Here is a 378,272-nt window from a genome sequence, read left to right on the forward strand (position 1 = left end):
GTGCGCGCCGGAGCCATTGCCGCTGGAGGCAAAGGTCATCTTCGCGGGATTGGCCTTGCCCCAGCCCACCAGCTCTTTCACCGTGGTCGGCGGCAGCTGCGCGCTGGAGACCAGCAGCAGCGGAATCCGCCCGATCATGCTGACGCCGGTGAGGTCCTTGAGCGGGTCATAGCTCATCTTCGGATACAGGCTGGGATTGATGGCGTGCCCGGCCACCACCACCAGCAGCGAATAGCCGTCCGGCGCGGACCTGGCGACGTTCTCCGAGCCGATCATGCCGTTGGCGCCGGGGCGGTTCTCCACCACCACCGGCTGGCCGATGCGTTGCGCCAACTTCTGCATCACCAGCCGCGTCACGGCGTCTGACACACCACCAGGCGTGTATGGCACGACCACGCGGATCGGGCGGTTGGGATAGGCGTCGCCCTGCGCCATGGCGGGCAAGGGGCCGGCGATGCTGCCTGCGGCCAGTCCTGCGAACAGGCCCAGGCATAGCTGGCGCCGGATGCGCGCGTCGGGCTTGGGTCGGGTCATGTCTCCTCCTGGTTGCGCGCGCCAGTGCCGGCGCGCAAGGTCTCTGGCCGGGTCTATGCCCAGCTGCGGGGTACGGAAAGCGGAAAGTCCAGCAGCATCTGCGCGTAGCTCTTGCCCAGCGGGTCCGAGCGCAGGCTCGCCACGCCGCCACCGCCCAACGCGCCGTGCATCAGGAAGTTCAGCGCGTGCAGGCCTGGCACGTCGAAGCGCTCGACCTCGCCCTGCACCAGGTGGGCAAAGTACGCGCGCACGGCTTGCGGAGTGAGCTGCTCGCGCAGCAGTGCCAGGTACTCTGGCTTGCGGGCGATCACGCCGATGTTTTCGTCATCGCCCTTGTCGCCGCTGCGCGCATAGGCAAGCGTGACCAGTGGCCGCTCGACGCGCGGCTCGCGGGGGAGCGCAGGCGATGCCGGCGCGTCGAGCGCGACCGGCGGCTCCTGCGCCGCGCTCTCTGCGGCGTTGGGCAGCAGGATCTCGCCAGCCTCGAACTCCACGCGCATCGGCACGTCCGACTTGGGCACCAGGAAGGAAAACACCTTCACCACCGGCTGGATGTCCACCCGACCCGAGAAGGAAGAGCGCGTGCCCGCCGCCATGGACGTCCCCGCGGAAGAGCATTCGCGCTGCAGGAGGCTCAGCCCCCTGGCGAGCGGATGGCGCGCGCCGATGCGCAGCACCACTTCCCGTGTCGGCAACGCGCGCGCATGCGGGCCATACTGCGATTCGCAGCCGAGCAGCTCGATCACGGTCTCGGTGTAGTCCGGCATCTGGCGTTCAGCCAGCATGGCGCGGGTGCGCGCCAGCAGCGCCTCGGCGGTGCGGCGCGCCTTTGCGGGAGCATCGATGCCGCGGATCGCCATCATCAGGCTGATCTGGTAGCCGTCCTGCCAGGTGGCATTGCCCTTGTAGTGCGTGCCGGGTGCCCGGCCACGCGCGCCATGCACGCGTACGCGCCCGGGCTCGACCAGTTCCGTGCGCACCATGCGGAAGTCGCAGGTCACGTCCGGCATCAGGTAGTTGGCGGGATCACCGACCTCGTACAGCACCTGCTCCGCGACCGCGGCCGGATCGATCAGCCCGCCGGTGTCCGCGGGCTTGCTCAGCACGAAGCTGCCGTCGTGCGCGCAGTCGATCACGGGGTAGCCCATGCGCTCCCAGCCCGGCACGCGCTGCCAGTCGGTAAACAGCCCGCCCGTGGCCTGGGCGCCGCACTCGATCACGTGGCCCGCCAGCGTGCCGGCGGCCAGGCGGTCCCAGTCGGTCCAGTTCCAGCCGAACTCGTGGGCCAGCGCGCCCACCACGACGGCGCTGTCGACGCAGCGCCCGGCAATGACGATATCCGCGCCCAGCGCCAGCGCGCGGGCAATGCCTTGCGCGCCGGTGTAGGCGTTGGCCGACCAGGGCTCGGTGGTTGGCACCGGATTGCCGGCAAGGTCAGCCAGCCCCTCGGCGCACCACTGCGCGAAGCGCGGCTGCACGTCGTCGCCGCTGACCACCGCGATGCGCGGCGACAGCCCCTGCTGCGCCGCCACCTTGAGCAGTGCGTCCCGGCAGCCGTGCGGATTGAGGCCGCCCGCATTGGCAACGACACGGATCCCCCGCCGCAGGATTTCACCGAGGTTCGGTCCCATCGCCGCGTGCACGAAGTCGGTGGCGTAGCCCTGCGCCGGATCCTTGGCACGGGCGCGTGCCAGGATCGACATGGTGGTCTCGGCCAGGTAGTCATAGACCAGATACTGCAGGCCGGGCACCGCCAGCAGTTGCGGCGTGGCGATGGCGGAATCGCCCCAGAACCCGGAAGCGCCACCGATGCGCACAGTCTTGCCGGCGCGCGCTTCGCCTTGCACGGATTCGCTCATGCTTCTTCCTTTGCGGCCACATCGGCCTCCACCCGCACCAGCAACGAACCGGCACTGGCCTGCCCACCGGCGCGCGCGGGCACCTCCGCCACCACGCCGGCAAACGGCGCCAAAATGGTGTGCTCCATCTTCATGGCCTCTAGCACCACCAGCGCCTGGCCCGCTTCCACGTGGTCGCCCTCGGCCACATTGACCGCGACGATGCGGGCCGTCAGCGGCGCCTGCAGCACGCCGTCGGCGTCGCCCGCATCGCGGCGGCGGCGCGGATCGTGCAGCGGGAACTGCCAGGCGCGGCCGGACTGGAACAGGTGCAGCGCGTGCTTTTCGGCGGCGAACACCAGCGGATAGGCCACGCCGTCGCATTCGACCAGGGCCGTGCCGTTGGCGGCATCGGCACGCAGCACGCGCAGCCTGCATTCCACCGGCGGGTGGTCTTCACCGCGCTGGCGCAGGCTCACGCGCCAGCCGTCGGCGGACACGCGCAGGAACGCTTCCCAGGCCTTGCCGGCCGCATTCAGCACCACGCTGGAAGCCGCACGCGCAAGCGTGGCCGGCTTGCCGTTGCCGCCCAGCAGCCCCGATGCGGCCAGCGCGGCGCTTGCCGTCACATGCACCGGAGGCACCGGGGCCTGCAGCGCCGCCTGCATATGGGTGTCGACAAAGCCCGTATGCACGTCATTGCCGGCGAACGCCGGGTGCGCCAGGCACGCGGCCAGGAACCCCTGGTTGGTGGGCACGCCCAGCAGCGTGCAGTCCTGCACCGCTCGCAGCAGCTTGCGGCGCGCCTCTTCGCGGTCGGCGCCATGCGCGACCAGCTTGGCGACCATCGAGTCATAGTGGGTGGGGATGGCACCGCCCTCTTCCAGCGCATGGTCCACACGTACATCGCGACCAGCGGCGGGCGGGCGCCAGCGCAGCAGCGGCCCGCCCTGCGGCAGGAAGCCGGCCGGCACGTCCTCGGCGGTGAGTCGCACTTCGATGGCATGCCCGTTGAGCCGGACCTGGTCCTGCGTGACCGGCAGCGGCTCGCCCGCCGCCACGCGCAGTTGCCATTCGACCAGGTCGAAGCCGGTGATGGCCTCGGTCACGGCGTGTTCGACCTGCAGCCGGGTGTTCATCTCCATGAAGTAGAAGCTGCCCTCGGCATCGAGCAGGAACTCTATGGTGCCGGCGCCGACGTAGCCGATGGCCTTGGCCGCGCGCACGGCGGCCTCGCCCATGCGCGCACGCAGCACCGGGCCGACCGCGGGCGACGGCGCTTCCTCGATGACCTTCTGGTGGCGGCGCTGCACGGAGCAGTCGCGCTCGCCGAGATGGATGACATTGCCGTGGGTATCGGCAAAGACCTGGATCTCCACGTGGCGCGGCGCGATCACGGCGCGCTCCAGGATCAGTTCGTCTGAGCCGAACGCTGCCGCCGCCTCGGAGCGTGCGCTCGACAGCGCCGCGGGCAGCGCCGCCGCGTCGCGCACCAGCCGCATGCCGCGCCCGCCGCCGCCCGCCGCAGCCTTGACCATCAGGGGGAAGCCGATGGACCCGGCCTCGGCCAGCAGCGTGGCGTCATCCGGCGCGGCCCCCTGATAGCCGGGCACGCAGGGCATGTCGGCAGCCAGCATCAGCCGCTTGGCTTCGGCCTTGTTGCCCATGGCGCGGATCGCCGCGGCGGGCGGGCCGACGAAGACCAGGCCGGCGGCGGTGACCGCCTCGGCAAAGGCGGCGTTCTCGGCCAGGAAGCCATAGCCGGGGTGCACGGCATCGGCACCGCTGGCGCGGGCTGCTTCGACGATGGCGGCAATGTTCAGGTACGACTCGCGCGGCGCGGCGGCGCCGATGCACACGGCGCGGTCGGCGCAGGCAAGGTGCGGGCTGTGGCGGTCCGCTTCGGAATACACGGCGACGGTAGCCAGCCCGAGGCGGCGGGCGGTGCGCATGATGCGCACCGCGATCTCGCCGCGATTGGCAACGAGCAGCGTATGGAAGGATCGGCGGGTAGCAGACATGGGAAATCCTGTGAATCTCGTGGAAGATGCGGCTGGCGCGGTCAGCCGGTCGACTGCGCGGCGCGCACCGTGTCGGCATCGAAGCGAACGGTCCAGGCGGCATCGCGCTTGTCGCGGAATGCCGCCACGCCTTCGGCGCCCTCGCGCCGCATGCATTGCGCAAACTGGCGCGAGGCCTCGTCCAGCAGCGGGCCTGGCGGCTCGTGGCCGCAGCGGCCGACCAGTGCCTTGAACACGCGGTTGGCATTCGGGCCGCAACGGCCGATGCGCGTCAGCCACTCGGCTATCAGGGCGTCCAGCTCCGCGCTGTCGGCCGCGAGCTGGTCGACCAGGCCGATGGCTACCGCTGCATCGCCGCTGACGCGCTCGCCGGTCAGGCCCAGGCGGCGCGTGGCGGCAGCGCCCAGCTTTTGCACCACAAAGGGAGCGATCTGCGCGGCGACAATGCCCAGCGTGGTCTCCGACAACGCAAAGCGCGCATCGCTCGTAGCCAGCACGATGTCGGCCGCGCAGGCCAGGCCCATGCCGCCGCCCATGGCCGCGCCCTCAACCGCGGCGATCACCGGCACCGGCAGCACGCTCAGGCGCTCCATGAAGTAGCCGAACTGGCGGTTGCGCGTGGCGACCGGGTCTTCCTGGCTGGCGTCGGCATCAAGCCGGGACTGGAAGCTGCCCACGTTGCCGCCTGCGCTGAAGCTGCCGCCGGAGCCGCGCAGCACCAGCGCGCGGACTTCCGGGTCGGCTTCGGCCTGCGCCACGGCGGCGGCCAGCGCGGCCACCACTTCGGGCGCCAATGCGTTGCGGGTGGCAGGAATGTTGAGGGTGGCAAACAGTACGCCGCCGGCGCGGCGCACGATCACGGCATCGTTGCATGAGCTGTCAGGCATGGCGATCCTGGCTGGTGGTTGGTTCAGGAACGCGTCAGCCGCGCGACATCAGGCCCATCTGCTTGGCAATGACCTGGAGCATGACCTCGTCCGCCCCGCCGCCGATCGAGCCCAGCCGGAAATCGCGATAGGCGCGCGACGCATGGTTGTCCCACGTGTAGCCCATGCCGCCCTGGAACTGCATGCACCAGTCGGCCACCTCGCGCGACAGGCGCCCGGCCTTGAGCTTTGCCATTGAGGCCAGTTCAATGACCTCGCCCCCATTGATATAGGTCTGCGTGGCCATGTAGACCAGCGCGCGCAGCGCCTCCATCTCGGTCTTGAGCTCGGCCAGCTTGAACTGGATGAACTGGTTGTCCAGCAGCGGCTTGCCGAAGGCGATGCGCTGGCGCAGATAGTCGGCGGTTTCCTCGATCAGCGCGTTGCAGGCCAGCCGGCGCGCCGCGCCGTTCAGCCGCTCTTCCTGGAACTGCTTCATCTGGTAGATGAAGCCCATGCCCTCGTCGCCGATGCGGTTGCGCACCGGGACGCGCACTTCGTCGAAGAAGATCTGCGCGGTGTCGGAGCACCACATGCCGAACTTCCTGATCTTCTGCACTTCCACGCCGCGCACGCGCTTGCCGTCTTCCCTGAGCGGCACCACGATCAGCGACTTGTTCTTGTGGACCGGGCCGTCAGAGGTATTGCACAGCAGGCAGATCCAGTCGGCCTGGGTGCCGTTGGTGATCCACATCTTGGAGCCGGAGATGACATAGTCGTCGCCATCGCGCACCGCACGGGTCTTGAGCGAGGCCACGTCGGAACCGGCGCCGGCTTCGGACACGCCGATGGAGCACACCATGTCGCCGGCGATGGCAGGGGCCAGGTAGTTGCGCTTGAGCTCGTCCGAGCCGAACGCGGTCAGCGCCGGCGTCGCCATGTCGGTCTGCACCCCCACGCCCATGCCCACGCCCTGTGCGTGGGCATAGCCCAGCGCCTCGGCGGCGGCAACGGCATAGGAGAAGTCGAGCCCCATGCCGCCGTATTCGACCGGCTTGGTGATGCCGAGGAAGCCGAGGTCGCCCATCTTCTTGAACAGTGCATGCGCCGGGAAAATCTCGGCGGCTTCCCACTCATCGACGAAGGGATCAATCTCCGCCGAGACGAAGCGGCGGATGCTGTCCATGATGTTGCGGTGGTCTTCCGTGTAAAGCATGGTGGTCTCCTGGTGTCTTGTTGGTTCGGGACGTGTCGAGATGGCGGCGGCGCTCAAAAGCGCCCGACACCAAACTGGATCGCATGCGGCTTGCGCAGGCTGGCCTCGCGCGCGGTGGCCAGCACGAAGGCCAGCACGGCGCGCGTGTCGCGCGGGTCGATGACGCCGTCGTCCAGCAGCAGCCCGCTGGTGACGAAGGCGCTGGCCTGGCGCTCGAAGTTGGCAACGATATCGGCGGTCTGGCTGGCAAGCTGCGCCTCATCTACCGGCACGCCCTTGCGCGCGGCCTGCTGGCGCGCCACGATCTCAAGCGTCATGGCGGCCTGCTCGCCGCCCATCACGGCGGTGCGCGCGTTCGGCCACGAGAAGCAGAAGCGCGGCCGGAAGCCCCGTCCGCACATGCCGAAGTTGCCCGCCCCGAACGAGGCCCCGCAGTACAGTGTGATCTGCGGCACCGTCGAGTTCGACAGCGCCTGGATCATCTTGGCGCCATGCTTGATCATGCCGGCCTCTTCCGAGGCACGGCCGACGATAAAGCCGGTGGTGTTCTGCAGGAACACGATCGGCGTGTCCGACTGGTTGCATAGCTGGATGAACTGCGCGGCCTTGGTGGCGCCGGCCGGGTCGATAGGACCGTTGTTGGTGATGAAGCCGACCGTATTGCCTTCGATGCGGGCGTGGCCGCACACCGTGCCGGGACCATAGTCGGGCTTGAACGGCAGCCAGGCGGAGTCGTCGACAATGCGCGCGATCACTTCGCGCATGTCCACCGGGCGCTTCATGTCGAGCGTCATCACGCCGTCCAGCTCCGACGGATCGAGCCGCGGAGGGCGGGCGAGCTGCGCGGGCTCCGTCGCCACGGTCGGCCAGTCCAGGCTGGCGACGATGTCGCGTGCGGTGGCAATAGCGTGCTCGTCGTCCTCGGCCAGGTATTCGGCCAGGCCGCTGACCGTGGCATGCAGGTCGGCGCCGCCCAGCTCCTCATCCGTGGCGATTTCGCCGGTGGCGGCCTTCAGCAGCGGCGGCCCCGCCAGGAAGGCGCGCGCGCGATTGCGCACCATCACCACGTAGTCGGACAGCCCCGGCATGTAGGCGCCGCCCGCCGTGGACGAGCCATGCACGACCGTGATCACCGGCAGCCCGGCCGCGGACAGGCGAGCCAGGTTGTAAAACAGCGCGCCGCCGCGGACGAACTTGTCCACGCGGTACTTGCGCAGGTTGGCGCCGGCCGATTCCACCAGGTGAATGAATGGCAGCCGGTTTTCCAGCGCGATCTCCTGGCAGCGCATCAGCTTCATGTTGCCGGCCTCGGTCATGGCACCGGCGTCGATGCCGGAATCCGTGGCCAGCACCATGCAGCGCACGCCGCAGACGAAACCGATGCCGGCCACCAGCGAACCGCCGGGGATGGAGGTCTCGGGGTCGGGATCGTCCATGCCGAAGCCGGCCAGCGTGGCCATCGGCAAGAACGGCGCGCCTGCGTCCAGCAGGCGGCCGATGCGCTCGCGCGGCAGCAGCGCCCCGCGTCTGGCAAAGGTGGGCCGGGCGCGCTCCGAGGCGGCCACGGCACGCTGTTCGAGGCCATGGAGGCGGTCGATCAGGGCCTGCATGCCGGCGCGCTGGCTGGCAAAGGCGTCGGAAGATGAGTCGATGCGTGAGTCGATGGGAATCATGGCGGCTTGCGTGAGGTTCCGTGATGCATGGATTGCAAACCACCACGCTGCCCGGGACAACCGCAATCGCTCAGGTTGTGCATAATGTGCACAAGCCAGAAACCCGGGACGCGGGGCGCGGCATCCGCCACCCCCAAAGCGCCCCCCGACGCACCTTCCCATGCCCACCAAGACCCCCTCGCCCGGCGGCGTGCAGAGCCTGTCCCGAGCCTTCGCCCTGCTCCGGCTGCTCGCCGAGCATCACGAGGCGGGACTGACCCTGCCCGAGCTCGCCGCGATAGCGGAGATCGACCGTACCACCGCGCACCGGATGGCGCGCTTCCTGGAATCCGCGGGGTATGTCGAGCGCGAGTCGGGGGGCAAGCGTTATCACCTGGGCACTGCCGCCATGGCGCTGGGCCTGCGCGCGATGAACCGGCCGCCGCCCAACAGCGCGCTGGTGAGCAAGATGAAGGCGCTGGCCCGGCTCACGGGCGACGCGGTGTTCCTGACCGTGCGCATCGGCGACCATGGGCACTGCCTGCATACCGAGGAAGGCAGCCACCGGATCAAGACCTTCCACTTGCTGACCGGCACTTCCCGCCTGCTGGGCCAGGGCACCGGCAGCATGGCGTTGCTGGCGAAGATGGACAACGAGGCGGTGCGTGCGCATTACGAGCGGCACCGCGCCGAGTACGCAGCCGGGGGCCTGAGCCTGCTCAGGCTGTTGCGCGGTGTAGAGCGCGCCCGCAAGCTGGGCTATGCGCTTGCCGGCGCGGAGGGGGTGGCAGGCGTGGGCATTGCACTGCCCCTGGAAATGGGCGCCGAGGCGGCCATCAGCATCATGTCTACCGCGTCGCGGATGCCGGCGGCGCGGCGGCATGAGATGGGAGCGATTGTCGGCGCGATGTTTGCGCAGGGAAATTAGGGCCGGTTTCTGGCGCCGACCCAGGCGTCCAGTCCCTACTTCCTCAACTTCCCCTCAAACTGCTTTCGAAACTTGGCCAGTTTCGGCGAGATCACCAAGGCACAGTACCCCTGGCTCGGATTGTCCTGATAGTAGTTCTGGTGACTTGCCTCGGCGCGCCAGTACGGCTGCTCCGGCTCGACCTGCGTAACGATCGGCGCATCAAAAACCTTGGCCGCGGCCAACTCCCGCATCACGTATTCCGCCGTGGCCCGCTGCGCCTCCGAATTCGTAAAGATCGCCGACCGGTACTGCGGCCCCACATCGTTACCCTGCCGGTCCGGCGTGGTCGGGTCGTGGATGGCGAAGAAGATCTCCAGGATCTGCCGAAAATTGATCACCGACGGATTGAAGGTGACACGCACCACCTCGACGTGCCCGGTATCCCCCTCGCAGACCTGCTGGTAAGTCGGGTGATCCACATGCCCGCCGGTATAACCGGACTCCACCGCCACCACGCCATCGACCTGCTGGAAAACCGCTTCCAGGCACCAGAAGCACCCGCCGCCCAGCGTGGCCGTTTCAAGTCCATGTTCCATTTGCGCCGCCCCCTTGCGTTGTCGTCTGTGGTGTCACGGCCTCAAGCATAAGCGCAGATTGGCGCCCTTGCAGCAGATTCAGCCAGGCTGGCGCTGCGCCTCCAGCATCGCGCGCAGTTGCGGCTTGAGCACCTTGCCCAGCGCGCTGCGCGGCAGGTCGTCCAGCAGCACCACCTCGCGCGGCAGCTTGAAGCGGGCAATGCGCGTAGCCAGCAGTTCGCGCAGCGGCTCCGCCCCCAGCGCGTCGCGCGGCGCGCCCGGCGCGGGCACGATCACCGCCACCGGCACCTCGCCCCAGCGCGCGTCGGCCACGCCGACGACCGCGCACTCCTGCACCCCGGGCAGGCCGACCAGCACGTTCTCGATCTCGGCGGGATAGATGTTCTCGCCGCCCGAGATGATCATGTCCTTGCTGCGGCCGACGACTTCGATGCAGCCGCCGGCATCGCGGTGCGCGAGGTCGCCGGAATGGAACCAGCCGTCGGCCAGGCCGTTATCAGGCTGGTTCCAGTAGCCCGCCATCACGTTGGCGCCGCGCACCCAGAGTTCACCGACTGCGCCCTGCGCCACCTCGGCACCGTCCGGGCCGGCCAGCCGGACTTGCGCCTCCGGCTGCGGCCAGCCGGCATAGCCAGGCCGGGCCAGCGCATCCTGCAGCTTCAGCACCACCGACACCGGACCGGTCTCGGTCGCGCCATAGACCTGCCCCAGCGGCACGCCACGCGCATGGAAGGCCGCGATATACGACAGCGGGATGGTCGACGAACCTGCCATCACGCCGCGCAGCGCCGACAGGTCGGCCCCGGGCCAGCCGGGATGCTCCAGCACCGCGCGCAACGTGGCCGGCACCATCAGCGACAGGCTCGGCCGCGCCTGCGCGACCGCGCCAAGCCAGGCATCCGGCGCAAAGCGGTCGTGCAGCGTGACTTGCGCCCCGGCCAGCAGCGCCGGCAGCGTCTGGATGCACAGCCCGCCGACGTGGAACATCGGCAGCACCGACAGCACGTGATCGTCCGCGGTCATGCCATGCGCCCACCAGCTGGCGCGCGCATTGGCCAGCAGCCCGGCCTGCGTATGCACCGCGCCCTTGGGCTTGCCGGTGGTGCCGGAGGTGTAGGCGAGCAGCAGCGGCGCCTCGTCCGGCACCGGCGGGTGGGGCACGCCGAACGGCGCGGGATGGTCGACCAGCCGGTCGAGATGCGCGACCTGGCAGCCGCCGCCAGCCTCCTGCGCCAGCCCTGCATGGCGCTCGTCATGGAACAGCGCGGCCAGTTGCGCGTGGGCGGCGATGGTACGCAGCTCCGCCGGCGCCAGCCGGTAGTTCAGCGGCACGAACATCGCCCCGACACGCGCGCAGGCGAACAGCAGCACCAGCTGCAGTTCGTGGTTCAGGCACAGCGTGCCGACGCGCTCGCCCGCGCGGATGCCCCACGTCGCTGCCAGGTGGGCGCTGGCACGCTCGACGTGCCGCCACAGCTTGCCGTAGGTGAAGGTGCGGCCCAGGTAGTGCAACGCCGGCCGCCCCGGTGCCGCGGCGGCATGGCCATGCAGCATGGCCGGCAGCGCGCCCAGCCCGGCGGCGCCCGCACGCATGGCGCGACGGGCGGCGCTCATTCGTCGCGCTCGCCGGATTCGTACAGGGTCTCGCGCCCCATGCGGTCCAGGATCAGCTCGGCGGTCCAGGGCAGCATCAGCGCGCCGCAGCGCGAGTCGCGGTAGAGCCGCTCCAGCGGCAGGTCCTTGAGCATCGACTGCCCGCCGCAGGTGCGGATCGCCAGCCGGGCGATGTCGTTGGCGCCTTCCATCACGGTGTAGTGCGCGGCGTACAGGCGCAGGCGCTCGTCCTTGGTCGGATTGGGCTTCGCCTCATGGATCACGCGCCAGAAGAGCGATCGCATGGTTTCCAGCTGGATGCGCATCTGCGCCACCGCGATCTGCTTGGTCGGGTACATGCGGCGCTTGACCGGCGGCTGGCCCGGCACCTCGCCGCGCAGGTACTGCACGGTAAAGTCGTAGGCGGCCTGGGCCACGCCCAGGTAGGTCGGCGACAGCGTGAAGAACATCGCCGGCCACGTCTGCGCCGCGCGGTAGTAGACGCCGCGCGGCATCAGCTGCTCGTGGTCGGGCACGAACACGTCCTTGAGCAGCAGCGTGCGTGACACCGTGCCACGCATGCCCATCGGGTCCCACTCGCCGGTCACGGTCAGCCCTTCCGCCTTGCCGGGCACGGCAATGTAGAGCGTGTCGCGCATGTCGGGATGCTGGTCGCCGCGGTCCTCGGTGCACAGGATGCCGTAGTAGTCGGCCGCGCCCGACAGCGAGGCGAAGATCTTGCGCCCGTTCAGTACCCAGCCGCCATCGACCTTGCGCGCGGTGGTGCCGAACGGCGCCTTGCCCGCGGCGGCGGCGGAGCCTTCGGAGAACGGCTGCGCATAGACGGCGCCGTCGCGCACCACGCGTGCGAAATGCAGCTCGCGCCGGGCTTCGTGCTCGGCGCGCTGGTCAGGTGTCATGTCGATGCCGTCGGACAGCACGCCGGTCCACATGGTCGAGCAGATATGCATGTTGTACGTCAGCGCCGTGGCCCCGCAGAAGCGGCCGATCTCGGCGCCCACCATGCAGTAGGTGGCAAAGTCCGCGCCCTCGCCGCCGAACGCCCGCGGCACGCACAGCGCCAGCAGGCCGGCCTCGCGCAGGTCGGCATAGTTGGCGAAGGGGAAGCTGGCCTCGCGGTCCCAGGTGGCTGCGCGCGCCGCGAAGCGTTCGCGGCCCAGGCGGTTGGCCAGCGCCAGCAGGTGCGCTTGTTGCGGGGTGAAGTCCGCCGTACCGATGGCGGGGATGAAGTCGAGCTGGCCGGTTGGCATGTCGCGGTCTCCTGTTTTCCTGCTCGCACCGGATGCGGTCGCGGCGCGGCGGTGGTTCTTGTGTTGCGTTGCCGGAAAGCGGCGTGGTTCAGTGCACGGGGAAGCGCCGGTGCAGGAAATCCAGCACCGCCTCGTTGAACAGCGCGGGGCGCTCCATGCAGGCCAGGTGGCCGACATCCGGCAGGCAGCGGTACTCGGCGCCCGGAATGCGCTGGGCCATGCGCTCCATCACCTCGGGCGCGGCATTGGTGTCGTGCTGCCCGGCCAGCGCCAGCACCGGCACCGCGATGCGCGGCAGCGCGTCGCGCTGGTTGAAGCGCACCAGCGCGCCCAGCGCCGCGCGGTAGGTGGGCGCCGGCACCGCCGCCATCACCGCCGTGGCAAAGGCCACGGCTTGTGGCTCGGCATCGGGCGCGACCATGGTGCGCACCAGCCCGGCGGCCATCTCGGCCATGGTCCTGCCGGCGTCCAGCGGCGCGGTGCGCGCGGCGACGAAGTCGCGCTGCCAGGGCCCGTCACCCTTGCCAAAGGCGGGCGAGGTGCCGGACAGCACCATGCCGTCGATCAGCGCGGGCGCGGCCGCGCAGGCCTGCTGCGCCACCATGCCGCCCATGCTGTGGCCCAGCAGCACCACGCGCCGGCCGGCGTCGCGCTCGGCCTGCAGCAGCGGCGCCAGCGCTTGCGCCAGCCCGTCGAAGTCATAGGGATCGATCAGGGCGCTGTCGCCGTAGCCGGGCATGTCCCAGGCCACGGCACGGTAGCCGGCCTGCGCCAGCGCCTCGCCCTGCGCGGGCCAGGCGGCCTTGCCGCCGCCGATGCCGTGCAGCATCACCACCGCCACCGGGCCATCGCCCCAGGCCAGCGTGGCGATGCCGTTGGCGTGGCGTTGCATCGTCGCGCTCGCGCTCATGCCGCCACCTCCACCAGCGTGCCTGCTTCCACCTCATTGCGGCCATCCAGCGATACCGTGCAGTTGCGCAGCGGCAGGTCGAAATGGCCCAGCGTATGCCGCCCGGCCACCTCGTTGGCGCCGGTCGAGAACAGGAAGTTGCCGGCAAACGCGCGCAGCTCGGTGCCGTTGCAGTCGCGCTTGTCGTAGAAGGTCATCGCGTCCCAGCGCGCCAGCCGGTTCAGGCCCCAGCCCACGTGCGAGACCGCGTACGCATCGCGCGTGCCCTCGCGGTCGGCCCAGGCCTGGTAGTAGCCGCGCATCATGTCGGCATCCACGCCCTGCCCCTCGACGCCGGCGATGTAGTCGTCCTCGATATGGCAGACCACGGTATCGCGCAGGTAGGTCTTGAAGGTCAGGTTGACGTCGCCCGGCGCCAGCACCAGCGTGCCGTTGACCTGGCGGCTGGCCGGGAACGCCAGGCAAAGCCCGCCGGGCCAGTGCGAGACCTGGCCGGGCTTGCTGCAGAAGCCCCAGACCCCGCCCACGCGGGCGTCGGCCAGGCCGATGCGCAACTCGGTGCCGGCCGGCGAATGCACGCGCATCTCGCGCGCGCCGCGCAGGCGCTTCATGGCGGCGCGCACGGTGCCTTCCAGCGCCGGGTCGGGCTGGCAGCGCTCCAGGATCTCGGGGTGTTCGTTGCTGACCATCAGCATGCGCGGCACGATGCCGTCGGCGCCGCGCAGGATCAGCGACAGTTCCGGCGCGTGCAGCAGGCCTTCCACCGTGCAGTCCAGCACCAGGTGGCAGCGCGACAAGGCCGCCACCACCGGCGCGAGGCTCTGCAAGGCATCGCTGGCGCCGGTGGAGCGCACCGGCGCGGGCGCACTAAGTGCCGGTGTCGGCACCTGGATGCGCACCGGGGTGGCGCCCAGCGACTGCACGGCCAGTTCGGCCAAGGCCACGTTGACAGGGCGGGATTGCGACTCCGTTACAATTCCAACGACTTCCGCACCCTGCAGGGCACAGAGTTCCAGCGTGCGCCGGAACGCCGCCAGCCAGCGGTGTTCGATCTGCTCGATGAGCATGACGTTAGTCTCCTGCTTGTTGTATCGGCGGCAGTGCCCGCCTTGTTGTGTGCGCCAGCCCAGCGCCGCGGCCGCAAATAAGCGCACGGCCGGGCTTGAACTTGCTGCCCCTGGCGCAAATAATATATATGAAATTTCATGAACTCCAGCGGAGCCCCCATGGGCATGCCTGAGGCCCAGCCACAGATCGCCAGCGCCGCCGCACCAGATTTCGATGCGCAGCACTTCCGCCGCACCCTGTCGCAGTTCGCGACCGGGGTGACGGTGATCACTACGCGCGCCAGCGCCGAGTCTGTCGCCGCCGGCGCGCCGCCGTTCATCGGCATCACCGCCAGTTCGTTCAATTCGGTGTCGCTGGATCCGCCGCTGGTGCTGTGGAGCATGGCCACGCGCGCCAACAGCCTGCCGATGTTCCGCGACGGCACGCACTACATCATCAACGTGCTGTCGGCCTCGCAGCTGGAGCTGTGCCAGCGCTTTGCCACCCTCAAGGGCGACCGTTTCGCCGGCGTCGACTACCGGCTCTCGGCCACCGGCCTGCCGATCCTGTCCAATGCGCTGGCCTGGTTCGAATGCCACAACCGCAGCCGCTACGACGAGGGCGACCACATCATCTTCGTGGGTGAAGTCGAGCGCTGCGGCGTGCTCGATGGCAGCGACGGCCCGCTGGTATTCCAGGGTGGCCAGTTCACCACCACCGCCCCCCTCGACCTCTGAACGGCACCGGCTCATCATGGCGGACGTGCCCGCGCAATCCCCCCTGCCCTTTGTCGATGGCTACCTGGCCTACCTGCTGGCCCGCGCCAGCCACCTGATCTCGGGCGAATTCCACCGCGAAGTGGAAGCCAGCGGCCTGTCCGTGCAGGAATGGCGCGTGCTGGCCACGCTGGCCGACCGCCCCGACTGCACCATCGGCACGCTCGCCGAAATCACGCTGACCAAGCAGCCGACGCTGACCAAGCTGGTCGACCGCATGGCCGCCGACGGGCTGGTGACGCGCCGCGCCGGCCAGACCGACCGCCGCCAGGCGCTGATCTCGATCACCCCGCGCGGCCTCGCGCAGGCCCAGCCGCTGCTGGCGCGCGCCGCCCAGCACGAGCGCGCAGTGCTGGACGACTTTGGCCCGCGCCAGGGCGCGCTGCTCAAGGAAACCCTGCGGCAGCTGATTGCGCTGCATACGCAACGCTAGGCTAGGCTAGGCCCCCTCCGCGCCCGCCTTCAGGATCGCCAGCGGCGAACTGTCCACCTTGATCCGCTGCAGCACGATATTCGAGCGGATATCCATCACGCCCTTGGTGCGGTACAGCCGGTTCACGATGAAGTCCGAGTAGTGCTTCAGGTTGCGCGCCTGCACCCGCAGGATGTAATTGCTGTCGCCGGTGATGATGTACGCCGACAGCACTTCCGGCCACGACTGCACCGCGGCGATAAAGGTGTCGTGCCAGCCTTCCACGTCATGGCGCATCGACACTTGCACGATCGCCTCAAGCTCCAGCCCGAGCTGCTCGGCGTCGAACCAGGCGCGGTAGCCGCCGATCACCCCTGACTCTTCCAGCAGGCGCACGCGCCGCAGGCATGCCGAAGGCGACAGCGCCACGCGGTCAGCCAGGTCCTGGTTGCTGATGCGGCCGTTCTCCTGCAGGCAGGTCAGGATGCGCAGATCGGTGGGATCGAGGTTCATTCGAATTTCCTTCGAAAAATCATCAATTCTTCGCATTTTATGCGAAAGAAGACCGTATCGACAGTCCATTTAGCAAGCCTCTTGCCGCCAATTTTGACTATGATTTCCGACATCGAGGCAGACAACGACGGCGCCTTGCAAAGGCGCCGCGCACCCTTATGACCGCCCCCAATCAAGACCCACGCCGGCTGTGGGACATCAGCCCGCCGCTCTCCCCCGCCACCCCGGTCTGGCCCGGCGACACGCCGTTCCAGCAGCAACCGGCCTGGCAGATGGACGAGCACTGCCCGGTGAATGTCGGCCGCATCACGCTGTCGCCGCACACCGGCGCGCACGCCGACGCACCGCTGCACTACGCCGCCGACGGCGCGCCGATCGGCGCCGTGCCGCTCACGCCCTACCTCGGCACCTGCCGCGTGATCCATTGCATCGGCGCCTCGCCAGTGGTGGAGCCGCGCCATATCGAACACGCGCTGGCCGGCCTGCCGCCGCGCGTGCTGCTGCGTACCTACCGGCGGGCGCCGCTGGCGCAGTGGGACCCGCACTTCTGCGCGGTCGCGGCCGAGACCATCGCGCTGCTGGCCGCGCACGGCGTGCAACTGGTGGGCATCGACACACCGTCGCTGGACCCGCAGGAATCCAAGACCATGGACGCGCACAACGCCGTGCGCCGGCACGGGCTGGCCATCCTGGAAGGCATCGTGCTGGACGAGGTCGATGCCGGCGACTACGAACTGATCGCGCTGCCGCTGCGCTTTGCCGGGCTCGATGCCAGCCCGGTGCGCGCGGTGCTGCGCAGCCTCGACTGAACCACTCCCGAACAACCCCTGGCCAATCCCACGACATGACGACATTTGACCGCGAGCACTGTATTCGGCTCGATGAGCGAGACCCGCTGCGCCCGCTGCGCGACCAGTTCGCGCTGCCCGAGGGCGTGATTTACCTCGACGGCAACTCACTGGGCGCCCGCCCGCGCGCCGCCGCCGCGCGCGCCGCCCAGGTGGTGGCCGAAGAATGGGGCGAGGGCCTGATCCGCAGCTGGAACACCGCCGGCTGGTTCGAGCTGCCGCAGCGGCTGGGTAACAAGCTGGCCCCGCTGGTCGGCGCGGGCCAGGATGAAGTGGTGGTGACCGACACCACCTCGATCAACCTGTTCAAGGTGCTGGCCGCGGCGCTGCGCGTGCAGCAGACGCGCGACCCGGCGCGCAAGGTGATCGTGTCGGAGGCCAGCAACTTCCCCACCGACCTGTACATCGCGCAGGGCCTGGCCGACCTGCTGCAGCAGGGCTATTCGCTGCGCCTGGTCAATTCGCCGGCCGAGATCGACGCCGCCGTGGGCGCCGATACCGCCGTGCTGATGCTCACCCACGTCAACTACAAGACCGGCGAGATGCTGGACATGGCCGCGCTGACCGAGCTGGCCCATGCCCGCGGCGCGCTCACGGTGTGGGACCTGTGCCACTCCGCCGGCGCCGTGCCGGTCAACCTGAAGGCGGCCGGGGCCGACTACGCCATCGGCTGCACCTACAAATACCTGAACGGCGGCCCGGGCTCGCCCGCCTTCGTCTGGGTCGCTCCCGCGCTGCGCGATGCCTTCTGGCAGCCACTGTCGGGCTGGTGGGGCCATGCCGCGCCGTTCGCGATGGAGCCGCAGTACCGCCCGGTCGACGGCGTGCGCCGCTTCCTGTGTGGCACGCAGCCGGTGACTTCGCTGGCGATGGTGGAATGCGGCCTGGACATCTTCGCCCAGACCACGATGCAGGTGCTGCGCGCCAAGTCACTGCTGCTGACCGACTTGTTCATTGAACTGGTGGAAGCCCGTTGCGGCCACCACCCGCTGACGCTGGTCACGCCGCGCGAGCACGCGCGCCGCGGCAGCCAGGTCAGCCTGGAGCACCCGGACGGCTATGCGCTGGTGCAGGCCCTGATCGAGCGCGGCGTCATCGGCGACTACCGCGAGCCGCGCATCGCCCGCTTTGGCTTCACGCCGCTGTACACCAGCTTCACCGAGGTGTGGGATGCTGTGGAAATCCTGCGCGATGTGCTGGACAGCGGCGCCTATCGCGACGCGCGGTTCCAGACGCGCGGCCAGGTGACCTGATCGGGAGCGCATCATGAGTGAATTCAAGGGATGCCCTTTTTCCGGCGCGGCCGGCACCGCAGGCCAGGCTACGCCGCAAGGTGACAACTGGCACGGTGCGCAGATGGATTTCGCCAAGGACATGAGCTACGGCGACTATCTCGGCCTGGACCAGATCCTGAACGCGCAGCATCCGCTGTCGCCGGACCACAACGAGATGTTGTTTATCGTGCAGCACCAGACCACCGAGCTGTGGATGAAGCTGATGCTGCACGAGCTGCGCGCCGCGCGCGAATCGGTCAAGACCGACAGCCTGCCGCCGGCGTTCAAGATGCTGACGCGGGTGTCGCGCATCATGGACCAGCTGGTGCAGGCGTGGAACGTGCTGGCGACGATGACGCCGCCGGAATACTCGGCGATGCGGCCCTACCTGGGCATGTCGTCAGGCTTCCAGTCGTATCAGTACCGCGAGATCGAGTTCATCCTCGGCAACAAGAACGCTGCCATGCTGAAGCCGCACGCGCACCGGCCGGAGCATTTGGCGCTGGTGGAAACGGCGCTGAAGACGCCGTCGCTGTATGACGAGGCGATCCGGTTGATGGCCAGGCGTGGTTTTGCGATCGATGCGGACTGCGTCGAACGGGACTGGACGCAGCCCACCGCGTATAACGCATCGGTCGAGGCCGCCTGGCTGGAGGTCTATCGCAATCCCGGTGCGCACTGGGAACTGTATGAACTGGGCGAGAAGTTTGTCGACCTGGAAGATGCGTTCCGGCAATGGCGCTTCCGGCATGTGACCACGGTTGAGCGGGTGATTGGCTTCAAGCGTGGTACCGGCGGCACGGAAGGCGTCAGCTATCTGCGCAAGATGCTGGATGTAGTGTTGTTTCCGGAATTGTGGAAGTTGCGCACGGACCTGTAACACCTGCGCACGTCGGACCTGGCCGTCAGCCCGCCGGGTCCGACAGCCTTGCCGCCAGCGCCCGCAACGCCGGCGCCAGCGTCTGGTGGAACACCGCCTCATCCACCGCCCCATAGGAAGCACTGCAGCTCAGCATGTGCAACTCCTTCTCCCCCACCGGCCGGAACGCCACCGCACAGGCATGGATGGCCGGATGCCAGTCGCGGAACGACGCCGCATAGCCGCGCTGCTGCGCCTCGGCCAGGGCCGCGCGCGTGGCCGTCTCCTGCTGCTTCCACTGCTCCGGGAACGCCTGGCTGAACTCAGCCATGACCCGCTCGCGCCGCGCCGCCGGCAGCGCGGCCAGGTACGCGCGCCCCATCGAACTCGACACCAGCGACAGCCGCGAGCCCACGCCCAGCCCCAGCATCACGCCCGCGTCGTTGCGGATCGATTCCAGGTAGATCACTTCCATGCGCTCGCGCTTGCCCAGCGAGACCGAGACCCCGTATGACTGGGCGAACGCCAGCATATGCGGCCGCGCCAGCGACACCACGTCTGACGCTGACAGGTAGGCATAGCCCAGCGCCAGCACGCCGGCATCCAGCGCGTACTTGCCCAGGCTCTCGTCATAGCGCAGGTAACCCAACTGCACCAGCGTGCCGGCCAGCCGGCTCACCGTGGCCTTGGGGAAGCCGGTGCGGCGCACGAAGTCCTGGTTGCCGAGCATTGCCTCACCGGTGCGGAAGCAGCGCATCAGTTCCAGCCCGCGCGCCAGGGCGGTGACGAAGTTGGGATCGCTGTCGCGCACCGGCGCGGGCGGCGTGGCATCGGGAGAAAGTGACGGACTGGTCAAGGGCGGCTCCTCTCAGGTCGGCGGTTGTCCGCTCATCGCACAAAGGCATGGGTGTCGGGGGTTTTGCCTGTTGCACGGCAAACCCATTGCGATATACTAATTCAACGGAACACAGTTCCGCAATGCGGAACCACAAAAACCCTCCGCGAAGATCACCGAACCCGTCATGATTCCCGGAAGCGCCGGTGCGGCAAGCGACCATTCGCCCGCCCCCGATGCTTCCCCCGCGCTACCGAAGGAGACCTGCATGGCTGCCAACGCCGAATTCCACTGGGCCGACCCCCTGCTGCTGGACCAGCAACTGACCGCCGAAGAACGCATGGTGCGCGACGCCGCCGCGGCGTACAGCCAGGACAAGCTGATGCCGCGCGTGCTTCAGTCCTTCCGCAACGAGAAGACCGACATCGAGATCTTCCGCGAGATGGGCGAACTGGGCCTGCTCGGCCCCACCATCCCCGAGCAATACGGCGGCCCCGGCCTGAACTACGTCAGCTACGGCCTGATCGCGCGTGAAGTCGAGCGCGTCGATTCCGGCTACCGCTCGATGATGAGCGTGCAGTCGTCGCTGGTGATGGTTCCGATCCATGAATTCGGCACCGAAGCGCAGAAGCAGAAGTACCTGCCCAAGCTGGCCACCGGCGAATGGATCGGCTGCTTCGGCCTGACCGAGCCGAACCACGGCTCCGACCCGGGCTCGATGGTCACCCGCGCCAAGAAGGTCGACGGCGGCTATGAGCTGACCGGCGCCAAGATGTGGATCACCAACTCGCCGATCGCCGACGTGTTCGTGGTCTGGGCCAAGCTGCAGGGCGATAACGGCAAGGACGAGATTCGCGGCTTTATCCTGGAAAAGGGCTGGAAGGGCCTGTCGGCGCCGGCCATCCACGGCAAGGTCGGCCTGCGCACCTCGATCACCGGCGAAATCGTGCTGGATCAGGTGTTCGTGCCGGAAGAGAACATCATGCCGGGCGTGAGCGGCCTGAAGGGCCCGTTCACCTGCCTGAACTCGGCCCGCTACGGCATCGCCTGGGGCGCGCTGGGCGCCGCCGAGTTCTGCTGGCACACCGCCCGCCAGTACACGCTGGACCGCAAGCAGTTCGGCCGCCCGCTGGCCGCCACGCAGCTGGTGCAGAAGAAGCTGGCCGACATGCAGACCGAGATCACGCTGGGCCTGCAAGGCTGCCTGCGCCTGGGCCGCATGAAGGACGAAGGCACCGCCGCGGTGGAAATCACCTCGATCATGAAGCGCAACTCGTGCGGCAAGTCGCTGGACATCGCCCGCGTGGCGCGCGACATGCTGGGCGGCAACGGCATCTCGGATGAGTTCGGCGTGATCCGCCACGTGGTGAACCTGGAGGTGGTCAACACCTATGAAGGCACCCACGACATCCACGCGCTGATCCTGGGCCGCGCCCAGACCGGCCTGCAGGCCTTCTTCTGATCGCCATCCGCGACTTGCGCACAGGCTCTCCGCAATAAAAAGGCCCGGCTGCAAAGCCGGGCCAAGCACACTACCAAGGAGACGACGAGGCTGCCCCCGTCGATAAAACACCTGTCCTGAACGCCGGCCCCGCCTTCACGCGGGGCCGCGTTCATTTGTTGGGTTGGGGCGTCAGCCGCAGGTACGGCCGTACCGCCTGGTAGCCCTTGGGGAATTTCTCGCGGATCACCGCCTCGTCCTTCAGCGAGGGCACGATCACCACGTCATCACCGTCCTGCCAGTTGCCCGGCGTGGCCACGCTGTGGTTGTCGGTCAGCTGCAGCGAGTCGATCACGCGCAGGATCTCGTTGAAATTGCGCCCGGTGCTGGCCGGATACGTGATGATCAGGCGCACCTTCTTCTTCGGGTCGATGACGAACAGCGAGCGCACCGTCAGGGTCTCGTTCGCGTTCGGGTGGATCATGTCGTAGAGTTGCGACACCTTGCGGTCGCCATCGGCCAGGATCGGGAAGTTGACCGTGGTCGACTGGGTCTCGTTGATGTCGCGGATCCAGCCATGGTGCGACTCCACGCCGTCCACCGACAGCGCGATCGCCTTGACGCCGCGGCGCGCGAACTCATCCTTCAGCTTCGCGGTCAGGCCCAGTTCCGTGGTGCACACCGGGGTGTAGTCGGCCGGGTGCGAGAACAGCACGCCCCAGCTGTCGCCAAGCCACGCATGGAAGCGGATGCGGCCTTCGCTCGAATCCTGCTCGAAGTCCGGGGCGATATCGCCAAGACGCAATGCCATGTTCTGTTCTCCTGATTTCGGGGTGGAACCAGAGTATCCGGATTGATATCCAACCCAAACGAATATAAAGTCACTACAAAATCACTCGAAGTCATATAAACATTTTCTGACAGTCATCACGCGTGCTTTCCGGCATGCTTGCGATACTAGGCACTGGCGTCGCGCTTGCTGGCGTGTAGCCTTGAAACCACGGCCGCCCGCCACATATGCTAAGTATCAGACCGACAAATGCCGTTAGCCTCGGAGCGTAGAAAATGTCAGAATCCGCACAAACCGAACCAACCGCCCGCAAACAGGAGAAACTGATGAGCGATGTCAAGACCGTTCTGTCCGACGCCGAGGAACTGCTGAAGCAAGCCGCCTCGACCACCGGGGAAAAGGCCGCCGAACTGCGCGAGCGTGGCATGGGCCTGCTCAAGCAAGCCAAGGAAAAGGCCCAGGACCTGCAAGACGCCGTCGTGACCAAGAGCAAGGCCGCTGCACGCGCCACCGACGACTACGTGCATGACCACCCGTGGCGCGCCGTGGGCGTGGCCGCCGGCGTAGGCCTGCTGATCGGTCTGCTGCTGAACCGCAAGTAAGCGATTCCAACCCGGCGCGGCATGCTGATGCCGCGCCTGAGCGGCAACCCGGTCATCGGGTTGCCAGTGGCCGGGGCGCAAGCATGTTGGCGACACACCATGACGCCACACCCGGCCCCGCCTGCTGGAAAGGCGCGTACGGCCACGCCGTCGCGCCGCTCTTTCACGCCGGAGCCGCATGAGCGAATCCCCCCCTTCCCCCAAGTTCCTCGAATCCGTGCGCAACCTGGCCGGCTCGCTGGTGGCAATGATCCAGACCCGCCTCGAACTCGCCAGCGTGGAGCTTGCCGAGGAACGCACGCGCCTGATGAAGGTCGCGCTGCTGGCCTGCTTCGGCCTGGTGTTCTTTGGCATCGGGCTGGTCACCCTGACCGGGCTGATCGCCATCCTGTTCTGGGACACCTACCGCTGGCAGGCGCTGGGCGCACTGACGGTCCTTTACCTGGTGCTGTGCGCGATTTGCCTGGCGTACGCACGCAACCTGGTGCGCAACGCCCCGCCGATGCTGGAGGCCACGCTCGCCGAAATCGACAAAGACCGGGAGATCCTGCGCCGATGAGCCCCCTGGAACCCGACGACAGCGCAGCCGGACACAACCGCCGCGATCACCCGCGGCGGGCCCGGTTCACGCAAGAGGTACGCCTGCCACTGGCGGTGCGCAAGGAATTGCTGCTGACCCGCGCCGCGCTGGAACGCTACGACTGCCTGCAGGCCCTGCACGAGGTGCGGGGTGGCGCGCACCGCCTTGGCACTATCGGCCACTGGCTGCCGCGCATCGCCCGTCCGGGGTCGTGGATGAAAGTGGTCGGCATGACCAAGGACTACCCGCTGCTGAGCACCGTATTGACGCTGGCGCTGCCGCTGGTCAAGCGCACGCCGGTGCTGCGCTGGACCTGGAAGCTGTCCAAGGTCGGCCTGGCAGCCGGCGCCGCCTACTGGGTGTACAACACCTGGCGCGAGGCCAGGCACCAGGCCGTGCCGCCCGCAACCGCGCCAACACCCGCGCCGGCCGGTACCCCGCCCGGCGCCGATACCGGCTTCCGCGATCCGCTCGTTCCCTGACCCGCGGCCGGGCCTGGCCGCTCAGCCCGCCAGCGCCAGCGCCGGCCGGTCGCCGGCCTCGGCATCCGCCGGGGCAAACGGCACCGGCGCCGCAATGTGATAGCCCTGCACCAGGTCCACGCCCAGCTCGCGCAGCCGTTCGAGCATGGCCTCGCTCTCAACGAATTCCGCAATGGTCTGCTTGCCCATGGCGTGGCCGATGCGCTGGATCACCTCCACCATCACCAGGTTGACCGGGTCGGCCAGCATGTCGCGCACGAAGCTGCCGTCGATCTTCAGGTAGGCCGCCGGCAGGTGCTTGAGGTAGGTGAACGACGACATGCCCGCGCCGAAGTCATCCAGCGCAAACTTGCAGCCCAGCTGCTGCAGCTGCAGGATGAACGCGCCGGCCTGCGCCAGGTTGGAGATCGCCGCGGTTTCCGTGATCTCGAAGCAGATGCCGTCCAGCGCGATGCCGAAGCGCTGCGCCTGCTCGCGCACGAAATCGGGAAACTGGATGTCCGCCAGCGACGAGCCTGACAGGTTGATCGCGCAGGTGGCAATCTCCGCCTGCCGCCCCGCCAGGGTGGCAAACGCAGTCTCGACCACCCAGCGGTCAATCATCGGCATCAGGTTGTAGCGCTCGCAGGCCGGCACGAAGGCCATCGGCGGCACTAGCCGGCCACGTTCATCGACCATGCGCAGCAGCAGTTCCACATGGCGGCCCGTCTGCGGCAACGCGCCATCGTGCGCCGGCACGATCTCCTGCGAGTACAGGCAGAAGCGGCCGGCCCCCAGCGCCGCATGCACGCGGCTGACCCACTCCATCTCCCCGTGGCGCGCCTGCACCACGCTGTCCAGCGGATGGTAGACCTGCACGCGGTTGCGCCCGCCCTCCTTGGCCACGTAGCAGGCCGCGTCGGCCGCGCTCAGCGCCTCGGCGACGTTGACGGTCTGTCGGTCCAGCGTGACCAGGCCGATGCTGACGCCCAGCGTGAAGGTGCGCTGGCGATGCGCAAAGCGGAAACATGCAATGGCGTGGCGCAAGGCCTCGGCCACGCGTTCGCCATCGCCGGTGCCGCAATGCTCCAGCAGCACGCCGAACTCGTCGCCGCCCAGCCGCGCCAGCGTGTCGCTGCGGCACAGCTGGCTGCGCATGACCTCCGCCATCTGCCGGATCAGCTCGTCGCCGGCGGCATGCCCGCAGGTGTCGTTGACCACCTTGAACTGGTCCAGGTCCAGGTACATCAGCGTATGGGTGGTGCCCTGTTCGCGTGACCGCGTGATCGCCGCGCCCAGCCGGCGCTCGAACTCGGCGCGGTTGACCAGGCCGGTCAGCGCATCGTGGCTGGCCTCGTACGCCAGGCGCGCCGCATGGGCGCGTTCCTGGCTGATATCGTGCAGCACCACCACCACGCCGATGGCCTGCGCGGCACGGTCGCGGATCAGCGCCACCGATGGCTTGACCGCCAGCGCCTGTCCGGGCAGCCCGGACACATCGCGCCGCACCAGCTGCGCCGACCGGCTGCGCCAGCGCTGGCGCAGCGCCAGCGTGACAATATCGGGCAGCGGCGCCAGGCTGTCCTCGTCGCGCAGCACGCAGACGTTGCTCAGCGGCAGGCCGCGGGCGTCGGCTTCGCGCCAGCCGGTCAGGGCCTCGGCCGCGGGGTTGAGCGATTCCACGCGCCCCCACACATCGGCCGTCACCACCGCGTCGCCGATGGCCTGCAGCGTGACCTGAGCGCGCTCCTTCTCGGCAAAGAGCTGGGTCTCGTAGCGCTTGTGGTCGGAAATATTCGTGAGCGACCCCGCCATGCGCGCGCGCCGGCGCCCCGCCCCGCGCACCAGCCGGCCGCGGGCGCGCACCCACAGGTAATCGCCGGCGCGGTTGCGCAGGCGGAATTCGGCGTCGTAGGGCTCGCCGCTGCGCAGATGGTGGGCCAGCTTGGCCTCGAAGGCGGCCAGGTCGGAAGGATGCAGCAGGCCCAGCACGGTTTCGCGCGCATGCGGCAGCTCGTCGTCGTGGTAACCGAGCATCTGCGCGCAGCGCGGCGAGAAGTACAGCTCGCCACGGCCAAGATGCCAGTCCCATAACCCGTCGTTGCTGCCCTCCACCGCCAGCTGCAACTGCTCTTCGCGCTGCGCCAGCGCCTCGCGCAGCCGGCGCTCGCGCCGCAGCGGCGCCACCGACAGCAGGATCGCCGACATCAGCAGCGCCGCCGCCATCACCGCGCTTCCGGTGGTCAGCAGCCGCGTCACGCGGCGCGAGGCCTGGCCCAGATGGCCCGAAAAGGCCTGCTCCAGCGGCGTCAGCCTGGCGTCGATCTGCGCTATGTTGCGCAGCACCGGCGCCACGCAATCGTCCCTGCAGCCGGGCTGGCGGATCAGCCGGCGCAGGGTCAGTGCCTGTTCGTGCAGGGCAGCGATCTCGATGTCGCCCGCGGCCCACACGCGGATCGCGGCATCGACCTCCTGGATATGGCGGAAATTCCGGTAGAGCCGCACCATCCGCGGAATGTCTTCGGGATGGTTGCCGCCGGCAAGGAGCCCTTCATGGATGCGCCCCAGGTCAGGCTCGTCGCGGTCGAGCTCCAGGCGCGCGTGGTGGTCGCCCAGCGGGATCGCGATCGACTCCAGATATGCCTCGAAATCCGCCGGATCGCGATCCTCGCCGTAGCGCAGCAGGTGCAGCACGGCGTTCTTCTGGCCCTTGGACCACTGGCTCTCGCCCGCGACAAAGGCGCGTGCAGCCGACAACAGGTCCAGGCTGGCGATGCTGAACAACGCCAGCGCAACGACCACCGGTACGAACGGCCAGATGATGCGCAGCACGTGCCCGCTGGCCGGCAAGGAAACGCCTGCTTGCCGCATAGGGTCTTGTTGGTGGGCCGTGTCTCGCGGCCGTCCTGATGGACCGCGGTCAACACGCCGCGGCTGACCCATTGTGCTGCGCAGGCAGATCCAAGTCTCTACCTCGAACTAGTTAAAGCACCCCCCACTGTCGGGGCATGCCAGACGCAAAAAGGGCCTGTGACTTGCGCCACAGGCCCTTCGTAATACTGGTGGGTCGTGCGTGACTCGAACACGCGACCAACGGATTAAAAGTCCGCTGCTCTACCGACTGAGCTAACGACCCGAAAAAACAGAACCGCGATTATAGGGATGCAGTTCTCGATGTGTCAAGCATGCGCCTCAGGCCATGCGCTCCAGACGCCATATCTGGTAGCGGAATGCCAGCACCGCGCCGGCCAGGATACCCGCCAGCGCGATAAACGAGCCAAGCGCCAGGGTCGACACGCCCGACAGCCCCTGCCCGACCGTGCAGCCCAGCGCGGTCACGCCGCCCGCACCCATCAGGATGCCACCGACCATATGGTTGGCGACGTCCTCGGCATTGCCGAAGCCTTCCCAGCGGAACGTGCGCGTGGCCAGGGCATAGGCCGCCGCGCCGGCGATCACGCCGAACACGCTGACGATGCCGACCGTCGCCACCTTGCTCTTGTCGCTGAACATCATCAGCCAGTCGAGCGTGTAGGCATAGGGTGCGACGAAGCTCAGGCTTTCCATGCGGCCGCTGTTGGTCGAGACGAACAGTTCTTCAAGCGTGTTGGGGTCTTCGGCCACGTAGCCGAGGTGGCCCGACACATACCACATCGCCACGATGATCAGCCCGACGCCGATGCCGCCAAGCAGGTTGTCGAACGAGCGGAAGCCGCGGCCGGCCAGCGCCCACAGCACCAGCACGCCGCCCAGCGCCAGGCCCAGGCCCAGCTGCAGCGCGCCGCGCGCGAGCCCCGTGCCCTGCGCCAGCACGGACGGCAGGTCTTGCGTGGTGGGCAGCGTCAGCGCCACCGCGTCGACGGTATTCACGCGCACCACGCCGAACAGCCCGCGCAGCGTCATGTAGGCCGACAGGCCCAGGAAGACAAAGACCACCAGCGACTTCAGGTTGCCGGCGCCGATGCGCACCAGCGTCTTGCTGCCGCAGCCCGACGCCAGCACCATGCCGAAGCCGAACATCAGCCCGCCGGCCAGCGCCGACAGCCAGCCCAGCTTGCTGGCGGTGTAGATGGTCTTGGTGGGGTCGATCGCGCCGGTCCAGGCCAGCACGCCGGTGCCGATCATGGCCACGCCGATCGCCAGCACCCACATGCGCATGCGGCTCCAGTCACCCATGTTGACGATGTCAGAGACCGCGCCCATGGTGCAGAAGTGCGTGCGCTGCAGCACGGCGCCAAACAGGAAGGTCAGGACGAACGTGCTCAGCAGCACGGTGCGCGAGAGCGCGGCGAGGTCGATTTCAGGCATGTCGGGGGTGTGAACGGCGGCTTGAGATCAGGCAGCGGCCTGGTAGCGGGTCGGATCGGGCACACCGGCGGCTTCAAAGCCGGCCCGGCGGATGCGGCACGAATCGCACACGCCGCAGGCGCGGCCGTCGTCGTCGGCCTGGTAGCACGACACCGTCAGGCTGTAGTCCACCCCCAGCGCGATGCCGGCGCGGATGATCTCGCCCTTGGTCATGTCGATGATGGGCGCATGCACGCGGAAGCGGTCGCCCTCGACCCCGGCCTTGGTGGCGAGGTTGGCCAGCGTTTCATAGGCCGCGACGTATTCCGGGCGGCAGTCCGGGTAACCGGAGTAGTCGACCGCATTGGCGCCGAAGAACAGGTCGCGCCCGCCGACGGCCTCGGCCCAGCCGAGCGCCAGCGACAGCATGATGGTGTTGCGCGCCGGCACGTAGGTGACCGGGATGCCACCGGAAGCGCCGTCGGTCGGCACCGCGAGCGTGTCGTCGGTCAGCGCCGAGCCGCCGAAGCGGCGCAGGTCCAGGTCGATGATCTCGTGGCGCGTGGCGCCCAGCGCGGCCGCCACGCGCTTGGCGGCTTCCAGTTCAGAGGAGTGGCGCTGGCCATAGCGCATCGACAGCGCATAGGTCTCGAAGCCCTGGGCGCGGGCCATGGCGAGTACGGTGGCGGAGTCGAGTCCGCCGGACAGCAGGACGATGGCGCGTTGGGTCATGATCGGGAGCGCGCCGTCTGGGCGCGCAAAAGATTCAGGCGAATCGCGTATTTTAGCGCGGCCCAAGAAAAAGGCCCGCCGAAGCGGGCCTTGCAGACAGGACCGGGCGTGCCGGCCGCTTCCGGAGTTACTTCAACGTCTTCAGCCGGTTGCTGGCCGCCTGCGCGCCTTCGGTGCCCGGATACTTGGCCACCACCTGCTCCAGCGTCTTGCGCGCGGCCGCCTTCTGGCCGGACTCGAGCTGGTTGTTGGCAACCGCGATCATCGCGTCCGGCACCTTGGGATGCGTCGGGTTGGCGTTGATCATGTTCTGCAGCACCGAGGTGGAGCCCTTGTAGTCGCGCTGCGCATACAGCGAGTTGCCGAGCCAGTATTGTGCCAGCGGCGCGTATGGGCTCTGCGGGTACTTCTTGACGAACGCCGAGAACGAACTCCCGGCGCTCTTGAAGTCGCCCGCCTGGAACTGCTTGAGCGCGGCATCGTATTCGGGCTTTTCGCCAGGCTGCGACAGGCCTTCGCGGCCTTCGACCGTGACCTGCTGCGGCTCGAATTTCTTCAGGCGCGCGTCCAGGTCGGCGTAGTAGTCCTTCTGCTGCTTCTGCAGCGCGTCCACCGTGTTCTGCAGCACTTCGTTCTGGCCGCGCAGCCGGGCCACTTCCTGGCGCAGGCCCTCGAGCTGGTTCTGCATGTCGATCGTGGTGCGGCTGTTCTGCTCGATGCGCTGCGTCGCGGTCGCCTGGAAACCGTTGAACTGGTCGCGCAGGGTGATGACCGCCTTGCGCGCCTCGTCATCGTCGAACACTCCGGCATGCGCCTGCGACAGCGGCAGCATGCCGCCGCCGGCGACGGCGGCGAGCCACAACAAGGTGGAAACGCGTGCTTTCATGGATGGCTATCCGCAGATCAGTAGTTGATGTCCGCGCGGCGGTTTTCGGCCCACGAGGCTTCATCATGGCCGGCGGCCTTGGGCTTTTCCTTGCCCAGGCTCACGGCTTCCATTTGGGTGTCGGGCACACCCATCGAGGCCAGCGAGCGGCGCACGGCTTCGGCACGCTTCTGGCCCAGCGCCAGGTTGTACTCGCTGGTGCCGCGTTCGTCGGTGTTGCCCTGGATCAGGATCTTGCGGCCTTTGTTCGAGCCCAGGTACTTGGCGTGCTCGCCCAGCATGCCCTGGTAGTCAGACTTGACGCTGTAGCTGTCGAAGTCGAAGTACACGCTGCGCTTGGCCAGCGGGCTGTTCGGATCGTTCAGCGGATCGGCGGCCGTCACCGGGGTCACGGCGCGCGCATCGGCACCGGTGCCCGCGCCGGCGCCGGCTTTGGCGGTGTCGTCCAGCTTGACGCCGGAGCTGCAGGCGCCAAGGGCCAGCAGTGCGGCAACGGCAAGGGTTTTGCTCATCAGTTGGGGCATGGTGAATGACTCCTGTTATTGCATGAAAGGACCCCAGGACGGCTCGCGAACATCGCCGGACTGGAGGGACAGAACCTGCCGGGTACGCCCGTCAGTGGAAACCGCCGCCAGCACCGCGCGACCGCCCACGCGGGTGGCATAGAGGATGTACTTGCCGTTGGCGGCAAAGCTGGGCGCTTCGTCGTTGGCCGTATCGGTCAGCGACGTCACGTCGCCGTTGCTCAGGTCCTGCAGCTGCAGCTTGAAGCCGCCCGTGCGCGAGATGTACGCCAGGTACTTGCCGTCCGGCGAAATACGCGGGCTCACGTTGTAGCTGCCCTTGAAGGTGACACGTTGCGCACCGCCACCTTCCTCGCCGGAAGCGGGCATGCGGTAAACCTGCGGCGCACCGCCGCGGTCGCTGGTGAAGTAGATGCTCTTGCCGTCGGGCGAGTACTGCGGCTCGGTGTCGATGGCACTGCTGCGGGACAGGCGGCGGACGCCGGAGCCGTCGGCATTGACCTGGTAGACCTGGGTATTGCCGTCGCGCGACAGCGCCAGTGCCAGGTGCTGGCCGTCAGGCGACCACGACGGCGCGCTGTTGTTGCCCTTCTGGTTCGACACCAGCGTGCGCTTGCCGCTGGCCAGGTCGTGCACATACACCACCGGCTTCTTGGCCTCGAACGAGACATAGGCCACGCGCGCGCCGTCCGGCGACCACGACGGCGAGATGATCGGCTCGTTGCTGGTCAGCGCCACCTGCGCGTTCTGGCCGTCCGAGTCGGAAATCAGCAGCTGGTAGCGGCCGCCCACCTTCGACACGTAGGACAGGCGCGTGGCAAACACGCCGCGCTCGCCCAGCAGCTTTTCATAGATGTAGTCGGCGATTTTGTGCGCGGTCACGCGCAGCTGGGACTGGTTGACGGTAAAGGCCAGCCCGCCCAGGCTCTGGCCCTTGACGGTGTCGTACAGGCGGAAGCGGACCTCATACTTGCCGCCGGCGGCCGGGGTCACGCTGCCGGCGACGAAGGCATCGGCGCCGCGCGACTTCCAGCTGCCCAGGTCGACATTGGCGGATTCCGCCACCGTGGCGCCGCCCGGATCGACATTGCGCAGGCGCCCGCTGCGCGTCAGGTCGGCGCGGATGATCGCGGTCAGGTTCTGCGGGGCCTGGGCCTCGCCCTGGAAGTTGGCGGTCGCAACCGGAATCTGGCTGGAACCGACCCCGGAGATCTCAACGTTGAGTTGCGCGTGCGCGGCGCCGGCTGCCATCGTCATCGCCGCGGCCAGCCAGGCCATCAGCGCGCGGCGGCCGGCCAGGGGGGCCGGGCCGATGGCGCGTTGGGATTCGGGTTGGGTTGCGTTGTGCCGCCTCGCGGACAGCCAGTTGGGGGCCCAAAGCTTTCGCATGCTGCTCCTCAGTCGATTACAAGATTCGTCGGGCACGGCAGGCAATCGGCAAAACGGGCAGGTCGGGCGCTGCGCATGGCGCATGCCCGATCTGCGTGCGTGCTGCACACTGCCGGCCGCGTCAGGCAACCTGCCATGGTAGCGATGGGACTGAAACCCGGCGATGAAGGTTGCATTATGTTGCAAATCATGCGTTACGGGCCACTCAGTCCTTCGGCCGGAAGGTGATGGTGAAGCTGGCCGGCGCCTTGCCGTCCTCGTCACGCGGCAGCGGGTCGGAACGCTCGACCGCGCGCAGCACGGCGTTGTCCCACGCCGAGTTGCCGCTGGACTTGGCCAGCCGCGCCGACATCAGCGAGCCGTCCGGCGCCAGCCGCACGGACACCACCGCAGTCGGGTTGCCGTCTACGTCGTCGGTGAAGACGATGTTCGGTTTCACGCGGCGGCGTACGCGGTCGGGATAGCCGGGCGAAGCCTTGCCACCGCCGCCGGCACCCGCGCCGGCCGTGCTGCCCACGCCGCCACCGCCCGCGCCGGAGCCGCCGGCCAGCGCCTGCAGGCGCGCCAGCTCGCTCTTGCGCTGGGCACTGGCCGCAGCCTCGCGCTTGGCCTTGGCGTCGGCATCCGCCTTGGCCTTGGCCTTGTTCTCGGCGTCAGCCTTGGCCTTGGCGTCCGCCTGGGCCTTGGCCTTGGCGTCCGCTTCCTTGCGTTCTGCTTCCTTGCGCTCGGCCTGCTCCTTGCGCTGCTGTTCCTGCTGCTGCGCTGCCTTCTTCTTCGCGTCGTCCTTGCGCTGGGCTTCCTTGCGCTCGGCCTCGCGCTGTTCCGCTTCCCTGCGCTCGGCTTCCTTGCGTTCCGCCTCTTTGCGCTCGGCTTCCTTGCGCGCGGCCGCCTGCTTGCGCTCGGCCTCTTCGCGCGCTGCCGCCTCGGCACGGCGCTTCTGGCGTTCCAGCGCGATGTCGGCGTCGTCCTCGACCTTGCTCTTCACCTCGGGCAGCGGCGGGGCCGGGCGCGGCTGCACCACCGGCGCCGGCGGCGGCGGCGGGGGCGCGGTGGCGGCCGGAATCTCTTCCCACAGCTCGGCCTCGGCGCCGACCGGGGTGCTGCTCTGCAAGCGCACGCCGTAGTACAGCACGACAGCCAGCAGCATGTGCATGAAGAGCGCGAACAGGAAGGAACGCAGGGTTCCCCGCTCCTTGACCGGCTGGTAGGGATAGGCGGCGACGGTCTTCATCAGGCGCAACGGCAATCAGATAGGCGCTTCAATGCGTCAGGAGGTCTTGGACTTGACCATCAGGCCGACGCGCTTGATGCCATCGGCTTTCAGGATCGACATCACGTCCAGCACCGCCTCGTACTTGACCGAGCGGTCGGCGGCAATCACCACCGGCTGGTCGGGATTCTCGTTCTGGCGCTGGTGCACAAAGTCGAGCAGGCCCTGCTTGTCGAGCTTGCGCTCGAAGGCATTGCCGGCGTTGTCCTTGCCGCGCGCGGTGAGCTGGCCGCTCTCGTGCACGGTGACCACGATCGGCGGCGCCTTCTGCTGCGGCGTGGCGTTGGCCACAGTGGGCAGGTCGACGGTGGCGGGGCTCACGATCGGCGCCGCCACCATGAAGATGACCAGCAGCACGAGCATGACGTCGATGTACGGCACGACATTGATCTCGGCGCTGGCCCGGCGGCGCGAGCCGCCGCGGCGCTGAATGGCTGCCATTGCAGGACTCCTGGAAACGCCGGCCCGGGCTTGCGCCCGGACCGTCTGGATTAGATTCGATACGTGTGCAGTTAGCGTGCCTGCCGTTGCAGGATGTTCAGGAACTCTTCCATGAAGCTCTCGAACCGGATCGCCAGGCGGTCGATCTCCGTGGCATACCGGTTGTAGGCGATCACCGCCGGAATCGCCGCGAACAGGCCGATCGCGGTTGCTACCAGCGCCTCGGCAATACCGGGGGCTACCGATGCGAGAGTCGCCTGCTGCACATTCGACAGGCCGCGGAATGCGTTCATGATCCCCCAGACCGTACCGAACAGGCCGATATACGGGCTCACCGAACCCACCGACGCCAGGAACGGCAGATGCGATTCCAGCACATCCATCTCGCGCTGGTAGGCCGCGCGCATCGCGCGCCGGGCGGCATCGAGCAGCGCGCCGGCTTCATTGCCGCGCTCGCGTGCCTTCAGGAACTCGCCCATGCCGGATTCAAAGATCCGCTCCAGCGCGCCGGTGTTGTGGCGGTTGTTGACGGCACTGTTATATAGCGCCTGCAGGTCGCCGCCGGCCCAGAAGTCGCGTTCGAACCCCTCGGTCTGGGTGCGCGCCGAGCGCAGCGCCAGGTGCTTGCGGAAGATATAGGTCCACGAAAACAGGGACATGACGAGCAACAGCACCATGACGGCCTGTGCCAGCAGGCTGGCGTGGAGCACCAGCGTTACGATCGACATGTCTTGCGTGACGGTCACGGGATTCATCGTGCGGACTTGATGGTAGCTAGAACGGGGTCGGGAATCGGGGCGGGACGGAAAGTGCTTCGATCGACACACCCAACGCGGATCGCGCCAGATGCCAGCATCAGCTCGGCACGCCAGGCTTCCTGGGTGAACTGGACCGACGCCGGGCCGACCCGGTCGATGCGCGTGCGGATCTCGAGCTGGTCATCCAGCCGGGCGGGCGCATTGTAGTCCACCGCCGTACTGCGGACGATAAATACCACGCCCGCCTCGTCGGCGAGCGACTGCTGCTCGATGCCGAGCGCACGCAGCCACTCGGTGCGGGCGCGCTCGAAGAACTTCAGGTAGTTGGCGTAGAACACTACGCCACCCGCGTCGGTGTCTTCCCAGTACACCCGCAGGGTCCAGACAAAGTTTGTCATGGCCGCGATTGTAACGGAGAGCGATAGCGGTTTCGTGTAAACCCGCATGACGACTTTGCAACAGCAAGTTGCTGGCCAGCCCTTGCCAGTCCTTGCCTGGCGGGGCCGACGGCTTGCGGCGGGCGCCCGCCTCGCGCTACACTGCGCGCAACCATTCCATCTTGCGCGACTGGCGAAGTCAGTGGGCACTACCACGAGGAAGCGCAAGTTCTCTGGCGTGACGTTCATTGCGCGTTCGCGTAACGTTCAGCACGCCTAGGCGTGAAGTTGCTTGCGCCTGCCGCTCGCCTGGGCAGCGAATGGGAAGCAGGGTGCGCCCTGCACCGACGGTTACAACGTGCCGCCGGTGCTGGTCGCCGCTAGCCTTCCCCGCGCGCCCTACCCCCGATGCGTGAATCGGATTCCCTATTTTTCAGACGAGTTTCGCCATGTTCGAACGCAGCCGTTTTACGATCGACCAGATCGACCCCGAGGTCTTTGCCGCCATCCAGCAGGAAAACCAGCGCCAGGAAGACCACATCGAGCTGATCGCCTCCGAGAACTACACCTCGCCGGCCGTGATGGCCGCCCAGGGTTCGCAGCTGACCAACAAGTACGCCGAGGGCTATCCCGGCAAGCGCTACTACGGCGGTTGCGAGTACGTCGACGTGGTCGAGCAGCTGGCCATTGACCGCGTCAAGCAGCTGTTCGGCGCCGAAGCCGCCAACGTGCAGCCCAACTCGGGCTCGCAGGCCAACCAGGGTGTGTACTTCGCCGTGCTCAAGCCGGGCGACACCATCATGGGCATGAGCCTGGCCGAAGGCGGCCACCTGACCCACGGCATGGCCCTGAACATGAGCGGCAAGTGGTTCAACGTGGTCAGCTACGGCCTGAACGCCCAGGAAGACATCGACTACGATGCGCTGGAAAAGCTGGCGCAAGAGAAGAAGCCCAAGCTGATCATCGCCGGCGCCTCGGCCTTCGCGCTGCGCATCGACTTCGAGCGCATCAGCAAGGTGGCCAAGTCGATCGGCGCCTACTTCATGGTCGACATGGCCCACTACGCCGGCCTGATCGCCGCGGGCGTCTACCCGAACCCGGTGCCGCACGCCGACTTCGTCACCACCACCACGCACAAGAGCCTGCGCGGCCCGCGCGGCGGCGTGATCCTGATGAAGGCCGAGCACGAGAAGGCCATCAACTCGGCGATCTTCCCCGGCATCCAGGGCGGCCCGCTGATGCACGTGATCGCCGGCAAGGCGGTCGCGTTCAAGGAAGCGCTGACGCCTGAGTTCAAGGCCTACCAGCAGCAAGTGGTGAAGAACGCCGCCGTGCTGGCCGAGACCCTGATCGCGCGCGGCCTGCGCATTGTCTCGGGCCGTACCGAAAGCCACGTGATGCTGGTCGACCTGCGCGCCAAGAACATCACCGGCAAGGAAGCCGAGCGCATCCTGGGCGAGGCGCATATCACCGTCAACAAGAACGCCATCCCCAACGATCCGGAAAAGCCGTTCGTGACCTCGGGCATCCGCCTGGGCTCGCCGGCCATGACCACGCGCGGCTTCAAGGAAGAAGAAGCCCGCATCGTCGGCAACCTGATCGCCGATGTGCTGGACAACCCGCACGACGCCGCCAACATCGCCAGCGTGCGCGAGCAGGCGGCAGCCCTGACCAAGCGTTTCCCGGTCTACGGCTGATGCATCGAGGCCGCCCATGCGGGTTCGCATGAGCGGCCGGCAGCTCCGCAAGCCGGCGCCCCGGGGCACCGGCTTGCGGGCCTCGCCAACCCGCCCCGCCACCGCAGAACGACAACACGGACAAGGCGACGGGGTTCAACTGAAGGTGGTCCGGCATGAAATGCCCCTTTTGCGGTCATTCCAATACCCAGGTACTCGACACGCGCATGTCGGAAGACGGCGATGCCGTGCGCCGGCGCCGCCGCTGCGAAGCCTGCGACCGCCGCTTCACCACCTATGAGCGGATCGAGCTGTTCTTCCCCGCCATCGTCAAGAAAAACGGCTCGCGCGTGGACTACACCCGCGCCAAGCTGAAGGATTCCATGCGCCTGGCGCTGCGCAAGCGCCCGGTCTCCGCCGAAGCCATCGACGAAGCCATCACCCGCATCGAAGAAAAACTGCTGGCCCTGGGCGAAAAGGAAATCCCCAGCAGCCAGGTCGGCGAGCTGGTGATGCGCGAATTGCGCAAGCTCGACAAGATTGCGTATATCCGCTTTGCTTCGGTGTACCGGAGCTTTGAGGACGTGTCGGAATTCCGCGACGTGCTGGATGAATTTGCGGCGTCCACCCCCCGGAAGGGGTAGTAAAAGTAACAAAATCGTTGTTTAATCCCCGTTGCATTTCCGCAAGGCCCGCTGTCGCATATTAAAAGGGCCCGGATTGCAGACCAAAAAAAGAAGTTAACGAAGTCGGACGTCTTTTGACGGGGGTCAGAATGGGTCAACGCTGCCGCGGGGCAGCCGGCTTTGCCATGCTCGAAGCATTGGTGGCAATTGTCGTTCTGGCGGTTGGCGTGCTCGGCGTCGCCAGCCTGCTGCTGAATTCATCCCGCTTCACGCAACAAGCTTCCTACGACACCACTGCCATGCAGCTGGCCACCGAGATGGCCGAGCGCATGCGTGCCAATCCTGCCGTCTCGCAAACCGGCGCGGCGGCGGAAGCCATCACCCCGAACCGCTACTTCATCGACACCGCCACCGGGCAGCCACCCGCGCTCACGGCAGCAAACAGCCCGTACGCGATCGCCTGCTCGGGCACGGCGGCCGGGTGCGCGCAGCAACTGGCGGATTTCGATGTCGCCGAGTTCTGGGAGCGTGTCAGCACAGGCCTGCCTGGCGGACGCGCCGTGATTTGCCGGGACATGGTTGCGTACGACCAGACCACCGGCTTCTCATGGGGATGCACGCCATCGGCCACTGGCCGCCCGGACGACGCACCGATTGTCATCAAGATCGGCTGGATCTCGCGGCTTGCCGCCAAAACCGTCGCGGCACGGGTCGACATGTCCGACATGGGCACGCGCCCCCAGGTGGTCATCGTGGCCACGCAGGGTACGGTGAACTGACATGCGGAACGCCAGGACGTATCTCAACCCCGGCCGGCATCGTCAGCTGGGGCTGTCGCTGGTGGAGCTGATGGTAGCGATGACGCTGAGCCTGCTCCTGATCATGGCTGCCGCGGCGCTCTACCTGACCGGGCGAGCCAACTACAACAGCATCGACGACACCACGGCGCTGGATGAGAAAGGCCGCTTTGCGGTGGATACCGTGGTGCGGATCGTGCGCCAGGCCGCCTGGAGCAATTATGCGGGCAACAGCGCCGCGGCCTCGCCCGGCGCCAGCGGGCCACCCGCGCCCAGCCCTGGAGGCGTCATGCTCACGACCACGAGCCTGTCGCCGACCATCAGCGGCCTCGACAACTGCAGCGCCCCCACGCAAGACCTCGGCAATCCGGCGCAGAACCTCGCGTGTCCTGCCCAGGCGGGCGCCGTGAACAAGAGCGATGTGCTGCAGGTCCGCTTCTTCGGTTCGGGCACGCAGCAGGACCGCACCGTTCCGGACAACAGCATGATCGACTGCTCCGGCAACGGCGTCGCCGAGCCGCAGGCCTGGGAAGACGCAGACCTCGCGCGCGGCATGGCGGTCTTCTATGTCAGCAACGATGCCAGCGGCATGCCTCAGCTGATGTGTGGCTATCGTCCACGGGACACCGCCAACAAGGAAATCCTCACGGCCGGCACGGCGTACCAGGCTGTTTCGCTGATCTCAGGCGTCGAAGTCTTCCAGGTGCTCTACGGCGTGGATACGAATTTCGACCAGACCCCGGACCGCTTCCTGTCAGCCACCGAGGTGCTGGCCCTGCCCACCACCTGGCAGAACGTCGTCGCCATCAAGATTGCCATGGTGCTGATGGGCGATACCGCCAGCGCATCGCCCCAGGATCCGCCAACCTTCCGCCTGTTTGGGCGCCTGTTCCCGGGCTCGCCGGGCAACGACATGTCCTTCACACCAGCCACGCAACTGCAGCGGATGCGACGACTGTACACCGTCACAGTACAGCTCCGGAACATGGCAACCTGCACCACGTGCTCGCCGACATGAACGCCCGCACCGCGCAACCCAACCCGCGTGGCATCGCGCTGATCACCGCCCTGGTGATGCTGCTGATCATCAGCGTCATCGCCATCGCCGGCGCCCGGCTGGCCATTGGCAGCAAGCGCATGGCATCGAACCAGCGCGACCGGGACCTGGCTCAGCAAGCGGCCGAGGCAGCCTTGCTGGATGCAGAAATCGACATCCAGGGTGTCGCCGCGCCAACCAGCCGGTCGGCCATCTTCTCCGGCACCACGATGAATGTCCTGCCGTTCGTGGCGGGCTGCAATACGGGCGTGACAGGCGCCTCACCCTTCCAGGGACTGTGCGACCCGGTGCTCGACGGTACGCCGAACTGGCTCACCGTTGACTTCAGCCAGACTGGCGCCAACGCACGCACCACCGCCTATGGCACCTTCACCGGCCGCAGGTTCCCGACCGCGACCGGCGGGCTGCTGCCTGCCGCGCTGCCGCGCTACATCATCGAGCCGATCAACGACATGTCGCCAGGCGCGAGCGAGGGCGCATACATCTTCCGCGTCACGGCCGTCGGCTTTGGCGCAAACCCGGCGACCCGGGTCATGTTGCAGTCGTACTACCGAAAGGGGGAATGAATGGCAACGCCCATGACTGTCGCGGAGCACGGCAAATGAGCCGCATCCGGAAATTCCTGTTCGCGGCCATGGCTGCGCTTCTCAGCCTGCCCGCCGGCGCGTTGCTTGCCGCGACAGAACAGAGCAGCCTCGCGACCGTCAAGATCGCGCAGGCACCGCTGTACGGCCGCAATCAGAATATCCACCCCAACCTGCTGCTGACGCTCTCGGTAGAATTCCCCACGGTTGGGGCAGCCTATCGCTCCGGCACGTATTCACCGGCCACCGAATACATCGGCTACTTCAATCCGCTCAAGTGCTACAACTACAGCGGGGGCGACAGCAACGGCTATTTTGTCATTGCTGGCGATGCCAACACGGCCGATCACACATGCGCGGGCCAGTTCAGCGGCAACTTCATGAACTGGGCCACGGCCTCGGCCATCGATATGCTGCGATACGCGCTGACCGGGGGCGACCGCGTGGTTGACACCGCCACGCAGACCATCCTGCAACGTGCCGTGCTGCAGGACAGTTTTTTCAACAGCAGCTCCTACTTCCCCCGCAAGACTTACGACAAGGCGTCCTCGGTCACGCCTTTCACCAGCCGGACCCTTTACATCACTTCATGCGGCAACAAGGTGTTCTTCGGGGACAGCACCGAATCCGGCGCCAGCTGCGCGAGCCCCGGCAAGTACAAGAACCAGGGCACCTACCTGGTACGGGTGCAAGTCTGCGATGCAAGCGAAGCCAAGTCCCGCACCGATCTCTGCAAGCTGTATCGCACCGGGTACAAGCCGGCTGGTGAAATGCAGCGCAACGCCGACAAGGTCCGCTTTGGCGCGTTTGGCTATCTGAACGACAGTGCCAATACCCGTTATGGCGGTGTCTTGCGCGCGCCCCTGAAGTATGTGGGGCCAAACACTGTCGACAGCAATTTCAATCAAGCCAGCAACCTGCGCCGGGAATGGGATGACGACGGCGTATTCATCCAGAACCCCGAGAGCGCGTCAGAGAACATCAGCGGTGTCATCAATTACCTGAATCAGTTCGGGCGTTCCGGCGCCTACAAGTCATTGGATCCCGTCGGCGAACTCTACTACGAGAGCATCCGCTACCTGCAAGGCCGACAACCAACGCCCGAAGCCATCGACAACGCCAGCGCGTACAAGGATGGATTTCCGGTCTACACGCAATGGACAGACCCCATCCTTGCCAGTTGCCAGAAGAACTACGTCCTTGCCATTGCCGATATCAACACGCACTGGGACCGATACATCCCTGGCAACGGCAGGACGACCTACCTCTCCGGTGGCAAGCCGGTCTCTGCCAACGACCCGGCAAGGCCGGCAGACGCGATGTCGAAATTCAGCAAGTACAGCTTCGATGTCATGACCTGGACGCAGGCGGTGGCCGATCTTGAGAGTTCGGGAACATCCGGCAACAGCCGCCCCGACGCCTCGCTCGCCAACCTGGCTGGCGCCGACACCGGCTCCAGCGGCCACGGCACCTACTATATGGCCGGCGTCGCGTATTGGGCCCATACCTATGGCTTCCGCCCGGATATGCCGGAATTGCGCGTCACCACGTTCAGCATCGACGTCAATGAGAACGGGAACGGCAGCGTGGGCGATGAACAGCGCCGCAGCCAGATGTACCTGGCGGCAAAGTACGGCGGCTTTGACGACCAGAACGGTGATGGCAATCCGTTCCGCACCAAGGGGGCCAGCGGCACCACCGTCACCAGCAATGCCGAATGGGAATCGTCGGGCGGATCGAATGTCCCCGCCAACTGGTTCTTGGCCGGGCAGCCGGCCGCCATGATTGCTTCCATCAAGAAGGTCTTCGCGCAAATCGTCAATGCGGCCGGCACATTGTCTGGCGTGGCACTGACCTCTTCCCAGGTCGCGAGCGACACCCTCCTGTTCACCCCCGGATTCGACCAGCGCTGGAACGGGCGCCTGTCGGCACTGGCGGTGACCAATGATCCCAACACCGGCGTTCAGATCTCCAACACCGAAACCTGGGAGGCCGGCAAGGTGCTGACTGCGCGCACCGCTGCCCGCAATCTGCTGACCTGGGTCCCGTCGGGCACGGCCGACAATGCAGGAACCGGCGCGGGTGCGGGCGCCACCTTCGAATGGAAATCTCTCAACGCCGCGCAGAAGGCCGCACTGAAGATCGTGCCGACAGAGACTGACACCGTAGCCCAGAGCCGGCTCAGCTACCTGCGTGGCGAGCGCAGCCAGGAACAAGCCACCGGCAGCACGGGGACCATGCGCTTGCGCGACTCACTGCTGGGCGACATCGTCAATTCGGGCCCCGTCTATATGGCGGCCCCGTCCGGGACCATCGCGGAAAGCGACTACACCACGTTCTACAAGGCCCACAGCCGGCGTACTGCCGCCGTATTTATCGGCGCCAACGATGGCATGCTCCACGCCTTCCATGCGGCCAATGGCTCTGAACTGTTTGCCTACGTGCCAAACGCAGTGTTCGCCAACCTGGCCCAGCTGACCTCGCCGAGCTATATCCATCGGCCGTACGTGGACGCCACGCCTGCCGTGGCGGAAGCCAGGGTGGGCAACGCCTGGCAGACCGTGCTGGTCTCTGGCATGGGTGGCGGCGCGCAAGGCCTCTTTGCGCTGAATGTCAGCGATCCTGCCAGCGTCGGAACCGGCAATGTATTGTGGGAGTTCACGGATAAGGATGATGCCGACATGGGCAACGTCATGTCGCCGCCCCAGATCGTCAAGCTGTTTGCCGGCAAGGACTCCGACAACAAGCCTGTGTACAAGTGGTTTGCCATGACGGGCAACGGCCTGAATGCCAACGATGCGGATGGCACGAGCAATCCGGCTGCGCCTTCGGTGCTGTTCATCGTGGCACTGGACAAGCCGGCCGGGACGCCGTGGCAACTGGGCGTCAATTACTGGAAGATCTCGATGGCAGCGGACGCCACCGCCAGCATTGCCAACGGGCTGAGCTCGCCGGCGCTGGTGCGGCTGACCGACGGGCAGACCGTCGCCGCCTACGCCGGCGACCTCCAGGGCCGCCTCTGGAAGTTCATCCTGAATGGCGGCCCATCCACCTGGAACGCTGCCGGGGCACTACCCTACTACGGCGGCGGCAACTACGGCCGGCCGCTGTTCCAGGCCCGCGATACCAGCGGAAAACCGCAGCCGATCACGGTCCAGCCCAAATGGGTCTACGCGCCCGGAGGCTATATGGTGGTGTTCGGCACCGGGAAGTACCTGGAGCCTGCCGACACCATCACCACCGGCACGCTGACCCGGAACGCCATGTACGGCATCTACGATGCCGGAGGCTCCCAGTCGATTGCAGACCGCAGCATGCTGAACCCGGTCACCTTGACCCGCAACAGCAAGGGCGCTTACGAATATTCGTCACGCAGCTATAGCCTCGGCTCAAAGACGGGACAGAAGGCGGGGTGGTACTTTGATTTCCCGGGCAACGGAGAACGCCAGGTCACCGCGCTCGTGCCGGCTTACGGAAAGATCTGGTTCAATTCGCTGATGACCGGTGATGACCTTTGCGGTGCCTCCAGCAACAGCGGCCGCTACCAGATCAATGCGCTGACCGGCATGCCCGCCACGGGGACATCGACCGGCGATCCCTCCACCTTCGGCATCCTGGGTGCGCCGGTGCTGATCCAGACCAGGACCACGGTGGATCCGCAACGCAATGCTGTCGGCCAGATCACTACGCTGAAGTTCATCGACGTGTTTTCGTTCGGCGCATCGGGTGGCGGCCGCAGCGCAGGCGCGTCGTTGTCCAGCAGGCCGCTTGTGTCCGGCAAGACGGCCACCGACGGGGGGCATCCCACCACCGGGCGCCTTGGCTGGCGCGAGATTCGCAATTTCGGAGCCGCAAAATGAAACGCTGCCACCGTCACTGGCGTCACCACGCCAGCGGCTTCACGCTGATGGAGATGCTGATTGCCATCGCCATCCTTGGCATCCTCGCCGGCATTGCGTATCCCAACTACGCTGAACATGTTGCCCGCGGGCGCCGCACCGAAGCCAAGGCCGCACTGATGACGGCCATGCAGGCACTGGAGCGTCGTTACGCACAGGCCAACTCCTACGTCGACCCCGCCGACAGCACGCGCGCCTGGCGCGGCTTCCCGCAAACCTCGGAAAGCGGCAACTACACGATCGCATCCGGCGCGTGCACGGGCCTGGCATTCAACGAATGCGTGCAGGTCAGCGCCACGCCCGTCATCGCCGACAACCGGTGCGGCACGCTGCTGCTACGCAGCACCGGCGAGCGTGGCGTGCTGATCAACAATGTCACCGCCTTCGCGAACCTGCCCCAGGGATGCTGGTGATGCGCGATCAATCCCCCCAACCTCAGACCGGGTTCACGCTGATCGAACTGCTGGTCACACTGGTCGTGCTGGCCATCCTCGCCGGCATGGCGGCACCCGCCTACACTTCGTTCATTCAGCGCAACACGCTTGCCACTGAAGCGGACGCGCTGGCTTCGTCGCTTTCCCTGGCACGGGCCAGTGCGCTATCGCGCAATAGCTGGGTCACCGTGGCGCCCGTCAGCAATGACTGGCACAACGGCTGGACTGTCTGCCTGAACCCCAATCGAAACGCGGACTGCACTGGCCAAACCGCGCTGGTTCAGCATGTCCCCTCCGCCCAGGGATTGACTGTAGCGTTCTCCAGCACGCCGCAGTCGGCGGTCCTCTCCTATTCGCCCGTAGGCTATACACGCACGCTGGCGGATGCGATGCAGTCTGCCCAGGTGCTGATGGGACTGGGCACCGGCAACCAGAAACTCATCGATATCAGCCAGTTGGGCAGGGTCCGCGTATGCGCGCCCGTGACGACACAAACCTCGGTGTGTCAGTAAGCGAGGCTGCTTGGTAGCTGTTCCCAGGAAGACCGAAACAACATTCTGCAAATCCTTCACGCTTAGGCACGTATTCGCCTGCTCGCGACAGCTAGTCTGACGGTCCCTGCCAGTCTCGGTGACCGCCCATAAGGCGCCGACCCCAACACCCGGCGCCGGCGCCGCCGTCGCAGGCGCTGCCATCGCGATTCCCGCGTGGCACGGCCACCTGATGCGGGGATGGCCGGCGCAGGCGCGTACCGCGCTGACCGAGGGAATGCTGCAACTGGAGCGCCACGCCGTCGGCGCCATGACGTTTTTTGCCGCCGAGCCCGGTGCCGAAGTGGCCGCCGGGGAATGGCCACTTCCCGTACCCGCCGCCGGCATCGTGCGTCATATCGTGACAGCCGCGGCATGCCCGCAGGCCGCCCTGGATACTTGTGTTGAATTACATGCCGTCCCGCAGCGGCCCGACCCGGAGTGCGGCGTGCTGATCCTGCGCAGCACCGGACAGTGGCTGGCGCTGCCCGAAGGTGAAGCCGTGCCGCGGCCGCTTCCGTCCATTGCTGAAGGCGCGATGGCCCGCCACGCACTCCGCCTCCGCCATGGCCTGACCCTGCCCGAGCTGCTCGCCGGCCTGGCCATCCTGGCACTGCTGGCGGCGGCATCCTATCCGGTGTTCAGCGGCCTGCTCGCCCGGCAACAGGTCACACCTGCGGCCGACCGGCTGGCGGCCTCGCTGGCGCTGGCGCGGGCCACCGCACTGGCGCGCCGCCTCGAGGTGACGCTGCAGCCGCTGCCGGGCGAGGCGACGCTGGGCCCCGGCTGGCAACTGGTCACGGCAGACGGCGACCCGGAGCGACGCGCGGTGCTGTCCGTGGTCGAACCGGGCATGCCCTGCCTGTGGGTGACGGCGCCAGACCGCCCGCGGCACGAATGTGCTGAAATTCCTGCCTGTGGGATACTCTCGATCTGAGCAGGGCGGTTTCCAGGCCGCCACTTTCACGCTCGGCTGCCGTGGCGAGCAGCGGCAAGTCAGGCTGGGCGCGCAGGGACGTATCCGACTCTGCACACCCGGCCGCGACGCTGACTGCGATGCGACGGAGTCCTCCGGACCACCATAACCCGGCAGCCCTGTATTCCAGATCGCTGCGCCAAGGCAAACGCAACCGCCGAATGTTTTCCGATACCGACCACGCCGCCATGCAACAGGCCCTTGCGCTCGCCGCGCGGGGCATGTTCAACACCACGCCCAACCCGCGCGTCGGCTGCGTGCTCGTCAAGGATGGCCAGGTCATCGGCCAGGGGTTCACCCAGCCGGCCGGGCAGGATCATGCCGAGATCCAGGCGATGAAGGACGCGCTGGCGCGCGGGCTGGACCCGGCCGGCGCCACCGCCTATGTCACGCTGGAGCCGTGCAGCCATTTCGGGCGCACGCCGCCGTGCGCCGATGCGCTGGTGCGCGCGGGCGTGGCGCGCGTGGTGGCGGCCATGGAAGACCCCAACCCTTCGGTGTCCGGGCGCGGCCTGCAGCGGTTGCGCGAGGCCGGCGTCGACGTGCGCTGCGGCCTGCTGGAAAAGGAAGCGCGCGACCTGAATATCGGCTTTGTCTCACGCATGACGCGCGGGCTGCCGTGGGTGCGCGTCAAGGTGGCGGCATCGATGGACGGCGGCACCGCGCTGCATGACGGCACCAGCCAGTGGATCACCGGCCAGGCCGCGCGCGACGACGGCCATGCCTGGCGCGCACGTGCGTGCGCGATCCTGACCGGCATCGGCACCGTGCGCGACGACAACCCCGCGCTGACGGTGCGGGCCATCGCCACGCTGCGCCAGCCGCAGCGGGTGCTGGTCGATTCGCGGCTGGAGGTCCCGCTGGACGCGCGGATCCTAACGCCGGACACTAGCGAGTTCGCCAAGCCGGTGCTGGTGTTCTGCGCGGTGGAGGACCGGCAGCGCCAGCGCGCACTGGAAAGCCGTGGCGCCGAAGTCGTGGTCCTGCCCAACCCGCACGGCAAGGTCGAGTTGCGCCGCATGTTGGAAGAACTCGGCCGGCGCGGCATCAACGAGCTGCACGTGGAGGCCGGCTTCAAGCTCAACGGTTCGCTGGTGCGCGAGCACTGCGCCGACGAGCTGCTGATCTACCTCGCGCCCAAGCTCCTGGGCGATGCCCAGGGCATGTTCAACCTGCCGCCGCTGGCGCGGCTGCAGGACGCCGCGCAGTTCCGCTGGCATGAGGTCCGGCAGATCGGCGACGACCTGCGGCTGATCGCCCGGCGCAACGACGCGTAGTGCGACACACACCGGCACCGCGTATCCAGATTCCAAATACCCTAAGCAGAAGACACCACCATGTTTACAGGCATTGTCGCGGCAGTCGGCCGCATTGAATCCATTACCCCGCTGGGCGCCGCCGATGCCGGCGTGCGCTTGCGCATCGCCGCGGGCGGGCTGGACCTGTCGGACGTCATCATCGGCGACAGCATCGCCATCCAGGGCGCCTGCATGACCGTGATCGCCATGGCGCCCGACAGTTTCGACGTCGAAGTCTCGCGCGAGTCGCTGGACAAGACCGTGGGGCTGGAGAGCACCGGCCGTGTCAACCTGGAAAAGGCCTTGCGCCTGGCCGACCGCCTGGGCGGCCACCTGGTGTCCGGGCACGTCGACGGCCTGGGCGAAGTCGTGCACTTCGCGCCGGTGGGCGAATCGCATGAACTGCGCATCCGCGCCCCGCGCGAGCTGGCACGCTACCTGGCATACAAGGGCTCGGTCGTGGTCAACGGCGTGTCGCTGACCGTCAACCGCGTCAATGACGAAGCCGACGGCTGCGTGTTCTCCATCAACCTGATCCCGCACACCGTGGAAGTCACCACGCTGCAGGAACTCAAGCCGGGCGCGCGCGTCAACCTGGAGATCGACCTGATCGCCCGCTATGTGGAGCGGATGCTTTCGACCGCGCAGGCCCCCGCGTAATACCGCGGGCTACCTGTCCTCGTCGGGCACGTTATAGGTCTCGCGCAGCTTGTCGGTGAAGGGACGCAGCGCTTCCACGCAGGCGCTGCTGTTGCCGCCTTCCATCGTGGACAGGCTCCAGTTGCAGCCGCCGGCGTCCGGCGCGTGCCAGACCACATCGCCAAAGCAGGCGCCCTCGCAAGCGGCAAACTTCGACTGCTCGGCGCGTACCAGGGCACGCAGTTCGGCCTTGTTCTTGATCTGCCTCGACATCTTTGTCTCCTTTGTTGTGCAAAGTCCGCGGGCGCGATCGGGCTGGCGCCCTGATTTGAGGTCCGAACCGCCGCCTGCCAGCGCGGCGGCATTCAGGGCGGGGCGTGCCCTTTTGTCCCGAGCATACGCTGACAACCCCCTTCTGTGGCAATTTGCTTGCGCCGCCGGCCCCCGTGGAAGGTGCGCCGCACGGGGCCCGGCAGCTTTGTTGTAAGTCATCTGGTTCCTGCAACGCCAGAGGCCTATTAGGCAGCGCTTGCAGTCCATGTATGCCCACAGGCGCTCGCCACTCGTTCCCGGGCCTCCCCCCTCGACAACGTCTAGCACCGGTGACTGCTGAAGTCACTCACGGGGACCACCTGGACCTTCATGCCCCCTGCCCGCCGCGCCGCGCGCTCGTCCGCGAGCTGGCGCTCCTGCCGTTGCTTTCGATTGCCGGCCGGATTGCTGCCCGGCACCCATGAAGGAAACCACCGTGCCCGATCCCACCGCCAGAATCCTGTATCAGCGACTTCCGGCCACGCGCCTGCTGCGTGACCGGCACCCCACTGCGCCGATGCGCGCGCGCCTGGGCTTTGTGCGCCTGGCCGCGACCCACCTGCACCGTGCCGCCACGCTGCTGATCGACTGGGACCAGGCCGTGGGCGACGGATGGCCGCGGCTGCAGCCACCGTCCTCACCCCTGGCGAAGACATTCCGGCGCCCCGGCGCCCGGCGTTTCGCAGGCTTTCCGTGGTCCAGCGGCAAATGGACCTGACATCAAGCGAGGCATCACCATGCTCACCCTACTGTATTTCCGGCTGAACGACATTGCCGCGGCAAGGCGCGCGCACGCGCAGCTTGGCGAGCTGGCCGCGACTCTCGCACGCATCGACGGCCCTTGGTTCTTCCTGCGCGACGACCAGCCGGCCGAAGGCCTGCCCTCGCCCCACGCGGCGCAGATCACCTATCGCAATGAAGTCGCGGCGGCCGGCCTGGTCGCCGGCGCACTGCTGGTGGCCTGGATCGTGTTCCGCTACGGCACGCCGGCCAACGCGGCCGCGGGCTTCATGGCCTACCTCGGCGGCATGGCGCTTGGCGCCGTGATCGGCCGGTGGCTGGGCAGCGTGATCGGTGCCGGGGTCATGCGCGCCGGCCTGAGGCGGCAGAAGCGGCAAATGACGGCAGGCCAGCTGATGATGATCTGCGCGTGCGACCCGCACGCAAAGGGGCGGCTCTGCGAGATCGCCCAGGATGCCGGCGCCGCCGCCATCGACACACAGCATAGCCGGCTGCACCTGCGCGGCTGGCTGACGGACCGCCACTGGCCCGCATGGCTTTCAGGCCATGGCCAGCGTGCTGTCCCACAAAGGAAACAAGCATGAGCGAAAGTTTTTTCTATCAGCATTGCCACGTCGTCGTGACACTGGCCGAGGTCACCTTCGGCAAGTGGGAATGGGCCTATGCGCTGGACGCGCATGCCAGGTTCACCAAGCCCAACGCCGGCTTCCTCACGCGCGAGCTCGCGCTGGCTGACGCGACCCGCGCGGCCAGGGCGCGCATCGCCAGGACCTCGCGGCTGCGCACCGCAGGCCACGAGGCCACACCGCTGGCCGTCGCCGCATAGGCCCCGGCCGAGCTTGGCGCCGGCGCCCTGCCGGCAACGGGGCGGCTCATGCAGCACCGCACTCCTCACCCGCTTCAGGCAGGCGCCGTACTTTCCGGTGCCGTCGCCTCCCGCATTGCCTGCCTTGGCGTACAATACCCGGCTTGACTGGGCGACCTGCCGGGCGTATATGGCCTGGCCGGCCCGGCCCGACGCCCCGCCTCAGTCCGGCCGCTTTCAACCGCGGCCATGGTTCCTGCCCCAGCTATTCGCCGGTTTTTCGCTCGATTCGCCCCAATTTGCCGTTCAGCACGCCATGAAAATCGCCCGTACCGAAGACATCATTGCCGACATCCGCGCCGGCCGCATGGTCATCCTCGTCGATGAGGAAGACCGCGAGAATGAAGGCGACCTGGTGCTGGCTGCCGATTTCGTCACACCGGAAGCGATCAATTTCATGGCCAAGCACGGCCGCGGGCTGATCTGCCTGACCCTGACCGCCGAGCGCTGCCGCCAGCTGGACCTGCACCCGATGGTCAGCCGCAACGGCACCCAGCACGGCACCAACTTCACCGTGTCGATCGAGGCCGCCGAAGGCGTGACCACTGGCATTTCCGCCGCCGACCGCGCCCGCACCGTGCAGGCCGCCGTCGCCCGCGACGCCAAGTCGGCCGACCTGGTCCAGCCCGGCCATATCTTCCCGCTGACGGCCCAGCCCGGCGGTGTGCTGATCCGCGCCGGCCATACCGAGGCCGGCTGCGACCTGGGCGCGCTGGCAGGCCTGACGCCAGCGGCCGTGATCTGCGAGATCATGAAGGACGACGGCACCATGGCGCGCCTGCCGGACCTGATCGAGTTCGCGCAGGAACATGACCTGAAGATCGGCACCATTGCCGACCTGATCCACTACCGCAGCCGCACTGAGAGCATTATCGAGCGTGTGGGCGAGCGCGACATGCAGACCCCCTACGGCACCTTCCGCAGCATCGCCTACCGCGACAAGCCCACCGGCCAGGCGCACCTGGCGCTGGTCAAGGGTTCGCCCGCGCCGGACCAGGAAACGCTGGTGCGCGTGCACGAGCCCTTCTCGGTGCTGGACCTGCTGGAAGTGAAGCGCACCACGCACTCGTGGAGCATCCCCGCCGCGCTGGAAGCCATCGCCGGCGCCGATAATGGCGTGGTGGTGCTGCTGAACTGCGGCGACTCGGCCGACCAGCTGTTCACGCAGTTCAGCGCGCTGGACGCGCCGCAGTCGCGCCCGCGCCGCAAGCCGGACCTGCGCACCTACGGCATGGGCGCGCAGATCCTGAAGGACGTCGGGGTGGGCAGGATGCGCGTGCTGGCGTCGCCGCAGCGCATGCCCAGCATGACCGGCTTCGACCTCGAAGTCACCGGCTACCAACCCATGAACGGCCAGGCCGACTGAGCCTGCGCCACCCGAACACCCCGGCAGCGCGCACCAGCGCCGTTGCCGCCCCGAAAACTGGAGAACTGAACAATGGATCACGGCTTCTACCCCAGCAACCTCGACGGTGAAGGCCTGCGTATCGGCATCGTGCAGGCCCGCTTCAACGAGCCGGTCTGCGCCGAGCTGCTCGAAGCCTGCGTGGCCGAGCTGGAAAAGCTCGGCGTCGAGGGCGAAGACACCCTGGTGGTGACCGTCCCCGGCGCGCTGGAAATCCCGCTGGCGCTGCAGAAGATGTGCGAGAGCGGCCAGTTCGACGCCCTGGTCGCACTGGGCGCCGTGGTGCGCGGCGAGACCTACCACTTCGAGCTGGTCTCGAACGAGTCGGGCGCCGGCATCACCCGCGTCGGCCTGGACTTCAATGTGCCGATCGCCAATGGCATCCTGACCGTGGATACCGACGAGCAGGCCCACGCCCGCACCCGCGAGAAAGGCCGCGACTGCGCCCGCGCCGCGGTGGAGATGGCCAACCTGGTCGTCGCGCTCGATTCGCTGCGTGGCCAGGAAGATGAAGACGAGGACGACGATGAGTGATACGTCGAACACCCCCGACAACGACGGCGGCAAGGCAGCCGGCGGCAAGCCCGCCGCGGCCCGCACCGAGGCCAAGGCGCCGCCCAAGAGCGCGCGCCGCCGCTCGCGCGAGCTGGCGCTGCAGGGCCTGTACCAGTGGCTGCTGAACCGCAACGACATCGGCGCAATCCAGGCCCACCTGCATGATGCGCAAGGCTTCAACAAGGCCGACCGCGAGCACTTCGACGCGCTGCTCAATGGCGCGGTGCGCGAAGAAGCCCGCCTGACCGCCGCGTTCGAGCCCTTCCTGGACCGCACCGTGAACGAGCTGTCGCCGGTGGAGCGTGCCGCCCTGCTGGTCGGCAGCTATGAGCTGGTGCACTGCCTCGACATCCCGTACAAGGTCGTGATCAATGAAGCCGTCGAGCTGACCAAGACCTTTGGTGGCGTCGAGGGCTACAAGTACGTGAATGGCGTGCTGGACAAGCTTGCCGCCCAGGTGCGCGCGGCCGAGGTCGCGGCGCGCCGCTGAGTTGCCAACCGAGCCGCCCGCGGGCCGGCCCACGCCATCACGGCTGGCTTGCGCCGGCAATGATGCAGACAACACCCGCCCCGGCGGGTGTTTTCATTCCTACCCACCCTCTTGCTGAACGGGCCCCAGGCCCGTCCCGGACCACCATGGACATGCAGCACCTGGCCACCGCCTCCCGCCTCGCCAATATCGACGCCTTCCACGTGATGGAGCTGGCCAAGCAGGCCGCCGCGCTGGAGCGCGCCGGCCGCCACATTGTGCACATGGGCATCGGCGAGCCGGACTTCACCGCCGCCGAGCCGGTGGTGCGCGCGGCCGAAGCCGCCATGCGCCGCGGCGTCACGCAGTACACCGGTGCGCTCGGCATCCAGCCGCTGCGCGAGGCCATCGCCGGCTATTACAAGACGGCCTACGGGCTGGATATCCCGGCCCGGCGCGTGATCGTCACGGCCGGCGCCTCGGGCGCGCTGCTGCTGGCGTGCGCGGTGCTGGTCGAGATCGGTGCCGAGGTGCTGATGCCCGACCCCAGCTACCCGTGCAACCGGCACTTCGTCGCCGCCTTCGACGGCGCCGCGCGCATGATCCCGAGCGGCCCGGCCGAGCGCTTCCAACTGACCGCCGCGCAGGTCGAGGCCAACTGGGGCGAGCAAACGCGCGGCGTGCTGCTGGCATCGCCCTCCAACCCGACCGGCACCTCGATCCTGCCCGACGAGCTCGCCCGCATCCTGCAGGCCGTGCGCGCGCGCAACGGCTTTGCCATCCTCGACGAGATCTACCAGGGGCTGTCCTATGACGCCCCGCCGGTCTCGGCACTGAGCCTGGACGAGAACGTGGTCACGGTGAACAGCTTCTCCAAGTACTTCAACATGACGGGCTGGCGCCTGGGCTGGCTGGTGGTGCCGGAGGCGCTGGTGGACGCCTTCGAGAAGGTCGCGCAGAACCTGTTTATCTGCGCGTCGGCCGTGGCGCAGTACGCCGCGCTGGCCTGCTTCACCCCCGAGGCCCTGGCGATCTACGACGAACGCAAGGCCGAGTTCCGCCGCCGCCGCGACCTGATCGTGCCAGCGCTGGAGACACTTGGCCTGCGCGTGCCGGTGCGCCCGGACGGCGCCTTCTATGTCTATGCCGACTGCCGCGGCGTCAACCACCCCGCCGCCGGCGATGCCGACCGGCTGACGCAGGCGATGCTGCACGATGCGGGCGTGGTCATGGTGCCGGGGCAGGATTTCGGCCCGCATACGGCGAAGGACTACATCCGGATCTCGTACGCGACCTCGCGCGAGAACATCGAGGAGGCGATGGCGCGCCTCGGCAAGCTGTTCCGCTGACCGGCCTCTGCCGCGGCTGAAGCAGGCAAAAGAAAAGCACCCCGCGGGGTGCTTTTCTGATTGGCGATCCGCGCTCAGGCGTTGTGCGGACCGTTGTTCGCTTCCAGCTTCTCGCTCGGAGCCAGGTGCTCGGCAGGGGCCTTGACCTCGACCGGCTTTTCGGCGTTGGCGGGCGCGTTGCGCACGCCCAGCAGCTGGCGCAGGCGGGCGCGCTCGGCCAGCACCTTGGCGCCGTAGCCGCCATCGGTGGCCGTGGTGGCACCGACGTAGTACTTCAGGCCGCCTTCGATCGAGCCAGCGCGGGCGATGCAGTCCTTGAGCACCAGCGCGCCGATCTTGATATTGGCGTACGGATTGAGCGCCGCGGCGACACCGCCGACGGCCTCGTACTTGTCCTGGTGGACCTTGGTCATGACCTGCATCAGGCCCTGCGCACCCACGCCGCTTTCAGCGTACGGGTTGAAGCTGGACTCGATCGCGATCACGCCCAGGATCAGCAGCGGGTCGATACCGACCTCGCGGCCGGTCAGGTAGGCCGCCTTCACCAGTTGCGCGGTGGCCTGGGCCGCCACGCGGTACTTGCGGGCGATGTAGTCGGCCACGGCCGCCTGTTCGCGGGCGGTGCCCAGCGTGCTGGTGCTGCGGGCATCCATCGCCACGCGCGTCACCGGGATCTGCGCGGCCAGGTGCGCGACCGACGGCACCTTGGCGGCAGCCGCCAGGCTCCATTCGTCCACGCCCGACACGGTCGGCAGGCCACCCTTGCCAAAGGCAAGCTTGGCCGCAGCGACGTCCGCCGAATGCGGCGGCACGGCAGTGCTGGCCACGGCAGGCGCGGCCGACATGGCGGCGCCAACCAGCACTGCGGGTGCTTCGTCACCCGCCAGCAGCGCGGCCAGCGTGGTGCGCCATTCCTGGCTCAGCGACAGCGACACGGCCGAAACGACCGCGACCACGCCCAGGCTGTTCAGGGCGTACTTCAGCGTTGTGCGGCCACCGCGCAACGCGCGGCCCGCGACCGGATGCGCGAGACGGACCTGCAATGCCCGACTCACTCCGGGTACCGGCTGTCGGAGACGGACCTGCAAGGCCCGCCCGATGCCGGGAAGATGAAGGGTTTTCCAACCGCTCATGCTTACCTCCATCCGTTGCCCGCTTCGCGCGCCCGACTGCGGCACGCGCCCGATCTCAACGTACTCAAGTAAGGATGCCGCGCCGTCTAGCAGTGACGACCAAGCATCTGTTGGCAGGCGCTCCCCGTGCGCCCAACTGGAAACAGGCTACGCTCTGGGGGAGCGCATCCTGCCACGACTAAACTCACTACGCTCCGGCAAGTCGCCGGAGGCGACCGGCCGGCCCGCTTGCATTCGGGCCTGACCATCGGTCTTTGCTGGAGGGACTTTCTGGCACATTTACTTGATGTGCACCCCTTGACACAGGGGGAAATTCCATGTTGCGACGCAACACTCCATGGAGCAAGACCGGATTGTAGGAACGGTGTTATATCCCGTCAAGAATAATAACTTCGATTTCTACTACTTATAGTTATTTGTAACAATGGTTGCCATGTCGGCATCGGAGCACCCGATTGCCCGCAAACGCAGGCCTGGCCTTGGCTGGTCGCTCGGAAAAGTACGCTGTCAGCGACAAAAAACTTACAATTTGCGCGGCTTGGTTTTGATGATTTTTTTGCCGCGGCGCCGGTGAATGTGTATCGTCACCGACTTGGACGCCGCCTTGCGGACGCTTTCCCCCGCCCCGCACCACAACAGAATTCACTATGCAATACAAAGACTTGCGCGATTTCATCGGCCAACTCGAAGGCATGGGCGAGCTACGGCGCATCGCCCGGCCGGTCGCGCCCAACCTGGAAATGACCGAAGTCTGCGACCGGCTGCTGCGCGCTGGAGGCCCCGCGGTCCTTTTTGAGAAACCTTCCGGAGCCAGCACCGATGGCGGTATCTATAGCGTCCCCGTACTGGCCAATCTGTTCGGCACGACACACAGAGTCGCACTTGGCATGGGCGCCGAATCGATGGAAGACCTGCGCGACATCGGCCGGGTCTTGTCAGCACTGAAGGAACCGGAGCCGCCGCGCGGTTTGCGCGAGGCCGGCAAGCTGTTCACGCTGGCCAAATCTGTGTGGGATATGGCACCAAAGCGCGTCAGCAGCCCGGCCTGCCAGGAGGTGGTGTGGGAGGGCAACGACGTCGACCTGGCGCGCCTGCCGATCCAGACCTGCTGGCCCGGCGACGCTGCGCCGCTGATCACCTGGGGCCTGGTGGTGACCAAGGGCCCGCACAAGAAGCGCCAGAACCTGGGCATCTACCGCCAGCAGGTGATCGGCCGCAACCAGGTCATCATGCGCTGGCTGGCACACCGCGGCGGCGCGCTCGATTTCCGCGAGCATGCGCTGGCCAACCCCGGCAAGCCGTTCCCGATCGCGGTAGCGCTGGGCGCCGACCCCGCCACCATCCTGGGCGCGGTGACGCCGGTGCCCGATACGCTGTCCGAGTACCAGTTCGCCGGCCTGCTGCGCGGCAGCCGCACGGCGCTGGCCGGCTGCCTCACGCCGACGCTGTCCGAGCTGAGCGTGCCGGCCTCGGCCGAGATCGTGCTGGAAGGCCATATCCAGCCCGACCCGAACCACCCCTCCGGCTACCAGCATGCGCTGGAAGGCCCGTTCGGCGACCACACCGGCTATTACAACGAGCAGGACTGGTTCCCGGTGTTCACCATCGACCGCATCACCATGCGGCGCGACCCGATCTACCACTCCACCTACACCGGCAAGCCGCCCGACGAGCCGGCGGTGCTGGGCGTGGCGCTGAACGAAGTGTTCGTGCCGCTGCTGCAGAAGCAGTTCCCGGAGATCACCGACTTCTACCTGCCGCCCGAGGGCTGCAGCTACCGCATGGCGCTGGTGCGCATGAAGAAGCAGTACGCCGGCCATGCCAAGCGCGTGATGTTCGGCGTGTGGAGCTTCCTGCGGCAGTTCATGTATACGAAGTTCATCGTGGTGGTCGATGACGATGTCGACGTGCGCGACTGGAAGGAAGTGATCTGGGCCATCACCACCCGGGTCGATCCCAGCCGCGACACGGTGCTGGTCGACAACACCCCGATCGATTATCTGGACTTCGCCTCGCCGGTGTCGGGCCTGGGCTCCAAAATGGGCATCGACGCGACCGACAAGTGGGCGGGCGAGACCACGCGGGAATGGGGCACGCCGATCTCCATGGATGCCGCGGTCAAGGCGAAGGTCGACACCATGTGGGAAAGCCTGTTCGAGCGTCCGGCCGGCAACTGAACCTAAGGGCCGTTATCATGGCAGGCTGATGCCAGCTGCCGCCACAGGCACCTGGCATACCCATCGCCACCATCCGATGCCCGCGACAGACGGGCCCGAGGAGGAGACATGAGCACCCCCGCCCCTCTGACCGAAGGGAACCTGATGTGGACGCCCTCCGCGGCGTTCCGCGACAGCAGCCAGGTCGCGCGCTTCATGCACTGGCTGCGGGCCGAGCGCGGCCTGGCCTTTGACGACTACGACAGCCTCTGGCAGTGGTCGGTCACCGAGCTGGAAGCCTTCTGGGACGCCGTGCGCGCCTATTTCGACGTACGCTTCGACACGCCCGCCACGCAGGTGCTGGACCGCCGCACCATGCCGGGCGCGCGCTGGTTCGAGGGTGCCACTCTGAACTACGTGCAGCAGGTATTCCGCCACGCCGGTACGGGCAGCGCCCGCCAGCGCGCCGCGATCCGCCATGCCGGCGAGGCCCAGCCGCTGGCCGATCTCAGCTGGGACACGCTGCAAGCGCAGGTGGCGTCGCTGGCGCATGCGCTGCGCCAGATGGGCGTGCAGCGCGGCGACCGCGTTGCCGGCTACCTGCCCAATATCCCCGCCACCATCGTCGCCTTCCTGGCCACGGCCAGCCTGGGTGCGGTCTGGTCGGGCTGCGCGCCGGACATGGGCCAGGTGGCGGTAATCGACCGCTTCCGCCAGATCGGGCCCAAGGTGCTGATCGCCGTCGACGGCTACCGCTATGGCGGCAAGGTCTACGACCGCACCCCGGTGCTTGCCGACCTGATCGCCGCCCTGCCCTCGCTGACCGACCTGGTGCTGGTGCCGCAGATCGGCAGCCCTGCAGCGCCGCCTGCCGGCGTGCGCGCGCATGCCTGGCAGGAGGTGCTGGCGCACGACGTGCCGCTGGCGATCGAGCCGGTGCCGTTCGACCATCCGCTGTGGATCGTCTATTCGTCCGGCACCACCGGCATGCCCAAGCCGATCGTGCATGGCCATGGCGGCATCGTCATCGAGCAGCTCAAGCTGATGGCCTTCCATAACAACCTGGGCCCGGACGATGTCTTCCACTGGTACAGCAGCAGCGGCTGGATCATGTGGAACGCGCAGGTGGCCGGGCTGCTGCTGGGCACCACCATCGCGCTGTATGACGGCAACCCGGCCTGGCCCGACGCGGGCGTGCTGTGGCGCTTTGTCGACGACGCCGGTGTGACGCTGTTCGGCGCCGGCGCGGCCTTCTTCATCAACTGCATGAAGGCCGGCATCGAACCGGCACGCATCGCCGACGTGTCGCGCCTGCGCGGGCTCGGCTCGACCGGTTCGCCGCTGCCGGTGGAGGCCTACGACTGGATCTACCGCCATGTGCGCGAAGACATCTGGCTGGTGCCGATGTCGGGCGGCACCGACTTTGCCGGCTCCTTCGTCGCCGGCTGCCCGCTGCTGCCGGTCTATTCCGGCGAGATGCAATGCCGCTGCCTGGGCGCCAAAGTGGAGGCCTTCGACGACAACGGCCAGCCGCTGCTCGACGCGGTGGGCGAACTGGTCTGCACCGAGCCGATGCCGTCGATGCCGCTCTACCTGTGGGGCGACGCCGACGGCAAGCGCTATCGCGACAGCTATTTCGACACCTATCCCGGCGTCTGGCGGCATGGCGACTGGATCAAGATCACAAAGCGCGGCGGCGCGGTGATCTACGGGCGCTCGGACGCCACCATCAACCGCCACGGCATCCGCATGGGCACCAGCGAGCTGTACCGCGTGGTGGAAGACCTGCCGGAAGTGCTCGACAGCATGGTGGTCGACCTGGAATACCTGGGCCGCGAATCCTATATGCCGCTGTTTGTGGTGCTGCGCGAAGGCCTGGTGCTGGATGATGCGCTGCGCGACACCCTGCGCCTGCGCATCCGCGAAGCGCTGTCCTCGCGCCACGTGCCCAACGAGATCGTGCAGGCACCCGGCGTGCCGCGCACGCTGTCGGGCAAGAAGATGGAGGTGCCGATCAAGAAGCTGCTGCTCGGCCATGCGCCTCAGGGCATCGCCAACCGCGATGCCATGGCCAACCCGGACACGCTCGACTGGTACTTCGACTATGCCGAGCGCTTCCTGAAGGCACGGCAGGCCGACCCCGCCACGGCGTAACGCCGGCGGCCGCGGCGGTTGCCAGCGAGGACATCAGAACTCCACATCCAGTTCGCTGATTTCGTCGGGTTCCTCGCGCGCCGCCGCGATCCACTCCTGAAGTTCCGGCATCGACAGGATCTGCTTGCAGTAGGCAACCGGCACGGGATCGAGCATCACGCCATAGGTGACAAAGCGCGTCACCACCGGCGCGTACATGGCGTCGGCCATGGTGCGCGTGCCGAACAGGTAAGGCCCGCCATAGCGCGTCAGGCATTCGGTCCAGATCGCCGTGATGCGGTCGATGTCCGCCTGCGCACGCGACCACACCTTCATCCCGGGGAAATGCCCCTTCAGGTTCATCGGCAGCGCCGAACGCATCGCGGCAAACCCGGAATGCATCTCGCCGCAGATGGCGCGGCAGTGGGCACGCGCGGCGCGGTCTTCCGGCAGCAGGCCGGCCTTGGGGTGGATTTCGTTCAGGTATTCGGCGATAGCCAGCGTGTCCCACACCGTGACGCCGTGGTGGCGCAGGCACGGCACCAGGATCGACGGGGACAGCAGCAGGATTTCCGCACGCGCCGCGGCATCGTCCGGCGGCACCACCACTTCTTCGAATTCCAGGCCGGCAAAGCGCGCCAGCAGCCAGCCGCGCAGCGACCATGAGGAATAGGTCTTGCTGCTGATGGTGAGTGTGGTCTTGGACATCGCGCCTCCTTTACTGCTTGTTGCCGCTCATGGCCGCGCACCTATGCAGTGCATCCGGCAGGCACCAGTCTGAAGCCGCTGCGCGCAATGCGCCGCGAAGCGGCGCCACGCCCATGCGCCAGGCGCATGCCTCGCTACTTGCGCGGCATCGTCCGCCCCGCTCACCGCACAAAGCGCAAGGCGCGTGCCAGGTCTAAACTGATGGCATACATATTGCGGCTGGCAAGTACCAGAATAGCGGGGAGCCGAGCCATGCTGTACCACGCCTACCAGATCTACGCGGACATGATACTGCCGGCCTGCACGCTGGCGGAGTTGGCTGCCGCGACGCTGGCGGCGAATCCCAGGTCCGGCGGTTTCGATGCGGTGCCCCGCCTGCGCGCCGCCTGCGAGCTCATCGCGCTGGTGCGGCTCACACACCACCGGCCGGCCTTCGGCATCGACCACGCCACCGTCGGCGGACAGCCGGTGCCGGTCACCGAGGAAGTCGTCGCGCGCACGCCGTTCTGCTCGCTGCTGCACTTCCGCCGCCACGGCATCGTCGGCCAGCCGCGCGTGCTGCTGGTGGCGCCGATGTCCGGCCACTTCGCCACGCTGCTGCGCGGCACGGTCCAGACCATGCTGGCCGACCACGACGTCTATCTCACTGACTGGCACAACCCCCGCGACATTCCGCTGCTGGCCGGGCGCTTCGGCTTCGATGAATTCGTGCAGCACCTGATCGGCTTCCTGCAGACGCTGGGCGGCGGCACGCATCTGGTGGCGATTTGCCAGCCAACCGTGGCAGCGCTGGCGGCGGCCGCACTCATGGCCGAGGACGAAGACCCTGCCCAGCCGCCCAGCCTGACGCTGATGGCCGGCCCCATCGACGCGCGCGTCAATCCGACCAAGGTCAACGTGCTGGCCATGAGCCAATCCCTCGAATGGTTTGAGCGCACCTTGATTGGCATGGTGCCCCTGCGCTTTGCCGGCGCGATGCGGCGCGTCTACCCGGGCCACGTGCAGCTGCTGGCCTTCATGAGCATGAACCCGGAGCGGCACGAACAGGCGCTGCGCGAGCTTTACGCCCTGCGCGAGCGCGGCGAGCACGACAAGGCCGACGCCATCCGCGACTTCTACATCGAGTACTTCGCCACCATGGACCTGACCGCGGAGTTCTACCTGGAAACCGTCAGCCTGGTATTCCAGCGCTTCCTGCTGGCCCAGGGCCTGCTTGACGTGAGCGGTCGCCGTGTGTGCACGCGCGCCATCCACCGCACCGCCCTGCTGACCGTGGAGGGCGAGCGCGACGACATCTGCGCCATCGGCCAGACCGTGGCGGCGCAAGACCTGTGCGCCAGCCTGAGCCCCTACATGCGCATGCATCATGTGCAGACCGGAGTCGGGCACTATGGCGTGTTCAACGGCAGGCGATGGGAGACGCAGGTGTACCCGCTGGTGCGCAACACCATCTACACCAGCAGCTAGGACGGCAGCGCGCTGGCCTGGCTTATCATGGCAGCTGCGCCGGGCGGCACGCGAACGGCGCGGCACCAACGATCAACATGCCATTGCTTCCGACACAAGACTTCCAGGGCCAGCCACTGGTCCGGATCGGCGCTGCCGACACGTTCCTGCTGCTCGCCCCGCAACACGGCGGCCGGCTGGTCCGCTGGGTGCACCGCGGACAGGACCTCCTCTACTGGCCGGATGCTGCCGACTGGTCCCGCCCGGCCAAGGTCCGCGGCGGCAACCCGCTGCTGTTTCCGTTTATCGGCCGGCATTTTGCCGAAGGCAATCCCGGGCAGTGGCGCGACGGACAAGGGACGGTGCACACGCTGGCGCAGCACGGCTTTGCGCGCGACCTGCCCTTCGACGTGAGCGCCATCGACGCACAAGGCGCGATCACGATGACGCTGCGCGACAGCGATGCAACGCGCGCCGGCTACCCCTTTGCATTCGCCTTCGACGCCATCTACCGCTTGCTGCCCGACGGCCTTGAAGTCACGCTGCGCACCACCAATACCGGCACGCAGCGCCTGCCCTGCTATCCCGGCCACCATTTCTATTTCGCGCTGCCGCACGCGCAACGTGCCACCGCATCGCTGGCATTGCCGGGCACGGACCGCATGCGCCAGCTACCCGATGGCAGCCCCGGGCCCGCAGAGCCAGGCGAGACGACTTACCAGCTGGACGATCCACGCCTGCAGGACACGTTCCACGTCTTCCGCGACAGCCCGTCCGCCACGCTGGCGATGCCAGACCGCCGCGTCACGTTCGAACTCGACCTCGCCGGCAGCGCGCCATGGCATGCCGTGACGACCTGGTCCGAAAACGAAACCTCTGACTTCTATTGCGTGGAACCGTGGGCAGGCCTGCCCGACGCGATCCACCACGGCCAGGGGCTGCGCTGGATCGCGCGGGGGCAAACGGAAAGCGCGGTATGCCGGCTGCGGGTGGCTGGCTGAGCCAGTGCACCAGGCTCAGTGCTCGAAATCCAGCCCACCGATCAGGATCGCCGGGTCAGCCTGCGATAGCGAGCGGGAGTCGATCCCGCGCGGTTCCTGCCAGGCGCGCAGTTTGGCCGGCAACGCCGCCAGGTAACCGGCAAGGCGCACCTCGCCCCCCCCGCGAACAAGCGCTGCACCTCCAGCCCATCCCACGCCAGCGTGATATCCAGCGCATAAGGGTGGCGCCGCAGGTCCGGCGGACCCTCCCCGGTCACGCGCAGGCGCGGCGGCCGGCCGGGGGCCTCGGCGGGCAGGGAGTGGAGTTGCAAGCGCCGGTCATGCTGGCCAATCGCGGTGGCGATGCGCGGCACGCATTCCGCTTCAAAGCGGGCGAAGAAATCGGTGGTCAAGGTGGCGGCGTCCTGACGTTGCGAGTTGGAACGATGGCGGCACACAGCTGTGCCCCATCGTGCCAGCCGCTACATGCCAGCCGGCGTCAGGCTGGCCGGTACACCCAGAAGCCCTAGTAGCACTGGTGACCCAGGGCTCCATATTCCCCTTACCTTTAAAAGGTTATAAAAGGCCTTTTAGGTAGGCTACGTGTTCCAGCCGTTGGAAGGCCGGCTGTGCCAGCTATCCCCTGGGGATAGCTGGCAGTGTTCGGCTAGTTCATGGGCTGTGCACGCTGTACCTCTCGTGCTCAATACCAGGCGACCTGTTTGTCAGTGCGCGTCTGCCTTCTTCCTCAAGCCCCATGCCTGGGGCGATTCGGATGGTTAGGCTTGGAGCGGCGCTTGCAAGCGCGAATCTTGACCCTTCAGCCTTCTACAGACGGATATCAATGGAAGCTGGCGTGGCGAATAGCTTGGGTTCCTTGCCGAGCGGAAATCCGATCACGTACAGGACGTTAGCTGGCATTGGCCTGTCCGGGTCCGAGCTTCCCTTCAGCAGCACTTGGCGCTCGGCATAGCAGAGCGAAACGCCAAGGGTCTTGAGCACATCGATGTTGGCTTGCATCGTGTCCGACGCCTCGCGCTTCTCTGCTTCGGTATAGGCGTCCAGGGCATCGCGGTAGTTACGGAAATATTCCATCAGTGCGGCGAAGCGTTTGTCCGCTTCGCCGCCCATTTCGAAGGCCAGCTCCGACATGTCCATCGTGCTGGTCTGCGCCAGCTCCGCCAACTGCTTACCCGTGGTCAGCCGAATCGCCGCGAAGGTGACGTGCTCCCGGTCGAACTGTTCCTGCGCTGCCTTGAGTTCGTCTTCTGGTGGAATCGCGAATGGCTTGTTAAGCGCGTCGATGTCCAGGAAATCGAACGCGCTGGCCAGCGCCCGGCAGATGTCGGGGCCAGCGGGCCAGCCTTGTTCGACGCGCTGGACGGTTCGCACGTTGAGTCCAGCGATCACGGCTAGCTGCTCTTGCGTCCATTGCCGGGCGTCGCGGAACACCTTGATGCAGACAGCCAGCTCGGCCGGAGTCAGTAGGCGTACTGGTGGCGTGTTTTCCGTCGCATTCATTTCGTTGCTCCTTCGTTATCGACTGACGTGGCCAGCCGTGCTGGCCACGTCATTGCGCATGGCATGGCCGCACCTGGCGAGGGGCCAGAACGCAAGCAAGAATCCGACAGCGGCCAGCACTGCCACATAGTGAGCCGGCGCCATTGCGTCGTGCTGCAGCCACAGCGTGAGAATCATCGGCGTGAGGCCGCCAAAGACTGCGTAAGACATGTTGTAGGCAAACGAGAGACCGGTGAACCGCACTGGTGTCGGAAAGGCACGCACGCCGGCAATCGGCACGGTGGCGATGGTGCCGACGAACAGACCCAGCAGTCCGTAGTGCCAGAACAGCGTGCCAGGCGTGCCGGGCAGGCTGCCGTAGAAGAGGTAAGCGGTCATGAGAAGTCCGCCCCAGCCGATCAGCATGACGGCGCGGGTGCCGATGCGGTCGCATGCCCAGCCGACGATTACGCAGCCGATGGTCAGCGTGAGGGTGGCGAACGCATTGGTCTCGAGCGCGAGCGCGGCGGGTATGTGGTGGATCTTCTGCAGGTAGGCGGGCGTGTACAGGACCACCACGACGATGGAGGTCGAAAGTACCCAGGTCAGCAATGCGACGAACAGGCTAGCCGGGCGGTGCTCGCGCAGCACAGTGCGGATCGGCAGTTCGCGCGCCAGATTGCTGCGGTCAGCCAGCTCGCGGAACACGGGGGTCTCGTGCAGAAAACGGCGCAGGTACACCGACACAAGTCCGAAGACGCCGCCCAGGATAAAAGGGATGCGCCAGGCGAAATCGCTCACCTGCTCAGGCGTGTAGTGGCGATTGATGGCGACCGCCACGAGCGAACCCAGCAGGATGCCACCCGTGATGCCCGAGGTCAGGGTCCCGATGCCGAAACCGTAGTGCCGGCTCGGCACGTGTTCGCCGACAAACACCCAGGCACCAGGCATCTCGCCACCGATGGCCGCGCCCTGCAGCACGCGCATCGCCAGCAGCAGCAGCGGTGCCGCGACGCCGATGCTGGCGTAGGTGGGCAGCAGGCCGATCATCAGCGTGGGCGCTGCCATCAGCAAGATCGACAGCGTGAACATGCGCTTGCGGCCAAGCCGGTCACCAAAGTGGGCGATCACGATGCCGCCCAGCGGGCGTGCCAGGTAGCCGGCGGCGAAAATGCCGAACGTCTGCAGTTGTCGCAGCCAATCTGGCATGTTGGCCGGGAAGAATAGCGCGCCCAGCACCGTGACGAAGAAGACGTAGATGACGAAGTCATAGAATTCGAGCGTGCCGCCGAGGGCGGCAAGACCCAAGGTCTTGTAGTCGCGAGCAGCCAGCGTGCGCGCCGGTGCGGGTAAGACGCCGCCCGGTACGCTCAGGAGATTCACATGCGGTTCTTGTTGTGGATTCACGTTCGGTCCTCGTCAGGTAGTGATCAATGGACTTCGGTCAGGGCTGGTCCTTTTGAGACCAAGACCCCATTGGTTGCGCGTGAGCGATGCCGATCAGGCATGTGCCACGCTGCATGGAAATGCACAGTTGGTGCGCGGACATCAAGTCGTGCGCACCGTCTTTCCATGCTGGTCTTTGTGCGGAACCGACTGCTGCAACCAATGAGGTGCAGCAGAGGGCGGCCGGTCCGGCTAGCGGAACGGCCGGCGGGTTCGGTCAGTCGGGGATCGAACCGTCTACCTGCGCCAGCTGCGCATACACCGATAGCGATCGGTTTGGCCGGAAGTACAGGTCGCGAAGAATCGGCTTTTTGAGCGGTCCAACGATGGATGCCAGGTCGGACAGCTTCACATGGCCCAGTTCGGGCATGCCGATACCCACGTCGCACAAACCGTATGCGGTGTCACCATCGGCGGGGTCGAGCGCGGCCAGTAGCCAGGTCGCATGCGCATCAGGCGTAAACAGCCGCACCACAGGCAGCGGGTCGCTGGCGTGGCCGGTTGCGTACGCGTGGCCGTTTGCGAGTAGCTGTGCACGTTGCTCCTCGGTGATTAGGGTTGGGTACATCGATGTTTCTCCTAAAAATTCACTCCACCGACGGAGGGCAAGGCGATAGCGGGGCCGGCCTGACGTCCCCCCGAACTTTGCGCGCCGAAGCTCGCGCATAGGGACCGCGCGGGCCACGCCCGCAGCAGCAAAAGATCACTTTCTGGGTATCCTATCCCGTGGTATCGCGTCCGTCAAATTGCGACCATTGACGCATGGCGAGACCCTCACCGAAACACTCTGGCAACCCCGCACTTGCATCCATTGGCAAGACGGTCCGTGCTATTCGGAAGGTCCAAGGGTTTTCACAAGAAGATTTGGCGCTTGCGACAGATATGGACCGCTCTTACATCGGCGGTATTGAGCGGGGCGAACACAATCTGACAGTGCTCAACTTGGCTAGGATCGCGAGCGTGCTAGGCACGTCTGCCGGTGAGCTTCTCACTCAGTCAGGCGTGTAAGAGATGGTCATGGACACCTAGGGTCGCTCGACTGGCTGACTTCTTTCCACGCCGCGCCGAGATATGTCGATCTGGACCGCCGTCGTCTTGAATTAGACTGACATAGTCACAAAGCGGCGCAGCGGCCTTTGACTAGCGGCCCTCCCCTGCTTGGGACCAACCTAGGGACCCTGAAATTCGACGACGCACCCAGGCAAAGAGCAGGCATGATCCGCGACCCGTTCCTGCTTGACATCGACGCCGCTGATCTGCAACCTCACCGTCCAAGTCCCGTGAGTGACCGTGACGACCGCCGCGACCGGGACTGAGCTCATCACCATAGAGCGAGGAAGCGCAGAACCAGAACAGCGCTATGTAAGCTACAAAGATCAAGACGCACGCCATAACAACAATGTGACAGATTGCCATACGTCGACTACCCTGGTCATCTTGGCTTCCAGTAGCTTACCGAGCCGCGCCAATACCTATTGCAAACTATTGCAAAATTGACGCGAGCGCATCGGCAATGCGGTACCGCCCCCCAGGAGTTAGGAATCGCACATATTGCCGGCTCCCTCGCGCTCGCTCAGGGGCGTCAAAGTCAGACGGAACGCCGATCAAAATTGAATTTACGTCCCCACTTGCGTCGCAGCCCCTCCTGCAGCTCCATGGAAGACGCCCGCTGCGCAACCTTATGCTATTTAGGCCGGGACTACACGCGGTGACTCCTGCCCAGAACTGGCGGACGGGGATAGCGACAGGTAAGGGTTGTTCGGCGGCATATCGGAGAACAGGACTCGTGGGTCTTCCAACAGGTAGCCATGAAGTCTCCGCGACTTCCGCGGCCCCACCACGGTGCAGGTCCAGATATTCGCGCCGTCCTGCTGTTTGCAGTGCAAGTGCAGTTTCTCGAACCGTTTCTGCACCCATTGCCAATCGGGCACTCGAGCTTGCTTGGCAAGGAAAGCGGTTTTGGGATGTTCTTGGGCATAGCGCTGGAACACACCGGGGCTGACTAGATAGACGGTATCGGCGACCGTATGCACCAATGCCTTGGCGTCATTGATGATGAGCGTGCGTGCTTCGATGTGCCGGCGCAGCCAAGCAACAAAATGCTCGCCTGACGGCGTTTGCTCCTGTCCCGAAGTTAAGGCGGGTGCCAGGGAAACCGAGTCGATAGGCGCCCTCGACTCTGCGGACTCGACGGTCCGGTCCTCTATAACTGATGGGTCGATTTCCGTGAGTGATAAGGTAGCTGCCGACGCTGCGCCGGGAGCGACTAGCAGATCCAACGCTTCGCCGCTATCGCCCGTTGGCTGGCTAGCAGACGAAGGCCGAGGCGCGGGCGAACCCGCAATGCTTGGCAGAGATGCGAGAGTCGCTGCCTCTCCTGCTTCCTGGACTACCGTCACCGTACCGGTGAACGATGGGGGCCGCTGATCTCCTTCCCAGATCAGCGAGGGTGCGAGGCGCAGAAGCGTGAAGGTATGGGACCAACCGACATCGCTTGTCACCGTACCTTTCCAGATCGCCTTGCCGTCCAGAGTGGGTAAGGCGATGCCGTGATCCTGCAGCACGTTGAACACGGCCGTATTGCTCGCCGGAATCCCGTCGATGCCCTGCGACAACAGGTGTGCCCGCAGCTTATCGGAAACGGTCTTGCTCACTAACCAGAGCGCATCCTGAGTCAACCAGCCATCGGAAGCCTGAGGCTGGTTCAACTTGAACTCCTCCTTGAGCAGATAACGCAGGCCCTCCAGCAGCTTGCGCTGCAACGCGTTGCGGGATACAGCCAGCGCCTTACTCGGATCACCGCCGAGCTCCTGAGCGACCGAGGCCTGATCGGCCTGAACCACCAGCTCGCCTAGCGTGCCGGCGTGCTCGTTCTGGCCCGCCAGGACATAAAGCAAGGCGGCCCACAAGTCAGGATACCCACTCAGCCAGTCGAGAATGTCTGTATCGAGCAGGCGAGCGTACAGCAGCCCCGTTGCTGCGCCGTGAAGCCGGTACTCGCGATTCTTGGGGTAACGAAAGCGGTACGGCAGTCGAAGTGGCCCATGCCAGGGATGCCAGACAGTGCCGTCGCCATACTCGACCTGCAGATCCACAGCCACCTTGCCGACATCGTGCAGCAGTGCCGCGTAGGCCGTGCCCGCGGTCCAGGCTTCCGCTTGGGCAGCTTGAGCTTCCGGCGTCGAGCCAGCCGGAAGGAGATGGGCTTGTCGCAACTTCAGCGCGTAGGCGACGGTTTCCAGTCCGTGATCCAACATGCCGCCGGGGTAGGCATGGTGGTGGCATTCCGAGGCCGGAAACAGTTGGACCAGCTCGGCGTAGCGTTCCAACGGCGCGCCGTACAACGTGGCGAACTGGTTGCGGGAGACGGAAGTGCGCTGCCAAATGTGCTCCAGCAGCTTCTGTCGGCGCGGTGTCGCCAGCAGTGACGCGGCCGATTCTGGCCGCGTCAGCCCATTAGGAGGCTCCATGGTGGCCGTAGACCGGGTGTCGGTGTTGGGCGGCACTCTCCTGCGTAGGAACAACGAAAGCATGGCGAATTTCGGATGACGGGCAAACTTTGGATCCTTGGATATAGCGTCAACAGTTCTTCCCAGGCCACAGCCAATGCGGGCTTCGCCAAAGTCGGATTGACCGTCGGTTCCTGCGAGACCCCACTGACCAGGTTAGGGCTTGTCACGTTGTTGGCGCCGAAGGTCGACCACCTGATAACCGGCGACAAGGGGCTGCTGGCCGCCAGTACCCCGTCCTCACGCCCGCGGAATTTTGGGCACGCCACGCAGTCTGATTGGATGTTGCAGGGAAATCAGCCTCTCGGTTGAAAAACCGTGCAGGATTCAAGAACGAGTATCGAGGGACAGGGCAGGACGAGCATGAGGTAGCCACGATGAAACACGTTGCACAAACCACTTTCGCGGAGGGTGTGGGCCGGACCCTGGGCCGGCTGTCGCGGCGTGTCATGCGCTTGGGTAGGAAGGCAACTGGCTGGCTGACGGCGCATGGGCTGGCACCTGGCGTTGCCAAGGTGGTGGTCCTGGTCACCAAGCTCGTTGCACTCGGACTGCTGCTCTACACCGCTTTCTGGGCGTCACTGCTCACGTTCGCTGTGGCGGCGGCTCGGGTGGCTCGGAACACCGAATATGGCGAACCAGAGGAATGGGCGATCGGGGAGCAAGCTAAGCACAAGAAAAATCCAGGATACGACCCCATTCTTTATAACGACACTCCAGACCCCGGGTTTTACGACCCCCCGGATTGACAAAGACTGAAGACCGGCAAGCGGAGAGGCTGGTATTCACCTGAGCTTGTTCGACACGACCCCCGCCCCCTTTCCTCCGGCTTGACCCGCTGGCCGCGTGACATCCGAAAGACCTTGGAGCATGCCGCCGGCACGTACTCCCGCCAAGGACAGAGCCGCCACCCAAAACGTAGGCAGCACAATAAACATCGTCGCCATGACGAAGTTCAGCAGCATGTCGCCGAAGGCATTGTTCAGGCCGATCAAGGGATCGAAGTTTGAGTGCGGCCGGTTCGCACCAAATCCCCAGCCGTAGAGTGCATCGAGGATCGTGCTGTCCAGCCAGCGCGCAAGTTGGAACCAGAAGTCCACGAAGAACAGCGCGAACTCGGCGCAGCTCACAGCGACCACGGCCTTCAGCTCGTAGGTGCCGAACAGCAGCACCAGTGGGATGCAGATGACGAGTGCCATCTTGAGCAGCGACAGCACCATCGGCAGTGCCTGGCGCACCACGTCCATGGCTGGGAAGAAACCAGGCGACCCGGCGGCTAGGCCGAGATCGCCAGTGCCGCGCGCCACAATGTTGGGCAGCGTCTTCTCGATCTGACCGCCGTAGTCGGTATAAACGGCCCCCTGGTTCATCTTCTGATGCCGGGGCGAGACGACGGCGCGGACCACCGAGTCGTTGACCTCATTCTGCGAGAGGAACCCCGCCCATCGCCCGATACGAGAGAGCAGATCGGGATCGACCTGGCCCAACAGGCGTGCGCGCAGCCCACTGCTGCCATCGGACCACCATTGCCGGCAGGTCGGATAGCCGCCGCCACTGTCCACCTGGGCCAGCCCCGCATCGCGGGCCGCGTCATAAGGCCAAGCCGTGCGCGGTGTGCTCGAATGGTAGGTGTCGTAGAAGCCGGCGGTGTTGAGGAAGTAGCCCGAACCGATCCAGGTGACGTCGTTCATCTGTTCGTCGGAGAGCGTCGGCCGGCTCATGAACAGCTTGGCGCGCGAAGGGCCATAGCAGTCACGCACGAAATCGCCAACTTCCTGGGCCAGCACCGGGCTATCGATGCGCGTGGCGTCAACATCCATGCGCATCTGCCGCAGGTCAGTTCCACAAGGAATCGCCGCCACCGCGGCGCCCGTGACTGCCTTCGAGATGGCGTGCATGAAGAACCACCACACCGGCACCAGTGCGCTCTGGTCATTGAGCATCGTATAGGAGCTGGACCAACCTGTATCGGCCGGCTGGGGGACATTGACTTGGCACTGCCGGGAACGGCTCGTGTCGAATTTGATCGTGCTGAGATCAACCGGAATCAAGGGGATGCCGGCGAACAGGATCACTACGATCGCAACCCACACGCGGTTCTCGATGCGCATCGAGGACAACACGCCCTTGTTGCCCTCGTCCGCGCCTTCTGTCCTCGCGCGCAGCCACTCGTGGATCACGATGGCAACGAACGGCAGCGCGAACAGGCCGCTTTCCACGAGGATGTTCCAGATGCCGTTGTTGACCACCCACCCCACCAGGGTCAGGTAATACTCCAGGTAGTCGGTCGTGTAGAGGGTCATGAGGTCATCCCAGCTTCAGGCATGGCGCAGCAGTTGGCTGCCTTCGAGCAGCACGATGGTGATCACGGCCGCGATCTCGACTCGCAGCAGGCGTTGATGCGCTTCGCCCGATGGCTCGCGCTGCCGCAGGCGCCCGCGCATCCACCACCAGCCATAAGCCGTCGCTGCGTAGAGAAGCAGCCGCCAGACGAGGAAATGGGTCGCGTGAGCACGCAGCCAGTGCTCCCAGCCGTCGATGCTGCCGATGACGTGGATGCCGGCCACACTCACAACCACGAAGATGCCGGCTGCCACCAGTATCCACAGCAGCACAATGCCCACGCGGCGGCTGAGCAGCCAGGCCGGCCGCAGCCAGGTCCGGGCAGTCACGGCGTGCTCCGCGGCTTCTGCACTTCCTTGAGCCGATCGCGCGTGGTGTCGCCCTCGAAGATGCCGCGCGATCCGCCGGCGCGGGTGTCGTGGCGCTGCACGATCGCCAAGGCGGAGTTCCCGGCCAGTGTGCGCCGCAACTCCAGCTCGGTCTTGAGGTTGTTGATCTCCTGCGCCAACGTGCCGTTCTCCCGGTCGACCTCCTTCACGGCCAACTCATTGGCTGCGACGTTCGGCTCCTTCCTGCCGGTCAGCAGCGTGCGCTGCAGCAGCAAGGCCTTCTCCAGCACACTTGACAGCGCCACCTCGGAAGCCAGCCGCTTGCCCAGCAAATCCTGGTCGGGCTCGTCTCGCAGGGCTTCGATCACGCCGCGGGTGATCGGCAGCGAATTGCTGCCGGCCGCCTCGAGGTTCGCTACTGTCGTCGGCTTCACACCCGTCACCAGCTCCTGCAGTGCCTGCAGTTTGGCTTCGTACTCTTCATGAATCACCGGCGTGAGGCCGACGCCCGGCGTGGTCTGCGTCTTGGTGCAGTTGTCGCAGGTACGCTGCTCGCGCTCGCCCAACACACGGGTAGCGAAGTTGATAGCAGCCTGTGGCGAGGACCACGTGAGGCACGTCAGCCTATTGCCGCAGGACGCAGGCGAAATCGATGACGTCTCCGTGACGTTGCGCCCGTTGAGCAAATTGTAGCCCGCACGCGTTACGTCGCTCACCACCTTGATTGGACTCTGGCTAGAGCCGCCCGCATTGCGGCCGCCTACCCATGGCACGCCGTTGTTGCCCTTGTTCGATTCGGCCCGAGCGACAGCTGACACGGCATCGGTACTACTCACCGCATTGCGCAGCGCCATACCCTCGGCGAGTTGGTCCCAGCCCGCCTGGCCGCCGGCCAAATCCGCCATCCGGTTGGCGATGGCCCGGCAGGTCATCTTGGAGCGGTCGAAGTCCAGGCGCGCCTGTAGCACGCCGTTGGCTAGCAGGTTGTAGAGCGCCGGATCCGCGCGCTGGATGATCAGCGCCGGCAGCGACGCCACGGCGCTGGTGGCGTTCTGGATCACTGAGGACATGATGGACTGGAAGCCGTTAGTGGCGCCGTTCAGCTGGTTCTGCAGCGTCGTCGTTAGACTCATGTCCCCGCAGATAAGGTTGCTGTTCCAGCCGACACCGACGCCGATGCTTTTCATGTTCCCAGCCCCGCTCATGGACACGGCCCGGCCACCGCCCACACTGTAGAGCACGTCATTGCCAATGACGCTGCCGCTCGCGCTTGCGCCATTGCGGTCGATATGGGTCTGCGCCCACGTGACGCCTGCTGCCGCCGTGACGGCGCAAGCGAGCGCGATAATCAACGCGTAGGGCCTAGCACGCCCTGTCATACAAGAATAGAACACCTTCATCGGGAATCCTCATGTTAAATCAACGCTACCAAGGAAGACCTGTCCCCGACGCTGGCAACAGGCATAGGGCCGCCACAGCGCCCAGGCGTAGTCGCCCTGCGTGGCCTGCACACGCGGGCTGCTGTGCGGAAAAACGGCACAGGAGTTCGAGAGCGTCGGGCTCAGCTCTTGCCACTTTCCGGTGGAAGCGTTGCCTTCCATCAGTGCACCAGCCGGCCAGTAACCATCCCGGGTATTCGCCAGCAGCGGTTGATAGACGTGGGGCTGGGCGCGCCGTGTAACGACGTCGCCCGCGCGCTGCGCGACCACGGCAGCGCTCTTGTAGTCATCGGTCTGATGCAAGAATCCGCCGCGCGGATAGACATTGCCCCACAGATCCCCCGTCACGCGGCTACCGATCTCTCGCATACCAGAGGTCAGCGCCTCCGGATACACCATCTCGGGCACGTTGTAGCGCCAGGCCGCCGTGTCGAGCGTGCTCAGAAAGTACGGCATGAAAGCCGTACCCGCGCCCTGACAGGTGTAACCAAAGGTCCTGGCGAACTCGCTGAATACCGAACCCGCAGGGTGCCCAATCACGTCGGTGTTCTTGAACTTCGCCACGTTGTAATCATTGCCATGGTTCACGGTGCCGTCGCCACCGGCTTGGGCGGTGTCATTCGGCATGCTCATCGCACGCACTTCCATCCATGGGTTCTCGCCAGTATTCGAATAGCTCGATACCACGGCATCCGGCACGTAATGACGTACTTTCAACGACGTACGCACACTGCACCCCGACCACGAGCAATACAGCCAGTAGCAGATGCCGACGACGCGGTATTCCAGACAGCCGGGCGACGCAATAGAGGCCACGATGGTGGCCGTGGTCAAAGCGAATGCCGACGCGGCACCGCTCAGGAGCGCTAAAGCCATAGCCAGCCGAAACCGGCGAGAGAGTGGCAAGAGCAGGCGATTCATGGCTGTTCCCTCCGATGGTTTTCAATGCGCGCCACGGCGCGCGCAACGTCCGGCTCGCCATAGACCACATAGCGGCCGTCGACCACTACGGCAGGCACCTTGGTGATGCCCAGGGCCCGAGCATCGGCGAACCCTTGGTAGGCCTGGCCTATCCGGCGCTGAAGTTTGCCCTCGCGTAGGCGCTTGCGCACGAGGTCGGCGGCGAGGATCGCATCTGCGGGCAGGCCCGCAGACAGCTCGCCCTCGATCCGCGAGGGAAGGTCCAGTTCGATGATTCGCTCACCGCCCATGGCTCGTACTGGATGGCGGCTGTCGGTGATGACAAGCACGTCGGCGGCGAAGGCGGGCGTGCAGAATGTGATCAGCATCGTTGGCAATACAGCAGCGAAGCTTGGGGCCGGCCACCCCGGCAAGAACTTGAGTAGAAGGGCTGACATGCACGGGATCCTTGGAAGCTGATCAGAGCCATAGTCAAGCGCTGAAGGCGGCATCGCCTCGACAAACAAGCCGCACTGCGCGCGTTCCGTTTGTTGGCTCAGCAAGAAGCGCGTTGCATTGGCGACAAGAAAAGCGGGAGCCGAAGCTCCCGCAGGGTGGAATATGCGCGTCCGCAACGTCGCCGTGACCGGGTTACAGCAGCCCCGATTCGGCGAACGAGTACGGTGTGCCCTTGCCGATGATGACGTGCTCCAGCAGACGAACATCCACCAGCGCCAAGGCGACACTGAGTTGGTCCGTGAGCACTCGATCGGCCATCGACGGCTCGGTTATCCCGGACGGATGTTGATGCGCAAGGATGAGCGCCGAGGCGTTGAGGGCCAAGGCGCGCTGAACAACGACTCGTGGATACACCGCGACCTCGCTACGCGAGCCCTTGAACAGCGGCTCGTAGGCGAGTACCCGGTCCTGAGCGTCGAGGAACACCGCTGCAAACACCTCGTTGGGCTCCGCAACCAGTTTGAGGCGCAGGAAGTCGCACACGGCCGCGAGACCGTTCAGCACCGGACCAGACTTGAAGACACGCTTTTCCAGCACGGTGATGGCCTGCTGGATGATCCAATCCTCGTGCTGCGCGGCAAGCAGAGCGAGCGACTGCGAGGTGGAATCAGACACGAAAGACATTGCAAAACCTCCAATGGTTAAAGTCGGAGGCGCATGCCCCGGGAGGGCAAAACCCTCCAATGGATGACGGCATGAGGCATCGGACAAACAGGCATCCACCACCGCGGTGGCGATGGCTGTTCGCGCCAGGGATGCGATGCGAACGGGGTTTCGATCAACGCGGTCGCGCCGCGCCGTAGCCTTGAAGATCGAGGCTACCTGGGCATGTCGCCGACGATTGCGGCGGGCATATCTGTCGTACTGTACGGATCGGCAGCGGTGTGGCCGCCAGCGGCGAGCAAATCGAGCGCCGAAAGCAAGGCATCGCCCTCGACTGGCCCGTGCAGCAGCAGCGTCTTACCCGTCTCACGGTCCAGTAGAAGCAGGGCCGGTGTGGCCGTGACACCGGTCTTGGCCGCCTCCTCGGCTTGGGCGCGAATGACTGCATTGGGCCGCTCGGACGCCAAGCACTGCTGCGTGGCAGGCGACAGGTCGGGATAGCGCAGTTCCTCCGGCAGGCCCTGGCCATTACCGCGGGTATGGGTATAGACCCATTCGACCGCCTGCCAAAACGCAGCATCGCCGCCGGCAGCACCGACGCATTCGACGAGGCGGGCTTCGGCGGATGCGGCCGGCTCGTGCATCGCGAGCGGCAGATGGTGCCATTGCAAGGCTACGTCTGGGTGTTCATCGATCCAGCGCTTGAGAACTGGGAAGTAGGCTCGGCAGAACTGGCATTCCAGGTCGGCATACTCGATCACCGTGAAGCGCGCGTCAGAACGGCCGCGGCGCCAAGGCGGTCCGGGTACGGTCGTGCCCCCAGTCTTCGCCTCGGCATGGGGCTCAACCTGAACAGTAGCAGGCGCCATGGCCTGCGGACGCAGTACCAGCCAGGCGCCTCCGCCTATCAGCGAGGCGGCCACCAGCAGTACGGCAAGAAGGGGCCGGGATTGGGTAGCGCCGGAACGTTGCATCATGCGCTCCTTACGGCGTCAATCCATCGAGCGGAAGCGATGCGATGCCGCGGGCGCAGTCGATCCTCTGAGCGATCTTCAATGCAGCATCCAGTTCGCCAATGCCGTACTGCTGCATCAACTGGAAGCGCTCGGCTTTCTCCTCCGGTTCCGTCTGAGCCAGGGCCAAGTAGAGGCTGGGTGGGACAGCACGAAACAACACTTCCATCGATTTGGAGAGGATCACGCCCTCACTATACTTGCCCGTCTCCTTGCGTGCCGACGCCATCAGCGCCTTCTGTGCCGGGCTCAGCTCGCGGAAGCGTGCGATTTTCTCTACCTCATCCGGCGGCATCGACAGGCAAATCCACCACTCAATCATGTTGAGCATTGGTTCGGCCGCCTTGGGCAAATCATCAAGGTTCTGAGTCGCAAGCCAGTACCAGGCGCCGAGCTTGCGCCACATCTTGGTGATCTTGACGACGTAGGGCGCAAGCAGCGGGTTCTTGGTGATAATGTGCCCCTCATCGGTCACGTTGATAATCGGCCGCCCGAGAAACTGGTCGCGCTCGGCGATGTTGTTCACCGTGTTGATGAGGCTGATGTAAGCGATGGAGAGCTGGGCGTTGTAGCCCTCGCGCGCGAAGGTCGCCAGATCTACGACGGTGATGTCGGCTTCGGGCCAAGGCGTACCGGGCCGATCGAACATTTCGCCATCCACGCCCTGGCAGAACATGTCCATTGCGTCGGCCATTTCCGCCAGTCGGGCGCGACGGATCTCCGGCAGTGTCGAATCGTGAGCGCGCCCGCGCAGTGCGTCGCGCACATCGCGCGTGAGTACCATTCGCTTATCGGCCACACAACGCTGAGCCGCGTCGAGGATGCACTGACGAATGAGGCTGCGGTCTGCTCGCGTCATCCGCGTCTCTTCCTTGTCTTCGCCGCCGGTGATCATCAGCCGCGCCGTGATCTCCAGCTCGCCGAGCACATCGCGCTGCTCGTCAGCGTCTGCGACCCGCGTTGTCTCGGCGCGGTCCTCATCCAGGTCATCGGCATCCAGCGTTTGCACTTCACCAGGCGTATCTACCAGGCGCCAGGCGTCGGCGAAAGGGGCCAAGCTCACGCCAGCGCCGGGAGCGAGCTTGACACGGTGGACCGACAGGCCCAGGCGCGAGGCAAAGTCGCCGAAAAGACCGAAGCTATTGCCCGCCTCGACGATAAACAGGCGCGGCCGGTAGATCGCCGTGATCTGATTCAGAATGTTGTTGAGCGTGGCGCTCTTGCCCGAGCCGGTGGGACCGAAAAGAAACAGATGCGCGTTCATCTGCCTGTCCAGCCGGTTAAGCGGATCGAAGGTGATCGGCCCGCCGCCACGGTTGAAAAAGGTGATGCCCGGATGCCCCGTGCCCTGGCTGCGGCCCCACACCGGCGCCAAGTTCGCGGCGTGCTGCGCGAACATGAGCTGGGTGTACCACTGCCGCTTGTCCAGGGCCGGGTCGAAGACGCAGGGCAACCAACGCAGGTAGCTGTTGAGCGGCGCCACCTCGTCTTCCTCGCGCACCAACTGTAGACCAGCGTTGAGCATGACGTTGACCAGTTGCAGGCCGCGGGCGTCAAGCTGCTGCAGGTCGCGCCCCCGCAGGTAGAAGACCAGCGCGCCGCGGTAGAGCTTGTGCGCGCTGCCAATCATGCTGCGCGCCTGCTGCACGTCCTGGCGAGTCTGCTCCGAAGCTAGTGTCTCGCCCACCGATTTCTTGCTCAGGTGGTTCAGGTGCGCCTCTAGCACGTCCTGAGGCGTAGCGACCAGGGTAAGACACATCACCGTATCTTCCGGCATCTGGTCGAATAGCGCATTGACTGCATCGCTTCCCTTGCGAGTCTCACCGGTTATGTGTCCCGTCGCCGGAGGCATGCGCAGGCGGTCCATCACAATGACCCGATGCGGCATCCCGTCGAAGAGCCAGACGCCGTTGGCCACGTCCGAGCACGGCTGCCCGAAGAACAAGCGCTGGGCAAAGTCGCCGCTAGCCAGTTCGATCTCGCCTGTTTCCCCCTCCTCGGGGTAGCGGGTCAGCGCGTAGAAGCGCTCGCAATCTTCAGCACTCGGCCCCAGCAGCGTCGGATGCGGGTTGAACCAGCGCAGCAGCCAGTCATGGATGTCGGCCGCATGCATGCGGCGGGCCTTCACGCCCGCATTGGCGAGCCCGCCCACGAGTCGATCACAGATCGTGCAGAGAGACTGCTCGGGCGACTGGCCGCGTCGGGAAACCGCTGTCGCGGGTGCGCGCCGGTAGACTACCATGCGCACGCGCCGGACCTGGCCGCGCCACGGCAAGCGTGTGACCATGGTGTCCTCAAAGAGCCCGCCTGGCTTGGCGATCGCGCGCAGATGGTGCGCGAAGAAGCGCAGATAGAACTCGCTGAAGGCGATGCCCTGAGCACGTGGCCGGACGTAGTCTGCCAGCGTGCGCAGATAGCCGTCCCAATTCGCCTCGTCCTGAGCATAGAGCTGGACCACCCAGGGATGCTCTTCCAGTTCATCGAAGGAATCCTGCAGCGCGTTCTCCAGCGCGTCGCGCGCCTGCCACAGCCAGGCCAATTCGCGCCCTTCAGTGCCGACAGGGGCCAACTCGAAGAAGGCCGCGACCGAATCGCCGTCCTCCAGCAGCATGCTCATCGATTCGGGAAGATATTCGACCCAGGGCAGCAGATCGGCGAAGGACGGGGCCACATCATAGAGCGCCTGGGCGTGCGCCTCGGTGGCCGGGTTGCGGCGGCCGGCGGCCAACGCGCTGCCGGGCTCGGTAATGCCATGCGCGGCCAGTAACGACACATGCCGAGTCCAGGCCTCGTCAGCCGGTTCACTGGCACCGGTTGCCCTTTCGGCCCGGCGCGTCCTAAAGAATGAGCGGATCATTAGTAATCCTCCAAACGTTCGCCCGGCATCGCGTACTGCACCCGCTGGTAAAGCGGAAACACCGTGGTGTAGCCGGGCACCGGCACTGGATCGCTTCCGGACAGATGCGGGAAGACGTACATCACGAGGTCCGGGTTGGGCAGTCGGTGGAACTGGCGGTAGATCTCGTTGGCGGCGGTGCGGGTGTAGGCTGCATTGGCCGCGGGCATGCTCTTTACATCTGGCTCAGTCAGCGGCCGGCGCAAGCCCTGACGCACATCGATCAGTTGTCTCGCGGGCTGACCACCGCCCGCACTGCCGCCGGTCTCCTGTTGCCAGACATCGAGCATTGTGTGATCGCCTTGTGGTAGTAGCTTGTCCTTGCTGGTGGCACACCCTCCCAGCACCAGGGCTGCAATCAGCATCGCGGCGGCTTCAGTCCAGATCTGACGCATGAGCTTCTCCGATGCGGTGATTGACCCGCCGCCCCTTGACGTCGTAGTCGATGTTAAGGGGCTGCTCCAGATGGACAGCGACTTTGGCCCCGGGCTGCACGTAGATTGCGGCAAAGGCCTGCCCGTAAAGCTTGTTGACCCAGTCGGCCATGTCGCGCACACCCCCGGCGAGAATGCGGCCCATGGCCTCGTTGCCTGAAATGCCGACCGTACCAAGCGAGCCGTTGCTGTTGGAGACCACGGCTACACTGCCGGTGTCCGACTTGATGAGCGAGGCCGCGCCTGCGCCGGCCGCGGTAATCAACGCCTGCGAACCGAGGTACTGTTGCGCGTTACTGCGACGCTCGCCGGAGACGCAGGGGACGCCGTGGGGATCGCTGATCCAGCCCAAGCTACCCCGCACCGCGCTGCCGTCCATGCCGGTGCTGCTAGCCTGGTCACCGGTGGCGCCCTGGCTGCGCGAACTCTTCTGCGGCACGTTTTGGATAGTTCCGTCTTGGAAAACGAACGTCACGCTGCGGACCTGGCCGCGCACGCATGAAAGTGTCCAGTCGCCCGAGGCGGTGCCGCTCACCACTGCACCGGCTACGTCGGGAATATCGATGCCGTTGGCGGTAAGGTTGTCCGGACCGATCAACACCTTGAAGGGATACGGGTCGTTGACCGTACCGTCGATCGGCACACGTCCGATCAACGCTGTCATGGCAATCGACCCAATGAGTGTCGAGTTGGACGGCACCGTGTAGATCGGCTTGGCGTAGGTCTCTGCGGCGCTGCTGACGGCCTCAGCGGCGGCGCTCGCAGTGCTTTCAGCCATATCCGTCAGAGTTCTCTGCGCGGGTCCGAAGCTGGTGGGCTGATTCGGGCCGCTACGTACATCGCCACTCTTAACTGGCGTTGCGTCATCTGGTTCCACCCAGTGCAGGCCGCCACTCTTGCGCGCGCCGCCCCTGTGCTTGCCATCGCCCTCCTCCAGGCCCAGCCCGATGGGCAGGTCGGGCTGCCCGCCCTCGCCAGAAAGCCCGTCGAGGCGCCGCTGCAAGTCTTGTAACCGGTCCTGCGTCTGCTGACGATCGTTTGCGATCTGATCACGCTCCTGTTGCAGGCGGCCGCGCTCGCCCTCCAATGCGGTCTGGATGCTTTGGTCAATCGCACTCTCACGGACACGCATGCGCTCGTTCTCGGCCTTCTGGTCCTTGTTGTCGTTGAGCGCTGCCTGTAGTTCGTTGCGCAGTTGCTTGACCTGGGCGACCAGCGTGGCAACGGTATCGCGCGGAGTATCGCCCTCGATACCCAAGGCTTTCCTCTCTTCAGGCGAGAGCGGATTGGCACGATCGGGCCTGGCGGGTTCGGCACCATGATCATTTGAGAAGAGCCTGATGCCAGCGAAGACCATCAACAGCACCATCGGGATCAGCAACCACTTGAGGAGGGGATTACTTTTCATTATGGGGACCTCCTCCTTCGGCCGGGCCGGGCGCGGCTGCCACCGGCATGCTAGCGGTGGCGTCGAAGGTTGCCACCTTTGGCAGCAGTGACTCGGCCAGGCCATGGCCACGGGTAACAAGATAGACCACGGTGGTGTCGGTCGAAGCGCCAGCCGGCCCCAAGGTCGCATGCTGGAAGGTTGCCGCGACGAAATCGCCTTGCAGTGCGCGCGGGTCGAGTACCAAGCGCCGTGCGGACGTGTTAGTGAGCTTCACTGCCGTCACCCACTGGTCATCGAGCCGCCACGCGGCCAGCGCCTGCGCGCGCAACGGGAGCACAGGTAGCAATGTGTGTAGAGCCAGATCGCGGCGTAGATTCACGCGGCGGACGCCAGCCACCGGCTCCACCGTGCGCAGCGGTGCATAGAGGTTTTGTGCCGCATAGCGTGTCAGCACCGCAGGCACCGGGCTCGCGCGCCGCGTCGCCGCGCCTGCCGTCTCGCGCGGCTGGTGCTCGCTTGTGACGGTACCGGCCAGAGCGTTCGCCGGCGATGATGCCGCATCGCCCACGATGATGCGCACAGGCTCGAGCGCAGGCTGGCCTGCCTTGGCTGGCTCGGCAGCGATGTCGAGCAGGATCAGCGCCCCGGAATCCACGTCTTGCAGTTGCAGCCGCGAGGGCGGAATCGGCTCGCTCGCGCGCAGATAGATCGCGCCGCCGGCGCTCTGCACGCGCAGGTGCGATGCGATGTTCTCCGGCAGGCCGACGCGCACGTTACGATCGATGAAGATCACGCGCTCCTGACCAACCACTAGCGCCACAGCCAGGGGCAAACGTTGCCAGCGCAGGAGCTCCACAGCGTGGCTGATGGAGACTTGCGCCATGCCGAGCAGAAGGCCAGCCAAGGCCGAAAGGATACGCCGCTTCATGGCGCTTCTCCTTGCAGAGGGTTGACAGCGGCAGGTTGGCGGCCGGATACAGTTGCCGGCGCCGATTCAATGCGCTGCGGCGCCCTCGCATAGCAGTCCAGCGCCAGGCCGAAGGGGTTATGCTCTGGGTCCACATCCGAGCGAACGACCTTCAAGGCATAGCGCACCAGTGCGCGCTTGACCTGTTCGGAGCCGAGGTACTCGTCGGCACTTACCTCGAGCGTGACGATCCAATCCGCTGCTGACACGACTTGCACGCGCGACGTGGGATCATCGCCGTAGCCTCGGCCGGGGATCTCATAGATGCCGCGCACCCGTTGGCGCAGTTCGCCGTTGTTTCGCCGCAATTCGTAGTCCTGTTGCAGGAAGGACCGGCACCCAGGCGTGAAGTAAGCGGACAGCGCCTTGAGATTGCGCGGGTAGTCCTCCTCGCCATTGGCCGGCCAGCGCTGGGTCTGCTGCCAGATGTAGAAGGTAAAGGCGTAGACGTTTTCCGGAGGCACGTCCCACCACTTTCGGGTGCTACCCGAACGCAGATCAGGGGGCACGTGGATGGTCAGGGTCTTCGGCGCGCTCCACCAGCCGAACCCCAGCACCAGGGCCAGGGCGAACAGCGCTGCCACGGCTAGGCGCAAGGTCTTGACATGCGCCTCGAGGTGCATGACCTCGTTCTTGAACCGGCTCATGCGGCGCCCCGACGAATGGATGTGGAAGGCCACTCGCGCCGTGTGGTCCACCAGCCAGAGTAAGTGATGATCTGCCGTCCGCCTACTTGAGCAGCCAGCGAGGGGTAGCGCAGCGCGAGCCGCCACTGGAGCTGGCGGTATAGCCAGGTGTCAGGCCGACCGCGCTTCTTTCGGCGCAGGAAGCCGCCACCCCCGAACACGCCGATCCCGATGCCAACGACGACCAGGGTCGGCACCATGGCAATACTCTGGGTCAGCCAGGCCGCCGCCAAGCCTGTCAGGAAGCCGGCCACACCGGACAGGCCGGCGCAGGCCCACAGCTCGTCGGCAGTCAATCCGCGTATCACCACCGGATGGCGGTTCAAGCGATGCGGCAGGAAGACGACGAGCCCATCATTGAGACCATCCTGCGCAGCCAGCCTCGGATTCTGGCGGTAGCCGGTCATCGCTGCACGCCCTCAGAGCACACCGGTGGCCTTGGTCATCAGCCAGATGCCAACGACCAACAGAATGGCGCCCACCGCCACCGTGAGGCCGAACTGGCCCCAGGTAGCGCGGCCGGTGTGGATCTCGGCATAACGCGTATAAGCGTGGTAGCAGACCCCGATGAACATCGAGGAAACCACAAGCAGCGCAATCAGCAGCACGATGTCGTAGCCGTAGTTCTGCAGCGTTTGGAGGATGCCTTTACCCGCGCCGCGCGATGGGTCTTCCATAGTCGGCAGGCCGGCAGCGAACGAAGCGCTTGGCATGCCCGTAATGCCTAGCGCAACGAGTGCGGTGGCAACACATGTGGCGCGATGGAAAATCGAACAGGTTTTCATAGCGATTCAAACTTTCGTGGTGGTCAGGACAGGAGAAAGAAGCTCAGCGTCAGGTACATCGCGACGAATCGTACGGCCACGCCGACGAACTGGCGCTCGGTTGTCCGGTTCTCGGCCCAACCGACATAGGCGGTACGCAGCGCCCAAACACCCCAGAGCAGCAGAACGGCGAAGACGAAGCCGAGGACAACGGTGGAGACGGTCGCAGGCGTGAAGCCACTGTTGGCCTGGAAAGCGGCGACTTGATCAGCGGCAAGCGTCATGGCGATGACTCCTGCGGTTCATGGCTTCGTACGTAGTCGCCGGCGATGGGAACGGGATCGCGCGGCTGGGCACGCTCGGGGGCGAGGTAGTCCTGCACGCCTGCACGGACGCGCTCAAGGTCAGCATGCAGCCGGGCATAATCGAAGTGGTAGCGGGCACGTTCATCCATTGCGGTGTTGGCGGCGTGCGCTGCGATGCTGTCCGCCAGTTCAATCTGACGCGCCAAGGCGCCGAGTTGCTCACGCTCCATGGCGCCATTGGAAGCCATGGCCGCACGCAAACTTGAGAACGAAAGCAACAGGAGCAAGATGACCATCCGGCGTGGCCACGCGCCAGTGCGTCGGCATGTTTGTTTCATGTTGCCATCCCCTGGTGAAGTGGATGGTGTCAATACTGCAGCGCGCCGCAGTCATGCACCGTAGAGAAAGAGGATTCCTGCACAACCAGATTGATGGCGTCATGTTGCGCCAACGGCGGCATTTCAGCGCGCAAGCTTTTCCCTTCCCAGAAGCTGCTGAGCACATATGGCATGAGTGCGCCGAACCTACACGTCGGGATGACCGCCGCGGCCATTAGGAAAGCGGGTACAAAGTGCCAGCCCGCAAGCGGGGGGACTTGTGCACGTTCCTTCCTGCGGGCAAGGCGCAGTCGGACACGTTCACCTTCCAAAATCGCCTAGAGATACTTCTTGAACGTCGCGGCGGAAATACATACGGCTACGCCCAGCATTGACGCGCTGGGCAACAGGATTAGCAGCGGATGAACGCTCACCGGCAGCGCCAGGTAAATGACCCACGGCAGAATGGCCAGCGGCATCAGGCTCGCCTTCGCTCGGTGGTAGACGAATCCCGATTCGCGGCCGGCTGCGAAGCTGCGCACGTCACGCCGAACTAGCCCATCCACCAGGCCAACGAAGGCGGCGATCAAAAACAGCGGCAAGGTCAGCGTCAGCACCAGCAGCCGCACGAGAAACACGAGAGCGGTGAAGGCGGAGGCGATCAAGTAGCTCTCAACATGCACATAGACCACGCCAAGGTAGTTGCGCAAATCATGTGCCTGGCTGCGGACACCGGCGCTTGCCTGCGTAGCGGCATCGCGTATCACGTCGAGCAGGCCGCTTTTGACGAAAAGCCAGTCGTAGGCCAGCTCGACAAGATGCCGAGCGGTGCGGCCTGGTTCCTGCACCATCACGCTGCGCGTAAAGCTCTCCGATACCAGGGCCAACTCGTGATTGAGCATGCTCTGCGCGTGACGCCAGCCCTGTTGAGGCCAGAAGAAGTGCAACCCGATGCATTCGATCACGATGCACAAAAGCAATGAGCCGCACAGCACACCAAAGATGCGGAACGGCAAAGTGATGACACTCGCGACCAGCCCCTGTTGGTAGAGCTGCTGGCGCTGCGCTGCGACGACCGGATCGCTCATGTTTCGACGTCTTCGCCACCAGCCTCATTGGCCGCGGTAGTCTGCTGAGAGTTCGCTTGCAGATCGTCTGGAAACGCTTGTTTCTGCGAGACAGGGACGCCTTGACTCGCCCACCAGTCGCCCGCCTCGCCATAGTGCTGCCGCATGTAGGCGGCGAGTTCCTGGAGATCCTTTGGCATGACCTCATCGGGGTCGGCGGCGGGGAGCGGCATGCGGATCTTCCATAGATTTCCGCCTTCGATCAGCGCGAAGCATTGCCCCTTGGGCAACGCGACCACGTGCGCGGGCTCGATCAACGGCACGCTGGTGCTGCTGATGCGATCCTGGGTGTTGGAGGTAAAGGCGGTGTTGCCGCTCGGGTCCGAGCTGTCGATCGCGCCGCTCGTCACCGTGGCGGCATACACGTCGACCTTCGGCAGTTGCCGCGTCAGCAGTTCGGCCGTGGCGGTCTCGCGCACGCGCAGCATAAACAGGTTATTGAAGTTGCCGATCAGCTGCCCGGCCTTGGCGCGGCTGCCCATGCGCGCCTCGATGTCAGAAAGGGTCTGCGTGTAGGCTGTCACTTGGATCCCGGCGCCGCCGCCCTTGTTGACCATCGGTATGAATTCGTCCCCCATCAGTTCGTTGAACTCGTCGGCGTGGACGTTGATGGGCACCTTCACGCCGGTCGATGGGCCCGGCAGACCTTCCTCGATGCCAAACTTGTAGATGTGGCCGGCGACTGATACCAGGTCGCTAAACATTGAGTTGCCCACGGCGGCCGCGACTTCGGCGTCCGATAGCGCGTCCAGCCCGACGTAGACCACGGCGCGTTTGCGGATGATCTGCATCCAATCAAAGATGGGCCGCAGGTCGTTCAAGTCCGAGTAGTTCGGAGCGAGCAGTGGCGCGATCTTTCCGGTGGTCAGCTTCTCCAAGAGCGGCAGCAGGCTAGCAACGATCTTGTCGAAATAGGTGCGGTCGTAGCGCACGGCACTACGCAGGCCATCGAGCACGGGGTCATAGATGTGCACTTGCGAAAGGTATTGCTCCAGTGCCACGACCCGCTTCTCGCGGCCGATCATGTTGCGCGGCGTGTTCCTGTCGTTTAGCCGCGCCTCGAGCTGGACGATGACCTCCCAGGCTTTCGGCTCGCTCTTGGCGAAGAAGTGCTGGGCGTACTCGATGAATAACGTGTCGATATTGATGACGTGGCGCTGGATCAGCAGGTAGTCGGGACGCTGCCCCAGCTCGACCAGCGCGCGCGCGATGATATTGACAAAGCGCCAGGCGAACTCGCGGAACGCTGCGCTGTTGCCCTCGGCCGAAAGCTGGCCCGCAATGCGCGTGGCAACCTCCGATATCCGGTCGAAACGGCCCACGGCGTTGTATCGTGCCGAGATGTCCGGCCAGCCCAGGTGGAAGGTGTAGAACTCCCCTTCTCTGCCGGCGCGCTTGGCCTCCACGTACATGCGCTTGAGCAGGTCGGCGTCCCCCTTCGGGTCGAAGACGATCACCACCTCGTGCTGGCCGCCCACCTTGCGGCGGATGTCCTGGGTGATGAACAGCTCGGCCAGGCGGGTCTTGCCCACGCGCGTGGTACCCAGCACCAGCGTGTGGCCGACCCGCTCGCCCAACGGCAGCGTGACGTCGACCTCGTGCGGCTCGATGCCGTGCAGACGTGGCAAGCCGCCGACTGGCGGCAGCGGGCGCGCTGGATTGAGCCGACTGTCCCAGGCCAGAGCCTTCGCCAACCTGGACACAGGGAATGGCGCGAACTCCAGCCGCGCCTCAATCCTCCGCGCCGCTCGGTAGAGCGTTGTCGGTTCCACGTAGTGGCGGAACTCCGGCCGGTAGGTCTGCATAAGCCGCTGCGTGTGGCGCTGGTCCCATCGAAAGCCACGGCCAACGAATAGCCGCTGTTGGCTGACGGGCACGTCCCGGCTGGTCATCACGTAGCGCGGTAGCCTGCGGATGTTGCGTCGGTAGCGGAGGATGGCCCAGGCGTCCCGCAGCCGGATGGCGCCGAAGAAGAGGAACGCAAGCGCGCTACCCAGGCCCAACAGAGGGCTCAGCGCGAGCGACCACGGTGCCGTCAGGCACAGCAGCGCGGCGCCCGCACAGGCCGCGACGGTGTACAGCTCCACCGCGGGGCGCAGCAGAACCTCGATGTTCCGGGACTTGGCCATAACCGGCGTCTCACATCACGGCTCAATGCCGGTGGAGGTGATCAGCACTGGATAGTGACGGATGCCCAGCCGCTGAGCCAGGTCGTCCCCGGAGACGGGCGACAGCATCAGGCCCGGCGCTAGGCGGCGCAGTGTGGCCAGTGCATCGGGCGACACCACGTTGACCACCAGTCCCACCGCGTGCAGCGCTTTCAGCGCTCCCCGGCGCTGCAGCAGCCAAGCGCGGGAGCGATCATCGTCGCCGATCAGGAACAATGGTGTGAGGCCCGGCGCGCGGATGACGCGCCGCGGCTCATTACCCGGCGACAGCCGTGTCGAGCGCACCGGCAGCATGACCGCCTCGGCTTCTCCCCGATCTCCGTTGCGGGGTGTCTGCTTCGGTGCGGCCGGCCCGTGCGCCCCCTCACCCTCGGCATTCAGTGCCTGGTAATACGGCAGCGTCGGGGCCCCGCCGCGGTCCTCGACAACGATCAGGGGCTGGGCGGTCGATTTCGCCAAGGCGGTGGTGGCAATGAGCAGCCCCAGGGCGGAAGTACAGAGCATCCGGTTCATGGCCAGGTCACTTGATAGTGGAAGGCGTTGTGCGCGGCCCCAGCACGCGAACGAGGTGCTGATGAACACTGCGGCGGTAACGAGCGGCCGGTGCGCCGCCGGCTGGACGGTGGTAGCGACCGATGGCGGCTAGCCAGTCCTCGCCCTCTATGTACTGCTCCTTGAGAATTTCCGCGACGATCGCGAGATTCCTGTAAGGGTCGAGGAGCTCGCAGGGATGACTGTAGCGATGCGCTTGGTAACCGAGATTGACCTGCCCGAGGCCGGCGTCGATCCGGTTGGCTGGGATGCGGGTGAGCGCTTGGCGCAAGCGCGCGCAGGTCTGAGCCCGCGTGGCATAACGCTCGCCCCTCCCCGCAACATTGAGTGTCCACGGCCAAGGGATCAACCGTCCACGCAGTCTGGTGCCGCTCTCCTGCAAGGCCACCGCGTACAGTACTGGCGATGGCACACCTGCGTGCTTCGCAGCAATCTGGTAGGCCGGCGGCGGCTCCTCTTGCGCGGGCGCAACTGATGCCCAGACGCAGGCGACTAGCAGGAGCGCGACACGCAACGCGGATTGCGGATTTACTGCCGCTGCCATCTGCCGTTCAGCTCACGTACCACGGCCGGCAGCTCGCCCGACACGCCGAGGGACAGCCAACGTCCGGCATCATGGTTGAGCGTGATCGTGCGTGCGCGGACTCGGGCCGGGTCGATGCCGGCCCGAGTCGCCCACTGGCGGATATATGCATCGTCCAGGCGGCTGCCGACCATATAGACATCGAACTCCGTGCCCGCCGTCTGCAACTGGCGCACGCGCTGGTCGCACGGCGCGCAGTCAGCCCTGACGAAAACGGCCAGGCGACCAGAACCGCTGTTACCAGCGCTCAGTGTCTGTGCACCCGGGAGATTGACACGCTGCTGGCCCGGATAGAGGCGCTTCCAAGCCGCGTCGTAGGCCCTCTGGTAGGCGAGGGTTTTGTTCACGCGCCTTGCCTCAACCTGCACCTGCAGCTCGGCGTAGTGGTTACGCTCCTCGTCACTGCGTGCCTCGATGCCCAAGGTCGTGAGAGGATCGAGGTTGGGGGAATAAACGCCCAGCGGCCCTTGCATCAGTTGCCGGTATCGCGTCCATTCTTCAGGACGCAAGCCCCAATCCCTGGCCTGGCGCTCGTCGAGCGCGGCGTCAATGTTTTTCATCACCTGGCTCTGAGCTACGCGCGGGGTCACCAGCGGCGCTGTCTGTGCGTATGCACCGCGTAAGCCGACTACCAGGAACACGGCAAGGACGGCCACAGGTACTTGCGTCATAGTTCACCCCTACGGGATTGCGATGCGCAGCGTGTGGCCGTCGATGCGGAATACCGCGCCATGCGCTTCGATGGCTTGGAGCCGCCAGGCGCCCATGGTGTCGCCCTCACGAAGCAGCCGCACTTCGCGCACCGAAGCTGCGCCCCGCGCCGCGACGGATACAAGGCGCTCTCCACCGCGCAGCTCCAGACCGATGACATTGAAGGGCGGCTCGGGTACCGTTGGCTTGGGAGGTTCGGCTTTGCGCCGCGGTACCATGGCCATGGCCGGCGCTGTCCTCTTTAGGCGATCCTCAATGGCGCCGACGCGCGCTTGCAACGCCTGCAACCCGCTGGCACTATCATCGGCGGTCTGAGCCTGCTCAACCCGCGACAGGCGCTCATCCAGCTCTTGGCGCGTGGCATCGAGATCGGCCCGGATGACGGGCGTTGGCTGCAGCTTAACGGCCTCGGCCTGCTTTTCCAGACCGTCGACACGCGTCGCCAGCGCCTGGACATGGGCATTCTGAGCGCTGGCGCGGCTATGCTCGGTCAGACGCGACAAGCCAACGCTATTGAGGATCGTCAGTGCGCTGACAAGCAGCTGCCAGATGCAGGCGACAACCCACGGCCAGCGTACGCGTCGATCGCGTTTGGACGAGGCCGGTTTGTTCGGTGCATTCATTGTTGCACCTCCGGATTATCAACGCGGTCAATGCCTTCGAGGGAATCCACAGCCGTTGCTTCGGCAGTGGTGGTAGCGGGCGCCACCGCGTGCTTGAAGCAAACCTGGCGCGAGGTTTCATCAACGGCCATGTCCCACGCCGGACCGGCGAGCGTCAGCAACGCATCGCGCAGAACCATCGGCCCCAACCGTAGATGAGCCGCCGGCAACGGCAGCGCATACAGCATTACGGCCTGCGAGCCCTCGCACAGTCGATATCCCGACCGCTGGAGGACATGGCGCATGGCGTCGCCGACCGTGGAGTCGAGCGAGGGCGGGATGGTGATGTCCACGACCTGCTTCATTAGGTCCCGCTGCCCCGGCTCCGCCACCAGTTCCGTCAAGGTGTAGCGGCCGTAGCGGACGACGGGCACAGGGCTGCCTGGCGTATTCGTCCCGGATATCAGCGCTTGGGATTGCTGGGGTGGCCCGGGCGTCTGTGTCAGATCGGCCGGTGGTACGGTGGTAGCACAACCCGTGATAAGGACGGCCCCGGCAAGACCGGCGAGCGGGAGAGAATAGGCGGACAGTCGCATTTATATTGGCTTCCGAAACACGCAGCCATTACCTTCGCCGCATTCGATGCAAACGGCAGCACCAAATGGGAATCGCATCCTCACCGGTTTGGCGATGCAGCCCCGGGATCGAGGAGAGCCAGTTAGCGCCGCGGGGCCGCTCTTCCGCCACAGTGTGATCAATCACGCCTTGGGATAAAGACTCCCCAAGACACTCCTGCAGGCTGGGCTCATGCCTGGCACCGCTGTTGCCAGTGCCCCGTCGGCAGGGCCGCCTCTGCCGCCTCCCGTGAGGGGAAATACTCCACTGCCTCACGTGATACCGATCCTTCACGGTGGGCAGTGCAGATGTAGTGGCCGGCGGCGCTGGAAAGCACCTGCAAGGATAGGTGTTTGCCCGTGTAGGCCTTGGCCAGATGGCCGTTGGGACGGAAAGCCCCACACCATGACGGAAACGGAATCGTCCCAAAGGCTTACAGAAGAAGCGCATCGGCGTCGGGAAGACGCGCCGCCGCAGGGAGACAATGCGAAGCGGACTGTTGCGATGCATGCGGCGATCACGTCTTACAGACTTGAAAATCCTAGCGGCCTCGCCTCGCGCCGACCGGGCGGCAGCCTCCATGCCCGGGGCCGCGCCACTTTCTGACCAGGCAAAGAACAATCGGCTGAAAGCACTAGGCTTTCAGCCTTGGACAAAGGCGCCACCTGTGGCTGCTGCAGCCCTGTCAACGGCATTTGCTGCGCCAGCAGTCGCACTCGACCCGTATCGTGGCTGGGGTCGACATCCTTGGGCACACATCCGTGCACAAAGGGAGCCCGTTGTTCCACCGGCGGGCACCGGCAACGAATACCGACGACCCGACGGGTCTCCTCGAGGCTCGCTGCGGCACAGGCCCGCAAGCCGCCAGGAGACCCTTCGCCATCGACGGAATCAACTGGATCAACGCAACCGCGCCGAGCGCGGTCTATCAAGGAACGACCTTCTCGCCTCGCATGTGCATAACGGCACCGTGAGACGCGCGCAACGTTGCAGAAGGTGACATGCGCTGGGATTTCCCGCGGGATGCGGGCAATTGGCCACGCCGGCTAATGCAGCCGGCATGACGCAGGGTTCGCGAGGCCAGCGCCACCTGTCATGGCGACCTGGCTGATGTACGCCACTGCGAGATGCGCTGCCCTGCCGGTGAGATCTTCATCCTCGGTTTCTGGATCCGACAATGAAGGCTCCTTGTCGATGGGCGGCTCGCCGGATGGGTGACAGCATGACTGCGCCGAATGAGACGGGCCACAAAAAAGCCGGACTGCATGGACGCCGATTAATGACCGTCGAAGGGACAATTGCCGCAGCATGCGTCGATTGTTCGCAACCAGCAAGGGGACCCCAAGCTTGCCTCAGGAGAGCGGATGGGAGCGAGTCGACCGCTGGGAATCTGTCCCGGGCGATAGCACACGGCGCACGGCGGGCATGCTACAGCTGCCCGGCGCTTGTATACGACAGCGTTCTCGTCGGCACCCGCTCTTCGCCGCAGACCCGCGCGCCGAGCTGGAACAGTGTGGCGCGGCAGCCGGCCCGGCTTGCGATTGCCATTGACAAACTCGCGGTAGTCCGGCGCAAGACCGATGTTGTCTTCGCCGACAAACGATGTGCTCATGGTGACTCCTTGGGAATGGTGACAGTGGACGTGGAATGGCTATGGGTGCGCCGCAGGTAAGCGGCCTCAGCCTGGGCCATCTTGTTGGCGCATTCCAAAGCGTTGCGGGCGATGCTGTGGGTCAGGCTGATCTGCATGTTCAGCGCAATGCGCTGCATCTCCATCGCATACAGGTCGTCAATCAGCGAGGCCGGTATCGCAGGGCTGCCGATCAGGGATTCCCACAAGGCGACGCCCATGGATGAGCGGTCGACATTGCGCCAGCGTAGGAAGGTCGTCCCTGCGCCAGTCGTTTGCTGGGCCAGCTGCACATTTAGCAGGTTGAAGGGATAGGCTCTGGCTTGGGCCAGCACACGCCGCTGTGCCTGCACGATCACGCTGTCGCGCAGCGCCAGGCATTGACCGGCCCAAGCCTCCAAACTCCCCTTACCTTTAAAAGGTTGTAAAAGGCCTTTTAGGTAGCCTGCGTGTTCCAGCCGCTGGAAGTCCGCCTGTTCCAGCGCCGTGAAGCGCCTCGGCTGGACAGGCATGGTATGTACCGTCATTCCGTCGCATCCTCGTCGCGTGCGGCAGTGCCGGTTGGGTCATCGATGGAGGCGAAAGTTGGCCCCACCGCGGTGGGCGCAGCCGCGGATTCGCGACTATCGCCTCGGCGCACAATAGGCGGTGCAAAGCGTGAACGGCGCGTGCCTTCGAGCACCTCCTGTGGCAGCTGGCCGAGCTTCTGCACTGCCGCCTGCGCCGCCGCATTGTTCTCCGCAAAGTCAGCGCGGGTTGCGCCAGAGAAGCAATACTCTTGGGCGAGCGAAAACAGGCTGCGCATTGCGTGCGCGCCATCGTTGAGCCAGCGCTCCAGCGTGCTTCGGTCGATCAGCGCCGTATGGTGGGCGAGCATCAGCTTGCGCGCGAGGTCGTCGTAATCGGCCAGCAAGTAAATGGCCGCAAAGCCGAGCTGGGCGTTGACGAACAGCGGAAGTTTCACCGGTTGAAGATTCAGGTTCTCACCAAGGCTGAGCGCAGGGGGTACGCTGGCCAGCGCCTGCTCCACCTGTTCGCGCAGCGTCTGCAGGCACCTCTTAGTTTCGTCCAGCTTGTCTTCGATGCGAAGCATCCACCAGTCGGAGTAGGGATCGTCCTGCTCGGCGCCGCGTTTCATCTTGCCCATCATGCTGATGTAGCCGTTGAGGCCGATGATGCCGGGCCGCCCCTCTGCCGCGGGGCGGCCATGCCAGATACGGGAAGCGTGGTGAGTGTGCAGCGTCAGCGATATCGCGCTGCGCAACGATCCGAGATTTAGTTGCAAGGGTTCATTAGCCATAGCGACGACTCAAGAAGGAGGAATGAGTCGCTAGCATCCGCGTCGCCCGGAAGGGCGTCAGTCAAAAAACCGCAGACCGGGATTGCCCGCTTTGTTCGATGCAGAAGGCCGGGTGTGCCAGCTATCCCCTGGGGATAGCTGGCAGTCAGCCATTTTCATGGAGAGCACGATGGGGCCGATGCCAGCTCTCTTGTGTATCGAGGAACCATGCCGACAGTGCTATGGGGCCATCACGCCAGGGCGCACTGCCCTTCCCAATGGTCTACACCAGCCCCTCGTCGATCCAATTTCGGATCGACGCCCAGACCACCGACATCGGTAACGTCAGGGTCTCGGCCAGGTCCATCGACAGGCCCAGCATGGGCGGATCGTCGTCCAGCGCAAGATTACGCTCGCCGACTCCGGCCTTCCAGTGTTTCCACAGTGCGATGCCCTGTGTCTCGTCTAGCACCGGGTGCCGGCCCTTGCGTTTGGGCAAGCCGAGAATGTCGCGCCGCAGTGCGATTTCTTGATGCGTGAGGCCGTAGAAGCGGCTCACCATCTCCGTGCTCGCGCCCAGGCGCAGCATGCGATCCACCGTGGCAATTTCCTGCTCCACGTCATGCACTTGGCTTAGCAGCCGCTTCAGGACCTCACGATTGACCGATACCGAACACCACGACACCGTGGCGTTGACCAGCACACTGACTAGCGCCGGATGCTTGAGCGCCTCCAGTTCCTCTTCGCCGAATCCCATCGCTTTGCACCGACGCAATTGGCCATTGCGCAGATCGTGCAACGCTTGGGCGATGACAGCCTGGTTGAGCGGGTGAGATGACGACATGGTGGCCCTCAGGAATCGCGGCCCTGATCGGCGAACCCCGTACCGTGCTCCAGGTCTCGCAGCCGTCGCGCCAGACGCAGCAGCCGGAACAACTTCATCAGGCCAGTGTCGCTCAGTCGCGTGGACGCTGCCCCAGCGCCATGCAGCAGCGGCGCCAGGTCGTTATCCAGTCGCGCACGATTCAATCCTGTCGCGATTGACTCGGGCATGCTCAACGCATGCAACAGCGCCAGAAGCGCGCGAGGGAAATCAGGCAAAGCGCTCACCTGCCCAACGCGGGGGATCATGCAAACGAAGCCGATACCACTGTCACTTGGCACGATCTGATTGGCAACCGCCGCCTCTTCGGCAATTTCACGGGCAAACTGTGCAATATGCACCCGAAGTCGGCTTGGCTCGTCCAATCCTGGCTCGATATGCCAGACATCCGAGATCGGGTAGAGGCCACCGACCAGAACCGGAATCGCGCAAGAAGCATTGGTGTCAAAGTCGAGTAGCCTGTCGCCCAACTGGCTCGATACCTGGCCCTGAACGCACTGCATGCGTTCGGTGGTCGGCGCCGGAGACACGATATGCCCCTGCACGGGCTGCCCATCACGGTCAGCCCGTACTGGCGCGGCAGCTTCTTCCTCAACTAGCCCGCTGCCAGCCGCAGACACCATTGCAGCCCGTGTTGAGGCCTCTTTGAACGCCAGTTCAGTCGATAGGCCGGCCGGCTGGGCTGTCGCCGCCGCCTGAGGAAGGGATGCCGGCTTTGGCGTCCAGAATATGGTAGAGGCCGTCGATTTCGCCGGCGCCGGCTCGCTGCTCAACGCGCGCTGCCGGCTTTCGCTGCCGTCGATTTCGAGGCTCAGCGCATCATAGCCTGTGCCCAGCAGCTCGGCCATCTGGCCCACTAGTTCATCCTTCACCCGCTGGAGCGAAAAGCCATCCGGTAGCGCGTCGAACTGCGACAGCACATCCTGGAACAGCGAGGCGAAGTCCACCACGAGGTGACTCTCCTGAGCCCTTCGTTCCCAGGTTCGCTCGCACGCCTTGCGCAGCACCACGAGCCTGTCCACCTGATGCCGGCCGAGCCCTTGGTACAGCACGGTAGGTATCGCCGACAGCAAATAACACACCGCATCTTGCATGCGGCTGATGTGTGATTGCTGCACCGGATAGCCATCGGCCGTCAGGCGCCGGGCGAGTTCGGACTGGCTCAGTTTGCTACCTGCCTGCTGCTCGTAGAGTCTGCGCGCCTTCTCGACTCCCAGGGCGCGCTCGATGAAAGTCAATCCGCCGCGCAGTTCGTTTTCTGCCAAGTGGCCCGTTAAGGCGACGATCTCGCCCCGTTCCGGCCACGGACGGAATAGGCAGAAGATGCGAAAGAACCGTTCCTGCTTGGTCTCTGCCCACAACTCGCGAAGTATTGCCAGTCGCGTATTGCCACCGTTGCGAATGATTAAATGTGCTTCACCTGGGCGCCTGGTTATCGCCGGTGGCGCGTCCAAGCCGCGCTCTCGGATGGAGGCTTTGATTTCCTCATAAGCCGGATTGCGCATAACGCGCGGATCGTGGTCATACGAGCGCAATTGGTCCAGCGTCACAATCATCGGTGTGTCAGCGATGGGATCGCTCCCAGCTGTCGCCGAAGGGACGGCCCTCTGAGCCTTGGCCGCGATCAATTTTTCGTCCTTGTCCCGAAGATTCATCCGAATGCGCGGGAAACCTCGGCCTTCAGGCCGGGAAGGGATAGCGCGCCGTGTGTAACTCGGCCTTCTCCCGCGACTCCTTGGTCTTAAGCTATCCTTGTGTATCGGTATCCGTCACTCCGTTGGAGCCGGGTCAATGTCGATGCGCAATGCCTTGGACCACATCTCTGCCGCGTTGGATAGTGAAATTGCCAGTCGCTCGAACCGCTACGCAGACAACGTAGGTTCCCGGCTTATTGCCAGTGGGCAATAAGGCGTGCACCCAAGTCTCCAGTCTGGAATCCCTGCATGCGATCTCGCGAGTTTCCTCTTCGGCAAACCTGTTGCCTTCGGCTTCGCGAACCGGGCGTACGCAACAACTCCCAAGGACCACTCCCAAGGACCGCTTATATGCAATGACGGATACTGGGTCTCTTCCGTCTGCAGGCGATGCGCAACCGTCATATCGACATATGCGGCGGGGCGTACCTGCGTGATTAGACCTGCTCTGCAAGCACTTGGCAAAGACCGATTTTGTATGAATTGTTGCGCCTGGAGGCATAATCAGAGCGCCTGATGGCAGCCCCGGGCCTGCGGAGCCCGGGGAGACGACATACCAGCTCGACGATCCACGGCTGCAGGACACCTTCCACGTCTTCCGCGACAGCCCGCCTGCGGCGCTGGCGATGCCGGGTCGCCGCATCAGGTTCGAACTCGACCTGCCCGGCAGCGCGCCCTGGCATGCCGTGACCATGTGGTCGCAGTCCGCGAGTTCCGATTTCTATTGCGTGGAGCCGTGGGTGGGCCTGCCCGATGCCATCCACCACGGGCAGGGGCTGCGCTGGATCAACCAGGGCAATCTGAAAGTGCGGTGTGCCGGCTGCGGGTGACGGCCTGAATCAGCGCACGCGCTCAGTGCTCGAAATCCAGCCCGCCGATCAGGATCTGCGGGTCAACCTGCGATAGAGAACGGAAATCGATCCCGCGCGGCTCCTGCCAGGCACGCAGCTTGGATGGCAGCGCCGCCAGGTAGCCGGCAAAGCGCGCCTCGCCACCATCCGCGAACAGCCGCTGCACCTCCAGCCCGTCCCACGCGAGCGTGATATCGAGCGCATACTGATGGCGCCGCAGGTCCGGCGGCCCATCGCCCGTCACGCGCAGGCGCGGCGGCCAGCCAGGGGCATCGGCAGGCAGGGTGTGGAGTTGCACGCGCCGGTCGTGCTGGCCGATCGCGGCAACAATGCGCGGCAGGCATTCGGCTTCAAAGCGGGCGAAGAAATCGGTGGTCAAGGTGGGGGCGTCCTGACGTTGCGAAGGGCGATGGCGGCACACTGCCGTGCGCCACCGTGCCAGCAACTATACGCCGCCGGGTGTCATACCGGGCGGTAGACCTGGAAGCCCAGCCCCGGCGACAGCACCTCAGTCTTTCCTTCCTGCAGCGCCACCGGCCGCAGGCTGCCATTGGCCATCGACTCCCCCGCAAACTCAGCGATATTGCGCAGGCGGGCCGCCGGGATCCCCAGCGCGTTGAGGCGCAATTCCAGGTCCTCTGCGGTGCCCGCCGCCACCGCGCCCGCAATCGCCCGCTTGAGCGCGGCCGGATCGAGCGAGCGCACGAAGGCAGGCAAGGCGCCGGCATCCAGCGGCATCTCGAACAAGGCCGGATCCTGCGCAAGCTCGCCCAGCCCGAGCACCTTTAGCAGCGCGAGCAACTGCTTCGGCGTATTCGCGCCGATCGCCAGCCAGCCATCCTGCGTGCGGAAGAAATCGGCCGACGGGCTGCCCGAATACCCCTGGTTGCCCTGCCGCGCCGGCACGCCGCCGGCGGTCATGGCATCGCACGTCATCGGATACATCAGCTGCAGGCCGGCCGTGGCCATCGAGACATCGAGCAGCATGCCCCGCCCCGTGCGCTCACTTTCGCGCACGCCGGCCAGGATGGCAAAGGCGGCCAGCATGCCGGTGGCCGAGTCGATCACCGGGAAGCCGGTCTTCATCGGCGGATCGCCCTCGGTGCCGGCCATCCAGGCCATGCCGGTGGCGGCCTGCACCACGTGGTCGTAGGCAGGCCGTCCATGCCACTGCGCTGCGCCGCGGCCAAAGCCCGAAATGCTGCAATAGACCACGCGCGGATTGACCGCCCGCACCGCCTCATAGCCCAGCCCGAAGCGCTCGAGCACGCCCGGCCGCAGGTTGTCGACGAAGACGTCGCAGCGGCCGGCCAGTTCCAGCGCGTGTTCGCGCCCGGCTTCATCCGACAGGTCGAGCGCCAGCGACGACTTGCCCGCATTGAGCGCGACAAAGGCGGCATGCCCCTTGCCCGCGCGGCGCATCACGTCGCCGCCGCCGGCGCTCTCGACCTTGGTGACCTGCGCCCCCAGCTGCGCCAGCAGGAAGGTGGCAAACGGCCCGGCGATCACGTGCGAAAAATCCAGCACGCTGATGCCGGCCAGCGGGGCAAAGTCTGGTTGTGGAGTGAGGGTCATGGGATGGTCTATTCGATGGTGATGCGGTTCTTGTCGATAACCTGGCGGATGCGGGTGGTCTCATCGGCCACCAGCCGCGAAAAGGCTTCAGGCGTGGGCGTCGGCGCAAGCACCGCGCCCATCTCGGCATAGAGCCGGCGCAGGCCGGGATCGCCCAGCGCCTGCAGCACCGCGGCATGCAGCCGCGCCACGATCGGCGCGGGCAGATGCGACGGCGCCCAGATGCCGCTCCATGCGTCGAGATCGAGATCCTTGCGGCCCAGCGCCTCATTCAGCGTGGGCACCTGCGGCAGCACCGCGGCGCGGCTGGCCGAGGTCACCGCCAGGGCCCGCGCCTTGCCGCTGGCGATCTGCGGAATCGCCGTCGCCGCCACCGGGAAGCCGAACTGCGTGTCGCCCTTGATCAGCGATGGCACGATCTCGACCGAGCCCTTGTATGGCACATGCACCACGTCGATGCCGGTGGCCGACGCAAACGCCGCACCCGACACATGCGCGGCCGAGCCGATCCCGCCCGAGGCATAGTTCAGCGTGCCGGGCGCGCGGCGCGCCGCGGCGACCAGGTCGGCCACGTTCCGGTACGGCGAGCTGGCGCTGACCACCAGCACCGCCGGGCTGACGCCGACGCGGATGATGTGGGTGAACGCCATCGGGTCGAACTTTGCGCCGGGCTGCAGCAGCTTCTGCGTGACATGGGTCGAGGCACCCAGCATCAGCGTGTAGCCATCCGCCGGCTGCTGCGCGACAAACTCCGCGGCCAGGATGCCGCCTGCACCGACCTTGTTCTCGACCACCACCGGCTGGCCAAGCTCGCGCGCCAGCAACTCAGCCAGCTTGCGGGTCTGGATATCCGGACCGCCGCCGGCGGCGTAGGGCACCACCAGCCGGATCGGGCGGCTGGGATAGGGACTGGCCGCACCGGCCCTGCCCAGCGCGGCAGCGGCCGGCAGCGCCAGCAGGGACTTCAGCAGCAGGCGGCGCCCGACGTTGGCATCCATCGCATGTCTCCTCCATGGTTTGCCCCGATTGTCCGGCGCCGGGCCATTCGAAACAATTATCCAGTCTTGATGGAGCCATCACGCTTTGTTATGAGTCCCGCCTCCCCAACGCGCGCCAGCGCCGCCGCCCCCGCCGCCACCCCTTCTCCCAACCGGATCGACCGGCTGCGCATCCGGCACCTGCGCCTGCTTGACCTGGTGGCGCGCAGCGGCTCGCTGACCGCGGCCGGCGAAGCGCTGCATATCAGCCAGCCCGCCGTCACCAAGATGCTGCAGGAACTGGAGCACGCCTTCGGCTGCAAGCTGATCGAACGCACCACGCGCGGCGGGCGGCTGAGCGCCGCGGGCGAACGCGCGCTGGAGCGGCTGCGCGTAGTGCTGGGCGTGATCGACGCCACCGGCGAGGCGCTGCAGGCGCGCCCGGAGGTGCCACTGGTCCGGCTGGGCATGCTGCCGCTGGTGGGCGTGGACGTGCTGCCGCAGGCGGTCGCGCTGCTGCGGGCCCAGGACGCGCTGCCGCGCTTGGCAGTACGCGAACATACCGTCGGCGGCCTGACCGCAATGCTCTGCGAAGGCGAACTCGACTGCATCGTGGGCCGGCTGCAGAAAGGCGACACCGACCAGCTCAAGGCCAGGGTCCACATCACCCCGCTGCGCGACGAATACCTGGCCGTGGTCTGCGCCCCCGGCCACGCGCTGGCGCGGCGCCGCGAGGTTGCGCTGGCGGACCTGCATGAAGGCCCCTGGATCCTGCCGCCGCGCGGCACCCACACGCGCGACGTGTTCGAGCAGCCATTCCTCGACGCCGGCCAGCTGCCGCCCGTGCCGCATATCGAATCGGCCTCGTTCCACAGCAACCTGGCCATGACCGCCTCCGGTGGCTTCCTGACGGTGGCGCCGGCCACGGCGCTGGCCCACTACCAGGCCATGTCGATGGTGCGGGAAGTGCGGCTGCGCACCCCGTTTGCCTCGGGCCGGCTGGTCTTCATCACCCCGGCGGAGATCGAGGCGCCGCCCGCCATGATCCGGTTGCGCGAAGCCCTCGAAGCGGTGACAAGGCAGGACACCGGTGCACCGCCGGCACGCGCGCGGCAACGCTGACGGGTCATATCAATTCGTGATGGCGCTATGCAAACTGGCGAATTGCCGGTAATGGCCACGCTCACGACAATGCCTCTTCCCATCACAGGAAGGAGACATCGTGACAACACGGATCATGGGCATTGCGCGGCAAGCGGCCTGGCTGCTTGCGTCGCTGCTGCTGCCCGGCATCGCCGCAGCGCAAGCGCAGCCGGCCGGCCCGGCGGCGTTCTTCGACATGCAGGCCGTACGCGACGAAAGCACGCTGGCACCGGTGATTTCCCGCGATGCCGTGGTGCCCAGCCGCGCGCGCCCCGGCAAGCGCGTGCGCGTGATCGAACTGCGCTTCACCAGCCAGGACTGGAAGGGCCTGCCATGGACGCACCCGGCGCGCATCTACGTGCCCGACGGCTACCAGGGCGGCGGCAACGCGGGCATCATCGGCACCGAACGGCAGTTCTTTGACGAGCCTGCCTGGCCGCGCCACACCATCCCCGGCACTGGCCTGAACACCGAAGCCGAATACGCCGAAGGCACCGCCATCGACCTGGGCATGCCCGTCATGCTGTTCTCCAACCCGGCCGAAGACTACTGGGGCATGAACGAATCCGACCTGACCGGCTATTCGCTGAAGCAGGTGATGGAAACCGGCGACCTGACCTGGAACGGCTATTACCCGATCGCAATGGCCTACCTGCGCGCGATCACCCTGATGCACAACCTGCCCGGCGTACGCACCGAGCGCGCCGTGCTGATGGGCTGCTCCAAGCGCGGCTTCGCCGTCAGCATCGCCACCGGCGTCGACCCTGACCGCGTCGCGGGGGTGATGGCCACCTGCTATTACGGCGGCAACAGCCTGTACTTCCTTGCGCGCAAGTACGCCGAGTTCGGCCCCGGCGTCGGCGGCCCCGCGCAGCAGCGCACCGGCCCCGGCTTCCAGCCCGCCGACACCGTGCTGCGCACGATCAACAACCCCACGGGCTTTCGCATGCTGACGCACTTTGACCCGTATATGTGGCGCAAGCAAATGCGATCCAGCTTCCTGGTCGCGCTCGGCACCAACGACGAGTTCTTCGCGCTGGGCACTCCCAACAGCATGCTGACCGAGATGTCCGGCGACAAGGCCTTCCTGGCGGTGGACAACCTGCCTCACTCGTGGGTCTCGGCCAAACACCTGGCTGCATGGCGCATGTGGCTGGCGCATACCTTCCTGGGCCGGAAGCTGCCCACGATCGAAGCCAGCGGGGTGGCGCAGGGCGGGCAGTTCGCGGTGCGGGCGAGCGTCAGGGCCGAAGCGGCGCCTGCCCGCGTGCTGCTCTATTACGCCTACAACCCGGTCACCGCCGACTGGCGCAAGGCCAGGTGGGAGTCGGTGCCGATGCGCACCGATGGCGAGATGTATGCCGCCGGACTGCCGCTGCGCGATGGGTATCGGCTGGCGTACTACATAGAAGTGGAGGACAAAGGCACAGGCGGGACAGGATTTGTCAGTTCGCTGGTGAACTTTGCGAACTAGCACAGCAGGAACCTGCCGCGGCATCCGTGGCGCAGGCAGGGCCGGCGGCCCGCACTACACTGGAAATGGATGTACCGCCATTTCCGGCGCAAGGGAACCGGCCGCCTTTTCCCGGCCCCAGCCAGTGCTGACCACCCGATGAACCGCCTCAGGTACGCAGTAAGCCTGTCCTATGAGGTCATGGATCCCATGGCAGACTTCCTGCTCAATATCGAAGCCGCCCGCACGCCCCGGCAGTCCGTCGTCTCGGAGCAGCTGACGCTGCCGCCCGGCCTCGAGACCGCCCGCTACACCGATCCCGTGCTGGCCAACCGGCTGCTCAGGCTGCGCGCGCCCCGGGGCCGCCTCGGCATCCGCTATGAGGCGATCATCGACATCGATCACTACCTGGAAGACGGCGACAGGTTGTCGGAAGTGCCCGTTGCCGAGCTGCCCTTCGATGTCCTGCCCTACCTGGCACCAAGCCGCTACTGCGAGTCTGACCGCCTGATGGAATTCGCCAGCCGCGAGTTCGGCGGCATGCTGCGGGGCTATGTGCGCGTCTACGCCATCCGCGAGTGGGTGCGCAATCACGTGCGCTTCCTGTCGCGGTCCACCAACGAACGCACCTCGGCTGCCGACACCATCGTGGAGCGCACCGGTGTCTGCAGGGATTTCGCCCACCTGATGATCGCCCTGTGCCGCGCGCTTAGCATCCCGGCACGCATGTCCAGCAGCCTCGACTATGGTGCGGACCCAAGCACGGGCGCGCCGGATTTCCACGCGGTGGTGGAGGTCTACCTGTCGCACCGCTGGTACCTGCTGGATCCTTCGGGCATCTCGATCCCCACCGGCCTGCTTCGCATCGGCACCGGCCGGGATGCCGCGGACATACCGTTTGCGGCCATCTTCGGCCAGGTAAGGTCGGAGCGGCCCGCGGTGGAAATCGAGCCGTTGACGGATGCGGCGGCTGGTATCGGCATGCCGGTGTTTACGCCGCAGGCGATTTCGACGTGGTAGCGGATCAGGACGTTAGTGCTGGCACAGGCACTTATTTTGCCAGCACCGCAGATGGCTGCTTGCGTCCTCGCCAGAAATCCGCATAAAATCGCGGGTTCGCGGGCGTCGTATAATGGCTATTACCTTAGCTTCCCAAGCTAAAGACGTGGGTTCGATTCCCATCGCCCGCTCCACTTCCAGTCGAGACAAGCCGCCTTTGCCACCATTACGGTGATCTGCCCGGCGGCTTTTTTGTTGCCATGCTTCCCCAAGACCCCAGCACCGATCCGACGCCGGCTGACGACGCCGCGCCGGTAGACAGCGCCGGACAAGCGTCCGCTCCCTCTCCTGCCGATCCTGAAGGCGTTGCGCATCCGCGCCGGATCCGTTCGTTCGTGCGCCGCGCGGGGCGGACCTCGACCGGGCAGCAGCGTGCCATCGACGAAGTCGGGCCGCGCATGATGGTGCCGTATGCGCCACAGCCACTGGACTGGGAAGCTGTATTTGGCCGCAAGGCACCGTCGATCCTGGAGATCGGCTTCGGCATGGGCGAGACCACCGCGCATATCGCCGGCCTACGGCCGCAAGACAACTTCCTGGGCTGCGAGGTACATGAGCCCGGCGTGGGCGCGCTGCTCAAGCTGATCGACGAGCGCGGCCTGGGCAATGTGCGGATCCTCCAGCACGATGCGGTGGAAGTGATTGCGCATATGCTGACCGACGACTGCCTGGACGGCGTGCATATCTACTTCCCCGACCCCTGGCACAAGAAGCGCCACAACAAGCGCCGGCTGGTGCAGCCGCCGCTGGTGAAGGTGCTGGCCGCGCGCCTGAAGCCGGGCGGCTATATCCACTGCGCGACCGACTGGGAAGAGTATGCGCACCAGATGCTGGAAGTACTGTCGGGCGAGCCGTTGCTGGAGAACACCTCGACCGCTGCGGACGGATTTGCCGAGCGGCCGGATTACCGGCCCGTGACCAAGTTCGAGCGGCGCGGCGTGCGCCTCGGGCACGGCGTGTGGGACGTGGTCTTCCGCAAGCGCGCCTGAGCGCTCGCAGCCGACCAACAAAAAAGCGTGGCAGATGCCACGCTTTTTTGTTGCCCGCGGCAAACCCGCTCAGGCGTGCCAGGACACCAGGCCGGAGTATGCGGTCACCAGCACCACGATGCCGAAGGCGATGCGGTACCAGGCAAACGGCTTGAAATCATGCGTGGCGACGAAACGCAGCAGCCAGCGCACGCACAGGAAGGCGGACAGGAAGGCAAAGACGAAACCCACTGCAAAGATGCCGAGGTCGTCGGCGTTGAGCAGCGCGCGCGCCTTGTACAGTTCGTAGACGGTGGCACCGAAGATCACCGGGATCGCGAGGAAGAACGAGAACTCGGTGGCCACCTGCCGCGACAGCCCGAACAGCATGCCGCCGATGATGGTGGCACCGGAGCGCGAGGTGCCCGGCACCAGCGCGAAGCATTGCGCCAGGCCGACCTTGAGGGCGTCGCGCCAGTTCAGGTCATCGACCGATTCAATCCGCGGCGCGCCGGCCTTGGCGGCCTCCAGCAGTGCATTGCCCTGCGGATGCGAGACCGTGCCGCGGCGCGCGTCGCGCCATTCGGCCAGCAGGATCACCACGCCGCCAACGATAAAGGCCAGCGCCACCGAGATCGGGTTGAACAGGTGGGCCTTGATCCATTTGCCGAAGATAAAGGCCAGCACGATGGCCGGCACCGAGGCGATCACCACGTTGGCGGCAAAGCGTTGCGCCAGCGGGTCGGCGCGCAGCCCGCGCACCACGTTGCCGATGCGCGTACGGAATTCCCAGCAGACCGCCAGGATCGCGCCGAACTGGATCACGATCTCGAAGATCTTGCCCTTCTCGTCGTTGAAATCAAGCAGCTGGCCGGCCAGGATCAGGTGGCCGGTGCTGGAGATGGGCAGAAACTCGGTCAGTCCTTCGACGATACCGAGTATCACGGCTTTCAGGGCAAGTGCGATTTCCATGCGGAACGGAGAAACGTTGTCATGGGCGTTGCCCGGCATGCGCGCCGGGACCGCCCTGGATTGTTGTTTGAGCGCCCCGGTCAGGGGCGGTTGATCTTGACGTTGATGCCGTCGGGCAAAACGGTGATTGTACCGGGTGCCACATTCATGCCGGCAACCCGCAGCTGGTCTTCGCGGAAGGTATAGAGCGGATAGCCCTGCAGCAGCTGCTCGGCCAGGATGCCGCCCAGGGCGTTGAGCTGGCGCGAGAACTGCGCGGGCATGCCCTGGACGTCGAAGCGCTGCACCTCGGGGTCCTGCAGCACCACCGAGCGCGTGGGCTCGTCATAGCGCAGGCCGCTGTCCAGCGCAAAACGCCCTGACAGGGCCCGGTTGAAGAACAGCTTGTTGTCGATCATGGCGTCGAACTGCACGTTGACGCGGTTGCGCGCCGGGTCCAGCGTCAGCTGCGGGTTGGCCAGCTGGATGTCGAACAGCTCCATATAGCGCTTGTTGAACGGAAACTTGCGCTCCAGCGCCGCCTGCAGCTGGCTTTGCGAGAAGGTGTATTCGTTGCGGAAGGCGCCGCAGGCGGCCAGGACCACGGCCAGCGTGGCCGCGCCAGCCGCGGCAAGCCAGCGCCGTCGGGAAGTCCGGATCATATTGCCTCCGATTGCGGGATAGTCGGGTCGCGTACCAGGCGTCATGCGCGCGCACCGGGCCGCCCGGGCGTGGTCTGCGGCGCGGTCAGGATTTCCAGCCGTGTCAGCCAGTGCAGCGCGGCTTCGCGCGAATCGCCGCACATCTCGGCCGACGGCTTCAGGCCGCCGCAGAACGCAGGCCGGTCCGGCCTGCCGAACACCGCGCAGCGCATATCCGGCAATAGCTGCGCGCACGGCTCGCCCGCCGGCTTGCCGCCAGGCATGCCGGGCAGCGGCGAGGCGATCGACGGGGCGATGCAGCAGGCGCCGCAGCCCGCGCGGCAGGAAAGGTCTGACCGGCAACTCATGACGATGGTTCAGGATGGGCGGCCGCCAGGCGGCCAGCGCAAAGAGGACATTGTGCCCGAAGGGCCGCTGCCGTCCTGTAAGAAAAGGAAAACGCAGTAAGCCGCGCCCGCGCACCGCCGGAAAAAGCGCACCATAAGCCACAAATCGTAATATAGCCTCAGTGCCGTCTCGGTGTGTTCCCGAGGGTCGCCGGCCTGTGCTTGACCCTCCCATGGCGCTCATCTACATTACTGACCGACAAGTTATTAACTTTCCGACCCGCCCCCGTGCCCCGCAGGACCCGCAAGACATCCGTGAAAACGCCCGCCGATCCTCACAAGGACGCCGACACGCCGCGCTGGAGCCGGCGCAAGGCCGCCCGCCCGCAAGAGCTGGTGGCCGCGGCACTCGACCTCTTCGTGGAGCGCGGGTATGCGGCCACGCGGCTGGAAGACGTGGCCGCCGCGGCCGGCGTGTCCAAGGGCACGGTCTATCTTTACTTCGCCAATAAGGAAGAGCTGTTCAAGTCGGTGGTACGCGCGAACCTGGTGCCGGCACTGGCGCGCGGCTCCGACCTGGTCGACGCCTACGACGGCAGCACGCCCGAGTTGTTGCGCGAGCTGCTGCGCGGCTGGTGGGGCCTGATCGGCGCCACGCCGGTGGCGGGACTGACCAAGCTGATCATGGCCGAGTCGGCCAATTTCCCGGACATCGCCCGTTTCTATAACCAGGAAGTGATGGTGCCGGGCGACGAGTTGTTCGCCAAGGTGCTGGCCCGTGGTGTAGCGCGCGGCGAATTCCGCGCCATGCCGGCCAACCCCACCACGACGCTGGTCTGTGCGCCGCTGGTGTTCCTGATGCTGTGGCAGCGCGCGCTGCGTGCCACCGCCGAGAAGGACATCGACCCCGAGGCCTTCCTGGACGGCCTGCTGGACACGCTGCTGTTCGGGCTCACCAGCGGCGACGCCCGCAATCGCCCGCTGCCGCCGCAGACCGGCCCCTACATCTGGGAACGCATCCGCGACGACATGCTGGCGCAGCGCGCCGCCGCCATGGAAGCCGACGCCGACCCCGATCCCCCCGCGCCGCGACCCGGCCCCTGAACATGAAGCGAAAGACCCTGCTGATCACCGCCGCCTGCGTCGCCCTTGCGCTGACCGCCACGGTCGCCGTGCGCAAGGCCGGCAGCGCGCGCCAGCCGCAGACGCCGGCACAGGCCGCCGTCAACGTGGTGGAATTCCTGCAGACCGACCTGGTCAGCGTTGCGCGCCAGGACCTCCGGGTGTCGCTGCCGCTGTCGGGCAGCCTGCGTGCGCTAAACCAGGCCTCGGTCAAGGCCAAGGTCTCCGGCGAGGTCAAGACGGTGCTGGTGCGCGAAGGCGAGCCGGTGCGCGCCGGCCAGGTGATCGTGCGCATCGATCCCACCGAGTACGAGGCCAAGGTCGCGCAGGCGCGCGGCCAGATGCTGGCCACGCGCGGACAGTTCGAGAACTCGCGCCAGACCTGGGAGCGCAACCGCGAACTGGTCGGCAAGGGCTTTATCTCCAGGACCGCGTTCGACAAGTACCAGGCCGACCTGGACGTCGCCCGCGCCAACCTTGACGCCGCCCAGGGCGGCCTGGCGGTGGCGCAGAAGGCGCTGGCCGACACCGTAGTCAAGGCGCCGCTCGACGGCATGGTGGCCGCGCGCGCGGTCCAGCCGGGCGAGAAGGTCTCGCCGGATACGCGCCTGGTCGACGTGGTCGACCTGCGCGTGCTGGAACTGGAAGCACCGATCCCGATGGCGGACGTGGCGCGCGCCGCGGTCGGCCAGCCGGTGGCGCTGGACGTGGAAGGCGCCGGCCGCTTTACCGGCAAGCTGGTACGCATCAACCCGGCCGTCAGCCAGGGCACGCGCAGCATCATGGTCTATATCCGCGTCGAGAATGCAGACCAGACGCTGCGCGCCGGCATGTTCGCGCGCGGCGCGCTGGTGCTGGGCGAGCGGGCCGGCGTAGTGGCAGTGCCGTCCTCGGCGGTGCGCACGGAAGGCGAGCGCGCCTTCGTCTATGCCATCGACAAGGACACGCTGGCCGAGCGCCCGGTGCAGCTTGGCATCCGCGACGAGGCCAGCGGCATGGTGGAAATCGTCTCGGGGCTGGACGCCGGCACCGAGATCGTCCGCAACAACCTTGGCACGCTGCGCAGCGGCAGCCAGGTAAAGCGCGTCAAGGCGTAGGGACCCGCGCCATGTGGTTCACCCGCCTGTCGATCCGCAACCCGGTGCTGGCCACCATGATGATGATGGCCTTCATCGTGGTGGGGCTGTTCTCTTACCAGCGGCTGCCGGTCGACCAGTTCCCCGACATCACCTTCCCGGTGGTGGTGGTGCAGACCGAATACCCGGGCGCCGCGCCCGAGTCGGTGGAGTCCGACGTCACGCGCAAGGTCGAGGAGATCGTCAACACCATCTCGGGCATCGACGAGATCTTTTCGCACTCCTACCAGGGCACTTCGGTCGTCGTCATCAAGTTCGACCTGAGCGTCGACGTCGGCCAGGCCGCGCAGGACGTGCGCGACAAGATTGCGCTGATCCGCCCGCAGTTCCGCGACGAGGTGAAGGAACCGCGCGTGCTGCGCTATGACCCGTCCGACGCACCGATTTTCTATCTCTCGGTCTCGAACGCACCGGGCGCCACCCGCAGCCAGCGCGAGCTGACCACCATCGCCGACCAGATCGTGCGCAAGCGACTGGAGACCGTGCGCGGCGTGGGCGCCATCAATATCGTGGGCGGCACCAAGCGCGAGGTCGAGATTCGCATCCGGCCCGCGCAGCTCGAGGCGCTGGGGATCGGCGTGGACCAGGTGATGAACGCCATCCGCAACGAGAACCAGGAACTGCCCGCGGGCGAGCTGCGTTCCTCGGCCACGGAAACGGTGGTGCAGATCAAGGGCCGCGTGCCCACGCCGGAGGCGTTCCGCCAGATCATCGTGGCGCGCCGCGCCGGCCAGCCGGTGACGCTGGGCGAGATTGCCGACGTGCGCGACGGCCAGGAAGAGCAGGAAAGCCTGGCGCTGCTGGACGGCAAGCGCGCGCTGTTCCTGTCGGTGGTGAAGGCACAGGGCCAGAACACCGTCGATACCGTCGACGGCCTGGTGCGCATGACCGAAGAAACACGCAAGCTGGTGCCGGCTGGCGTGCAGCTGAACGTGGTCAACGACACCGCGCGCGGCATCCGCAGCAGCGTCAAGGAGGTGCGATCGACGCTGCTGGAAGGAGCCTTCCTGACGGTGGCGATCGTGTTCCTGTTTCTGGGTTCGTGGCGCAGCACCGTGATCACCGGGCTGACGCTGCCGATTGCGCTGATCGGCACCTTCGGCGTGATGTATATGTGCGGCTTCACGCTCAACGTGATCACGCTGATGGCGCTGTCGCTGTGCGTGGGCCTGCTGATCGACGATGCCATCGTGGTGCGCGAGAACATCGTGCGCCACAACCTGATGGGCAAGGACCACCGCACTGCGGCGCTGGACGGCACCAACGAGATCGGGCTGGCGGTGCTGGCCACCACCTTCTCGATCGTGGCGGTGTTCCTGCCGGTGGGCTTCATGGGCGGCATCATCGGGCGCTTCTTCCACCAGTTCGGCATCACCGTGGTGGCAGCGGTGCTGATCTCGATGTTCGTCTCGTTCACGCTGGACCCGATGCTGTCGTCGGTCTGGCACGACCCGGACCTGCACGGCACCGGCAACAAGAAGAGCTGGTACGGGCGCACGGTGGGGCGGTTGCTGGACTGGTTCTCGGCAAAGATGGACAAGCTTGGCAACGGCTATGCCGGCATGCTGGGCTGGGCGCTGAAGCACCGGCTGGCCACTGCCATCATCGCCGCGGTGACCTTCTTCGGCAGCTTTGCGCTGGTGCCGCTGATCGGCACGGAATTCGTGCCTAATGCCGACCTGGGCGAGACCCAGGTGGGCTTCACCACGCCGGTGGGCACCTCGATCGAAGTCACCGAAGCCAAGGTGCGGCAGGTGGAAGCCGCGCTGAAATCCTTCCCCGAAGTGGCCTACACCTACGCCACCATCAACTCGGGCAATGCCTCGGGCCGCAACAATGCGCTGGTGTCGGTGCGCCTGACCGAGCGGCGCTCGCGCCAGCTGTCCACCGCGCAGCTCAACCCGCTGATCCGGCAGCGCCTGGCGGCCATTGCCGGCATCACGCTGACGATGGTGGGCATGCCCGACGGCGCCGGCGGCCAGAAGGCGATCCAGGTATCGATCCAGGGCGATGACCTGGACGAACTGCGGCGCCTGTCCAGGGAAGCGGGCACGCGCATGAAAGCGATCCGCGGCCTGGCCGACCTGGACTCGAGCATGAAGGACGACCGCCCCACCATCGAGGTGCGCATCCGGCGCGAGCTGGCCTCGGACCTGGGCGTGGGCGTGGCGCAGATCGGCAACGCCCTGCGCCCGCTGCTGGCCGGCGACGCCATCAGCTCATGGCGCGCGCCGGATGACGAGAACTACGACGTGCGCGTGCGTCTGCCCAAGGACGCGCGCACCGGCATGGCCGACCTGAGCGCGCTGATGATCGCGAGCAGCCAGACCAACGCCGACGGCTCGCCCAGGATGGTGCCGCTGCGCCAGATCGCCGAGCTGGTGCCGACCACCGGCGCCAACCAGATCAGCCGGCGCGACCTGAACCGCGAGGTCGAGCTGACCGCCAACGTGGCCGGGCGCTCGGCGGGCGAAGTCGCACGCGACGTCAAGGCCGCGCTGGACGGCATGAACTGGCCGGCCGGCTACAAGTACCGCTTTGGCGGCTCGACCAAGTCGATGAACGAGTCCTTCGGCTACGCCGTGTCGGCGCTGGCGCTGGCGGTGATCTTCATCTACATGATCCTGGCCTCGCAGTTCGCCAGCTTCTTCCAGCCGATCGCCATCATGACCTCGCTGCCGCTGACGCTGGTCGGGGTGTTCGCGGCGCTGCTGCTGTTCCGCTCGACGCTGAACATGTTCTCGATCATCGGCTTCATCATGCTGATGGGGCTGGTGACCAAGAACGCGATCCTGCTGGTGGACTTCGCCAACCAGGCGCGCCAGGGCCATGTCGACGGCGCCGACGGCCGCCAGCCGCTGTCGCGCGAGGCGGCGCTGGTGGAGGCCGCGCGCGTGCGGCTGCGCCCCATCCTGATGACCACGCTGGCGATGATCTTCGGCATGGTGCCGCTGGCCTTCAGCCTGGGCGAAGGTGCCGAGCAGCGCGCGCCGATGGGCCAGACCGTGATCGGCGGGATCATTACCTCGTCGATCCTGACGCTGGTGGTGGTGCCGGTGATCTATACGTATCTTGATGATTTCGGGGCCTGGCTGCGCCGGCTGTGGCAAGGCAAGGCGGCCAGCGGGCCCGCAGCGCACGCCCCGCCCGCACCCGGCCGGCAAGCGGCTCCGGACCGGCCGGCCCCGGCGGACGCCAGCGCGGAATGAGCCCGGCGGCGTCTGCAAGGTTAAAATAAAGGGTTTGATAAGACTGTCCGGCCGTGGCACCGCGCGGCCGGCGCACAGACCGACAGCGGTTGGCATTGGTAAGGAATGGCAAGATGGATCTCGAAAAAGCCCGATTCAACATGATCGAACAGCAAATCCGCCCGTGGGACGTGCTGGACCAGGAAATCCTGGACCTGCTGGCGGTGGTCAAGCGGGAGCAGTTCGTCCCGGCCGCGTACGCCTCGCTGGCGTTCGTCGACATGGAGATTCCGCTGCCCGCCGGGCAGAACATGCTGGCCCCGCGCGTGGAAGCCCGCATCCTGCAGGACCTGGCCGTGCGCAAGCATGAGAACGTGCTGGAAATCGGCGCCGGCTCCGGCTACATGGCCGCCCTGCTGGCCAACCGCGCGCGCCACGTGCTGACCGTGGACATCGTGCCCGAGCTGGTTGAGCTGGCCCGCACCAACCTGGCCAACGCCGGCGTCACCAACGTCGACGTGGCCGAAGGCAACGCCGCCGACGGCTGGAGCGCCGCCGCGCCCTACGACGTGATCTGCATCTCGGGCTCGCTGCCGGCGATTCCGCAGTCGATCCTGTCGCAGGTCAAGGTGGGCGGCCGCATCGCCGCCTTCATCGGCGAGCTGCCGGTGATGGAAGCGCGCCTGGTCACGCGCGTGTCCGAGACCGAATACCAGGTCGTCAACCTGTTCGAAACTGCGGTCAAGCCCCTGCAGGGCGCGGCCCGGCCGTCGCAATTCCAGTTCTGAGGACGTAACCACCATGCAGGTCATCAAAGCGGCCGAACTGGCCCAGTGGCTGGCCGATGCCAGCCGCGCCAAACCGGTCCTGCTCGACGTGCGTGAAGGCTGGGAGGTGCAGACCTGCGCCATGCCCGGCATCACCCACATCCCGATGCGGGACATCCCCGCGCGCGCGGCCGAACTGGACGAAGACGCCGACATCGTCTGCATCTGCCACCACGGCGCACGCAGCATGCAGGTGGCGGCCTACCTGGAGCGCCAGGGCTACGCAAGGGTCTACAACCTGACCGGCGGCGTCGACGCCTGGGCCAGCGATGTCGACCCGGCCATGCCGAAGTACTGAAGCGGCAGTCCAGCACAGCAACACCAAGAAGAAATGACTGTAGCCGCGGCCCGCGCCCGGCAACCTGGAGCTTTCATGACGTTTGCGCCCAACGCCCTGCCCGGAGTGATCCGGACACGCCTGGCGATCGCGGTTTCCGTGCTTGCCCCGCTGCTGGCCATGCTGCCGGCGGCACCGGCAAGCGCGGCCGACCTGCTGCAGGTCTATCGCGATGCGCAAGCCAATGACGCGCAGTTTGCCAGCGCGCGCTCGCAGCTGCTGGCCACACGCGAGCGGCTGCCCCAGGGCCGCGCCGGGCTGCTGCCGCAGGTGGTTGGCACCGCGGGCGCCAACCGCACCAAGCTCGACCAGACGGCTTCGCTGCCGGTCGGCGCCGGGGCCAGCGCCTCCGGCACGCGCTTCTTCAACAACAACAACTGGCAGCTGCAACTGAGCCAGCCGCTGTTCCGCTGGGACCGCTGGGAAACCTACAAGCAGGGCGAACTGGCGTCGCTCGCCGGTGAAGTCAGCTTCCACCAGGCTGAGCTCGACCTGATCACCCGCAGCGCGCAGGCCTACTTCGACGTGCTGGCGGCACAGGACAACCTCTACCTGGCACGCGCGCAGAAAAAGGCCATCTCCGAGCAGCTGGAGCAGGCCAAGCGCAATTTCGAAGTCGGCACCGCCACCATCACCGACACCAACGACGCCCAGGCCCGCTACGATCTGGCCACCTCGACCGAGATCGCCTCGCAGAGCGACCTGGAGATCAAGCGCGCCACGCTGCAGCAGATCACCGGCAAGCCGGTCGACGAAGTGCTGGGCCTGCGCCCCGAGGCGCCCATCCCTGGCCCGCAGCCGCCCGACGTCAACGCCTGGGCCGCGCAGGCAGAGACCAGCAACCTGCAGGTGAACCTGGCCAGCTACAACCTGGAAACCGCCCAGCGCGAGACCAACAAGGCCAAGGCCGGCCACCTGCCCTCGGTCGATCTGGTGGCGTCATACGGCTTCACCAACCAGACCGGCAGCGCCACGCAGGCGATCTCCACCCATTACAACGCCTCGCAGATCGGCGTGCAACTGACCATGCCGATCTTCGCCGGCGGCCAGATCCAGTCGCGCGTGCGCGAGACCCTGGCCCTGGCCGACAAGGCCGCCAGCGACCTGGAATTCGCGCGCCGCACCGCCGCGCAGACGGCACGCCAGACCTACTCCGGCGTGTCCAACGGCCTGGCCCAGGTCAAGGCCCTGGAAGCCGCCGAACGCTCGGCCACCAGCGCGGTGGAATCCAACCAGCTCGGCTATGAAGTGGGCGTGCGCATCAATATCGACGTGCTGAACGCCGAAGCGCAACTGTTCTCCACCCGGCGCGACCTCGCCAAAGCCCGCTACGACACCATCATGAACGGCCTGAGGCTGAAGGCCTCCACTGGCGTGCTGCAGGAAGCCGACGTGGTGCAGATCAACACCCTGCTGACCTCGTCGCCCGGTGCGCTGTACAAGCTGCCCGCGCCCGCCCAGGCCGGCGCCAGGGCCCCGGCAACCCCGCGCGCCTCGGTCGAGCGCCGCGGCACGCGGCGCGAAGCCACGCCTGCCGGCGCACCGCGCACCTGATCCTCCGCAGCGCGCCGCAACGCAAATGGGCCGCAATTGCGGCCCATTTGCATGAACGACGTCGCGCCCTAGTTCGCCCGCGTACGCGACTCCACCTTCAGCAGCTGCCAGCGGATCGACGACGCATCCGCCGGAGGGTTCGGCACCTGGTACTCACGCACGCGCAGCTTGTAGGCCACGCCCGGCTCAAAGTCCAGCCCCTCGATCGGGCCATACCAGAGCTGCCACGGCGCCTCCGGCGATTCGCGCCAGCGATAGCACGTCATCTTGCCCACGCCCGAGCACTCCACGCGCTGCGAATCGATGTAGACCACCTTATCCACGCCCCCGGCTTCCACGCTCGCACCGCGCTTGCCCAGGCCTTCGCGCTCAACAAACTGCAGCAGGTCACCGCCGGCAGTCTTCCAGATGATCTGCCGACCCGTGCTGCCCGCCGACGGCTGTGTGCCGACCGTGGCAAACGGCGTCTGCATCGCCTTGAGCAGGGCCGATTCCAGTTCCATACGCGGCGGCGGGCAAGCCATGCGCGTGCCGGCAATGCGGTCGAAGCGGATGCCGGTATCGGTCTTGCCATAGCTGCCGGTAAAGCGGTTGCACCCACTGGTGCCGCTGACCGTACCCTGCGCGGCATCGATGCCCTCATTGAACTCAAAAATGATGGGCTGGCCGTTGTCGCCGTGCGGGATATCGCGCAGCGCGCCGTCGGGCTGCTGCCAGCGCACCAGTTCCCAGCGGCTGGGGCCGGAGGGTTGGGTCTGGTTGAGGTTGGTGCCAGCGGAGGGGAGGTCCGGTGCTGTCGCGGTCGTGCAGGCACCTAGCGCGGTTGCCACCAGCAAGGCGGCCGCGCTGCGGGCAGCCAGGGCGAAGGGGAACAGGCTGGTACGGCTGTGCATGAAGGGCTCCTGTAACAGGCCGCTCAAGACGGCCGCATGGATGCAATCGACAGATCTGACAAAGGGCATGCCGAAAAGTGCACCCCTACTGATACATCAGTTTAGCAAGGCGGTTGCGCCAAAGCCCGGTCAAGCACCGATTAAATCACATACATCCTGTAACGTCCCAACCGCGTCGGCGGGCTAGGATGCGGAACGTCAAGAAATCCCACCCTGACCATCCGATATAATTGCCTCGCCCGGCGCAGCAATGTGACCGACAGGCTCCGCTGCTCAACAGGCGGCAACAATAATAAGAAGGATGGATCGGCCCGCATCCCGAGTGCACAACCCTTCCTCCGGAAACCTCTCTCCATGCTCTTGATGACGAGATTGCAGAGATCCCAATCGTATGGGGTCGACAAAGCTCTGTACCTGGCCGCCTGTGCCGTCCTGGCTGCGTTCCCTGCGCTGATGTTTGTCAAGCCGACGGTTAGCAACCTCTGCTACGGACTCCTGCTCGGCTGGAGCGCCATCACTCTCGTTGCCGGCGGGCGCGCGGGCCGGACGGAATGTGGCGCGCTGCTGCGCAGGTACTGGTTCTTCATGCTGGCCATGGCGGCGTTGCCGCTGGCAGTGCTGTTGCAGCAACTGCTGTCGGGGGCGGAGGAGCCGCATGTTTCTTACCTGTACCTGCGCTTTGCTTTGTTCATTCCGTTGGTTTTTGGGATGGTACGGCTTGGCAGGGGCGGGATGCGGAGTGTTCAGTGGGGTTTCGTGGTCTGCGCACTCCTTTCCGCCGCTTGGATCCATGAGGCGACAGCTGCCGGTCGACCAGCTCACGTAGGGTTCTCCAATATCATTCCCCTTAGCAATCTTTCCATGCTGATGGGAATACTCTCCCTTATTTCAATTGGATGGGATCGCCCCAGGGGCTATCTGCAATCGGGCCTGAAGCTGCTGGCCGGCTCTGCTGGCCTGTACGCCTCATACACCAGCGGCACGCGTGGCGGCTGGCTCGCAATCCCCGTGCTGGCGCTGATTGCGTTGGCTGCATCACGCAGATTGACCCGCGTACACAAGGCGGCCGCACTGGCTGGACTGGCTGGTCTCATGGTCCTCACGTGGTTCGGCAGCCCCTTGGTGCAGCAGCGCACGACAGACGTTGTATCCGAACTGTCTCAATTTGATCACCATGTAACACTGGACACCTCGATCGGGATACGGCTACAGCTGTGGCGAACATCGCTCCAGATGGTGCAGGCCCATCCCTGGACCGGCGTGGGGCCGGACAACTACGAACAGGCTCTGCAGGCCCTGGCGGCACAGCACGAGATTACCGCTGAGGCCGCCACCATGCCGCACACCCACAATGACATCCTGCACGCGGCGGCCACACTCGGCATACCAGGGCTGCTGGCAGTGCTCATGCTGTATCTTGTGCCAGCCGCCTTCTTCCTGCGCCACCTGCGCAATGACGATCGGGATACACAAGTCGCCAGCGCCATGGGCCTGGCCCTGTGCTGCGGCTTCATGGTGTTCGGCCTGACCGAGGTCATGTTCGCCACGACCCTGGTCAATGCCTTCTACAGCCTGATCATGGCCGTGTGCTTCGCCTACGTGGTTGCGCGCAAGGACGCCTTGCCCGCGCAGGCGGCCAGTTGAGCCAGGACTCACGACGGCACATCTGCTTCCTGACCGGTACCTTGAATGCGATGGCCGGCGCGGAACGGATGACCGCAACGATCGCCAATGCGCTGGCCGACCTTGGCCATCATGTCACCATCCTGAGCCTCTGGGACGCTGCCAGCCAGTTTCCGTTGCATCCACGCTTGCGCCATGAAGCGCTGTACGCGCAACGGCCCTCTTTCAAACGTGCCTATTTCGGCACCGTTTCCGGCATCCGCAGGCACTGCACCGCGCATCGCATCGATGTGCTGGTACAGGTCGACACCATGCTCGAACTGTTCGTGCTGCCTGCCACCCTCGGCCTGGGCCTGCACCATATCGCGTGGGAGCATTGCCATTTCGACGAGGATCTCGGCAGGCCGGCGCGCAAGGTGGCACGGCGACTGGCCGCGCAGTTCTGCCGGCAGGTAGTCGTGCTGACAGAGCGGGACCGCCGCCGCTGGCTTGAGGCACTGCGGCCGCGCAGCAAGGTCGTCTGCCTGCCGAATCCGCTGCCATTTCCGATGCCGGCCGAACCCGCGCCACGCATGCAGAAGACCGTGCTGGCCATGGGCCGGCTGGTTCCGGCGAAAGGCTTTGATGTCTTGCTGCGCGCCTGGCAGAAGGTAGTGGAAGCGGAGCCGGAATGGCAACTGGTCATCCACGGCGAAGGCGAAGAACGCCCTGCCCTCACTTCACTGATCGGCCAGCTGCAACTGCAAGACCGGGCCAGCCTGCCGGGTATTTGCCAGGATCCGGCGCAGGCCTACGGGCATGCATCGGTCTTCTGCCTGAGTTCGCGCTATGAGGGATTCGGGCTGGTGCTGATCGAAGCGATGGCTTTTGGCCTGCCGATCGTATCGACCGATTGCGAGACCGGACCACGCGAACTGCTCACACCGGGGCAGGATGCGCTGATGGTTGCCGCGGATGATGCCGATGCGCTGGCCAAGGCGCTGCTGACGGTGATCCGCCAACCGGAACTGGCGAACCACCTTGGCGCCGGTGGCCGCCACAAGGCAAGCCATTTCACGCTGGAGCGGCTTGCCCTGCAGTGGGACGCCCTGGTCAAGGCACCAGGGTAAGCACCGGATCAGCCCTCCAGCGCCGGGGCCAGCGCAGCGAGGGTGCGGACGGTGGCGCCGCGATGCAGGCCCGCAAAGGTCTGCGCATGCGCGCGCATATCCGCCAGCCGCGCTGGATCGGCCAGCACGCTTGCCGCGGTGCGCATCAGCGCATCGGCATTGTCGACGCGCAGACAAGCGCCCGCGGCAATCGCGTCTTCCGTCGCCTGTGCAAAGTTGAACGTATGCGGGCCAACCAGCACCGGCGTGCCGACCGCGCAGGCCTCGATCAGGTTCTGCCCCCCCAGAGGCAACAGGCTGCCACCGATGAAGGCGAGATCCGACGCAGCAAAGTACATTGCCATCTCGCCCATCGAATCGCCCAGCACGATATCGGCAGTCAGCGGCGACTGGATGCCGTCAAGATCCAGTGCACTCCGGCGCTCGACCGAAAACCCCGCACGCGCCACCATCGCGGCGACTTCATCGAAGCGCTGCGGGTGACGGGGGATCAGCAGCAGAGCGGGACGCGGGACATCGCCCGCCAGTGATTGCCAGCGGGAGAAGGCATCGAGCAACATCGGCTCCTCTCCCTCGCGCGTGCTGGCGGCTGCCAGCACCGCACGCGCGCCAAAGACCTTGCGCAGCCGCTCACCCAGCGCAACGCCTGCCGGCGCAGGCTGCATATCGAACTTCAGGTTGCCGGTGATCTGCACCGCCGGCACGCCCAACGCCTGAAAGCGATCGGCATCACCCGCCGTCTGCGCCAGCACGCCCGCAAAATCCCCATACATGACCGCCGCCGCGCGCCCAAACCGCGCCGTGCGCCGGAAGCTGCGCGGCGACAGGCGCGCATTGACCAGGAACAGCGGCACTCCGGCCTTGCGCGCGCCGCGCACGAGGTTGGGCCACACCTCCGTCTCCATCAGCATGCCCGCCTGCGGCCGGAAATATCGCATGAACCGCCCCACCAGCCATGGCAGGTCATACGGCAGGTAGCACTGCAGGATGCGCGGCTCCTTGCCGAACAGCTGGGCACCGGTCTGGCGGCCGGTCGGCGTCATGTGCGTCAGCAGCAGGCGGTGGTGCGGATAGGCGCCGAGCAGCGCGTCGATCAGCGGCTGCGCCGCGCGGGTCTCGCCGACCGACACGGCGTGAACCCAAAGCCACGGACCTTTCCGTGGCAGGCTGCCGTAAACACCCAGGCGTTCGCCGACGTGCTGCACATAGCCAGGCTCCTTGCGCGCGCGCCAGGCCAGGCGCAGCAGCGCCAGCGGCAGCACCACCACCCACAACATGCTATAGAGCAAACGCAGCATCAGGCAGCCACTCCGCGCACGCGGCAAGCCGCGTCGTAGACCTCATCGACCGACGGCACCACGCCGTCGTCACCGACATTGGCGATGCGCGCGGACCAGTAGCCCTCAGTCTTCCAGCGCCACGTGGCCGTATAGATCTCTACCGTCGGCCGGCACAACGCCGCGGCAATATGGACCAGGCCCGTATCGACCCCGATCACCACCTCGGCCCGGTTGATCAGCCCGAAGCCCTGCATCACCGAGAAACGCGGCAACACCCTCGCCTGCGGCACACCGGCAGCGACCTCTTCGGCAGCCTGGCGTTCCTTGTCATTGCCCCACGGCAGCAACATCACCAGGCCCTCATCCGCCAGCCGCCTGCCCAGCGCATGCCAGTTCTGCACCGCCCATTTCTTGCGCGCGCCAGCAGTCGCATGGAAGCACACGGCATAGCGTGCAGGCAGGTCGCCCCACAGCGGATCGTCAACATGCAGCGATTGCGCGGCAGGCCCGAAAAACTGCGGCGGCTCCGCCGGCTCAAGCCCGGTCAGCGCAGCCCCCAGCAAGCGCGAGCGCCGCACCGAATGCGTCTGGCGCGGCACGCGCACCGGATCGGTGTATAGCAGCCGCGCCGCCGGCTCATAGCCCGAGCCCTGCGTGGCATTGCCCAGCCCGATAATCGGCGCACCGGGCGCCCGCGCGGCCACGCGCGCGACCACCGCGGTCTTGAGCAAGCCCTGGCTCTCGATCACCGCGTCATAGCGCTCCTGGCGCAGCGCGTCACGCACCGTGCCCACCTCGCGCCAGGTGCTGCCCCGCAGGATGCGCTTGCGCCAGCGCCGCAGCGCAAACGGAATTACCCGGCGCACCTCCGGCAACAGCCGGACAAGTTCGACATAGCCCTCTTCCACCACCCAGTCGATCTCAGCGCCAGGCCAGCGCGCGCGCAGATCATGCACCAGCGGCATGTTGTGCACCACGTCACCGAGCGACGACACCTTGACCAGCAGGATGCGCGGCCGTTCCGGCAGTGTGAAAGGCACCGCGGCCGGCGTGGGCTGCGCCACACCGACCGCGTCCGACGATGCCGCCGGCACCGTCGCGCGCTCAGAACGGGAGCTGAGCATCCGGCTTCTCTGCCAGGATCACGCGCTTGAACTCCGCCTGGATACGCGCCAGTGCGGCGTCGTTGTCCGCCTCGAAACGCATCACCACCACAGGGGTGGTGTTGGACGGGCGCGCCAGGCCGAAGCCATCGGCATATTCCACGCGCACGCCGTCGATGGTGATCACCTCGCGCGCCCCTTCGAACTTCGCGTTCGCCTTGATCCGGTCCAGCAGCGTGAACGGCTCGCCCTCGGCACACTTGAGCTGCAGTTCCGGCGTGTTGTTGGCATTCGGCAGCGCATTCAGCACCGCGCTCGGATCCGCGTGGCGCGACAGGATCTCCAACAGGCGCGCGCCCGTGTACAGGCCATCGTCAAAGCCATACCAGCGGTCCTTGAAGAACACGTGGCCGCTCATCTCGCCCGCGATCGGCGCGCCCGTTTCCTTCAGCTTGGCCTTGACCAGCGAATGGCCGGTCTTCCACATCAGCGGCTCACCGCCGTGTTCTCGGATCCAGGGGGCCAGTTTGCCGGTGCATTTCACGTCGTAAATAACCTGGGCACCCGGGTTGCGCGCCAGGATCTCTTCAGCGAACAGCATCAGTTGCCTGTCCGGGAAAATCACCTGACCGTCCTTGGTCACCACACCAAGGCGGTCGCCATCGCCGTCGAAGGCCAGGCCAAGCTCGCAGTCAGTCTCGCGCAGGGCCTTCATTAGATCCTGCAGATTCTCGATATGTGCGGGATCAGGGTGGTGGTTCGGGAAGTTGCCGTCCACGTCGCAGAACAGCTCAGTCACCTCACAGCCCAGTCCACGGAACAGGTCACCCACGAAGGCACCGGCCACGCCGTTGCCGGCATCCAGGGCAACCTTCATCGGACGGGCCAGCTTGACGTCGCTGATGATGCGGTCGAGGTACTTTTGGCGCACATCGACTTGCTTGTAGGTGCCGGCACCGCTGGTGAAATTGCCGGCTTCGATCCGCTGGCGCAGCGCCTGGATCTGCTCGCCATAGATCGCCTTGCCGGCCAGCACCATCTTGAAACCGTTGTAGTCCGGCGGGTTGTGGCTGCCGGTGACCATGATGCCGGAGGTCGGGCGAACGCCGTCGATCTCGATGTTGGTGGCGAAGTAGACCATCGGGGTGGCGACCAGGCCGATGTCGATCACGTCCAGGCCGGCGGCGCGCAGGCCTTCGACCAGGCCGGAGATGAGGTCGGGGCCGGAGAGGCGGCCGTCGCGGCCTACGGCGATGGTTTTTTCGCCCAGTTCAGTCGCCGCCGAACCGAACGACAGCCCGATCTGGCGCGCAACGTCGCGCGTGAGAGTCTTACCCACGATTCCGCGAATGTCGTAGGCTTTAAAAATGGTGGGATCGATTTGCATGTGGCTTCCTGTATCGCGTTCCGGCCGCACCGCACTTTCAAAACAGAAAATGCGACGCACCAAAGGGTGCTATTTTGCCGGATTGCGGCAGCCCCGGGCGGTATAATCGCCGCATTATCACGGATGGACACAATTTTCGGAGTCTGTCCTACATTGAACGGTGCCCTGTCCGCCGCTCTTGGGCCGCTCCCCGTTTGGGGCGCCATGGTAGCCGGCAGCAATCTGCCCGGGTACCCGGCAACCTCCCTCTCAGCTTGCATTGCCCTGTGACATATGGCGGCCGCGACCCGGCTACAGACGTACAGACCCTTGAGACCAACTGCCCAGCCTTCGCCACGCCCTCGCATCGCCTATCTGATCACCAATTCGGAGATCGGCGGCGCGCAGTCGCATGTCGCTGACCTGTTGCAGTCGATGGCGGGCAAAGCCGATACCGTCCTCCTGGCCGGCGGCGACGGCCCCCTGTTCGATATCGCGAAACAGGCGGGCGCCCAGACCATCCGGCTGGCGCGGCTAGACAATGCGCTGTCTCCGTGGCGTGCGATCGCTGCCCTGCGCGAGCTGGTCAAGGCGCTCAAACAGGCCGCGCCCGACCTGATCCACGCCCATAGCGCCAAGGCCGGCGCGCTGGGCCGCATCGCCGGATTCCTGCTCGGCATACCTGTCATCTATACAGTCCATGGCTTCGCCTTCAAGCCTGAAGCCCCGGTGCGCCAGCGCATCGCTGCGCGCGTGGCGGAATGGATGTTGGCGCCGCTGACGGCGCGCGTCATTTGCGTGGCGGAAGCGGAGCGGCAGCTGGCACATGCACTGCCCATTCCGGAAGAGCGCATCACGGTGATCCCAAACGGCATCGCCGACACCAACCATCGCGCCGCACCACAAGCACCCCTGCGGAAAATCGTGATGGTCGCGCGCTTCGCCGCGCCCAAACGCCCGGATGCGGCCATTCGCGCCTTTGCGCGCGCTGGCCTGGGAGAGTGCGAACTCGTACTGGCCGGCGACGGTCCGCAGCGGTCTGCCATGCAGCAGCTGGCGCAACAGCTTGTGCCCGGCCGCGTGCGGTTTCCCGGGAATGTGACCGACATTCCCGCCCTGTTGGCATCCGCCCAGGCCTTTGTGCTGGCCTCGGACCATGAAGGCTTTCCGCTGTCGGTGCTTGAAGCGATGCGGGCCGGCCTGCCCGTCATCGCCTCGGATCTGCCAGGCATCCGCGAACAGCTAGAAGACTACCGGCGCGGGCAGCTGGTGGATCATGGCGACGAGAGCGCGTTCTCAGCTGCACTGCGACGCCTTGCCAGCGACGGTGCGCTGCGCGCTGCGCTTGGCAGCCAAGCGCGCCGCCGGTGGGAGCAACTCTATGGACTGGAACGCATGACCGAAGCGACGTGGTCCGTATATTGCGACGCCCGGGCGCAAACGCCCCGCGCTGCGCGGGTGCCAACATGATGAACATCAAGACCGACAGCGTGCGCCACGGCGCCTTGCGCAGCCGTACCGGCGGATCCGAGACCATGCGACGGGTCAGCAGGATGGTGGCCTGGGCGGTGATCGGCCTGGCGCTATTCGCGCTCAGCGCGGCGTGCGCCGAGATGGCACATCGCGCCGGCATTGTTACCCACGTGTTCACGCGCACGCTGCTATGGTCAGTGGTGCCATACTTGTTTGCGTTCATGCTGCTTCACCGCTCGTTGCACCTGCCAGCCATGGAGGGCAACAGCCTCGCGGGACTGGCAGCGACGCTGCCCTTCTGCGGCCTGCTCTTTACTTTTGCCGCCTTCCATATCGAGTATTCACGCGGCGCACTGCTGTTGTCTTACTGCATCACGCTGGCGTGGATCTGGGCCGGCTACCGGCGCTTCGTGCAAAACTACGTGCCGCTGTTCGGCTATACCGATCCGAATACCCTGGCGCAGCTCGGATCCATCCTCGCCATGCCGGGCGCCGCACCGCCGGCCCGTATCCGCTTCGAGCCAGTGGGATCACTGGAGGACGCCAGGCATTTCGACGGCCTGATGGTCGAGCGCAGCGCCACCGGCGACCCCGAACGCACGCGGCTGCTCGCACACTACAAAATGAGTCACGTTCGGATGTATTCGGTGGAGCGCGTCGGGGAAATGCTGACCGGTCGCGTTGGCCTGGCGCACATCGACGAGAACTTCCTGGATGACTACGCCGCCCACTACCTCTACGGCTACCTTAAACGCGCGGTGGATATCGTGACCGTCTTGTGCCTGGCTCCGCTTGCCGTGCCTTTGGGGGCCGCGGTCGCGCTCGCGATCCGGCTCGAAACGCCCGGCGGTGCCATGTTCCGGCAGCAACGCGTAGGCCTGTTCGGCAAGCCTTTCATAGTGCTCAAGTTCCGCAGCATGAGCGTCGATGGCAGCGCGCCTGCCATGTTCGCCGCACGCCGCGACCCGCGCATTACCCGCGTCGGGCGCATCATCCGCAAGTACCGTCTGGATGAGATACCGCAGTTGTGGAATGTGTTGCTAGGCCACATGAGCCTTATTGGCCCGCGACCGGAGCAGGCGCCGATGGTCGAGGAGTTCTCGGAGACCATCGCCTACTATCCGTACCGGCATCTGGTGCGGCCCGGTCTGTCGGGCTGGGCCCAGGTGCAGCAGGGGTATGCCAGCAGCCACGAAGAGACCGTGACCAAGCTCAGCTATGACCTGTACTACGTCAAGCACTGCTCGCTGGCGCTGGACCTGCTGATCTCAGTCAAGACGTTGCAGACGATCCTGACCGGCTACGGTGCCCGGTGACAACGGTCCCAACGTTGACGAGCGCCTCGCCGCCGATGCGGATTTTGCTGCTTTGCACTGGCCTCAGAATGGGCGGCGCCGAGCAGCAGGTGGCCGGGCTCGCGCGCCAGTTCGCCGACGACGGTCATGCCGTCGCCGTGGTCAGCCTAACGCCGGGCTGCGACGTGACGCTGCCCGCAAGCGTCATGGTTCTTCCTCTCGATATGCGCAAATCGCCGGCATCGTTCGCGCGGGCGCTGTGGCAGCTACACGCATTCGTCAGGCAATGGCATCCGGATGTCATCCACGCGCACATGGTGCATGCAAATCTGCTGGCCCGGGTGCTCGCCGCGCTGACCGCCGCGCCGCCGGTGCTGTGCACCGCCCACAGTGCGCGCGAAGGCGGCCGCCTGCGAATGCTCGCCTATCGGTTGACCGACCGCTGGGCGGCCCTGACCACGCACGTCAGCGCCACGGGCAGGCAGGCGATGATCGACGCCGGCGCGGTCCCGGCCGCGCGTATCCGCGTGATGCCGAATGGTATCGACACTAGCCGCTTCAGTCCCGACGCGGCACGGCGGCAGGAGACCCGCGCCGCGCTGGGAGTCACGCCCGACACCCGGCTGATCGTCAACGTCGGCCGGCTCGTTCCGGAGAAAGCTCAGCAGACGCTGATCGATGCCTTCGCCGCGCTCGTGTGGACGCCCCCTGCGGCTGCGCAAGCGGAGATGCGACTGATGCTGGCCGGTGACGGGCCGCTGCGCGGCGAGCTGGGGGCGTCCGTCCGCCGCAACGGGCTCGATGGTCTCGTCACGCTTCTCGGCATGCGCCGCGACGTGCCAGCGCTGCTCAATGCCGCCGACCTGTTCGTGCTGTCCTCGGAGATCGAGGGCATGCCGCTGGTCGTCGGAGAGGCGCTGGCTAGCGGATGCCCGGTGGTGGCAACGGATGCGGCGGGCGTGGCGGAGCTGTTGGGCAACGCGGGCGAGATCGTTCCCCGGGGCGACGTGGCCGCGCTGTCGCACGCGATGGCGCGGGCGTTGGCACACGGCATCGGCAACGCAGCTGACCAGGCTGCGCGCCGCGACCGCGTGCTGGCGGCGTTCAGCCTGCAGGCTGTGGCTCGCCAATGGATCGCCTGCTACGCCCCACTGGCTGGCGCCGCCGGCCGCCGCACCCGCGCGGAGCCCGCCCGATGAGACGCAAGGTCGCCAGCAACCTAGCATGGATGCTGATCGAGCGTGGCCTGCAGATGGGCTGCGGCATCGGCATCCTGGCGATGCTGGCGCGCGGACTCGGGCCCGAAGGCTTCGCACGTTTCCAGTATGCGCAGGCCGTCGTCTATGTGACCGCGTCGATCGCGCTGATCTGTGGCAGCGAGGTCATCATTCCCCGGCTGGTCGCCAACGGCGATCCAGCGGCCCAGCACCGGCTGCTGGCCCACGCATTCGGTCTGCGCCTGTCGGCCGGCGTGCTCGCCTATCTGCTGATGTGCGGATTCCTGCTGGTCACGCGCCAGGGGTCGGAGTCCTGGGTGCCGGCGCTGGTGCTCGGCGTGCCCGTGCTGTTGCGCGAGCCGTTCGGCATCGTCACGGCGTGGATGCAGGCCTGTACGCGCACCCGACCCAATACAGTGATCAATGTGTCCGCGCTCGCCGTAAAGGCAGTCTGTGTGACGCTGCTATTCTGGTTCAGCGTCCGCAGCGTGCCGGCCTACGCACTGGTCTTCGTGCTCGAAGCGGCCGTTGCGGCCGTGCTGTGGACCCATTTCTACCTGGCGCGCGCGCCGCGCGTCCGCGTGACCGCAGAGCCGGCGCTGATCCGCGAGTTGATCGCCGACGGCGCCCTCTTCTGGCTGAGCTTCATTTTGATGATGAGCGCGCGGCGCATCGACCAGCTACTGCTGAAGCCGCTTGTGCCGCTGACCGAGTTCGGCGCCTATGCCGCGTCGATGCAGGTGCTCGACAACTTCGTGCTGCTCGCCACGATCCTTGCCGCGGGCATCGCCCCAATCTATGTCTATGCCCAGCCGACGCTCGCCCAGGCGCGGCGCAACGTCCTCAGGATCGCGGGCGGCATGCTGGCCGTCGGGCTGGCGGGCGGCCTAACGATCACGGCCTGCGCACCCTGGATTGTCCAGCTGCTCTACGGTTCGGCGTATGCCTCCGCGGCGGACCTGCTGCAACTCTCGGCCATCGCCTCGACACTGATCTTCGCGGACGTGGCGCTGACTCTGCTACCCATCCACATGCGCCGTCCGCGGCTGGTGGCGATCAAGTGGGGGCTGGTGTTTGCCGTCACTGTCGGCATCGATGTCGTCGCCATCCCGGCGTTCGGGGCGCGTGGCGCGATCCTCGGATACGCGATCGCCAACCTACTGGCCGCGCTGTTCGGTCTCGGCATCTGGCTGTGCGAGGGCCGCCGCCTGCCCGCCGCCCGCGAGGCCAACGCATGAAAACGGACCGCAATCTCTGCTTCCAGAGCGAGACCCTGAACGTCATGGGCGGCACCGAGCACATGACGGCCGTCGTCGCCAACGCTCTGGCGGAACATGAGCACGCGGTAAGCATCCTCAGCCTCTTCGATCCGGCGAGCTGCTTCCCACTGCATCCGCGGGTGCATCATGAAGCCCTGGTCGCGCAGTGGCCGTGGCTCAAGCTCGCCTATGTCGCGACCGTGGCCGGCATCCGCCGCTTCTGCAGGAGCCGGCAGGTCGATGTGCTGGTGCAGGTCGACACCATGATATTGCTGTTCACGCTGCCGCCGACGGCAGGCTTTGGCGTCGAGCAGATTGCCTGGGGGCAAGACGGGGAGGCATCGGCCAGGATGGCAACTGCGGCCCGGCACGACACGAGTGCGTTTGCCCCAGAGAAGATCATCGCGCGCTGGAAATACCCTGGCAGCGGGGGAATCGCCCGGCTGGTAGCGCACCAGACACTATCATGTTGCTTCTACTGAACAAGACAATGCTCCGACTGCGGGAAACAAGAAATCGTCTAACGGTCGTCCTCGCCATCGCACCCGTACTGGGGGTTCTCGCGGGCCTGCGCTACTACGCCCCGGCACTCCCGGTCTACTGGACGGCCGGCGTCCTGCATGATTTCCTAATCTGGACCGCAGCCTGCCTAGGCATCGCGTGGCTGCTGCGGCGGAACGCGCCCACGCAGGCGCGCCGGCTCTTTGCTGTCGCTATTTCGGTGTATCTGGCCATCGGCGTGGGCCTCGACGCCACCGCGGCAGTCGCGCTGCTTCTTGTCTCGTCGTTCCTGTGGGGACGCGGCTCGCTTCGCCTAATCTTCGAGGGTGGGAACGACGCGGCCAACTGGTCGCTGTGCGTGTTCCTGGGCCTGGCCGTCCAGCTTGCCATCTTCGGGGTGCTGATTCATTTCCCGCTCAATTTCCGTGCGTTCTACGTCGCGATCCTGTCTGCACCGATCCTGGCCGTCCTGCTCTCGGGAGGCCTGCAGCGCGGCTGGCGCGGCTTCGTCAACGGCGTCGCGATCCGCACGCGTACATTCGACGAGATTCCGTACTGGTACTTCGTCCTGCTGATGATTTTGCTGGGCGCTGTCGCGCGCTACGCGCTCTATCCGACCGTCGGCTACGACGAGAACGCGCTGCATCTGCGGATGTGGACGCAGCTCACCTATCGTCACGTCTATGAGTTCGACGTCGTGACGCAAGTGTGGGAGGTGGCGCCGTTCGCAGTCGCGCTGCTGCACGCCATCGTCTCGCTAGTCGCCGGCGACGACGCGCGCGGCGCGCTGACCCTGGCGCTGACACTGCTGCTGTGCGCGCAAGTCTGGGCCATTCTCGCGCACTTCTCGCTGAAGCGGCATGACCGGCTGCTGATGCTCGTGCTGTTCGGCAGCACTCCGATGCTCGGCAGCCTGCTCGGGGCGCTGCAGGCTGAGTTGTTCCTGGCGCTGATGATGGCGGGCGGCGTCCGCTTTGCGCTGGAGGCCAGGGACGGCTGGCTCGGCAGCCGGATGCTTGTCGTGCTCACCATTGCCGCGATGTGCGTCGCGGCCAAGCTGCCTGGCGCGTTGATCGGCATCCTGCTGGTGGGTGCGGCTGCGCTGCAGGTCTCGTTGTCGCGCAGTTTGCCCCCCCCGCAGCGCCTGCGAAGCCCGGCTCTGCTGATCCTGTTCCTCCTGCTGTTGATCTCGGTGGCGCTGCATGCGTATGTCACCGCCTGGGGCATCACCGGCAATCCGTTCTTCCCCCTTTACAACGGCATCTTCAAGTCCCCTTATTTCGAGGCGGCAAACTTCGCGGACACCCGATGGCTCAAGGGCTTCAGCCTGGAGAGCTATTGGGGACTGTTCTTCAAGACTTCCGGCTTCCAGGAGTCGAAGGACTTCGTCGCGGGCTTCCAGTACCTGTTCCTGCCTTTCATCGCCCTCCTCGCCGTCGGCAGGACGGACCTCAGGAAGCTGGGGATCGTCCTGATTCCGCTCGCCGGCTTCGGCGTCATAATGTTCGCGATGATCCAGTACTGGCGCTACCTGTTTCCGGCACTGCCGCTGGCAACGGTCATCATCAGCGCGCCGCTTTGGGAAAAGCATGGTGGCCAGGAATGGCAGCGGGCAGTCGCGCGCGTGGCGATCCTCGCCTGCGTCGCCATCAATCTGTACTTCTTCCCCGGCGTTTCCTGGGTCTTCGAAGGCCCTCCACAGCAGGCCTACACGGCGGCGGGACGGCGCGCCATCGCGGAACGGATCAATCCGGCGAAGCTGCTCACCGCCTACGTCAACGAACGCTATCCTGGCGCCACGGTCCTCTACCCTGCCTCCACGCCGTTCGGCGCGAACCTCAAGGGCGATCCCGTCCTCGTCAACTGGTATTCCCCGTCGCACCAGGCACGCTTTGCCGCTGCCACGAGCCTCGCGCACGTGGCGAACTTCGTGAAAGACGAGAAGGTCGGCTTCGTGATCTGGAGCACGTATGACGCGCCCACGCCCGAGCATCCGGAATGGTTCCTGCGGGAATACCTGAGCCAGGTTGGATATCCGGAACTACGCATCGGCAACTTCACGCTGTACCGGGTCGTCGGCCACGACTTGACCTATCGTGAGGCGTTCGACCTGCGCAAGCAGATTTCAGGCGAAGTGAAGATCGCAAAAGATGCCCCCTCGGCCGCCATGCCAGTCACCGTGCCGACCAGCGGCGCGACCAGGCTCCGGTATCACGTGACTTATCGCTGCCAGTCAGCGACGGGTCGCCTTGTGGCCCTGATCCAGTGGGGCACCGGATCGCCGTATTACCGCCTCATGCCTTGCAGCGAGACACCACTCTCGTTCTCGGAATCGCTGCCCGTGCCCAACGGCGCCTCACGCGCGCAGATGCAGTTTACCCGGCAAGACACTGCCGAGGCCGAGCTGACAGACATTCGACTGGAGACGAACTGACAATGGTGACAATGGACCCAACGCAACAGGAGCAGGCGGTTGCCGTGGTCATCCCCTGCTACAAGGTGAAGGCGCATATCCTCGGCTTGATCGCGAATATCGGGCCGGAATGCGCGAGGATCTACGTCGTCGACGATTGCTGTCCCGATGGCAGCGGGAACCACGTGCGGGAGCATTGCTGTGACCCGCGCGTCGTTGTGCTGCACAACGGCGCGAACTTGGGCGTCGGCGGTGCCGTGATGACCGGCTACCAGGCCGCGATCGCGGACGAGATGAACGTCATCGTCAAGGTCGATGGCGACGGTCAGATGGATCCCACGCTGATCCCGGATTTCGTGGCGCCGATCCTGGCCGGCGAGGCTGACTACACGAAGGGCAACCGCTTCTTCAACCTGGAGGAGATCCGTGCGATGCCGAAAGCCCGGCTCTTCGGCAATGCCACGCTCTCCTTCATGACCAAGATTTCCTCCGGCTACTGGGACCTGTTCGATCCGACCAACGGCTACACCGCGATCCATCGCGATGTGGCCCGGCAACTGCCGCTCCACAAGATCAGCCGCCGGTACTTCTTCGAGACGGACATGCTGTTTCGCCTCAACACACTGCGCGCGGTGGTCGTCGACGTGCCGATGAATGCCAGGTATGGAAACGAAGTGAGCAACCTGAAGATCCGGAAGATCGTCGGCGAATTCGTCTTCAAGCACGTCCGCAACTTCGGCAAGCGCATCTTCTACAATTACTACCTGCGGGACATGTCGCTCGCCTCCCTCGAGTTGCCAATCGGCGGCTTGATGATGGTGTCCGGGGTCATCTTCGGCGGCTATCACTGGGTGGGTTCGTTGCGCAAGGGCGTGACCACGCCAGCGGGCACCGTGATGCTGGCCGCCATCCTGCTGCTGATCGGCCTGCAGTTCGTACTGGCCTTCATTGCACACGACATCTCGTCCGTGCCGCGCCGGGCCATCCACAAGCGCGCGGCCCGCAGGCTGAAGCCGCCGGCCGGGAAGTAGCGGGCCGCCGGCCCTGTCAGGCGCCCTTGCGGTACACGCAGACGACTGCATCGCTCGGGAACATCCTGGTCAGCGGGAAGACGGCGAGCGTGCCCAGGTACAGTACGACGAAACGCACGAGGCTGGGATCGGCGCAGCGCAGCCGCGCGGCCAGGCCCTTGAGCCGCACCGATGGCAGTTCGGCATCGCGCACCAGCGAGAAGCCGAACCGCGACAAAAGCCCGTTCAGGTTTTCGCGGTTGAAGTAATGCACGTGCGGCGACGGCAGGTCCTTCTGCCAGAGCCGCGCGAACGGCCCCTGCCAGCCGACGCGCGCCAGCACGCGCGACAGGCGGTAGAACAGCCCGTTGCTGTTAGGCAGGTTCAGCACCAGCAGGCCATCCGAATTGAGCCTGGCGGCGCAGGCCGCAAGCGCGTCGCCGATTGCGGGAAGATGCTCGATGACGTCGTTGAAGACAATGACATCGAACGCTTCGTGCTGTTCCAGCGCATCCGGGAAATAGCCGGCTCGGACATGCACGCCGCGTGCTACGGCCTTTTCCACGACCGCGATGTCCGGTTCGATGCCGAGCGACCGGAAGTGTGCCTGGGCCACGTCGAGAAACCAGCCGTGCGCCGCCCCGACATCGAGCAGCGATGGCCGCCCCGACTTGGTGAGATCGAGAATGAGCTTCACGATCTCGCGGAAATTCTCCATCCGCAGGGCCTTCAGCCCTGCCTCGCGCAAGCCCTCGTCCAGCGCGAGATGCGCCGTCGGGTCATTTATCACGGGTTCCAGCCAGCTGCCCTCGTAGCCGCACGCCGGGCAGACAAAATGCCACCGGGCGATGCCTGGCTGGGTGAGACTCGAACACACTACGCATAACGACTGGATGCTGGTTGCGGTCATGAAAATCCTTGCTGGGAAATGCCAACGGCCGCGTGTCGGCGGCGCCTGCGGCATATGCGCACTGGGTTCGCATCAGGGCCGGATGGTAAAATGCTAGCCGCCCAATCCCTCAGACAGCCCTATTTTGCGCACCCTATCACCCCAGATTCTCTTGTATGTCGCCATCGGCGTGGTCTGCGCCGCGCTCGACCTGGGGATCATGCAAGCCCTTCTGTGGAACGGCGCCGTTGCCTGGGTCGCGGCGAGTGTCGCTTTCATCGTCTGCGTGGTGGTCAACTACACCGCACACTCAAAGCTCACGTTTGACGCGCCGTCTTCGCTGCCTTCATTTCTGAGGTTTCTAGTGATCGTTAGCCTCAACTACGTGATCACGATCGTCTGTGTGCAGGCGGCACACGCCATTATAGACAATGCCATGATCGGCAAGATCTTGTCCTATCCGATCGTCACGCTCAATGGCTTCCTGCTCGGCAAGCACTGGGTTTTCCGCTCCGCGTAGCAGACGCCGGCCCTCGACGCGCGCCGGTGCCCAGCGGAACGAATCGGCACAGGACGACAGCCGCCCTCGGGTTCCGGGCACACCATCACTGAACACCGATGACCACTTCGATCAAGAAGACCGTACTGTATCTGATCCTGATTCAAGGCGGCAACTACCTGTTTCCGCTTCTACTACTGCCATATCTTGGCGGCGTGCTCGGGGTCAAGGAGTTTGGCGTGCTCGCCTATTGCCAGGCGATCATGCAGTACCTGATGCTCCTAACCGACTACGGCTACAATCTGACAGCGACCCGGCTGGTGTCGCTGCACCGAGACGATCCGGGCAAGCTGAACGACGTGTACGCGTGCACGACGGCCGGCCGCTTCGCGCTGATGCTCGGTGCGCTGGTGCTGCTGCTCGCCGGCTTTGCATTTGTCCCGGACATTCGCTCGCACTGGGCCGTCTTTGCAGGCTTGAGCCTGGGCATGATCGCCAATGCGCTGACGCCGCTGTGGCTGTTCCAAGGATTGGAGCGCATGAAATCGCTGGTGCTGCCGACCTTCGTTTCCAAGGCGGTCAGCGTGCTCTGCGTGGTGGTCTTGGTCAGGGGTGAAGGCGATGCGGCGCTCGCCGCGCTAGGCATCAGCATCGGCAACGTCGTGCTGGCCGGAGCCGCCATGTGGATCGTGGCGCGGGAGAAATTCGCGGCGCTCGTCGCCGTCAAGGCGCGCGACGTGTATCACACGCTTACCGAGGGCTTCCCGGTCTTCCTGTCGGTCGTGCTGGTGAGCTTCTACGTGAACTTCAACTCGATCCTGCTGAACCATTACTACGGCCCGGTCGCCGTCGGCCAGTTCGCAATGGCGGATAAGATTCGCCTGGCGGCGCAAGCGGTATTCGTGGTCGTCGGGCAGGCGTTCTACCCGCGCATCAGCCAGTACAACACGATCGATCCGCCAGCGGCGCGCAAGCTGCTGCGCACCGCGATGCTGCTGATCTCGGGCTCCGCCATCGGCATGTTCGCCGTGATTCAGCTTTTTGCGGACTGGGCCGTCACCTTCTGGCTGGGCGAACAGTTCCACTCGTCGATCGGGCTACTGAAACTGGAGGCGGTGCTGTTGCCGATCATCGGCGTCGCGCTGGTCTATGGCAATCTCGGGCTGATGGCGATGGGCAACACGCGGCTGCTGAAGAACGTGTACGCCGTCGCCACGGCCCTCCACCTGGCCTACGTGGTGCCGCTCACCCTCCGTTGGGGCGCGGAAGGCACGATCGTCTCCGTCATCCTGACGGAGCTCTTCGGCGCAGCGGCGTTTGCATGGCTCTACTTCCGCGAGAGGAAGCGTGCCCTCGCCGCGCAGCCGGGGCAGGATGCGCCGGCCTGAACGGCTGGCGGCCCGCCCGCGGGCCTCGCTGGCAAAATTAGCCGGCCGATCGTCAGTCGAACACTTCGGCGTCGTGGAACGGCTTGCCTGCGGCGTCCTTTGCGGCAAGCATCGGCTCGCCCTCGAGCGACCATTGGATGCCCACGGTGGGGTCGTTCCACAGCAGGCTGCGCTCGTGCTCCGGATACCAGTAGTCGGTGGTCTTGTAGAGCACCTCGGCAATTTCAGTGATCGCCAGGAAACCGTGTGCGAAGCCGGGCGGCACCCAGAGCTGGAGCTTGTTTTGCTCGGAGAGCACCACGCCCACCCACTTGCCGAAGTTCGGTGAACTGCGGCGTAGGTCGACCGCCACATCGAAGATCTCGCCTCGCGCCACGCGCACCAGTTTGCCCTGCGGCTGCCTAATCTGGTAATGCAGGCCGCGCAGCACGCCCTTGGACGAGCGGCTGTGGTTATCCTGCACGAAGGGCGTATCCACCCCGGTGGCCTGCTGGAAGTCCTGCTGGTTGAAGCTCTCAAAAAAGAAACCCCGGTCATCACCGAACACCTTCGGCTCCAGGATCATGACCTCCGGCAGCGCCGTCGGGGTCGCAACAAAAGGCATCGCTTTCCTCCCTAGTTCAACAGGCTGAGCAGGTACTTGCCATAGCCGTTCTTCGCCAACGGCGCGGCAAGCGCCTGGACTTTGTCCGCGCCGATCCAACCCTGGCCGTAGGCAATCTCCTCCGGACAGGCCACCATCTGGCCCTGGCGCTTCTGCAGCGTCGCGATGAAGCTCGACGCATCGAGAAGGCTGTCATGCGTGCCAGTATCGAGCCAGGCATAGCCCCGCCCCATGATCTCGACGTTGAGCTTGCCACGCTCCAAGTAGTGGCGATTCACATCCGTGATCTCCAACTCCCCGCGCGCGGACGGCTGGATCTGCGAAGCGATGTCGCAGACCTGCTGGTCGTAGAAGTACAGGCCGGTCACCGCGTAGCTGCTCTTCGGCTGCGCCGGTTTTTCCTCGATGCTGACCGCGTTCTGATTGGCATCGAATTCCACCACGCCATAGCGCTCGGGATCGTGGACGTGATAGGCGAACACGCTGGCGCCGCCCTGGTGGGAGTCGGCATTGCGTAGCAGCTTCGGCAGGTCGTGGCCGTGGAAGATGTTGTCGCCCAGGACCAGCGCGCTGGGGCCGCCGCCCAGGAAGTCCCGGCCGATCAGGAACGCCTGCGCCAGGCCATCGGGCGAGGGCTGCACCGCGTAGCGGATATTCATGCCCCACTGACCGCCATCGCCGAGCAGATCGGAGAAACGCGGCGTATCGGACGGCGTGGAGATCACTAGGACGTCCCGGATGCCCGCCAGCATCAGCGTGCTGAGCGGATAGTAGATCATCGGCTTGTCGTACACCGGCATGAGCTGCTTGGAAACGGCCTGCGTCACCGGATAGAGCCGGGTGCCGGAGCCGCCGGCGAGGATGATGCCTTTGCGTGTATTCATCATGTTCCTTCCATCTGACGCCCCGCTTGGCGTCCTGCTACTGCAACGTTCAAGCCACCCGCGACCGCCGGTTTGTGCTCCCGTGCCAACCGCGGAAAGGCGATGAGGAGTACGGTGAAGCCGAGGAAGAAAGAGATCGACTCGTGACCCGCGCTCGCCAGGGACGTCAGCACAAAATAGAGAACGGCGGCCCTGGCGCGCGGATCGGCCAGGTTGATGCGCCGGCACAGCGCGACCATCATCCACAGGAAGAATACGCCGTACACGAGCATGAAATCGAACAGCGTGGATTTGGTCGACACGTTGGTCAGGCTCGCGACGATCTCGGCCACCTCCGAGAAATTGAGGGGAAGCTGCGCCCCGAGCCAGTCCATGGCCCACCCGCCGAGGTTCTGCACGGCCCAATAGAAACCGTAGTAGCCGTAACCAAGCGGATCGACAACCTGCCCAGCTAGCCCGGCCAGCCACAAAGTCATTCGCGTCGATCCCGACGTAAAATTGCTGAGGTCGTGGGCGACGGCCTCCGCCTGCTGCAGGCCCACGGCAATGACAACCGGCGCGAAGACGAGCAGGTAGGGAATCAGGCGGCGCGTCAGGCTGACGAATAGGAACGCCGCCAGGATGCTAATCGCCGCCCCCTTGGAGCCGACGACGCCTAGCAGCACCATCATCAGCAGCATGAACACGGCCTGCCGCTTGGCCGAATATGGGCGCGACATCTCGCTGAGCAGATAGACCATCATCGCGTATCGCCCGACCAGCGTGGCGAAATGCGAGTTCTCCTGCATGAAGCCGCGCGTGCGCAGGTCCTCCGTCTCCAGGTAGCCCGGTGCGAACACCAGGCCCCGGATTGCACCCGGCAGGCTGCCGGGAAAGAGGTCGTGAAAGAGATAGCCGATCGCGCAGATGACGAGCGCGGTGATCAGCCCCATGCGCAGGTGCGGGACGCGCAGATGATCGAAGAACAGCAGCGGCGACAGCCAGACGGCCGAAAGCACGAGCAACGTCAGCGACTTCGCCGCGAACAACGGCGAGAGCCCGAAGAACAGTGCGGACAGCACTGAGGCCAGGATACCGTAGGCCAGCAGCCACCAGGCATTCAGGCTGGTAGCCGAATGGGCGCGCCCTTCGACCAGACGCACGAGCAATACCAAGGGCAGGCAGCAGCTGATCAGCAGCGTGCCCGGCGAGGCCGCCAGGTAGCCGAGCGCCTCGGGCCGGTAAACGGCACCGAATGCCATGCATGCAATGGCTGTCGAGAAAGCGATCGACAGTAGCCAGGAAATCACCATGCTAGCTAGCTCCGGCCCGACTGCCCCGTCTCGTTGCCCACCAGTTGGAGCATCTCCGCGCGAATCCTGTCCGCGAAGAGCCTCCAGTTGGCATGCGTCTCGACGGTACTGCGCCCGGCCTCGGAAATGCTCGCCCAGTAAGCCTTGTCTTCCCGCAGGCGCCCGACTCCCTCGATGAAGTCGGCCGGGGAATCGAAGGCAATCAGGTTTCGGCTTGCCTGGAAATATCCGCAGCTCTCGACGTCGAGTCGCGTAGTAATCACCGGCAACTGGTTGGCCATCCCTTCGAGGATCTTCTTGCGGATGCCCCCACCGACGTAGGTCGGGGAGATCAGGGCCAGGGAACTGGCGAAGACGGCCGTCAACGACGGCACAAAGCCGAGCGCCTTGACACGCAGACCCGTGAGCGTCTCCGGCTTTATGTCGACGAGCCCGGCGAGCTGCTCGAGCTGCACTCCGGTGATGGCCAGCGTCAGCGACTGCAGGCGCGGGTGCTGCGCCGCCTGCGCCCACACGGTATGCAGGAAGCGCTTCAGGCTGTCGACACTCTGCGTAGCGCGGGGATTGAGCAACACGAGCAGTTGCGAGGATGCGGCGCTTTCGCTCAGGTCGCGACGCGGGGGGAGCGGAATGCCTTCGGGCGCAAGGAAAAGGTTGCTGTGGCCATCCTGCCGGCGTGCAATCGCGAGGTCCTGGTCGGTGATGAATGCCACGGCATCCACGCGCTTCCAGATCCGCATCTCCTCGCGCTGCGTGAAACTGGCGAACAGGCTGGCCGCCAGCCGCAGCGGTCCGCGCAGCGAATCGCGATAGCTGCGCACCAGCTCGTATTCGACGTTGTGCTCACGCAGCAGGATTGGCACGCGCCAGCCAGCGGCACGGCGGATCTTCTCCGCCAACCCCACCGTGTGCGGATGGAAGCAGATCAAGGCATCGGGCCGGATGGGACCGATGGCGTCGGCAAAGGCACGCGCGGCCGCCGTCGTCGAGTATTTCTCGAACTTGTATGGCCTGCCCTGCAGCGTGGCGCCGAGGACGACGCCGAGGGACTCCACCGGCCTGAACGGCACAGCAACCTGGCGAACGCCGATAGCCGCGTAGCCTGCGGCCGCCTCCGCGCTGTTTTCCGCGCGTGGATACGCGTAGGTGACGTCGAACTGCTCGCCGAGGGAAGCTAGGGCGCCGTGGATGCTCTCCTTGCCGCCGTCAACCGGGGGGATGACTTCCTGTGGCCCGAGGGCGAGTATCTTAATCTGTATCATGGACGTCCGATTCGTGAATACAAGGCAGCCGCCTTCGCGCAGACGCGGTATTTCAACCCGATGTTCATTGGCATGACCAGGCCGCCACGGCGCAGTATCTGCTCGCTGAACAGGTACTCGAACGCCACCGTCACCGCCTTGCGCAGCAGCAGGTCTTCCGCGACGTTGCCGTTCAACCTGCCCTTCCAGGACCATGGGCTAACGGGGCCGGTCAGGTGTACGTGCAGCATGTGCTTCAGTGCGACATGCTGGTCGGCATGGTCGTCCAGCCAGCGGCGGACGGACGGGTTCGAATCATCGCCCGGCAGCGTCCGGGCAAGTTGTTGGAAGACGTCGAAGCCCGCCCGGTTCAGCAGGAAACAGAAGGTCGACAGGTGGCGTCGGGTTGGGTTGCGCACATCCAGCAGCAGCAAGTCCGTCGAAGGATGGACCTCGCCAGCGGCGGCGGGCTCTCGTATCGCCGTTAGGCTCGGGACCAGGGCCCCGAGCCGCCTCGCCATCATGCGCCAGGGATGCTTACCGAACAGGGTATCGTTCAAGATCAGGTACAGGTCATGGTCCCCGACGACCGAGGCCGCTGACGCATACGCGGAAATATCGAGGTACTTCCCCGTGCTGGGGATCCACGAGGCCTTGTCGCCCGGCTCTACGGGCAACGGGACCGACGGACGCATGCTGACGAAGCACTTGCTGGCGGCGGCGTGATCCAGCAGTAGATTGTCCACGAATTCCGACGTCACTTTCGAGAACTGCGACGGCGACGTGTAGTAACACGCCCCAATGATCGCAACTCGCATGCCTTGCTGATGACGAGATGCTGATTGTGGGTGACTGGTCATTGACGCTGAGGACAGAGAACGGATTTCGACATACGACGATGAATCGGGCGTAGAGTCACGGGCGGGGTAGACACGCCGGGCGTCCCGCCCCCACGGACACGGCCCTGTTAGTGGCGACCGTAGCTGTCCTCGATGCGCACGATGTCGTCCTCGTTGAGATAGCTGCCGGACTGCACCTCGATGATCTCGAGCGGGATGCTGCCCGGATTCGCCAGGCGGTGAACCTCGCCCAGTGGGATGTAGGTCGACTGGTTCTCGGTGAGCAGGATGGTCTTGTCGCCGCAGGTGATTTCCGCGGTGCCCTTGACCACGATCCAGTGCTCGGCCCGATGGTAGTGCTTCTGCAGGCTCAGGCTGGCCTTTGGCTTGACCTGGATGCGCTTGACCTTGAAGCGGTCGCTTTCGTCGACACTGTCATACCAACCCCATGGGCGATGCACCTTGCGATGCAGGGTCTGCTCGCCACGCTGCTGCTGGCCGAGCGCGTTGACGATATGCTTCACGTCCTGGCTGCGGGACTTGTCGGCGACCAGCACCGCATCCGGCGTCTCGACGACGACGAGGCCTTCCACGCCGACCAGGCTGACCAGCCGGCTGGTGGCATGCACCAGCGTATTGCGGCTATCCCTGGTGATCACGTCGCCCATGTGGGCGTTGCCGTCGTCGTCCTTCGGCAGCACATTCCAGACCGCGTCCCACGCGCCCAGATCGCTCCAGCCGGCATCGAGCGGCACCATCCGGATCGGGAAGCCGCTGCCCGGGCAGCGTTCGGCCACGGCGCAGTCGATCGAATCGGACGGAATCTCCGCGAACTCGGCCTTGCCTGGGCGCGTGTTCTGTCCGTCCCGGCTGCGCTGTTCCCATGCGCGCCGCGTGATCTGCAGGATGTCTGGGCGGAACTGCTCGAGCGCGGCGAGCCACACCGAGGCCCGTAGCACAAACATGCCGCTGTTCCAACAATAGCCGCCCTCCGCGATATAACGCTGAGCGGTGGCGAGATCGGGCTTCTCGACGAACGCCTCGACATCGAAGGCCGCCGCCGAATCTGACCGCTTGCTGGTCCGGATGTAGCCGTAGCCGGTCTCCGGGCTTTGCGTCGGAACCCCGAGAACGACGATCGCGCCCTTGGCCGCCTCGCCGATCGCCGCCTGCAGCGCCGCGTTGTATGCCGCCTCGTTGGTGATCGCCTGGTCGGCCGGGGTCACGGCAAGCACGGGGTCGCCGCCCGCTTCCATCGCCGCCAGCGCCGCAATAGTCAGCGCCGGCGCTGTGCCGCGCCCGACAGGCTCCAGTAGCGCTGCCCCGAGAGCGACCCCGGTCTCGCGCAGTTGCTCGAGGGCTAGGAAGCGGTGCTCCTCATTGCTGACGACGACCGGTGCGGCGACGGCGATGTTGTCCGCCCCCACCGCGGTGATCCTCGCGATGGCCTGCTGGAACAGGCTCTCGTTGCCCGTCAGGCAAAGGAACTGCTTGGGAAACCCTGCCCGCGAGAGAGGCCACAGCCGGGTACCAGAACCGCCGCAAAGAATAACTGGAGTTACTGAGATCATTTTTCTTTCCCTTACCACACCGACATCGAAGTCATCGGCTGGCTCAGGCCCGGCACATCGGCCCAGGCCGTTAAATTCGCACAAGCTGCCGGCTACGCCACCAGGCGATCATACATTGCCATCATCCGCTTCACCGAGACCTCCTCGGTGAACTCGGTCATAAACCGCTGGCGTGCTCCCTCGGAGAAACGGGCGCGCTCCTCATCCGAATCCAGGATCCGGTTGCACGCCTGCGCCAACGCCACGGGATCGTTGACCGGGACGTTAATGCCGCTGACGCCGTGCTGGTTGACCCACGGCACTCCGGATCCGGGAATATTCGTCGCCACAACCGGCAGGCCGTAGGCCATCGCTTCCAGCAACACCACGCCGAATGCCTCCGCCCGGGTGACTGACGGCAGGCAGTACAGCGCGGCTCGCGCAAAGAGCGCGTGCAGCGCGTCGTCGCTCAACCGGCCGGCGAGATGAACGCGGCCTTCCACACCGGCGTCGCGGATCGCCGCCTGCAGCGATTCCCGCAACGGGCCGCCGCCCACGATCACCACTACGGCATCGTTCTGAAGCTGCCGGGCGGCTTCAATCAGCACATCGAAGCCTTTGTACGGCACGAGCCGTCCGACCGCGAGGATCAGCTTCCTGCCGGCCAGCCTGTCTTCCAGTTCCCACGGCAGCGGCGATGCGCCATGCGCGGCACTCGCTTTCCTTGCATCCGTCACGCCGATCGGCACGACGGCGACCTTGTCGCCGAAACGGCTGAGCAGCGGCGAGGCCTCGGCGTAGACCTGCGAGGTGCCGACGATGCAATCGGCCCGCTTTAGCATGCCTACCTCCAGCGGCTTCAGCAGCTTGCCCAATACGCCCTTGTTGATCACGTCGGCATGCCAGTGCACCAGCAGGCGTGGCTTCCCGCCAATCAGCAGCGCGCACAACGCGCCGAGCATATTGGGCACGTGCAGATGAACTACATCGGCATGGCGTGCCGCCTTCAGGCACGCCAGCAGGTACCTGAAGCCGAGAGGCTGCGAGGCGACCAGCCTGGCGATCGGCAGGCGAACCACCCGGACACCGCTCATCACGCTGTTCGCGTCGGCCGGCGCCTTCCGGAAGCAGACAACGGAAACGTCGTGGCCGGCATTGGCCGCGCCCTGCGCGAGACTCGACGTCACGCTCTCGATGCCGCCAGCGTCGGGGGGATAGTACTTCCCAAAATGAACGATCTTTGCCATATCAGCTGCAGTCCAGTCTTACTTCCGCTTCGACCAGCGGATCAACAGCAGCACCAGCGAAATGATCGCGCCCGCCAGCAACCCTGCTGCGGCAAATGCGGACTTCCGCGGGAAGACCGGGCGCCGGCTAACGTCCGGCACGCCTAGGGCATGCGTATTGAAGGTGCGCGCAGGATCGAGCTGCTCCTTCACCACACGCTTCCTGCGCTCCAGTTGCCGCAAGGCCAGGTCGTTCTGGGCAAGCATCTGCGTCACCACTACGCTTTCCGAGAACTTTCGCCCCAGGTCGCCGCGGAGTTGCTCCTGCGCCAGCTTAAGCAGATCGGCCCGGCGCTCCTGCTCTGCGGTCAGTGAGTGGTCGACCGAGGCCTGCTCCTCCTTCATCCTTTCGATGGCCGGATTGGCAATGGCCAAATGGACCTGGGTCAGTTCGCTCTCGAACCCCTGAGCGAACTGGGCAGCCTGCTTCCGGCTATAGCCCCTGACGGAAAGCTGCAGCAGATCGGAACCCCGCATCTGGATCACGTTGGCAGACTTCAGGATCAGGTCTGCTTCGGGACTCGGCTGATCTGGCACATTCGGAAGCTGGAGCCGGGCGAGCACCGCCTCCAGGAACGGCCCGGACCGCATCCTGTCCACCGCGCGTCCGGGCGGCTCCAGCACCATGCTGTTCGTCCCCTCGTCTCCGGCGATCTGGCCGACCTGCAGCAACAGCGTGGCCTCCCACTGCGGGCGGACGAGGAACGCCAAACCATAGCCGATGGAGCCACCCAAGAACGCGCCAAGCACCAGCCAGTACTTGGCCTTGTTCAAGAACTCGAGCGTCATCCGGCCCAGCATGGCGTCTTGCTCCTCAGTCGTTGCCGCGGGATTTGTGTAGGGTATCGTCATACTTACTTCCGAAAAATCATCCAGCGCGGGACCTGGAAGCGCACGATGCGCCAGTAAATCCACACGTAAAACACCATGAACACCGCGGAGAAGCTCGCGAGGACCAGCCCCTTGTTCCAGAACAGCGTCGCGGGTACCACGGCAAACAAGCTCAGCAGCCACAGGTACGGGGAGGTCATCGAGTTGCGGCGCAGCTTGTGACGATGATCCGCGCTGCCGACGGCCCAGCGCATCAGCCGCTTATAGATCAGCGTGTGCAAGTGCACGCCGTCGGGATGGCCAGCCGGCACGCCCCGGACCACCTTGCGGCGATAAATGCTAAATAGGGTCTCGAAAATCGGATAGATCACCATCAGAAACGGATACCAGGCGGAAACCTGCGGATGCCGCAAGATCAGCAGCACGGCCAGTTCCGCTAGCACGAATCCAATCAGGTATGCGCCGCCGTCTCCGAGAAAAATCGCTCCTGCAGGGAAATTCCAGATGAAGAAACCGAAAATGGCGCCGATCATCGCAAAAGCCACTGTCAGCACGAATGCATCACCAACCTGGAATGCGACATAGGCCAGCGACAGGAACATGATCATCGAAACCATGGACGCCAGGCCATTGAAGCCATCGATGATATTGATGGCATTCGCGAGTCCGGAAACCGCGAGCGCGGTAATGGAAACGGAAATGACAGTGATAGCAAGGAACTGATCGATCAACGCCACGTCGACCCGCTCGATTCTCGCATCGAGAATCCACGCGGCGGCCAGCGCCGAGATCATTGTCGCGATCAGTCTCTCCCGCGGCGACACCCGCTTCGTCAGGTCTTCCCAGAAGCCCGCGCCAAACGCGAACACGGCGCAGGCCACCAGCTTCAGCATTGCAGTGCCCGTCGCTGCATCCGCCCGATACCACGTAATGAGCGATACGAAAAGCAGGCTCACCGCGATCCCGAATCCCCCGATACGTGGCACGGGCTTCGCGTGGTGCTTCTGCACGCCTCGGAGATCCCAATCCGCGGTGAAATGCTCGTGGAATCGCGAGTATCGCACCACCAGAAAGGTAAGCAACGATGAGACGAGAAATGCTATCGTAATAGTGATCATAGATACTGGTAACTACAACCTCATAACGGTCAGATTGGTCATCCGGCAGCCACCGGCCCATTCGGTTGATAAGGAATCGCTAGCAATTCAATCTGTGGTGACCGACACTAGGACGGCTCATCGCAGAATCGCATACGGGCACAATTTATCGGGACACGGGTATGGAATGTGCTCGCGTGCTCGGCGCAAATACTCGCCGCCCTGCATTCCGCAAAAACCGGCACCAGTGACCGTTCACAACTATTCCTGGCGACCCGTCAAATCAGCGTTACCTCAGCTCTTCAATGGACTGTGATAACGGAGCCTCATCGCAAACCGGTTTGTGTCCGCGGACCTCTCGAGGGGGAACAGTCTCTTACACATAAATTTGTCAGGAGAGAATCTGGTCCAGCAGTAAATGAATGCCCTGCTGCCAGTCTGGAAGATGGATGCCGAAGGTTTCCCGCAGGCGCGTAGTATCGAGTCGTGAATTGGACGGACGCGGCGCGGGCAGCGGGTAAGCCGTGGCGGGGATCGCTTCGATGTTTTCGGGATCGGCCTTCAGCGCCACGCCGCGCGCCTTTGCGTACCGGAGCACTTCCGTCGCATAGGCATGCCAGGTCGCTTCGCCTGCCGCGGCAAGGTGATAGATGCCCACTGCCAGCACATCGCGGGCCGGGGTCAGCCAATGGCGTGCCACGATCTGCGCGGTGACGTCGGCAATCAGCGCGGCTGTCGTCGGCGCGCCGAACTGGTCGGCTATCACGCGCAGGCTGTCGCGCTCCTGGCCAAGCCGCAGCATCGTCTTGGCAAAGTTGCCACCGTGGGCGCCGGCCACCCAGCAGATCCGGAACACCAGCGCCTGCGCGCCACTTGCCGCAATGGCCTGTTCCCCAGCGAGCTTGCTCTTGCCGTAAACCGAGCCCGGATTGACCGGATCGCTCTCCGTGTAGGCGCCGTGTTTGGTGCCGTCGAAGACGTAGTCGGTCGAGTAATGGACCAACAGGCTGCCCAGCGCCTTCGCTTCCTCCGCCAGGATGCCCACCGCGGCGCCGTTGATGGCAAACGCGAGCTCGGCCTCGGTCTCCGCCTTGTCCACCGCCGTATATGCGGCCGGATTGACGATCACGTCCGGGCGCAGGTCGCGCACCACGCGGCGAACGGCGTCCGGGCTGGCAAGATCGCAGCCGGCGCGGTCCAGCGCAACCACGCGGCCCAGCGGCGCGAGACTGCGCCGCAGTTCGAAACCGACCTGGCCGTTGCTGCCGGTCACCAGGAAGGTGGGAACGGACTTCGCCTCAGGCAGCATATTGCTTCGCCACCCAGTTCCGATACTCGCCGGACATCACATCCCGCACCCAGCTCTGGTTGTCCAGGAACCACTGCACGGTCTTGCGCAGGCCTGACTCAAACGTCTCTGCCGGCTTCCACCCCAACTCGCGCTCCAGCTTGCGAGCGTCGATGGCATAGCGGCGGTCATGCCCCGGACGATCCTTCACGAAGGTAATCTGGTCGCGATACGAACCAGAGGCTTTGGGACGCAGTTCATCCAGCAGGTCGCACAGCGTGTGCACCACATCGAGGTTGGTCTTCTCATTCCAACCGCCGACGTTGTAGGTCTCACCAAGTCGCCCCTTGGCAAGCACCTCACGTATCGCCGAGCAGTGATCGCGCACATAAAGCCAGTCGCGCACATTCAGGCCGTCGCCATAGATCGGCAGCGGCTTGCCGGCCAGTGCATTGGCGATGATCAGCGGGATCAGCTTTTCCGGGAAATGGTAAGGACCATAGTTATTGGAGCAGTTCGTCGTAATGACCGGCAAGCCGTACGTATGGTGATACGCGCGCACCAAGTGATCCGAGGCCGCCTTGGATGCCGAGTACGGACTATTGGGCGCGTACGGTGTAGCTTCCGAGAACTGGGGATCGGTCTCGCTCAGCGAGCCGAACACCTCGTCCGTCGAGACATGCAGGAAGCGGAAGTCCGACTTGGCCTGCCCCTCGAGGCTGCCCCAGTAAGCGCGAGCCGCTTCCAGGAGCGTGAAGGTACCAACGATATTAGTCCGGATGAATTCGCCCGGACCATAAATGGACCGGTCTACATGGCTTTCCGCCGCGAAGTGCACGACTGCACGCGGCTTGTAAGTGGTGAAGAGCTTGTCCAGGGCATCACGGTCACAAATATCCGTTTGCGAGAACACGTGCCGTGGATCGTCCTCGACCAACGCCAGCGTCTTCCGATTGCCCGCATAGGTGAGCTTGTCGACGTTCACGACCCCATCCGCCGACTTGTCGCCCAACCATGCCAGAACGAAATTGGCGCCAATGAACCCAGCGCCGCCTGTGACCAAAATATGCGACAAAACTGCTCCTTGCCTCGATATGTTTCGATGGCCCGACAAAAGCCGAGCGCCCACCTTGTCCTCTTCCTGGACGGCGGGGCGTTAAGTGCCTGCAGAAGTGGCGGTATTCTATCCGACGGAATGCCCTAATCTACATCCCCTCCCCCTCTTTTTGTAGCCTCATGTAACCATGCCACGGTATATCGGTCACAAAACTACAAATAGAAGCGAAATAGTTTTTCCTTCTCTTGATGGTCAACGTTAAAGTGTATTTTTCGACACCCCATGCCATCGGCGATCTCCAAGGCTGTGCCGCCTCCTTGATCGCCCTGCTGGACCAATTGCCCACGGACACCCCCCTCCGCTTCGTCGGCGACCTTGTAAACCGCGGCCCAGCCTCCCTCCAAACCCTCCGCACTATCCGTGCCATGGGCAGCCGCACTGAAACCGTCCTCGGCAACCACGACATCCACCTCCTCGCCGTCGCCGCAGGCGTGCGCAAGAAGGGCAAATCCGACACCCTGGACGACATCCTCACCGCCCCCGATTGTGAGGACCTACTCACCTGGCTCCGCCACCGTCCCCTGGCCCTGCTGGAAAACAACTTCCTCCTGGTCCACGCCGGCGTCCTCCCCCAATGGACCGCCACCCAAGTCATCGACCTCGCCCACGAAGTCGAAGAGCAACTCCAAGGCCCCAACTGGCAAGGCTTCCTCGCCGACATCTTCGGCAACGCCGCCGACCGCTGGCACGACGGCCTGCGCGGCAGCGAACGCCATCGCGTGGTGATCAATGCCCTCACCCGGCTGCGCTACTGCACTGTCGATGGCGTGATGGACTTCAAGACCAAGGAAGGCCTGGGCAAGGCGCCGGACGGGTTCATGCCGTGGTTCAACGTGCCGGGGCGGCGTACCGGGGAAGTGACGGTGGTATGCGGCCATTGGTCGACGCTGGGCCTGGTCATGCGGCCGAACCTGATGGCGCTGGATACGGGCTGCGTCTGGGGTGGCAAGCTGACGGCGGCCCGGTTGGCACAGGATCCTGCCGAACGGACCGTCGTTCAGGTTGATTGCCCGCAATATTGTGACCCGCTGGCCTGACTGGCAATCCCGCGTTGGCGGGGACGACAGGACGGCTAGCTGATGGCAGCGGAGCTTGGCTGGGGTACGCCGCCGGGCGCGACGGGGTGATTCAGCCGTCGGGCCGCGGCGGCAGCGTGTTCCGGCGCGCCCTGGCTGAGGTGGGCGACCACCTCCCTGGCGGAGTTCGCAAGCTCGCGGCGGTCTCCGGAGGCCGGCATCAGCGCAGGCCCGATTACCAATCTGGCCTTGATCCTGGGCGCGCGCAAGACCGCTTCCAGCGACTGCAGCAGTGTGGTCTCGCCGATGTAGGCGGCGGCAAGCGTCGGTTGACCCGTAGCGGCATCGAGGTAGTTCAGCCCCAGGGGCTGCACCGGTAACCCGCCAGAAATCGGCGCCTGCATCAGGTTGGCGTGGAACGGCAGCACCTCGGTGCCGTCGGTCGTGGTGCCTTCGGGGAACACGCCGACGAGGTCGCCCTGCAGCATCACGTCGGTGATGTCGTGCAGCACGCGGTGAGCATCGCGTTTGCGCGCCCGTTCGATGAAGATCGTTCCCGTCTTGCCGCACAGCCACCCAATCAGCGGCCAGTCGCGTATCTCCGACTTGGCGACGAAGCGCACCGGCTGCCAACTGTGGATGACGTAGATATCCAGCCACGAAATGTGGTTGGAAATCACCATCGCGCCCTGGCGGCCGGCACCGTGCGACGCTGTGCCGGTCGCATCCACCACCTCGACCTCCACCCCGCAAATCCGCAGCAACCGCCGCGACCAGCGGCGGATATGCCACTCGCGCGTGCGCACACCCAGCCACGGGAACAGCAAGGCGCAGGTCACCAGCCCGCGCAGCAGGTGCAGCACCAGCGCGGTCTTGCGCAGCCAGATCATGCGTGGGCGTGGTTTCCGTACACAACCTGCCCGCCGACCAGGGTCATGCGGACCTTGCCTTCCATCTCGTAGCCGAGCCACGGCGAGTTCTTGCCCTGGCTCCTGATGGAGCGGCGGTCGACCTTCCAGACGTGCTTGGGATCGAACACGCACACATCGGCGGCGCTGCCTACGGCCAGGGTGCCGGCCTTCAGGCCGATCACGCGGGCGGGCTCGGCAGTGATGCGGGCCAGTGCCTGGGCCAGCGGGACCTTGTGTTCGGCGGCCCAGCGCAGGGTCAGCGGCAGCAGCAATTCCAGGCCGGTTGCGCCCGGCGATGCCTCGGCGAACGGCAGCAGCTTCTCGTCGTCGTCGACCGGGGTGTGATCGGAGCACAGCGCGTCGATGGTGCCGTCGGCCAACGCGGTGACGATGGCGTCGCGGTCGCGCGGGCTGCGCAGCGGCGGCGAGAAGCGCATCTGCGAATTGAAGTAGCCGATATCCATATCGGTCAGCGCGACGTGGTGGATATTGACGTCGCAGGTCACGGCCAGGCCTTCGCGCTTGGCCTGGCGCACCAGCTCCAGCCCGGCCGCGGACGACAGGCGGCACAGGTGCACGCGCGCGCCGGTGCTGCGCATCAGTTCGAAGATGGTGTGCAGGCGCACGGTTTCGGCGATCACTGACACGCCGGACAGGCCCAGGCGCGACGCCACCGCGCCGCTGGCGGCCACGCCGCCGCCAAGGAAGGGGTCTTCCGGGCGCAGCCAGACGGTGAAGCCGAAGGTCTGTGCGTATTGCAGCGCGCGCAGCAGCACCTGGGTGTTATGCACCGGGGCCTCGGCCTGGCTGAAGCCGACGCAGCCGGCTTCGGTCAGCTGGTTCATCTCGGTCAGGGTCTCGCCCTTCAGGCCCAGCGTGAGCGCGCCCAGCGGGTACACGTGGGTCTGGTTCAGGGTGCGGGCGCGGAATTTCAGCATTTCCACCAGGCCGGGCTCATCGAGCACCGGATCGGTATCGGGCGGGCAGACCAGGCTGGTCACGCCGCCGGCAGTGGCGGCGGCCACTTCGGATTCCAGCGTGGCCTTGTATTCGTAGCCGGGCTCGCGCAGGCGCGCGGAGAGGTCGACCAGGCCGGGGCACACAATCAGGCCGCTGGCGTCGATGGTCTTGTTGGCGGTGAAGTCCGCCGGGGCGCTGCCCACGCCGACGATCTTGCCGGCGGCGATGTAGAGGTCCTGCGCGGCGTCGGTGTTGCTGGCCGGATCGATCAGGCGGCCGCCCTTGATGTGAATCTTCATAGCGTGGCTTGTCGTGTCGCTTGGCTGTTTCGGTGTGTTCTGGCTCGTGTCGCTCGACCGCGTCATTCGTCGCTATTTCCCGCTACGATGCCCATCACGGCCATGCGCACGGCAATGCCGAAGGTCACCTGGTTCAGGATCACGGACTGCGGGCCGTCGGCCACGGCGGAGTCGATTTCGACGCCGCGGTTCATGGGGCCCGGGTGCATCACGATGGCGTCGCGATTGGCCAGTGCCAGGCGCTCCGGCGTGAGGCCGTAGGCCTTGAAGTATTCCTGCGCCGACGGCAGCAGCGCGCCGCTCATGCGCTCGTTCTGCAGCCGCAGCATGATGACCACGTCGACGCCCTTCAGGCCCGCTTCCATGTTGTGGAAGACGCGCACACCCATCTGCTCCAGCCCCGACGGCAGCAGCGTGCGCGGGCCAATCGCGCGCACTTCGGGCACGCCCAGCGTGGTCAGCGCGTGGATGTCGGAGCGTGCCACGCGCGAGTGCAGGATGTCGCCGACGATGGCCACTGTCAGGTTGGTGAAGTCCTTCTTGAAGTGCCGGATCGTGTACATGTCCAGCAGGCCTTGCGTCGGGTGCGCGTGGCGGCCGTCGCCGGCGTTGATCACGTGCACGTGCGGCGCGACGTGCTCGGCGATCAGGTAAGGTGCGCCCGAGCTGGCATGGCGCACCACGAACATGTCGGCGGACATCGCCGACAGGTTGTTGATGGTGTCCAGCAGCGACTCACCCTTGCTGGTCGACGAGGCGTTGATGTTCAGGTTCAGCACGTCCGCCGACAGCCGCTTGGCGGCGATCTCGAAGGTGGTGCGGGTGCGGGTGGAGTTCTCGAAGAACAGGTTGAACACGCTCTTGCCGCGCAGCAGCGGCACCTTCTTGACATCGCGGTCTGAGTCGGACAGCGATACGAACTGGCTGGCGGTGTCGAGGATGTGCGTGATCATGTCACGCGACAACCCCTCGATCGACAGCAGGTGCTTCAGTTCGCCGTTCTTGGTGAGCTGCGGGTTGCGGAACGTCTTGGTCATGGCTGGTCGGGCGCGGGCAAAAAACGGGGGTGGTCTGGTCTCGGAGCTGGGGGTCAGGCGCGCACTGCGCGCCTGGGGCATTCGGGCCGGTTCAGCCGGTGGCGGAATCGGTAGGTTCGGTCGCAAAGGCGAATTGCGCGCCGGCGCCCTCGCCCTGGCGCGAAAGCACCAGCGTGGTGCCGGGCGGCAGCGCCATCTCGGCGGCAGTCAGGTCGGCGGCAATGGGCAGCTGGCGCCCGCCGCGGTCGACCAGCACGCCCAGCGCCACGCGCGCGGGACGGCCGTAGTCGAACAGCTCGTTGACGGCGGCACGGATGGTGCGGCCCGTAGCCAGCACATCATCGATCAGCAGGATATTGCGGTCATCCACCGAAAACGGCAGCGTGGTCGGCTGGGCTTGGCTGTGCAGGCCCTTCTTGGCATAGTCGTCGCGATGGAAGGCAACGTTGATCACGCCATACTCGGGCAGCTTCAGGTCGGCAGCCAGCCGCGCGGCGATCCATGCGCCGCCTGAGTAGATGCCGGCCACCGACCAGCGCGCGCGCTCGGCCTCGGGGATCAACGCCTGGGCCTGGTCCAGCAGCTTGCGGTACAGCGACTCGGCGTCGGGAACGGGAATCTGCGTCATAGCGGGAATTGGTCGAAATACTGTTGCAGGATGATGCGGGCGGCCTCGGCATCAAGCTCGCCGCGGCGGGCCCCGGCCATCGACGCGGCGCGCGACGTATAGCGCTCGTCCACCCACTCCACCGGCAGGCCGAAGCGGCCATTGAGCTGGTTGCCGAAACGCCGCGCCAGCTTCATCGAGGGCTGCTCGCCCCCTTCAGGGTTGACCGGCATGCCGACGATCAGCTGCACCGGGTTCCACTCCTGGATGAGCGCCGCCACGGCCTCAAAGCGGCCTTCCACGGTGATATTGGGGAGGATGGTCAGCGCACGCGCCTCGCGCGTGATGAAGTTGCCCAGCGCGACGCCGATTTTTTTTTCGCCGTAGTCGAATGCCAGGACCGTGCCGTCGCGGGGCAGTTCACGCCCCACGGCATCAGGCATGCCCGGCCTCGCCCGACAGCATGGTGAAGTCGATGCCCAGCAGCCGGATGGCGGCGGCGAAGCGCTCGTCGGGCGGCACGCTGAAGATGATTTCGGGGTCGGCCTGGACCGTCAGCCAGCCGTTGCGGCTGAGCTCTTCCTCCAGCTGGCCGGCACCCCAGCCGGAGTAACCCAGCGTCAGCAGGAAGCGGTGCGGGCCGCTGCCGTTGGCCACGGCCTCCAGCACGTCCTTGGAGGTGGTCATTTCCAGCCCGCCGGGCACGGCCAGCGACGAGACATAGACGCCCACCGGGTCGTGCAGCACGAAGCCGCGCTCGGTCTGCACCGGGCCGCCGAAGTAGACCGGCTGGTGCGCGACTGGCTGGATTTCAAGCTTGAGGTCGATCTTGTCGAACAACGTGGCCATGTCGATGTCGATGGGCCGGTTGATCACCAGCCCGAGCGCGCCACGATCATTGTGTTCGCAGATATAGACGACGGAACCCGAAAAAGTCGGATCAGCCATGCCAGGCATGGCAATCAGGAACTGATTGGTCAGATTGATAGGTGCTTCGGGCTTCGCCATGCCTTGCATTTTATCAAATCGCCGGGGGTCTTCCGGAAAAGATTGGCGGGCGCTGCAGTGCAGCAATGAGCGCCCCGCCACGCTCTGGAACTGTCGTTTGGCTCAATCCTTGCCGGTCAGCGCCGCCAGCTCTTGCGCCGTCAGCCAGCGCCACCCGCCTTCGGCCAGGGCCGGATCAAGCTGCAGGCCGCCAATGGCGCTGCGATGCAGCGCGCTGACATGGTTGCCGGCCGCCGCCACCATGCGCTTGACCTGATGGTACTTGCCTTGCACCAGGGTCAGCCGCAGACTGCGTTCGCCGGTGATCTCACACGCTTCTGCCGCGATCGGTGCCGGTTCGTCGAGCAGCTGCACGCCACTGCACAGCGCTTCGGCCTGTTCCGGCGTGACCGGCTCGGCAGTCGTCACTTCATAGATCTTGGGTACCTTGCGCTTGGGCGAGGTCTGGGCGTGGATGAACTGGCCATCGTCGGTCAGCAGCAGCAACCCGGTGGTGTCGTGGTCCAGCCGCCCCACGGCCTGCACCTCGCGCTGGCGCAGCGGCACCGGCAGCAGGTTGTAGACGCTGGGATGATGGCGCGGACGCTGCGAGCACTCGTAGCCGGTGGGCTTGTTCAGCATCAGGTAGGCCTTGGTGCAGGCCAGCCATTCCTCGCCGTCGACGGTGAGCCGCAGGCCGTCGACTTCAAACTGCGCGCGCGGGTTTTCGCACAGTTCGCCGTTGACTTCGACCAGCCCGGCGGCGATCAGGTCGCCGCAGTACCGGCGCGTGCCAAAGCCCTGGGATTGGAGGATGCGGTCGAGTGTCATGTAATGGATGGTGATAGGGATGGATGGTGACGCGGATGCTGTGTGGCAGTCCGGATTGCTGCCGCAGTTTGCCTGCGGTCGGTGCGCCCCACTCCCGCTTGCGGGAGAGAGGGAGCACACGATCGGTTAGTTCACGTGCAGCCTGAAATCCTCACGCCGCCAGCATCGCGCTCTCGCGATAATGCCGCTGCGCGTCGTCGAAGCGCTCGGTTTCCTCGAAGAGCCGCGCCAGCGCCAGGTGCGTGCGCACGCGCAGGCGGCGCTGCTGGTCGGGCTCGGCGTATTTGAGCGCGCGCTCGAAGCTGGACTGGGCCTTGCCCCACAGCTTCTCGCCCAGGCACAGCACGCCCAGCGTGTAGTAGAGGTCGGCGTCGGCGGGATGCGCCGCCAGCCATTTCTCGGCCTGCTGGATCTGCGGCAGCGCGTGGCCGGGAACTGCGCAATCGGCATAGCGCAGCACCAGGCGGCTGTCCCAGTTGACCTTGAGCGCGTCTTCGATGATGCGGCGGGCCTCGTTCTGCCGGCCCAGCGCTGCGAAGTAACGCGCCGCGGGTTCGGCGATGCGGGTGGCGCGGCGCTCGTCGGCGGACAGCGAGCGCCAGAACTCAGACAGCGCGTCGGCGTCGTGACGGCGCTCGTCCAGCATGGCTTCGACGGCCATCTGCTTGAGCCGCAGCGCCAGCACCGGATGCAGCGCGTTGCGCTTTTCCAGCGAGCGCGCCAGGCGCAGCACCTCGGTCCAATTCTTCAGGTGCTGGTGCGCACGTAACGCGATGCGCTGCACGTGAATCTGGCGCGCGCCCTGCGATTGCAGCTGGGCGATGGTTTCCAGCGCGCCGTCGGCGTCACGGGCATCGACCAGCAACTCGGCCATCGACACCAGCCGTGCCTGCTCGCGCTCGGGGTCGGTGACCTGCGACATCCAGGCGTCGCGCCGCTCGGTTTCCTGCATCCGGTGCGCGGCGCGGGCGCCGATCAGCGCGGCGGTCTGGGCCTGGTCGTCCCAGGACTGCGCCTCGCGCGCGGCGCGCTCGGCGCGGGCGAAGCGGCCGGCAAACAGATTTTCGATCGACTCGCGCAGCGCCGCCTGTGCCTTGCTCATGCGGCTGCGCTCGCGGTAGGCGGCGGCGCGGCGCGGCATGTCGGCCAGATGGCGGACGGTGGACATCACCGTCCACACCACGAAGAACAGCAGCAGCAGCAAGGCCAGCGCCAGGTTCAGCGACAACTCGACGCGGTACGGCGGATAGAACAGCACCACATTGCTGTGGTTGAACTGCGTGAACAGGGCCAGCCCGACGGCGCCGCCAAACAGGACCGCAACCCAGAACAGAAGGCGCATGGGCTTACTCCTTCTTCAGGGCATGCAGCGCGCCCAGGCTTTCGGACATGGTCGGCAGCTGCACCGTGACCGCCCCCGCCTGCGCCTGCCGCAGCAGCGTCAGCACCCCCTGCACCCGGCGCGACTTGGTATCGAAATAGCGGCTGATCATCGCCTGCGCGGCGGCCAGGTCATTGCGGAACACGGGTTCGTTGCGCGACAGCAATGCCAGGCGCGCATTGAGCAGGCGCAGCTTGACGTTCTCGCGCAGGAACCAGCCCTGGTCGCCAGACAGCAGCAGCGCCTCGGCGTCGTCGACCTTGCGGATGCGGACCACCTGCGCCAGTTCCTCGCGCAGGTAGTCCCACAGGCGCGTGAACCAGCCCGGGCCCGCGCCGTTGGCGGCGGCCGGTGCGCTGGCACCGTTGGCGGCGGCCGGTGCGCTGGCACCGTTGGCGGCGGCACCCTTGCGGGCGTCGGCCTCGCTGCGCTCCAGCATGCGTTCGCTGGACAGCAGCGGCAGTGCGTCGACCTGGTTGATGGCCTCGTCCAGCTTGATTGCGGCGCCGGTCAGGTCGGTGTCGGGCACCGCCTTCATGCGCGCAACGTCGCGCGCGATCGCGCGGCGCAGCAGGTTGTATTGCGGCTTGTCGGCGCGCGCCAGGCGGGCGTCGGCGCTTTGCAGCGCGGCCAGCGCCACCTGCACGTTGCCGGTCAGCTGCAATTGCTGGCCGGCACTGGTCAGCAGCTGCTGGATCTCGGCGATTTCCCAGTCGTCGCGGTTGCGCATCAGGTCCTGGTAGACCTGTTCCAGCGCCACCTGCTTGTCGCGGGTCTCGCTGACCTGGTTCTCCAGCGCACCGACCTTGGCCTGCAGTTCCTTGACCGTGTCCTGCGCGTTGCGGGTCAGCACGCGCGACTCCTGCACCAGCGCATCGTTGCTTTGCTGGCGGCGCGCCAGCTCTCCGGTCAGGTGGTCAACGCGCTGCTGTAGCCACCAGAAACCGCCAGCCGTTGCCACCACCAGCACGGCGACCAGCGCCCACAACGCAGCGGACCGCCGTGAGGCTGCACTGGGAGCAGCGGGGGTAGCGGGGCCCGGCGCGGGCGCGGCTTGCGCCGATGTTGCGGAGGCCGTCGTGGGCGGCGGCGTAGCGGAGGAGGACGTGGTTTCTTGCGTCACGCGTTCGACCTTCGTTGACGTTGCGGGAACTGCTGCGTCCGGCACGGGTGCCGGCGGCGCTTCGGCTTTGGCGCTGGGCGGGCTGGCTTCGATTGCCGCGCTGGCCATGCTTGCCGGCGCCGGACCGGCATGGGCATCGGCCCACTGCAGGCACGCCGCAAGCAGGCCGGCATCGCCCGGGGCGGCGCGCAGGACATGGGGGAAACCCAGCGCCAGCGCCTGTTCGGCGATTCTCGCATGCGGCGCGATGCACTGCACCTGCCGCAGGGCAGCGTCTTCCTCAGGCGACAGATGCTGGCGTGCCAGCGCGTCAAGGTTGCGCACCGCTTCAGAACTGGTTATGAGCCACGCGTGCGGCGCCGCGCCGGGACGCAGGTTGTCGCGCACGGCCTGCCACTGCATGGCGCTGGGTTCGGGCATCGTGCGCTGGTAGGCCTCGACGGCCTCGACCTGGGCACCGGCCTCGCGCAGGCGGTCGCCCAGCCAGTCGCGCCCGCCGTTGCCGCGGATGATCAGGACCGGCTTGCCCGCCAGCGCGGCGGGATCGAGCCGGGCCCACAGGGCCTCGGAGTCAAAGCGCAGCGCTTCGGCCTCCGGCGCGGCGTCATCGGCGCCCTGCCCGTTCGCGGCAGCGCCCGCGGGCGCGATCACCCTGCACGCGGGCGGTGCGATGCCGCGCTCGGCCAGAGCGGCGACGCTGGCCGGCCCGACCACCGCCACCGGCACCTGCGCCGGCCATTGGGCCACGGGCGCGCCCTGCACGCCGGCCAGCGCGTCGAGCGCGTAGGTAATGGCATTGGGACTGACAAAGACCACCAGCGCAAAGGTGTCCAGCCGCGCCAGTGCCGCGCGCAGCGGCGCGTCGTCAGCGGCCGGGCCGATGGCCAGCAAGGGAAAGCTGAGTACGTCCAGGCCCGCGGCCTGCAGCGCCTCGGTCAGTTGCCGGGACTGCCCGGCGGGTCGTGTGACAACGACGGTCGGGCTGGGCATGGGGCAGCCTCAGGCAGGAGCTTGGGAGCCGGCGGGATCGCCAGAATCGGCCAGTGCCGCAAGGATGGCTTCGGCACCCTGCGCCAGCAGGTCGCGCGCGCAGGCCTGGCCCAGCGCTTCGGCGGCGGCCAGGTCAGCAGCCGGTCCGGACGCGGCTGCGCGGATGGCGCGCGTGCCATCCGGCAAGGCGACAAAGGCGTCCAGCTTCAGCTGATCGCCTTCCCAGCGCGCATGGGCGGCCAGCGGCACCTGGCACGAGCCGCCCAGCATGCGCGACACGGCGCGCTCGGCGGTCACGGCCAGCGCCGTCGGCTGGTGGTTCAGGGTTGCCAGCCATTGCGCCAGTTCAGGGCGGTTCGCCGGGATCTCGATGCCGAGGGCGCCCTGGCCTGCGGCCGGCAGCGACACCTCGATCGGGATCAGCGCGCGGATGCGCTCGCCCAGGCCCAGGCGCTTGAGGCCGGCGGCGGCCAGGATGATGGCGCCGTATTCGCCGCGATCCAGCTTGCCCAGCCGCGTGTCCAGGTTCCCGCGCAGCGGCTTGATCACCAGTTGCGGGTAGCGACTGCGCAGCGCGGCTTCACGGCGCAGGCTGGAGGTGCCGACCACGGTGCCGGCCGGCATCTCGTCCAGCGACGCGTAGGCGGAAGACACCAGCGCGTCGCGCGGATCCTCGCGTTCCATCACCGCGGTCAGGGCGAAGCCTTCGGGCAACTCCATCGGCACATCCTTGAGCGAATGCACCGCCAGGTCCGCCCGGCCTTCGTCCATCGCGAACTCCAGTTCTTTGACAAACAAACCCTTGCCGCCGACTTTGGACAGCGTACGGTCTAGAATCTGGTCTCCGCGCGTCGTCATGCCAAGAATGGACACGTCGCACGCGGGATAGTATTGTTGCAACGCAGCACGCACATGTTCTGCCTGCCACAGGGCCAGACGGCTCTCTCGGGAGGCAATGACGAGCTTTTGCGGAAGATTGCGAGACACGACAGCGGTAGAGGAAGACAGGGTGGCAGACGACATGCGCCAATGGTAGCACGCGCCCCAATAGCCCCTCCGCACCAATAGATAAGCTTAGAGAAGCAGAACGAGGAGATTGCATGACGCAGCATGCTGCGCGCCCCAACGGCCGGCGGACCGCCCCGGCTGCGAAAGACCAAAGCCCTGCCCTCGGCGCCGGCCAAGGTGACGCAAACGGCGCATCCACCACCGAATCGAAACGCCCCGCCACCAGCAGCGGGACCAAACGTTCCCCCAAGCCCAAGCTTTCCATCGTGTCGAGCAACGGAACCGCCATCGCCCCCACCGCCCGCCGCACCGCCGACAAGGACGTGCCGCTGCGCGAGGACATCCGCTTCCTGGGCCGCCTGCTGGGCGAATGCCTGCGCGAACAGGAAGGCGACGCAGCCTTCGAGGTGGTCGAAACCATCCGCCAGACCGCGGTGCGCTTCCGCCGCGAGAACGACCGCGCCGCCGGCGCGGAGCTGGACCGCCTGCTCAAGCGCCTGTCGCGCGACCAGACCAACCAGGTCGTGCGCGCGTTCAGCTATTTCTCGCACCTGGCCAATATCGCCGAGGACCAGCACCACAACCGCCGCCGCCGCGTGCACGCGCTGGCCGGCTCGCCGCCGCAGGCGGGCAGCCTGGCCCACGCGCTGGAGGCGATCGACGCCGCCGGCGTGACCGGCAAGCAGCTGCGCAAGTTCCTGGACGAGGCCCTGATCGTGCCGGTGCTGACCGCGCACCCGACCGAAGTCCAGCGCAAGAGTATTCTCGACGCCGAGCGCGAGATCGCCCGCCTGCTGGCCGAGCGCGACCTGCCCATGACCGCGCGCGAGCGCGAGCACAACACCGCGCAGCTGCGCGCCAAGGTCACCACGCTGTGGCAGACCCGCATGCTGCGCGATTCGCGCCTGACGGTGGCCGACGAAATCGAAAATGCGCTGTCGTACTACCGCACCTGCTTCCTGCGCGGCATTCCGCAGCTGATGAGCGAACTGGAAGAAGACATCGCCGCGGTGTTCCCGGCCACGCGCAAGCGCAAGGGCACCCCCGGCGCACAGCCGGCGCCGCTGGCGCCGTTCCTGCAGATGGGCTCCTGGATCGGCGGCGACCGCGACGGCAATCCCAACGTCACCGCCGAGACGCTGGAGCACGCCGCCAGCCAGCAGGGGCAGATGATCATCGACTGGTACCTGGACGAAGTCCATGCGCTGGGCGCGGAGCTGTCGATGTCCACGCTGATGGTCGACGCCAGCCCGGAACTGCTGGCGCTGGCCGAGTGCTCGCCCGACCACTCCGAGCATCGCGCCGACGAGCCCTACCGCCGTGCGCTGATCGGCATCTACGCGCGCCTGGCCGCAACCAGCAAGGCGCTGACCGGCCACGCCGTGCCGCGCCGCCCGGTGGCGCCGGCCGAGCCCTATGACAGTGCCGAGGCCTTTGCCGCCGACGTGCAGGTGGTGGTCGACTCGCTGCGCGCCAACCATGGCCAGGCGCTGGCCAATGGCCGCATCGACGCGCTGGCGCGCGCCATCGGCGTGTTCGGCTTCCACCTGGCATCGGTCGACATGCGCCAGGTCTCGGACGTGCACGAGGCGGTCATCGCCGAGCTGTTCGCCGCCGCCGGCATCGCCCCCGACTACGCCGCCCTGCCCGAGGCGCGCAAGCTGGAACTGCTACTGGCCGAGCTGCGCCAGCCGCGCCTGCTGACGCTGCCGTGGCATGAGTACTCTGAGCAGACCCGCAAGGAACTGGCGATCTTCGCCGCCGCGCGCGAGCTGCGTGCGCGCTATGGCAAGCGCATTGCGCGCAACTACATCATCTCGCATACCGAGACGCTGTCGGACCTGGTCGAAGTGATGCTGCTGCAGAAGGAATCCGGCATGCTGCAGGGCACGCTGGGCAGCAAGACCGACCCGGCGCGCATGGAGCTGATGGTGATCCCGCTGTTCGAGACCATCGAGGACTTGCGCAACGCCGCCGGCATCATGCAATCGCTGCTGGACCTGCCGGGCTTCGATTCGGTGATCGCGCACCATGGCGTCGAGCAGGAAGTGATGCTGGGCTACTCGGACTCGAACAAGGACGGCGGCTTCCTGACCTCCACCTGGGAGCTGTACAAGGCCGAGCTGGCGCTGGTGCAGCTGTTCGAGCAGCGCCAGGTCAAGCTGCGCCTGTTCCACGGCCGCGGCGGCACCGTCGGCCGCGGCGGCGGCCCGACCTACCAGGCCATCCTGTCGCAGCCGCCGGGCACGGTGAACGGCCAGATCCGGCTGACCGAGCAGGGCGAAATCATCAACAGCAAGTTCGCCAACGCCGAGATCGGCCGGCGCAACCTGGAGACGGTGGTCGCGGCCACGCTGGAAGCCTCGCTGCTGCCGCAGCAGAATGCGCCCAGGGAGCTGGACACCTTCGAGGCCGTCATGCAGCAATTGTCGGACCGCGCCTTCACCGCCTATCGCGACCTGGTCTACGAGACCCCGGGCTTCAAGGACTACTTCTTCGCCACCACGCCGATCACCGAGATCGCCGACCTGAACCTGGGTTCGCGCCCGGCCTCGCGCAAGCTGATGGACAAGAAGAACCGCCGCATCGAAGACCTGCGCGCAATCCCGTGGGGCTTCTCGTGGGGCCAGTGCCGGCTGCTGCTGCCGGGCTGGTACGGCTTCGGCAGCGCGGTCAAGTCGCTGCTGGACACTGCCCCGGACGACAAGGCGCGCAAGCTGGCCGTGACCACGCTGCGCCGCATGGTCAAGACCTGGCCGTTCTTCTCGACGCTGCTGTCCAACATGGACATGGTGCTGGCCAAGACCGACCTGGCCGTGGCCTCGCGCTACGCCCAGCTGTGCGACGACGCGGCCCTGCGCCGCACCGTGTTCAACCGCATCAGCAAGGAATGGCACCTGACCTGCGAGATGCTGACACTGGTCACCGGCCACCAGGAACGGCTGGCGGACAACCCGCTGTTGGCGCGCTCGATCAAGAACCGCTTTGCCTACCTCGACCCGCTGAACCACTTGCAGGTCGAGCTGCTCAAGCGCTTCCGCTCGGGCAAGGATGGCGATGACATCCGGGTGCGGCGCGGCATCCACCTGACCATCAACGGGGTCGCGGCGGGCCTGCGCAATACGGGCTGATTGGCGTCAGAGTGCTGCCGATTTGCGCCCCTCTCCCGCGTGCGGGAGAGGGGCGCGTCCACATCGGGCGACAGCTTTTTCAAATGGCGCCAGTCTGACCCCTCACCCCACAAACGCCCCCGGCACCGGATCTTCACCCAGCGCGTGCAGCAGCACCGCCCAGTGCATCGCCTCGTCCCCGAGGATGCTGCCGGCGGCACGGGTCAGTTCGCGGTTGTAGAAGTTCGGCAGCACGCCCAGGTAGGCGGCGGTGGCGCCCTTCTCCAGCCCCGCTGCAAAGCGCAGCACATCGGCCTGGGTCTTCAGCTTTTCAGTCGGGAAGGTGTATTCCGACGCCTTCTTCGCCACCACCGGCGTGCCGCCCAGTTTCGACACTGTCCCGGCCAGCACCTGCGCGTGCGCCTTGTGGTGGTCCTGGAACTTGACCGCGGTGGCAAGCACCGGCTTTTGCAGCAGGCCGCTTTCCGCGCCGACCTGGTAGGCGGCGATCGCCTGGTATTCCAGCCCCAGCGCGGTGTTCAGGATATTGATATCGTCCCTGGTGCTGCCCGACTGGGTCTGCGCCCAGGCCGGCATGGACTCGCCAAGGCTGATGACGGCCAGCGAGCCCAGTGCGAACAGCCCCGGCGCCTTGAGCAGCCCGCGGCGGCGCGCATCGGGCGCGGTCACAATGCGGTCACGGGAATCGGTCGGATCTGCCGTGGCGGCAGTCGTGCGCATGCGTTCCATGGTGTTCTCCTGTGTGGGATCAACGGCGCCGCGGCCCGCAGCCCGGGGCCGCCATCGTGCGCCTGCCACCTGATACGCACGCCGGAGCCAATCGGATGCAAGGTCGTGCCTATAATCCGGCAACACCCTTTCGCGAGACGCCCCGGTGCCCACTTCTCCGGTGTCCCCTTCCACCGAAACCTACGCCGCGCCGCCCGGCGCCGAGCGCCTTGCGGCCCTGCTCCAGGCCGTGGCCATCGGCGAGCGGCAGGCGCTGCGCGGCCTCTATGACCTCACCGCGACGAAACTGTTTGGCCTTGCGCTGCGTATCACTGGCAGGCGCGATTGGGCGGAGGATGTCGTGCAGGAAAGCTTTGTCAGCATCTGGCACCACGCCGGCGACTACCGGCCGCACCTGGCCGCGCCGATGACCTGGATGACCGCGATCGTGCGCAACCGCGCGCTGGACTGCCTGCGCCGGGCAACCGCGGCACGCGTCGGGCAGACGGTCGAGCTTGACGAAGACCTGGGCGAATGGCTGGCCGACGACGCGGCCGGCCCCGCGGAACTGGCCGATGCCAGCCAGCAGGCACGCGCGCTCAACCGCTGCCTGCAGCGCCTCGAGCAGCCGCAGCGCCAGGCCATCATGCTGGCCTACCTGCAGGACCTGAGCCACGCCGAGCTGGCCGCCCGGCTGCGCACGCCGCTGGGGACGGTCAAGTCCTGGATCCGGCGCGGCCTGGAACGACTGCGCAGCTGCATGGAGGGCGCGGCATGAAGCTGGCCAGCCATCCCGACCTGCTCGACCGCATCGCCGCGCAGTACGCGCTGGGGGTGCTGCGCGGCGGCGCACGGCGCCGCCTGGAACAACTCGCGCGCGAAGAGCCCGCGGTGCGCGCCGCGATCCACCGCTGGCAGGCGCGGCTCGCGGGCGTGGCTGAGTTGCAGGCGGCCGCCGAGCCGGTCGACAAGGTGTGGTGCGGGATCGAGGATCGCCTCGGCTGGAAGGTGGCTGATCCTGCCAGTCGGCCGATGCGCTCGGCCCGTGACACCCGTCCCGCGGACGGCTGGTGGCAGCGCCTGTGGTCGGCCCCGGTCTTCTGGCGTGGCGCCGCGGCGGCAATGGCCATGGTGGCGGTGCTGGCCGTCGGCATCGGCATCCAGCTTGCCCGGCAGGATCAGACGGCGCCGGCCGAGGTCGTCGCCGTGCTGAACGACGACCGTGCCCAGCCTGCGATGCTGGTGTCGTGGGATGCCGGCGCACGCAGCCTGATCGTGCGCCGCCTGGATCACCTGGCCCTGAGCGACCAGCAGGTATTGCAGCTGTGGGCGCTGCCTGCGGGCAGCAAGCCGCAGTCGCTGGGCGTGATCGGCCGAGCACCCGAAGCCCGGCTGGCGCTGGCGCGGTTGCCCGCGGCGGTGCCCGCGCTGGCGGTCAGCATCGAGCCGCCGGGCGGCTCGCCCAATGCCGATGGGCCAAGCGGCCCGGTGGTGTTCAAGGGGCCGGTGATCCACAGCCGGCTCTGATGATCGGCGCTGCCGTGCCGGCCAGCGCCGCCAGCGGGCCGGCGGGCGATATAATCGCCGTTTCCCAATTTCTCGCGCCCGCCGCCGTCCATACGCCGGCGCCTGCCCGCGCGAGCCACTGCAGCCGACGTCCATGTCCACCTCCCAACTTGCCAAGAAAGGCGAAGCCTGGTCCGCCCGCTTCTCCGAACCGATGTCCGACCTGGTGAAGCGCTACACCGCCTCGGTGTTCTTCGACAAGCGCTTGGCCCTGTTCGACATCCAGGGCTCGCTGGCCCATGCGGCCATGCTGGCAAAGCAGGGTATCATCGCCGAGGCCGACCGCGCCGAGATCGAGCGCGGCATGGCGCAAATCAAGGCCGAAATCGAGGCCGGCGGCTTCGAGTGGAAGCTGGACCTGGAAGACGTCCACCTGAACATCGAGGCGCGCCTGACCGCGCTGGTGGGCGATGCCGGCAAGCGCCTGCACACCGGCCGCTCGCGCAATGACCAGGTCGCCACCGACATCCGCCTGTGGCTGCGAAGCGAGATCGACAACATCATCGTGCTGCTGGGCGCGCTGCGCGCCGCGCTGCTGGACCTGGCCGAACAGAATGCCGACACCATCCTGCCCGGCTTCACCCACCTGCAGGTGGCGCAGCCGGTGACCTTCGGTCACCACCTGCTGGCCTACAACGAGATGTTCACGCGCGACGCCGAGCGCATGGCCGACTGCCGCAAGCGCGTCAACCGCCTGCCGCTGGGCGCGGCCGCGCTGGCCGGCACCAGCTATCCGATCGATCGTGAGTTCGTGGCGCAGCAGCTGGGCTTTGACGGCGTGTGCCGCAACTCGCTCGACGCCGTGTCGGACCGCGACTTCGCCATTGAATTCTGCGCAGCCGCCGCGCTGGTGATGACGCATGTGTCGCGCTTCTCGGAGGAGCTGGTGCTGTGGATGAGCCCGCGCGTGGGCTTTATCGACATCGCCGACCGCTTCTGCACCGGCAGCTCGATCATGCCGCAGAAGAAGAACCCGGACGTGCCCGAACTGGCGCGTGGCAAGACCGGCCGCGTCAACGGCCACCTGATCGGCCTGCTGACGCTGATGAAGGGCCAGCCGCTGGCGTACAACAAGGACAACCAGGAAGACAAGGAGCCGCTGTTCGACACGGTCGATACCGTCGTGGACACGCTGCGCATCTTCGCCGACATGGTGCCGGGCATCACCGTCAAGCCCGAAGCGATGCGCGCCGCCGCGCTGCAGGGCTACGCCACCGCCACCGACCTGGCCGACTACCTGGTCAAGAAGGGCCTGCCCTTCCGCGACGCCCACGAAGCCGTGGCCCACGCGGTGCGCGCCTGCGACAGCCGCCAGTGCGACCTGGCCGACCTGACCGTGGCCGAGCTGCGCGAGGTCTCGGGCCTGGGCGACAAGGCCGCGCTGATCGGCGAAGACGTGCACTCGGTGCTGACGCTGGAAGGCTCGGTCGCCGCGCGCGACCATATCGGCGGCACGGCGCCGGCGCAAGTACGCGCCGCCATCGCGGCCGCACGCGCGGCGCTGTAATACCGGGCCGTGCTGTAAGTTTCACGTAAGTTTTACGCAAGAAGAAGCCACCGCGGCGCGAGCCCGGTGGCTTTTTTTGTTGATGTTCCCCATTCTGGCGCAATCTCGTCGCCCCCGTAGGTAGTAGCCCCTAGCGCCTGTAGATTTTGTTACAGATAAACTAATCGCCGCAAAAACCGGGGAGACAACCCATGTATTACTTGCTTGGTCTGTCACGACAGATCGACAGGTTGAATCAGCACACTGGCAGGCTTGCAAACATCATGATCCTGCTGTCGTGCCTGATCAGCGCAGGCAACGCCCTTCTGCGCTATGGCTTCAACTTGAGCGACAACTGGCCACTCGAACTGCAGTGGTACATGTTTGCCATTGCCGTGATGTTCGGCGCCTCCTACACCTTCCAGCGCAATGAGCACGTGCGCGTAGACCTGATCTACGGCAACGTCTCGGAACGCGCGCAGCACTGGATCGACATCTTCGGCATCGTCGTGTTCCTGCTGCCGTCGTGCCTGCTGTTCACCTGGCTGTCGTGGGACTCGTTGTTCCTGCCCTCGTGGCGCATCCTCGAGCAATCGGGCAATTCCGGCGGCCTGCCGCGTTACCCGATCAAGCTGGTGGTGCCCATCGGCTTTGCCCTGCTGACGCTGCAGGGCGTGTCCGAACTGATCAAGCGCTTCGCCGCCCTCAAGGGCCTGGTGCGCATCGAATCCAAGTACGAGAGGCCGGTTCAATGATTCCGTTGGAATATATGCCGCCGATGATGTTCGGCGGCCTGGTGCTGTTCATGCTGATCGGCTTCCCGGTCGCGTTCTCGCTGTCGGCGGTGGGCCTGGCCTTCGGCTTCCTGGCGATCGAATGGGGTTACTTCCCGATCAGCTTCCTGCAGGCCGTGCCGAGCCGCGTGTTCGGCAGCGTGCTGGCCAACGAGCTGCTGCTGGCGATCCCGTTCTTCACCTTCATGGGCGCCATCCTGGAGAAGTGCGGGCTGGCCGAGGACATGCTGGACTCCATGGGCCAGCTGTTCGGCCCGGTGCGCGGCGGCCTGGGCTATTCGGTGATCATCGTCGGCTTTATCCTGGGCGCGATCACCGGCACGGTGGCGGCACAGGTGATCGCCATGGCGATGATCTCGCTGCCGGTGATGATGCGCTACCGCTACAACATGAAGTACGCCACCGGCGTGCTGGCCGCATCGGGCACCATCACGCAGCTGGTGCCGCCCTCGCTGGTGCTGGTGGTGCTGGCCGACCAGCTCAAGACCCCGCTGGGCAGCGCCGACGTGGGCAGCATGTACCTGGGCGCGTGGGGCCCGTCGGTGGTGCAGATCGCGCTGTTTGCGCTCTACACCTTCTTCCTGGCGCGCTTCAAGCCCGACTGGCTGCCGCCGGTTCCCGCCGAAGCGCGCACCCTGCGCGGCTGGGCGCTGTGGCGCAAATGCCTGCGCGGCATCATCCCCTGCGCGGTGCTGATCTTCCTGGTGCTCGGCACCATCATGCTGGGCATTGCCACGCCGACGGAATCCGGCGCCATGGGCGCGGTCGGTGCGCTGGTGCTGGCCGTGATCCGCGACAAGGCCTTTAGCCGGATCGACCGCCAAGTCTACCGCGTCGGCATCGCCGCCACGCTGGTGGCCGCGGCGGTGGGCTTCTTCGCCTTCGGCTCGCACGTGTTCCGCATCCCGCTGGCGGTGGTGTACCTGGTCATCCTCTGGCTGCTGCTGCGTGCCGGCCAGATGACCGAGCTGCGCCTGCTGATCGTCGATGCCTACCAGTCCACTGCGCGCATCACCGCGATGGTGGTGTTCATCCTGATCGGCTCCACCTGCTTCTCGGTGGTGTTCCAGGGCGTGGACGGCGGCGCCTGGGTGGAGCATCTGTTCACCTCGCTGCCAGGCGGCTGGATCGGCTTCCTGATCGTGGTGAACCTGTTTATCTTCTTCCTGGCCTTCTTCCTGGACTTCTTCGAAATCGCCTTCATCGTGGTACCGATGCTGGCACCGGTGGCGGTCAAGGTGCTGGCGCCGGTGGTGGCCGACTCCATGGGCGGCAACCCGGAGGCCGCGGCGACGGCGGCGCTGGTGTGGTTCGGCGTGATGCTGTGCGTGAACATGCAGACCTCGTTCATGCACCCGCCGTTCGGCTTCGCGCTGTTCTACCTGCGCGGCATCGCCCCGAAGGAAGTGAAAAGCTCCGACATCTACTGGGGTGCTCTGCCCTGGGTCGGGCTGCAGATGGTGATGGTGCTGCTGGTGATGTTCTGGCCAGGCATGGTGACGGGGCTGCTGGACAAGGGATCGCTCAAGCACAGCAACGCGGCAGAGGTCAGCATCCCGCTTGGCGGAGAGCCGGAGAAACCGGCGTCGGCGCCAGGACCAGCCGCCCCGCCGGGTTCGCTGGAACTGCCAGGCGCGGCACCGGCACCTGAGCCCGCGGCACCACAGTTCGAGTTCGAAAAGAAGAACTGATCGGATCGTCGATCCAAGGCCCCGCAGCAATGCGGGGCCTTTTCATTGGCGCGGGTCCGCGCCGGCGTGCGATTGCGAATCGGCTCATCGACCGGCGCGCTTGCGTGGCCCAGACTGGCCCTGTGTTCTGCGAACCGCCCCCAGGAGAGCCGCCATACAAACCACCACACCCTTCGACCGACCGGGCACGGCAACGATGCATCGCCTGCCATCGATACGTGACTTTGGCCGGCAGGTGTTGCCGGTCGATGCCGACGTCGCCCAGGTCTGGGGCCAGCTGCGCGCGCCGCGGCCTGAGCATGCGCTGGACAAGTTCATTGCCGCCACCGCGCTGATCCACGACCTGGCCATTGTCACGCGCAATGTGGAAGACCTCCGCTGCACGGGCGCGATGCTGCTGAATCCGTTCACCTAGCGCGAAAAGGAAAGGGCCCCGCATAGCGGGGCCCTGATCTCATCAGCGGGACGCGGACTGGCGCTCAGCCGTCCTGCTTCACGCAGTCGACAAAGTACGCCTTCTTGCCGTCGATTTCGTCCTCGACCAGGCCGTGGATGTCGGTCTCGAAGCCCGGGAACAGCTTGTTGAACTCGCGCGCGAACTTCAGGTACTGCACGATGGTGCGGTTAAAGCGCTCGCCCGGAATCAGCAGCGGAATGCCCGGCGGGTACGGCGTCAGCAGGATGGCGGTGACGCGGCCTTCGAGGTCGTCGACCGGCACGCGCTCGATCTCGCGGTGCGCCATCATGGCCCAGGCGTCCGACGGCTTCATCGCCGGCTCCATGTCCGACAGGTACATCTCCGTCGTCACACGGGCCACGTCATTGGCCTTGTACACGCTGTGGATCGCATCGCACAGGTCACGCAGGCCCATGCGCTCATATTGCGGATGCTTGGCGACGAATTCCGGCAGCACACGCCACAGCGGCTGGTTCTGGTCGTAGTCGTCCTTGAACTGCTGCAGCTCGGTCACCAGCGAGTTCCAGCGGCCCTTGGTGATGCCGATGGTGAACATGATGAAGAACGAGTACAGCCCGGTCTTCTCGATGATGATGCCGTGCTCGGCCAGGTACTTGGTGACGATGGCCGCCGGGATACCGCGTTCGCTGAACTCGCCGTCCACGTCCAGGCCCGGGGTGATGATGGTGGCCTTGATCGGGTCGAGCAGGTTGAAGCCGTCGGCCAGGTCGCCGAAGCCGTGCCAGCGCTCGTTGGCCTTGAGCATCCATTCTTCGCGGTCGCCGATGCCGTCTTCGATCAGCGCGTCCGGGCCCCACACCTTGAACCACCAGTCGCCGTTCTTGCCGTCGTCATAATCGCCCTCGACCTTGCGCATGGCGCGGCGGAAGTCCATCGCCTCCTGGATGCTCTCTTCCACCAGCGCGGTGCCACCCGGCGCTTCCATCATCGCCGCGGCCACATCGCACGAGGCGATGATCGAGTACTGCGGGCTGGTCGAGGTGTGCATCAGGTACGCCTCGTTGAAGCGGTAGCGGTCCAGCTTGCGCGTCTCGGAATCCTGCACCAGGATCTGCGAGGCCTGCGACAGGCCGGCCAGCAGCTTGTGCGTGGACTGCGTGGCGAACACCAGCGCGTCCTTGCTGCGCGGGCGGTCCTTGCCGATCGCGTGCATGTTGCGATAGAAGTCGTGGAAGGCCGCGTGCGGCAGCCAGGCTTCATCGAAGTGAAGCGTGTCGATCTCGGCGGCCAGCATTTCCTTGATCTGTTCGGCGTTGTACAGCACGCCATCGTACGTACCCTGCGTGATAGTCAGGATGCGCGGCTTCTGGTTCTTGGCCTTGCTCGCGAACGGGTGGTTGGCGATCTTCTTCCTGATCGTTTCCGGGTCGAACTCGCTCTTCGGGATCGGGCCGATGATGCCGTAGTGGTTGCGCGTAGGCATCAGGAAGACCGGGATCGCGCCCGTCATCATGATCGCGTGCAGGATCGACTTGTGGCAGTTGCGGTCCACCACCACGATGTCGCCCGGCGCCACGTTGGCATGCCACACCATCTTGTTCGAGGTGGAGGTGCCGTTGGTGACGAAGTACATGTGGTCGGAGTTGAAGATGCGCGCGGCATTGCGCTCCGACGCGGCCACCGGGCCGGTATGGTCCAGCAGCTGGCCCAGCTCGTCGACCGCGTTGCAGACGTCGGCGCGCAGCATGTTCTCGCCGAAGAACTGGTGGAACACCTGGCCCACCGGGCTCTTCAGGAACGCCACGCCGCCCGAGTGCCCCGGGCAGTGCCACGAGTACGAGCTGTCCTGCGCGTAGTCGATCAGCGCCTTGAAGAACGGCGGCGCCAGCGTGTCGAGGTAGACCTTGGCTTCGCGGATGATGTGGCGTGCCACGAATTCCGGCGTGTCCTCGAACATGTGGATGAAGCCATGCAGCTCGCGCAGGATATCGTTGGGGATATGGCGCGAAGTGCGGGTCTCGCCGTACAGGAAGATCGGCAGGTCCGAGTTGCGGCGGCGCACTTCGGCGACGAAGGCGCGCAGCTTTTCGATCGCGGCGGCCTCGAGCTGGTCCTCGCCTTCGCGCGTGAACTCGTCGTCGTCGATCGACACGATAAAGCTCGATGCCCGGCTGGACTGCTGGGCAAACGACGTCAGGTCGCCGTAGCTGGTCAGGCCCATGACCTCCATGCCCTCTTTCTCGATCGCCTCGGCCAGCGCGCGGATGCCCGAGCCGGAGATGTTCTCGGAGCGAAAGTCTTCGTCAATGATGATGACGGGGAAACGGAATTTCATCGGGCATCCTTGATGGAAAGCAGGACATAAAGGACTTGAGCCACATGGCCGGCGGGAGGTTCCCCGCGACGGCGACATGTGGCTCTCACGTCAGTTGTGGCGGCCGCTCTGGGCCAGCCGCACCGGCAGACGCCGGCATTGTAATGCGCTCAGGTCTTCGGCAGTGTGACACCGTGCTGACCCTGGTACTTGCCGCCCCGGTCGCGATACGAGGTCTCGCAGACTTCGTCGCTCTCGAAGAACAGCACCTGGGCGCAACCCTCGCCGGCGTAGATCTTGGCGGGCAGCGGCGTGGTGTTGGAGAACTCCAGCGTCACATAGCCTTCCCATTCGGGCTCGAACGGCGTCACATTGACGATGATGCCGCAGCGGGCATAGGTGCTCTTGCCCAGGCAGATGGTCAGCACGCTGCGCGGGATCCGGAAGTACTCCATCGTGCGCGCCAGCGCGAACGAGTTGGGCGGGATGATGCAGACATCGCCCTTGAAATCCACGAACGACTTCTCGTCGAAATTCTTCGGATCGACGATGGTGCTGTTGATATTGGTGAAGATCTTGAATTCGTCGGCGCAGCGGATGTCGTAGCCGTAGCTCGAGGTGCCGTACGAGACGATCTTGCGCCCGTCCTGCTCCCGGACCTGGCCTGGCGCGAACGGCTCGATCATGCCGTGCTGCTCCGCCATGCGGCGGATCCACTTGTCGGATTTGATGCTCATAAGGTTGGGAGGGTAAACACACTGGCTCGGAGTGCGCCGCATTGTACAACCAATCGGGGGCCGCCCCTGCAAGCAAACGCAAGCAGCCAAGTGCCGCTTACGCCACCGCGTCTTCCGGCAGGCGGTGGTGGAAGCGCTCGCGCCCGGTGTAGAGCAGGAAGTGCTTGCCGGTGCAGCGCGCAAACAGCGTCAGGTTGACGCGTCGGGCCATCTGGTAGCCCATCTGCGTCACGCCCGAGCGCGACAGCAGGAACGGGATGCCCATCTGCGCGCCCTTGATCACCATCTCGGAGGTCAGGCGGCCGGTAGTGTAGAAGATCTTGTCGCTACCCGTCATGCCTTCCAGCCACATGCGTCCGGCGATGGCGTCCACGGCGTTGTGGCGGCCGACGTCCTCGATGAACATCAGCAGCTCGGTGCCCTGGAACAGCGCGCAGCCGTGCACTGAGCCAGCCTGCTTGTAGACTGACTGCTGCAGCCGGATGGTGTCGATAATGCCGTACAGGGTGTCCTGGTCCAGCGTGGCGCCAACCGGTAGGCGAATGTTGTCAACTTCATCGAGCAGCGAGCCGAACACGGTGCCTTGTCCGCAGCCGGTGGTCACCACGCGGCGCGCGGTGCGCTCCTCAATGCGGTCCACGCCGTTGCGCGTGGTCACGGCGGCCGACTCGGTTTCCCAGTCGACCTGCACCGCGGCGATGTCTTCGATCGATTCCACCAGCCGCTGGTTGCGCAGGTAGCCCAGCACTAGGTGCTCGGGCGCGCCGCCCAGGGTCATCAGCGTGACCAGCTCGCGCTTGTCGAGGTAGACCGTCAGCGGACGCTCGCCCGGCAGGTAGGCCGCGCGCACGCGGCCCTGCTCGTCGACGACTTCAACCTCTTCGATCAGGGGAACGGCTGCCTGGGTAAGCTCGGGACGCAGGGTCATGACGAGGGGCTCGGGACTGCTGGTGAGGGCCCCGCGCCGCGCACGGCGTGCGTGGGGCTGTGGTTACGGCGCCTTTGCAGGCGATTGTACCGCGCCGGCCGCGGCCGGTTTGGCCTCGGCCGCGGTGCTTGCCACGGCTGGTGCCGGGGGCGCAGGCGCAGCGGCGGTCGGCGCCACAAACGGGCCCGGATCGGCACATTCAGCGGTCTGCGACGGCGCGCGGGCTTCCTGGCCGTGGGTCTTGCGCTCGGCAAAGTAACGCGCCGCGGTCTTGTCCTGCGCGCGGCACAACTGGTAGGCGGCGACCTTGTCGGCCCAGGCGGCGCGCGCCTTGGTCTCGGCGGCCTTGGCCTGCTGGGCCTCGGTCGGCGGCGGCAGCTTGGCCAGCGCGCCGGTGGCAAAGGTGGCGCCCGCACACAGGGCAAGCAGCGTCAGGGTGCGTGTCATCGTCATGGTGGGTTCCGCATGGTCTGGTTGGCGCCGGCCTCAGGCTTCGCCCGGGGTATGCCGGGTGTTGCGCCCCGCGGCGGCTTCCGGGCTGGCCGAACGCTGGGCCGGGATCTTGCCCGACTTGATGTCGTCGTACCAGTGCTCGTGGTGCTCCTTGGCCCAGGCCTCGTCCACCCAGCCGTCGCGCATGGCGCGGTAGGCGCCTTCCATGCCGACCGTACCCATGTAGATATGGCCGCACGCCATCGCGATCATCAGCACGGCCGAGATCCCGTGGATCACGTTGGCGATCTGCATGGTCGCGCGGTAGTAGTCCATGCCCGGCACGATCATGTCCAGCACCCAGCCCGAGGCCGACAGCACCAGCCCGAACACGAACACGCCGATCCAGAACCACATCTTCTCGCCGGCATTGAAGCGCCCGCTCGGCACATGCTTGCCGGATGCCAGGCCGCCAAGGCTGGTCACCCAGTGCACGTCGTCGCGGCTGGGCAGGTTGTCGCGCACGAACACCACGAAGCCCACGATCACCGACAGCGTAAAGATCGGGCCGATAACGTTGTGCAGGTTCTTCAGCACGTAAGTCAGCCAGCCGAACAGCATGTGGCCCATCAGCGGCAGCAGAAAATGCTTGCCCAGCAGCAGCACGATGCCCGACACCGCCAGCACCACGAATGAGATCGCCATGGTCCAGTGGACGATGCGCTCAAGCGGCGTGAAGCGCTCGATCATGCGGCCGGTGCGCGGCGTGCGCAGCGGGATGGTGCCGCGCCAGAGGAAGAAACCCAGGATGGCGAGCGGCACCACCAGCAGCAGCCAGCCGCCCCAGACGGTGATGACGCCGTTGCGGAACAGGCGCCATTGCTGCCCGGTGCGCTGGATCAGCACGCCGGCTTCCTTGTCGGGCAGGCTGCTGTAGTGGCGCTGGTCGGAATTGACCTCGCGCCAGACCGGCGCATTGTTGCCGGGCTGCTCGTCGGTGCGGCGCTTCTGCGACTGCGCCTCGGCGGCGATGTCGCGGCGTGGCACGTTGAAGATGTTTTCCGACGCGATGCCGGCCAGCGGCTGGACCGGGTGCGTGGCGGGGTTGTTGGTGTCGGCGCTGGCCTGTGCGGCGGCCGGTGCCGGCGGTGCCGAGGCCGGCGCCTGTGCGGCGGCGGTCCCGGCAATGGCCGCCAGTGCCAGGGCGCCGGCGCTGAGCCAGCGCCGCCAGCCTAAGCGGCATGCATTCTGCAACGGCGTCATGTGCGCTCCTTCGGATCGTCGAGGACCAGCGCCCGGCTGCCGGGGCGGCCCAACTGCAGCGCCTTCATTGCGTGCGGTTGTACTCGTTCTGCAACTGGTTGCGCTGGCGAATCTGGTTGCCCCAGCTGGTCTTGTCGCCCTGCGTCCAGCCCTTGGCCACGAACGGATCGTCCGGGGCGCCCTGGTAGGCCTGGGCGTCAGCCTTGCGGTGCGACGGACCGATGGTCTGCGGCTTCTCACCGCACGCCGCCAGCAGCACGCCGCACAGCGACAGCAATGCAATAACGCGGACGCGGTTCATGACGCTTGCCCTCCCGAGGCCGCGGGTGCGGCCGGTGCAGCGGGCGCCGGCTGTGCCGGTTGGGCCGGCTGGGCCGCGCCGCCCTTGGCGGTGCCGTAGGCGGTACCCCAGCCGAACACGTCGCCGCCAGTGCCGCGCTTGATCACGCGGTTGCGCAGGATGTCGGCGATCACATCGCCGTCGCCACCCAGCAGCGCCTTGGTCGAGCACATCTCGGCGCACAGCGGCAGCTTGCCTTCGGCCAGGCGGTTGCGGCCGTACTTCTCGAACTCGGCTTCCGAGCCGTTCTTTTCCGGGCCGCCCGCGCAGAAGGTGCACTTGTCCATCTTGCCGCGAACGCCGAAGGTGCCGGTCGACGGGAACTGCGGCGCGCCGAACGGGCAGGCGTAGGAACAGTAGCCGCAGCCGATGCAGACGTCCTTGTCGTGCAGCACCACGCCGTCCTCGGTGCGGTAGAAGCAGTCGACCGGGCAGACCGCCATGCAGGGCGCGTCCGAACAGTGCATGCAGGCCACCGAGATCGATTTCTCGGCGCCGACCATGCCGTCGTTGACGGTGACCACGCGGCGCCGGTTCACGCCCCAGGGCACCTCGTGCTCATTCTTGCAGGCAGTGACGCAGCTGTTGCACTCGATGCAGCGCTCGGCGTCACAGATAAATTTCATGCGTGCCATGGTGTCCCTCTGCCCTTATGCAAACCGCTCGATCTGGCAAACGGTGGTCTTGGTTTCCTGCATCATCGTGACCGCGTCATAGCCGTAGGTGGTGGCCGTGTTGACCGCCTCGCCCCGCACCACCGGCATCGCGCCCTCCGGGTAGTAGTCCTTCAGGTCCTTGCCCTCCCACCAGCCCGAGAAATGGAACGGGATAAACGCGGTATCGGGCCCTACCCGCTCGGTCACCAGCGCGCGCACCTTGATGCGGGCCCCGGTGGGTGTCTTCACCCAGCAGAAGTCACCGTTGCGGATGCCGCGGTCGGACGCCGCGCGCGGGTTGATCTCGACGAAGTTCTCCTGCTGCAGTTCGGCCAGCCACGGGTTGGAGCGGGTTTCCTCGCCGCCGCCCTCGTACTCGACCAGCCGCCCGGAGGTCAAGATGATCGGGAACTTCTCATAGACCTTGTTCTCGATATTGCGCTGCTGCACCGACTTGTACAGCGTCGGCAGCCGCCAGAACGCCATCTTGTCGTCGTGGGTCGGGTACTTGGCAACCATGTCGGGGCGCGTGGAGTACAGCGGCTCGCGATGCTGCGGGATCGCGTCAGGGAAGTTCCATACCACCGCGCGCGCCTTGGCGTTGCCAAACGGATGGCAGCCATGGTTCTTCAGCACCACGCGCTGGATGCCGCCCGACAGGTCGGTCTTCCAGTTCTTGCCTTCGGCCTTGGCCTTCTCGGCATCGGTCAGGTCGTCCCACCAGCCCAGCTTCTTCAGCAGCACATGATCGAACTCCGGATAGCCGGTGGTGATCTCCGCGCCCAGCGAGCAAGAGCCGTCCTCGGCCAGCAGATTGACGCCATCGCGCTCCACGCCGAAGTTGGCGCGGAAGTTACCGCCGCCGTCCATCACGTGCTTGCTCGTGTCGTACAGGTTGGGCGAGCCCGGGTGCTTCAGTTCCGGCGTGCCGTAGCACGGCCACGGCAGGCCGAAGAAGTCGCCGGTCAGGTCGTAGCCGGTCACCGGGTCCTTGCCCGCCTTGCAGCGCAGCGTCTTGACGTCGAACATCTGCATATTGCGCATATGCGACTTCAACCGCTCCGGCGACTGGCCGGTGTAGCCGATGGTCCAGTTGCTGGCGTTGATCTCGCGCAGGATCGATTCCGGCTCAGGCTCCATCCAGGCGCGGCCGGCGCGCTTGACCTCGATCAGCTTCATGTTCTTCGACAGTTCCTTGCCGAAGCCGAGCCGATCGGCAAACGCCTGCATCAGCGTATGGTCGGGCATCGACTCGAACAGCGGCTCGATGACCTTTTCGCGCCATTGCAGCGAGCGGTTCGACGCCGTGCACGTGCCCGAGGTCTCGAACTGCGTGCAGGCCGGCAGCAGGTACACCGCGCGGTTCGGGTTGACCTTGTCGCCCTCGGCCGGCGGCATGTTGGCCATGGCCGCGGTCGCCGACGGATAGGGGTCGACCACCACCAGCAGGTCGAGCTTGTCCAGCGCCTTCTTCATCTCCAGGCCACGCGTCTGCGAGTTCGGGGCATGGCCCCAGAAGAACACGCCGCGCACGTTGTTGTCCTGGTCGATCAGCTCGTTCTTCTCGGTGACGATATCGATCCAGCGCGACACCGTGGTGCCGGACTTCTCCATCATCGCCTGCGAGGCAAACTGCTTCTTGATCCATTCGTAGTCCACGCCCCACACCGCGGCGTAGTGCTTCCAAGCGCCGGTGGCCAGGCCGTAGTAGCCCGGCAGCGAGTCCGGGTTGGGGCCCACGTCGGTGGCACCCTGCACGTTGTCATGGCCGCGGAAGATGTTGGCGCCGCCGCCCGACACGCCGATATTGCCCAGCGCCAGCTGCACGATGCACGAGGCGCGCACGATCGCGTTGCCAATGGTGTGCTGGGTCTGGCCCATGCACCACACCAGCGTGCTGGGGCGGTTCTTGGCCATGATCTCGGCGACCATCTTCACCTGCGCCTCGGGCACGCCGCAGACTTCCTCGACCTTGTCGGGGGTCCACTTAGCCAGCACCTCTTCCTTGACCTTGTCCATGCCATAGACCCGGTCATGCAGGTACTTCTGGTCTTCCCAGCCGTTCTGGAAGATGTGGTACAGCACGCCGAACAGGAACGCGATATCGGTGCCCGAGCGGATCCGCACATAGTGCTGGGCCTTGGCCGCGGTGCGCGTGTAGCGCGGGTCGACCACGATCACCTTGCAGCCGTTCTCCTTGGCGTGCAGCAGGTGCAGCATCGACACCGGGTGCGCCTCGGCCGCGTTGGAGCCGATATACAGCGCTGCCTTCGCGTTCTGCATATCGTTGTACGAGTTGGTCATCGCCCCGTAGCCCCAGGTATTCGCCACGCCCGCCACAGTGGTGGAGTGGCAGATACGCGCCTGGTGGTCGGTGTTGTTGGTGCCGAAGAACGACACCCACTTGCGCAGCAGATAGGACTGCTCATTGCTGTGCTTGGACGAACCGACGAAGAACATCGAGTCCGGGCCGGTCTGCTGGCGGATCTCCTTCATCTTGGCGGTGATCTCATCCAGCGCCTGGTCCCAGCTGATGCGCTGGTACTTGCCGTTGACCAGCTTCATCGGGTACTTGAGGCGGTATTCGCCGTGGCCGTGCTCACGCAGCGCCGCGCCCTTGGCGCAGTGCGCGCCCAGGTTGATGGGCGAATCGAACACCGGCTCCTGGCGGATCCACACGCCGTTCTGCACCACCGCGTCGACCGCGCAGCCGACCGAGCAGTGGCCGCACACGGTGCGCCTGACCACGATGCCGGTCTTGCCGTCGGCTGCCGCCTTCTTGTCGTCGGCGGCGTCCGCCTTGCGGATCAGCGTCAGCTGCGAAGCCGCCAGCCCGGCACCGACGCCGATGCCAGAGCGCTTGAGGAAGCTGCGGCGGTCCATGGTCGGCATCGCGCCGGCCAGGCTGGCCGCGAGCCGCTGCGAGAGTCGGCCGGAGGCTGCGCCGGCAGGTTCAGGCCGGTTGGCCAGGCCGTCAGCGAGGCGGGCGGATGCGCCCTGCGCCGCGCGTTTGCGGGTCAAGATCATGTCTCACCTCAGATGCGGACGCTGGTCGCGTCCGGTTGCAGGCGGCGCGGCAGACCACACCGCCCTGGCAGTTACACCAGCGTGGTCCGGTAGTACTTGCGGATGTGGTCAGAGACCCGGTAACCCTTGCTGTCCGACGGAGGATCGGTGGGTTCCGGCAGAGCTGCGGCCTGGCCCGGCATGGCCGGACCGCGCGCGGTCAGCGCTGCCGCACCCGTAGCGGCAGCCACAACTCCAGCGCCCGCGAGAAACGTGCGGCGCGCGACCCTGGTTTGCTTCTCTGTCATGTGGGGGCTCCTCGGCTGTCCAAGCCCGATGGTTTTAGCCGTTATGCGTTCTTATGCATATTCTAGAATCAACTAGCAGGAAAGACCATGATATGCACGGGTTTTTCCTTACTTTCCAACCCATTTTCGAGTAAGCGGCTGCCTTGGGCCCGCGGCGCTAAAGAAGCCTCGAAGCGCGCCGATATTCAATGCCGCCCGCTCAATGCATCTCGAGCGCCACAGCCTCCACGCCGGTAAACGCGCCCAGCAAGCCGGCCACGCCGCGATAGAAACGCGCCTGCGGGTGCGTCGTCACTGCATCGCACAATCGCTCCACCCAGGGCTGCAGGTGCTGCGCATAGAAACGCTGCTGCTCGCCCAGGTTGGACACCGACAGGTCGTCGCCCGCCACCAGGAAGCGCATCACCTCGCACAGCGTGGCGATATGGTCCTCGGTCTCGCTGACATCTTCATGGCGCTCCAGGCCGTAGCGGGCCAGGTCTTCGCGCAGCGCCACCAGCGGGCGCTCGTTCAGGAAGCCGGTCATGTAGAAGGAGCCGTACAGGAATACATCCTGGCGGCCCACGCCCACGAACAGCTGCCGGTACTCCTCCTCGGCCTCGGCCGCGGTGGTCTCAGATGCTGCATCGCACAACGCGTTCCATGCCTTGCCCAGCACGGTGTTCGCGTCCTCGCCCACGGCGCGGTTGGCGGCGATGTGGTGCAGCAGCGCGGCATCGGGCGCGTGGTAGAACAGCGTGGCGAGCAGGCCATAGAGGTCGGCGCGGGCGGTGTCCTCGGCATCGTCGGCCGGCGGCGTGGCGGTGAGCTGGATCGGCTGGAAATCTGTCATATCGTGATGATTTGTCCTGGGTGGCCGGCCGCCGTCAGCGCAGCGTGGCGCCGGTGGCGGTTCCCGTGTCGCGCTCTATCATGTCGATGACGCGGCAGTCAGGGCACATCTTCAGGCGCTCGGCCGCGGCGCCAGCAAAGGCCGGATGGCCGGCCAGGCGCACCAGCATCGACTCCACCATCTGCGCCGTGCCGAACGGCTTGGCGCAGCGGACGCAATGGAACGGCTGGGTCTCGTTGAGGGTCACCGGGCGGCGCGCCGCGTCGCCGGCCAGCAGGCGCGGCACCAGGCTGATGGCGTCTTCCGGGCAAGTCTTCTCGCACAGCCCGCACTGCACGCAGTTGCGCTCGATAAAGCTGAGCACCGGGCGCTCGGGGTTGTCGCGCAGCGCCTGCGACGGGCACGCGCCGACGCAGGCCATGCACATGGTGCACTTGCCCGTATCCACCGCGATCGCGCCGATCGGCGCGCCGGCCGGCAGCGGCACGCTTTGCGCGGACACTGGCGCGTGCCGCGCTAGGTGGTCCAGCACAAAGTCCAGCATCTCGCGCTTGGCCGCGACGGGGCCGAACGGCGCCGGCGGCAATGCGTTGCGGCCAGGGCGCAGCGCCGCCAGGCCGGCATCCAGCGCCAGGGTATCGGCGGCCTCGACCAGCGACAGCACCTCGCCGTCATAACCCAGGCCCGCCAGCATGGCGCGCCCGACCGCGATCTGCTCCAGCAGCGCGGTGCGGTACTGCGGTGCCTCGTCGCCGGTCAGCAGCACCGCTACGCGGCTGGCGCCCCAGCACAGCGCGGCGAGCCATAGCTCCAGCCCCGCCGAGGCCGGGTGGAACAGCGACAACGGCATCACATTGGCGGGCACGCCCTTGGCCTTGCCGCCACGAGCGGAACGGCCCAGTGCCAGCAGCGCGGGCGTGCCATATTCCTCGCCGTGCAGCAGCACCACCGGATCGCGCGCGCCGGCCTGGCGGTACGCTGACAGCAGCGTCCTCAGGCGCGCGCCCGTCACCTCCGGCCCCGGGTAGCCATAGCTGATGGCCCCGCTCGGGCACACGGTAGTGCAGGCACCGCAGCCCATGCACAGGTTGGGCGTGACCTCGATGCGTCCCTTGCCGTCATGCCAGCGCGAGCCGATGGCCTCGGTCGAGCAGATGTCGATGCAGGCGGTGCAGCCGGTGGTCTGGTTGCGGCCATGCGCGCACAGGTTTTCCTTGTAGCGGAAGAATTTCGGCTTCTCGAACTCGCCCACCAGCCCCGCCAGCATCAGCGCCTGGGCCTGCTGGTGCGAGGCATCGGCGCCGGCGTGCAGGTAGCCCTGCGGCGGCTGGTGCATGGTGAAGGCGGGCGTGTCGCACAGGTCGAAGACCAGGTCGAAGCGCCCCTGCACAGTGCCCTGCGGGCGGTCGAAGTCGATCGCCGCGGCGGCGCCGCAGGCGCGCACGCAAGCACGGTGCGAGCGGCAGCGCGACAGGTCGATCTGGTAGCTGAAGTCGATCGCGTCTTCGGGACAGGCGTCGATGCAGGCGTTGCAGCGGGTGCACAGGTCCAGGTCGATCGGGTTGCTGCGGCCTGCGCCAGTCTCCCAGCTGGCCTCGAATGCGCCGAGCCAGCCCGTCAGCGAGGCCAGCCGGCCGCTGTGGACCGGATAAGCGCGCGCCGCCGGCTGCGCCGCGGCGCCTTCACGCCTGTCGCTGCCGGTCAGCAGCACCGTGACCTCCAACTGCATCGCGGCCAGCCGCTCAGCCCACGGCAGCGCCCGCTGGGCCGGGCCCAGCACCAGCACCGCGCCGTCGGAACGGTAATCCACCACCGGCACCGGGTCGGGCTCCGGCAGCGCTGCCACGGCCAGCAGCGCGGCGATCTTGGCATTGGCGGTCTTCGGGTCGCGCCGGGCGCCCTGTGACCAGCCGCCGGTCTCGCGGATATTGACGAAGCGCACCGGCGCGGTCACCACCGGGCGGCCATCGCTGCCCTGCGCGGCTTGCGCTGCAACTTCAGTAAATAGCTGGCGTTCCTGCGTGCAGGCGACGATGACGTCGTCGGTGCCGTCGAGCGCGGCGGTGAAGTCGCCGATCTCGCGCCGGCACAGCAGGTGATGGACCTTCAAGGGGCCCTGGTTGGCGTCCTTGGTTGCTTCGGACAATGCCGCCCCGTCAAGCGGCATGGTGTCGTTGCAGTTGCAGATCAGCGTCGGCATGGCGAATGCGGCTGACCGGTCCGGACGTCCTTCTTCGCGAGGGGTCTGCGGGCCGGCGGATTGTGGGGATGCCTATTGTAGGCTGCGCTGCACCTGCGGGGCTACGCGCATTTATGCGGGTCTTGCGGGCCCTGTTCTGCGCTTTGACTTACCGTTTGCTGCGGCGTTTCGACTGGTGCGGGTATGTCCGTAGTGTCGGCGCTCTCGCCGGGTTCGGCGAACTCGGCGGGCGTCGCCGGCGGTACATCCACAGGCCCCGCAGCAGCGGCCGCGGCCTGTGCCGCCGCGCGTTCCTCGTCGGTCGGCTCGAACAGGCCCAGCGTCTCGGCCTGGCGCAGCTGGCGCAGGATCTCCGGCGGGATCGGGTCGGGCTTGCTGTAGTCGTCGATATAGATGTCGAGCCCGTCCATCACATTGAAGTGCGGATCGGCGAACAGTGTCTTCAGCGCCGCGCGCTTGACCGATTCATCCACGCCGCGGGCCACGAACCGGGCGATCTCGTCGCCGGGGCGCAGCGCCGCCACGTCCTCCAGCGTCGGGGCCGGTACCTGCGGACCTTCGGGCGCGGCTCCGGTGGCCACGGGGACGGCGTCGCCAACAACTGCCGGCGGTGCCGGTTCGGCCGGCACGGGCATGCCCTCCCGCACCGCGGCCTTGCGGCGCGACCAGCGCGACAGGAAGGACGAATCGCTCATCGGCAGGGCAAGCTCAGGTCGTCAGGATCAGTAGCGGGCGCGGTCTTCCGGCGCCTTGAAGGATTCGGGCCGGCGCCGCTGCTTGGGCTCGGGCCGGTAGTGCTCGTCGACATAGGCCTGCAGCCACTCGCGCTGCTCGGGCGCCAGCGGCACGTTCTCGACGGTCTCGCCGGCATCGAGCCAGCGGCCGGCCTCGTTGTACGACAGCGTCACGGTCATCGGCACCGGATGGGCTTCTTCGCCATCGCCGTCATCCTCCGGCATGCGCCACAGCACGAACCAGCACGGCGTGGTCGAGGTCAGGTTCAGGTAATAGCCTTCGCCCTGGTCGCGGAACAGCGTCACCTCAAAGCCCGGGTACAGCCAGTGCGCGCCGTGGGCGTCATGCTCCAGGCACACGGGGTGCGTGCCGAACTCGCCAAGATCCGGCAGCACCGCGTCCAGCTCCCACTTCCACGGCTGCCAGCGGTTGGCCAGCGCGACCTTGCGCATCACCACCGCCATGGTGACGGCGGGGCGGGCTCCGGGTGCCGGCAGGTCTGGGGTAGGCTGGCTGTCCATAGTTGCTGCGCGCGGCGCGCCGCGCCCTCAGGTGTTTTGCACCACGATACTCGGGAACTTGCTGGTCATGTCGCGCGCCTTGTCGGCGACCTTAATCGCCACCTTGCGCGCGATGGCGCGGTACATCTCGGCCACCGGGCTGTCGGGCTCGGCCACCACGGTCGGACGGCCGGAGTCGGCCTGCTCGCGGATCTGCAGGTTCAGCGGCAGGCTGCCGAGCAGGTCCACGCCGTAGTCGGCGCACATCTTCTCGCCGCCGCCGTGTCCGAAGATATGCTCGACGTGGCCGCAGTTCGGGCAGCAGTAGACCGCCATGTTCTCGACGATGCCCAGGATGGGAATGCCCACCTTCTCGAACATCTTCAGGCCCTTCTTGGCGTCCAGCAGCGCGATGTCCTGCGGCGTGGTGACGATCACCGCGCCGGTGACCGGCACCTTCTGCGACAGCGTCAGCTGGACGTCGCCGGTGCCCGGCGGCATGTCGACGATCAGGTAGTCCAGGTCGTGCCAGTTGGTCTGGCGCAGCAACTGCTCCAGCGCCGAGGTCACCATCGGGCCGCGCCATACCATGGGGTTGTCCTGCTCGATCAGGAAGCCGATCGAGTTGGCCTGCAGGCCGTGGCCTTCCAGCGGCTCCATGGTCTGGCCGTCGGCGGATTCCGGGCGGCCGTCGATGCCCAGCATCATCGGCAGGCTCGGGCCGTAGATGTCTGCGTCGAGCATGCCGACGCGCGCGCCTTCTGCCGCCAGCGCCAGCGCCAGGTTCACGGCCGTGGTGGACTTGCCCACACCGCCCTTGCCCGACGCCACCGCGATCACATTCTTCACGCCCGGCAGCAGCTTGACCCCGCGCTGCACCGCGTGCGCGACGATCTTCATGGTGACGGCCACGCTGACATTGCTCACGCCCGGCACTTGCCGCACTGCAGCAACCACCAGCTTGCGGATCGGATCAAACTGGCTCTTCGCGGGGTAGCCGAGTTCGACTTCCAGCGAGACATCGCCGCCGTCGACACGGATATTCCTGGCCGATCGGGTGGACACCAGGTCCTTGCCCGTATTGGGGTCGATGACGGTGCGCAGGGCTTCGGTGACCTGCTCAGTGCTGACGCTCAAGACATACTCCGCTTCGATGATTGGGGGACTGGCGCATGGTGGCCTGCGCCTAATGTATCAAAGTATGCAGCACCGGCCATGAAGGCCGGAAATCCACGCGCAATACCCTGCATGGGGTGTGGGATTACAGACATTTACAAATCTCACAAGCTTGCACTTGTGCGCGCGCCGCCATATCCATATTGTAGTGCGGTTGGACGGTCCGGTACGTCGGCACCGCAGCCGGTGCCAGGACCGGCCGGGCCCGACGCGTACAAAAGGTTACCTGCCGCTAGCCTTGGCGTTACCATCGCGATGCGGTACCAAGAACATTTACGGGAACATCAGAAGGAGAAAGCATGAAGATCAAGCTCGTTACCGTCTCGCTCGCCGCTGCCACGCTGCTGGCCGCTGGTTGCGCCACTGAACAGCAGACCCATACGGCAGTCGGCACCGGCGTGGGCGCCGCGGTCGGCGCCGGGCTTGGCAACCTGATCGGCGGCAATACCACCGGCACGCTGGTGGGCGCGGCGGTGGGCGGTGCCATCGGCGGCGCAACCGGCTACAACTGGAACGCCATCCGCGGCAAGCTGAGCAAGGACACCGCGGGCACGGGCACCCAGATCACCGAGCAGCCGGATGGCACGCTGAAGGTCAACATCCCCAGCCAGGTGACTTTCGATACCGACAGCGCCACGATCAAGCCGTCGTTCCGCTCGGTGCTCGACCAGGTCGCGCAGACCCTGGGCCAGCACCAGGACGTGAGCGCCAACGTGGTGGGCCATACCGACAGCACCGGCAACCCCAACTACAACATGCAGCTGTCGCAGCGCCGCGCCCAGAGCGTGGCCGGTTACCTGGGTGATCGCGGCGTCGCACGCAATCGCCTGACCGCCGAAGGGCGCGGGCAATCCCAGCCGGTTGCGGACAACGGCAGTGAGGCCGGACGGGCACAAAATCGCCGCGTCGAAATTTTTTTGAAACCAATTCAAGGATGACCTAGTCATAGAAACAGGTGCCGCTTGCCACCGTTGCTGGCTCGCGATGGGTGGCTGACCTCCCGGGCGGTACCTGATTTCTCCTCCTTTTCCGTTGTGGAAAGCTGCGCCGGCTCTGACCGGCGCTTTTTTTTTGGCCGAAGGGATCCGTGGGTTTCGCCATTCCGCCATGCGGAACCGGCGCGCAGGCGCTGGCCAGTTGCTAAAATAGCCCCTTCCCGGCACGCGCCCTTCCCTCCTGGCTGGCGCCGTCCCCCTGATATTTCCCCGCTCCTGACCGGCTCCTGTTTATGACCGCACGTCGCATCCTCGTCACATCCGCCCTGCCTTATGCCAACGGCCAGATCCATATCGGCCACCTGGTGGAATACATCCAGACCGATATCTGGGTGCGTTTCCAGCGCATGATGGGCAACGAGGTCTACTACGTCGGCGCCGACGACACCCACGGCACGCCGGTCATGCTGCGCGCCGAGAAGGAAGGCATCACACCCAAGGCACTGATCGACCGCGTCTGGACCGAGCACAAGCGCGACTTCGACAGCTTCCTGGTGTCGTTTGACAACTACTACAGCACCGACGCGGAAGAAAACCGCGAACTGTGCGAGAAGATCTACCTGGCCCTGAAGGCCGAGGACCTGATCGCCGAGCGCGAGGTCGAGCAGTTCTTCGACCCGGTCAAGAACATGTTCCTGCCGGACCGCTTCATCAAGGGCGAGTGCCCGAAGTGCGGCGCCAAGGACCAGTACGGCGACTCCTGCGAGGTCTGCGGCACCACCTACGTGCCGACCGACCTGAAGAACCCGTATTCGGTGGTGTCCGGCGCCACGCCGGTGCGCAAGTCGTCGGCCCATTACTTCTTCAAGCTGTCCGATCCGCGCTGCGAGACCTTCCTGCGCGAATGGGTGGCCGACCTGGCCCAGCCCGAAGCCGCCAACAAGATGCAGGAATGGCTGGGCGCCGAAGGCGAGGCCTCGACCCTGTCCGACTGGGACATCTCGCGCGATGCGCCCTACTTCGGCTTCGAGATCCCCGGCGCGCCCGGCAAGTACTTCTACGTGTGGCTGGACGCCCCGATTGGCTACTACGCCAGCTTCCAGAACCTGGCCGCGAAGCAAGGCATCGACTTCGACGCCTGGGTCGGCCCGCATTCCACCGCCGAGCAGTACCACTTCATCGGCAAGGACATCCTGTACTTCCACACGCTGTTCTGGCCGGCGATGCTGCGCTTCTCGGGCTACCGCACCCCGACCAATGTGTTTGCCCACGGCTTCCTGACCGTGGACGGCGCCAAGATGAGCAAGTCGCGCGGCACCTTCATCACCGCGCAGAGCTATGTCGACACCGGCATGAACCCGGAATGGCTGCGCTACTACTTCGCCGCCAAGCTCAACGCGAGCATGGAAGACCTCGACCTGAACCTCGATGACTTCATTGCGCGCGTGAACAGCGACCTGATCGGCAAGTACGTCAATATCGCCAGTCGCGCCGCGGGCTTCCTGGTCAAGCGCTTCGAAGGCAAAGTCGATGAAGCCGCGCTGGCCCACCCGCTGCTCGAGCAGCTGCGCCAGGCCGCCCCGCAGGTCGCCCACCTCTATGAAGCCCGCGAGTACAGCAAGGCGTTGCGCCTGGTGATGGAGCTGACCGACACGGTCAACGCCTTCGTCGACACCGAGAAGCCGTGGGAACTGGCCAAGGACGAAAACAAGCGCGCGGCGCTGCATGCGGCGTGCTCGGTCTCGCTGGAAGCCTTCCGCCTGCTGACGGTGTACCTGAAGCCGGTGGTGCCGAACGTGGCTGCCGGCGTGGAACGCTTCCTGAACGTCGAGCCGCTGGACTGGCGTGCCATCGACAAGCAGCTGTCGGCTGCCAGCCCGGTGCAGGCCTACCAGCACCTGATGACGCGCGTCGATGCCAAGCAGGTCGATGCGCTGCTGGCTGCCAACCGCGAATCGCTGCAGACAACCGCGGCGCCGGCCGCCGCAGGCGCGGCAATCGAGCCGATCGCCGACACCATCACCATCGACGACTTCGCCAAGGTGGACCTGCGCGTCGCCAAGATTGTCGAATGCCAGAAGGTGGAAGGTTCGAACAAGCTGCTGCAGCTGACGCTGGACCTGGGCGAAGGCCGCACCCGCAACGTGTTCTCCGGCATCCAGTCGGCCTACACGCCGGAGCAGCTGGTCGGCAAGCTGACCGTGGTGGTGGCCAACCTGGCCCCGCGTAAGATGAAGTTCGGCGTGTCCGAAGGCATGGTGCTGGCGGCATCGGCCGCGGATGAGAAGGCCGCGCCGGGCCTGTATATCCTGGAACCGCACGAGGGCGCGGTGCCGGGCATGCGCATCGGCTGAAGCAGAGCACGCATCGCCGTTCCCCTCTCCCGCTCGCGGGAGAGGGCGGCAAATCCGCGGCAACACCGTGTTCCGCGCGTCCCATCGGTAGCGACCCAAGGCCAGCCAGGCCTTTGGATCAACCCGCCACAGCGCCCGAGATTCTGCAATGCAGAACAGAACGGGCAGCACTTCCCCTCCCCCTCGCTCGCGCGCTATGCACGCGCGGCATGTCATACATGGTTCCGGCGCATCGCGCTTGTGACCCCTGGACGAGCCGCGTAGATTCCACCTCGCAGAATCACAAACCAAAAAACAGAAGCCAGCCACGCAACGCTGCTTGCGCGATGCCGCTTCGCATGGAAGGGGACATTTGTGAAGAAGCTCCTGATCGCCAATCGTGGCGAGATCGCGTTGCGCGTGCAGCGCGCCGCACGAGACCTTGGCATCGCCACCGTGGCCGTCTATGCCACCGACGACGATGCCAGCCGGCACCGCCTGCTGGCCGACGAAGCTGTCGCGCTGCAGGGCCAGGGGGCCGCCGCCTATCTCGACATTCCCGCCATCATCGCCGCAGCGCGCGCCACCGGCTGCGACGCCATCCACCCTGGCTATGGCTTTCTCAGCGAGCGCGCGGACTTTGCTAGCGCTTGCGCAGCCGCGCAGATCGTCTTTGTCGGCCCCGAGCCCGAGCAGCTGGCCCTGTTCGGCGACAAGGGCCGCGCGCTGGCGCTGGCCGCACGCTGCGGCATACCGGTGATGCCCGCCACTGCGGGCGGCGCCACGCTCGATGCAGTGACCGCCTTCTTCGACGAGCAGGACGGCGCCGGCGTGGTGCTCAAGGCGGTGGGCGGCGGCGGCGGGCGCGGCATGCGCGTGGTGCGCGAGCGCGACGCCCTGCCCGAAGCCTATGCGCGCTGCCGCTCCGAAGCGCGCTCGGCCTTCGGCATCGATGCCATCTACGCCGAGCGGCTGGTGGCCCGCGCGCGCCATATCGAAGTGCAGATCGCCGGCGACGGCCACCACGTGATCGCACTGGGCGAGCGTGACTGCACGCTGCAACGCCGTTTCCAGAAAGTGGTCGAGATCGCGCCCAGCCCGGCGCTCGATCCGGCGCTGCGCCAGCGCATTGTCGATGCCGCCTGCACGCTCGCGCGCGAAGCGCGCTACCACAGCCTGGGCACGTTTGAATTCCTGGTCGAAGAGCCCGAGGACGGCGCGCGCCGCGATGGCGCGGCCTTGCCCTTTGTCTTTATCGAAGCCAATCCGCGCCTGCAGGTCGAGCACACCGTCACCGAGCAGGTCACCGGCGTGGACTTGGTGGCCGTGCAGCTGGGGCTGGCCGAAGGCCGGCGCCTGGCAGAGCTGGGGCTGGACCCGCAACACCCGCCGCGCGTGCGCGGCTATGCCATCCAGGTGCGTGTGAATGCCGAGGCCACCGACGCGCAAGGGCTGGCACGGCCGGCACAGGGGCGGCTGGAGCGTTTCGATCCGCCCACCGGTCCGGACGTGCGCGTGGACACCCACGGCTATACCGGCTATGCACCGTCCGCGCACTACGACACGCTGCTGGCCAAGCTGATCGTCACCTCAGCCAGCGACAACTTCGCTGACGCAGTGCGGCGCCTGCAGCGCGCGCTGGGGGAATTCAATATCGGCGGCATCGCCACCAACCTCAACCTGCTGCGGGCGCTGGCCGAGCGCGAGGACTTTGCCAGCCAGCACGTGCATACGCGCTATATGGAAGCCGCGCTGCCCGCCCTGCTGGAACGCGCCGCGCAGATTGCTGCGCAAGACGCGGCGCGACAGGCCCTGGCAGGAGGCAGCGCCCCCAAGGTGGCGGCACCTTCCAGCACGGCAAGCTTCGAGGAGCAACTGGGCGAGGGCCTGTGCGCGGTGCGCGCGCCAATGAACGGACGCGTGATCGAACTGGCGCGCGAGAACGACCTGGTCAAGGCCGGCCAGACCGTGGCCGTGCTCGATGCGATGAAGATGGAACATGCCATCGTGGCCGAGCACGCGGGCCGCGTGATCGACCTGCGCACCGCCTCAGGTGAGCAGGTGGCCGAGGGCCAGGTCATGCTGGTGCTGGAGCCGGCCGACGCCGGCGCCCATGCCGATGGCGAAGCCGAGCACGCCGACCCGGCGGCGATCCGCGCCGACCTGCAGCGCGTGCTCGACCGCCATGCCTTCCTGTACGACGCGGCCCGCCCCGAGGCGGTGGCACGCCGCCATGCGCGCGGCCAGCGCACCGCGCGCGAGAACGTCGACGACCTGTGTGATGCCGGCAGCTTCCGCGAATACGGCGGCCTGGCGCTGGCGGCACAGGCCAGCCGGCGCAGCGAGGCCGACCTGATCGCCAACACCCCTGCCGACGGCCTGATCACCGGCACCGGCGCCGTCAACGGCAGCCTGTTCGCACCGGAGTGCGCGCGCTGCGCGGTGCTGGCCTACGACGCCACAGTGCTGGCCGGCACCCAAGGCAAGCGCAACCATATCAAGACCGACCGCATCCTGGAGGTGGCCCTGCGGAACCGGCTGCCGACGGTGATCTTTGCCGAAGGCGGCGGCGGCCGCCCGGGCGACATCGACTTCCCCACCGTGGCCGGCCTGTACCAGCCGTCGTTCGCCGCCTTCGCCGAGTTGAGCGGCGAAGTGCCGGTGGTGGGCATCGCCTCCGGGCGCTGCTTTGCCGGCAATGCCGCGCTGCTGGGCTGTTGCGACCTGATCATCGCCACGCGCAACGCCAATATCGGCATGGCCGGCCCCGCCATGATCGAAGGCGGCGGCCTGGGCGTGTTCCGCCCCGAGGATATCGGCCCGGCCACGGTGCAGTACCACAACGGCGTGGTTGACCTGCTGGTCGACGATGAGGCCGACGCCGTGGCCGCGGCCAGGCATTACCTGTCGATGTTCCAGGGCCGCGTCGACGACTGGCAGGCGCCTGACGCGCTGGCGCTGCGCCAGGTGGTGCCAGAGAACCGCCTGCGCGTCTACGACACGCGCGCCGCCATCGCCGGCCTGGCCGACGCGGGCAGCGTGCTGGAACTGCGCGCAGGTTTTGGCACCGGCATCCACACCGCACTGGCGCGCATCGAAGGCCGGTCCGTGGGCATTCTCGCCAACAACCCGCGCCACCTCGGCGGCGCCATCGATGCCGATGCCGCCGACAAGGCCGCCCGCTTCATGCAGGTGTGCAATGCGCACGGGCTGCCGATCGTGTCGCTGATCGACACCCCGGGCTTCATGGTGGGCCCGGAGGTCGAGGCCCGCGCCCAGGTGCGCCATGTGTCGCGCATGTTCGTCGCCGGCGCCAAGCTGCGCGTGCCGTTCCTGGCGGTAGTGCTTCGCAAGGGCTACGGCCTGGGCGCAATGGCGATGGCCGCGGGCGGCTTCCGCGCGCCGACCTTCACGGTCTCGTGGCCGACCGGCGAATTCGGCGGCATGGGCCTCGAGGGCGCGGTGCGGCTGGGTTTCCGCAAGGAGCTGGAAGCGCTGCCGGCCGGTCCGCAGCGCGATGCGCTGTACCAGCAGCTGGTGGCGCAGATGTACGAGCGCGGCCATGCCATCAACGCCGCGGCGGCACTGGAACTCGACGCCGTGATCGACCCCGCCGCCACCCGCCAGTGGGTGGTCAGCGGGCTCGAGGCCGGCGCCGCCAATCCCCATCGTCCGGTACGCACCTTCGTCGACGCCTGGTAGGCACGGCGGCAGACAGAACCAGAGCGAAAGCAACAGGAGACAGCAGATGAACGAACAGGCGTTCTTCGAGGACCTGGAAGCCCGGCATCGCAAGATCTGGCCCGCCGGCCTGCCCGACGCACCGGTCTACCCCCATGGCGAGGCCCCGCTGGGCGACTATCTGCGCGCGTGGGCGCGCAAGCGCCCGGACCACCCCGCGCTGGTCTGGTACGGCACCACCGTGACCTACGCCGAGCTCGACGACCTGTCCGAGCGCTGCGCCGCGCTGCTCAAGGGCCGCGGCGTGGGCGCGGGCGACCGGGTGGCGGTGATGATGGGCAACTGCCCGCAGTTCCACGTGGTCTTCTACGGCATCCTGAAGCTGGGCGCGGTGTATGTGCCGGTCAACCCGCTCTTCAAGGAACAGGAGCTGGTCTATGAGCTGAACGATGCCGGCGCCACCACCGTCATCGTGCAGGACCAGCTGGCGCCGCTGCTGATGTCAGTGCGCGCGCAGACGCTGCTGCATACTGTCTACACCACCAGTGCCGGCGCGATGCTGCCGGCACAGCCGGACCTGCCGCTGCCAGCGGGCCTCGACGCGCCCCCGCTGGCCGTGGAAGGCGCCATCGACCTGCTGCAGGCGCTGCGCGACACCGAGCCGGTCGCACAACCCCCGGCCGACATGGACACGCTGGCCGCACTGAACTACACCGGCGGCACCACCGGCCTGCCCAAGGGCTGCATGCACACGCAGCGCGACATGGTCTACACCGCGGCGGCTTCCTACGCGCTCACCGGCGGTGTCGATGCGGAACGGCTGGCAGAAGGCTCCGGCGACGTGATGCTGAACTTCCTGCCGATGTTCTGGATCGCGGGCGAGAACCTCGGGCTGATCTACCCGATCTTCAGCGGCGCGACGGTGGTGCTGCTGGCGCGCTGGGACCCGGTCGCGGTGATGGCCGCGATCGAGCGCTATCGTGTCAACCGCACCTTCGTGGTGGTGGACAACGCGGTCGAGCTGATGAACCACCCCGAATGCGGCCGCTACGACCTGCGTTCGCTGCAGCACACGCGCGCCGCCTCGTTCATCCGCAAGATCACCCCCGACATCCGCCAGCGCTGGCACGCGCTGACCGGCAGCATCATTGCCGAAGGCGCCTGGGGCATGACCGAGACCCATACCAGCGACACCTTCACCACCGGCATGCAGGACGACGATATGGACCTGCGCGGCCGCCCGGTGTTTGTCGGCCTGCCGGTGCCGGGCACGCGCATCAAGATCTGCGACTTCGACACCGGCGCGGTGCTGCCGGTCGGCGAGGAAGGCGAGATCGTGGTCAGCACGCCGTCGCTGTTCAAGGGCTACTGGGGCCGCCCCGACGTGGATGCTGAGGTGTTCCGCGACGGCTGGTTCCGCACCGGCGATATCGGCGCCTATGACGAGGCGGGCTACCTGCATTTCCTGGGACGACGCAAGGAGATGCTCAAGGTGCGCGGCATGAGCGTGTTCCCGTCCGAGCTGGAGGTGCTGCTGTCACGCCATCCGGCGGTGCTGGGCTCGGCCGTGGTGGGCCGCCCCGACCCGGACAAGGGCCAGGTCCCGGTGGCCTTTATCCGCCTGCGCCCCGAGCATGCCGACGGCATCACTGCCGACACGCTGCATGCATGGTGCCGCGAGCAGATGGCGGTCTACAAGGTGCCCGAGATCCGCATCCTGCCCGAGTTCCCGCTGACCGCCACCGGCAAGGTGCGCAAGGTCGAGCTGCAGGCCTTGCTGGATACCGAGGCCGGCGGCTGAACGGGACCGCTGTCGGGTAGTACCGCCGTACCGGACGAGGACGCCGCGCGCGCGTCCCGCACGCCTGCGCGTCGAACAAGCGCGGCTGGCATGCAACGGCACAACGAGGGAGCCAACGGTTATGCAGGACCGATCCACCGGCAATGCCTTCAAAGAAGACCGCCACTTCGTCACCGCGCTGGCGCGCGGGCTGGAAGTGCTGGCCTGCTTCCGCACCAGCGACCGCGTGCTGGGCAACCAGGAAATCGCCCGGCGCTGCGGGCTGCCCAAGTCGACGGTATCGCGCCTGACCTCCACCCTGACGCGGCTGGGCTACCTGGCGCAGGCCGAAGGCAGCCACAAGTACAGCCTGGGCACGGCCTGCCTGCGGCTGGGCAGCGCCATGCTGTCGCGGCTGGACATCCGCAAGGTGGCGCGACCGCTGATGCAGGAGCTGGCCGACTTTTCCGGCGGCACGGTGTCGCTGGGCACGCGCGACCGCTTCTCGATGATCTATGTCGAGCACTGCCGCAGCTGCGCAGCGATTGCGCTGACGCTCGATACCGGCTCGCGCATTCCCGTCGCCACCTCGGCCATCGGCCGCGCCTGGCTGGCGGTGGTGCCGGACCAGGAGCGCCAGGCCTTCATGGAACAGGTGCGCGACGTCGACGACATGGCGTGGCCGCGCCTGCGCCAGGGCATCGAGCAGGGCCTGGCGGACCACCTCACCCTGGGCGTGACCTGCTCGATGGGCGACTGGCAGCCGGACGTCAACGGCATTGCGCGCGGCTTCGAGCCCGGCCATGGCATGCCGCCCATGGCCATCAACGTGGGCGGACCGTCGTTCCGCCTGTCCCCGTCATTCCTGCTCGACGAGGTGCGCCCGCGCCTGCTGGAGGTGGTACGCCAGCTGGAAGGCAGCTTCCCGCGCTGAGCGCATCCGTTGTTCTCACCAACAGCGCCGCCACGAGACGGCGCAACAGGAGGAGCACCATGCAAGTGAAGTTGACCGGCGCCGCCCGGCGCCGCCTGCTGGCCGGCATGCTGGCCGCCGCCATCCCCGCGGCTCACGCCGCACCGGCCGCACCGGCCACCGGCAGCCTCACCGTCGCCTTCGGCGCGGAATCGACCACGCTCGACCCGGTCAAGATCTCGGCCGGCGTCGACCACTACTTTGTCGGCCAGATCTTCGAGATGCTGGTGCGCCGCAATGCCGCGCTCAAGGACGAGAACTGGCTGGCGGAGAACTGGAAGCTGGAAAACGGCAAGGACGGCAAGCCCGTGCTCGACGTGCAGCTGCGCAAGGGCGTGCGCTTCCACAACGGCGACCCGCTGACGTCCGAGGACCTCGAGTTCTCCTGGCAACGCCAGCGCGACCCCAAGAGCAGCTTCTTCTCGCACTATGTCTCGTCAATCGAGCGTTTCGAGATCGTGGACGCGCACCGCTTCAAGCTGCATTTCAAGGAGCCGGATGCGCAGTTCATCGTCGGCAACATGCAGCTGTGGGCCATGCCCAAGAAGTACATCCAGAAGGTCGGCGAAGAAGAGTTCGCCCGCAAGCCGGTCGGCACCGGGCCGTGGAAGTTTGTCTCGCGCACGGTCAAGGACGAGCTGAAGCTGGAAGCCTTCGACGGCTACTGGAACAAGGAAAAGCGCCCGGGCATCAAGGACCTGACCATCAAGGTGATCCCGGAGGACCTGACCCGGGTGGCGGCCTTCAAGACCGGCAAGGTCGATTTCATCGACAACGTGCCGCCGTCGATGGTCGAGGAATTCAAGAAGATGCCGGGGGTGAAGACCGTCACGCTGGTGAGCGGCAACAACCTCTTCCTCAATTTCAACACGCAGATGCCGAAGTCGCCGTTCAACGATGTGCGCGTGCGGCAGGCGGCCGCGCACGCCATCGATGTCGACGCCATCATCAAGCGCGTGCTGTTCGGCCAGGGCGAGCGCTATGCGCAGGTGGGCAAGGAGTCGAATGGCTACGACCCCGAGCTCAAGCCCTACGCCTTCGACCAGAAGCGTGCGCGCGAGCTGCTCAGGCAGGCGGGCTATCCCAATGGCTTCGAGACCCCCTGCTACAACCTCACCACGCCGCGCGAACCGGGCGTGAAGGAAGTGGGCGAAGCCATGTATGCCTACCTGAGTTCCGTGGGCATCCGCTGCCAGGTGCGCAACCTAGAGTACGGGGCCTGGATCAGCCTGGGCAAGCGCGGCCGCTCGGGCCCGCCGGAGATGGACGGCGTGCTGAGCTGGATGTGGTCGCAGGGGCTGCCCGGCGACCCGGGACTGGCCTGGTCCGGCCATTTGCACAGCTACCAGGGCGGCGGCGGCTGGGGCACCTATTCCTACACCAGCGACCCCGAGGTCGACGCGCTGCTGGAGAAGCAGCGCCAGACCATGGACCCCGCGGCGCGCACCGCGCTGCTGCGCCAGATCGCGCGGCTCAAGCAGGAGCGCGTGCTGGGCGGCCTGCCGACCTACCGGCCGCTGGTGACCTTTGCCTGGCGCGACAACAAGATCAACTACGTGCCCTGGCCCATCCGCGACTACTGGCGCTCATTCCAGGAAGTCAGCTGGAAGCAGTGATCCGCCGCCGCGCCCGGCGCCCGAGCCGGGCGCGGCATTCCCGCTGACAATTCTCCGACGGAGCCTGTCATGCCTATTGCAAAACGCCTGCTGCACGGCCTGATCAGCATCCTTGGCGCGAGCGTGATCATCTTCCTGATCTCGCGCCTGTCCGGCGACCCGCTTGCCCTGTTGTTGCCGGCCGACGCGCCGCCGCAGGTGATCGAGGCAACGCGCCGCCATCTCGGCCTGGACCAGCCCCTGGTGGCGCAGTACCTGGTCTTCCTCGGCCATGCCGTCACCGGCGACTTCGGCAACTCCTACCGCTGGCAGGAACCGGCACTGGGGCTGATCCTGGAGCGGCTGCCGGCCACGGTGGAACTGGCGCTGGCCGCGCTGGGCTTCTCGATTGCGATGGCGGTGCCGTTCGGCGTGCTATCGGCGGTCTACCGCGGCTCCTGGTTCGACCGCTTTGCCAAGGTCTTCGCCATGCTTGGACAGGCCATGCCCAACTTCTGGGTCGGGCTGCTGCTGATCCTGTTCTTCGCGGTGCAGCTGAACTGGCTGCCGGCGTTCGGGCGCGATTCGTGGAACAGCCTGGTGCTGCCCGCGATTGCGCTGGGCTGGTATCCGGTGGCGGCGCAGACCCGCGTGGTGCGCTCGGCCATGCTGGATGTGCTCGACAGCGACTACATCCGCATGGGCCGCGCCATGGGCCTGCCCGAGCGCGTGCTGATCTGGAAGTACGCGCTGCGCAACGCGGCCATTCCGCTGGTGACCATCCTCGGCGTGTACTTCGCGGCGATGCTGGGCGGCGCCTTCGTGGTCGAAGTCATCTTCGCCTGGCCAGGCGTCGGCCGCACCGTGGTCGAGGCCGTGTTCGCGCGCGACTTTCCCGTGGTGCAGGCGGGCGTGATGCTCACCTCCGTGCTGTTCGTGCTGTCCAACCTGATGGTCGACCTGAGCTACGGCCTGATCGACCCGAGGATCCGCCATGCCTGAGATCGCCGTTCCTCCTGCCAGCGCCCCGGCGGCGCCGGCCCGCAAGCGCCAGCGGCGTGACCTGAGTGGCCTGCCCTGGTTTGCGCTGGTAATCTTCCCGGTGCTGCTGGTCTGCGCCGTCGGCGGCGAGGCGCTGCTGCCGCACGACCCCAATGGCCTCGACCTCGGCCTGGCCTTCCAGCCACCGGCCTGGCTGGCGGGCGGCAGCTGGGCCTATCCGCTGGGCACCGACAACATGGGGCGCGACCTGCTCTCGCGCATCATGGCCGGCACGCGCATCTCGCTGGTGGTCGCGCTGTACGCCATCCTGATCTCGGGCGGCATCGGCACCGCCGCCGGCATGCTGGCCGGCTACTTCGGCGGGCGCCTGGACGCGCTCATCATGCGGCTGGTCGATATCCAGATGTCGATCCCCGCGCTGGCGCTGGCGCTGGTGCTGGCCGCGGTGCTGGGCCCGGGCTTCAACACCGTGGTGCTGGTGATCGTGGTGACCTACTGGACCTGGTACGCGCGCATCGTGCGCGGCGAGGTGATGTCGCTCAAGCAGCGCGACTACGTGGCGCTGGCGCGCGTGGCCGGCTGCGGCACGCTCACCATCTTCCGCCGCCACCTGCTGCCCAACCTGCTCAACACCCTGCTGGTGCTGGCCACGCTGCAGGTTGGCCAGGTGATCATCTTCGAGGCCTCGCTAAGCTTTCTCGGCCTGGGCATCCAGCAACCCGATGTGTCGTGGGGGCTGATGCTAGCCGATGCGCGCAACTACATCACCAACGCGTGGTGGGCCATCACCATGCCCGGACTGGCCATCATGGCCACCTGCCTGGCGTCCAACCTGCTGGGCGACTGGCTGCGCGACCACTTCGACCCGAAAAGGAGGCAGCTATGACCGGCCCCGACCCGCACGTGACGCAACGCCCGTCGCCAACGCCAGCTGCCCAGAATTCCCTACGCGGCGCGCCCATGCTGTCGGTACAGGGCCTGACCACGCACCTCGAACTGCGCCGCGGCACGGTGCGCGCCGTGGACGGCGTCGACCTGCACGTGCATGAGGGCGAGACCCTGGGCGTGGTGGGCGAATCCGGTTCCGGCAAGTCCATGACTATCCTGTCGATCCTGCGCCTGCTGCCGCGCCAGGGCGGCGTGCAACTCGGCGGCAAGGTGTTGCTCGATGGCGTGGACCTGCTGCAGCTGCCCGAAAAGACCATGAGCACGCAGTACCGCGGCCGCAAGATCGCGATGATCTCGCAGGATCCGCTGACCTCGCTGAACCCGGTCTTCACGGTGGGCGACCAGGTCGGCGCGCCGCTGCGCTACCACGGCCGCGCCGACAGCCGCGAGGCGCGACGCCGCCAGGTGGTGCAGGTGCTGGACAGCGTGCGCATCCCCTCGCCCGAGACGCGGCTGGACGACTATCCGCACCAGTTCAGCGGCGGCATGCGCCAGCGCGTGGTAGCCGGCATGGCCATTGCCAGCGCGCCGCGCCTGTTGGTGGCGGACGAGCCCACCTCGGCACTGGACGTGACCATCCAGGTGCAGATCATGGCGCTGTTCCGCAAGATCCAGGCGCAGACCGGTGTCGGCATCATCCTGATCACGCACGACCTGGGCGTGGCGGCCAGCATCTGCCACCGGGTGGCGGTGATGTACGCCGGACGCATTGTCGAGACCGGCGACGTGCGCACGCTGTACCAGCGCCCCGCCCATCCCTACACGCAGGCCCTGCTCCAGGCCATCCCCCACTTCGGCGAAAAGCGCGAGCGCCTGTACGCCATCCAGGGCAGCCCGCCCAGCCTGATCGACCCGCCGCACGGCTGCCGCTTCGCGGCGCGCTGCCCACACCGCAAGCCGCTGTGCGATGACGCCTATCCCCCCGAGATCGAACTTGAATCCGGCCACAAGGTCAGTTGCTGGCTGGCGTCGGCCGGCTAAGAACCCAGGAGGCAGCCATGCTGCTCGAAGTCGAAAACCTAAAGAAGCATTTCCCCGCGCGCGGCGGCGGCACGGTGCGCGCCGTCGACGGCGTCAGTTTTGCCGTGGATGCCGGGCAGACCTATGCGCTGGTGGGCGAGTCCGGCTGCGGCAAGACCACCATCGCCAGGCAGCTGCTGCTGCTTGAGCGCCCCAGCGCGGGCACCATCCGCTTCGACGGCCAGGACGTGCTGGCGCTGGACCGCAAGGGCGTGCTGGGCTACCGGCGCCAGGTGCAGGCGGTGTTCCAGGATCCGTCCTCGTCACTCAATCCGCGCCTGAAGGTCAGCATGCTGCTGGCCGAGCCGCTGCTTGCGCACGGCCAGGGCGGCGACCGCGCCGCGCTGCGCCGGCGGCTGCTGGAGCTGCTGGAGATCGTCGGCCTGCCGCCCGGCGCGCTTGACCTCTATCCGCACGAGTTCAGCGGCGGCCAGCGCCAGCGCATTGCCGTGGCGCGCGCGCTGGCGCTGCAGCCGCGGCTGATCGTGCTGGACGAGCCCACCTCGGCGCTGGATGTCTCGATCCGGGCGCAGATCGTCAACCTGCTGTCGGATATCCAGCGCAGCTTCGGCCTGGCCTATGTGGTGATCGCCCATGACCTGGCGCTGGTGGAACATTTCAGCTCGGCCGTGGGCGTGATGTACCTGGGCAATATGGCCGAAAGCGGGCCCAGCGCCGCGGTGTTCAGCGCCCCGCGCCACCCCTACACGCAGGCACTGCTGGGCTCGGCGCCGCGTCCCGACCCTGACCACCAGCCGGCCGAAGGGCTGATCCTGGGCGATATCGGCTCGGCGCTGAACCCGCCGGCGGGCTGCAAGTTCCATCCGCGCTGCCCGCGGGCGGTGCCGGCCTGCGCCACCGAGATCCCCCGCATGCTGCGGCTGGACCCGGCCGCCGGCTCAGCCGCGCCGGTGCACGTGGCCGCCTGCCACCTGCTCCACTGAGGGCCTGGGCACGGGTCAGCCGCCCTGCATCTTCGACGGATCGTCGCTGCGCGAGGTCGTGGTGACGGTGCCGTCGCTGTTGAAATGCACATTGAAAAAGGCCTTGTCGGTGGAGGTTTCCATCCAGCGGTAGCCCCACACCTCTTCCTTCTTCAGGGCAAATGCCTCCACCTTGGTGGGCTTGCCGAGCAGGCGGCGGATGTCGTCCTTGCTCATGCCGGCGCGCACGCGTGCGAAGTTCTCGGCTGACAGCACCTGCTCGATCTTCGCGACCTTGCCATCGGTGCCGATGGTGACCATCCAGGTGGTGGTGCCCTCGGGGCCACGCGGGTACTCCAGCCGGCGCCCGCCGTCGGCTTCCTCCCATACGATCTCCGGCTTGCCGGCCTGGCGCCGCAGGTTTTCCTCAGTGGACTGGCCGGGGACGATGCCCTTGAACAACTCGCTGTCGGGCTTGATCGCGTTCCAGGTGTTGCGGGCGGTGTCGCCCGCCTTCTTCATGGCTTCATCGACCTTCTGCTGGTCGCAGCCGAACAGCGCAAGCAAAGCGGCAAAGAGTCCCATGGCGGCAAGGCGTCGCGGCGACGCGAAAGTGGCGGGGCGCCCGTCAGCGGCGCACGGGTTCGGCGACGGCTGCCGAGGCTGCCTGTGCCGCGCTGTCGGGACTGGTTGGCTGGCTCTCATCCTGCTGGCTCCTTCTGGTGTCGCTGCGACCCGAGGTCCCGCTGAACAGGTTCGCCCAGCTGTCGAAGCGGCGGTTGAACAAGACCGACAAACCGTTGATGGACCCGCCCTTGGCAATCAGCGACCAGCGCCGCGAGAACTGCCAGGTCAGCTTCACCACGTTCGAGGCCGATGTCAGGCTCTGCTCATAGCCGACCGACATACGATCGGAAATGGCCTTGCCCATGCTGACCACCTGCTGGTCATTGAGACCCGCGGTGCTGGGCCCGATCGAAAATTCGTCGATGCCGAAATGCTGCACGATCCCCTTGCCGGCCTTGCCGCCGATCATACCCAGCGCCGCGCCGCCCAGCGCGGCGCCACCCAACTGGCGCTGCTGGCCGGCACCGGCGCTTTCCGCGCCGTAGCCGAACATCAGCCACGAGAGCTTATCCTCTTCGGGCACGTTGGGCTCCGACACCAGCCGCACGCGCGGCAGCCGCACCGTGCCGGTCACCTCCACGCCCGCCTCCACTTCCTGGTTGCGGCGCATGGCGCGGATGTTCATGTTCGGGTTGTCGATCGGGCCGTTGAAGTTGATGACGCCACGCTCGATGTCCAGCTTGCGCCCGAAGGCTTCATAGGTGCCTTCGGTCACGCGCACCGTGCCGGTGGCCTTCATTGGTGCCAGGGGTTCGCTCTTGACGCCCATCTGGCCGGCCAGCAACAGGTCCGCGCCCGCGCCGCGGAAGCGGAAGTTGTTGCCCAGGTCCACGGTCAGGTCGATCACCGGGCTGAACTTGCTTGCCGGCTTGGTCTCCGGCGCCGGCGTGGCGGCAGTCTTCACGGCGCGCTGGTCCTTGCGCCGGATCACCACCACATCGTCGCCCAGCACTGGCGCACCGGCCTTGGGCAGGTCGAACAGGCCGCGGTCGACGCGGATCTTGCCGCGGATCACGACCTGCTTGTTCTCGTTGGCGATAGTGGCATCGCCCGAGACCACCAGCGTGCGCTCGGGGCTGGCGAACAGCTGCAGCTTGTCGGCGACGATCTTGCCGGTCAGGTTGGGATCGGCCTCGCCCAGCTTGACGTTGCCAGTGGCCGTGATCTTGCCGTCGCCACCGTGGAATTCCACGTGCTTGAGCTCGACCGTGTTCTGGTCCAGCACCACGCGCACGGTGCCGTCGGTCAGGCGCAGGCCCAGGTCATACAGCGTGACGGCGAGATTGTCGCCGTCGACGGTGCCGGTCAGCAGCGGCGCGCCGACCGTGCCGGCCAGGCGCATCGCCGCGGCCAGTTTGCCGTCGAAGGCGTACTGCGGGCCGGTCAGCGCTTCAAGCGATTTCAGCCGCGGCACGTCGACGGTGACCGTGCCGCCCAGGGTCGAGGCCGGGCCCACGGTCTGCAGCCCCTGCTCCTGCACCAGTCCGGCGGAGGCGTCCACCACCACCTTGCCGATGCGGCCCGACACCATGCCGCCGCGCAGCGCGATGCGGTTGCCGCCGGCCTCGGCGCGCAGGCTCGTCTCGCCCAGGCCGAGCGTGGTGAAGCCCCGGCCGGCATTGACCGACAGGTCGCCGCTGCGCCGGCGCAGTTCGGCAAAGCCGGTCGCGGTCTCGGCCAGCGCCAGGTTCCAGCGGCCGTCGATGACCAGGTCGGAGCGCACCGGCGGCTTCTCGCCGGTGATGGTTTCCATCAGCTCCAGTACATGGCCCACCTGCAGGCCGTCCAGGCTGCCCGCGCTGCGGATGCGGCCGTGGTCCCAGTCCAGGCTGTCGATCGCCAGCGTGGCGCGGTCCAGCAGCAGGCGCGCGGCGCCCAGGCGCACGCGCTGGTCGGCCACCAGCAGTTGCGTCGGCGCTGCCAGGCGCAGGTTGACGGTGCTGCGCTCTTCCAGCGTGCGGATGGTGCCGTTCCAGCCCTCCTTGCCCTTCCACGCGCCCTGCCCCGCCAGCGCCAGCTGCAATGGCCGCTTGTTCAGGCTGCCGGCCGCCTTGACGTCGAATGTATGGTTGGCCTGGGTGCCGTTGAGCGTGGCATCGAGCGTGCTCAGGCTGGCCTGCGGGCCGCGGTAGTCGCGCGCGGCCAGCTGCACCGAGAGCGGACCGTCCAGCCCGCCGCGCACCTCGGCGCGGCCGCTGGCGCTGGCCACCTTGTGCGGACCCACTTCCAGCGCCTGCGCGTTGTAGTCGGCCACCACTTCAGGTTTCTTCAGCGTGCCGGTGATGGTGGCGTCGAGCTTGAGCTTGCCGGCCACGCCAAACTTGAGCCGCTCCAGCTGCGGCGCATCGACCGCTAGCTTGAGCGCATCGCCGCGCGCGCCGAAGCTGCCGCGCAGGTTGGCCTGGTTGCCGGCCATGCTCAGCGAGGCCTCGCTTGGCAAGAGCCGCTCGCCTGCGAGGCGCACCTTGCCGCCGCCGGTCATCGGCAGGCCCGCGTATTCGCTCTCATGCACGGCAAAATCCAGCGCCACGCCAAGCTCGGGCGCGATCTCGCCGGTCGCGGTGAAATCCGCGTTGATCCGGCCGGCGGCAACCTTGGCCAGGCGCGAGGGATCGAACGAGGCCAGCTTGCCCTTGAAGCTGAACGGCTGCTTGTCTTTCAGGCCGAGCTTGCCTTCCGCGGTCAGCAAACCCGGCCCCACCGCGGCGCGCAGCGTGGCCAGCGTGACCGCCTCGGCATCGATGCTGGCATCGGCGAAAAGCTTGAGCGGCCCGCCCGACAAGTCCAGCGCCACGCTTTGTCGGCCCGGCTCCATCCGCACCACCACCGGGCCGGACAGGCTGGCGCTGGTCAGCGAGCCATGCAGCGCGGCCGGGTCCAGCCTGCGCACATCCAGGTCGAAACCGCCACGGCCGCCGCGCAGCGAACCGCCGCCGGCAATCTCGGCCTTGCCGGCCAGCGCCACGCGCAGGTCCGAGACGGCCTGTGCCATCTCGCTCAGCTCGACGTGGGCGCGCACCGACTGGACCGGCAGCCGCTCCTTGTCCAGCGGACCGGCTTCCAGGTTGTGGATCGCGATGTCGCCGGCGACCGCCAGCGGTGCGGGCGCCGGCACCGCCGCAGGAGCGGATGCGGAGACCCCCGATGCCGCCGGGGGAGCCGATGCCGCCACGGCACTGGCTGCCTGCGCGCCGGCACCCGCCGCCACGCCGCCCACCGGCCGCAGCTCGGCATGCACGGTCAGGTTGGCCTGTGGCGCCGACGGGCTGAACAGGCGCGGGTTGATGCGATCGCCATCGACCAGCAGGTGCGTGAACGGCACCTTGCCGAACGGCGTCAGGTCGGCGCCTGCGCGCAGGTGGATGCGGTCGCCGCTGGCCTGCAGCTCGGCACGCAGCGCGTCCAGGTTGCCCTTGGCGGTGGCATTGACGGCAAAGGCCTCATCCTGCCAGCTGCTTTCCAGCAAGGCTTCGGCGCTGAGCGCGAACGGGGCGCGTGCGCCCAGCTGGGCGTTGGCCGCCAGCTTGCCGTATGGTGTTTCCAGCTTGTCCACGCTGACGCGGTGGCGCTGGCCGTCGCTGTGCAGCGCGCCGGCCAGGTTGCTGAACACCATCGGCACGGCCGTGGGCGCCGTGCCTTGCAGCAGCGACAGCCGCTCAAGCGTCAGGGAATCGACATCGATGGCCAGCGGCAGTTCGAGCGACGTGGGCTTCTGCATCGGCTCGGTGCTCGGCTCGGACGGTCCGAGCTTCACTTCGGCCTTGCCGATGCGTAGCCACTGCACGTGCAGGCGCCGCGCCTGCCAGTTGAGCGCCCAGTTGCCATCCACGCGGTCCACCGCCACGCGCGTCTGGCCGCTGGCGAACACCACGTCGCGCAGGCGCAGGCCGTGCGTCACGGTGCCGCCTTCCAGCCGGCCGCTGAGCATGCCGGCCGACAGCCGCGTGGCCAGCGTCCACAGGTGGCGGGTGCCGGTCTCGGTGTGCAGCGCCGCCACGCCCGCCGCCACCAGCGCCACCATCAGCAGCAGCAGGATGCCGGCCAGCCAGGCCAGCACGCGCCACAGCCGCCGCCGCTTGCGCGGCGCGGGCGGGGTCGGCGTCCGGGCCGAATCGCCGCCGGGCACCGAAGGCAGATCGTGAGCGCTCATGCCGGCATCCGGGTCAGGCGGGAAAGACAAGGGTGCCGCATCAGAACGCCACCCCCAGCGAGATATGCGGCCGGAACTGCTGCGCCTGGATGCCGTAGCCCAGGTCCAGCTGCAGCGGGCCCACCGGCGTGCGCCAGCGCACGCCGACGCCCACGCCGTTGTAGATGGTCACGCCGCGCAGGTTGTCGGCGGCAGTGCCGAGATCCCAGAACACCGCCACGCCCCAGTCCGGCTTGAACCAGTACTGGTACTCCAGGCTGCCGGTGCCCAGGTACTTGGCCGGCAAGATGCTGGAGCCGCTGGGCGTGCCGATCGACTGGTAGCTGTAGCCGCGGATCGAATCGGTGCCGCCGGCGCGAAAGCGCAGCGTGGCCGGGATCTGGCTGGAGCTGTCGCCGGTCAGGTCGGCACCGAGTTCCAGCCGTGCCACCACCAGGTCGCGCTTGCCCACCGGTATGTACTGGCGGATACGGCCGTACAGCCGCAGGAAGGTGGCATCGCTGAGGAAACCCTTGGCGGCCACCCCGACCTGGGTGCTGATCACGTTGCCGCGGCGCGGGAACACAGGATTGTCGACGTCGCGCCGCGTCCACGCAAAGGCCGGCACCAGCGCCTTGCTGATCTGGGCGGCCTGGCCCTCCGGCAGCAGCTTGTCGTAGTAGAAATCCAGCGACGTCGTCACGTCGTACTTCTCGCGCGAGCGCGAGCGCTTCAGGCCCGCGCGCAGGCTGGTGGTGTCGGTGTTCTCGATGTCGATGGTGCGCTCGTAGCTGCTGTACACGCTGTTGCGGTAGTTGCCCCTGTCCGGCGGCATCGCGGTCTCGGCGAACAGATAGGAGCGCTTCTGCTCCAGCCGCGCCTGCGAGTCGAAGGTCCAGGCGCGGTTGAACAGGTTGTAGTACGAATAGCGGCCTTCGATCTGCGCGCCGGTGTCGGTGGTAAAGCCCACGCCGCTGTTGAGCCGGTGCGCCGGATATTCGCGTACGCGCACCAGCACTGGCGAGCTCACCACGCCGTCAGCCGCCTTGTCGGCGTCCGGCGGCGGTTCCAGGTCGACCTGCACGTTGGAGAAGTACGGCTGGTTCTGGATCGCGCGCTGCAGCTCCAGCAGCCGCTCCACGCGGTACGGCTCGCCCTCGCTCAGCGGGTTGACGTTGTAGATGATCTGTTCCGGATAGCGGCGCGTGCCGGTCACCTTCAGCGGCCCCAGCAGGTAGGCCGGGCCGCTGGCGTAATGCGCGGACAAGTCCGCGCGCTGGTCGTCCGGCTCCACGCGCGCCTGCGACGCGGCCAGGCGCGCGCCGTAGTAGTTGTGGCTCTGCAGCGTGACCAGCGCGTCTTCCTTGGCCTTGTCCCAGTCGCCCTGCCGGAACGGCTCACCCACCGGCAGTCCCCACTTGGCCTGCATCTCTGCCACCTGTTCGGGCGAGCGCGTGGCTGCCGGGCCCGTCACCTGGACGTCGACATTGCGGATCAGCGTGCGCGCGCCGGGGTCGACCATCACGTGGACCACGCGCTTGTCGCCCTCGCCTTCGACGCGGGTGGTGGTGGTCGGGTCGAAGTAGCCCTCGGTGGAGGTGAGCGCCCGCACCTGCTCGCCGGCGGTCTCGACCATATAGTCAAGCTGGTCCGGCGAAAGGTCGGCGCGGTCCTTGTAGCGTGCCAGGTCGAGATGCTCTTCCAGCATTTCGCGAATCGGCTTGGGTGCCTCGACTTCGACCTCGTAGGCGGCGCGGGCCGGGCCGGCCGCCAGCGCCAGCACCGCGCCCAGCACGGCCAGTACGCGAACGGCCACGCGCGCGCGGCCAGCGGAGTTAGCGGTAATAGCGGTGTCTTGCGGCATCGCCGATTGTCCACACATACAAAGTCGGTATTTGACCACACCCGGCCTTACGCCCGGAACTTTCCGGCGCCTTGCACCAGGCCTGGATGCATTCCGGGGGGCCGATACTGTAAAATCGTGGCCCACTGCACCCATCTGGCGCCCGCGCGGGCGCATCACGGTTGAACATGGCCATCTACGAATCCGAAATCACCCAGTTCCTGAAGCAGCTCAAGCAAGAGCGCCCGACGCTGGAGGCCGAGCAGCGCGACGGCCGTGCCCTGCTGTGGGACAAGTCGCCGATCGACCTGGAAGAGCGCGCCCGCGCCGAAGCTTCGCGCGTGGCGCAGAAGCCATACGTCTACTCGCAGGACAACTGATTCCCGCCGCCCCCGCGAGCGCACGCCGCCCATGAGCGCAGGCGACCAGGACAAGCTGCCGCTGCCCGTCGAGCTGCCGGCCGTGGCCCCGGCCGTTGCAGCCGGCCCTGCCGACATGGTCGACGGGATGGCCTTCGCGCGCCTGTACGGCGAGCCGCTGTTCAAGCTGCCGCAGGACCTGTACATCCCGCCGGACGCGCTCGAGATCTTCCTGGAAGCCTTCGAGGGCCCGCTGGACCTGCTGCTGTACCTGATCCGCAAGCAGAACTTCAATGTCCTCGACATCCCGATGTCGCAGGTCACCCGGCAGTACCTGTCCTACATCGAGCAGATCCGCAAGACCAACCTTGAGCTGGCCGCCGAATACCTGCTGATGGCGGCCATGCTGATCGAGATCAAGTCGCGCATGCTGCTGCCGGTCAAGAAGGCCGACAGCGACGATGAGGCCGAGGACCCGCGTGCCGAGCTGGTGCGCCGACTGCTGGAATACGAGCAGATGAAGCTAGCCGCGCAGCGCCTGGATACGGTGCCGCAGCTGGGCCGCGACTTCCTGCGCTCGCAGGTCTATATCGAGCAGAGCCTGGCGCCGCGCTTCCCCGAAGTGGAAACCGTGGACCTGCAGTCCGCCTGGGCCGATGTGCTCAAGCGCGCCAAGCTCAACCAGCACCACAAGATCTCGCGTGAGGAACTGTCGGTGCGCGAGCACATGAGCCAGATCCTGCGCCGGCTGCAGCACTCGCGCTTCATGGAATTCTCCGAACTGTTCGAGGACGCGGTGCGCTCCGGCAAGGGCGTGCCGGTGGTGGTGGTGAACTTTATCGCCATGCTGGAGCTGTCGCGCGAAGCGCTGGTGGAGATCACCCAGGCCGAACCGTTCGCACCAATTTATGTGCGATTGGCGTACAGCCCGACCTGACCCACCCGCGGTGCGGGGTCCGGCCCCGTCCCACTTGTTCTACAATCCGCCGACAGCCGGCCCAACGGCCCACGGCGCAGGCCCCGACGGCAAGTGCCCGAAGGCCCCACGCCCGACAGAAGGCCGAGACCGGTAGTCCATGTGCCGCCCCTCGATGGACCGGCGCCCGGGTCACACCTATCACGACCAGCACACCAAGGCAGATGAAAGTCATTTCCTCCATCCAAGAGCTGCGCGACCAACTGCGCGGCCAGAACCGCGCTGCCTTCGTCCCCACTATGGGCAACCTGCACGAAGGCCACCTGTCGCTGATGCGCCTGGCACGCCAGCACGGCGACCCGGTGGTGGCATCGATCTTCGTGAACCGCCTGCAGTTCGGCCCGAACGAGGATTTCGACAAGTACCCGCGCACGCTGCAGGACGATATCGAGAAGCTGCAGCGGGAAGGCGTCTACGTGCTGTTCGCGCCGTCCGAGCGCGATATGTACCCCGAACCGCAGGAATACCGCGTCGAGCCGCCGCATGACCTGGGCGACATCCTGGAAGGCGAGTTCCGCCCCGGCTTCTTCAAGGGCGTGTGCACGGTGGTGATGAAGCTGTTCTCGTGCGCGCAGCCTCGCGTGGCGGTGTTCGGCAAGAAGGACTACCAGCAGTTGATGATCGTGCGCCGCATGGTGCAGCAGTTTGCCCTGCCGATTGACATCATCCCCGCCGAGACCATCCGTGCCGAAGACGGCCTGGCGCTGTCGTCGCGCAACCGCTATCTGAGCCCCGACGAGCGCGCCGAGGCGCCGGTGCTGTACCGCACGCTGCATGACGTGCGCGACACCGTGCTGGGCAGCGACCGCGCCGCGGCCGACCTGCTTGCGGTCGAGGCGAATGCGAAGGAATCGCTGGCCAGGCGCGGCTGGAAGCCTGACTACGTGTCGATCCGCAAGCGCGTCGACCTGCAGGCGCCGACGCGCGAGGAATTCCTCGCCGGCGAGCCGCTGGTGATCCTGACGGCCGCCAAGCTGGGCGCGACCCGGTTGATCGACAACCTGGAAATCTGAGCGGCGCCGCCGCACCAGACAAGAAAAGCAGGCCGCCGGCCTGCTTTTTTCATGCCCGGCGCATGCCGGAGCGTTGTGCGGCCTTCACCATATGCCGCTGATGGCCCCGCCGCCGCTTCCACCAGATCAGCACGCCGGTCACGGCAAACGCCAGCGGTGCCAGCCCGAACAGCGTGATGAAGACGCGCCCCGGCAGCCCGAAGGCCTCGCCGGTATGCAGCGGGAACAGCCAGTTCAGCAGCGTGTCGCCCGCCGGCGCCTCGTGCGGATCACGCACGCCCAGCGGTTTGCCGCTCCAGGCATCGAGCCACAGCCGCGTGGCACCGGTGTCCTTGCGCACCTCGCCGGGCTGGCGCAGCCGTACCTCGAACGCGTCGCCCGGCTTGCGCGGGAAGCTGATGCGGGTCACCTGCGCTTGCGGGTATTGGGCCTGCGCCGCCGCCATGATCTCGCCCACGCCCAGCTGCCGGGCCCCGGCAGGCGCCGGTGCCGAGACGTGCTTCACCGGCGGCGTCACAGTCATTACGCCCGCCACCATCGGTGTCACCCACTTCGGCAGGTTCAGGTACCAGCCGGAAAAGGCAATGATGGCCAGCACCGGCGCGGCCAGGATGCCGCCCGCGCGATGCAGCGAATAGTTGAAGCGCGACCATGAACCGCCGTGCGTGATGCGGAACGCCTGCACCACCGAGCGCAGCTTCATCTTGGGCCACCACACCGCCACGCCCACCAGCGTGGTCAGCAACAGCAGCATGCCGGCCACGCCGGTGATGGTCTTGCCGGTGTCGCCGCTAAGCAGGTAGCGATGCAGGTGGAACAGCGTGGGCAGCAGCAGCCGGCGCGACAGGCCCGCCTCGCCCCAGACCCGCTCGCCCTTCACCGCAAGCGTGACCGGATCGACCATCACCTGGCGTGAGCGGCCCGGCACCACGCCGTCGGGCCCCTTGACCGGATACCAGGCGATAAAGACGCCGTCGGCATGGGCCGGCAGCATCAGCAGGTTGGGCTTGCCGTAGGGGGGCGCAGCCAGCCGCTCGGTCACTGCCTGGACCGTGGCCGGCGAGACCGGCTCCGTCATCGGCGCGGACGCCACCAGCAGGTCAGGGTTGAGCCAGGCATCCAGTTCGTCGCGCCAGGCGATGGTCATGCCGGTCAGCCCCAACAGGACGAACAGCAGGCCAAGGCTCAGGCCGATATACAGGTGCAGTTTGACGAGGACGACGCGCAGGCGGCCGGTGACCATGAGGGGGCTGAAGTACGTTGAGCGGACGCGGCCATGCGTGGAATATGGCGCACAAGCCACTTTCACGCAGAATGCAAATGCGAAAGATTCGCGATTCTAACAGGGCCCCGCCAGGCGGCCGTGCCGCATGCGTCAGCGCCGCAGCGGCGCTAGCATCGCATCCAGGTCCAGGTGCGCGGTCATGGTGTCGGCAAGCCGCTCGATCGATGCTTCGCGCAGTGCATCGAGGTCCACCGCCTGGGCGCCGTCCAGCCCCGCCCAGCGCAGCAGCGCCTGGCAGCCGGCGGGCTCGTCGAACAGGCCGTGGACATAGGTAGCTAGCACCTGGCCGTCGGCCGAGCGTGCGCCGTCGGGCCGCACCGTGCCGTCGCCGCGGTCGAGCCACAGGGCCGGCTGCTCAAGCCCCGCGCCCGTGGTGACGCCAAGATGGATCTCGTAGCCGCGCACCGGCGCATCGGCTTCATCCAGCGCCAGCCGGCCGCCGACCTGGCGCAGTTGCTTCTCTGCCGCCAGCGTGGTCTCGAAATCCAGCCAGCCGAGCCCAGCGCTGCTGCCGACCGGGCCTTCGCGGCCATCGGGATCGTGCACCTGCCGCCCCAGCATCTGCATGCCGCCGCAGATCCCGATCAGCTTGCCGCCGTAGCGCAGGTGCCGGGCCAGCACCGCGTCCCAGCCATTGGCCCGGATGAAGTCCAGGTCGCCGCGCACGTTCTTGCTGCCGGGCAGCACCACCAGGTCCGCGGGCGGGATCGGCATGCCGGGCCCGACAAACTGCAGGTCCACCTGCGGGTGCGCGCGCAGCGCGTCGAAATCGGTATGGTTGGCGATGCGCGGCAGCACCGGCACGATCACGCGCAGGCGCTGCGCCGGCGTGCCTGCCTTGTCCGCTTGCGTGCCGATGATGGCGTCCTCGGCATCCAGATGCAGGCCGTGCAGGTAGGGCAGCACGCCGAACACCGGCTTGCCGGTGCGCGCGACCAGCCAGTCCAGTCCCGGCTCCAGCAGGCCGATATCGCCGCGGAAGCGGTTGATGATGAAGCCGGTCACGCGCGCGCGTTCGCTGTCGGACAGGCAGTCGAGCGTGCCGATCAGGTGCGCAAACACGCCGCCGCGGTCGATGTCCGCCACCAGCACCACCGGGCAGTCGACGCGCTCGGCGAAGCCCATGTTGGCGATGTCGCGCTCGCGCAGGTTGATCTCGGCGGGACTGCCGGCGCCCTCCACCAGCACCACGTCATAGGCCTGCGCCAGGCGCGTGTGCGAAGCCAGCACGGCCTTCATCGCCTCGGGCTTGTAGGCATGGTAGGCGCGCGCATCCAGGTCCAGCCGCGCGCGGCCGTGGATGATCACCTGCGCACCGGTGTCGCTGCTGGGCTTGAGCAGCACCGGGTTCATGTCGGTATGCGGCGCCAGCCGCGCGGCCTGTGCCTGCAGCGCCTGCGCGCGGCCGATCTCGCCGCCGTCGGCGGTGACCGCGCTGTTCAGCGCCATGTTCTGCGGCTTGAATGGCACCACGTGCGTGCCGGCACGCGCCAGCACCCGGCACAGGCCGGCCACGATGGTGCTCTTGCCGGCATCGGAAGTCGTGCCCTGGACCATCAGCGTGCCGCGCAGGGCACCCGGCGGCAGGGATTGCGAGGAGTCGGTCTGCATTGGCGGATTATCGCACCGGTGCCTGCAACACCTCCCGTGCGATGCCCGGATGCGGCGGCTACAATACGCGGATGGAAACCCCGGCCATCGCACCCGCCTCCGCCCCCGACACCGCCACCCAGCCGCGTGCCGCCGGCGGACACGGTAACCGCCAGCTCACCCTGGTGCTGGGCGGCGCGCGTTCCGGCAAGAGCCATTACGCCGAACAGCTCGCCACCGACCATGCCACCATCACCGGCGGACCGGTCACCTACATCGCGACCGCGCACCAGGACCCGGCGCACGCCGACCAGGAGCTCGAGGTCCGCATCGCCCTGCACCGCGCCCGCCGCCCCGCCGACTGGCGCCTGGTGGAAGAACCGGTGCACCTGGCCGATGCGCTCTACGCCAACGCGCGCCACGACGGCTGCATCCTGGTGGATTGCATGACGCTGTGGATGAACAACCTGATCTTCCCCGACGGCCGCACGTATCCTGAGCATGGCGTGATCACGCCGCCGGATGCCTTCACCGAAGAAATCGAAGCGCTGCTCTCCGCGCTGCCCACGCTGCCGGGCCATGTGATCCTGGTCACGAACGAGATCGGCTTCGGCGTGATCCCGATGGGCGCCATCACCCGCTTCTATGTCGATGAACTGGGCCGCCTGAACCAGAAGCTGGCCGCCGCCGCCGACTGCGTGCGGCTGATGGTGGCAGGCATTCCGGTTGCGGTGAAGGGTGCCGATCCCACATGCTGATGCTGGCCTGGCCGGCATGCGTGGCAGCGGCACTGACGGGCGTTCTGCTGGACCGCTGGCTGGGCGAGCCGCGCCGCTGGCATCCGCTGGTGGGCTTCGGCCGCATCGCTGCCGCACTTGAGCGGCGGCTCAACCCCGCGCCGCAGCGCGGTGCGCCCTGGCGCCAGCGCCTTGCCGGTCTCGCCGGCTGGTGTGTGCTGGTGCTGGTGCCGGGAGCGCTCGCATGGTGGCTGGTCGACGCCGCGGCCAGCCTGCACCCGGTTGCCGCCCTGGCGCTGCATGCGGTGGCGCTGTACGCCGCACTCGGCGCGCGCAGCCTGCGCCAGCATATCGCCCCGATCGCCGCCGCCCTTGCCGCGGCAGACCTGCCCGCCGCGCGCGCGCTGACCGCGCGCATCGTCTCGCGCGACACCACCGATGCCGATGCTGAAGCACTGGCCCGTGCCGCCTGTGAGTCGGCACTGGAAAACGGCAACGACGCGGTCTTCGGAGCGCTGTTCTGGTTCCTGGTCGGCGGCGCGCCCGCCGTGATCGTGTTCCGGCTGGCCAATACGCTCGATGCGATGTGGGGCTACCGCACGCCGCGGCTGCTGTATTTCGGCTGGGCCGCGGCGCGCATCGACGACGGGCTCAACCTCGTGCCCGCGCGCCTGACCGCGCTGTCCTATGCGCTGCTCGGCGCCACCGCGCAGGCGCTGCATTGCTGGCGCACGCAGGCCCCGGCATGGTCGAGTCCGAATGCCGGCCCCGTGATGGCCGCGGGCGCCGGTGCGGTGGGCGTGCGGCTCGGCGGCCCGGCGCGCTATCACGGCGAGATCGAGCAACGCCCGCCGCTGGGCGCCGGCCCCGCGCCGCAAGCCGCGCACGTGATGGCGTGCCTGCGGCTGGTCGAGCGCACCTTGTGGCTGTGGCTGGCGTTGGCAGGCGCCAGCGCGCTGGCCGTCCTTGCGGTTGCCAAGCCGACATGAACACCGCCCTGCCCACGATCCGCCACGGCGGCGACCTGCTTGCCGCGGTGCGCCGCTACGGCCGCCCCGCCGGCGACTGGCTCGACCTGTCCACCGGCATCAATCCCGACGGCTATCCGGTGCCGGCGCTGCCTGCGCGAGCGTGGCAACGGCTGCCGCAGGATGACGACGGACTGGCCGAACTGGCCGCACAGGCCTGCGGCGCGCCGCAGGCCTTGCCCGTCGCCGGCTCGCAGGCCGCCATCCGCACGCTGCCGGGTCTGCTGCGCCCGGGCCGCGTGGGCATCGCCGCGCTCGGCTACAGCGAATACGCGCCGGCCTTCGCTGCCGCGGGCCATGCGGTGGCGCCGCTGGATGAAGCGGCTTTCGCGCAAGCGGCGCTGGCCGACGAGCTCGACCATCTCGTCGTCGTGAACCCGAACAACCCGACCGGCCGCATGCTGCCCGCCGCCACGCTGCTGCGCTGGCACGCGAAGCTGGCGGCGCGCGGCGGCACGCTGCTGGTCGATGAAGCCTTTATCGATTGCCTGCCCGATGGCTCGGTAGCCGCGCAAAGCGGCAAGGCCGGCCTGGTGGTGCTGCGCTCGATCGGCAAGTTCTATGGCCTGGCCGGCATCCGCTGCGGCTTCGTACTGGCGCAGCCGGCACTGCTGGACGCGCTGCGCGAGCGCCTGGGCCACTGGACCGTATCGGGCCCGGCACGCGAGGTCGCGCAGCATGCGCTGGCCGACCACGCCTGGCAGGATGCCACCCGCGCGCGGCTGCAAGCATGCGGGGCGAAGCTGGCCGCGCTGCTGGACCGCCATGGCCTGGCGCCGGTGATGCATCCGCTGTTCTGCTGGGTGCCGCATGACGACGCCGCGCGGTTGCACCACGCGCTCGCGCAACAAGGCGTCTGGACCCGCTACTTCGACGCCGCCGGCGGCTGCCCGCCGAGCCTGCGCCTGGGCCTGCCGCCGGACCAGCCACACGCCTGGCAGCGGCTGGACGCGGCACTGGCCGCAGCCACTGCCTGAACCACTTTCCCCGATGCCATGCTGAACCGCCTGACGCCCGTTATCGCTTCCACGCTGCTGCTGGCAGCCCTGCCCGCCGCCGCCGCGGTGTCTGCCGTCGATGACTCGGGCCAGACCGTGACGCTGGCGCAGCCCGCGCGCCGCGTGATCTCGCTGGCGCCGCACGTCACCGAAATGATCTTCGCGGCCGGCGGCGGCGAGCGCATCGTCGGCACGGTCAGCTACAGCGACTACCCGCCGCAGGCGCGCGAGATCGCGCGCGTGGGCGACAACAAGGCGCTGGACCTGGAGCGCATCGCCGCGCTCAAGCCCGACCTGATCGTGGTCTGGCGCCACGGCAATGCGCAGAAGCAGACCGACCGCCTGCGCGCGCTCGGCATCCCGCTGTTCTACAGCGAGCCGCGCAGGCTGGCAGCGATTCCTGAGAACATGGAGAAGCTCGGCACGCTGCTGGGCACCGAGGCCACCGCGCGGCGCGCTGCCGACGGCTTCCGCCAGCAGGTGGAGACTCTGCGCAAGACCTACGCGGCACGCCCGCCGGTGACGGTGTTCTACCAGGTCTGGCAGCAGCCGCTGATGACGCTCAACGGCCAGCACCTGGTCAGCGACATGCTGGCGCTGTGCGGCGGGCGCAACCTGTTCGCGGCCGAGACGCCGCTGGTGCCGACCGTGTCGGTCGAAGCGGTGATCGCGGGCAACCCGGAAGCGATGCTGACCGCTGGCATGGGCGCCACGCGCTCTGACCAACCGCTGCCGGATTTCGAGATGTGGCGGCGCTGGAAGCAGGTCACGGCGGTGGCGCGCAACAACCTGTTCGTGATCGACGGCGACCTGGTCAACCGCGCCGGTCCGCGCGTGGTGCAAGGTGCCGAGCTGATCTGCAAGGACCTCGACACCGCGCGCAAGCGCCGGCCCGCACGCTGATCAGGCGGCGCGGTTCCACCAGCCGAGCCGGACCCCGCCCGGCCCCAGCGTGAAGCCGCAACTGGCACCGAAGCCCAACTCCCACTTGACCGTCGCCGCCAGCGGCACGCCCAGCCAGTGCGCGGCCAGCATGCGCATCGGGCCGGCATGGCCGACCACCCACAGGCATTGCACGCGATCCTCCGCCAGCGTTGCGGCCCAGCCGGCAACCCGCGCCATCGCCTGCGCCGGCGCTTCGCCGCCATGCGGGCGCGCGTGCAGCAGGTCGGCCGCCCACTGGTCGAGCGCGGCGCGGTCGATCGCATCCCAGGCCACGCCCTCCCAGCTGCCGAAGTCGATTTCGCGCAGCCGGGGTTCGGTGTCGATGGCCGGCGCGCCGGCCGATAACGTCTGCACCAGCGCCTGCGCGGTGCCGAGCGCGCGCGCCAGCGGGCTGGCGACAATGCGATCCGGCGTGGGCAGGCCGGCGGCGATCCGTGCCGCCGCAGGCGTCAGGGGCGCCACCAGCGGCAGGTCGAGGCAGCCATAGCAGGTGCCCGCCGGCACCTGCGGCTGCGCATGGCGGATCAGGACCACATCCATGCCGCGGCCACCAGGTAGAGCAGGATCTCGGCGCACTGCTGGGCCATGCCCAGGCAGTCGCCGGTATAGCCGCCGATGCGGCGCACGAAGTAGCGGCCGAGCAGCAGGCGCAGACCCAGCAGCGCGACCACTGCCGTCGCGCAGAACCACGGCGACACCAGCCACAGCGGCACCAGCCCGCACAGCAGCGCAAACGCCAGCCCCGCGCCGGCCAGTTTCTGCGCCACCGGCTTGGCCTTGCCTTCCGCGCGCACGTAGGTCAGCGTGGCCAGATAGCTGGCCGCCATCGCGCGGCTGGCGGCGTGCGCGGCGACGATCACCGCCAGCAGCACCATCAACCCGCCGCGCCCCGCAATCGCCACCAGCAACTGCCACTTGAGCAGCAGCGCCACCACCAGCGCGATCGCACCGAACGCGCCGATGCGCGAGTCATGCATGATGCGCAGCACGTCCTCGCGCTGCCACGCACCGCCGAAGGCATCGACGCAATCGGCCAGGCCGTCTTCATGGAAGGCCCCGGTCAGCAGCAGCGTGGCGGCCATGCCCAGCAGCACGGCCACGCCGGGCGGCCACCACAGCATTGCGCCCCAGGTGACCAGCGCGCCCACCCCGCCCACCAGCAGCCCGACCAGCGGGAAGTAGCGCGCGGCGGCGTGCAGGTAATGCGGTTCGAATCCGGCCCAGCGCGCCAGCCAGCCCGGCAGCGGCACGCGTGTGAAGTAGCCCAGCGCGGTCAGGAAATAGCGCAGCTCGCCGGCCACGCCGGCGGGGCTGCGTGGTTCGGGTGCTGGTGCAGGCACCGGGTCGGACGGCACGCTCATGGCGAGGCGGTGCTGACGCCGGCGCCGCTGAAGGTCGCCATTTCGTTCAGGAACGCCGCCGCCGAGGCCAGCAACGGCCACGCCAGCGCGGCGCCCGTGCCCTCGCCCAGGCGCAGGTCCAGCGCCAGCAGCGGCGCGGCGCCGAACTGGTCGAGCAGCGCACGGTGGCCGCGCTCATGCGAGCAGTGCGTGAACACGCAGTACTGCAGCACGTTGGGGTCCAGGCGCTGCGCCACCAGCAGCGCGGCCGTGGCGATAAAGCCATCGACCAGGATCACCATGCGGCTCGCGGCGGCGGCCAGGAAGGCGCCTGCCATCATCGCGATCTCGAAGCCGCCGAAGGTGGCCAGCACCTCCAGCGGCGCCTGCACATCGGCATGCAGCGCCAGCGCGCGCTCCAGCACCTCGCGCTTGCGCGCGAGGCCGGCATCGTCCAGCCCGGTGCCGCGCCCGATGCAGTCTGCCAGCGGCAGGCCGGTCAGCCGCTGCATCAGGCAGGCGGCCGCTGAAGTATTGGCAATGCCCATCTCGCCGAAGCCGATCACGTTGCAGCCCTGCTGCGCATGGCGCAGCACGCGCGCCATGCCGGCCGTCATCGCCGCGGCCGCCTGCGCCGATGTCATCGCCGGCTCGACCGCGAAGTTGCGGGTGCCGTCGGCAATGCGGCAGTTGACCAGGCCCGGTGCCGCCGGCAGCGGCACGCGCACGCCCGCGTCGACGATCTCCAGCGCAATGCCGTGCTGGCGCGAGAACACATTGATCGCCGCGCCGCCAGCCAGGAAGTTCTGAACCATCTGCGCGGTGACCTCGGCCGGATAGGCGCTGACACCGGCGTCGGCCACGCCATGGTCGGCGGCAAACACGATCACCGTCGGGCGCTGCAGCACCGGCCGCGCCGTGCCGAGGATCAGGCCCAGCTGCAGGGCCAGCGATTCCAGCCGGCCCAGTGCGCCGAGCGGCTTGGTCTTGTCGTCGATGGCGGCCTGCAGCACGGGGCGCAGGGCATCGTCGAGGGGAGTGATTTCCGGAAACTGCATGATGCTTTGACCTTGTATTCCAAAAGGATGCGGCTACATTTCAACGCCGCGCTGCGCCTTGATGCCCTGCTGGAAGGCATGCTTGACCGGCGTCATGTCGGTGACGGTGTCGGCCGCCTCCACCAGCGCCGGCGGCGCGCCGCGGCCGGTGATGACCACGTGCTGCATCGGCGGGCGCGCGCGCAGGTCGGCAATGACCTGCTCCACATCAAGATAGTGCAGCTTGAGCGCGATGTTCAGTTCGTCGAACAGCACCAGGCCGATGCCGGGGTCGCGCAGCATGCCGCGCGCCACTTCCCAGGCAGCCTCGGCCTTGGCCACGTCGCGGGCGCGGTCCTGCGTTTCCCAGGTATAGCCCTCACCCATCACGTGGAAGGCGCACTCGTCCGGGAAGCGGCGCAGGAACATCTCTTCGCCGGTGGGCTGCGCGCCCTTGATGAACTGGACCACGCCGGTGCGCATGCCGTGGCCGAGCGCGCGCACCACCATGCCGAAGCCCGAGCTGGACTTGCCCTTGCCATTGCCGGTGGTGATGACGATCACGCCGCGCTCGTCCTGCGCGGCGGCAATTTTGGCGTCGACGATTTCTTTCTTGCGCTCCATGCGCGCCTTGTGGCGGGCATCGCGGTCCGGGTCTTCTGCAGGCGGGTTCTGGGTATCAGTCATGATGTGTGTCGGGTATGGGTGGGGCGGCGCCGTCGGGAATCAGCGCAGTATGCGCTCCGTCGGTGACGCTGACGATGGCGGTGCGCAGCGCGCGCGAGCAGTGTTCAGGGGTCAGCACCTGGGCGGCAGTGCCATGCAGCGTCGTGCCGTCTTCTGCCATCAGCAGGGCGTGGGTGGCGTAGCGCAGCGCCAGCGTCAGGTCGTGCAGGATCACCACGATGGCATGGCGCCCGGCCCGGGCCAGCGCGGCCAGCTGTTCCAGCACCAGGATCTGGTGGCGCAGGTCCAGGTGCGAGACCGGTTCGTCCAGCAGCAGCAGCGGCGCCTGCTGCGCCAGCGCCGCGGCCAGCGAGGCGCGCTGGCGCTCGCCGCCGGACAGGGTCAGCACATCGCGCGCGGCCAGCGCCTCAATATCCATCGCGCGGATCACTTCGTGCACGATGCGGTCGTCCTCGCGCCCGCTCCAGCCCCAGCCGGACAGGTGCGGATGCCGCCCCACGCGCACGGCATCCTGCACCGACATCGAGAAGGTGTCATGCACGGCCTGCGGCAGATAGGCGCGCTGGCGCGCCAGCACCGCCGGCGCGATCTGCGCCGCCGCGGTGCCGTCGATCTCTGCGCTGCCGCCATCGGCGTGGCGCAGGCCGGCCAGCACCGTCATCAGCGTGGACTTGCCGGCACCGTTGGGCCCGGCAATGCACCATAGCTGCCCCGCGCCGATGGTCATCGTCAGGCGATCCACCAGCACGCGCTGTCCGGTGCGCAGCCGCACATCGCGCAGCGCAAGCTGCGGACAGGCGGTGAGCGGATGGGACCAGTGCGGGCCTTGGCTCATCGCGGCCTCCGCAGCAGCAGGTAGAGGAAGGTCGGCACTCCCAGCAGCCCGGTGATCACACCCACCGGCAGCTGCGCGGGCGCAATCACGGTGCGTGCGATCAGGTCGGCGGCCATCAAAAGCGCCCCGCCCAGCAGCGTGGCGGCCGGCAGCAGCAGGCGCTGGTCGTTGCCCCAAGCGAGGCGCACCAGGTGCGGCACCACCAGCCCGACAAAGCCGATCGAGCCGGCCGTGGTGATGGCCGCGGCGATGCACAGCGACGCCAGCAGGAAGGTCGCCAGCCGCACGCGGCCCACGCGCACGCCCAGCGACTGCGCCACGGTCTCGCCCAGCAGCATCACGTTGAGCGCGCGCGCCATCGGCATGGCCAGCAGCAGCGCCACCACCAGCATGGCCAGCGCGCCGCCGTAGGCGGCGGTGCCGCTCAGGTCGCCGGTCAGCCAGAACAGCATGCCGCGCAGGCGCGACTCCGGCGCAATGGAAAGGATCAGGGTAATGACCGCGCCCCAGCCTGCGGCCAGGATCACGCCGGTCAGCAACAGCCGGGCGCCCGCCTCGCGGTGGCCGCCCTGCACCTGCGGATGCAGCAGGTCGCGCCGCGCCAGCGACGCCACCAGCACCATCGCCGCCAGTGCACCGGCGGCGGCGGCGGCCTGCACGCCCCACCACGGCGCCAGCAGCAGCATCGCCAGCAGCGCGGCAGTGGAGGCGCCGCCCGACACGCCCAGCACATAGGGCTCGGCCAGCGGGTTGCGCAGCAGCACCTGCATCAGCGCGCCGGACAGGGCCAGCAGCCCGCCGCAGGCAAACGCCGCTGCCGCGCGCGGCAGCCGCAGTTCGCGCACGATCGCTGCGGCGGTGCCGGTGTCAGTGCCGCTGAACGCAAGCCAGAGCTCGCGCGCATCGAGCGGCACGCTGCCCAGCGCCAGCGACAACGCGAACGCCAGCAGCGCCGCGAGCGCCAGCACCAGCCAGATCGCCAGGGCGCGCCGGAACTCAGACATGGCGCGCCCGTGCGCTCATCGCTGGCGCCAGCCCAGCGTGATGAAGCCCGCGCGCCCCTGGGTGTTGTAGGGGTAGGCGAGCTGGTAATCCTTGTCGAACAGGTTTTCGACGCGGGCGGCGATGAACCATTGCTTGTCGATGTTGTAGCGGGCGTTCAGGTTGACGATACCGTATCCGCCCAGCCGGCGCGAGCCGGCATCCATGCGCGACGACGACACCAGCCATTCGCCGCCGAAGCGCCAGTTGCCGAAATCACGGCCAACATCGAGCGCGGCATGGCGGCGCGCGCGGCGCAGCAGCTGGGTGTTGGTCTGCTCGTCGACCGGGTTCTGGAAGGTCACGCTGGCGCCGAGGTCGGTGCCATACACGCTGGCGCGCCACGATGCCTCGATGCCCTGCACCTTGGCCTTGTTGACGTTCTGCGCCAGGAACATGCCGCTGGGCTGCTGCGCCGACACGATCAGGTCGTCGTAGCGCGTCTCGAAGGCGGTCACGCGCAGCAAACCGGCGCTGGCGGTGGCGTACTGCACGCCGGCCTCGACCGACTTGGCACGTTCGGGCTGCAGGTTCGGCTGGCCGAAGTTGGGGTAGTACAGCTCGTTGAAGGTCGGCGCGCGGAAGGCATTGCTGACGCTGGCGATCAGCTTGAGCGCATCAGTCACGTAGTAACCGTAGCCGGCGCGGAAGCTGCCCTGGTTGCCGAAGTCGGAATAGTGGTCGTTGCGCGCGTTGAGCTGCAGCTGGTGCTGGCCGATGCGCCCGTCATAGCCGCCGAACACCGAAAACACATTGCGCGTGGGCGCGCCGTAGGCGCTGGAGTCCAGCTCCTGCTGCAGGTAGTCGGTGCCGAACAGCAGCGTGTGGTTCGCGGCCAGCGCATACTCGTTCTGCCAGTTGAACTGGCGGTTGCGGGTATTGAAGGTGCCGTTGGGCCTGCCGTTGAGGAAGGTGTCGCTGCGGTCCTCGCTCTGCGACAGCTTGAAGTGGGTGGACCAGTCCGCCCCCACCTTGCCGTTGACGAAGGCCGACAGCGTGTACAGCTCGCTGTTGGTCCGGTTGTCGTCGGTCGGGCGGCCGAAGGCGCTGTCGAACGACAGCTTGCTCTTCGAGTAGTAGCCGGTGAAGCCCGCGTCCCAGTCCGGCGCGAAGCGGTGCTTGACCTGGCCCGACACGCTCTGGTTCTCGTACGGGTTGTCGTTGGGATTGGCGCGCGGCGCCTGCTTCGTGTTGATCGACGAGAAGCCGTCGGTCTTGAACGCCGAGCCGGTCAGGTTGAACGAGGTATCGCCGACCTGGCCGCCATAGCCGACGGTGCCCTGGCGCGTGTTGTTGCTGCCATACTCCACCTGCGCATTGGCCGCCGGCGCCTGGCCCGCGCCGCTCTTGGTGAAGATCTGCACCACGCCGCCGATGGCGTCCGAGCCGTACAGCGCCGACACATTGCCCCGCACCACCTCGATGCGCTCGATCTGGTCGGGCAGGATATTGGCCAGCTGCGCGGTGCCGCTGCTCACGGACGATACCCGCACGCCGTCGATCAGGATCAGCGTCTGGTTGGAGTTGGCGCCGCGCATGAACAGGGTGGTGTTGCTGCCCATGCCGCCGTTGGTCGAGAACTCCACGCCGGCCTGGTTGCGCAGCAGCGTGCGCAGGTCGGGCGCCTGCGAGTTGACGATGTCCTGCTGCGTCACCACCGTGGTGTGAGGCAGCGCCTCGGTAATGGCTTGCTCGGTACGGGTGGAGGTGATCACCACCGGCGCGAGCTGCGTGGTGTGGCTGTCGGGGCGGCTGCCGGTGCCGCTGTCGGCCGCTTGCGCGAACGAAGTGGCCGGAATCAGGGTGAACGAGGCGATCGCCGCCAGGATGGCGGGCACGGACGGACGCACCGCCGGGGTTGCCGGGCGGGTCGACCTGTGGAGCGATGAACGCATGATGCAGGACTGGATAGGAACGGCCGGGCCCGTTCCCCCGCGGACCATATGGCGATGAGGCGTGCCGCACACGGGCGGCAGCCCGCGTTCAGGCCGGTATCCGGGCTGGCGACACTGGACCGGCGCCTTCCCGAACCTGCGGTTCAGTGGCGTGTGGCCGGTCCTGCGGTGCATGTGGCCGGGAATGGGATCCGGCCTTGCCAGCGGCGTTGCCGGCAGGCTGGCTGTCGGCGATGTCGGAGTCTGGCAGATGCACACCGCGGTCGCTTACCGTTGCGGGGGCAGCACAGGTTGGCCTGTCCGGCGCGCGGCCGGCCCGGCTCCCTGTTTCCCGTTGAACTGCCCTTTCGCCAGGGACGAAAAGGGCGAGCACCTGGAACGTGCGCGAGTCTAGGGCGTTTCGCCCCCCGCGTCAACGCGGCTGCCAGTAGTGCTTTGTCACAACTCTGGTGGCGTTTTAGGTGCAGAAGCCTGCAACTTCCACGCGGGTCGCCGGTCACAAACCTTTTCCTCCGCATTGTGCAAGCCGGCGCATCGGCTAGAATCGCGATACCTGACACTACTCCCATCATGACAGGCCCTATGCTCACCGAACTCGAACAACTGGCCGCCAAGATCGGGCGCGTGCTGCACCATGCGGACACCCTGGCGGCGGAGAACCAGCGGCTGCGCGACGAGATCGCCCGGCTGGAGGGCGAAGCCGCGCAGTTGCGCGGCGAGCGCGAGGCCATGGCCGCCGACCGCGAACTGCTCAATATCAAGATCGAGGAAGCGCAGTTGCGCATCCAGTCCATCCTTGACAAGCTGCCGACTGCCAGCGACACGCGCCAGCTCGACCTGCTCGGCGAAGCGGCTGCGGCGCAGGACGCCGAGCCGCACAAGGCCCCCGGAGAACACGCATGAGCAACAAGCAAGTCGAAGTCAATATCGCCGGCCAGCCCTACCGCTTCGCCATCGCGCCCGAGAACGAGGCCGCGCTGCTCGAAGCCGTGGCCCTGGTCGACACGCAAATGAACAAGCTGCGCAACGGCATCGCGGCCAAGGGCGTAGAGCGCGTGGCAGTCATGGCCGCCATCAGCATCGCCTCGGACCTGCTATCGATGCAGCGCAAGCAGCAGGCCGAGGGCGCGATCCCGGTCGATGCCATCCGCGCGCGCATCCGCGAACTCAACGACCGCGCCGACGAGGCCCTGCGGCAATATGCGCACGTGGGCACCGGTACGCGCGGCTGAGCGATGACGCAGGGATGTGCTGCGGATGCCGCGCTGTCGCGCAAAATGTAACGATACGCGCGAGTGGACTTGGTATGCCCTGCGACGCGGTGTATAGTGTAGCCAGACTGCACGAGGCACCATAGATGTGCAGCGACAGGCTAGGTTATCGCGCCCGGCCGCCGTTCTTATCCCATCCTAGTCAGAAACGGCAAACGTCTGACATCCCGCACGCGGATCCGGTTTTCCGGGCACGATGATGCGCCTGGAAAGTCAGACGTTTGACAGTTTCCCTGCCTGGTTCGTGAGGGTCATAAACTCCTTGAACCGATATGCATTGCATGGTGCGGGATCATGTCGCGTGGGCGAGCGCGTCATCGCATTCATAGTCTGGGCCTGGCCTGGACTCCCTGAGTGGATGATGTACCCGAAATGCGACTTCCGCAGCCACTCTGAACCTCACTTGGGTTCAGGATGCCGACCCAGCGGCCAAGGCGGGGACCCCTTAAAAAGGCGGTGGTTTTCTGAACCATCGCCTTTTTTCTTGCCTGCGCGTCCGCGTGCACACGCTGTGCACGCGGCGACCTGATCTGCCTTCCATTCCTGAGCTGCGCCGTGAGCCCGAACCAGAACCAACGCGCCCGCCAGTACTGGCTGATGAAATCAGAACCGGATGAAGCCAGCATCGACGACCTGGCCCGCGAAGGCACGCTGCCCTGGACCGGCGTGCGCAACTACCAGGCGCGCAACTTCATGCGCGACACCATGCAGATCGGCGACGGCGTGCTGTTCTACCACTCGTCGTGCCCGGAGCCCGGCATTGCCGGCCTGGCCGAGGTCTGCTCAGTACCCTACCCCGACCCCACCCAGTTCGACCGCAAGAGTCCGTACTACGATGCCGCCTCCAAGGCCGACGCGCCGCGCTGGCTGCTGGTCGACGTGCGCTTCGAGCGCAAGAGCGCGCTGATCCCGCTGGCCGCCTTGCGCGAGCATGAGGAACTGGCCGACATGGTGGTGCTACGTCGCGGCAACCGGCTGTCGATCACGCCGGTGACGCCGGCAGAATGGCGCTTCATCACCGGCAAGCTGATGCGCTGAACGCTGCCCGGCCGGCCCGGGCAAGGCTGATCACAACAACCCTGAAGACACGATGCAGTTCGACAACCTGCCGGTGCTGGTTCCTGCCCTGCTTGCCCTGGGCGCTTTCACCGGCTTCTGCGCCGGGCTGCTCGGCGTCGGCGGCGGCATGATGATGGTGCCCTTCCTGACGCTGCTGTTCACCAGCCTGGGCTTTGCCGACGAGGCCATCGTCCATATGGCGATCGCCACCTCGATGGGCACCATCCTGTTCACCTCATTGTCGTCCGTGCGCGCCCACCACCAGCGCGGCGCGGTGCGCTGGCCGATCGTGCTGGCGCTGGCGCCGGGCATCGTGCTCGGCGGCATGATCGGCGGCGGCAAGGTGTTCGCGGCGCTCAAGACCAGCTGGCTGTCGCTGGCCTTTGCCGGCTTCGTCGGGTTTTCCGCGCTGCAGATGCTGCGCAACCGTCGCCCCAAGCCCGGCCGGCAGTTGCCCGGCTTTGCCGGCATGGCGGGCGCGGGCGGCGTGATCGGCTTCCTGTCCAGCCTGGTTGGTGCGGGCGGCGCCTTTGTCTCGGTGCCGTTCATGACCTGGTGCAACGTGCCGATCCACAATGCGGTGGCCACCTCGGCCGCGCTCGGCTTCCCGATCGCCGCGGCCAGCGTGGCCGGCTATGTCTGGAGCGGCTGGCAGATGCCGGGGCTGCCGGCGGGATCGCTCGGCTATCTCTACCTGCCGGCCCTGCTGGTGATCGCCGCGGCCAGCGTGATGACCGCGCCGCTGGGCGCGCGCACCGCGCACCGCATGGATGTGGGCCAGTTGCGCAAGGTCTTTGCCGTGCTGCTGCTGTGCCTGGCAAGCTATATGTTGTGGAAGGCCTGGCGGGCATTCTGACCCGGACGGGGGAGGCGCGCCCGCGCCGGCTTCGCAACAATCGTTTGCAATGTCGCGGAACGATCGGGCACCCGGGCACGTCTGATACCCATCACGTTCGAACAAGAGAACAACATGAAACAATGGCTTGCCGCCACCCTGCTGGGCACCACCGCCATCGTCGCCTCGGCGCACGGTGGCCCCACTGAAACGCCGTCGGGCGTACTGTCGCTGAGCGCGCAGGCAGTCACCGAAGTGCCGACCGATATCGTGCACCTGACGCTTGCCGCGGAGCAGGAAGGCGCTGAACCGGCCGCGATTTCCTCGGGCCTGTCGACCCGGACGCAGGCCGTCATCACGCAGGCGCGCCGCGTCCAGGGCGTGACCGCCGAGTCGGGCGGCTTCACCATCCACCCCAACACCGACCGCAACGGCCGCATCAGCACCTGGCGCGGGCGTTCCGAAGTCATCCTGAAGTCGCGCGATTTCTCGGCCGTGTCCAAGCTCGCCGGCGAGCTGGCCAGCCAGATGCAGGTGCAGAACATCGCCTTCTCGCTGTCGCGCGAAGCGCGCGAGGCGGCCGAAGCCAAGCTGGCCGAGCAGGCCATCGCCTCGTTCCGCGGCAAGGCGCAGTCGACCACCAAGCTGTTCGGCTACAACAGCTACACCATCCGCGAAGTCAACCTGAATGAAACCGGCGTGGTGCCGCCGATGCCGCGCATGTACGGTGCTGCCAAGGCCATGATGGCCGACGCTGCGGTGCCGGTGCCGGTTGAGGGCGGCAAGACGCAGGTCACGGTGTCGGTCAACGGGTCGGTGCAGATGCTGAAGTAAGATAGCCGCGCCCTGCGCCATCGTGCAGGGCGCTGGCCATCACGGCGCTCAGAGCGTCGCGAACTGCTCGCGCAGCACGTTTTTCTGCACCTTGCCCATGGTATTGCGCGGCAGCTCGTCCACCACGTGCACGCGCTTGGGCACCTTGAAGTTGGCGATGTGTCCCTTGAGCGTGCCGATCAGCGCCGCCTCGTCGATTTCCGCACCCGGCTTGCGCACCACCACCGCCACCACCGCCTCGCCGAAATCCGCGTGCGGCACGCCGATCACGGCGCTCTCGGCCACGCCCGGCATCTCGTCGATAAAGCTCTCGATTTCCTTCGGGTAGACGTTGTAGCCGCCCGAGATGATCAGGTCCTTGCTGCGTCCGACGATGGTCAGGTAGTTGTCGGGCACCGCGCGCTCGCCGGCCTGGCTGACAATGGCGCCGCCGAAGCGGCCGACGTCGCCGGTCTTGAACCAGCCGTCCTCCGTGAACTCTTCCCTGGTCTTCTCCGGCATGCGCCAGTAGCCCTTGAACACGTTCGGGCCCTGGACCTCGACATTGCCGATCTCGCCCGGCGCGCACGGCTGGCCTTCGCCATCGACCACGCGCACCGACACGCCCGGCAGCGGCATGCCGACGGTGCCGCCGATGCGCTCGCCCAGCGCGGCATCGTACGGGTTGGACACCAGCATCACGGTCTCGCTCATGCCGTAGCGTTCCAGGATGGTATGGCCGGTGCGCTCGCGGAAGGCATCGAAGGTCTCCAGCAGCAGCGGCGCCGAGCCCGACACGAACAGCCGCATGCGGCGGCAGGTGTCGTCGTCGAAGCGCGGCTCCTGCAGCATGCGCACGTAGTAGGTCGGCACGCCCATCATCACCGTGCAGCGCGGCAGGAATTTCAGCACCTGCGCCATGTCCAGCCTGGGTGCCCAGATCATCTTGGCACCGGCCAGCAGCGCGCCGTGCGAGGCCACGAACAGGCCGTGCACGTGGAAGATCGGCAGCATGTGCAGCAGCACGTCGTCGCTGCGCCAGCCCCAGAATTCATGCAGCGTCTGCGCATTGGAGGCCAGGTTGCGGTGCGTCAGCATCGCGCCCTTGCTGCGGCCGGTGGTGCCGGAGGTGTAGAGAATGGCGGCAAGGTCGTCATCCTGGCGTGCGACCGTCTCGAAGGCATCCGACTTGCCCGCGGCACGCGACAGCAGCGAGCCGCTGCGGTCGTCGTCCAGCGTGAAGACGTGGTTGACGCCGTGGCGGAACGCCACCTTGGACACCCAGCCGAAATTCTTGCTGCTGCACACCACCACCGACGGCTCGGCATTGCCGACAAAGTAGTCGATCTCTGCCTCCTGGTAGGCGGTGTTCAGCGGCAGGTAGACGTAGCCGGCGCGCAGCGTGGCCAGGTACAGGAACAGCGCTTCGGGGGACTTCTCCACCTGCACGGCCACGCGAGCGCCTTCGGGCAGGTGCAGCGAGGCCAGCAGGCTGGCCAGCTTGGCAGTGGCGCGGTCAAGGTCGTCCCAGCTGTAGTACAGCCCGTCATGCGTCTCGATGCAGCAGGCGGTGCGGTCGGCGGGGAAGCGGGATTCGAACAGGGCGAACAGGTTGGCGTTCATGTCGGGGATCGAACGAAAGGCTAAGGAAAACGAAGAAAACAATCGCGCGTGGAAGCAGTCATGGCGGCGTGCCCTACTCCCCACGGAACTGCGGTGGCCGGCGCGCGAGGAAGGCGGCCACCCCTTCCGCGTGGTCCGCGCCTGCGGCGTAGGCAAAATGCGCGTCCAGCTCGGCGGGCGACAGCGGTGCCGGCAGCGGCGCCAGCCGGCGGATGGTGGCCTTGTTGATGCGGGCGGCGACGGGCGCGCCCGCGGCAATGCGGCGCACCGTGGCATCGACCTCCGCGGCCAGCGCGCCGGGCTCGACCACGCGGCTCAGCAGCCCTTTGTCGCGCGCCTCGGCGGCGTCGAAGACCCGGCCTTCCAGCAGGATCTCCAGCGCGGCGGCGCGGCCCGCCAGCGCCAGCAGGCCCTGCAGTTCGCCGGGCGCCATCGGGAAGCCCAGGCGGTTGATCGGCACGCCGAAGCGGCTGTCCGAGGCGGCGATGCGCAGGTCGCAGTGGCTGGCGATTTCCAGCCCGCCGCCCACGCAGACGCCTTCAATCATCGCCACGGTGGGGTGCGTGCATTGCGCCACCGCCGCCAGTGCCGGCGCGATGGTAGCCATGTGATAGTGGCGCACCGCGGCCTCGTCGGCGCGCTCTGCCGGGAACTCGGCGATGTCGGCGCCGGCGGCAAAGTTGCCGTCGGCACCGCGCACCACCACGCAGCGCAGCGAAGTATCGGCGGACAGGCGCGCAAAGCCCGCGGCCAGCTCGCGCCACATCTGCGCGGAAATGGCGTTGAGCTTGCCCGCGTGCGACAGCGTCACGGTGGCGGTGGTGCCCTGCGTGGCGAACAATACGGTGCCGCTCATCGCCGCGCCCCCTTGCATCGGATCAGCGTTGACATGGCGCCCCGTCAGTCGATCTTGGCGCCGGACTGCTGCACCACCTGCGCCCAGCGGCGAATCTCGGCGTGCAGGAACTGCGCGAACTGCTCCTGCGTAAACGCCGGCGTCTCGGAGCCGTTGTTAAGCCAGACCTGCTTGAGCTCAGGCGTGTTCAGCGCCTTCTCGGTCTCTGCGTACAGGCGGTCGACGATCTCCCTGGGCGTGCCCTTGGGCACCCACAACGCATACCAGGTCGACACGTCATAGTTGGGCACGCCCGCCTCGGCCGCGGTCGGCACGTTGGGGAACGCCGCCGAGCGCTTGCTCGAAGCCACCGCCAGCGCCTTGATGCGGCCCGCGCGGATATGCTGCGCCGACGAGCCCAGGCCGTCGAACATCAGGTCGACCTGGCCCGCGATCAGGTCTGACAGCGCCGGGCCCGCGCCCTTGTAGGGGATGTGGGTGATGAAGGTCTTGGTCTGGAGCTTGAACAGCTCGCCCGCCAGGTGGTGCGACGAGCCGTTGCCGGCCGAACCGTAGTTCAGCTTGCCGGGATTGGCCTTGGCGTAGGCAATCAGCTCCTGCAGCGTGTTGGCCTTGACACGGTTGGGATTGACCACCACCACTTGCGGCGGCTGCGCGATCACCGTGACCGGGATGAAGTCCTTCTCGATGTCGTAGTCCAGCTTCTTGTAGAACGACGGCGCAATCGCGTGGTGCGCGCCGCCGATAAACACCGTGTAGCCGTCCGGCGCGGCCTTGGCCGCAATGCTGGCGCCGACCGTGCCGCCGGCGCCGCCGCGGTTGTCGATCACGAACTGCTTGCCGAGTTGCTTGGACAACTGCGCGGTCAGCGGCCGTGCAAAGGCGTCGGTGCCACCGCCGGCGGGAAACGGCACGATCACGGTGACGGGCTTGGACGGCCAGGTGTCGGCATGCGCGGCGGGTGCGGCGAGCATTGCGCCGGCGCCGAGGCCGGCCAGGCCCAGGGCTATGCCCGTTGCGCGCGCGCACGCGGCCAGGCTGAACTGACGACGATTCATGGGTTGTCTCCTCTCTCTTCTGCGGAAAGTCAATCTGATGGCCGCGCGACACCGCCGCGGCGCGAAGTTACTGCATGGGTCCCGACAAAGAAATGCGGCGCGTCGGGCGCCGCGGGTACCAGGGCCTGTGCCGTGACCGGACCAGGGTCACAGCAGCTTCCCGACGCTACGGCTGATGCGCGGGTTGCCCGCGCCCAGGCGTGCCAGATTGTCGTCCAGCGCCTCGGGCACGTAAAGATAGTTGACCATCATGCCGCAGCTCTGGCTGCGGCCTTTGCGCGACAGGTCGGCGCCCCAGTTCAGCCGCTCCACGCAGGCCCCGTTGCCCAGGTGGAAGCGCGCCACCGGGTCGGCCGGCATCGACTGGTTGCGTTCGCGCACCAGGAAATGCGCGGCCAGGGTCATGGCGGTATCGCGGATCACGGTATCGGCGGCGTCCGGCACCAGCACCTCCAGCCACCCGGCGCCGTCCGCGGGCGCCTTGTCGTGGCGCTCGCTCCAGCGCGCCAGGCGCTTGTCGCCCAGCACGCGCGCAATGGCATCGCCATCCTGCTTGCGCAGCCAGTCGGCAAACCCGGGGATCGGCGAGAGCGTTGCGAACTGATTCACTTTTGGAAATTCACGCTGGACTTCCTCGATCACGCGCTTGAGCAGGAAGTTGCCGAAGCTCACGCCGCGCAGGCCCGCCTGCGTATTGCTGATCGAATAGAAGATGGCCCACTTGACGCGGCGCAGGTCTTCCAGCGGCGCGGCCTCATCCAGCAATGTATGGACATTGGCCGCCATCTCCGGCGCGAATGCCACCTCGACAAAGATCAGGGGCTCGCGCGGGATGCGCGGGTGGAAGAACGCATAGCAGCGGCGGTCGGAATCGAGGCGGTTGCGCAGGTCGGTCCATGAGGCGATCTCATGCACGGCCTCGTAGCGGATCAGCTTCTCCAACAGCGATGCCGGCGAATCCCAGGTGATCGGCTGCAGCTCCAGCAGGCCCACGTCGAACCAGTTGGAGAACAGCGCCTCGAGGTCTTCGTCAAGCGGGCGCAGGCCCGGCATGCGGCGCTGCCAGCGCAGCATGTCGGCGCGCAGCTGGATCAGGAAGTGCAGGCCGCAGGCGCTGTTGCCGCGCTGGCCATGCAGCGCGGCCAGCCGCTTGAAGAAACGGATGCGCGCATTGGACAGGGCCTGGGCCAGGCCCGAAGGCCCGGCCTGCGCGCGGGCGGCGCGCGCGCCCTTGTCGCCGTCGGCCCCGGCGTCTTCACTGCCCTTGCCGCCGCTGCTGCTGGCGACTTCGGCCAGCACCGCCAGCATGCCGCGCCGGGTGGCCTCGCCGGCGGCTTCATACTCGGCCTGCCACGCGTGCGCGGCGGCATTGGCGGCGCCATCGGTCAGGCGCGCGTCGAAGCAAAGCCGCAGCTGCTCGCGCTGGCGGCGCACCGCGCGCGGCGGCAGCGGCGCCTCGCCGTCGGCCGGCGTGGCGGCGGCGGCCTTGGCGCTGGCCTTGGCGTCACCCTCGCCCTTGCGTCCCCACCAGCGGCCCAGCCGCGACAGGAACTTGGAACCTGCCGGCTCGCTTTCGCCCAGCGGCGCACTGATCTTCTGGTCACCCGTGTCGAAGGAATTCATGCGGTACCTGCCTTGATGCATCGATCGGAACGTAGGAAAAACATCGGACTGGGGTGGCGGCCGCGGCTACTCTTCGCCGCCGGCCACGCGCAGCACCGGCGGCGCGCGCACGGCCTGGGTCTCTGCCGCCCCGGCGGTGGCACCGGCATCCAGCATCTTGAGCGCCGCGCGCTGGCGCAGCAGGTGGGTCTTCATCATCGCCTCGGCGCCTTCGGGGTCGCGGGCCTTGAGCGCGGCGAACACGGACAGGTGCTCGGCGCAGGATTCCTGGATCCGGCCCGGCAGCTTCAGGCTTTTGTGGCGCGACAGCCGCAGCACCTTGCGCAGGTCGCTGATCAGGCCCGACAGCCAGCGGTTGCCGGCCAGCCGCTGGATCGATTCGTGGATCTGGAAGTTGGTTTCGTAATAGGCATCGATGTCGCCCGCCTGCGCGTAGCGCGCCAGGTCGGCATGCAGGCCGTCCAGCGCGTCCAGGTCGGCGCGGGTCGCGTTGCGCGCGGCCTCATAGGCGCAGCGCCCTTCCAGCAGTGCCATCAGCGGGAAGATCTCGTCCAGGTCGTGCTCGGACAGTTCATTGACGAAGCAGCCGCGGCGCGGCTCCAACCGCACCAGGCCTTCGGCGGCCAGCACCTTGAGCGCCTCGCGCAGCGGCGTGCGCGAGATGCCCAGCGTTTCGGCCATCGCGCTCTCGTCGATCCATGCGCCGGGCACCAGCGTATGCGCGTCGATCATGGCGCGCAGCCGGTCTGCCACTTCCAGGTACAACGCCTGCTGGACGATGCGCATGCTTCCCCCAAGTTCGGATGGCGTGACCGATGCGTCCCGGCCACGATCTGGCATCGGTCAGGGTAGATGCGCCCCGTTAGCCATAATTCATAATTATGGATTAGGACGCGAACGATACAAGGGATTTCGATGCTGCGCTGCAAACAAGCCGGAGCGATTGGTGTCTGATGTTGACCGGCGAGGTGCGGTCTGTGAGGTGCGGCGTGGGTACGGTATGAGGTGCGGCGGGCGTTTCCATGCCTCCCTGCAAGGAAACGCCCGCGCCTGAAAATACTGCAGCACTGCTTTTCATCGTCGGCGGGTACTTTCAAAAGTATCCACCGCGTGGGTCCATGGATTGCCGGCGCTGGCCCTGCGCCCCCCTTTTGAAACGCGCTTGACGCGCGGATTTTCCCGTCGCCCTGGCTGTACGTGAAGTGCCGGCAAGTGCGGCCTGTCAGCCGTCACTCCCTCCCTGGCACTTCCGTTGGCGGCTGTGGCGTGCCGCTCATCTTTGTAACAATCAAGATAGCGATTTACGTGCCAGCTGGACTAAGTCCCTGATTTCATTGGCAACACGCATTCGGAAGTTGTTACAGAATACGTCTAGTGTAACAGAATGTTTCTAGAGTGTTACGAGGGTTTTCCCACATTTTTTTTTACGCCTGCCCGCCTGGCGGCAATGGCATATGCAGATTGTGCCGTGGTCGCTATTTATCAGTGCGAGAATGTGAGCGCATCGCCGCAAGTGCCCGATCTAAAGTGGTTGCATTCCTGAAACTGCGGTCAAGGCCGCAATCCTGACTGTCGCTTTCCACACACACTGGAGCCCCGCCATGCAAGCTGGCAGCGATTTCACCCTGGCCGGCACTCCGGCAAACGAAGCGCCGGTGCCTGCCGAGCCGCGCTACGCCGTGCCGCGCCCACTGGGCCTGTCCTTTACCGGATCGGGTTCGGAATACTTCCGTATCTGGATCGTCAATGCGCTGCTGACCATCGTCACCTTCGGCATCTATTCGGCCTGGGCCAAGGTGCGCACGCTGCAGTATTTCTATCGCAACACGCGGCTCGACGGCGCGAGTTTTGACTACCACGGCAAGCCGTCCGCGATCCTGAAGGGCCGCGCCATCGTGTTCGCGCTGGTGTTCGCCTTCCAGCTCGCCTCGACGGTCTCGCCCTTCCTTGCACTGGCGATGCTGGTGGCGCTGCTGGCGGTGTTCCCCCTGTTGCTGGTGCGCTCGTTGCGTTTCCGCATGGCGAATTCCAGCTACCGCGGCCTGCGCTTCGCCTTCACCGGCGGCGATGCCGAGGCCTACAAGGTGTTCGTGCTGTGGCCGCTGGCCGCGGTGGCCACGCTGGGCCTGCTGGGGCCGCTGGCGCACCAGCGCTTCAAGCGCTACCAGCACAACCACACCCGCTTCGGCACCGCACCGTTTGCCTTCCACGCCGGCGCGGGCGATTTCTACGGCGTTTACCTGCGTGCCTTCGGCATGATGGTCGCGCTGGTGGCGGCCGCGGCGCTGGCCGGATTCGCGCTGGGCGCGACCGCGTCGGGCAAGGCGGGCGTGGTGCTGTCGTTCAGCATCGGCGTGGGCGGCTTCTACCTGGCGCTGCTGGCCGTCAGCCCTTACGTGATGGCGCGCTTGCAGAATGTCGTGTGGAGCCACACCACGCTGGCGCCGCATGCGTTCCGCAGCGAGGTGGGGGCCGGCCGCATGGTCTTTATCTTCGTCACCAACCTGATCGCCATCGCGCTGACGCTGGGCCTGTACCTGCCGTTCGCGCGGGTGCGTTCGGCGCGCTACCGGCTCGAATGCGTAACCATGCTGGCGGCGGGCCCGCTCGACACCTTCGTGGCCGGCGAGGCGCAGCAAGTGGGTGCACTGGGCGATGCGGCGGTAGACTGGTACGACATCGACATCGCGCTCTGAGCGCGCCGTGCGCTGACCCGGCCCGCACCATGATCCCTGTCACCTTCTTCGACGGCCGCTCGTCGCGCGCGCATCCGGCCACGCTGGCCGTTGAGGCGCAGCAGGCCGTGCTGCGCGACGACTCCGGCGCCGAACTGCGGCGCGCGCCGCTGTCGGACGTGCGCGTGTCCGAGCGCGTGCGCCGCGCGCCGCGGCTGGTCACCTTTGCCGACGGCGCCTTCTGCGAGATCACCGACCACGCCGCCTTCGACCACATGCTGGCCGCGACCGGCCATCGCGACAGCCTGGTGGCGCGCGCGCAGAACAGCTGGCGCCTGGCCGGCCTGGCCGTGGCGGCACTGGTGGCGGTGCTGGTGCTGGGCTATTACGTGCTGCTGCCGTGGGGCGCCGGCATGCTGGCGCGCGCGGTGCCGCCCGAGGTGGAGGCCCATCTCGGCAAGCTGACGCTGGCGAGCCTGGACAACGGCATGGTCAAGCCGACGCAGCTGCCGCCCGCGGAGCAGCAACGCATCCGCTCGGGCTTCGCGGCGCTGAAGCGGCCGCGCGATGCCGGCCACGATTACCAGATCCTGTTCCGCCAGGGCGGCGAGATCGGCGCCAATGCGCTGGCGCTGCCGGGCGGCACCATCGTGGTCACCGACGAGCTGGTCAGCCTGGCCGGCACCGGCGCCGGCATGATGGGCGTGCTGGCCCACGAAGCCGGCCATATCGCCAACCGGCACGGCTTGCAGCAGGTGATCCAGGGGTCGGCGCTGGCGTCGCTGTCGGCCTACCTGTTCGGGGATATCTCGACGGTGCTGGCCGGGGTGCCGGCCGCGATCCTGACGCTGCGCTATTCACGCGACCACGAGCGCGAGGCCGATGCCTTTGCGATCGAGGTCATGCAGCGCAACGGCCTGCCGCCCGCGGCGCTGGCCGATGTGCTGGTCAGGCTGGACCACCGGCGCGGTGCGGCGTCGGACGCCGAACCGGAACGCGGCCAGGACTTCATGTCGACCCACCCGCAAACGCAGGCGCGCATCGACGCCTTGCGCCGCGCCGGCAAATAGCGCGGACCGGAACTTAGAACCCGTTCTCAGGCCGCCGGCTGCGATGCGCCGGCGCCGGGCTGGCGCCGGTAGGCCCAGACCACCATGGCGATGCCGGCCAGGATCATCGGCAGGCTCAGCCACTGGCCCATCGACAGCTTCAGCGCCAGCAGGCCCAGGAAGTTGTCGGGCTCGCGCGCGAATTCCGCAGCAAAGCGGAAGGCACCATAGCCGATCAGGAATACCCCCGACACCGCGCCCATCGGCCGCGGCTTGCGCGCGAACAGCCACAGGATGATGAACAGCGCCACGCCCTCGCCGGCAAACTGGTACAGCTGCGACGGATGGCGCGGGATGTTGTCGCCCGCCTGCGGGAAGATCATGCCCCACGGCAGGTCGGTGGCGCGGCCCCACAGCTCGCCGTTGATGAAGTTGCCGATGCGCCCGGCGGCCAGCCCGCAGGGGATCATCGGCGCGATGAAGTCGGTCACCTCCATCCAGTGGCGCCGGCGCAGCTTGCCGAACAGCCACATCGCCACGATCACGCCCAGGAAGCCACCATGGAAGGCCATGCCGCCTTCCCACACCTTGAGGATCTCGAGCGGATGGGCCAGGTAGTACGACGGCTTGTAGAACAGCACATAGCCCAGCCTCCCGCCCAGGATCACGCCCAGCACGCCGAAGAACAGCATGTCGTCCAGGTCGCGCGTGGTCCAGCCCTTGGCCGCGATATGCGGCTGGCGGATGCGCAGGCGCCCGAAGCCCAGGAACATGATGAACCCGGCCAGGTACATCAGCCCGTACCAGCGGATGGCAAGCGGGCCCAGGTGGATGGCAACCGGGTCGAACTGGGGATGAATCAGCATGTTGGCGTGAATGGAGGTTGTAAAGGCCGCGGCCTGCGTATTGTCAGTGGCCTCGGTGACATTGGTGACGTGTCAGCGAGGGGCGGGCCCGGCTGCGCCCGCTTCTTGCGCGAGCGCGGTCGCAATATCGATGAACGAGCGCAGCACCGGCGCCACGCCGGCGGACGCGCCGTCGCGCCAGACCAGCCCGGTCTCGATCTGCGGGCCGGTCTCGCGCAGCGCCAGGTACGACACCCCGGTGCGGCGAAGGTTGCACAGCGACGCCGGCACCAGCGCCACGCCCATGCCCGCCGACACCAGGCTGACGATAGTCTGCATCTGGATGGCTTCCTGCGCGATCACGGGCACCAGGCCCTCGCGCGCATAGTAGCCCGTAATGATGTCATAAAACGCCGGCGCGCTTCGGCGCGGGAAGATGATCAGCGGTTCATGGGCGGCCTCGCGCAGCGAGACCGTATTGTCGCCCGCCAGCACCCCGCCCGACGGCCGCCAGCCGTCGGGCACGGCCAGCACCAGCGGCTCGCTCACCAGCGGCATGTAGGCCAGCCCGTGCGGCATGGCCGGCAGCTGCGGCCGGATCACCAGGCCGGCATCGATCGCCCCCTCCATCAACGCTTCGAGCTGCACGTCGCTGGTGGCTTCGCGCAGCTGCAGCTGCACCTCCGGGTGGCGGGCGCGAAAGCGCCGCAACAGGTCGGGCAGGATGCCGTAGTCGGCGGTGCTGACAAAGGCCAGCGACAGCGAGCCCAGCTCGCCGCGCGCCAGCCGCTGCGCCAGCCCGGGCAGCGCCGCGGCATCGGCCAGCACGCGCCGCACCTCGGGCAGCCACTGCTGGCCGGCCGGCGTCAGCGCCACCGAGCGCCGCGTGCGCACGAACAGCTGCACGCCGATTTCCTCTTCCAGCGCCTGGATCTGCTGCGACAAGGGCGGCTGCGTCATCGACAGGCGCCCTGCCGCGCGGCCGAAATGCAACTCTTCCGCCACTGCGACGAAGTAACGCAGCTGACGCAGGTCCAAACGCCCTCCTGATATGTTTTTCGACTCAATAAAGGTCAAATAATATATTTGACACTCCAAAACGCAAGCGTCATTCTTTGGCCCACAACATCGCCGCCATGCGTTCGTGCAGCCTTCGGGCGCGGTGCGGAGCGGCACTGAAGACCCCCCGGAGATTCCCCACCATGGCATTCAACAAACGCTCGCAGAACATCACGCAAGGCGTGGCGCGTTCGCCCAACCGTTCGATGTACTACGCACTCGGCTACCAGAAGGAAGACTTCGACAAGCCGATGGTGGGCATCGCCAACGGCCACTCGACCATCACCCCCTGCAACGCCGGCCTGCAGCGCCTGGCCGATGCCGCCATCGACGCCATCAAGGGGTCCGGCGCCAACCCGCAGGTGTTCGGCACCCCGACCATCTCGGACGGCATGTCGATGGGCACCGAGGGCATGAAGTACTCGCTGATCTCGCGCGAAGTCATCGCCGACTGCATCGAGACCGCCGCGCAGGGCCAGTGGATGGACGGCGTGGTCGTGATCGGCGGCTGCGACAAGAACATGCCGGGCGGGATGATCGCACTGGCGCGCACCAACGTGCCGGGCATCTACGTCTACGGCGGCACCATCAAGCCGGGCAACTGGAAAGGCAAGGACCTGACCATCGTGTCGTCGTTCGAGGCCGTGGGCGAATTCACCGCCGGGCGCATGAGCCAGGAAGACTTCGAAGGCGTGGAGAAGAACGCCTGCCCGTCGACCGGGTCGTGCGGCGGCATGTACACCGCCAACACCATGAGCTCGTCGTTCGAGGCGCTGGGCATGTCGCTCTTGTATTCGTCGACCATGGCCAACCCGGACCAGGAAAAGGTCGACAGCGCCGCCGAGTCGGCCCGCGTGCTGGTGGAAGCCGTCAAGCAGGACATCAAGCCGCGCGACATCATCACGCGCAAGTCGATCGAGAACGCCGTGGCGCTGATCATGGCCACCGGCGGCTCGACCAACGCCGTGCTGCACTACCTGGCCATCGCCCACGCCGCCGAAGTGGAATGGACCATCGACGACTTCGAGCGCATCCGCCGCAAGGTGCCGGTGATCTGCAACCTGAAGCCGTCGGGCCAGTACGTGGCGACCGACCTGCACAAGGCAGGCGGCATTCCGCAGGTCATGAAGATCCTGCTCAAGGCCGGCATGCTGCACGGCGACTGCCTGACCATCACCGGCCGCACGCTGGCTGAAGAGCTGGAAAACGTACCCGACACCCCGCGCGCCGACCAGGACGTGATCCTGCCGATCGAGAAGGCGCTGTATAAGGAGGGCCACCTGGCCATCCTGAAGGGCAACCTGGCCGAAGAAGGCGCGGTCGCCAAAATCACCGGCCTGAAGAACCCGGTCATCACCGGCCCGGCGCGCGTGTTCGAGGACGAGCAAAGCGCGATGGAAGCCATCCTGGCCGACAAGATCAACGCCGGCGACATCCTGGTGCTGCGCTATCTCGGCCCCAAGGGCGGCCCCGGCATGCCGGAAATGCTGGCTCCGACCTCGGCCATCATCGGCAAGGGCCTGGGCGAGTCGGTCGGCTTTATCACCGACGGGCGCTTCTCGGGCGGTACCTGGGGCATGGTGGTTGGCCACGTGGCGCCGGAAGCGTACGTGGGTGGCACCATCGCGCTGGTGCAGGAAGGGGATTCGATCACCATCGACGCGCACAAGCTGCTGCTGCGGCTGAACGTGGCGGATGAAGAGCTGGCCAGGCGCCGTGCCAACTGGAAGCAGCCCGCACCGCGCTATACCCGCGGCGTGCTGGCGAAGTTCTCGAAGCTGGCGTCGACGGCGAGCAAGGGTGCGGTGACGGATTGATTTTCAGCCGCGCTGATGCAAAAAAGCCTGCGAGCAATCGCAGGCTTTTTTGTTTGCCGACGTCTGTCGAGCCCCGCCGATTTGCTCCAGCCCTTCAGCCGCCGTTAATCCGCCCCCGGCGTCTTCTCGATCTCCTCCAACGTCGCATCCAGCCATTCCACCAGCCGCGCCTCCAGCGACTGCGTCAGCTCGCTGGCCAGTTGCGCTGTCAGCGGCGCCAGCCGCGACTGTAGCGTGGCTTCGGTATGGGCCGCCACGACCTGCGGCCATTCGGTGCGAAAGCGCATCATCACGCGCGTCAGCAACTCGGTGCGCACGGCGCGCAGGTCGTCCTCGCCCGGGGCGCCGCTATCTGCCGGCATCGCCGAAGCCGGCACGGCGCCCTCGTCCGCCACGGCGTCGCCGGTATCGCCGACATGCATGACCAGGCCCGAATCGGCCATGCCGAAGGTATCGATCACGCCCTCCTGCGCAGCGGCAGCCGGCGCTGCTGTCCCTGCATCCGGCAGTTCGAACACCTCGGTCAGCAGCGGGATGCTGTCGTTCGGATCGAGCCGCGGGATCACCCGCGAGGTGGTGCGTTCGCTCATGCGGCGTCTCCCTTGGGCTGGCCGATGTCGTGGTGCGTCAGCGGATAGCCGCGTTCGCGGTAGAAACGGTAGCGCTGGCGGCCGGCCTCGCGCGCGGCCTCGCCCGCGCCCACCACCTCGATCAGGCGTTCAAAGCTGGCAAACTGCGCCGGGGCCTGGTCGGCCAGGTTGATCAGCAGCTGGTGGTGCGGCACGCCTTCGGTGGTGGCGGCCAGCAGGATCGGCGTGACCGCCGCATTGGGGCTTTCCAGCCCGCAATGCGGCAGGAAGTCCAGCGCGGAGAAGGTCCACAGGCGCGCATCCAGGTCCGCCAGCTGCGCCGGCGCCCCGTGGATCACCACCTTCTGCCCGGCGCCGTAGGCCTTGCGGACCAGCCGGCAGACATAGCCGAGCACGTCCGGCACGTTGCTGTGGAAATCGATGCGCGTCATGAACCCTTGCTGCCTCTGTTGCCTGCCGCCGCTGCCATCAGGCCGCGCGGTCCATCAGGAACTGCGCCAGCAGCGGCACCGGGCGGCCGGTGGCCCCCTTGGCCGCGCCGCTCTTCCAGGCGGTGCCGGCGATGTCCAGGTGGGCCCAGTCGTACTTCTCGGCAAAGCGCGACAGGAAGCACGCCGCCGTCACGCTGCCGGCCGGGCGGCCGCCGATATTGCCCATGTCGGCAAAGTTGGACTTGAGCTGGTCCTGGTACTCGTCGTCCAGCGGCATGCGCCAGGCGGTGTCCATGGCGCGGCGGCCGGCTTGCAGCAGGGCATCGGCAAGCGCGTCGGAGCGCGCGTACAGGCCGCTGTTGACATGGCCGAGCGCGATGATGCAGGCACCCGTCAGCGTGGCCACGTCGATCACCGCGGCCGGCTTGAAGCGCTCTACGTAGGTCAGCGCGTCGCACAGGATCAGGCGGCCTTCGGCGTCGGTGTTCAGGATCTCGATGGTCTGGCCGGACATGCTGGTGACCACGTCCCCCGGCTTGGTGGCGATGCCGCTGGGCATGTTCTCGCAGGTCGGCACCACGGCGATGACGTTGAGCTTCAGGCCCATCTCGGCCACGGCCTGGATCGTGCCCAGCACCGAGGCGGCGCCGCACATGTCGTACTTCATCTCGTCCATGCCCTCGCCCGGCTTGAGCGAGATGCCGCCGGTATCGAAGGTGATGCCCTTGCCCACCAGCACCACCGGGGCCTGCTTGGCACCGGCGCCGTCGTAGCGCAGCACGATGAACTGCGACGGCTCTTCGCTGCCCTTGGTCACGGCCAGGAAGGCCCCCATGTTCAGGGCCTCGATCTGCTTGCGGCCCAGCACCTCGGCCTTGAGCTTGTGGCGCTTGGCAATGCCGCGGGCGGTATTGGCCAGGTAGGTCGGCGTGCAGATATTGGACGGCAGGTTGCCCAGGTCGCGCGTCAGCTCCATGCCGTTGGCGATGGCGGTGCCGCGCACCACGGCCTGGGTGGCGGCGCGGGCATCGCCGCTGTCGACCGCGATCACGACCTTGCGCAGCGACGACTTGTCGTTGCCGTTGGGCTTGCCGTTGGCATTGGCGCGCTTCAGGCCCGGATGGCGCTCCAGCAGGCGATAGCCGGCTTCGCGCACCAGCGTGATGGTGGTAATCACGCCCCAGGCGACATCGCGCTGCTGCGGCGCCTGTTGCGCCAGGCACCACAGGGCCGAGGCGGCACGCGTGGACGACAAGGCACGCACAGCGGTGCGGACCGCATCGGCAAAGGCCTTGTCGCTGAAATCGGCTTCCTTGCCCAGGCCCACCAGCAGCACGCGCGCGGCGCCCACGCCGGCCACCTCATGCAGCATCAGCTGGGTGCCGCGCTTGCCCTCGAAGTCGCCCTGCTTGACCAGCCGCCCCACCAAACCCTTGGTGGCCACATCCAGTGCCTTGGCCACTCCGGCCAGGTTCTGGCCTTCGAACAGGCCGACCACCAGGCAGTCGGTCTTGGTCGCCAGGAAACCATTTTGGCCGGCTTTGCTCCAATCCAAGGCTTTTGTGCTAAATTCCATCGCGCTTCCTTCCAGGGGCTCGTTAGACACGAAAGCCTCCATTATCCGCGATTTTTATCCCGCGACCTGCCGCCGCTGATACGCCCCGGCCACGCTGACAGCTTGTAGTGCTACCAGCCAGCTGTTCTGCCAGGCACCTCGCACGGCACATCGCCCGCTCCGGCCGGCAGCCCGGAACCGAACCCGCATGATCCTTCAACAAGCCCTGCGACGCGAGCTTGCCTACACCGCCGGGGCGGTGTTCCTGGTGATGCTGACCTTCATGCTCACATCGCTCGTGATCCGCATCCTGGGGATGGCCGCCAACGGCAAGGCCAGCCCCAACGACGTGCTGATGCTGATCGGCCTGGCCACCATCGGCTACCTGTCGATCCTGCTGTCGGCCACGCTCTTCATCTCCACCCTGATCGTGCTGACGCGCTGGTACAAGGACTCGGAGATGGTGGTGTGGTTCTCGGCCGGCATCTCGCTGCGCGACCTGGTCAAGCCGGTGCTGCAGTTCGCCGCACCCTTCGTCGTGCTGGCGCTGCTGCTGGGCATGTTTGCCTGGCCCTGGGCCAACCAGCAGAGCGCGCTGTTCCGCGACCGCTTCGAGCAGCGCGGCGTGATGTCGATGATTGCCGCGGGGCGCTTTATCGAGCCGGCCAAGGCCAACTACGTGCTGTTCATCGAGGGCATGGATGCCGACATGAAGTATGCGCGCAATGTCTTTGTCGCCAACTCCGAGGCCGACAAGATCGGCGTGGCGCTGGCGCACCAGGGCAAGTTCGAGACCATGCCCAACGGCGACCGCCTGGTGGTGATGGAAAACGGCCGCCGCTACTCGGGCACGCCCGGCCAGATCGACTACCGCATCGTTGAATTTGGACGCTATGCGGTCAAGGTGGACAACAAGCCGCCCGAGTCCGAGGCCGACCAGCCGCCCAAGAGCCGCGACACCATCGACCTGATCCGCAACCCCACGCGTGAAAACCTGGGCGAGCTGGTATGGCGCATCTCGCTGCCGATCCTGGCCTTCAACTTCGTCATGATCGCGATCCCGCTGGCCTACGTGAACCCGCGCCTGGGCCGCTACACGCCGCTGGTGTTCGCGGTGCTGATCTACCTGACCTACAGCAACCTGATCAACCTGTCGCAGTCCTGGGTGCGCTCGGGTGCGATCCCGTTCTGGCTGGCGTGGTGGCCGATCCACCTGGTGGTGTTCGTGGGGGCGCTACTGCTGTTCCGCTACCGCCAGAACCGCAGCCTGGGCGGCTGGCGCGCCGTGTTCGGCCTGCGCAGGCGCGATGCCGCGGCCACCGGAGGCCGGGCATGAGGATCCTGCGTGTTTATGAACGCTACTTCGGCCGGCTGGTCTATGGTGTGTTCGCCTTTATCCTGTTCGCGGTGCTGTCGCTGTTCGTGTTCTTCGACATGCTCAACGAGCTGGAGAGCGTCACCAACCAGTACACCTCGCTGATCGCGCTGTTCCACGTCCTGCTGCAGGCGCCCACGCGGGTGTATGAGGTGCTGCCGATCGCCGTACTGATCAGCGCGATCTACGTGTTCTCGCAGCTGGCCAGCCAGTCCGAGTACACCATCTTCCGCGTAGCCGGCCTGAACACGCGCCAGGCGCTGTTCTCGCTGTTCAAGCTGGCGGTGCCGCTGGCCATCGTGACCTTTATCTTCGGCGAGTTCATCGGCCCCCGCGCCGAGCAGTACGCGCAGAAGATTAAGCTCGAGGCAATCGGCGCAACCGTGTCGGCGGGCTTCCGTTCGGGCGTCTGGGTCAAGGACCGCGACAAGGATGCCGCCACCGGCGGCGGCGAGATCACCCGCTTCGTCAACGTGGCGGGGTTGCGGCCGGACCAGACCATCACCGGCATCACCATGTACGAGTTCGACCCGCAATACCGCCTGCGCGTGATCCGCGTGGCGGAGGAGGGGCGCTACCAGGGTGGCCAGTTGTGGGAACTGCAGGGCGTCAACGAGACCCGCTTCATCGAGCTGGCGCCCGCGGCACAGGGGGCGAAGCCGGCACGCGATGCGCTGGCCCCGGACTTCCGCGCCGAGCAGATCAAGTTCCCGCGCGTGACCATGCATTCCGAGCTGACGCCGCAGATCCTGTCGGTGCTGCTGGTGACGCCGGAGCGGATGTCGACGCTGGACCTGTTCCGCTATATCCGCCACCTGCGCGACAACAAGCAGGATACGCAGCGCTATGAGATCGCCTTCTGGAAGAAGGTGATCTACCCGCTGACGCTGTTTGTGATGGTGGCGCTGGCCCTGCCCTTCGCCTACCTGCACGCGCGTGCCGGCGCTGTCGGCGTGAAGGTGTTCGGGGGCATCATGCTGGGGCTGTCGTTCCACTTGTCGAACACGCTGTTCTCGCACGTGGGGCTGCTGCATACGTGGCCGCCGATTATCTCAGCGCTGGTGCCAGGCACGCTCTACCTGATGGTGGCGCTGCTGGCGCTGCGGTGGGTGGATCGGCACTGAGGAGCAGGCTGCCATGACCGCACCCACCCGGGCCTTGGTCCTGTTTGCGCATGGCGCGCGCGATGCACGCTGGCGCGAGCCGTTCGACCGCCTGCAGCAGAAGGTGGCCGCTGCCCTGCCCGGGTGCGAGGTGCGGCTGGCGTTCCTGGAACTGATGACGCCCGCGCTGCCCGACGCGCTCGCCGACCTGGCAGCGCGCGGCGTGTCCGACGCCACCGTGGTGCCGGTGTTCCTGGGCCAGGGCGGCCACCTGCGGCGCGACCTGCCGGCCTTGCTCGACCAATGCCGGCAAACGCATCCCGGGCTGCGTATCCATTGCGCGACGGCAGCAGGCGAGGCCGATGCGGTGCTGGATGCGATGGCGGCGTACTGCGTTGCCTCAATGCCGGCAAGCGGCCAGCCCTGAGCAGAAACGTGGTCCCCGATGACAAAAGCCCTGTACCGGCATGCCGGTACAGGGCTTTTTTTCTAGTGGCGCGGAGCGCGGTCAGGCAGCGCGCGGCGCCTGCACGACGGTATCGTCCACGCCTTCGCGCGGCGTTTCGGTAGCCCGCGCAGCCAGCGCCGCCCCGATCATCAGCAGGCTCGGCTGCACCGGATCGATCCAGGCCGCGGCCTCGCCCGCTGCCATCCGGCCCAACGTGAACTCACGACTACGCTGCCGCGGCGTGCTGGCGGCTTCCACCACCCACGCCGGCGTGGACGCCGGCTTGCCATGCGCGATCAGCTGCGCGGCAATCGACGCCGCCTGGTCGCGGCCCATGTAGTAGACCAGCGTATCGGCCTTGACCGCGGCTTCGATATCGGCCGAGCCGTCACCATCCGCAGCCTTCGCCTGCGTGGCAAAGGCCACGCTGCGCGACACACCCCGCTTGGTCAGCGGCTTGCCGATCGCCGAAGCGGCCGCCAGCGCCGCCGTGATGCCCGGCACCACTTCATACTCGATGCCGGCGGCTTCCAGCGCCTGCAGTTCCTCGTCGGCGCGGCCGAACAGCATCGGGTCGCCGCCCTTCAGGCGCACCACGCGCTCGTACTTGCTGGCCAGGTCGACGATCTGGCGGTTGATGAACAGCTGCGCGGTGGAACGCTGACCGCAGCGCTTGCCCACCTCTACCAGCTCGGCCTGCGGACACCAGGCCAGCATCTCCGGCGACACCAGTGCATCATGCAGCACCACCTGGGCTTCGCCCAAAAGCCGTGCACCACGCACCGTAATGAGGTCTGCCGCACCGGGGCCTGCCCCGATGAGGAACACCTTGCCGTAAGTCTTCTGCGCCTGCTTGTTCATCTCCGGTCCCTTTCCTGTCGTTACCGATCAGGAGAACGCACGGATCATGCCCGCGGCCACCGTGTGGTTGGTCGCTTCGTCGATCAGCACGAAGGCGCCCGTTGCCGGGTTGTCGCCATAGGCATCGCACACGATCGGCTTCTGCAGCGAGATCTGCACCGAACCGATGTCGTTCAGGCGGATATCGTGGCGGCCGGTCTCGTGCGACAGCGTATGCACGTCCAGCACGCGGTCCACCGCCGACACGCGCGCGAACACGCTGGCCGTGGTGTGCTTGAGCACGTACTTGCGCGCCGGGTTCAGCGATTCGTCGTCGAACCAGCACAGGTCGGCTTGCAGCTTCTTGGCCGGCGCGGTGGCGGCATCGGCGGCGACGAACATGTCACCGCGTGATACATCGACGTCCTCGGACAGGCGCACGGTGACCGTGTCGCCGACATTGGCGGATTCGGCGGCGCCGTTGGGCGTCAGCACTTCGGCCACCACGGCCTCGCGGTTGGCGGGCAGCACGCGCAGCTTCTGGCCCACGCGCACGGTGCCGGCTTCGATGCGGCCGGCATAGCCGCGGAAGTCGTCCGACTGCGAACCGTCCTGGCGGATCACCAGCTGCACCGGGAAGCGCAGCGCGGCGTCATCCTCGGGCGCGGCCTCTTCCACCGGCAGTTCTTCCAGCAGCGGCAGCAGCGGCTCGCCCTGGTACCAGGCCATGGCATCGCTCTCGTGCACGATGTTGTCGCCGCGCAGCGCCGACACCGGCACGTAGCGCACGTCCTTCAGGCCCAGTTGCTCGGCCAGTTCGGTGTAGGCGGTGCGGATCTCGTTGAAGCGCTGTTCGCTGTAGTCGACCAGGTCCATCTTGTTGATGGCGACGATCACGTGCCGGATCTCAAGCAGCTTCAGGATCGCCGAGTGGCGCTTGGTCTGCGCCAGCAGCTCGGCGCGGCCGTTGGTGACGGTGACGCGGGTGGCATCGACCAGCACGATGGCCGCGTCCGCGGTCGAGGCGCCGGTGACCATGTTGCGGGTGTACTGCTCGTGGCCCGGGGTATCCGCGATGATGAACTTGCGGCGCGCGGTCGAGAAGTAGCGGTAAGCCACGTCGATTGTGATGCCCTGCTCGCGCTCGGCTTCCAGGCCGTCGGTCAGCAGCGAGAAGTCGATCTGCTCGCCGGCGGTGCGCTTGTTCTTGGCGTTGGCCAGCGCGGTCAGCTGATCGGACAGCACGGCCTTGCTGTCATACAGCAGGCGGCCGATCAGCGTGCTCTTGCCGTCGTCGACGGAGCCGGCGGTGATGAAGCGCAGCAGGCCTTGATGAGTTGCTTGGTGAGTCATGTTGAATTCCTTTGCTGCGTCCGGGATCAGAAGTAGCCTTCTTTCTTCCGGCGTTCCATCGAGGCTTCGCTGGTCTGGTCGTCCATGCGGGTGGCGCCGCGCTCGGTGATCTCGGTCACCGCAGTCTCGGCGATGATCGCTTCCGGCGAATCGGCAACGCTGGCCACCGGGCAGGTGCAACTGATGTCGCCGACGGTACGGAAGCGCACCGACAGCACTTCGCTGACGTCGCCGTCCTGCTTGGGCGTGATCGGCGTGACCGGCACCAGCAGGCCGTTCTTGCGCACCACTTCGCGCTGGTGCGAATAGTAGATCGGCGGCAGCGCCAGCTTTTCGCGGGCGATGTACTGCCACACGTCCAGCTCGGTCCAGTTCGAGATCGGGAACACGCGCATCTGCTCGCCCTGCGCCATGCGGGCGTTGTACAGGCTCCACAGCTCGGGGCGCTGGGCCTTGGGGTCCCACTGGCCGAACTCGTCGCGGAACGAGAAGATGCGCTCCTTCGCGCGGGCCTTCTCTTCGTCGCGGCGTGCGCCGCCCATCAGCGCGTCGAACTGGTGCTCGCCGATGGTTTCCAGCAGCGTCACGGCCTGGGCCGCGTTGCGCGAATCGGTTTCCTTGCGCAGGCGCACGGTTCCGCGCTTGATCGAGTCCTCGACATGGCCCACCACCAGGCGCGCGCCCAGCTCAGCCACGCGCTGGTCGCGGAAGGCGATCACTTCCGGATAGTTGTGGCCGGTGTCGATATGCACCAGCGGGAACGGCAGCTCGATCTTGCGGTCGCCCAGGCGGAAGGCCTTCAGCGCCAGGTGCAGCATCACGATCGAGTCCTTGCCGCCCGAGAACAGCAGCGCCGGGTTGCGGCACTCGGCCACCACCTCGCGGATGATGTAGATCGACTCGGCTTCGAGCCGGTCGAGATGGTCGTTCTGTACCTGCAACAGGTGCGCCACGCTGCTGGTGGCTTCTGCGATGTCGTTCATGATGCCCATTTCGTCCGGCCTCAATGCTTGATGTTCTGTTCGTGGAGCCCGCACTCTTTCGAGTCCTTGCTCTCCCACCACCAACGTCCCGCACGGACATCCTCGCCCGCGCGCACGGCACGCGTACACGGCTCGCAGCCGATGCTCGGGTAGCCCTTGGCGTGCAGGTCGTTGATGGGCACGTTGTGGCGCCTCAGGTAGGCCCACACTTCGGCCTCGCTCCAGTCCGCCAGCGGGTTGAATTTGGGGATGCCGCGGGCCTCGTCCATTTCCTCGAACGGCAGCTCGGCGCGCGTCACGGCCTGCTCGCGGCGCTGGCCGGTCATCCAGGCGTCGGCGTGCGACAGCGCGCGGTTGAGCGGCTCGACCTTGCGGATGCCGCAGCATTCCTTGCGCAGGTCGATGCTGTCGTAGAAGCCGTTCAGGCCATTCTTCTTCAGGTAGTTCTCGACGGCCTCGGCGTCCGGCGTGAACTGCTCGATGCTGTAGCCGTAGTGCGACTGCACCTTGTCAAGCACCGCCAGCGTCTCGGCGTGCAGGCGCCCGGTCTGCAGCGTGAACACGCGGATGCCGGCGCGCACGGCTTCGGTGCCGCGCAGGATCGCGTCGGTCAGCACCATGTCCTCGGCCGCCAGGCTCGAGGCAAAGCGCGCGCGAAAGAAGCGTGCCGCGATGCCCGCCAGGCGCTCGCCCAGCTCGCGCTCCTTCTGCTCCAGCGCTGCGATGCTGCCGGTGTATTCCGGCGCAACCCACAGCGCGGGCGGACGCAGCGCCGACGCCGCACCGGCGTCGACCACGGCGATGTCGCTCAGCACCGTGCTCATGCCGCTTCCTTCGGTTGCGCGCCAACCTCTGCCCGCGCGCGGCGGAACAGCGGCAGCGGCTCATCCACCGAAGCCTGGTAGGTCACGGTGAACTCGGTGAAGCCCTTGACGGCGTCGTCGATGTTCTTGTCGGCGCGTACCGCGAAGGCGTCGAAGCCGCAGCGCTTCATGAAGTTGAGCTGGTCGCGCAGCACGTCGCCGATGGCGCGCAGCTGGCCCTTCCAGTGGTAGCGGGTGCGCAGCAGGTAGGCCGTGGAAAAGCCGCGGCCATCGCGGAACACCGGGAAGTCCACCGCCACCAGCGCCACGCGCGCGAAGTATGCCTCGGCATCGCCCGGCTCGTCTTCCGGGGCCAGCCACACGCCGGTGCGGGCCGCATCGCGGCCGGCCAGCAGCGCTTCGTTGGCCTTGAACACCGACAGCGGGAACAGCACCGCGTCCTGGCTTTGCACGGCCGCGGCGATCTGCTCGTCGGTCAGCGGCTGCTCGGCGGTGCCGCGCAGCACGGTCCAGGCGTCATCGACGATGACGGGGGCGACGGTAGCGCCGTCCTGTTGCAGTTGAATGATCTTTGCCATGTTCAGTCTCCGGTCCTCAGGCTTCAGCGCGCTCGCGCGGCTGCTTGTCGGCATAAACGCGCTCCTTGAACGGGGCGATGCCGATGCGGGACAGGGTTTCGATAAAGCGTTCGTCTTCGATGCGGTTGGCCACGAAGGTGTCGATGATGCGGCTCACCACCTCGGGCATTTCCTCGGCGCTGAACGACGGGCCGATCACCTTGCCCAGCGCTGTCTGGTTGCCCTGGGCGCCGCCCAGCGTGACCTGGTACCACTCCGAACCATCCTTGTCGACGCCCAGCACGCCGATATTGCCGACGTGGTGGTGGCCGCAGGCGTTGATGCAGCCCGAAATGTTCAGCGAGATCTCGCCCAGGTCATAGACGTAGTCGAGGTCGTCGAAGCGGTCCTGGATCGCCTGCGCGATGGGGATCGACTTGGCGTTGGCCAGCGAGCAGAAATCGCCGCCCGGGCAGGCGATGATATCGGTCAGCAGGCCGATATTCGGGGTGGCGAGGCCGGCCTTCTTGGCCAGTTGCCACAGCGCGTACAGGTCCTGCTTCTTCACGTCCGGCAGGATCAGGTTCTGCTCGTGCGCCACGCGCAGCTCGCCGAAGCCGAACTGGTCAGCCAGGTCGGCCACGGCTTCGATCTGCGCGTCGGTGGCGTCCCCCGGGGGCGAGGCCACGCCCGGCTTGGTCGACAGCGTCACCGCGGCGTAGCCCGGCACCTTGTGGCCGTGCACGTTGCGGCTGACCCAGCGCGCAAAGGCCTTGTCTTCCAGCAGATGGTTCTCGTACGAAGCGTCGGTGTCGGCAAGCTTTTCATAGGCGGGCGGCGTGAAGTACTGCGCCACGCGGTCGAACTCGGCCTGCGTCAGCGTGGCCGGGCCGTCCTTGCTGTGCTGCCACTCTTCCTCGACTTCCTGCGCGAACTTGTCCGCGCCGATGGCCTTCACCAGGATCTTGATGCGCGCCTTGTACTTGTTGTCGCGGCGGCCATAGCGGTTGTACACGCGGATGGCCGACTCAACGTAGGACAGCATGTGCTGCCACGGCAGGTCGTCCTTGATGATCGTGCCCAGGATCGGCGTGCGGCCCAGGCCGCCGCCGGCCAGGATGCGCAGGCGCGTTTCGCCTTCGGCGTTCTTGTAGGCGTAGATGCCGATATCGTGCATCTGCACCACGGCGCGGTCATTGGCCGAGGCCGAGATGGCGATCTTGAATTTGCGCGGCAGGAAGGCGAATTCCGGCTGGAAGGTGCTCCACTGGCGCAGCAGCTCGGCCAGCACGCGCGGGTCCACCGACTCGTCCGGCGCCACGCCGGCGAAGTGGTCGGTGGTGATGTTGCGCACGCAGTTGCCCGAGGTCTGGATGGCGTGCATCTCGACGCTGGCCAGCTCGGCCAGCACGTCAGGCACGCGCTCCAGTTCCATCCAGTTGTACTGGATGTTCTGGCGCGTGGAGAAGTGGCCATAGCCGCGGTCGTACTCGCGCGCGATATGGCCCAACTTGCGCATCTGCTTCGACGACAGCAGGCCGTACGGAATCGCCACGCGCAGCATGTAGGCATGGCGCTGCATGTACAGGCCGTTCTGCAGGCGCAGCGGCAGGAATTCTTCCTCGGTCAGCTCGTCGGACAGGCGGCGGCGCACCTGGTCACGGAACTGGGCGACGCGCTCGGCGACGATGCGCTGGTCATATTGGTCGTACTGATACATGGCGGGGTCCGTTCAGTATTCGTTGAATTCAGGAAACGAGCTTGATGGCGACCAGCGTCAGCGTGGTCGCCAGTGCGGCACGCACCAGCCGTTCGGGCAGCGCCCGCGACAGTTGCGCGCCCAGCCAGATGCCGGGGATCGAACCCACCAGCAGCGCCAGCAGCAAATTCCAGTCGACCGTGCCAAGCCACACATGGCCCAGCCCGGCAAGCGCCGTCAGCGGGACGGCGTAGGCAATGTCGGTGCCGGCCACTTCAGCCGGCTTCATATGGGGGTACAGCAGCAGGATCAGCGTGGCGCCAACGGCGCCGGCGCCGATCGACGACACCGTCACCAGCACGCCGATCACGGCGCCGACGGCGATGGTGGCAATGACCTGGGCGCGGCCGTGCAGCTGGAAGCGCGGATTGCGTTCCAGCCAGGCCAGCATCTGCTTGCGGAACAGCAGCGACAATACGGTCAGCAGCACCGACACGCCGATGGTCAGGCGGATCGCATGCAGCCACTGGGCGTTGAGCTCGCCGGCGCTCTTCAGCACCAGGATGGCGGCCACTGCCGCCGGCAGGCTGCCGATGCACAGGCGCCGCACCACCTGCCACTGCACATGGCCGTGGGCGCGGTGCGCGATGGTGCCGAAGCCCTTGGTGATGGCCGCGAAGGCCAGGTCAGTGCCGACCGCAGTGGCCGGCGAGAAGCCGAACAGCAGCGTCAGCAGCGGCGTCATCAACGAGCCCCCACCCACCCCGGTCAGACCGACGAGGACGCCTACAAACAGACCGGAAACGGTATAGGCAACAGACATGGGGGACTCGGTGGGGCCTGGCCCGTGGATCTCGCATCACAAAGTGGCTGCTGCGAGAAGACGCACGGAGGGCTGGCCATTAATTAACAAAGTTCGAGAATCGTAATAAACTGGCCTCATACCTCAAACTAATAAGAAGTTGTTTGTTTATACGAACCCAGATATATGAACCTGCACCAGTTTCGCTTCGTGCGTGAGGCCGTCCGGCAGAACTACAACCTGACTGAGGCCGCAAAAGCGCTCTACACGTCACAACCCGGCGTGTCCAAGGCCATCATCGAACTGGAAGAAGAGCTGGGCGTGGATATCTTTACCCGCCACGGCAAGCGCATCCGCAGCCTGACCGAGCCGGGCCGCCGCATCCTGAGCTCGGTCGAGAAGATCCTGCAGGAAGTGGAAAGCCTGAAGCGCGTCGGCATGGACTATGCGGCACAGGACCAGGGCAACTTCACCATCGCCACCACCCACACCCAGGCGCGCTACGCCCTGCCACGGGTGATCAGCGAGTTCACCAAGCGCTACCCCAAGGTGCGGCTGTCGATCCAGCAGGGCAACCCGGCGCAGATCGCCGACATGCTGCTGCACGACCAGGCCGATATCGGCATCGCGACCGAAGGCATCTCCGCCGACAAGAACCTGGTGTCGCTGCCGGGCTACCAGTGGACCCATATGGTGATTACGCCACCCGAGCATCCGCTGCTGGACAAGAAGCACCTGGCGCTGGAAGACCTGATGGGCTACCCGCTGATCACCTACGATGCCAACTTTGCCGGTCGGACCAAGATCGACAAGGCCTTCGCGCTGCGCCACCTGGAGCCGGACATCGTACTGGAGGCGATCGACGCGGACGTGATCAAGACGTATGTCGAGATCGGGCTGGGCGTGGGCATCGTCGCCGGCGTCGCCTATGATGCCGAGCGCGACCGCAACCTGCGCGGCATCCCGGCCGGCCACCTGTTCGGCAGCAACGTGACGCACCTGGCCGTCAAACAGGGTGCCTACCTGCGCAGCTTTGTCTACACCTTCATCGAGCTGTTCTCGCCGACGCTCAACCGCAAGCTGGTTGAGCAGGCCATGTCCGGCGAACACGAAGCCTACGAACTCTGAGGTCGGCCCCCACCGCCGCCTCTCTCTATATAAGAAGCAAACCCAACCATGCATCTGCTGCCCATCAAGCCCTGCCGGCCGGAGGCCCTGTGAGCGACCTGCCCCGCATTCACTGGACTGAGGACGGCGTCGAGCGCAGCGCCGCCTGGCGCTCTGAAGCCGGCCTGCCGCCGCCGCGCCGCGTGGTCATCGCCGACGACACCACCAGCGCCGACACCGCCTACCGCCTGGCCTGCGAAGGCACCGCGCTGCTGTGGCGAGGCGACTTCCAGAACGCGCGCCAGCTGCTGCACGCGCTGGCCCGCCGCACCGAGCGCAAGCCCAAGAAGGCCAGCCGCCCCGGCCAGAAAGCCAAGGACAAGGCCAAGGGCGGGGCCGCTTCGCCGACCGAGGCCTTCAACCTGCACCGGCTGGCCCAGTCGCAGCGCGCCCGCACGCTGGGCATGCTGCTGCTGCCGTTCGAGGCCAGCCACGAGGTGCCGCTGCGCCGCGCGCCGGATGTGCGCGACGCCTGCGAACAGGTCTATGGACCGGCCAGCGAGCCCTACGTGGCGTCGATGCGCGAGCTGCTGGGCATGATCGGCGCCTATGAATGGCGCAAGAAGGGCGTGGAGATCCCGGCGCTGGAAGACCGCATCCACCCCTGGTACGGCGTGTTCTCGCCGGTGCGCGGCGAGTATGTCGACCTGATCGCGGCCGAGCCGCTGCCGGCCAAGACCCTCGCCTTCGATATTGGCACCGGCACCGGCGTGCTGGCCGCAGTGCTGGCCCGCCGCGGCGTGCAGCGCGTGGTCGCCACCGACCAGGACCCGCGCGCGCTGGCTTGCGCGCGAGAGAACATCGCCCAGCTTGGCTACGCTGGCGAGGTCAAGATCGTCCAGGCCGACCTGTTCCCCGAAGGCCGGGCGCCGCTGGTGGTGTGCAACCCGCCCTGGGTGCCGGCCCGGCCCAGCTCGCCGGTCGAGCGCGCGGTCTACGACCCGGACAGCGCCATGCTGCGCGGCTTCCTGCAGGGGCTGGCCGAACACCTGGCGCCGGGCGGCGAAGGCTGGCTGCTGCTGTCGGACCTGGCCGAGCATCTCGGTTTGCGCCCGCGCGAGGAACTGATGGGCTGGATCGACGCCGCCGGGCTGAAGGTGCTGGGCCGCTCCGATATCCGCCCGCGCCACCCGCGCGCGACCGATGCCGCCGACCCGCTGCATGCGGCGCGTTCCGCCGAAGTGACCACGCTCTGGCGCCTGGGCGCGCGCTGACCAGCACGGCCGCGGCGGGGCGCAGGCGTGCCCCGCCGGCCGAGTTCGGCTATCCTTCCCGTCACATATAAGAACGGAGGAGACGATGCTGACACTGCCCCTGCGCCCCCTGCTGCTGGCCGGCGCCCTGCTCTTCACCAGCGCCGCCGCGCGCGCCGACATCCGCGTCGGCATCGATGTGTCCACCACCGGGCCGGCGGCCTCGATCGGCATCCCTTCCAAGAACACCGTGCTGATGTGGCCGCAGACGCTGGGCGGCCAGAAGGCGCACTACGTGATCCTGGACGACGGCACCGATCCGGCCGCGGCGGTGCGCAACGTGCGCAAGCTGATCTCTGAAGAAAAGGTCGACGTGATCGTCGGCCCCAACATCACCCCCACCGCCATCGCCGCGCTCGACGCCGTGGCCGAGGGCGAGACCCCGATGGTGGCACTGGCCGCCTCGGCCTCCATTGTCGAGCCGCAGACCGACGCCAAGCGCCGCTGGGCCTTCAAGATGCCGCAGAACGACTCGCACATGGCGACCGTGCTGACCGAGTACATGAGCAACCACGGCGTCAGGACCGTCGGCTTTATCGGCTTTGCCGACGCTTACGGCGAAAGCTGGTGGCGCGAATTCTCGAAGCTGGCCGAGGTGCGCAAGATCAAGGTGGTCGCCAACGAGCGCTTCTCGCGCAACGACACCTCGGTGACCGGGCAAGTGCTCAAGCTGCTGGCGGCCAACCCGGACGCGATCCTGATTGCCGGCGCCGGCACGCCGTCCGTACTGCCGCAGAAAACGCTGGGCGAGCGCGGCTACAAGGGCAAGGTCTACCAGACCCACGGCATCGCCACCTGGGACTTCCTACGCATGGGCGGCAAGGATGTGGAAGGCACGCTCTTCCCGACCGGGCCGGTGGTGGTCGCGCGCCAGCTGCCCGAGAGCCACCCAGTGCGCAAGGTGGCGCTGGACTTCGTCAACCGCTACGAAAGCAAGTACGGCGCCGACAGCGTCACGCAGTTTGCCGGCGACGCCTGGGGCGCGTGGATGCTGCTGGACGACGCCGCCCGCCGCGCGCTGAAGACCGGCGCCCAGCCCGGCACGCGCGAATTCCGCGCCGCCATGCGCGACGCGCTGGAAGCCACCACCAATCTCACCATCCCCAACGGCGTGATGAACCTGAACCCGAAGGACCACCAGGGCTTCGACCAGCGTTCGCGCGTGATGGGGGTGATCCGCAACGGCAAGTTCGCCTATGCGGGCGATAAGTAGCCCGCCGTATCAAGAAAGGAAGCATGGCATGAGCACCACTCTCACCCCCACCACCGTCGCCTTCATCGGCCTGGGCGCCATGGGCTCGCACATGGTCCGCCACCTGCTGGCCGCCGGCCACACCGTGCGCGCCTTCGTGCGCCGCCCGGAAGCGGCCGAGGCCGCGCGCGCGCTGGGGGCGGAACCCTTCTTCACCCCGGCCGAAGCGGCGCGCGGCGCCAGCGTCGTCTTCACCAACGTGACCTCGTCCGAAGACGTGCGCGAAGTGCTGCTGGGCGAGCAGGGCGTGGTCCACGGCGCGGCGCCGGGCACCATCTGCGTGGACCACAGCACCATCTCGCCGATCGTCACGCGCGAGATCGCCGCGGCGCTGGCCGCGCGCGGCATCGAAGCGCTGGACTGCCCGGTCTCGGGCGGCACCATGGGCGCCGAGGCGGGCACGCTGACCATCATGGTCGGCGGCAAACCCGAGATGCTGGAGCGCGTGCGCCCGCTGCTGCAACGGCTGGGCAAGACCATCACCCATATTGGCGACCACGGCGCGGGCCAGGTTGCCAAGCTGTGCAACCAGATCGCGCAGGTGGTCAATATCGAAGGCATTGCCGAGGCCATGCGTTTTGCCGCCGCGCAGAACGTCGACACCGGCCGCGTGTTCGAGGCCATGGCGACCGGCATGGCCGGCAGCCGCATGCTCGACCTGATGGGCCCCAAGATGGTGGCGCGCAACTTCGCCGCCGGCATCGAGGCGCGGCTGCACGACAAGGACTTCGGGCTGGCGCGCGATATCGCCGAAGAAATCGGCCTGGACCTGCCCGCGATGCAGGCCACCTCGGCGCAGCTGCGCACATTGATGGCCAACGGCTGGGGCAAGGACGATACCTCGTCGCTGCTGCGCGTGCTGGAGGGCTGACGCCCTTGCGCCCGGTGCGCGCTCAGCGCTCCATCAGCCGCAGCACCGCGCGCGTCAGGGCACCGTCCGGGCTGGCAAAGCTGTCCAGCACATTGAAGTGATGGCAGTCCGGCAGCACCAGGTCGCTCGCGGCCGGATGCGCCACCTTGGCCGGCCACGCCGCGCGGATCAGCGCGTGCTGGCGATGGTATTCGGCGGCCTCGAGTTCCCCCACCGCGATCGCCAGCGGGGCACCGCTGGCCGGCGGCATATACGCGGGTGACAGCCGCGCGACATCGTCTTCCGAGAACCGCAGGTCGCGCTGCAGGAAGGCCGCACGCCGCAGCGGCTCCATGTCGTATAGCCCGCTGACCGACAGCCCGCCCTTGACCAGGTCGGCCGGCAGGTCCGCACCCAGCTGCGGCCAGCGTGCGGCCATCAGCATCGCCACCAGGTGGCCGCCGACGGAATGCCCCGCCAGGAAGAGCTTGTCCGGATCATGGCCCAGCCGGTCCGCCTGCCGGTACAGCCAGGCGACGCTGCGCAACACCTGCCGCACGATCTCCGGCACCGTCACCGCAGGCACCAGCGTGTAGTTCACCACCGCCACCGCCACCCCCAGCGCCGGCAGCGCGCTGGCGGCAAAGCTGTGGTCGTGCTTGTCCAGCGCCCGGTAGTAGCCGCCGTGCACGAAGACCAGCAGCGGCGGCAGCGCCCCGTTGGCCCGCTGCGCGGGGAAGTAGTCCAGCGTCTCGCCCTGCGCATGGCGCGAGTCATCGCCGGCATAGCTCAGGTCCGCCAGATAGGGGCTGCGTGCGCGCACCCCGGCGGACCACTGCGCCCAGCGCGCCATATGCACTGCGTTGTCCGGCACATTGGCGCGGTTGTTGTATTCCCGGTCATAAAAGCCGGGGTCCTGCGAAGGCAGGCTGGCGAGGCGCGCCAGCGAAGCTTGATTGGTCATGGCGGTCGGGGGTGATCGGGACGATGGGCGTGTGAGAGGCTGGGCGCCATGCTACCGGATTTGCGCGGCCGCTGATGTGCCCGGCGCCGGTTGTCCGACGCCAGGATTTCCGGCATAATTCCCGGCTCAGCACGGCACCGGTTCCGGCGCCGTACACCCTGCCCGGGTGGTGAAACAGGTAGACGCAGGGGACTCAAAATCCCCCGCCGCAAGGCGTGTCGGTTCGAGTCCGACCCCGGGCACCATCAGCTTAGGCGCAAAGCCTTATCCCATAAGCCTTTCCGGGCGGGTCGGCGGTGTTTCTGTGGCAACTTCCGTGGTAAGTTGCCCATGTTAATCAAACGCGGCGTCATTTCCATCACCTTGAAATGCTGCCACCAGCGCTCAGGGTCTCTTACCCCCCTCAGGAGCGCTGGACGAGACCGCAGAGGCCGCGCTGTAGCGTCTGCATGCCGGCAACCCCCTCTGCTTCTAAAGCGCGCTGCGATCAATCCTCTCCCAACTCATTGCCCACCCATACAAGGCAATACACCCAAATACCAGCATCGTAGGCCCGAACACAAACGACAGCAGCGGCATCATCAACAGCGAACAGCTCACCATCAGATAAACGTGCAGCGCCAGCTGCATCGGCACCGCGATCATGACAAACACAAGCGTGAGCAGCGTCAGGAAGATCTTCTTAGGCCACGAGAAGTCAAAGATGTAGTAGACCAGCGCATGCGCCCACGGCAACAGAAACAAAAGGCTGGCGCAGGTCTTCACGCCGTTGTCCACATATCTGCTGGCCGTGTACGGAAAACTCTGCGGCGCCACCGCGAAGAACAGCAATGCCGTGGCCTCAATGAACACGGCGAACAGCAGGAAGTACCGCAGCGGCAGGTACAGGTCCCGTATCCGCAACGCCATCAGGCAGACGGCGAGCGTCGCGATCAGCGTCACGAACCAGGTCAGTACGTCTGGCACCGTCGCAACGACGTTGGTGTAGGGCAGGTTGAAGTCGAACCATGCCACCCGCGTCAATTGTTCAATGACGACGCCATCGATGCCGAGCTTGTCGATCCAGAAGCGCAGCACTCCCGCCCATATCCCGCTGATATGGTCGCGCAGCATCCATTCGGCCACATTGAACGCCACGGGCACCAGCAGGACCCCCGCGAGTGCGGGGACGGACAGGGTCAGGTGGTCAAGCGAACGATGCCTGGCCAGGCACAGGATGGTCAGGCCAAGAGCGTTGCTCTGGTCGCGTGTGGCTGCGGTGTGCCCGGCAGGGTGCGTCATGGCTAGAACTCCGCGAAGACCCCCACTTCTGCTTGCTTGCGCGTGTAGGAGGGGTTGTCGTAGTAAATGGCGCGCAGGTTTATCCCATAGCGTTTGGTGAACCATTTGCGCCAGGTCAGCGAGACCTCATGGCTGTTGAAGTCGCTCAGCAGGGTCTGCGCGCCGGTGAGCTGGTAGGCTTCGCTGCCGCCGTCATATTTCAGGGTAATGTACTGGTCCTTGTCGCGGCCGTAGGTGACGGCGACGATGCCGCGATTGGAGCGGATATTGCCGGGATCGCTGCGGTTCAGCCGCGCACCCAGCTGGACGATCCAGGGGGCGTCGAAATAGTAGGTCAAGCCGAGCAGCAAGGTCTTGTCGGTATAGACCTCTTTGGCGCGGTAGTAGGTGAAGCCGGCGCTCACGACCAGGTTCTTCTTTTCGAGCAGTTTGCGGAACAGCATGCCGTCGGTTCGAAACTGGGGCAGGAAGAAGCCGCCCGCGCTGGTGCCGGCGCTCAGGAAGCCGTACCAGTTCTCGTCAAAGGTGCGCGTGTAGCCCAGGCCGAAGAACGTGCCCTGGTCCCCGAAGTGGTTCTGGTGGCTGATTTCGCCGGTCACGTAGTCCTTCGGGGTAAAGTTGACCCCGCCTCGCAGGTACTGGTCGTTCCAGCTGGCATTGTCGCCGGTGAGGTTGGCGTGGCCGAGGCCGCCTTCAATGAAACCGGTGAGCAAGGGAGCGAACGTCCTGGGTGCGGTGGCTTCTGCCTGTGCGCGGACATCGGTGGCGGCAAGCAGTGCCAGCATGCCCAGAAGGGGCAGGGCCCGAGCGCCGTGGGTTCTGGTATCCGAGAGCTTCGCCATGCGTATCCTGTCGATCGTGTCGATGTCGCACAGAGGGTCCCGCGAGGATCCTCCGGCCCGCAAGCTGCTGTTGAACCATACACTGCTTCGCAGTGAGCAGTCGATAATGCTTCCCTCGGTATTGGCGCGTTTCGCATGGACGTGATGCAAATCAGCGACACCGCATGCCCGGGGAAGGTGGCGCCAGCGCCTGCTCCGGACTCAGGCGTGCCTCGAACGCCAGGTACAGTGCCTCCTCCAAGACATTCCAGTGCTTGCCATGGCGGAACTGGATGGATCGTATGCGCCAGCACGCGATCGCGTCCTTGTCTCCCATCTTGTCGGCTACCAGGGCCACCAGCCCCCAGGGGAAATCGACTTCGGACATCTGCAGCCAGGCCATGCGGTTCTCCTTCATCCACAAGTAGTAGGCCGCGGCATGGGGCCGGCTGGCCGGCTTGATATCGGCCAGGATGGGGAAGATCTGCGCTACGGCGTCGGGATAGAACGCCGCCTGGTCGCGTGGCTGGGTGCTGACCAGGTAGCCCTGGTTGGGGCGCCAGAACACGCGCAGGATGTCCTTGTCGAGCTGTTCGGCCTTGCGCATCCAGCCGGCGGCACCTACGGCGTCTCCGTGGCGCTGGCGATAGTCGCTGGCGGCCTTGAAGGCGCTTGAGACTTCCACGTTGTCCATCAGCAGGGCCACCGGTAGCTTGGCCGAGATCAGGTAGACCCCGGAACCCGGGTCGCGCAGTGTGTCCAGGTGCCGGCTGGCCTTGTCGAAGCTGGCCTGCCACGCAGGGGGCATGCCCTTGGGCGGCGCGGAACGGACCAGCAGTTCCATCCAGGCCGCCATCAACGCGTCGTCGGCGTCAGCCTCCTGGCAGGAGACGAAGCGCTGGCCCTTCATGCAGTAGCGGTCGAAGCGGCCGTCGGCGAGCTGGCGCGGAAGCAGCCATGCGATCCAGCGGGTTGCGGCGGTTTTCGTGGTCATGCCCGCGTCTTGCGCGGCCAGCAGTGACTTGGCTGCAAAGTAGGGATCGATCGAGTCGCCATTAAAGTAGGTCGTGATCGCCCCGTCGGGACGCTGGTAGTCAGCCAGCACAAGCTCGGCGGCGCCGGCCGGCTGGTGAACGCATGCGGCAATCACGAGGAGCAGCGAAAGCAAGGTTTTCATGGTGTGCAGGGCTGTGTCATGGGCTGGCCACCAGGCCATCGGACACGACCCTTCCTTCCTCCGGGGCGCACGCCGCGCCATGAACCACGGTACCGGCGCAGACGTGAAGCACCGGCGCCACCAGGGTAGTGCGCTTGTCCGCAGCGCCGATCGTGCAGCGCGCCCCGACATCGATTTCGCGCTCGGCAGCCACCGGGCCGGCGATGACGCATTCACGGGCCACGGAAATGGTGCCCGCCGCAATCAGTGCGCCGTCGATGCGCACCCGCGCGCCCAGCCAGATGCTGCCACTTGCCTTGACGCTGCCGATAATGCGCGCGCCGGTGCCGAGCCACAGGTCGCCATGCACGACAAGGTCGCCGCGATACAGGGTGTTGGCGGGAAACGTCAGATCGCGCGTTACCAGCCAGCGGCCGTCAGCGGCTTCGTCGGGAGCCATGACGGCATGTGCCCAGTCTCCCCCCGCCGGGGCGGTGGCGTCCATGCCGGGCGGCGCGGCAAGGTGACGCGGCCCGAACCCGATCACCGAGGCGCTGACCGAAGTGAACTCGCATTCGTCTTCGAGGCGGATCGAATACAGGGCTGAAACCGGTCCGAGCAAGCGGCACTGCGGTTCGACGTGGATGCTGCGCGCGTGTGCCCAGCGCTGCAGCTCGCTGGCGCCGCGCATCAGGATCTCGCCTTCGGACAGCAGCACCTGCATGCGATTGAGCCGGCCTGTGGAGATCCCGCGCCGGCCGTAGATGTCGCGGGAGAACGTATAGTTGTCCGGTAGCACCAGCGATCCGCTGGTGACGATGGTGCGCGCGCAGACGCCGATGAACGCCTCCGCCGCCGTCGGCATGAACGTGCCGGTCACGTGGACGACAGGCCGCAAGGCGCTGACCGGGTGCGCCAGGCCATGCAGACCTGACGTCTCGTCCTGCCGCTCGACCATCGCGCGAAAGACCGCGGCCACGGCCGCAACGTCCAGCGTGTGTTCGCCATCGATCGCCAGCGGACGGATGTCGCGCCGGCGCCGCCATTCAAGCACCGCCGGCAGCAGCGGCAATGCGAAGACCAGCATGGTGAGAGTGCCTAGCAGCAAGGGCCACACGCTCAGCTCCTCTGTCGATAACGCGCTGTCTTGTCCCACCGCAGTTCGCGGCGGAGCAGGTAATCGAAAACGATCTGGCCGATGATGGCGCGCGACACGGTCAGCATGCTGACCAGGAAGCCGAAATAATTCAGCGGCAGCAGGCGGATGCGTTCGCGGGTGCCATCCAGGTGCACGGCGGCAGCGATCTCGAAGAAGGCGGCGAAGTTGCCCAGCGTCCCGTACGACATCAGCGCGAACAGGATCACGGCTTCACCGAACAACGGCAGGCCGCCGGCATAGAAGAGCAGGATCGCCAGCAGCCAGCCGAACAGCATCAGCGGCGCCATCATGTAGATGCCGAGCAGCGCCACGCCGTCGATCTTCTCGAACAGCCCGTGGTGCCGGCACGCTGCCATCTTCCAGCCGTGCCGATAGAGCGCCTGGTTGTGGCCCTTGGTCCAGCGCATGATCTGCCGCACCCGCACGGGCCAGGTCTCGGGCACCTCTTCATAGCACTCCGACCAGTTCTGGTAGACCGTCTTCCAGCTGGCCAGCAGCAGCCGGTAGGTCAGGTCGGTGTCTTCGGCCAGCACATCGTCGTGCCAGCCGCCGACGCTGCGCAGCGCCCGCATCCTGACGCCGCCGACGGTGCCGCCATACTGGGGCACCAGGTCCAGGTTCATTCGGGCCTGCTGATCCACCTGGTAGCCGCCGGAGCGCTCCAGGTCGAGCAGCCGCGTCAGCAGGTTGCTGCCGAGGTTCATCGGCACCACGCGGCCCATGGTCGCGCCGACTTCGGGGTCGAAGAACGGTGCCACCAGTTGCTTGAGCAGGCCCACCGGCGGCAGGTAGTCGGCATCGAACACGACAATGATGTCGCTGGCGACAGCGTCGCTCGCATCCTTGAGCGCGGCGGCCTTGCCGGGCTTGCCGCCGGTGCGGTGAAATGGGGTGATGCGTCCGGGGTACTGCTGCACGAAGTCGTCGATGATCTCGCGCGTGCGGTCACAGGAGCGGTCGTTGACGGGCATGATGGTGAGCCGGTCGACGGGATAGTCCGCGTGCAGCAGGCACGTCAGCGAACCGGCGATCACCGCCTCTTCGTTGTGCGCCGCGACCAGCACGGTCAGGGTAGGCCAGTCTGCGATATCGATGTCCAGGTACGGGTGGCGCTGCCTGCCGAACAGCCGGTTCAGCGTGAACAGGTAGTGGCGCACGGCATAGAAGATCACCAGGCCGACGATCAGCAACAGCATGACCGTCAGCGGCGGCACGATCGCCTGCGCGTCCTCGTGCAACGGCGCTTTCGGCGGCGCGGGCTTGGGCCAGGGGCGCGGGCGCAGCGCCGGCTCCCGCCGGCCATCGTCTTCCAGCGTGTCCGGCCTTGCCATCGCAACTTCCATCGCAGCGCTGCCGGGGTCGGCGTCAGCAAGCTTTACGGATTTTCTTGGCAGTGGTTTGAGGGCGGCTTCGGGGGCTCCGGATCCGCGGACGAAGGCCTCTCCCCTCACGGGAGTTTCCGTGGCCTTCGCGTCGGGCGCGGGCATGGTGAAGACCAGCAACCCGCTCAGTGAGAGGAACAGGCGATACGCCAGGCGCATGCTCAATGACCTCCGTCTATGTTTTCATCTTGGAGGCTGGCCGTGCTCCCCCAGCCAGCCCCTGCGCATTACAGCTTGCCGGCGACGAATGCCAGCGAGGTGCCTCCTTGCGATGTCACGATCCAGTTGGCCGAATCCCATGTCACCGTGGCGAGTCCCTGCGTCACCACCGGCTGGGCATAGCCGGTGCGCGGCAGCACCCACGCCATGTCGGTCAGGTCGGTCGGGTGGCTGGCCTGGAACGACCATGCGTTGCCGGTATCGGTGGCCTGCCAGGTGGTCTGCTGGCGCCGCTGGCTGAACTGCGCCAGCGTATCCATCGTGTACCAGCTGAACAGTCCGCTTGCCTTCACGTTGTCCGCCTTGTTGAAGATGACGTTGAGCGTCTTCGGGTATTGGATAGCGCCCACCGGGTGCATGTAGATCAGCCGGCTGGTGCGGTTCTTCGCCACGAAATCGATCAGCTGCTTGTACCAGGTGTTGATGTCGGCCACGGGCACGTTGAATTCCTCGAACTCTTCGAACGTCGCGTACTGGCCGAACGGCATCACCGGGAAGGCGCGGATGGTGTTGTTCGTCAGCACGCCATTGCGATAGCTGCGCGTCGGCGCCATCCCGGTGTGGCCCAGGAAGTAGTAGCCGGTGTTGCCGTTGGCTTCGAGCCAGTTGAGCGACCACTGCGGCGTATTGCCTTCCGGCGCGGCATACTCGACCGCGGCGCGTCCGGTCACGCCTTCCACGCTCTGCTTGTTCATCACCAGGTACTGTTCGAAGGTGGACTGGTTGGTCTCGCTGGCGTTGGCACCCCAGTAGTCGTGGATCCATCCGCCATGACTGCCGATCTTGTGCCCCTTCGATTGCAGGGACAGCATCAGATTCTTTGCCGCGGTGTTCTGCGACAGGTTGATGCCCTTGGCGTCGCCGAAGTTGATCTGGTCAGGGCCCGCAGTCACGGAAATGGAGAACGGGCTATTGCTACTGTCGAAGGTGCCCCAGGTATTCATTTCCGCCGCAGGCGCGATCTGGTCGCCGGCGCAGAAGTGCCAGTTCAGCACCAGCCCGCCGCGCGCCTTGGGCTGCGCCGAAAGCCGCGCCGTCTTCATCAGGTTGCCGCCGAAGTAGCGCAGGAAGCCGTGCATCAGCATGCCGTCGGTCTGTCCCTTCAGGTAGGCGAGCGGCAGGTTGACGAACAGCACGCTGCCTGAGCCGAAGTTGCGCAGCCCTGCCACCAGCCCGAAGTTGGGCGACGTGATCAGCGCGGAGCCTGTATAGGTGCCCTGCGTGACGAAGCTCGGATAGATCAGGAAGCCATAGACGTAGCCCGAGATGCCTTCGATGGGAGGCGTCGTGCTCGCGTCCCACAACATCGACTTGCCCGGGGGCACCTGCAGCGTCCTGAGCGTGGTGCCCAGCGCGGTGATTGGCCCGACGCCGATCATGTTGCCGAGCAACTGGTCATAGAGCACGTAGTCGACGCCGGCAAGGTTGCTGAGCCGGCTCTTCTGCGGCGCGTAGAAGCCGGTAGGGGTCAGCGCGCCGAAGTCGTAGACCAGCATCAGCTTGCCGCCCTGGCTGGTGTAGGTCTCCAGCGCCGCGATCAGCGCATCGCTGGCCTTCACGTGCACTTGGTCCGGCAGGATCACGCCCGAGAACTGCGCCGGGGTCGTGCCTTGCTGGAACTGGGTGTCCGTGATGACGGTGATCTTCAGGCCTTCTTCCTGGGCCCCGTCGAGCCAGGCCGACACGCGCGGATCGGGAAGGGAGAAGCCGTCCGGCACCAGCAGTGCGATCTGATTGGTGGCGGCGTGCGAGATTGCCGGCAAAGCGAGCACCAGTGCCAGGCATAGCTGAAGCACCAGGACGCTGCTTCGCCGCAGCAGTGAATAGGATTGGTAGAGCACGGTCTTCTCCCAGCGCGATGACTACAAGTTGCCTCGGCGTGCAAGACGCTGCGGCGCATCGACGTACGCGAGCATGCAGAGCCCGTCAGTCCGGCTCGGCTCCAGGCGCCGGCGCGAGCGTGTATGTGCCCGCCTTCACCTTGGCTCCGGCCTTTAGCTTCTTGGGCTTCTTCGCCTTCAGCTCATCCTTGAGGGCCTTGAGGGTTACCTTGCTCCCCTTCTCCGCCTCGTACGCAAAGTCGATCTGGAAGCTGTGGTCATAGCCCAGCAGCCCGCCGGGATCCGCCGGACTCGCGGGGAGATAGAGCGGGGTCTCGGCCGCGGCCGCAGCGGCGTCCGCGGTCAGGGCGGCATGGGCGGCGGGTGCCGATGCCAGGACACCCGCGACAGCAAGCGCGGTTGCCGCTGCTGCAATACGTGAGAGCCTCATTGCCTTTGCTCCTGCTTATAGAGCGGCCAGACAGAAGTTGAACTTTTGCGCTGAACCGCTGGTTTAGCTTGGTGCTGCGCTACAGGCTGACGACGCCGGCATCGACCGACGCATCGCCGCACTCCGCATACGTGTCCGGGCGTTCCGCCAGCAAGGCAACGACAATGCGTTCGCTGGCGTGGCCGTCGCCGAACGGGTTGTGGGCGCGCGACATGCAGGCGTATTCCTCGGGGTCGTTCAGCAGCCGCTCCGCGGCGGCGATGAGGCGTTCCGGGTCCGTACCCACCAGGCGCGCGGTGCCGGCGGCCAACGCTTCGGGCCGCTCGGTGGTTTCTCGCGTCACCAGGACCGGCTTGCCCAGGGCCGGCGCCTCTTCCTGAATGCCGCCGGAATCGGTGACGATCAGGTAGGCGCGCGACATCAGGAACACGAAAGGCAGGTAATCCTGGGGCTCGATCAGGTGGATGTTCGGGTGTCCGCTCAGGATCGCGTGCACGGGCTCCTGCACGTGGGGGTTGAGGTGCACCGGATAGATGATCTGGATATCCGCATTGCGGTCAGCCAGCATGCGCAGCGCCGTGAACAGGCGCTCGAACGGCGGGCCGAAGTTCTCGCGCCGGTGTCCGGTCACCAGCACCAGCCGCCGCGACTCGTCGAGGAAGGGGTACTGGCCGGCCAGCCGGCACCGCATGTCCGCATCGGCGTCCAGCCAGCCCTTGACCTGGAGCAGGGCATCGATACCGGTGTTACCGGTCAGGCTGATGCGGACCGGATCGACGCCTTCGCGCAACAGGGTTTCCTGTGCCTGCTGCGTTGGCGCGAAATGCCAGGACGCCATCACGTCGGTCACGCGCCGGTTCATCTCTTCCGGCCAGGGGGCACTTAGATTGCCGGTGCGCAGTCCCGCTTCGACGTGTCCGATGGCCACATTGCGATAGAACGCGGCGAGCGTGGCGGCGAGCGTGGTGGTGGTGTCGCCATGGACCAGCATGGCATCGGGCAGGAAGCGATCCAGCACCGAGTGAACGCCCGAAAGCACGCGCGTCGTAATGTCGGACAGGCTCTGACCCTGGCTGATGACGTTGAGGTCGAAGTCCGGCGCGATCTCGAAGAGCCGCAGTACCTGGTCTAGCATCTGCCGGTGCTGGCCGGTCACGCAGACCCGCAGGTCGAAACTGCCCGACTCCCTGAGCCGATGAATCAGCGGTGCCATTTTGATGGCCTCAGGGCGGGTCCCGAATACAGCCAGAACTTTCTTCGGCATGTGGGTCTCTCTCGGCTCGCAAGGATTCTTGTCGGTGCGTTGGCTGGCGACTGCTTTCGATCGCCTGGTCCTCACGTTCCTGCAGGAATGGCGCCGTGGCTTGCGTCAGCTAACCTGATCGGCGCTTCGTGATGTCCCGGACGTGCACACCACGACGTAGGAGAGCGACGCCTGTGCCATCGACCTGTAGCCCATTGAATTCATTGGGAATTCTTCGATGTCGACAAGAGCAAGCGCCGACCTCGGACGCTCTTGCGGTTGCAGAGTTGTTACTTATTCCGCCACGCCCGTCGGGATATCGACCTCAACGCGTGGCCAATGCTGCACCGCACAGGACTTCACCTCCGCGATAAGTGGCATTGGAGGCGGCGGGCGCCATGGACGCTTCGCCATGTCAGGTATCGGGTGCCGCGGCTGGGAGTGCACCACGCTTGTTGCGACCTTGCCGGTGTGATAACGGGGCAGGATGAGAGCGGTGGGAAGGGTGGGCGACAAATGGAGCGCCTTAATCCGGCGGCCTAGGCCAAAAAGTTGATTGACGCGGGGAAGGCCTTATGCAGTAGCCATGAAACTCATTCATTTGGCTCAGGCTGGTAGGAATGAGCCTGCCCGGCTGAGAGGTTTCAAGAATGAAACATCGTGCAGATCAGTATTAAATTAAATTAATAACATCGCTAACAATGCTTATTTGTGCTCTTTTATGCGCACGAGATGTTACTGCCATTTCTGTCAGAAATTAGGGAAATGAAAAAGCGGCCGGCAGCCCGATGCCCGGCGGCCCGGCAGGCCGGCATCAGAGCCGCCCGCCGGTCGCGGCCTTGCGGCTTCTCCACTCAATCCAGCTTGGCCGCCTTGGCGTCAAATATCACATTAAGGTAGGCGTCCTGCCATATTGGCAGGCCCGGTCTTCATCAGGTGTCATACGCGCCACTTTCACGCCAAACCTGTCGGACGGCGCCCACTGGCGCGCCCTCGCCCGGCTTCCTATCCTATGGCATTGCCAACCCCCCCGTTCCCGGAGCAACCCATGAAGCGACTCGCCCTTTCCGCCCTTGCCTGTTCCGCGCTGCTGGCCGGCTGTGCCGGCGCCGATATGGAAAGCCTGACGCAGGCCGGCGGCAGCCTCTTTACCGCCGCCACGCTGTCGGACAGCAACGTCAAGACGCTCTCCGACCAGTCCTGCGCGGAAATGGACCAGAAGAACACCATCGCGCCGGCGGACAGCACCTACGCCAAGCGCCTGGCCAATGTGATGAGCGGGCTGGGCAACACCGGGCTGCCACTCAATGCCAAGGTGTATATGACCAAGGACGTCAATGCCTGGGCCATGGCCAACGGTTGCGTGCGGGTCTACAGCGGCCTGATGGACCTGCTCAGCGACGATGAAGTGCGTGGCGTGGTGGGCCATGAGATCGGCCATGTGTCGCTGGGCCATACCAAGGCCGCGATGCAGGTGGCCTACACCACGGCGGCGGCGCGCGGGCTGCTGGGGTCGACTGGCGTGGCTTCGCTGACGGCGCTGTCGTCGTCGCAGATCGGCGCGCTCGCCGAGCAGTTCGTCAATGCGCAGTTCTCGCAGCGGCAGGAAACTGCGGCCGACGACTATTCGTTCGACCTGCTGACCAGGAACGGCGCCAACCGCCAGGCCCTGGCGTCGGCGTTCCGCAAGATGTCGACCCTCGATGGCGGACAGTCGAGCATGCTCAGCTCGCACCCGGGATCGCTGGAGCGCGCCAAGCATATCGAAGCCCGCCTGGCCGGCGGGCGCTGACAGCGACGCATTTGCCCTTGCCGCCGCACCCGTTCGGGTGAGGCGGCACCTCCCTCCCGACTGCCCCGCTTCACTTCCCTCGCGCACTGCTCCCGACACCAGCGGCATTGCGCGACGATGGCCATCACCATATCGTCGCCTTCGACGTCGTTGCGGGGCGGGTGCTGGCCAATCCGCGGGTCTTCGCCGTCATCGAGCCCGGACTGCCGGACGGATTCCGCGTCGACCGGCGCGGCTGGCTCTTTACCAGCAGCGCCAGCGGCGTGCATGTCTTCCATCCGGACGGGACACGGCTGGCGCATATTCCCGTGCCGGAGAAGGTCGGCAACCTCGACTTCGGCGGCGCCGAGGGCAATGCGTTGTTCATCGCCGCCAGCACTTCGCTCTACCGCCTGCGGCTTGGTCAGCGCTTGACGTGAGCTTGTCGCGCCGCGCGGCAGCCGTCGTGCCGCGCCAGCGCCCTAGCGCGTTTCGACGAACTCCAGCACCGTCGCCAGCATCCCTCGCAAAGCCGGCTGCAATGCCGCCGCACGCGCCTCGTCGTAGGCGAACGGATACGTCTCGCTCATGTAGGCGACCTGCGACAGCTCGAGCTGCACCGCATGCACGCCGTCCTGCGGCTTGCCGTATTGACGCGTGATATAGCCGCCCTTGAAGCGCCCGTTGAGCACCGCGGTATGACCGGCCACCGCGCCGGCCTGCTCGAGCAACTGATCCGCAAGCGACGCGTCGCAGCTCTCGCCGTTGGCCGTGCCGAGGTTGAAGTCAGGCAGCCTGCCTTCGAAGAAGCGCGGCAGCACCGAGCGGATCGAATGCGCATCCCACAGCGCGACGGTGCCGTGCTCCGCCTTCAGGCGGGCCAGTTCCGCGGCCAGCGCCTCGTGGTACGGGCGCCAGATCGCATCGCGGCGCGCGGCGATTTCCGCATCGTCGGGGCCGTTGCCGTCGGCGTACAGCGGCGTCTTGTCGAAGGTGTCGACCGGGCACAGGCCCGTGGTGTCCTGGCCGGGATACAGGTTGGCGTTGTCGGGCGGGCGGTTCAGGTCGACCACATAGCGCGAATGCGTGGCCACCAGCACCGACGCGCCCAGCTCGCGGGCGAAGCTGTAAAGGCGTTCCAGGTGCCAGTCGGTGTCGGGCACGGTGCGCGCTTCGGCCGTCAGGCGCTGCGAGACCGAAGCCGGCAAGTGCGTGCCGACGTGCGGCATCGATACCAGCAACGGGCGCGTGCCGCGATGCAGGGTGAAGGCGGGGGTGTCGGTGGAGAAGGACATTGTCTTTGCGATGCAGTGGGCGTGCGCCCGGTTTCAGTCGGCCAGCAGGCTGGCGCGCGCCGCGATGAACAGGCGCCCCGCATCCGCCTGCAGCGGATGCGCGCCATGCTGCACGCGGCTGCGTCCGGCGGTGCGGACATCCGCTAGTGTCTCATGACCATGGCAGGCAAACACATGCGTCGCCAGCGCCTGCGGCCCATCGAGGCCCGCCAGCGTCGGATGCGCGCCATCCAGCACCACGAAATCGGCCTGCTGCCCCGGCACAAGCCCCGCCACGGCACGGCTGCTGGCACGCGTGCCACCAGCCACGGCTTCGAGATACAGCCGGTCAGCGACCTGCGCATGCGTGTCGGACGCCAGCACGTTGCGCCGCTGCAGGCCGAGCCGCTGGCCATATTCGAACAAGCGCAGCTCCTCGGCCACGCTGACGCTGGCATGGCTGTCGGAGCCGATGCCCCATGCGCCCTGCTGCGCCAGGTAGGGCGCAGCCTCGAACACGCCGTCGCCCAGGTTGGCCTCGGTGGTCGGGCAAATGCCGGCCACCGCGCCGCTGTGCGCCAGGCGCCGGCGCTCGTCCCAATCCATATGGGTGGCGTGCACCAGGCACCAGCGCGCGTCGACCTGTACATGGTCGAACAGCCACGTCACCGGGCGCGTGCCCGACCACGCGATGCAGTCGTCGACCTCTTTCTGCTGCTCGGCGATATGGATATGGATAGGCGCCTGTGGGTCGATCGCCTGCAGTCCCGCCAGTGCATGCGCGAGGCTTTCCTCCGGCACCGCGCGCAGCGAGTGCGGTGCCAGCCCCAGCCGCGCGCCGGACTGCGCGCACGCGGGGGCCAGCCGTTCCAGCAGCCGGAGCATGGCGTCGGTGTCGTGCAGGAAGCGGCGCTGCTCGGCCAGCGGCGGCTTGCCGCCAAAGCCGGCGGTCTGGTACAGCACCGGCAGCAGCGTCATGCCGATGCCGGTGCGCTGGGCCGCGCGCAGCAGCCGCAGCGACATCTCGGCGGCATCGGCATAGGGCGTGCCGCCCGCATCGTGATGGACGTAGTGGAACTCGCACACGCTGGTGTAGCCCGCACGCAGCATCTCGATATAAAGCTGGGTGGCGATGGCCTCCAGCGTGTCGGGCGAGAGCCGCTGCGCGAAGCGGTACATCAGCGTGCGCCAGCTCCAGAACGAATCGGCACCAGCCGGATCGTCGCCCTGCGGGCGGCTGCGGAACTCCGTCAGGCCGGCGAAGCCGCGCTGGAACGCATGCGAGTGCAGGTTGGGCATGCCGGGCAGCACGGGGCCGGCCGCATGCGGCACGCCTGCGGCCGGCTGTACACCGGTCTGCACGGTGGTGAAGCGGCCCTGCTCATCCCAGGCCAGCAGCACATCGCGCACCCAGCCGGTCGGCAGCAGCGCAAACGGAGCAAAGAGTTGCGTGCCGCTCATGCCGAGGCTCCTTCGTGCGCATGCACTCGCCCTTGCCGCACCACCGTCGCGACCGGGTTGCGGCCGAACCAGTACGCCAGTTCGGCGGGCGAATCGATGCGCCACAGCGCGAAGTCGGCCACGCGCCCCGCTTCCAGCCGCCCGTGGCGATCCGATGCACCCAGCGCACGCGCGGCGTGCAGGGTCACGCCGGCAAGCGCTTCCGGCACGGTCAGGCGGAACAGGGTGCAGGCCATATTCATCATCAGCAGCAGCGAAGTGACCGGCGACGTACCCGGATTGTGATCGGTCGAGATTGCCATCGGCACGCCGTACTGGCGCAGCAGCGCGATCGGCGGCAGGTTGGTGTCACGCAGGAAATAGTAGGCGCCGGGCAGCAGCACCGCCACCGTGCCGGCCTCTGCCATGGCCGCGACGCCGGCCTCGTCGAGATGCTCGAGGTGATCGGCGGACAAGGCGCGGTGGCGAGCGGCGAGCGCGGCGCCGCCGAGGTTGCTCAGTTGCTCGGCATGCAGCTTGACGCGCAGGCCATGGCGCGCCGCCGCCTCGAACACGCGCTCGGTCTGTGCAATCGAAAAACCGATTGATTCGCAGAAGGCATCGACGGTGTCGACCAGCCCTTCCCCGGCCAGTGCCGGCAGCACGGTGTTGCAGACCAGGTCGATATAGTCGTCGGCACGGCCCGCGTATTCCGGCGGCAACGCGTGCGCGCCCAGGAAGGTCGTGTAGACCGAAATCCCGAAGTGCTCGCCAAGCCGGCGCGCCACGCGCAGCTGCTTGCGCTCGGCTTCAAGGTTCAGCCCGTAGCCCGACTTGATCTCGATGGCCGTGACGCCCTCGGCCAGCAGCGACTGCAGGCGCGCGGCGGCCTGGGCAAACAGCGTGTCTTCATCCGCGGCACGCGTGGCGCGCACGGTCGAGACGATGCCGCCGCCGGCGCGCGCAATTTCTTCGTAGCCGGCGCCGGCCAGCCGCATCGCGAACTCGTCTGCGCGCTGGCCGCCGTAGACCAGGTGCGTATGGCAGTCGACCAGCCCGGGCGTGATCCATGCCCCATGGGAATCATGGCGCGCCGCGCCGCGATAGGCATCCGGCAGGTCCGCGGCGGCGCCCAGCCAGGCGATACGCCCATGCTCCACCACCAGCGCGGCGTCGCGGATCGCATTCGCCGGATAGGCATCGGGCAGCAGGTGGCAGTTGTGCCAGACGCCGTCCGCGCTGGGCGCGGACAAGGTTGAGGATCGAGAGGTCAGCGTCATTGACCGGGCTCCGTCTCAAGGGTGACGCACAGGCACAGGGCCGCGTCACCCACAGGTTCAAACGATGGCGTGGATGAGGGTTCGGCAGCGCCGTACAGCGCCCCTTCTCCCGCTTGCAGCAGCAGGCCGGCATCCTGCGCCTGCCATGCGCCGCTGACGGCCAGCAGGCAGACGGCATGGCCGCCGGTGCCAGGCGCAAACCCCTGCCGGAACACCTCGACGCGCGCGCGGCAGTGGCCGCGCCGCGTCATCACGTTGAAGTCGCGCGTGATGCCGTCGATCAGCGTCGCCTGCAGGCTGGTATCGCCGGAGAAGGCGAACGGCTCGCCGATATGTTCAAGGCGGTGGCTGAAGCTGGCGTCGTCCGCACGCAGCGTGACGCCGGCGCCCTCCAGCAACACGATCTGGCGATCAATGCCGGGAAACGCCGAGAACGGCCCGTCCTGCCCGACATCGGCCACGCTCAGCCGCCACACGAAGTCATCCATGCCGGCGCCGGCCGGCCACACCGCGATCTCGCGCGTGTTGCCGCCGCCGTTCTTCCAGCGCGTGGGCGCGATGTCGGCCAGCGCGAACCGTTGAAATAGCGTCAGGCTCATGCGCCCTTCACCATCGGCAGGTTCAGGCCCTTCTCGTGCGCGCATTCGATGGCAATCTCATAGCCCGCGTCAGCATGGCGCATCACGCCGGTCGCCGGGTCGTTCCACAGCACGCGCTCGATGCGCCTGGCCGCGGCATCGGTGCCGTCGCACACGATCACCACGCCCGAATGCTGCGAGAAGCCCATGCCGACGCCGCCGCCGTGGTGCAGGCTGACCCAGGTCGCGCCGCCCGCGGTGTTCAGCAGCGCGTTGAGCAGCGGCCAGTCCGACACCGCATCCGAGCCGTCGCGCATGGCCTCGGTCTCGCGGTTGGGCGAGGCCACCGAGCCGCAATCCAGGTGATCGCGCCCGATCACCACCGGCGCCTTCAGCTCGCCCGACTTGACCATCTCGTTGAAGGCCAGGCCGGCGCGGTGGCGTTCATCCAGACCCACCCAGCAGATGCGCGCCGGCAGGCCCTGGAAGGCGATGCGGTCGTGCGCCATGTCGAGCCAGCGGTGCAGGTGCTTGTCCTCGGGGAACAGCTCCTTCATCTTGGCATCGGTCTTGTAGATATCCTCCGGATCGCCCGACAGCGCGACCCAGCGGAACGGGCCCTTGCCGCGGCAGAACAGCGGGCGGATATAGGCCGGCACGAAGCCCGGGAAATCAAAGGCGTTCTTCACACCCTCGTCGAACGCGACCTGGCGGATATTGTTGCCGTAGTCGACCGTCGGCACGCCCATCTTCTGGAAGTCGAGCATGGCCTGCACGTGCTTCACGATGGACGGACGCGCGGCGGCTTCCACCGACTTGGGATCCTGCGTGCGCGCCGCTTCCCATTGGTCGACGGTCCAACCGGCCGGCAGGTAGCCGTTGACCAGGTCGTGCGCCGAGGTCTGGTCGGTGACGATGTCCGGGCGCATGCCGCCGGCCTGAGCGCGCTTGACCAGTTCAGGCAGGATCTCGGCGGCGTTGCCGAGCAGGCCGACCGAGATCGCCTGCTTGTTCTGCGTGGCCTCGGCGATCATCGCCAGCGCCTCGTCGAGCGTGGTGGCCTTCTTGTCGACATAGCGCGTGCGCAGGCGGAAATCGATGCGCGACTCCTGGCACTCGATCGCCAGCACGCAGGCGCCGGCCAGCACGCCCGCCAGCGGCTGCGCGCCGCCCATGCCGCCCAGGCCCGCGGTCAGGATCCACTTGCCCGACAGGTCGCCGTTGTAGTGCTGGCGGCCGGCCTCGACAAAGGTCTCGTAGGTGCCCTGCACGATGCCCTGCGTGCCAATGTAGATCCAAGAGCCCGCCGTCATCTGGCCGTACATCATCAGGCCGGCGCGGTCCAGTTCGTTGAACTTGTCCCAGTTGGCCCAGTGCGGCACCAGGTTGGAGTTGGCGATCAGCACGCGCGGCGCATCGGCATGGGTGCGGAACACCCCCACCGGCTTGCCCGACTGCACCAGCAGCGACTCGTCCTCACCCAGGCGGCGCAGGCTGTCCAGGATGGCGTCGAAGCACTCCCAGTTGCGCGCCGCCTTGCCAATGCCGCCGTAGACCACCAGGTCCTGCGGGCGCTCGGCCACGTCCGGGTCGAGGTTGTTCTGGATCATGCGGTAGGCGGCTTCGATCAGCCAGTTCTTGCAGTGCAGCTGGCTGCCGCGCGGCGCGCGGATTTCGCGCTGGCCGCGCTGGATGAATTGGTTTTCGTTGGCGTTCATGTCTTGTTCTCCTGCTGCGGGTCTGGTCTGGCAGTGTCGGCGCGGGGCGCGTTACGACAGGTTGGTCGGCAGGATCGCGCGCACGGCGTCGGGCCAGCCCGCGCCGGCATCGCCCTGCACCACCCATTGCTTCATCGCTTCGATATCCGGCGCCAGGTAGCGATCTTCTTCGACAAAGGCCACGCGCGCACGGATGCGGGCCAGTTCCTGCTCCACCAGCGGCGACGACTTCAGCGGGCGGTGGAACTCGATGCCCTGCGCCGCGGCCATGGCCTCGATGCCGACCACCACTGCGGTGTTGGCGGCCATCTCGCCCAGGCGGCGCGCACCGTAGGTGGCCATCGACACATGGTCTTCCTGGTTGGCCGAGGTCGGCAGGCTGTCGACGCTGGACGGATGCGCCAGCGCCTTGTTCTCGGAGGCCAGCGCGGCCGCGGTCACCTGCGCGATCATGAAGCCCGAGTTCAGGCCGCCGTCGCGCACCAGGAACGGCGGCAGGCCCGACAGCCCGGTGTCGAGCAGCAGCGCGAGCCGGCGTTCGGAAATCGCGCCGATCTCGGCAATCGCCAGCGCGATGATGTCGGCGGCAAAGGCCACCGGCTCGGCGTGGAAGTTGCCGCCCGAGACCACGTCGCCCTGCGCGGAGAACACCAGCGGGTTGTCCGAGGCGGCATTGGACTCGATCTGCAGGATGCGCGCGGCGTGCTGCAGGTTGTCCAGGCACGCGCCCATCACCTGCGGCTGGCAGCGGATCGAGTACGGGTCCTGCACGCGGCCGCAGGCCTTGTGCGAATCGACGATCTCGCTGCCGTCCAGCATCGCGCGCACGGCGCCGGCCACGGCGATCTGGCCGGCCTGGCCGCGCGCCTCATGGATGCGGGCGTCGAAGGGCTTGACCGAGCCCTTGATCGCTTCCAGCGACAGCGCGCCCGCCACCAGGCCGGCGGCAAAGGCATCTTCGGCGGCGAACAGGCCGGCCAGCGCCAGCGCGGTCGACACCTGGGTGCCGTTGAGCAGCGCCAGGCCTTCCTTGGGGCCCAGCTCGAAGGCCTGCAGGCCGGCGTGCGCGAGGCCCTCGGCGGCGGGCACGCGCTTGCCGTCGACCAGCACGTCGCCCACGCCGATCAGCGTGCACGACATATGCGCCAGCGGCGCCAGGTCGCCCGAGGCGCCCACCGACCCCTTGGCCGGGATGCACGGCGTCACGCCGCGGTTGGCCAGCGCCAACAGCGCCTCGATCAGTTCCGGGCGCACGCCCGAATGGCCGCGCGCCAGGCTCACGGCCTTGATCGCCAGGATCAGGCGCACCGTGTCTTCGGCCAGGTCGGGGCCGGTGCCGACACTGTGCGACAGCACCAGGTTGCGCTGCAGTTGGGCCAGCTTGTCGTGCGGGATGCGGCTTTGCGCCAGCTTGCCAAAGCCGGTGTTGATGCCGTAGACCACGGCGTCGGCGTCGATGATGTCCTGCACCGTGGCCTGTGCGGCGCGCACGCCGGCCCAGGCCGATTCGGCCATGGCCAGGCGCACTTCGCCGCGGTAGATGCGGCGCAGGTCGGCCAGGGTGACTTGGCCCGGCTGCAGGGTCAGCAGCGGGCGGGAAGCTTGGTCGTCGTGTTGGCTGGCGCTCATTTGTATGTTCCTGTCTATACAGCTTAGAGTAAAAGTTGAACCGTGGGCCGGATCCTGTGGATTCAGCCGAAAGCGGGGTTGCCGTCGGCGCGGAAGCGGCTGCCGAGGCGATAGCGGTTGCCCGGATGCAGGCAGCGCACGAAGGTCACCGGCACGCCGTTGGTCCAGGTGCGGCGCGTCAGCATCAGGCAAGGTTGCGTGGCCGGCATTTCCAGCTGCGCGGCCTGCTCCGGCGTGGCGGCAATGGCATCGACCACGTGCTCTACCTGATCGTAGGGCACATGGCGCAGCAGGTATTCGCCGGGCTGGGTCTCGCTGAAATCCTGGCTGATGAAGTCCGGCGCCACGCGCGGGTTGACGTAGCGGTCCTCCAGCTGCACCGGCACGCCGTCCTCGCGATGCACGCAGACCGAGTGGAACACCGATTCGCCGGTGCGCAGCTCCAGCGCGGCGGCCACCTCGATCGAGGCCGACACGCGCTCCACCAGGATCACGTCGCAGGCATAGTCATGCCCGCGCATGCGGATCTCGTCCTGCAGGTTGACCACGGACAGCAGCGTCGACTGCGGCTTGTGCTCCGCCACGAAGGTGCCCACGCCGGCCACCCGCACCACCCGGCCCTGCTCCTGCAGCTCGCGCAGCGCCCGGTTGACGGTCATGCGCGAGACGCCGAAGCGGTTCACCAGTTCCTGCTCCGACGGCACCCGGTCGCCCGGCTGCCACGCGCCGCTCTGGATCTGGCGGGCGATGTACTCCTTCACCTGCTGGTAGAGCGCGGTGGGAGAGGCAGAAGCGGAGGATGCGGTGCCGGCGGCGTGGTTCATGGCGTTGGTTGGATGCCTAGTGCTCGGCCGAGGCCATGGCCTCGGCGCGAATCTCCTCGGTCAGCCGCGCCTTGAGCGCGGAGAACTCCGGAGTGGTCTTGACGGTGTAATGGCGCGGATGCGGGAAATCCACCGCGATCTCGCTCTTGATCCGACCCGGCCTGGCAGAAAACACCGCCACCCGGTTGGCCATGAAAATGGCCTCGTCGATATCGTGGGTCACGAATAATACCGTCTTGCGCGACGCCTCCCATATACCCAGCAGCAACTCCTGCATCAGCACGCGGGTCTGGTTGTCGAGCGCACCGAAGGGCTCGTCGAGCAGCAGGATCTTGGGATCGTTGGCCAGCGCGCGCGCAATCGCGGTACGCTGCTGCATGCCGCCCGACAGCTGCTTGGGGTAATGGTGCTCGAAGCCGCGCAGCCCCACCCGCTGGATAAAGAAGTCGCTGCGCTCCTTCTGCTCGCCGGCGCTCATGCCGCGCTCACGCAAGCCGAAACGCACGTTCTGCTCGATCGTCAGCCACGGGAACAGCGTGTACGACTGGAACACCATGCCGCGGTCCGCGCCGGGGGCGGACACTGGCTGGCCGTCCAGCAGCACGCGGCCGCTGGTGGGCGTATCCAGCCCTGCGACGATGCGCAGCAGCGTGGACTTGCCGCAGCCCGACGGCCCGAGGATGGTGACGAAGTCATTGTCGCGGACCTCGAAGTCGACCGGCTGCAGCGCCAGGGTCTGGCCGCCGCGCGGGTTGGAGAAGGTGCGCGAGACCTGCTGGATGGACAGTGCGCTCATTGGATCGAACTCCACGGGAACAGGCGCTGGTTGGCGCGCTTGAAGACAAGGTCCGAGACCAGGCCGATGCAGCCGATCACGATGATGCCGAAGATGATCTGCCCGGTGTTGAGCAACGCCTGGCTGTCGGTGATCATGTGGCCGATGCCCGACGACGAGCCGATCAGCTCGGCCACGATCACGTAGGTCCAGGCCCAGCCCAGCACCAGCCGCAGGATCTCCGCGATCTCCGGCGCGGCGCCGGGAATCAGCACGCGCCGCACGATGCCGGCGCTGTTGGAGCCCAGCGTGTAGGCCGCCTCCACCAGGTCCTTGCGCGCGCCGCCGACGGCCACCGCCACCATCAGCACGATCTGGAAGAACGAGCCGATGAAGATCACCAGCAGCTTCTGCGTCTCGCCGATGCCGGCCCACAGGATCAGCAGCGGGATAAAGGCCGACGCGGGCAGGTAGCGGCAGAACGACACAAAGGGCTCGAAGAACGCCTCGGCCGCCTTGTAGGCGCCCATGAAAATGCCCAGCGGCACCGCCAGCACCGCAGCCAGCACGAAGCCGCCGACCACGCGCCACACGGTCATGCCGATGTCGCCGATGAAGTTGTACTCCGTGAACAGCAGCACGCCTTCCCTGGCCATCGTCATCGGATCGGCCAGGAACGTGCGCGGCACGAAGCCGCCCAGCGTCACCACGGCCCAGATGCCGAAGAACAGCACAAAGAAGGACAGGCCCAGCATCCAGCGCGTGTTGGGTGCCACCGGCACCAGCGGGGCCAGCCACGGGTGGCGCCGGCGCACCGGCGCCGCCGCTGCGGCAGGGGCCGCCGCGGCAGCGGCCGGGGCGGGTGTTCCAAGTCTGGCTTGCGTCATGACGTCACGCCTCCTGAAGACTGTCGGTTACTTGAGGAAACGCGCGTCATACAGCGCCGTCACGTCCGGCACCTGGCGGATCACGCCGATATCCAGCAGCACCGCTGCCGCTTCCTTGCTGAAGCTGGCGAGCTCGCCGGCAAAGAACTTGCGGTTGGCCTCGCGGTCCTGCCAGCGCAGGTAGGCAGAGGACTTGGCGAACTGCTCGCCGGTCTGCTTGACCGCCGCGCCCATGATGTCGTTGGCCTTGGCCGGCTCCTTCTGGATCATCTCCAGCGCCTCGAAGTAGCTGTCGACCAGCGCCTGCGCGGCCTTGGGATTCTCTTTAAGCCACTTCGGCGCGCAGCCCAGCGTATCGGTCACCATCGGGTAGTCGAGCGTGGTCGCCAGGATCTTGCCCTTGTCCGGGTTCTGGCGCACCGTCGACAGGTACGGCTCATAGGTCATGGCGCCGTCATTCTGGCCGGCCACGAAGGCCTGCGCGGCCGCCTGCGGCGACAGCGTGGTGGTCTTGACGTCCTTGAGCGTCATGCCGTTCTTCTTCAGCATCCAGGCCAGGCCGAAATACGGCGCGGTGCCCGGCGCATCGACGCCGATGGTCTTGCCCTTCAGGTCGGCGAAGCCCTTGACGTCACTACGCACGGCCAGGCCGTCGGCGCCGTAGGACTTGTCGAGCTGCACGATCTGGGTGATAGGCACGCCGTTGGCGTTCCAGGCCACATGCGTTTCCACCGTGGTGGCCGCGCACTGGATCGCACCCGAGGCCAGCGCCAGGTGGCGGTCCTTCTGCGGGATCATCTTGATGTCGACGTCCACGCCGTGCTTCTTGAAGATACCGGCCTTGTCGGCCAGCGTCAGCGGCGCGAAACCGGTCCAGCCGCTCATGCCCAGCGTGACCTGGGTGTTCTGCGCCTGGGCCGCACCAGCCCCCAATGCCGCAACCAGCACCACGGCCTGCACTGCCATCCGACCGCGAATCCTGCTGTGATTCCTCATCTGTACGCTCCTTTGGTGTGTCCGTCGACGCCAGGCCATGCGTGCGGCCGCGCTCGTTTTCGGACATTAAACAGTACCTGTATATACAAGTCAACGTAGGGCTTCCACCAAGCAACTAGGCGGATAAGCACCTTGAAAGGCGCTTTCTGGCGGGGATTTCTCAACAGGCCTCGCACCGGTCCGGTTCATGGATTGTGGTGCTGGCACCAGGCCGGGGCGGCGGAAGTGTTGTTGTATAGACAGGATTAAAACGACGCACAGGGGCAGCAAGCCCCGTGCCAGCGTACTGGAGCGCGCCGGCCAGGCGGTCAGGCGTCGAAGAAGGAAGTGACGGTCGGATAACGCAGCCGCAGGCGCAGTTCGCGTTTCAGGCGGCGGTTGTCGAGGCGGCGCGATTCGCTCATGAAGCTCAGCAGCGTCTTGTCGATCACTTCACGCGCCTCGCCACGCGTGATCCGCGGCGGGCGCGGCAGACCGCGACGGTCGGCGACCAGGTCGAAGTAGTCGGCCATGCGTAGCTCGGTGTCGTCGCTGGCATGGACCACGCGCTGCGCGCGGCCGCGGAACAGCGCCGCGACCATGGTGCGCGCCAGGTCGTCGGCGTGGATATGGCTCGTGTAGACATCGTCCTGCGGCACCAGCGCGGGCGTGCCGCGGTGCAGGCGCGCCAGCGGCAGGCGGTCTTCGGCATAAATGCCGGGGATGCGCACGATGCTGGCACGCCAGCCGGCATCGCGGCCGAAGCCGCGCACTGCCTGCTCGGCGGCCACGCGGCGGCGCGCGCGGGCGGTCTGGGGCCGAACGGCGTGGAATTCCGAGACCCGGGCCCCCTGCCGGTCGCCATACACACCCGACGTGCTGGCGTAGACAAACGCAGCGCGGGGCCTGCCCCGGTCGGGTAGAATGGCGGGCTCGCCGGGAAGCATGCCGGCCGACGTCCTGGCCTTGCGCCAGGCCGCCCGGCGCAAGGCGGCGAGCAAGGCACGCGTGCGCGGATCGCCTTCGCCCTGCCCGGGCGGCGGCGCCAGGTCCAGCACCTGCGTGGCCAGCCCGTGCAGCCGTGCCAGCGTGGCCGGCCGGTCCAGGTCCGCCACCAGCGGCACCGCGCCGGCGGCACGCAGTTCAGCGCGGCGCGCCGGCTGTGAAGTCACGGCAAAGACACGCATGCGCGACGACAGGATTCGCAGGCAGCGCGTCCCCACATCCCCGCAGCCGACGATCAACAGGCGCGGGCGGCCCAGCCGGCGCGAAGGTGCCGGCAGCCGCGGAGCTTGTGGGAGGCGCGAGGGCTGCAGCTTCGACAGAATTTGGCTCATAGACCGATTATGGCTTATCAAGTAACCGTCATGCCCAGCGGCCACAAGTTTGAAGTGGCCGCGGACGAAACCATCCTCGGCGCAGCCCTGCGCCACAGCATCGGACTGCCCTACGGCTGCAAGAACGGCGCCTGCGGCTCATGCAAGGGCCGCGTGCTCGAAGGCACCATCGTGCAGGGCGACCACGCCCCGGCGGCACTGACCGCGCAGGAGAAGACCGAGGGCCGCGCCCTGTTCTGCTGCGCCAACGCCGCCTCGGACGTCACCATCGAGTGCCGCGAAGTCCACGGCGCGGGCGACATCCCGATCAAGAAGGTGCCGTGCCGCGTGACCGCGATCGAGCGCTTGGCCGACGACGTGATCGCCATCAAGCTGCAGCTGCCGGCGACCGAGCGCATGCAGTACCTGGCCGGCCAGTACGTGGAATTCCTGCTGCGCGACGGCAAGCGCCGCAGCTATTCGATCGCCACGCCGCCGCATGAAGACGGCCCGATCGAGCTGCATATCCGCCATATGCCGGGCGGCGCCTTCACCGACTACGTGTTCGGCGCTAAGGAAGGCCAGCCGGTCATGAAGGAGCGCGACATCCTGCGCTTCGAGGGCCCGCTGGGCAGCTTCTTCCTGCGCGAGGAATCCGAGGCCCCGATCATCCTGCTGGCTTCCGGCACCGGCTTCGCGCCGATCAAGGCCATCGTCGAGCACGCTGCCTACACCGGCATCGAGCGCCCGATGACCCTGTACTGGGGCGGCCGCCGGCCCAAGGACCTGTACATGCACGCGCTGTGCGAGCAGTGGGCGCGCGAGCTGTCCAACTTCCAGTACGTGCCGGTGGTCTCCGACGCGCTGCCTGACGACAACTGGCAAGGCCGCACCGGCTTTGTCCACCAGGCCGTGATCGCCGACCATCCCGACCTGTCGGGCCACGAGGTCTATGCCTGCGGCGCCCCGGTGATGATCAATGCCGCGCGCGGCGACTTCACCCGCCAGTGCAAGCTGCACGAGGACGCGTTCTTCGCCGACTCGTTCACTTCCGAGGCCGACATGCACCCGGCCGGCTCGGCCCCGGCGGCCTGAGGCGCAAGCCGCCGCCAGCCGTTCCGTCAGCGCAACAATGCCCGGGCCTGCCAAAATTCGTTTTGACACCCGGGCGCATGCGCCTTATATTTGCCCGCATGCACATGACCTTCAACCGACGCCGCAGCTTCCGTACGTCGCTCCCCACTGGGGTGCCGCGCGGCTGACCGTCGACTGCGTCTGTTCATGTCAACGAGCCACGGGCAACCCCCGTGGCTTTTTGTTTTTATCCCGGTTGTTACGCCCGTCCGTCCATCGTTTAAAGCCGACCCCTGGAGTCCGCCATGGCATTTGCTGAGTATCCCGTCCAATCCCTGATGTACATCACCAACCGGCCCGAGCTCGTGTTCACCGAGGGCAAGGGCTCCTGGCTGACGGATCACAACGGCAAGCGATACCTGGACTTCGTGCAGGGCTGGGCAGTGAACTGCCTGGGCCATTCCAACCAGGGCATGATCGACGCGCTGGTGGCCCAGTCGCACCGGCTGATCAACCCGAGCCCGGCCTTCTACAACGAGCCGATGCTCAAGCTGGCCCGGCAGCTGACCGACCACAGCTGCTTCGACAAGGTCTTCTTCGCCAACAGCGGCGCCGAGGCCAACGAAGGCGCGATCAAGCTGGCGCGCAAATGGGGCCGCAAGCACAAGGACGGCGCCTTCGAGATCATCACCATGGACCACAGCTTCCATGGCCGCACGCTCGCCACCATGAGCGCGTCGGGCAAGGCCGGCTGGGACACCATCTTCGCGCCACAGGTGTCGGGCTTCCCCAAGGCCGACCTCAACGACCTGGCTTCGGTGGAGAAGCTGATCACCGACAAGACCGTCGGCATCATGCTCGAGCCGGTGCAGGGCGAAGGCGGCGTGCTCCCCGCCACGCGCGAGTTCATGCAGGGCCTGCGCGCACTGGCCGACAAGCACAGGCTGCTGCTGATCGTCGATGAAGTGCAGACCGGGTGCGGACGCTGCGGCACCCTGTTCGCCTACGAGCTGGCGGGCGTGGAGCCGGACATCATGACGCTGGGCAAGGGCATCGGCGGCGGCGTGCCGCTGTCGGCGCTGCTGTGCAAGGCCGAGGCCGCCTGCTTCGAGGCCGGCGACCAGGGCGGCACCTACAACGGCAACCCGCTGATGACCGCGGTGGGCAGCGCCGTGATCGAGCAGCTGACCGCGCCGGGCTTCCTCGACGACGTCAAGGCCAAGGGCGAATACCTGCGGGAACAGCTGCTGGCGCTGTCGGCCGAGTTTGGCCTGGGCGGCGAACGCGGCGACGGCCTGCTGCGCGCGCTGATGCTGGGCAAGGACATCGGCCCGCAACTAGTGGAAGAAGCCCGCGACATGGCGCCGCAAGGCCTGCTGCTGAACGCGCCGCGCGCGAACCTGCTGCGCTTCATGCCGGCGCTGAACGTGACGCGTGAAGAGATCGACCAGATGACCGGCATGCTGCGCACGCTGCTGAAGAAGCTGGCCTGACAAAAAAGCCTCGCGGGGGCGAGGCGTGAGGGCTACTGTTGAGCACTGCGTGCCGATGCGTCGATGACGCTCGCAGCAGGCTCCCCTCTCCCGCTTGCGGGAGAGGGGTGGGGGTGAGGGCAGGCGTTTGCCAGCGCTACGGGCTTATAAAAACCGTTGGCCCTGCTTGATGTGGTTCCTGGCTAGACCACCCCTCACTCCAACCCTCTCCCCATGAGGGGAGAGGGAGAACACCTTGCTTAGGCGGGTTCGAATGGCTTTGGAGCACCCAAAACCGTTAGCCCCTTACTCGCCCAAGTAAGCCGCCCGCACCTTCGGATCGTCCAGCATCTCCTTGGCGTCCCCGCTCATGGTGATCAGGCCCGACTCCATCACGTAGCCGCGGTGCGCAGCCTGCAGCGCCAGGCGCGCGTTCTGCTCCACCAGCAGCACGGTCACGCCCTGCGCCGAGATGTCGCGCACGACCTCGAAGATCTTCTCGACCATGATCGGCGACAGGCCCATCGACGGCTCGTCCAGCAGCAGCAGCTTCGGCTGGCTCATCAGCGCGCGCGCCATTGCCAGCATCTGCTGCTCACCGCCGGACATGGTGCCGGCCAGCTGGTTGGCACGCTCCTTCAGGCGCGGGAAGATGCCGAACATGCGGTCGATGTCAGCCTTGATGCCGGCCTCGTCGTTGCGCGTGTAGGCGCCCATCTGCAGGTTCTCGGTGATGGTCATGCGGGCGAACACGCCCCGCCCTTCCGGCACCATCGCCATGCCATGCTTTAGCAGCGCATAACTGGGTACGCCCTTGATGGACTTGCCCATGTACTCGACATCGCCGCCGCCCCAGCCCTGCAGGCCGGTGATGGCCTTCATGGTGGTGGTCTTGCCGGCGCCGTTGGCGCCGATCAGCGTGACCAGCTCGCCGTCCTTGATGTCGAGGTCGATGCCCTTGACTGCCTGGATGCCGCCATACGCGACCTTCAGGCCCGAGATCTTCAATACTATGTCATTCATTTGCGGCTCCCCCGTCAGTGGGCCGAAGTGCCGAGGTAGGCCTCGATCACCGCCGGGTTGTTCTGGACGTCATGCGGCAGGCCCTGCGCGATGACCTTGCCGTAGTCGAGCACGGTCATGCGATTGCAAAGGCCCATCACCAGTTTTACGTCGTGCTCGATCAGCAGGATGGTCTTGCCATCGGAGCGGATCTTGTCGAGCAGGCCGCGCAGCTCAACCTTCTCGGTGGCATTCATGCCGGCCGCGGGCTCGTCCAGCGCCAGCAGCTTGGGCTCGGTGGCCAGCGCGCGGGCAATCTCGAGCCGGCGCTGGTGGCCATAGGAGAGGTTGCGCGAGGTGAAGTTGGCGTACTTGCCGATGCCGACATATTCGAGCAGGTCGTGCGCCATGTCCTCGATGGCCTCTTCCTCGCGCCGCACCGAGGGCGGGCGAAACACCGCGCCCAGCAGATTGGCCTTGGTGCGCACGTGGCGCCCCACCATCACGTTCTCCAGCGCGGTCATGTCGCCGAACAGGCGGATGTTCTGAAAGGTGCGGGCGATGCCGGCCTTGGCCACTTCATGCACCGCGGTGGGCTGGTAAGGCTTGCTGTCCAGCACGAACTCGCCAGAGTCCGGTGTGTACAGGCCCGTGATCACATTGAAGAAGGTGGTCTTGCCCGCGCCATTCGGCCCGATCAGGCCGTAGATCTCGCCCTGCTTGATCTGCAGGCCCACTTCCGACAGGGCCTGCAGCCCGCCGAAACGCTTGTTGACCCCCTGTACCGACAGGAGGAAGTTGTCATTACTCATTATTCGTCCTCTTGCTCAGAAACGGCCCACGGTGCCGGCACGGCGCACCACCGGCCGGTCTTCCTTGCGCGGCGACGGCCACAAGCCGGCCGGGCGGTACAGCATCACCACCACCATGGCCAGGCCGAACAGCAGCTGGCGCAGCACTTCGGCATCGACCACTACATGACCGAAGATGGCGTGCTGGACCGGCTCGGCCACCACGCGCAGCAGCTCCTGGAAGCCGACCAGCAAGATGCCGCCCAGGATCACGCCCGGGATATGGCCAATGCCGCCCAGCACAACGATCGCCAGCACGTAGATGGACTCCCACAGCGTGAACGATTCGGGCGAGACGAAACCCTGGAAAGCGCCGAACACGGCACCCGAGCAACCACCGAAGGAGGCCCCCATGGCGAAGGCCAGCAGCTTGATGTTGCGGGTATTGATGCCCATCGCCTTGGCGGCGATCTCATCTTCGCGAATCGCCACGAAGGCACGGCCGATACGCGAGTTCTGCAGGCGCAGGCAGACGAACACGATGACGATCACCAGCGCGACCAGCAGGTAGTAGTACATGAACACCGGCGTCAACTTGAGCCCAAAGATCTCGTGCGTTTTGGAAAAGTCGAAGCCGAAGATATGGACCGGGTCGATCGCGGTGACGCCCTTCGGGCCGTTGGTGATGTTCACCGGACGGTCCAGGTTGTTCAGGAAGATACGGATGATCTCGCCGAAGCCCAGTGTCACGATAGCCAGGTAGTCGCCGCGCAGCTTGAGCGTCGGTGCGCCAAGCAGCACGCCGAACGTGGCTGCCACCAGCACAGCGATTGGCAGCACAAACCACATGCTCAGGTGCAACCCCTGCGGGAACAGGGCGTGGATTGCCTCGAACTGGTTGGCCAGATGGGGCGAGCCCAGCAAGGCCATCAGATAAGCGCCCACCGCGTAGAACGCGATATAGCCCAGGTCGAGCAGGCCGGCAAAGCCCACCACGATGTTCAGGCCAAGCGCCAGCATGATGTACAGCATTGCAAAGTCGAGCACGCGCACCCAGTAATTGCCGCCCAGCGTCTGCACGAGGAACGGCGCGCACATGGCGACCACTAGGAAGGACAGCAGCGCGGCCAGGGTCTTGGCCGGTACTCGGGACGGTGCTGCAACCACCGCCGTGGATGGAATCGGGGTATTCATGGATTCTCTCTCCTCAGGCGCGCTCGGCAACACGTTCGCCCATCAGGCCGGACGGACGGAACACCAGAACCGTGATCAGCACGATGAAGGCAAACACATCCTGGTAGTTAGAGCCAAAGATGCCGCCGGTAAGGTCGCCGATGTAGCCGGCGCCCAGTGCTTCGATCAGGCCAAGCAGCATGCCGCCGACCATGGCGCCGGCCAGATTGCCGATGCCGCCCAGCACCGCGGCGGTAAACGCCTTCAGTCCCGGGATGAAGCCCATGTAGAAGTGGGCGTTGCCGTAGTTGGTGGCCATCATCACGCCAGCCAGCGCGGCCATCGTGCCGCCGATCATGAAGGTGGCGGAGATCACGAAATTCGGGTTGACGCCCATCAGGCCGGCCACCTTCTGGTTCTCGGCGGTGGCGCGCATGGCGCGGCCGAGCTTGGTGCGGTTGACCAGCAGCAGCAGGCCTCCCATCACCAGCACTGCCATTGCGATGATCGCAATCTCCTTACCGGTGATGGTGGCGCCGGTCGTGCCGATATCGATCGGCGCGGAAGGCAGCAGTTGCGGGAAGGTCAGCGGATTGCGCGACCAGATCATCATCCCCACTGTCTGCAGGATGATGGAAACGCCGATCGCGGTAATCAGCGGGGCCAGTCGCGGCGCATTGCGCAGCGGTCGATAGGCGGCCCGCTCGATAGTGAACGAAAGCATGGCGCAGACCGGCATGGCGACCAGCGTGGCGATGACCAGCGTCAGCCATTCGGGCAGCCCCGGGGCAATTTTCTGCAGACCAAGGATGGCTGACAGGGCGGTCAGCGCGCCGATCATCAGTACGTCGCCATGGGCGAAGTTGATGATGCCGAGAATACCGTAGACCATGGTGTAGCCCAGTGCGATCAGCGCATAGATGCTGCCAATCACCAGGCCGTTCACGATCTGTTGGATAAAGATATCCATGAAAACTCCTGCTTCTGCCCCGACCGCTCGGCATAGTGTAGATGCCAGGGTGGGCGTTGGTGTTTATGAGTGGTGTGGTGGGTAAGGTGGTTGCTGGTAAGCGGCCTGCCGCGTTCCGCCCATGGTAAGGGCGCTATTACATATGGCTAGGCTAAAAATAACGGCACCGCAAGGTACTCACGGTGCCGTCCATACATTCGGGCGGGTAAGCCCGAATTACATCTTCACGATGTCAAGCACGGACTTCTTCTTGTCCTTGTACTCGTACAGCGTGATGGTGCCTTCCTTCATGTCGCCCTTCTCGTCGAAGGCGATGTTGCCGATCAGGCCCTTGTAGTTGGTCTTGGGCATCTCGACCAGGATGGCGGCCGGCTCGGCAGAGTTGGCGCGCTTCATGGCGTCGACGATGACCATCACCGCGTCATACGTAAACGGGGCGTAAATCTGCACCGGCGCATTGAAGCGGGCTTGATACTTTTTCTCGAACTCGGCGCCCTTCTCCATCTTCGACAGCGCCAGACCTGCCTCGGAGCAGATGATGTTGGAGACCGCATCGCCGGCCAGTTCGGCCACCTTGTCGGTACATACGCCGTCGCCGCCGACGATCTTGGCGCCGATGCCGAGTTCCTTGGCCTGCTTGGCGAACGGGCCGCCGGTGGCGTCCATGCCGCCGTACATGATGACGTCCGGCTTCTTGCCCTTGATCTTGGTCAGAATGGCCTTGAAGTCGGTGGCCTTGTCGTTGGTGGCTTCACGCGCCACCACGCTCACGCCGGCTGCCTTGGCAGTCTTCTCGAACTCGTCGGCCAGGCCCTTGCCGTAGGCGGTGGCGTCGTCGACGATCGCCACGCTCTTGGCGTGCAGGCTCTTGGTGGCGTAGTTGGCCAGCGCCGGGCCCTGCTGGGCATCGGTGGCCACCACGCGGAAGGTGGTCTTGAAGCCCTGCTTGGTGTAGTCGGGGTTGGTCGCGGACGGCGAGATCTGCACGATGCCGGCATCGCTGTAGATCTTCGAGGCCGGGATCGAGGTGCCCGAGTTCAGGTGGCCGACCACCGCCACCACCTTGGTGTCGACCAGCTTCTGCGCCACGGCGGTGCCGGTCTTCGGATCGCCTGCGTCGTCTTCGCCGACGAGTTCCAGCTTGATCTTCTTGCCACCGATTTCCAGGCCGGTCTTGTTGACTTCTTCCACGGCGAGGCGGGCGCCGTTTTCGTTGTCCTTGCCAAGGTGCGCAATGCCGCCGGTGAGCGGTGCCACATGGCCGATCTTGACGACGACTTCGCCGCCGCCCGCTGCAGGAGCTGCTGCAGCCGGCGCCGAAGACGCCGCATCAGCCGGCTTCTCTTCCTTCTTGCCGCAAGCTGCTACGAGCGCCACTGCGGCCGCAATCGGCAGAATCTTGGCAAACGTGATTTGCATGAGTGATCTCCTAGGATTCACGAAGACAGGGATTTTCAACGCCTCCCGGACGTTTCCCTGGACCGCCTTTGTTTAGTTTCAATTTGAAACGCGCGCATTGTATCCCCTTTCTTAGTCGATGCAATACGCGACGCAACATCCTTAACCATTTACCGACCAAATGAGCTAGGGAATTTCCCCAATGCACAGATTGCGGCAATTCCCGCTCACATGACGCGGCCGCCTCACCTACTTACAAGAATCGTGCCTGCGCCGCCCGGTGAGGCGTATAAGCATCGCCAGCACCACTTATAATGCGCCTTTATTAATTAGGTGTTTCATTTAAATTCAGTTGCGCCCATCTCTAATGTGCAGAATGTAGCGCCGCACCATAATAGGGAAAACCCCAGACCCGGGGATTACCCTGATTTGTCTGGTCAGCAGGACAGCCATGTTATTACCGGCACCATCCTCGTGCATTATTCGCACCGGCCGGCTGCAATTCGGGCGCACCAAAGACAAAGGGCGCCGCATCAAGCGGCGCCCTTGTTCAAGGCAAGGCTGGCAGGCGGGCGCAGCCCGCACCCATCAGGCGGCGGCGCTGGTTGGCAGCAGTCCGCGCGGCAGCGGGAACGCCATGTTCTCTTGAATGCCGTCGAGCGGCCGCACCTGGCGCGCACCAAGTTCGCGCAGGCGGTCAACGATGGACTGGGCCAGCGCCTCGGGCGCCGAAGCGCCGGCGGTCAGGCCGATACGGCGCTTGCCGGCGATCCATTCGGGGCGCACCTGCTCGGGGGCATCCACCATATAGGCCGGCACACCCAGGCGCTCGGCCAGCTCGCGCAGGCGGTTGGAGTTGGAACTGTTGGGGCTGCCCACCACGATCACCACCTCCACCTGCGGCGCCATGAACTTCACCGCGTCCTGGCGGTTCTGCGTGGCATAGCAGATGTCCTGCTTCTTGGGCTCGCGGATCTGCGCGAAGCGCGCCTTGAGCGCGGCCACGATCTCGCGGGTCTCATCCACCGACAGCGTGGTCTGGGTCACGTAGGCCAGCTGCGACGGGTCGGCAACCTGCAGCGTGGCGACGTCGGCCACCGACTCCACCAGCAGCATGCCGCCGCTGGCCTGGCCCATGGTGCCCTCCACTTCCGGATGGCCGCGATGCCCGATCATCACGATCTCGCAGCCCTCGGCGCGCATTTTGCTCACCTCGACATGCACCTTGGTCACCAGCGGGCAGGTGGCATCGAACACGTGCAGCCCGCGCGCGGCGGCGTCGGCGCGCACTTCGCGCGACACGCCGTGGGCGCTGAAGATGACGGTGGCGCCCGCGGGCACCTCGTCGAGCTCGCGCACGAACACCGCGCCCTTGCGGCGCAGGTCGGCCACCACATAGGCGTTGTGGACGATCTCGTGGCGCACGTAGATGGGCGCGCCGAAGCGCTCGAGCGCACGCTCGACGATCTCGATGGCACGGTCCACGCCGGCACAGAAGCCGCGCGGCTGCGCCATCAGGATTTCTGCGTCGGGTGCGAGGGTCAGGTCAGGCATGCTGCGGTATCAGGATGGTTCGGCACGCGTGCGGCGTGCTCAGAGAATGCCGATCAGCTGCACGTCGAACAGGATGGTCTGCCCGGCCAGCGGATGGTTGAAGTCAAAGAGCGCAGCGGTCTCGCCGATCTCCTTGAGCACACCCGCGTACTTGCCGCCGCCGGGCGCGTTGAACTCCACCAGGTCGCCCGGGCTGTAGTCCTCTTCGAACGAACTGTTCTCGCGCAGCGTGGCCAGCGACACCCACTGCAGCAGCTCGGGGTTGCGCGGGCCAAAGGCCTGCTCCGGCGCTAGCCGGTAGGTCATGCGCTCGCCTTCGGGCATGCCGAACAGCGCCTGCTCCAGCGTCGGCGCGAACTGGCCCTGGCCGAGCAGCAGCGTGGCGGGTTTCTCCTCGAACGTGCTGACAACCTCGGTGCCGTTCTCGAGCGCGATGCTGTAGTGCAGGGTCAGGAAAGAGTCAGCCTGGACAGTCTTGCGGCCAGCCGTGCCGCCGTCGGTTTCCGACGCGAAAGTTTGCAAATTCATGGGTGATCAACCGGTCAACAACCCGTATTGTATTCGACTGGCCCATCGCCCGCCGCCCCGGGCCCGGCCTCACCCTCATCACGGCGTGACTACCCTGGAGTGCTCATGACCATTGCCAACTGGCCCGCCTGCGAGCGGCCCCGCGAGAAACTGCTGGAAAGCGGCGCCGCCGCCCTGTCCGACGCCGAGCTGCTGGCCATCTTGCTGCGCGTGGGCGCGGCCGGCAAAAGTGCCGTGGACCTGGCACGCGAGCTGCTGCACCGCTTCGGCTCGCTGACAGCCCTGTTCGCGGCCGAGGGGCGCGCGCTGACCAGCATCCGCGGCATGGGCGAGACCAAGTATGCCTAGCTGCAGGCCATTCCGGAGCTGGCACGGGGCGCGCTGGCCGAATCGCTGCGGCTGCCCACCCGCTTCGACTCCCCGGCGGCGGTGCGCAACTACCTGCGCCTGACGCTGGCATCGCTGCCGCACGAGGTGTTCCTGTGCCTGTTCCTGGATCCGCCCAACCGCATGGTGGCCAGCGAGGAGCTGTTCCGCGGCACCCTGACGCGCACCGCCGTCTACCCGCGCGAGGTGGCGCGCCAGGCGCTGGTGCATAATGCGGCCGGCATCATCGGCGCGCACAACCACCCGCGCGGCACCACCGCTGGCCGACTGCTGCGACCGCCCGCCCGGGCTGTGACGCCAACGCCACGGCACCGGCAGCGCAGCAACACCAGATAACGTCAAAGCACAGAAGGCATTGATTCGGCGAGGGAATCCGGTCTATAATGCCCGTTTTGCTGAAGTCTCAACCGCTGCAGTCCGGGCCCGCGCGCCTTTTGTTGATCTGTTGCGAACATTGTCCACGAATAGAAGATTTAGGAGTGCTTCATGGCACGCGTCTGTCAAGTGACCGGGAAAGCGCCGATGGTCGGCAACAACGTTTCCCACGCAAACAACAAGACCAAGCGCCGTTTTCTGCCCAACCTGCAGAATCGTCGTTTCTTCGTTGAATCCGAAAACCGCTGGGTGAGCCTGCGCGTCTCGAACGCCGGCCTGCGCCTGATCGACAAGAAAGGCATCGACTCCGTGCTCGCCGACCTGCGCGCACGCGGCGAAGTCTAATTAGGAGCACATCATGGCAAGCAAGGGCGGCCGCGACAAGATCAAGCTGGAATCGACCGCAGGTACGGGTCATTTCTACACGACCACCAAGAACAAGCGCACCATGCCGGAAAAGATGGAGATCATGAAGTTCGATCCCGTCGCCCGCAAGCACGTCGCTTACAAGGAAACCAAGATCAAGTAATTGATCCCGGTTCCCGCCAGAAAGCCCCGCCATGCCGCGGGGCTTTTTGTTTTGTCCATGCAGTGCTGGTGCGATAGGCGACCACCGCACCCGCGGCACTGATGCACGGCATGGCGGGCAGGTGTAGACTTTCCCGTTTCCCCCATCTGCCAAGCGCCCCCCGGCGCATCTCCGCATCATGAATTTCGACGTCGCCATCGTCGGCAGCGGCCTGGCCGGCCTTACGGTCGCACTGCAACTGGCCGACACCCACCGGGTGGCCATCCTCAGCAAGCGCGCCATGACCCAGGGCGCCAGCGACTGGGCGCAGGGCGGGATTGCCGCCGTGCTGGATTCCGGCGACAGCCATGACGAGCATACGCAGGACACGCTCGTCGCCGGTGCGGGGCTGTGCGACGAAGAGGCCACGCGCTTCATCGTGGAGCACGGGCGCGAGGCCATCCAGTGGCTGATCGACCGCGGCGTGCCGTTCACGCGCGACGAGCAGGCCGAACTGGGCTTCCACCTGACGCGCGAGGGCGGCCACAGCCGCCGGCGCATCATCCACGCCGCCGACGCCACGGGCCACGCCGTGGTCAGCACGCTGCTGCAGCAGGCGACGCAGCATCCGAACATCACCATCCTGGAAGACCACTTCGCGATCGACCTGATCACCTCGCGCAAGCTGGGCCTGCCGGGCAACCGCTGCTACGGCCTTTACGTGCTGGACGACAGCACCGGCGCAGTGCATACCCTCACCGCCACGCACACCGTGCTGGCCGCGGGCGGTGCCGGCAAGGTCTACCTGTACACCACCAACCCGGATACGGCCACCGGCGACGGCATCGCCATGGCCTGGCGCGCGGGCTGCCGGGTGTCGAACATGGAATTCATCCAGTTCCACCCGACCTGCCTGTACCATCCCTACGCCAAGTCCTTCCTGATCTCCGAAGCGGTGCGCGGCGAAGGCGGCCTGCTCAAGCTGCCCGACGGCACCCGCTTCATGCCCGAACACGATGCGCGCGCTGAACTGGCGCCGCGCGACGTGGTGGCGCGCGCGATCGACTTCGAGATGAAGAAGCGCGGCCTGGACTGCGTCTACCTGGACATCAGCCACCAGCCCGAGGCCTTCCTGAAGGAACACTTCCCGACCATCCACGCGCGCTGCCTGGAGTTCGGCATCGACATCACGCGCGAGCCGATTCCCGTGGTGCCGGCCGCTCACTACACCTGCGGCGGCGTGGTCACCGACACCGCCGGGCGCACCGATATCGGCAACCTGTACGCCGTCGGCGAAACCGCGTGCACCGGCCTGCACGGCGCCAACCGGCTGGCCTCCAACTCGCTGCTCGAATGCATGGTGATCGGCCGCGCCACGGCCGAGGACATTTCGTCCAAGGACAAGGCCGGCCTGCCGGACATCGCGCTGCCGGCCTGGGATGAAAGCCGCGTCTCCGATGCCGACGAGGAAGTGGTGGTGTCGCACAACTGGGACGAGCTGCGCCGCATGATGTGGAATTACGTCGGCATCGTGCGCACCAGCAAGCGCCTGGAACGCGCCCAACACCGCATCGGCCTGCTGCGCGAGGAGATCGCCGAGTACTACGCCCACTTCCGTGTCACCAGCGACCTACTGGAGCTGCGCAACCTGGTCGAGGTGGCCTCGCTGATCGTGGACAGCGCCTACTCGCGCCATGAAAGCCGGGGACTGCATTTCAGCCGGGACTATCCGGATGCACTGCCCAAGGCGCTGCCGACGGTGATGCAGCCGCCAGCCGCAAGGAAGCGCTGACGGCGGCCAGGCAAAGAAAAACGGGGTGGCGCCGCAAGGCCCCACCCCGTTTTTCTGGTATCGCGCGAAGCGTCAGCCGATGATCCGCAGCGAATAGTCCGTCGCCCGCACGTCCTTGGTCAGCGCACCGACCGAGATCCGGTCCACGCCGGTTTCGGCAAAGGTGCGGATGGTGTCGGCATTGACGCCGCCCGACACCTCCAGCAGCGCCCTGCCCCGGTTGAGCCTGACCGCATCCTGCATCATCGGCACGGTGAAGTTGTCGATCAGCACCGACTTCGCGCCGGCCGCCAGCGCTTCTTCCAGCTCGGCCAGCGATTCCACCTCGATCTGCACCGACGCGCTGGTATCCAGCGCCAGCGCCGCCTGCATGGCCGCGCTGATGCTGCCAGCCGCGGCGATGTGGTTTTCCTTGATCAGGATGCCATCGTACAGCGCCAGCCGCTGGTTCTCGCCGCCGCCGATACGGACCGCGTACTTCTGCGCCAGGCGCAGGCCCGGCAGCGTCTTGCGCGTATCCAGCACGCGCGCACGGGTGCCGGCGATCAGGTCGGCATAGCGGCGCGTGGCGGTGGCCACGCCCGACAGCAGCTGCAGGAAATTCAGCGACGGGCGCTCCGCCGTCAGCAGCGAGCGCGCCGGACCGGTGATCTCGCAGACCACCGAATCGGGCGCCATGCGGGCACCTTCCTGCTGCAGCCAGCGCACTTCCAGCGCCGGGTCGACTGCACGCATGCAGGCATCGAACCAGGGCTGGCCGCATAGCACGGCGGACTCGCGCACGATCACGCGTGCGCGCGCCGCCTTGGCCGCAGGTACCAGCAGGCCGGTCAGATCGCCGCTGCCGACATCCTCGGCAATGGCGGCCTGCACATTGGCTTGCAGCGCGGCCTGCAGCGCCGGGCCATAGCTGTCGAAAATCGGGTTCACGCTCATGCCGGGCCAATCCCCTGGAACAGCGCCTGTTCCTTGGCCAGGTCTGCCGACGGACGCACATTGCGCTTCTGCGCGGCGGCGAAGTCCAACATGCGGTTGATGCAAGTCACCGCCTGGCGCCCGGTCACCGGGTCGACATGGATCTCGTTGCGGCCGGTTTCCAGCACCTCGGCCAGGTTGGTGAGCGCGTTCATGGCCATCCACGGGCAGTGCGCGCAGCTCTTGCAGGTGGCGCTGTTGCCGGCCGTGGGCGCTTCAATGAAGTGCTTGCCAGGCGCCGCCATGCGCATCTTGTGCAGGATGCCGTTGTCGGTGGCGACGATGAACTCGGTCGCGTCCAGCTTCTGTGCGGCCTCGATCAGCTGCGAGGTGGAGCCGACCACGTCGGCCTGCGCCACCACGTTTTCCGGCGATTCCGGATGCACCAGGATCTTGGCGTTGGGGAATTCGCGGCGCAGCAGGTCCAGCTCGATGCCCTTGAACTCGTCGTGCACCAGGCACGAGCCCTGCCACAGCAGCATGTCGGCACCGGTCTGCTTCTGGATATAGCTGCCCAGGTGCTTGTCCGGCGCCCACAGGATCTTCTTGCCCTGCGCATGCAGGTGCTCGACGATCTTCAGGCCGATGCTGGAGGTCACCATCCAGTCCGCGCGCGCCTTCACGGCGGCGCTGGTGTTGGCGTAGACCACCACGGTGCGGTCCGGGTGCGCATCGCAGAAGGCGGCGAACTCGTCGGCCGGGCAACCCAGGTCGAGCGAGCAGGTCGCGTCCAGGTCCGGCATCAGCACGGTCTTCTCGGGGCTCAGGATCTTGGCGGTCTCGCCCATGAAGCGCACGCCCGCCACCACCAGGGTCTGGGCCTCGTGGTCGCGGCCGAAGCGGGCCATTTCCAGGGAGTCGGAGACGCAGCCGCCGGTTTCCTCGGCCAGGTCCTGCAGGTCGGCGTCGACGTAATAGTGCGCCACCAGCACCGCATTGCGCTCCTTGAGCAGGCGGCGAATACGTGTCTTCAGGGACTGGCGCTCGTCGGGCGTCAGCACCGGCGGCACCTTGGCCCAGGCATGGGCCACGCAGCTACCGCCAGTGGCGTTTTCGGCATCCGACAGGTTCGGCTTTTCGAACTCGACGGTCTTGATCGATTGTGGGGTCATCTCCGGTACTCCTCTAGACCTCCGCCAGCAAGGGTGCGGCCCGGCCAGAATATTGGGGAGTTTATCTAAAACAAAAGCCCCGCCATGGGCGGGGCTTTGTCAAACCATACGGCGCGGCCGAATTGTATCAGGCGTAGCGGCGCAGGCGCAGCGAGAAATCTTGCAGCGCCTGGATGCCACTGGCCTCGGCACGATGGCACCAGGCCTGCAGCTGCTGCAGCAGCTGCTCGCGCGTCAGGTTGGAACGGCCCCAGATGGCGGCCAGTTCACGGCGCATTTCGACGAAGGTCTGCAGCGCCTTGTTCTGTTCGACGATGCTGGCGAGCTGTTCGCGCTGCGGCGCGGCCAGCTTGGTTTCCTCGCGGTGGAACCACTTGCTGGCCGGCTTGAAGCTGCGGTACTCGGCCACGCCGCCTTCCTTGAGCTTGTCCAGTTCCTGGCGGAACGCGCCCTTGACGGCCTTGGCGTAGCGCGCCATCACGTCATAGCGGTTGGCGATGATCGCTTCCAGCGTGTTGTGGTCAACCGGGCGGGCTTCCACCAGGCGCGCCTTGGGCGGGGTCTTCTTGACCTTGGCCAGGCCGACTGCCTGCATCGCGCGGATATAGCCCCAGCCCACATCGAACTCATACCACTTGATCGAGAACTTGGCCGAGGTCGGGTAGGTGTGGTGGTTGTTGTGCAGTTCTTCGCCACCAATGATCAGACCCCACGGCGATACATTGGTCGAGGCGTCCTCGCAATCGTAGTTGCGATAACCCCACCAGTGGCCAAGGCCGTTGATGATGCCGGCGGCATGGATCGGGATCCACAGCATCTGCACCGCCCACACGGTCATGCCGATCACGCCGAACAGCGCCAGGTCGATGATCAGCATCAGGCCGACACCCTGCCAGCCGAAGCGCGAGTACACATTGCGCTCGACCCAGTCATTGGGGCAGCCATGGCCGAACTTGGCGATGGTTTCCTTGTTCTTGGATTCGGCCCGATACAACTCCGCGCCCTCCAGCAGCACCTTGCGGATGCCGCGGGTCTGCGGGCTGTGCGGATCTTCTTCGGTTTCGCACTTGGCGTGGTGCTTGCGGTGGATCGCGGTCCACTCGCGCGTGACCATGCCCGTGGTCAGCCAGAGCCAGAAGCGGAAGAAATGCTGGGCGATCGGGTGCAGATCCAGCGACCGGTGCGCCATGCAGCGGTGCAGGAAGATGGTGACGCCGGCGATCGTGATATGCGTCATCACGAGCGTGTAGATGACGATCTCCCACCAGGTCCAGTTGGCAAGGCCGTTGGCGGCCCAGTCAAGAATAGTGTCGAACAAACTGTTCTCCGTCAGTTAAACAGGGACTTTCCCGTGCAGCCCGGCGGGGCCGGTGCACGCAATGCGCAGAAAAAAGGCTGCGAATCCAAGTGATTGCGATAGCTTTCTGGCGCCTGCCACGGGACCCGAAGTCATTCCGGGCTCCCAGGCACACGAGTCTCGCGCCGGCGCTGGGATGACCCTCCGCGGGCGGGACAAGGTACGAGCCGCTGCAATCTGGCGGCTGTCTGATGTGGGAGCGTGCGCTGCAACCTTAGCTGCAACCCGCGACAACCCGGCATTCTACCGGATCGCGCGACGCGCAAGCATACGCTATTTCCCGGATTTTGACGGGGTGCAACGGTTTTCGTTCCGTGGGTGGCGCATGCTGCGCCCGCTTGGCGGCCTATGCGGCACTCGCCGCATTCGCCTCCGCTACGATGTTAGATGGGGGCAGATCGGCACCGGGCAAGGGTGCTCCCCCCAGCACGCGGAGTTCGCGCTGCGGATAGGGGATGGAAATCCCATGCTCGCGGAGCGTGCGCCAGATCGCGCGGTTCATCGCGGACTGCACGCCCAGCTTGCCGTTCTGCGGATCGGCCACGAAGACCGCGACCTCGTACTCGATGCCGCTGTCGGCAAACAGCACCAGGAAAGCGGCGGGCTCCGGTTCGGGCAGCACGCGCGGCAGGTTGCGCACGCACGCGGTCAGCAGCGCGATCACCGTTTCCGGATCGGCGTTGTAGTCTGCCTGCACCCGGGTAGCCACGCGCACATTGGTGTTGGAGAACGAATGGTTCTGCACCGGCTGCGCCACCAGCTGCTCGTTCGGCACCAGGGTTTCGCCATCGCCGTTGCGCACCACCGTGTAGCGGGTGCGGATCTGCGACACGATGCCGGTGTACTTGTCCACCGTGATCTGGTCGCCCAGCTTGACCGAGCGGTCCAGCAGGATGATGAAGCCGGAGATGTAGTTGCTGGCGATCTTCTGCAAACCCAGCCCCAGGCCCACGCCCAGCGCGCCACCGAACACCGACAGCACGGTCAGGTCGATCCCCACCAGCGACAGGCTCAGCAGCAGCGACACCAGCAGCAGCAAGGCCTTGGAGATGCGCGTCAGCACCACCTTCAGGTTGCCGTCGAGGTTGGTCGAGCGCATCAGCCGCTCTTCCAGCCAGGAACCGAACCACAGCGCCACCAGCACCGTCAGCAGGATCCAGACCACCGCCATCAGGGTGTCGGCCAGGTTGATCTTCTGCTTGCCGCCGATCGAGAAGCGCACGCCCTCCATCCACGCCACCACGTCCGCCAGCACACCCAGCACGTACAGCGCCATGCCGGCCCACACCAGCGTGGTCAGCACCTTCTCCACCAGCAGCAGCATGCCGTGCAGCTGGCCGCTGCCCGACATTACCCGGCGCAGCACATAGAAGGTGAAATTCAGGAAGGTGATGCCGAACAGCGGCACCAGCGCCAGGCGCAGCACGCTGATCGGGATCAGCGGCGCCAGCGCGAAGCGGGCGATCAGCACCAGCACCCAGCCGGCGAGCGGGAACATGGCGCGCTCGAGGCTGGCGGCGGCAAAGCGCACGGAGAAGCTTGAGCTTTCGTAGCGCGCTTCCAGGCGCCGCACCACGAAGCGCGCCAGCGGCCACGCCACCAGCAGGCAGCCGGCCAGTACCAGCAGCTGCCAGAAGAAGCCCGGCCCGCCTGCGTCGCGGATCAGGTCGTCCAGCATCTTGCCGAACATGGAATGGGAGGCCTTCAGGTCCTTCAGGCCGCCCAGGTCGGACAGGGTCTCACCGTTCATGGAGGAAACTCAGGGTTGGCGCGGCCGCCCGCGCGATCGGCGGGCGGCCCGGCAGGCACCGCCGCTCAGCTGGTGCGTTCCAGCACCGCGGCAAAGAAGCCGTCGGTCTGGTGCAGGTGCGGATACAGGGCAAACATGCCGTTGTCCGGCAGCCCGGTCACTTCGATCTTCTGCTCGGCCAGCACTTCGGCGGCCGGCACCAGGCGGAAGTTGGGGTGCGCAGCCAGGAAGTCGCGCACGATCTGCTCGTTTTCAGCTTCCAGCACGCTGCAGGTCGCGTAGACCACGCGGCCGCCGCCCTTCACCAGCCGCGCGGCCGAGTCCAGGATCGCGCTCTGCTTGGCAGTCAGTTCCAGCACCGACTCCGGCGATTGCCGCCACTTCAGGTCGGGGTTGCGGCGCAGCGTGCCCAGCCCGCTGCAGGGCGCGTCGACCAGCACGCGGTCGGCCTTGCCGGCCAGGCGCTTGATCTTGGCGTCGCGCTCGGAGTCGATCAGCACCGGGTGGACGTTGGACAGCCCGCTGCGCGCCAGCCGCGGCTTCAGGTTGGCCAGGCGCTTTTCCGATACGTCAAAGGCATAGAGCCGGCCGGTGGAGCGCATCGCCGCGCCGAGCGCCAGGGTCTTGCCGCCCGCGCCGGCGCAGAAGTCGACCACCATCTCGCCGCGCTTGGGTGCGACCAGGTTGCACAGCAGCTGGCTGCCCTCATCCTGCACCTCGACCAGGCCGTTGACGAAGATCGGCAGCTGGTTCAGCGCCGGCTTGCCGGCCATGCGGATGCCGGCCGGCGCCATCGGCGTGGGCTCGGCGCCCAGGCCGGCGGCCTGCAGCTCGGCCAGTGCGGCTTCGCGGCTGGTCTTGGCCAGGTTGACGCGCAGGTCCAGCGGCGCCGGACGCAGCAGCGCGTCGCCCAGGGCCGCCGCAAAGGCCTCGCCGTGGCCGCGCACCAGTTCATCGTAGAGCCACTCGGGCAGGTTGGCGCGCACGCGCGGCGCCAGGCTGGAGCGCTCGATCGTGGTCAGTCGGTCCAGCCACTCGGCTTCTTCGGGATGCAGGAACGGCGTCAGCGTGTCGCGGCCCAGGGTCGCGGCCAGGCCCAGCAGCGCCAGCCGGCGCGAGGTCGCGCCCGTGCCGCTTTCGGCAAACTGCGCAAACTCGACGCGCCGGCGCAGCACCGCGTAGATGGCCTCGGCGATGATGCCGCGCTCGCGGTGGCCAAGCTTGCTGTTCTCGCGGAAGTAGTAGCTCACCACGGCATCGGCCGGGCGCGCAAACAGCATGACCTTGCCGAGCAGGCGGTCGATATGCTGGATATGGGTGGCATGCAGGCCGCCGTGCGAGCGGACCGCGGCGCCGTCGGCATTGGGCGACTTGCGGATGGGGCTGCCCTTGCCCTTGCTGCGCACGGGGGCGCGTCCTTCGCTGCGCGGGGATCGGGTTCCTGCCTGGGTGCGACTCATGCCTTGACTCCTCCCGCCGGGGTATTGGCGGAGATGGCCATCAGCAATTGCGATTCGGCCGGGTTGATAACGTTGACTACGCCGTCCTGCAGTTGCAGGCGGTTCTCGACGAACCATTGCACGGCGCGGGGATAGATCACGTGCTCGCATTCGAGCAGGCGCGCGGCCAGGCTCTCGGGCGTGTCCGCGGGCTGCACATCAAGTGCAGCCTGGATCACGATCGGGCCATGGTCGAGTTCAGGGGTGACAAAGTGCACGGTGGCGCCATGCAGCTTGACGCCGGCGTCCAGCGCCTGCTTGTGGGTGTTCAGGCCCGGGAAGCACGGCAGCAGCGACGGATGGATATTCAGCAGCCGGCCCGCATAGCGGTCGACGAAGCCGGGCGTGAGTATACGCATGAAACCGGCAAGTACCACCAGGTCGGGCGCGTAGGCGTCGATGGCCTCGGCCAAAGCCGCGTCGAAAGCAGCACGGTCAGGGTGCTGGCGATGGTCGACCACGCCGGTTTCGATGCCCTGCTGCTGCGCGAATTGCAGCCCGGCGGCATCCGGCCGGTTCGACAGTACTGCCGCCACCCGGGCAGGCCAGCCGCCCCCCGCGCAGGCACGGACGATGGCTTCCATATTGGAGCCTCGCCCGGAAATCAAGATGACAATTTTTTTCATCGCGCAATTCTACCAAGGCAAGGCGCTAAACTCCGGTAAAGCCAACGCATTACGTGCTTAATTCACGAGAATCGGACAGGGCGCGATGTCTCTAACATGTGACGGCGTGACCGTATACCCCCGATTGATGGATTGTGACGCTTCGCCCCCTCTGCTAGAGTGGGCGCTACGTCCACGCGCCAACCCTGTGCCTGACACAGTGCTCGCCAAGAGCTGGTGACAACAAGGACGAAACGGGAATTTGAACGGGAATTCGCATGTCGAACGCTGCACCGACGTTGTTGGTGGTCGATGATCATCCTATGGCTTTGTCAGGCACTACGGCTTTTCTCGCCGAAGTCATGCCGGATGTGGCTGTCCATGCCGCCGGCAGTGCCCGCGAAGCCCTGACAAGCCTGCAGCAGGGGTTGCGCCCCGATATCGTGCTGCTCGATATCTGGCTGAACGATGGCACGGGCTTCGACGCCATGCAGTCGTTCAAGACCGTCATTCCTGGCGCACGCTTCATCTTCATGTCCGCCGAGGCCACCCCCGAGATCGTCGGTCGCGCCCGCGCGCTGTCGGCCTGCGGCTTCGTCGGCAAGCACCTTGATGCCAATGCCTTCACCGCCGCGGTGCGCAAGGTGCTGGCAGGCGACACCTCCTTCCCCACCGATGAGGCCCTGAACGGCCGCGCGCAGTCGTTCGGGCCCGCCCACGGCATTCCGGTCACGCCGGCCGAACTCGGCCTGACGCCGCGCCAGGGCTCGGTGCTGGCGCTGGTGCTGGAAGGCCTGCCGAACAAGGTGATCGCGCGCCGCCTGGGGCTGACCGAGAACACCGTCAAGGAACACGTGTCGGCCATCCTGCAGCGCCTGGGCGTGCGCACGCGCATGCAGGTGATGTCGCGCATGGAGCGGTTCCGCCTGCGCCAGTAACGCAGGCCGGCACCCTTCGCCGTCCTCCCCCCGCCCTACGCCGGCCGCAGCCAGCGGCGCAGCAACAGCCGCAGCGAAGCCGGGTCCACCGGCTTGGGCAGCACGAAATACCCCGCCTCTTCCGCCGCCGCCAGCGCGGCGGATTTCAGGTCGCCGGTCAGCAGCGCGCTGCGCGCCTGCGGCTGCGTGTTCTGCCAGCGCTCGAGCAAATCCAGTCCGTTCTCGCTGCCGGGCAGGCGCAGGTCGCAGAAGATGATGTCCGGGCGCAGGCCCTTCGCAAACAGCTTGTCAGCCTCGGCGCCGTGCGCGGCGCAGGCCACGCGGATGCCCCAGGCCTCCATCAGCGCGATCCAGGCCTTGCGGATCTGGCTGTCGTCGTCGACCACCAGCACCGTGCCCTGCAGGCGGTCGGGCTTGGCCTCTTCTGCCTGCGCCATCGCGCGCATCTCGCGCACGCTGGCGACGGTCTCGGCCGGCACCGTCGCCAGCGCGAACCAGAACACCGAACCCTTGCCCGGCACCGAGCGCACGCCATAGGTGCCGCGCATCAGGCGCACGCATTCCTTGAAGATGGCCAGCCCCAGGCCCAGGCCCTGCGACGGGTCGCGCTGCGGGTTATGGACCTGGTAGTACGGCGAAAAGATGTCGGGCAGGTGCTCCGGTGTCACGCCGGCGCCGGTATCCCAGACTTCCAGCCGCACACTCTTGCGGCGCTGGCGCGCGGTCACCAGCACGCCGCCGCGCTGGGTGTAGCGCAGCGCGTTCTGCACCAGGTTGAACAGGGCCCGGCGCAACAGCACCGGCTCGGCCATGGCGTACAGCTCGTCGGGCACGCGCGGGGTCAGGGTCAGGCCGCTTTCGCGCGCATCGGCGGCAAACTGGCTCATCACGTCGCGGATCAGAGCGCCCAGCTCGCATGGCTCCAGCGTCGGCAGGACCTTGCGCCCTTCCAGCTTGGACAGGTCCAGCAGCGAACGGAACAAGAGGTCGATGGTCTGGGTGCCCGCCGCCACCTGCTCCACCAGCGGATGCAGCGCCGACGACTGGTTGCGCGCGCGCAGCGCCTCCACCAGCATCACCAGCGCATGCACCGGCTGGCGCAGGTCGTGGCTGGCGGCAGCCAGGAAGCGCGACTTCTCCTCGCTGGCATGCAGCGCGCGCTCTTTTTCCTCCTGGAACTGCTTGGCCAGGCGGCGGCTGTCGCCCTCGAGCTGGATGGCGCGCACCAGCGTGACCTGCAGGTTGAAGGCATGGCGCGACAGCATCCCCCCGTAGATCACCAGCAGTCCCTGCACATAGGCGCCATGGCCGGGGAAGGCGAATTCCGCCATCAGGATGTTGGGCACCAGGATCGGCACGCCGGCATAGACCAGGTTCGACGGCACCGGCGCCTGCGACACCGCGCCGCCAGCCAGCACCCCAAGGGTCAGCAGGTACAGCACGCTTGAGAACACCGCCGAGCCTGTATACAAATGCAGCAGTGCCGAGCTGCCCCAGGTCACGCCGGTCAGGAAGGCAACCGCGCGCATATTGTTCCACCACTTGCGCGTGTGCGCGGAACGGCTCATCGAGGCATGGTCGCGCTGGTAGCCGACGTAGAACCACAGGCCGCCGGCCGTCAGCAGCAGCATCACCGCGCACCAGCCGAGCAAGGCCGAGTGGCTCACGTCGTTCCAGAATCCCAGTGTGGTCAGCGCGGGCAGCAGCACCGAGGCCACGATTGCCGTAGGCGAGTTCTTGTGCACGATGGCCATCAGCTTGGCGCGCGTCTCGACGTCGAGCTGGGCGGTCGCCTGAGGCAGGACTCGGGGCAGGAGCCGGGAAAAGAACCGGTTGGGCAGCGCTTTCAAGTGTGGCTGGCTTGGAATGGGCGGATATCGGGGGCAGCAGGTGCCAGGGCCGAAGTGGAGCCGAAGTGGGCCATATCATGCCGCCTTTTGCGGCATCGCGCCATGCCGCGAGGGCCGGTTGCGGCACAAAAACAGCAGCGCGGCACCGGCCGCGGGCGGCGGGAGCGGCAAGCGGACCCATTCGCCTTATAATGCTCGCTTTACCTGAAACGTTTCCCGCCGTCCCCGTGAAAGTCTTCCGCGGCCTGCCCAACGCCGAAAGCCGGGCGCCCTGCGCGCTCACCATCGGCAATTTCGACGGTGTGCATCGCGGCCACCAGTCGCTGCTCGCGCGTGCGCGCGCAGCGGCCGACGCACGCGGCCTGCCGCTGTGCGTGATGACCTTCGAGCCGCATCCGCGCGAGTTCTTCACCCCGGACAAGGCCCCCACCCGCATCGCGCTGCTGCGCGACAAGCTGGAAAGCCTGCGCCGCAACGGCGTGGACCGGGTGGTGGTGGAACACTTCAACGCCCACTTTGCCGCCCAGTCGCCGCAGGCGTTCGTCGAGAACGTGCTGTGGCATGGCCTGCACGCGCGCTGGGTGCTGGTCGGCGACGACTTCCGCTTCGGCGCCAAGCGCGCCGGCGACTTTACCTACCTGCAGGAAGCCGGGCGTCGCTACGGCTTCGATGTCGAGCAGATGGGCTCGGTGTCCGAAGGCGGCATCCGCATCTCCAGCTCGGCGGTGCGCCAGGCGCTGGCTGACGGCGACCTGGAGCATGCCCGGCGCCTGCTCGGCCACGGCTATGCCATCAGCGGCCACGTGATCCACGGCCGCAAGCTGGGCCGCGACCTGGGCTTCCCGACGCTGAACCTGCGCATCTCGCACAAGCGGCCGGCAGTCAGCGGCATCTTCGTGGTGCAGGTGCATGGCATCGCCGACCAGCCCTTGCCGGGCGTGGCCAGCATCGGCGTGCGCCCCACCATCGAGGACGCCGGCCGGGTGCTGCTGGAAGTTCACCTGTTCGATTTCAAAGAGAACCTGTACGGCAAGCTGGTGCGGGTTGAATTCATGAAGAAGCTGCGCGACGAAGCGCGCTTCGACAACCTGGACCAGCTCACCGCCGCCATCGCCAAGGACAGCGCCGATGCGCGCGCCTTCTTCGGCCTGACCGCCCCGGGCGCGGCCGAAGGCAGCGGCGGGCGCGACTTCGCCACCTCCGCCACCGACCGAATTAGGTAGCGGCCGGCGCCTGCCCGCATGCCAGTGGCGCGGGCCCGGCACGCACGCCGCCTGCCCCAGTCTTTCCGCGCGCCCGCCGGCCTGCCGCCGCCCGCGCGCCCAACCCGAATTGCCCTGAGAATCGAAATGTCTGACGACAAACGCGCCAAGCCCGAGAAAAGCAAGTATCCGGTCAACCTGCTCGACACGCCCTTCCCGATGCGTGGCGACCTGCCCAAGCGCGAGCCGCAGTGGGTCAAGCAGTGGCAGGACAAGCAGCTCTACAAGAAGATCCGCGCGGCGCGCAAGGGCGCGAAGAAGTTCGTGCTGCATGACGGCCCGCCGTATGCCAACGGCGACATCCATATCGGCCACGCAGTCAACAAGGTGCTCAAGGACATGATCATCAAGGCGCGCGGCCTGACCGGGCTGGACGCCGTCTACGTGCCGGGCTGGGACTGCCACGGCATGCCGATCGAGATCCAGATCGAGAAGAAGTTCGGCAAGGGCCTGCCGGTGCAGGAGGTCCAGGCCAAGGCGCGCGCCTACGCCACCGAGCAGATCAAGCGCCAGATGGTGGATTTCGAGCGCCTGGGCGTGCTGGGCGATTGGGACCACCCCTACCTGACCATGAACTACAGCAACGAGGCGGATGAACTGCGCGCACTCGGCAAGATCATGGAGAAGGGCTATGTGTTCCGCGGCCTGAAGCCGGTGAACTGGTGCTTCGACTGCGGCTCGGCGCTGGCCGAGGCCGAGGTCGAATACAAGGACAAGGTCGACCTGTCGATCGACGTGGGCTTCCCGTTCGCGCAAGCCGACAAGCTGGCGCACGCGTTCAAGGTGCCGTTCGAGCAGCTCGACGGCAAGCCCGGCTGGATCGTGATCTGGACCACCACGCCGTGGACCATCCCGAGCAACCAGGCGCTGAACGTGCACCCGGAAGTGGAATACGCGCTGGTCGAGACCCCGCGCGGCTACCTGATCCTGGCCACCGAGCGCGTCGAGGAGCAGCTGAAGGTCTACGGCCTGGAAGGCAAGGTCGTGGCCACCACCACCGGCGCGGCACTGTCGGAAATCCGCTTCCACCACCCGCTGGCGAAGATGGACGCGGGCTATGACCGCCTGTCGCCGGTCTACCTGGGCGACTACGTCACCACCGACACCGGCTCGGGCATCGTGCACTCGGCGCCGGCCTACGGCGTGGAAGACTTCCAGTCGTGCAAGGCGCACGGCATGGCCGATTCGGACATCATCAGCCCGGTGATGGGCAACGGCGTCTATGCCGGCACGCTGCCGCTCTTTGGCGGGCTGTCGATCTGGGACGCCAACCCGAAGATCGTCGAGGTGCTGCAGGCCTCGGGCAACCTGTTCAATTCGCACAAGTACACCCACAGCTACATGCACTGCTGGCGCCACAAGACGCCGATCATCTACCGCGCCACCTCGCAGTGGTTCGCGGGCATGGACGTGGACCCGGCCGACGAGAACGGCAAGACCGGCCCCACCCTGCGCGAGACCGCGCTGGCCGGCATCGACGCCACCGAGTTCTTCCCGGCCTGGGGCAAGCAGCGCCTGCACAACATGATCGCCAACCGGCCGGACTGGACGCTGTCGCGCCAGCGCCAGTGGGGCGTGCCGATGGCCTTCTTCCTGCACAAGGAAACCGGTGCGCTGCACCCGCGCACGCCGCAGCTGCTGGAAGAAGTGGCAAAACGCGTCGAACAGCACGGTATCGAGGCCTGGCAGACGCTGGATCCGAAGGAGCTGCTCGGCGACGAGGCCAGCCAGTACGAAAAGAATCGCGACACGCTGGACGTCTGGTTCGATTCCGGCACCACGCACTGGACCGTGGTCCGCGGCTCGCACCGCGACGACTTGTACGATCCGTCAGCCGATACGCCCGATGGCCGCCTCGCCGACCTGTACCTGGAAGGCTCGGACCAGCACCGCGGCTGGTTCCATTCGTCGCTGCTGACGGCGTCGATGCTGTACGGCAAGCCGCCCTACAAGGCGCTGCTGACGCACGGCTTCACCGTCGACGGCGAGGGCCGCAAGATGTCCAAGTCGGTCGGCAACACCGTGGCGCCGCAGGACATCACCAACAAGATGGGCGCCGAGATCATCCGCCTGTGGGTGGCCTCGACCGACTACTCCGGCGAGCTGTCGATCTCGGACGAGATCCTCAAGCGCGTGGTGGAAAGCTACCGCCGCATCCGCAACACGCTGCGCTTCCTGCTGTCCAACCTGTCCGACTACGACCACGCCAGGCATGCGCTGCCGGCGTCGGAATGGCTGGAGATCGACCGCTACGCCGTGGCGCTGACCGCGCAACTGCAGCAGGAAGTGCTGTCGCACTACGAGTCGTATGAATTCCACCCGGTGGCGTCCAAGCTGCAGACGTTCTGCTCCGAGGACCTGGGCGGCTTCTACCTCGATGTGCTGAAGGACCGCCTGTACACCACCGCGCCGGACTCCAAGGCCCGCCGCGCGGCGCAGAACGCGCTGTACCACATCACCCAGGCGATGCTGCACTGGATGGCGCCGTTCCTGTCGTTCACCGCCGAGGAAGCGTGGCAGATCTTCGCCCACGGCACCGAGCACACCGACACCATCTTCACCAGCACCTACTACGCGGTGCCGGAAGTCGACGACGGCGCCGACGACCTGCTGCAGAAGTGGCACACGCTGCGCGAAGTGCGCGCCGAGGTCACCAAGCAGCTGGAAGCGGTGCGCGTGGAAGGCGAGATCGGCTCGTCGCTGCAGGCCGAGCTGACCATCCAGGCCGGCGGCCCCGTGCTGGACGCGCTGCAGAGCCTGGGCGACGACCTGCGCTTCGTGCTGCTGACCTCTTCGGCCAAGGTAACGCACGCGCCCGAGGCCGGCGACCTGCTGGTCACGGTGACCCCGTCGGCCCATGCCAAGTGCGAGCGCTGCTGGCACTACCGCGCCGATGTCGGCCACAACCCGGACCATCCGACCCTCTGCGGGCGCTGCGACAGCAACCTGTTCGGCGCCGGTGAACACAGGAGCCATGCCTGATGGCATCGACCACGTCCCGTTCCGCCCGCCCGGCACGCCGCAACAACAAGGCCGCCGGCAGCACCACCCCGCTGCTGTGGATGGCCTTCGCGCTGCTGGTGGTAGTGCTCGACCAGTTCTTCAAGATCGTCATTGTGCGCACCTTCACCTATGGTGAATCGCGCCCGGTGACCAGCTTCTTCAACCTGGTGCTGGTCTACAACAAGGGCGCGGCGTTCAGCTTCCTGGCCGATGCCGGCGGCTGGCAGCGCTGGTTCTTCACCGGTCTTGGCCTCGTGGTGGGCGCGTTCATCGTCTGGCTGCTGTACCGCCATACCGGCCAGCGCATGTTCTGCTTCGCGGTGTCGCTGATCCTGGGCGGCGCGGTCGGCAACGTGATCGACCGCGTGGTCTACGGGCACGTGGTCGATTTCCTGGACTTCTATGTGCGCAACTACCACTGGCCTGCCTTCAACGTGGCCGACTGCGCGATCACGGTCGGCGCGGTACTGCTGATCGTGGACGAGCTGCGGCGGGTGCGGCGCCACTGAGCGCCGCCAGACCACAGCAGGTGATGCCAGGGCCGCGAATGCGGCCCTGATGCCATCCGGTGCCGCTGCCGGCAGCAGCGAGCACGCTCAGCCGGTATCATGCCGTTTCCCACCCTTTGACGAGCCTTACCATGGATTTGCGCGGCAAGCACATCGTTCTCGGCCTGACCGGCGGCATCGCCTGCTACAAGTCGGCCGAACTGGTCCGCCTGCTGACCAAGGCCGGCGCCACCGTGCAGGTGGCCATGACCGAGGCGGCGACGCATTTCATCACGCCGGTGACGATGCAGGCCTTGTCCGGCCGGCCGGTCTTCCTGTCGCAGTGGGATGCCCGCATCGACAACAACATGGCGCACATCGACCTGTCGCGCGAGGCCGATGCCATCGTCATCGCCCCGGCCTCGACCGATTTCATGGCGCGCCTGGCCAACGGTCTGTGCGACGACCTGCTCAGCACCCTGTGCATCGCGCGCGACTGCCCGCTGCTGGTGGCGCCGGCGATGAACCGCCAGATGTGGGCTGCCCCCGCCACCCAGCGCAACGCCGCGCAGCTGCGCGCCGACGGCGTGATGATCCTGGGCCCTGGCAGCGGCGACCAGGCCTGCGGCGAGGTCGGCGACGGCCGCATGCTGGAACCCGAAGAGCTGCTCGACGACATCATCGCCTTCTTCCAGCCCAAGCCGCTGCAGGGCAAGCGCGTGCTGATCACCGCCGGCCCGACCTTCGAGGCGATCGACCCGGTGCGCGGCATCACCAACCTGTCGTCCGGCAAGATGGGCTTCTCGATCGCGCGCGCGGCGCGCGAGGCCGGAGCCGAGGTGCTGCTGGTGGCCGGCCCCACCGGCCTGCCCACCCCGCGCGGCGTGGTCCGGACCGACGTGCGCAGCGCGCAGCAGATGCATGACGCGGTGATCGCGCAGCTGCACGGCGTGGATGTCTTTGTCGCCGTGGCCGCGGTGGCGGACTGGCGCCCGGCTGAAGTCGCACAGCAGAAGCTGAAGAAGGCCAACGATACCGACACCCCCACGCTGCAGTTCGTGCAGAACCCCGACATCCTGGCCTCGGTCGCGGCGCGGGCTGACGCACCCTACTGCGTCGGCTTCGCCGCCGAGAGCGAGAACCTGGAGCAGTACGGCGAGCAGAAACGCCAGCGCAAGGGCGTGCCGCTGCTGGTCGGCAATATCGGCCACCATACCTTCGGCCTGGACGACAACGAGATCGTGCTGTTCGACGCCGCCGGCATGACGCGGCTGCCGCGCGCCGACAAGCTGTCGCTGGCGCGCCAGCTGGTGGCGGCGATCGGCCAGCGCCTGCCCGGGCGCGCACGGCCCTGATGGCGCGCGCGCGTCCGGTATCATGCGCGGCTGCCACCTATTCCGTTGAACCGATTTTCCCCAGGATTCCCATGACCCAGCCACTGAACCCGACCGTCGAAATCAAGGTGCTCGATGCGCGCCTGAATGAATGGGGCCTGCCCGCCTACCAGAGCGAAATGGCCGCCGCCATCGACCTGCATGCCTGCGTCGACGCCCCGGTATCGATCGCGCCGGGCACGCCCGCGCAACTGGTGCCGGCCGGCATCGCCGTGCACATGGGCAACCCGTACATGGCCGCGACCATCGTGCCGCGCTCGGGCCTGGGCCACAAGAAGGGCCTGGTGCTGGGCAATTCGATCGGCGTGATCGATGCCGACTACCAGGGCCAGATCATGGTCAGCGTGTGGAACCGCAATGCGCCCGGCACCGAGCCGATCGTGATCCAGCCGGGCGAGCGCATCGCGCAGATGATGTTCGTGCCGGTGCTGCGGCCGGTGTTTTCGACGGTGGCAGAATTCAGCGAAGACAGCGAACGCGGCGCGGGCGGCTTTGGCTCGACCGGCGTACATCACGCCAAGGCCAGCGCCTGACGCAGCCTAAGGCCGCACAAGACACTGGCGCCCCGCGGGGCGCCAGTTTGCATTTCAGCCCTGCTGCTCGAACAGCAGCGCCACGCCGCTGGCGGCATCCGCCAGCACCAGGGTCTCGCGCGGGCCCAGATCGTGGGTCGGCACACCCTGTTCGCGCCACCCGGCACGCGCCGCCGCCAGGTCATTGGTGCGCAGGCGGATCGCCGCGTAGCCCGGCCCCTCGCGCCGGATATGCGCGGTGCCGGTGGCCGAAGCCAGCGCCTGCGGCGTGCTGACCACCAGCGTGGCATCGTCCAGCGCCAGGCTGCAGACATGTTCGCTCAGCTGCGTCAGCTCGCCGCCGGTCAGCTCCGCGTAGGCGCGCGCGGCGGCGTCCACCAGCGCGGGCGCCACCACCAGGAACATGGTGGCGATGCTCTGCGCGCCGTTGGCATGGCGGGTCCATTCGGGCCGCCACAGCAGTTCGGGCGTACGGTGCTCGCAAACGAAGTAGCGCGCGCCCGGCGCATCGTCGAGCGCGGTCACGCGAAAGGTGGCCGGATGCTCGCTGCCGTCATCCAGCCGCACCGGACGCGAGAACTCGATCGGGTCCGAGGTGTGCCAGCCTGCCGCGCGCAGCCGTGCCGCGGTGGCAAAGGCATCGGCGCTCTTGCACGACATCGCCGCGCAGCCGCCGCCGTGCGCCTGCGCATCCCAGTAGTACTGGCGGCTGGGGCTGGGCGCGGTCACGTGCAGCAGCTCAACGTAGTCCCGCCGCAGCATGATGCAGTGGTTCTGCGAGCCGAGCGTGTGGTAGCCGCGCGGCGTCAGCGTAAAGCCGAGCCGGCGCCAGGCCTGGGCCCCGGCATCGAGGTCTGGGCACACCACCACGGCGTGGTCGAACATTTCCGCTTGCGTTACCATCGGCGTCCTCTCGGTTTCACGGCGCACCGGCGCCGGACATCGTCATTCGAACTGGATATTGGCCTTGTGCGCCACGGCCTGCCATTTGTCATGCTCGCGGCGCACCAGGTTGCCGAGGTCGGCCGGGCTGCCGCCCACGATCTCGAAGCCCTGCGCAGCCAGCGCATCGACCACGCGCGGCTGGCGCAATGATTCGACCAGCGCGTCGTGGATGCGCGTGACCGTGGATGCCGGCAGGCCGGCCGGGCCGAACACGCCGATCCAGGAGTAGGCCTCGAAGCCCTTGAGCCCCTGCTCGGCCACCGTCGGCACCTGCGGCAGCTGGCGCAGCCGGCTGGTGCCGGTCACGCCCAGCACCTTGATGGTGCGGGCGGCCACGTGCGCCTGCACCGCGGCATAGCTGCTGAAGAAGATATCGACCTCGTTGGACAGCACCGCCTGCACGGCCGGGCCGCCGCCCTTGTAGGGCACATGCAGCATGCGCACGCCGGCTTCGGTCGCCAGCGCCTCGGCCGCCAGCTGGTTCAGGCTGCCGATGCCGGACGAGGCATAGCGCACGCCGTCGGGCCTGGCCTTGGCCAGCGCCACCAGTTCGCGCACATTGGCCACCGGCAGCGCGGGATTGGCGGCAATCACCAGCGGAAAGCGCACCAGCTGCGAAATTGGCGAGAAATCGCGGAAGGTGTCGTAGGGCAGCTGCTTGTAGGCGAAAGGGTTGATGGCGTGGGTGTCGAAGGCCATCAACAGAGTGGTGCCGTCCGGCTTCGCGCGCGCCACGGTGCTCGATGCGATCAGGCCGCCGGCACCCGGCTTGTTGTCGACCACCACGGTCTGCCCCAGCGCCGCCTTCAGCCCGGGCTGCAGCTGCCGGGCCACGATGTCGACGCTCCCGCCAGGCGGGAACGGCAGCACCAGCGCGATCGGGCGGTTGCCCGCCGGCGGTTCGGCGCCGGTGGCGGCAGCGGCGTGAAGCATCGGGACGGGCATGGCGCCCAGCGGCAGGATCTTGAGCAGCAGGCGGCGGCGCCGCGTGCGTTCGGCAGAGGACATCAGGGTTTTCAGGCTGGATTCCTGGCCGGTTGCGCGGCCAGCCGCGGCCGCAAACTCGTGCCCCGACGGGCATGGCCGGCGGCCGCCGGGACAAAAGAAAAGGGGCGGCATGACTGCCACCCCCGTATTTTGCCCGATGACCGGCCACGTTGCAGGCAACGCGGCCGATAACCGCTCAGGCTTCGGCGCGCTGTTCCTCGGGCGCCTCGGGCGGTTCCGGCTCGATCTCGGAGAAATCGAGCTTGATCTGGTCCTGCTCGTCCAGGTCCACCACCACCTTGCCGCCCGAAACCAGCCGGCCGAACAGCAGCTCGTCGGCCAGGGCCTTGCGGATCATGTCCTGGATCAGGCGCTGCATCGGGCGCGCGCCCATCAGCGGATCGAACCCCTTGTGCGCCAGGAACTTGCGCAGCTTCTCGGTAAAGCTGGCCTCCACCTTCTTCTCGTGCAGCTGCTCTTCCAGCTGCATCAGGAACTTGTCGACCACGCGCAGGATGATCTCCTCATCCAGCGACCGGAAGCTGATCATGGCATCCAGGCGGTTACGGAATTCCGGCGTGAACATGCGCTTGATGTCGGCCATCTCGTCGCCCTGCTCGCGCGAGCTGGTGAAGCCGATGGAGGCGCGGTTCATGGTCTCCGCCCCCGCGTTGGTGGTCATGATGATGATCACGTTGCGGAAGTCGGCGCGCCGGCCGTTGTTGTCGGTCAGCGAACCATGGTCCATCACCTGCAGCAGGATATTGAAGATATCCGGGTGCGCCTTCTCGATTTCGTCCAGCAGCAGCACGCAGTGCGGCTTCTTGGTGACAGCCTCGGTCAGCAGGCCGCCCTGGTCAAAGCCGACGTATCCCGGCGGCGCGCCGATAAGGCGGCTCACCGCGTGGCGTTCCATGTACTCGGACATGTCAAAGCGCAGCAGCTCGATGCCCATGATGAAGGCGAGTTGCTTGGCGACCTCGGTCTTGCCCACGCCCGTGGGGCCGGAGAACAGGAACGACCCGATCGGCTTGTCGGTCTTGCCCAGGCCGGCGCGCGACATCTTGATCGCCGAGGCCAGTGCCTCGATCGCCGGGTCCTGGCCGAACACCACCGACTTCAGGTCGCGGTCCAGCGTCTGCAGCTTGCTGCGGTCGTCCTGGTTCACGCTCTGCGGCGGGATGCGCGCAATGCGCGAGACGATGTCCTCGATCTCGCCCTTGCCGATGGTCTTCTTCTGCTTGGACTTCGGCAGGATGCGCTGCGCCGCGCCGGCTTCGTCGATCACGTCGATCGCCTTGTCGGGCAGGTGGCGGTCGGTAATGAAGCGGGCCGACAGCTCCGCTGCCGCGGTCAGCGCCGAGGCCGCGTACTTGACGCCATGGTGCTCCTCGAAGCGCGACTTCAGGCCGCGCAGGATCTGCACGGTCTGGTCCACCGAAGGTTCGACCACGTCGATCTTCTGGAAGCGCCGCGACAGCGCCGCGTCCTTCTCGAAGATGCCGCGATATTCCGTGAAGGTGGTCGCGCCGATGCACTTGAGCTGGCCCGACGACAGCGCCGGCTTGAGCAGGTTGCTGGCGTCCAGCGTCCCGCCCGAGGCAGCGCCCGCGCCGATCAGCGTGTGGATCTCGTCGATGAACAGGATCGCGTTCGGATTGTCCTTGAGCGACTTCAGCACGCCCTTCAGGCGTTGTTCGAAGTCACCACGGTACTTGGTGCCGGCCAGCAGCGCTCCCATGTCGAGCGAGTAGACGGTGGCCTTTTCCAGGATGTCCGGCACCTCGTTCTTGGTGATGCGCCACGCCAGGCCCTCGGCGATCGCGGTCTTGCCGACGCCGGCCTCGCCGACCAGCAGCGGGTTGTTCTTACGCCGGCGGCACAGCACCTGGACCACGCGCTCGACTTCGCTCTCGCGGCCGATCAGCGGGTCGATCTTGCCGGCCTTGGCCAGCGTGTTCAGGTTCTGGGTGTATTGCTCGAGCGGGCTTTCCTTGCCGTCGCCGCCCTCGCCTTCGCCGGCGGCATCGCCATGCTTGGCGGGCTCGGACTGGTCCTTGCGGATGCCATGGCTGATGAAATTGACCACGTCCAGGCGCGTTACGCCCTGCTGCTGCAGGTAATAGACCGCGTGCGAATCCTTCTCGCCGAATATCGCGACCAGCACGTTGGCACCCGTCACTTCCTTCTTGCCGTTGGAAGTGGACTGGACGTGCATGATCGCGCGCTGGATCACGCGCTGGAAACCGAGCGTGGGCTGGGTATCGACCTCGTCGGTACCCGGCACCACCGGCGTGTTATCCGCGATGAAGTTCTTCAGGCTGGTGCGCAGGTCTTCTATATTGGCCGCGCAGGCGCGCAAGACTTCCGCTGCCGTGGGATTGTCGAGCAATGCCAGCAGCAGGTGCTCCACGGTAATGAACTCGTGGCGTGCCTGCCTGGCTTCGACAAACGCCATATGCAGGCTCACTTCCAATTCTTGCGCAATCATGCTTCCTCCATCACGCACTGCAGGGGATGCCCCGCCTGCCGCGCGTGCGTTGACACCAGCTCGACCTTGGTCGCTGCAATATCCCTGGTGTAGATACCGCAGACGCCCTTTCCTTCCCGGTGCACGGTGAGCATGATCTGCGTCGCCGTTTCCCGGTCCCTGCTGAAATACTGCTGCAGGATCATCACTACAAACTCCATCGGAGTGTAGTCGTCATTAAGCAGCACCACCTTGAACATGGCGGGCGGTTTAAGCGCCTGCTCTTTCCGCTCCAGGATGGTGCCCGCTTCGCGTTGTGGAACATTCGCAAGCCGTGTAGCCATGGCTTTATTCTAACCCTTACTCGCAACTCTGCAATTTGGGGAAAAGGCGCCGGATTCAAGAGCCGGGTCACCTGTTTCCGGTGGTGGAAGGACGCGGGATTTCACGCGGGAGGCATTGCAAGGCACGTGGCCGGCGCGGCGGGACTGCATCCACGGCAGCCCTGGCGTATGCCGCCAAGGTACCACCAGGTGCCGTCCGATTCCCGCCACACCCTGCTGGCAGTGGGGAATCCGCCAACTTGACAGTATCCGGCTTTGCCAGAAGAATCGTTCGCACACCTGCCGACGGCCAACGAGCCAAAGCAACAGCCGAGGCAGGTGATCCGTGAGCAGGGAGGCCACGGCCGCCGCGGCGGCGAGTCAGCATCGAGACTGTCCGCCACGCGATTGCACCTCGCCGCGCGTCATCGCCTGCCGCACCTCAGGACGCGGCAGGTCATGGCGCCGCAGTCCGTGCCGTCTGGCCGGCAAGGCTTCCCCGCTTTGAAATCTGCTATTTCGTGGGGGAGTATATGGCAAGCGGTATCGTCAAATGGTTCAATGACGCCAAGGGCTTCGGGTTCATCAAGCCGGACGAGGGCGAAGAAGAACTGTTTGCGCACTTTTCGGCTATCCAGATGTCCGGCTTCAAGACGCTGAAGGAAGGTCAACGCGTCTCGTTCGAGGTGGTCCAGGGCCCCAAGGGCAAGCAAGCCACCAATATCCAGGACGCCAGCTAAAGCGCGCCGCGACCGCATCCCGGCCGCAGAGCCGCGGAGCGGTCAACCAGGGTGTGGGGGGGCTCCCCCGGGACGGGATCGATGCCAGCTCCCCGCCTTGCCGCCACGGCGGCGCGGCGGGTGCCGGCTCGGATCAGCTGCACGCACCACATCCGACGGAAAGCCCGGCCTCGCGCCGGGCTTTCTGCTTTTTGGGCCCCAGGGTCCGGGCCATCAGGCCCAGCCGTCGATCTTCAGCCCGCTGGCCTGCTCGGCCTCTTCCCTGGTGACCTTGCGTACAGTCTGGCCAAAGGTCCAGACATGTCCCTCCGTGTCCCGGGCCGTGTAGGTCCGGTCGCCGTAGAACTCGTCCTGCGGCTCGCGCAGGATCACGGCCCCGGCGGCGCGCGCGTGCTCGCAATGCTGGTCCAGCCCTTCCTGCAGATGCACGTGCAGGGTCTGGGTATTCTTGCCTCCGATCGAGGCCGGGCTGGCGGTAAAGTCCGCCCACTCGCTGCCCACCATCAGGTAGCTGTCGCCGAAACGCATTTCAGAATGCACCAGCTGGTCCTGCTGGTCGCGGATCACCATGACCCGCTCAAAGCCGAAGGCGCGCTCCAGCCAGTCCAGGGCCGCCAGCGGGTCCTTGTAGAAGAGGGCCGCACCGAACGCGGTGCGGCGGAAGGGATCGTCCATGCCTGTCTCCTCGGGCCGCCAGGCCCGTCAGTCCAACCCCTGACGTTCTAGGCAACACTGGCGCCCGGGGCAAGAAAAAAACCCCGGCGCCGACCAGGCGGCACCGGGGTTTTCCTCGGCAGGTCGCCCGCTGCAGCGGGAGTCCGTGCTTACATATTGTCGATCATCACCTGGCCAAAGCCCGAGCACGACACCTGCGTCGCGCCTTCCAGCAGGCGGGCGAAGTCGTACGTCACCTTCTTGGACAGGATCGACTTCTCCATCGACGAGATGATCAGGTCCGCGGCTTCGGTCCAGCCCATGTGGCGCAGCATCATTTCGGCCGACAGGATTTCAGAGCCCGGGTTGACGTAGTCCTTGCCGGCGTACTTCGGCGCGGTGCCGTGGGTGGCCTCGAACATGGCGACCGAGTCAGACATATTGGCGCCCGGGGCAATGCCGATGCCGCCGACCTGCGCGGCCAGCGCGTCGGAGACATAGTCGCCGTTCAGGTTCAGCGTGGCGATCACCGAGTATTCGGCCGGACGCAGCAGGATCTGCTGCAGGAAGGCGTCGGCAATGGCGTCCTTGACCACGATGTCCTTGCCGGTCTTCGGGTTCTTGAACTTGCACCACGGGCCGCCGTCGACCAGCTCGGCGCCGAATTCCTTTTGCGCCAGCTCGTAGCCCCAGTCACGGAAGCCACCTTCGGTGAACTTCATGATGTTGCCCTTGTGCACCAGCGTCACCGACGGCTTGTCGTTGTCGATGGCGTACTGGATCGCCTTGCGCACCAGGCGCTCGGTGCCCTCGCGCGAGACCGGCTTGATGCCGATGCCCGAGGTCGCCGGGAAGCGGATCTTCTTCACGCCCATCTCGTTCTGCAGGAAGGCGATCAGCTTCTTGGCCTGGTCGCTCTCGGCCGCCCATTCGATGCCGGCGTAGATGTCCTCCGAGTTCTCGCGGAAGATCACCATATCGGTCTTTTCCGGCTCACGCACCGGCGAGGGCACGCCCTTGAAGTAGCGCACCGGGCGCAGGCAGACGTACAGGTCCAGCTGCTGGCGCAGCGCCACGTTCAGCGAGCGGATGCCGCCGCCCACCGGCGTGGTCAGCGGGCCCTTGATCGAGACCACATAGTCCTTGAGCACCTCCAGGGTTTCGTCCGGCAGCCACACGTCCGGGCCGTAGACCTTGGTCGACTTCTCGCCGGCGTAGATCTCCATCCAGGCGATCTTGCGCTTGCCGCCATAGGCCTTGGCCACGGCCGCGTCGACCACCTTGATCATCACCGGAGTGATATCGAGGCCCGTACCGTCGCCTTCGATATAAGGAATGATCGGATTGTCCGGGACATTCAGCGAAAAATCCTGGTTGACCGTGATCTTTTCGCCGGCCGGAACCTTGATATGTTGGTACATGACGTCTCCAGTACGGAACGGTTGTGACTGCCGCCGGTTCGTGGCCGGTCGGCAAGATTCGGGGAGAGGGCGCTGACGCATTGTAGCGGGCCTTACCGCACACCCGTGCTGCATTGCATCACCCTGGCGCCACCCTGCGCTGCCTTCAGTCTTATATAAGACACAAGACTAATTTCGTATTATGCAGCAATTTTTCATCATCCGCCAATCGGGCCGGACCCCAGATCCTCTCCCCCGCCCCTGCGCGCCACTGCGGCATACTTGCGCCCCATGACCCTGATTGCCCTGAACAAGCCGTTTGGCACCATGAGCCAGTTCTCGGAACACCCGACGCGCCCGACGCTGGCCGCGTGCGTGAGCATGCCCGGCGTCTACCCGGCCGGGCGGCTCGATGCCGACAGCGAGGGCTTGCTGCTGCTGACCGACGACGGCGCGCTGCAGGCCCGCATCGCCGACCCGCGCCATAAGCTGGAGAAGACCTACCTGGCACAGGTCGAAGGCATTCCCGATGCCGCCGCGCTGGCCCGGCTGCGCGCCGGGGTAGACCTGGGCGACTTCGTCACGCAGCCGGCCAGGGTACGCGCGATCGAGGCGCCCGACTGGCTGTGGCCGCGCCAGCCGCCGGTGCGCTTTCGCGCAGCGATCCCGACCGCGTGGCTGGAACTGAAGATCCGCGAGGGCAAGAACCGGCAGGTGCGCCGCATGACCGCCGCGGTCGGCTTTCCCACGTTGCGGCTGGTGCGGGTCGGGATCGGCCCGCTTGACCTGCGCGCCCTGGGGCTGGCGCCCGGCGAAAGCTGCGAGGTGTTCGCCGCCCAACTGGGACTGGCGGCCGTTGCTCGGCATGCCCGGCCGGATCTGGCGCGGCGGCCCGATGTATCGAAAGCCAGGACGGATGACACCAAGCGCCGCTCTCGTTACAAAAAAAAACAAATCGCGGGTCAACCCTGACGGCAACGGCCTCGTTCTTGTCGGGGACACGTCCTATCGCGCGTCATCATTTCCGACTTTTCTTATCCTTCGAGGTAATACGCCATGAAAAAACTGATCGCTGCTCTGGTTGTTGGCCTGTTCGCCACCGGCGCCTTCGCCCAGGCTTCGGCACCTGCTGCTGCCGACACTGCAGCGCCCGCGGCCACCAAGGAAGCCCCGAAGGCCGCCAAGAAGAAGACCACCACCAAGAAGCACAGCAAGAAGAAGGCCGCCGCGTCGGCCCCGGCTGCCCAGTAATTGCTGGCGCCCTCCCTGCCCCGTGCGTGCGCGAGGCAGGAAAGAAATGGCAGGCTGCCGCCAGGCGCCTGCCTTTTTTATTGCCGGTATAGGATTGTCGAGGTGCGGCGTACCGTCGGCCGCACATCAGCATGCCGCGTGTGCGCTATGCTTGCGGCTGCCGCGGCCCGCGCCATTTCAGACTGAACACCATGTCCTTCCTGTCCAAGACGCTGTTGTCACAATGCTCCTCCCTTGCCGGCCTGCTCGCGCTGAGCGCCGGGATCGCGCACGCGCAGGCCGCGCTGCCGATGGTGCCGCTCACTGCGGGCATGTTTGCGATCCAGGCGGAGGTTGCCGCCACGCCGGCGGCACGCGAGCAGGGACTGATGTACCGCACGACCATGGCCCCCAACGCCGGCATGCTGTTCGTGTTCGAGCAGAAGGCGGGCCACTGCTTCTGGATGCGCAATACCGAGCTGCCGCTGTCAATCGCCTTCCTGGCCGATGACGGCACCATCGTGAATATCGAGGACATGGCGCCGCGCACGGAGAGCAACCATTGCCCGAAGGCGGCGATCCGCTATGCGCTGGAAATGAACAAGGGATGGTTCACGCAGAAAGGCATCAAGGCCGGCGCGAAAATCGGCGGACTGCCGCAGCCTCGCTGAGGGCGGCAGCGCCAGGGGGCGCCGGCAGGAGCGCCGGCGCGGAGGGCAAGGGTCAGTCGCGGAAGTTGTTGAAGTCCAGCGGCGCCTCGGACACATCCTTGCGCAGCATCGCCATCACGCTCTGCAGGTCGTCGCGCTTGGCGCCCGACACGCGCACCGCGTCGCCCTGGATGCTGGCCTGCACCTTGATCTTGCTGTCCTTGATGATGCGCACGATCTTCTTGGACAGGTCGCCGGTCACGCCCTTCTTGATCGTGATCACCTGCTTGACCTTGTCGCCGCTGATCTTGTCGATCTTGCCGTAGTCCAGGAAGCGCACGTCCACGTTGCGCTTGGCCATCTTGTTGATCAGCACATCCTTGACCTGGCTCAGCTTGAAATCATCGTCGGCAAAGGCAGTCAGTTCATTTTCCTTCTGCTCGACCCGGGCGTCCGAGCCCTTGAAATCGAAGCGCGTCGAGATTTCCTTGTTAGCCTGCTCGACGGCATTCTTCACCTCGACCATGTTCGCTTCGCACACTACATCAAACGACGGCATTGCATTCTCCTTGTGATCCGTATGCCCGGAAGCCGGCCGCGCGCGGCGCCTTCCGTATAATCCAGCCTACCTCGCAGTTCCGGGTCGCTTGCCTACCAGCGGCGGCCGCGTCACCTTTTCCTTGCATGGCAGATTTCCACGAATTCTATCCCCTGCGTCGCCACAATACATTCGGATTCGACGCGCGCGCGCGCTTTGCGGTGCATGTGCGCAGCGAAGCCGACCTGACCGCGGCACTGGCCGACCCGCGTGCCGACGGCCTGCCACTGGTGGTCCTGGGCGGCGGCAGCAATGTGGTGCTGACGGGCGACCTGGACGCGCTGGTGCTGCTGATGGAAATACCCGGCTACCAGCCGGAGGAGACTGGCGATGCCTGGCTGGTCACCGCCGGCGCCGGCGAGAACTGGAACGGACTGGTCAACCGCACCATCGCCGACGGCATGCCCGGGCTCGAAAACCTGGCGCTGATCCCCGGCACCGCGGGCGCGGCGCCGATCCAGAACATTGGCGCCTACGGGGTGGAGCTGCGCGAGCGCTTCGAAGGCGTGCGCGCCTATGATCGCCACACCGGCGCATTCGTCTGGCTGGACCTGCGGGCGTGCGGCTTCGGCTACCGCGACAGCCTGTTCAAGCGCGCCGGCGCCGGCCGCTACATCATCACGGCGGTGACGCTGAGCCTGCCCAAGGCGTGGCAACCGGTGCTGTCGTACGGGGAGCTGGCCCGCGAACTCGATGGCCGGGCTGCGCCCGATGCGGCCACGATTCGCGACGCCGTGGTCGCGATCCGCTCGCGCAAGCTGCCCGACCCGGCGCAAGTCGGCAATGCCGGCAGCTTCTTCAAGAACCCGCTGGTCAGCGCGGCACAGCGCGACGCGCTGTTGCAGGCCAATCCGGACCTGGTCAGCTACGCGCAGCCGGACGGCAGCTACAAGCTGGCCGCCGGCTGGCTGATCGACCGCTGTGGTTTCAAGGGCGTCAGCGACGGCCCGGTGGGCGTCTATGGCAAGCAGGCGCTGGTGCTGGTGCACCACGGCGGCGGCACCGGCGCGATGCTGCTGGCGCTGGCCAACCGCATCGCCGATGCGGTGCAGGCACGCTTTGGCGTGCGCATCGAACCGGAACCGGTGGTGCTGTAAAGCAGGCGGGCCAGGACTGACCCGCCGCGCCTGTCACGCGAAGTGGCAGACGTAGTCCAGCGTTTCCTGCACCTCGATATCGAAGCTGCTGTTGCCCGGCACGCTGAACTGCTGGCCCGCGCCGTAGGTCTGCCAGTCTTCCGAACCGGCCAGGCGCACGCGGCAGGTGCCGGCATTGATTTCCATGATCTCGGGCGCGCCGGTGTTGAAGGTCAGCGCGGCCGGGAAGATCACGCCCAGCGTCTTGCGGGTGCCGTCCGGGAACAGCACGGTATGGCTGACGCACTTGCCGTCAAAGTACAGGTTGGCTTTCTTGACGACCGACACGTTGTCGAACTGGCTCACTTCCATCTCCTTGGGTTTCTGTCCGAAAGACGTAAAAAGAGGGGCCATCGCGGCCCCTCCCCTGTTCACTCCGCGCCGCGCTGGTTCAGTAGCGGCCGCAGAGCAGGTATTCCATCAGCGCCTTCTGCACGTGCAGGCGGTTCTCGGCCTCTTCCCAGACCACGCTCTTGGGGCCGTCGATCACGGCGGCCTCGACTTCCTCGCCGCGGTGCGCCGGCAGGCAGTGCATGAAGAGCGCGTCGGACTCGGCGCGGTCCATCATCGGGGTCGTGACCATCCAGTCCTTGAAAGCGCGCTTGCGGGCGTCGTTCTCGGCCTCGAAGCCCATGCTGGTCCAGACATCGGTGGTGACCAGGCTGGCGCCCTGGCAGGCCGTGAGCGGATCGTCGAAGACCTTGACCAGGCCGGCGGCAGACGCCGGCACCATGGCCGGATCGAGCTGGTAGCCCGGCGGCGCCGAGAAATGGAAGGAGAAGCCCAGACGCTCGGCGGCCTGGATCCAGGTGTAGGCCATGTTGTTGGCATCGCCGATCCACGCCACGGTCTTGCCGCGGATGCTGCCGCGCTGCTCGATGTAGGTGAAGACGTCGGCCAGCACCTGGCACGGGTGGTATTCGTTGGTCAGGCCGTTGATCACCGGCACGCGCGAATGCGCGGCAAAGCGCTCGATGATGTCCTGGCCGAAGGTGCGGATCATGATGATATCGACCATGCGCGAGATCACCTGCGCCGCATCCTCGATCGGCTCGCCGCGGCCCAGCTGCGAGTCGCGCGTGTTCAGGAACACCGCGTGGCCGCCCAGCTGGTGGATGCCGGCTTCGAACGACAGGCGCGTACGCGTGGAATTCTTCTCGAAGATCATGGCCAGCGTGCGGTCGTGCAGCGGGTGCCAGGTCTCGTAGTTCTTGAACTTGGCCTTCAGGATCCGCGCGCGATCCAGCAGGTACTCATACTCGTCGGGAGTGAAGTCGCTGAACTGGAGGTAATGCTTGATCGGGGTTGAGCTCATAAAACAAAGAAGGCGGCTCGGTGGGGACGCGCCGTCACGAAGTGTTCATGACTCAAGCGCGCCGCGGAGCCGCCTTTCGCGTCGCATACGCAATTTAACTGCAAGAATCATAAGGGATTATTTCTGCTTTGGCGAGTCCGGGACAACCCGGCACGAACTCGCGCCCTGCCCCGGCGCGGTGCCGCTGACAGGTTCCCGACAGGATTTCGCCCTTATGCGCAACTCTTATATAAGATATAATACCCGCTGATTCACGCGGGGCCCGGCACACCCATGCCGCTGCCCGCCGCCGGCATCAAAAGTGCCCCCGCAAGACACCGACGCCCCGCCTTCCGGCTGGAACCAGCGCGAACCAAACGCGCCCCGGCCGCGTCAAACGGGCGCCCGTCCAGCGGGTTTACCGTCGAGTCATCCGCCTCACCCGCAGTGTCCAGCCTCATGAACCCCAACGTTCGCGAATACTTTATCCAAGGCATTACCAAGGAAGGCAAGACCTTCCGCCCGAGCGACTGGGCCGAACGGCTGTGCGGCGTGATGGCGCAGTTCCGCCCCGAGGGCGACAGCGGCGACCCGCGCCTGACCTACTCCCCTTACGTGCGGCCGATCTTCGCCGGCAACGTCAAATGCGTGGTGGTGGACGTGCGGCTGCGCGATATTGAACCGAAGGCGCTGGATTTCGTGCTGAATTTTGCGCGCGACAACAACCTGCAGCTGGTTGAAGCCTGTTCGCTGGAATAAGCCTGCCGGCCTGGCGCCGGAAAGCAAAAAAGCTCGTCGGATGACGAGCTTTTTTGTTGGCGGATGCCTGGGCACCCGCCTCTGCTGGACCGCCGGGGCGGCCCGGGCAGTGATCAGGCAGCCATCGACTTGATGGCGGCCGACAGGCGCGACTTGTGACGTGCAGCCTTGTTCTTGTGCACGATCTTCTTGTCGGCGATGCTGTCGATCACGGCTTGCGAGTTCTTGAAGATCTCGGCGGCAGCGGCCTTGTCGCCAGCGTCGATGGCCTTGCGGACGGCCTTGACGGCGGTGCGCAGGCGCGAACGCAGGCTGGAGTTGTGAGCGTTCTGGGCAACGGCCTGGCGGGCGCGCTTGCGAGCTTGTGCGGAATTTGCCATGTAAAAATATCCTGAATTCAGATGCGTGCCGCGGGGGACACAACAATTAAGTCATATCGAGCGACCCGGGATGCACTGACACACGAATCCGGAACGCAACTGTCCTTGTGAATCGGCAATTATACACAGATGCCGGCACACAAAGCAACACGACGGACACTTTGCCAGCTCGGGCCGGGCGGGCGCCGGGCCGATCCGTATAATAAGCGCCACATTGTGCCGGGGCACGTGGCGCGCCGGCAACTTTATCGCCCGGACCGCGTCTCAGAGGCGTCCCCGGCATGCGGTGCGCCCGCACCGATCCACCGTCCCGCACCGACCCGCACCTTGAACCTGCTCAAAGCGCTCGCCACCATCAGCAGCCTGACGATGCTCTCGCGCATCACCGGCCTCGTGCGCGAGATCCTGATCGCCCGCGCCTTTGGCGCGTCGGAGATGACCGACGCGTTCAACGTGGCCTTCCGCATTCCCAACCTGCTGCGCCGCATTTTCGGCGAAGGCGCGTTCTCGCAGGCCTTCGTGCCGATCCTGGGCGAATACCACGCCAAGCGCGGCGACGAGCCGACCAAGGCACTGATCGACGCCGTCGCCACGGTCATGACCTGGGTGCTGATGGGCGTGTCACTGCTTGGCGTGATCGGGGCGCCGCTCGTGATGACCGCGGTCGCCACCGGCTTCCGCGGGCAAAGCGAGACCTATACCGCGGCCGTGTTCATGACGCGGGTGATGTTCCCGTATATCGGCCTGATCTCGCTGGTGGCGCTGGCGTCCGGCATCCTCAATACCTGGCGCAAGTTCGCGGTGCCGGCCTTCACGCCGGTGTTGCTGAACCTGTGCCTGATCATCGCGGCCCTGTTCGTCGGCCCGCACATGGACCAGCCGATCTACGCGCAGGCGTGGGGCGTGCTGGTTGGCGGCGTGCTGCAACTGGCGATCCAGGTGCCGGCGCTGCGGCGCCTGGGCGTGATGCCGCGGCTGAGCTTCAACCTGCGCGCGGCGTGGTCCGATCCCGGCGTGCGCCGCATCCTGCGGCAGATGGGGCCGGCGCTGCTGGCCGTGTCGGTGGCGCAGATCAGCCAGATCATCAATACCAATATCGCCTCGCGGCTGGCCGCGGGCAGCGTCTCCTACCTGACCTATGCCGACCGGCTGATGGAGTTCCCGACCGCGCTGCTGGGCGTGGCGTTGGGGACGATCCTGCTGCCGAGCCTGTCCAAGGCCAACGCCTCGGGCGACCATGCCGAGTACTCGAGCCTGCTCGACTGGGGCCTGCGCCTGACCTTCCTGCTGGCGGTGCCCTGCGCGGTAGGGCTGTTCGTGTTCGGCGCGCCGTTGACCGCCGTGCTGTTCAACTACGGCAAGTTCGACGCCCACGCGGTCGAGATGACGCGCCAGGCGCTGGTCTCGTACGGCGTCGGCCTGATGGGGCTGATTTCGATCAAGATCCTGGCGCCTGGCTTCTATGCGCGCCAGGATATCCGCACGCCGGTGAAGATCGCGCTGCTGGTGCTGGTGATCACGCAGGCCTGCAACTATGCGTTCGTGCCGTGGATCAGCCATGCCGGGCTGGCGCTGTCGATCAGTGCCGGCGCCACCATCAACGCGCTGCTGCTGTTCTTCGGCCTGCGCCGGCGCGGCCTGTACCGGCCGGCGCCGGGCTGGTGGCTGTTCCTGGCGCAGTTGGGCGCCTCGGTGCTGCTGCTGTCCGGCATGCTGCTCTGGTTCGCGCGCAACTTCGACTGGATCGGGCTGGGCGCGACGCCGCTTCTGCGCATCGCGCTGCTGGCTTCGTGCCTGGTACTTGCAGCGGTGGTCTACTTCGGTACACTGTGGCTCATGGGACTGCGCTACTCTGCCTTCAGGCGCCGCGCCGGCTGATGGGCCAGCGAATCTGCCAACGCATGGGCCACCTAATGAGCCGGCAATGGTGACCCACGCTGCGCGCGGTGCCGGCGGCTGCACCGGGAAACCGACATGACATCCACCAAAGTCCTGGATTATTTCGCCAGCCTTGTGGCCGACGAAAACGGCATCCCGCTGACCGAAACCGCGCTGTCCATCGCGCAGGACGCCTACCCCGACCTGGACCTGCAGGCCGAGCTTGCGGCGCTGGACGTGCTGGCGCTGCGCCTGAAGCGCCGGATCGCCGAAGGCACCCCCGCGATCCAGCGGCTGCGCCTGCTGAACCATTTCTTCTATCGCGACCTCGGTTTCGGCCCGAACGCGAACGACTACTACGACCCCGACAACTCCTACCTGAACGTGGTGCTGCGCCAGCGCCGCGGCATCCCGATCTCGCTTGCGGTGCTGTTCATGGAGCTGGGCCAGCAGATCGGCCTGCCGCTCAAGGGCGTGTCGTTCCCCAATCATTTCCTGCTGCGCATGACGATTCCGGCCGGCGAGGTGATACTGGACCCGCTCACCGGCGAGACCCTGTCGAAGGAACAGCTGCAGGAAATGCTGGATCCGTACCTAGAGCGTGAAGGCATCAGCGATGCCAGCCAGGTACCGCTGGGCTTGTTCCTGCGCGCGGCCAGCCACCGCGAGATCGTCGCGCGCATGTTGCGCAACCTGAAGGCGATCTACCTGCAGGAGTCGCGCTGGCAGCGGCTGCTGGCGGTGCAGAACCGCCTGGTGATCCTGCTGCCGGGTTCGATCGAGGAAGTGCGCGACCGGGGCCTGGCCTATGCCAACCTAGAGTGCTTCCGCCCCGCGCTGGCCGACCTGGAAGCCTATGTCCTGGCCCGGCCCGATGCGGCCGATATCGGCCAGATCCGCGAGCGCATGCCCGCGCTGCGGATGATGAGCCGCAGCCTCAACTAAGAACCCGTTTCATAGTGAAAAAGGGGCGCAAAGGCTGCGTGACCTCACTGGCTTAGCGCTCCACGCGCGAAGGCCGGCGGCGATTGCCGCGCACCAGCTTCCACAGCCCGCCCAGCACCAGCGGCACCACGGCCGCCCCGATGCCGGCCAGCACGATCAGGTTCAGGTACTGGCGGATAAACGGCAGGTTGCCGAAGAAGTAGCCGGCGAACACCAGGCCCACCACCCAGGCCACGGCGCCGACCACGTTGAACATCTGGAAGCGCGCAAAGGTCATCTGCGACACGCCCGCGACGAACGGGGCGAAGGTACGCACGATCGGCACGAAGCGCGCCATCACCAGCGTCTTGCCGCCGTGCCGCTCATAGAAGTCATGGGTGCGGCGCAGCGCATCCTGGTCCAGGAAGCGCCACTGGTGGTCGAACACCTTGGGCCCGATCCAGCTGCCCACCAGGTAGTTGACGGTATTGCCGGAAATCGCCGCCACCAGCAGCAGGCCGATCAGTGCCCACTCGTTCATGGCGCCGGTTGCGCAGAAGGCGCCCGCGATAAACAGCAGCGAGTCGCCCGGCAGGAACGGCACCACCACCAGCCCCGTTTCCGCGAACACAATCAGGAACAGGATGGCATAGACCCAGTGGCCGTACTGGTCGATGACCGTGCCGAGATATTTGTCGACATGCACCAGCATGTCGATGAGCTGCAAAGCGAGATCCAAGTCGTTCCCCATTGTTGGTTTGGTTGACTGCGTTCGGTCCGATGCGGCCCGGGCCGCCCTGGCCTGAATCATACAAGAGCCACCGCTCCAATCCGTCACCTGCGGCGCCTTTGTGCGTCCGACTCCGTGCGAGCGTCCACGTATAATCGCCGGATGCCTGCCTCCGCCTCCAGCACCGCCCTGCGCACCACCCAGCAGCCGCGCCCGATCCGGCCGCTGCCGGACCAGCTCATCAGCCAGATCGCCGCCGGCGAAGTGGTGGAACGACCGGCCTCGGTGGTCAAGGAGTTGCTGGAAAACGCGCTCGACGCCGGCGCCACGCAGCTCGGCATCCGGCTGGAAGAAGGCGGCGTGCGGCGCATCGTCATCACGGACAATGGCTGCGGCATCCCTGCTGCCGAGTTGCCGGTCGCGCTGATGCGCCACGCCACCAGCAAGATTGCTTCGCTCGACGAACTGGAATCGGTGCTGACGCTGGGCTTCCGCGGCGAGGCCCTGGCCTCGATCGCCTCGGTGTCCCAGCTGGCCCTGACCAGCCGCACCGCGGCCGATGCCCATGCCACCCAGGTCAGCGCCGATACCGGCACGGTGCAGCCTGCCTCGGGCGGGGTCGGCACCACCGTCGACGTGCAGCATCTCTACTTCAACACGCCAGCGCGCCGAAAGTTCCTCAAATCGGAGCAAACCGAGCTGGGACACTGCCTGGAGATGGTGCGGCGCGTGGCGCTGGCGCGGCCCGACGTGACCATCTCGGTCCACCACAACGGCAAGCCGCTGGAACACTGGAATGCCGGCGACGTCGCCACCCGTACCGCGCAGGTGCTGGGCACTGACTTTGCCCGCGCCCGCCTGCCAGTGGACGAAGAGGCCGATACGCTGCACCTGTATGGCTTTGCCGGGCTGCCCACCGCCTCGCGCGGGCGGCCGGACCAGCAGTATTTCTTTGTCAACGGCCGCTTCGTGCGCGACAAGCTGCTCAACCACGCGGTGCGCAGCGCCTACCAGGACGTGCTGCACGGCGACCGTTTCCCGTCCTATGTGCTGTGCCTGGACCTGCCGCCGGAGATGGTCGACGTCAACGTGCATCCGTCGAAGATCGAAGTGCGCTTCCGTGAATCGCGCGCCGTGCACCAGTTCGTCTACCACGCGGTGCAGCGCTGCCTGGCGCGGCAGGCCGGCGGGAACGGCGACAGCCTGCATACCGACGCCGACGGCGAGATCACCCTTCCGCCTGGCGGTGCGATACCGGCGGGCGGCGCACGGCCGGGCTATGGTGGCGGCGGCGGCGGCCAGTGGATCAACTATTCCGCTGCACGCCAGACCGAACTCGGCATCGCCCAGCCGCGCCAGGCCTACCTGGGCATGGTGCGCGATGCCGCCGCACCGGCAGCGCGGCCCTATGGCGCCATGCCCGGCACCCCGGCGCAACCGCCTGCCTGGCTGGCCGACGCCCAGGCGGCACGCGCCGACGACCCGCCCGGCCTGCTGGACCGTCTGCCGCCAGCCGCGCGCGCCGGCTTTGCCGATCCTGCCGACGCCCCCGACGACCACCCGCTCGGCTACGCCATCGCCCAGCTGCATGGCATCTATGTGCTGGCGCAGAATGCGCGCGGGCTGGTGCTGGTGGACATGCATGCGGCGCACGAACGCATCCTGTACGAGCAGATCAAGGCCGGCCTGGACGCGCGCGACCTGGCGGTGCAGCCGCTGCTGATCCCAGTCACGCTGCCCGGCAGCCCGGTCGAGATCGGCGTGGCCGAAGAACACCAGGAGACACTGACGCTGCTGGGCTTCGATATCGCCCCCGTGTCGCCCACCACGCTGGCGGTGCGAGCGGTGCCGGCGCTGCTGCAGCAGGCCGATGCCGAAGCGCTGGCGCGCGACGTGCTGCGCGACCTGCATGCCTATGGCGGCTCGCGCGTGCTGGCCGAGCGCCGCAATGAACTGCTGGCCACCCTCGCCTGCCACAGCGCGGTGCGCGCCAACCGCAAGCTCACGCTCGAGGAAATGAACGCGCTCTTGCGCCAGATGGAGCAGACCGAGCGCGCCGACCAGTGCAACCACGGCCGCCCCACCTGGGTGCAACTGACCGTGACCGAGCTGGACCGGCTGTTCCTGCGCGGGCAATAAGCCGCTCGCCCCACGATTCATCCAAGGCTTTCGATGTCCGCCGTACCCCACTATTCCGCCACGCATCCGCCCGTGGTCTGCCTGCTCGGCCCCACCGCCTCGGGCAAGACCGCGGCCGCGCTGGCGCTGGCGGCCGACGCGCCGGTGGAGATCATCAGCCTGGATTCGGCGCTGGTGTACCGCGAGATGGATATCGGCACTGCCAAGCCCACGCGCGAAGAACTTGCAGCCGCGCCGCACCACCTGATCGACATCATCGACCCGGCCGACAGCTACTCCGCGGCGCAGTTCGTCACCGATGCCGAACGGCTGATCGCACAGATCCGCGCACGCGGCCATGTGCCGCTGATCGTCGGCGGCACCATGCTGTACTACAAGGCACTGACGCAGGGGCTCAATGACCTGCCCCAGGCCGATGCCGCGCTGCGCGCGGAGCTGGACCAGCTTGCCGCCGAGCGCGGCTGGCCGGCGCTGCATGCGATGCTGGCCGAGGTCGACCCGGTCACCGCGGCGCGGCTCGCGCCCAATGACGCGCAGCGCATCCAGCGCGCGCTGGAAATCCATCGCCTGTCCGGCCAGCCGATGTCGGCGCTGCTGGCGCGCCAGGCCGAGGGCCGCACCTTTGCCGGCGCGGCGGACCAGCGCTTCCGCGTGATTGCGCTGGAGCCATCGGACCGCCTGGCGCTGCACGCGCGCATCGCGCAGCGTTATGACGCGATGCTGGCCAACGGCTTTATCGAGGAAGTCGAGCGGCTGCGCAGGCGCGGCGACCTGCATCCGGGCTTGCCGTCGATCCGCTGCGTCGGCTACCGGCAGGTATGGGAGTACCTGGACGGCGACGCCGATTTCGCCACCATGCGCGAGCGCGGCGTCGCCGCCACGCGCCAGCTGTGCAAGCGCCAGCTGACCTGGCTGCGCAGCACGCCGGAGCGGCTGGTGGTGGATTGCCTGGCGCCCGGGTATGTCGACCAGGTGCGCAAGCTGGCGGACTTCGGGCACTGACCCGATGGCATGCAAACTGGCGCGGCAAGTGACGCACAGGCGATAATTCCGAATCCCTGTTTTCCGGAAAGCCGACCCAGCATGTCCAAGCCCGCCTTCACGCTCCGCCCCGCCACCGCCGCCGACAGCGAGACGCTGTTCAACCTGATCCTGGCGCTGGCAGAATACGAAAAGCTGACGCATATCGTCGAAGCCACGCCGCAGAAGATCCAGGATGCACTGTTCGGCGCCACGCCGCATGCCGAAGCGGTGCTGGTCGAAGTCGACACCGCTGGCGGCCGGCAAGCCGTCGGCTTTGCCCTCTTCTTCCACAATTTCTCGACCTTCCTGGCCAGGCCCGGCCTGTACCTGGAAGACCTGTATGTTGATCCGGCATGGCGCGGCCACGGCCTGGGCAAGGCGCTGCTCAAGCACCTCGCGGCGCTGGCGGTCGAGCGCGGCTGTGGCCGCTTCGAATGGTCGGTGCTGGACTGGAACCAGCCGTCGATCGACTTTTATCAGGCTATGGGCGCCGACGTGCTGCCCGACTGGCGCATCTGCCGCGTGACCGGCGAGGCGCTGGACAAGCTCGGCGCGCAGTAAGACGGCAACCAGTCCGACGCCAGTGTTATACACTTGATGGCGAACCGCCATACAATAACGACACCGACTGTCTTTTTTCCGGGCCGCCAACGCCGACCGCCATGCCACGAACCAAAGCCGACCTGCCCGCTACCGACGGTATCAATGAGACCGACGCGGACAGCGCGCGCGGCGCGTCGGTCGAGGCCATCGCCGACCGCATCCTGACCGCGATCTGGGAGCACCGGCTGCCGCCGGGCACCAAGCTGGTCGAGGAAAAGCTGGGCGGCGTGTTCGGCGTGAGCCGCACCAAGGTGCGGCTGGCCTTCGCCAAGCTGGCGCATGAGGGCGTGCTGACGGTGCATCCCAACCGCGGCACCTTCGTCTCCAGCCCGAGCGTGGCCGAAGCGCGCCAGGTGCTGCATTCACGCCACCTGCTGGAACCCGCGCTGGTGCGCGACCTCGCCAGCGCCATCGGCGCGCCGGGCGTGCGCGCGCTGCGCGAGACCACGCGCCAGGAAGCACAGGCGCGAGACAGCAACGACCGCCGCGCCATCATCCGGCTGTCGGGCGAGTTCCACTGCAAGCTGGCGGAAATGACCGGCAACCAGTACCTGGGCAAGTACATGCGCGAGCTGTGCTCGCTGACCTGCCTGATCATCGCGCTCTATGACGCGCCGGGCGTGCCGTCGTGCCCGCACCATGAACACGACGACATCGTCGATGCACTGGAAGCCGGCGACGGCGAGCGCGCCGCGCGGCTGATGACCGAGCACCTCGGCCATGTCGAAAGCACGCTGCGGCTGCAGGCGCCGGCCGAGGAAAAGGTCGATCTGGAAGCGGTATTCGCCGCGGTCTGAGCCGCGGCGTCATCGGAAGGGAAGCGGCTTAGCGGTGCTCGATGCGCGCCGCCAGCGCCGCGGGCAAACCCAGCGTGGGCTTGGCATCCGGGCGGCGGAACGTGCCCGCGGTGGCCTTGCGCGGCTGCAGCGCGACCAGCGCCTCGGCCTGCTTGACGGCGGCGGCCATCTGGTCGACCACCGGCACCGGAATGCGGTCGCGCACGCGCGCGGCCAGGCCGGCCAGCGGCGCGCCGGCCAGGATCACCACATCGGCTTCATCCTCCGCCACGGCGCGGTTGGCCAGTTCCACCAGCACGGCTTCCTTCTCTTCCTGCACATCCGACACCGAGGCAAAGCTGCCGTCCAGCATGCGGATGCCGGCCAGCCGGCTGCGCAGGCCATGCATGTCCACGCACTCCTCATACCAGGGCCCCAGCGCCCGCGCAAAAGTCACGATGGCAAAGCGCCGGCCCAGCATGCAGGCCGACAGCATCGCCGCCTCGGCCATGCCCACCACCGGCAGGTCGAACAGTTCGCGCGCGCCCATCAGGCCGGGGTCGCCAAAGGCCGCGATGATGGCCGCATCGAACTGGCCATGGTGCTCGGCCAGCATCTCCAGCGCGATGGCGCCGCCGATTTGCGCCTCGGCGCGCGTGGCGATATAGGGCACGCCGCGGCTGGCGGTCAGCGGCACCAGCTCGGTGCCGGGGGCCGCGGCCTCGGTGGCCGCCGCCATCAGCCGCGCGGTGATGCCTTCGCTTGTATTGGGATTCAGGACAAGGATTCGCATGACGGTTATCCGGCAGGGTTGAGCAGCGGCGCCAGCACGCTTTCGGCCAGCCTGGCCGCGGCCAGCACGTTGCGGTCGGCAGCGCGCGGGCCGGCGATCTGCAGGCCCGCCGGCAGCCCTTCGCGGCCGTGGCCGCAGGGCACCGAGATGGCCGGTGCCAGCGCATGGTTGAAGAAGGGCGTGAACACCGCATGGGCGCGCGGCTCCACCGCCACGCCGCCGATCCGCTCCGGCCCCAGCCGGTCGTTGCGCCACGCCACGCACGGGGTGGTCGGGCACAGCAGCAGGTCATAGCGGGTAAAGAACCCGGCCACGGCCAGCGCGATCTGGTGGCTGGCTTCGCGCGCGCGGGCCACGTCGGCGCCGCTCCAGGCCAGACCGCGCTCGATCTGGCGCGCCACGTCGGGATCGAACACCTCCGGGTCGCGGCGCCAGGCCTCGCCGTAGAGATTGGCCAGGCCGACATGCTGCAGCGGCATCAGCGCGGCCTCGTCGGCGCCCTTCGGCCAGGCCGGGTCGGCACGCTCGATGGTCAGGCCCGCGGCCTGCAGCCGGGTCACGGCCTGCTCGAAGGCCTGCGCGACGTCATCGTCGACCGGGGTGTCCAGGCCCAGGCGCGGACTGACCGCGATCTTCAGCGTATGCAGCGGGCGCGCGGCGCCAAGCGAGAAACCCAGCGTATCGGGATCGCGCGGATCGGCGCCGGCCAGCGCCTCGAACATCAGTTCGGCATCGGCCACCGTGCGCGTGATCGGCGCAATCACCTGGATGCCGTTGAAGGCATGGGGAAAGCCGACTGAATCGGGAATCGCGCCGTAAGAAGGCTTGAAGCCGACCACGCCCGCATGCGCGGGCGGGCGCCGGCTGGAACCGCCGCCGTCGGTGCCCAGCGCCAGCGGCGCCATGCCGGCCGCCACCCCCACCGCGCAGCCGCCAGACGAGCCGCCCGCAGTCAGCGTGGCATCGAGCGGATGGCGCGTCAGCCCGTAAACCTTGTTGGTGGTCAGGCCCTTGCAGGCGAACTCCGAGGTATTGCCCATGCCGAGCACGATCGCGCCGGCCTGGCGCAGGCGCTCGACCGCAATCGCGTCGGCGGGCGCAATGAAGTCGCGGTACAGCTGCGAACCCTGCGTGACGCGGCGGCCCTGGCTCCAGATCACGTCCTTGACGATCACCGGCACGCCCGCCAGCAGCGGGCGCTCCCCCTGCGCAAGGCGCGCGCGCAGCTGCGCCAGGTCGGCATCGACCAGCTCCTGGCGCAGCTCGAACACGGCGTTGAGTTGGTCATTGCGCGCCGCGATGCGGGCCTGGAAGGCGGCGACCACCTCGGCGGGATCGAGGCGGCCGGCGGCGACGCGGGCCGCGATAGTGGTGGCGTCCAGGCGGTTGGTCAGTTCCATGTCAGTCGTTTCAGTCAAAGCATCGGCAAGGCTGCCGTCACAGGCTGCCGCCCGAGGTGCGATAGCGCGGCCTGGCCATCTCCGGCAGGCCGCACGGCAGGAACTGGCCGTGGCCGGCCTCGGCCAGCACCTCGCCCTCATGCGCCACCACCTTGCCGCGCACCAGCGTGGTCACCGGCCAGCCGGTCACGCGCACGCCTTCGTACGGGGTGTAGTCGACCGCATGGTGCAGGTCGGCGTTGCGGATCGTCACTTCACGCTGCGGATCCCAGATCGCCAGGTCGGCATCGGCGCCGATGGCGATGGTGCCCTTGCGCGGATGCAGGCCGTAGAGCTTGGCGGGGTTGGTCGAGGTCAGCGCGACGAACTGGTTGACCGAGATGCGGCCGCCCACCACGCCAGCCGAGAACAGCAGCGGCAGCCGCGTTTCCAGCCCGGGGATGCCGTTGGGGATGTACTGGAACGGGACCTCCTTGCCGCCAGGCTTCTTGCCCTGCGCGTCTTCGTAGCGGAACGGTGCATGGTCGGACGAGAAGATGGTGAAGAGGCCGTCGGCCAGGCCGTCCCAGATCACTTCCTGGTTGCCGCGGTCGCGCGGCGGCGGGCTGCACACGCACTTGGCGCCGTGGTAGCCGGGCTGGTCGAGGTCTTCCGCAGTCAGGAACAGGTACTGCGGGCAGGTCTCGGCAAAGATCTTCATGCCGCGGTTGCGCGCCCAGCGGATCTGCTCCACCGCTTCCTTGCCCGATACATGGACGATCAGGATCGGCACGTCGACCAGCTCGGAGAACGTGATGGCGCGGTGCGTGGCCTCGCGCTCGATCGCCATCGGGCGCGCCAGCGCGTGGAACTTCGGCGCGGTGTTGCCCGCCGCTCCGAGCTTCTCGGTCAGCCAGGCGATGCAGTCCGAGTTCTCGGCGTGCACCATCACCAGCCCGCCCTCCTGGCGCGCCACCGACAGCACCTCAAGGATCTCGCGGTCGTTCAGCTTGAGGTCGTCGTAGGTCATGTAGATCTTGAACGACGAATAGCCCTCACGGATCAGGCCAGGCAGCTCGTCGTTCAGCACCGCCTCGGTCGGGTCGGCCACGATCAGGTGGAAGGCGTAGTCGACCACGGCCTGGCCGCCGGCGCGCTGATGGTAGTCGGTGACCGCCGCGCGCAGCGAATGGCCCTTCTCCTGCGCGGCAAACGGAATCACCGTGGTGGTGCCGCCGCACGCCGCCGAGACCGAGCCGGTGCGGAAGCCATCAGCCATCTTCAGGCCATCCGGCATGGGCTGGTCCAGGTGGCAGTGCGCATCGACGCCGCCCGGCAGCACCAGCTTGCCGCTGGCGTCGATGGTCTGCGCCGCCTCGCCCAGGTCAAGGCCAAGCTGCACGATGCGGCCGCCGGCGATACCGATATCGCACTGCATGGTGTCGCTGGCGGTCACCACGGTGCCGTTGCGGATGATCAGGTCGAACTGTTTCACGATACTGCTCACGAAAAGGTTGGGACGGCGGCGCTCAGTGGTCCGCGTCGGACAGGTGCATGTGTGCGGTTTCGCGCGCGGCGGCAGCGGCCACTGCGATCAGCGCGCACACCGCCGCCAGGTAGAGGGCCACCGGCGTGGTGCTACCGAAGCGGTCGAGCAGGCCCACCGCGATCAGCGGGGCCAGCGCGCCACCGAACACGCCGGCAAACTGGAAGCCGAGCGAGGCACCAGTCACGCGCACCCGGGTGGCGAACAGCTCGGGCAGGAACGAGGCCAGCGGCGAGAACATGAACGACACCAGCACCATGCCGACGAACGAGCCCAGCATGATCAGCGCCGGGCTGCCGGTCTTGATCATCGCGAAGAAGACAAAGGCCCACACCGCGCCGCCGACGCCGCCGATCATCAGCACCGGGCGGCGCCCGATGCGGTCCGCCAGCAGGCCGGCGATCGGGATGAACAGGATTTGCGCCAGCGCGCCCAGCAGTACGGCATTGAGCGCGATGCTCTTGGGCAGGCCCAGCTTGGTCGGCACGAAGTACAGCAGGAACAGGGTGAACACATAGAAGGCGATGTCGCCGCCCAGCCGCGCGCCAAAGGCGATCAGCAGCTGCTTCTTGTAGTTGCGCAGCACTTCCATGATCGGCGCGCGCGCTTCCGCATGCGATTCCTCGAGCTTCTCGAACATCCCGGATTCACGCACGTTGGCGCGGATGTAGAGGCCGACGCCGACCAGCAGCGCCGACAGCAGGAACGGCACGCGCCAGCCCCAGCTGAGGAAGGCTTCTTCCGAAACCTGCCAGGTCACCAGCGCGAACACGCCGTTGGCCAGCAGCAGGCCGATCGGCGCCGCCAGCTGCACCAGGCTGCCGAGGATGCCGCGCCGCTTTCCTTCAGGGTCCAGCTCGTTGACCATGATCGCCGCCCCGCCCCACTCGCCGCCCAGGGCCAGGCCCTGCACCACGCGCAGCAGCACCAGCAGCGCCGGCGCCAGCGCGCCCGCGGCGGCATAGGTCGGCAGCAGGCCGATGCCGAAGGTGGCCAGGCCCATCATCAGCAGCGTGATGATCAGGATCGACTTGCGGCCCATCTTGTCGCCGAAGTGGCCAAAGATCGCCGCACCCAGCGGCCGCGCCACGAAGGCCACGCCGTAGCTGGCAAAGGATAGCAGTGTCGCGGTCAGCGGATCGCTCTGCGGGAAGAACAGCTTGGGGAAAACCAGCGCGGCGGCCGATCCGTAGATGAAGTGGTCGTAGAACTCGAGCGTGGTGCCGGCCAGGCTGGCCCCGGCGACACGCGCGACGGATTGCTTCTGGGGCGACGCGCCGTTCTTGGCAGGTGCGTCGATGCTGACTGCTTGCATGGTGGATCCTCCGATGGTCCCTGGCCTGCCCTGGCGCGCGGTGATGGTCCCCGGCGTCGCATTCGGGCGTTGTCTCCGACGCGGCATGCGTGTGCGGCGTCTTTGCTCAGTACATTAGGATATAAACCGCCATACAATCAAGTTGAATTTTGTTTGTCAGATTTGGTGCGCGTGCATGGGGGGTTTTGGTGCAATGCACCAGGATGGGTGTTGTTTGGGTTGGGGCGATGCGGCCGCATGGCGCCAGGCCATAAACAAAAACGGCGCATACCCAAAGGCATGCGCCGCTCTCACAGCAAAACCACAGAAACAGATCAGACCACGATCGTCTGCGCCTCGCCTTCCGCACGTGCGCGGATCTCACCAATCTCCCACACCGCCTCACCAGCCGCCTGCAGGTGACGAATAGCGCGCTCAGCGTCTTCCTTGGCCACGATCACCACCATGCCGATGCCGCAGTTGAACACGCGGTGCATTTCGTCGTCGGCCACGCGGCCCTGCGCCTGCAGCCACTGGAACAGCGGCGGCAGCGTCCAGGCATCGCGCTTGAGCACGGCGGTGACGTCCTGCGCCAGCACGCGCGGCACATTCTCGGTCAGGCCGCCGCCGGTGATATGCGCCATGCCCTTGACCGGCAGGGTTTCGATCAGCGACAGCAGCGGCTTCACATAGATCCGCGTCGGCGCCATGATCGCGTCCTGCAGGCGCTGGCCGTGGAAGTCGGCATTCAGGTCCGGCTTGGCCATTTCGATGATCTTGCGCACCAGCGAGTAGCCGTTGGAGTGCGCACCCGACGAAGCCAGGCCCAGCACCACGTCGCCCGGGGTGATGGTGCTGCCGTCGATGATCTTCTTCTTTTCGACCGCGCCGACGGCAAAGCCGGCCAGGTCGTATTCGCCGTCCGGGTACATGCTCGGCATTTCGGCGGTTTCGCCGCCGATCAGCGCGCAGCCGGCCAGTTCGCAACCGCGGGCGATGCCCTGGATCACGGTGGCGGCGGTGTCCACGTCCAGCTTGCCGCAGGCGAAGTAGTCGAGGAAGAACAGCGGCTCGGCACCCTGCACCAGGATGTCGTTGACACTCATGGCGACCAGATCCTGGCCGACGGTGTCATGGCGGTTGAGCTGGAAGGCGAGCTTGAGCTTGGTGCCCACGCCGTCGGTGCCCGACACCAGCACCGGCTCCTGGAACTTCTTCGACAGTTCGAACAGCGCACCGAACCCGCCGATGCCCGCCATCACGCCCTCGCGCATGGTGCGCTTGGCAAACGGCTTGATGCGGTCGACCAGTGCGTCGCCGGCATCGATATCAACACCGGCGTCGCGGTAGGAAAGGCCTGCCTGGCCGGCGGTCGGGGATGCGCTCATGGGAACCTGCTTGTCCTGGAGGAAATAAAGTGAGGAATTCGGCGCTCGGGTCAGCGCGGCTTCCGTTGCTTGGCATCGGAAGGCGGACGCGAGTCCAGTAGAATTGCAATTTTAACGGATAGAGGCCCCCCGCTTCCAGTTTCCGGCGAGATTCCGCCGCAAACAGCGCTGTCGCCCGTTCCCCCCAACTATTTGATGAATGCCCCGCTGTTGAACCAAGAGGCCAAGCGCATCCTGCTCTGGATCGTCGTGGCCGTCGCGCTGTTCGCCGCCATCATCGCGCTGGCGCCGGTGCTGACGCCGTTCCTGTTCGCGTTCATCTTCGCCTATATCCTGAACCCGGGCGTTGACTGGCTGCAGCGCCGCCGCGTGCCGCGCGCGGTGGGCGTAACGCTGATGATCCTGCTGCTGACGGTGATCTGCGTGATGCTGGTACTGCTGGCGATCGCAGTGCTGCAACGCGAGATCCCGCAGGTGCGCGAGCAATTGCCGATCCTGCTGAAGAAGCTCAATTCGGTGGTTTCGCCCCGCCTGGCCGAGTTCGGCGTACGCGTGCGCTTTGACTTCCCCGGCCTGCGCAACATGCTGTCGGACCGCTTCTCGGCCAGCCCGGAAGACCTGCTGGTGGTGTTGCTGAACTACGTCAAGATGTCGGGCTCCGCGCTGATCACGGTGGCCGGCATCGTCTTTATCGTGCCCATCGTCATGTTCTACCTGATGATGGACTGGCACATGGTGATGCGCCGCATCGAGGGCGTGGTGCCGCGCCGCTGGGTGCCCAAGGTGCGCGAACTGACCAACGAGACCGACGCGCTGCTGTCGCAATACCTGCGCGGCCAGATCCTGGTGATGGTGATCCTGGCGGCAATCTACTCGATCGGCCTGACCATCGCCGGCTTCGATATCGGCGTGCCGGTCGGGGTCTTCACGGGGCTGGCGGTGTTTATCCCGTATATTGGCTTTGGTGTCGGGCTGGTCATGGCGGTGCTGGCCGCGCTGCTGCAGTTCGGCAACTGGTACGGGCTGGCCGCGGTGGCGGTGGTCTACGGCTTCGGCCAGTTTATCGAGAGCTTTTATCTGACCCCGCGCCTGGTGGGCGAACGCATCGGCCTGCACCCGCTGGTGGTGATCTTCGCGCTGCTCGCCTTCGGCCAGCTGTTCGGCTTCTTCGGCGTGCTGCTGGCGCTGCCGACCTGTGCCGTGCTGCTGGTCGGCGCGCGGCAGCTGCGGCGGGTTTACCTGGCCAGCGACCTGTACCGAAAATAACGGCTGCCCCACTGCTGCCCACACCTGCAAGTTAGCCATACGTCATGTCCCCGCGTCCCAAGCAACTGTCGCTCGAGCTGGGCAGCCCGCCGCCTTCGACCTTCGAGAATTTCGTGGTGGCATCCAACCGCGAGGCGGTGCAGCGCCTGCGCGAGCTGCCCGCCGCGCTCGCCCAGGAGCACGCCAGCGACCGGCTGGTCTACCTGTGGGGCGAGGTCGGCTGCGGCCGTACCCACCTGCTGCACGCGGTATGCGAGGCCGGGCCGCAGCACGGCATCCGCAGCCGCTACCTGAGCCCGCACCACCCGCTGTCGGACTTCCTGTTCGATCCCTGGTGCCAGCTCTACACCGTCGATGACGTCGAGTTGCTGGATGAAGCGCGCCAGATCGCGGTGTTCTCGCTCTACAACGAGGTGCGCGCCCACGTGCGCACCGCGCTGGTGGTGGCCGGCGGCCTGGCCCCGCGCGCGATGCCGGTGCGCGAAGACCTGCGCACGCGCCTGGGCTGGGGCCTGGTGTACCAGGTCGCGCCGCTGTCGGACGACGACAAGAAGGCCGCTGTGCTGCATGCAGCACGCGAGCGCGGCCTGCAGCTGTCGCCAGAGATCACGCACTGGCTGGTGACGCGGCATTACCGCGACATGCCAAGCCTGATGGCGCTGCTGGACGCGCTCGACACCTACTCGCTGGAACGCAAGCGGCCGGTGACACTGCCGCTGCTGCGTGAAATGTTTGCTGAATTCCGGGATTAGCGGCGGCATCGGCGCCCAAACCACACCCAACGCGGCCACGGCACCTGCCTGCCCGCCCGACCTCTCGCCTTAAGGTAAAATCGCCGCCCATGAATCTGGCACTCTTTGATCTCGACCACACCCTGATCCCAACCGACAGCGACCATGAATGGGGCCGCTTCTTGGTCCGCCTGGGCGTCGTCGACGAGGAAATCTACAGGCAGAAGAACGACGAGTTCTACGGCCACTACAAGGCCGGCACCCTCGATATCCAGGCCTTCCTGCGCTTTGCGCTGGCGCCGCTGGCGGCCAACCCGCGCGACCGGCTCGATGCCATGCGGGTGCGCTTCATGCACGAGGTGATCGACCCCGTGATCACGCCGCAGGCGCGCGCGCTGGTCTACAAGCACCTGGAAGCCGGCGACCTGTGCGCCGTGGTGACCGCCACCAACAGCTTCGTCACCGCGCCGATCGCCACGGCCTTCGGCATCAAGCACCTGATCGCGACCGAGCCGGCCACCGTCGACGGCAAGCCCGAGAGCCAGTACACCGGCGAGGTCGAGGGCGTGCCCAGCTTCCGCGAAGGCAAGATCACCCGCGTCGAGGCCTGGCTAAAGAGCCAGGGCGCGCAGTGGGACCATTTCGAGAAAACCACCTTCTACAGCGACTCGGCCAACGACCTGCCCTTGCTGGAAAAAGTCTCCGAGCCGATCGCCACCAACCCGGACGATCGCCTGCGCCACCACGCCGCCGCGGCAGGCTGGCGCATCATGGATCTGTTCTGACGTGATCAAGAAGCTAATTACCCGGCTGCTGGGCAAACCCGGCCCCAAGCTGCGCCGCACCGGCCATGCCCATACGCCGCGCATTGTCGGCGCCGACGAACACCAGATCGACCCCGCGCTGCTGTCGCGCAATGCCGTCAAGGTCACCTCCACGCTGCAGCAGGCCGGCTACCAGGCCTACATCGTGGGCGGCGCGGTGCGCGACCTGCTGCTCGGCATCAAGCCCAAGGATTTCGACGTCGCGACCAACGCCACGCCCGACCAGGTGCAGGCGCTGTTCCGGCGCTCGCGCATCATCGGGCGGCGCTTCCAGATCGTGCACGTGACCTTCTACGGTGGGCGCGAGCAGGAAATCATCGAGGTCTCGACCTTCCGCGCGCTGGTCGACGCCATCGCCAGCGAGACCCTGCCCGAAGGCCGCCGCCTGAAGCGCGCCGAGCTCGACAGCAAGACCCATGCGATCGATGCCTCGGGCCGGGTGCTGCGCGACAACGTGTGGGGTTCGCAGGCCGAAGACGCGGAACGCCGCGACTTCACCATCAATGCGATGTACTACGACCCGGCCGCGCAGACCGTGCATGACTACCATCACGGCATGGAAGACATCCGCGCGCGCACGCTGCGCATGATCGGCGACCCGGTCACGCGCTATCGCGAAGACCCGATCCGGATGCTGCGCGTTGTGCGCTTCGCCGCCAAGACCGGCTTCGACATCGACGAGGCCACGCGCCACCCGATCGCCGGCCTGGCCTCGCTGATCCACAACGTGCCCAGCGCGCGCCTGTTCGACGAGATGCTCAAGCTGCTGATGTCCGGCCACGCCTGGGCCTCGCTGCAGGAGCTGCGCAAGGCCGGGCTGCACCAGGGCCTGCTGCCGCTGCTGGACGTGGCGCTGGAGCAGCCCATGGGCCAGCGCTTCGTGCAGCTGGCGCTGGACAACACCGACCGCCGCGTGCAGGCCGGCAAGCCGGTCTCGCCGGGCTTCCTGTTCGCCGCGCTGCTGTGGCACCACGTGCTGCAGCGCTGGACCAGGCTGCGCGAGGAAGGCGAGCACGCCATCGCCGCGCTGAACACCGCCATGGACATGGTGCTGGAAAAGCAGACCGGCCAGCTGGCGATCCAGCGCCGCTTTGTCACCGACATGCGCGATATCTGGGGCATGCAGCCGCGCTTTGAAAAGCGCGTGGGCCGCATGCCGTTCCGGCTGCTGGAATCGCCGCGCTTCCGTGCCGGCTTCGACTTCCTGCACCTGCGCTGCCAGTCGGGCGAGCTGCCCGAGGAACTGGCCGCCTGGTGGCAGGACTTCCAGGACGCCGACCCGGGCGAGCGCGAGGACCTGATCGACGCGGTACGCGGCGCGCGCGGCCCGAGTGGTCAAGGCGGCCAGGGCAGTCAAGGTGGCCAGGGCGCCGAGGGCGAAGGCCCGGCACGCAAGAAGCGCCGCCGGCGCGGTCCGCGGAAATCGGATAAAGTGTCTTCCCGGAGCGACACGGACGCGGGCGAGGCAGCACATGCCGGCCCCGGCCAGCCGGAGGAAACCTAAATGACGCTTGCCTTCATCGGCATCGGGGCCAATCTTGGCGATGCCCGCCAGGCCATCAAGGACGCCATCGTGTGTCTGGCCCAGCAGGTCGGCATCACGGTGCTGGCGCGCTCATCGCTCTACCGCACCGCCCCGGTCGATGCCGGCGGCGACGACTACTACAACGCGGTGGTCAAGGTGCAGACCTCGTTCACCGCGGCGCAGCTCCTGCGCATCTGCCACCACATCGAAGACCAGTTCGGCCGCGAGCGGCCGTTCCGCAACGCGCCGCGCACGCTGGACCTGGACCTGCTGCTGTTCGGCGACGAGCAGCACGACCACGAGCACCTGACGGTGCCGCACCCGCGCCTGACCGAGCGCGCCTTCACGCTGGTGCCGCTGCTAGAGCTGGATGCCGCGCTGGCCATCCCCGGGCGCGGACGCGCCGCCGACTACCTGGCCGGCGTGGGCGCGCAGCGCATCGAGAAGGTGTCCACCTGCAAGTGCCTGCGCATGCAGGCCGCCGCCGGCGGGACCGGCGATGGCGGCACCCCTGGCTGACCCCGCCCGGCGGCGCCCGCGGCGCTGCCATCCACCCCACTGAAGCCCGGAGCGCCATGCTCGATCACCTGCGCCGCATCGTCGTCGAAGGCCCCGTCGGATCCGGCAAGACCTCGCTGGCCCAGCGCCTGGCGCGCACGCTGCAGGCCCAGGAACTGCCCGACAGCGCGCGCCGCAGCCCCTTCCTCGAACCCTTCTACCGCGATCCCGCGCGCCATGCGCTGGCGCTGCAGCTGTGGTGCCTGACCCAGCGCGCGGTGCAGCTGCAGCAATGGCAGGCGGGGGTGCTGGCCGGCCAACGCATGGTCACCAATTTCCTGATGGCCAAGGATCGGCTGCACGCGGCGCTGACGCTGTCCGACGACGAACTGGCGCTCTACGACGCCATCGCCGCACGCCTTGACCTGCCGCCGCAGCGCGCCGACCTGGTGATCGTGCTGCAGGCCGCCCCGTCGCTCTTGCGCGAGCGCATCGTGCGCCGCGGCGAGCCTGGCGAGGCCGGCATCGACGAACACTATCTGCAGCGCCTGGCCGGCGCCTACGGCGAATTGTTCCACCGGTACGACGACGCCCCGGTGCTGGTCGTCGACACCGCCCACTTCAATCCGGTGGACAATGATGACGATTTCCGTACACTACTGTCGCGCATCGAAAACATGCGCGGCCGCAAGGCCTTTCTCAATCTCGCTGCGCCCTGACAGGCTCCGCCTGCCAGACCCAACACAATAACGACGGCTGTCGTTGCCGTGCGGGCGGCCCTCCCGGCACCGGCAAAGCCGTCCTATATGGGCACTGCCATGAGCTACCTCCTCGATCCCTCCCGCAAGACCATCACGATTCCCAAACTGCAGGCGATGCGTGACGCCGGCGAGAAAATCGCCATGCTGACTGCGTACGACTCCAGCTTCGCCGCGCTGCTCGACTACTGCGGCGTGGAAATGATCCTGGTCGGCGATTCGCTGGGCAATGTGATGCAGGGCCAGCAGACCACGCTGCCGGTCACGCTGGAACAGATGGCCTACCACACCGAATGCGCGGCGCGCGGCAACCAGACCGCGCTGCTGCTGACGGACCTGCCGTTCGGCACCTATCCCACGCCTGAGGCTGCGTTTGCCAGTGCGGTCACGCTGATGAAGGCCGGCGCGCAGATGGTCAAGCTCGAGGGCGGCGACTGGCTGGCGCCGATCGTCAAGTTCCTGGTCGAGCGCAGCATCCCGGTATGCGCGCATATCGGCCTGACGCCGCAGTCGGTGCACGCGCTGGGCGGCTTCAAGGTGCAGGGCAAGACCAACGCCGGCGCGGCCCAGCTCAAGCGCGACGCGCTGGCGCTGCAGGCCGCCGGCGCGCAGGTGGTGCTGATGGAGGCTGTGCCCGCGGCGCTGGCCGGCGAGATCACGCAATCGCTGACGGTACCCACCATCGGCATCGGCGCGGGCGCGGACTGCACCGGCCAGGTGCTGGTGCTACAGGACATGCTCAATATCTACCCGGGGCGCAAGGCCAAGTTCGTGCGCAACTTCATGGACGGCCAGACCTCGATCGAGGCAGCCGTGCGCGCCTACGTGGCCGCCGTCAAGGACGGCAGCTTCCCCGCCGCCGAGCACACCTTCTCCGCCTGACCCGGTGGAGATCGGCACCGCCACCGCCGACGCCTTCCGCCTGCTGGCCAGCGGCGACGCCGGCCTGTGGTTCATCGTCTGGACCTCGCTGATGGTGGCGGTGCTGGGGCTGGCGCTGGCCACGGTGCCGGCGATCGCCGCCGCCTGGCTGATCGCCACGCGGCAGTTCCCGGGCCGGCGCGCAGTGGTGGTGGTGGCGCAGGCCTTCCTGTCGTTTCCGACCGTGCTGGTCGGGCTGATCCTCTACCTGCTGCTGACGCGCCAGGGCCCGCTGGGCAGCCTGCACCTGCTGTTCACGCCAGCGGGCATGGTGCTGGGGCAGGCGGTGATCGGCTTCCCGGTGGTGCTGGCGTTTGCGCTGTCAACCCTGCAGGGCGCCGACGTGCGCCTGCGCGAGACCGCTTGGGTGCTGGGCGCAGGGCGCTGGCGCACCTTCCTGACCGTGATCCGCGAGCTGCGCTTCGGGTTGATGGCGGCGGTGGTCGCCGGCTTCGGGCGCGTGATTGCCGAGGTCGGCTCGGCGCTGATGATCGGCGGCAATATCGAAGGCTCCACCCGCACCATCACCACGGCCATTGCGCTGGAAACCAGCAAGGGCGAGTTCGCGGAGGGCATTGCGCTGGGCATCGTGCTGGTGGCGCTGGCGCTGCTGGTCAATATCGGCATGGCCTGGCTGCAGGGTGCCGGAGGCTTCCGCCGATGACTCCCTCAGTTGCCCATGACCACAGCCCGCTGCTGACCGTGCGCGGGCTGGCGCGCACCATCGGCCTGCGCAAGCTCTTTGCCATCGACAGGCTGGTGATCCCGCGCGCCACGGCGATCGTGCTGACCGGCATGAACGGCGCCGGCAAGACCACGCTGCTGCGCATGCTGGCCGGGCTGGAGCCGGCACCCGGCGCCAGCGCGCAGTGGACCGACGCCCGGGGCCAGGCACACGACGCCCCCCTCACTCCGCTGCCGCCGGCGCTGCGCCAGCGCATCGCCTACCTGCATCAGCACCCTTACCTGTTCCGCACCTCGGTGCGCGAAAATATTGCCTACGGCCTGCATGCACGCGGGATGCCGCGCGACGAGATCGCCCGCCGCGTTGGTGAGGCGCTGGGCTGGGCCGGCGTGTCGCACCTGCAGGACACCGCGCCCGAATACCTGTCCGGCGGAGAGATCCAGCGCGTGGCACTGGCGCGCGCCAAGGTGCTGGAGCCGGAGCTGCTGCTGCTGGATGAGCCCACCTCGAGCCTGGACGGCCATGCGCGCGAGCAGGTGATTGGGCTGGTCGGCGACCTGGCCGCCGAAGGCCGCACCGTGGTGATGATCTGCCACGACCGCGAGCTGATCAACCTGCCGGGCGTGGTGCGCTGGAAGCTGGGCGACGGCGTGCTGGACACGCACCACCCTTAGTCTTCAGGCTTTCTGACTCAGCGTCGCCGCCATCGCGCCGCGCAAGGCGTTGACCAGGACGATGGCCTCGGCGCGCGCGAGCATCGCGCGCGTGATCACGGCTTCCGTCACCGCTTCGCCGGGGGCGCCCAGCGTCGCCCCACCCTCGTCCAGCACCACCGCGCGCATCACGCCGGGCAGGATGTCGGCCGACAGCGGCGGCGTCAGCCAGCGGCCATCGATGCGGACGAAGACCGAGCTGCGCCCGCCTTCCAGCAGTTCACCGCGCGTGTTGAAGAACAGCCGGTCAAAGCCGCCGGCACGCTCGGCGGCCTGCCAGCCCGCATCGAACACTGCGCGCGCGCTGGTCTTATGGCGGCGCAGCGGGTCGGCGGCGGGTAGTGGCTCGGGGGCAATGTCGATCCTGACCGGACCGGCCGGCATCGGTGCCACCGCGCCGCTGGCAAATGCGAGCGCGCCGCACTTGTCCACGCTCATACGCAGGCGCCATGTCCCCGCGCCCAGCTGCGCTACCTGCGCGGCCACTGCGGTGCGTGCCGCATCGGCATCGAAAGCGAAGCCGAACGTATGCGCCGAAGCGCCAATGCGCGCAAGGTGCCGCGCCAGGTAAAGGCACTCGCCGTCCTGCACGCGCATGGTTTCGAACAGCGTCAAGCCGGGATCGTGCCGCGTCAGGAAACGCGCCTTCCAGCCGCATTCATCGAATTCCTCCGCCGCGACGCTGTCATGGACGATGCCGCCGCCCACGCCCATTTCACCCGCGCGCAGGCCGGTGTCCGCGAGAGGCGCCAGTACCAGCGTGCGGATTGCCACCGACAGCGCGAACGGTCCCGCGGTGCTTTCGTCAGTTGGCGCATCAATCCAGCCGATCGCGCCGGTGTACAGCCCGCGCGGCGCGCCTTCCAGCTCGGCGATGATCTCCATGGTGCGCCGCTTGGGCGCGCCAGTGATGGAGCCGCACGGGAACAGCGCCGCCATCAGCGCGCCAAAGCGCGTGCCGGACCGCGCCGTCGCGGTGACGGTAGAGGTCATCTGCAGCACCGCACCAAACGGCTGCACCGCAAAGCGCTCCGGCACCGCCACGCTGCCCGGCTGCGCGATGCGCCCCAGGTCGTTGCGCAGCAGGTCGACGATCATCACATTCTCGGCGCGGTTCTTGGCATCGGCGGCCAGCGCGGCGGCGGCCTGCGCATCGCGCACGGCATCGCCCGAGCGCGGCGCGGTGCCCTTCATCGGCCGGGTCAGCAGGTGGCCCTGGCCGTCGTGGCGCACGAACAGCTCGGGCGACAGCGACAGCACCGTGGCGCCATCCGGCAGGCTGGCCAGCACGCCATACGGCACCGGCTGCGCGGCGCGCAGCGCGGCGTACAGCGCCACCGGGTCGCCAAAGGCATCGAAGTGCAGGCGCTGGGTATAGTTGACCTGGTAGGTGTCGCCGGCTTCGATCCACTGGTGGATGCGGGCGATGGCGTCGTCGAAGGCCTCGCGGGAGGTATCGGAGGCCACCTCCATCAGGCCCGCTGGCTTGGGGTCGGCTTTCGATTGCAGCCACGCCGTGACCGCCGCGGCATCGAGCCGGCGCAGGTTGCGGAACCACAGCAGGCGCAGCGCGCCGTTGTGGAACGGCATCTCGTTACCGGTATGCACCGGGGCGTCGACCAGTGCGCCGCCGAATTCGTAGGGGGCAAACAGAGTGGCATGCCAGCCCTGGCGCCAGCCGTCGGCAAGCACGGTGTCGAGCTGCGCGATGTCGCTGCCGGCGGGCAGCACGTCTTCGCGAATGAGGCCGGTGTAGAGGCGTGATGCGGCTTGCGCCGCCGGGGCCGTGGCGTCGTCGAGAAGGACGAAGGCCTCTCCGCTTGCTGGCGGCGTGCTCCCCTCGCCCGCTTGCGGGAGAGGGGCCGGGGGAGAGGGCGGGGGCTGGATGCTTGCTACCACGGGAAATCGTCAGGAAAAACAGGATTGCCGGCGCCGCCGGCATGGAAGGCAGTGATGCATTATCGCGCGGCGCAAGCGTGGTGGGCGATGGGCGCGCCTGCCCTCTCCCCCAGCCCCTCTCCCGCAGGCGGGAGAGGGGAGCAAACCAGCGGTTCGCAGACGCGGAGCGCCGCGCCAAAAACAAAACCGGCCACGCTCGCACGTGGCCGGTCCGATACTGCAAACCCGGTCAGCTGAAGAAGCTCTTCACCTTGTCCAGCCAGGATTGCTCCTGCGGGCTGTGGCGCGAGCCGCCCTCATGCACCGAGCGGTCGAACTGGCGCAGCATATCCTTCTGCGCCTCGGTCAGCTTGACCGGCGTCTCCACATTCACATGCACATAGAGGTCGCCCGGATAGCCCGAGCGCACGCCCTTGATGCCCTTGCCGCGCAGGCGGAAGGTCTTGCCCGACTGGGTGGCTTCAGGCACCGGGAAGGTGGCCTTGCCGCTCAGCGTCGGCACTTCCAGGTCGCCGCCCAGCGCCGCGGTGGCGAAGGAGATCGGCATCTGGCAGTGCAGGTCGTCGCCGTCGCGCTCGAACATCGGGTGCGCCTTGATGTGGACTTCCACATACAGGTCGCCCGGGGGGCCGCCGTTGATGCCCGGCTCGCCGTTGCCCGATGAGCGGATGCGCATGCCTTCGTCGATGCCGGCCGGGATCTTCACTTCCAGCGTCTTCTGCGACTTCAGCTTGCCCTGGCCGTGGCACTTGGTGCAGGGCTTGGGGATGAACTTGCCGCTGCCGTGGCACTTCGGGCAGGTCTGCTGCATGGTGAAGAAGCCCTGCGACACGCGCACCTGGCCGGCGCCGTGGCAGGTCGGGCAGGTTTCCACGCTCGAGCCCGGCTCCGCGCCATTGCCGTGGCAGTGGTCGCAGTCGTCCCAGTGCGGCACGCGGATCTGCGCCTCGTGGCCGTGCGCGGCCTGCTCCAGCGAGATCTCCATGCTGTAGCGCAGGTCGGCGCCGCGATAGGCCTGCGGACCGCCGCCGCCACCGCGGCGGCCACCGGCCTGCTGGCCGAAGATGTCGCCGAAGATATCGCCGAAGGCCTCGGCGAAACCGCCGTAGCCCTGCGCGCCGCCAAAGCCGCCCGCCATGTTCGGATCCACACCGGCATGGCCGTACTGGTCGTAAGCTGCCTTCTTCTCCGGGTCGGAAAGCATCTCGTAGGCCTCTTTGACCTCCTTGAATTTTTCCTCGGCGATCTTGCCGTCCTTGCCCTCCGGATTGCGGTCCGGGTGGTACTTCATCGCGAGCTTGCGATAAGCCTTCTTGATCTCGTCGTCGCTCGCGTTCTTGCCTACCCCGAGCACTTCGTAATAGTCACGTTTTGCCATGGTGGCTCAAACCCTTTTGGCCGGCACGCGCATGCGGCGCGATACCGGCGAATAGCAAAAAAGCCGAGCGAGGCATCCGACGGCGGTTTCCCGCTGGGTCCGATGGCCGCGCCCGGCGTCGGGGCGGGAGCGGTGCCGGCCAGTGCCTGCACCGCCGCCCGCGTGTCCCGATTACTTCTTGTCGTTGACTTCCTTGAATTCGGCGTCCACAACGTTGTCGTCCTGCGGCTGCGCCTGCTGGCCACCGGCCGCGCCGGCACCGGCAGCACCGGGCGCGGCACCTTCGCCGGCCTTGGCCTGCATGTCCGCGTAGACCTTCTCGCCCAGCTTCTGGCTGACTTCGGACAGCGCGTTGACCTTGGCGTCGATCTCGGCCTTGTCGCCGCCGCGAGCGGCGTCTTCCAGTTCCTTGATCGCGGCTTCGATCTTTTCCTTCTCGCCGCCTTCCAGCTTGTCACCGTATTCGGTGAGCGCCTTCTTGGTCGAGTGGATCAGCGCGTCGGCCTGGTTGCGGGCGTCAGCCAGCTCACGGGCCTTCTTGTCTTCCTCGGCGTTGGCCTCGGCGTCCTTGACCATGCGCTGGATCTCGTCTTCCGACAGGCCCGAGTTCGCCTTGATGGTGATCCGGTTTTCCTTGCCGGTTGCCTTGTCCTTGGCGCCCACGTGCAGGATGCCGTTGGCGTCGATGTCGAACGACACTTCGATCTGCGGCGTGCCACGCGCTGCGGGCGGAATGCCTTCCAGGTTGAACTCGCCCAGCAGCTTGTTGCCGGAGGCCATTTCACGCTCGCCCTGGAACACCTTGATGGTCACCGCCGGCTGGTTGTCGTCGGCGGTCGAGAACACCTGCGCATGCTTGGTCGGGATGGTGGTGTTCTTGGTGATCATCTTGGTCATCACGCCACCCAGGGTTTCAATACCCAGCGACAGCGGCGTCACGTCCAGCAGCAGCACGTCGGTACGGTCGCCCGACAGCACCGAGCCCTGGATCGCGGCACCGACGGCCACGGCTTCATCCGGGTTCACGTCCTTGCGCGCTTCCTTGCCGAAGAACTCCTTGACCTGTTCCTGCACCTTGGGCATGCGGGTCATGCCGCCGACCAGGATCACGTCGTCGATGTCGCTGACCTTGACGCCCGCATCCTTGATAGCGATGCGGCACGGCTCGATGGTGCGCGTGATCAGCTCTTCCACCAGGGATTCGAGCTTGGCGCGGGTCATCTTCAGGTTCAGGTGCTTCGGACCCGAGGCATCGGCCGTGATGTACGGCAGGTTGATCTCGGTCTGCTGCGAGCTCGACAGTTCGATCTTGGCCTTTTCAGCGGCTTCCTTCAGGCGCTGCAGCGCGAGCACGTCCTTGGACAGGTCCACGCCCTGGTCCTTCTTGAACTCGCTGATGATGTAGTCGATGATGCGCTGGTCGAAGTCTTCGCCGCCCAGGAACGTATCGCCGTTGGTCGACAGCACCTCGAACTGCTTCTCGCCGTCCACGTCCGCGATCTCGATGATCGAGATGTCGAAGGTGCCGCCGCCGAGGTCATACACGGCAATCTTGCGGTCGCCCTTCTCGTTCTTGTCCATGCCGAACGCCAGCGCGGCCGCGGTCGGCTCGTTGATGATGCGCTTGACGTCCAGGCCGGCGATGCGGCCGGCGTCCTTGGTGGCCTGGCGCTGCGAGTCGTTGAAGTAGGCCGGCACGGTGATCACGGCTTCGGTCACCGGCTCGCCGAGGTAGTCCTCGGCCGTCTTCTTCATCTTGCGCAGCACTTCGGCGGACACCTGCGGCGGCGCCAGCTTCTGGTCGCGCACCGACACCCATGCGTCGCCGTTGTCGGCCTTGACGATGGAATACGGCATCAGGCCGATGTCCTTCTGGACTTCCTTCTCTTCGAACTTGCGGCCGATCAGGCGCTTGACCGCGTACAGCGTGTTGCGCGGATTGGTGACGGCCTGGCGCTTGGCCGGCGCGCCGACCAGGATTTCGCCGTCTTCCATGTAGGCGATGATCGACGGGGTGGTGCGGGCACCCTCCGAGTTTTCGATGACCTTGGGGGTGTTGCCTTCCAGGATCGCGACGCAGCTATTGGTGGTACCGAGGTCGATACCGATGATCTTACCCATTATTCTCTCCTCTTGAGCCAGCGCTATCCGCGCGGCTGCAATTCAACCTGAGGCCGAAATGTGGCCGTCCGGGGGCTTTTCAAGGGCATAACCGGCAAATCCGAGTAATTTTCTCGGTTTATGCACGCTTTCAACGGCATCTGCCGCCGCAGGTTAAGCCGGCGGCGCGGCGCGGTCGCCGAAAGTGGCTTATTCCATACCTTCTGGCGCGTCGCGGTCGCGCTGCCACAGCACGTCCGAACCGCCCCCGGCCCGGTTCAGCACCCGCGCCAGCACGAACATCAGGTCCGACAGCCGGTTCAGGTACTGGCGCGGGGCCTCGTTCAGCGGCTCGGCCGCGCCCAGCGCCACCAGCGCGCGTTCGGCACGGCGGCACACGGTGCGGCAGACATGGGCCTGCGCCGCGGCGCGGCTGCCGCCCGGCAGGATGAATTCGGCCAGCCGCGGCAGGTTGGCGTTGTAGTCGGCCAGCCAGGTGTCGAGCTGCGCCACTTGCTCAGGCTTGAGCAGGGTGTAGCCCGGGATGGACAGCTCGCCACCCAGGTCGAACAGGTCGTGCTGAATATGCAGCAGCGCGGCGCGCACGTCGTCCGGCAGGGCCTCGGTCAGCAGCACGCCGACGTGGCAGTTGAGTTCGTCGACGTCGCCGATGGCGGCGATGCGCAGGCTGTCCTTGCCGGTGCGGCTGCCGTCGCCCAGGCCGGTGGTGCCGGCGTCGCCGGTGCGGGTGGCAATCTTGGACAGGCGGTTGCCCATGCCGGTCTCCTCGTAAGCGTGTGGTAGTCGTGGTCCGCCCTGCAACGCGGGCGCCAGGGGGAAAGACGCATTATCGCGCCGGACCGCCTCGGCGGGCCAAGCTCTTGTGTCCCGGCGCTGGCTGTGCGGCTATCGGCCAGTACCAGCCGGCCGCCGACCGCCGCGGCGCCCCGCCAGGGTGCATGAGCCGCCGCGCGGCGTAGAATGCCGGTAGCCCTTATTCATCGTCCATTCGATCACCGGGTCGCGCCCCTGCCGGCCAGACCGGAGCTTGCTCCGGAGCGCCGCCGCCGGCACCAACGTCGCGCCGACCCGCCGGAGACCCGCATGAACCACCCCACGCCGCCCGCCACGCTCGCCCGCCGTCCGCTGCCGCCCGCCTTCAGCGACGCCCTGGCGGCTCGCTTTGGCGACCGCTTCACCACCTCCGCCGGCGTGTGCGAACACCACGGCCGCGACGAATCCCCGTTCCCGCCGGCCGTGCCCGACGCCGTGGTCTTCGCCCACAGCACCGAGGAAGTGGCCGAGGTGGCGCGCCTGTGCAACCAGCATGGCGTGCCGCTGATCCCGTACGGCGCCGGCTCATCGCTGGAAGGCCATCTGCTGGCCGTGGCAGGCGGCATCAGCCTGGACCTGTCGCAGATGAACCGCGTGCTGGCGGTGCAGCCCGAGGACCTGACCGTGACCGTGCAGCCCGGCGTCACGCGCAAGCAGCTGAATCAGGAAATCAAGGACACCGGCCTGTTCTTCCCGATCGACCCGGGCGCCGATGCCTCGCTGGGCGGCATGTGCGCCACGCGCGCCTCCGGGACCAACGCGGTGCGCTACGGCACCATGCGCGAGAACGTGCTGGCGCTGACGGTGGTGACCGCCGACGGCCGCGTGGTCCGCACCGGCACGCAGGCGCGCAAGTCGGCGGCGGGCTATGACCTGACCCGGCTCTTTATCGGCAGCGAAGGCACGCTCGGCATCATCACCGAGGTGACGGTGCGGCTCTACCCGCAGCCGGAAGCGATCTCCGCCGCGGTGTGCGCCTTCCCCAGCATGGGCAGCGCGGTGCAGGCCGTGATCCAGACCATCCAGCTGGGCGTGCCGGTGGCGCGCGTGGAGTTTGTCGATGCGCTGGCGATCCGCGCCATCAACCGCCACGACAACCTGACCCTGCCCGAGACCCCCCACCTGTTCTTCGAATTCCACGGCACCGAGGCCGGCGTGCGTGAGCAGGCCGAGACCGTGCAGCAGATCACCGCCGAGCACGGCGGCCAGGGCTTCGAATGGGCCACGCGCCCGGAGGACCGCAGCCGGCTGTGGAACGCACGCCATACCGCGTACTTCGCCATGCTGCAGCTCAAGCCGGGCTGCAAGTCGGTGACTACCGACGTGTGCGTGCCGATCTCGCGCCTGGCCGACTGCGTTACCGAGACCGAGAAGGACCTGAACGCCTCGGCGCTGCCCTGCCCCATCGTCGGCCATGTCGGCGACGGCAACTTCCACGTGGCGATCCTGGTCGACCCCGACAAGCCCGAAGAGATGGCCGAGGCCGAGGCCATCAACCAGCGCATCGTCGAACGCGCGCTGGCGATGGGCGGCACCTGCACCGGCGAGCACGGCGTCGGCCTGCACAAGCAGCGCTTCCTGGTGGAAGAACACGGCGAGGACGCGCTCGACCTGATGCGCGCGATCAAGGACGCGCTGGACCCCAACCACATCCTGAACCCGGGCAAGATCTTCAGCGCCACGCGCGCGGGCACGCAGTAAGGCGTACCGGGCAGATGGCCTCCATGTTCAACCGCGTCCCGCCGCTGCACCTGCTGATCGCCTTCGAGGCCGCGGCGCGCCTGGGCAGCTTCGCGCGCGCGGCCGAAGAGCTGTCGGTCACGCCCAGCGCGGTCTCGCACCGCATCAAGAACCTCGAGGAGCTGTGGGGCGAAGACCTGTTCGTGCGCGCCAACGCCGCGCTGCGGCTGACCGCCGCCGGCACGCGCTACCTGCGCAACGTGCAGGACGCGCTCAAGTCGCTCAACGAGCTGGCGCGGCCCGAGTACAACAAGCTGCGCACCCGGCTGCGGGTGGCGATCCCGCCCACCTTCGGGCGCCAGCACCTGGTGCCGCGCCTGCCTGAATTCGGCGCGCTGTATCCGCATATCGACCTCGAGCTGCACCTGGCAATCCCATTCCTGGACGTCAAGGCCGAGGACACCGATGTCGAGATCCGCTACGGCACCGGCCGCTACCCCGACCTGAAGACCACCCGGCTGCTGGTCGAGCCGGTGTTCCCGGCGTGCGGCCGCGAATACTACGAGCGCGTCAACGGCCGCGCCATCACCAAGCCCGAGCACCTGCACGGCCTGGTGCTGCTGCGCAGCCCGCTGGAGCCGTGGAAGCCGTGGTTCGAGACTGCCGGGCTGGACTGGGCCGAGCCGCAGACCGGGCCGCAGTTCAATGACATCGGCCTGATGCTGGAGGCGATCGCGTCCAACCAGGGCGTGGCGCTGGTGCGCCAGCGCATGGCGCGGCACTGGCTGTCGCTGGGGCAGATGGTGCGGCTGCTGGATGTGGAATCGGTCTCGCCGCACGGCTACTACATCGTCGAGCGCGAACAGGCTCCGCTCAAGCCCGAGGCGCGCTATTTCGTCGACTGGCTGCTGAGCCTGGACTGGTAGGAGACCGACCCCATGGAAATCCGTTTGCTGACCCCCGCCGATGCCGCCGCCTTCCAGGCGCTGCGGCTGCAAGGCCTGGCCGAAGCGCCGGAGGCCTTCGCTTCCAGCCTGGAGGAGGAACAGGACCGGCCGCTGGAAGTCGTCGCCGCGCGCCTGGCCGCGACCGAGGGCAAGGCCGTGTTCGGCGCCTTCGTTGACGGCACCGATGACACCGCGCTGGCCGGGGTGGTCGGGGTGATGCGCGAGGAAAACGCCAAGCACCGGCACAAGGCCTTTATCTGGGGCATGTACGTGGCCCCGGGCTGGCGCGACCGCAAGCTCGGCCGCGCGCTGATGGAGCGGGCCATGGAACAGGCCGCCGCCATGCCGGGCGTGCGCCAGGTGACGCTGTGCGTCAATGCCGGCAGCGCGGGCGCGGTGCAGCTGTATGAGTCGCTCGGCTTCGTGCGCACGGGGCTGGAGCCGGATGCGCTGTACGTCGCGCCGCACTTCCACGACAAGCTCGATATGGTCTGCTTCCTGCCGCAGCCGCCGGCACGCTGAGTCCAGACGGGCCGCCTTCCCTGCACCCGCGCCGCGGTGTACGCTGGACTTGCGTCCCATGCCAGGCGTGATTTCCCGCGCAGCCATGATGAGCATTTTTGATCGGCCTGCCATGCGGAATTCACGTCTCCCATGGTGCCCGCGCCAGGTGCCCTGCGCTATAGTCACCCGTCCCCCGCGGCAGGCCCTGCATTGCCGCGACCGGCAGGCCGCGCACCGGCCGCCATCCAGGAGGCCCCAGAGGAGTCGTTCATGAATGCCCCGCACGAAGCCCAAACCATCGCCCCCGACGGCGCCCATGCCACGGCCGAAGGCCGCCGCAGCGCGCTGCTGGCCGGCCTGGCGCAGATCCTGCCGGATGCCGCGCTGCTGTGGAAGCCGGAAGACACCGTCCCCTATGAATGCGACGGCCTGGCCGCGTACCGCCAGGTGCCGATGGCCGTGGCCCTGCCCGACACTGAAGAACAGGTCTGCGCGATCCTGCGCTTGTGCCACAAGCTGGGCGTGCCGGTGGTGCCGCGCGGCGCCGGCACCAGCCTGTCGGGCGGCGCCATGCCAATCGCCGAGGGCCTGGTGCTGTCGCTGGCCAAGTTCAAGCGCATCCTGTCGGTCGATCCGTACTCGCGCACCGCGGTGGTCCAGCCGGGCGTGCGCAACCTGGCGATCTCCGACGCCGCCGCACCCCACAACCTGTACTACGCACCGGACCCGTCCTCGCAGATCGCCTGCACCATCGGCGGCAACGTCAGCGAGAACTCCGGCGGCGTGCACTGCCTGAAGTACGGCCTGACCGTGCACAACGTGCTGCGCGTGCGCGCGGTGACGATGGAGGGCGAGGTGGTGGTGTTCGGCTCCGAGGCCCCCGACTCGCCGGGCCTGGACCTGCTGGCCGTGCTGATCGGCTCCGAAGGCATGCTGGCCGTGGTCACCGAGGTCACGGTGCGCCTCATCCCCAAGCCGCAGCTGGCGCAGGTGATCATGGCCTGCTTCGACGATGTCGAGAAAGGCGGCAACGCCGTGGCCGACGTGATCGCCGCGGGCATCATCCCGGCGGGACTGGAGATGATGGATAAGCCCGCCACAGCGGCAGTGGAGGAATTCGTGCATGCGGGCTATGACCTCGATGCCGCCGCCATCCTGCTGTGCGAGTCCGACGGCACCCCGGAAGAAGTGGCCGAGGAAATCGAGCGCATGAGCGAAGTGCTGAAGGCTTCGGGCTGCACCCGCATCGTGGTCTCGCAGAACGAGGCCGAGCGGCTGCGCTTCTGGAGCGGCCGCAAGAACGCCTTCCCCGCCGCGGGCCGGATTTCGCCCGACTACTACTGCATGGACGGCACCATCCCGCGCAAGCACATCGGCACGCTGCTCAAGCGCATCGAGGAGATGGAGCGCAAGTACGGCCTGCGCTGCATCAACGTGTTCCATGCTGGCGACGGCAATATGCACCCGCTGATCCTGTTCGATGGCTCGGACCAGGACGAATGGCACCGCGCCGAGTTGTTCGGCGCCGACATCCTGGAAACCTGCGTCGAGCTGGGCGGCACCGTCACCGGCGAGCACGGCGTGGGCGTGGAGAAGCTCAACTCGATGTGCGTGCAGTTCTCGCCCGCCGAGCGCGACGCCTTCTTCGGCGTCAAGGCCGCCTTCGACCCGGCGCGACTGCTCAACCCGGACAAGGCCATCCCCACGCTGGCGCGCTGCGCGGAGTACGGCAAGATGCATGTGAAGCGCGGCCTGCTGCCGCACCCGGAACTGCCGCGCTTCTGAGCCACGCCATGTCCAGCCCACGCCGACGCCAGCAGCAGGAAGCGTTCATCCGCCAGCGCCTGGGCCAGCCCGAGACCGGCTGGCGCCAGCGCTGGTACACCATCATCTTCGAGGCCGATACCCGCGAAGGCCGGCTCTTCGATGTCGCGCTGCTGCTGGCCATTGTCGCCAGCGTGATGGTGGTGATGCTCGACAGCCTGCCCGCGGTGAACAACCGCCTCGGGCAGCTGTTCACCGTGCTGGAATGGATGTTCACGCTGTTCTTCACGGCCGAGTACATGATGCGCATCCTGGTGGTGCGCCGGCCGTGGCGCTATGTGTTCAGTTTCTACGGCATCATCGACTTCGTCTCGATCATGCCGACCTGGCTGGCTTTCTTCCTGCCCGAGCTGCATTTCCTGATCGATGTGCGCCTGTTGCGGCTGCTGCGCGTGTTCCGGATCCTGAAGCTGACCGTGTACTTCGAGGAAGCCGAGATCCTGTACCGCGCGCTGGTCAACAGCCGGCGCAAGATCTTCGTGTTCCTGGGCACGGTGTTCATCATCACGGTGATCCTGGGCACGGTGATGTACGTGGTGGAAGGTCCGCAGCACGGTTTCACCAGCATCCCGGTCAGCATGTACTGGGCGGTGGTGACGCTGACCACCACGGGCTTCGGCGACATGGTGCCCAAGACTCCGCTGGGGCAGTTCATCACCTCGCTGACCATCCTGCTGGGCTACGGCATCATCGCCTTCCCCACCGGCATCGTCGGCGCCGAGCTGGCCGCCAGCATCCTGAAGCGGCCGCTCACCACGCGCACCTGCACCCATTGCCTGACCGAGGGCCACGAACCCGACGCCGGCTACTGCAAGCATTGCGGCAGCCAGCTGCCCGAATACCAGAACGACCGGCCGGAAGTGCCCGGCGGACCTGCCGGCTCCTGAGCCGGCCTTCCCTACCCCACGACGCATATGCAAGCCACCCTCGACGCCATCCGCGACGCCGTCAGGCAAGCCACCGAGACCCGCACCGCGCTGCGGCTGCGCGGCGGCGGCAGCAAGGACTTCTACGGCCAGCCCGCCGCGGGCCAGCTGCTGGACACGCGCGCCTATGCCGGCATCGTCGAATACGACCCGGCCGAGCTGGTGATCACCGCGCGCTGCGGCACGCCGCTGACCGAGATCGAGGCTGCGCTGGCCGAAAAGCGCCAGATGCTGGCCTTCGAGCCGCCCCATTTCGCACTGCCGGGCCAGCCCAGCACCGCGACGCTGGGCGGCGCCGTGGCCGCGGGATTGTCGGGCCCGCGCCGGCAGTCGGTGGGCGCGCTGCGCGACTTCATGCTGGGCGCGCAGCTGATGGACGGCCGCGGCGAGGTGATGGACTTCGGCGGCCAGGTGATGAAGAACGTGGCGGGCTATGACGTGTCGCGGCTGCTGGCGGGCTCGCTCGGCACGCTCGGGCTGATCCTGCAGGTATCGGTCAAGGTGCTGCCGGCACCGTTCGACGAGGCCACGCTGCGCTTCGAGCTGGCGCAGGCCGATGCCATCCGGCAACTGAACCAGTGGGGCGGCCAGCCGCTGCCGCTGGCGTCTTCGGCCTGGCACGCGGGCGTGCTGCATGTGCGCCTGGCCGGCGCCACCGCCGCGGTGCGTGCCGCGTGCGCCAGGCTGGGCGGCGAGCGCGTGGACGCTGCAGAAGCCGCGGCGCTGTGGCAAACGCTGCGCGAGCAGACCCACCCGTTCTTCGCCCCCGCCCAGGCGGGCCGCGCGCTGTGGCGCCTGGCGGTGCCCACCATCGCCGCGCCGCTGGAGCTGCCCGGTTCACAACTGATCGAATGGGGCGGCGGCCAGCGCTGGTGGCTGCCCGAGGACGGCACTGACAAGACCGATGCCGAAAGCGTGCGCGCCGTGGCGCAAGCCGCCGGCGGCCATGCCACGCTGTTCCGCAACGGCGACAAGTCAGTGGGCGTGTTCACGCCGCTGGCCACGCCGCTGGCCGCGATCCACCGCCGCCTGAAAGAGACCTTCGACCCGGCCGGCATCTTCAACCCGCAGCGCATGTACCCCGGGCTCTGATCCGGCAGGTCCAGACAACCCCAGGCACAACCTCCCCACACCATGCAAACGAACCTGGCCGATTTTCTTCGCAACACGCCCGAAGGCGAGGAAGCCAAATCCATCGTCGGCAATTGCGTGCATTGCGGCTTCTGCACCGCCACCTGCCCCACCTACCAGTTGCTCGGCGATGAGCTGGACGGCCCGCGCGGGCGCATCTACCTGATGAAGCAGGTGCTGGAAGGCCATGCCATCACCGAAAGCACGCGCCTGCATCTGGACCGTTGTCTGACCTGCCGCAACTGCGAATCGACCTGCCCGTCGGGCGTGCGCTACGGCCGCCTGGTCGATATCGGCCGCAAGCTGGTCGACGACAAGCTCGAGGCCGAAGGCGTGCGGCGCCCCGCCCGCGAGCGCATCGCGCGCTGGGTGCTGCGCGAGGGGCTGACGCGCCCGGCGCTGTTCGGCACGGCGCTGCGCCTGGGCCAGATGGTGCGGCCGCTGCTGCCGGGCACGCTGCGCAACAAGGTGCCGGCGCAGTCCAGCACCGCCGCGCCCGGCACGTGGCCGCGCAATGTGCATGCACGCAAGATGTTGTTGCTCGACGGCTGCGTGCAGCCGGCAATGTCGCCCAACATCAATGCCGCCACCGCGCGCGTGTTCGACCGTGTCGGCGTACAACTGCTGGTGGCGCGCGAAGCCGGCTGCTGCGGCGCGATCCGCTTCCACACCGGCGACCACGACGGCGGCCTCGACAATATGCGCCGCAATATCGACGCCTGGTGGCCGCATATCGAGGACGGCGCCGAAGCCATCGTGATGACCGCCTCGGGCTGCGGCGCGATGGTCAAGGACTACGGCCACCTGCTGCGCGACGATCCGAAGTACGCCGAGCGCGCCCGCCGCGTATCGGCGCTGACGCGCGACCTGTCCGAAGTCTTGCCGGACTTTGCCGACGAGCTGCACAGCCTGGCCGGCGCGGTCCCGCGCGACAACCGGCGCGTGGCTTACCACCCGCCCTGCACGCTGCAGCACGGCCAGCAGATCCGCGGCAAAGTCGAAGCGCTCTTGACCGGCCTCGGCGTCGAAGTCAAACTCTGCGCTGACAGCCACCTGTGCTGCGGCTCGGCAGGCACTTATTCGGTGTTGCAGCCGGAACTGGCCTACCGCCTGCGCGACGACAAGCTCGCCAAACTGCAGGCCACGCAGCCCGAAGCCATCGTCTCGGCCAATATCGGCTGCATCTCGCACCTGCAGAGCGGCACCGGCACCCCGGTGATGCACTGGATCGAACTGGTCGACAAGATGCTCGGCTAGCGCGGGCGGGCAGCATGGGCGGCAGCGCGCATCCTTCCGGACGCGCGCCGCGCACCTGCGACCAAACGCCACGCCCCATGCTCCAGACCTTTGCAATCCTGTTGGTTTTCCAGTCCGTCGGTGAGGTGATCAGCTACGCGCTGACCCTGCCGGTGCCCGGCCCCGTGCTGGGCATGATCCTGCTGTTCGGCTGGCTCGTCTTCGATGACCGCCTGCTGCCCATCATCCAGGGCACCACATCTGAACTGCTCAAGCACCTGTCGCTGCTGTTCGTGCCGGCCGGCGTCGGCATCATGGTCCATGCCAACCGCATCGAGGGCGAATGGATGCCGATCCTGGTGGCGCTAGTGGTGTCCACCTGGCTGGCCATCGCCACCACCGCCGTGGTCACGCGCATGCTGATGCGCAAGCGCGCCGATGTCCCGCCCGCCGATGCGAAAGGAGAGCAGGCATGATGACGCCCCGCCTCAACGAGATCTGGGTCTACCTGGCCGCAAGCCCGCTGGTCGGGCTGACCGCTACGCTGCTGGCCTACGTCTTTGCCTTCCGCATCTATGAGCGTTCGCGCTTCTCGCCGCTGGCCAACCCGGTGATGATCGCGGTGGCGCTGCTGGTCACGGTGCTGACCGTCACCGGCACGCCCTACAAGACCTACTTCGACGGCGCGCAGTTCGTGCACTTCCTGCTGGGACCGGCCACGGTGGCGCTGGCGGTGCCGCTGTACCTGCAACTGCCCAAGCTGCGCACCCATGTGTTCCCGCTGCTGGCGGGGCTGGTGGCGGGCTCGGTGGTGGCCGTGGTGTCGGCAGTGGGCATTGCCTGGCTGCTGGGCGCATCGCCCGAGACCGTGCGCTCGCTCGCGCCCAAGTCGGTGACGATCCCGATCGCCATGGGCGTGGCCGAGAAGATCGGCGGGCTGCCGTCGCTGACGGCGGTGCTGGTGATGGCGACCGGCATCATCGGCGCGATCAGCGCCACCAGCGTGCTGAACCTGCTGCGCATCCGCGACTACAGCGTGCGCGGCTTCGCCACCGGCGTGGCGGCGCACGGCATCGGCACCGCGCGGGCCTTCCAGGTCAACCAGGAAGCTGGCGCCTTTGCCGCGCTGGGCATGGGCCTGAACGGCGTGCTGACGGCAATCATGGTGCCGGTGATGGCGGCGTGGATGCCGCACTGACACGCTCCTGACAGGACGCTGTCAGCAGCCCCCGCGCATGATGCGAACTCCTCACTCCCCTTCACTTGGAACCAAGGAGTCTGTCATGAGCAACCGTCTGATCAACTGGCTGGAAATCCCCGTCGTCGACATGAACCGCGCGGTCGGCTTCTACGAGCAGGTGTTCGATATCCAGCTGCGCCGCGAGACCATGAGCCAGGTCGACATGGCCGTGTTCCCCCACCCCGACCCGGGCGGCGCGCTGGTGGCCGGCGAAGGCTACCGCCCCAGCAACTACTACGGCGCGGTGCCATACCTGCATGCGCCGGAACTGGATGTGCTGCTGGAGCGCGCCGCGCGCGCCGGCGGCAAGACCGTGTTCGGGCCGCTGCGCCTGCCGGGCGAGATCGGCCGCATCTCCCATATCACCGACAGCGAAGGCAACCGCATCGGGCTGCACGAGCCCGTGGCCGGTTGACCCCGATGGCTAGCCACCCCCGATGAGCCGCCGCGCCGACCGCCTGTTCCAGATCGTGCAGGTGCTGCGCGGCCGCCGCCTGACCACGGCGGCACTGCTGGCGCAGCGGCTCGGGGTGTCGGAACGCACCGTCTACCGTGATATCCAGGCGCTGTCGCTGTCAGGCGTGCCGGTCGAGGGCGAGGCCGGCATCGGCTACCGGCTGCGCGCCGACTTCGATGTACCGCCGCTGATGTTCACCGCCATGGAAGTGGAAGCGCTGGTGGCCGGCCTGCGCCTCCTGAAAGCCTGGGGCGGCGGCGCGCTGGCCGCCGCGGCCGATCCCGCGCTGGAAAAACTGATGGCTGCGCTGCCGCCGCCGCGCCGGCTGGCAGCGCAGCAAAGCCGCGTGTTCGCGCCGGAATACGTCAACCAGGCGCATGTGCGCGAAGTCTTCGACGTGGTGCACGGCGCGCTGGGCGAGCAGAAATTGCTGCTGCTCGACTACTGCGACGTGCAGCAGCGCATCACCGAACGCGTGGTGATGCCGCTGGGCCTGTTCTTCTGGGGCAATGCCTGGCTGCTGGCGGCGTGGTGCACCACGCGCTCGGACTACCGCAGCTTCCGGCTGGACCGCTGCCGCGCCATCCGCATGCTGGACGACCATTTCCACGAAACGCCCGACCGCTCGCTCAACGGCTTTTTGCGCGCGGTGCGCGCCAGCGGCACCTAGTCCTGCTCAGGCAGCCGGGTCGGACAGCAGCTTCTCGATATCGGCGCGCAGCTCATCGGGCTTGGTGGTCGGCGCATAGCGCTTGAACACCGTGCCGTCGCGGCGCAGCAGGAACTTGGTGAAGTTCCATTTGATGCCCTGGGTACCGAGCACGCCACGCTTTTCCGTGGTCAGCCACTGGTACAGCGGATGGGCGTCGGCGCCGTTCACGTCGATCTTGGCGAACATCGGGAAGCGCACCGCAAAGCGCGTTTCGCAGAACTGGCCGATCTGCTGCGCATCGCCCGGCTCCTGCTTGCCGAACTGGTTGCACGGGAAGCCCAGCACCTCCAGGCCGCGCCCGTGGTATTCGTCATAGAGCTTCTGCAGGCCCTCGTACTGCGGCGTGAACCCGCATTCGCTGGCGGTGTTGACGACCAGCATCACCTTGCCCTGGAACTGCGACAGCGGTACCGGCTGGCCGGCCAGCGAGTTGGCTTCGAACTGGTAGACATTGCTCATGGCAGACTCCTCTAGGTAGCCCAAGCATACCGCCATGCGCACTGGCGTGCACGAATCAGATGACGTTGAGATGCTCGGTGCCGGCACCCAGGTCGGTATCCTTGGCGCTCGCGCTGTGCAGCTTGATCATCAGGCGCAGGTCGTTGAGCGAGTCGGCGTTGCGCAGCGCGTCCTCGTAGGTGATCTTGCCTTCCTCGTACAGGTCGAACAGCGCCTGGTCGAACGAGACCATGCCCTGCTCGCGCGACTTCTTGATGACTTCCTTGAGCTCGTGGATCTCGCCCTTGAAGATCAGGTCGGCCACCAGCGGCGTGCCGATCATGATCTCCACCGCCGGCACCCGCCCTTTGCGGCCCGCGCGCGGCAGCAGGCGCTGCGAGATCATCGCCTTCAGGTTCAGCGACAGGTCGATCAGCAGCTGCTGGCGCTTTTCCTCGGGGAAGAAGTTGACCACGCGGTCGATCGCCTGGTTGGCGTTGTTGGCGTGCAGCGTGGCCAGGCACAGGTGGCCGGTCTCGGCGTACTGCATCGCGTACTCCATGGTCTCGCGATCGCGGATTTCGCCGATCAGGATCACGTCGGGCGCCTGGCGCAACGTGTTCTTCAGCGCCACGTGCCAGGACTCGGTATCGATGCCGACCTCGCGCTGCGTGACGATGCAGTTCTGGTGCGCGTGCACGTACTCGATCGGATCCTCGATGGTGATGATATGGCCGTACGAATGCGCGTTGCGGTGATCCAGCATTGCCGCCAGCGTGGTCGACTTGCCCGAGCCGGTGGCACCGGTCACGATCACCAGCCCGCGCTTGGCCATCACCACCTCATGCAGCGTAGCCGGCAGGTCCAGGTCGGCCACCGAGGGGATGCGCGTATTGATGGTGCGCACCACCATGCCGGCCTTGCCCTGCTGGATAAAGGCCGACACGCGGAAGCGCCCGGCCTTGGGAGCGGTGATCGCGAAATTGCATTCGCGGCTGGTGTCGAAGTCCTGCACCTGGCGCTCGTTCATCACCGAGCGCACCAGGCCCAGCGCCTGGGTCGGGTTCAGCGGCTGCTGCGACACCGGCTTGATCTTGCCGTCGACCTTGATCGCCGGCGGGAAGTCAGAAGTGATGAACAGGTCAGAGCCGCGGTTGCTGACCATCAGCTCCAGCAGGTCGTTGATGTACTTGGCGGCGGATTCGCGATCGAGCATGGCGGTGTCCTGCTAGGGAGCGGGCCTCAGCCCATGAACGCGTCGGGGTTCTTCGCGATGGCGCGCGCGTCGTTGTAGCTGATGACGCTGCGCTTGATCAGGTCAGACAGGCACTGGTCCAGCGTCTGCATGCCCAGCCCGCTGCTGGTCTGCATCATCGAGTACATCTGCGCGATCTTGTTCTCGCGGATCAGGTGGCGGATCGCGGGCGTGGCGATCATGATCTCGTGCGCGGCGGTGCGGCCATTGCCGTCGCGCGTCTTCAGCAGCGTCTGCGAGATCACCGCCTCCAGCGATTCCGACAGCATGGTGCGCACCATGTCCTTCTCTTCGGGCGGGAACACATCGACCACCCGGTCGATGGTCTTGGCCGCGGAGCTGGTGTGCAGCGTGCCGAAGACCAGGTGGCCGGTCTCGGCCGCGGTCAGCGCCAGGCGGATGGTTTCCAGGTCGCGCAGCTCACCCACCAGGATCACGTCCGGGTCTTCACGCAGTGCCGAGCGCAGCGCGTTGGCAAACGAATGCGTATGCGGCCCCAGCTCGCGCTGGTTGATCAGGCTCTTCTTGGAGCTGTGCACGAATTCGATCGGGTCCTCCACCGTGAGGATGTGGCCCATGTCGCTTTCGTTGCGATGGTCGACCATCGCCGCCAGCGTGGTGGACTTGCCCGAGCCGGTCGGGCCCGTTACCAGCACCAGCCCGCGCGGCTTCATGCACAGGTCGGCAAACACCGCGGGCGCGCGCAGCTCTTCGAGCGTGAGCACCTTGGAGGGAATGGTACGGAACACCGCGGCGGCGCCGCGCTGGGTGTTATAGGCATTGACCCGGAAGCGGGACAGGCCGGCGATCTCGAACGAGAAATCGATTTCGAGGCGTTCTTCGTAGGCCTTGCGCTGGGTGTCGCTCATGATGTCGTACACCATGGCGTGGACATCCTTGTGCGTCATCGAGGCGACGTTGATCCGGCGCATGTCGCCGTGGATCCGCACCATCGGCGGCATGTCCGCGGAGAGATGAAGATCAGACGCCTTGTTCTTGACAGCGAAAGCCAATAGCTGCGCGATGTCCATCTATAATGACCCCACCCTGAGTTATCAGTACTTTGCGTACTTTCTTTTGTATGTTCGCCGGATTATGTCTGTAATTGCCGCCAACTTGCAAGCCGTTCACCAGCGCATCGCGGCGGCCGCACAACAAGCCGGCAGACAGCCCACGGACATCGCCCTGCTGGCCGTTTCCAAGACCGTTTCCCCCGACCGCATAAGGGCCGCATACGCCGCCGGACAGCTTGCCTTCGGCGAAAACTACGTCCAGGAAGGCGTCGACAAGATCGCCGCGCTGGCCGACCTGCGCCACCGCCTGCAATGGCATTTCATCGGTCCGCTGCAAAGCAACAAGACCCGGCTGGTGGCGGAGCATTTCGACTGGGTGCACGCCGTCGACCGGCTCAGGATCGCCGAGCGGCTGTCGGCCCAGCGCCCGGCCGGCATGGCGGCGCTGCAGGTCTGCATCCAGGTCAATATCAGCGGCGAAGCCAGCAAGAGCGGCGTCGCCCCGGCAGAGGTACCCGCCCTGGCACATGCTGTCGCCGCGCTGCCCGGCCTGCGTCTGCGCGGGCTAATGGCCATCCCCGAGCCTGAGGACGACCTCGCCGCGCAGCGCCGCCCGTTCGCGGCCATGCGCGCCATGCTGCAGGCGCTGCGCGCCGACGGCCTGGACCTCGACACCCTGTCGATGGGCATGTCGGGCGACATGGAAGCCGCCATCGCCGAGGGCGCCACGCTGGTGCGGATCGGCACCGCCATTTTTGGAGCGCGCCAGTACCCGTAGCCCAGTCATTTTCCCTGCAAGCCCAGTCCATTCCCTTCAAGCCCCAACGGATCCCCATGCTCGATACCCTTACCTTTGGCTTTCTCGGCGGCGGCAACATGGCCACCGCACTGATCGGCGGCCTGATCGCCCGCGGCGTGCCGGCCGGCTCGATCCGCGTGGTCGACCCCTTCCCCGAGGCCCAGCAACGCCTGGCGCGCGACCTCGGCGTGCATGCCGCCGGGGCGCCGGATGCCGCCTTCGGCGCCAGCGACGTGCTGGTGCTGGCAGTCAAGCCGCAGCAGTTCCGCGACGCCGCGGCGCAGCTGCTGCCGATCCTGCCGGCCAGCGGCAAGGGCAACCTGGTGATCAGCGTGGCCGCCGGCATCCGGCTGCAGGACATGCAGCGCTGGCTGGACGGGCGCACCCGGCTGGTGCGGGCGATGCCGAATACGCCGGCGCTGGCTGGCATGGGCATGACGGGGCTGGCCGCCCCGGCCGGGCTGTCGGCCGAAGACCGCGCGATTGCCAGCGCCGTGGCCGAGGCCGTCGGCAAATGCGTGTGGGTGGATGGGGATGACCAGATCGATGCGGTCACCGCCATTTCCGGCAGTGGGCCGGCCTATGTCTTCTACTTTATCGAGGCGATGGAACGCGCTGCCACGGAGCTGGGCCTTACCGCGGAGCAAGGCCGCGAACTGGCGGTGGAGACCTTCCGTGGCGCTGCTACCCTGGCCGGGCAGTCTTCCGAGCCGGTGTCAACGCTGCGTGAGCGCGTGACGTCCAAGGGCGGCACCACCTATGCGGCGCTGACGTCGATGGAGGCTTCGGGAATTGGTGACGCGTTCGTGCGCGCGATGCGTGCCGCCGCGGCGCGGGGCAAGGAGATGGGGGCGGAGTTCGGGAAGGATTGAGCGCTATCTTGCCCGACTGTTTGCTCCCTCTCCTGCAAGCGGGAGGGGAGCAAACCGGCAGGATTTAATCACCGAATCGCATAAGCCACCGCCGTCCCCGCAAACACACAAGCCCCCAGCCAGTTGTTATGCCGGAACGCCGCGAAACACCGCATCCGGTCCCGATCGCGAATCAGCGTGTAGTGATACCCGGCGCAACCCGCCGCCGCCACCAGCCCCACCCAGTAAGGCCACCCCAGCCCCAGCAGCACCCCCGCCCACGCCATCAGCGCCAGGAAGGCAGCGTAGCAGAGCATGATCGCCGCCACGTCGAAGCGGCCAAAGGTAATGGCTGAAGTCTTCATGCCGATCAGGAGATCGTCGTCGCGATCGACCATCGCATACGCCGTGTCATACGCCACCGCCCAGAACACATTGGCCAGCAGCATCATCCACGCCACCGGCGGCACCTGGTCCTGGATCGCGGCAAAGGCCATCGGGATACCAAAGCCAAACGCGATGCCAAGATAAGCCTGCGGAATCGCAAAGAAGCGCTTGAAGAACGGGTAAGTGCCCGCCACCACCGCCGCCACCACCGCCAGCCATTTGGTCAGCGCATTGAGCGGCAGCACCAGCGCAAAGGCCACCAGCGCCAGCACGGCGGCCACGGCCAGCGCTTCCCATGCGGCGATCTTGCCCGCGGTCAGCGGCCGCTCCCTGGTGCGCTTGACGTGCTTGTCGAAGTCGCGGTCGGCCCAGTCGTTGATGGCGCAGCCAGCCGAGCGCATCAGGAAGGTGCCCGCCACGAAGATCCAGAACAGCCCCCATGCCGGCGGCCCGCCCGCGGCCATCCACATGGCCCACAGCGTCGGCCACAGCAGCAGCAGCGTGCCGATCGGCTTGTCGATGCGCACCAGGCGCGCGTAGAGGGAAAGGCGTTCAAGCATGGGCGTGGGCGGCAACGGCGAGAGGGTCTGCACAGCGCGGATCCGGGAAGGAGGATTCAATGAAAACGCGCCGCAGCCCGGACGGTTGCGACGCGCAGTGCCGGCCGCCACTGAAGGGCAGCCGGAGGTGGCCGGCAGGCCTCAGGCCAGCATCGCGCGCAGCATCCACGCGGTCTTTTCATGCGTCTGCATGCGCTGGGTCAGCAGGTCGGCCGACGGCTCGTCGCCGGCGGCGTCGATCACCGGGAAGAGCGAGCGCGCGGTGCGCACCACGGCTTCCTGGCCTTCGACCAGCTTGCGGATCATTTCGGTGGCCTCGGGCACGCCCTCTTCCTCCGCGATCGACGACAGGCGGGCGTATTCCTTGTAGGTGCCCGGTGCCGGGTAGCCCAGCGCGCGGATACGCTCGGCGATCGAGTCCACGGCGAGCGCCAGCTCGGTGTACTGGGTCTCGAACATCAGATGCAGCGTATTGAACATGGGACCCGTCACGTTCCAGTGGAAGTTATGGGTCTTGAGGTAGAGGGTGTAGGTGTCCGCCAGCAGCTTGGACAGGCCTTCCGCGATCTTCTTGCGGTCCTTGTCGGAAATACCGATATTCACGCTCATCTCATTCTTCTTTGCCATGGTAAATACACTCCGTTCTGGTAAAGCCACGAGGGGCGCCGCCGGGCTTGCCATGTTTCGGGGCCGGGCGGCGCAGTACCCGCATTATTGCATCAGCTGGCGATCCCGGCCAAACCCCGGGCCACCTCGCTGAACATCACGGCCGCGCCGAGCACGACACGGCGGCGCCGATTTCCTTGCGCCACAGCTTGTGGCGCAGCCGCGCGGCGTCGGCGCGCCCGGGCTGGTCGTGCCCGTCGTGCCACAGCTGCCGCCACTCGTCGATAAACAACCGGATCATCGCCATCATCGTTCTCCGCGGCGCGGCAGCCCGCCAGGGGCGCCGCGCCAGGCTGCCGCTTACTTCAGATTGAGCGCGCGCTTCACGCCCTCGCCGTAGGCCGGGTCGGCCTTGGTGAAGTGCTCCAGCTGCACGCGCACGATCGCCTCAGGCACGCCCTGCATGGCCGCCGCGATATTGGCGAACAGGCGCTGGCGCTGGCCCTCGTCGAACAGGCGGAACAGCGCGCCGGGCTGGCTGTAGTAGTCCGGGTCGACGCGGTGGTCCCAGTGGTCGGCGGCGCCATCCAGTGCCAGCGGCGGCTCGATCGCGCGTTCGCTGGCGGCGTAGGCGCTTTCGCGGTTGGGCTCATAGTTGAGCTTGCCGCCCTGGTTGCCGTCCACGCGCATCGCGCCGTCACGGTGGAAGCTGTTGTGGAACGGGCATTTCGGCGCATTCACCGGGATCTGGTTGTGGTTGATCCCCAGGCGGTAGCGCTGCGTGTCGCCGTACGAGAACAGCCGCCCCTGCAGCATCTTGTCGGGCGAGAAGCCGATGCCCGGCACGATATTGGCCGGATTCATCGCCACCTGCTCGACCTCGGCAAAGTAGTTGTCCGGGTTGCGGTTGAGCTCGAGCACGCCCACGTCGATCAGCGGGTAGTCCTTGTGCGGCCAGACCTTGGTCAGGTCGAACGGATTGATGTGGTACTTGGCCGCATCGGCCTCCGGCATGACCTGCACGCGCAGGTTCCAGCGCGGAAAATTGCCTTGCTCGATGTTCTCGAACAGGTCGCGCTGCGCGCTTTCGCGGTCCGTTGCCACGACCTTGGCCGCTTCTTCATTGGTCCAGTTGGCGATGCCCTGCTGCGACTTGAAGTGGAACTTGACCCAGAAGCGCTCGTTGTTGGCGTTGATGAACGAGTACGTGTGCGAGCCGAAGCCGTGGATCTGGCGGTAGTTCTGCGGCAGGCCGCGGTCGCTCATCAGGATGGTGACCTGGTGCAGCGATTCCGGATGGCGCGACCAGAAGTCCCACACCGCGATCGGGTCGCGCAGGTTGGTGCGCGGATTCCGCTTCTGCGTGTGGATAAAGTCCGGGAATTTGAGCGGGTCGCGCACGAAGAACACTGGGGTGTTATTGCCGACCACGTCCCAGTTGCCTTCGTCGGTGTAGAACTTGATCGAGAAACCGCGCACGTCGCGCTCGGCATCGGCCGCGCCGCGTTCGCCGGCCACGGTCGAGAAGCGGATGAACAGCGGCGTTTCCTTGCCGACCTGGGCAAAGACCGAAGCCTTGGTGTACCTGGTGATGTCGTGGGTGATCCTGAGCGTGCCATAGGCGCCGGAGCCCTTGGCATGCACGCGCCGCTCGGGGATGACCTCGCGGTCGAAGTGGGCCAGCTTTTCGAGGAACCAGACATCCTGCAGCAGCATCGGGCCGCGCGGGCCTGCCGTCTGCGAGTTCTGGTTATCGGCGACGGGTGCGCCGGCGGCAGTGGTAAGGGTGTCCTTCTTGCTCATCTTTTCCTCTTGGTGGGTAGGCTGAAAGGGATCGCTGCGTCAGAGCGCGGCGGCATAGCAGGCAAGGCAATCGAGCAGGCAGCGCCCCATGCGGAGGGGAATCGGGCGCTTGTTGGTTGTTGTTCGAGAGAACTGGACGCTGGTGCTCATCATCGGATCCTGTCCCAGGTCGATGCCATCTGCACCGACACGAGTCAGCCTACCAATGATCTATCGAATTGAGAATTCAATTATTTGTACCTATGCATTAGGTCAAATCTATCGGGGATTTCTGCAACTTATCGCAGCGGAAAATGACCGCCCGAAGACTCCGCCCGAAGACAGGTAGCGCCGTGGCGGGGCCGGAAATGACGACGGCCGCAGCGGAATCTCCGGTGCGGCCGTGGGAATTGCCGGTACTGCAGGGGTAAGACAATCAGGCCGCTTCGGCCAGCTCCTTGGCGTCCAGCTTGCGCACGCCGGCCAGCTCGCACGCAGCCACGGCGTTGGCCAGCGCTTCCATGGCCGGCAGGCGGGTGAAGCTTTTGCGCCAGGCCAGCACCACGCGCCGGTCGGGCACCGGATCGGAGAACGGCACATAGGACAGCATGTCACCCTTGGCCTTCAGGTCGGGCACCGAGGTGCGCGGCAGCACGGTGATGCCAACCCCGCTGGCCACCATATGGCGGATGGTTTCCAGCGACGAGCCCTCGAAGGTCTTCTGGATGCCGTCGGCCGCCTGCGAGAAGCGCGACAGCTCCGGGCACACGCCCAGCACATGGTCGCGGAAGCAGTGGCCGCTGCCCAGCAGCAGCATGGTCTGCTGCTTCAGTTCATCGGGGTCGATGGAGTGCGCCTGCGCCAGCTGGTGGCCGCGCGGCACGGCGACGACAAAGGGTTCATCGTAGAGCGGGCGCACCGTCAGGCCCGAATCCGCGAACGGCTCGGCCATCACCGCGCAGTCGATCTCACCCTGCTTGAGCAGCTCGATCAGCTTGTGGGTGTAGTTCTCCTGCAGCATGAGCGGCATCTGCGGCACGGTCTCGATCATCTGCTTGACCAGCGACGGCAGCAGGTACGGCCCGATGGTGTAGATCACGCCCACGCGCAGCGGGCCCGCCAGCGGGTCCTTGCCCTGCTTGGCGATCTCGCGGATGGCCATGGTCTGCTCAAGCACGCGCTGGGCCTGCGCCACGATCTGCTCGCCGACCGACGTCACCGACACCTCGGAGGTGCCGCGCTCGAAAATCTGCACGTTGAGTTCGTCTTCCAGCTTCTTGATCGCGACCGACAGCGTCGGCTGCGACACAAAGCAGGCTTCGGCGGCCCGGCCGAAATGGCGCTCGCGCGCCACGGCGACGATGTACTTGAGTTCGGTGAGCGTCATGACTTATCAATTTGCGGTAGGCGATAGATTTTACCTTCGATTGCCGCTTCTGTCAGAGCGCCAACGCATTGTGTCGACGCATGCGAAGCAGCGCGCACCTGGACAGCGCCGTTCAGGCTTTCAGGTAGTGCTCGCGCCCGCCCAGCCAGCGCGAAAGGTGTGCTTCGACCGCTTCCGGATAGCGAGCCAGCATCAGCTCGGCCGCCTCCTGCGCGTAGTCGACCAGCCATGCGTCGGTCTGCAGGTCGGCAAAGCGCAACATCGCTTCGCCGGACTGGCGCGCTCCCAGGAACTCGCCGGGGCCGCGGATCTCCAGGTCGCGCCGGGCGATCTCGAAGCCGTCGGTTGTCTCGCGCATGGTCGCCAGGCGCTCACGCGCGGTGGGCGACAGCGGCGCCTGGTACATCAGCAGGCAGACCGATTCGGCGCTGCCGCGCCCCACCCGCCCGCGCAGCTGGTGCAGCTGCGCCAGGCCGAAGCGCTCGGCGTGCTCGATCACCATCAGCGAGGCATTGGGCACATCCACGCCCACTTCGATCACGGTGGTGGCCACCAGCACCTGCATGCGGTTGGCGCTGAAGTCGTCCATCACGGCGGCCTTCTCGGCCGGCGGCAGGCGCCCGTGCACCAGGCCCACGCGCAGGTCCGGCAGTGCGGCCACCAGCGTTTCATAGGTCTCCACAGCGGTCTGCAGCTGCAGCGCCTCGCTTTCCTCGATCAGCGGACAGACCCAGTAGACCTGGCGGCCTTCGGCGGCGGCGTGATGGATGCGTCCGATCACTTCGTCGCGCCGCTCGTCGTTGACCAGGCGCGTGACGATGGGGGTGCGGCCCGGCGGCAATTCATCGATCACCGACACATCGAGGTCGGCGTAGTAAGTCATGGCGAGCGTGCGCGGGATCGGCGTGGCCGACATCATCAGCTGGTGCGGCACGGCGTCGACCGCGGGCACCGTAGCATCGGCGGCACCGGCCTTGCCGCGCAGCGCCAGCCGTTGCGCCACGCCGAAGCGGTGCTGCTCGTCGACCACTGACAGCCCCAGCTTGGCAAAGCGCACCGTGTCCTGGATCAGCGCGTGGGTGCCGATCACCAGTTGCGCCTGGCCCGATTCCACGCGCGCCACGGCCTCGCGCTTGTCGCGTGCCTTCTGGCTGCCGGCTAGCCACGCCACCGGCACGCCCAGCGGCTCCAACCATGCGGACAGCTTGCGGTAGTGCTGCTCGGCCAGGATTTCGGTGGGCGCCATCAGCGCGGCCTGGTAGCCGGCGTCGATGGCCTGGCAGGCCGCCAGCGCCGCAACGATGGTCTTGCCGCTGCCCACGTCGCCCTGCAGAAGACGGTGCATCGGGTGCGGGCGCGTCATGTCGGCGGCGATCTCTTCGACCACGCGCTGCTGCGCACCGGTCAGCCGGAACGGCAATGCGGCCAGGAAGCGCGTGAGCAACCCGCCCTCGCGGCGCGGCATGGTCGGCGCATTTTTTTCGCGCCGCGCCGCGTGCGCGCGCCGCAGCGAGATCTGCTGCGCCAGCAGTTCGTCAAACTTGATGCGCTGCCAGGCCGGGTGCGAGCGGTCGGCCAGCGCAGCCTCGCTCTCCTGCGGCGGGGGCGCGTGCAGCAGCCGCAGGCAGTCGACCAGCGGGCGCAGGTGCAGGCGTGCCAGCGGCCCCTCCAGCACCGCCTGCGGCAGCGTCTCGGGCATCGGCGTGCGCGACAGCGTGCCGCCGATGGCCTTGCGCAGATAGGCCTGCGGGATGCCGGCGGTGGACGGATACACCGGCGTCAGGCGGTCGGGCAGCGCTTCGCCGGGCACCACCGGGCGCACCGTCGGGTGGACCATCTCGGCGCCGAAGAAGCCGCCGCGCACCTCGCCGCGCACGCGCAGGCGCACGCCTTCAGCCATCTGCTTGGTCTGGTTGCCGTAGAAGTTCAGGAAGCGCAGCGTCAGCTCGCCGCTGTCGTCGGCAATCTTGACCACCAGCTGGCGGCGCGGCCGGAACGTGACTTCGTTGGAGATGACCTCGCCTTCCACCTGCGCCGGCAGCCCGAGCCCGGCGCGGCGGATCGCCTCGGCGATCGGCGCCAGCGTGGTCTCGTCCTCATAGCGCATAGGCAGGTGCAGCACCAGGTCGACGGGACGGCGCAGGCCAAGCTTGGCCAGCCTCGCGGCCGCGGTCGACGTGCCGGAGGCGGCGGCCTTGCCCCTGGCTTCGCCGGCCTTGCCGCGCGCGGGCGCCGCCGTGTCCTTGGCGGCGTCGGCGGGGTCGTGGATCGGTTCAGCGGCGGTTCCGGGCATCGGCGAAAAATTTGGCAGCGGTCGCTCTCGTGCTGCGGGGTTGGCTGGCGCGGCGCCGGCGAATAGCCGGTATCACGCCCGCCCCGGCGGCAAGCGCGCCCGTGGCCTTACAATATCGGATTCGCCGATTGTACCCATGCCGGCTGCCACCACGGGCAGCGGAGTGCCGTTTTGTGCCCCGCTCCGGCCTGCATGGGATCGCGCAGCCCGCCGCTCCCACGATGTTGACGCTTTCTGATTTCGATTTCCCGCTGCCACCAGAACTGATTGCCCAAAGCGCGCTGCCCGACCGCAGCGCGAGCCGGCTGCTGGTGGTCGAACGGCTGGCCCCGGCCGACACCGCCGACGCGGTGCGCATGGTCGACCGTGCCTTCAGCGACATCGTCGACTACCTGCGTTCCGATGACCTGCTGGTCTTCAACGACACCCGCGTGATCAAGGCGCGCTTCTTTGGCCACAAGCCCAGCGGCGGCAAGATCGAGGTGCTTGTCGAGCGCGTGGTCGATACCCACACCGTGCTGGCCCAGGTGCGCGCCTCCAAGACCCCGGCCGAGGGCAGCACGCTGCATCTGGCCGACGACGCCTTCGCCGTCACCGTGGGCCCGCGCGTGGACCAGTTCTTCACGCTGCGCTTCCCCGAGCCGGCGCTGGACCTGATTGAGCGCTATGGCCGCCTGCCGCTGCCGCCGTATATCACGCACGACCCGGACGCCTACGACGAAACCCGCTACCAGACCGTCTACGCGCGCAGCCCCGGCGCGGTGGCCGCGCCCACCGCGGGCCTGCATTTCGACGATGCGCTGTTCGCCCGGCTCGATGCCGCCGGCGTGCGGCGCGCCTTTCTGACGCTGCACGTGGGCGCCGGCACCTTCCAGCCGGTGCGCACCGAGAACCTGGCCGAGCACAAGATGCACTCGGAGTGGTACGCCGTTTCCGAAGACCTGGCCCAGGCCGTGCGCGACACCCGCGCGCGCGGCGGCCGCGTGATCGCGGTCGGCACCACCTCGCTGCGCGCGCTGGAATCGGCCGCGCAGGCCGACGGCACGCTTGCCGCCGGCAGTGGCGACACCGATATCTTCATCACGCCCGGCTACCGCTTCCGCCTGGTCGATGCCCTGATCACCAACTTCCACCTGCCCAAGTCGACGCTGCTGATGCTGGTGTCGGCGCTGGCCGGCGTGGAAGCCATCCGCGCCGCCTACCGCCATGCGGTCGAGCAGCGCTACCGCTTCTTCAGCTACGGCGACGCCATGCTGCTGACCCGCCAGCCCGGCGCCTGAATCCAGAATCACAAGCCATGCTCAACTTCGAACTCATCACCACCGACGGCAACGCCCGCCGAGGCCGCGTCACGCTGAACCACGGCGTGGTCGAAACGCCGATCTTCATGCCGGTGGGCACCTATGGCTCGGTCAAGGCGATGTCGCCGCTGGAGCTCAATGAAATCGACGCGCAGATCATTCTGGGCAACACCTTCCACCTGTGGCTGCGCCCCGGGCTGGACGTGGTCAACGCCCACGACGGCCTGCACCGCTTTATCGGCTGGGACAAGCCGATCCTGACCGATTCCGGTGGTTTCCAGGTGTTTTCGCTGGGCGATCTGCGCAAGATCACCGAAGATGGCGTCACCTTCGCATCCCCGGTCAATGGCGACAAGCTCTTCCTGTCGCCCGAGATCTCGATGCAGATCCAGCGCACGCTGAACTCCGACATCGTCATGCAGTTCGACGAATGCACGCCGTATGAGATCGACGGCCGCCCCGCCACGCATGAGGAAGCCGCCAAGTCGATGCGCATGAGCCTGCGCTGGGCCAAGCGCTCGCGCGACGAGTTCGAGCGCCTGGCCAACCCCAACGCGCTGTTCGGCATCGTCCAGGGCGGCATGTACGAGGACCTGCGCGACGAATCGCTGGCCGGCCTGTCCGAGCTGGACTTCCACGGCCTTGCCATCGGCGGGCTGTCGGTGGGCGAGCCCAAGGAAGACATGATGCGCGTGCTCGAGCACGTGGCGCCGCGCCTGCCGGCCAACAAGCCGCACTACCTGATGGGCGTGGGCACGCCCGAAGACCTGGTCGCCGGCGTCGCCGCCGGGGTGGATATGTTCGACTGCGTGATGCCCACCCGCAACGCGCGCAACGGCTGGCTCTTCACCCGCTTCGGCGACGTCAAGATCAAGAACGCGGCGCACCGCAACGACCCGCGCCCGCTCGATGAAAGCTGCGCCTGCTACACCTGCCGCAACTTCTCGCGCGCCTACCTGCACCACCTGCACCGCGTGGGCGAGATCCTGGGCGCGCGCCTCAATACCATCCACAACCTGCACTACTACCTGCAACTGATGCGCGAGATGCGCGAAGCGATCGAGCACCACCGCTTTGCCGACTTCCGCCGCCAGTTTGCGGCCGACCGCGCCCGCGGCACGCAGTGACAACGCCGGGTGGCGCGAACTTTTGCGCTGCCGGCGGTCGAATAGCCGGGTCATCCGGAAGCCACCCGCGAGCCGGAGAGCCCGGCCATGCCGACCCCTGCCGCAAGTTGCCCCGGGCGCACCCGAACAAACCCGTATTCCGCCCTAGAATGCCAAGGGCGGGCGAAATGCGAATGGTAGAATGATCGATTATTTGACTGACTTTTGTGACGGAGAAACAACGTGCTGATTTCTAACGCATTTGCCCAGACCGCCGGAGCCGGCGGCGCGGCTGGCGGCCTGATGAGCTTCCTGCCCATCATCCTGATGTTTGGCGTGCTGTGGTTTATCATGATCCGCCCGCAAATGAAGCGCCAGAAGGAAGCCAAGGCAATGCTCGAAGCACTGGCCAAGAACGACGAAGTCGTGACCGCCGGTGGCATCCTGGGCAAGGTGACCAAGGTCACCGACCAGTACGTCAGCCTGGAAATCGCCGAAGGCACTGAAATCACCGTGCAGAAGAGTGCCGTGACCACCGTGCTGCCCAAGGGCTCGCTCAAGGCGCTCTGATCTCCGGATCGCGCGCGCGACTCCCGCCTTTGTCTTTTCCGGCATGCCCGTTCGCGCATGCCCCGGCAGCCGCCTGATCCAGCCCGACGAAGCCCCCGTGGTTTCGATCCGTGGCTGCCAGGCGGCTGTTTGCCAAACCGGTTCGGCCCCGCCGACGTGGTGCGCCACGCCAGCGCCGGCCCCGCCAACCGCAGAATGACTGGCCCGAGATGAATCGTTATCCGCTTTGGAAATACCTCGTGATCCTGGTGGCCCTGGCCATCGGCATCATCTATACCTTGCCGAACTTCTTCGGCGAGGCGCCTGCCGTGCAGGTGTCCTCGGGCAAGGCCACGGTCAAGGTCGACCTGGCGATGCAGAAGCAGGTCGAAGAGATCCTGGCGCAGAACCAGCTGCGGCCTGATGGCGTCTTCTTTGATATTTCCGGCCAGTCCGGCTCGGTCAAGGCGCGCTTCCGCACCACCGACGAGCAGCTCAAGGCCAAGGACGTGCTGTCGCGCACCCTGAACCCGGACGCGGCCAACCCCACCTACGTGGTGGCGCTGAACCTGCTGTCGGGCTCGCCGCGCTGGCTGACCGCCATGCATGCGCTGCCGATGTACCTGGGCCTGGACCTGCGCGGCGGCGTGCACTTCCTGCTGCAGGTCGACATGAAGGGCGCCGTCGACAAGAAGCTCGACAGCCTGGGCGGCGACGCGCGCACCCTGCTGCGCGACAAGAGCATCCGCCACGGCGGCATCGACCGCGACGGCGAGCGCCTGACGGTGCGCTTCAACAACGCAGACGACGCCAACCGCGCGCGTCCCATCCTGGCCGACAACCTGCGCGAAGTGGCCTTCGCCATGGACGGCAACAATATCGTCGGCACCTTCACCGAAGCCGCGCGCAAGGCGGTGCAGGACGCAGCGGTCAAGCAGAACATCACCACGCTGCACAACCGCGTGAACGAGCTTGGCGTGGCCGAGCCGGTGATCCAGCAGCAAGGCGCCGACCGCATCGTGGTGCAGCTGCCGGGCGTGCAGGACACCGCCAAGGCCAAGGACATCATCGGCCGCACCGCCACGCTCGAAGCCCGCCTGGTCGACAACGACGCGCCGCGCAGCCCGCGCCCGGGCGACCCGATCCCGTTCGGCAGCGAGCTCTTCACGCAAGGCAACGGCGCCCCGGTGGTGCTCAAGAAGCAGGTCATCTTCACCGGCGACCGCATTGAAAGCGCCTCGGCCGGCTTCGACCAGAACCAGCATCCTTCGGTCAACATCAAGCTCGACGCCCAGGGCGGCCGCGTGCTGCGCGACGTCTCGCGCGAGAACCTGAAGAAGCCGATGGCGATCGTGCTGTTCGAAAAGGGCAAGGGCGAAGTGCTGACGGTGGCGACGATCCAGTCCGAACTGGGTTCCAGCTTCCAGATCACCGGCTCCTACTCCACCGAAGCCGCCAACGACCTGGCGCTGCTGCTGCGCGCCGGCTCGCTGGCCGCACCGATGGAGATCATCGAAGAGCGCACCATCGGCCCGTCGCTGGGCGCGGACAACATCCAGAAGGGTTTTGACTCGGTCGCCTACGGCTTTGCCGCCATCGCCGTGTTCATGGTCCTGTACTACATGCTGTTCGGCGTGTTCTCGGTGGTGGCGCTGGGCGTGAACCTGCTGCTGCTGATCGCGGTGCTGTCGATGCTGCAGGCCACGCTGACGCTGCCGGGCATTGCCGCCATCGCGCTGGTGCTGGGCATGGCCATCGACGCCAACGTGCTGATCAACGAGCGCATCCGCGAAGAACTACGCGCGGGCGCGTCGCCGCAGATGGCGATCGCGGTCGGCTTCGACCGCGCCTGGGCCACCATCCTGGACTCCAACGTGACCACGCTGATCGCCGGCCTGGCACTGCTGGCCTTTGGTTCGGGCCCGGTGCGCGGCTTTGCCGTGGTGCACTGCCTGGGCATCCTGACCTCGATGTTCTCGGCGGTGTTCTTCAACCGCGGCCTGGTCAACCTCTGGTACGGCCGCAAGAAGAAGCTGCAGAGCGTGGCCATCGGCCAGATCTGGAAGCCGGGCAACACCACCGACACGCCGGTCGCCAAGTAAGGCGAGCAGCAACAACTAGCAGTACAGAACAGGATTCAACATGGAATTCTTCCGCATCCGGCGCGACATTCCGTTCATGAAGCACGCGTTGGTCTTCAACGTGATCTCCTTCCTGACGTTTGCCGCGGCCGTGTTCTTCCTCTGGCACAAGGGCCTGCACCTGTCGATCGAATTCACCGGCGGCACGGTGATGGAGGTCAGCTACCAGCAGGCGGCCGACCTGGAAAAGATCCGCGGCCAGGTGGGCAAGCTGGGCTATACCGACGTGCAGGTGCAGAACTTCGGCACCTCGCGCGACGTGATGATCCGACTGCCGCTGCAGAAGGGCCCGGACGGCAAGCCCGTCACCTCGGCCCAGCAGAGCGAGCAGGTGCTGGCCTCGCTGCAGGCGGCCTCGCCTGACGTGAAGCTGCAACGGGTGGAGTTCGTCGGCCCGCAGGTGGGCAAGGAACTGGCCACCGACGGCCTGCTGGCGCTGTTGTGCGTGGTGGCCGGCATCGTGATCTACCTGTCGTTCCGCTTCGAATGGAAGTTCGCGGTGGCGGGCATCATCGCCAACCTGCACGACGTGGTCATCATCCTGGGCTTCTTCGCCTACTTCCAGTGGGAGTTCTCGCTGTCGGTGCTGGCGGCGATCCTGGCGGTGCTGGGCTACTCGGTCAACGAATCGGTGGTGATCTTCGACCGGATCCGCGAGAACTTCCGCAAGTACCGCAAGATGACCACGCACGAGATCATCGACAACGCGATCACCAGCACCATCTCGCGGACCATCATCACCCACGGCTCGACCCAGATGATGGTGCTGTCGATGTTCTTCTTCGGCGGCCCCACGCTGCACTACTTTGCCCTGGCACTGACGGTCGGCATCTTGTTCGGCATCTACTCGTCGGTGTTCGTGGCCGCGGCGCTGGCGATGTGGCTGGGCGTCAAGCGCGAGGACCTGGTCAAGGGTGAAAAGAAGTCCGACTCGACCGACCGCAACGACCCCAACTACGGCGCGCAGGCCTGACCCCTGCCCTGCGGTAAAACAGAACGGCGCCCCGCGGGGCGCCGTTTTTTTATGGCTGCAAGGTCTGGGAAATTCAGGCCGGCATCGAGAACCGCTCGATCCACGCGGCCAGCCGGTCGGCCGCGAAGGCCTCGCTGCGCGGGCATGCGCGGCACACCACGGTGTTGCCGTCGCGCGCAAACTGCAGCGCGCCGCCAGCCTCTTCCAGCCACAGCAGGCTGGCCAGCCAGGCCGCGTGCTGCGCGGACACGGGTGCGCCGATCGGCTGCGCGAGGAACTCCGCCAGCGTGGCCGGAGCGGTCCACACCACGGTGTCGCCGTCGCGGCGCACCACCTCGCTGCCCAGCGCATCGACAATCACCGCGGCGGCATCGGCAGCGCCCCGGCCGGCATTGGCGCTGCGCAGGCCCGCCAGGCGCGTGGCCACGGCATGGCCGAAGCTGCCGCTGCGCTCGGCCTCTGCGCGCACCAGGTCGGCGTAGTCCATGCGCTGCCAGTCCGGCTCGACGCTGCCCGCGCCGGCGAGGTCGACCGCCGCGAGGTAGGTCTCCACCGGCTGGAAACGGCCCGGCCCGATCAGGCTGGCACACAGCGCATGCACCATGCCGATGCGCGAGGCCACGGTCTGGGTCTGCAGCACGGACAGCTTCTCGCGCAGCAGCTGGTCGCGTTCCTTGCGCAGGCCGGCCAGTTCCAGCGCCTGCTTCAGCTCCATGCGCAGCGCGGTGATGTCCCACGGCTTCTTGATGTAGCGGTGGATCTGCCCCTGGTTGACCGCTTCGACGGTCTGGTCGAGCTCCGAATACGCGGTGGTCAGGATGCGCACGATATGCGGGTAGCGCTCGCGCGCGTAGCGCAGCAGTTCGTTGCCATACTCGCCCGGCATGCGCTGGTCGGACACCAGCACCGCCAGGCTGCCTGCGTGGGCGTCGAGCAATGCCTTGCCCTCTTCAACGGAGCCGCCGGTGGCCACCGGTGCCAGCGCCCCGATGGCACGCTGGAAATACTTGACTGCAGTCGCTTCGTCATCGACGAACAGAATCGCCGGGGGTGGTGCCTGCGTGGCATTCGGTTCGGTCATCGGTCACTCCTATGCTTTCGACTCTTGAAACTTGGAAAGTCCAGCGTCACCGTGGTGCCGGCACCGGATGCGGATTCGATCCGGATGCCGCCGCCAAACGACTGCATGACGCGGTTGCAAAAAATCATGCCCAGCCCGCTGCCGCCGGCACTGGCGTGGGTGGTGACAGGATCGACCAGCAGCCGCTCCATCACTTCCGGCGGAATGCCCGGCCCGTTGTCGCAGATGCGGATTTCCGGGCGCGGCTGCGCCACCACCACAAAGCGCAACGCCGGCGTGCCGACACTGCGCAGCGCCCGCAGCGCGTTGCTCATCACCGAGGAGAGCACCAGCGCCACGCAGTTGGGCAGCGTCTGCACCGGGAAATCGCCGTGCATCTCCACCTGCACCCAGCTGCGCTGGTCGCCCGCGAACGGGTAGCTGTCCAGCAGCGAAGTGACCAGCGTGCCGGCGCTGACCTCGGTACCGGCATCGGACCGGGCCGGCATGCTGCCGGCACTGTTGCGCACTGATTGCAGGAACGATGACAGCACCGCCAGGCAATACTGGGCGTTGTCGTACATGGCGGTGGGGGGGGGGGGGGGGGGGGGGGGGGGGGGGGGGGGGGGGGGTGGGGGGGAG

General features: G+C 66.8%; 344 protein-coding genes, 3 tRNA genes, 1 other RNA gene, 7 pseudogenes and 1 riboswitch (1 of these 356 cut by a window edge). Of the genes and pseudogenes, 153 read left to right on the forward strand and 202 right to left on the reverse strand.

Going from position 1 to position 378,272, the window contains the following annotated elements; genetic code table 11:
• The 6 genes in view from AC1Q7H_RS01055 to AC1Q7H_RS01080 are tightly spaced (at most 53 nt apart) and all read right to left on the reverse strand, a layout consistent with a single transcriptional unit that may run on beyond the window.
• Nucleotides 1–534, reverse strand: partial view of a tripartite tricarboxylate transporter substrate binding protein gene (locus tag AC1Q7H_RS01055; RefSeq protein WP_492380836.1) — the 5' portion only. It extends 477 nt beyond the left edge of the window; the window shows 534 of its 1,011 coding nt (coding positions 1–534); its start codon is at nt 532–534; its stop codon lies beyond the left edge, outside the window.
• Nucleotides 535–587: 53 nt separating this feature from the next.
• Nucleotides 588–2,393 carry an acyclic terpene utilization AtuA family protein gene (locus AC1Q7H_RS01060; protein ID WP_013957596.1) on the reverse strand — a complete coding sequence of 602 codons (1,806 nt, stop codon included), beginning with the start codon at nt 2,391–2,393 and terminating at the stop codon, nt 588–590.
• Entirely contained in the window at nt 2,390–4,393 is a 2,004-nt protein-coding gene (locus AC1Q7H_RS01065; protein WP_492380837.1) for an acetyl/propionyl/methylcrotonyl-CoA carboxylase subunit alpha, read from the reverse strand. The genes AC1Q7H_RS01060 and AC1Q7H_RS01065 overlap by 4 nt, the downstream gene beginning before the upstream one ends.
• 41 nt (nt 4,394–4,434) lie before the next feature.
• A complete protein-coding gene (locus tag AC1Q7H_RS01070; protein ID WP_492380838.1) occupies nt 4,435–5,280 on the reverse strand; it encodes an enoyl-CoA hydratase/isomerase family protein in 846 nt (281 codons plus the stop codon).
• A gap of 34 nt (nt 5,281–5,314) precedes the next feature.
• Complete coding sequence (locus AC1Q7H_RS01075; RefSeq protein WP_211980059.1) at nt 5,315–6,475, reverse strand: acyl-CoA dehydrogenase family protein; 1,161 nt, start codon at nt 6,473–6,475, stop codon at nt 5,315–5,317.
• A gap of 53 nt (nt 6,476–6,528) precedes the next feature.
• On the reverse strand, nt 6,529–8,148 hold the full coding sequence (locus AC1Q7H_RS01080; protein WP_013957600.1) for an acyl-CoA carboxylase subunit beta: 1,620 nt from the start codon (nt 8,146–8,148) through the stop codon (nt 6,529–6,531).
• 160 nt (nt 8,149–8,308) lie between these two features.
• Between AC1Q7H_RS01080 and AC1Q7H_RS01085 the strand changes: the two genes are divergently transcribed.
• The gene (locus AC1Q7H_RS01085) at nt 8,309–9,055 is read left to right on the forward strand and encodes an IclR family transcriptional regulator (protein ID WP_211980060.1); all 747 of its coding nucleotides are present in this window, start codon (nt 8,309–8,311) and stop codon (nt 9,053–9,055) included.
• Between the two features lie 35 nt (nt 9,056–9,090).
• On the opposite strand, the gene msrA is transcribed toward AC1Q7H_RS01085, so the two are convergent.
• The 5 genes from msrA to AC1Q7H_RS01110 all read right to left on the reverse strand — a co-directional run bounded on the left by msrA (nt 9,091) and on the right by AC1Q7H_RS01110 (nt 14,474).
• The gene (msrA, locus tag AC1Q7H_RS01090) at nt 9,091–9,633 is read right to left on the reverse strand and encodes a peptide-methionine (S)-S-oxide reductase MsrA (protein ID WP_013957602.1); all 543 of its coding nucleotides are present in this window, start codon (nt 9,631–9,633) and stop codon (nt 9,091–9,093) included.
• A gap of 78 nt (nt 9,634–9,711) precedes the next feature.
• Nucleotides 9,712–11,247: a class I adenylate-forming enzyme family protein gene (locus AC1Q7H_RS01095; protein WP_492380839.1), complete on the reverse strand. Its 1,536-nt coding sequence runs from the start codon at nt 11,245–11,247 to the stop codon at nt 9,712–9,714.
• Nucleotides 11,244–12,497 (reverse strand): acyl-CoA dehydrogenase family protein, encoded by a 1,254-nt coding sequence (locus tag AC1Q7H_RS01100; protein ID WP_211980062.1) that lies wholly within the window; start codon nt 12,495–12,497, stop codon nt 11,244–11,246. Before AC1Q7H_RS01100 ends, AC1Q7H_RS01095 begins: the two co-directional genes overlap by 4 nt.
• Nucleotides 12,498–12,585: 88 nt before the next feature.
• The gene (locus tag AC1Q7H_RS01105; protein WP_013957605.1) at nt 12,586–13,407 is read right to left on the reverse strand and encodes an alpha/beta fold hydrolase; all 822 of its coding nucleotides are present in this window, start codon (nt 13,405–13,407) and stop codon (nt 12,586–12,588) included.
• The gene (locus AC1Q7H_RS01110; RefSeq protein WP_013957606.1) at nt 13,404–14,474 is read right to left on the reverse strand and encodes a 2,5-dihydroxypyridine 5,6-dioxygenase NicX family protein; all 1,071 of its coding nucleotides are present in this window, start codon (nt 14,472–14,474) and stop codon (nt 13,404–13,406) included. The genes AC1Q7H_RS01105 and AC1Q7H_RS01110 overlap by 4 nt, the downstream gene beginning before the upstream one ends.
• Before the next feature lie 159 nt (nt 14,475–14,633).
• Here AC1Q7H_RS01110 and AC1Q7H_RS01115 point away from each other — a divergent pair, with 159 nt between their 5' ends.
• Both AC1Q7H_RS01115 and AC1Q7H_RS01120 read left to right on the forward strand, forming a co-directional pair.
• Nucleotides 14,634–15,191: a flavin reductase family protein gene (locus AC1Q7H_RS01115; protein WP_013957607.1), complete on the forward strand. Its 558-nt coding sequence runs from the start codon at nt 14,634–14,636 to the stop codon at nt 15,189–15,191.
• Between the two features lie 16 nt (nt 15,192–15,207).
• Complete coding sequence (locus tag AC1Q7H_RS01120; protein WP_013957608.1) at nt 15,208–15,663, forward strand: MarR family winged helix-turn-helix transcriptional regulator; 456 nt, start codon at nt 15,208–15,210, stop codon at nt 15,661–15,663.
• Between the two features lie 6 nt (nt 15,664–15,669).
• Here AC1Q7H_RS01120 and AC1Q7H_RS01125 read toward each other — a convergent pair whose 3' ends face one another.
• Nucleotides 15,670–16,155: an Lrp/AsnC family transcriptional regulator gene (locus tag AC1Q7H_RS01125; protein WP_013957609.1), complete on the reverse strand. Its 486-nt coding sequence runs from the start codon at nt 16,153–16,155 to the stop codon at nt 15,670–15,672.
• Nucleotides 16,156–16,313: 158 nt separating this feature from the next.
• Between AC1Q7H_RS01125 and kynB the strand changes: the two genes are divergently transcribed.
• The 3 genes from kynB to kynA are packed head-to-tail and all read left to right on the forward strand — an operon-like array spanning nt 16,314 to nt 19,157.
• The gene (kynB, locus tag AC1Q7H_RS01130) at nt 16,314–16,964 is read left to right on the forward strand and encodes an arylformamidase (RefSeq protein ID WP_013957610.1); all 651 of its coding nucleotides are present in this window, start codon (nt 16,314–16,316) and stop codon (nt 16,962–16,964) included.
• Between the two features lie 35 nt (nt 16,965–16,999).
• Nucleotides 17,000–18,256 (forward strand): kynureninase, encoded by a 1,257-nt coding sequence (kynU, locus tag AC1Q7H_RS01135; protein WP_153953692.1) that lies wholly within the window; start codon nt 17,000–17,002, stop codon nt 18,254–18,256.
• A gap of 13 nt (nt 18,257–18,269) precedes the next feature.
• Nucleotides 18,270–19,157 carry a tryptophan 2,3-dioxygenase gene (kynA, locus tag AC1Q7H_RS01140; protein WP_492380840.1) on the forward strand — a complete coding sequence of 296 codons (888 nt, stop codon included), beginning with the start codon at nt 18,270–18,272 and terminating at the stop codon, nt 19,155–19,157.
• A 25-nt stretch (nt 19,158–19,182) separates the two neighbouring features.
• On the opposite strand, the gene AC1Q7H_RS01145 is transcribed toward kynA, so the two are convergent.
• On the reverse strand, nt 19,183–19,992 hold the full coding sequence (locus AC1Q7H_RS01145; protein ID WP_013957613.1) for an IclR family transcriptional regulator: 810 nt from the start codon (nt 19,990–19,992) through the stop codon (nt 19,183–19,185).
• A 247-nt stretch (nt 19,993–20,239) separates the two neighbouring features.
• Between AC1Q7H_RS01145 and AC1Q7H_RS01150 the strand changes: the two genes are divergently transcribed.
• Nucleotides 20,240–21,433 carry an acyl-CoA dehydrogenase gene (locus tag AC1Q7H_RS01150; protein WP_013957614.1) on the forward strand — a complete coding sequence of 398 codons (1,194 nt, stop codon included), beginning with the start codon at nt 20,240–20,242 and terminating at the stop codon, nt 21,431–21,433.
• Between the two features lie 151 nt (nt 21,434–21,584).
• On the opposite strand, the gene AC1Q7H_RS01155 is transcribed toward AC1Q7H_RS01150, so the two are convergent.
• The gene (locus AC1Q7H_RS01155) at nt 21,585–22,223 is read right to left on the reverse strand and encodes a peroxiredoxin (RefSeq protein ID WP_211980065.1); all 639 of its coding nucleotides are present in this window, start codon (nt 22,221–22,223) and stop codon (nt 21,585–21,587) included.
• A 254-nt stretch (nt 22,224–22,477) separates the two neighbouring features.
• Here AC1Q7H_RS01155 and AC1Q7H_RS01160 point away from each other — a divergent pair, with 254 nt between their 5' ends.
• The 3 genes from AC1Q7H_RS01160 (at nt 22,478) to AC1Q7H_RS01170 (ending at nt 23,866) form a co-directional block, all read left to right on the forward strand.
• Nucleotides 22,478–22,804 carry an ElaB/YgaM/YqjD family protein gene (locus tag AC1Q7H_RS01160; protein ID WP_010813729.1) on the forward strand — a complete coding sequence of 109 codons (327 nt, stop codon included), beginning with the start codon at nt 22,478–22,480 and terminating at the stop codon, nt 22,802–22,804.
• 178 nt (nt 22,805–22,982) lie between these two features.
• Nucleotides 22,983–23,363 carry a phage holin family protein gene (locus AC1Q7H_RS01165; protein WP_010813730.1) on the forward strand — a complete coding sequence of 127 codons (381 nt, stop codon included), beginning with the start codon at nt 22,983–22,985 and terminating at the stop codon, nt 23,361–23,363.
• Nucleotides 23,360–23,866 carry a DUF3318 domain-containing protein gene (locus AC1Q7H_RS01170; protein WP_013957616.1) on the forward strand — a complete coding sequence of 169 codons (507 nt, stop codon included), beginning with the start codon at nt 23,360–23,362 and terminating at the stop codon, nt 23,864–23,866. Before AC1Q7H_RS01165 ends, AC1Q7H_RS01170 begins: the two co-directional genes overlap by 4 nt.
• A 21-nt stretch (nt 23,867–23,887) precedes the next feature.
• Here AC1Q7H_RS01170 and AC1Q7H_RS01175 read toward each other — a convergent pair whose 3' ends face one another.
• The 11 genes from AC1Q7H_RS01175 to ybgC all read right to left on the reverse strand — a co-directional run bounded on the left by AC1Q7H_RS01175 (nt 23,888) and on the right by ybgC (nt 34,530).
• Nucleotides 23,888–26,788 (reverse strand): EAL domain-containing protein, encoded by a 2,901-nt coding sequence (locus AC1Q7H_RS01175; protein WP_013957617.1) that lies wholly within the window; start codon nt 26,786–26,788, stop codon nt 23,888–23,890.
• Nucleotides 26,789–26,905: 117 nt separating this feature from the next.
• Nucleotides 26,906–26,981, reverse strand: a tRNA-Lys gene (locus AC1Q7H_RS01180).
• A gap of 56 nt (nt 26,982–27,037) precedes the next feature.
• Nucleotides 27,038–28,153, reverse strand: coding sequence for a YeeE/YedE family protein (locus AC1Q7H_RS01185; RefSeq protein ID WP_013957622.1), 1,116 nt, complete (start codon nt 28,151–28,153; stop codon nt 27,038–27,040).
• A 27-nt stretch (nt 28,154–28,180) separates the two neighbouring features.
• Complete coding sequence (gene queC / locus AC1Q7H_RS01190) at nt 28,181–28,864, reverse strand: 7-cyano-7-deazaguanine synthase QueC (RefSeq protein WP_013957623.1); 684 nt, start codon at nt 28,862–28,864, stop codon at nt 28,181–28,183.
• A 127-nt stretch (nt 28,865–28,991) separates the two neighbouring features.
• On the reverse strand, nt 28,992–29,750 hold the full coding sequence (gene ybgF, locus AC1Q7H_RS01195) for a tol-pal system protein YbgF (protein WP_153953697.1): 759 nt from the start codon (nt 29,748–29,750) through the stop codon (nt 28,992–28,994).
• A gap of 17 nt (nt 29,751–29,767) precedes the next feature.
• Nucleotides 29,768–30,274: a peptidoglycan-associated lipoprotein Pal gene (pal, locus tag AC1Q7H_RS01200; protein WP_013957625.1), complete on the reverse strand. Its 507-nt coding sequence runs from the start codon at nt 30,272–30,274 to the stop codon at nt 29,768–29,770.
• A gap of 15 nt (nt 30,275–30,289) precedes the next feature.
• A complete protein-coding gene (gene tolB / locus AC1Q7H_RS01205) occupies nt 30,290–31,663 on the reverse strand; it encodes a Tol-Pal system beta propeller repeat protein TolB (RefSeq protein ID WP_013957626.1) in 1,374 nt (457 codons plus the stop codon).
• Between the two features lie 205 nt (nt 31,664–31,868).
• Nucleotides 31,869–32,894 (reverse strand): cell envelope integrity protein TolA, encoded by a 1,026-nt coding sequence (gene tolA, locus AC1Q7H_RS01210; protein ID WP_492379636.1) that lies wholly within the window; start codon nt 32,892–32,894, stop codon nt 31,869–31,871.
• A gap of 36 nt (nt 32,895–32,930) precedes the next feature.
• Complete coding sequence (gene tolR / locus AC1Q7H_RS01215; protein ID WP_078197462.1) at nt 32,931–33,374, reverse strand: protein TolR; 444 nt, start codon at nt 33,372–33,374, stop codon at nt 32,931–32,933.
• A gap of 71 nt (nt 33,375–33,445) precedes the next feature.
• Nucleotides 33,446–34,129 carry a protein TolQ gene (gene tolQ, locus AC1Q7H_RS01220; RefSeq protein ID WP_035821070.1) on the reverse strand — a complete coding sequence of 228 codons (684 nt, stop codon included), beginning with the start codon at nt 34,127–34,129 and terminating at the stop codon, nt 33,446–33,448.
• Entirely contained in the window at nt 34,126–34,530 is a 405-nt protein-coding gene (gene ybgC, locus AC1Q7H_RS01225; protein ID WP_492380841.1) for a tol-pal system-associated acyl-CoA thioesterase, read from the reverse strand. The genes tolQ and ybgC overlap by 4 nt, the downstream gene beginning before the upstream one ends.
• A gap of 155 nt (nt 34,531–34,685) precedes the next feature.
• A riboswitch (ZMP/ZTP riboswitch) is annotated at nt 34,686–34,831 on the forward strand.
• Nucleotides 34,832–34,958: 127 nt separating this feature from the next.
• On the opposite strand from ybgC, the gene glyA reads away from it, so the two are divergent.
• From glyA to AC1Q7H_RS01280, 11 genes and pseudogenes are all read left to right on the forward strand, one after another.
• Nucleotides 34,959–36,206 carry a serine hydroxymethyltransferase gene (gene glyA, locus AC1Q7H_RS01230; protein ID WP_013957630.1) on the forward strand — a complete coding sequence of 416 codons (1,248 nt, stop codon included), beginning with the start codon at nt 34,959–34,961 and terminating at the stop codon, nt 36,204–36,206.
• 155 nt (nt 36,207–36,361) lie between these two features.
• The gene (gene nrdR, locus AC1Q7H_RS01235; RefSeq protein WP_010813743.1) at nt 36,362–36,829 is read left to right on the forward strand and encodes a transcriptional regulator NrdR; all 468 of its coding nucleotides are present in this window, start codon (nt 36,362–36,364) and stop codon (nt 36,827–36,829) included.
• 131 nt (nt 36,830–36,960) lie between these two features.
• Nucleotides 36,961–37,590 carry a type IV pilus modification protein PilV gene (gene pilV, locus AC1Q7H_RS01240; protein ID WP_013957631.1) on the forward strand — a complete coding sequence of 210 codons (630 nt, stop codon included), beginning with the start codon at nt 36,961–36,963 and terminating at the stop codon, nt 37,588–37,590.
• A gap of 1 nt (nt 37,591) precedes the next feature.
• A complete protein-coding gene (locus AC1Q7H_RS01245) occupies nt 37,592–38,626 on the forward strand; it encodes a PilW family protein (RefSeq protein ID WP_492380842.1) in 1,035 nt (344 codons plus the stop codon).
• A complete protein-coding gene (locus tag AC1Q7H_RS01250; RefSeq protein WP_153953701.1) occupies nt 38,623–39,231 on the forward strand; it encodes a pilus assembly PilX family protein in 609 nt (202 codons plus the stop codon). Before AC1Q7H_RS01245 ends, AC1Q7H_RS01250 begins: the two co-directional genes overlap by 4 nt.
• A gap of 35 nt (nt 39,232–39,266) precedes the next feature.
• Nucleotides 39,267–43,109, forward strand: a complete 3,843-nt coding sequence (locus AC1Q7H_RS01255) for a pilus assembly protein (protein WP_492380843.1) — start codon at nt 39,267–39,269, stop codon at nt 43,107–43,109.
• Entirely contained in the window at nt 43,106–43,561 is a 456-nt protein-coding gene (locus AC1Q7H_RS01260; protein ID WP_153953703.1) for a type IV pilin protein, read from the forward strand. Before AC1Q7H_RS01255 ends, AC1Q7H_RS01260 begins: the two co-directional genes overlap by 4 nt.
• Entirely contained in the window at nt 43,561–44,094 is a 534-nt protein-coding gene (locus AC1Q7H_RS01265; protein WP_492379633.1) for a GspH/FimT family pseudopilin, read from the forward strand. The genes AC1Q7H_RS01260 and AC1Q7H_RS01265 overlap by 1 nt, the downstream gene beginning before the upstream one ends.
• A gap of 556 nt (nt 44,095–44,650) precedes the next feature.
• A pseudogene (locus AC1Q7H_RS01270) lies at nt 44,651–45,197 on the forward strand (GspH/FimT family pseudopilin).
• A gap of 52 nt (nt 45,198–45,249) precedes the next feature.
• Complete coding sequence (gene ribD / locus AC1Q7H_RS01275; RefSeq protein ID WP_492380844.1) at nt 45,250–46,365, forward strand: bifunctional diaminohydroxyphosphoribosylaminopyrimidine deaminase/5-amino-6-(5-phosphoribosylamino)uracil reductase RibD; 1,116 nt, start codon at nt 45,250–45,252, stop codon at nt 46,363–46,365.
• Between the two features lie 60 nt (nt 46,366–46,425).
• Nucleotides 46,426–47,046 carry a riboflavin synthase gene (locus tag AC1Q7H_RS01280; RefSeq protein WP_035821100.1) on the forward strand — a complete coding sequence of 207 codons (621 nt, stop codon included), beginning with the start codon at nt 46,426–46,428 and terminating at the stop codon, nt 47,044–47,046.
• A gap of 9 nt (nt 47,047–47,055) precedes the next feature.
• Here the strand turns inward: AC1Q7H_RS01280 and AC1Q7H_RS01285 are convergent, their stop codons facing one another.
• Nucleotides 47,056–47,298, reverse strand: coding sequence for a hypothetical protein (locus AC1Q7H_RS01285; RefSeq protein ID WP_153953707.1), 243 nt, complete (start codon nt 47,296–47,298; stop codon nt 47,056–47,058).
• Between the two features lie 460 nt (nt 47,299–47,758).
• On the opposite strand from AC1Q7H_RS01285, the gene AC1Q7H_RS01290 reads away from it, so the two are divergent.
• The 7 genes from AC1Q7H_RS01290 to AC1Q7H_RS01320 all read left to right on the forward strand — a co-directional run bounded on the left by AC1Q7H_RS01290 (nt 47,759) and on the right by AC1Q7H_RS01320 (nt 52,721).
• Complete coding sequence (locus AC1Q7H_RS01290) at nt 47,759–48,055, forward strand: hypothetical protein (protein WP_035821104.1); 297 nt, start codon at nt 47,759–47,761, stop codon at nt 48,053–48,055.
• Nucleotides 48,056–48,074: 19 nt separating this feature from the next.
• The gene (locus AC1Q7H_RS01295; protein WP_153953708.1) at nt 48,075–48,662 is read left to right on the forward strand and encodes a hypothetical protein; all 588 of its coding nucleotides are present in this window, start codon (nt 48,075–48,077) and stop codon (nt 48,660–48,662) included.
• Nucleotides 48,659–48,904, forward strand: coding sequence for a hypothetical protein (locus AC1Q7H_RS01300; protein ID WP_492380845.1), 246 nt, complete (start codon nt 48,659–48,661; stop codon nt 48,902–48,904). The genes AC1Q7H_RS01295 and AC1Q7H_RS01300 overlap by 4 nt, the downstream gene beginning before the upstream one ends.
• A gap of 295 nt (nt 48,905–49,199) precedes the next feature.
• The gene (gene ribBA, locus AC1Q7H_RS01305; protein ID WP_013957644.1) at nt 49,200–50,309 is read left to right on the forward strand and encodes a bifunctional 3,4-dihydroxy-2-butanone-4-phosphate synthase/GTP cyclohydrolase II; all 1,110 of its coding nucleotides are present in this window, start codon (nt 49,200–49,202) and stop codon (nt 50,307–50,309) included.
• 72 nt (nt 50,310–50,381) lie between these two features.
• The gene (gene ribH / locus AC1Q7H_RS01310) at nt 50,382–50,882 is read left to right on the forward strand and encodes a 6,7-dimethyl-8-ribityllumazine synthase (RefSeq protein WP_013957645.1); all 501 of its coding nucleotides are present in this window, start codon (nt 50,382–50,384) and stop codon (nt 50,880–50,882) included.
• Nucleotides 50,875–51,393 (forward strand): transcription antitermination factor NusB, encoded by a 519-nt coding sequence (nusB, locus tag AC1Q7H_RS01315; protein ID WP_013957646.1) that lies wholly within the window; start codon nt 50,875–50,877, stop codon nt 51,391–51,393. The genes ribH and nusB overlap by 8 nt, the downstream gene beginning before the upstream one ends.
• Before the next feature lie 146 nt (nt 51,394–51,539).
• Nucleotides 51,540–52,721 (forward strand): pyridoxal phosphate-dependent aminotransferase, encoded by a 1,182-nt coding sequence (locus tag AC1Q7H_RS01320; RefSeq protein WP_153953710.1) that lies wholly within the window; start codon nt 51,540–51,542, stop codon nt 52,719–52,721.
• 74 nt (nt 52,722–52,795) lie between these two features.
• Here the strand turns inward: AC1Q7H_RS01320 and AC1Q7H_RS01325 are convergent, their stop codons facing one another.
• Entirely contained in the window at nt 52,796–53,854 is a 1,059-nt protein-coding gene (locus AC1Q7H_RS01325; protein ID WP_013957648.1) for a lytic transglycosylase domain-containing protein, read from the reverse strand.
• A 647-nt stretch (nt 53,855–54,501) separates the two neighbouring features.
• Between AC1Q7H_RS01325 and ubiD the strand changes: the two genes are divergently transcribed.
• Nucleotides 54,502–56,031 carry a 4-hydroxy-3-polyprenylbenzoate decarboxylase gene (ubiD, locus tag AC1Q7H_RS01330; RefSeq protein ID WP_492380846.1) on the forward strand — a complete coding sequence of 510 codons (1,530 nt, stop codon included), beginning with the start codon at nt 54,502–54,504 and terminating at the stop codon, nt 56,029–56,031.
• 108 nt (nt 56,032–56,139) lie between these two features.
• The gene (locus AC1Q7H_RS01335; protein WP_492380847.1) at nt 56,140–58,164 is read left to right on the forward strand and encodes an acetoacetate--CoA ligase; all 2,025 of its coding nucleotides are present in this window, start codon (nt 56,140–56,142) and stop codon (nt 58,162–58,164) included.
• Between the two features lie 33 nt (nt 58,165–58,197).
• Here AC1Q7H_RS01335 and AC1Q7H_RS01340 read toward each other — a convergent pair whose 3' ends face one another.
• Nucleotides 58,198–58,851, reverse strand: coding sequence for a glutathione S-transferase family protein (locus tag AC1Q7H_RS01340; RefSeq protein WP_013957651.1), 654 nt, complete (start codon nt 58,849–58,851; stop codon nt 58,198–58,200).
• 252 nt (nt 58,852–59,103) lie between these two features.
• Here AC1Q7H_RS01340 and AC1Q7H_RS01345 point away from each other — a divergent pair, with 252 nt between their 5' ends.
• Together AC1Q7H_RS01345 and AC1Q7H_RS01350 are read left to right on the forward strand one after the other, a co-directional pair.
• Nucleotides 59,104–60,318, forward strand: coding sequence for a polyhydroxyalkanoate depolymerase (locus AC1Q7H_RS01345; protein ID WP_211980075.1), 1,215 nt, complete (start codon nt 59,104–59,106; stop codon nt 60,316–60,318).
• 77 nt (nt 60,319–60,395) lie between these two features.
• Complete coding sequence (locus tag AC1Q7H_RS01350) at nt 60,396–61,298, forward strand: aldose epimerase family protein (RefSeq protein WP_492380848.1); 903 nt, start codon at nt 60,396–60,398, stop codon at nt 61,296–61,298.
• Nucleotides 61,299–61,313: 15 nt separating this feature from the next.
• Here AC1Q7H_RS01350 and AC1Q7H_RS01355 read toward each other — a convergent pair.
• The 4 genes and pseudogenes from AC1Q7H_RS01355 to AC1Q7H_RS01370 form a co-directional block, all read right to left on the reverse strand.
• Nucleotides 61,314–61,690: pseudogene (locus AC1Q7H_RS01355) on the reverse strand (DUF5594 family protein).
• A 415-nt stretch (nt 61,691–62,105) separates the two neighbouring features.
• Nucleotides 62,106–62,798 (reverse strand): helix-turn-helix domain-containing protein, encoded by a 693-nt coding sequence (locus AC1Q7H_RS01360; RefSeq protein ID WP_013957655.1) that lies wholly within the window; start codon nt 62,796–62,798, stop codon nt 62,106–62,108.
• Between the two features lie 15 nt (nt 62,799–62,813).
• Entirely contained in the window at nt 62,814–64,184 is a 1,371-nt protein-coding gene (locus tag AC1Q7H_RS01365) for an MFS transporter (RefSeq protein WP_492380849.1), read from the reverse strand.
• 256 nt (nt 64,185–64,440) lie between these two features.
• On the reverse strand, nt 64,441–64,791 hold the full coding sequence (locus AC1Q7H_RS01370; RefSeq protein ID WP_492380850.1) for a DUF2958 domain-containing protein: 351 nt from the start codon (nt 64,789–64,791) through the stop codon (nt 64,441–64,443).
• 194 nt (nt 64,792–64,985) lie between these two features.
• Here AC1Q7H_RS01370 and AC1Q7H_RS01375 point away from each other — a divergent pair, with 194 nt between their 5' ends.
• Nucleotides 64,986–65,231 carry a helix-turn-helix domain-containing protein gene (locus tag AC1Q7H_RS01375; RefSeq protein ID WP_041228056.1) on the forward strand — a complete coding sequence of 82 codons (246 nt, stop codon included), beginning with the start codon at nt 64,986–64,988 and terminating at the stop codon, nt 65,229–65,231.
• A gap of 680 nt (nt 65,232–65,911) precedes the next feature.
• Here AC1Q7H_RS01375 and mobH read toward each other — a convergent pair.
• On the reverse strand, nt 65,912–67,756 hold the full coding sequence (gene mobH / locus AC1Q7H_RS01380) for a MobH family relaxase (RefSeq protein ID WP_492380851.1): 1,845 nt from the start codon (nt 67,754–67,756) through the stop codon (nt 65,912–65,914).
• Between the two features lie 353 nt (nt 67,757–68,109).
• On the opposite strand from mobH, the gene AC1Q7H_RS01385 reads away from it, so the two are divergent.
• On the forward strand, nt 68,110–68,481 hold the full coding sequence (locus tag AC1Q7H_RS01385; protein ID WP_492380852.1) for a DUF3742 family protein: 372 nt from the start codon (nt 68,110–68,112) through the stop codon (nt 68,479–68,481).
• Nucleotides 68,482–68,517: 36 nt separating this feature from the next.
• Here AC1Q7H_RS01385 and AC1Q7H_RS01390 read toward each other — a convergent pair whose 3' ends face one another.
• The 28 genes from AC1Q7H_RS01390 to AC1Q7H_RS01525 all read right to left on the reverse strand — a co-directional run bounded on the left by AC1Q7H_RS01390 (nt 68,518) and on the right by AC1Q7H_RS01525 (nt 94,442).
• Complete coding sequence (locus tag AC1Q7H_RS01390; RefSeq protein WP_492380853.1) at nt 68,518–70,035, reverse strand: conjugal transfer protein TraG N-terminal domain-containing protein; 1,518 nt, start codon at nt 70,033–70,035, stop codon at nt 68,518–68,520.
• A 15-nt stretch (nt 70,036–70,050) separates the two neighbouring features.
• A complete protein-coding gene (locus AC1Q7H_RS01395) occupies nt 70,051–70,404 on the reverse strand; it encodes a hypothetical protein (protein WP_492380854.1) in 354 nt (117 codons plus the stop codon).
• On the reverse strand, nt 70,401–71,783 hold the full coding sequence (locus tag AC1Q7H_RS01400) for an integrating conjugative element protein (RefSeq protein WP_492380959.1): 1,383 nt from the start codon (nt 71,781–71,783) through the stop codon (nt 70,401–70,403). The genes AC1Q7H_RS01395 and AC1Q7H_RS01400 overlap by 4 nt, the downstream gene beginning before the upstream one ends.
• Before the next feature lie 30 nt (nt 71,784–71,813).
• Nucleotides 71,814–72,764, reverse strand: coding sequence for a TIGR03756 family integrating conjugative element protein (locus AC1Q7H_RS01405; RefSeq protein ID WP_492380855.1), 951 nt, complete (start codon nt 72,762–72,764; stop codon nt 71,814–71,816).
• Entirely contained in the window at nt 72,761–73,201 is a 441-nt protein-coding gene (locus AC1Q7H_RS01410) for a TIGR03757 family integrating conjugative element protein (protein WP_492377899.1), read from the reverse strand. The genes AC1Q7H_RS01405 and AC1Q7H_RS01410 overlap by 4 nt, the downstream gene beginning before the upstream one ends.
• A gap of 193 nt (nt 73,202–73,394) precedes the next feature.
• A complete protein-coding gene (locus AC1Q7H_RS01415) occupies nt 73,395–73,886 on the reverse strand; it encodes a JAB domain-containing protein (RefSeq protein WP_492380856.1) in 492 nt (163 codons plus the stop codon).
• A gap of 194 nt (nt 73,887–74,080) precedes the next feature.
• Nucleotides 74,081–74,839 carry a DsbA family protein gene (locus AC1Q7H_RS01420; protein WP_211982312.1) on the reverse strand — a complete coding sequence of 253 codons (759 nt, stop codon included), beginning with the start codon at nt 74,837–74,839 and terminating at the stop codon, nt 74,081–74,083.
• Nucleotides 74,840–74,849: 10 nt separating this feature from the next.
• Nucleotides 74,850–77,735, reverse strand: coding sequence for a conjugative transfer ATPase (locus AC1Q7H_RS01425; protein WP_492377898.1), 2,886 nt, complete (start codon nt 77,733–77,735; stop codon nt 74,850–74,852).
• Nucleotides 77,735–78,169 (reverse strand): TIGR03751 family conjugal transfer lipoprotein, encoded by a 435-nt coding sequence (locus AC1Q7H_RS01430; protein ID WP_211980085.1) that lies wholly within the window; start codon nt 78,167–78,169, stop codon nt 77,735–77,737. Before AC1Q7H_RS01430 ends, AC1Q7H_RS01425 begins: the two co-directional genes overlap by 1 nt.
• Entirely contained in the window at nt 78,150–79,616 is a 1,467-nt protein-coding gene (locus tag AC1Q7H_RS01435) for a TIGR03752 family integrating conjugative element protein (protein ID WP_211980086.1), read from the reverse strand. Before AC1Q7H_RS01435 ends, AC1Q7H_RS01430 begins: the two co-directional genes overlap by 20 nt.
• Nucleotides 79,606–80,526: a TIGR03749 family integrating conjugative element protein gene (locus AC1Q7H_RS01440; RefSeq protein ID WP_492380857.1), complete on the reverse strand. Its 921-nt coding sequence runs from the start codon at nt 80,524–80,526 to the stop codon at nt 79,606–79,608. The genes AC1Q7H_RS01435 and AC1Q7H_RS01440 overlap by 11 nt, the downstream gene beginning before the upstream one ends.
• Nucleotides 80,523–81,212, reverse strand: coding sequence for a PFL_4703 family integrating conjugative element protein (locus tag AC1Q7H_RS01445; RefSeq protein WP_492380858.1), 690 nt, complete (start codon nt 81,210–81,212; stop codon nt 80,523–80,525). The genes AC1Q7H_RS01440 and AC1Q7H_RS01445 overlap by 4 nt, the downstream gene beginning before the upstream one ends.
• Nucleotides 81,209–81,658 (reverse strand): TIGR03750 family conjugal transfer protein, encoded by a 450-nt coding sequence (locus tag AC1Q7H_RS01450; protein WP_211980089.1) that lies wholly within the window; start codon nt 81,656–81,658, stop codon nt 81,209–81,211. The genes AC1Q7H_RS01445 and AC1Q7H_RS01450 overlap by 4 nt, the downstream gene beginning before the upstream one ends.
• A 12-nt stretch (nt 81,659–81,670) precedes the next feature.
• Nucleotides 81,671–82,036, reverse strand: coding sequence for a TIGR03745 family integrating conjugative element membrane protein (locus tag AC1Q7H_RS01455; protein ID WP_211980090.1), 366 nt, complete (start codon nt 82,034–82,036; stop codon nt 81,671–81,673).
• A 23-nt stretch (nt 82,037–82,059) separates the two neighbouring features.
• On the reverse strand, nt 82,060–82,299 hold the full coding sequence (locus tag AC1Q7H_RS01460) for a TIGR03758 family integrating conjugative element protein (protein WP_013957673.1): 240 nt from the start codon (nt 82,297–82,299) through the stop codon (nt 82,060–82,062).
• Nucleotides 82,296–82,616 carry an integrative conjugative element protein, RAQPRD family gene (locus tag AC1Q7H_RS01465; protein ID WP_475681313.1) on the reverse strand — a complete coding sequence of 107 codons (321 nt, stop codon included), beginning with the start codon at nt 82,614–82,616 and terminating at the stop codon, nt 82,296–82,298. Before AC1Q7H_RS01465 ends, AC1Q7H_RS01460 begins: the two co-directional genes overlap by 4 nt.
• A gap of 71 nt (nt 82,617–82,687) precedes the next feature.
• A complete protein-coding gene (locus AC1Q7H_RS01470) occupies nt 82,688–82,831 on the reverse strand; it encodes a hypothetical protein (RefSeq protein WP_492380859.1) in 144 nt (47 codons plus the stop codon).
• Between the two features lie 144 nt (nt 82,832–82,975).
• Nucleotides 82,976–83,725, reverse strand: a complete 750-nt coding sequence (locus tag AC1Q7H_RS01475) for a TIGR03747 family integrating conjugative element membrane protein (RefSeq protein ID WP_492380860.1) — start codon at nt 83,723–83,725, stop codon at nt 82,976–82,978.
• Nucleotides 83,722–85,893, reverse strand: a complete 2,172-nt coding sequence (gene traD, locus AC1Q7H_RS01480; protein ID WP_492380861.1) for a type IV conjugative transfer system coupling protein TraD — start codon at nt 85,891–85,893, stop codon at nt 83,722–83,724. The genes AC1Q7H_RS01475 and traD overlap by 4 nt, the downstream gene beginning before the upstream one ends.
• 15 nt (nt 85,894–85,908) lie before the next feature.
• Nucleotides 85,909–86,445, reverse strand: a complete 537-nt coding sequence (locus tag AC1Q7H_RS01485) for an integrating conjugative element protein (protein ID WP_211980094.1) — start codon at nt 86,443–86,445, stop codon at nt 85,909–85,911.
• A gap of 7 nt (nt 86,446–86,452) precedes the next feature.
• Nucleotides 86,453–87,028: a lysozyme family protein gene (locus tag AC1Q7H_RS01490; protein ID WP_492380862.1), complete on the reverse strand. Its 576-nt coding sequence runs from the start codon at nt 87,026–87,028 to the stop codon at nt 86,453–86,455.
• Entirely contained in the window at nt 87,013–87,738 is a 726-nt protein-coding gene (locus AC1Q7H_RS01495; RefSeq protein ID WP_492380863.1) for a TIGR03759 family integrating conjugative element protein, read from the reverse strand. The genes AC1Q7H_RS01490 and AC1Q7H_RS01495 overlap by 16 nt, the downstream gene beginning before the upstream one ends.
• Nucleotides 87,739–87,747: 9 nt before the next feature.
• The gene (locus AC1Q7H_RS01500; protein ID WP_013957681.1) at nt 87,748–88,401 is read right to left on the reverse strand and encodes a hypothetical protein; all 654 of its coding nucleotides are present in this window, start codon (nt 88,399–88,401) and stop codon (nt 87,748–87,750) included.
• Nucleotides 88,398–88,976, reverse strand: coding sequence for a PFGI-1 class ICE element type IV pilus protein PilL2 (gene pilL2 / locus AC1Q7H_RS01505; protein WP_013957682.1), 579 nt, complete (start codon nt 88,974–88,976; stop codon nt 88,398–88,400). The genes AC1Q7H_RS01500 and pilL2 overlap by 4 nt, the downstream gene beginning before the upstream one ends.
• Nucleotides 88,977–90,603: 1,627 nt before the next feature.
• Nucleotides 90,604–91,152 carry a DUF3158 family protein gene (locus AC1Q7H_RS01510; RefSeq protein ID WP_492380864.1) on the reverse strand — a complete coding sequence of 183 codons (549 nt, stop codon included), beginning with the start codon at nt 91,150–91,152 and terminating at the stop codon, nt 90,604–90,606.
• Nucleotides 91,149–91,925, reverse strand: a complete 777-nt coding sequence (locus tag AC1Q7H_RS01515) for a PFL_4669 family integrating conjugative element protein (protein ID WP_492380865.1) — start codon at nt 91,923–91,925, stop codon at nt 91,149–91,151. The genes AC1Q7H_RS01510 and AC1Q7H_RS01515 overlap by 4 nt, the downstream gene beginning before the upstream one ends.
• Nucleotides 91,926–92,187: 262 nt before the next feature.
• Nucleotides 92,188–92,748 carry a DUF2857 domain-containing protein gene (locus AC1Q7H_RS01520; protein WP_013957688.1) on the reverse strand — a complete coding sequence of 187 codons (561 nt, stop codon included), beginning with the start codon at nt 92,746–92,748 and terminating at the stop codon, nt 92,188–92,190.
• An 8-nt stretch (nt 92,749–92,756) separates the two neighbouring features.
• Nucleotides 92,757–94,442: a ParB family protein gene (locus tag AC1Q7H_RS01525; protein WP_492380866.1), complete on the reverse strand. Its 1,686-nt coding sequence runs from the start codon at nt 94,440–94,442 to the stop codon at nt 92,757–92,759.
• 551 nt (nt 94,443–94,993) lie between these two features.
• Here AC1Q7H_RS01525 and AC1Q7H_RS01530 point away from each other — a divergent pair.
• Nucleotides 94,994–95,319, forward strand: a pseudogene (locus tag AC1Q7H_RS01530) (aldose epimerase family protein); the annotation flags it as partial.
• Between the two features lie 14 nt (nt 95,320–95,333).
• On the opposite strand, the gene AC1Q7H_RS01535 reads toward AC1Q7H_RS01530, so the two are convergent.
• From AC1Q7H_RS01535 to AC1Q7H_RS01545, 3 genes are all read right to left on the reverse strand, one after another.
• The gene (locus tag AC1Q7H_RS01535) at nt 95,334–95,711 is read right to left on the reverse strand and encodes a DUF5594 family protein (protein WP_492380867.1); all 378 of its coding nucleotides are present in this window, start codon (nt 95,709–95,711) and stop codon (nt 95,334–95,336) included.
• A gap of 83 nt (nt 95,712–95,794) precedes the next feature.
• Nucleotides 95,795–96,907 carry a CoA transferase gene (locus AC1Q7H_RS01540; protein WP_492380868.1) on the reverse strand — a complete coding sequence of 371 codons (1,113 nt, stop codon included), beginning with the start codon at nt 96,905–96,907 and terminating at the stop codon, nt 95,795–95,797.
• An 8-nt stretch (nt 96,908–96,915) separates the two neighbouring features.
• Entirely contained in the window at nt 96,916–97,905 is a 990-nt protein-coding gene (locus tag AC1Q7H_RS01545; protein ID WP_492380869.1) for a tripartite tricarboxylate transporter substrate binding protein, read from the reverse strand.
• Nucleotides 97,906–97,995: 90 nt separating this feature from the next.
• On the opposite strand from AC1Q7H_RS01545, the gene AC1Q7H_RS01550 reads away from it, so the two are divergent.
• The 5 genes from AC1Q7H_RS01550 (at nt 97,996) to trmB (ending at nt 102,528) form a co-directional block, all read left to right on the forward strand.
• Complete coding sequence (locus tag AC1Q7H_RS01550) at nt 97,996–99,006, forward strand: LysR family transcriptional regulator (RefSeq protein WP_492380870.1); 1,011 nt, start codon at nt 97,996–97,998, stop codon at nt 99,004–99,006.
• A gap of 100 nt (nt 99,007–99,106) precedes the next feature.
• Nucleotides 99,107–100,501: a PhoPQ-activated protein PqaA family protein gene (locus tag AC1Q7H_RS01555; RefSeq protein WP_492380871.1), complete on the forward strand. Its 1,395-nt coding sequence runs from the start codon at nt 99,107–99,109 to the stop codon at nt 100,499–100,501.
• Nucleotides 100,502–100,639: 138 nt separating this feature from the next.
• Complete coding sequence (locus AC1Q7H_RS01560; RefSeq protein WP_013957696.1) at nt 100,640–101,500, forward strand: transglutaminase-like domain-containing protein; 861 nt, start codon at nt 100,640–100,642, stop codon at nt 101,498–101,500.
• A 98-nt stretch (nt 101,501–101,598) separates the two neighbouring features.
• A tRNA-Gly gene (locus tag AC1Q7H_RS01565) sits at nt 101,599–101,673 on the forward strand.
• Nucleotides 101,674–101,739: 66 nt separating this feature from the next.
• Nucleotides 101,740–102,528, forward strand: a complete 789-nt coding sequence (gene trmB / locus AC1Q7H_RS01570) for a tRNA (guanosine(46)-N7)-methyltransferase TrmB (protein ID WP_013957697.1) — start codon at nt 101,740–101,742, stop codon at nt 102,526–102,528.
• A 69-nt stretch (nt 102,529–102,597) separates the two neighbouring features.
• Here trmB and AC1Q7H_RS01575 read toward each other — a convergent pair whose 3' ends face one another.
• The 3 genes from AC1Q7H_RS01575 to AC1Q7H_RS01585 form a co-directional block, all read right to left on the reverse strand.
• Nucleotides 102,598–103,479, reverse strand: a complete 882-nt coding sequence (locus tag AC1Q7H_RS01575) for an undecaprenyl-diphosphate phosphatase (protein WP_013957698.1) — start codon at nt 103,477–103,479, stop codon at nt 102,598–102,600.
• An 80-nt stretch (nt 103,480–103,559) separates the two neighbouring features.
• Entirely contained in the window at nt 103,560–104,120 is a 561-nt protein-coding gene (locus AC1Q7H_RS01580; RefSeq protein ID WP_492380872.1) for a DUF1439 domain-containing protein, read from the reverse strand.
• 41 nt (nt 104,121–104,161) lie between these two features.
• Entirely contained in the window at nt 104,162–104,467 is a 306-nt protein-coding gene (locus AC1Q7H_RS01585) for a YkgJ family cysteine cluster protein (RefSeq protein ID WP_153956472.1), read from the reverse strand.
• 267 nt (nt 104,468–104,734) lie between these two features.
• Between AC1Q7H_RS01585 and AC1Q7H_RS01590 the strand changes: the two genes are divergently transcribed.
• The 6 genes from AC1Q7H_RS01590 to AC1Q7H_RS01615 all read left to right on the forward strand — a co-directional run bounded on the left by AC1Q7H_RS01590 (nt 104,735) and on the right by AC1Q7H_RS01615 (nt 112,610).
• Nucleotides 104,735–105,550 carry a TetR/AcrR family transcriptional regulator gene (locus tag AC1Q7H_RS01590; protein ID WP_492380873.1) on the forward strand — a complete coding sequence of 272 codons (816 nt, stop codon included), beginning with the start codon at nt 104,735–104,737 and terminating at the stop codon, nt 105,548–105,550.
• A gap of 2 nt (nt 105,551–105,552) precedes the next feature.
• On the forward strand, nt 105,553–106,665 hold the full coding sequence (locus tag AC1Q7H_RS01595) for an efflux RND transporter periplasmic adaptor subunit (RefSeq protein ID WP_492377883.1): 1,113 nt from the start codon (nt 105,553–105,555) through the stop codon (nt 106,663–106,665).
• Nucleotides 106,666–106,676: 11 nt separating this feature from the next.
• Nucleotides 106,677–109,913 carry an efflux RND transporter permease subunit gene (locus AC1Q7H_RS01600; protein WP_492380874.1) on the forward strand — a complete coding sequence of 1,079 codons (3,237 nt, stop codon included), beginning with the start codon at nt 106,677–106,679 and terminating at the stop codon, nt 109,911–109,913.
• A 113-nt stretch (nt 109,914–110,026) separates the two neighbouring features.
• A complete protein-coding gene (locus AC1Q7H_RS01605; protein WP_010813784.1) occupies nt 110,027–110,680 on the forward strand; it encodes a protein-L-isoaspartate O-methyltransferase family protein in 654 nt (217 codons plus the stop codon).
• Between the two features lie 13 nt (nt 110,681–110,693).
• Entirely contained in the window at nt 110,694–111,017 is a 324-nt protein-coding gene (locus AC1Q7H_RS01610; protein WP_013957704.1) for a rhodanese-like domain-containing protein, read from the forward strand.
• A gap of 75 nt (nt 111,018–111,092) precedes the next feature.
• Complete coding sequence (locus tag AC1Q7H_RS01615) at nt 111,093–112,610, forward strand: TolC family outer membrane protein (protein WP_013957705.1); 1,518 nt, start codon at nt 111,093–111,095, stop codon at nt 112,608–112,610.
• 68 nt (nt 112,611–112,678) lie between these two features.
• Here the strand turns inward: AC1Q7H_RS01615 and AC1Q7H_RS01620 are convergent, their stop codons facing one another.
• Nucleotides 112,679–113,503, reverse strand: a complete 825-nt coding sequence (locus tag AC1Q7H_RS01620; protein ID WP_013957706.1) for an META and DUF4377 domain-containing protein — start codon at nt 113,501–113,503, stop codon at nt 112,679–112,681.
• Nucleotides 113,504–113,857: 354 nt separating this feature from the next.
• Between AC1Q7H_RS01620 and AC1Q7H_RS01625 the strand changes: the two genes are divergently transcribed.
• Together AC1Q7H_RS01625 and AC1Q7H_RS01630 are read left to right on the forward strand one after the other, a co-directional pair.
• Nucleotides 113,858–115,147, forward strand: coding sequence for an O-antigen ligase family protein (locus AC1Q7H_RS01625; RefSeq protein ID WP_492380875.1), 1,290 nt, complete (start codon nt 113,858–113,860; stop codon nt 115,145–115,147).
• Nucleotides 115,144–116,235, forward strand: a complete 1,092-nt coding sequence (locus tag AC1Q7H_RS01630) for a glycosyltransferase family 4 protein (RefSeq protein ID WP_492380876.1) — start codon at nt 115,144–115,146, stop codon at nt 116,233–116,235. Before AC1Q7H_RS01625 ends, AC1Q7H_RS01630 begins: the two co-directional genes overlap by 4 nt.
• An 8-nt stretch (nt 116,236–116,243) precedes the next feature.
• On the opposite strand, the gene waaA is transcribed toward AC1Q7H_RS01630, so the two are convergent.
• Genes waaA through AC1Q7H_RS01645 form a run of 3 tightly spaced genes read right to left on the reverse strand, consistent with a single transcriptional unit; the run spans nt 116,244 to nt 120,005 of the window.
• Nucleotides 116,244–117,533: a lipid IV(A) 3-deoxy-D-manno-octulosonic acid transferase gene (gene waaA, locus AC1Q7H_RS01635; protein ID WP_492380877.1), complete on the reverse strand. Its 1,290-nt coding sequence runs from the start codon at nt 117,531–117,533 to the stop codon at nt 116,244–116,246.
• Nucleotides 117,533–118,639 (reverse strand): lipopolysaccharide heptosyltransferase I, encoded by a 1,107-nt coding sequence (gene waaC / locus AC1Q7H_RS01640; protein ID WP_492380878.1) that lies wholly within the window; start codon nt 118,637–118,639, stop codon nt 117,533–117,535. Before waaC ends, waaA begins: the two co-directional genes overlap by 1 nt.
• Nucleotides 118,620–120,005: a phosphomannomutase/phosphoglucomutase gene (locus tag AC1Q7H_RS01645; protein ID WP_492380879.1), complete on the reverse strand. Its 1,386-nt coding sequence runs from the start codon at nt 120,003–120,005 to the stop codon at nt 118,620–118,622. Before AC1Q7H_RS01645 ends, waaC begins: the two co-directional genes overlap by 20 nt.
• A 273-nt stretch (nt 120,006–120,278) precedes the next feature.
• Here AC1Q7H_RS01645 and AC1Q7H_RS01650 point away from each other — a divergent pair, with 273 nt between their 5' ends.
• From AC1Q7H_RS01650 to AC1Q7H_RS01680, 7 genes are all read left to right on the forward strand, one after another.
• Entirely contained in the window at nt 120,279–121,454 is a 1,176-nt protein-coding gene (locus tag AC1Q7H_RS01650) for a glycosyltransferase family 4 protein (protein WP_492380880.1), read from the forward strand.
• Entirely contained in the window at nt 121,454–122,773 is a 1,320-nt protein-coding gene (locus AC1Q7H_RS01655) for a sugar transferase (protein WP_492380960.1), read from the forward strand. Before AC1Q7H_RS01650 ends, AC1Q7H_RS01655 begins: the two co-directional genes overlap by 1 nt.
• 68 nt (nt 122,774–122,841) lie before the next feature.
• Nucleotides 122,842–123,951: a glycosyltransferase gene (locus tag AC1Q7H_RS01660; RefSeq protein ID WP_492380881.1), complete on the forward strand. Its 1,110-nt coding sequence runs from the start codon at nt 122,842–122,844 to the stop codon at nt 123,949–123,951.
• Complete coding sequence (locus AC1Q7H_RS01665; RefSeq protein WP_492380882.1) at nt 123,948–125,207, forward strand: lipopolysaccharide biosynthesis protein; 1,260 nt, start codon at nt 123,948–123,950, stop codon at nt 125,205–125,207. Before AC1Q7H_RS01660 ends, AC1Q7H_RS01665 begins: the two co-directional genes overlap by 4 nt.
• Complete coding sequence (locus AC1Q7H_RS01670; protein WP_492380883.1) at nt 125,204–125,710, forward strand: hypothetical protein; 507 nt, start codon at nt 125,204–125,206, stop codon at nt 125,708–125,710. Before AC1Q7H_RS01665 ends, AC1Q7H_RS01670 begins: the two co-directional genes overlap by 4 nt.
• Nucleotides 125,695–128,163 (forward strand): hypothetical protein, encoded by a 2,469-nt coding sequence (locus AC1Q7H_RS01675; protein WP_492380884.1) that lies wholly within the window; start codon nt 125,695–125,697, stop codon nt 128,161–128,163. The genes AC1Q7H_RS01670 and AC1Q7H_RS01675 overlap by 16 nt, the downstream gene beginning before the upstream one ends.
• 11 nt (nt 128,164–128,174) lie before the next feature.
• Nucleotides 128,175–129,173: a glycosyltransferase family 2 protein gene (locus tag AC1Q7H_RS01680; protein ID WP_492380885.1), complete on the forward strand. Its 999-nt coding sequence runs from the start codon at nt 128,175–128,177 to the stop codon at nt 129,171–129,173.
• Between the two features lie 16 nt (nt 129,174–129,189).
• Here the strand turns inward: AC1Q7H_RS01680 and AC1Q7H_RS01685 are convergent, their stop codons facing one another.
• A complete protein-coding gene (locus AC1Q7H_RS01685) occupies nt 129,190–130,116 on the reverse strand; it encodes a class I SAM-dependent methyltransferase (protein ID WP_492380886.1) in 927 nt (308 codons plus the stop codon).
• A gap of 97 nt (nt 130,117–130,213) precedes the next feature.
• Between AC1Q7H_RS01685 and AC1Q7H_RS01690 the strand changes: the two genes are divergently transcribed.
• Both AC1Q7H_RS01690 and AC1Q7H_RS01695 read left to right on the forward strand, forming a co-directional pair.
• Nucleotides 130,214–130,561 carry a GtrA family protein gene (locus AC1Q7H_RS01690; protein WP_492380887.1) on the forward strand — a complete coding sequence of 116 codons (348 nt, stop codon included), beginning with the start codon at nt 130,214–130,216 and terminating at the stop codon, nt 130,559–130,561.
• Between the two features lie 98 nt (nt 130,562–130,659).
• Complete coding sequence (locus AC1Q7H_RS01695; RefSeq protein ID WP_492380888.1) at nt 130,660–131,928, forward strand: oligosaccharide flippase family protein; 1,269 nt, start codon at nt 130,660–130,662, stop codon at nt 131,926–131,928.
• Between the two features lie 52 nt (nt 131,929–131,980).
• Here the strand turns inward: AC1Q7H_RS01695 and rfbC are convergent, their stop codons facing one another.
• From rfbC to rfbB, 11 genes are all read right to left on the reverse strand, one after another.
• Nucleotides 131,981–132,532: a dTDP-4-dehydrorhamnose 3,5-epimerase gene (rfbC, locus tag AC1Q7H_RS01700; protein WP_492380889.1), complete on the reverse strand. Its 552-nt coding sequence runs from the start codon at nt 132,530–132,532 to the stop codon at nt 131,981–131,983.
• Between the two features lie 11 nt (nt 132,533–132,543).
• Nucleotides 132,544–133,416: a glucose-1-phosphate thymidylyltransferase RfbA gene (gene rfbA / locus AC1Q7H_RS01705; protein WP_492380961.1), complete on the reverse strand. Its 873-nt coding sequence runs from the start codon at nt 133,414–133,416 to the stop codon at nt 132,544–132,546.
• The gene (locus AC1Q7H_RS01710; protein ID WP_492380890.1) at nt 133,416–134,708 is read right to left on the reverse strand and encodes a hypothetical protein; all 1,293 of its coding nucleotides are present in this window, start codon (nt 134,706–134,708) and stop codon (nt 133,416–133,418) included. Before AC1Q7H_RS01710 ends, rfbA begins: the two co-directional genes overlap by 1 nt.
• A 5-nt stretch (nt 134,709–134,713) precedes the next feature.
• On the reverse strand, nt 134,714–135,970 hold the full coding sequence (locus tag AC1Q7H_RS01715; protein WP_492380891.1) for a glycosyltransferase: 1,257 nt from the start codon (nt 135,968–135,970) through the stop codon (nt 134,714–134,716).
• Complete coding sequence (locus AC1Q7H_RS01720) at nt 135,967–136,767, reverse strand: hypothetical protein (protein WP_492380892.1); 801 nt, start codon at nt 136,765–136,767, stop codon at nt 135,967–135,969. Before AC1Q7H_RS01720 ends, AC1Q7H_RS01715 begins: the two co-directional genes overlap by 4 nt.
• 149 nt (nt 136,768–136,916) lie before the next feature.
• Nucleotides 136,917–138,359, reverse strand: coding sequence for a mannose-1-phosphate guanylyltransferase/mannose-6-phosphate isomerase (locus tag AC1Q7H_RS01725; RefSeq protein WP_492380962.1), 1,443 nt, complete (start codon nt 138,357–138,359; stop codon nt 136,917–136,919).
• Nucleotides 138,360–138,451: 92 nt separating this feature from the next.
• Nucleotides 138,452–139,585, reverse strand: coding sequence for a glycosyltransferase (locus tag AC1Q7H_RS01730; protein WP_492380893.1), 1,134 nt, complete (start codon nt 139,583–139,585; stop codon nt 138,452–138,454).
• Nucleotides 139,586–139,603: 18 nt separating this feature from the next.
• The gene (locus AC1Q7H_RS01735) at nt 139,604–140,476 is read right to left on the reverse strand and encodes a hypothetical protein (RefSeq protein WP_492380894.1); all 873 of its coding nucleotides are present in this window, start codon (nt 140,474–140,476) and stop codon (nt 139,604–139,606) included.
• A gap of 2 nt (nt 140,477–140,478) precedes the next feature.
• Nucleotides 140,479–141,573 carry an MraY family glycosyltransferase gene (locus AC1Q7H_RS01740; RefSeq protein WP_456804379.1) on the reverse strand — a complete coding sequence of 365 codons (1,095 nt, stop codon included), beginning with the start codon at nt 141,571–141,573 and terminating at the stop codon, nt 140,479–140,481.
• Nucleotides 141,574–141,943: 370 nt separating this feature from the next.
• Nucleotides 141,944–142,861: a dTDP-4-dehydrorhamnose reductase gene (gene rfbD, locus AC1Q7H_RS01745; RefSeq protein ID WP_492380895.1), complete on the reverse strand. Its 918-nt coding sequence runs from the start codon at nt 142,859–142,861 to the stop codon at nt 141,944–141,946.
• Nucleotides 142,851–143,915: a dTDP-glucose 4,6-dehydratase gene (gene rfbB, locus AC1Q7H_RS01750; protein ID WP_492380896.1), complete on the reverse strand. Its 1,065-nt coding sequence runs from the start codon at nt 143,913–143,915 to the stop codon at nt 142,851–142,853. The genes rfbD and rfbB overlap by 11 nt, the downstream gene beginning before the upstream one ends.
• Before the next feature lie 230 nt (nt 143,916–144,145).
• Between rfbB and AC1Q7H_RS01755 the strand changes: the two genes are divergently transcribed.
• Nucleotides 144,146–144,994 (forward strand): symmetrical bis(5'-nucleosyl)-tetraphosphatase, encoded by an 849-nt coding sequence (locus AC1Q7H_RS01755; RefSeq protein WP_492380963.1) that lies wholly within the window; start codon nt 144,146–144,148, stop codon nt 144,992–144,994.
• Between the two features lie 35 nt (nt 144,995–145,029).
• Here the strand turns inward: AC1Q7H_RS01755 and AC1Q7H_RS01760 are convergent, their stop codons facing one another.
• The 10 genes from AC1Q7H_RS01760 to hemC form a co-directional block, all read right to left on the reverse strand.
• The gene (locus AC1Q7H_RS01760) at nt 145,030–145,863 is read right to left on the reverse strand and encodes a lysophospholipid acyltransferase family protein (RefSeq protein ID WP_492380897.1); all 834 of its coding nucleotides are present in this window, start codon (nt 145,861–145,863) and stop codon (nt 145,030–145,032) included.
• Nucleotides 145,860–147,143 carry a dihydroorotase gene (locus AC1Q7H_RS01765; RefSeq protein ID WP_492380898.1) on the reverse strand — a complete coding sequence of 428 codons (1,284 nt, stop codon included), beginning with the start codon at nt 147,141–147,143 and terminating at the stop codon, nt 145,860–145,862. Before AC1Q7H_RS01765 ends, AC1Q7H_RS01760 begins: the two co-directional genes overlap by 4 nt.
• Nucleotides 147,144–147,205: 62 nt before the next feature.
• Nucleotides 147,206–148,180, reverse strand: a complete 975-nt coding sequence (locus AC1Q7H_RS01770; protein WP_492380899.1) for an aspartate carbamoyltransferase catalytic subunit — start codon at nt 148,178–148,180, stop codon at nt 147,206–147,208.
• Between the two features lie 91 nt (nt 148,181–148,271).
• On the reverse strand, nt 148,272–148,808 hold the full coding sequence (pyrR, locus tag AC1Q7H_RS01775; RefSeq protein WP_492380900.1) for a bifunctional pyr operon transcriptional regulator/uracil phosphoribosyltransferase PyrR: 537 nt from the start codon (nt 148,806–148,808) through the stop codon (nt 148,272–148,274).
• On the reverse strand, nt 148,805–149,230 hold the full coding sequence (gene ruvX / locus AC1Q7H_RS01780) for a Holliday junction resolvase RuvX (RefSeq protein ID WP_010813827.1): 426 nt from the start codon (nt 149,228–149,230) through the stop codon (nt 148,805–148,807). Before ruvX ends, pyrR begins: the two co-directional genes overlap by 4 nt.
• Nucleotides 149,223–149,795 (reverse strand): YqgE/AlgH family protein, encoded by a 573-nt coding sequence (locus AC1Q7H_RS01785; RefSeq protein ID WP_035816620.1) that lies wholly within the window; start codon nt 149,793–149,795, stop codon nt 149,223–149,225. Before AC1Q7H_RS01785 ends, ruvX begins: the two co-directional genes overlap by 8 nt.
• A gap of 102 nt (nt 149,796–149,897) precedes the next feature.
• The gene (locus AC1Q7H_RS01790) at nt 149,898–150,605 is read right to left on the reverse strand and encodes a pseudouridine synthase (RefSeq protein WP_492380901.1); all 708 of its coding nucleotides are present in this window, start codon (nt 150,603–150,605) and stop codon (nt 149,898–149,900) included.
• A gap of 151 nt (nt 150,606–150,756) precedes the next feature.
• The gene (locus tag AC1Q7H_RS01795; RefSeq protein ID WP_013957755.1) at nt 150,757–151,947 is read right to left on the reverse strand and encodes a heme biosynthesis protein HemY; all 1,191 of its coding nucleotides are present in this window, start codon (nt 151,945–151,947) and stop codon (nt 150,757–150,759) included.
• 4 nt (nt 151,948–151,951) lie between these two features.
• The gene (hemDX, locus tag AC1Q7H_RS01800) at nt 151,952–154,099 is read right to left on the reverse strand and encodes a fused uroporphyrinogen-III synthase HemD/membrane protein HemX (protein WP_492380902.1); all 2,148 of its coding nucleotides are present in this window, start codon (nt 154,097–154,099) and stop codon (nt 151,952–151,954) included.
• A 9-nt stretch (nt 154,100–154,108) separates the two neighbouring features.
• Nucleotides 154,109–155,122 carry a hydroxymethylbilane synthase gene (hemC, locus tag AC1Q7H_RS01805; RefSeq protein ID WP_153955898.1) on the reverse strand — a complete coding sequence of 338 codons (1,014 nt, stop codon included), beginning with the start codon at nt 155,120–155,122 and terminating at the stop codon, nt 154,109–154,111.
• A 77-nt stretch (nt 155,123–155,199) separates the two neighbouring features.
• Here hemC and ppc point away from each other — a divergent pair, with 77 nt between their 5' ends.
• Nucleotides 155,200–158,238, forward strand: a complete 3,039-nt coding sequence (gene ppc / locus AC1Q7H_RS01810) for a phosphoenolpyruvate carboxylase (protein WP_492380903.1) — start codon at nt 155,200–155,202, stop codon at nt 158,236–158,238.
• A gap of 102 nt (nt 158,239–158,340) precedes the next feature.
• On the opposite strand, the gene AC1Q7H_RS01815 is transcribed toward ppc, so the two are convergent.
• Nucleotides 158,341–158,967, reverse strand: a complete 627-nt coding sequence (locus AC1Q7H_RS01815; protein ID WP_492380904.1) for a ferritin-like domain-containing protein — start codon at nt 158,965–158,967, stop codon at nt 158,341–158,343.
• 160 nt (nt 158,968–159,127) lie between these two features.
• Between AC1Q7H_RS01815 and AC1Q7H_RS01820 the strand changes: the two genes are divergently transcribed.
• The 6 genes and pseudogenes from AC1Q7H_RS01820 to AC1Q7H_RS01845 all read left to right on the forward strand — a co-directional run.
• Complete coding sequence (locus AC1Q7H_RS01820; protein WP_492380964.1) at nt 159,128–159,724, forward strand: sigma-70 family RNA polymerase sigma factor; 597 nt, start codon at nt 159,128–159,130, stop codon at nt 159,722–159,724.
• Nucleotides 159,721–160,473: an anti-sigma factor gene (locus tag AC1Q7H_RS01825; RefSeq protein ID WP_492380905.1), complete on the forward strand. Its 753-nt coding sequence runs from the start codon at nt 159,721–159,723 to the stop codon at nt 160,471–160,473. Before AC1Q7H_RS01820 ends, AC1Q7H_RS01825 begins: the two co-directional genes overlap by 4 nt.
• A gap of 133 nt (nt 160,474–160,606) precedes the next feature.
• The gene (gene argH, locus AC1Q7H_RS01830; protein ID WP_492380906.1) at nt 160,607–162,019 is read left to right on the forward strand and encodes an argininosuccinate lyase; all 1,413 of its coding nucleotides are present in this window, start codon (nt 160,607–160,609) and stop codon (nt 162,017–162,019) included.
• A 191-nt stretch (nt 162,020–162,210) separates the two neighbouring features.
• Nucleotides 162,211–162,753 (forward strand): TRAP transporter small permease subunit, encoded by a 543-nt coding sequence (locus AC1Q7H_RS01835; protein WP_013957763.1) that lies wholly within the window; start codon nt 162,211–162,213, stop codon nt 162,751–162,753.
• On the forward strand, nt 162,750–164,483 hold the full coding sequence (locus tag AC1Q7H_RS01840; protein WP_211980163.1) for a TRAP transporter large permease: 1,734 nt from the start codon (nt 162,750–162,752) through the stop codon (nt 164,481–164,483). Before AC1Q7H_RS01835 ends, AC1Q7H_RS01840 begins: the two co-directional genes overlap by 4 nt.
• A 214-nt stretch (nt 164,484–164,697) precedes the next feature.
• Nucleotides 164,698–164,898, forward strand: a pseudogene (locus AC1Q7H_RS01845) (PIN domain-containing protein); the annotation flags it as partial.
• Nucleotides 164,899–164,962: 64 nt separating this feature from the next.
• On the opposite strand, the gene AC1Q7H_RS01850 reads toward AC1Q7H_RS01845, so the two are convergent.
• The 14 genes from AC1Q7H_RS01850 to apbC all read right to left on the reverse strand — a co-directional run bounded on the left by AC1Q7H_RS01850 (nt 164,963) and on the right by apbC (nt 180,289).
• Nucleotides 164,963–167,236, reverse strand: coding sequence for an Orn/Lys/Arg family decarboxylase (locus AC1Q7H_RS01850; RefSeq protein WP_492380907.1), 2,274 nt, complete (start codon nt 167,234–167,236; stop codon nt 164,963–164,965).
• Nucleotides 167,237–167,385: 149 nt separating this feature from the next.
• Nucleotides 167,386–167,952 (reverse strand): dCTP deaminase, encoded by a 567-nt coding sequence (gene dcd, locus AC1Q7H_RS01855; RefSeq protein WP_010813843.1) that lies wholly within the window; start codon nt 167,950–167,952, stop codon nt 167,386–167,388.
• A gap of 97 nt (nt 167,953–168,049) precedes the next feature.
• On the reverse strand, nt 168,050–168,880 hold the full coding sequence (locus AC1Q7H_RS01860) for a formate dehydrogenase accessory sulfurtransferase FdhD (protein WP_013957767.1): 831 nt from the start codon (nt 168,878–168,880) through the stop codon (nt 168,050–168,052).
• A gap of 63 nt (nt 168,881–168,943) precedes the next feature.
• On the reverse strand, nt 168,944–169,333 hold the full coding sequence (locus AC1Q7H_RS01865; protein WP_211980166.1) for a hypothetical protein: 390 nt from the start codon (nt 169,331–169,333) through the stop codon (nt 168,944–168,946).
• Nucleotides 169,334–169,366: 33 nt separating this feature from the next.
• A complete protein-coding gene (locus tag AC1Q7H_RS01870) occupies nt 169,367–170,575 on the reverse strand; it encodes a formate dehydrogenase subunit gamma (protein WP_211980167.1) in 1,209 nt (402 codons plus the stop codon).
• 64 nt (nt 170,576–170,639) lie between these two features.
• Entirely contained in the window at nt 170,640–170,876 is a 237-nt protein-coding gene (locus AC1Q7H_RS01875) for a hypothetical protein (protein WP_013957770.1), read from the reverse strand.
• Entirely contained in the window at nt 170,873–171,550 is a 678-nt protein-coding gene (gene fdh3B / locus AC1Q7H_RS01880; protein ID WP_211980168.1) for a formate dehydrogenase FDH3 subunit beta, read from the reverse strand. Before fdh3B ends, AC1Q7H_RS01875 begins: the two co-directional genes overlap by 4 nt.
• Nucleotides 171,551–171,565: 15 nt before the next feature.
• Entirely contained in the window at nt 171,566–174,598 is a 3,033-nt protein-coding gene (locus AC1Q7H_RS01885; RefSeq protein WP_492380908.1) for a molybdopterin-dependent oxidoreductase, read from the reverse strand.
• Between the two features lie 71 nt (nt 174,599–174,669).
• Complete coding sequence (locus AC1Q7H_RS01890) at nt 174,670–174,885, reverse strand: hypothetical protein (protein WP_013957773.1); 216 nt, start codon at nt 174,883–174,885, stop codon at nt 174,670–174,672.
• Nucleotides 174,886–175,084: 199 nt separating this feature from the next.
• Complete coding sequence (locus AC1Q7H_RS01895; protein ID WP_492380909.1) at nt 175,085–175,717, reverse strand: TorD/DmsD family molecular chaperone; 633 nt, start codon at nt 175,715–175,717, stop codon at nt 175,085–175,087.
• A gap of 34 nt (nt 175,718–175,751) precedes the next feature.
• Complete coding sequence (locus tag AC1Q7H_RS01900) at nt 175,752–177,917, reverse strand: 4Fe-4S binding protein (protein WP_492380910.1); 2,166 nt, start codon at nt 177,915–177,917, stop codon at nt 175,752–175,754.
• 101 nt (nt 177,918–178,018) lie between these two features.
• A complete protein-coding gene (locus AC1Q7H_RS01905; RefSeq protein ID WP_492380911.1) occupies nt 178,019–178,612 on the reverse strand; it encodes a DUF3306 domain-containing protein in 594 nt (197 codons plus the stop codon).
• A 27-nt stretch (nt 178,613–178,639) separates the two neighbouring features.
• On the reverse strand, nt 178,640–179,173 hold the full coding sequence (locus AC1Q7H_RS01910; RefSeq protein ID WP_035816578.1) for a DUF3305 domain-containing protein: 534 nt from the start codon (nt 179,171–179,173) through the stop codon (nt 178,640–178,642).
• Nucleotides 179,174–179,200: 27 nt separating this feature from the next.
• On the reverse strand, nt 179,201–180,289 hold the full coding sequence (apbC, locus tag AC1Q7H_RS01915) for an iron-sulfur cluster carrier protein ApbC (RefSeq protein WP_013952601.1): 1,089 nt from the start codon (nt 180,287–180,289) through the stop codon (nt 179,201–179,203).
• Between the two features lie 338 nt (nt 180,290–180,627).
• On the opposite strand from apbC, the gene AC1Q7H_RS01920 reads away from it, so the two are divergent.
• The 10 genes from AC1Q7H_RS01920 to AC1Q7H_RS01965 all read left to right on the forward strand — a co-directional run bounded on the left by AC1Q7H_RS01920 (nt 180,628) and on the right by AC1Q7H_RS01965 (nt 195,539).
• Entirely contained in the window at nt 180,628–181,266 is a 639-nt protein-coding gene (locus tag AC1Q7H_RS01920) for a YiaD family glycine zipper/OmpA-like lipoprotein (RefSeq protein WP_211980172.1), read from the forward strand.
• 290 nt (nt 181,267–181,556) lie between these two features.
• Entirely contained in the window at nt 181,557–183,617 is a 2,061-nt protein-coding gene (metG, locus tag AC1Q7H_RS01925) for a methionine--tRNA ligase (protein ID WP_492380912.1), read from the forward strand.
• 354 nt (nt 183,618–183,971) lie between these two features.
• On the forward strand, nt 183,972–187,298 hold the full coding sequence (locus AC1Q7H_RS01930; RefSeq protein ID WP_492380913.1) for an acetyl-CoA carboxylase family protein: 3,327 nt from the start codon (nt 183,972–183,974) through the stop codon (nt 187,296–187,298).
• 46 nt (nt 187,299–187,344) lie between these two features.
• The gene (locus tag AC1Q7H_RS01935; protein ID WP_153953794.1) at nt 187,345–189,078 is read left to right on the forward strand and encodes an AMP-binding protein; all 1,734 of its coding nucleotides are present in this window, start codon (nt 187,345–187,347) and stop codon (nt 189,076–189,078) included.
• 121 nt (nt 189,079–189,199) lie between these two features.
• Nucleotides 189,200–189,991, forward strand: a complete 792-nt coding sequence (locus AC1Q7H_RS01940) for an IclR family transcriptional regulator (RefSeq protein WP_013957784.1) — start codon at nt 189,200–189,202, stop codon at nt 189,989–189,991.
• Between the two features lie 59 nt (nt 189,992–190,050).
• Nucleotides 190,051–191,646 carry an ABC transporter substrate-binding protein gene (locus tag AC1Q7H_RS01945; RefSeq protein WP_492377829.1) on the forward strand — a complete coding sequence of 532 codons (1,596 nt, stop codon included), beginning with the start codon at nt 190,051–190,053 and terminating at the stop codon, nt 191,644–191,646.
• A gap of 69 nt (nt 191,647–191,715) precedes the next feature.
• Entirely contained in the window at nt 191,716–192,627 is a 912-nt protein-coding gene (locus AC1Q7H_RS01950) for an ABC transporter permease (protein ID WP_013957786.1), read from the forward strand.
• Nucleotides 192,620–193,513 (forward strand): ABC transporter permease, encoded by an 894-nt coding sequence (locus AC1Q7H_RS01955; protein WP_013957787.1) that lies wholly within the window; start codon nt 192,620–192,622, stop codon nt 193,511–193,513. Before AC1Q7H_RS01950 ends, AC1Q7H_RS01955 begins: the two co-directional genes overlap by 8 nt.
• A complete protein-coding gene (locus AC1Q7H_RS01960; RefSeq protein WP_013957788.1) occupies nt 193,510–194,556 on the forward strand; it encodes an ABC transporter ATP-binding protein in 1,047 nt (348 codons plus the stop codon). The genes AC1Q7H_RS01955 and AC1Q7H_RS01960 overlap by 4 nt, the downstream gene beginning before the upstream one ends.
• Before the next feature lie 17 nt (nt 194,557–194,573).
• Nucleotides 194,574–195,539: an ABC transporter ATP-binding protein gene (locus AC1Q7H_RS01965; RefSeq protein WP_013957789.1), complete on the forward strand. Its 966-nt coding sequence runs from the start codon at nt 194,574–194,576 to the stop codon at nt 195,537–195,539.
• Between the two features lie 15 nt (nt 195,540–195,554).
• Here the strand turns inward: AC1Q7H_RS01965 and bamE are convergent, their stop codons facing one another.
• From bamE to AC1Q7H_RS01980, 3 genes are read right to left on the reverse strand one after another with little or no spacing between them, the layout of a single operon-like run.
• Complete coding sequence (bamE, locus tag AC1Q7H_RS01970; protein ID WP_492380914.1) at nt 195,555–196,103, reverse strand: outer membrane protein assembly factor BamE domain-containing protein; 549 nt, start codon at nt 196,101–196,103, stop codon at nt 195,555–195,557.
• Between the two features lie 43 nt (nt 196,104–196,146).
• On the reverse strand, nt 196,147–200,295 hold the full coding sequence (locus tag AC1Q7H_RS01975) for a translocation/assembly module TamB domain-containing protein (RefSeq protein WP_492377827.1): 4,149 nt from the start codon (nt 200,293–200,295) through the stop codon (nt 196,147–196,149).
• 40 nt (nt 200,296–200,335) lie between these two features.
• Nucleotides 200,336–202,138: an autotransporter assembly complex protein TamA gene (locus AC1Q7H_RS01980; RefSeq protein ID WP_211980175.1), complete on the reverse strand. Its 1,803-nt coding sequence runs from the start codon at nt 202,136–202,138 to the stop codon at nt 200,336–200,338.
• 167 nt (nt 202,139–202,305) lie between these two features.
• Between AC1Q7H_RS01980 and AC1Q7H_RS01985 the strand changes: the two genes are divergently transcribed.
• The 3 genes from AC1Q7H_RS01985 to panC all read left to right on the forward strand — a co-directional run bounded on the left by AC1Q7H_RS01985 (nt 202,306) and on the right by panC (nt 204,465).
• The gene (locus tag AC1Q7H_RS01985) at nt 202,306–202,497 is read left to right on the forward strand and encodes a DUF3460 family protein (protein WP_013957793.1); all 192 of its coding nucleotides are present in this window, start codon (nt 202,306–202,308) and stop codon (nt 202,495–202,497) included.
• A 31-nt stretch (nt 202,498–202,528) separates the two neighbouring features.
• The gene (locus AC1Q7H_RS01990) at nt 202,529–203,413 is read left to right on the forward strand and encodes a segregation and condensation protein A (RefSeq protein ID WP_013957794.1); all 885 of its coding nucleotides are present in this window, start codon (nt 202,529–202,531) and stop codon (nt 203,411–203,413) included.
• A 203-nt stretch (nt 203,414–203,616) separates the two neighbouring features.
• Entirely contained in the window at nt 203,617–204,465 is an 849-nt protein-coding gene (gene panC / locus AC1Q7H_RS01995; protein ID WP_013957795.1) for a pantoate--beta-alanine ligase, read from the forward strand.
• Nucleotides 204,466–204,514: 49 nt separating this feature from the next.
• Here the strand turns inward: panC and AC1Q7H_RS02000 are convergent, their stop codons facing one another.
• Nucleotides 204,515–205,708 (reverse strand): PepSY-associated TM helix domain-containing protein, encoded by a 1,194-nt coding sequence (locus AC1Q7H_RS02000; RefSeq protein WP_211980177.1) that lies wholly within the window; start codon nt 205,706–205,708, stop codon nt 204,515–204,517.
• 132 nt (nt 205,709–205,840) lie between these two features.
• Nucleotides 205,841–207,361, reverse strand: a complete 1,521-nt coding sequence (locus tag AC1Q7H_RS02005) for a cobyric acid synthase (RefSeq protein WP_492377826.1) — start codon at nt 207,359–207,361, stop codon at nt 205,841–205,843.
• A gap of 41 nt (nt 207,362–207,402) precedes the next feature.
• Here AC1Q7H_RS02005 and cobU point away from each other — a divergent pair, with 41 nt between their 5' ends.
• From cobU to AC1Q7H_RS02025, 4 genes are read left to right on the forward strand one after another with little or no spacing between them, the layout of a single operon-like run.
• A complete protein-coding gene (cobU, locus tag AC1Q7H_RS02010; RefSeq protein ID WP_041228453.1) occupies nt 207,403–208,098 on the forward strand; it encodes a bifunctional adenosylcobinamide kinase/adenosylcobinamide-phosphate guanylyltransferase in 696 nt (231 codons plus the stop codon).
• Nucleotides 208,092–209,066: an adenosylcobinamide-phosphate synthase CbiB gene (gene cbiB, locus AC1Q7H_RS02015; protein ID WP_492380915.1), complete on the forward strand. Its 975-nt coding sequence runs from the start codon at nt 208,092–208,094 to the stop codon at nt 209,064–209,066. Before cobU ends, cbiB begins: the two co-directional genes overlap by 7 nt.
• Entirely contained in the window at nt 209,063–210,082 is a 1,020-nt protein-coding gene (gene cobD / locus AC1Q7H_RS02020) for a threonine-phosphate decarboxylase CobD (protein WP_492380916.1), read from the forward strand. Before cbiB ends, cobD begins: the two co-directional genes overlap by 4 nt.
• Before the next feature lie 18 nt (nt 210,083–210,100).
• A complete protein-coding gene (locus tag AC1Q7H_RS02025) occupies nt 210,101–211,006 on the forward strand; it encodes a cobalamin-binding protein (RefSeq protein WP_211980179.1) in 906 nt (301 codons plus the stop codon).
• Here the strand turns inward: AC1Q7H_RS02025 and AC1Q7H_RS02030 are convergent, their stop codons facing one another.
• Genes AC1Q7H_RS02030 through AC1Q7H_RS02060 form a run of 7 tightly spaced genes read right to left on the reverse strand, consistent with a single transcriptional unit; the run spans nt 211,007 to nt 217,883 of the window.
• Nucleotides 211,007–211,588 (reverse strand): histidine phosphatase family protein, encoded by a 582-nt coding sequence (locus tag AC1Q7H_RS02030; protein ID WP_013957802.1) that lies wholly within the window; start codon nt 211,586–211,588, stop codon nt 211,007–211,009.
• Nucleotides 211,573–212,409 (reverse strand): adenosylcobinamide-GDP ribazoletransferase, encoded by an 837-nt coding sequence (locus tag AC1Q7H_RS02035; RefSeq protein ID WP_013957803.1) that lies wholly within the window; start codon nt 212,407–212,409, stop codon nt 211,573–211,575. The genes AC1Q7H_RS02030 and AC1Q7H_RS02035 overlap by 16 nt, the downstream gene beginning before the upstream one ends.
• Nucleotides 212,406–213,446, reverse strand: coding sequence for a nicotinate-nucleotide--dimethylbenzimidazole phosphoribosyltransferase (cobT, locus tag AC1Q7H_RS02040; RefSeq protein WP_211980182.1), 1,041 nt, complete (start codon nt 213,444–213,446; stop codon nt 212,406–212,408). The genes AC1Q7H_RS02035 and cobT overlap by 4 nt, the downstream gene beginning before the upstream one ends.
• A 33-nt stretch (nt 213,447–213,479) precedes the next feature.
• Nucleotides 213,480–214,112, reverse strand: a complete 633-nt coding sequence (cobO, locus tag AC1Q7H_RS02045) for a cob(I)yrinic acid a,c-diamide adenosyltransferase (protein WP_035823511.1) — start codon at nt 214,110–214,112, stop codon at nt 213,480–213,482.
• Nucleotides 214,105–214,947: an ABC transporter ATP-binding protein gene (locus AC1Q7H_RS02050; protein ID WP_211980183.1), complete on the reverse strand. Its 843-nt coding sequence runs from the start codon at nt 214,945–214,947 to the stop codon at nt 214,105–214,107. Before AC1Q7H_RS02050 ends, cobO begins: the two co-directional genes overlap by 8 nt.
• Complete coding sequence (locus tag AC1Q7H_RS02055; protein ID WP_211980184.1) at nt 214,944–215,951, reverse strand: FecCD family ABC transporter permease; 1,008 nt, start codon at nt 215,949–215,951, stop codon at nt 214,944–214,946. The genes AC1Q7H_RS02050 and AC1Q7H_RS02055 overlap by 4 nt, the downstream gene beginning before the upstream one ends.
• Nucleotides 215,952–215,966: 15 nt before the next feature.
• Nucleotides 215,967–217,883, reverse strand: coding sequence for a TonB-dependent receptor domain-containing protein (locus AC1Q7H_RS02060; RefSeq protein WP_492380917.1), 1,917 nt, complete (start codon nt 217,881–217,883; stop codon nt 215,967–215,969).
• Nucleotides 217,884–218,465: 582 nt separating this feature from the next.
• On the opposite strand from AC1Q7H_RS02060, the gene AC1Q7H_RS02065 reads away from it, so the two are divergent.
• The 6 genes from AC1Q7H_RS02065 (at nt 218,466) to AC1Q7H_RS02090 (ending at nt 221,882) form a co-directional block, all read left to right on the forward strand.
• The gene (locus AC1Q7H_RS02065; RefSeq protein WP_492380918.1) at nt 218,466–218,786 is read left to right on the forward strand and encodes a hypothetical protein; all 321 of its coding nucleotides are present in this window, start codon (nt 218,466–218,468) and stop codon (nt 218,784–218,786) included.
• Nucleotides 218,783–219,115 carry a cell division protein ZapA gene (locus AC1Q7H_RS02070; RefSeq protein ID WP_010814921.1) on the forward strand — a complete coding sequence of 111 codons (333 nt, stop codon included), beginning with the start codon at nt 218,783–218,785 and terminating at the stop codon, nt 219,113–219,115. Before AC1Q7H_RS02065 ends, AC1Q7H_RS02070 begins: the two co-directional genes overlap by 4 nt.
• A gap of 266 nt (nt 219,116–219,381) precedes the next feature.
• A non-coding RNA gene (gene ssrS / locus AC1Q7H_RS02075) (6S RNA) lies at nt 219,382–219,599 on the forward strand.
• Between the two features lie 110 nt (nt 219,600–219,709).
• Nucleotides 219,710–220,192 carry an EVE domain-containing protein gene (locus AC1Q7H_RS02080; RefSeq protein ID WP_013957809.1) on the forward strand — a complete coding sequence of 161 codons (483 nt, stop codon included), beginning with the start codon at nt 219,710–219,712 and terminating at the stop codon, nt 220,190–220,192.
• Nucleotides 220,193–220,244: 52 nt separating this feature from the next.
• Complete coding sequence (locus AC1Q7H_RS02085; protein ID WP_114132884.1) at nt 220,245–221,069, forward strand: sulfite exporter TauE/SafE family protein; 825 nt, start codon at nt 220,245–220,247, stop codon at nt 221,067–221,069.
• 114 nt (nt 221,070–221,183) lie between these two features.
• Complete coding sequence (locus AC1Q7H_RS02090; RefSeq protein WP_492380919.1) at nt 221,184–221,882, forward strand: SIMPL domain-containing protein; 699 nt, start codon at nt 221,184–221,186, stop codon at nt 221,880–221,882.
• 48 nt (nt 221,883–221,930) lie between these two features.
• Here AC1Q7H_RS02090 and AC1Q7H_RS02095 read toward each other — a convergent pair whose 3' ends face one another.
• From AC1Q7H_RS02095 to AC1Q7H_RS02115, 5 genes are all read right to left on the reverse strand, one after another.
• Nucleotides 221,931–223,484 (reverse strand): malonate--CoA ligase, encoded by a 1,554-nt coding sequence (locus AC1Q7H_RS02095; RefSeq protein ID WP_492380920.1) that lies wholly within the window; start codon nt 223,482–223,484, stop codon nt 221,931–221,933.
• 73 nt (nt 223,485–223,557) lie between these two features.
• Complete coding sequence (locus AC1Q7H_RS02100) at nt 223,558–224,340, reverse strand: enoyl-CoA hydratase/isomerase family protein (RefSeq protein WP_492380921.1); 783 nt, start codon at nt 224,338–224,340, stop codon at nt 223,558–223,560.
• Nucleotides 224,341–224,384: 44 nt separating this feature from the next.
• Nucleotides 224,385–225,398, reverse strand: a complete 1,014-nt coding sequence (locus tag AC1Q7H_RS02105) for a Bug family tripartite tricarboxylate transporter substrate binding protein (RefSeq protein WP_492380922.1) — start codon at nt 225,396–225,398, stop codon at nt 224,385–224,387.
• A 147-nt stretch (nt 225,399–225,545) separates the two neighbouring features.
• Nucleotides 225,546–227,021 carry a malonyl-CoA decarboxylase domain-containing protein gene (locus tag AC1Q7H_RS02110; RefSeq protein ID WP_492380923.1) on the reverse strand — a complete coding sequence of 492 codons (1,476 nt, stop codon included), beginning with the start codon at nt 227,019–227,021 and terminating at the stop codon, nt 225,546–225,548.
• A 66-nt stretch (nt 227,022–227,087) separates the two neighbouring features.
• The gene (locus AC1Q7H_RS02115) at nt 227,088–227,807 is read right to left on the reverse strand and encodes a GntR family transcriptional regulator (protein ID WP_492380924.1); all 720 of its coding nucleotides are present in this window, start codon (nt 227,805–227,807) and stop codon (nt 227,088–227,090) included.
• 815 nt (nt 227,808–228,622) lie between these two features.
• On the opposite strand from AC1Q7H_RS02115, the gene AC1Q7H_RS02120 reads away from it, so the two are divergent.
• Together AC1Q7H_RS02120 and AC1Q7H_RS02125 are read left to right on the forward strand one after the other, a co-directional pair.
• On the forward strand, nt 228,623–229,717 hold the full coding sequence (locus AC1Q7H_RS02120) for a YjgN family protein (protein ID WP_013957817.1): 1,095 nt from the start codon (nt 228,623–228,625) through the stop codon (nt 229,715–229,717).
• A gap of 29 nt (nt 229,718–229,746) precedes the next feature.
• Nucleotides 229,747–230,766, forward strand: coding sequence for a M48 family metallopeptidase (locus tag AC1Q7H_RS02125; RefSeq protein WP_492380925.1), 1,020 nt, complete (start codon nt 229,747–229,749; stop codon nt 230,764–230,766).
• A gap of 26 nt (nt 230,767–230,792) precedes the next feature.
• On the opposite strand, the gene lgt is transcribed toward AC1Q7H_RS02125, so the two are convergent.
• Nucleotides 230,793–231,611, reverse strand: coding sequence for a prolipoprotein diacylglyceryl transferase (gene lgt / locus AC1Q7H_RS02130; RefSeq protein WP_013957819.1), 819 nt, complete (start codon nt 231,609–231,611; stop codon nt 230,793–230,795).
• Nucleotides 231,612–231,683: 72 nt separating this feature from the next.
• A complete protein-coding gene (locus AC1Q7H_RS02135; protein ID WP_492380926.1) occupies nt 231,684–232,628 on the reverse strand; it encodes a LysR family transcriptional regulator in 945 nt (314 codons plus the stop codon).
• A gap of 164 nt (nt 232,629–232,792) precedes the next feature.
• Between AC1Q7H_RS02135 and ilvD the strand changes: the two genes are divergently transcribed.
• Nucleotides 232,793–234,466 (forward strand): dihydroxy-acid dehydratase, encoded by a 1,674-nt coding sequence (ilvD, locus tag AC1Q7H_RS02140; RefSeq protein WP_492380927.1) that lies wholly within the window; start codon nt 232,793–232,795, stop codon nt 234,464–234,466.
• 104 nt (nt 234,467–234,570) lie between these two features.
• Here the strand turns inward: ilvD and AC1Q7H_RS02145 are convergent, their stop codons facing one another.
• The 3 genes from AC1Q7H_RS02145 to AC1Q7H_RS02155 are packed head-to-tail and all read right to left on the reverse strand — an operon-like array spanning nt 234,571 to nt 237,063.
• The gene (locus AC1Q7H_RS02145) at nt 234,571–235,056 is read right to left on the reverse strand and encodes a hypothetical protein (protein WP_013957822.1); all 486 of its coding nucleotides are present in this window, start codon (nt 235,054–235,056) and stop codon (nt 234,571–234,573) included.
• On the reverse strand, nt 235,053–235,487 hold the full coding sequence (locus tag AC1Q7H_RS02150; RefSeq protein WP_153953772.1) for a DNA polymerase III subunit chi: 435 nt from the start codon (nt 235,485–235,487) through the stop codon (nt 235,053–235,055). The genes AC1Q7H_RS02145 and AC1Q7H_RS02150 overlap by 4 nt, the downstream gene beginning before the upstream one ends.
• Before the next feature lie 37 nt (nt 235,488–235,524).
• Nucleotides 235,525–237,063, reverse strand: a complete 1,539-nt coding sequence (locus AC1Q7H_RS02155) for a leucyl aminopeptidase (RefSeq protein ID WP_492380928.1) — start codon at nt 237,061–237,063, stop codon at nt 235,525–235,527.
• A 187-nt stretch (nt 237,064–237,250) separates the two neighbouring features.
• On the opposite strand from AC1Q7H_RS02155, the gene lptF reads away from it, so the two are divergent.
• The 3 genes from lptF to AC1Q7H_RS02170 are packed head-to-tail and all read left to right on the forward strand — an operon-like array spanning nt 237,251 to nt 239,947.
• A complete protein-coding gene (lptF, locus tag AC1Q7H_RS02160) occupies nt 237,251–238,378 on the forward strand; it encodes an LPS export ABC transporter permease LptF (RefSeq protein WP_013957824.1) in 1,128 nt (375 codons plus the stop codon).
• Nucleotides 238,375–239,541, forward strand: a complete 1,167-nt coding sequence (lptG, locus tag AC1Q7H_RS02165; protein ID WP_211980194.1) for an LPS export ABC transporter permease LptG — start codon at nt 238,375–238,377, stop codon at nt 239,539–239,541. Before lptF ends, lptG begins: the two co-directional genes overlap by 4 nt.
• A 13-nt stretch (nt 239,542–239,554) precedes the next feature.
• Nucleotides 239,555–239,947 carry a sirohydrochlorin chelatase gene (locus AC1Q7H_RS02170; protein ID WP_013957826.1) on the forward strand — a complete coding sequence of 131 codons (393 nt, stop codon included), beginning with the start codon at nt 239,555–239,557 and terminating at the stop codon, nt 239,945–239,947.
• An 81-nt stretch (nt 239,948–240,028) separates the two neighbouring features.
• On the opposite strand, the gene cobA is transcribed toward AC1Q7H_RS02170, so the two are convergent.
• The 7 genes from cobA to AC1Q7H_RS02205 are packed head-to-tail and all read right to left on the reverse strand — an operon-like array spanning nt 240,029 to nt 247,047.
• A complete protein-coding gene (cobA, locus tag AC1Q7H_RS02175; RefSeq protein WP_013957827.1) occupies nt 240,029–240,829 on the reverse strand; it encodes a uroporphyrinogen-III C-methyltransferase in 801 nt (266 codons plus the stop codon).
• Between the two features lie 27 nt (nt 240,830–240,856).
• Nucleotides 240,857–242,161: a sulfate adenylyltransferase subunit 1 gene (locus AC1Q7H_RS02180; RefSeq protein WP_013957828.1), complete on the reverse strand. Its 1,305-nt coding sequence runs from the start codon at nt 242,159–242,161 to the stop codon at nt 240,857–240,859.
• Nucleotides 242,162–242,187: 26 nt separating this feature from the next.
• Nucleotides 242,188–243,153: a sulfate adenylyltransferase subunit CysD gene (gene cysD, locus AC1Q7H_RS02185; protein ID WP_013957829.1), complete on the reverse strand. Its 966-nt coding sequence runs from the start codon at nt 243,151–243,153 to the stop codon at nt 242,188–242,190.
• Nucleotides 243,154–243,164: 11 nt separating this feature from the next.
• Entirely contained in the window at nt 243,165–243,968 is an 804-nt protein-coding gene (locus AC1Q7H_RS02190) for a phosphoadenylyl-sulfate reductase (protein WP_211980195.1), read from the reverse strand.
• Nucleotides 243,965–244,546: a DUF934 domain-containing protein gene (locus AC1Q7H_RS02195; protein WP_153953769.1), complete on the reverse strand. Its 582-nt coding sequence runs from the start codon at nt 244,544–244,546 to the stop codon at nt 243,965–243,967. Before AC1Q7H_RS02195 ends, AC1Q7H_RS02190 begins: the two co-directional genes overlap by 4 nt.
• Before the next feature lie 16 nt (nt 244,547–244,562).
• Nucleotides 244,563–246,245, reverse strand: a complete 1,683-nt coding sequence (locus AC1Q7H_RS02200) for a nitrite/sulfite reductase (RefSeq protein ID WP_013957832.1) — start codon at nt 246,243–246,245, stop codon at nt 244,563–244,565.
• A 28-nt stretch (nt 246,246–246,273) separates the two neighbouring features.
• Entirely contained in the window at nt 246,274–247,047 is a 774-nt protein-coding gene (locus AC1Q7H_RS02205; RefSeq protein ID WP_013957833.1) for a sulfite exporter TauE/SafE family protein, read from the reverse strand.
• A 165-nt stretch (nt 247,048–247,212) separates the two neighbouring features.
• Between AC1Q7H_RS02205 and AC1Q7H_RS02210 the strand changes: the two genes are divergently transcribed.
• From AC1Q7H_RS02210 to AC1Q7H_RS02225, 4 genes are all read left to right on the forward strand, one after another.
• Nucleotides 247,213–248,154: a CysB family HTH-type transcriptional regulator gene (locus AC1Q7H_RS02210; RefSeq protein ID WP_211980196.1), complete on the forward strand. Its 942-nt coding sequence runs from the start codon at nt 247,213–247,215 to the stop codon at nt 248,152–248,154.
• 89 nt (nt 248,155–248,243) lie between these two features.
• Nucleotides 248,244–249,407: a methyltransferase gene (locus AC1Q7H_RS02215; protein WP_211980197.1), complete on the forward strand. Its 1,164-nt coding sequence runs from the start codon at nt 248,244–248,246 to the stop codon at nt 249,405–249,407.
• An 85-nt stretch (nt 249,408–249,492) separates the two neighbouring features.
• Complete coding sequence (locus tag AC1Q7H_RS02220) at nt 249,493–250,659, forward strand: ABC transporter substrate-binding protein (protein WP_492377823.1); 1,167 nt, start codon at nt 249,493–249,495, stop codon at nt 250,657–250,659.
• Nucleotides 250,643–251,569, forward strand: coding sequence for an NAD(P)-dependent oxidoreductase (locus AC1Q7H_RS02225; protein WP_371827377.1), 927 nt, complete (start codon nt 250,643–250,645; stop codon nt 251,567–251,569). The genes AC1Q7H_RS02220 and AC1Q7H_RS02225 overlap by 17 nt, the downstream gene beginning before the upstream one ends.
• A 22-nt stretch (nt 251,570–251,591) precedes the next feature.
• On the opposite strand, the gene AC1Q7H_RS02230 is transcribed toward AC1Q7H_RS02225, so the two are convergent.
• Nucleotides 251,592–252,512 carry an alpha/beta hydrolase gene (locus AC1Q7H_RS02230; protein ID WP_211980200.1) on the reverse strand — a complete coding sequence of 307 codons (921 nt, stop codon included), beginning with the start codon at nt 252,510–252,512 and terminating at the stop codon, nt 251,592–251,594.
• A gap of 160 nt (nt 252,513–252,672) precedes the next feature.
• Between AC1Q7H_RS02230 and AC1Q7H_RS02235 the strand changes: the two genes are divergently transcribed.
• A tRNA-Leu gene (locus tag AC1Q7H_RS02235) sits at nt 252,673–252,757 on the forward strand.
• A 226-nt stretch (nt 252,758–252,983) separates the two neighbouring features.
• On the opposite strand, the gene AC1Q7H_RS02240 is transcribed toward AC1Q7H_RS02235, so the two are convergent.
• The 8 genes from AC1Q7H_RS02240 to wecB all read right to left on the reverse strand — a co-directional run bounded on the left by AC1Q7H_RS02240 (nt 252,984) and on the right by wecB (nt 262,065).
• On the reverse strand, nt 252,984–253,793 hold the full coding sequence (locus tag AC1Q7H_RS02240; RefSeq protein ID WP_492380929.1) for a hypothetical protein: 810 nt from the start codon (nt 253,791–253,793) through the stop codon (nt 252,984–252,986).
• Nucleotides 253,794–253,795: 2 nt separating this feature from the next.
• Nucleotides 253,796–254,785, reverse strand: a complete 990-nt coding sequence (locus AC1Q7H_RS02245) for a YaiO family outer membrane beta-barrel protein (protein WP_492380930.1) — start codon at nt 254,783–254,785, stop codon at nt 253,796–253,798.
• A 1-nt stretch (nt 254,786) separates the two neighbouring features.
• Entirely contained in the window at nt 254,787–255,791 is a 1,005-nt protein-coding gene (locus tag AC1Q7H_RS02250; protein ID WP_492380931.1) for a hypothetical protein, read from the reverse strand.
• A gap of 16 nt (nt 255,792–255,807) precedes the next feature.
• Nucleotides 255,808–256,842 (reverse strand): bactofilin family protein, encoded by a 1,035-nt coding sequence (locus AC1Q7H_RS02255; RefSeq protein ID WP_492380932.1) that lies wholly within the window; start codon nt 256,840–256,842, stop codon nt 255,808–255,810.
• A 47-nt stretch (nt 256,843–256,889) separates the two neighbouring features.
• Nucleotides 256,890–258,416, reverse strand: a complete 1,527-nt coding sequence (locus AC1Q7H_RS02260) for a glycosyltransferase family 2 protein (protein ID WP_492380965.1) — start codon at nt 258,414–258,416, stop codon at nt 256,890–256,892.
• 122 nt (nt 258,417–258,538) lie between these two features.
• Nucleotides 258,539–260,326: a polysaccharide deacetylase family protein gene (locus AC1Q7H_RS02265; RefSeq protein WP_238553087.1), complete on the reverse strand. Its 1,788-nt coding sequence runs from the start codon at nt 260,324–260,326 to the stop codon at nt 258,539–258,541.
• A 130-nt stretch (nt 260,327–260,456) separates the two neighbouring features.
• Entirely contained in the window at nt 260,457–260,801 is a 345-nt protein-coding gene (locus tag AC1Q7H_RS02270; protein WP_492380933.1) for a hypothetical protein, read from the reverse strand.
• 79 nt (nt 260,802–260,880) lie between these two features.
• Nucleotides 260,881–262,065, reverse strand: a complete 1,185-nt coding sequence (gene wecB / locus AC1Q7H_RS02275; protein WP_492380934.1) for a non-hydrolyzing UDP-N-acetylglucosamine 2-epimerase — start codon at nt 262,063–262,065, stop codon at nt 260,881–260,883.
• Nucleotides 262,066–263,092: 1,027 nt separating this feature from the next.
• Between wecB and loiP the strand changes: the two genes are divergently transcribed.
• Nucleotides 263,093–263,836 (forward strand): metalloprotease LoiP, encoded by a 744-nt coding sequence (loiP, locus tag AC1Q7H_RS02280; protein ID WP_013957847.1) that lies wholly within the window; start codon nt 263,093–263,095, stop codon nt 263,834–263,836.
• Between the two features lie 95 nt (nt 263,837–263,931).
• A pseudogene (locus AC1Q7H_RS02285) lies at nt 263,932–264,255 on the forward strand (SMP-30/gluconolactonase/LRE family protein); the annotation flags it as partial.
• 42 nt (nt 264,256–264,297) lie between these two features.
• Here AC1Q7H_RS02285 and hutG read toward each other — a convergent pair.
• The 11 genes from hutG to AC1Q7H_RS02340 all read right to left on the reverse strand — a co-directional run bounded on the left by hutG (nt 264,298) and on the right by AC1Q7H_RS02340 (nt 276,532).
• Entirely contained in the window at nt 264,298–265,110 is an 813-nt protein-coding gene (gene hutG, locus AC1Q7H_RS02290) for an N-formylglutamate deformylase (protein WP_013957849.1), read from the reverse strand.
• 33 nt (nt 265,111–265,143) lie between these two features.
• Complete coding sequence (locus tag AC1Q7H_RS02295; RefSeq protein WP_492380935.1) at nt 265,144–266,550, reverse strand: formimidoylglutamate deiminase; 1,407 nt, start codon at nt 266,548–266,550, stop codon at nt 265,144–265,146.
• Nucleotides 266,547–267,809, reverse strand: coding sequence for an imidazolonepropionase (gene hutI, locus AC1Q7H_RS02300; RefSeq protein WP_492380936.1), 1,263 nt, complete (start codon nt 267,807–267,809; stop codon nt 266,547–266,549). Before hutI ends, AC1Q7H_RS02295 begins: the two co-directional genes overlap by 4 nt.
• Entirely contained in the window at nt 267,806–268,408 is a 603-nt protein-coding gene (locus tag AC1Q7H_RS02305; protein ID WP_013957852.1) for a HutD/Ves family protein, read from the reverse strand. Before AC1Q7H_RS02305 ends, hutI begins: the two co-directional genes overlap by 4 nt.
• A complete protein-coding gene (gene hutU / locus AC1Q7H_RS02310) occupies nt 268,405–270,105 on the reverse strand; it encodes a urocanate hydratase (RefSeq protein WP_013957853.1) in 1,701 nt (566 codons plus the stop codon). Before hutU ends, AC1Q7H_RS02305 begins: the two co-directional genes overlap by 4 nt.
• 51 nt (nt 270,106–270,156) lie before the next feature.
• On the reverse strand, nt 270,157–271,734 hold the full coding sequence (hutH, locus tag AC1Q7H_RS02315) for a histidine ammonia-lyase (RefSeq protein WP_492380937.1): 1,578 nt from the start codon (nt 271,732–271,734) through the stop codon (nt 270,157–270,159).
• Between the two features lie 62 nt (nt 271,735–271,796).
• Entirely contained in the window at nt 271,797–272,558 is a 762-nt protein-coding gene (hutC, locus tag AC1Q7H_RS02320; RefSeq protein WP_013957855.1) for a histidine utilization transcriptional repressor HutC, read from the reverse strand.
• 16 nt (nt 272,559–272,574) lie between these two features.
• Entirely contained in the window at nt 272,575–273,354 is a 780-nt protein-coding gene (locus AC1Q7H_RS02325; protein ID WP_492380938.1) for an ABC transporter ATP-binding protein, read from the reverse strand.
• Nucleotides 273,351–274,220 (reverse strand): ABC transporter permease, encoded by an 870-nt coding sequence (locus AC1Q7H_RS02330; RefSeq protein WP_013957857.1) that lies wholly within the window; start codon nt 274,218–274,220, stop codon nt 273,351–273,353. Before AC1Q7H_RS02330 ends, AC1Q7H_RS02325 begins: the two co-directional genes overlap by 4 nt.
• Before the next feature lie 27 nt (nt 274,221–274,247).
• Complete coding sequence (locus AC1Q7H_RS02335) at nt 274,248–275,216, reverse strand: ABC transporter substrate-binding protein (RefSeq protein ID WP_013957858.1); 969 nt, start codon at nt 275,214–275,216, stop codon at nt 274,248–274,250.
• Between the two features lie 308 nt (nt 275,217–275,524).
• Nucleotides 275,525–276,532 (reverse strand): NAD-dependent epimerase/dehydratase family protein, encoded by a 1,008-nt coding sequence (locus AC1Q7H_RS02340; protein ID WP_013957859.1) that lies wholly within the window; start codon nt 276,530–276,532, stop codon nt 275,525–275,527.
• A 9-nt stretch (nt 276,533–276,541) separates the two neighbouring features.
• Between AC1Q7H_RS02340 and AC1Q7H_RS02345 the strand changes: the two genes are divergently transcribed.
• Nucleotides 276,542–277,606, forward strand: a complete 1,065-nt coding sequence (locus AC1Q7H_RS02345) for a CDP-6-deoxy-delta-3,4-glucoseen reductase (protein ID WP_492380939.1) — start codon at nt 276,542–276,544, stop codon at nt 277,604–277,606.
• Nucleotides 277,607–277,890: 284 nt separating this feature from the next.
• Nucleotides 277,891–279,078, forward strand: a complete 1,188-nt coding sequence (locus AC1Q7H_RS02350) for an acetylornithine transaminase (RefSeq protein WP_492377810.1) — start codon at nt 277,891–277,893, stop codon at nt 279,076–279,078.
• Between the two features lie 285 nt (nt 279,079–279,363).
• Here AC1Q7H_RS02350 and AC1Q7H_RS02355 read toward each other — a convergent pair whose 3' ends face one another.
• The 7 genes from AC1Q7H_RS02355 to AC1Q7H_RS02385 all read right to left on the reverse strand — a co-directional run bounded on the left by AC1Q7H_RS02355 (nt 279,364) and on the right by AC1Q7H_RS02385 (nt 286,473).
• The gene (locus AC1Q7H_RS02355; RefSeq protein WP_013957862.1) at nt 279,364–280,080 is read right to left on the reverse strand and encodes an ABC transporter ATP-binding protein; all 717 of its coding nucleotides are present in this window, start codon (nt 280,078–280,080) and stop codon (nt 279,364–279,366) included.
• 14 nt (nt 280,081–280,094) lie between these two features.
• A complete protein-coding gene (locus AC1Q7H_RS02360; RefSeq protein ID WP_013957863.1) occupies nt 280,095–280,871 on the reverse strand; it encodes an ABC transporter ATP-binding protein in 777 nt (258 codons plus the stop codon).
• Between the two features lie 15 nt (nt 280,872–280,886).
• A complete protein-coding gene (locus AC1Q7H_RS02365) occupies nt 280,887–282,044 on the reverse strand; it encodes an ABC transporter permease subunit (RefSeq protein ID WP_211980248.1) in 1,158 nt (385 codons plus the stop codon).
• A gap of 13 nt (nt 282,045–282,057) precedes the next feature.
• Entirely contained in the window at nt 282,058–282,993 is a 936-nt protein-coding gene (locus AC1Q7H_RS02370; protein WP_013957865.1) for a branched-chain amino acid ABC transporter permease, read from the reverse strand.
• A gap of 216 nt (nt 282,994–283,209) precedes the next feature.
• Nucleotides 283,210–284,412 carry a branched-chain amino acid ABC transporter substrate-binding protein gene (locus tag AC1Q7H_RS02375; protein WP_013957866.1) on the reverse strand — a complete coding sequence of 401 codons (1,203 nt, stop codon included), beginning with the start codon at nt 284,410–284,412 and terminating at the stop codon, nt 283,210–283,212.
• Between the two features lie 567 nt (nt 284,413–284,979).
• A complete protein-coding gene (gene ispH / locus AC1Q7H_RS02380; protein ID WP_013957867.1) occupies nt 284,980–285,945 on the reverse strand; it encodes a 4-hydroxy-3-methylbut-2-enyl diphosphate reductase in 966 nt (321 codons plus the stop codon).
• A 39-nt stretch (nt 285,946–285,984) separates the two neighbouring features.
• The gene (locus tag AC1Q7H_RS02385) at nt 285,985–286,473 is read right to left on the reverse strand and encodes an FKBP-type peptidyl-prolyl cis-trans isomerase (RefSeq protein ID WP_013957868.1); all 489 of its coding nucleotides are present in this window, start codon (nt 286,471–286,473) and stop codon (nt 285,985–285,987) included.
• Nucleotides 286,474–286,578: 105 nt separating this feature from the next.
• Between AC1Q7H_RS02385 and radC the strand changes: the two are divergent.
• The 4 genes and pseudogenes from radC (at nt 286,579) to nadB (ending at nt 289,535) form a co-directional block, all read left to right on the forward strand.
• A pseudogene (gene radC, locus AC1Q7H_RS02390) lies at nt 286,579–287,196 on the forward strand (RadC family protein).
• Between the two features lie 150 nt (nt 287,197–287,346).
• Nucleotides 287,347–287,580 carry a 50S ribosomal protein L28 gene (rpmB, locus tag AC1Q7H_RS02395; protein WP_006575661.1) on the forward strand — a complete coding sequence of 78 codons (234 nt, stop codon included), beginning with the start codon at nt 287,347–287,349 and terminating at the stop codon, nt 287,578–287,580.
• A gap of 13 nt (nt 287,581–287,593) precedes the next feature.
• Complete coding sequence (rpmG, locus tag AC1Q7H_RS02400) at nt 287,594–287,764, forward strand: 50S ribosomal protein L33 (protein WP_010814980.1); 171 nt, start codon at nt 287,594–287,596, stop codon at nt 287,762–287,764.
• Between the two features lie 178 nt (nt 287,765–287,942).
• Nucleotides 287,943–289,535 (forward strand): L-aspartate oxidase, encoded by a 1,593-nt coding sequence (gene nadB / locus AC1Q7H_RS02405; protein ID WP_492380940.1) that lies wholly within the window; start codon nt 287,943–287,945, stop codon nt 289,533–289,535.
• 72 nt (nt 289,536–289,607) lie between these two features.
• Here the strand turns inward: nadB and nadC are convergent, their stop codons facing one another.
• The 6 genes from nadC to purN all read right to left on the reverse strand — a co-directional run bounded on the left by nadC (nt 289,608) and on the right by purN (nt 296,854).
• The gene (nadC, locus tag AC1Q7H_RS02410; RefSeq protein ID WP_211980252.1) at nt 289,608–290,471 is read right to left on the reverse strand and encodes a carboxylating nicotinate-nucleotide diphosphorylase; all 864 of its coding nucleotides are present in this window, start codon (nt 290,469–290,471) and stop codon (nt 289,608–289,610) included.
• Entirely contained in the window at nt 290,468–291,622 is a 1,155-nt protein-coding gene (gene nadA / locus AC1Q7H_RS02415) for a quinolinate synthase NadA (protein WP_013957872.1), read from the reverse strand. The genes nadC and nadA overlap by 4 nt, the downstream gene beginning before the upstream one ends.
• A 127-nt stretch (nt 291,623–291,749) precedes the next feature.
• Nucleotides 291,750–292,940, reverse strand: a complete 1,191-nt coding sequence (locus tag AC1Q7H_RS02420) for a DesA family fatty acid desaturase (protein ID WP_013957873.1) — start codon at nt 292,938–292,940, stop codon at nt 291,750–291,752.
• A 385-nt stretch (nt 292,941–293,325) separates the two neighbouring features.
• Complete coding sequence (locus AC1Q7H_RS02425) at nt 293,326–294,729, reverse strand: mechanosensitive ion channel family protein (protein ID WP_013957874.1); 1,404 nt, start codon at nt 294,727–294,729, stop codon at nt 293,326–293,328.
• 65 nt (nt 294,730–294,794) lie between these two features.
• Complete coding sequence (locus tag AC1Q7H_RS02430) at nt 294,795–296,189, reverse strand: RsmB/NOP family class I SAM-dependent RNA methyltransferase (RefSeq protein ID WP_013957875.1); 1,395 nt, start codon at nt 296,187–296,189, stop codon at nt 294,795–294,797.
• Nucleotides 296,186–296,854 (reverse strand): phosphoribosylglycinamide formyltransferase, encoded by a 669-nt coding sequence (gene purN, locus AC1Q7H_RS02435; protein ID WP_013957876.1) that lies wholly within the window; start codon nt 296,852–296,854, stop codon nt 296,186–296,188. The genes AC1Q7H_RS02430 and purN overlap by 4 nt, the downstream gene beginning before the upstream one ends.
• A gap of 257 nt (nt 296,855–297,111) precedes the next feature.
• Between purN and AC1Q7H_RS02440 the strand changes: the two genes are divergently transcribed.
• Nucleotides 297,112–297,771 (forward strand): response regulator, encoded by a 660-nt coding sequence (locus tag AC1Q7H_RS02440; protein WP_011615962.1) that lies wholly within the window; start codon nt 297,112–297,114, stop codon nt 297,769–297,771.
• A gap of 35 nt (nt 297,772–297,806) precedes the next feature.
• On the opposite strand, the gene AC1Q7H_RS02445 is transcribed toward AC1Q7H_RS02440, so the two are convergent.
• Nucleotides 297,807–299,621 (reverse strand): hybrid sensor histidine kinase/response regulator, encoded by a 1,815-nt coding sequence (locus AC1Q7H_RS02445; protein ID WP_211980254.1) that lies wholly within the window; start codon nt 299,619–299,621, stop codon nt 297,807–297,809.
• A 227-nt stretch (nt 299,622–299,848) separates the two neighbouring features.
• Here AC1Q7H_RS02445 and AC1Q7H_RS02450 point away from each other — a divergent pair, with 227 nt between their 5' ends.
• From AC1Q7H_RS02450 to dut, 5 genes are all read left to right on the forward strand, one after another.
• On the forward strand, nt 299,849–300,844 hold the full coding sequence (locus tag AC1Q7H_RS02450) for a bifunctional riboflavin kinase/FAD synthetase (protein ID WP_211980255.1): 996 nt from the start codon (nt 299,849–299,851) through the stop codon (nt 300,842–300,844).
• A gap of 126 nt (nt 300,845–300,970) precedes the next feature.
• Nucleotides 300,971–303,865 (forward strand): isoleucine--tRNA ligase, encoded by a 2,895-nt coding sequence (gene ileS / locus AC1Q7H_RS02455; protein WP_013957879.1) that lies wholly within the window; start codon nt 300,971–300,973, stop codon nt 303,863–303,865.
• Entirely contained in the window at nt 303,865–304,395 is a 531-nt protein-coding gene (lspA, locus tag AC1Q7H_RS02460; RefSeq protein WP_013957880.1) for a signal peptidase II, read from the forward strand. Before ileS ends, lspA begins: the two co-directional genes overlap by 1 nt.
• Nucleotides 304,396–304,526: 131 nt before the next feature.
• Entirely contained in the window at nt 304,527–305,729 is a 1,203-nt protein-coding gene (coaBC, locus tag AC1Q7H_RS02465; protein WP_013957881.1) for a bifunctional phosphopantothenoylcysteine decarboxylase/phosphopantothenate--cysteine ligase CoaBC, read from the forward strand.
• 71 nt (nt 305,730–305,800) lie between these two features.
• Complete coding sequence (gene dut / locus AC1Q7H_RS02470) at nt 305,801–306,301, forward strand: dUTP diphosphatase (RefSeq protein ID WP_011615967.1); 501 nt, start codon at nt 305,801–305,803, stop codon at nt 306,299–306,301.
• 54 nt (nt 306,302–306,355) lie between these two features.
• Here the strand turns inward: dut and AC1Q7H_RS02475 are convergent, their stop codons facing one another.
• The 4 genes from AC1Q7H_RS02475 to clpS form a co-directional block, all read right to left on the reverse strand.
• Complete coding sequence (locus AC1Q7H_RS02475) at nt 306,356–307,204, reverse strand: VOC family protein (RefSeq protein WP_211980256.1); 849 nt, start codon at nt 307,202–307,204, stop codon at nt 306,356–306,358.
• A 42-nt stretch (nt 307,205–307,246) separates the two neighbouring features.
• Nucleotides 307,247–308,254: a tripartite tricarboxylate transporter substrate binding protein gene (locus AC1Q7H_RS02480; protein ID WP_211980257.1), complete on the reverse strand. Its 1,008-nt coding sequence runs from the start codon at nt 308,252–308,254 to the stop codon at nt 307,247–307,249.
• 175 nt (nt 308,255–308,429) lie between these two features.
• Nucleotides 308,430–310,724 (reverse strand): ATP-dependent Clp protease ATP-binding subunit ClpA, encoded by a 2,295-nt coding sequence (gene clpA, locus AC1Q7H_RS02485; RefSeq protein WP_013957884.1) that lies wholly within the window; start codon nt 310,722–310,724, stop codon nt 308,430–308,432.
• Entirely contained in the window at nt 310,721–311,047 is a 327-nt protein-coding gene (gene clpS, locus AC1Q7H_RS02490; RefSeq protein WP_010814998.1) for an ATP-dependent Clp protease adapter ClpS, read from the reverse strand. Before clpS ends, clpA begins: the two co-directional genes overlap by 4 nt.
• Nucleotides 311,048–311,559: 512 nt before the next feature.
• Here clpS and AC1Q7H_RS02495 point away from each other — a divergent pair.
• Nucleotides 311,560–311,766, forward strand: a complete 207-nt coding sequence (locus AC1Q7H_RS02495) for a cold-shock protein (RefSeq protein ID WP_010814999.1) — start codon at nt 311,560–311,562, stop codon at nt 311,764–311,766.
• 213 nt (nt 311,767–311,979) lie between these two features.
• Here the strand turns inward: AC1Q7H_RS02495 and AC1Q7H_RS02500 are convergent, their stop codons facing one another.
• Both AC1Q7H_RS02500 and icd read right to left on the reverse strand, forming a co-directional pair.
• Nucleotides 311,980–312,441, reverse strand: a complete 462-nt coding sequence (locus AC1Q7H_RS02500; RefSeq protein WP_013957885.1) for a VOC family protein — start codon at nt 312,439–312,441, stop codon at nt 311,980–311,982.
• Nucleotides 312,442–312,590: 149 nt separating this feature from the next.
• The gene (icd, locus tag AC1Q7H_RS02505) at nt 312,591–313,841 is read right to left on the reverse strand and encodes an NADP-dependent isocitrate dehydrogenase (protein WP_013957886.1); all 1,251 of its coding nucleotides are present in this window, start codon (nt 313,839–313,841) and stop codon (nt 312,591–312,593) included.
• Between the two features lie 270 nt (nt 313,842–314,111).
• Here icd and AC1Q7H_RS02510 point away from each other — a divergent pair, with 270 nt between their 5' ends.
• The 3 genes from AC1Q7H_RS02510 (at nt 314,112) to AC1Q7H_RS02520 (ending at nt 315,721) form a co-directional block, all read left to right on the forward strand.
• Entirely contained in the window at nt 314,112–314,792 is a 681-nt protein-coding gene (locus AC1Q7H_RS02510) for a pseudouridine synthase (protein ID WP_492377806.1), read from the forward strand.
• A gap of 84 nt (nt 314,793–314,876) precedes the next feature.
• Nucleotides 314,877–315,071, forward strand: a complete 195-nt coding sequence (locus AC1Q7H_RS02515) for a hypothetical protein (protein ID WP_013957888.1) — start codon at nt 314,877–314,879, stop codon at nt 315,069–315,071.
• A gap of 191 nt (nt 315,072–315,262) precedes the next feature.
• A complete protein-coding gene (locus tag AC1Q7H_RS02520; RefSeq protein ID WP_041228459.1) occupies nt 315,263–315,721 on the forward strand; it encodes a DUF192 domain-containing protein in 459 nt (152 codons plus the stop codon).
• Nucleotides 315,722–315,773: 52 nt separating this feature from the next.
• Here AC1Q7H_RS02520 and AC1Q7H_RS02525 read toward each other — a convergent pair whose 3' ends face one another.
• The gene (locus AC1Q7H_RS02525; RefSeq protein ID WP_013957890.1) at nt 315,774–316,259 is read right to left on the reverse strand and encodes a YajQ family cyclic di-GMP-binding protein; all 486 of its coding nucleotides are present in this window, start codon (nt 316,257–316,259) and stop codon (nt 315,774–315,776) included.
• A gap of 125 nt (nt 316,260–316,384) precedes the next feature.
• Between AC1Q7H_RS02525 and murB the strand changes: the two genes are divergently transcribed.
• The gene (murB, locus tag AC1Q7H_RS02530; protein WP_013957891.1) at nt 316,385–317,395 is read left to right on the forward strand and encodes a UDP-N-acetylmuramate dehydrogenase; all 1,011 of its coding nucleotides are present in this window, start codon (nt 316,385–316,387) and stop codon (nt 317,393–317,395) included.
• Nucleotides 317,396–317,428: 33 nt separating this feature from the next.
• On the opposite strand, the gene ppnP is transcribed toward murB, so the two are convergent.
• Together ppnP and argF are read right to left on the reverse strand one after the other, a co-directional pair.
• Nucleotides 317,429–317,740, reverse strand: coding sequence for a pyrimidine/purine nucleoside phosphorylase (ppnP, locus tag AC1Q7H_RS02535; RefSeq protein ID WP_010815007.1), 312 nt, complete (start codon nt 317,738–317,740; stop codon nt 317,429–317,431).
• A gap of 85 nt (nt 317,741–317,825) precedes the next feature.
• The gene (gene argF / locus AC1Q7H_RS02540) at nt 317,826–318,749 is read right to left on the reverse strand and encodes an ornithine carbamoyltransferase (RefSeq protein ID WP_013957893.1); all 924 of its coding nucleotides are present in this window, start codon (nt 318,747–318,749) and stop codon (nt 317,826–317,828) included.
• Nucleotides 318,750–319,187: 438 nt separating this feature from the next.
• On the opposite strand from argF, the gene AC1Q7H_RS02545 reads away from it, so the two are divergent.
• Nucleotides 319,188–319,487: a DUF3579 domain-containing protein gene (locus tag AC1Q7H_RS02545; RefSeq protein WP_012353767.1), complete on the forward strand. Its 300-nt coding sequence runs from the start codon at nt 319,188–319,190 to the stop codon at nt 319,485–319,487.
• Between the two features lie 113 nt (nt 319,488–319,600).
• Here the strand turns inward: AC1Q7H_RS02545 and rpsT are convergent, their stop codons facing one another.
• On the reverse strand, nt 319,601–319,867 hold the full coding sequence (gene rpsT / locus AC1Q7H_RS02550) for a 30S ribosomal protein S20 (RefSeq protein WP_010815010.1): 267 nt from the start codon (nt 319,865–319,867) through the stop codon (nt 319,601–319,603).
• A gap of 327 nt (nt 319,868–320,194) precedes the next feature.
• Here rpsT and murJ point away from each other — a divergent pair, with 327 nt between their 5' ends.
• Both murJ and AC1Q7H_RS02560 read left to right on the forward strand, forming a co-directional pair.
• The gene (gene murJ / locus AC1Q7H_RS02555; RefSeq protein WP_153953734.1) at nt 320,195–321,745 is read left to right on the forward strand and encodes a murein biosynthesis integral membrane protein MurJ; all 1,551 of its coding nucleotides are present in this window, start codon (nt 320,195–320,197) and stop codon (nt 321,743–321,745) included.
• 96 nt (nt 321,746–321,841) lie between these two features.
• Nucleotides 321,842–322,690, forward strand: coding sequence for a SirB1 family protein (locus tag AC1Q7H_RS02560; protein WP_013957897.1), 849 nt, complete (start codon nt 321,842–321,844; stop codon nt 322,688–322,690).
• A 52-nt stretch (nt 322,691–322,742) separates the two neighbouring features.
• Here the strand turns inward: AC1Q7H_RS02560 and AC1Q7H_RS02565 are convergent, their stop codons facing one another.
• Complete coding sequence (locus tag AC1Q7H_RS02565) at nt 322,743–323,381, reverse strand: VTT domain-containing protein (RefSeq protein ID WP_319609863.1); 639 nt, start codon at nt 323,379–323,381, stop codon at nt 322,743–322,745.
• A gap of 180 nt (nt 323,382–323,561) precedes the next feature.
• Between AC1Q7H_RS02565 and mutL the strand changes: the two genes are divergently transcribed.
• The 4 genes from mutL (at nt 323,562) to AC1Q7H_RS02585 (ending at nt 327,961) form a co-directional block, all read left to right on the forward strand.
• Nucleotides 323,562–325,538 carry a DNA mismatch repair endonuclease MutL gene (mutL, locus tag AC1Q7H_RS02570; RefSeq protein ID WP_492380941.1) on the forward strand — a complete coding sequence of 659 codons (1,977 nt, stop codon included), beginning with the start codon at nt 323,562–323,564 and terminating at the stop codon, nt 325,536–325,538.
• Between the two features lie 33 nt (nt 325,539–325,571).
• Nucleotides 325,572–326,540: a tRNA (adenosine(37)-N6)-dimethylallyltransferase MiaA gene (gene miaA, locus AC1Q7H_RS02575; protein WP_211980260.1), complete on the forward strand. Its 969-nt coding sequence runs from the start codon at nt 325,572–325,574 to the stop codon at nt 326,538–326,540.
• An 81-nt stretch (nt 326,541–326,621) separates the two neighbouring features.
• Nucleotides 326,622–327,122 carry a GNAT family N-acetyltransferase gene (locus AC1Q7H_RS02580; RefSeq protein ID WP_211980261.1) on the forward strand — a complete coding sequence of 167 codons (501 nt, stop codon included), beginning with the start codon at nt 326,622–326,624 and terminating at the stop codon, nt 327,120–327,122.
• 101 nt (nt 327,123–327,223) lie between these two features.
• Complete coding sequence (locus AC1Q7H_RS02585; RefSeq protein ID WP_492377804.1) at nt 327,224–327,961, forward strand: GntR family transcriptional regulator; 738 nt, start codon at nt 327,224–327,226, stop codon at nt 327,959–327,961.
• Between the two features lie 28 nt (nt 327,962–327,989).
• Here AC1Q7H_RS02585 and AC1Q7H_RS02590 read toward each other — a convergent pair whose 3' ends face one another.
• The 5 genes from AC1Q7H_RS02590 to purM all read right to left on the reverse strand — a co-directional run bounded on the left by AC1Q7H_RS02590 (nt 327,990) and on the right by purM (nt 334,340).
• On the reverse strand, nt 327,990–328,733 hold the full coding sequence (locus tag AC1Q7H_RS02590) for an aspartate/glutamate racemase family protein (protein ID WP_010815018.1): 744 nt from the start codon (nt 328,731–328,733) through the stop codon (nt 327,990–327,992).
• 5 nt (nt 328,734–328,738) lie between these two features.
• Nucleotides 328,739–330,133, reverse strand: coding sequence for an amidase (locus AC1Q7H_RS02595; protein WP_211980263.1), 1,395 nt, complete (start codon nt 330,131–330,133; stop codon nt 328,739–328,741).
• A 37-nt stretch (nt 330,134–330,170) separates the two neighbouring features.
• Entirely contained in the window at nt 330,171–331,607 is a 1,437-nt protein-coding gene (hydA, locus tag AC1Q7H_RS02600) for a dihydropyrimidinase (protein WP_211980264.1), read from the reverse strand.
• A gap of 34 nt (nt 331,608–331,641) precedes the next feature.
• Nucleotides 331,642–332,973, reverse strand: coding sequence for an MFS transporter (locus tag AC1Q7H_RS02605; RefSeq protein ID WP_013957905.1), 1,332 nt, complete (start codon nt 332,971–332,973; stop codon nt 331,642–331,644).
• 314 nt (nt 332,974–333,287) lie between these two features.
• Complete coding sequence (gene purM, locus AC1Q7H_RS02610; protein ID WP_211980265.1) at nt 333,288–334,340, reverse strand: phosphoribosylformylglycinamidine cyclo-ligase; 1,053 nt, start codon at nt 334,338–334,340, stop codon at nt 333,288–333,290.
• A gap of 195 nt (nt 334,341–334,535) precedes the next feature.
• Here purM and AC1Q7H_RS02615 point away from each other — a divergent pair, with 195 nt between their 5' ends.
• The 9 genes from AC1Q7H_RS02615 to AC1Q7H_RS02655 all read left to right on the forward strand — a co-directional run bounded on the left by AC1Q7H_RS02615 (nt 334,536) and on the right by AC1Q7H_RS02655 (nt 342,222).
• The gene (locus AC1Q7H_RS02615) at nt 334,536–335,606 is read left to right on the forward strand and encodes an AI-2E family transporter (RefSeq protein WP_211980266.1); all 1,071 of its coding nucleotides are present in this window, start codon (nt 334,536–334,538) and stop codon (nt 335,604–335,606) included.
• Between the two features lie 44 nt (nt 335,607–335,650).
• A complete protein-coding gene (hda, locus tag AC1Q7H_RS02620) occupies nt 335,651–336,358 on the forward strand; it encodes a DnaA regulatory inactivator Hda (RefSeq protein ID WP_013957908.1) in 708 nt (235 codons plus the stop codon).
• Nucleotides 336,359–336,447: 89 nt separating this feature from the next.
• On the forward strand, nt 336,448–337,122 hold the full coding sequence (locus AC1Q7H_RS02625; protein WP_153953730.1) for a histidinol-phosphatase: 675 nt from the start codon (nt 336,448–336,450) through the stop codon (nt 337,120–337,122).
• A gap of 1 nt (nt 337,123) precedes the next feature.
• The gene (pcnB, locus tag AC1Q7H_RS02630; protein WP_013957910.1) at nt 337,124–338,665 is read left to right on the forward strand and encodes a polynucleotide adenylyltransferase PcnB; all 1,542 of its coding nucleotides are present in this window, start codon (nt 337,124–337,126) and stop codon (nt 338,663–338,665) included.
• Nucleotides 338,666–339,205: a 2-amino-4-hydroxy-6-hydroxymethyldihydropteridine diphosphokinase gene (gene folK / locus AC1Q7H_RS02635; protein WP_013957911.1), complete on the forward strand. Its 540-nt coding sequence runs from the start codon at nt 338,666–338,668 to the stop codon at nt 339,203–339,205.
• 56 nt (nt 339,206–339,261) lie between these two features.
• On the forward strand, nt 339,262–339,903 hold the full coding sequence (locus AC1Q7H_RS02640) for a deoxynucleoside kinase (RefSeq protein WP_013957912.1): 642 nt from the start codon (nt 339,262–339,264) through the stop codon (nt 339,901–339,903).
• A 99-nt stretch (nt 339,904–340,002) separates the two neighbouring features.
• Nucleotides 340,003–340,824 carry a 3-methyl-2-oxobutanoate hydroxymethyltransferase gene (panB, locus tag AC1Q7H_RS02645; protein ID WP_114133772.1) on the forward strand — a complete coding sequence of 274 codons (822 nt, stop codon included), beginning with the start codon at nt 340,003–340,005 and terminating at the stop codon, nt 340,822–340,824.
• 4 nt (nt 340,825–340,828) lie between these two features.
• A complete protein-coding gene (locus AC1Q7H_RS02650) occupies nt 340,829–341,527 on the forward strand; it encodes an ABC transporter permease (RefSeq protein WP_013957914.1) in 699 nt (232 codons plus the stop codon).
• On the forward strand, nt 341,524–342,222 hold the full coding sequence (locus AC1Q7H_RS02655) for an ATP-binding cassette domain-containing protein (RefSeq protein WP_013957915.1): 699 nt from the start codon (nt 341,524–341,526) through the stop codon (nt 342,220–342,222). Before AC1Q7H_RS02650 ends, AC1Q7H_RS02655 begins: the two co-directional genes overlap by 4 nt.
• 3 nt (nt 342,223–342,225) lie before the next feature.
• Here AC1Q7H_RS02655 and pabB read toward each other — a convergent pair whose 3' ends face one another.
• From pabB to AC1Q7H_RS02675, 4 genes are all read right to left on the reverse strand, one after another.
• Nucleotides 342,226–344,160, reverse strand: a complete 1,935-nt coding sequence (pabB, locus tag AC1Q7H_RS02660) for an aminodeoxychorismate synthase component I (protein ID WP_211980267.1) — start codon at nt 344,158–344,160, stop codon at nt 342,226–342,228.
• 229 nt (nt 344,161–344,389) lie between these two features.
• A complete protein-coding gene (gene dnaJ / locus AC1Q7H_RS02665) occupies nt 344,390–345,538 on the reverse strand; it encodes a molecular chaperone DnaJ (protein ID WP_211980268.1) in 1,149 nt (382 codons plus the stop codon).
• Nucleotides 345,539–345,709: 171 nt separating this feature from the next.
• Complete coding sequence (dnaK, locus tag AC1Q7H_RS02670; protein ID WP_013957918.1) at nt 345,710–347,659, reverse strand: molecular chaperone DnaK; 1,950 nt, start codon at nt 347,657–347,659, stop codon at nt 345,710–345,712.
• Between the two features lie 189 nt (nt 347,660–347,848).
• Nucleotides 347,849–348,415 (reverse strand): cob(I)yrinic acid a,c-diamide adenosyltransferase, encoded by a 567-nt coding sequence (locus AC1Q7H_RS02675; RefSeq protein WP_492377800.1) that lies wholly within the window; start codon nt 348,413–348,415, stop codon nt 347,849–347,851.
• A gap of 327 nt (nt 348,416–348,742) precedes the next feature.
• Between AC1Q7H_RS02675 and AC1Q7H_RS02680 the strand changes: the two genes are divergently transcribed.
• The 12 genes and pseudogenes from AC1Q7H_RS02680 to AC1Q7H_RS02735 all read left to right on the forward strand — a co-directional run bounded on the left by AC1Q7H_RS02680 (nt 348,743) and on the right by AC1Q7H_RS02735 (nt 359,166).
• A complete protein-coding gene (locus tag AC1Q7H_RS02680) occupies nt 348,743–350,173 on the forward strand; it encodes an FAD-binding oxidoreductase (RefSeq protein ID WP_492380942.1) in 1,431 nt (476 codons plus the stop codon).
• Nucleotides 350,174–350,187: 14 nt separating this feature from the next.
• Nucleotides 350,188–351,078 (forward strand): LysR substrate-binding domain-containing protein, encoded by an 891-nt coding sequence (locus AC1Q7H_RS02685; protein WP_114133744.1) that lies wholly within the window; start codon nt 350,188–350,190, stop codon nt 351,076–351,078.
• A gap of 12 nt (nt 351,079–351,090) precedes the next feature.
• The gene (locus tag AC1Q7H_RS02690; protein WP_013957922.1) at nt 351,091–351,621 is read left to right on the forward strand and encodes a GNAT family N-acetyltransferase; all 531 of its coding nucleotides are present in this window, start codon (nt 351,091–351,093) and stop codon (nt 351,619–351,621) included.
• 252 nt (nt 351,622–351,873) lie between these two features.
• Complete coding sequence (locus AC1Q7H_RS02695) at nt 351,874–353,388, forward strand: FAD-linked oxidase C-terminal domain-containing protein (RefSeq protein WP_153953729.1); 1,515 nt, start codon at nt 351,874–351,876, stop codon at nt 353,386–353,388.
• A gap of 8 nt (nt 353,389–353,396) precedes the next feature.
• Nucleotides 353,397–354,314: an ion transporter gene (locus AC1Q7H_RS02700; protein WP_153953728.1), complete on the forward strand. Its 918-nt coding sequence runs from the start codon at nt 353,397–353,399 to the stop codon at nt 354,312–354,314.
• Between the two features lie 27 nt (nt 354,315–354,341).
• On the forward strand, nt 354,342–355,445 hold the full coding sequence (gene glcE / locus AC1Q7H_RS02705; RefSeq protein WP_013957925.1) for a glycolate oxidase subunit GlcE: 1,104 nt from the start codon (nt 354,342–354,344) through the stop codon (nt 355,443–355,445).
• 42 nt (nt 355,446–355,487) lie between these two features.
• Entirely contained in the window at nt 355,488–356,741 is a 1,254-nt protein-coding gene (glcF, locus tag AC1Q7H_RS02710) for a glycolate oxidase subunit GlcF (RefSeq protein WP_211980270.1), read from the forward strand.
• A gap of 77 nt (nt 356,742–356,818) precedes the next feature.
• The gene (locus AC1Q7H_RS02715) at nt 356,819–357,196 is read left to right on the forward strand and encodes a CidA/LrgA family protein (RefSeq protein WP_010815044.1); all 378 of its coding nucleotides are present in this window, start codon (nt 356,819–356,821) and stop codon (nt 357,194–357,196) included.
• The gene (locus AC1Q7H_RS02720; RefSeq protein ID WP_013957927.1) at nt 357,193–357,918 is read left to right on the forward strand and encodes an LrgB family protein; all 726 of its coding nucleotides are present in this window, start codon (nt 357,193–357,195) and stop codon (nt 357,916–357,918) included. Before AC1Q7H_RS02715 ends, AC1Q7H_RS02720 begins: the two co-directional genes overlap by 4 nt.
• 85 nt (nt 357,919–358,003) lie before the next feature.
• Complete coding sequence (locus AC1Q7H_RS02725; protein ID WP_492380943.1) at nt 358,004–358,375, forward strand: VOC family protein; 372 nt, start codon at nt 358,004–358,006, stop codon at nt 358,373–358,375.
• A gap of 22 nt (nt 358,376–358,397) precedes the next feature.
• Nucleotides 358,398–358,997: pseudogene (locus AC1Q7H_RS02730) on the forward strand (helix-turn-helix transcriptional regulator); the annotation flags it as partial.
• Complete coding sequence (locus AC1Q7H_RS02735; protein ID WP_455423814.1) at nt 358,927–359,166, forward strand: zinc finger domain-containing protein; 240 nt, start codon at nt 358,927–358,929, stop codon at nt 359,164–359,166. The pseudogene AC1Q7H_RS02730 and the gene AC1Q7H_RS02735, both read left to right, overlap by 71 nt.
• Here AC1Q7H_RS02735 and AC1Q7H_RS02740 read toward each other — a convergent pair.
• From AC1Q7H_RS02740 to AC1Q7H_RS02750, 3 genes are read right to left on the reverse strand one after another with little or no spacing between them, the layout of a single operon-like run.
• Nucleotides 359,094–359,588, reverse strand: coding sequence for a glutathione peroxidase (locus tag AC1Q7H_RS02740; protein ID WP_018311516.1), 495 nt, complete (start codon nt 359,586–359,588; stop codon nt 359,094–359,096). The two genes, AC1Q7H_RS02735 and AC1Q7H_RS02740, sit on opposite strands and share 73 nt — an antisense overlap.
• Before the next feature lie 55 nt (nt 359,589–359,643).
• Nucleotides 359,644–360,783, reverse strand: a complete 1,140-nt coding sequence (locus tag AC1Q7H_RS02745; protein WP_013957931.1) for a PilT/PilU family type 4a pilus ATPase — start codon at nt 360,781–360,783, stop codon at nt 359,644–359,646.
• Between the two features lie 26 nt (nt 360,784–360,809).
• Nucleotides 360,810–361,853, reverse strand: coding sequence for a type IV pilus twitching motility protein PilT (locus tag AC1Q7H_RS02750; RefSeq protein WP_013957933.1), 1,044 nt, complete (start codon nt 361,851–361,853; stop codon nt 360,810–360,812).
• 64 nt (nt 361,854–361,917) lie between these two features.
• Between AC1Q7H_RS02750 and AC1Q7H_RS02755 the strand changes: the two genes are divergently transcribed.
• Both AC1Q7H_RS02755 and proC read left to right on the forward strand, forming a co-directional pair.
• A complete protein-coding gene (locus AC1Q7H_RS02755; protein ID WP_211980272.1) occupies nt 361,918–362,613 on the forward strand; it encodes a YggS family pyridoxal phosphate-dependent enzyme in 696 nt (231 codons plus the stop codon).
• Nucleotides 362,614–362,669: 56 nt separating this feature from the next.
• Nucleotides 362,670–363,506, forward strand: coding sequence for a pyrroline-5-carboxylate reductase (gene proC, locus AC1Q7H_RS02760; protein ID WP_013957934.1), 837 nt, complete (start codon nt 362,670–362,672; stop codon nt 363,504–363,506).
• A gap of 68 nt (nt 363,507–363,574) precedes the next feature.
• On the opposite strand, the gene ubiA is transcribed toward proC, so the two are convergent.
• The 6 genes from ubiA to recG form a co-directional block, all read right to left on the reverse strand.
• Nucleotides 363,575–364,432 carry a 4-hydroxybenzoate octaprenyltransferase gene (gene ubiA / locus AC1Q7H_RS02765; RefSeq protein ID WP_041228121.1) on the reverse strand — a complete coding sequence of 286 codons (858 nt, stop codon included), beginning with the start codon at nt 364,430–364,432 and terminating at the stop codon, nt 363,575–363,577.
• A 141-nt stretch (nt 364,433–364,573) separates the two neighbouring features.
• Nucleotides 364,574–365,059 (reverse strand): Dps family protein, encoded by a 486-nt coding sequence (locus AC1Q7H_RS02770; protein WP_010815054.1) that lies wholly within the window; start codon nt 365,057–365,059, stop codon nt 364,574–364,576.
• 136 nt (nt 365,060–365,195) lie between these two features.
• Complete coding sequence (locus tag AC1Q7H_RS02775; RefSeq protein WP_492380944.1) at nt 365,196–365,348, reverse strand: hypothetical protein; 153 nt, start codon at nt 365,346–365,348, stop codon at nt 365,196–365,198.
• A 50-nt stretch (nt 365,349–365,398) separates the two neighbouring features.
• Complete coding sequence (locus AC1Q7H_RS02780) at nt 365,399–366,841, reverse strand: catalase (protein WP_211980274.1); 1,443 nt, start codon at nt 366,839–366,841, stop codon at nt 365,399–365,401.
• 415 nt (nt 366,842–367,256) lie between these two features.
• Entirely contained in the window at nt 367,257–368,207 is a 951-nt protein-coding gene (locus tag AC1Q7H_RS02785) for a LysR substrate-binding domain-containing protein (protein WP_013957939.1), read from the reverse strand.
• A 112-nt stretch (nt 368,208–368,319) separates the two neighbouring features.
• Nucleotides 368,320–370,500, reverse strand: coding sequence for an ATP-dependent DNA helicase RecG (gene recG / locus AC1Q7H_RS02790; protein WP_211980275.1), 2,181 nt, complete (start codon nt 370,498–370,500; stop codon nt 368,320–368,322).
• Nucleotides 370,501–370,721: 221 nt separating this feature from the next.
• Between recG and queA the strand changes: the two genes are divergently transcribed.
• The 5 genes from queA to secF all read left to right on the forward strand — a co-directional run bounded on the left by queA (nt 370,722) and on the right by secF (nt 376,570).
• Nucleotides 370,722–371,780, forward strand: coding sequence for a tRNA preQ1(34) S-adenosylmethionine ribosyltransferase-isomerase QueA (gene queA / locus AC1Q7H_RS02795; protein ID WP_013957941.1), 1,059 nt, complete (start codon nt 370,722–370,724; stop codon nt 371,778–371,780).
• Between the two features lie 17 nt (nt 371,781–371,797).
• A complete protein-coding gene (gene tgt / locus AC1Q7H_RS02800; RefSeq protein WP_013957942.1) occupies nt 371,798–372,928 on the forward strand; it encodes a tRNA guanosine(34) transglycosylase Tgt in 1,131 nt (376 codons plus the stop codon).
• Between the two features lie 222 nt (nt 372,929–373,150).
• Nucleotides 373,151–373,477, forward strand: a complete 327-nt coding sequence (gene yajC, locus AC1Q7H_RS02805) for a preprotein translocase subunit YajC (RefSeq protein WP_013957943.1) — start codon at nt 373,151–373,153, stop codon at nt 373,475–373,477.
• 209 nt (nt 373,478–373,686) lie between these two features.
• Nucleotides 373,687–375,558 carry a protein translocase subunit SecD gene (secD, locus tag AC1Q7H_RS02810; protein ID WP_041228125.1) on the forward strand — a complete coding sequence of 624 codons (1,872 nt, stop codon included), beginning with the start codon at nt 373,687–373,689 and terminating at the stop codon, nt 375,556–375,558.
• A gap of 40 nt (nt 375,559–375,598) precedes the next feature.
• Nucleotides 375,599–376,570 (forward strand): protein translocase subunit SecF, encoded by a 972-nt coding sequence (gene secF / locus AC1Q7H_RS02815; RefSeq protein WP_013957945.1) that lies wholly within the window; start codon nt 375,599–375,601, stop codon nt 376,568–376,570.
• 73 nt (nt 376,571–376,643) lie between these two features.
• On the opposite strand, the gene AC1Q7H_RS02820 is transcribed toward secF, so the two are convergent.
• Nucleotides 376,644–377,651, reverse strand: a complete 1,008-nt coding sequence (locus tag AC1Q7H_RS02820; RefSeq protein WP_013957946.1) for a response regulator — start codon at nt 377,649–377,651, stop codon at nt 376,644–376,646.
• Nucleotides 377,648–378,272, reverse strand: a 625-nt coding sequence (locus AC1Q7H_RS02825; protein ID WP_492380945.1) for a sensor histidine kinase, incomplete at its 5' end; no start/stop codon positions are given. The genes AC1Q7H_RS02820 and AC1Q7H_RS02825, both read right to left, overlap by 4 nt.

Source organism: Cupriavidus sp. GW823-FHT06D04 (genome assembly GCF_058795055.1).

Coding starts and splice junctions, on each gene's coding strand:
- AC1Q7H_RS01060 (WP_013957596.1), bottom strand. CDS start 2,393: ATGAGCGAATCCGTGCAAGGCGAAGCGCGCGCCGGCAAGACTGTGCGC.
- AC1Q7H_RS01065 (WP_492380837.1), bottom strand. CDS start 4,393: ATGTCTGCTACCCGCCGATCCTTCCATACGCTGCTCGTTGCCAATCGC.
- AC1Q7H_RS01070 (WP_492380838.1), bottom strand. CDS start 5,280: ATGCCTGACAGCTCATGCAACGATGCCGTGATCGTGCGCCGCGCCGGC.
- AC1Q7H_RS01075 (WP_211980059.1), bottom strand. CDS start 6,475: ATGCTTTACACGGAAGACCACCGCAACATCATGGACAGCATCCGCCGC.
- AC1Q7H_RS01080 (WP_013957600.1), bottom strand. CDS start 8,148: ATGATTCCCATCGACTCACGCATCGACTCATCTTCCGACGCCTTTGCC.
- AC1Q7H_RS01085 (WP_211980060.1), top strand. CDS start 8,309: ATGCCCACCAAGACCCCCTCGCCCGGCGGCGTGCAGAGCCTGTCCCGA.
- msrA (WP_013957602.1), bottom strand. CDS start 9,633: ATGGAACATGGACTTGAAACGGCCACGCTGGGCGGCGGGTGCTTCTGG.
- AC1Q7H_RS01095 (WP_492380839.1), bottom strand. CDS start 11,247: ATGAGCGCCGCCCGTCGCGCCATGCGTGCGGGCGCCGCCGGGCTGGGC.
- AC1Q7H_RS01100 (WP_211980062.1), bottom strand. CDS start 12,497: ATGCCAACCGGCCAGCTCGACTTCATCCCCGCCATCGGTACGGCGGAC.
- AC1Q7H_RS01105 (WP_013957605.1), bottom strand. CDS start 13,407: ATGAGCGCGAGCGCGACGATGCAACGCCACGCCAACGGCATCGCCACG.
- AC1Q7H_RS01110 (WP_013957606.1), bottom strand. CDS start 14,474: ATGCTCATCGAGCAGATCGAACACCGCTGGCTGGCGGCGTTCCGGCGC.
- AC1Q7H_RS01115 (WP_013957607.1), top strand. CDS start 14,634: ATGGGCATGCCTGAGGCCCAGCCACAGATCGCCAGCGCCGCCGCACCA.
- AC1Q7H_RS01120 (WP_013957608.1), top strand. CDS start 15,208: ATGGCGGACGTGCCCGCGCAATCCCCCCTGCCCTTTGTCGATGGCTAC.
- AC1Q7H_RS01125 (WP_013957609.1), bottom strand. CDS start 16,155: ATGAACCTCGATCCCACCGATCTGCGCATCCTGACCTGCCTGCAGGAG.
- kynB (WP_013957610.1), top strand. CDS start 16,314: ATGACCGCCCCCAATCAAGACCCACGCCGGCTGTGGGACATCAGCCCG.
- kynU (WP_153953692.1), top strand. CDS start 17,000: ATGACGACATTTGACCGCGAGCACTGTATTCGGCTCGATGAGCGAGAC.
- kynA (WP_492380840.1), top strand. CDS start 18,270: ATGAGTGAATTCAAGGGATGCCCTTTTTCCGGCGCGGCCGGCACCGCA.
- AC1Q7H_RS01150 (WP_013957614.1), top strand. CDS start 20,240: ATGGCTGCCAACGCCGAATTCCACTGGGCCGACCCCCTGCTGCTGGAC.
- AC1Q7H_RS01155 (WP_211980065.1), bottom strand. CDS start 22,223: ATGGCATTGCGTCTTGGCGATATCGCCCCGGACTTCGAGCAGGATTCG.
- AC1Q7H_RS01160 (WP_010813729.1), top strand. CDS start 22,478: ATGTCAGAATCCGCACAAACCGAACCAACCGCCCGCAAACAGGAGAAA.
- AC1Q7H_RS01165 (WP_010813730.1), top strand. CDS start 22,983: ATGAGCGAATCCCCCCCTTCCCCCAAGTTCCTCGAATCCGTGCGCAAC.
- AC1Q7H_RS01170 (WP_013957616.1), top strand. CDS start 23,360: ATGAGCCCCCTGGAACCCGACGACAGCGCAGCCGGACACAACCGCCGC.
- AC1Q7H_RS01175 (WP_013957617.1), bottom strand. CDS start 26,788: ATGGGTCAGCCGCGGCGTGTTGACCGCGGTCCATCAGGACGGCCGCGA.
- AC1Q7H_RS01185 (WP_013957622.1), bottom strand. CDS start 28,153: ATGCCTGAAATCGACCTCGCCGCGCTCTCGCGCACCGTGCTGCTGAGC.
- queC (WP_013957623.1), bottom strand. CDS start 28,864: ATGACCCAACGCGCCATCGTCCTGCTGTCCGGCGGACTCGACTCCGCC.
- ybgF (WP_153953697.1), bottom strand. CDS start 29,750: ATGAAAGCACGCGTTTCCACCTTGTTGTGGCTCGCCGCCGTCGCCGGC.
- pal (WP_013957625.1), bottom strand. CDS start 30,274: ATGCCCCAACTGATGAGCAAAACCCTTGCCGTTGCCGCACTGCTGGCC.
- tolB (WP_013957626.1), bottom strand. CDS start 31,663: ATGCGAAAGCTTTGGGCCCCCAACTGGCTGTCCGCGAGGCGGCACAAC.
- tolA (WP_492379636.1), bottom strand. CDS start 32,894: ATGAAGACCGTCGCCGCCTATCCCTACCAGCCGGTCAAGGAGCGGGGA.
- tolR (WP_078197462.1), bottom strand. CDS start 33,374: ATGGCAGCCATTCAGCGCCGCGGCGGCTCGCGCCGCCGGGCCAGCGCC.
- tolQ (WP_035821070.1), bottom strand. CDS start 34,129: ATGAATCCCGTGACCGTCACGCAAGACATGTCGATCGTAACGCTGGTG.
- ybgC (WP_492380841.1), bottom strand. CDS start 34,530: ATGACAAACTTTGTCTGGACCCTGCGGGTGTACTGGGAAGACACCGAC.
- glyA (WP_013957630.1), top strand. CDS start 34,959: ATGTTCGAACGCAGCCGTTTTACGATCGACCAGATCGACCCCGAGGTC.
- nrdR (WP_010813743.1), top strand. CDS start 36,362: ATGAAATGCCCCTTTTGCGGTCATTCCAATACCCAGGTACTCGACACG.
- pilV (WP_013957631.1), top strand. CDS start 36,961: ATGGGTCAACGCTGCCGCGGGGCAGCCGGCTTTGCCATGCTCGAAGCA.
- AC1Q7H_RS01245 (WP_492380842.1), top strand. CDS start 37,592: ATGCGGAACGCCAGGACGTATCTCAACCCCGGCCGGCATCGTCAGCTG.
- AC1Q7H_RS01250 (WP_153953701.1), top strand. CDS start 38,623: ATGAACGCCCGCACCGCGCAACCCAACCCGCGTGGCATCGCGCTGATC.
- AC1Q7H_RS01255 (WP_492380843.1), top strand. CDS start 39,267: ATGAGCCGCATCCGGAAATTCCTGTTCGCGGCCATGGCTGCGCTTCTC.
- AC1Q7H_RS01260 (WP_153953703.1), top strand. CDS start 43,106: ATGAAACGCTGCCACCGTCACTGGCGTCACCACGCCAGCGGCTTCACG.
- AC1Q7H_RS01265 (WP_492379633.1), top strand. CDS start 43,561: ATGCGCGATCAATCCCCCCAACCTCAGACCGGGTTCACGCTGATCGAA.
- ribD (WP_492380844.1), top strand. CDS start 45,250: ATGTTTTCCGATACCGACCACGCCGCCATGCAACAGGCCCTTGCGCTC.
- AC1Q7H_RS01280 (WP_035821100.1), top strand. CDS start 46,426: ATGTTTACAGGCATTGTCGCGGCAGTCGGCCGCATTGAATCCATTACC.
- AC1Q7H_RS01285 (WP_153953707.1), bottom strand. CDS start 47,298: ATGTCGAGGCAGATCAAGAACAAGGCCGAACTGCGTGCCCTGGTACGC.
- AC1Q7H_RS01290 (WP_035821104.1), top strand. CDS start 47,759: ATGAAGGAAACCACCGTGCCCGATCCCACCGCCAGAATCCTGTATCAG.
- AC1Q7H_RS01295 (WP_153953708.1), top strand. CDS start 48,075: ATGCTCACCCTACTGTATTTCCGGCTGAACGACATTGCCGCGGCAAGG.
- AC1Q7H_RS01300 (WP_492380845.1), top strand. CDS start 48,659: ATGAGCGAAAGTTTTTTCTATCAGCATTGCCACGTCGTCGTGACACTG.
- ribBA (WP_013957644.1), top strand. CDS start 49,200: ATGAAAATCGCCCGTACCGAAGACATCATTGCCGACATCCGCGCCGGC.
- ribH (WP_013957645.1), top strand. CDS start 50,382: ATGGATCACGGCTTCTACCCCAGCAACCTCGACGGTGAAGGCCTGCGT.
- nusB (WP_013957646.1), top strand. CDS start 50,875: ATGAGTGATACGTCGAACACCCCCGACAACGACGGCGGCAAGGCAGCC.
- AC1Q7H_RS01320 (WP_153953710.1), top strand. CDS start 51,540: ATGGACATGCAGCACCTGGCCACCGCCTCCCGCCTCGCCAATATCGAC.
- AC1Q7H_RS01325 (WP_013957648.1), bottom strand. CDS start 53,854: ATGAGCGGTTGGAAAACCCTTCATCTTCCCGGCATCGGGCGGGCCTTG.
- ubiD (WP_492380846.1), top strand. CDS start 54,502: ATGCAATACAAAGACTTGCGCGATTTCATCGGCCAACTCGAAGGCATG.
- AC1Q7H_RS01335 (WP_492380847.1), top strand. CDS start 56,140: ATGAGCACCCCCGCCCCTCTGACCGAAGGGAACCTGATGTGGACGCCC.
- AC1Q7H_RS01340 (WP_013957651.1), bottom strand. CDS start 58,851: ATGTCCAAGACCACACTCACCATCAGCAGCAAGACCTATTCCTCATGG.
- AC1Q7H_RS01345 (WP_211980075.1), top strand. CDS start 59,104: ATGCTGTACCACGCCTACCAGATCTACGCGGACATGATACTGCCGGCC.
- AC1Q7H_RS01350 (WP_492380848.1), top strand. CDS start 60,396: ATGCCATTGCTTCCGACACAAGACTTCCAGGGCCAGCCACTGGTCCGG.
- AC1Q7H_RS01360 (WP_013957655.1), bottom strand. CDS start 62,798: ATGAATGCGACGGAAAACACGCCACCAGTACGCCTACTGACTCCGGCC.
- AC1Q7H_RS01370 (WP_492380850.1), bottom strand. CDS start 64,791: ATGTACCCAACCCTAATCACCGAGGAGCAACGTGCACAGCTACTCGCA.
- AC1Q7H_RS01375 (WP_041228056.1), top strand. CDS start 64,986: ATGGCGAGACCCTCACCGAAACACTCTGGCAACCCCGCACTTGCATCC.
- mobH (WP_492380851.1), bottom strand. CDS start 67,756: ATGCTTTCGTTGTTCCTACGCAGGAGAGTGCCGCCCAACACCGACACC.
- AC1Q7H_RS01385 (WP_492380852.1), top strand. CDS start 68,110: ATGAAACACGTTGCACAAACCACTTTCGCGGAGGGTGTGGGCCGGACC.
- AC1Q7H_RS01390 (WP_492380853.1), bottom strand. CDS start 70,035: ATGACCCTCTACACGACCGACTACCTGGAGTATTACCTGACCCTGGTG.
- AC1Q7H_RS01400 (WP_492380959.1), bottom strand. CDS start 71,783: ATGACAGGGCGTGCTAGGCCCTACGCGTTGATTATCGCGCTCGCTTGC.
- AC1Q7H_RS01405 (WP_492380855.1), bottom strand. CDS start 72,764: ATGAATCGCCTGCTCTTGCCACTCTCTCGCCGGTTTCGGCTGGCTATG.
- AC1Q7H_RS01410 (WP_492377899.1), bottom strand. CDS start 73,201: ATGTCAGCCCTTCTACTCAAGTTCTTGCCGGGGTGGCCGGCCCCAAGC.
- AC1Q7H_RS01415 (WP_492380856.1), bottom strand. CDS start 73,886: ATGTCTTTCGTGTCTGATTCCACCTCGCAGTCGCTCGCTCTGCTTGCC.
- AC1Q7H_RS01420 (WP_211982312.1), bottom strand. CDS start 74,839: ATGCAACGTTCCGGCGCTACCCAATCCCGGCCCCTTCTTGCCGTACTG.
- AC1Q7H_RS01425 (WP_492377898.1), bottom strand. CDS start 77,735: ATGATCCGCTCATTCTTTAGGACGCGCCGGGCCGAAAGGGCAACCGGT.
- AC1Q7H_RS01430 (WP_211980085.1), bottom strand. CDS start 78,169: ATGCGTCAGATCTGGACTGAAGCCGCCGCGATGCTGATTGCAGCCCTG.
- AC1Q7H_RS01435 (WP_211980086.1), bottom strand. CDS start 79,616: ATGAAAAGTAATCCCCTCCTCAAGTGGTTGCTGATCCCGATGGTGCTG.
- AC1Q7H_RS01440 (WP_492380857.1), bottom strand. CDS start 80,526: ATGAAGCGGCGTATCCTTTCGGCCTTGGCTGGCCTTCTGCTCGGCATG.
- AC1Q7H_RS01445 (WP_492380858.1), bottom strand. CDS start 81,212: ATGAGCCGGTTCAAGAACGAGGTCATGCACCTCGAGGCGCATGTCAAG.
- AC1Q7H_RS01450 (WP_211980089.1), bottom strand. CDS start 81,658: ATGACCGGCTACCGCCAGAATCCGAGGCTGGCTGCGCAGGATGGTCTC.
- AC1Q7H_RS01455 (WP_211980090.1), bottom strand. CDS start 82,036: ATGAAAACCTGTTCGATTTTCCATCGCGCCACATGTGTTGCCACCGCA.
- AC1Q7H_RS01460 (WP_013957673.1), bottom strand. CDS start 82,299: ATGACGCTTGCCGCTGATCAAGTCGCCGCTTTCCAGGCCAACAGTGGC.
- AC1Q7H_RS01465 (WP_475681313.1), bottom strand. CDS start 82,616: ATGGTCATCTTGCTCCTGTTGCTTTCGTTCTCAAGTTTGCGTGCGGCC.
- AC1Q7H_RS01470 (WP_492380859.1), bottom strand. CDS start 82,831: ATGCCATATGTGCTCAGCAGCTTCTGGGAAGGGAAAAGCTTGCGCGCT.
- AC1Q7H_RS01475 (WP_492380860.1), bottom strand. CDS start 83,725: ATGAGCGATCCGGTCGTCGCAGCGCAGCGCCAGCAGCTCTACCAACAG.
- traD (WP_492380861.1), bottom strand. CDS start 85,893: ATGGCCAAGTCCCGGAACATCGAGGTTCTGCTGCGCCCCGCGGTGGAG.
- AC1Q7H_RS01485 (WP_211980094.1), bottom strand. CDS start 86,445: ATGAACCGGATGCTCTGTACTTCCGCCCTGGGGCTGCTCATTGCCACC.
- AC1Q7H_RS01490 (WP_492380862.1), bottom strand. CDS start 87,028: ATGGCAGCGGCAGTAAATCCGCAATCCGCGTTGCGTGTCGCGCTCCTG.
- AC1Q7H_RS01495 (WP_492380863.1), bottom strand. CDS start 87,738: ATGACGCAAGTACCTGTGGCCGTCCTTGCCGTGTTCCTGGTAGTCGGC.
- AC1Q7H_RS01500 (WP_013957681.1), bottom strand. CDS start 88,401: ATGAATGCACCGAACAAACCGGCCTCGTCCAAACGCGATCGACGCGTA.
- pilL2 (WP_013957682.1), bottom strand. CDS start 88,976: ATGCGACTGTCCGCCTATTCTCTCCCGCTCGCCGGTCTTGCCGGGGCC.
- AC1Q7H_RS01510 (WP_492380864.1), bottom strand. CDS start 91,152: ATGACGGTACATACCATGCCTGTCCAGCCGAGGCGCTTCACGGCGCTG.
- AC1Q7H_RS01515 (WP_492380865.1), bottom strand. CDS start 91,925: ATGGCTAATGAACCCTTGCAACTAAATCTCGGATCGTTGCGCAGCGCG.
- AC1Q7H_RS01520 (WP_013957688.1), bottom strand. CDS start 92,748: ATGTCGTCATCTCACCCGCTCAACCAGGCTGTCATCGCCCAAGCGTTG.
- AC1Q7H_RS01525 (WP_492380866.1), bottom strand. CDS start 94,442: ATGAATCTTCGGGACAAGGACGAAAAATTGATCGCGGCCAAGGCTCAG.
- AC1Q7H_RS01540 (WP_492380868.1), bottom strand. CDS start 96,907: ATGACCCTCACTCCACAACCAGACTTTGCCCCGCTGGCCGGCATCAGC.
- AC1Q7H_RS01545 (WP_492380869.1), bottom strand. CDS start 97,905: ATGGATGCCAACGTCGGGCGCCGCCTGCTGCTGAAGTCCCTGCTGGCG.
- AC1Q7H_RS01550 (WP_492380870.1), top strand. CDS start 97,996: ATGAGTCCCGCCTCCCCAACGCGCGCCAGCGCCGCCGCCCCCGCCGCC.
- AC1Q7H_RS01560 (WP_013957696.1), top strand. CDS start 100,640: ATGAACCGCCTCAGGTACGCAGTAAGCCTGTCCTATGAGGTCATGGAT.
- trmB (WP_013957697.1), top strand. CDS start 101,740: ATGCTTCCCCAAGACCCCAGCACCGATCCGACGCCGGCTGACGACGCC.
- AC1Q7H_RS01575 (WP_013957698.1), bottom strand. CDS start 103,479: ATGGAAATCGCACTTGCCCTGAAAGCCGTGATACTCGGTATCGTCGAA.
- AC1Q7H_RS01580 (WP_492380872.1), bottom strand. CDS start 104,120: ATGATCCGGACTTCCCGACGGCGCTGGCTTGCCGCGGCTGGCGCGGCC.
- AC1Q7H_RS01585 (WP_153956472.1), bottom strand. CDS start 104,467: ATGAGTTGCCGGTCAGACCTTTCCTGCCGCGCGGGCTGCGGCGCCTGC.
- AC1Q7H_RS01595 (WP_492377883.1), top strand. CDS start 105,553: ATGAAGCGAAAGACCCTGCTGATCACCGCCGCCTGCGTCGCCCTTGCG.
- AC1Q7H_RS01600 (WP_492380874.1), top strand. CDS start 106,677: ATGTGGTTCACCCGCCTGTCGATCCGCAACCCGGTGCTGGCCACCATG.
- AC1Q7H_RS01605 (WP_010813784.1), top strand. CDS start 110,027: ATGGATCTCGAAAAAGCCCGATTCAACATGATCGAACAGCAAATCCGC.
- AC1Q7H_RS01610 (WP_013957704.1), top strand. CDS start 110,694: ATGCAGGTCATCAAAGCGGCCGAACTGGCCCAGTGGCTGGCCGATGCC.
- AC1Q7H_RS01615 (WP_013957705.1), top strand. CDS start 111,093: ATGACGTTTGCGCCCAACGCCCTGCCCGGAGTGATCCGGACACGCCTG.
- AC1Q7H_RS01620 (WP_013957706.1), bottom strand. CDS start 113,503: ATGCACAGCCGTACCAGCCTGTTCCCCTTCGCCCTGGCTGCCCGCAGC.
- AC1Q7H_RS01625 (WP_492380875.1), top strand. CDS start 113,858: ATGCTCTTGATGACGAGATTGCAGAGATCCCAATCGTATGGGGTCGAC.
- waaA (WP_492380877.1), bottom strand. CDS start 117,533: ATGCTGCGTTTGCTCTATAGCATGTTGTGGGTGGTGGTGCTGCCGCTG.
- waaC (WP_492380878.1), bottom strand. CDS start 118,639: ATGCTCAGCTCCCGTTCTGAGCGCGCGACGGTGCCGGCGGCATCGTCG.
- AC1Q7H_RS01645 (WP_492380879.1), bottom strand. CDS start 120,005: ATGCAAATCGATCCCACCATTTTTAAAGCCTACGACATTCGCGGAATC.
- AC1Q7H_RS01650 (WP_492380880.1), top strand. CDS start 120,279: ATGGCGGCCGCGACCCGGCTACAGACGTACAGACCCTTGAGACCAACT.
- AC1Q7H_RS01655 (WP_492380960.1), top strand. CDS start 121,454: ATGAACATCAAGACCGACAGCGTGCGCCACGGCGCCTTGCGCAGCCGT.
- AC1Q7H_RS01660 (WP_492380881.1), top strand. CDS start 122,842: ATGGGCGGCGCCGAGCAGCAGGTGGCCGGGCTCGCGCGCCAGTTCGCC.
- AC1Q7H_RS01665 (WP_492380882.1), top strand. CDS start 123,948: ATGAGACGCAAGGTCGCCAGCAACCTAGCATGGATGCTGATCGAGCGT.
- AC1Q7H_RS01670 (WP_492380883.1), top strand. CDS start 125,204: ATGAAAACGGACCGCAATCTCTGCTTCCAGAGCGAGACCCTGAACGTC.
- AC1Q7H_RS01675 (WP_492380884.1), top strand. CDS start 125,695: ATGTTGCTTCTACTGAACAAGACAATGCTCCGACTGCGGGAAACAAGA.
- AC1Q7H_RS01680 (WP_492380885.1), top strand. CDS start 128,175: ATGGACCCAACGCAACAGGAGCAGGCGGTTGCCGTGGTCATCCCCTGC.
- AC1Q7H_RS01685 (WP_492380886.1), bottom strand. CDS start 130,116: ATGCCGCAGGCGCCGCCGACACGCGGCCGTTGGCATTTCCCAGCAAGG.
- AC1Q7H_RS01695 (WP_492380888.1), top strand. CDS start 130,660: ATGACCACTTCGATCAAGAAGACCGTACTGTATCTGATCCTGATTCAA.
- rfbC (WP_492380889.1), bottom strand. CDS start 132,532: ATGCCTTTTGTTGCGACCCCGACGGCGCTGCCGGAGGTCATGATCCTG.
- rfbA (WP_492380961.1), bottom strand. CDS start 133,416: ATGAATACACGCAAAGGCATCATCCTCGCCGGCGGCTCCGGCACCCGG.
- AC1Q7H_RS01710 (WP_492380890.1), bottom strand. CDS start 134,708: ATGGTGATTTCCTGGCTACTGTCGATCGCTTTCTCGACAGCCATTGCA.
- AC1Q7H_RS01715 (WP_492380891.1), bottom strand. CDS start 135,970: ATGATACAGATTAAGATACTCGCCCTCGGGCCACAGGAAGTCATCCCC.
- AC1Q7H_RS01720 (WP_492380892.1), bottom strand. CDS start 136,767: ATGCGAGTTGCGATCATTGGGGCGTGTTACTACACGTCGCCGTCGCAG.
- AC1Q7H_RS01725 (WP_492380962.1), bottom strand. CDS start 138,359: ATGATCTCAGTAACTCCAGTTATTCTTTGCGGCGGTTCTGGTACCCGG.
- AC1Q7H_RS01730 (WP_492380893.1), bottom strand. CDS start 139,585: ATGGCAAAGATCGTTCATTTTGGGAAGTACTATCCCCCCGACGCTGGC.
- AC1Q7H_RS01735 (WP_492380894.1), bottom strand. CDS start 140,476: ATGACGATACCCTACACAAATCCCGCGGCAACGACTGAGGAGCAAGAC.
- AC1Q7H_RS01740 (WP_456804379.1), bottom strand. CDS start 141,573: ATGATCACTATTACGATAGCATTTCTCGTCTCATCGTTGCTTACCTTT.
- rfbD (WP_492380895.1), bottom strand. CDS start 142,861: ATGCTGCCTGAGGCGAAGTCCGTTCCCACCTTCCTGGTGACCGGCAGC.
- AC1Q7H_RS01755 (WP_492380963.1), top strand. CDS start 144,146: ATGGTCAACGTTAAAGTGTATTTTTCGACACCCCATGCCATCGGCGAT.
- AC1Q7H_RS01760 (WP_492380897.1), bottom strand. CDS start 145,863: ATGATCTGGCTGCGCAAGACCGCGCTGGTGCTGCACCTGCTGCGCGGG.
- AC1Q7H_RS01765 (WP_492380898.1), bottom strand. CDS start 147,143: ATGAAGATTCACATCAAGGGCGGCCGCCTGATCGATCCGGCCAGCAAC.
- AC1Q7H_RS01770 (WP_492380899.1), bottom strand. CDS start 148,180: ATGACCAAGACGTTCCGCAACCCGCAGCTCACCAAGAACGGCGAACTG.
- pyrR (WP_492380900.1), bottom strand. CDS start 148,808: ATGACGCAGATTCCCGTTCCCGACGCCGAGTCGCTGTACCGCAAGCTG.
- ruvX (WP_010813827.1), bottom strand. CDS start 149,230: ATGCCTGATGCCGTGGGGCGTGAACTGCCCCGCGACGGCACGGTCCTG.
- AC1Q7H_RS01785 (WP_035816620.1), bottom strand. CDS start 149,795: ATGGCGAAGCCCGAAGCACCTATCAATCTGACCAATCAGTTCCTGATT.
- AC1Q7H_RS01790 (WP_492380901.1), bottom strand. CDS start 150,605: ATGACACTCGACCGCATCCTCCAATCCCAGGGCTTTGGCACGCGCCGG.
- AC1Q7H_RS01795 (WP_013957755.1), bottom strand. CDS start 151,947: ATGCGCCTTCTGTTCTGGGTTGCGGTCCTGTTTGGCGGCGCCGTCGGG.
- hemDX (WP_492380902.1), bottom strand. CDS start 154,099: ATGCCCAGCCCGACCGTCGTTGTCACACGACCCGCCGGGCAGTCCCGG.
- hemC (WP_153955898.1), bottom strand. CDS start 155,122: ATGTCGTCTGCCACCCTGTCTTCCTCTACCGCTGTCGTGTCTCGCAAT.
- ppc (WP_492380903.1), top strand. CDS start 155,200: ATGACGCAGCATGCTGCGCGCCCCAACGGCCGGCGGACCGCCCCGGCT.
- AC1Q7H_RS01815 (WP_492380904.1), bottom strand. CDS start 158,967: ATGGAACGCATGCGCACGACTGCCGCCACGGCAGATCCGACCGATTCC.
- AC1Q7H_RS01825 (WP_492380905.1), top strand. CDS start 159,721: ATGAAGCTGGCCAGCCATCCCGACCTGCTCGACCGCATCGCCGCGCAG.
- argH (WP_492380906.1), top strand. CDS start 160,607: ATGTCCACCTCCCAACTTGCCAAGAAAGGCGAAGCCTGGTCCGCCCGC.
- AC1Q7H_RS01835 (WP_013957763.1), top strand. CDS start 162,211: ATGTATTACTTGCTTGGTCTGTCACGACAGATCGACAGGTTGAATCAG.
- AC1Q7H_RS01840 (WP_211980163.1), top strand. CDS start 162,750: ATGATTCCGTTGGAATATATGCCGCCGATGATGTTCGGCGGCCTGGTG.
- AC1Q7H_RS01850 (WP_492380907.1), bottom strand. CDS start 167,236: ATGAAATTCCGTTTCCCCGTCATCATCATTGACGAAGACTTTCGCTCC.
- dcd (WP_010813843.1), bottom strand. CDS start 167,952: ATGAGCATCAAATCCGACAAGTGGATCCGCCGCATGGCGGAGCAGCAC.
- AC1Q7H_RS01860 (WP_013957767.1), bottom strand. CDS start 168,880: ATGACCCTGCGTCCCGAGCTTACCCAGGCAGCCGTTCCCCTGATCGAA.
- AC1Q7H_RS01865 (WP_211980166.1), bottom strand. CDS start 169,333: ATGACGATGACACGCACCCTGACGCTGCTTGCCCTGTGTGCGGGCGCC.
- AC1Q7H_RS01870 (WP_211980167.1), bottom strand. CDS start 170,575: ATGACGCCGTTGCAGAATGCATGCCGCTTAGGCTGGCGGCGCTGGCTC.
- AC1Q7H_RS01875 (WP_013957770.1), bottom strand. CDS start 170,876: ATGAACCGCGTCCGCGTTATTGCATTGCTGTCGCTGTGCGGCGTGCTG.
- fdh3B (WP_211980168.1), bottom strand. CDS start 171,550: ATGGCACGCATGAAATTTATCTGTGACGCCGAGCGCTGCATCGAGTGC.
- AC1Q7H_RS01885 (WP_492380908.1), bottom strand. CDS start 174,598: ATGATCTTGACCCGCAAACGCGCGGCGCAGGGCGCATCCGCCCGCCTC.
- AC1Q7H_RS01890 (WP_013957773.1), bottom strand. CDS start 174,885: ATGACAGAGAAGCAAACCAGGGTCGCGCGCCGCACGTTTCTCGCGGGC.
- AC1Q7H_RS01895 (WP_492380909.1), bottom strand. CDS start 175,717: ATGACAGATTTCCAGCCGATCCAGCTCACCGCCACGCCGCCGGCCGAC.
- AC1Q7H_RS01900 (WP_492380910.1), bottom strand. CDS start 177,917: ATGCCGACGCTGATCTGCAACTGCAACGACACCATGCCGCTTGACGGG.
- AC1Q7H_RS01905 (WP_492380911.1), bottom strand. CDS start 178,612: ATGAGCGATTCGTCCTTCCTGTCGCGCTGGTCGCGCCGCAAGGCCGCG.
- AC1Q7H_RS01910 (WP_035816578.1), bottom strand. CDS start 179,173: ATGGACAGCCAGCCTACCCCAGACCTGCCGGCACCCGGAGCCCGCCCC.
- AC1Q7H_RS01920 (WP_211980172.1), top strand. CDS start 180,628: ATGAAGATCAAGCTCGTTACCGTCTCGCTCGCCGCTGCCACGCTGCTG.
- metG (WP_492380912.1), top strand. CDS start 181,557: ATGACCGCACGTCGCATCCTCGTCACATCCGCCCTGCCTTATGCCAAC.
- AC1Q7H_RS01935 (WP_153953794.1), top strand. CDS start 187,345: ATGAACGAACAGGCGTTCTTCGAGGACCTGGAAGCCCGGCATCGCAAG.
- AC1Q7H_RS01940 (WP_013957784.1), top strand. CDS start 189,200: ATGCAGGACCGATCCACCGGCAATGCCTTCAAAGAAGACCGCCACTTC.
- AC1Q7H_RS01945 (WP_492377829.1), top strand. CDS start 190,051: ATGCAAGTGAAGTTGACCGGCGCCGCCCGGCGCCGCCTGCTGGCCGGC.
- AC1Q7H_RS01950 (WP_013957786.1), top strand. CDS start 191,716: ATGCCTATTGCAAAACGCCTGCTGCACGGCCTGATCAGCATCCTTGGC.
- AC1Q7H_RS01955 (WP_013957787.1), top strand. CDS start 192,620: ATGCCTGAGATCGCCGTTCCTCCTGCCAGCGCCCCGGCGGCGCCGGCC.
- AC1Q7H_RS01960 (WP_013957788.1), top strand. CDS start 193,510: ATGACCGGCCCCGACCCGCACGTGACGCAACGCCCGTCGCCAACGCCA.
- AC1Q7H_RS01965 (WP_013957789.1), top strand. CDS start 194,574: ATGCTGCTCGAAGTCGAAAACCTAAAGAAGCATTTCCCCGCGCGCGGC.
- bamE (WP_492380914.1), bottom strand. CDS start 196,103: ATGGGACTCTTTGCCGCTTTGCTTGCGCTGTTCGGCTGCGACCAGCAG.
- AC1Q7H_RS01975 (WP_492377827.1), bottom strand. CDS start 200,295: ATGAGCGCTCACGATCTGCCTTCGGTGCCCGGCGGCGATTCGGCCCGG.
- AC1Q7H_RS01980 (WP_211980175.1), bottom strand. CDS start 202,138: ATGCCGCAAGACACCGCTATTACCGCTAACTCCGCTGGCCGCGCGCGC.
- AC1Q7H_RS01985 (WP_013957793.1), top strand. CDS start 202,306: ATGGCCATCTACGAATCCGAAATCACCCAGTTCCTGAAGCAGCTCAAG.
- AC1Q7H_RS01990 (WP_013957794.1), top strand. CDS start 202,529: ATGAGCGCAGGCGACCAGGACAAGCTGCCGCTGCCCGTCGAGCTGCCG.
- panC (WP_013957795.1), top strand. CDS start 203,617: ATGAAAGTCATTTCCTCCATCCAAGAGCTGCGCGACCAACTGCGCGGC.
- AC1Q7H_RS02000 (WP_211980177.1), bottom strand. CDS start 205,708: ATGGTCACCGGCCGCCTGCGCGTCGTCCTCGTCAAACTGCACCTGTAT.
- AC1Q7H_RS02005 (WP_492377826.1), bottom strand. CDS start 207,361: ATGCAGACCGACTCCTCGCAATCCCTGCCGCCGGGTGCCCTGCGCGGC.
- cobU (WP_041228453.1), top strand. CDS start 207,403: ATGCCCGGATGCGGCGGCTACAATACGCGGATGGAAACCCCGGCCATC.
- cbiB (WP_492380915.1), top strand. CDS start 208,092: ATGCTGATGCTGGCCTGGCCGGCATGCGTGGCAGCGGCACTGACGGGC.
- cobD (WP_492380916.1), top strand. CDS start 209,063: ATGAACACCGCCCTGCCCACGATCCGCCACGGCGGCGACCTGCTTGCC.
- AC1Q7H_RS02025 (WP_211980179.1), top strand. CDS start 210,101: ATGCTGAACCGCCTGACGCCCGTTATCGCTTCCACGCTGCTGCTGGCA.
- AC1Q7H_RS02030 (WP_013957802.1), bottom strand. CDS start 211,588: ATGGATGTGGTCCTGATCCGCCATGCGCAGCCGCAGGTGCCGGCGGGC.
- AC1Q7H_RS02035 (WP_013957803.1), bottom strand. CDS start 212,409: ATGAGCGTGCCGTCCGACCCGGTGCCTGCACCAGCACCCGAACCACGC.
- cobT (WP_211980182.1), bottom strand. CDS start 213,446: ATGCAGTTTCCGGAAATCACTCCCCTCGACGATGCCCTGCGCCCCGTG.
- cobO (WP_035823511.1), bottom strand. CDS start 214,112: ATGACTGATACCCAGAACCCGCCTGCAGAAGACCCGGACCGCGATGCC.
- AC1Q7H_RS02050 (WP_211980183.1), bottom strand. CDS start 214,947: ATGAGCCAAGGCCCGCACTGGTCCCATCCGCTCACCGCCTGTCCGCAG.
- AC1Q7H_RS02055 (WP_211980184.1), bottom strand. CDS start 215,951: ATGTCTGAGTTCCGGCGCGCCCTGGCGATCTGGCTGGTGCTGGCGCTC.
- AC1Q7H_RS02060 (WP_492380917.1), bottom strand. CDS start 217,883: ATGCGTTCATCGCTCCACAGGTCGACCCGCCCGGCAACCCCGGCGGTG.
- AC1Q7H_RS02065 (WP_492380918.1), top strand. CDS start 218,466: ATGCTCACCGAACTCGAACAACTGGCCGCCAAGATCGGGCGCGTGCTG.
- AC1Q7H_RS02070 (WP_010814921.1), top strand. CDS start 218,783: ATGAGCAACAAGCAAGTCGAAGTCAATATCGCCGGCCAGCCCTACCGC.
- AC1Q7H_RS02085 (WP_114132884.1), top strand. CDS start 220,245: ATGCAGTTCGACAACCTGCCGGTGCTGGTTCCTGCCCTGCTTGCCCTG.
- AC1Q7H_RS02090 (WP_492380919.1), top strand. CDS start 221,184: ATGAAACAATGGCTTGCCGCCACCCTGCTGGGCACCACCGCCATCGTC.
- AC1Q7H_RS02095 (WP_492380920.1), bottom strand. CDS start 223,484: ATGAACGCCAACCTGTTCGCCCTGTTCGAATCCCGCTTCCCCGCCGAC.
- AC1Q7H_RS02100 (WP_492380921.1), bottom strand. CDS start 224,340: ATGAGCGGCACCGTATTGTTCGCCACGCAGGGCACCACCGCCACCGTG.
- AC1Q7H_RS02105 (WP_492380922.1), bottom strand. CDS start 225,398: ATGAATCGTCGTCAGTTCAGCCTGGCCGCGTGCGCGCGCGCAACGGGC.
- AC1Q7H_RS02110 (WP_492380923.1), bottom strand. CDS start 227,021: ATGAATTCCTTCGACACGGGTGACCAGAAGATCAGTGCGCCGCTGGGC.
- AC1Q7H_RS02115 (WP_492380924.1), bottom strand. CDS start 227,807: ATGCGCATCGTCCAGCAGGCGTTGTACCTGGAAGTGGCAGACCGGCTG.
- AC1Q7H_RS02120 (WP_013957817.1), top strand. CDS start 228,623: ATGCAAGCTGGCAGCGATTTCACCCTGGCCGGCACTCCGGCAAACGAA.
- AC1Q7H_RS02125 (WP_492380925.1), top strand. CDS start 229,747: ATGATCCCTGTCACCTTCTTCGACGGCCGCTCGTCGCGCGCGCATCCG.
- lgt (WP_013957819.1), bottom strand. CDS start 231,611: ATGCTGATTCATCCCCAGTTCGACCCGGTTGCCATCCACCTGGGCCCG.
- ilvD (WP_492380927.1), top strand. CDS start 232,793: ATGGCATTCAACAAACGCTCGCAGAACATCACGCAAGGCGTGGCGCGT.
- AC1Q7H_RS02145 (WP_013957822.1), bottom strand. CDS start 235,056: ATGAGCGAACGCACCACCTCGCGGGTGATCCCGCGGCTCGATCCGAAC.
- AC1Q7H_RS02150 (WP_153953772.1), bottom strand. CDS start 235,487: ATGACGCGCATCGATTTCCACAGCAACGTGCCGGACGTGCTCGGCTAT.
- AC1Q7H_RS02155 (WP_492380928.1), bottom strand. CDS start 237,063: ATGGAATTTAGCACAAAAGCCTTGGATTGGAGCAAAGCCGGCCAAAAT.
- lptF (WP_013957824.1), top strand. CDS start 237,251: ATGATCCTTCAACAAGCCCTGCGACGCGAGCTTGCCTACACCGCCGGG.
- lptG (WP_211980194.1), top strand. CDS start 238,375: ATGAGGATCCTGCGTGTTTATGAACGCTACTTCGGCCGGCTGGTCTAT.
- AC1Q7H_RS02170 (WP_013957826.1), top strand. CDS start 239,555: ATGACCGCACCCACCCGGGCCTTGGTCCTGTTTGCGCATGGCGCGCGC.
- cobA (WP_013957827.1), bottom strand. CDS start 240,829: ATGAACAAGCAGGCGCAGAAGACTTACGGCAAGGTGTTCCTCATCGGG.
- AC1Q7H_RS02180 (WP_013957828.1), bottom strand. CDS start 242,161: ATGACTCACCAAGCAACTCATCAAGGCCTGCTGCGCTTCATCACCGCC.
- cysD (WP_013957829.1), bottom strand. CDS start 243,153: ATGGGCATCATGAACGACATCGCAGAAGCCACCAGCAGCGTGGCGCAC.
- AC1Q7H_RS02190 (WP_211980195.1), bottom strand. CDS start 243,968: ATGAGCACGGTGCTGAGCGACATCGCCGTGGTCGACGCCGGTGCGGCG.
- AC1Q7H_RS02195 (WP_153953769.1), bottom strand. CDS start 244,546: ATGGCAAAGATCATTCAACTGCAACAGGACGGCGCTACCGTCGCCCCC.
- AC1Q7H_RS02200 (WP_013957832.1), bottom strand. CDS start 246,245: ATGTATCAGTACGACCAATATGACCAGCGCATCGTCGCCGAGCGCGTC.
- AC1Q7H_RS02205 (WP_013957833.1), bottom strand. CDS start 247,047: ATGTCTGTTGCCTATACCGTTTCCGGTCTGTTTGTAGGCGTCCTCGTC.
- AC1Q7H_RS02210 (WP_211980196.1), top strand. CDS start 247,213: ATGAACCTGCACCAGTTTCGCTTCGTGCGTGAGGCCGTCCGGCAGAAC.
- AC1Q7H_RS02220 (WP_492377823.1), top strand. CDS start 249,493: ATGCTGACACTGCCCCTGCGCCCCCTGCTGCTGGCCGGCGCCCTGCTC.
- AC1Q7H_RS02225 (WP_371827377.1), top strand. CDS start 250,643: ATGCGGGCGATAAGTAGCCCGCCGTATCAAGAAAGGAAGCATGGCATG.
- AC1Q7H_RS02230 (WP_211980200.1), bottom strand. CDS start 252,512: ATGACCAATCAAGCTTCGCTGGCGCGCCTCGCCAGCCTGCCTTCGCAG.
- AC1Q7H_RS02240 (WP_492380929.1), bottom strand. CDS start 253,793: ATGACGCACCCTGCCGGGCACACCGCAGCCACACGCGACCAGAGCAAC.
- AC1Q7H_RS02250 (WP_492380931.1), bottom strand. CDS start 255,791: ATGAAAACCTTGCTTTCGCTGCTCCTCGTGATTGCCGCATGCGTTCAC.
- AC1Q7H_RS02260 (WP_492380965.1), bottom strand. CDS start 258,416: ATGCCCGCGCCCGACGCGAAGGCCACGGAAACTCCCGTGAGGGGAGAG.
- AC1Q7H_RS02270 (WP_492380933.1), bottom strand. CDS start 260,801: ATGAGGCTCTCACGTATTGCAGCAGCGGCAACCGCGCTTGCTGTCGCG.
- wecB (WP_492380934.1), bottom strand. CDS start 262,065: ATGCCGAAGAAAGTTCTGGCTGTATTCGGGACCCGCCCTGAGGCCATC.
- loiP (WP_013957847.1), top strand. CDS start 263,093: ATGAAGCGACTCGCCCTTTCCGCCCTTGCCTGTTCCGCGCTGCTGGCC.
- hutG (WP_013957849.1), bottom strand. CDS start 265,110: ATGTCCTTCTCCACCGACACCCCCGCCTTCACCCTGCATCGCGGCACG.
- AC1Q7H_RS02295 (WP_492380935.1), bottom strand. CDS start 266,550: ATGAGCGGCACGCAACTCTTTGCTCCGTTTGCGCTGCTGCCGACCGGC.
- hutI (WP_492380936.1), bottom strand. CDS start 267,809: ATGACGCTGACCTCTCGATCCTCAACCTTGTCCGCGCCCAGCGCGGAC.
- AC1Q7H_RS02305 (WP_013957852.1), bottom strand. CDS start 268,408: ATGAGCCTGACGCTATTTCAACGGTTCGCGCTGGCCGACATCGCGCCC.
- hutU (WP_013957853.1), bottom strand. CDS start 270,105: ATGAACGCCAACGAAAACCAATTCATCCAGCGCGGCCAGCGCGAAATC.
- hutH (WP_492380937.1), bottom strand. CDS start 271,734: ATGAGCGCCAGCCAACACGACGACCAAGCTTCCCGCCCGCTGCTGACC.
- hutC (WP_013957855.1), bottom strand. CDS start 272,558: ATGAACCACGCCGCCGGCACCGCATCCTCCGCTTCTGCCTCTCCCACC.
- AC1Q7H_RS02325 (WP_492380938.1), bottom strand. CDS start 273,354: ATGAGCGCACTGTCCATCCAGCAGGTCTCGCGCACCTTCTCCAACCCG.
- AC1Q7H_RS02330 (WP_013957857.1), bottom strand. CDS start 274,220: ATGACGCAAGCCAGACTTGGAACACCCGCCCCGGCCGCTGCCGCGGCG.
- AC1Q7H_RS02335 (WP_013957858.1), bottom strand. CDS start 275,216: ATGAGGAATCACAGCAGGATTCGCGGTCGGATGGCAGTGCAGGCCGTG.
- AC1Q7H_RS02340 (WP_013957859.1), bottom strand. CDS start 276,532: ATGAGCCAAATTCTGTCGAAGCTGCAGCCCTCGCGCCTCCCACAAGCT.
- AC1Q7H_RS02345 (WP_492380939.1), top strand. CDS start 276,542: ATGGCTTATCAAGTAACCGTCATGCCCAGCGGCCACAAGTTTGAAGTG.
- AC1Q7H_RS02350 (WP_492377810.1), top strand. CDS start 277,891: ATGGCATTTGCTGAGTATCCCGTCCAATCCCTGATGTACATCACCAAC.
- AC1Q7H_RS02355 (WP_013957862.1), bottom strand. CDS start 280,080: ATGAATGACATAGTATTGAAGATCTCGGGCCTGAAGGTCGCGTATGGC.
- AC1Q7H_RS02360 (WP_013957863.1), bottom strand. CDS start 280,871: ATGAGTAATGACAACTTCCTCCTGTCGGTACAGGGGGTCAACAAGCGT.
- AC1Q7H_RS02365 (WP_211980248.1), bottom strand. CDS start 282,044: ATGAATACCCCGATTCCATCCACGGCGGTGGTTGCAGCACCGTCCCGA.
- AC1Q7H_RS02370 (WP_013957865.1), bottom strand. CDS start 282,993: ATGGATATCTTTATCCAACAGATCGTGAACGGCCTGGTGATTGGCAGC.
- AC1Q7H_RS02375 (WP_013957866.1), bottom strand. CDS start 284,412: ATGCAAATCACGTTTGCCAAGATTCTGCCGATTGCGGCCGCAGTGGCG.
- ispH (WP_013957867.1), bottom strand. CDS start 285,945: ATGCCTGACCTGACCCTCGCACCCGACGCAGAAATCCTGATGGCGCAG.
- AC1Q7H_RS02385 (WP_013957868.1), bottom strand. CDS start 286,473: ATGAATTTGCAAACTTTCGCGTCGGAAACCGACGGCGGCACGGCTGGC.
- rpmB (WP_006575661.1), top strand. CDS start 287,347: ATGGCACGCGTCTGTCAAGTGACCGGGAAAGCGCCGATGGTCGGCAAC.
- rpmG (WP_010814980.1), top strand. CDS start 287,594: ATGGCAAGCAAGGGCGGCCGCGACAAGATCAAGCTGGAATCGACCGCA.
- nadB (WP_492380940.1), top strand. CDS start 287,943: ATGAATTTCGACGTCGCCATCGTCGGCAGCGGCCTGGCCGGCCTTACG.
- nadC (WP_211980252.1), bottom strand. CDS start 290,471: ATGAGCGTGAACCCGATTTTCGACAGCTATGGCCCGGCGCTGCAGGCC.
- nadA (WP_013957872.1), bottom strand. CDS start 291,622: ATGACCCCACAATCGATCAAGACCGTCGAGTTCGAAAAGCCGAACCTG.
- AC1Q7H_RS02425 (WP_013957874.1), bottom strand. CDS start 294,729: ATGAACGGTGAGACCCTGTCCGACCTGGGCGGCCTGAAGGACCTGAAG.
- AC1Q7H_RS02430 (WP_013957875.1), bottom strand. CDS start 296,189: ATGAGTCGCACCCAGGCAGGAACCCGATCCCCGCGCAGCGAAGGACGC.
- purN (WP_013957876.1), bottom strand. CDS start 296,854: ATGAAAAAAATTGTCATCTTGATTTCCGGGCGAGGCTCCAATATGGAA.
- AC1Q7H_RS02440 (WP_011615962.1), top strand. CDS start 297,112: ATGTCGAACGCTGCACCGACGTTGTTGGTGGTCGATGATCATCCTATG.
- ileS (WP_013957879.1), top strand. CDS start 300,971: ATGTCTGACGACAAACGCGCCAAGCCCGAGAAAAGCAAGTATCCGGTC.
- lspA (WP_013957880.1), top strand. CDS start 303,865: ATGGCATCGACCACGTCCCGTTCCGCCCGCCCGGCACGCCGCAACAAC.
- coaBC (WP_013957881.1), top strand. CDS start 304,527: ATGGATTTGCGCGGCAAGCACATCGTTCTCGGCCTGACCGGCGGCATC.
- dut (WP_011615967.1), top strand. CDS start 305,801: ATGACCCAGCCACTGAACCCGACCGTCGAAATCAAGGTGCTCGATGCG.
- AC1Q7H_RS02475 (WP_211980256.1), bottom strand. CDS start 307,204: ATGGTAACGCAAGCGGAAATGTTCGACCACGCCGTGGTGGTGTGCCCA.
- AC1Q7H_RS02480 (WP_211980257.1), bottom strand. CDS start 308,254: ATGTCCTCTGCCGAACGCACGCGGCGCCGCCGCCTGCTGCTCAAGATC.
- clpA (WP_013957884.1), bottom strand. CDS start 310,724: ATGATTGCGCAAGAATTGGAAGTGAGCCTGCATATGGCGTTTGTCGAA.
- clpS (WP_010814998.1), bottom strand. CDS start 311,047: ATGGCTACACGGCTTGCGAATGTTCCACAACGCGAAGCGGGCACCATC.
- AC1Q7H_RS02495 (WP_010814999.1), top strand. CDS start 311,560: ATGGCAAGCGGTATCGTCAAATGGTTCAATGACGCCAAGGGCTTCGGG.
- AC1Q7H_RS02500 (WP_013957885.1), bottom strand. CDS start 312,441: ATGGACGATCCCTTCCGCCGCACCGCGTTCGGTGCGGCCCTCTTCTAC.
- icd (WP_013957886.1), bottom strand. CDS start 313,841: ATGTACCAACATATCAAGGTTCCGGCCGGCGAAAAGATCACGGTCAAC.
- AC1Q7H_RS02510 (WP_492377806.1), top strand. CDS start 314,112: ATGACCCTGATTGCCCTGAACAAGCCGTTTGGCACCATGAGCCAGTTC.
- AC1Q7H_RS02515 (WP_013957888.1), top strand. CDS start 314,877: ATGAAAAAACTGATCGCTGCTCTGGTTGTTGGCCTGTTCGCCACCGGC.
- AC1Q7H_RS02520 (WP_041228459.1), top strand. CDS start 315,263: ATGTCCTTCCTGTCCAAGACGCTGTTGTCACAATGCTCCTCCCTTGCC.
- AC1Q7H_RS02525 (WP_013957890.1), bottom strand. CDS start 316,259: ATGCCGTCGTTTGATGTAGTGTGCGAAGCGAACATGGTCGAGGTGAAG.
- murB (WP_013957891.1), top strand. CDS start 316,385: ATGGCAGATTTCCACGAATTCTATCCCCTGCGTCGCCACAATACATTC.
- argF (WP_013957893.1), bottom strand. CDS start 318,749: ATGAGCTCAACCCCGATCAAGCATTACCTCCAGTTCAGCGACTTCACT.
- AC1Q7H_RS02545 (WP_012353767.1), top strand. CDS start 319,188: ATGAACCCCAACGTTCGCGAATACTTTATCCAAGGCATTACCAAGGAA.
- rpsT (WP_010815010.1), bottom strand. CDS start 319,867: ATGGCAAATTCCGCACAAGCTCGCAAGCGCGCCCGCCAGGCCGTTGCC.
- AC1Q7H_RS02560 (WP_013957897.1), top strand. CDS start 321,842: ATGACATCCACCAAAGTCCTGGATTATTTCGCCAGCCTTGTGGCCGAC.
- AC1Q7H_RS02565 (WP_319609863.1), bottom strand. CDS start 323,381: ATGCTGGTGCATGTCGACAAATATCTCGGCACGGTCATCGACCAGTAC.
- mutL (WP_492380941.1), top strand. CDS start 323,562: ATGCCTGCCTCCGCCTCCAGCACCGCCCTGCGCACCACCCAGCAGCCG.
- miaA (WP_211980260.1), top strand. CDS start 325,572: ATGTCCGCCGTACCCCACTATTCCGCCACGCATCCGCCCGTGGTCTGC.
- AC1Q7H_RS02580 (WP_211980261.1), top strand. CDS start 326,622: ATGTCCAAGCCCGCCTTCACGCTCCGCCCCGCCACCGCCGCCGACAGC.
- AC1Q7H_RS02585 (WP_492377804.1), top strand. CDS start 327,224: ATGCCACGAACCAAAGCCGACCTGCCCGCTACCGACGGTATCAATGAG.
- AC1Q7H_RS02590 (WP_010815018.1), bottom strand. CDS start 328,733: ATGCGAATCCTTGTCCTGAATCCCAATACAAGCGAAGGCATCACCGCG.
- AC1Q7H_RS02595 (WP_211980263.1), bottom strand. CDS start 330,133: ATGGAACTGACCAACCGCCTGGACGCCACCACTATCGCGGCCCGCGTC.
- AC1Q7H_RS02605 (WP_013957905.1), bottom strand. CDS start 332,973: ATGCAAGCAGTCAGCATCGACGCACCTGCCAAGAACGGCGCGTCGCCC.
- purM (WP_211980265.1), bottom strand. CDS start 334,340: ATGAGCGCATCCCCGACCGCCGGCCAGGCAGGCCTTTCCTACCGCGAC.
- AC1Q7H_RS02615 (WP_211980266.1), top strand. CDS start 334,536: ATGAATGCCCCGCTGTTGAACCAAGAGGCCAAGCGCATCCTGCTCTGG.
- hda (WP_013957908.1), top strand. CDS start 335,651: ATGTCCCCGCGTCCCAAGCAACTGTCGCTCGAGCTGGGCAGCCCGCCG.
- AC1Q7H_RS02625 (WP_153953730.1), top strand. CDS start 336,448: ATGAATCTGGCACTCTTTGATCTCGACCACACCCTGATCCCAACCGAC.
- folK (WP_013957911.1), top strand. CDS start 338,666: ATGACGCTTGCCTTCATCGGCATCGGGGCCAATCTTGGCGATGCCCGC.
- AC1Q7H_RS02640 (WP_013957912.1), top strand. CDS start 339,262: ATGCTCGATCACCTGCGCCGCATCGTCGTCGAAGGCCCCGTCGGATCC.
- panB (WP_114133772.1), top strand. CDS start 340,003: ATGAGCTACCTCCTCGATCCCTCCCGCAAGACCATCACGATTCCCAAA.
- AC1Q7H_RS02655 (WP_013957915.1), top strand. CDS start 341,524: ATGACTCCCTCAGTTGCCCATGACCACAGCCCGCTGCTGACCGTGCGC.
- dnaJ (WP_211980268.1), bottom strand. CDS start 345,538: ATGGCAAAACGTGACTATTACGAAGTGCTCGGGGTAGGCAAGAACGCG.
- dnaK (WP_013957918.1), bottom strand. CDS start 347,659: ATGGGTAAGATCATCGGTATCGACCTCGGTACCACCAATAGCTGCGTC.
- AC1Q7H_RS02675 (WP_492377800.1), bottom strand. CDS start 348,415: ATGGGCAACCGCCTGTCCAAGATTGCCACCCGCACCGGCGACGCCGGC.
- AC1Q7H_RS02680 (WP_492380942.1), top strand. CDS start 348,743: ATGAACCACCCCACGCCGCCCGCCACGCTCGCCCGCCGTCCGCTGCCG.
- AC1Q7H_RS02685 (WP_114133744.1), top strand. CDS start 350,188: ATGGCCTCCATGTTCAACCGCGTCCCGCCGCTGCACCTGCTGATCGCC.
- AC1Q7H_RS02690 (WP_013957922.1), top strand. CDS start 351,091: ATGGAAATCCGTTTGCTGACCCCCGCCGATGCCGCCGCCTTCCAGGCG.
- AC1Q7H_RS02695 (WP_153953729.1), top strand. CDS start 351,874: ATGAATGCCCCGCACGAAGCCCAAACCATCGCCCCCGACGGCGCCCAT.
- AC1Q7H_RS02700 (WP_153953728.1), top strand. CDS start 353,397: ATGTCCAGCCCACGCCGACGCCAGCAGCAGGAAGCGTTCATCCGCCAG.
- glcE (WP_013957925.1), top strand. CDS start 354,342: ATGCAAGCCACCCTCGACGCCATCCGCGACGCCGTCAGGCAAGCCACC.
- glcF (WP_211980270.1), top strand. CDS start 355,488: ATGCAAACGAACCTGGCCGATTTTCTTCGCAACACGCCCGAAGGCGAG.
- AC1Q7H_RS02715 (WP_010815044.1), top strand. CDS start 356,819: ATGCTCCAGACCTTTGCAATCCTGTTGGTTTTCCAGTCCGTCGGTGAG.
- AC1Q7H_RS02720 (WP_013957927.1), top strand. CDS start 357,193: ATGATGACGCCCCGCCTCAACGAGATCTGGGTCTACCTGGCCGCAAGC.
- AC1Q7H_RS02725 (WP_492380943.1), top strand. CDS start 358,004: ATGAGCAACCGTCTGATCAACTGGCTGGAAATCCCCGTCGTCGACATG.
- AC1Q7H_RS02735 (WP_455423814.1), top strand. CDS start 358,927: ATGCCTGGCTGCTGGCGGCGTGGTGCACCACGCGCTCGGACTACCGCA.
- AC1Q7H_RS02740 (WP_018311516.1), bottom strand. CDS start 359,588: ATGAGCAATGTCTACCAGTTCGAAGCCAACTCGCTGGCCGGCCAGCCG.
- AC1Q7H_RS02745 (WP_013957931.1), bottom strand. CDS start 360,783: ATGCTCGATCGCGAATCCGCCGCCAAGTACATCAACGACCTGCTGGAG.
- AC1Q7H_RS02750 (WP_013957933.1), bottom strand. CDS start 361,853: ATGGACATCGCGCAGCTATTGGCTTTCGCTGTCAAGAACAAGGCGTCT.
- AC1Q7H_RS02755 (WP_211980272.1), top strand. CDS start 361,918: ATGTCTGTAATTGCCGCCAACTTGCAAGCCGTTCACCAGCGCATCGCG.
- proC (WP_013957934.1), top strand. CDS start 362,670: ATGCTCGATACCCTTACCTTTGGCTTTCTCGGCGGCGGCAACATGGCC.
- ubiA (WP_041228121.1), bottom strand. CDS start 364,432: ATGCTTGAACGCCTTTCCCTCTACGCGCGCCTGGTGCGCATCGACAAG.
- AC1Q7H_RS02770 (WP_010815054.1), bottom strand. CDS start 365,059: ATGGCAAAGAAGAATGAGATGAGCGTGAATATCGGTATTTCCGACAAG.
- AC1Q7H_RS02775 (WP_492380944.1), bottom strand. CDS start 365,348: ATGATGGCGATGATCCGGTTGTTTATCGACGAGTGGCGGCAGCTGTGG.
- AC1Q7H_RS02780 (WP_211980274.1), bottom strand. CDS start 366,841: ATGAGCAAGAAGGACACCCTTACCACTGCCGCCGGCGCACCCGTCGCC.
- AC1Q7H_RS02785 (WP_013957939.1), bottom strand. CDS start 368,207: ATGACGCTCACCGAACTCAAGTACATCGTCGCCGTGGCGCGCGAGCGC.
- recG (WP_211980275.1), bottom strand. CDS start 370,500: ATGCCCGGAACCGCCGCTGAACCGATCCACGACCCCGCCGACGCCGCC.
- queA (WP_013957941.1), top strand. CDS start 370,722: ATGTTGACGCTTTCTGATTTCGATTTCCCGCTGCCACCAGAACTGATT.
- tgt (WP_013957942.1), top strand. CDS start 371,798: ATGCTCAACTTCGAACTCATCACCACCGACGGCAACGCCCGCCGAGGC.
- secD (WP_041228125.1), top strand. CDS start 373,687: ATGAATCGTTATCCGCTTTGGAAATACCTCGTGATCCTGGTGGCCCTG.
- secF (WP_013957945.1), top strand. CDS start 375,599: ATGGAATTCTTCCGCATCCGGCGCGACATTCCGTTCATGAAGCACGCG.
- AC1Q7H_RS02820 (WP_013957946.1), bottom strand. CDS start 377,651: ATGACCGAACCGAATGCCACGCAGGCACCACCCCCGGCGATTCTGTTC.